Genomic DNA, 458157 nt, shown 5'->3' with positions numbered 1-458157 from the left:
GAGTCCAAATCAGGCAGAGGAAAAATACTGGGTTAACTATAAACCGGTGGCCAGTTTTACTTGACCACTACATACAGACAACGCACCGTCCTGGAATGTGTAAAGACAAAGCAGAAATGGAGTCGTTCTTCCATACCTTGAAAGGTGAATTGATCAAGGACAGCACCTTCTATGGTGAGATGCATTTGAGGGATAAGCTGGTAGGTTACATCCAGCACTTTTATAATCGAGTTCGACTGCACTCAAGTTTAAACTACCTGAGTCCGGTCAAATATGAAGCAGTGACGACGTGAGCAGCGAAGGTGTCCGATTTATCGGGGGAAGATCACAAACCTACGCTGCGCTCCGGTTTGCCCCAGAGCACGGCGTTAGCGGTCAATAGAGTCGGAGATTCGCTTAAGAACAGACAGGGTTGTCTCAAGTTCTGCATTGGTGATACCTATTGAGCATTTCATTGCCCATCCCGATTGCTTTTCATCCAACTTCAAAAATACCGTTTTCCCAACTTCCGAGAGGCTTATCAGTTTTGCGCGCTTATGGCCTGGATTGTCCTGAAAAAACAGAAGTTCATCCTCACGCATGGCATCAACAAGTCGTTGTACTGCTTGTCGTGTCAGTCCCATGCTTCTGGCTACTTGCGGTACAGTTTGTGGTTCACCCGCTAGGTAGAGGGCACCCAAAATCTTCCATCGGGCACTCGTAATGCCGTATTCCGAACCCATATGGTCACCTTCACTTACAAGGAGCCCTCCCAGCTTGAAAACTTCCAGAACAATTTCGGTGAACACCGGGCCTTTCTGAGTGTCGTTCATATGCAATCCTACCGGTAATTTGACAACATGTTGACAACAATGGTCGCCATTCACATAATGACAACATGTTACCAACTAGCCCTCCCGGAGGAAACCGTGACGCTCATACTCCATCGACTTGCAGCATCCGTCGCCATCTTGTGCATTGCCACGTTTTTCTCGGCAACCATTTTCGTCGAGCTTTTCGGTACGGGAGAATCCATCGCAACCCTGAAAAGTCTCATTGTATGGCCAGGCTTGTTTATCCTTGTTCCTTCCATTGCACTAACTGGCGGTAGTGGTTTCGCCTTAGCAAAATCTAGAAGCGGAAAGCTCGTACTACAAAAGAAGAAGAGAATGCCGTTTATTGGTGCCAATGGAGTATTGGTGCTAATTCCATGCGCAGTATTTCTTGATCTTTGGGCATCTGTAGGCACTTTTGATACTAATTTCTACGTTGTGCAAGGCGTCGAGTTGCTTGCTGGTGCAATCAATCTCATCTTGATGGGATTGAATATGAGAGATGGTTTTAGGATGAGTGGTAGATTTAGACGGTTTGCGTGAACAAACCCCTAACAATACCTTCCAGCGGACGCAATCGCTAACGCGCCTGCTCCGCTGAAGGCTGGCGGTAGAAAACCACCACTGACGCCTAAGTGTTGGCAGGATAAAAAAACAAACAAGAAGTGGTCAGCATGCTGCGCTTCAAGGGTAATGGTTCCTCAAAAACCAACAACCGAATCTTGGGAAAACGCACTGGTACATTCCTTTGGAGGTACGCCTGTGACCAATGCTCCACTCCGTTTGTGGGAAGGTTTTTCTGGTGCCACTGTGCAATCAAATGGCGTGTTGTTTGAAGGCCTCGACCGTAAGCTGTCGCCGTTGCCTGAAAGCACAGATGCACCGGTGCACAACCCGTCTCTCAACCTAGCTATGCGCTTTCAGGTCTCCGGTGATTTTGAGATCAATATCACCGCTACGCTGACTGCCGCCAACTCCACCTACTTCCTGTTTCACGGTGTTATACCGATGGTGCAGGATGAGTGGTACTACGCGCAGAGCACCTTCAAAACCCAGATTTTCAATGGTGACTGGTGTTACTGGACAATGTATCACCCTGACAATACCGAGTCGGGAAATGCTGCTGCCAGTGTAGGCACCAATGTGATTTACACCTTCAAGCGTGAGGGTACCGAGCTCGTGTTCCTGACCAACGGCGTGGAAGTTACCCGTCAGCCGGATCTGGGGCTGTTTGACGATGGGGTGGTTTATCTAAGCCTGGATGAAGCTAACGTGGGTGCAACGTTCCTTATTACCCAGATCACCACTACTGGTACTGTAGAAGAGACGCCTGTGCGGAGTGTGCCCAAGACAGCGGGCACCTTGCGTGACAAGGCCGGTAAGTTCCGAATAGGTACCGCGGTGGCCACCTACCCGATGGTCTTTGACGAGCAGTACCGCAGGATTCTGAGCAATGAGTTTAACCAGATCACCCCTGAGAATTGCATGAAGTTCCAGTTCATCCAGCCTGCCCGCGGGTTCTACGACTTCTATGAGTCGGATAAGCTGATCGACTACGCCGAACGTAATGGCATGGAGGTGCATGGCCACACGGTGGCGTGGAACGAAGCGACCCCGCAGTGGCTGTGGGACGGCTGGCTCGACGGAACCATCACCGCTAGCGAAGTAGGGGAGATCCTGGATGAGCATATCGAGATGCTGTTCAGTCGCTATAAGGGCCGCATGGTGTCGTTCGATTTGATCAACGAGCCGTTCCTGGACTGGACAGACCAACTCCGTGATTCCGTCTGGTACCAGGCATTAGGACGTGGCTACATTGAGCGGGCATTACGTAAAGCCCATGAAGTGGATCCGGACGTACTGCTGTTCATTAACGAGTGGGGTTGTGAAGAGGCGGGCGACAAACAGGACTTCCTGTTCAACCTGGTGGTCGAGTTGCAAACCGCCGGCGTGCCCATTCATGGCATTGGCTTGCAGATGCACGAAGACGTGAACGCTGAGTACCAGGCGTACTGGGATGTGAATAGCACGTCGGTCGGCAAGGCGGACCTGATTTCAGCAATTGCTCGCTTCCATGCCATTGGCATTGAGGTGCGGGTGTCTGAGCTGGATATCAACCAGCACCGGATCTTCGCAACCACTCCGAATGCGGTAGCGGCTAGGTACGCGACCTACCTGGAAGCGTGCATCGAAGCGGGGGCGCACTCGTTTACCATGTGGGGTTTCACCGATCGTTGGTCGTCACTCAATGAGTGGTACGACTATTACAACCATGGTAACGGGCTGATCTATGATGCCCAGTATCAACCCAAGATGTCCTACCGAGCGCTTTCCAATAAGTTGGATGAAATGGCAAGTTCTCTTACCTCTCTCTGGAAGGAATGATCTTATGAACATCAGAATCAGATAGAGGCGGCTAAACGGCTCAGATGAATGTCCAGGCCAGTACCCTTGTCAGCTTATTTCCCTGTTTCATCTCTATTTCCCGGCTATCAACGGCACCGAGCTTGCTAATTAGCTTCTTGGCAGGCTTAACATTGTCGGCTTTCGAAACCAGGCTACTAAACCAACGGCATTGAGTTGAATACAGTTGGCTTTCTCTTATTAGTTTTTTAAGAAATAGCTGTTCGCCGCCCTTACACCAAAGCTCTGCTCCCAGCCCGCCAAAATTCAGAACGGGGGATTTAGTTTTTGCTTTTTGTTCACCGCGACTATGCGCAAGGTTATTGAGCTTACGCTGGCTACCTCTAAGTGCTTCATCGAGCGAGACATGGAAGGGTGGGTTGCATACGCTGACGTCAAAGAACTCCCCCGGTTGAATGATCCCTTCAAAAATGTGGTTTTTATCGTGCTGCGTGCGCAGCGTGAAGCGATCTTTGAGTGTGGGGTTGTTGGTGATAATCATGGCGACGTTCTCAAGCGACTGAGCGTTAATGTCACTACCCACACACTGCCAGCCGTAAATTTGGCAGGCCAGTAGCGGGTAGATGCCATTGGCTCCCGTCCCTATATCGAGCAGCTTGATGCTGGGCTGTTCACCCCCAAGCCTAATTAAGTCCGCCATGTAATGGATATAGTCGGCTCGGCCTGGGATGGGTGGGCAAAGCGCACCCTCTGGAATGTCCCAATCGACAATATTGTAGTCTCGGTTTAATAACGCAGCGTTGAGCGTTTTGACTGCCAATGGGTCTGCGAAATCGATGGAAAAGGTGCCATGAGCGTTCGGTTTTACATGGGGGGCTAGTGCTGGGTGGCTTTTTACGAGAGCGGGGAAGTCATAGCCTTGGTTGTGTAGATTCCTAGGGTGCAGGCCTTTGAGAACGGATTTGGCTTGGCTTTTTTTACTTCGATGGAGGGGATTCACAGTCATAGGCCTGGGGCTGGGCGTTCATTAATCGAGTGGGTTTGGCATAGTCCGTGATTATAACCTTAATGGTTTGTGTTGGGCTTTGGCACTGCTTTGTGCTGCTCGGGTGCCTCGCTGCTCGTCCCTCACATGCTTGTTACCAAGTGAAGAAGTGCTTTCCATTCAGGCCTTGAGGCCTGAATGGAATGTCGCATGCTGGTTTAGTTAGTTGCTTGGCTGGGAATGCCGACTTTTTCTTGTTCGTGCATTTGGTAGTTTTCGATTTTGTTGTCTATCTCGTTGTCCGTATCGTTCTCTATTGTCAGCGTTGGCTGCTGGAAGTGGCGCAGCTGCCGTTTTACGTAACGGGTGTAAAGATATTTGTTATAAACGGCCCAGCAGTGAAACGTCAGGAAGGTAACGACAAAACCGACCAGGACTATTTTTAACATGATCGATCCAATTAGCTGTTCAAGGATTGCCTCTTCCACGATGAAGAACGTATACGTCCTGGTCATCACTAGGATCCACAGTGCGAGGGTGGCAAGGGTGATTAAGGTATCGCGGGATCGGTAGCCCCATCCTTTCTGGCAGGGGTTGTCGATGATAACGGGCATTAGTTTATTGTTCATGGAATTGCTCCCCTCGGTCCGGACTAGTCCAGGTGGCGTGCCTTCCCTTTTGTCGCATCATGGCTTTGGGAAAGGCGATTACGACGGTGACCATATTGATGATCCAATAGGCGAACGGGTACCAGATACTCCAGTAAACACAGCGGAATATCTCTTTGTCGTAGCGACTGTCAATATAGAAACTGACAGTGAACTGGATAAAGCTTATGGCGATCAGGATGCTGCCAAAATAGGTGAGCAACTGCGCAGTGATGGGCCATGCCATTGGCGCTACAACTTGAGAAACCAGCCAGGCGATCAATAGTGCGATCACGGAGTAGCACCAGGCCACACTGACGATATATTCCAGCATGAGGAGCCAGAAACCGCGGTTTTTCCAGCGAATAGTCTGCGAGAAGTAGCGTAGGAAAACCTCACCGCCACCTTGGGCCCACCGAAGTCGCTGCTTGAAGAGCCCGCGGAGCGTTTCGGGCATAAGGACCCAACACATGGCTCTGGGTTCGTAGCGAACTTGCCCACCTAAAATCTGTAAGCGCCAACTAACATCAATGTCCTCGGTGATCATGTCGGTGTTCCAACCGCCAATTTCTTCCAGTGCTTTACGCCGAAACGCGCAAATGACACCAGAAATGGTGAATACCATTCCGTATATCCGCTGTGCACGTTTGATCAGGCCGATAATGGCGGAAAACTCGCCGGTTTGAATCTTGCCGATAGCGGTGGAGCGGGTTCTCACCCTGGGGTTTCCGGTAACCCCGCTCACCTTTGGGCTGCTAATAAAATGGCCAACCATATAGCCAATGGCGTCGTAGTCGAGTATCGCGTCACCATCGATCCCGACGATGATGTCGCCGGTGGCCTGACTTAATCCATTATTCAAGGCACTAGCTTTGCCTTGATTGTCTTGGTGGAGCACGGTTAACGCGGGGTATTCCAGCGCTAAAGCATCGAGTCGGCTGGCGGTGTCATCTTTGCTGCCATCGTTAATGGCGATAACTTCCATGCTTGGGTAGTTCTGTTTGAAAAGGTGATGAACCGTTTCATCCACATTGTCTCCTTCGTTATAACAGGGCAGAAGCACTGTGACGCTAGGGGTGTTTTCGTCCCATACAAACGTGTTGGGCCAGGGCTGCTTGCGCTCCCAATGAACGTAGAAGTAGATACCTCCACAGATCCATATGGTCGCCATTAAACTGGGATAGCCCAGGGTGAAGACCGCCAGAGAGTCGAGTATGTTCATGGGGTGGCCTTAAACCGACGTCCGTTGGAGAACACTGGTCTCATCACATTGATATCAGGATGGTTTTCAATAAAATTGTCCGGATAATAACCAATGTGCTTGATGCCTTCTTCACGCAATATGCGCACCCATTCGGCGATCTCCTTGCTGGGGATGGGAGTTTGGGTATTCCAATTTTGGGTTTGTAGTTCGAACACCAGTTGATCCGCACGTACCTGCGCCAATGAACGCTGTGCAAGGCTTCTTAGCCATTCATTGGGATTTTCCGCTTCTTCCATGTAGGGCATGGCCATGAGTGCAACGTAGTCGTAGCTATTGGCGAAGCTTTGAATATCTTGGGCAAACCAGCGTTGGCTTTCTGGCTCCATCACTGTGACGGCATAGATATTGCGCGAAGTGGTAAACTCTTTATTGTCGACCTGACGATAGTAGTTAGCCGCCTGAGCCAGCTCGTCTGTGAAATCATTCAGGTAGTCGGTCTTAAAGCGGGTCCACATGGCCATCAGGTTTTCGTCATTACGGATAGCGTTGATATCGTTGGGCAATGAAGCGCGCTCATAGGCTGCCAAGGCCTCAGGGGTGGCGTCTTCAAAATCGGTAAAGAAGGCGTCATCGTGAAATAGCAAGCCGTCGAACTTGGTTAGTCGGCCAAGATCTAGGTAGATTTCTCGAATGGTGTCGCGGTTTTCTTGTACGTAGGGAGAAAGCCGACGGTATTGATCGGGCGACTCCTGACCAGTTCTTACATCGGTGACGTATTGATAACCAGCCCCCAAGTCAAACGACAGCACCGGCATCCATGCGTAGACCTTTACATTGGCGCGTTTTTTTAACTGCCAAGCGACGCGATTGAAAAGGTCAGCTCTAACCGGTAGGTGGCGGTTGGGGAAGTAAAGCTCATTGGCAACGCCGTCGCCATCGGGGTCTGCATAGGCCTGAAGGTAGACGGTGCTAACGCCGTACTCGGCGATACGCTGGACTAGTTTGTCGAGATTTTGCTCCTGCTGAATGGGGTCAGGGTCATACACATAATCAAGGTCAACATGCACAATACGCAGCTTTTCTAGCTCCCATACGCGGTTGGCAAGAATCTCTTCTATGGTTTCCAGGCTGGTTTCCTGGTCGATGAGATAGCGGTTCATGGTTCGCATGGAGCTGCTAAGCTGATTAGGCTCACCGAGTAGGCTGAAGGTGTAGTCCATGCCATATTCTGCGGCTAGATTGAGCGTCGCTTCACTGTAGGCGCCGTAAGGCCATACCATGATGCGTGGAGATTGGCCTATCTGCTCTTGAAAACGTTGCTGCATTCGCGCCATGTCATCACGTACTCGTTCAAGGTAGGCCGCCTCGCTTTCGTAACCGTTGCGCTCATCCCATATGCTGGTGACGGCGGCCGCTTGCTCGTTGCCCATGGGGTTGCCCTTAACCCCGTAATGCAGGTCATAAGAGTGAGAAGCAATTTCCACCAGGGGAGATTCGGCTAGTGTCTTGACCTGCTCCCAGCTTAAAAAACGTTCGCGGGGTAGGGTGATGTTGCCATAGGGCACCCGCCCGCCAGCAGGCACATCTAGCCAACTGCCGACGACGGCTTGAACGGCGGGGAAGTTATAAAGTTTTAGTAACGGAAAGACGATATCGTAGAAGCTGCGATAGCCATCATCGAAGGTCAGCAGCACGGCTTTTTCGGGCAGGGGTGGCCCACCCGCTTTGGCATCAATAATTTGTTGCAAACTTACCGGGTTATAACCACCTACGGAAATCAGGTTGAAGTGTTCAATTAACAGACTACGGGTGATGGTCTGCGCATAGATATCCAGGTCGGGAGTGACACTGGAATCCACTATATCGTGGTAACTAATCACCACAAAATCATCCGGTGAACGCGCGGCTTGGGCCTGCTGAATATTGACGATAACCAGCAATACCGCACTCAATATAATGACGCGCCAGAGTGTCATAGGAATCTCCATATAAAGCCGGCTGAAATGACGTTGTCGTATTCAGGAACGCCGTCGTACACGGCTCTTTCGCGAGCGATGCCGTATTCGAAATTCACATTGGGGAGTAACTCCCAGCTATGTTGATAGCCAATCGACCAAGTGTTTTCACTGTCGTAATCTTTCTGCCAATAACGACCTGAACCGAGGGAGAATGACTGAATAAAAGACTGACGATAATCAATTGGCGTTTCGTAGCTGACGGTCAGCACACCGGCAAGGCTGGCATCGCGCCGAGGATTGAAATAGCTGGCTTCAATCTCATCATTACGAGAAGCAGACACCTGAACCTCGCCATTAACCTGCCAGCGATCCAGATGGTAGAGGGTTTGGTCCCAGTACCCGTACACAGATTGGCGTAGGTTACTATCGTCAAAGTCGGTAGCCATCACGCCGATTGCACCTGCACCTCGCTCATCGTGGCGATAGGCCAGTTCAGCACGGTAGCGGTCGGCATTAATGCCATCGCTAAGAGCTCGCAGTGGGGTATCGCTGGTGTTGATTTCGACGCCCAGCGTGGTGGAGATGTGATCCGTCGGCGCGTACTGCAGTTCTGCAAGCGCCATGAAATCGTCGTTGAGCTGTGAGCCATGTCCCGCTGCCAGGGTCACTGTGGCAGGGTGTAGATTCCATTCGTAGCCAGCTATGTTGTAAGAGGCATAGAGATTTTCATCATCAAACTCGCCGAACTGACCAATACGCTGCGCGAATGGTCGGGAACCGTTGTCATTGCGAGGTCCTTCCAGCAGCACGTTATAGGTCCACTCCCGGGAAGCCTGGGTGCCACTGCCTTGGCCCTTACTACGCTCAAACGTGCTGCTCAACTGAGGGGCACGCAGTTCGCGCCACTCACGAGCCATATCGTCCCGTGATGCACTTGGTCGGGATTCTGCAATTGCTTTGGCAATTTCGGTGGTTGTTCCTTTCCACTGACCTCGCTGTAAGCGAGAAAGCAGTATCCCGTGTTCTGCGACTTCTTGCCGTTCTGGTGGTAGTAAAGGGATAGCCTGTTGGAAAGACTCTTCGGCTCTTCTTGGCAATCCACGGTCTCGCTCAATATCGCCTTTTATCATCCACAGATAAGGATCTGCAGGCGCTTGAGCCTGGTAGTTTGCCAGTTGTTCGATGGCTTCATCCGTGCGACCACGCCAGGCATCAAGTAATACACCTAGCAGCAATACTTTCTGATAGTTAGGGTTTTCTATACGAACGGTGCGAGTGAAGTCCAAGCGTTGCTCGGGTTCACTGGCGCGCCACTCTTCTAGTAGTCTATCCGCATCGCGAAATCGCTGGGCGTCGGTGTAGCTGTAGAACAGTCCTTCGTTAAGCGGGTCGTCGGGATTTGTGGCCTGCTTAGGGGATTGTCGAATCAGGTTTTCGTAGAGAGTGATAGCCTCCTTTGGGCGACCCATACCATTTAGAGCATGGGCCCTGGCTCGGTCAACATAGCTGGGTAACTGGCCGTTCTGGTTCTTTAATCTTACGGCTAGCGCTTCTGCCTCTGAGAAACGTCTTAATTCGGCCAGTGCTACTACTTTGTCGTACTCGGCGATAGTGATAAGCTCTTGAGGGGCTCCCTCATTACTCAGCACGCTATTTAACTGTGCCAAGCCGTTGCGAGTTCTGGTCGGCTGGTCGGTATGAATACCCAGGCGTATGTCGGTTACACCTTCATAATAAGTAAGCCAAAGGCGGTCATTTTCGGAGAAGACTTCAGGGTTGGTTTGCATAATACGGCGCGCTGCAGAGCTGGCGCCCAAGCCGACCGCCAGTCGATAAAGTGCATGCAGTTCACTTGTATTGCTAGGATCTTGCGCGACCAATGCTTGGCGGGCATCCAGTTCTTGTACGGCATTAGCTGTTCGAGAGGCTAGATAGCCCCTTGCTTCAAGGCCCGCCTCCGTCGTCGAACCAGCTACTTGGTTGTACTGCTGTAGGGATACATCCGCCAGCGTATAGTTGCCCATATCGGTATGGACTAACGCTTGACCAAGCCAACCTTGCGCATTGGATGGATCGCGATAGGTGAGCGTTCGAAACAGCTCTAGTGCCTGATCATAATCACCTGCGCTACGTGCAGCACCCGCTAGATTGGCAAGTTCTGAATCACTGTAGTTTTCCGTTTGGCACCAACTGCAAACCGCCAATGCTTCCTGGTGGCGTCCGGCTCGAACCAGTAGCGCGACTAAATCTTCACGCACGCGGACATCGCGTGTTTGGTGATAAAGCGTCTGTAAACCTTCAATTGATGTTTCCAGAGCCCCCTGACGTGCTTGGATAACCAGTGCTTCGCGTTGCGCGTCGATCGTCGTCTGCCCATATGCCACGCCCGACGTTAGGCAGGCGATTAGACAAATCGGCAGGAGGGAGCTAGGACGGTTATGCATGTTGATATTCCTACCCTGGATGAAAATGACGACACATTTGTAAGTAAATGTATCTTTTCAGTGTATAGGAGTACCTTTGAGTAAAAATTGGACAAAAACGTGAACTTGAAGAGGAATATCATCAGTAAAAGAACCTAGAAAATTCATCAATACCTCATGAGAACGATCCCTAGGCCTGTGGTTGTAGGCTTTGTCGTTATAGTAAAAAATTATGGTTCCTCTTAAATCAGTTTTAACCAGTTCTGATCTATCCTGATGTTAAGGTTTTTACGACAAACTGTTCAGCTAGAAACTTAATCAAAAGTTACATAAATTTACGAAGAGGGCGGGTATGGCAAAGACTATTCATCATCAGGGCGCTTGTCTGTTACCCATTGGCAGAAAAAACCAAGCAGCTAACGGGTGAAGAGGTATTTGCTCAATACAGTGAGTAATAGCGATTAATGAATAGCCATGTCAGGAGAAGTGATTTAAGCCCTTCATGATGACTCTTAATGTTGCCTAGCGGCTTCAAGCTGTTCGATCATGCTACGTGCTGCATTAGAAAGGGTTCGATTGGTATGCACTAAATACCCTAACGGGCGGTGGATGGGAGCAGTGTCTACTTCAATCTCTACTAGCTCGCTGTCGATCATTTTTTCCGGCAGCAGGCTCCAGCCTAATCCTACACCGCACATCATTTTTAGCGTCTCTAAATAGTTGGTCGCCATACTCACCGGCAGTTTTAGCCCTGCTTCAATGAAGCGTTGCTCAATGAGTGAACCGGTAAAGGTTTTTGCGCCGGGCATTACGCAGTTGAACTCGCACAGATCGGCCAGTGACAGTAGGCTTTGAGAGGCCGGGGTTTGGTTGGCAAGTGGGTGGTCAATCGCACAGGTAAAGCAGAGCCGGTCACGCCATAGTTCGACCACCTCCAACTGCTCATGAGGGTGGGGAGCGAGAGTTACCACGGCCATTTCCAGGGTGCCATCCAGTACCCCCTGGTAAGCCTGCTCGGAATCCAAAAAATGCAGGTCGAGTTCGACTTCCGGATGGCGCTGGGTGTACTGCTTTAATAGCGGAGGTAAGCGGTGCAGGCCAATATGATGGCTGGTGGCCAGGATAAGCTTGCCGCCCACTTGGCCAGAAAGATTGGCTAGCGCCCGGCGGCTGTCCTCAACGGTAAATAGAATGCGCCGCGCTTGGGGCATCAGCACATTACCCGCTTCAGTTAACGCAATACGCCGACCAATGCGGTCAAACAGCCGTGCACCTACCTGGGATTCTAAGGTAGCGATGCGTTTGCTGACGGCAGGCTGAGTAAGGTGAAGCTGTTCCGCCGCGCGGGAGAAACTTTGCGTATCGGCGACAGCCAGAAAGGCTTGTAGGCTTTGGGTATCCACTCACGCATCCTTGAATAGCTATTCCTATTTGGAATCTAATCTATGAATAACATGAATTGCTTTTATGCGCGAGTCGCGTAACACTCATGCTATTGCCATATAAGCAGCACAAAGAGGCTGCCATACCGAACTAGCAGGGCACTGCCCAGGAGAGCCATATGTCAGGTCAAACCCTTTACGATAAACTCTGGAATCAGCACTTGGTTAAACAGCGTGACGACGGCACCGCGTTGATTTATATCGACCGCCAGCTGCTTCACGAAGTGACTTCGCCTCAAGCGTTTGAAGGTCTGCGTTTAGCTAATCGTAAGCCGTGGCGCTTGGATGCCAACTTGGCTACGCCCGATCACAACGTGCCCACCACGGTGAAGGAGCGTGCCGAGGGTAACAGCGGCATTAAAGACCCAGTATCGCTGATTCAGGTGCAAACTCTGGATGACAACTGCCTTGAGTACGGCATCGAAGAGTTCAAAATCAACGACCCGCGTCAGGGTATTGTGCATGTGGTTGGCCCTGAGCAGGGCGCAACACTGCCGGGTATGACCGTGGTATGTGGCGACTCCCATACCGCTACCCACGGTGCCTTTGGCGCCTTGGCCCACGGTATTGGCACCTCTGAAGTCGAGCACGTCATGGCGACCCAGTGCTTGCTGGCGCAAAAAATGAAGAACATGCAGGTGCGGGTCGAAGGCGAGCTGGGCCTGGGTGTAACAGCAAAAGATGTTGTGCTGGCCATAATTGGTAAAATCGGTACTGCTGGCGGTACCGGCTACGCCATTGAATTTGCAGGTAGCGCGATTGCCTCGCTCTCTATGGAAGGGCGCATGACCGTGTGCAACATGGCTATTGAAGCTGGCGCACGGGTAGGTTTGATCGCCGTTGACGAGACCACCATTGATTACTTGGCCAAGCGCCCCTTTGCGCCTACCGCAGAGCAGTGGGAGGCCGCGGTAGCCGACTGGCGCAAACTTGTCTCTGACGACGATGCGAAGTTCGATAAAGTTGTTACTTTGCAAGCTGAAGAGATCGAACCACAGGTGAGCTGGGGCACCAGCCCGGAAATGGTCACCGGTATTTCTGGCCAGGTGCCTGATCCCAGCGCGGCGCTGGATGAAACCGTTCAGCGCAGCCACACTCGTGCCTTAGAGTACATGGGCCTTCACGCTAATCAGAAAATCACTGATATCAAACTGGATAAAATCTTTATCGGCTCCTGCACCAACTCTCGCATCGAAGATCTGCGCGAAGCCGCCAAAGTCGCCAAAGGCAATAAAGTGGCTGATTCCATCAAGTTGGCCATGGTGGTGCCGGGTTCCGGCTTAGTGAAGCGTCAAGCTGAAGCGGAAGGTTTGGATAAGATTTTCATTGAAGCAGGTTTTGAGTGGCGCGAGCCGGGCTGCTCCATGTGTTTGGCTATGAACGCGGATAAGCTGGGTGCCGGTGAGCACTGCGCTTCTACTTCTAACCGCAACTTTGAAGGGCGTCAGGGCTACGGTGGCCGCACGCACCTTGTCAGCCCCGCCATGGCAGCGGCAGCGGCGATTGCCGGTCATTTTGTTGACGTTCGTAGCTTGCCTGCCAACGACGCCACTCACGCACAGGAGGCCTAAGCCATGAAAAAATTTGAACGTTTTGAAGGCGTGGTAGCACCCCTTGACCGCGCCAACGTCGACACCGATTTGATTATCCCCAAGCAGTTTTTGAAGTCGATCAAGCGTACCGGCTTCGGCGTTAACTTATTCGACGAACTGCGTTACCTGGATGAAGGCCAGCCGGGTCAGGACTGCTCACAGCGCCCGCTGAACCCTGATTTTGTCTTGAACCAGCCGCGTTTCAAAGGCGCGGAAGTGCTACTTGCTCGGCGTAACTTTGGTTGCGGCAGCTCTCGTGAGCACGCGCCTTGGGCGCTGGAAGACTTCGGTTTCAAGGTAGTGATTGCCCCCAGTTTTGCCGATATCTTCTATAACAACTCGTTCAAGAACGGCATTTTGCTGATCACCTTCTCAGAAGAAGTAGTCGATCGCCTGTTTGCCGAGGTGGACGCCAACGAAGGCTACCAGTTGGATGTGGACTTAGAGAACCAGCGGGTCATTACCCCCAGCGGCGAGATTTTAGAGTTTGAAGTGGATGAGTTCCGCAAGCACTGCCTGCTGGAAGGGTTGGACGATATCGGCCTGACGCTAAAAGACGAAGACGCCATTCGTGCCTTTGAACAGAAACATAAAACCGCACGCCCCTGGCTGTTCCGGCAATCTGCCTAAACGCTTTCCAGTTTTCACAGTAAGTTTGATAGCGCGTTGTAACCCCATTGCAACGTGCAAAGCGGCCAAAGTCGCTCGATAACACGTTAAGGATTTAGCATGACTCATAAGGTACTACTGCTGCCGGGTGACGGTATTGGCCCCGAGATTGCTGCTCAGGCGGCACGCTTGTTGAAAGCTTGCCAAGAAGCGGGCCTGGATATTGAAGTAGAAGAGGGCTTGGTGGGTGGCTCCGCTTACGATGTTCATGGCGAGCCACTGCCCGCAGAAACCCTCGCAAAAGCCAAAGCAGCCAGTGCGATTTTATTGGGCGCAGTGGGCGGCCCCAAGTGGGACAAAATCGAAGACCTCTCCAAGCGCCCTGAAAAAGGGCTGCTGGGCCTGCGCAAAAATCTGGGGTTATTCGGCAACCTGCGCCCAGCGATGCTTTACCCGCAGTTGGCCAGCGCCTCCAGCCTCAAACCTGAATTAGTTGCCGGGCTGGATATTATGATCGTCCGCGAGCTCACTGGCGGCATTTACTTCGGCCAGCCCCGTGGCATTGAAGTACGCAACGGCGAAAGGGTCGGCTTTAACACCTATATCTATTCTGAAAGCGAAATTGAGCGCATTGGTCGTGTCGCATTCGAGATGGCCCAAAAGCGCGGCAAGAAGCTCTGTTCAGTGGACAAAGCTAACGTACTGGAAGTCACCATCTTGTGGCGTGAAGTGATGGAGCGTTTAGCGCCCGAATACCCGGACGTTGAGCTTTCCCATATGTACGTCGATAACGCCGCCATGCAGTTGGTGCGCGCACCCAAGCAGTTTGACGTAGTGGTCACCGGCAATATGTTTGGCGATATTCTCTCTGACGCTGCCGCGATGCTTACCGGGTCTATCGGTATGCTGCCTTCTGCGTCGCTTAACGAAAGCGGTCAAGGCATGTACGAGCCATGCCACGGCAGCGCGCCTGATATCGCTGGTCAGAACGTAGCGAATCCATTAGCCATGATGCTCTCAGTGGCCATGATGCTGCGCTACTCGCTGAATGAAAATGCTCTGGCGGAGCGTATTGAAGCCGCTGTGGGCAGCGTGCTGGACGATGGCCTTCGTACCGCGGATATCGCATCTACCGGTATGCAAACCATTGGCACCGATGCCATGGGCGATGCGGTATTGGCAGCGTTTGCTAAACAGTAACAGTAGCTTCAAAAAATCAGAGTAAAGAATTGTGTATAATACCAAGACTCATTCTTTGCAGGAGGACTTCATATGTTGAAAGTCGGTTTCGTGGGATGGCGCGGCATGGTGGGCTCTGTATTAATGCAGCGCATGCTGGAAGATGGTGATTTTAACGGCATTGAGCCGGTGTTCTTCACCACCTCCCAGGTTGGCCAGCCCGGCCCCGATATCGGTGTAGATGTGCCTCCGCTTAAAGACGCCTTTGATATTGAAGCGCTCAAAGCGCTGGATGTCATCGTGACCTGCCAGGGCGGTGACTACACCAAACCCGTCTATAAAGATCTGCGTAACGCAGGCTGGAAAGGCTACTGGGTTGACGCCGCCAGCACCCTGCGTATGGAAGATGAAGCGACGATCGTGCTAGACCCGGTCAACCGCAAGGTGATCGACGACCAGCTAGCTAAAGGCGCCAAAACCTTTGTGGGCGGCAACTGCACCGTGAGCCTGATGTTGATGGGCTTGGGCGGTTTGTTCGAAGCCGATATGGTGGAATGGATGACCTCCATGACCTACCAAGCGGCCTCAGGCTCCGGTGCCAAGCACATGCGCGAGCTGTTGAACCAAATGGGTCAACTGCACGACAGCGTTGGTGAGGAGCTGAAGGATACGTCCAGTGCGATTCTGGATATCGATCGTAAAGTAACGGCTGCCATGCGCAGCGGTAGCTTCCCGACCGAAAACTTTGCCGCACCATTGGCGGGTAGCCTGCTGCCGTGGATCGATACCAAGCTGGACAACGGCCAGAGCCGCGAAGAGTGGAAGGGCAGCGTTGAGACCAACAAGATTCTTGGCCTCGACAACAACCCGATTCCCATCGATGGCCTGTGTGTGCGTATCGGCGCGATGCGTTCGCACAGCCAAGCGTTCACTATCAAACTGAAGCACGATGTGCCGCTGGATGAGATCGAAGATCGCATCGCCAAGCACAACGAGTGGGTAAAGCTGATTCCTAACGATAAAGACGCCACCATTGCTGGCTTAACGCCTGCAGCTGCCACTGGCACGCTGCAAGTGCCGGTTGGCCGCCTGCGTAAGATGCAAATGGGCGGTGAATACCTCTCAGCATTTAGCGTGGGTGACCAGTTGCTGTGGGGCGCAGCAGAGCCGCTTAAGCGTATGCTGAAGATTCTACGCGAACAGTAATTATCTGTTGTTGTACGCCAGTCGGAAACGGGAAGCTGTTCGCAGCTTCCCGTTTTTTTACGTTGCTATCTATCACGGTAGTGGGCAAAACAGCGTTATTTCGTTAAGTTATGATAAAACAGACGTAATACAATAAGCTTGCATGAATAGTAAAAAAGTAAGTAAGCGATCAGGGAACATTCATGAAAAAAACACTGACATGGATTACATGGCTCTCGTTGAGTGCAGTGAGTCCTATAGCGCTCGCCGTTAGCTTGGGGCAGGCGAGTGTCAGCTCATACCTGAATGCGCCTTTAGATGCTTCGATCCCTCTACTCGAAAGCAGTGATTACGCCCTTGACGATATCCGTGTCAGTGTTGCCGAGCAGTCAGCGTTTGCCGCAGCAGGCCTTGAATGGACGCCTTTAGCCGCCAATGTACGCGCTCAGGTTGTCGAGCACCAGGGGCAGTGGCAGGTGCGTTTACGTTCTGAACAAACGGTGCAAGAACCCTGGCTGGATTTGCTGTTGACGGTTGAATTTCCAGGCGGGCAACAGTTTCGCGACATAACATTACTGTTTGATCCCCAAGGCTACTCTCAGAATCAAGCGCTGGCTCAAAATGTTGTCCCCAGCCCGCCAGCGGCAAGCAATGCCACTACGCCCCCGGTTGTTCAGTCTAGATCAACTCCGCCGTCTAGTGCCTATGTAGGCAATGGCGATACGCTATGGGGCGTTGCCGAGCGTATTAAACCCGACGAGGTGAGCGTACAGCAGATGATGATGGCGCTGCTGGAGGCCAACCCTAACGCCTTTTCATCAGGCAATATAAATGACATGCGTGCAGGGCAAACGCTAAGCGTACCTGGCGCTGAGCGCATTTTGGCGCGCTCTCACGACGATGCCGACGCTGCTATCAAAGCGATGAATGACGCTTGGCGGAATCGCCGCAATGGCTCTTTGCAAACAGTGGCGCTACCGGAGGTTGACGCCGTCGCGCCCGTTTCTGATACCTCCATAGCCGCCGCCCAAGCGCTTCAGGCTAACGAGCCAAGCAATCCGGATAGCGCGCTCGCCGCTGGTGGTTCAGAATCAGTCGTGCCAGAAGCAGTCGATCAAGTCGCGATTGAAGAGGGTGTCAATGAGCCTGAAGCGTTAACCCGTGCAGAGCTAACAGAGCAACTACGCCTAAGCCAAGCGACGCTTCAGCAGGTACTTGAAGAGCGTGAGTTGATGCGCGCAGAACTCAACGAGCTGCGTGGCGAAGTTGCCTCGCTGACTCAAGCGCTAAGCGATGCGTTGGCTGCTCAAGAGCAAACTCCAGCGCCACTCGTTGCCAGCATGGACGAAACGGATAGCCCAGATGTGGCTGCCTTAATTGAGCGCTACCAGTGGCCTTTGGCGTTGGCTGCCATCGCAATGCTGTTGGCGTTGTTGGTATGGCTACGTAAGCGCCGTGAAGAGACTTGGGAAGATGTCCCGCTCGCTGAACCTGTCGTTAGTCCAACGGTTTCGCCTAGCGCAGCGCCCAAGGCAACGCCTATGCCGGAGGCTGTTCCTGTCACTTACCCAGCGCATACCAATGAGGGTGACGTTGAAAAGCCTCATAATGACAGTGGCCAATCGACAGCACCTCAAAACGAGTCTGAAGTTGAGCTAGATACCGAATCCGAGCCCAAGGTTGAGAGCGAAGTACCTACCATTAATAACCCCGCCCCAACAGTAGATACTGATCAGTGGCTAGTCGACGATCAAGGCCAGGCGCCATCGCAAGATAAACCTCTTCGCTTTGAAAATAGCCAGGCATCGGGGCTAGTAGAGCAGGGACGTCAGCGGCGGCTGGGGCTACACGTTGTTTCCAATGACAGTTCTGACAATGTCGGTTTAGCACCGCCGCCGAGTTCTATGCCCATGAGCCAACTGCTGGCTTCTCTCGGTACCGGTGTGCCTGCTACTGAGCCTGCGGCGGCTAATGCTCATGTGCAGCAAACCGACAACCCTTCTGAAACAGCAGAGGATCCCGGCCATCGCTTTATCGATTACCACCCGCCGATTTTAAACAGCACATTAAGCAGCGCTTCAAACAGCCAGAGCGGGCTGCGTACCGAAACCCCCATGCAGCCCACGGTAGAGTTCTCCAGGGAGACGGTTGTCGATCCGGTACCAGCCGCGAAACAGTCGCGTAGACCTATTGAAGATGAATGGGAAATTGAAGAGGTAGCATTCAAGCCGCGAGGCCTGGATAATAGCGATCCTTCAAAATCTTCAAAATGATGTGGCTTGATGACGCTGTTCTATCACTTCGATGAGAAAACTCCGCTTACCGGCCGCTTGGCAATGGGTATCGAGTACGACGGTACCCGCTACTGCGGCTTTCAGCGCTTAAACCACGCCGCATCGGTTCAGGCGTCGTTAGAGGATGCGCTATCCAAAGTGGCCAATGAACCCATCCGGGTGAGTGCCAGTGGGCGCACCGATTCGGGAGTGCATGCAACCCGTCAGATCGTGCATTTTGACCCGCCGGTAGGGCGTTCAGAAAAAGCCTGGATTTTTGGCGCTAACACCCATTTACCCCGCGACATAGCCGTGCGCTGGGTGAAACCAGTGGGCGATGACTTTCATTCACGCCTATGCGCCTTGGGGCGCCGCTACCGCTATGTGCTGCTGAATCAGATCAGCCGCCCGGTATTGGAGCGGGCCAATGTGACCTGGTGCCGCGACCCCTTAGACGCCGATGCCATGCACCGGGCCGCCCAAGCGCTGGTCGGGGAGCACGATTTTTCCAGTTTCCGTGCCGCGGGCTGTCAGTCCAAAACCCCCTGGCGGCATATGCACTTTGTGGACGTAAAGCGCTACGGCCAGTTGGTGATGATCGATATTCAAGGCAATGCGTTCTTACACCATATGATTCGCAACATTGCCGGAGCGTTAGTGAGCGTAGGGCGCGGTGCCCAGGAGGAAGCTTATATTGGTGAACTCTTAGCGCTTAAAAACCGTCGTAAAGGGGATGTTACGGCTCCCGCCTGCGGGCTGCATTTTGTCGATTCGGTTTACGATGAGCGCTTTGATTTGCCTAAAGAGCCGTTGGGGCCGCATCTGCTCTCGTTTACCGGAGAGTGGACAGGAGAGCGCGAGCTTCCTGATACGCCCCGGGTGGCCTATCGGCGCAATCGCTCGCTGCGTAACCCGGCAGCTACCCCTGAACAGGAGGCGTAGTCATGAGGTCTGCTCCGCTAACCCGCACCCGCATTAAGTTCTGTGGTTTTACCCGTGCTGAGGATATTGACCGCGCAGTGGCGCTGGGCGTGGACGCATTGGGTTTTGTAATGTGGCCCAAAAGTGCGCGCAGTGTGAGTGTTGAACAACTAGCGGCGCTCTCTGCCCGCGTGCCCGCATTCGTTACCCGCGTGGGACTGTTTGTCGACCAGCCTACTGAGCTCATTGAGCAGTGCTCGCCCTACCTCGATATGCTTCAGTTTCATGGCAATGAAACGCCCGATGAGTGCCAGCGCTTTTCGTTACCCTGGATGAAAGCGTTGCGCATGCGGGATCAGATAGATCTCGTTCATGAGGCAGAGCGCTATCATCACGCCCAGGCGCTGCTGCTTGACGCCTATCGACCAGGAACACCGGGTGGCACGGGGGAGACCTTTGATTGGTCGAGAATCCCCGCAAATCTTGCAAAACCTGTTATCCTCGCCGGTGGGTTGAGTGCTGATAACATTGCTGATGCTGTGCGTCAGGTAGCGCCTTACGCCGTAGATGTGTCGGGCGGTATTGAAGCCTCCCACGGCTGTAAAGATGCTGACAAGATGGCATCTTTCGTCCGTCACGTGGCGTTGGCCGACATCCGTTAGCGTTCGCCGCATAAGTTTATGTGCGACTAGTTTGTGTGTAATTTATACGTATTGCTTATAGGTATTTTATCGAGCTACGTGTTTACGACGTTCATTTATTGTTTGCCTGTTCTGGCGATCTTGTGAGGTATCCCTGTGACTGTTTCTGCGACGCCTGCACCAAAAACCAAGTTCAGCGATCTGACCCGAATGCCGGATGCCCGCGGTCATTTTGGCCCTTACGGCGGTCGGTTTGTGTCAGAGACACTGAGCTTTGCGTTGGAAGAGTTGGAGAAAACCTACTTAAGCCTGCGTGATGATCCCGACTTCCAGGCCGAGTTTGACTACGATCTTGCCCACTACGTGGGTCGTCCGTCACCGCTGTACCACGCCAAACGTTGGTCGGCGAGTCTTGGGGGCGCACAGATTTGGTTGAAGCGCGAAGATTTGAACCACACCGGCGCCCACAAGGTAAACAACACCATTGGTCAGGCACTGCTGGCCAAAAAAACCGGCAAACCACGTATTATCGCTGAGACCGGGGCGGGCCAGCATGGCGTTGCTTCGGCGACCGTGGCCGCTCGCCTAGGGCTTGAGTGCGACGTTTATATGGGCGCTGAAGATGTTCAGCGCCAAAAGCTGAACGTGTACCGTATGCGCCTACTGGGCGCACGGGTCATTCCAGTAGAGTCCGGTACCCGTACCCTCAAAGACGCCATGAACGAAGCGCTGCGTGACTGGGTCACCAACGTTGATAACACTTTTTATATCATCGGTACCGTGGCCGGTCCGCACCCTTATCCGCTGCTGGTGCGCGATTTCAACGCCGTGGTAGGGCGTGAAGCGCGCCGCCAGTCGCTGGAGCAAATCGGCCGTCTACCAGACGCACTGATCGCCTGTGTGGGCGGTGGCTCTAACGCCTTGGGTCTGTTCTACCCCTTTGTGGAAGATGACGACGTGGCCATGTATGGCGTTGAAGCCGGTGGCGATGGCGTTGAAACCGGCCGTCACGCGGCACCACTGGCCTCCAATGCGCCGCGCGGCGTGCTGCACGGTAACCGCACCTATTTGATGTCAGATGAAGCCGGCCAGGTATCTGATACGCACTCCATTTCAGCCGGCCTGGATTACCCGGGTGTAGGCCCAGAACACGCGCTGTGGAAAGACGTAGGGCGGGTTTCTTATGTGGCGGCTAACGATAAAGAAGTGCTCGAGGCGTTTCGCGAGCTGACCCATATGGAAGGTATTATGCCTGCCCTTGAGTCGGCCCATGCGTTGGCCCATGCCAAGGTATTGGCGCCTACCATGCGTCCTGACCAGCATATCGTGGTTAACCTCTCCGGGCGTGGCGACAAAGACATCATGACCGTTGCTAAGATTGATGGCATCGAATTTTAAGGTCAGCTTTTTCTAAGGGCGAGCATGAACCGTATTGATCAGCGTTTCAGTGAACTTAAGCAGCAGGGTCGCAAGGCCCTGATCCCTTACATCACCGCAGGTGATCCAGCGCCGCAGTACACCGTGGGGTTTATGCATGCCCTGGTGGAAGCAGGTGCTGATGTGATTGAGCTAGGCGTGCCTTTTTCCGACCCCATGGCGGATGGTCCGGTCATTCAAAAAGCCTGTGAGCGTGCGTTAAAGCAAGGCACACGGCTGGTCGACCTTATGCAGATGGTCAAAGAGTTCCGCCAAACCGACACCTCGACACCGGTTGTGTTAATGGGCTACTTGAATCCCATTGAGCGTATCGGCTACGAAAATTTTGCCGATCAAGCCGCCAGCGTGGGCGTTGACGGTGTGTTAATTGTGGATATGCCGCCTGAAGAGGCCGAAGAAATTGGCCCTCTGCTGAAATCGCGGGATTTAGCGGCGATTTTTCTCGTTGCGCCTACCACTTCTAACGAGCGTGCCGCTACAATATGCGCCCATGGCGAGGGCTACCTCTACTACGTTTCGCTGAAAGGCGTGACCGGTGCCGCCACCCTGAACGCAGACGATGTGGCCGAGCACTTGGCGCCGCTGCGGGGGATGACCGATTTGCCGCTATGTGTTGGTTTCGGTATCCGCGATGGTGTGACGGCTGCTGAAGTAGCTAAAGTCGCCGACGGTGTGATTGTAGGTAGCGCTTTGGTTAATCGCATCGCTGAAAGTGTCGATGCACCAGAAACCATTGCGGGCCAGTTGAAAAGTGTATTAGCAGAGATGCGTACGGCGATGGATGCCTAAGGCAAAATGCTTTATCGCCTATAATACTGATTAGATTCACGACACTCATCAAGCCTGGTTTTCCAGGCATTGACGTATAACGGAAGCCTTTTTGATATGAGCTGGTTAGACAAGATCGTACCCTCAATGGGTCGCATCCAGCGTAAAGACCGTCGCGCTAGCGTTCCCGACGGCCTCTGGCGTAAATGTCCCAAGTGCGAAGCGGTTCTCTACCTCCCCGAGCTAGAGAAACATAACAGCGTATGCCCTAAGTGCGATCACCATCTGCGCTTGACGGCACGCAAACGCTTGGACTGGTTCTTGGATAAAGCAGGACGCGAAGAGATCGCGGCGGAAATCGAACCCAATGATCGGTTGAAGTTTCGTGACTCTAAAAAATACAAAGACCGCCTGGCCGCGGCGCAAAAAGATACCGGCGAGAAAGATGCGCTAGTATCGATGCGCGGTGAGCTGGATGGTCTGCCGGTAGTTGCCGTTGCCTTTGAGTTCACCTTTATGGGCGGTTCAATGGGGGCAGTGGTCGGCGAGAAATTTGTTCGCGCAGCTACCTTGGCGCTGGAAGAGAACATTCCGCTGGTGTGCTTTGCCGCTTCCGGTGGTGCGCGCATGCAGGAAGCGCTCTTCTCGTTGATGCAGATGGCTAAAACGTCCGCGGCGCTTGAAAAGCTCAAACAAGCCGGTGTGCCGTATATTTCTGTGCTTACAGACCCCGTCTTTGGCGGTGTTTCAGCCTCGTTAGCGATGCTGGGTGATTTGAATATTGCCGAACCCAATGCCTTGATTGGTTTCGCTGGCCCGCGGGTTATTGAGCAAACGGTGCGTGAAACCTTGCCAGAAGGGTTCCAGCGCAGCGAGTTTCTGCTTGAGCATGGAACCGTCGACATGATCGTCCATCGCCATGAAATGCGTGCCCGCGTGGGTAGCGTGCTGCGTAAGTTAACGCATCACGAAGTGACTCCGGCGAGTTCGATCAATCCTGATGATGCCGATGTTGTCGAGCCGATTGTCGAAGAAGCTACCTTAGCGGACACTGCTAACGTCACTTTTGACAAGGTCGAAGAGCCGAAGAAGGATACTACTTCCGCTAAGAGTGATGATCATTCACGCAATGCCTGACTCTCTAGCGCCACACCCTATACAGCCGCGTTCGCTACAACAGTGGCTGCAGCACTTGGAAACGCTCCACCCGGTCGGGATCGATATGGGCCTGGAGCGTGTCTCTAAGGTGGCAAAACGTATGGGGCTGCTTTCCAACCCCATCGCCTCCTGCGTTATTACGGTGGCAGGTACTAATGGCAAGGGCTCGACCCTTGCCATGATTGATAGCGTTGCCCGTGCCCATGGTTGGCGTGTGGGTACCTACACTTCTCCCCATTTATTACGCTACAACGAACGCGTTAAAATAGATGGTCAGGAAGCCGACGATCAACTGCTAGTGCAAGGTTTTGAGCAGGTTGAGCGCGCGCGATTGCAGGGTAGTGAAATTAGCCTGACCTATTTTGAAGCGGGCACGCTGTGCGGCCTGTGGTGCTTGGCCAATGCAGAGCTTGATCTTGTGGTACTTGAAGTAGGTCTGGGTGGTCGACTTGATGCGGTCAATATCGTTGACGCAGATGTGGCCATTGTTACCACCATCGCTCAGGATCACGATAACTTTCTGGGTACCGATTTAGCCCAGATTGGGCGTGAAAAAGCCGGTATTTTTCGGGCCAATCGACCCGCCGTGTTAGGTAGTCAAACGTTACCTTCCAGTGTGGCTGAATGTGCTCAGGTGCTGGCGGCACCTACGTTCAGTTTGGGCCAGCAATTTGCCCATCAGGCTATGGACGGTCAGGCTTCTCGGTGGCGCTGGCAGGGGCTACATTCAGATGGTCAAAGCGTTGTTATTAACGAGCTGCCTGATCCTGGGTTGCCTATTGATAACGCTGCCACCGCTTTGCAGTCGCTCGTGCTTGCCGGGCTTGAGTTAGAAAAGTCCCGTGTCCAAGCAGCGCTTGGTTCGGTGCAGTTGCCAGGGCGGCTGCAATGGATTGGGCCTTGGTGCCTGGATGTGGGGCATAATCCGCATGCTGCAGAGTATGTCGTTGGCCATTTGCCGCGACCGCCGAAAGGAGGCCGGCAGTGGGGCCTGATCGGCATGTTGAATGATAAGGATATTGACGGTGTCATACAGGCGTTAGCGTCCCGGATTAATGATTGGGTATGCGTCTCGCTGATCGGGGAGCGAGGTTGCCAGGCAAGCGAGTTGTCGCAACGTATTATAGCTCAGGGAGGGCGGGTGCATTTTAGCGCTGATTCGCCGCAAGCCGGCGTCGATTGGCTCGCTAACGTGTTAACGCCCAATGATCGTGTCTTGGCCACCGGGTCGTTCTTTACAGTAGCGGCGCTGTTAGCTCGGCCACTGCCAACAGGCGCTGCGTCGCTTGATGGAGACGGAAATGAAATACGGTAAAACGGAACGCATTAGCGGTATTGTGATTCTACTCGCGCTACTGGCGATCTTTGTGCCGTGGCTAATGAGTGACCCTGCGCCTAGAGAAGAGCGTCCCCAGCCGAGCTTTGTGATTGAGCAGCCGGTTGAAGTGGAGCGTCGGGACGTCCCAGCGCCGGAAAGACCTTCTACTATTGGTGAGCCGTCGTTATCGTCGACTCCCAGTGGAGAGGGTGACGACGGAGAGATACCTATTGACGTCGATCCGCGGTTGCCGGAAACCGATCAAATCGAAGCTTCTAATCAGTCACCTTCCAGTTCAGAAGCCCCGGCAACAAATAGCGACCCTATCGCTGATTTAATTGCCAGCAATAGTGGCAGCGTTCAAAGCAACGCTGAAGCCTCGTCACAAAGCGAGTCGCAAAGTTCTTCGCAAAGTTCTTCATCTAGCGCATCCAGCCCGCCGGCGAGCGCTCAGGGTGAGTGGGCAGTGCAAGTGGGCAGTTTCGGAGAGCCGGCAAATGCGCGGCGCCTTAGCGAACAGCTTTCGGGACAAGGTTTTACTGTTTATCAGCGTGAGCGCGATAATAATATGACCACCGTCTTTGTGGGTCCTTATGCCACTTCTGAGGACGGTGAGTCCGCCATGTCTTCGATTAAAGAGCGAGCCAATGTGCAGGGCCTTCTTGTGCGGGTAAGAGACTAACCCATGGCGTTAACTTGGATTGATGCGGTGTTCTTGGCCGTGCTGGCACTGTCGATGCTAGCCGGTTTCGTAAGAGGGTTTGTTCGCGAAGCGTTGGGTTTGGCCGCTTGGGTGGTTGCCTTAATGGTGGCCCGAGTGCTCGCCGAACCGGTGGCTGAACTGATGAGCGGGTTTATCGATAGCTTTGATGCCCGCTTGGTACTTGCTTTTATACTGGTGATTTTTGCCGTTATTTTGCTTTGCGGCATAGTGATTCGCTTGGTGCATGCGGCGATTGAATGGGTGGGCATGGGGCTTTTGAACCGCGTGGCGGGGGCCGCTTTCGGCGTTGCCCGTGGAGCGGTTATTCTGCTTATTGCGACCGTGCTGATTACCCTCACCCCGCTGGCGGAGCTGCAGGCGTGGCAACAAGCGGAACTGCGCCCAACCTTTATTCAACTGCGCGATTGGGCGGTGAGCCAGTTAGATCAGTGGGATCGCGAGCTACCAGAGGCGCCATCGTCGCTGCGCGACATCTCTCTACCTGAACTGCGTCTGCCGGGTGCGGCGGAGCGTGAGGTAATCCCGACAGGTGATTGACCTGTTACTGAAGTTGATTCTACGAACGTTCGGGCTTGCCTAAGTATGTGACTTAGGCACGCCATGGCATTAAGCGAGGTAACGTGAATGTGCGGTATAGTGGGCCTTCTGGGCAAGCAGGCGGTAAATCAGGGAATCTATGATGCCCTGACCGTACTTCAGCATCGTGGCCAGGACGCTGCAGGCATGATGACATGGAGCGAGGGACGCTTCCTACTGCGCAAGAGTAACGGCTTGGTACGTGATGTATTTCACACCCGCCATATGGCCCGCCTAAAAGGTAACCTAGGTATTGGTCACGTGCGTTACCCGACGGCAGGCTCTTCAAGTGAAGCCGAGTCACAGCCGTTCTACGTTAACTCTCCTTACGGTATTGCGCTGGCGCATAACGGCAACCTGACCAACTCAGAGCAGTTGAAGCAGGAGCTGTTCTCTACCGATTTGCGTCATATCAATACCAGCTCTGATTCTGAAGTGCTGCTCAACGTCTTTGCTCACGAGCTGGGCAAGCAGGGTTTGCACCTGGAAGCGGAAGATATCTTCGACGCCGTGCGTCGTGTTCACCGTCGCTGTAAGGGCGGTTATGCCGCTGTCGCGATTATTAACGGTTTCGGCATGGTGGCATTCCGCGACCCCTTCGGTATTCGCCCCGTGGTGTTTGGTACCCGCGAAGAGGAGAACGGGCAGGCGGTGATGATCGCCTCTGAATCCGTCGCCTTGGATGTGGGCGGTTTTGAACTTGAGCGTGACTTGTCGCCTGGCGAAGCCATTTTCGTCGATATTGAAGGCAATATTCACACCCAGGTATGTGCTGACCGCCCCGAGCTACGTTCGTGTATTTTTGAACACGTTTACCTGGCGCGTCCCGATTCGCTGCTGGACGGCGCCTATGTTTACGGCACCCGGATGCAAATGGGTCGCAAGCTGGGTGACCGTATCCTTAATGAGTGGCCGGATCACGATATCGACGTGGTAATCCCGATCCCTGATACGTCGCGCACCTCAGCCCTTGAAATGGCGCAGCACCTCGGGGTGACCTACCGCGAAGGATTCATGAAGAACCGCTATATTGGCCGTACCTTTATTATGCCAGGGCAGACCCAGCGTAAAAAATCGGTACGCCAAAAGCTCAACGCTATAGACGTTGAGTTTAAAGGCAAAAATGTCCTGCTGGTGGACGACTCTATTGTGCGCGGCACGACTTGCAAGCAGATCATTCAAATGGCCCGCGATGCCGGAGCACGCAAAGTCTATTTTGCCTCTGCGGCGCCGCCGGTACGTTTCCCCAACGTGTATGGCATCGATATGCCGGCGGCGTCTGAGCTGATTGCTCATGGCCGTAGCGAAGAGGAAGTGGGTGATTTGATTGGCGCTGACCGTATCTTCTATCAAAACCTTGAGGATCTGAAAGCAGCTTGCCGCGAAGTCAATCCTGAAATGGAGGAGTTTGATTGCTCGGTGTTTGACGGCAACTACGTGACCGGTGATATCGACGACGCCTACCTGGCCGCCTTGGAAGCTAGCCGTAATGATTCCGCCAAGGATCAAAGCGCCGGTGACCATGCCCTGGTTGATATGCATAATCAGGACGATGACCTGGACGATTAGGAGAGAAGCGATATGCATGATGACAATCACCAGGATAAGTGGTCACTAGAGACGTTGGCGATCCGGGCAGGCCATCAACGTACCTTCGAGCAGGAGCACTCAGAACCTATTTTTCCGACCTCGAGCTTTGTCTACGAAAGCGCTGCAGAAGCGGCGCGTAAATTCGGTGGGCAGGAGCCGGGCAACGTCTACTCGCGCTTTACCAATCCTACGGTACATACCTTTGAGCGCCGCCTGGCGGCCCTTGAAGGCGGCGAGCGCTGTGTGGCCACCAGCTCGGGTATGTCGGCGATTCTCTCTACCGCGCTGGCGCTACTCTCTGCAGGGGACGAGATAGTTGCCTCCCGGTCGCTATTTGGGTCGACGGTTAGTCTGTTCGATAAGTACCTCGGTAAATTTGGCATTACTACCCGCTATGTGGAGCTTTCCAACGTTTCAGCCTGGGAAGCGGCGATTACCCCCAAAACGCGGTTACTGTTTGCTGAAACACCCTCAAACCCGCTGTCAGAAATTGCTGATATTCCGGCCCTGGCAGCGTTGGCAAAGCGTCACGATGCGCTATTGGCGATTGATAACTGCTTTCTTACTCCGGCACTCCAGCAGCCACTGGCATTAGGCGCCGATTTAGTGATCCACTCGGCGACCAAGTACCTGGATGGCCAAGGCCGAGCAGTCGGTGGCGCCGTGGTAGGTAGTCATGCGCTGCTTGAAGAAGTCTTCGGCGTGGTGCGCACCTGCGGGCCTTGCCTGAGCCCCTTCAACGCGTGGATTTTCACCAAGGGCCTGGAAACCTTGTCGCTGCGTATGAATGCCCACTGTGAAAACGCCTTGACCCTGGCGCACTGGCTGGACGCTCACCCAGCGGTTGAGCAAGTGTTTTATAGCGGCCTGGAAGATCATCCCCAGCATGCCCTGGCCAAACAGCAGCAAAAGGGCTTTGGCGCGGTATTGGGTTTTCAAGTAAAAGGCGGCCAGGAGGGCGCGTGGCAGGTGATCGACGCGACCCGCATGCTCTCTATCACGGGCAACCTCGGTGATGTTAAAACCACCATTACCCACCCTGCGACGACCACCCATGGCCGTCTTTCCGATGACCAGAAGGCTGCCGCCGGTATTACGCCGGGGTTAATTCGTGTGGCGGTGGGGTTAGAGAGCCAGGAAGACATTCAGCGCGATTTATCCCGTGGTTTAGATGCCTTAGCGGGTCGTTAACGAGCGACTGGCTTACCAAAACCGGCCCAAGTAGTTGGCCGGTTTTTTTTGCTTCAATTTCAAACGGTACGCTATCTTCAAACAGTGGTTTTTACGAATGAAGTGTTCTGCTTTTTTCAGCGGTTCCTGGCGCTGTTACACGATATGATTTGCCCACTGAAGTGCTTGCTAAAGGTTAGCGACCAATAAAGGAAAAGAGTGATGTGGCGAAATAGTCGCAGCGGTTGGGGGTTGGTTAGTATCCTGTTTCACTGGCTAAGTGCGTTGACCATTATCGGTCTGTTTGCATTGGGCTGGTGGATGACGGATCTGGGCTATTATGACCCTTGGTATAATCAGGGGCCGTGGGTACACCGCTCGATTGGCATTTTACTGTTGCTAGCCACTGTGGCGCGTTTGGTTTGGCGCTTCCTCCAGCCGACGCCCCACGCAGAGGGCAGCCGCTTAGAAACTATTGCGGCCCATTTAGGTCACATGTCTTTGTACGTATTGGTTTTAGTGGTGATGATTAGCGGGTATTTAATCTCCACCGCCGACGGGAGTGGTATCAGTGTGTTTGGTTGGTTTGAGGTGCCTGCGCTGTTATATGATTTGCCCAATCAGGCAAGCCTAGCGGGCAATGTGCACTGGTACAGCGCCCTGGCATTAATGTTCTTAGCCGCGGGCCACGCCCTTGCTTCCTTTAAGCACCACTGGTTAGATCGGCATAAAACATTGGTGAGAATGCTGAATCCTGCGCATAGCCAAACCAGTGATCACCGCACAACAAAGTAATGATATTGTTTATATACGTTTTTTTCTAAACACCGCGGGTAAGGCAATTTCCTGCCCGCGGTGCCTATTAAGTAAAGCAAGGAGCAATTCAATATGTTCAAGAAGACAGCATTTGCATCCGCCATTGCCGCCGTAGCGTTGGTACCATTGAGTCAAGCTCAAGCGGCTGATTATCAGATTGATACCGAAGGCCAGCATGCCTTCGTTCAGTTTAAAATTTCACACCTGGGCTTCTCCTACATTTTAGGCAGCTTTGAAGAGTTTGAGGGTCAGTTTGCCTACGACCCTGAAGATCTTGATGCCTCTTCTGCCGAAATCGAAGTTCAGGTGGACAGCTTGACCAGTAACCACGCTGAGCGTGATCGTCATATCTTGAGCGATGATTTCCTCAACGCCAGCGAGTTCCCGACCGCCACCTTTACATCAACAGGCTTTGAATCAACGGGTGAAAATGAGGGCGTGCTAACGGGTGATCTGACCCTGCATGGCGAAACCCAAGAAATTGAAATGCCGGTCACTCTGTTGGGTGAAGGCGATGATCCTTGGGGCAACTACCGGGCTGGTTTCGAAGGTAGCACTACGCTGACACTGGGCGATTACGGAATCGACATGAGTGATTTCCCTGAATCCATGCATGAGCTTGAGCTATACGTCACGTTTGAAGGTATTCGTCAGTAAAGAGTACTTTTAGTTAAGCGCCATCACCCCGCTAGGGGTGGTGGCGTTTTTGCGTTTAAGGCGAATAAAAGGAGAGTTAGCTTGGCAATTGTGATGCAGCAACGCGAGTTGGCGATAACCCTATGGCGGCAAACCTGGCCAATGGCCATCGGGGTTTTGGCGTTATTGGGTTTTCAACTTGTTGATAGCGCCTTTATTGCCCGTTTGGGTACTGCGCAGCTAGCTGCACAGTCGTTCACCTTTCCGCTGTCATTTCTGATTATCGGCATTCAGGTGGGCATGGGTATTGCCATCGCAGCGCTTATTTCCCGGGCGCTAGGCGCAGGGGAAGGTGGCCGGGCGAGGCGCTTAAGCAGTTTGGTGTTAATGGCGGGCGGTGGCGTGATCGGCCTATTGGCGATCATATTGTGGCTATTTCATGTGCCCATTTATCGACTGCTGGGTGCGGATGCCACCACGCTCTCGTATATCTACATTTACTGGGGGCCCCAGCTGTTATCAGCGTGGCTGGGGGCGCTGCTCTATTTTAGCTATAGCGTATTTCGTGCCCATGGGGATACCCGTTTGCCGGGCAAGATGATGGTGCTGAGCAGCCTTGTGAACCTCGTGCTCGACCCCTTGCTGATTTTTGGGGTAGGCGATTGGGAGGGCTTGGGGCTGCCCGGTGCTGCCTGGGCAACCGCTATTGCCTTTTCGGTGGGTCTGTTGGTGACGACGCGCAAATTACTCAAACGCGAGTGGGCATCGCAACAGAATCTGTGGCTCGAGGCGAAACAGTCGTGGCGACCTTTTACGGGCATTGCCGCCCCCGCTATGGTCAGCCAACTGATGCCGCCCTTAGCGGCGATGCTGGCAATCTCAGTGGTGGCGGGGCTGGGTGAAAGTGAAGTGGCGGCCTGGGGCTTGGCTAGCCGTTTGGAAACGCTTTCCCTGATGGTCATTCTTGCCATGACCATGTCGCTGCCTCCGTGGTTAGGACGTTGCTACGGTGCCGGTGATTGGGGGCAGATTCAGCAGCTTATGCGCTTGGCGGTAAAGGTCGCGCTGGTTTGGCAGCTTAGTCTGGGCGTGTTACTGGCTCTGGGAGCTCCCTGGCTAGCCATGGCCTTAGCGGGTAATCCAGAGGTACAAAATGAGCTGACCCTGCTGATTCGATTTCTGCTGCCTAGTTACGCCGCGCTGGGCGTTTGTATGCTAGTGGTCTCGGCGGGAAATGCTTTAGGTTGGCCGCTGCGAGCGATGCTGCTATCCAGCGCACGGCTGTTTATCTGCTATTTACCTTGCCTCTGGTTGGGCTCGCAATTCTTTGACTGGTGGGGGCTTGCGGCGGGCGCCGCCGTAGGTAACCTGCTGGCGGGCTTGATGGCGTGGCAGGTCATGCGGCGTATTCTGTCCCGCCCGCACCGGCAGGCGGGATTCGTCAATTAACGCAGGCGTCCAGCTTCTTGAAAGGAGAAGTAAATAAACAGCAGCGCCATGCCTAGATAGCCCATCACGAACTCTGGGGCAGCATTGAGTGCCAGCTCTGGAGCGTGCATCAACCCGACGAAGGAAAAGCCCGCGGCAATGGCAGCGAAGGCGGCCGCGCGCCGGAACTGGTGGTCAATTACCGATACCGTCATTGCACCCAGCAGAATGGCCATAAACATAGCCCCTTGGCCCATTACCACAATGGCACTGGAGATGTCGGTGACGACCTCGCCAGCTCCGCGGTTAAAGCGCGTCATCACGTAGTTGGCGAAGTAGGGCAGCATGGCCAGCGCCACGGCAGGGTAGTAGCGAGTGTCGTTAGCCTGAAACGCGGTAGCAATCATCGACATGCCGACAAAGACCAAAATCGGTGCGACCACCGAAACGGGAATAATCGAGGCCAGGGCGGCGATTAAACCAAACATGGTAGCCAGCGCGTATACAGCACCGTTGAGAATGCTGTAGCCCCGGCCTGCGCCCATCCACTTGGCCCCCACGGTGGCAATATAGACCGTGGTCGGGAACACGCCGCCAAACAGCGCGCCAATCATGGTGCCGGCGCCATCAACCGCCTGACACTCGCGCACATCGTACTTATCGCCTGCGGCTTCCATCGCCTCGACGTTGTTCATCGTCTCTATAGCGTTGTACAGCGTAATCGGCAGCACCACGGTGAGTACCGCCAGCATACTGGTCAGCAGTAAACCCAGACCTTCAAACCAGGCCAGGTTGGGAAGTAATGGATAAAAGCCCAAGTGAGTGAACGCCTCGCTAAAGCGCTCGGTGCCGGCGTCGCCAATCAAATAGGCCATGGTGGTGCCGACGATAATGGCGAATAGCGATGTGGGCAGTTTAAACGGCATACTCACTCGTGCGACCAGACCAACAATAATGATCGCTAGCACCAGTAGACCAATAATCGGCATTTCCAGCGTTTTGAACAACATTTCACCGGCGATAAACGTCAGTGCAACACCCGCAACGGCGCCCAGCATGGCGGCACGCGGCAGGTGATACTGCACCCAGCGGCCAATCACGCTGATGGCGGCTTCGATGGCGCCGCTGATAAAGCAGGCGGCGACCGCCACTTTCCAGGCCATTTCTGCATCACCGGTGAGCTGTTTGGCGGGTAGCAGTACGCCGAATAGAAACACAAACATGACCGGCGTTGAGATACCGTAAGAGAGCGCTGTTACATCGGCGCGGTTCTCCTTGCGGGCGAGTCTTGCCGCACTCCACGCATAGTAGAAATTACCCACCATTACTGCTACTGCCGCGCCTGGTAGTACTTGCCCATAGACAATGGAGGAGGGAAATCCCATGCCCAGCATGGTGATGGCGATAATGACAAAGTTGGCAATGTTGTTTTGGAACAGGGCGAAGAACGCGTCGGTATCTTCTTTTTTGTACCAGGGGTAGTGGATGCTGGCTGCCGCCATGATAGGCCTCTTGATTATGGTGTGTTGTATACAAGGCAAGCTGAGTGTGCCGAAGTGTTGACTAATCGGTCAAGCGCCCTGCATACAAAAACGCCCAGGAAGGCCTGGGCGTTTAAAGTGCGGTAATGCTTGGTAGTTAGTCGTTGACAGCGGCAATCGCTTTGGCCAAGTAGGGCAGGTTCTCATGGGAGAAGCCAGCTACGTTGGCGCGGCCTGAGCGCACCATGTAGATGCCAAACTCATCGCGCAGACGATCCACCTGTTCCGGCGTCAATCCAGTGTAGGAGAACATGCCGCGCTGTTCAGCTACACAGGCGTACTTCTCGTCCAGGCCATAGGGTTTCAACGCCTCAACGAAATCGCGACGCAGCGTATTGATACGATCACGCATTTCGGTGAGCTCTTCACGCCATAGCGCCGTCAGCTCTGCGTCGTGAAGGATTTCGCTGACAATAGCGCCACCGTGTGCGGGCGGGTTTGAGTAGTTCTCGCGGGCAACGATGGCGACTTGAGAGCGAATGTTGTCCATCTGCTCGCTGTCTTTTGCCACCATGATCAAGCAGCCGGTGCGCTCACAATAAATACCAAAGTTCTTCGAGCAGGAGCTGGTGATGATTGCTTCATCGAGGTTTTCCGCCAGTAGGCGAACGCCGTAAGCGTCCTCATCCAAGCCTTCACCAAAGCCTTGATAGGCAAAGTCGATCAGCGGCAGGAGTTTGCGCTCACGTACAATCTCTAGCACTTCCTGCCACTGGTCTTGGGAAAGGTCAAAACCCGTAGGGTTGTGACAGCAGGCGTGGAGTACGACGACATCGCCTTCCGGAATACTTTTTAGCGCTGTGCGCATACCGTCAAAGTCGAGACGGTTGTCGGGGTCAACGTAGGGATACTTGTGTAGCTCAATACCCGCGGCAGTAAAAATACCGTGGTGGTTGGGCCACGTTGGGTCGCTTACCCAGATGCCTTTGCCCGGCAGTTGAGTGGAAATGAAATCGGCTGCCAGGCGCAGGGCGCCAGTGCCGCCAGGCGACTGGGTAGCACTGGCACGGTTGGCTTTCAGTACCGGTGATTCAGCGCCTAAAACCATGGGAAGCACTACTTCGCTATAGCTGGGCGCGCCGTGAGAACCGATATAGGTTTTCGTCGTTTCATTCTTGAGCAGGCGAGCTTCTGCTTCCTTAACGGCGCGCATTACCGGCGTATTGCCTTGGCTATCGCGGTAAACACCAACACCTAAATCCACCTTTTGCGGATTGGTATCTTTCTTGAAAGCTTCGATCAGCCCGAGAATGGCATCTCCTGGGACTCGCTCAATATGCTCAAACATTTATTCGGCTACCTCGTCGGTTCTGGCGGCAAGAATGAAGTCATTAAGATGCAGGCCTTTAATAGCGTGAGACCACCACGTGACAGTGGCTTTGCCCCACTCGGTCACTATAACGGGGTGATGGCCAGCCTGCTCTGCAATATCGCCAACGCTTTGGGTAAACGCCAACGCGCTGGCAAAGTCACGAAATTTAAAACTTCGCGACAGCTTCATGATGCCATCGTGCTCGACAATCTGCCACTGGCTGAGGCTTTTTAGCCGCTCTTGGGCTTCATCTTTGCTTAGTGGCTGAGCATTTTTGCTGCATGGCTCACAAATGGCGTCGGCTAGCCTTGTCATTGTATGGCTCCTGCAATGGGGGGTTCCCTATCAGCGTAGATGGCAAACGCAGTCGCGACCAACGTCTTTGGCGCTATACAGCGCCTGATCTGCCCGCTCGATCAAGCTCGTGAGGGGTTCGCCACAGCGATACTCGGCAACCCCAATGCTCAATGTCACTTGGCCCGGCCCCATACCGAAGTCGCGTACACTGATGGCCTGGCGTAAGCGGTCAGCAAGTGCATGGCATTGCTGCAGCGGCGTAAGCGGCAGCACGACCATAAACTCTTCACCTCCTAACCGAGCGACCATGTCTTCACAGCGCAGCAGCGACTGGGCGTGCATCGCTAGCTGTTTAAGCACATCATCCCCATGTAGGTGGCCCCAGCGGTCGTTAAGGCGTTTAAAATGATCGATATCGATCATCATGATGGAGAGCGGTGTGCCGTGGCGGGTGCTAAGCGATGCAACATGGGTTAAGTGCATCATCAGTTTGCGCCTATTGGGCAGTTGCGTCAGGGGGTCTGTGTCGCATAGCTTGCGAAGCCGCTGCTCTTCGCTGACTTGATCGCTAATATCCATCATTATGCCGTTCCACTGTACGCCATCGGCAACGGGCTTTGGCTTGGCGCTCACCGCAATCCAGCGGGGGTTGTCTTCTGGAAACGGTAGCCGAAAGCGCGTCGTGAGAGGCAGCATCCAGCGGGCCGAACGTTCGATCGCCGACATTATCTTGGGATGGTCGTTGCCGGTCAGTTGCTCAACTAACTCGCCAGCATTTTGAGCAAGCAGATCCCGGTCAATATGTTTGAGAGCCACGCCGCCGCCCTCTAAGTAGGGGAACCGCATATGGCCATTGCGCGCGCGATGAAACTGAAAGATAACGCCTGGTATGTGGGGTACTAGGTGGTCTGCACTGACTCGCTCTGGTGCGTCTATATCATTCACGGGCATGCGTGAATCTCCAAACATATGCCAATTTGAATTCGATCGTGAAGATTAGCCCTAAAAACGTAATCAGGATGTAAGCCGTTGCAGACAAAATCATTATTATCTATATTTTTATAGAATATGCATGTTCTTTTCTTATATATATTGGGTTCTATTTTAAGCAATAGACAAGGCGTTATTGGCATTTAGTGGTAAAATTAATTACTTTTTTGCATATCAAAAACTTTTTTTATTCCTGGGGTGGATTCTTGGAAGCAGGACGAGAGCAAACGTCTCAGCCATATGGCTTGGTAAGCCTAGTGGGCGCTGGCCCTGGCGATCCAGAGCTATTAACGCTAAAAGCTTATAAGCGCCTGCAGTCAGCTGAAGTGGTGCTGTACGACCGTTTGGTTAGTGATGAAATTGTCGCCTTTATACCGGCACAGGCTCAGCGCTTTTATGTGGGTAAAGCACGCTCACTGCATAGCGTTCCTCAAGAGGGCATCAATCAAGCGCTCGTAAGGTGGGCGCAGCAGGGCAAGCGTGTCGTGCGCCTTAAAGGCGGTGATCCGTTTATTTTTGGCCGAGGCGGAGAAGAACTTGAGGCGCTAGTGGCGGCAGAAGTGAGCGTGGAAGTCATTCCAGGGGTGACGGCTGCTTCCGGCTGTGCCGCATATGCGGGCATACCTTTAACCCATCGCGATCATGCGCAATCGGTGCGTTTTGTTACCGGGCATTTGCAGCAGGGTGAGTGCGAGCTTGATTGGGATGCGTTAGCGCGACCCGGGCAAACCTTAGTGTTTTATATGGGGTTAGGCAGCGTTAATGTGATTAGCCAGGCGCTGGTTAAGCACGGCTTAGCACCAGAAACACCGCTGGCATTAATTGAACAAGGCACTACCCGCCAACAGCTTACCCATGTGGGTACCCTGTCTGCGCTGCCAGATACTTTCTTGGCGGGCCACATTAAACCGCCTACGCTGCTAATAGTAGGTAGCGTGGTGTCACTGCATACCACACTGAATTGGTTTGATGCGCCAAATGGAGAGGCCTCTGGTTTTCATGAGGGAAAGCATCCCCCTTTGGGCTGAAATAATAATGGTTCCTGTCTGTCCGGTAACGTAGTAGCAACATTTGTACACGATTTTGCAAACAGACTGGCTAGATACAGTGAGCTGTGTATGCTTAAGGGGAGCTCATCCACGGTTAGCGCATTATTCACGTACTTGATCGTCGCGCAACGGATTATCGTTAGCTTGGGCAAACGTTAGCTTAGACCATAGAGGAACGCATAATGTCGGAAGCAAACCACTCGGATAACCAACCGCCTGCCAAAAAGCCAGAGCCGGCTAAAAAATCGGATATGAAAACCCTCTTTCAAGATAATCGGGTAAAAGCGATTGCCGGTATCGCTGCTATCGCCGTTATCTGGGCGATAATGGCGCAGTCGAATGCAGGCTCTCGCCAGGATCGCGTCGATAGCTTAGAGGAGCAGCTCGCCAGTGCTGAGCAAGAAAATAGCCAGATGAGCCAGCGCATTAGTGAAATTGAGGAAGCTGAAACCAATTTAGCCGCGCTGCAGGAGGAGATGGCATCTCTGGAGGCGCAGCAGCAAGAAGCCAGCTCGTCGCTTGAAAGCGCCCAAGGCAATGTCAGCGATGTGCAGTCGCGATTGGAAGAACTTGAATCTGAGCGTGATGCGCTAGAAGAGGAAATTGCCTCTCTTAACGAGCAGGTAGAGAGCGCTGATAGCGAGATGAGCGCGCTGCGCGAAGAGCGCGACGAGATCATCAGCGCTCGGGATGAGGCGGAAAGTACTCTTCAGCAAGTAGAAGAAGCACGTTCAAGTGCGGAAGAAGCCCGCCAGGAGGCCGAAGCCGCCCGTCAGGAAGCCGAGGAGCAGCGTCAGCAAGCGGTTGAAGAGCTGTCCAACACGGAAGAGAAGTTGTCCGGGCTAGAAGAGCAGATTAGCCAAGCGAATGAACAGCTGAGCGGCCTAGAAGAAGAAGTCTCAACTGCCCAAAGCGAGCTTGATGAGTTAAAAAGCGAGCGTGACTCCATCACTAGCGAACGCGATGAGCTGCAAAACGAAGTTGATTCGCTAACGGCGCTTCGCGAAGAGGAAGAACAGAGCTTGAACGATGTGCGCAGCGAGCTCGATGATGTCATGGTCGCTTTGGAGATGGGCCGCGAGGAAGTGTCGAGTGTTGAAAGCGATATTGAAGAGCGTGAGAGCCAGTTGGAGCGTTTAGAAGGCCAGTTAAGCGAATGGCGCGATGAGCTGTCGACATTAGATAGCCGCTTAGCCGATGCGGAAGAGTCAGCAGGTGAGGCGGCTTCATCTTCACAGGACAGCCCTTCACAGGATAGCTCGTCGGATGAGGGCTCGTCAGGTGAAGGTTCTTCAAGTGAAAGCGCTAATGACAGCGATGGTGGAAGTGAAGAGTCGCAGCAAAACGCTGGCTAATAAGTGGCTAGATAGTAATGCTGTAACGCACCTTTCTCGTTACTAAAGTGAGGGCGGATGTCGGGGAACCGGCATCCGCCCTCTTGTTGTTGGTTTATGATTGTGGCTGCGAAGCGTATCATTCACTCAACGTTAATTCAGATATTAAGAACCTAGAACGAGGAGTGCCATTGAATGGACGGCGTTAAGCATATTATTGCAGTGGCATCGGGCAAGGGAGGCGTGGGAAAATCCACTGTCACCGTGAACTTGGCATTAGCACTGGCTGCACAGGGCTATCGCGTGGGTGTCCTGGATGCGGATATCTATGGACCCAGCCAGGCACAAATGCTCGGTGTTAAAGAGGGTACGCGCCCTCAGGCGGCAAGCAATGACAAATTCCTTCCGCTTGAGGCCCATGGCATTCAGGCTATGTCGATGGCGTTTATGGTCAATACCCGTGAGCCAATGGTATGGCGCGGGCCGATGGTAGTGGGTGCGTTCCAGCAGATGCTGACGCAAACCCAATGGGATAATCTCGATTTTCTGTTGATCGATATGCCCCCCGGCACCGGTGATATCCAATTGACGCTGGCCCAGAAAGTGCCAGTCGCTGGCGCGGTGATTGTCACCACCCCGCAGGACATTGCACTGTTAGATGCCCGTAAAGGGATCGAAATGTTCCGGAAGGTTAACGTTCCGGTGCTTGGTGTGGTTGAAAATATGAGCCTCTACCACTGCGAAAATTGTGGTCATGAAGCGGCTATTTTCGGCACCGGCGGTGGCGATAGCATCGCTCAAGAGTACGATACCCAAGTGCTTGGACGCCTGCCGCTAACGCTCTCCATCCGGGAACTGACGGATTCGGGTCGCCCAAGCGTAGTGTCTGAACCAGAGGGGGCGGTGAGTCAAACTTTTGCGTCGATTGCCGAAAAAGTCGCTGAAGCGGTTAGCGCGAATCAAGGCGACGGCCCAACTATTTCCTTTAGTGAGTGATAACGAAATAAATGAGTATTAAATCTGATAATTGGATTCGTCGCATGGCCAAAAGCGACGCGATGATTGAGCCGTTTGAAGCCGAGCAAGTGCGCTATGTGAATGAACAGCGCGTGATTTCCTACGGCACTTCAAGCTATGGCTATGACGTGCGCTGCTCTGATGAATTCAAGGTCTTTACCAATATTCATTCAGCGATAGTTGATCCCAAGGCGTTTGATGCGAAAAGCTTCGTCGATATTAAAGGCGACGTATGCATTATTCCACCCAACTCTTTCGCGCTGGCGCGCACGGTGGAGTACTTCCGGATTCCCCGCAACGTGCTCACTATTTGCCTGGGTAAATCTACCTACGCGCGCTGTGGCATTATTGTCAACGTGACGCCGTTGGAGCCCGAGTGGGAAGGTCACGTTACGCTGGAATTCTCTAACACCACTAATTTGCCGGCGAAAATCTATGCGCATGAAGGCGTTGCGCAAATGCTTTTCCTAGAGTCGGATGAAGTATGCGAAACCTCTTATAAAGACCGGGGTGGAAAGTATATGGGGCAGCGTGGGGTTACTCTGCCGCGTACCTAATTCTGGAATAGGCGATTGAGTGTACAAACTCGATAGCGAGGATAAGGGCAGGTTGAAACGAGGGTCTTTTTCCAGGGATGGAAAAAGTAGCGCCCAGGGATGGGTTCACAGCGCCCTCGTGGAAACCTGCGCTTGGTATCAAAGCAAAGCAATTGCCTGATGCTCAAGCGCAGTAGTGTTAACTAGTCAGTCTTACGACTCTTCGTCGAGCTCCTCATCAAGCTCTTCTGCTGCATCGGCGTGGGAAAGCCGCATACCGTGTTCCGGCAGAAGATGACCGTCCATTTTGGCGCCTTCGGCGCTGAACTGCAGTCTGCCTTCCAAAAACCACTGCACCGCAATCGGGTAGATCAAATGTTCGCGGTCACGAACTTTCTCTTGCAGTGTTTCAGCCGTGTCGTCAGCGTTGACCAGCAGCTCTGCCTGCAGTACCACCGGACCACCGTCCAAATCTTCGGTAACGAAGTGAACGCTACAGCCGTGGCTGGCAACACCGTCTGCCAGGGCGCGGGCGTGGGTGTTGAGCCCTTGGTAGTCCGGCAGTAACGAAGGGTGGATATTCAGCATTCGGCCCAGGAAGCGCTGCACAAAGCGCGGCGTCAAAATGCGCATAAAGCCTGCCAGTACAATCAGGTCCGGCTCGTGGCGCTCAATGACTTTGATCAAGGCGCCGTCATAAGCTTCGCGGCTATCGTATTCCCGGTGGGGTAGCGCAACCGCATTAATGCCCGCTTCGCGGGCGCGCTTTAAACCATAGGCGTCAGCGATATTGGAAATGACCGCGACGATCTCGCCGCCGCCTAAGCGGTCGTGGGACTGAGCATCAATCAGCGCCTGCAAATTGCTGCCACTACCTGAAATAAGCACCACAATACGGCGTGCACCCAGTGGTTCTGGCGTTACGTCTTTGATGGTATCGCTCTGGTAGTCCGTATTGGTCATGCCGAGAGGTTCTCCAGAATAACGGCGTCCTCTTGGCGCTCAACGATCTGGCCGAGGCGGTAAACTGATTCGCCTTCGGCTTCCAAATGAGCCACCGCTTGCTCTGCTTGATGCTGAGGCACCACAACGACCATGCCAATACCGCAATTGAGCACGCGGTGCATTTCGGTTTCATTCACGTTGCCGTTGGCTTGGAGCCAATCAAACACAGCGGGGCGCTGCCAACTGGCAATATCAATATGCGCAGCGAGATTGTCCGGCAGCACGCGGGGAATGTTTTCAAGCAATCCACCACCGGTGATGTGCGATAACGCATGCACCGCGATTTCGCTGCCGCGCATTAAGGAGAGCAGTGATTTAACGTAGATACGGGTGGGGGCCATAAGTGCGTCGCCAAGGGTCTTACCGTCGATGTCGGTCTCTAGCGATGCGTTGCTAACCTCAAGGATTTTACGAATCAGTGAGTAGCCGTTGGAGTGTGGCCCTGATGAGGCAAGCCCCAATATGACGTCGCCTTCGGCCACTTTGCTGCCATCTAAAATGTCTGCTTTTTCAACCACGCCCACGCAAAAGCCCGCTAAATCGTAGTCGCTGCCTTCATACATGCCCGGCATTTCGGCGGTTTCGCCGCCTACCAGGGCGCAGCCAGCCAGTTCGCAACCAGTGCCAATGCCGGTGACAACGTCAGCAGCAATATCCACATCGAGCTTACCCGTGGCATAGTAGTCGAGGAATATAAGTGGTTCGGCGCCGGCCACGATGAGATCGTTGACACACATAGCGACCAAATCAATACCAATGGTGTCGTGTTTGCCAAGATCCATCGCCAGACGCAGCTTGGTGCCGACGCCATCGGTACCAGAGACGAGCACGGGCTGCCGATAGCCCGCTGGGATCTCGCATAGCGCGCCAAAGCCGCCAAGTCCGCCCATTACTTCTGGGCGAGTAGTGCGTTTGGCAACGTGTTTAATGCGGTCAACTAAGGCGTTACCGGCATCAATATCGACGCCTGCGTCCTTATAGCTGAGAGAAGGAGTAGCCGAAGAAGTGGAGGTCTCGGTCATGACAGATCCTGTGAAGCAAATAGCGGTGCTGGTAGTGCTGGCGACATGGCCAGTGCTGGACGATAACTGGAGCGGATTGTAACACCCAGCGACGCAGGCCGCACCGCTGTGACATATTATGCAAAGCTTACAAGCGGCTTTTACTCATATGCGGCATAGTATCGATGAGCAAAATAGTATCGATCAGCAAAAATAGTAGTGATAAATGAAAATAGTCACGATAAGTGGTTGGATTAAGTCCACGTTTGAGAGGTAACTATGCGGAATTCTTGGTGGGGTGTCCTATTTTTGGTGGTGATAGGCGGTTTAATCTATTTGTTAGATGCGGTTCTGATGCCTTTTATTGCCGGGATGATTCTTGCTTACCTAGCTGATCCGCTGGCTAACCGTTTCCAACGCTGGGGCATGAATCGGCCGTTCGCGGTGAGTAGCGTGTTTTTAGTGTTGCTGGTCGTGCTCGTGGTGAGTTTGTTGATTTTAATACCGCTTCTTGTTCAACAGATTAAGCAACTGGGCGAGGCTATTCCGGGTATCTTCAATTGGGTAGAAAATACCCTCGCTCCTCAAGTGCAGGTGTGGACCGGTTATGACTTAACTGCCGAGTTAACCAATGCGCGCGAGACGCTGGCCGAAAACTGGCGCGATGCTGGCGGCTATTTAGCCCAGGCGCTCGGGCAAATTGGCCGTTCCGGTATGGCCTTTGTTTCATGGATTACCTATGTGGCGTTGATACCTGTGGTTACCTTCTATTTACTCCTGGACTGGAACCGTCTGCTGACCAATATTGCCAATCTCGTGCCACGTCAGTGGGCAGACGATACCTTCCGGTTGGCGCGTCGTTGCGATGAAGTGCTGTCATCGTTTTTACGTGGGCAACTGCTGGTGATGCTCTGCTTAGGGATCATTTATGCGGTGGGCTTAACGCTGATGGGGCTTAATTTTGGGCTGTTGATCGGCTTTGTTTCCGGGTTAGTAAGTATTGTGCCGTTCTTGGGCTTTATTGTCGGCCTAGCGATTGCCCTTGTCGTCGCGCTGTTCCAGTACGCTACTTGGTGGGCGGTGCTAGGGGTTATCCTGGTGTTTAGTATTGGCCAAATGGCTGAGAGCGTGATTCTGCAGCCTAAATTGTTGGGCGATAAAATTGGCCTGCATCCGGTTGCGGTTATATTTGCCGTGCTGGCGGGGGGTAATCTATTTGGCTTAACAGGGGTGTTGTTGGCACTGCCCGTTGCCGCGGTGATTCTAGTACTGCTAAAAGAAGTAAAAGTGCGCTATCAGCATAGCGAGTTATACGACGAAAAAAATACCGACAAACATACGCCAATCATTGAGACCAGTTCTTCACACCATGACGAATTGGGCCACCTCGATGGACGGGAGTCACCATGAGCCGAGCACCGGCACAGCTTCCCTTGGGAATTGGACTGCGTGACGACGCGACCTTTGGTAATTACTATGTGGCGCGTGCAAATACGCCGCTGGTAGACAATCTTGCCCAGCAGTTGGCCCCGGAGGGTGAGCAGTTTCTTTATCTGTGGGGAGCGCCAGGGGTAGGGCGTAGCCATCTGCTTCAGGCGGCGTGTCACGCAGCCTCGGATGCAGATAAACGCGCGCTTTACTTACCGCTGAATGACCTGGGCCACTTTCCGCCGTTAATGCTTGAAGACATCGAACGTCTGGATCTTGTTGCCATTGATGACTTGGAGTGCGTGATTGGCCGCAAGCGCTGGGAAGAAGCGCTGTTTCATGCATTTAACCGACTAAGAGATGCGGGTAAAAAATTAGTGATTGCCGCAAGTGCTTCCCCACGACAGCTAAACGTGGTGCTGCCCGATCTGGCATCGCGGTTAACCTGGGGCGTGACTTTTCATGTACATCCCTTAGAGGATGACATTGAACGTTTGGCAGCGCTAAAGCTACGCGCCAGCGTGAGAGGGATGCAGCTTCCCGATGACGTCGGGCGCTATATTTTGCATCGTGGCCCCCGCGAGTTAGGTGAACTTTGCCGTGCAGTGGAAACCCTGGATAAAGAATCGCTATCGGCCAAGCGTAAATTGACGATTCCGTTTGTGAAATCCGCTCTCGGTTGGTGAAGCCGCTGGTAAAACATGTTAATGACAGTAACTAGAACGCCCCTGTCGGCGAGGGCCAACAGGGGCGTTCTATACAAATTACTGACTAGCTTACTGTTTCAATAAGCGATTAAGCAGTTTTGCTCAATTTGCTAGCAGCAGTTTGCGCTTGCTTAACGTTGTCTTCAGTAATTTTCTGGCTTTTCTGGATAAAGTCCTGCTGTAGAGATACGACTTTATCGGTATCGCCCTTAACACGCTCAGCCAGCTCTTTAGCCACTTTTTGCTGACCTTCCATGTAGCTGCGCAGGCCCTCAGCGTCTTTTACGTCCATCATTTGACGCATTTGCGCAATGCCGGTATCGACATAGGCTTTGCTGGCGTCCATCTGAGCGTTAAGCATTTTTTCGCTGTAATCGATGCTCAATGCCATGTAAGCGCGGACAGGCGCCATAAACATGTTGTCAAACTGCTGAGTCATTTCGTTAGTATTTAATGTACGCATCGTCATACTCTCCTGGGTTTAGTCTTGCCAAAGCAGCTATCCAGAGGTTGGCGCTGCTTATTGAATGAGTAGCTTTTTAAGCTATCTTGCGGTGCAGCATAGCAAGTGTTTTTGTGCAGTGCAACATTTGGTTTTTGGCATTTTAAACGACGCGAGGTAACGACGTGTTTACCCGTAGGGTCTAACCAGCTAGCTTGAAGGGAGGGGATGTGGCCTTAGCTAGCGAACGATGGATCGGCTATGCGCTCAAATAAGCATCACTATTAATCTCATTGATGGGAGCAAGAGCAATGGCAACACGGATGGAACGCGACAGCATGGGCGAACTGGAAGTGCCTTCCGACGCCCTTTATGGGGCACAGACCCAGCGGGCAGTCAATAATTTTCCTGTCTCTCATTCGCCTATGCCTGTGGCTTTTATTCATGCGGTCACACGTATCAAGCTAGCGGCCGCCCGGGCCAATCAAACGCTAGGAGGGCTTGATAGTGCGCGAGGGGAGGCAATTCAAAAAGCAGCTCGTGAAGTGTTAACGGGCAAGCACGACCAGCATTTTCCTATCGACGTTTTCCAAACCGGGTCAGGTACCTCCACCAATATGAACGTCAACGAGGTGTTGGCAACACTGGCTAGCCGTGAGGGCGTTGAGGTCACCCCGAATGATCACGTCAATATGGGGCAGTCCAGCAATGATGTGATTCCCACGGCGATTCATCTTTCGGCTGCCATCGCGGTACACGAATCACTGCGCCCATCCCTCGTTCACCTACGTGACATTATTGATCAACGTGCTAGCGAGCTCAGCCACGTGGTAAAAACCGGCCGCACGCACCTGATGGATGCCATGCCGCTGCGCATGGATCAAGAGCTGGGTGCCTGGTCGAGCCAACTAGGTCAGGCCATTGAGCGCTTTGATAGCGCCATGCAAAGAGTCTGCCGATTAGCTCAAGGTGGCACCGCCGTGGGTACCGGCATTAACGCACCTATCGGCTTTGCAGAGCAGGTCGCTCAAGAGTTGAGCGATCAGACGGGGTTGAAGTTCACCCCTAATGACAGCTTCTTTGCCAGCCTCTCTTCCCAGGATGCGGCGGTAGAGCTTTCAGGGCAGTTGAAAGGTTTAGCCTGTGTGATTATGAAAATTGCCAATGACCTGCGCTGGATGAATTCAGGGCCGTTGGCTGGGTTGGGAGAAATTGAGCTTGAGGCATTACAACCTGGGAGCTCGATTATGCCCGGGAAGGTTAATCCTGTTATTCCAGAGTCAGCCGCCCAGGCCGCTGCACAGGTTATTGGCCTGGATACTGCCATTACCGTGGCCGGGCAGAGTGGTAACTTTCAATTGAACGTGATGCTGCCATTAGTGGCCTCCAATCTGCTTACCTCAATTAACTTGATGAGTAATACCGCCCGGCTGCTGGCTGACCGTGCGATTGCCACCTTTAAAGTGCGTGAAGATAACCTGGCAGGCCCGCTGGCCAGAAATCCCATTTTGGTAACGGCGCTAAATGGTGTGATTGGCTACAACGCCGCCGCCGCTGTCGCTAAAGAGGCCTACCAAGCGGGTAGGCCAATTATTGATGTGGCTGAGGAGAAAACTGACCTCGACCGGGAGACGCTAGAGCGGCTGCTAGACCCCGCTGCGTTAACGCAGGGAGGCATCCCCGAGTAGCACGCAGAGGGTCAGCTAGCTGCAAGCAGCGCGTGTTCAGGTTTCCTGCTTTTCGGTTTCGCCTTCCTGAATTGTTTCGCTGGCTTCGCTGCGCTCTTCGGCATTCGCTTCGGGCGTTTCGTGCTCGTCTTGACGCGAGGGGCGATAGCAAAAGGTGGCCAGTATTGGGAAATGGTCAGAGCCAAAGTAATTCAGGCGCTGCATGCCGACTAAGGTAAAGTGCTCGGTCACAAAAATATGGTCAAGGGGCCAGCGCAACACTGGATATTTGGCGTGGAAAGTGCTGAATAAACCGCGCCCCCGGCGTGGGTCAAGCATGCCGCCAATGCGGCAAAACAGCCGTGTGGTGCGTGACCACGCCACATCGTTAAGATCCCCGGCGACCAGCGTCGCTTGGGGGTCTTTATGAATCTTCTTACCTACCAACAGCAGCTCGGCATCCCGCCAAAGAGATTTCTCGCTCTCGCTGGGGGCCGGTGGGCGGGGGTGGAGCGCGTAAAAGCGAATGCTATCGCCGTTAGCAAGCGTCACTCGGGTATGAATCGACGGAATATCGTCTTGAATCAGCCACTCAACGGAGGTGTCGGTGAGTTCCAGGTGTGAGTAGAGGTGCATGCCGTAAAGGTTATCTAGCGGAATTTTAACGCTGTGAGGCCACTGTTCTGCGAGCGCGGGATCCAACTGATCCTGCCACCACTGGTCTGATTCCAGAGTCAATACAATGTCGGGCTGATGCTGTTTGATCATATCGATTAGCTGCTGCGCCTGCCGATTAGGCGTCAGCACATTAGCGATCAGTAGTGTTATCTGTTTACCTGCATCGTCACTCTCTGCCGCCTTAACCTGCACCGGCCAAAGCGGCGTCCAGGGCAGAATATAGTAAGCTTGAAACAGTAATGTGATGCCCGAGGCGAGCAGGGCTATCCATAGCCAGGGGCCAGGCTCAACGAAAATAGCGGTTAATAACCAGGTGATTAAGGCTAGAAAAGCGATCTGAAGGCGTGGGAATTCAAAACTGCGGATCCACCACCATTGCAAATGTATGCGTGCAATCAGCGTCGCCAATAACAGCACGATCGCTATGCTTCCTAGCAAAATACCCAGCATCTTTATCTCCCTATAGATAACACCCAGGAAGCCCCTGATTCACTATTGCGCTTGCCCATTTGGCGTTAAAAATCGCCTCAAAATGCTCATTTACAACCTGTAAACTCCGCTTTTTCGTTGATTTTTGCCTTGTCTGGCCTGCGCTCATCACGTTAATCAGAGGCTTCCTAGCACATTGAAGTGCTTAGCCTAGCGCTAGAAGGTTATAGGTGTCGAATGGAACCTCTATTCGTAATGGGCGGCACTGCTGGGGGAGAGCACTTCGTGAAGGGAAATAGCTTGCAATTCAGCGATGAAAGCGTAAGATATGCATCCGTTGCAAGGCATGCGACTACCCAGATAGCGCAATAGAACCATAGCTCAGTTGGTTAGAGCGCCACGTTGACATCGTGGAGGTCGGCGGTTCAAATCCGCCTGGTTCTACCAGCCTAGTGCCACCACCTATTTTCAGGACCATAGCTCAGTTGGTTAGAGCGCCACGTTGACATCGTGGAGGTCGGCGGTTCAAATCCGCCTGGTCCTACCAGATATTATCAAAAACGCCCCAGTCACTGCTGACTGGGGCGTTTTTGTGTGGCTGCTATAGGTCGCTTTTAACTGGTTTTTTTAATCAAGTCGGGTAGGTCTGTCTGGCGCATAAAGGTAGCTACCAGTGCTTCAATGCCTGCTTGGTCTTGCTGGGTGAATCGCGCATGCAGCGGACTATCCAGGTCCAGTACGCCCCAAAGGTCGCCGTCGATCACGATGGGAATCACTAGCTCAGAGCGGGAGTTGGCATCGCAGGCGATATGGTCGGCGACCGCGTGCACGTCGTCCACTCGCTGGGTGATTCGTAAGCGTGCGGCCGCCCCACACACGCCTTTGCTGAAGGGTATCGGGTGGCAGGCGGGCTGCCCTTGAAAAGGGCCTAAACCTAATACCTCAGGCTGGCGCTGAAGATAAAAGCCTACCCAGTTTAAGTCGCTAAGCTCTTGGTGGATAAAGGCGCAGGTTTGTGCGCTGTTGGTAAGCCAATCGCGTGTATCGAGCAGCGCTTCAAGCTGGCGATTGAGCAATGAGTAATCAACACTGTTTTGCATTTGGCATCCTTTGCTGCTAACGCAACAGGCCGACACTTTGTGCATAGGGGGATCTATGCGTGCCGGCCTGAGATCATCTATTGATGGCTTGCGGTATTACTCTGTCCAGCCAGGAACTGCTGCGCCTTTGAATAGCTCTTCAGCTTTTTCGATCACTTCATCGCGCTGATAGGCGTCGACCAGTTGGCGAATCTCTTCACGCTCTTCGTCACCGCCGCGAACCGCGATCAGGTTGACGTAAGGAGACTCGGGGCCTTCTTTGATAAGGGCATCATCCAGGCTTAAGCCAGCAGGCTGTGCGAAGGTATTGTTGATAAACGCCATGTCGACATCGGGCAGCACGCGGGGTAGCTGAGCGGCTTCAATTTCACGGAAACGGAAGTCGCGGGGGTTTTCCGCGATATCGATAGGCGTTGATTCGAGGAATTCCGGGTCGTTAAGGGTGATCAGGCCTTCGTTGTGCATCAAAATCAGCGCGCGACCTTCATTGGAAGGATCGTTAGGCAGCGCGATTTGGGCGCCTTCCGGTAGATCATCAATGCTGTCGTATTTTTCTGAGTAAGCGCCAATTGGGTACACGAAGGTGTAGCCAGCGATTGCCAGATCATAGCCGCGGTCATCGACCATCGACTGCAGGTAGGGCTCATGCTGGTAAGCATTAGCGTCTAAGCTGCCGTCGGCCAAGGCGGCATTCGGGGTAACGTAATCAGTAAACTCGATGATTTCCACATCAAGGTCATACTCTTCTTTGGCAATGCGCGCCGCCACTTCCATTACTTCAGTTTCAGGGCCAGCGACGGTGCCCATTTTGATGCTGCGCGTTTCAGCGTTGGCGACGTTAACCGCAAGCGCCAGGGCTGTCAGGCTACCAAGAATCAGTTTTTGCATGAAATCTCTCCAGTGACGTTGTGCTTGATGGTGCAATGATGCGGCAATAAAAAACAGTTGTCTAATGCATTTTGGTTATAATGGTGGATGATAAACGTGCTGCTACTTGCGGTCACTTTTGCGTACCAAGTAGTCACCCAAGCTCTGAAAGCCCTGCACCATGACAACCAAGATAACCACGGTAATCAGCATGATGGTGGGATTGAAGCGGTTGTAGCCATAACGAATGCCTAAGTCGCCTAGGCCACCGCCGCCTACTGCGCCGGCCATGGCTGAGTAGCTGACCAGGGTGACCACGGTAATGGTTAAGCCGGTCATAATCCCCCCGCGAGCTTCCGGAATCAGCACTTTGCCAATAATTTGCCAAGGCGTTGCGCCCATGGCTTGGGCGGCTTCAATTAAGCCCGGCGAGATTTCATTAAGCGCCGCCTCGACCAGCCGAGCGACAAACGGAATAGCGGCAATCGTGAGAGGTACCGACGCAGCATTGATGCCAATTGATGTGCCTACCAGCATGCGCGTAAAAGGGATAATCGCGACCATCAAAATAATAAACGGGATGGAGCGACCTACGTTGGTAATAATGCTCAAGACTTGATTAAGCACGGGCTTCGCCAATATCTGCCGTGGGCGCGTAACGTACAGCATTACCCCAAGAGGCAGGCCGATGAGGGTAGAAATAAGTCCTGAAACGGCCACCATATAAAGAGTATCCAGCGTGGCTTGTAAAATTAGATCAATCATTGCGCTGGACATAGCCGAGTACCTCTACTTGTAGTTGATGAGATTCGAGATAGTGCATGGCTTGCTGGGTTTGCGTCGGCGAACCTAACAGCTCTGCAATCATCAGGCCCAGGGTGCGCTCCTGAATCGACTCTACTTTCGCTTGTAAAATGCTGACATCGACCCCGCACTCCCGGGCAAGGCGCGAAATCAACGGCGTCGAGACCGCATCTCCCGAGAAGGTCAGGCGTACCACTGGGTGAGTGTTCTCGCCAGGGGCGTCAAGGAGCCTCTCAATCAGCTCTTTGGGCGGTGTTAGCTGCAGGAAGTCGTTAAGAAAATCGCGACCAAGCTGGGTACGCGGGGCGGTAAAGAAGTCGCCGACTTCCGAGTCCTCCACCAATTCGCCGTCGGAAATCAAGCTGACCCGGTGGCAAATTGATTTGACCACTTCCATCTCATGGGTGATCAACAGGATGGTAATGCCCAACTGATGATTAATGTCGCGCAGCAGTTCCAGTATTGAGCTGGTGGTTTGTGGGTCTAGCGCAGAGGTTGCCTCATCACAGAGCAGTACCTGTGGCTTGCTGGCAAGCGCCCGGGCAATCGCTACCCGCTGCTTTTGGCCCCCGGAAAGTTGAGCAGGGTATTGGTTGGCTTTATCCGCCAGACCTACCATTTCCAGGAGAGGAATAACGCGATCACGAACGGTGTGGCGTTTTTGTCCCATTAGCTCAAGCGGTAGGGCAACGTTGTCGAACACCGTGCGTGTAGTTAGCAAATTGAAGTGTTGAAAAATCATGCCGATACGGTGGCGCGCACGGTTAAGCGCTGCGTTGCTCAGCTGCGTCATTTCCTGACCATCGACCGTGACGCTGCCGCTAGTGGGGCGCTCTAAGAGATTTACGCAGCGAATGAGCGTTGATTTGCCTGCGCCGGAGAGGCCGATGACGCCGTGGATCGTGCCTTTGGGCACAGTGAGAGTGGCATTTTTGAGTGCATGGACGGTCTTGGCGCCGCTTCCTTTGTTGTTACTGAAATAGGTTTTACTGACGTTGCTAAGTTCAATCATAGCGTTTGCCTTACCGGTAGGCCGAAAACAGAATGCGGGAGTGCGCGCCCCCATCCGACAAAAAACAGATCGGTTAAAAACAGAGCGACTACGCTCTCGGATCACTAAAAACAGGGCGGCTAGGATAGGGCGGGGAATAAAAAAAGGCCACCCTAACGGGTGGCCATCAACGCTGGACACACCCTTTTAGCTGCACTTCACTAGGTCAGTCGCTAATTCTAAGTCAGTGACCAAGTGGACGCCCGCAATCTGGGTACAAATCGGCGCCATTACATTTGCGGCAAAATCTTAGAGTCAGCTGGCGATCATGTCAATTTTAGCCCTCTGATTTTATGCTTTAAGCCGATGAATTAGCATTATTTTCTAATGACTATGAAATTTTAAGTTTTTTGTTCTGCGCGACGACTTGAAAAGCGGGTGGCGCGGAACAGGTTGACCAACCAGCCATCAATACAGAGTGCACAAACTTAAGGCACCAGTAGTAAGCTTGCACCCATGATTTAGCTTTTTGACTGCTCAGTGCTTACTACTCAGTTCTTACTGCTCAGACTTTACTGCTTAGTTTTTACGACACGGTTTTGACTACATTAGGAGAAAAGAGCCTTATGTTTACTGGCATTGTGCAAGGAGTGGCCAGGGTAGTGGCGGTGCGTGAGTTGGATGATTTTCGCGTGCATGTGGTGGAAATGCCGCCATCGATGCGAGAGGGGCTTGAGATTGGGGCATCTGTTGCTCATAACGGGGTTTGCTTAACGGTAACGGCGATAGAAGGCGATAGCGTTAGTTTTGATTTGATGCGTGAAACGCTGCGATTGACTAATCTTGGTGCAATCACCGCTGGGCAATGCGTCAATATAGAGCGTGCGGCGCGTTTTGGTGACGAAATTGGCGGACACTCCATGTCGGGCCACATCATTTCCATGGCAGAAGTGGTGGCCATAGAAGAGGCGCCTAACAACCGTCGGCTGTGGTTTTCACTGCCGGAAAGGCTGGGACGATTCGTGTTTGAAAAGGGCTATATTGGGGTGGACGGTATCAGCCTGACCATTGGTGATGTACGCCACACAGAGAGCAGTGGTGTGGAGTTCAGCGTCAATTTAATTCCAGAGACGCTGTCACGCACTACGCTTCAGGATCGAGCGCCCGGTGATAAGGTCAACATCGAAATTGACCCGCAAACTCAGGTGATCGTTGAAACCGTGGAGCGCGTGCTTTCTCAAAAAAGCAGGGTTCAGTAAGGGCACTGCAGCGTCAATAATCTGCTTTATCGGCCATGGGTTGACCGATCGGTTAGATCATGGCCTAAAGATTGCTTGGCATTAGGCGGCGGGGCTATTTCCGCCAACATTGGTCGCCACACTGAGGCGCTCGCATCACGGCGAGCGTTTAGGTAGTATGTGCGGCTTTTCTCAGCACCAGAACGCATACTCATGCGGCGTTAGCGCTAAGGATAAGAAGATTCATGAAACTTCTGGATAACTATTTCAAGCTCTCCGAGCACAAAACCAATGTGAAGACAGAAGTTATCGCTGGGATCACCACCTTCCTGACGATGGCCTACATCATCTTTGTAAACCCAAGCATTTTGTCTGAGGCGGGGATGGACTACGGCGCGGTGTTCGTGGCGACGTGCCTCGCAGCGGCGATTGGTTGTTTCGTTATGGGGATGTGGGCTAACTACCCGATTGCCCAGGCGCCCGGTATGGGCTTGAACGCCTTTTTCACCTACGGCGTGGTGTTGGGGATGGGCTATACCTGGGAAGCCGCGTTGGGCGCGGTCTTCTTCTCAGGTTTAACCTTCTTCATGCTAAGTATTTTTAAAATTCGCGAGTGGATTATTAACTCCATTCCCATGACGCTTAGGCTTGGTATCGCCGCCGGTATAGGTCTTTTCCTGGCGATGATTGCGCTTAAGAACGCCGGTATTGTGGTCGCCAACCCTGCGACTTTTGTTTCCCTGGGTGATCTTTCCCAACCTCCGGCTATTTATGCGCTGCTGGGCTTCTTTGTAATCACCGCGCTCTCTTACTTGCGAGTGACGGGTGCCGTTATGATCGGGATTTTGGGTATTACTATTATTGCAATGGTGCTCGGTCATAACGAGTACGGGGGCCTGATGTCGATGCCACCCTCTATCGCGCCTACCTTTATGGCGATGGATTTGATGGGCGCGCTGGATGTGGCGATGTTGAGCGTGATTTTTGCCTTCCTGTTTGTGGATCTCTTCGATACCTCGGGCACACTGGTTGGCGTTGCTCACCGCGGCAAGCTGCTGGACAAGGATGGCAAGTTACCGCGTATTGGTCGCGCCATGATGGCCGACAGTACCGCGTCTATGGCGGGTGCCGCCTTGGGTACTTCCACTACGACGAGCTACATTGAATCTACAGCGGGTATCGCATCGGGTGGCCGTACCGGGTTAACGGCGGTAGTGGTTGGCGTTTTGTTCCTGATCAGCCTCTTCTTTGCTCCGCTGGCAGGTTCGATTCCGGCCTACGCTACCGCGGGTGCGCTGCTGTATGTTGCTGTACTGATGGCAGGAAGTTTGGCCCATGCGAATTGGGATGACCCCACCGACGCCGCGCCGGTACTGATTGCTGCCCTGGCGATGCCGCTGACATTTTCGATTGCCGAAGGTATCGCGCTTGGCTTTATTAGCTATGTGGCGATCAAAACGCTATCGGGCCGCTTTGCCGATCTGAATCCGGCGGTGATTATTTTGGCGCTGCTGTTTGCGACAAGATATCTTTTCTTGGTTTGATTAATCATTACCACTTTTTATTACTCAATGAGAGACGCGATGAGCATCTACGGCGACTACATTAAGTCCGTTATTCGCACGGTTCCCGATTGGCCTGAACAAGGGGTGAATTTTCGTGACATCACCCCGTTGCTGCAAAATAGTGCGGCCTTTCGCAAACTGATCGATAGCTTCGTTCACCGCTATCAGGAGATGAACCTGGATGCCATCGCGGCGATTGATGCGCGTGGTTTTATTATTGGCGCGCCGCTTGCGTATGAGTTGGGCTGCAGCTTTGTGCCGGTGCGTAAGAAGGGCAAGCTACCCTTCAAGACCATCAGCGAGACGTATACGCTGGAATATGGGCATTCTGAAGTGGAACTTCACTCCGATGCGTTCCAGAAAGATGACCGTATCCTGCTAATGGATGACCTGATCGCCACTGGTGGCACCATGCTGGCAGCGGCCAACCTGATCCAGCGTAGCGGAGGCCAGGTGGTTGAGACAGCCACTATTATCGATCTACCCGAGCTGGGTGGTTCACAGAAAATTCGCGATGCCGGTTACAGCGTATTCGCCGTTTGTTCTTTCAATGAAGACGAGTAATTCCCCATGAGCAGCGATCGCTACCACCAACACTTCACCGTCTCCTGGGATCAGTTGCACCGCGATGTGCGTACGCTTTGTCACCAGATGATCGAACGTGACTTTAAAGGCATCGTAGCGATTACCCGTGGCGGGTTAATTCCCGCCGCGCTGATTGCTCGGGAGCTTAATATCCGCTTGATCGATACCGTGTGTATTAAAAGCTACGACCATATGGATCAAGGCGGCCTGGATATTATGAAGGGCGTCGATCATGACGGTGAAGGCTGGTTGCTGGTCGATGACTTGGTGGATACCGGCAAAACGGCGCGGGCAGTACGCAAAATGCTGCCTAAAGCTCACTTTGTGACTATCTATGCCAAGCCGGACGGTCGCCCCCTGGTGGATCAATACCTGACCGAAGTGGCCCAGCAGTGCTGGATTCAGTTTCCCTGGGATATGGGCGTCGCCTACGTTGAGCCGCTTGTTGATCAAATGAAGAGGTAATAATGGCCAATCCGCTTCCCGACGATTGGAGTCAGTGGCTGGGTAATGAGTTTCAGGCTGACTATATGCTGGCGCTAAAAGATTTTTTGGCGCAGCAAAAAGCCGCGAAGAAGATCATATATCCCCACTCAACGCAGTGGTTTCGTGCCTTTGAGCTGACCCCGTTGAACGAAGTGAAGGTGGTTATATTAGGCCAGGATCCCTACCACGGGCCCAATCAGGCCCACGGGTTATGCTTTTCCGTGCAGCCCGGTGTGCCCGTACCGCCGTCGCTGGTCAATATTTACAAAGAGTTGGCCACAGATGTCGGTTTTACTCCCGTGCGCCACGGCCATCTGGAAGCATGGGCCAAGCAGGGCGTGCTGTTGTTAAACACCTCGCTGACCGTGGAGCAGGGCAATGCGGCGTCTCATCGCGGTAAAGGATGGGAGCCGTTCACTGATCGCGCGATTGAAACCGTCAGTCAGCACGCGCCACCGTGTGTGTTTCTTTTATGGGGCAGCCATGCGCGCCAGAAGAAGTCGCTGATCGACCAGCGGCGCCACTTAATACTTGAAGCCCCGCACCCTTCGCCGCTCTCTGCGCACCGGGGGTTTTTTGGCACTCGGCATTTTTCCCAAGCCAATCAATTTCTGCAAGCGCAAGGGCGAGCCCCCATCGAGTGGCAATTGCCTGAAACCCCTTAACCTCGTAAGTGGTTGCGGGTAGAATACGCGCAATTTTGTGCCTAGCTGATGCAACCTTGGTTGCCATTCTGAATCCCCTGCAGTGAGGAAGTCCCATGAGTGTTTACGCCATTAACCATCCGCTTGTACAACATAAGCTGGGTCTGATGCGCGAAGTTGACCTGAGCACTAAGAGCTTTCGTGAACTGGCAGGTGAAGTCGCCAAGCTGTTGACCTATGAAGCAACCAAAGGTCTTGAGCTGGAAGATCATGAAATCCAGGGATGGAACGGCGAGCCGATTGCAACGCGCCGCTTAAAAGGTAAAAAAGTCACCGTCGTACCGATCCTGCGTGCCGGGCTCGGCATGCTGGAAGGCGTAACGGATCTGATCCCGAGTGCGCGGGTAAGCGTTGTCGGTCTTTATCGGGATGAAGAGACGCTGCAGCCGGTGCCTTACTTTGCCAAGTTTGCCAATGATATTGAAGAGCGCATGGCGATCGTGATTGATCCTATGCTGGCCACCGGTGGTTCGATGGTGGCTACACTGGATATGCTCCGTGAGCGTGGCTGTGAGCATATGAAAGTGATCGTGCTCGTCGCCGCCCCTGAAGGTATCAAACGGGTGCAGGACGCTTACCCCGATATCGAAATTTACACCGCCTCAATCGATGACCGCCTCGACGAAAATGGCTACATCGTCCCCGGATTGGGTGACGCTGGCGATAAGATTTTTGGAACGCGCTAAGCATCGTTTCTGACATTGCCCCTTACGCCTAGCGTCAGGGGCATTTTTTTGCATATCTAACTATCGAATAATCACTAGGAATTCACTTATGCGTGAAGCTGCCAGTCAGGCTGAGTCGTGGCCAAAAGTCATTTTAACCGGGGCACAAATGCTGTTTGTGGCGTTTGGCGCCTTGGTGTTAGTGCCGCTTTTGACAGGACTCGACCCAAGCGTTGCGCTGTTCACCGCTGGGGTGGGAACCTTGGTATTTCATGGGGTGACCAAGCAGAGCGTACCGGTGTTTTTAGCCTCATCGTTTGCCTTTATTGCGCCTATTCAAGGCTCTGTGGCGAGCTTTGGGGTTTCGGCGACCATGGGTGGGCTAATGGCAGCGGGGCTGGTTTATGTGGCGATTTCCCAGGCTGTGCGCTTAAAAGGCACTGCCTGGCTGCACCGCTTGCTGCCCGCGGTGGTAGTGGGGCCGGTGATTATGGTGATTGGCCTGGCGCTGGCGCCGGTTGCGGTTAGCATGGCAACCGGTGAAACCAGCGACAACATCGGCTATGGTGCGGCGATTTTCCTCTCGATGACCAGCTTATTGGTGACATTAGTGCTGGCCGTTTTTGGTCGCGGGCTGCTTCGCCTAGTGCCGATCATTGGCGGCATTGTCACCGGCTATTGTTTGGCGTTGGTGATGGGGGTCGTCGACTTTACGCCGGTGCACGAGGCGGCGTGGCTATCGATACCCAGTTTCACAGCTCCGAGTTTTCATTGGGCTGCCATTCTATTTATGATTCCGGTCGCGATAGCCCCAGCGGTAGAGCACATTGGTGATATGGTGGCGATTGGTTCGGTGACCCGCAAAAACTACCTGGAAAAGCCTGGACTGCATCGCACCCTGTTAGGCGACGGTTTGGCGACCAGCGTGGCAGCGCTTTTCGGCGGACCGCCGAACACCACGTACTCCGAAGTCACCGGCGCGGTAACCCTCACTCGGGCGTTTAATCCCAAGTACATGATCGTTGCCGCGATTATTGCCATTGTGCTGGCGTTTGTGTCCAAGCTTGGCGCGCTGCTGCAGACCATTCCTGGACCGGTAATGGGCGGCATTATGACGCTACTGTTTGGCTCCATTGCGGTGGTTGGTATGAACACCTTGGTACGTGCAGGGCAGTCGCTGACAGCCGCGCGCAACCTGGTGGTGGTCTCGCTAATATTGGTGTTCGGGATTGGCGGGATGCAGTTTGGTGGTGGCCAGTTTACGCTGCAGGGCGTTAGCCTGGCCGCCTTGGTGGGTATTGTGTTGAACTGGCTATTACCCCGCGAGCAAGAGGGCGAGTAGAGTCATCCTCTATAGCGCTGCGTGAATCGTGAGAACGGTAGCGTTTAGTGATCATCAGGAGTCTTGGCAGCATGGAAAACGAACTAACCGCACCCTTTCCCATACTGGGGATTGCTGCCTGGAGCGGCACCGGAAAAACGACGCTGTTAGAGAAGCTGCTACCACGATTAGGCGAGTATGGTTTGAAAGTTGCCGTCATTAAGCATGCTCACCACTCGTTTGATGTCGACCAGCCCGGCAAAGATAGTTATAAGCTGCGCAGCGCGGGTGCTGCGCCGGTGCTGGTGGCTTCTCGTCAGCGGTTTGCGCTGATGCAGGAAACCCCTGACCAGGAGGAGCCTGATTTAGGCCAGTTAATTGCCATGATGGTGCCGCACCAACCCGACTTGGTGATTGTCGAAGGCTTCAAGGCTTGGCCGATTCCCAAACTGGTGTTATACCGCGATGGCATTGGTGATGCAGATATTTTAACCGGACCTTGGGTGGAGGCAGCCGCGCTGAGCGCGCCACCGCCTATCGACCTAGCGGCTTCGGTGGCCCAGTTAGATCTAGACGATAACGAAGCGATTGCACAATGGGTAGTGGCTTGGTTAAGCGCTAAAAACGATACTAGATCTTAAAAACGTATGTCTTCAAAACGTATGTCTTAAAAAACAGCAATGGTGACAACATGCATCTGACCCACCTCAATACCCGTGGCGAAGCCAATATGGTGGATGTCGGGGATAAGCAGGAAACCCGCCGCGAAGCCGTTGCCTCGGGGCGCATTGTGATGCAACCTGAAACGCTGAAACTGCTTAGCGATGGTGAATTGCCCAAAGGCGATGTGCTGGCAACCGCGCGAATCGCTGGTATCCAGGCGGCCAAACGCACCCATGAGCTGATTCCTCTCTGCCATTCACTGGCGCTCTCCAAGGTGTCGGTTGAATTCGATATCGATGTGGCCGAATCCTGTGTTCATGTGACCTCGTTGTGTCGCTTGAATGGTCGCACCGGGGTTGAAATGGAAGCCCTTACCGCTGTCTCGGTAGCCTGTTTGACGCTTTACGATATGTGCAAAGCGGTCGATAAAGGTATGCGGATCGAGGCCATCCAGCTCGATAGCAAGCAGGGTGGCCTGCGCGGCGACTACCAGCGCAATAGCTCCCAGGCGCCCATTGTCACCGGAGACGGCGTGGCCGGAGAAGTCAGCTTGGGCGAGCGCTGCCCTTCACCCTGTGTGCGGGTTAAGTTTTTAGCCGAACTGCGCGAGCGGGTAGGCGAGAGCGAGGCAGTTGTGAGCATTGATCAACTGGCTAGCCGCGACATTAGCGGATTAAAAGCCGCGCTTGCCGAGCAGGATAGTCGCTTTAAACAGCTCACTGACCAGCGCACGCTGTGTGCGATTAACCAAGTCATGGCCAATGACGAAGCGTTAGTGACCGATGATGACGAAGTGGCGTTTTTCCCGCCAGTAACAGGGGGGTGAGGGTGGATAATAAGTTGGATATTAAAGTAGCCATTCAAGCAGCCCCGTTCTCAATGGCCTACGGCTATGACGATGCTTTAGCGGGGCGCAGCGATATTGGCGCAGTGGTGAGTTTTACCGGCCTCGTGCGTGATTTTAATGAAACGCCGGACGTCACAGGGTTAACGCTAGAGCACTACCCGGGCATGACCGAGCGCACGCTGACAGAGATCGGTGAGCAGGCCTGGCAGCGTTGGTCGCTCCAGGCCGTGCGGATTATTCATCGAGTTGGTTACTTGGCGCCAGGCGATCCGATTGTGCGTGTACTCGTAGCCAGCGCACATCGGCGTGCTGCGTTTGAAGCCTGCGATTTTATTATGGATTATCTGAAAACCCAGGCGCCTTTCTGGAAGAAAGAGCACTCTGCCCAGGGCGAGTACTGGGTCAAAGAACGCCACACCGATCAACAGGATGCAGCGCGGTGGGAATGAGATTACCGCATCGCAGCGAACTCGTTGCAATGACACAAAACTGTCATTGCGTACGCAGTGAAGTAATCTCGGTTTTATTGCCGTCGTTGAATGATGCAGCTCTAACGGTTAGCGGCACTTTCATACGCAGCAGATTCGGGCATTTCGGCGGCCATGATCTGTAGATGCACATCGGGCAAGTGCTGCATATGCTCTGCCAGCCAGTGAACCAAGCGGGGCTGCAGTGCTTGGCGCAAGTCGGCTAGCGTCTCCGCCTCAATCTCTTCAAGCCGGTCATCCAGCCAGTCGCTAAAACTATCTTCGTCCAGCGGGCTGGCCCCCGAAGCATCCAGCATCAAACGGCCAATACGCGCCCATCCGCTGACGGTAGCCGTTACCGGCAGCGCTAAGTATAAGCTGCCTCGACGGGCCTTGTTGGCGTCATTCACCTCCAGGCCTGGGTGGGGAACCACGCTGTTTTGACTGACTATGCAGGGCGGCTGCGGGTAACGCTCTTCGCAACGCAACCCGTGGCTATCAAAACAGATTAGATCGCCGTTCACTGGCGCCAGCGGAGCGCTAATACCTAGCTGTTTGGCAATAGCCTGATGGGCCTGCTGATGGCGGGCTTCGCCATGCACCGGCATGAGATGCTTTGGCCTAACCCACTGATACAGCTTGATCAGCTCATCCTGAGCGGGGTGCCCGGTAGCGTGTAGCTCAGGGTGATTGAACTCGTCGTAGATGTTTATACCTAAGTGCGCCAAGCGCTTTTTAAGCTGCTCAATGGGGCGTTCATTGCCGGGAATAGCCTTAGCCGAAAATATGACGTTATCGCCTGGCTGAAGATCGATAAACGGATGGCGTCCCTGGGCTAGGCGCTGTAGCGCAGCGCGGGGCTCCCCTTGGCTTCCGGTGGCGATAATCACCACTTCATCAGGGGGGAGATAGCCTAGGTCGTGGTTGGGCACCAGCGGCGGCAAATCATCCATATAGCCGAGCCCCCGGGCAACGCTGACCATGCGCTCCATTGAACGGCCCATCAAGCTGATACGGCGGCCACACTTCTGAGCGGCGCGGCCTATCGCTAATACCCGGGCAAGATTGCTGGCAAAACAGGAGACCACAACCCGGCCCTGGCATTTGGCGAGTGTTTTTGCCAGCGCCCTGGCCACATCCCCCTCGCTGCCAGAGTGCCCGGGCATGGGGGCGTTAGTAGAATCGCCTACCACTAAATCAACCGGCGCAAGCGCCTTGAAGTGGGCTGCGCTTATAGGCGTGCCGATGATCGGTTCAGGGTCGAGTTTCCAATCGCCGGTATGTAGAACGCGATAGCCACCAGCCATCATCATCAGCGCACAGCTTTCGGGAATCGAGTGGGTTAAAAGCAGATAGCGCAGCGTAAATGGCCCGCTTTCTAACGCCTCGCCAGGTTCAATAACATGGATTGCTGCGCTGCTAAGCTGATGCTCGGCAAACTTCAGGCGCAACAGTCCAGCTGCCAGCGGGGTGGCATAAATGGGGCAGTTCCACATTGGCCAGAGCCAGGCGACCGCGCCAATGTGGTCTTCGTGGCCGTGGGTGATAAATAGCGCATTGGGTACGATCCCCAGTGTTTTCGGGGTGTCGAGATTGGGCACTTGCAGCGGCGAGTTGGGAAGATCCTGGCGGATCATCATGCCGCAATCTACGGCAATCCAGTGATCGTCGTGGCCGTATAGCGTTAGATTCATTCCAATCTCACCGCATCCCCCTAGCGGCAAAATGCGCAGCGGTGGACGACGACGGGGACGAATTTGAACGCGTGATGAATGCATCTGTTATGAAAAACCCAAAAAGTAGTGGCTCAACTATACGGGAAGGCAGGGGCGGCTAACAATCATCCATGGCCTTCCGATACACTATGCAACCTAAGCCGCTGGTTTGTCATAATTACCTTAGAAATAGGTCAAGAGTAGCTCACATGTCTCATTATTATCGTTTAGTGGTTTCCTGTCCTGATCAGGTGGGTATTGTTGCACGGGTCTCGAGCTTTATTGCCCAGCAGGGTGGTTCCATTACCGAAGCCAGCCAGCACTCCGATTTAGAGACCGGCTGCTTTTTTATGCGTTATGAAATTCTGGCGGATTCGGTAGGTATGTCGGCGGAAGCACTGCGCACGGCATTCGAGCCGGTAGCCAGCGAGTTCAATATGCAGTGGTCATTGGTGGACACCCAGCAGCGTCGCCGCGTGGTGCTGATGGTGTCACGGGAGTCACACTGCCTGGTAGATCTGCTTTACCGCTGGCAAGCGGGTGAGCTGGATTGCGATATTGTCGGGGTTATTTCCAATCATGACGATATGCGTTCGCTGACCGAGTGGTACGGTATTCCTTATCACCATGTGCCGGTCGACCCGGATAATAAGCAAGTGTCGTTTGCCAAGGTGCAGGCCGAAATTGACAGCGCACGTGCCGACTGCGTGGTGTTGGCGCGCTATATGCAGATACTGCCCCCCGAGCTGTGCGCGCGCTATACGGGACGAGTGATCAATATTCATCACAGCTTTTTGCCCTCTTTTGCCGGTGCTAAACCCTACCACCAAGCTTACCAGCGGGGCGTTAAGCTGATCGGCGCTACCTGCCACTATGTGACCGAGGAACTCGACGCAGGGCCCATCATCGAACAGGATATCCATCGTGTTAGCCACTGTCATACGCCTACGGATTTAGTCCGCTTTGGCCGTGATGTCGAGAAAGCGGTGCTCGCTCGTGGTTTGCGCTGGCACTTAGAAGATCGCGTTTTGGTGCACGGCAATAAGACAGTGGTATTTAGCTAACACTCATCAACCAGGGAGGCCGCCATGTCATTTGCGCAAAATGTTTTAGCGCCCTGGGCGCTGCTGGTCACCTGGCTACTTTCGCTAGGGGTTATCGCGTGGGCACTTTGGGGGCGGCCCTGGCAGGGATTGTTCGAGGATACGGCGCTTCAGCACCGCTGGCTGGGCGCCACCCTGGCGGTAATGCTGATGTGGCAGCTCCGCGCGCAGGCAGTTGATTGGCTAACGCTACACCTTGTCTTTACGGTGTTGATGACACTTGTTTTTAAAGCGCCATTAGCGCTGATTAGCAACGTACTGATTAATATCGCCATGGTAGTGATTGGTCGCAACGAGTGGATGTTGCTGGGGGCAAATGTACTGGTTACCGGGATCGTTCCGGCGGCTGTCATTGGTACGGTATGGCGGCTGGTAGATCGCCGCCTGCCGGATAACTTGATGGTCTTTCTGTTTGCCTGCGGCTTTTTCGGCGCGGCGTTGGCAACGCTGGGGGGAGGGCTGGCGGCGGTACTACTAATTATCGTCGCAGGAACCGACCCAGAGGCCATCTATCTAGCCCAGGAGTATGCGCGCTTCTTACCGCTCCTAATGCCTTCAGAGGCCTTTATAACCGGCATGCTGCTGAGTATTCTGCTGGTCTATCACCCAAACTGGGTGGCCACCTTCAATGACCACCGCTATATCGACCTGCAGTAACCGCTGTTGTTAGCCAAGTGCCTGGCCGTTGCCGCCACGAATCACACCGACACCGACACCTTCGATATCCAGCGACTGGAAGCGGAGGTCGATTTCAATGGGCGCGAAGTCAGGGTTCTCTGCAAACAGCGTCACTTGGTGCCCCTGGCGTTTGAAACGTTTAACCGTTACTTCATCTTCCAGGCGAGCAACCACGATCTGGCCATCGCGAACTCGATCGGTGCGATGAACCGCCAATAAATCACCTTCCAGAATGCCAATGTCCTTCATGGAAAGGCCGCGCACACGCAGCAAGTAATCGGCTTTGGGCGTGAAGTATTCGGCTGGCAGCGGGCAGTAGCGATCAATATGTTCAGCGGCCAATATGGGGCTGCCTGCGGCCACTTCCCCGATCACGGGTAGGCCAGTCGGCTGCGTCTCAATGTTGGCTGCAGGTAACGTAGTAGCTGCGCTATCCAGGACTTCTTGAGGTTCCTGGTTGGGCAGGCGGATGCCGCGCGAGGTATTGCGGATAATGCGAATAACCCCTTTGCGTTCCAGCGCGCGTAGGTGTTCTTCAGCCGCATTGGGGGAGCGGAAGCCAAGTGCTTTGGCGATCTCTGCACGGGTAGGAGGGTAGCCAAATTCGCCCATAGTTTTAACGATAAAATCAAACACGTGCTGTTGGCGAGCGGTTAGCGGACGCGACATACCAGACTCCGTAAATAGTGAATAGACAGTAACAAGTTAAATGTCGACTTAATCAATAAGTGGTTAAGTATACAGTATGTTCCTCTGTCCAGTATATGGCTTGTCAGTGCCCATTACCGATGTCTATGCAATTTTACTAATCGTTTGAAACTAAGTTTCTACTTATTTATTGCGCCACATTTTGTCAATAAATCAAGCGTTGAGCCCGCCTCCGTTATGGCATAGTATTTTGCTATGTTTTAAACACTTGTTTCCTTGGAGAGCGACATGGCTCAATCTGATACGGTGACCCGTATACTCGACACCGCCGAGGTGCTGTTTGCAGAGCGGGGTTTTGCCGAAACTTCGCTGCGCAACATCACTAGCAAAGCGCGGGTCAACTTAGCCGCTGTTAATTACCATTTCGGTTCCAAAAAAGCTCTGATCCAGGCCGTTTTTTCCCGTTACCTGGATCCTTTTTCTCAGCGTTTTCATACCGCGCTGGATGAGCTGGAAGGTCAACACAGGGGACGCGTTATCCCGCTTGAAACACTCCTCGAAACCATGGCCACGACCGTTCTTGCGGTGCCCGCCGAACGCAATAGTTTAAAAGTGTTTATGCGCTTGCTCGGCCTTGCCTACAGCCAGGCTCAGGGGCATCTTAGGCGCCATATCCAGCAGGAGTATGGCGATGTGTTTACCCGCTTCAGCGAGCTTGTGCGTAAAGCAACCCCCGACCTGCCTGACGCGGAGCGCTTTTGGCGGCTACACTTTATGCTTGGCACGGTAATATTTACCCTGTCTGGCCTTGACGCACTGCGCGATATCGCGGAGAAGGATTATCACGAACAGGTATCTGTGCGTGATTTGGTAAGACGGTTGCTCCCGGTAGTCGTGGCTGCCATGAATGCACCGTTACCCCTGGCCCTTGAAGAAGGCAAGCCAGAAGAAGGAAAACATGCGAACGCCTACGCTAGCTGAGCTACCACCGACTGAGAATATCTGGCTGGAGATTGATACTACCCAGCAACTGCTTCGCTGTTGGTGCGGGCCGAAAGTGCTGCGTGAGTGTTCGATTTCATCCGGGGTCGCCGGGAGCGGGCAGCTCGATGGCAGTGGTAAAACACCCCATGGCTGGCACTATGTGCGCGCTGCCATTGGTGGTGATATGGCCGAAGATGCGGTATTCCGCGGCCGTCGCTGGACGGGCGAGACGTTTTCGCCCGCGCTTGCCGAAGCTAATCCACAGCGTGACTGGATTTTGACCCGTATCCTGTGGCTTTGCGGGTTAGAAAAAGGCGTCAACCGCGGGGGCCAGGTGGACTCACAACGGCGCTATATTTACCTCCACGGAACGCCGCCAGACGAGCCCATGGGCGTTGCTGCTTCACACGGCTGTATTCGTTTGCGCAATAGTGATTTGTTATACATCTTTTCGTTAGCGTTGCCGGGCACTCCGGTTTGGTTGCACGGCGACCGACAGTGCTTTGATTAATCAGGTTTTGACACCGCTAAGCGATCGTCTAGAATCATCGCCCTTTTTAATGGACCTATCACGATGACTCAACCGTTAGGCCCGGTCATGCTTGACCTTGAAGGCACAAAATTGACGGCTGCAGAAAAGCGCTTGCTGCTAGAACCGACGGTAGGGGGCGTTATTCTGTTTGCCCGCAATGTCGAGAATGGCTATCAGGTTCGCAAGCTCTGCAGCGATATCCGTCGCGTGCGTGCTGATTTACTGCTCGCCGTGGATCAAGAGGGTGGTCGCGTTCAGCGCATTAAAGAAGGGTTAACACGCCTCCCCGCCATGGCGCGTATCGGTGACTGCTATCGCGCTAACCCCGAAGACGGACTTGCGTTAGCCAAAGATGCCGGTTGGTTGCTGGGGATGGAGATGGCCGCCTGTGGGCTGGATCTGAGCTTCGCCCCGGTATTGGATGTTGATAGCGGTCTATCCAGCGTTATTGGTGATCGTAGTTTTAGTGGCGACCCACTGCACGTGGCCCAACTGGGCAGCGCCTTTATTCAAGGGCTTCACGATGCCGGTATGGCCGCAGTGGGTAAGCATTTCCCCGGCCACGGTGGGGTCGCTGCGGACTCCCACGTTGCATTGCCAGTAGACGACCGCCCGCTAGAAGTGATTAAACAGCACGATCTTGTGCCCTTTACCCACTTAGCCGCGCAGTTAGATGGCGTCATGCCTGCGCACGTTATTTACACTGCTTTCGACACGCGCCCAGCAGGCTTTTCACCCAACTGGTTGGGCATGCTGCGCGAGTCGCTAGGCTTCAAAGGCTGTATTTTTTCAGATGACCTGAGTATGACAGGGGCCCACGAAGCAGGTGATCCCAAAGCGCGTGCCCAGGCAGCGTTGGCAGCCGGCTGCGATATGCTGCTGGTATGTAACGACCGAGCCTCCGCGCTTGACGTGATGGAAGCATGCCAAGGAATCAATTCTAAGCGCCCCGCTAAACTGCGCTATAGCCGTGCGCGACCAGACCTTGACGCGTTGAGTGCATTGGGCCGATGGCGTCGTACCCACGCTAAGCTGGAAGCGCTAGCGGATAAGCCCCAGACCAGCGCGGAAGCCGAGTAAGTCCAGTCCGGAAGCAGAGTAAGCCCAGCGCTGAATAAACCCCTTGCTTAAATAAATGAAGTTTTTAACCCGCCGTGGAGTTGGTAAATGTCAAAGTTGGATAAAGAGGCCTTAGAGTCGCTAGACTCGATGCGCGAATTGATGGATAACGCCGACTGCCTAATTTCCCAGCAAGAGGTAGAACGAGCGCTTGATCGTATGGCGGAAGCGATCACCCGAGATTTAGGCGATAAACTGCCCGTTTTTTACTGCGTGATGAATGGGGGCTTGATTACCACCGGACACCTGCTTACCCGCTTGGGCTTTCCGCTGGAAGTGGATTATTTGCATGCTACTCGCTACCGCAACGAGCTGCGCGGCGGCGAGCTGTTTTGGCGCGTTTCCCCGGAAGTGCCGATGGCAGGCCGTCACGTGGTGATTGTTGACGATATCCTGGACGAGGGAGCAACGCTGGCGGCCATTTTGGCTTACTGCGAAGAAGCCCAGGCCGCCAGCGTCACCACGGCGGTACTGGTGGATAAACAGCACAACCGCAAAGCAGTGCCCGGTTTAAAAGCCGACTACTGCAGCCTGGAAGTTGCCGACCGCTACGTGTTTGGCTTTGGCATGGATTACAAAGGCTACTGGCGCAACGCGCCGGGGATTTTTGCCCCCAAAGGCATGTGATCCACTGGGGGCTCGCATAGTTAATGGACTAGCATAGTTAATGCCTTAGCGGGGCGAAAAACGCCTCGCTAAACCCGTTTCGGCAATCATCCGTGTTGAAATCTCCTCTACCGAGAAGCGTGTCGCATCAATATAGGGAATGTGCATGGTGCGATAGAGAGACTCTGCCTGCCCTACCTCTTGCAAGCACTGATCCATCGAGCTATAGCGGCTGTTGGGGCGTCTCTCGTTGCGAATCGCCGATAAGCGTCGTGCATCAATGGTTAAGCCAAATAGCTTATGGCGGTGTGCCGCAAGTGCTTTGGGCAACTTAAGCATGCCATCTTCATCTAAATCGTCTTCCGTCAGCGGATAATTTGCCGCTCGAATGCCAAACTGTAGTGCCAGATAAAGCGAGGTAGGGGTTTTGCCACAGCGCGAAACGCCGACCAGGATGATATCTGCTTTATCATATTGATGAGTGCGGGCCCCGTCGTCATTATCCAGCGCGAAGTGGACGGAGTGGATGCGATCCATATAGACGTCATCGCTGCCAATCGAGTGAGTGCGCCCAACGCTGTAGGAGGAGTGGGTCTCCAGCTCCTGCTCCAAGGGCTCCAGAAAGGTTGAAAAAATATCGACCTTGAAGCCGGACGCCTTACGAATAACGTCGCGAATTTGTTGATCCACAATGGTGTCGATAATGATCGGACGATGGCCGTCGCGGTTGGCCGTCGACTCAATAATCGCTGCTAACGCTTGAGCTTTTTCCAACGTATCGATATAGGGCTTGGTCTGCATATCGATTTCAACATCGCTGAACTGTGCCAGCAAACTGCGCCCTAAACTCTCCGCTGTGATGCCGGTGCCATCTGAAATAAAAAAAGCCGTACGTTTCATAACGAAATCCACTGATGAGTGATCCGGCTATTGTGAGCCGAGCCGTTTGTCAGCACAACGGTCCATCATCGGATGTCATTTCCGCGTCGCATGCGCTTGACTACATAAATAGCCCAAAAAGCCCTGCTGTTGTAAAAATCCTCCACTCCCTTCGCTATTAGACCAATGGCGAATATATTGACGCGGTGCTAGGGTGTCTTGGTCAATTATCCATGGTCTTCAAAACCATGCCGATATCTAGAGCGAGGGGGTTACGTGGAAGAGTACATTCTGTGGTTCGATCAGCTGGGTATGGCGGATGTCGAACGCGTAGGTGGTAAAAACGCCTCGCTGGGTGAAATGATTTCTAACCTGTCCGGTGCTGGCGTAACGGTTCCTGGCGGTTTTGCCACCACCGCCCACGCTTACCGTGAATTTCTCTCCCACGAAGGGTTAAACGATCGCATTAATGCCACCCTGGCGCGCTTGGATGTCGACGATGTCAAGGCGTTGGCCGAAGCGGGTCGTAATATACGCCAATGGATCATCGATACCCCACTGCCCGCTACTTTTGAAGCGGCCCTGCGCGATGCCTACGGTCAACTGCAGCAACAGCACCCGCAATTGAAAGTAGCCGTGCGCAGCTCAGCTACCGCCGAAGACCTACCTGACGCCTCCTTTGCGGGTCAGCAGGAAACCTTCCTGAATATCGAAGGCTTCGACAACATCAAGCGCGCAGTGCACGAAGTCTTCGCTTCGCTGTTTAACGATCGCGCGATCTCCTACCGTGTGCATCGTGGCTACGCCCATGAAAATGTCGCCTTGTCGGCAGGCATACAGAAAATGGTGCGCTCTGAGACCGGGGCGGCAGGCGTTATGTTCACCCTGGATACCGAATCTGGCTTTAAAGATGCAGTTTTCGTCACTGGATCCTGGGGCTTGGGCGAAACCGTGGTGCAGGGCGCAGTCAATCCCGACGAGTTCTACGTGCACAAGCCGACGCTAGCGGCGGGCCGCCCGGCCGTGTTGCGCCGTAATTTAGGTTCCAAGCTGATCAAGATGGTTTACGGCCAAGATGCCAGCGCCGGTAAATCGGTTGAAACCGTCGATGTGCCCCATAACGACCGTGTCCGCTTCTGTATCGATGATCAGCAGGTGATGGACCTGGCCCGTCAGGCCATGACCATTGAGCAGCACTACCAGCGACCCATGGATATTGAGTGGGCGTTAGACGGCGATGACGGTAAGCTTTACATCGTTCAGGCGCGGCCTGAAACGGTGGTTTCCCAGCAGGAGGGCGGTAAGCTTGAGCGCTTCCAGCTGCGCGAGAAGGGCCGCACGCTAATCACTGGCCGGGCGATTGGTCAGCGCATTGGTCGGGGCACCGTCAAAGTCGTACTCAGCCCTGACGACATGGATAAGATCCATGATGGCGATATCCTGGTCACCGACATGACCGACCCAGATTGGGAGCCGATCATGAAACGTGCTTCCGCGATCGTCACCAACCGCGGCGGGCGTACCTGCCATGCAGCGATCATCGCCCGCGAATTGGGCATCCCCGCAGTGGTAGGCTGTGGAGATGCGACGACTCAGTTAAGAGAGGGTATCGACGTCACGGTCTCTTGTGCGGAAGGCGACACCGGCAATGTGTATGAGGGGCTGCTAGAGTTTGATTGCAAAGTCTCCAGTGTCGATGCGATGCCGGAAATACCCTTTAAAATCATGATGAATGTGGGCAACCCCGACCGCGCCTTTGGCTTTGCCAGTCTGCCTCACGCAGGCGTGGGCTTAGCGCGGTTGGAATTTATCATTAACCGCATGATCGGCGTCCACCCTAAAGCGCTATTGGAGTACGACACGCTGCCGGTGGACTTACAGCAGGTGATAGATTTACGTACCGCAGGTTATACAGACCCGGTCAGCTTCTATGTCGATAAACTGGTTGAAGGCATCTCCACGTTGGCGGCGGCGTTCCACCCCCAGCGCGTTATCGTGCGGCTGTCCGACTTTAAGTCCAACGAATACGAAAACCTGATTGGCGGCAAGCTCTATGAGCCGGGTGAAGAGAACCCCATGCTCGGTTTCCGGGGGGCATCGCGTTACATTTCAGAGGCATTTCGGCCCTGCTTTGAACTTGAGTGCCGGGCGCTCAAGCGGGTGCGTGAAGAGATGGGTTTCGAGAATATCGAAATTATGGTGCCCTTTGTGCGCACCACCGACGAGGCGCGTGAGGTCGTAGAGCTGCTCGCAGCCAATGGCCTTGAGCGTGGCGGCCCCACCGGTCTCAAAGTGATTATGATGTGTGAGCTGCCCGCCAACGCGCTACTGGCCGATGAGTTCCTTGAGTATTTTGATGGTTTCTCAATTGGCTCAAACGATCTGACCCAGCTAACGCTAGGCTTGGATCGTGATTCGGGCATCGTGGCGCACCTGTTTGACGAGCGCAATGGGGCGGTTAAAAAGCTTCTGGCCATGGCAATTCAAGCCTGTAAGGCGAAGGGCAAATATGTCGGTATTTGCGGGCAGGGGCCTTCAGACCATCCCGATCTGGCTAAGTGGTTGATGGAACAGGGAATCGATTCTGTATCACTCAACCCTGATGCGGTAATAGAAACGTGGTTTATGCTGGCAGGGCAAAAAATCGACTAGTCGATCCCGCCATAGCTTTGACTTGACGCCCGGCCATTGTGCCGGGCGTTGATGTTTTAATAGGCTACCCTTTTGGAGTGGTTTGTTTAACTTGTCGTGGAGAGCGCTGAGATGTCACCAAAATCGGTTAAGTTTGCGCTACCTGTTTTGCTGGTAGCGCCATTGTATAGTTGGGGGTTTAGCTATGAAGCACCCTCCATTACTCCTGAAAGCGAATCGGGGTATGAAGAGAAACCCGGCTGGGAAGCAGCATCGTTTGCGGTAGCTGCGGCCAACCCGCTAGCCACCGATGCCGGTTACCAAGTCCTGAAAGCCGGTGGTAACGCCATTGATGCAGCCATCGCAGTGCAGATGGTGCTGAACCTGGTCGAGCCTCAGTCCAGTGGTATTGGCGGTGGTGCTTTTTTGATGCACTACGATGGCGATGAGGTGCGTGCCTACGATGGTCGTGAAACTGCGCCCCAAGGCGTTAACGCTGAGCTGTTTATGCAGGATGGCGAGCCGCTGGCGTTTAATGAAGCAGTGGTTAGTGGTCTCTCCGTGGGAGTGCCTGGAACGCTACGTATGCTTGAGAAAGCTCACGCTGAGCATGGCGAACTGGCCTGGGAAGCGCTATTTACCCCGGCAATCACCCTGGCCGAGGAGGGGTTTGCGGTTAGCAATCGGTTGCACACTAGTTTGGCAGGCGATGAATTCCTGCGCCAAGACCCGTTAGCGAGTCAGTTCTATTATGATTCAGACGGTGAGCCTATCGCCGTTGGTGAAACGCTCAAAAATCCAGCCTTGGCAGCTGTTTTTCGTCGTGTTGCGGAGCAAGGCAGTGCTGCCCTGTATGAAGGCACAGTGGCTGAAGACATCGTTGAACGCGTTCAGAGCCACCCAGAACGCCCAGGCGATTTGACGCTTGAGGACATGAGCGGCTATGAAGCACTTAATCGCGAGCCGCTATGCACGCCCTGGCAACAGTGGGAAGTATGTGGTTTCCCACCACCCTCATCGGGTCATCTGACCGTAATGCAAATTTTAGGCATGCTTGATCAGCAGCCACTGCTTGAAGCCCCATTAGACAGTGGTGCTGCAAGCAGTGGGTGGCTGCATCAATTCTTGGAAGCCTCTCGCCTGGCATTTGCCGATCGTGGCCGTTACATTGCCGACCCCGATTTTGTCGAGGCGCCGGGCGGTGACTGGTCACTGATGCTGGCCCCGGACTACTTGGAGCAGCGTAGTTCACTTATCGAAGAAATGAGTATGGGCGATAGCGCGGAGCCGGGTAACCCCGGTGAACTTGCCGTTAGCTGGGCTAGTCAGCCCCAGCAGCCAGAGTACGGTACCAGCCATATCAGTATTGTCGATGAGGACGGCACCGCGGTGGCCATGACCACCACGATCGAACAGGCGTTTGGCTCGCGAATTATGTCCGATGGTGGCACGGGGTTGGCGGGTGGTTTCCTGCTCAATAACGAGCTCACCGACTTTTCATTTGCACCGGAAGTGGATGGCGAGCCCATAGCGAACCGGGTAGAACCCGGCAAGCGGCCACGTTCCAGCATGAGTCCAACCCTGGTATTCGACCAAGAGAGTGGCGAGCTAGTCGCCAGCTTGGGGTCACCAGGTGGCGCCGCCATTATTCATTACACCGCCCGTACATTAGTAGCATTGCGGGACTGGGGGCTAAATGCTCAGGAAGCACTCAACCTTCCCCATGCCATTACGCTGGGCGGGGATGTCTATGTGGAAGAGGGTCGTTTTCCGGAGTCGACCATCGAATCATTGCGTGAACGAGGCCACACGGTAAGCGAGCGGGAGCTAACCAGCGGGCTCCAGGCCATTATGCGCCTTGATGATGGCACTCTGTTTGGGGGCGCTGACCCCCGGCGTGAAGGGGTGGTAATGGGTGACTAGGCCAACCGCTATTGGCGAAGCCAGTTGCGCAGCTTTACCAACATAAGTGCGCCGTCGCTTAATTCGCGGCGGACTTGAATAAGTTCGGTTAAACGATCTGGGTAGTCGGTGATGATGGCATCGACACCCAGGTCAATCAGTGTCGACATTCGGGCCCGATCATTGACGGTCCAGGCGTGTATTTCGTAGCCATACAGCCTTGCTAAGTGAATTTCCCCTTCCGTGATGCGGTTATGCCGTAGCCCTAGTGCATCAAATTCGCGCCGATTGAGTGTGCCAGGCAGTATAAGCTGGGCCAGTAAGGTAACGCGCAGTTCGGGCGCTTGGGCTTTGATATGCTTAAGTAATGAAGGTGACATGGTGGCCATGCGCATGGCTAAAAGTGCATTGGGGAAACCACACGATGCATAGCCATCGAAGGCGCTTTGTTGGGTTGCCCAGCAGCGATAGCGCACATCGCTCTCTGCATTTAAGGTCTCAATAACGGCATCGGCCAACGCCTGCTCTTGACCTGGCAGCGGTTTAATATCGATCATTAATCCCGCTTTTCCGCGTACTCTTTCAAGTGCTTCGTCCAAGCCAGGAATGTTCTCGCCTTGAAATGCATCGCCAAACCAAGTGCCCACATCGAACTGGCTCAGCTGGTCTCTGGTTAGCTCGCCAAACTCACGGTTGTCGCCTGTTAGCCGCGCCATACTGCGGTCGTGGTAGAGCATTACCTGATGGTCACTGCTCAAGCGCACGTCAATTTCGATATAGTCAGCACCATCGATCAGTGACTGTTCTAATGCGGCAAGGGTGTTTTCAGGCGCCACCATCGAGCTCCCTCGGTGGGCGATCACCGCAACATTGTCACGTATCTCAAAACTATTGAGTATCCACCATGCTTGAAGGCCGGCAAAAATAAACACGCTGAGCTCTACCGCCCAGGCCAGTTTGCCCGCATTGACATCCTTTGGAGGTGGCGCTGGGCGCGCTTCTCGATGAGCCAATTGCATATATAGACAGGCGGAAAGCAGTGCGTTGGCGGCAATACCGATAAAGGTAATCGCCAGGGTGACCAGTACATAACCGATTAAGTACGTGAGCATCGCCGGTATAAGCACGGCATTATGCTCGGGCAACCACCACAGTAGCGGTGTAAACAGCCGATCAAACAGCAGCGTAACCAGCAGCGGTAGGCAAACAATCACCACCAATAACAGAAGTACAGCAGCGCCAATGGAGCGGCGCCAGCCGCGGGTTAAGCTAACGCTTCGCTTGAGAGCCTGCCAGGGGTTACAGCTTTCCAGTGCAACGAAAGGCAGCGCCAGCAGCCAGCGCAAATAGAGCCATGACGCTGCCCATACCCAGGCGATGATCAGCGGTAGTGCGCAAGCAATGAAATACCACAGTGCGGGAGGGCGGACACGCTGAAGGTAGTAGGGGTCTATGCCACTCAGCCAGAAGTCGTAAAGCCAGGCGAGCCCGAGCATAAAGGGTGCAAGCAGTAATAAGTGCGTGCCTACCTGGAGTATGACAAGACCCGCCAGGGCGGGCAGCCGACGAGAGCTTAGCCAAAGTGCTTCAAGAGCTAGTCGATAGTGATTGTCGCGAGGCCTGACGGCGACCTGCAGCATCCCCGCCTGCTGCCAGTAAATAATCAAAAAAGCGAACCCAAGACCTACCAGCATGCCTACCAAGCCCAGCGGGCTAAAGAGCAGTGCAATCAATTCATCGTTAGTGACAACGGTGCGGTTGAGTTGGGCCAGTAGCCCACGAGTTACCCAGGTGATCGCTGGTAGCAGCAACGCTGAGGCGAGCAGGGTATAAAACAGGTGATAAGCGATCAGTGGGCGAAGATGATCGCGCAACGTGCGCAGTAAGGCGGAGCCAAGGTAAGTCAAAGGCTGCATCGTCATTAAACGGTAAGAATGGAGTACCAGGGTGGCAGTAACCGCCACACCTGGCAAGCGGCTCTTTTAACAAAAATTTCATTAATAGATATTCGTTATTAAGAAAGCGGCAACTCATGCTCGGCAATTAGTATGCCGTTGTTATCTGCATACAGCCAGTGACCGGGCTGAAGAGTAACGCCGGCAAAGGTGACGTCGATATCGCGCTGTCCTTCGCCACGTTTTTCGCTTTTGCGCGGATGGCTGCCCAGTGCCTGAACACCAATCGGAAGGGCGGCGAGTATATCCACATCGCGCACGCAGCCATACATGACGACGCCTGCCCAACCATTGGCGACAGCCTGCTCGGCGAGCATATCACCCAGCATGGCGCAGCGGTGCGATCCCCCCGCATCAACCACCAGCACCGCGCCGTTACCCGGCTCGGCAACGGCCTGCTTAACCATGGAGTTATCTTCAAAGCACTTGATCGTACGAATAGGGCCATAGAAGGCTTCCAGTCCGCCGAAATTAGCAAACAGCGGATCAAGTACTGCTACCTCTGGATGCGCATCGCATAGATCAGGTGTCACTATATCATTCGAATTCGTCATCACATGCTCCTAAGAATAAAAGCTGTTGGCATTCCAACTGTCTAGAAGGGTAGTGCATAAAAAAACGCCCCGCGCTGTAAAACAGTGGCGGGGCGTTCGGTCATCGGCTCAGAAAATGCAACAGGTCACATCCTCTGCGATGGTGCGAGCATCGGCGATGGGGCGGTCTATCTCAAGCACTTAACAAGTATTAAGCCTCTTGAGCGACCGGAATCACGTTTGAGGCGATCTTCTGATACTCCTCAATCTCGTGAAAGTTCATATAACGATAAATCTCGCCCGCCATAGCGTCAAACTCACCCATATAGCGTTGATACTCTTCAACACTGGGTAGGCGTCCTTCTACCGCGGCAACGGCCGCCAGTTCCGCAGAGGCTAGGTACACATTGGCACCATCACCTAAACGGTTCGGGAAGTTACGTGTAGACGTAGACACCACGGTGCTCTTAGCGGCAACGCGGGCCTGGTTACCCATACACAGTGAACAACCCGGCATTTCCATACGGGCACCGGCACGGCCGTAAATACCGTAGTAGCCCTCTTCGGTCAGCTGATGCTGATCCATTTTCGTCGGTGGTGCCAGCCACAGCCGAGTTTTTAAACTACCGGCAGGCTGCTTCTCAAGCAGTTTGCCAGCAGCCCGGAAGTGGCCGATGTTGGTCATGCATGAACCGATAAAGACTTCGTCGATTTTCTGGCCTGCGACTTCAGACAGCAGACGCGCATCGTCCGGGTCATTCGGCGCACACAGAACCGGCTCTTTAATTTCAGCCAGATCAATTTCAATGACTTCGGTGTATTCGGCATCCTGGTCGGCACGCATCAAGCTAGGGTCGGCCAGCCACGCTTCCATGCCTTCAATGCGACGGCTAATGGTGCGCTCGTCCCCGTAACCGTTGGCCATCATCCACTTCAATAGGGTGATGTTGGACTTCAAGTACTCGGTGACGCTCTCTTCAGACAGCGTAATGGTACAGCCAGCGGCGGAGCGCTCGGCGGACGCATCAGAAAGCTCGAATGCTTGCTCAACGGTTAAGTCTTCCAGACCTTCAATTTCCAACACGCGCCCGGAGAAGGCGTTTTTCTTGTTGGATTTATCAACCGTCAGCAAGCCTTGCTTGATGGCGTAGAGCGGAATGGCGTGAACCAAGTCACGCAGGGTAACGCCAGGCTGGCGCTTGCCCTTGAAGCGCACCAATACCGACTCCGGCATATCCAGCGGCATAACGCCGGTGGCAGCAGCAAACGCTACCAGGCCTGAGCCGGCCGGGAATGAGATGCCGAGCGGGAAGCGGGTGTGCGAGTCGCCGCCGGTGCCCACCGTATCAGGCAGCAGCATGCGGTTGAGCCAGCTGTGGATGATACCGTCACCGGGGCGTAGCGAAACACCGCCACGGTTCATAATGAAGTCGGGCAGGGTGTGGTGAGTATCCACATCTACGGGCTTCGGATAAGCCGCGGTGTGACAGAACGACTGCATGACCAGGTCGGCTTGAAAGCCCAGGCAGGCAAGGTCTTTCAGCTCATCACGGGTCATCGGGCCTGTGGTGTCTTGTGAGCCAACGGTGGTCATCTTGGGCTCGCAGTACATGCCGGGGCGAACGCCCTCAAGACCACAGGCTTTACCGACCATTTTCTGGGCTAGGGTGAAGCCTTTGCCAGTATCTTTAGGCTGATCGGGGAGGCGGAAAACGTCAGAGGTGGGTAGGCCCAACGACTCACGCGCTTTACCCGTCAAACCGCGGCCAATGATCAGAGGAATACGGCCGCCAGCGCGTACTTCATCCAGAATCAGCTGCGTTTTAAGTTCAAAAGTGGTGATTACGTCATCGCTATCGTGTTGGCACACTTTACCTGCATAGGGATAAACATCGATGACGTCGCCCATGTTCAGGTTGCTGACATCCATCTCAACCGGTAGGGCACCTGAATCTTCCATGGTGTTAAAGAAGATAGGTGCAATTTTGCTACCAAAGCAGAAACCACCAGCGCGCTTGTTAGGTGCGTAGGGGATATCGTCGCCGAAGAACCACAGCACCGAGTTGGTGGCTGACTTACGCGATGAGCCGGTGCCGACTACGTCGCCTACATAAACGACCGGAAAGCCTTTGGCTTTAACGTCGTCGATCTGTTTGAGCGGGCCAGTAGTGCCTGGAACCACTGGCTCAATGCCGTCGCGCTCGTTTTTGAGCATGGCGTTGGCATGGAGCGGAATATCCGGGCGTGACCAAGCATCCGGCGCAGGAGACAGGTCATCGGTGTTGGTTTCGCCAGGAACTTTAAACACGCTTAGAGTGATTTTTTCAGCCAGTGCCGGTTTAGACAGGAACCACTCGGCGTCTGCCCAGGACTGAATAACCTCTTTCGCGACGCTGTTGCCGTTCTTGGCGCGGCTTTCCACATCGTGGAAGGCGTCGAACATCAACAGAGTGTGCTTGAGCTGCTCGCCTGCTTCGCGGGCAAGCTCCTCGTTATCGAGTAACTCCACCATTGAAACGATGTTGTAGCCACCTTGCATAGTGCCCAGCAGCTTGACGGCGTGAATCTTGTCTATTAGCGGAGAGCTCGCTTCGCCTTTAGCAATGGCGGTTAGGAAGCCTGCTTTTACATAAGCGGCTTCGTCAACGCCCGGCGGAACGCGGTTGGTGATTAAATCAAGGATAAACTCCTCTTCACCGGCCGGTGGCGTTTTCAGTAGCTCAACCAGTGAGGCTACTTGTTCCGCATTTAGGGGTTTGGGCGGGACGCCCTCGGCGGCACGTTCCTCGACATGTTGGCGATAAGCTTCAAGCACGTTGGGGCCCTCTCATTCACGTTTCATTTACTTTATGGTGACGGCCTGCACGTTGCACGGTGTTGGCTGCGCAGTTTTTATAAAGTGGGGCCGATCACATATGACATACGCTTGACAACAGCGTGTGGTTGGATGTCTGCGATTCTACGGCAAACTGTCGACAATGTTAAGCTGGCAAGCAGAGACGGCTCTTGTACTTTATGTTGATGCCACGATTTAAAAGAATCAAAAAAGCGCTTTTTATTAGCCAATTGGCTCAAAAGGAGGAAAGTTTTTTCCCATTTAATAGTCAACCTTCAGCTCTACGGGTGTGAATGTCGTTACAGCGCGTTACCATAGTCTTCACTTTATAACCTTAGAGCGATCCTACTGCTGTGGTGCTTGTGTAAGCGTGATTATTAAAAGTGTGTGGAGCATTTTTATGCGCGCAACTATATTAGTGATAGTCGATACAAAGTATGAAGAACGCAATGCAACAGGGAACTATAAGCGCCTTGCGCACTTATATGTTGTACAATAATGAGATATGAGCTTGGTAATGGTATTATGTTGATACAACCTGGTATGTCACAATCCACAACACAGACGAATGTCTTACAAACGGCTGATCACGCGGTTAAAGCGGACGATCTTCTGCCGAAAAGCTTGCTCCAGTTTTTGGCCTGCGCAACGCCTGAAGCGTGGCTGCAATGGGCGCTGGAAAACCCAGAAACGCTGCTGATTGACCACGCGCAGTGTGAAAAAAAAGCCGCTTCTACCGCAATGAGCTTGCTTTATCGTTACGTTGACCAGCCTCTGTTGCTAAGCAAAATGTCGCAATTAGCTCGTGAAGAGTTGCTGCATTTCGAACAGGTGGTAGCGCTCATGGAGGCGCGCGGTGTGGCTTACCAGCACTTAACCGCTTCACGCTATGCAGAAGGCCTTAGGCGACACCTGCGCAGCAACGACCCGGAACGGCTAATCGATGTGTTAATCATCGGTGCACTTATAGAAGCGCGTAGCTGCGAACGATTCGCTTGCTTGATTCCTTATTTAGACGAAGAGCTAGCTAAGTTTTATCGCACCCTGGTGAAGTCAGAAGGCCGTCATTTTGAGGACTACCTATTATTGGCTCGCCAGCAGACATCGGACTCTATCGATGAGCGGATCGCCTTTTTTGTAGCGCGTGAAGCGGAGCTGATTACTACGCCCGATACGGCTTTTCGTTTTCATAGCGGTGTGCCAGCTTAAGCCGCTTAGCCCGGCAGGATGTTTATCATGCGCGATGCTCGTGAGACAGACCAGTTAACTCTATTTGGTCACTTTTCGCTTACCCAAGGCGAAGACGTACTAACCCACTTTAGTTACGACAAAGTGAAGGCGCTGCTCGTTTATCTGCTGCTGCATCGACAGCCGGTTAATCGGGCCGCGCTGGCCGAATTACTATGGCCCGACCAAGGGTTATCCTCAGGCAGAACTAACCTTCGTCACGCGCTGCACTGTTTGCGTCAATCGTTAGGTGAGAGCGCCGATCAAGTGTTGAGTGTCTCCCGGCAAACGATTGCCTTCCAGCTTCCTGCCAATTGGCAAGTCGACCTGCATACATTGCAGCAACTGCTGGAAGGGCCACGCGACTTAGACACCCTGGAAGCATTGATGACCTGCTACCAAGGTGACCTGATTGAAGAGCTTCAATTAGCAAGCTGTAGTGAATTTCAGCGTTGGCTTGTCCAGGTGCGAAATGAGTGGCGCCAACGCGTCATTCGTTTTGCTGAGCAGGTGCTCGACGGCCATACAGATGTGCCTGATGTGATCTTGGAAACCCTGGTCAGTCGCTTTTCCGGCTACGGTCCGTTCCACGAACGCTTGGTACGCCAACTGGCTGAGCAGAATCAAATGGCAGCCGCACACGAGCAGTATAATAGCTACTTGCAGTTACTGGCGTTGTCAGGTCAACAGCCTGAGCCCAGCTTCTTACAGTTAGCCAGCTACTGGTCTGACGGTCACCATGACCCGCGTATGATGAGCCCCCAAGGCGCGTTTTCCCGCGCGCTGGCGGCGGATAGCAAGCCTCTGCGTGAAGATGAGATTGAGCTGCGCCAGCTTTCCGTGATGGCTATACGGTTACGCTTAAAAGGGGATTGGCAGGATCGTGCAGCAACGCGCAACTGCCTCGCTTTGCAGTTGGAGCTATTGCGCTGGCTTGAGCAGCAGTGCCATCACTTGGGCGGCTTTTGGCTGCCTGGCGCCACCGGTGGCTTGGGCCTGGCGTGTTTCGGCACCCATGGGCCTGCTCATCAGCTAGCTGAGTTGGTAGCACTCTATGAGCACTGCCGGCAGGCGCTTCCCCAAGAGAGTGCCCGCCATTGGTCTGGCGAAGGCGAAGTGCCGCAATTTGAGCTGGCCGCTGGTTTGCACAGCGGGCGAGTGGTCTACCTGCCCGAGCGGCAATTGGCGGATCCGTTGGGACAGGTCACCCAAACCTCACTGGAGCTAATGAGCGCAGCCGAAGGCAGTGAGCTGGTTATCTCTCAAGAAGCCAGCCAGCACATGCCGCCCGCACTTGATCTACAGCCACGACTGGTATCACGTTTGGTGGCCAGCGACGGTCGCGTTCGACTGCGCGCTTTAGTGCTGGGCCTAAACGAAGGCGGCCGCGATGCGCTGCCGCCTAGCCTGGTCGGGCGTGAAACCTCGCTGCGTACGCTGCGCGATGCGTTGGCGCGGGCAGGTATAGGCTTGCGTCAAAGCGTGTTAGTGCGCGGGGCGTCTGGGATGGGTAAGTCGGCACTGATGGTCGGTTTCCGCCAGTTAGAGCTCAGTCGCGATGCGGCAATTTGCTGGCAGCCCACCACGCGGCTGTCGGTGCTAGACCCCTACGGCGTTGCCCGCACTCTGGTTAGCTGGTATCTCAAGCAACCGTTAACCGTTGAGGCGATTCACGAACTACAGGCAACGCTGGAGTTTGACCAGCTTACGCCCGAGCGCCAGCACCTGTTGGAAGAGGCGCTTGGAGTGCACGAAGTTCAGGAGATCACCCAGCTTGCCCAAAGCGGTGAAGCTGTTGAACTGGTGGTGATGTTGCTGCACCGCTTAATCGAGCGTCAGGCGACCACCAATACTCTGGTACTGATGGTCGATGATTTACAGTGGCTCGATGAGCCGTCATTTAAAGTGCTCGCTGGGTTACAGGCTCGCTTGCCGATCAATACCGCCTTTATGCTAGTAGCCAGCCATCACGGCAGAGAACTGCTACCGGTGAAGCTGCATTGGGATCAACAGATTAGTTTGGGGAATCTGGATTCGCAGCAGTCTTCGCGACTATTGTCGCAGCTCTCACGGCGCTACCGCATTCACTTGAGCCCTCGGCTACGCAACCAGATTATTGAGCGCTGCGATGGTGTGCCGCTCTATATGCAAGAGATTTGCCGGCGTCTGGATATGGATCGTCGCGAGGGACGCAGTGTCCAGTTCGATGAACTGCCTAAAGGGTTATTAGGACTGCTGGCAAGCCGCATCGATCAGCTTGAGGCAGATCGCGAAATTGCCCACGTAGCCGCAGTGCTGGGTAAGCGCTTCCGGTTGGATTTCCTGCTTGAGTGCAGCGGTTGGGAAAAAGGGCGGCTTAACCAAGCGCTCGAACATATGCGGTCGCTGGAAATTGTCGAGCCGGTCGATAAAGAGAGCGGTGAGCACGAATATCAGTTTAGCCATCAGCTATTGCAAGAAGCGGCCTATCTTTCCTGTCCGCGAGATGTGCGGGTCAAGCTGCACCAACAGGTGGTGACCTTAATCGAGGAGCGCTTCCCGGTTTGGATTAGTCGCCACCCCGGCGATTTTGCCACCCATCTGCGCAGGAGCGGTCATTATGCCCGTGGCGCTCGCTATTTCGAATTGGCCGCCCGGGAAGCGCTTAAGGTGAGTGCCAACCGCACCGCGCTACGTATGGCCGATTTCGGTTTGGCAAGCCTGCGCCACGTTGAGCATGAAGTTGAGCGTGAAGTGAGTCTACTCACCGTGCGTGGTCAGGCGGCGTTCTCTCTTGAGGGCCACGGCTCGCCAACCGCTCACGAAAGTTTTGTACGTGCCCGGGAGTTGCTGCGTGAATCGGGAACCGATAGGTTGGAAGACCCAGAAGATCTAGAGCAGATATTCCTGGTCAAATGGGGGCTTTGGGTAGGGCGGAGCCAGCGCTATGCCCATGCCGATGCCTTCGCACTGGCGTCGACGCTTGCTGATCTTGCCGCACGCCTTGAAGATCCGCGCTATCGTCGTTTGGCCGACTATGCTCGCGCTAACTGCGAATACTGGGCAGGTCGCATTCAGCAGGCTCACGATCATTTAGATGAAATCGATCCGCTCAATGCGCAAATGATGATCGAGTGGCTGCCATTCTCCGATCATCCGCAAGTTTCTGCCGCCTGCTTTCAGGGCTGGGCGCTCTGCCTGCGCGGTGATTATCAGCGTGCCGAACGTCAGGTGTCAGCGGCGATTCGACTGGCGGAGAAAATTGCCCACCCCGGCACCTTAGCGCTGGCGCTGCTATTTGCCGCCGCGCTCTATCGCCAGCTAGGCCACATCCACCTCGCTGCGCGACATGCGGAGCGAGCGGCGGCAATGACCGGCACGCCTGATTTACAGCTGTGGCAAATTTCCAGCCAGTTTATTCTCGGTTGGCAACGAGCCCTGGCAGGCGATGCTACCGGGTTGACTCAGTTACGCGACAGCCTGGATCAGATGGCGGAGTTGAACGGTCGCGACCGCTACCAGCGGCCGGTGCTATGGTACTCGGATGCCTGCATTGAACTAGGCGAGTTAAATGCTGCAGAGGAGTACCTCGATCAGTGCTTGGTGATTGCTCGCGAGCGTACCACGCTATTTTTGCCCGAATTAGCCACCCAACTGGCCAAAGTGCGTGATCTGCTTGGACACCCTGCCAATGAGGTCAGGGCATTGGCGGAAATGGCGATAAACCAGTCGCGCGAGCACGGCAATCGCCACCAGGAGCTAGCGGCTCTTGAGCTATGGCTGACGCGTATTGAGCCCAACGACCAGCAGGCGAAAGAGAGTTTTAGGCAGCTGTTGAGCGAAGTCAGCAATAGCGATGCACCGGTGCTAGCCCGCTGGATCAACTTGCTGGATCGCCGTTTGCCGAGGCCAGTAGGCGCTGAAGGTTGACAAGCAAAAGCAGGGCACTCTTTATCGAGTGTCCTGCTCCAGCCACGTCAAGGTGGCGAGCGCCTCTTCCCGGTGCTCACCGCACACACTAGCATCAAAGTGAAACCGCTCGCAGACCTTGGGCCGGCTCGGATCACCGAACAAACGGCACAGATTATCCTCGTCTAACTGAACGCAGCGGACGCCTGCAGGCTTGCCCTCTGGCATGCCGGGGATGGCTGAGCTGATTGAGGGCGCGATGCAGCAGGCGCCACACCCCGCCCGACACTCCTCACTCATAGCCCAGTACCGGGTATAGCGCTGGGTGGAAACGTGGCAATCGCGCCCTTGTTAATGCCCTCAAAGGCCTGAATGCGCGTGGTTACACCGCTTTGCGTGGCAACCTCTTTTGCCAGCCAGGCGGCGATATTTTCTACCGTGGTAGGGCCGGGGAGGATCGCGCATAGCGACTGTGGCAGCGTAATGGAGAAATCACCTTGAGCGGCCCGATAGCCGCAGATCAGAAAGTCGTTATCCCGTGAAGTGATATCCGCCTCTTCAAGCAGGTAACGATTATCCAACCATGCGGCCCACTGCTGTTCGAGCTTAGGTTGACGTACCTCTTTCTGAAAGATATGTAGCCTCGAACGGTGCCCGTGGGCGATACGCTGGCAGTTACCTAGGTGGCGCTTCAGGCCGTGCGTGTAGCCATAGGCAGCGCCTTCAATCACCTCGTCGTTAAGCGTTAGGGTGACCTTGTGGACATTGTTAGGGCGCTGTTCGGTGAGCTGCTGGCTTAAATACTCAGCGACCGTGTCAAGCTCAATGGTTTGCCAGGGCAGCAGGCTAAACGCCTCTTTGGGGCCGCGCACTTCCATCGGATAAGGCGTGGTGGTGCGCACACAGACACCTTCAGGGCACTCTGTAACAGTCACTCCAGGCGCCTGGGTGGGCACTAGAAGAGTATGATCCAAGCCGCTATCGAGTGTGCGCTTGATCCACGGCTTGACTTCACCAAAATCGAACAGCATGCCATCTTCGCCCAGCTCGCCATCCAGCACTGCGTCCACCTGCCAGCTACAGCCCACCAGGCCGCGCTGGGGGCACCAGAGGGAGACATCGATATGGGTCAGTTTGTTTACGAATAGGGACATTAATCAAAGCCTGCTAATTTGTGCATTTGTAGCGACAGACGCCACTGGGGGTTAGCCATACAGTAGGCGGTCGCTTCAGCAACGGTGGTCTTTTCCTGATTGAGAGGAACAAGATCCATCGGCTGTAGAAAGAAGTGGCGAAACCCAAGGTTGGAAAACTGCTCTGGGGGAGCGTCTGCCTGGGGGTAAACGAGCTTTAACTCGTCGCCTTGCGTAACGGCCAGCGGATTGCTGCCCTTAGGGCTTACGCATAACCAATCAATACCTGGGGGTGGGGTCAGCGTACCGTTGGTCTCAACGGCCACCTCAAACCCATGGCTGTGCAGCGTGGCAATCAGCGCCGCGTCGAGCTGCAGCAGCGGCTCACCGCCGGTAAACACCACATAGGGCGTCGCATGTTGCTTGGTGTCACCGCTTTGGCTGGGCCAGAGCGCTGCAATGTGCTCAGCAAGGGCGGTAGCAGTGGCAAACTTGCCGCCATTGATGCCGTTAGTGCCAATAAAGTCAGTATCGCAAAAAGTGCATTTAGCCGTCGCTCGATCAATCTCACGGCCTGACCACAGGTTGCAGCCGCTAAAACGACAGAAAACACTCGCTCTTCCTGCTTGGGCACCTTCCCCCTGTAGGGTGTAGAAGGCTTCTTTGACTTGATACATCAGCGTTGACCTACTGCGCTGTCTACGCTGTAAGCCAGTGGGTCGGTGACACCGTTGGCTGCAAAGGCGGCCAGTCGTTCGCTGCAACTGCCGCACACGCCACAGGCAAGTTCACGGCCTTCGTAGCAGGTCCAGGTATGACGGTAATCCAGCCCCATCGCGAGGCCTTCACGCAGGATGTCGGCTTTGCTTACAGTGAGGTAAGGGGCGTGGAGCTTTACTGGCTCGAAGTTGGCGATGCCCGCGACGTGATTCATCGCTTCGACGAACTCGGGGCGACAGTCGGGGTAGAGAACATGGTCGCCGCCATGGGCACCGTAGTCGACTCGCTCTGCGCCAATGTTGACTGCCTTGGCAATTGCCAGGGAGAGCAGGATCATATTGCGATTGGGTACGACGGTAGCGCGAAGATTATCCGCGTCGTAGTCGCCTTGGGGCATCGCTTGGTCAGGATCGGTGAGCGCCGAATTGTCGATCAAACCGTGTATAGCGCGAATATCGACCACTTGATGGGGCAGTCCCAGTGCAGCGCATACTTGGCGGGCAGTATTGAGTTCGCGGACATGCCGCTGGCCATAGTCGAACGAAAGTGCGTGTACCTTAAGACCTTCACGCAGCGCGCGGTGAAGCACGGTAAAAGAGTCCATTCCACCGGAATAGATAACGACGGTCGTGGTGGCTTTATCAGCCGCCACTGGGGATATTGATGACATGAGAAAACACTCTTTGTCGGAGAATTTATTAATCGCGAGCAGCGGTAGGCTGTCGCGGCGTTCCGGGGTCCGGTCCGGAAGGGCGGCAGTTTACGCAATAGCCGTTAATCTGACCAGTTCTAGCGTCTATCGATGTACCTGATTGAGGTAAAAAGTGCGTAGATGGGCAGCATTAATATCAACATGCTACGCTAACCATCCATGATGTTAGAGGCGAACCAATGGCAACGATTGAACATAGTGAAATCATTAATGCTCCGCCGGAACGCGTATTTGATCTATTGCGCCGCGTCGAAGATTTTGCCGATTACTCAGATCTAATCCGGTCAATAGAGACCTTGGGCGAAAATCGTTATCGCTGGCACGTACGCGCTGTGGGTATGGATTGGGCGTTTGATGTCATGGTTACCGAGATCCAACCGCCCAATGTGCTTGCCTGGGAGTCGCTGAATGGCGTCAAGAACCAGGGTCGCTATCGTCTTCGCGAAGTGCCAGAAGGGACCGAAGTGGCGTTGACGCTAAGCTACGAAATTCGCAACCGCTTAATGGAGAAAGCCGTTAACAAAGCGGCCAAGCCGCTAGTCAGCAAAGTCAGCCGTCAGATTCTTGAACGCGTTGAGGCACGTTTAAATCGATAGCGCCGCACTAGGCGGCGCGGTGTTGATCAAACCGAGGCGTTATTGAGTTTTATGCATCGAGGCATCAAGGTGATCGACGACCTCTGCCCAATCAGCATCTTCCTCTACCGCTTCTTTTAGAAATTCAGCCTGACCCTCGTTCCAGCAGGGGGCTTCAGCCAATGGCATCGTTTCCGGGAGCGGGGCGTTGCGTTGGATAAAGCGCTCGATTGAATCTGCGTCAGATGCCAGTCCCAACTGCTCGAATAGTTCGCTAAAATGGTGTACCGGTTTTTCCATAATCTGTTGCTCCTTCAAGCGGTTAAAAGACTCCCTATAACATAGCTGGATTATCAGCCTACGCCACTATTCAACCGCTTTGATTTGCTAGCGTTCACCGACTAGCGACGTCAAAAAGAGCTGTTGCTGGTCTTCTAATACGAGTGGCTGGGCCAGTAAGTGGGCCAGCTTGGTGAAAGCCGCCTCTGGCGTCATATCATCGCCTGCGAGCACACCTGCATCACTCAGCCCATGCCCAGCCGCGTAAGCACCCAGGTGAACACTGCCCTGTGGGCACTGGCTAATGGCGGCGAGCAGTTTGCCTTCCCCGCTGGCCCTGGCGAGAACGTCCAGCATACTGGGGTCTCCGGGGAGGTTGCCGGCGCCCCAGAGCTGAAGTAACGCCCCTTTAACCCGCGAATCACTCAACCAGGCGTCCAACTGCCAGGCAGATATGCCCGGCCAAAGAGCGATGCGAACAATCTCCCCTTGATTGACCAGTCGGTAGTCAGGGAGCTCGAAACGCGGCGCGCCACGCTGCTGCAGACCAAGCCCACGGCTGGGGTAATAAATAAAATCATCGCCTACCCGCTCGCCGAGCAGCGGATAGTTAGGGCAGGCGAAGGCGTTGGCTGCTTCACTATGCTGCTTGATGGCGCGGACGCCCCGCAGCAATTGCCCTGCAAAGTAAATAGCCACCTCTTGGAGCGCGGGCTTGGCAGCGAACTGCAGCGCGCCGTGCAGGTTGTCCAAGGCATCGCTGCCGTGCGATTCCAGCGGCAGCATCGAGCCTGTTACGACCACTGGGCGATCTAGCCCCTGGAGTTGATAGGCAAGGCTGGCAGCGGTCCAGCTAAGGGTGTCGGTGCCGTGAATAATCACGAAACCGGCGTAGGCCGTTAGCTGGTCGTTAATATCCCGGGCGAGCTGTTGCCAAGTGAGTGGGGTGGCCGCGCTGGAGTCAATCAGTTTCGCGTAACTGACGACCTTATAGGCTGGAAGGGATTGCTGTTGGGTAATGGGTAGCTGGCTAAGGGCCGTCGCCATTCGAGTGGCAAAGTCACCGCCAGGCGCGAGCCCGTCAGCATGCTGCTGCATACCGATAGTTCCGCCCGTATAGATGACTAAAATACGCTCTTGGGCGGGTAAATTGCTGGCTATAGGGGAGTGAGGGATCATCGCCATCTCCTGGGGCTTTGTACGAAACCTGCTAGGTGGGCGTTACACGCTGTATCAAAAGTTCGCCGCTCTGGTCATCCAATCGCTGATTGCGGCCCGCCAGTAGCGCAAAGCCACAGCAAACCGTGATCAGAATAAGCAACAGCCAAGCGATATGTGATGTGTTAGCACCTGTTTGCAGCATAACCCCCACACCAAAAGGCCCGAGGGCTGCCAGCGTATAACCACCACCCTGGACCAGCCCAGAAAGCTGACCGGCAAGGCGCGAGTTTGCCGTGCGTAAGACTAGCAGGCTTAGCGCCAGGCTAAAGCTGCCGCCTTGGCCGATACCCAGAAGTGCAGCGCCAGGCCATTGCCATACTAATGGTGCGATCAGTAGCATCCATAGACCAATGGCGGTGCTAAACAGCACCACTAATAACGCTGGGCGTTGATCACGCCCCATGCGTGCAAGCCATGGCGCGCCTAGTGCGGAGGCTAGCTGGGACATAATAGACACCGCCATGGTCCAGCCTGCATCGGCTTCGTTATAACCGCGCTCAACCAGTAGTGTGGGCAGCCAACCAAATACGATGTACGCCATGGACGACTGAATACCCATAAACAGCATGACGTACCAGGTAAGCGGCTGCTTAAGGAGTTGTAAAATACCGCCCTTGGGTGCTATGGGGGTGTTTGCCCGAGACGAGCGAGGCATTTTTAAGTGCCAAAGCACCAGTGCGAAGAGTGCTAGTAGTGACCAGCTCATCAAGCTTGCCTGCCAACTGCCGAGCAGTTGCGTTAACGGGACGCTAAGCCCGGCCCCTAAGGCGCCACCTAAGCAGAGCGCCAAGGTGTATAAGCCGGTGAGCAGATCGGCGCTGTCGGGAAGCTCTCGCTTAACCAGTGCCGGTAGCAGGGTGCCGCCAATGCCGATCGCACAGCCTGCCATCGCCGAACCGATAAAGAGAACGCCGGGAATCGGCAGTCCACGCAAAATCAGCCCAGCCGCCAGGAGTATCAGTGCCGCACTCAGCGCCCGTTCACTGCCTATGCGTTTCGCCAGTGTGGGGGCAAGTGGGGCCGAGAGGCCTAAAAACAGCACGGGTAGCGTAGTGAGTAGTCCTGCAGCGGTAGCGGAAAGCCCCGCGCTTTCTTGCAGGCGAGTAAGTAATGGGGCAACCGAAGACATGGCGGGGCGTAAATTAAGCCCCACCACGACCATCAGTAAAATAAACGTAGTTGAACGACGCGTTGCCATGCGGGTACTTATTTAAGGTGCGGGCGCAAGTCTCCGCGAACGGCATCGAGTAGCGTAATGAAGTGGTAATCCTGGGGAGTGTCCAGGCAGTCGACCCTGACGTTTGTGCGCATCCCTTTATCCATATTCAACTGGTCGAATATTTCTAAAGTAAGCTTGCGAGCAGGTTTATCGCCTGGCGCCATGATGCCATCTTCAAGGGTAAAGGTTTCAAGCAGGGTAACACGTACGCGAGTGCTATTGCCTTCACTTAGTACTCGGCGTACAAACAGCCAGCCTTCACAGGGGAGGGCGTGGTTGTCATCCCGCTGGCGCAAGAAAATCGTGCGATAGCAGGCGCCTTCAACCGAGGCCTTTTCAGCCATGCTGCGGTAGGCTTGAAGTACCTGATTAGCCGACGCACGGGCGTCCTCTAAACGCTGCACGATCCCTTGATGTTCGCGGCTAAGCTGCTCTTGACGTTGAAACGTCAGCCATTGGCGGTACTCGGCCATCAGTTGAGAAGACGCCATAATCACTCCATGAAAAGTTTTGGCTAAAATAGCTGCTGGAAAGAGCGGCTTGGAATATGCGAAGGCAATACCTTCGCATATTCCTGCAATCTGAGCTAGCGCCGCGCGCGACGTTTACGCTCGCCGCCGGTATTGGCACTCTGCCCTTCTGGTTTGCGTTTGGCGCGAGGCTGACGTTGATTGCGTCGACCATTCTCGATGGGCTCAGGTTTGATACTGGGGTCGGGCTCAAAGCCAGGTTCAATATGCTTGGGCAGCGTCTGTTTGATTAGTCGCTCAATATTGCCCAACAGAGCGTCTTCATCGACACACACTAGCGAGACGGCTTCACCATTGCTGCCAGCACGTCCGGTGCGACCAATGCGGTGGACATAATCCTCGGCTACGTTGGGTAGGTCGAAATTGACGACATGGGGCAGCTCATTAATGTCCAGACCGCGAGCAGCGATATCGGTGGCGACAAGTACCTGCAGGTCGCCACTCTTAAATGCCGTTAGCGCGCGGGTGCGAGCGCCCTGGCTTTTATTACCATGAATCGCCATGGAAGGGATGTCCTGCTTGGATAGCTGTTCTGCAAGACGGTTAGCGCCATGTTTGGTCCGCGTAAATACCAGCACTTGGAACCAGCCATTTTGCTGAATTAAGTGGGCCAGCAGTTCGCGCTTCTTCTCGCGGTCGACACGGTAGATAGCCTGTTCAATTTTCTCGGCAGTGGCATTCCGCGGCGCCACTTCAATCATCGCTGGGTTGTCCAGCAGCTGTTGTGCCAGGGTCTGGATCTCATTGGAGAATGTCGCCGAGAACAGCAGGTTTTGGCGCTTTTTAGGCACCAGGCGCAGCAAGCGCTTAATGTCGTGGATGAAGCCCATGTCCAGCATACGGTCAGCTTCATCAAGCACTAAAATCTCTACGCAGGAGAGATCCACATGCCCCTGCTGGTGAAGGTCCAGCAGGCGGCCTGGGGTGGCAACAAGCACATCCAAACCAGCTTTTAGTGCATCGATTTGAGGCTGTTGGCCAACGCCGCCAAAAATAATATGGGAGCGCAGCGCCAGATGTTGGCCATAGGTCGACACGCTTTCGCCTACTTGGGCGGCGAGTTCACGCGTAGGGGTTAACACAAGCGCACGTACCTGACGCTTTGCAGGTCGTTTGCCGGTGTTTAAACGTTGCAGCATTGGCAGCGTGAAACCAGCGGTTTTGCCAGTGCCGGTTTGGGCGCTGGCCAGCATGTCACGACCTTCTAGTACGACAGGGATGGCCTGTCGTTGTATCGGGGTAGGTTCGGTGTAACCTTGCGCTGTGACAGCGCGTAACAAATCGGCGTGCAGGCCAAGTTCAGAAAAGCTCATGCGTTCTCCGCAGTCACCTAGTGAGTTAGTACCGGTAAGTGGTTGTTATCACTAGATGTAAAGTTCAAAAAGCGAGGTTGATCTACCTTCGCGGCAGCGAAGTGTGCCAGATAATTCAGCGTGCCGCGATGGTCGTTGGTTAGCCGTGGATGACCGTGACAGGAGATGTGAAGGTTATAGCTCAAAGGTGCGCTATCATCTGATGTGCACGGACACACCAGAAAACTACGTGTCAGTAATAAGCCGAGTAGTGTAACACGGTTATAGAATGCCAGCTTGATTAGCTGTCTCGTGTCAGGGAAGAGTGCTGGGCATGTAGAGGAATCAGTCGAGCCATTGTCGCGGGCGGTAGTTCAAGCTGGGCAAGCGCCCCAGGCGTCAATGCAAAAAACTGTTCGGGGGTGAATACGCCCAGTTGGAATAACTGGCGCGCTGTTGCTGGCCCTAGCCCCTCTAGAGCAAGTAGCCGTCGAGCAAACAGTGAAATCAAACGGTTTTTCTGTTGATCATCGAGCTTGTCGGTCGTCGTTTGATAGTAGTCACCCGCGCGCAGGGTTATAAATTGCTCAATACGCTCAAGAGCAGCGAGCGTTGACGCATCGAGTGAGTGCATTGCTAACTGATCTAGCAGGGCATCGTGACTATGCAAAGCTGCTTCAAGGGTTGTCAGTGACGCTTTCCCTTCCAGCATCGTCGTGACTGTCTGCATCAGAGTATTCACTGAATCGCGCAGTTGCACGGCGGGTAATACAGCGGTGTTGTTCGATTCATTGGCCATGTGAACATCCCTGAGAAGGCTGAATTAAGCGTAGATCAGTGAGCTACGTTTAGAAAATCGTGAATTAATTAAAATAATGACCTTGGCGAATTTGTGTAGCAATAAGCCCGGCAGCTTGATCCCAGCTTTTGCTTAGTGCGCGTACCAGTGCCGGGTAGCCATCTTCTGCAAGGGTTGTTTCCGCATAGAAATTTTTCATCTCCAGCAGTTCACCGGTATCGTTAAGCAATTGCCATTGGCCGCTGGCCACGGCGACACCATCGAAGCGGCCTTGGAATTGATCAACGTTCAGGCGCAGGGTCAAGGCGTTGGCCTGTTCACCTTCCGCACGCATAACCCTAAGCGTTGGCAGTGCTTGCGCTAGGTTAGCTCGCAGTCTCCGTTCTAACTGTCTGCCTAACCCTTCTGCCCATTGATGTTCCCGAGCCGCGTTCAGCGTAATGTCGTCTAGCTGCATCACAATGCCGTCGACATCCAGGTAGTGGGCAAGCCTCGGGGAGTTCACCATAAGCGTGCCCTCTGGCTGGTTGGGGGTACTAGCCGATGGTCCGCTCGGCAGCATGTAGCGTGCGGGCGGGGAGACGCTGCTGGCGCAGGCAGAGACCAGCATGCAGATCAGTAGCAGGGTCAAGCATTTCACCCATGTCAGCATACTTTCACGTCTAAACATCTTCTTCCCTGTCAACATAGTAGGCTCCTTAATCATGTGGCGCGCGCGGAATGGGGTCTTGGGCATCCAGGTTATCGAACAGTAGTGCTCTGGGGTTGTCATTGAGCGTGCGAGTCAGGGGTTGCAGGTCACGCATCAAGCGATCCAGTCGTTCAATAGCTGTTGTAAGCTCTTGATAGGCTGGCGATGAAGGGGATAATCCCTGTAGCGTACTGCGCAGCTCATCCAGTGTCGCGTTAAGGTTGCCTCCAACGGCCTGGGTTTCAGGGTCATTGATCAACTGATTAAGAGAGGCACTGACGTCGCGAACCTCATTCAACATGCTTTCAGAAGCCTGCAGGTTACGATCCAGTCCGGTTAGTAGCGGTTCAACCTCAAGTGCATTTAACTTATCGAGTAAATCGGTCACCTGGGCCTGGATCTGGGCAAAGCCGCCAGGCACGGTGGGGAATACGTCGCGATCCGAAAAGCGCTCGGCAACATACTCATCGGCTAAGTCGCGCTGGAAATTTAGGTCGACAAATAGGGCGCCTGTTAGCAAGCTGCCGCTTTTTAGCGAGGCTCGCAGCCCCAAGCCGAACATGCGTTGGAACCGCGTCTCCCACTCTTCAAGGTCAATATCGCTATTTTCAATACCCAGGCGCTGAGGCTCAATCCGAATCAGTACGGGAATCGCAAAGCGTGCGCGAGAGTCGGGTTGCGGCGCGGTAAAGTTCCAGGGCACGGCAGCAACGGTACCGATTCGTACGCCGCGAAACTCTACCGGCGCTCCTTTGGAAAGTCCTCGAACCGTTTCATCTACCAGCAGTACATACTCTAAATAGCGATTAAAGGTGCCTTCCCTTGCGGCGTTTTCATCGGCATAGAGGGTAAAGTGTGTATTGGCTTCTACCGGTTGCCCCATAGGCAAGTCTTCGGGTACGCCGAAGCTAACACCGCCACCCAGTAGGGCCTCCAGTGACTCAACGTTCACGCGCACGCCGTCGGCGTCCAAACGGAAATCGATACCGCTAGAGGTCCAGAAACGGGTGCTATCGGTAACTAAATTGGTATACGGCTCTTCAATAAACACCTGGTGCTGCATGGTGCGAGAGCGAGGCTCAAAGCTATTCTCTTCGATACGTCCCACGGTATATCCCTGGTAAGAGACCGGATCGCCTACACGCAGTGAATTACCCAACTGGCTCGTCAAGCTAAGACGCAGTCCCGCTTGGCCGGCGGGCGCAACAGGAGGGATATCGCTAACGGGGAATTCTCGCCGTGGTGCTTCCTCGGTGCCTGGCTCAAGCTGAATATACGCGCCAGAGAGCACGGTGCCCAAACCACTGATACCTTCACGGCCAATGCGCGGTTTGACGACCCAAAAGCGGGCATCTTCGCGCAGCATGTCCTCTACTTCCGGCTGAATGCGGGCGGTCAGGACTGCATGGGAAAGGTCGTCAGACAATCGCACTCCCTGCACTCGGCCCACTTCTACATTGCGGCTACGAATCAGCGTGTTGCCCGCTTCGATACCCTCGGCATTATCCATGGTTAGCGTCACCAAGGTGCCGCGACTGGAGTAGTTGTCATAAACCAGCCATAAACCAATCGCAATAGCGACGATGGGCACCACCCAAATAGGCGAGAGCCTTGTCTGGCGTGACGTTTTGGCCTTATTAAGATCCTGATCGTTTGTTGAGTTGCTATTAGACGGTGTTTCATTAGCCATCAACAGATTCCTTGGTGGCCGCTTTACGGCGAAGAAGAGAGTGGCGAGGTGGAGGCGGGGTGTCCCAAATTAAGCGTGGATCAAATGTCATTGCTGCCAGCATGGTTAATACCACCACCGAGCCAAAAGCGAGTGCCGCCGGCCCCGGCGTAATTGACATCAAGGAACCTGCGCGAATCAGGGCCACTAATATGGCCACCACAAAAACATCGACCATTGACCAACGGCCAATAAATTCCGTTAAGCGATACAGACGAGTGCGGCTTTGGGCATTTAATACGCTGCTACGTCGAACCACTAAGCACAGCCAGATTAATGCCACCAATTTGCCGACCGGAACGATCACGCTGGCGATAAAGATAATCGCAGCGATTGGCCATGAGCCCATCTGGATCAGTTGAACAACGCCGCCAATAATGGTTGAAGGTGAGGAGCTGCCCAAGCTGGTGGTCGTCATAATGGGGTATACATTGGCAGGAATGTACATGATGGCCGATGCGCCGAGAAGTGCCCAGGTGCGCTGTAAGCTATGAGGCAGTCGCTGATGAAGCTTTTCATGGCAGCGAACACAGTGACCGCGACCCTGCGGCGATAGCCGGTTGATCAGCCCGCAAGTTGGGCAGCCCGTTAGACCTTGGTCGCCAGCAGGAAGCCCTGTTTGAGTGCCTTCGGGGGCCAGTGGTTCTCCCTCTAGTGAGAACCACATCCAATCGGCATCCAGGGATTGGGTCGTCATTAATAGTAGAAGTGCAAACGCACAGAATGCCCAAAAGGAAATGCCTATTTCAACGTCGGCCATCCCGGCTATCTTTATCAGGCTCACCAGAGCGCCGATAATAAAGACATCGGCCATCATCCATGGCGTTAAGTGCGCCAGTGACCGTGCGATATCACGACTATAGGGTAGGGGGCGATCGCGGAGTAGCCCAAACTGAAGCCAAAAGACGCCGAGTAGGTAGACCGCAGGGAGTACGACAATGGTCATAATGACGGCAATAGCGACCACCGGCTGGTGAAAGCCAATCAGTGCGGTAGCGGTCTGGGTCAGCTCAATGCGGTTACTTACTCCGCTGACCGTAAAGCTAATAAATGGAAACGACACCGCTACCATAAGGGCGATAAGTGAGGCGATGGCTAGGGCCATACTGCGCTGCGCTGGGTAGCGGTGGCGTTTAACTAAAACATGTGAGCAGCGCGGGCAGCTTGCTTTCTCGCCAGAGTTTAACGGTGGCAGCGCCGACACCCAGTCACATTCATGACAGGCACGCAAACGCCGTCGCTGAGTTCTAGCCTCAGGTGGCAAGCGGTCAACGAGGGGGGCGTTGACCGGTAATGTACGGCGTTTAATCAATTGTTGGGGTAGCAAAAACCAAAACTCTCAGTGCTAACACCTAGCAAAACTACTAGGATGTGGCGGATTAGGTTGCCAAATGCGCATTTTATAAGCCTATGTCGCTGAAAAAAATGTTCAAAAACGTAGGTTAGTTGCTTGACCAAAGCGTTAGTTTAGACAACGATGCTGCGGCGCAGTGACGAGCGGTTAAATTCGATCATAATGGCCGCATACTGTTCTGTCAGGTTAATTCCTCACTAAAGTATCTCAATAGGATGGTTAAGGTTGCTAGCCATAGTATCTTACTGCCTCTCCTATAAAGTGGTATTTAGATACAAATCTGCAAACAGTGCCAATAATTATGTCTTGAAGGAAATGGAATGCTACTTCCCACATTAGCGGTTGTATTTGGATTAATCCTCTTGGTTTGGAGTGCCGAGAAGTTTATCGACGGCGCTGCGGCAACATCGCGTTGGCTGGGCTTGTCACCACTGTTGATCGGGATGTTGGTTATCGGTTTTGGTACTTCGGCGCCAGAAATGATGGTGTCAGTGCTGGCGGCGATGGACGGGAATCCAGGTCTGGCAGTCGGTAACGCCTACGGATCAAATATTGCCAATATCGGTTTGATTCTCGGCTTGGTAGCGCTTATTGCCCCGCTGTCGGTGCATTCTAGCGTTATTCGTAAAGAGATGCCGATATTGATGCTGGTCATGCTGGCGACGGGCTTGATGCTACTGGACGGATTTGTCGCGCGCTGGGAGGCCGTGTGTCTTTTGCTGGCGTTGGCTGTTTTTATCGTTGTAAGTATAGCTCGCTCGCGCAATCAGCCCGAAGATGCGCTGGTAGCTGAAGTAGCGGAAACCTTGGATAGCAAACCGATGTCCCGGGGTAAAGCCATTATATGGACGCTAGTGGGTCTGGTGCTGCTAATCGGCAGCTCGCGTCTGCTGGTATGGGGAGCGGTTGAAATTGCGGTGCGCTTCGGTGTGAGCGATTTGATTATTGGTTTGACCGTGGTCGCCATTGGTACGTCACTGCCCGAACTTGCATCCTCTATTACGGCACTGCGTCGGAAAGAGCACGATATGGTGCTGGGCAACGTGGTCGGTTCCAACTTGTTTAATAGCTTGGCGGTGGTTGGGCTCGCAGGCGTGATTGCGCCCATTGATGCAGGTCGAGAGGTGCTGGTGCGCGATTGGAGCGTGATGACTGGCATGACGCTTCTCATGCTACTGTTTGCGTTTTCCTGGCGTGGCCGCCCAAGGCGCATTAATCGTTTGGAAGGGGGGGTTCTGCTGGCGCTATTTATCGCGTACACCGGCTATATGGTCAGTATCGTCATCATGTCTCGATAGTGCTTATCTCTTCATAGTGAGCGTCTATGGCAATCGGTGCGGCAATGCGACTCATCTTGGACATCTGGAAGTTATAGTACAATGATTGTCCAAGAGGGGCACTGGTGAATGTTTTCTGAAAGCGTAAAGAATGCAGATAAAGTAAAAAAGCGTAAAGAAATAAGCTTAGTGCTTATAACTAGAAGTGTCGTGCCATAAAGGCTCTACTAAGCTTGTTTTAACCCATCCATGGGATGCCGATTCAGGTCTTAGGAGAGTGAAATGGAACTTGATCCGCTCGTATTATCGCGATTGCAATTCGCATTCGTTGTGTCGTTTCACGCAATCTTCCCCGTGTTTACTATTGGCCTTGCGTCTTACATAGCGCTGCTTCATGGTCTGTTTTTTAAGACGAAGAACCCTGCGTGGGATCGCCTCTCGCTATTCTGGACAAAGGTGTTTGCCGTTGTATTTGGGATGGGGGTGGTGTCTGGCATCGTCATGTCATTCCAGTTTGGCACTAACTGGAGCAACTTTTCCCAGGCCTCTTCGAATTTCCTCGGCCCAATGCTCAGCTATGAAGTCGTCACCGCGTTTTTCTTAGAGGCAGCCTTCTTGGGCGTCCTGCTATTCGGCCGCGGTAAGGTGCCTCAAGGGGTTCATTTGTTTGCTGCCATTATGGTGGCGGTGGGTACCTTTATTTCTTCTTTCTGGATTCTATCCGCTAATAGCTGGTTGCATACCCCTGCGGGCGTAGAGTTAGTTGATTTCCGCTTCCACGTGACCTCTTGGAGCGAGGCGATCTTTAATCCGTCGTTTCCTTACCGCTTTATGCATATGGCTGTTGCCTCGTTTTTGACAGGGGGTTTTGTTGTCGCTGGGGTGAGCGCTTGGTTTCTGTTGCGTGATCGAGACCCGGACGCGAATCGCCGCGCGCTATCTATGTGTCTATGGCTGCTGCTTTTTTTGGCGCCGACTCAAGCAGTCATCGGCGATTTTCATGGCATAAACACCCTGGAGCACCAGCCGACTAAAGTGGCTGCCATGGAAGGGCACTGGGAAACCTCTGGCAATGTGCCGCTGCTGCTGTTTGCCATTCCTGATCAGGAAGCACAAACCAACCACTTTGAGCTGGCTATTCCGAACCTGGCCAGCATTATCTTGACTCACTCTATTGATGGGGAAGTGCCAGGGATTAGTGAAGCGGCGCCTGAAGAGCAGCCGCCAGTGCTGATCGTCTTCTGGGGCTTCCGAGTTATGGTAGGGATTGGTCTGCTAATGATTGCGGTGGCGCTGACGGGACTGGTATTGCGCCGCAAAGGGCGTATCTATGACAAGCGGCTATTCTTAAAAGGCCTGACGGCAATGATTCCCATGCCCTTTGTTGCTGTTCTGGCGGGCTGGATCGTTACAGAGTCAGGTCGTTCCCCGTGGCTGGTTTACGGCATGATGACCCATGCCGAGGGGTTAACACCCTCGCTCACTGGCCCTATGGCCCTGTTTACGCTGATTGGCTATGCATTGGTTTACGGTGTGGTGTTTTACGCGGGCATTTATTACCTCACGCGAGTGGTTCGCAACGGCATGCTACCGGAAGAGGAGCGCGATACCACCGACGAGAACTTCAAACGCCCAATGCGGCCTATGTCGGCGGCACATACACCTTTTGACGATGACGTTGACCCGGTGAGGAGCTAGACATGGAAATGTTTGATCTAACGTTAGTTTGGGCCTTCATCATCGGTTTCGGCATCATGATGTATGTGCTGATGGACGGATTTGATTTGGGGTTGGGCATTCTCTACCCCTTTGCTCCCGATGAGGATGCCCGGGATGTGATGATGAATTCGGTGGCGCCAATATGGGATGGCAACGAAACATGGCTGGTGCTAGGTGGCGCTGGTTTGCTGGGCGCTTTCCCGCTGGTTTATTCAGTGTTCTTGCCCGCTCTTTACATCGGCGTCTTCTTAATGCTGGCAGGCTTGATCTTCCGCGGCGTGGCCTTTGAGTTTCGCTTTAAATCCCGCCGTAACCGCCGCTGGTGGAACCGCGCTTTCTGCTGGGGGTCGGCGGTTGCCGCCTTTGCACAAGGTGCCGTGGTAGGGGCCTATATCCAGGGCTTTCCGGTTGAGAATTTCGCCTATGTGGGCGGTGCCTTTGACTGGCTAACGCCGTTCTCAGTGCTGACGGGGCTTGGCCTGATGGCAGGCTACGCGCTGCTAGGGGCGACGTGGCTAATCCTCAAATCAGAGGGCCATGTGCAGGATTGGGCCTATAAAATCACTCCGCTGTTGCTGGCGCTGGTGCTGTTTGTTTTCGCCGTGATTAGCCTCTGGACGCCGTTTGTTAATCCTAGGGTGTGGGAGCGCTGGTTCGGCAATATTCAACTAATTTGGGTTTTTCCATTTGCTGCCTTGGCCTGTGCTTTTGTGGTCTTCCGTTCGGTACAGAAACGTCGTGAAGGGGTGCCTTTCCTGGCCACTATCGGCATTTATGTCTTCACCTATCTAGGCCTGATTGTAAGTAAATGGCCGGTGATCGTACCGCCGGATTATACCCTTTGGGATGCTGCTTCCTCGCCGGAGTCACAGCTGTTCCTGCTAGTAGGTATGGTGTTCGTTATCCCGATTATATTGACCTATACCGCCTGGACCTATTGGGTATTCCGCGGCAAAGTGCGTGTAGGCGAGGGATACCACTGATTCATGGTAACTGAAGAAGCGCTTTCTCTTACGCCGCGCAGTTGGTTGCAAACGTTGGCTAAGGGAGAGCGCAAACGCCTGCTAGGTTCAGCGCTTTGCGGCGTACTGGCAGGTAGTCAAACGATTGTTGTGGTGGTTGGTCTGGCTTGGCTTATTGATCAGCTCGTAGTGCACGGTCGACCACCCAGCGCTCTATTACCGATATTCTCCCTGCTCGTGGCCTGTGTGCTATTACGCGCTGCCTTTCAGTGGGGGCATGAAACGTTAAGCCTGGAAGCAGGCCTGCGAATTCGACAGCGTGCCAGAGCTCAGATGTTGGATAAACTGTCGGTCTTAGGCCCGGTTTGGCTTACCAGTCAGCACAGCGGCTCTCTGGCCAATCAGGCGGTTGAGCACATAGAGGCGCTGGAAGGCTATTTCGCGCGTTTTTACCCCCAGCTGCGAATTACGCTCTGCTTGCCGCTATTGATACTGGCGGTGGCGGGTTGGCTGGATTATCTGGTGGCGCTTTTCCTACTGCTTTCTGCACCGCTTATTCCGCTGTTTATGGCACTGGTTGGCATGGGCGCGGAACGCCTTAATCGCGATCAGTTTGTTGCGGTATCGCGATTGTCTGCGCATTTTATTGATCGAGTGCGTGGCATGACGACCTTGCAGTTATTCGGTCGAACGTCAGCTGCCCAGCAGGATGTGTGGTATGCCACCGACGGCTATCGGCGTCTTAGCATGCGTACTCTTCGCTTGGCCTTTCTCTCATCGGCAGTGCTGGAGTTTTTCTCCTCGGTCGCGATTGCGGTTGTGGCCATGTATGTCGGTTTCGGCCTGCTTGGCTACATCGAGTACGGGCCGTCAACATCGTTGACGCTTTTTTCGGGCCTAGCGGTGTTGCTGCTCGCGCCTGAATTTTTTCAGCCCTTACGTACGCTTTCCCAGCACTACCATGATCGCGCGGCGGCACTAGGTGCCGCCGAAAGCGTGGTGAATATCCTCAATCAGCCAAGCTTGATGAGCGAACAACGTTATCTGACTCCGCTGTCGGCTAGCTCAGCTATTGAATTAACAGCTGCTTGCGTTGCTTACCCTAGCCGCGGCCAAGTGATTGGTCCTATCGATCTCACGGTTCTACATGGTGAAGTAGTGGCGCTCAGCGGTACTTCCGGAAGCGGGAAGTCTACGCTGCTGGCATTGCTTGCGGGTTTCATCGCTCCAAGCGCCGGCGAGTACCGTCGACAAGCAGAGAGCCACTTTGCCTGGCTGGATCAGCAGCCCTGCCTTCTGCATGGCAGCTTGATTGATAACCTACGCTTGGCGGCCCCTGCGGCTACCCGCGAAGAAATGCTCGCCGCACTGCAGCGCGCTGGTTTCGGGCCGCTGTTAACACAGCTTCCCGAGGGGCTGGATACGTTAATCGGCGAGCGAGGAGTGGGGTTGTCGGGTGGCCAAGCCCAGCGGCTGGCCCTCGCACGCGTGTACCTTAGCAATGCACCGCTGGTGCTGTTAGATGAGCCGACGGCAAGTTTAGACCAAGAGACAGAGCAGTTCGTTATGGCCGCTTTGCTTGAGCTCGCTCAAGAGGGACGCACCCTGGTCATAGCGACCCACCATCCGACCGTGATCGCCGTCGCTCATCGGCATCTGGCTTTTGAGCAGGGCGAATTGGTAGAGGTGGCCTCATGATGGCTATTTACCGCGAATTTCGTCCTTGGCTGCTGCTTCTAGTGCGGCGGCGAAAACGCTTTTTAGTGGGCGCTTTGCTGGTGTGGGTCACTCTGATGGCAGGGCTTGCGCTGCTGGGGTTGTCGGGTTGGTTTATTACCGCCAGTGCTCTGACCGGTATCGCCCTGGCCCTGGGTATTCCCGCGCGCCTTGATGTTTATGTCCCGGGTGGCGGCATTCGTTTCTTCGCCCTGGCGCGCACTATAGCGCGCTATCTTGAGCGTCTGTATAACCATAATACGGTGTTAACGCTGCTAGCCGACTTGCGTTATCGGGTATTTGGCTATTTAACCCGCCTTGACGAGACTCGCTTGCACGGTGAGCGTGCCAGCGACTGGCTGAGCCGGTTAACGGCGGATATCGACACCCTGGATAATTTTTACCTGCGGCTCTTAGTGCCACCGTTAGTGGCGCTGCTTGGCGTGGTGGCTGTATCGCTTTTTGTGGCCATTTGGTTGCCCGGGGTCGCCGTACTGATGGCGCTGACGCTGGGCTTGCTCTGGTTAGTGGCCACCCTGTTAGCCGCTGCCTGGGGATTTACGCAAAGCTATCAGCAGGTGGTGGACCAACAGTCGCTGCGCCGCCTAGTGGTTGATCAGGTGCAGGCCTCGGCTGAGTTGATGAGCTATCAAACGAGCCAGTGGCATCGGACGATGATCGCGACTCAAGAGCAGCAAGCGTTCAACAATCAGCGCCGCTTGGGGCGTAAGGCAGCGTTAATAAACTGCCTGGTGAGTGTCATCAGCGGATTAATGGTAGTGGCAGTCGTGTGGTTCGCTAGTCTGGTATTTAGCCAGCAGTTGGTACCGGGCCCTATTTTGGTGATGGCAGCACTGATAGCGCTGGGAGCGAATGAGGCGTTTATTGCACTACCCGCTAGCTTTATTAAGCTGGGCGCTAGCTATGCAGCGGTGCGTCGGTTAAATGCATTAACCGGCGACTCATCGCCAGCTGCCGCCGCCGTTACGCTGCCTGAAGACGTTGGTCTATCCATCCAGGTTAATCAGCTCTCTCTGCGCTATGCACAAACATTAGAGCCTGCGCTAAGGTGTATTGATCTCCAATTACCTGCTGGAAAGCGAGCGGTGATTACCGGCAGCTCTGGCGCCGGAAAATCGTCTTTAGCCAGTGTGTTGATGGGGCGGTTAATAGCGACTCAAGGTGAGGCGATGGTGGGCGGAGTTAAAGCGTGTCTGCTTTCGGCCGAAAACCGTGCTAATCATTTTGCCATGCTCACTCAGCAGGTGGATCTGTTTGATGCCTCTATTGCTGAAAACCTGCGTATAGCCAACCCCACCGCAAGCGATCACAAGCTCTGGGAGGTATTAAGGGCTGTGGCCTTGGATGGCTGGATTGAGCAACTACCGAAAGGTCTAGCCACAGCGGTGGGCGAAAAAGGCCAGCAGCTATCGGGTGGCCAAGGCCGGCGTCTGGCATTAGCACGGCTAATGCTCTCTAGCCCTCAAGTGGTGATTCTTGACGAGCCATTTGCAGGCGTTGATGTGGCGACGGCAAACCACATCGCAGCGGCCCTGGATAAATGGCTGAGGAATCGAACGGTTATATTCTTTGTTCATCAAGTTAGTTCGCTGAATCCATTGCCTGGGGTCGAGTACCACTGGCATCTAGATGCCGGTAAACTTAGCCAATGTCCGCTTAACTAATCGATAATGAGCAATATTGATTCATTGATAAGACCGCTAGGAGCCCTCCATGCATGAATTTTTACGCAACCTTCCTAAAGTAGAGCTCCATTTGCACATCGAAGGCTCGCTGGAGCCAGAGTTAATGTTTGCGCTAGCCCAGCGTAATGGGATTGAACTGCCCTACAAGACAGTTCAGGAAGCCAAAGATGCTTATCACTTCAACGATCTGCAGGGGTTCCTGAATCTCTATTTTCAGGGCATGAGCGTGCTACGTAATGAGGAAGATTTTTACGATCTGGCGATGGATTATTTCAAGCGCGCGCGGGATGAGGGCGTTGTGCATATCGACATGCACTTTGATCCTCAGGCGCATCTACAGCGTGGCGTGCCGCTGGAAGTGGTAATGGCTGGACTATTAAAAGCCAAGCAGGAGGCAGAGGGTAACCTCGACCTCTCTATCGGCTTGATTATGGCTTTTCTACGTGACCGTCCCGCAGATGAAGCATTGCACGTACTCGAACAAGCCGCTCCCTATTGGAAAATGCTGGATGCTATCGGTCTGGATAGTGCTGAACAGAATAATCCGCCGGTAAAATTTGCAGAGGTGTTTAAGCGCGCCAAGCAGCTTGGGCTTGTGCGCGTAGCTCATGCGGGGGAGGAAGGCCCCGCAGAGTATATTAAAGAAGCCCTGGATGTACTTGATGTTCAGCGCATTGATCATGGGGTGCGCTGTTTAGAAAATGATGAAGTAGTTGAGCGCTTGCGCAGTGAGCAGGTTGTTCTAACGGTTTGCCCGCTCTCAAACGTCAGCTTAAAGGTAGTCCAGGATCTGCGTGATCATCCGCTGCCCAAACTTTTGTCTGAAGGGCTCAAAGTAACCATTAGCTCGGATGACCCCGCCTATTTTGGTGGCGGTTTGTTGACTAATCACATTGCTTGCGCCGATGCGTTTGGTTGGGACGAAGCGGTATTTCGTCAGCTAACCCTCAATGCAATTGAAGAAGCTTTTGCGACCCCGCAGCGCCGCGAAGAGCTGCTGGCTCGTTTGGCGGCTGTATAGCATCAAACCGCCTGGTCGCACTGACCAGGCGGTTGTTCGCGTTGAGGCGATAGTTTTAAGTGTCGGATTAGAGCGATAGTTTAGGGTAGTGCAGGTACGTCAAAATCAGGCATTTCACCGGTTAGTGCGGTGAGAAACGCGGTAATATCACTAATGGTGTCATCATCAAACTCTCGTCCGAGCATTTCTTTGCCCATTATAGCGACCGCTTCTTCCAGTGTTTCAGTCGCACCGTTATTCATATACGGATAGGTCACCGCCACATTGCGCAGTGTGGGCGTTCTGAAACGGTACTTGTCGCTCTCTTCTTCAGTCACGACGTAACGACCCAAATCGGTTGAGCCTGGTACCTGAATCGCATGGAATTGGCTATCGGTTAAAGTAGGCCCGCGGTGGCATGCAATACAACCGTTATCTACAAAGGCCACCATGCCGTCTTTGGCTTGTTGGTTAATTGCCTCTAAATCACCGTGTAGGTAACGATCAAAAGGTGAGTTGGGTGTATTGAGCGTACGTTGGAAAGCGGCCAGCGCGTGGGCCAAATTATCATCGGTGATAGGTTCTTCTTGATCAGGATAGGCGGCGCTGAATTTTTCCTGATAGAGCTCGAATCCCACCAGCCGCTCCAATGCCATTTCCAGATCCATCGCCATTTCCACAGGTGCTTCAATAGGGCCTAGTGCTTGGCCTTCTAAATCAGGTTCTCGGCCATCCCAAAATTGTGATCCTAAAAAGCCACTGTTCAACACGGTGGGTGTATTACGTTCACCGACCTGCCCGTCGTGGCCAACAGCGCGGGGAATTCGGTCGGCCCAGCCTAGCGCTGGATTGTGACAGGTGGCACAGCTGATAACGCCACTCGACGAGATGCGTGGTTCAAAGAACAGCATGTTGCCGAGCTCTACCTTCTCTTCTGTTAATGAGTTGTCCGCAGGGATTGGTGGAAGGTAAGGCAGTGCCTCGAAGCGTTGGCGGTAATTTTCCAAGCCATCGTCAGCCATGGCTAAGCTTGCAGCAAGAAAGCTGCTGGTCGCCAGTGCGGATAGTAAGGTGGTTTTTATGGTCATGTTTTATCTCCCTCGCTTTTATAATCGGCGTTTTGGGCTTCGTGCGAAGAGTCACAACGTCCACTATCTGTAAGCTTATGGGAGAGAGGGATAGCCGTTTTGACCCAGGTCATATCTTGCGTTGCTTTATGGCGCGTGCAGGGTGAGTCCTAATCTTTAACGACTTTTAGTAATAAATGTTCAAATCGCTGTTGACCCTAGCGGTGGATCGGGTAGTATACGCACACGTCAACGGGGCACGGCCTCATCGACTAGCTCTTTAACAATTTGATCAGGTAATTCATGTGGGCGCTTGCTGACGTTGGTGACAAATCACCCAATATCAAGGCAAGCGACTCAAGCAATAAGGTTGTAAAGGATTCGTCCTTTGGGATCTGTTTTGAATGAATTCGTTTGAACCTTGAGCCAAGTTTGGTTCGCTTCTGTCGCTTTCGGGTGGCAGGTAAGAACCGCGTAGATCTTAAACTGAAGAGTTTGATCATGGCTCAGATTGAACGCTGGCGGCAGGCCTAACACATGCAAGTCGAGCGGTAACAGATCTAGCTTGCTAGATGCTGACGAGCGGCGGACGGGTGAGTAATGCATAGGAATCTGCCCGGTAGTGGGGGATAACCTGGGGAAACCCAGGCTAATACCGCATACGTCCTACGGGAGAAAGGGGGCTTTGGCTCCCGCTATTGGATGAGCCTATGTCGGATTAGCTAGTTGGTGAGGTAAAGGCTCACCAAGGCAACGATCCGTAGCTGGTCTGAGAGGATGATCAGCCACATCGGGACTGAGACACGGCCCGAACTCCTACGGGAGGCAGCAGTGGGGAATATTGGACAATGGGGGCAACCCTGATCCAGCCATGCCGCGTGTGTGAAGAAGGCCCTCGGGTTGTAAAGCACTTTCAGCGAGGAAGAACGCCTGGTGGTTAATACCCGCCAGGAAAGACATCACTCGCAGAAGAAGCACCGGCTAACTCCGTGCCAGCAGCCGCGGTAATACGGAGGGTGCAAGCGTTAATCGGAATTACTGGGCGTAAAGCGCGCGTAGGTGGCTTGATAAGCCGGTTGTGAAAGCCCCGGGCTCAACCTGGGAACGGCATCCGGAACTGTCAGGCTAGAGTGCAGGAGAGGAAGGTAGAATTCCCGGTGTAGCGGTGAAATGCGTAGAGATCGGGAGGAATACCAGTGGCGAAGGCGGCCTTCTGGACTGACACTGACACTGAGGTGCGAAAGCGTGGGTAGCAAACAGGATTAGATACCCTGGTAGTCCACGCCGTAAACGATGTCGACCAGCCGTTGGGTGCCTAGAGCACTTTGTGGCGAAGTTAACGCGATAAGTCGACCGCCTGGGGAGTACGGCCGCAAGGTTAAAACTCAAATGAATTGACGGGGGCCCGCACAAGCGGTGGAGCATGTGGTTTAATTCGATGCAACGCGAAGAACCTTACCTACCCTTGACATCTACAGAAGCCGGAAGAGATTCTGGTGTGCCTTCGGGAACTGTAAGACAGGTGCTGCATGGCTGTCGTCAGCTCGTGTTGTGAAATGTTGGGTTAAGTCCCGTAACGAGCGCAACCCTTGTCCTTATTTGCCAGCGAGTAATGTCGGGAACTCTAAGGAGACTGCCGGTGACAAACCGGAGGAAGGTGGGGACGACGTCAAGTCATCATGGCCCTTACGGGTAGGGCTACACACGTGCTACAATGGCCGGTACAAAGGGCTGCGAGCTCGCGAGAGTCAGCGAATCCCTTAAAGCCGGTCTCAGTCCGGATCGGAGTCTGCAACTCGACTCCGTGAAGTCGGAATCGCTAGTAATCGTGAATCAGAATGTCACGGTGAATACGTTCCCGGGCCTTGTACACACCGCCCGTCACACCATGGGAGTGGACTGCACCAGAAGTGGTTAGCCTAACGCAAGAGGGCGATCACCACGGTGTGGTTCATGACTGGGGTGAAGTCGTAACAAGGTAGCCGTAGGGGAACCTGCGGCTGGATCACCTCCTTAAACGATGCGTCACGCGTTAGTAAGCGTCCACAATGAATTACCTGATCAGATATAGAGCAAACGGTAAAGGCACGATCCCCTCTTGGGTCTGTAGCTCAGTTGGTTAGAGCGCACCCCTGATAAGGGTGAGGTCGGCAGTTCAAGTCTGCCCAGACCCACCAAATTTTATCTATCGCTGCGTTATTTTATACCTCGCATAGCAGGCTATGTGTCGTCATAAAATGCCTTGCGCTAAATAAAATTGGCCAGAGGTGAATGTGACTAAAAAGAGTGACTCGATGGGGCCATAGCTCAGCTGGGAGAGCGCCTGCCTTGCACGCAGGAGGTCAGCGGTTCGATCCCGCTTGGCTCCACCATTACGTTACTACTCTGTTTAACCCTCAATACCGTTTGTGAATGTTTCGTGACCATTGATAAGTCGCTGTTGCTGTCGTTATAGCACCGCTTTATCACTGTTCATTGAACAGCCGCTCTTTAACAATGTATATCATGCTGACAAGAACACTTCGCAAGAAGTGGTCTTAAATTGTGATACGCGTCAGCGTATCCGGCAAATTGAAACGTGATTATTGCGACATCCAGACTCCTTCGGGTTATAGGGTCAAGCAATTAAGCGCACACGGTGGATGCCTAGGCAGTCAGAGGCGATGAAAGACGTGGTAGCCTGCGATAAGGTTCGGTGAGGTGGCAACAACCTGTGACCCGGACATTTCTGAATGGGGAAACCCACTGACCATAAGGTCAGTATCTTACACTGAATACATAGGTGTAAGAGGCGAACCAGGGGAACTGAAACATCTAAGTACCCTGAGGAAAAGAAATCAACCGAGATTCCCCTAGTAGCGGCGAGCGAACGGGGACCAGCCCTTAAGCATGTGAATGATTAGGCGAACAGATTGGGAAGTCTGGCCGTAGCGGGTGATAGCCCCGTAGTCGAAAATCTGATCATGTGAAATCGAGTAGGTCGGGGCACGAGAAACCTTGACTGAAGACGGGGGGACCATCCTCCAAGGCTAAATACTCCTGACTGACCGATAGTGAACCAGTACCGTGAGGGAAAGGCGAAAAGAACCCCGGAGAGGGGAGTGAAATAGATCCTGAAACCGTGTGCGTACAAGCAGTAGGAGCAGACTTGTTCTGTGACTGCGTACCTTTTGTATAATGGGTCAGCGACTTATATTCAGTGGCGAGGTTAACCGTATAGGGGAGCCGTAGGGAAACCGAGTCTTAACTGGGCGACACAGTCGCTGGATATAGACCCGAAACCGAGCGATCTATCCATGAGCAGGGTGAAGGTTGAGTAACATCAACTGGAGGCCCGAACCAGGATCTGTTGAAAAAGATTTGGATGACTTGTGGATCGGAGTGAAAGGCTAATCAAGCTCGGAGATAGCTGGTTCTCCTCGAAAGCTATTTAGGTAGCGCCTCACGTAGTACCGCCGGGGGTAGAGCACTGTTTCGGCTAGGGGGTCATCCCGACTTACCAACCCGAGGCAAACTCCGAATACCGGTGAGTAACGCGTGGGAGACACACGGCGGGTGCTAACGTCCGTCGTGAAAAGGGAAACAACCCAGACCGTCAGCTAAGGTCCCGAAATCCTGGTTAAGTGGGAAACGATGTGGGAAGGCTTAGACAGCTAGGAGGTTGGCTTAGAAGCAGCCATCCTTTAAAGAAAGCGTAATAGCTCACTAGTCGAGTCGGCCTGCGCGGAAGATGTAACGGGGCTAAACCAGGTACCGAAGCTACGGGTTCATCCTTTTAGGATGAGCGGTAGAGGAGCGTCGTGTACGCCAATGAAGGTGGATTGAGAAGTCTGCTGGAGGTATCACGAGTGCGAATGCTGACATGAGTAACGATAAAGGGAGTGAAAAACTCCCTCGCCGGAAGACCAAGGGTTTCTGTTCGACGCTAATCGGAGCAGAGTGAGTCGGCCCCTAAGGCGAGGCCGAAAGGCGTAGTCGATGGGAAACGGGTCAATATTCCCGTACCGGACATGGTTGCGATGGGGGGACGAAGAAGGCTAGGTGAGCCAGGCGTTGGTAGTCCTGGTGAAAGTGAGTAGGCTGGGATCTTAGGTAAATCCGGGATCCTTTAAGGCCGAGACACGAAACGAACTGACCACGGTCAGGAAGTCACTGATGCCACGCTTCCAGGAAAAGCCTCTAAGCTTCAGATCATGTGCGACCGTACCCCAAACCGACACAGGTGGTCAGGGTGAGAATCCCAAGGCGCTTGAGAGAACTCGGGTGAAGGAACTAGGCAAAATGGTGCCGTAACTTCGGGAGAAGGCACGCCGGCGTAGGGTGATGAGACTTGCTCTCTAAGCCCGAACCGGTCGAAGATACCAGGTGGCTGCAACTGTTTATTAAAAACACAGCACTCTGCTAACGCGCAAGCGGACGTATAGGGTGTGACGCCTGCCCGGTGCCGGAAGGTTAAATGATGGTGTTAGCCGCAAGGCGAAGCTCTTGATTGAAGCCCCGGTAAACGGCGGCCGTAACTATAACGGTCCTAAGGTAGCGAAATTCCTTGTCGGGTAAGTTCCGACCTGCACGAATGGCGTAATGATGGCCACGCTGTCTCCACCCGAGACTCAGTGAAATTGAAATCGCCGTGAAGATGCGGTGTACCCGCGGCTAGACGGAAAGACCCCGTGAACCTTTACTATAGCTTCACACTGGACGCTGATGTTGCCTGTGTAGGATAGCTGGGAGGCTTTGAAACTCGGACGCCAGTTCGGGCGGAGCCAACCTTGAAATACCAGCCTGGCATCATTGGCGTTCTCACTCAGGTCCGTTATCCGGATCGAGGACAGTGTGTGGTGGGTAGTTTGACTGGGGCGGTCTCCTCCTAAAGAGTAACGGAGGAGCACGAAGGTACCCTCAGCACGGTCGGACATCGTGCATTGAGTGCAAGAGCATAAGGGTGCTTGACTGCGAGACAGACACGTCGAGCAGGTGCGAAAGCAGGTTCTAGTGATCCGGTGGTTCTGTATGGAAGGGCCATCGCTCAACGGATAAAAGGTACTCCGGGGATAACAGGCTGATACCGCCCAAGAGTTCACATCGACGGCGGTGTTTGGCACCTCGATGTCGGCTCATCACATCCTGGGGCTGAAGTCGGTCCCAAGGGTATGGCTGTTCGCCATTTAAAGTGGTACGCGAGCTGGGTTTAGAACGTCGTGAGACAGTTCGGTCCCTATCTGCCGTGGGCGTTGGATGTTTGAGAAGGGCTGCTCCTAGTACGAGAGGACCGGAGTGGACGACCCTCTGGTGTTCCGGTTGTCACGCCAGTGGCATTGCCGGGTAGCTATGGTCGGACGGGATAACCGCTGAAAGCATCTAAGCGGGAAGCCCCCTTCAAGATGAGACATCCCTGAGGCCTAGAGCCTCCTGAAGGGCCCAGCGAGACCAGCTGGTTGATAGGCACGGTGTGGAAGCGCTGCAAGGCGTTGAGCTAACGTGTACTAATGGCCCGTGAGGCTTGACCCTATAACACCCAAGGGGTCTGGTCGTGATGATGACGTTGATGAATGCCGGATACGCAGCGTGTGGCCCAAACGACATAACGTAAGGGCGGCAGGCGATAAGACGCACACAATTGAGTTAAAAACAGTCAGCATGATGTACATAGCCAGTTACGCCTGACGACCATAGCACGCGTGAACCACCTGATCCCTTGCCGAACTCAGAAGTGAAACCGCTTAGCGCCGATGGTAGTGTGGGGTCTCCCCATGCGAGAGTAGGTCATCGTCAGGCACTTATTTAACAAGAAACCCAGCCACCCGGCTGGGTTTTTTGTGTGCGTGGAAGAAAAATGAGTAAAAAAGCCGCCTGGCAGGCGGCCGATTAAAACGGATAATTACTTATCCCTTCGGTGCTGGCACTGCCCGCCTGCCCAGGTTTCATAAATAGCGCGGTCGTCCGCCAGCATCATTAGCGCAAACAGCCGCTCACCAAGCGTGGTGCAATGATTGATTCGTCGAGAGAGTAGCGATGTTGCCTGGGTGTCAATCACCACAAAGTCAGCCTCAAGGCTAGGTGCCAACTGACCAATGTGGCTATCCAGCGAGAGAGCCTTGGCATTGCCCATGGTTAAGCCATAAAACCCTTGCCATGCGGTAAGGGGTTGACCACCTAATTGACCCACTTGATAGGCCGCTTTAAGCGTTCCAAATCCCGATAAATCAGTGCCTGCGCCGATATCGCTGGCAAACGTATATGTCATGCCCGTTTGTTTGGCTGCTTCCCGGTCGAATAACCCGCTACCCAGAAAAAGATTGGAGCTGGGGCAAAAGGCAATATTGGCGCCTCGATCCGCCAAGCGTTTGCGCATGCCGTTATCAAGATGAATGCCATGGGCGAAGGTGCTACGAGGCCCGACTAAGCCTGCCTCTTCATACACGGCTAGGTAGTCACGGCTGCCCGGGAACAGTTCGGCTACCCAGTCTAACTCCCCACTGTTCTCAGCCAAATGAGTTTGTAACCAAAGGGTTGGGTCATTACGTAAGAGGGCACCGGCAGCATCCATCTGCGTTTTGGTCGATGTAGGCGCAAAGCGCGGCGTTACGCTATAGCCCAGTCGGCCATTGCCGTGCCAATCCTCAATCAGTCGTTCGCTGTCAGCAATGCCAGATACACCGTCCATCAGCGCTTCTGGCGCATTACGATCCATCAATACCTTGCCCACCAGCATACGCAGCTGGCGTTTTTGACAGGCGGTGAAAAATGCATCCACAGAGCCGGGGTGGCTAGAGCCGAATACCTGGGCAGTGGTAGTGCCCGCACGTAGCATCTCATCCAAAAAAGCGTTAGACAGCGCTTCAGCATGGGCATGATTAGCAAAGCGACACTCTTCAGGAAAGGTGTAGTCGTTTAGCCAGTCAAGCAGTTGGCGGCCATAAGAAGCCATGATATCCAGCTGCACATAGTGCACATGGGTATCGATAAACCCCGGCATAATCAGCTTGTCACGATAATTGAGAACGTCAGCCCCTTTGGGTAGCGAAGGTGAGAGCTCAGCGAAATGGCCGACGGCATGAATATGCTGGCCTTTCAACCAGAGCAGCCCGTCGCCGTAATGCTCTAAGCTGCCCGGTTCAGGTGTGTTGCCATCGCCAGGGTCACGGGCAAAACTAATCAATTCGGCACGAATGAACGTATCGGAGGAGGAGGTCATATTAACTCGGGGTCGTCGGAGAGTCGGTCATTAGCGCTCGCACTGCCTGGGAGTCAAGGCCGCGGTTTTCTTGAAAAGAGGGCGTGTCCGTTAGCCAAAGCAGTTCGGCCACCACCGTTAAAGCAATCGCATAGGGCGTTTTATTACTCAGCTTAGTGGCATGGATGCGCCCGATGGGGCATCGCACCCGCGCAATTTGCCCGGCGGAGTAACCATCGCGCTTAAGGCGTCCTTCAAAGCTTGCCCATTTGCTGTCAGAACCAATCAGCCCAATCGATGCGATGTTATCTTGCGCGATCAGCGCTTTGATCAACGCATAGTCTTCATCGTGGTTGTGCGTCAATACCAGCGCGTGGGTACCTGTAGGCAAGGTGGCAACACTTTGCTGTGCGTCTTGGAGTGAATAACAGCTAAGTCGTGGCTGCTGCTGGAACTGTTCGGCAAACGCATCGCTACGGCTATCGTACCAGTGCAACTGCCAGGGAAGCGGCGCACTTAGCTTTATCAGTTGCTGCCCTACGTGCCCTGCACCAAAAATCGCGATGTGCGTTGTAGTGCCTGGAAAGGCTTCCAATAGAATATTAACGAAACCACCACAGCACTGGCCGCTTCGTCCGCCCAGAGAAAAGGCTTCCAAGCTGAGGCCATAGCGTTTTTCTGTCAAACAAGCACGTGCAGCGGTAATGGTTTGCCACTCAAAGGTACCGCCACCTAGCGTGTCGAAGATCGCATCGTCGGTAATCACCATGCGTGCGCCAGGCTCCCGGGGAGTGGAGCCTGCACTGGTTACCTGAGTAGCTAGTACATGCGGTATTCCGTCGCGCTGTAAGCGGTGTAGCGCCGCATGCCAGCTTTCTGGGGTTTGACTGGAACTCACAGCACTTTCTTCCTGATAGCGTTGGCTGCCAGCATGACCCGCTCCGGCGTGGCCGGTGTATCTAAGTGGGGAGAGATGGCGTAATCAGTCAGGCTCGATAGCGCATCACGCAGTGCCGACCAGACACAAATGCCCAGCATAAAAGGGGGCTCACCCACTGCTTTTGACCGGTAGAGACTGGCCATAGAGTTGGGATGCCCCTCCATTAGCGCGACATTGAAGATGGGCGGTAGATCACCAAAGGTAGGGATTTTATAGGTCGCCGGGCCATCGCTGGCCAGCACGCCTTTGTCGTTCCACTTAAGCTCTTCACTGGTCAACCAGCCCATTCCTTGAATAAAGCCGCCCTCCACCTGGCCAATATCAATGGCCGGGTTTAGTGAATCTCCCACGTCATGCAAAATATCAACACGGTCTACCTGGTACTCCCCGCTCAAGGTGTCAACGCTTACCTCTGCCACTGCCGCGCCAAACGCGTAGTAGTAGAAGGGCCGACCTTGACCCACTGAACGATCGTAGTGAATAAGCGGTGTGGCGTAGAAACCTTTTTCAGATAGCGATATGCGATTTAGGTAGGCGGTTTGCACCAACTCACCCCAGGGTATGCGGCGCTCGCTCTCGCCGAACCCGGCCACTAGCATGCCATCTTCCAGGCGCATTCCTTCGCGATCCAAGCCCTCTGAATAGTGCTCAGCGGCAAAATCAAACAGGCGTTCTCGCAGCTTGCTGGAGGCATCCCGTGCAGCCATACCGTTCAAGTCAGCACCGCTGGAGGCAGCGGTAGGGGAGGTGTTGGGGACTTTATCGGTTCGCGTAGCGGTAATGCGTACCTTGTCCAGATCCAGGCCCAGCTCGCGAGCCACCACCTGACAAATTTTAGTATGTAACCCTTGGCCCATCTCGGTACCACCGTGATTGATCATCACGCTACCGTCAGTGTAAACATGCAGAAGAGCGCCCGCCTGATTAAGATGCTGAGCGGTAAACGAAATGCCAAATTTAACCGGGGTAAGTGCCAATCCTTTCTTGATCACAGGGCTGGTGGAATTGAAGTCGCTGACCGCTTTGCGCCGTGCCCAGTAATCGCTGTCGCTTTCGAGTATTTCAACGAGCGTATGCAGAAGTTGCCGTTGGTCGACCTGCTGGCCGTAGTGAGTCACCTCGCGGCCATCGCGGTAGAAGTTGCGCTTACGTACGGTCAGAGGGTCTTCGCCAATCTGGCGGGCAATATCATCCATGGCCGCTTCGATAATCATCATCCCTTGAGGGCCACCAAAGCCCCGGAATGCGGTATTAGAGGCGGTATGGGTTTTTGCCCGATGACCGACTACTTGGGCATCCCCCAGCGAGTAAGCGTTGTCGGCGTGGAACATAGCGCGATCAACGATAGCGTCGGAGAGATCCGGCGAGTAGCCGCAGTCACCGATCACTGTGATCTCACCACCCTGAATAACGCCCTCTGCATCAATGGCTAATCGATAGCGGTTATGGAAGGGGTGGCGTTTACCCGTGGCGTGCATATCTTCACTGCGCGGTAAGCGGAGTCGAACCGTTTTGCCGGTGCGGCGGGCAATAATTGCAGCAATACACGCCCAGGGAGAAGCCTGAGTCTCTTTGCCACCAAAGCCACCGCCCATGCGGCGCACTTCTACGGTGACGGCATGAAAGGGAATGTCGAGCACCTCCGCCACCAGCTTCTGGGTTTCGCTGGGGTGCTGGTTGGACGTGTGGACGATAACGCCCTCATCCTCGGTGGGGTGAACCACGCAGGCCTGGCCTTCCAAATAGAAGTGTTCTTGACCGCCGACGAACAGCTCACCTTCAATAATCTGCTCAGCTTGGTCAAGCGCCTGCTGCCAAGCACCACGGGTCTGCACATGGGTAGGGCGCACAAACTCCTCACGCTCCGTTGCGGCCACCGGATCTAAACTGGCAGGCTGCTCGTCTATGCTAATGGCGGCGAGTTTGACGGCACGGCGAGCCGCCTGCAGCGACGTTGCGGCAACGGCGAAGAGGCATTGGCCTGCGTAGCTGATCGCTTGATCGACAAAAATGGGGTCGCCCGGAAAGACTGGACCGATATCGGTATGCCCTGGTACCTCATGAAAGGTAATCACATCGGCTACTCCAGGTGCCCCTTTCACCTTGCTGAGATCAAGCTCCGTTAAGGTGCCATGGGCGACAGGGGATAGACCAAGCGCAACATGCAGGGCGTCGGCTGGCAGTACCAAGTCGTCAATATAAGCGGCCCTGCCGGTGACGTGCTTTTCAGCACTCTCGTGAAAGCTTGCGCTTCCCGCCTGTCGCTGGCCACTACTGTCCACCGTATGGCGCGCTAAGGGGCCAGAGCCTTGAATGTGGTCGTGTAGTTCACGGCGGGCACGGCTGCTATCGCCGTCCAGTTTAGTGAGCGTACGCATGGAGCATCACCTCGTGGTCGGGCGCTGAGAGAGAAAGATAGAGACGCTCAAGCAAATTCTTGGCGGCTTGTTGGCGATAATGCTGACTGCCCCGCACATCACTCATGGGCTGGAAGTCGTCATCGAGTGCCTGCTGAGCGGTGCGAAAAGCATCTGCCGTTATGGTGCAACCTTCGAGAGCTGCTTCAGCAGCTTTCGCGCGCTTTGGCGTCGCAGCCATTCCCCCAAAAGCGATGCGTACGTCATGCAAGGTACCTTGTTCAATGCGGTAGCTAAAGGCACCGAGTAGCGCAGAGATATCATCTTCGCGACGCTTGGATAATTTCCAGACACGTAATTGACTGCCCTCAACCGGCTGGGGAATGAAAACCCGCGCAACGACTTCATTCTCTGCCAAGGCGGTCTTTTTGTAATCAAGGAAGAAATCCTCCAGCGCTAAGCAACGCTTGCCGTTTGTGCTGGCAAGCTCCACCTGAGCGCCCAAGGCAAGTAGTACGGGGGGCGTATCACCAATGGGGGAGGCATTGGCGATATTGCCACCCAGCGTTCCCCGATTACGAATTTGCTGGGAGCCAAGCCGGTGCAGCAGATGAGCAAATGCAGGAAAGTGCTTTTCAAACAGCGGCTCGAGCTGGGTATAGGTAACCCCGGCGCCTATCCACCAGCCACTCCGATTCTCATGCGTGGCCTCTTCAACCGTCAACAGTTCAGCAACCTGGGAAACGTCTATCAACTGATCAAGCGGCGCCAGGCGCTGAGTGCTTTCCAGCCAGAGATCAGTGCCGCCTGCCACTAACCGTGCCCGGGGAGCTTCTTGACGCAATTGCGTTAGCTCTTCCAAAGACGTTGGCTGAACAAAAAATGGCGCTGTTCCTAAGGAATCAGTGGATTGAGTATCGCTTTCTGACGCTGGCAGCGTCGCGTCGAACCAAAGTGGGCGTTCGTAGGGAATATCGTTCATACGCAGCGCTGCATCGCGGATAGGGCGATAGCCGGTACAGCGGCACAAATTGCCGCCCAGGGTGGCTTCTAGGCGTTCTGGTGACAGTTGTTGTAACAGCGGAGCAGGGCGCTGAGTAAGGTCGCTATGCAGGGTGAAAAGTGACATGACGATACCCGGCGTACAAAAACCACACTGGCTACCATGGCATTCGATCATCGCTTCCTGGGCCGGGTGCAAGTGACCTTTTTCCGACAACCCTTCAACGGTGACCAAGTGTCTACCCTGTAGTTGGTGAGCAGGCGTGATACACGCATTCGCGCTGGCGAACCTTTGCGTGCCAGTCGTTGACTCACCAATCGCCACGGTGCAAGCGCCGCAATCGCCCGATGCGCAGCCCTCTTTGGTACCCGTTTGGGCCAAATGCTCACGTAATAGGGTTAAAATACTGGTGTCGGGTGAAACGTTACACCGCTGGGGGGTACCATTGAGCAGGAACGCAATCGTTGCCATGCCGAACTCCACTGTCGTTGTAATAGACCGGGATGGTGCTGACCGATCGGTCAATATAGGTTGAGCTTGGGACAAAATGCATTGCCTTGCAAGTATTTGCTCACTGCACAGGAGTGGGGCAAGCTGGTGAGAAATGCTAACTTTTGGGGCAATCAGCCTATCCACTCACGCTACTGGGGAATACTGTTAATGACCGCCGTATCTGCCACTCATGAAAGCCCAAGCCGGGAAAGAATAGAAGCCAGTATTCTGATAGCTGCTGAGGAAGTGTTTTCTCAACACGGCTACCGCGGGGCGAGTTTGCAAGTGATCGCTGATCGAGCAGGTCTTCCCAAAGCCAATATTTTGTACTACATGGGCAGTAAGCAAGCGCTATACGTGCGGCTGCTTAACCGCATGATGCGCCGCTGGAACGAAGTGCTTGAGGACATTACCCCTGATAGTGATCCTGCAACGGTACTTAGTGACTTTATACGCACAAAAATGGTGCTTGGGCAGCGCTACCCCGAAGGCTCAAAACTCTTTGCGGCGGAAATCTTAGCCGGTGCTCCCTTCTTAAGTGATTATTTGGCAGGCGAGTTGCGCGAGTGGGTGGCCTCACGGGCCAAGATCATTCGCCAATGGTCCGTCCAGGGAAAAATGGATGCTGTCGACCCCAGGTGGCTAATTTTCTTAATCTGGTCTTCCACCCAGCACTATACTGAATATAGTGCCCAGGTCAGTGGTATTCTAGGCCGCGATGCGTTAACCGAGGAGGATATTGAATCCATCTCCGCCTTTCTTGAGCACGTTATTCTAAAAGGCTGCGGTGTCACTGCACCGGTATCCAAGTCGAGTATTGACGCTTACGGGTTGGAAAAGTGAGCCTCAGATGAGCGACTTGCCTATTGATCAGTATCTAGATCAGATCAAGACAGCCCTTGCCTCCCATAATCGACTGATGCTGATTGCCCAGCCGGGGGCGGGGAAAACCACGCGCGTGCCGCTGTGTTTACTTGAAGAAGCTTGGGCCAAAGGTCAAAAGCTTCTTTTACTCGAGCCACGGCGGGTAGCCGCGCGTTTGGCGGCTAGCTTTATGGCCCAGCAATTGGGTGAAAACGTTGGCCAAACCGTGGGGTACCGCATGCGCGGCGATAGCTGTGTGAGCGCGCAAACCCGTTTAGAAGTAGTCACCCAGGGCGTACTCACTCGCATGCTGCAAAATGATCCGCTGTTAGAAGGCGTTGCCGGGATCATCTTTGACGAGTTCCATGAGCGTAGTTTAGAAGCCGATGTGGGCTTGGCGTTAACGCTGGATGTGCAAACCAGTATTCGCGACGATTTGCGCTTACTGGTGATGTCGGCAACCCTGGATGTCGAAGCGCTCAAGCGGGTGTTGGGCGAGCAGGTGCCTGTCATTGAGTGTCATGGCCGCCAGTATCCAGTGACGACGGATTATCGTCCTGCCCTAAGTGGTGAGGAGAGCGTTAGCCACGCGCTTCGGGTAGTCGAGGAAGCGCTATCACAGCCTGATACTCAAGGCATACTGGTAATCTTGCCCGGTGTCGCCGAAATTAATCGTTTGGTTCAGGTGCTGGAAAAGACGGTGCCTCATCTGACGGTTCGGCCACTGCACGGCAGAATGAGTATTGCTGAACAGCAGGAAGCGTTAGCCGCGAACACGTCAAAACAGCGAATTATCGTCTCCACCGCCATCACGGAATCGAGCATTACCGTGGATGGTGTGAATGTCGTGATTGACGGTGGTCTGGAGCGAGTACCGCTTTTTCAGCCGCGTACCGGGCTAACCCGTTTAACGACCCGGCGGATCAACCGCGCTAGTGCTGATCAGCGTCGGGGGCGTGCAGGGCGTCAGCGGGAGGGCAGTTGTTTTCGGCTCTGGGCCCAGGAACAGCCGTTGGTGCCTTATGGTGAGCCGGAAATTCAGCAAGCGGATCTCTCTTCGCTAGTGCTCGAACTGGCGTGTTGGGGCGTCGCGTCACCTAAATCGCTTAGCTGGGTAACCCCGCCACCGGAGGGAGCCTGGCGCAGTGGCCAATCGCTGCTCAAGCAATTAGGAGTGTTAGATCACGAGCATAAGCTTACTCCGCTAGGTAGCCGCTGTGCCAAATGGCCAGTTGAACCGAGAGTGGCCGTGATGCTGGAACGAGCTTCTGACTTCAATGCTGTGCCGCTGGCCTGTGGGGTGGCTGCACTGCTGGAGGAGCGAGACAGTACCGAGCGCTCGCTGCATGATGCTTTGGCACTGCGTCTTCGTCAGCCTAAACGCTTTCCCAGTTGGCAGCGCGAAACGCTAAGGTTGGCTAAAATAGCAGGAACGGTGCTTAGTGACGCCGCGCTAGAGCCGCTTGGGCCACTGTTGGCGCTGGCCTACCCTGAGCGTATTGGCCAGCAAATACATCCCGGTAACTTTCGGCTTGCGAATGGCAAAACCGCTACGCTGCCTTTAAACGATACCCTGGCGCATCATTCCTTTTTAGTCGCCGTCTCGCTCAATAGCTCGATGGGAGACCAGGCGCGCATTATCTCTGGCGAGCCGTTGTCACTTGAATCAATTCTTTCGCTATATCCTCGTATTCGCCAATGGCAGCCGCGGGTAACGTGGTCGCAAGAAGAGGGGCGTTTAGTCGGAGAAGAGGTACAGGCGCATGGTAACCTCACCCTTGCTAAAAGACCTTTAGCCCACTTACCCGATGAGGCGGTAAAAGAGGCGTTATTGAGCGCGTTACGTCAGCACCCTGAAAAGTTATTTGGCGATAGGTTACAGCAGTTGCAAGGGCGAATGGCGCTGGTCCGTGAACACCGGGGGGAGGCTTGGCCCGATTGGTCGGAGCCAGCGCTATTAGCTTCTCTAGAGAGCTGGCTAGCCCCTTACCTGATCGGTATTAAACGGCTGAGTCAAATTGAAAAATTGCCGCTAGAGCGCTATCTGCTTAATTCATTGAGCTGGGAGGCACAAAGTGAATTTGAGCTGTTAACCCCGCTAACGCTTGAGGTTCCTAGCGGCAAGCAGGTCGGCTTAGACTACCTGCCGTGTCTTTTCCATCGCCCGCCTGTGTTAGCGTTGAAACTGCAGGAGGCCTTCGGCTGGCGGCTAACGCCCACCGTTGTTAATGGTAGCGTTGCCGTTATGATTCATCTGCTTTCACCTGCGCGTCGGCCGCTGCAAGTCACTCAGGACTTAGTTAGCTTTTGGCAAAATGGCTACCCTGAAGTGCGCAAAGAGATGCGCGGTCGCTATCCCAAGCACCCCTGGCCAGAAGACCCTCTAACGGCACCCGCCACGGCAAGTGCCAAGCGCAGGGTGTGACTGTTTTAGCGATCGCGGCATCGATGTTTATTCGCTGCGCTTTTCCGGGATCTCGTCTGGAATGCGGTAGCGTACTCCGTCTACCCGTTCTTCTTCGTAGCGTTGATTCTCCTCTTCAGGCACAACGCCGATAACTGTTTCCTGCGAGCCGTCGGGCCATGTATAAGTAGTACAACCTGCTAATAGCAGCGGAACAATAACAAATAACGCAGCGATGGGTAATGCGAGGCGGCGCTTGAACATAAGGCACTCCAATGGGTGGCGCTGATCCTGAGAATAAGCTGAGTATCTCACATTGAGAAACTATAGGTAGCCATTTACCTGGCTGTAAATTCTTGGATTTCGCTTCATTACCCTGGCGTAATGATTATGTATGCCTATGATAATAGTAATTAACACTTCAGTCCCATATGGATGCGAGAACGTTAATTGACAGCCTCGGAGGTTCTATGTGGTCAGTGGTGAAGTCGGTGTTGGCAGCCTTGCTAGGCGTTCAGAGCAACCAAAAGCGAGAAGAAGATTTTAGTAGTGGCAAGCCCGCAGCCTATCTTGTCACTGGCGTGGTGATTACGCTTATATTTGTTTTGCTGCTTATTTTTTTGGCTATGTTTGCGGCGCGCTGAAAAGCGTTGATAGCGTTAAATAAGCGAAACGTGACGAATGGCACATATTTCCTATACTGCTGATATGACATTTAATCCTGTCCTAATCTAACGATAAATAATAACAACAATAAACTGGAGGTCTCTATGCGTTCACGGTGGTGGCAGCTGATGGCCATACCCCTTGCTGCAAGTGGGTCACAGGCTCAGGCAAACGGTTGGAACATGCCCGTTGGCGTAACAGATGTAAGCAGTGATATTTATGGCCTGCACATGACCATTTTTTGGATATGTGTCGTGATTGGCGTGGTGGTATTTGGGGCCATGTTTTATTCCTTGTTCCGTTATCGCCACTCCAAAGGTGCAAAGGCTGCACACTTCCACGAACATACCAGTGTGGAAGTGTTATGGACTGCCATCCCCATTTTGATCCTGATCGGTATGGCGGTGCCCGCCACCGCAACTCTAAAAAACATGTATGACTCATCAGACGCTGAGTTGGATGTAATGGTTACCGGCCAGCAGTGGCGTTGGCGCTATGAGTATCTTGGCGAGGATGTCGCGTTTACCTCAAATATGAGTACACCGAGAGCGCAAATCAGTGGAGAAGAAGCGCGGGGAGAGCACTACTTATTAGAGGTTGATGAGCCACTGGTGTTGCCGATAAACCGTAAAATACGCTTTCTAATGACCTCGGATGACGTTATTCACTCTTGGTGGGTGCCGGATTTAGCGTTTAAGAAGGACGCGATTCCCGGCTTTATCAATGAGAACTGGGTGAAGATCAATGAGCCAGGTATTTACCGCGGGCAGTGCGCTGAGCTGTGTGGTATCGATCACGGCTTTATGCCGGTGGTGGTGCACGCTATGGAAGAGGAGGAGTTTGAAAGCTGGCTGACTGAGCGTAAAGAGGCTGCTGAGCAGGAAGCCATGGGTGTCGACCGTGAGTGGGGGATGGCGGAGCTAGTAGAGCGGGGCGAGTCAGTTTATCAATCGATCTGTATCTCTTGTCATCAAAGCGAAGGTCAAGGAGCGCCGCCTGCGTTTCCTGCACTGGCGAATAATCAACAGTTGATAAGCGATGTGGATTGGCACCTCAATAAGGTGGTTAACGGTGTCTCGGGTGCGGCGATGCCAGCGTTTCGTAGCACCTTAAATCCCGTTGAAATTGCTGCCGTAGTCACCTATACGCGCAATGCCTGGGGTAATGATACGGGTGACGTCGTACAGCCTTCTGAAGTGGCTGAGTTAATTGCTCAGTGATGCTGGTTTGTCACTCAATCGGACAACAACAATATTTCGGAGAGTTACATGGCGCCCAAACTACCTCCTCAGCACCCACTGCAACACAGCACTACGGCCGTCGCTGATAGTCAATCGCATGGCCACGCTGCGCCACCCAAAGGTATTTTACGCTGGCTGCTGACCACTAATCACAAAGAGATCGGCTCCCTTTATCTGATTTTTTCGCTGACGATGTTTTTCATTGGGGGAATATTCGCCCTAGTGGTCAGGGCGGAACTTTTCCAGCCCGGCCTGCAACTGGTCGAGCCTGAATTTTTCAACCAGATGACCACCATGCACGGTTTGATCATGGTGTTCGGAGCCGTGATGCCCGCTTTCACCGGCTTAGCCAACTGGATGATACCGCTCCAGATTGGCGCGCCGGATATGGCGTTACCTCGGTTGAATAACTTCAGTTTTTGGCTTCTTCCTGTTTCTTTCACACTGCTACTTTCAACGCTACTGATGCCCGGCGGCGGCCCTAATTTTGGTTGGACGTTTTATGCTCCGTTGTCGACGAATTTTGCTCCTCCCTCGACAACTTTCTTTATTCTCGCCCTGCATATTGCCGGTATTAGCTCCATTCTCGGTGCCATCAACATCATTGCGACCATTTTAAATATGCGCGCGCCGGGCATGCGTTTAATGGATATGCCGCTATTCGTTTGGACTTGGTTGATCACTGCTTTTCTGCTGATTGCCGTAATGCCGGTATTGGCGGGTGTGATTACCATGATGCTCATGGATATTAATTTTGGCACCAGCTTCTTTAATGCTGCAGGCGGTGGTGATCCGGTGTTGTTTCAGCACCTATTTTGGTTCTTCGGCCACCCCGAAGTGTACATTATGATTCTGCCCGCCTTTGGGATTGTCTCAGCGATCATCCCCACCTTCGCGCGTAAGCCTTTGTTTGGTTACGCCTCTATGGTGTACGCCACTGCGGCCATTGCACTGCTGTCATTTTTAGTCTGGGCCCATCATATGTTTATAGTGGGGCTACCCTTGGTGGCAGAGTTGTTCTTTATGTATTCCACTATGCTGATCGCCGTGCCTACTGGGGTGAAAGTATTTAACTGGGTAACCACACTGTTTCGTGGCTCGATTAGTTTTGAATCGCCGATGCTGTTTGCCCTAGCCTTTGTTGTCTTGTTCACCATTGGTGGCTTTTCAGGATTAATGCTGGCAATCGCACCGGCGGATTTTCAGTATCACGATACCTACTTCGTCGTTGCACACTTTCACTATGTGTTAGTACCGGGGGCGATCTTCGCCATTATGGCGGGCGTGTACTATTGGTTGCCAAAATGGACCGGACACTACCCTAACGAACGGTTGGCTCAGTGGCACTTCTGGTTCTCAATGATTGGCGTTAACCTAACGTTTTTCCCCATGCACTTCGCTGGTTTGGCGGGTATGCCGCGGCGTATCCCAGACTACGCTCTCCAATTTGCCGACTTTAACTTGCTTTCGAGTATTGGTGCTTTCTTCTTCGGTGCCTCACAGCTGCTATTTGTGTTGGGGGTCATACTGTGTATCCGCGGTGGTAAAAAAGCGCCAGCAAAAGCCTGGGAGGGCGCGGTGGATTTAGAGTGGACGGTGCCAAGCCCCGCGCCACTACATACGTTTGAAACGCCACCGGTGTTTCATCGTACGGCGCATTAAAGGTGGCATAAACCACATGGGCCACTGGGCCCAAGAGGTGTTATGGGCGATCAAGAGCAGACAGAAGTGGGGGTGCGCCGTACGGTCATTAGGACAGTCGCCGTACTGGTCGGCATGTTTGGGTTCGCCTTTGCATTAGTGCCGCTTTATGACGTTTTTTGTCAAATCACTGGCCTTAACGGCAAGGTGGATGCCACTGCACAAAGTATCGTGCATGAAGAGGTGGATGAATCGCGTTATATAAACGTGCAATTTATCACTCGGGGCAGTCCAGGCTTGCCGTGGAAGATGAGCGTTGAAATGCGTCAGATGAGCGTGCACCCAGGGCAAATGGCGGAAGTCGATTTTACCTTTACCAATAATAGCCACAGTGAAAGCTGGGGTCGGGCAGTGCCCAGCGTGTCGCCCTCCAATGCCACGACACATCTACGTAAAATCAGCTGCTTCTGCTTTCAGGAGCAGCAGTTGGCCGCCAATGAGCGACTAACTATCCCGCTCGTTTTCCAATTGGCGAGAGACCTTCCTGACGACATAAACACCATTACGCTGGTGTATACCTTGTATCCGGTAGAACGTGGGATTCAAAACATCACTTTGAATAACACACTTGAAAACAGTTCGCATAACGACCCCAAGAATGATTCAAAGAGCAGTTCCAAGAGCAGTTACAAGAACAATAAAGCGGCGGGAGAAGCGATATGAGCAGTGGTAGCTATTATGTTCCGGCGAGTAGCCGGTGGCCTGTTCTTGGCTCGGTTGCCCTAGGTGCCATGATGGTCGGTACGGGTATTAAGCTCGTTTACGACACAGGCTTGCCGTTAATCTTAATCGGTGTGGTGGGCGTTCTTGCGGTGATGACGCTTTGGTTCCGTGATGTGATCAGCGAGTCTCGGGGAGGCCTGTACGATGCTCAAATGGATCGCTCATTTCGCTGGGGCATGGGCTGGTTTATTTTTTCGGAAGTAATGTTCTTTGCCGCCTTTTTTGGCGCGCTGTTTTACGTACGCATATTTGCTATTCCATGGTTAGGGGGAGAAGGCGCAAAAGGTGTTTCCGCTTTACTGTGGCCTGACTTTGTCGCCACATGGCCGTTGTTGAATCCGCCGGATTCGTCTATTACCGGCCCCCAACAAGTCTTCAGCCCGTGGCAGCTTCCCCTTGTCAATACGCTGATTTTGATTACCTCCAGTATCACACTTACTGTTGCCCACGAAGCCCTGAAAGTGGGTGACAGGAAGACATGTCGCAACTGGCTAACGGGCACTGTGCTATTGGGTTGCTGCTTTATCATGATTCAGGGTATTGAGTATTACGAGGCTTACACCCATTACGGGATCACTCTGGAAGCCGGAATCTTTGGTGCGACGTTCTTTATTTTGACCGGTTTTCATGGGGTGCACGTCATTATTGGCACGCTCATTTTAGCTACCATGCTGGTGCGCATTATTAAGGGGCATTTCGCCGACGAAAACCATTTTGGCTTTGAAGCCTCTTGCTGGTATTGGCACTTTGTTGATGTGGTGTGGGTAGGGCTGTTTATTTTTGTCTATGTCTTATAGCCGCATTAGCCTAACTGGCCCGACCAATAGCCAAAAATAATAAGAGCCATGAGCAGACAGGCTAAACCAATTCTCCATTTGAGAGAGAGTAGTAGACGGCGGGAAGAGGCGTTATCGCGTATCAGAAAAACGGCGCCCATGGCCAGGCTGATAACCATCGCAATAAATACGGCGGCAATGAGTAATTGTAACCACATGATGAAAACCTCTCGGCAATGGCGTTTTTATAGTTGGTATCTGTTCTGGAGTTTGCTGGTGGCGTTAGGTATCAGTTTAGGACTATGGCAGTGGGAGCGGGCAGATGACAAGCGTTTAGCCATCGCCGTTCGCGATGCTGCCCCTGCCTTGGTGCAACCTACCGAACAGCCAGCTCAAGGCGCCCAGGTAACGTTGCGCGGGCAGTACTTGCCGCAGCAAACGCTCTATTTGGATAATCGCGTTTTAGACGGAAGAGTGGGGGTGGCGGTACTAACCCCGCTGCGTGATAGTTACGGTCAGCTTTGGCTGGTACAGCGTGGCTTTTTAGCTACCGGGCCGCGCCGTGAAACGCCCCAGACAGCCACACCCAGCGGCACGGTTGAGCTGACCGGCGAGTGGCAGGAGGTTCAGGCCGGTGGGCCGCTATATGGTGAAAATAGAGAAGGGGCAAGGCTGCAGCAGCTTAGTCTTGAACCCTGGCACGCTTCGCTAGGCGCGTTTAGCTACCCAGGCTGGTTGCACGCCAGCGAAGGCGATGGGGTCTTGCTCCCATGGTGGGAAGCCAATGTCATGCCGCCCAGTCGTCATATGGGCTACGCCTTTCAGTGGTGGGGGCTAGCATTGGCAGCTTTGGTGGTGATGCTTATCGGCGGACATAAACTGCGTCGCGATGGCGCCGATAATAAAACTGTTTAGTTAATAATAACAATCAGAGGTGAAGAGTATGCAGGACGCCGGATACATTCGCCGACAGCGGCTCAAATTAATCCTTATTTTTGTGATATTCGCGGCGCCGATGGTTGCCGCTTGGGGGATGGTCGAGCTACGCATCGGCATTCCAGATCGCCACACCGCTCACGGAAATGTGGAGCTGGAATTGCCAATGCTTGACGAGTGGCCTCTAACAGCAACCGCAGTCAACGGCCAAGATGAGTGGATATTGGCCTTTGACTGCGCTCAGCAGTGCGAACAGCGTAAAGATGAGTTTTGGCGTTTACACCGTGCTTTAGGGCGCGAAGCGCCAAGATTAACCCGCCTGCGGATTGGCGGGGATCCCGAACCGCTACCGGGAGAAATGACCAGCGAATGGAAAGACTTGCCAGCGTGGCGTAAAGCCAACTCGGTTTGGCTACTTGATCCAATGGGGCGACCAGCATTGGCCTTTGAGGCCAATGTAGCCACTAAGTATGTGCTCGAGGATATCCAGCATCTACTGAAAGTGAACCCTCAATAACGCGCGCTAGCCTCTGCTGTTAAGGAAACGCCATGCACGATTCATTTGAATGTCGCTTGCGCTGGTTGGTGCGATTAACGCTGGTAGGTACTCTGTTCACTGCTGTAGTGATGCTGGTAGGCGCCTGGACGCGTTTAGTCGATGCGGGTTTAGGCTGTCCTGACTGGCCGGGTTGCTACGGCAAATTATTAGTTCCCGATAGTGATCTCGCCACACTTCGCCATCCCGATGTTCCTTTGGATTCCTTTAAAGCGTGGGTAGAAATGGTCCATCGCTATATCGCGACGCTGTTGGGATTGGTGGTCATTAGCGTTGTAGCCTTGGGCTGGCCGTTGCGACATCGTCGCGATTATCCGTGGCGCCAGAGTTTGATGTTACTAGTCGTTATTTTGCTCCAGGGCGCCTTTGGCGCCTTCACCGTCACACTCAAATTATGGCCTCAAGTCGTTACTCTTCATTTGTTAGGCGGTTTGAGCGTTCTGCTGCTGTTCTTCTGGTTATATCTACGTTTACGCCTAGTGGTGACGCCAAAACCGAAAAATGTATCTCACTGCGCGAGTAGCTGGTGGGGTGTCGCGGCATGTTTGCTAGTACTGCAGTTGGCTTTAGGTGGGTGGGTATCCAGCAATTATGCCGGTATCGCGTGTCAAGGATTCCCGACCTGCAATGACCAGTGGCTGCCGGCGATGGACATCAGCGAAGGCTTTCATCTCACCCAGACCGTAGGGCCCAATTATCTGCATGGGCAGTTGCATGCCGATGCGCGTACCGCGATTCAAGTCATGCATCGCCTGGGAGCATTGTTGCTTGGTGTTGTTCTAGTAGCGCTCTGGTGGCGTTATAGGCATTGGCAGAGCGTTGCAAGCCCGCTCGCGATAGTCGTCGGTTTGTATGCACTGCAGGCTGCGTTGGGGGTTGCCAATGTAGTGCTTTGGTTGCCGCTATGGCTGGCGCTGCTGCACACCGCTGGCGCCATTGCGTTGGCCGCTGGATTCGTTTGGGCGTGGTGGCGTTGGCGCTATCAGGCGGCTGGTGTTTACTCAAAGACTATTGATTCACCTTATAACAACGTTATCGCTCAATAAAAGGGAAGCATGCCATGCGAAATATAACAATGACGCTACCCACGGCAGTGCCTTCAATGGTTTGGGGCTGGAGAGAGCTACTTGGCCTGTGCAAAATCAAAGTGGTGGCCGTCATGTTGGTGTGTACTGCCGTAGGGATGGCATTAGCTACCCCAGGCTTACCCCCGCTGACAAACGTCATTCTGGGGCTAGCTGGTATCGGCTTCGCCTCTTGTGGTGCGGCAGCTTTTAATCATGTTATTGACCGCCGCTTGGATGCGGTTATGACACGAACGTCTCGCCGTCCTGTGGCAAGTAAGCGGCTACCCGTGTCGATCGCTCTGGGGTGGGCGTGTTTACTTTCTGTCGCGGGCGTTACGCTCTTGGCTTGGCAGGTTAACCACTTAACGGCTGCGCTTACCTTTGCCTCCTTAATTGGTTATGCGCTGATTTATACCGCTTTTTTAAAGCGGGCGACACCACAAAATATCGTTATCGGCGGGGTGGCTGGCGCTGCGCCGCCGCTGCTGGGGTGGGTCGCTATTACCGGGCAAATTACCCCCGAGCCTTTGCTTTTAATGCTGATTATTTTTGCCTGGACGCCACCACATTTCTGGGCGCTGGCGATTCATAAGCGTGATGACTACGCGCGGGCAGGTATCCCCATGCTGCCTGTTACCCACGGCATTCCTTTTACACGACTACAAATTTGGCTGTATGCATGGTTAACAGTGTTAACCACACTATTGCCTGTGATGATAGGCATGAGTGGCACACTCTATCTATTCATTGTGCTATTTCTAAATGCACGCTTTATGGTCTGGAATTGGCGAGTTTGGCGTGGCCAGGACCCGAGTGCTCCTATCGGCGCATTCTGGTTCTCGATTCGCTACCTGTTAGGCATTTTCGGTGCGCTACTACTCGATCACTACACTGCGGTGCTGATCTGGTAGCCCTGCGCAGAAGTGGTCAGTGGGCCATCCATTTAGTTAGATGGAGCTCAAGCCTGGATGCTATTGGCTTAATGGTGGTATAAGGGTGTACAATTTCCGTAAAGTAATTTATTCGCTTAATGAGGAGCTTCATGAACTCAACGGTAGCGCTGGTGTTATTGGCCGTGGCGATTGCGGTGATTATAGGGCTATGCTTCTACGCATGGTCTTTACGTAAAGAGGTAAGTCGCCGAGAAGCCTACAGGCGCGATGAAGATGCTCGCGCTCAACAAAACAGCTTAGAAAATCTCGATTATGTTGCGAGTGCGCTGGTTCAGGAGCAGGTCGATATTACCGAGGGTGCCTGGCGCTGTAAGGTGCTACTGGAGATTGTTGATCCTAGCTTGACGGAAAAAGCTGAATTTAAAGCTTTTGCTGAACACTATAGCCGTACTCAGCATCTGAATACGCATTCCGCCCGTCATCAATTATCCCCCCGCGAGCGTATGCAGGAAGACAAAGAGCGGTTGATGGTAGAAAATGAGATGCGCGATGCTGTATTAGAGGCTGCTCGGGCAGTGCTGAAATGGCGTGCCCAAGGCAGTAAGGCGTTGCATTAGTGACTGGTTTTGAGCGGTTTAAGCCGCCCAAAAGCATAGCAAACTAATTTTTAGTGCCCATTGCGGCAATTTTGCTATGCTGAAGGATGTCGGTATTGGCAAGAAGTTGATATCTTGGCATTGTTGCCTTCTAGCGCTTAAGCGTTAATGATAGGCACACCGTTCTGTATTGACTATGTTTTGAGTGATTAGTACGTAGCTATTGGTACTGGGAGCTTTTTGCATTGATTGTTTATACAGGACAGGCGAAAAACGGATGCTCTCGCAAATAAGAAGCATTGGACAGATTTGGTCAATTATGACCATTTCAGCATTGGATCAAGAAGGAGTCTTGCATGAAAAAATCAACGACTGGCTTGCTAATCGGTTCCGCACTGGTAGTAGGTCTATCTGGCTGTGCTAGCTCGGCCTCACAGTCTTCCGGTCAAGCAAGTGCTAGCAGCGACCGTAGCTGGTACCAGCACCCTGCAGTATGTGGCTTAGCAGGCGGTTTGATCGGTGGCAGCATTGGCTACGCCACCAGTGGCAGTTCTGATGAAACGAACGGTTCAGCAATGGGCGCAGCTACCGGTGCTGCTATCGGCGGTCTGCTTTGTGCTGATCGTACTCCTGAGCCGGTTGCTCCGCAGTGCCCAAGCTATGGCGAAGTGCCGGCTGGTGTTGCTGTTGATGCCGAAGGTTGCCCGCTAGATTCTGACGGTGACGGCGTGCCTGACTACCGTGATCAGTGCCCAGGTACTCCTGCTGGCGTAGAAGTTAACGCTAACGGTTGCCCGCTTGATTCTGATAATGACGGTGTTCCAGATTACCGTGATCAGTGCCCGAACACGCCTGCAGGCGTAGAAGTTAACGCACTGGGTTGCCCAGATAGCGTTGTACTACAAGAAGTTAACTTCGAATTTGACTCTGCACAACTGACTTCTACCGCGCAAAGCGTGCTGAACGGTGTTGCTGAGCGTCTGGTTAATAACCCAGATGTACGTGTTAGCATCGAAGGTCACACTGATTCACGCGGCTCTGACGAGTACAACAAAAACTTGTCACAAGAGCGTGCGCAATCTGTTGCTAACTACCTAGCGAGCCGTGGCGTGCAAGCCAACCGTATGCGTGCAGTAGGTTACGGTGAAGAGCGGCCGATCGCTTCTAACGAGACTGAAGAAGGTCGCTTCCAGAACCGTCGCGTTGAACTGGATGAGTGGAACTAAGTTCACTCATCTTCTGAGGTTTGTAGGTTGCCTGTAATCGGCTAACTGCAATCCAAAGGTAAAGAAACGGGAGGCTTATGCCTCCCGTTTTTATTTTAAGCGGTAGGCAATTCTGCTAGGCTTGCCGCTGATTTTATAGTGGTACATATTGCACCTCCCAAGACCATTGATAGCGAAATGTGATCCTTGGTATGGATCACCACTGCGCTCAAGGAACCTGAATGCCTATTGTTACTCTGCCTGACGGCAGTCAAAAAACGTTTGAAGCACCGCTAACCATTATGCAGCTCGCAGAATCCATTGGCCCTGGTTTGGCTAAGGCCTGTGTCGCTGGAAAGATCGATGGCGTGCTGGTGGATGCCGCCGACCTGATTGAGCAAGACGCAAAAGTGGCGATTATCACCGCACGTGACGCTGAAGGGCTGGAAATTATCCGTCACTCCTGCGCTCACCTTATCGGTCATGCGGTTAAACAGATGTACCCCGAGGCCAAGATGGCGATCGGGCCGGTCATTGATGACGGTTTTTATTACGATATTGAGTTTGGTCAATCTGTCACCCCGGAAGACCTAGAGGCGATTGAAGCGCGCATGCAATCACTGATTGAGCGCGAGTACGATGTGGTGCGCGAGTATGTTGATCGTGACCAGGCAATGCTGACCTTTTTGCATCGTGATGAGCCCTACAAACAGGAAATTGTTCGCGATATCCCTGATGATGCGACGATCCGGCTTTATCATCACGAAGAGTACACCGACATGTGCCGCGGGCCGCACGTGCCTAATACTCGCCACTTAAAAGCCTTCAAGCTAACTAAGCTGGCGGGGGCCTATTGGCGCGGAGACGCTGCCAATACCATGCTGACGCGTATCTACGGAACCGCATGGGGCGACAAGAAACAGCTTAAGGCTTACATCAAACGTCTTGAAGAGGCGGAGAAGCGCGATCACCGTAAGCTGGCGCGTCGGCTGGATCTCTTCCACATGCAGGAAGAGGCGCCCGGGATGATATTCTGGCATCCAAACGGCTGGGCGCTATGGCAACAGATCGAGCAATATATGCGAGGCGTCTACAAGGATGGTGGTTATCAAGAAATACGCTGTCCTCAGATTATGGACGTTTCACTATGGAAGAAATCAGGGCACTGGGATAACTACGCGGACGGTATGTTCTTTACCGAATCCGAAAAGCGTGAGTATGCTCTCAAGCCGATGAACTGCCCTGGGCACGTTCAGGTGTTTAATTCTGGCTTGCGTAGTTATCGCGAATTGCCCGTACGTTTTGGTGAGTTTGGTGGATGCCACCGTAACGAGCCTTCAGGTGCATTGCACGGCATTATGCGTGTACGGGCATTCACGCAAGATGATGGCCATGTTTTTTGTACAGAAGCTCAAGTTGAGCCTGAAGTAACTGATTTTCATCGCCAAGCGCTCAAGGTATATAGCGATTTTGGTTTTGAAGATATTGCTATTAAAATTGCCCTTCGCCCAGAAAAACGTATTGGAAGTAATGAAGTTTGGGATCGGGCAGAGGATGCGTTGCGTAGTGCATTAAAAAGCTGCGGCGTTGAATGGCAGGAACTTCCTGGCGAAGGTGCGTTCTACGGCCCCAAGATCGAGTATCATATGAAAGATTGCCTGGGGCGTGAATGGCAGGTCGGCACCATGCAGGTTGATTTCATGATGCCAGAGCGTCTTGGCGCTCAGTATGTGACCGAAGAGGGGCAACGCAAGTCGCCGGTAATGCTGCATCGTGCTATTGTTGGTTCCATGGAGCGCTTCATTGGCATCTTGATTGAACATTATGCTGGCGCTATGCCATTATGGCTTGCGCCTCAGCAGGCGGTTGTCATGACTATCACCGATTCGCAGCGTGAATATGCGCTTGAATTAGAGAAACGCCTGCAAAAAAGTGGCTTGCGTGTTAAAGCGGACTTGAGGAACGAGAAGATCGGCTTTAAAATCCGTGAGCATACGTTACAGAAAGTTCCCTATCTCCTTGTGGTGGGAGATAAGGAAGTCGAAGCTGACTCAGTGGCCGTGCGAACACGCAGCGGCGAAAACCTCGGTACAATGACGGTCGATGAATTTATTGAACGCCATACTGCCGAGAGAGCAGCCCTGGCGACATCGTCAATTGCCTAAGGAGACGGAACGATCAAGAGAAGCAACCAGCGCGGGCGTCCAGCAGACAAACGCCCACCAATGAACGAGCGAATTGTCGAAGAAGAAGTACGTCTTATTGGTAGCGACGGTGAGCAGTTGGGTGTCGTGCCCACCACCGAAGCGCTAGAGCGTGCTGAATCTGAAAGCTTAGATCTCGTGCAAATTTCGAATGCCGATCCCATCGTCTGTAAGATTATGGATTACGGCAAATTCGTTTTTGAGACCAAGAAGCAAAAAGCGGCTCAAAAGAAGAAGCAGAAGCAAATCCAGGTTAAGGAAGTTAAATTCCGTCCTGGCACCGATGAAGGCGATTATCAGGTCAAGCTTAAAAACCTGACGCGCTTTTTGGAAGGTGGTGACAAGGGCAAAGTCACACTGCGCTTCCGTGGTCGTGAAATGGCGCACCAGGACATCGGTCGTAAGCTGATGGAAAGGATTGCGGCAGACCTGGAAGAGATCGGAGCGGTAGAGGCTTTCCCGAAAATGGAAGGCCGCCAGATGATCATGATTATTGCCCCAAAGAAGAAGTGATCCAACGGCGATTTAAACGGGCCATCGTTAGCATGGTGGTCGGCCCTGGGTTTTCTAAAAAATATCGAGCGGAGTTTTCCTCATGCCGAAAATCAAAAGCAACAGCGGCGCTGCCAAGCGCTTCAAAAAGACTGCTAATGGCTTTAAGCACAAACAGTCTTTCCGTAGCCACATCTTGACCAAGAAGTCGACCAAGCGTAAGCGTCAACTGCGTGGAATGAAGCAGATCCACGCGTCCGACAAAGCGCTTATCCAGCGTATGCTGCCGAATCTGTAAGTCGGGATTTCGTTTTTCTGAGTGCGCAAATTTGTTGCCTCAGCCTTAAAGTCAGGAGTGTGTTATGACTCGAGTTAAACGTGGCGTAGTAGCGCGTCGTCGCCATAAAAAAGTATTGAAGCTTGCCAAAGGTTACTACGGTGCCCGTTCGCGCGTTTTCCGCGTTGCCAAGCAGGCCGTTATCAAAGCTGGTCAGTATGCCTACCGTGACCGTCGCAACCGTAAGCGCCAGTTCCGCGCGCTATGGATCCAGCGTATTAACGCCGGTGCACGCGTCAACGGTATGTCTTACAGCCGCTTTGTAGGCGGTCTTAAGAAAGCCGGTATCGAAATCGACCGTAAAGTATTGGCCGATTTGGCAGTACACGAGAAGGCTGCTTTTGCTGCCATCGTGGAAAAAGCCAAGGCTGCCCAATAAGGTAATATGCACAGGGCTTGCGCCCGTGTGACGTGCCTGAGGTCATTTCAGAGTGACCCATACAGGGGAAGAGCAGCCGCTCTTCCCCTGTTTTTTTGTCACCTTCAACGTGCCACGCCATTTTCCTGGATGGACACCGCTTAATTCGGAGTGAAACGGATGGATCACCTTCCTACTCTGGTATCTGAGGCTCGCGACGCCATTCAGGCTGCGCAGAGTGTCGCCGCACTAGACGAGTTACGAGTACGCTACTTAGGTAAGAAAGGTGAGGTAACCGCCTTGCTGAAAGGCCTGGGGAAACTCTCAGCCGAAGAGCGCCCGGCAGCGGGAGAGCGTATTAATCAGGCCAAGCAAACACTGGCCGATGAGATTGATGCCAAGCGTCAGCAGCTTGAAAGTGCTGCGCTTAATGCCCGTTTGGCCGCAGAAAGTATCGATGTCACCTTGCCTGGCCGGGGACAGGCCGATGGTGGTCTGCATCCAGTGACGCGTACGCTTGAGCGCATAGAGGGGCTGTTCACCCGTATTGGTTATGATGTGGCTATAGGGCCTGAAATTGAGGATGACTATCACAATTTTGAAGCCCTCAATATTCCTGCCCACCACCCCGCTCGTGGTATGGCTGATACCTTCTATTTCGATGCCACGCGTCTGCTCCGTACTCACACCTCTCCGGTGCAAGTGCGCACGATGAAAAGCAGCGAGCCACCCATTCGTATCGTTTGCCCGGGGCGCGTCTATCGCAGCGACTCAGATTTGACCCACACCCCCATGTTCCACCAAGTGGAGGGCTTGTTGGTCGATGAGGGGGTTAGCTTTGCTGACCTTAAAGGAACAATCGAAGACTTTCTGCAGGCATTTTTCGAGCGCGACGACCTGTCAGTGCGTTTCCGTCCTTCCTACTTTCCATTCACTGAGCCTTCCGCCGAAGTGGATATTCAGTGTGTGATGTGTAGTGGGGCAGGCTGTCGCGTTTGTTCCCACAGCGGCTGGCTGGAAGTGATGGGTTGCGGCATGGTGCATCCTGAAGTCTTCCGTCATTCGGGTATTGATGCTGAGCGCTATACCGGTTTTGCCTTCGGGATGGGAGCTGAGCGTTTGGCAATGCTACGCTACGGCGTGAATGATTTACGCCTGTTCTTTGAAAACGATCTGCGTTTTTTACGTCAATTCGCTTAAGACCGCCGCCGAATACAGGATCAACGATGAAATTTTCAGAACAGTGGCTGCGTGAGTGGGTATCGCCGCAGCTTGAAACGCAGGCAATGGCCGACCAAATCACCATGGCGGGCTTGGAAGTCGACGCTGTTGAAGCGGTAGCTTCCGCATTCAGCGGTGTCGTGGTGGCTGAGGTGCTGAGCAAAGAGAAGCATCCTGATGCGGATAAGCTTAATGTGTGCACCGTTGATGATGGTAGTGGAGAACCTGTTCAGGTTGTCTGCGGAGCGCCCAATGTCGATGTTGGTCAGAAAATCCCCTTTGCCCAGGTAGGTGGCGTACTGCCGGGTGATTTCAAAATCAAAAAAGCCAAGCTGCGCGGCGTTGAGTCGCGCGGGATGATCTGTTCTGCATCGGAGCTGGGGCTTGAAGAAGAGACTTCGCCCGGCATTTTGGTGCTGTCTTCCTCCGCACCAGTGGGTGTCGATTTCAGGGAGTTCATGCACCTTGATGACATGACGATTGAGGTCGATCTAACGCCTAACCGGGGGGACTGCCTGAGCATTAAGGGGATGGCGCGAGAAGTCGGCGTCCTTAACCGGTTGCCGGTTAACGGGCCTGTAATCACAGCGGTAGCCGCTGAGATTGAGGATAGCTTTCCGGTGAGCATAGAGGCGCCGGAGCAGTGCCCGCGTTATATTGGTCGCGTAATTAAGGGCGTTAATGTTAAGGCTGAAACACCACTGTGGATGGTAGAACGTCTTCGCCGCAGTGGCGTGCGCTCTATTGACCCGGTGGTAGATATTACCAACTACGTCATGCTGGAATTAGGCCAGCCGATGCACGCCTTCGACCGTGACAATCTGCATGAGGGCATAGTGGTCCGCATGGCCAAGCCGGGCGAGCGGCTAACGCTGCTTGATGGTAGCGAGATGGCGCTGCGTCCTGAAACGTTGCTCATTGCCGACAGTTCAGGTCCGCTAGCTATGGCGGGTGTGATGGGCGGGGAAAACTCCGGTGTTCATGAAAATACCCAGACGATTTTCCTTGAATCAGCGTTCTTTTCCCCGCTGGCCATTGCGGGTCAGGCGCGCTCCTACGGACTACACACGGATGCATCGCACCGTTTTGAGCGCGGCGTCGATCCTCTGCTGGCGCCCGTTGCCGTCGAGCGTGCTACCCAGCTTTTAATTGAGATTTGCGGTGGCCAGGCAGGGCCTGTTGTTGAAGCGCAAAGTGCTGATCATATGCCTGCAGAGCGCACGATTTTCTTGCGCAGTGAGCGATTAGAAAAGGCGCTTTCCAAGGCGCTCGATAGCGATGATGTGACCGATATTTTGCAGCGCTTAGGGCTTGAAGTCAGCGTGCAGGATGCCGGTTGGGCGGTTACTGCGCCAAGTTGGCGTTTTGACCTGGCCATTGAAGAGGATCTGATCGAAGAAGTAGCGCGTATCCACGGCTACAATAATTTGCCGGTTCGCCGCCCGTCGGCACGCTTGGCGCTTCGTTCGGGAGACGAGGCAACGCTCACCCAGGCACGACTACGTCGCCAGATGGTTGCCCGTGGTTTCCAGGAAGCGATTACCTACAGCTTTGTGCCTCCCGAGCTGCAAGCGACCATGCTGCCTGATGCCGTTAGCCCGACGCTAGCTAATCCTATTTCAGCTGACTTGTCGGTGATGCGTGCTAGTTTGTTTCCCGGCTTGGTGCGCGCCATGGAGTATAACCTTAACCGTCAGCAAACCCGCGTGCGGTTGTTTGAAACCGGGCTAGTCTTCAATGGTGAGCTGGATGCACTGTCACAAGTGCCGATGCTCGGCGCCCTGGTATGTGGTGCGCGGGAAGCCGAGGGCTGGAGTGAGACGAAAGGGCGGGTAGATTTCTACGATCTAAAAGGCGATTTAGAGAGTGTCCTAGCTTTGGGGGGTGACGCTGACGCCTGGCGCTTTGAGCCTGCAAAGCACCCGGCCCTTCATCCTGGACAGAGCGCGCAGCTACTGCATCGTGGGGAGCCAGCAGGCTGGATCGGCACCCTGCATCCACAGGTTCGTGCAACGTTAGGTTTAAAGATGGATGCCGTGCTGTTTGAGGTGCGTCTGGATGCGCTTAGCCAAGGCCGGATACCTGCCTTTGAACCGCTATCACGCTTTCCTGAGGTGCGCCGTGATTTGGCGTTTATACTCAAAGAGGCGATCCCTGTTCAATCTTTGCTGGATTGTGCCAAGCAGCAGGCAGGTCAGTATCTACAGGACATCAAGCTATTTGACGTTTATGCAGGTAAAGGCGTGGTCGAAGAGCACAAGAGTGTTGCTTTGGGCTTGACCTGGCAGCATCCATCGCGCACGCTAAACGATGAAGAAATCAACCAGTTGGTCGATTCAATTGTGACACAGGTGCGTGTCAAGTTAGATGCTGAGCTGCGCGGCTAAGTAAGTAGCTATGTGAGTACCTGGGCTACGCCACGATGCTTATCACGTTCTTGGCAATGTGCTTGCTACTGTACGTTTGATACAGAGCGTTTGTTGCTGTGTTTGCTTCAAGGATAAGGAGAAGCCTTATGGGTGCGTTGACCAAAGCAGAGCTAGCCGAACATTTGCATGCAGAGCTAGCCCTGTCCAAACGAGAAGCGAAGGCCATGGTCGAAGCTTTTTTTGAAGAGATTCGAGCCTGTCTTCGTGAGAACGAACAGGTAAAGCTGTCGGGTTTTGGTAACTTTGATCTGCGTGATAAGCGCGAGCGACCAGGACGTAACCCAAAAACCGGTGAAGAAATTCCCATTTCTGCTCGAAGAGTCGTGACGTTTCGTCCAGGGCAGAAGCTTAAGCAGCAGGTTGAACACTATGTAGGCGGTGAATAACCTTTTGGTTTGAGACATGCTTTTACTCCAGGTAAGTAGCTGATCTCATGCCAAGTAAGACTAGTTCCCCACCAAAAGGAGCGCCTTCTGGCGCTCCTTTTTTTATTTCTGGTGGCCTTTGTGATAAGCGTACCGGATGCAATGATGGTTTTCCGTTGCCCCTATATGCCGCCGCTTTCAATTAGCCAGGTAATCACCACCTTTATAACGTAACCCAGCATGCCTGCGCCAAGCACTACAAACAGCATAATGGTGCCAAATTTGCCTGCGTTCGATTTTTTGGCCAAGTCCCAGATAATAAAACACATAAATATGATCAGGCCGCCAATCATTAGCGGGGTGATCCAGGCCTCGAAGGTTTGCTGCATAGCCACTCCTGTGTGCTGCGTGTTCGCCACCCGTTGCGGGTGATGTGTCTCATTCTAACCAGTCATGTTAATATTTGAGCAAATTCATCGGGTATTTGTCGACTTGACGGTTGGCACTGTGACACTTTGACAGGGGAGTGACGATGCCGAAGCTAAATATTTTGGTGGGTACCATGTATGGCGGTGCCCTTGATGTGGCAGAGCAGGTGAAGCCCCTATTTGAACAGGCCGGTTACGCTGTGGAGATTCTTGAGCAGCCATCGGTTGATGATATTGCCAGTGGCGACGCCGATTTGTCGCTGTTTTGTGTATCGACTACTGGCAGTGGAGATTTTCCTGGCAGCTTTGTGCCCTTTGTCCGACAGTTGCGTGATCAAAGTCCTGCGCTCACCTCGCTGCGTTACGGACTCATTGCACTCGGTGATAGCTCTTATGGCGATACATTTTGCGGTGCTGGCCGTGCGCTTGATGAACTACTGGCGGATCATGGCGCGATTCGCTTAGGGGAGCGACTAGAGGTCGACGCCATGGAGACCTTTATGGCCGACGATGCTGCTGTCCCCTGGGTGGAAGAGTGGATCGTTGACCAGCAATTAAAGGTGGCTTGAGGGATGCAGCGAGCGCCTACCTCGCCTGAGCGCATTAGCGTTGCACTGGGCTTATGTGTCGTTATGCTGGCAACCCTACCTCGCTACATGGCGGGCGGGCATGAAACCCGCCAGACGTTGATTATCTTCGCCTTAGTGCTGGTGGCTTTTGCGACTGTTGTCCAGTGGCGCATATTGGCGGTGGAGGCGCGTCGCCGACTGCCGCAACTGTGCAAACGGTTAGTCGTTATGCTACTTCTGGGAATGGTCGTGATGGGTGGCTGGCATGCGCTGTTTACCGACTGGATCAGTTGGCAGGTGTTCATCTCCCATGGCGCAACTCTTGGAGTGTTGCTTCATGCGATTAGCCTATGGTGGTCGGGTGAGCGTCATGCAAGTTAGCCTTTTTGCTGTAGTGATTGAAAAAGTCGCTGCAAGACGCACAAAGCAGTAGAATGGAAGAAATTACGCAGCGTGGGGCGAATAATGAAGCTAAACACGCCTTAAAGCGTTTAATTGCTCGCTTATTCCCTTGTTTTTAAAATCACTGCCCCCATGTTGCGAGCATGGCGCTTGCCACTATGCGTTGGGGTTCTTAAAATTGCCCCCTTAAACTTATTACTAGCAATCAACACAACGCCCAGCCGTTAGAGGACAATTCATGCAAGTTTCTGTCGAGACGACCTCCCAGATCGAACGCCGCATTACCATTCAAGTGCCAGCGGCCGAAATTGATGGGGCCGTTAGTGCTCGCTTGAAAGACACCGCGAAGAACGTTCGCTTGAATGGTTTTCGCCAGGGCCGGGTGCCGATGGCAGTAGTTCAGCAGCGCTACGGTCAAGATGTACGTAACGAGGTTGTCAGCGAAGTAATGCGCGAGCGTTATGTGCGCGCTATTACCGAAGAGGGCCTGAACCCGGCTGGCTTCCCGCAAATTGAGCCATCGGTCAATGAGTCGGGCAAAGATCTAGAGTTCGTTGCGGTTATGGAGATCTACCCGCAGATTGAGCTTACCTCTATCGAAGGTACAGAGATTGAGCGTCCTGTGGTTTCTGTTAGTGATGCGGATGTCGATGAGATGGTCGATACGCTGCGTAAGCAAAATGCGGCCTGGGAAGAAGTGGACGCGGCTGCCGCTGACGGCGACCAAGTTACTATCGACTTCCAGGGTTATATTGGTGATGAGCCGTTTGAAGGCGGTAGTGCTGAAGGCCATACGCTGGTCATTGGTTCCAATAGCTTTATCCCTGGCTTTGAAGAGCAGTTAATTGGCGCTAAAGCGGGCGAAGAGAAGACCCTTAACGTCACCTTCCCAGAGGATTATCAGGCTGAACATTTAGCCGGTAAAGAAGCCACCTTCAAGGTAACCGTACATAAAGTCAGCAGCCAGAAATTGCCCGAAGTAGACGCTGAGTTTATCGAACGTTTCGGCGTTGAAGGCGGCGATCAGGAAAAATTCCGCGCTGAAATTAAGAAAAACATGACTCGTGAAGCTTCGCAAGCCGTTGATAACCGAGTTAAGCAGCAAGTGCTTGATGCACTAAAAAAGGTTAATGAAATTCCTGTGCCGAGCGCGCTGGTTCAGCAAGAGACCGATGGCATGAAGCGCCAAGCGGCTCAGCAGTTTGGTTTAGGCGAAGATTTTGATGTCAGCCAGTTGCCCAATGAATTGTTCGAAGAGCAGGCCAAAGGCCGCGTTCAGATCGGCTTGTTGCTGGCTGAAGTGATCAAAGCTAACGAGCTCGATGCTGACGATGACGCTATCAAAGCAAAAGTAACTGAGCTTGCTGAGCAGTACCAAGATCCTGACGAAGTGGTTAGCTACTACATGGGTAACGAGCAGATGAAAACCCAAGTGAAATCTGCCATTCTCGAAGAGAAAGCGGTGGCTAAGCTGCTTGAGCAAACGAACATTAAAGACGTTGAAATGTCTTACCAGCAAGCCCTTGCCGCTGCTCAACAGCAGGCAGAGCAAGATGAGGGTGCTGAAGAGGGCGAGCAAGCGAGCGCCTAACACCCTGGAACGTGGCGCACCTCTATGTCGGTGCGCCTTTCCCTTCCCGGACGCAAGGAATCACCTGAATGAGTGAGTTTGATATTCAAAACGCCGGCGGTTTAGTGCCCATGGTGGTTGAGCAGAGCGCCAAAGGGGAAAGAGCCTACGACATTTACTCACGCCTGTTAAAAGAGCGTGTGATTTTCTTGGTAGGCCCTGTAGAAGACTACATGGCTAATCTGGTTGTTGCCCAGCTGCTATTCCTGGAATCGGAAAACCCCGATAAAGATATTCACCTGTATATCAATTCACCAGGTGGTTCGGTCACCGCGGGTATGTCGATTTATGACACCATGCAGTTTGTGAAGCCAGATGTCTCTACGGTGTGTATTGGGCAAGCGGCCAGCATGGGTGCGCTGTTATTGACAGCTGGCGCTGCTGGCAAGCGTTACTGCCTGCCCAACTCACGCGTTATGATTCACCAGCCGCTGGGTGGTTACCAAGGCCAAGCGTCTGACATTGAAATTCATACTCGTGAAATTCTGGGTATCCGTGAGAAGCTGAACCAAATCCTTGCCCATCACACGGGCCAGGAAATTGAAGCTGTCTCGCGCGATACTGATCGAGATAATTTCATGAGCGCCAATCAAGCCAAAGAGTATGGCCTGATTGATGCAGTGCTGGATAAGCGGCCTACATCCTGATAGCGTGATAGGATTCTGCTTTTCTAACGAGCTTTTCCGGTGGCGAAAGCCGCCGCAGTGATAGAGGTATGCGAATGGCCGACGGCAAAGGCAAAGACGAAGGTGGCAAACTGCTCTACTGCTCGTTTTGCGGCAAAAACCAAAACGAAGTACGTAAGCTGATTGCGGGCCCATCCGTCTATATCTGCGATGAGTGTGTCGACTTGTGTAATGACATCATTCGCGAAGAAGTTCTCGAAGCCGATGCCGAGAGCGATGAGGAACGTTTACCTACGCCTCGCGAAATACGTCATACGCTTGATGACTACGTCATTGGACAGGATCGCGCCAAAATGGTGCTTTCCGTAGCGGTGTATAACCACTACAAGCGTCTGAAAACAGATGTACGAGACGGCGATGTAGAACTAGGTAAATCGAACATTCTGCTGATTGGACCCACTGGTAGCGGTAAAACGTTGCTAGCGGAAACCATGGCACGGTTACTGAATGTACCTTTTACCATTGCGGATGCGACCACGCTGACGGAAGCTGGCTATGTCGGTGAAGATGTCGAAAACATCATCCAAAAGCTGTTGCAGAAGTGCGATTACGACGTCGAAAAAGCCGAGCGCGGCATTGTTTATATCGATGAAATCGACAAAATTTCACGCAAATCGGATAACCCTTCCATCACTCGCGATGTCTCGGGTGAAGGCGTTCAGCAAGCATTGTTGAAACTCATTGAAGGGACCACTGCCTCTGTGCCGCCTCAAGGCGGACGCAAACACCCCCAGCAGGAGTTTGTCCAGGTTAATACGGGCAACATTCTGTTTATCGTCGGCGGTGCCTTTGCAGGGCTGGATAAAGTTATTCGTGATCGCGCTGAGAAGGGTGGTATCGGATTCAATGCGGCGGTGAAAAGCAAGGAATCCTCCCGTGGTGTGGGTGAACTGCTGGCCGACGTTGAGCCGGATGATCTGGTTAAATTTGGCTTGATCCCGGAGTTTGTGGGCCGTTTGCCGATCATCGCAACACTGATGGAACTCACCGAAGATGCGCTGGTGCAGATTCTGACAGAGCCCAAGAATTCGCTGGTCAAGCAGTACGCTAAACTGTTTGAGATGGAAGATGTAACGCTTGAATTCAGAGACGAAGCGTTACGTGCGGTGGCTGAAAAAGCTATGGAGCGTAAGACAGGTGCTCGTGGACTGCGCTCTATTTTAGAGTCAGTGTTGCTGGATACTATGTATGAAATTCCGTCGCTTGAAGGCGTCAGCAAAGTCGTCATCGATGCCTCGGTGATCGCTGGAGAGAGTGAGCCTCTGTTGATCTATTCTCAGCAGGAAGAAGCACGTGTCGACGGCACTGATGGTTAGTGGTTAGTCGAGTATCGCGGCCCAGCTTCAACCGCTTGCGCTAAACCAAGGGGTCGCCTAGGCGACCCCTTGCTATTATAAAGAGCTTCTGTAGAGCGCTCTTATAAAGCGTGTTGTGAGGCCTAGTTATCTAGCTATAAAGCCTAATTCGTGAAGTGTTACTGCCTAGCCTATTCAGTGCTAACGTCTTAACCGACAGCATTTAGAAAATGTGCAGTACTTTTCCAAGTACTCTTTCAAGTACTCATCCGATTTGTCGAGGAACGTCTGCGATGCAGCAGAACGCCGAACAGACACAATGTCTACCCCTTTTGCCATTGCGCGATGTGGTTGTTTATCCGCAAATGGTCATCCCCCTTTTTGTAGGTCGTGAAAAGTCTATCCAGGCGCTCGAAGCGGCGATGGAGGCTGATAAGCGTGTGCTACTGGTGGCTCAGCGTGAAGCGTCCCAAGATGAGCCTGACAACGCGGATCTTTACGCGATGGGCACCGTGGCCGATATCATGCAGCTGCTTAAGTTGCCCGATGGCACGGTCAAAGTGCTCATTGAGGGTAATTTCCGAGCGGATGTGCTGAAAGTCGAAGAGAATGCCGCAGGTTACACGCAGGCGCATTTAACGGCCAGAGAGAGTGAGCCGCTTACCAGCCGTGAGCAAGAAGCACTGGTTCGCGTGTTGCTCAATCAGTTTGAGCAGTACGTCAAACTCTCTAAAAAAGTCCCCAATGAAGTGCTTAATTCGCTATCGGGGATTGAAGACCCAAGCCGCTTGGTGGACACCATTTGTGCCCATCTGTCACTCAAAATTGGCGACAAACAAGAGCTGCTTGAGATGGATCGCGTACGCGACCGTATTGAGCACCTGATGGCGCTTATTGAGTCTGAAATCGACCTGCTGCAAGTAGAGAAGCGCATCCGCTCGCGGGTTAAAGAGCAGATGGAAAAGACTCAGCGCGAGTACTACCTCAATGAGCAAATGAAGGCTATCCAGAAAGAGATGGGTGAGCTGGATAATGTGCCTAATGAGGCTGACAAGTACGAGTTAGCGATTAAAGAGTCAGGAATGCCTAAGGAGGCGTTTGAGAAAGCCACTCAAGAGCTCAATAAGCTCAAAATGATGGCCTCAAACTCCGCCGAAGCGACCGTAGTACGCTCCTACCTGGATTGGTTAATCGCCGTTCCATGGAAAAAGCGTACCCGGGTCAAGCACGATCTCGTCAAGGCGCAACAGGTCCTGGATGAAGATCACTACGGCCTGGAAGAGGTCAAAGCGCGCATACTGGAATACCTTGCCGTCCAGAAGCGTGTGCGCAAGATGAAAGGCCCTGTGCTGTGCCTCGTCGGGCCGCCGGGCGTCGGTAAAACCTCGCTTGGCCAGTCCATCGCCCGTGCCACGAATCGTAAATATGTGCGTTTGGCGTTAGGTGGTGTTCGCGATGAGTCAGAAATTCGTGGTCATCGGCGTACCTACATTGGCTCTTTGCCAGGTAAGTTAATGCAGCGGATGAGTCGCGCCGGGGTTAAAAACCCGTTGTTCCTGTTGGATGAGGTCGACAAGCTCGGCATGGATCATCGCGGTGACCCAGCCTCTGCGCTACTCGAAGTGCTCGATCCTGAGCAGAACAACAGCTTTAGTGATCACTATCTGGAGCTTGATTACGATCTTTCAGAGACGTTGTTCATCTGTACTGCTAACTCGATGAACATTCCCAGCGCACTGCTTGATCGTATGGAGATTATTCGTCTGCCGGGTTACACCGAAGATGAGAAGCTGGCGATCGCTAAGCGCTACTTATTACCCAAGCAATTAGCCGCAAACGGCTTAAAAGGTGATGAGTTAACGCTGGAAGATAGCGCACTTTTAGAGCTTATTCGTTACTACACTCGAGAAGCGGGTGTGCGTGAGTTAGAACGGCAGATTGCCAAAGTGTCGCGTAAAGTGCTGCGAGAAAGGCTTGAAAAAGAGTGTGAGCCGCAAGCTGCCCAAGCAGGTCAGAGCTTAACGGCTGAACAAATTGAGCACTACGCAGGCGTACGCCGCTACAGTTACGGCTTAGCGGAGCAAGACGACCAGATTGGCCGGGTGACGGGGCTTGCCTGGACATCGGTGGGAGGCGAGCTGCTTAACATCGAGTCAGTAGTGACGCCGGGTAAAGGGCGAATTAACAAAACTGGCTCACTTGGCGATGTGATGAAAGAGTCGGTGAGTGCCGCCCATACGGTAGTGCGTGCCAGGGCGGAAACGTATGGCATTGATCCTGAGCGGTTCGAAAAAGAGGACCTGCACATCCACGTTCCTGAAGGGGCAACACCGAAGGATGGGCCCAGTGCAGGTATTGCCATGGTGACGGCAATTGTTTCCGCTTACACCCAGCGGGCGGTACGCTGCGACGTGGCAATGACCGGTGAAGTTAATCTGCGCGGTGAAGTTTTGCCGATAGGCGGACTGAAGGAGAAATTGCTGGCAGCCCGCCGCGGTGGTATAAAGACTGTGCTAATTCCTGAAGAAAACCGCCGTGATCTCAAGGAAGTACCTGACAATATCAAAGGTGCATTGGATATTCGTCCGGTACGCTGGATAGATGATGTCTTAGCCGTAGCGCTAGCTGATAAGGTAGAAGACGGTGCGCCATTGAAAAGCACCGAAGCATCGTTTAGTAATAACGTCGTTGCTAGTACCCATTAAGCTGTTAAAGTCCTCACTGGTCTTTAATTTTACTTAATATATGCCCGCTGTTTGTGTGGCGGGTATCTCGCGGCATGGTTGCTTGACAGATGTTTCAAGGCATTGCTATAAAACGCAACTATGCTTTGATCGTCGTATCCATCGGTGACCATGCCGTTCAGAGCCATTTTTTGAAACAGTCAAGGGGTGAAGAGTGAATAAGTCCGAGCTGATTGAAGCCATTGCCGCGTCTGCAGATATTCCGAAAGCAGCGGCAACCCGCGCATTGGATGCCATGGTGGAGTCTGTCACCGATAGCCTTAAGAAAGGCGAAAGCGTATCTCTGGTAGGTTTTGGTACCTTCGCGATCAAAGAGCGTGCTGCTCGTACTGGCCGTAACCCACAAACGGGTCAGCCAATCCAGATCAGTGCCGCCAAAGTACCCAGCTTCAAAGCAGGTAAAGCGCTGAAAGACGCCGTCAACTAATTTGACCGCGTTTGCTGTAACCTAATGGGCGCATCGCATTGGCGATGCGCCCATGTTATTTTCTGGTTCACTATTTATTTGGGTTTAGCGGGCCGATCTGTTTGGCTGTGACTATCTGAGGCTAGCATGCTGCAAAGTATTCGAGATGGCTCCAGGAGCTGGGGTGCCAAAATTATTATCGGTGTTATGGTCGCGGCCATGGCACTTTTCGGGATCGAGTCACTGTTCGGGGTTTTTGGCAATGATCCAGACGAAGTGGCGAGCGTCAACGGGCAGCCAATTATGCGTCAGCAGGTTGAACTAGAAGTTCAGCGCGCGCTGCGCTCCGGCCAAGTGCCGCCAGAGCAAGAGCGTGCCTTGCGCAACGATATGGTTGATCAGCTCATTACGCAGCAACTGCTGTCCCAGTATGCAGAAGAAGGTGGCTTTGCCGTTTCTGAACAGCAGCTGGATCAGTTAATTGTCAGCCTGCCGGAATTTCATGATCAGGATGGCCGTTTCTCAGCAGAAGTATTCCGGAATCGTCTCGCCGGTGCTGGCTATACGCCGGTCTCTTTTCGTGAAGAACTTCGCGTCGATATCCAGCGTCAGCATTTACAACAAGGCTTAGCCTTCAGTGATTTTAGCCTGCCGCACGAGCAAGAGCGCTTGGCAGAACTGCAGCGCCAGCAGCGGAGCTTCCGCTACTTGGTGCTGGATGGCGACGACATGGACGCTGATATCGACATCAGTGAGGACGATCTTCAAGCTTATTATGACGCTCATCAGGAGCGCTATGAGCGCCCGGAGCAGGTGCGCCTTGAGTATGTGCTGATTGACCGCCAAGCCATGGCGGAAGGACGTGAAGTAGACGAAGAGGCCCTGCGTGACGCCTGGCGTGAGCAAAATCGTAATGCTGACCGGCGTGTATCCCATATCATGATCACCTTTGGTAATGAGCGCACTCGCGATGAGGCGCAGCAATTGGCCGAGACTGCTCGCGAAGCGCTGGACAATGGTGATTCGTTTGCGGATACCGCCTTGCGCTATTCTGACGACACGGCCAGCGCAGAAGAGGGCGGCGATCTGGGGGTGATTAGCCGTGGCTTCTTTGGCGACACCTTTGATGAAGCGGCCTTTGGTCTCGAAGAAGGTGATGTTTCCCAGCCGGTTGAGTTGGATAGCGCTTTCCACATCATTCAGGTGACTGACATTCAAGGGCCCACCTTTGAACAGCAGCGTGATGAGTTAGCGCGGGAAGTAGCGCTGCGCGAAGTTGATGATGAGTTTAATCAGCGGGTTCAACAGCTGATCGACGAGAGCTTCGCTGCCGATGACTTACAAAGCGTTGCCGATGAGCTTGATCTGACGCTTCAGGAGAGCGATTGGCTCGCTCGTGATGATGAGGTTGAAGGGGTCCTATCCGAGCCTGGCGTTATGTCAGCGGCCTTTAGCAACGACGTCTTTGAAGAGGGCTACAACAGCGAAGTAATCGAGCTGGATCAGGATCGTCGCCTGGTATTGCGGGTTGCTGAGCAGCGCGATGCGACGCTGCAGCCGCTTGATGAAGTGCGCGAAGACGTCGAAATGTCCGTGGCTGCAGAACAGCAGCAAGAAGCGCTGCGTGAAGAGGCCCAGGCGCTAGTCGCAAACCTGCGAGAAGATCAGCAGGTCGATGTTGATTGGCTCGAAGCCAATAACGTAGCCCGCCAAACCGATACCACTGTGCCTCAGTTGATTGTTCAGGAAGTCTTCCGCATGGCGCGCCCAGAAGAGGGTGAGAGTGTCTATCGCACGGTTGAGTTACCGCAAGGGGTTGCTGTGGTAGCGCTGGATAACGTAAGCGATGGTGAGGTCGATGAGCAGATGGAGACATTCGTTGCGCAAATGGCCGAGCAGTTGCGTGCTCAGTCGGTGCTGCAGGGACTGATTGATGACCTGCGCAGCGATGCCGACATAGAGCGATAGAGTCGATTAAGCTCGAGTTGGAATCAGGAAGCACAAAAAAGCCGATCGCGAGATCGGCTTTTTTATTATACCTGAACCCAACAAGTTCAGGCGCTGGGTAATGCCGTCAAAGAGAACTGACGCAGCTCTGGAGCCGTATGGTCGGAGTGCTCAATTACGATATCCCAGCCGTGCTGGGCATCCCAATCGCCTAGCACATAGCGCGTAGCAGGCACCTCTTCTACGGTGAGTGAATGTACTGCGGGGCGGTGGGTGTGGCCATGTATCATCGTGGCAACACCAAACCGTTCCATTAGCGAGATAACCTCTTGCGGCGTCACGTCCATAATCGCCTCAGCCTTATTGGCGTTAGCCTCGCCCGACTGCATGCGTAGGCTTTTGGCCAGTTCTAAACGTTGCTCCAGAGGTAGAGCCAGCATCTGCGCCTGCCACTCTGGATTGCGCGACTGCTCGCGAAAGGCCATATAGGCTTCATCCTGGGTGCACAGGCTATCGCCGTGGAGGAGTACCATGGGAAGGCCCTGAATCTCGACTTGTTCGATGTCAGATAGCAGCATCGCCTTGCAGGCGTTCACAAAGCGCTCACCGAGCAAAAAATCACGGTTACCGTGCATCAGGTAGACAGCGGTGCCGTCGCTGCTCAGCTTGTTTAAGCGCTGAATGACCTCCTGGGCAACACCGCTGAGCGGATGCTGGGTGGCGTCGAGTAGGTCGTCACCAATCCAGGCATCAAAAAGATCGCCCAAGATGTATAAAGCATCTGCGCCTGGCGCAGTATGCTCCAGGTAGCGGTAAAACCCCTGATTGATCTCGGGGGTATCGCTACTTAGATGAAGATCGGCAACAAGCAGTGTGCGCATAAGACTCCCAGCGTTATTCCGCGTCTTTGACGTACGCGCGCTCGATAATGACATCTTCAGAGGGGACGTCTGCATGCATACCGCGGCGCGAAGTGGCTACGTTTTTAATCTCGTTGACCACATCCATGCCGTCAACGACTTCGCCAAATACCGCATAGCCCCAGCCTTGCAGGCTTTTGCCGCTGTGATCTAGAAAGCTGTTGTCGCCCACGTTGATAAAAAACTGTGCCGTTGCAGAGTGTGGATCCTGGGTGCGAGCCATGGCTAACATACCGATAGTATTTTTTAAGCCGTTGTCGGCTTCGTTATCGATAGGATCACGGGTCGGTTTTTGCTCAAAATCTTTATCGAAACCGCCGCCTTGCACCATGAAGCCGTCAATTACACGGTGAAACAGGGTGCCGTCATAAAATCCGTCGCGAACATACTGTTCAAAATTCGCCGCACTAATCGGCGCTTTTTCGTGGTTCAGGGCGATAGTGATGTCACCGTGGTTCGTCTGTAATACGATCATAGGTAAATTCCTGTTCAATAAAGGCGTTCGCCTTGGCGCTGTGCATCGGCGTCACGTTATAATAGCGGTTTTGCCCTGCACCGCGAAGGGCCGTAGGAGTATCCTATGTCTTCACGGACCAGCACGCCATCCACCACGAGGTTATCAAACACCACCATGACCAACGAGACCACCCCAGCGCCGAACTTCATTCGCAACCAAGTACGCGACGAAATCGAGGGCGGCCAGGTCACTAAAATCGTGACGCGCTTCCCCCCGGAGCCCAATGGCTTTCTGCATATCGGCCATGCAAAGTCGATCTGTCTAAATTTCGGGCTGGCGGAGCAAATGGGTGGCGAGTGTCATCTACGTTTTGACGACACCAACCCTGCCAAAGAAGAGCAGGCCTACATCGATGCGATCAAAGAGGACGTCAGTTGGCTAGGCTTTGAATGGGCAGGCCCTGTGCGGTTTGCTTCTGACTACTTCGATCAGCTCTATGCTTGGGCGCAGCACTTAATGCGTGAAGGCAAAGCCTATGTCGACGATCTTTCTCCGGATGAAATCCGCGAGTATCGCGGTACTTTAACCGCGCCGGGCAAAGCCAGCCCTTACCGCGAACGCAGCGCCGAAGAGAGCTTGGATCTACTGGCGCGTATGCGCGAAGGCGAGTTTGGCGAAAGTGAAAAGGTCGTGCGCGCCAAGATTGATATGGCCTCACCCAATATCAATCTACGCGACCCGATAATTTATCGAATTCGCCACGCCACCCATCACCAAACTGGCGACAAGTGGAAAATCTACCCCTCTTACGACTTTACCCATGGTCAGTCGGATGCGATTGAAGGCATTACCCACTCGATCTGCACCCTGGAATTTGAAGATCACCGCCCGCTGTACGAGTGGTTTTTAAATAATCTGCCGGTACCCACTAAGCCGCGCCAGATCGAGTTTGCACGGCTGAATCTCGACTACACCCTGACCTCCAAGCGCAAGCTCAAGCTGCTGGTTGATGAGCAAATCGTCGACGGTTGGGATGATCCTCGGATGCCTACAATCTCCGGCATGCGTCGTCGTGGCTACACGCCAGCGTCTATTCGTAAGTTCTGCGAGATGATTGGCGTTACCCGTGCCGACGGTGGACTGGTGGATATCGCCATGTTGACCCACGCCATTCGCTCGGATCTTGAAGACAATGCCCCGCGCGCCATGTGTGTGTTAAAACCGCTGAAAGTCGTACTCACTAACGTGCCGGAAGATCACCAGGAGGTGTACGACGTCCCTGGTCACCCAGCCCGTGAAGATATGACGGTGCGTCAGGTGCCGTTCAGCCGCGAGCTGTATATCGACCAAGACGACTTTATGGAAGACGCGCCTAAAAAGTTCTTCCGCTTGGCACCCGGTAAAGAAGTACGCCTGCGCAATAGCTACGTGATTCGTTGTGACGAAGTCATCAAAGACGCCGCCGGTGAAATAAGCGAACTGCACTGTTCGGTGGATTTCGATACGCTGGGTAAAAACCCCGAAGGGCGTAAGGTCAAAGGCGTTATTCACTGGGTCAGCGCTGCACACGGCGTGCCAATGGAAGTCCGTCTTTACGACAACCTATTCACCGTTGAGCAGCCTGATCGCGATAAAGATGTCGATTTTCTAGAGCATCTTAATCCGGAGTCGCTGGTCGTTTGCCAAGCCATCGGAGAGCCAAGCTTAGCCTTCGCAACGCCCGAGTCACGCTTCCAGTTCGAGCGCGTCGGCTACTTCTGCGCTGATCGTCACGACTCTACGCCAGAGCATTTGGTGTTTAACCGTACCGTGGGGTTGAAAGATAGCTGGGCTAAAATCAAGCAGAAGGGCTAAGACAAACATGGATAGCCATATGCATATTTATAATACGCTAACGCGCCGCAAAGAACCTTTCACCCCGCTGGAAGCGGGTAAAGTGAGCATGTATGTCTGCGGCATGACGGTGTATGACTACTGCCACCTAGGGCATGCCCGCGTCATGGTCGCCTTTGATGTCATTACCCGCTATCTGCGTGAGCGCGGCTATGACGTTAACTACGTACGCAACATTACCGATATCGACGACAAGATCCTCAAGCGCGCCGACGAGAATGGCGAAAGTATCACTGCGCTGACAGAGCGCATGATTGATGCCATGCACGAAGACGAGGCGCGCCTGTTTGTATTGCCGCCCAGCCATGAGCCCCGCGCCACCGGCCATATCGACGATATCGTGGCCATGATTGAAACCCTGATTGAAAAAGGCTTTGCCTACGCTGCAGATAACGGTGATGTCTACTATCGGGTGCGCAAATTTGCTGATTACGGCAAGCTCAATAATCGCCAATTAGACGATATGCGTGCAGGTAGCCGGGTTGATGTGGATGTTCATAAAGAAGACCCACTCGACTTTGTGCTCTGGAAGGCCGCTAAGCCGGGGGAGGCGCACTGGGCGTCCCCCTGGGGTAACGGCCGGCCTGGCTGGCACATCGAGTGCTCGGCGATGTCGACCTGCTGCCTGGGTGATACCTTCGATATTCATGGTGGCGGGCCGGATTTAACCTTCCCGCACCATGAAAATGAGATCGCTCAATCCGAGGCGGCCACTGGCAAAACCTACGTCAATACCTGGATGCACGCCGGTGCCGTGCGGGTGAATCAGGAAAAGATGTCCAAATCCCTGGGCAACTTTTTCACCATTCGCGATGTGTTGGCCGAACACGATCCTGAAGTGGTGCGCTTTCTGCTGGTGGCTAGCCACTACCGTAGCCCGATCAACTACTCGGTTGATTCACTGACCGAGGCGCGTAAATCGCTAACGCGCTTGTACACCGCGCTGGAAGGTATTGAGCTAGGCGGCGCTGACGCAAATGGTGATGCAAGCGGGGACGTTTCGGCTTACCGTGAACGCTTTACCCAGGTAATGGACGATGACTTCAATACGCCAGAAGCCCTGGCAGTGATGTTTGAGCTGGCTCGTGAGGTCAATCGCGCCAAGCAAGAGCAGCCAGTTGCAGCTGCCAAGCTGGCAGGCGAGTTAAAGCAACTAGGCGCTATTTTGGGGCTTCTTCAGCAAGTGCCTCAAACATTCTTAAAAGGCACCCAGCAGCAGGGCATGCCGCTTAGCGAGAGCGAGATCGAAACAAAGATTGCTCAGCGCATTGAGGCTAAGTCGAATAAAGACTTCGCCCAGGCGGATGCGATTCGCGATGAGCTTGCTGTGATGGGCATTATTCTGAAAGACTCCAGGGAAGGTACCACTTGGGTGTTTGAAGCGCCTTAATCTAGAACCTTAATCACTCGTTGGTCGCTTATGCGCTAACTTAAACGCTGAGGGCTTTTATAATAGCTAAGCTGAAGGCTCTTATGATGGCAATATAAGAGCCTCATTCGTTAAAAAGCCCACTTCAAAAGGAATTCAAAGATGCGCTTTTCAGCTAATTCTTTCATTGCTAAGCCCTTAATCGCTGCCTGTGCCGTATCCATTGCGGCCTTGTCTTCTGTCAGCGCCAACGAGCCCGTCGTCGTGTCATCCAAAATCGATACCGAAGGGTCGGTTCTGGGGGAGCTGATTATTCAAACCCTGGAGCGCAATGACATTGCGACCGAAAACCGCTTACAGCTGGGCGGAACTAGCGTCGTGCGCACTGCCTTGGAAGCGGGCGAAATTGACCTTTACCCGGAATACACGGGTAATGGCGCGTTCTTTTTCGATATGACCGATAGTCCCGTATGGAATAATGCCGACCAGGCATATGAAACAGTACGCGAGCGTGATGCGCAGCAAGGCTTGATATGGCTGCAACCCGCCAGCGCTAATAACACCTGGGCAATGAGCATTCGTGAAGATGTCGCCGAAGCGAATGAACTGGTGAACCTTGAAGATCTCGCTGCCTATTTGGCCGATGGCGGTGATTTCAAATTTGCCGCGAGTGCCGAATTCGTTGAGTCTGCTCAAGCCCTACCCGCGTTCCAGGACGCCTACGGGTTTGAGTTAAGTGATGATCAACTGTTAGTGCTTTCTGGTGGTAATACCGCCGCTACCATGCGGGCCGCCGCCCAGCAGACCAGCGGCGTTAATGGCGCTATGACCTATGGCACAGACGGTGGCTTAAGTGCGCTGGGTCTGATCGTGCTGGAAGACACTAAGGGTGTGCAGCCGGTGTATCAGCCTGCCCCAGTGGTGCGTGAAAGCGTACTGGAAACGTATCCAGAAATAGAAACGCTGCTTAATGAAGTTTTCACCAGCCTCGATTTGGTGACCCTTCAAACGCTCAATGCTGATGTCGCCGTTAACGGGCTGTCTCCAGCCCAGGTAGCCAGTGACTATCTCGACACGCTTAAGAACTAGTGCTTGATGTTCTTAATAACCAATGCTGACGCTCGGGATAACTAATTAATGTCACTAATGGATGCACTGCCCACCCCGCGAATTCGTTGGGAAGGGCGGCACCCGAATATTGTGCTTGTTAGCCTTAGCCTAACGATGCTGGCCGCATTCTGGTTCCTTGACGTGGTCAGCATGGCCCCCAATCGCATTGTGTTGGGTACGGGATATGGCGCCTTGACAGCTTTTGGTTGGCCTGGTGCGCTATTAGTAACGTTATTGCTGTCCTGTGTCGGCATTCTCGCCTGGCAGCCCAGCCAGCGTCACTATCGGGCGCTGCTAGCAGCGGTGGTAGTCATAATGGCGCTGATGCCGGTGGGGTTGATCGCGAGCAGCTATTTACTCATTGACCCAGAGATGCCTCAAGCGCGTTTGGGTTTGGGAGCAGCGTATTGGGTTGTACTGTTTGTACTCCTGCTGTGCTTGGTAGAACTACGGTTACGCTTAAACCTCACGCGGATATGGCCGACGCTGCTGCTGTGTGGCGTTGCGCTGGTGTGGTGGCTCTGTGCGGCTTTTGGGCTGGAATCGCTTGCTCTCGTTCAAGAATTTAAAGCCCGTGATCAACAGTTTCTAAGCGCCGTCACGCAACATATTAAGCTGGTCGGTATCGCCGTTAGCGTCAGTATTGTGCTTGGGCTAGCGCTTGCCATGCTGATGCGCCGCTACGCCCGGCTACAGAAGGTCGCGTTCGCCGTCCTTAATTTTCTTCAAACCATTCCCAGCTTGGCGCTATTCGGTCTACTGCTGGCGCCGCTCGCCTGGCTTGCTGCCAACGTGCCGTTTTTGGGCCAGCTTGGCGTTAGCGGTATTGGCACAACGCCCGCCTTAATTGCCCTCATTGCCTATAGCCTGCTGCCTATTGTGCGCAATACCTATACCGCGCTCGAACAAGTGAGTCCCGGCACATTAGAAGCCGCCAAAGGGATGGGCATGCGTGCCGGGCAGCGCTTTTGGCAGGTGCGATTACCGCTAGCGCTGCCGGTGCTGTTGGAAGGGGTGAGGATTACCACTGTACAGGCCGTTGGGCTCACCGCGGTTGCCGCTTTGATTGGTGCGGGTGGGCTGGGCACATTTATTTTTCAAGGCTTAGGTCAGGCGGCCATGGATATGGTGCTGCTTGGCGCGCTGCCTATTTTAATGCTGGCTCTGGTGGTGGATGCGGGCTTAGGTGCCTTGGCAGAAGCGCTGCGCCCCGGAGGAACAAGATGATCGAGCTCTCCCACGTATCCAAGCGGTTTGGGGATGAAACCGCGGTGGACGATATTTCGCTACAGGTACCGAAGGGTAAATTCTGTGCCTTAGTGGGTACCTCTGGCTGTGGTAAATCCACCACGCTACGTATGATCAACCGCTTGATTGAGCACAGCGAAGGCGACATCATCCTCGATGGCCAGGCGATTGACGCGTATGACCCGGTCAAATTACGCCGCCGGATTGGCTATGTGATTCAGCACACCGGGCTTTTTCCCCACTGGAACGTTGCGCGTAACATCGGCCTGGTGCCACGCTTATTGAAATGGTCATCAACCGACGTCCAGTCGCGGGTGGCTGAGTTAATGCATTTGCTCGGCTTGCCGGTCGATGAGTTTGGGCATAAATACCCGCATCAGCTTTCCGGGGGGCAGGCGCAACGAGTAGGCGTTGCCCGTGCCCTGGCGGCAGACCCGGATATATTGCTGATGGATGAACCCTTCGGCGCGCTTGATCCCATTACCCGTGAAAAACTCCAGGATGAGCTGGCCAAGCTACAAGCGCGGCTACACAAAACCGTGGTGTTCGTGACCCACGATATGGATGAAGCGCTTAAGCTGGCGGATCACTTAGTGGTGATGCGTGAAGGGCGAATCGTGCAACAAGGTTCACCGCTGGCGCTATTGCAAAATCCTGTCGACCCTTTTGTCGAGTCGATGCTAGGTGGCCTTGAGCGGGGCCTTAAGCAGGCGGCGTTAACCCGTGTGAAAGATCATATGACCTCCATGGGGCCTACTTTGCCCGCCCAGTCGCGAATACCGGCGGATTTCTCGCTGCGTCAGGCGCTCTCCATGATGCTCCGTGACCACAGCGATAGGCTTGCCGTCGTCGACCAGCACGATGTTCCCATTGGAGAGTTATCGCTGCGCCGAATTATTAAGGAAGCTCAGTTGGATAAGGGAAATGCGCGTGAGTAATTCGCTTAGCGTCGCGCAGCCCGGAAAAAAAGCGCCGCTGTGGCTATGGCCGTTGGTGTGGGGTCTACTGTTGCTGCTCAGTGTGCTGGCGATGTCCGCAGCCGAGCCACTGTTTCGCTGGGTAGAGCCCGATGCCCGCCAGGTAATCTACGATCGCGCCAGCTTTGTCACCTTGCTTGGCCGCCATCTCTTTGTGGTCGGAATTGCCGCGGTGGTGACCATTATCGTAGGGGTCTCCGCAGGCATTGTCGTTACCCGCAGCTGGGGCAGTGATTTTCTACCGCTAGTAGCCCAGTTGGCATCGCTGGGGCAAACGTTTCCCCCCGTGGCCGTCCTGGCGCTGGCGGTGCCCGTTCTGGGTTTTGGCACCTTACCGATTATTGTCGCTTTGATGCTCTATGGTCTGCTGCCTATCGTGCGCAATACCCTTGCCGGTTTGCAGGGCGTCGAAGGCGATATTAAAACCGCAGCCCACGCCATGGGCATGACACCGACTCAACTTCTGCTCCAAGTCGAACTGCCGCTGGCAGCGCCGGTCATTTTGGCGGGCGTCCGTACCTCTGTGACTATCAATATCGCCACGGCTGCCTTAGGGGCTACCGTGGGGGCCAGTAACCTGGGCGATCCGATTATCTCCGGCATCGTGAACGGCAACATGGCCTATGTGGTACAAGGGGCACTGACCATTGCGTTGTTGGCCCTGACAATTGATAGCCTTTTTGAGGTGTTGCAGCGTCATCTCCGTGCGCGTATCTCCGATGCCTAATCGTCCTGCGGTTTAGCGTCTCTGCGTCTTAAGTAGCATCCCTAAAGTCCTCGCGCTGCGTTATTGTCCTAAACGTTGTGGTAGCTATATGTTGCGTTGGCCTATGACAGATAAATCCACTGGCATAAACGGTCAATACCAACAACACTGCCCTCAAAAGGGGTAAAACAAGGACAATAATGATGACACAGTACGTACACCAGCCGGACTTTATGACCGGCGACGAATTCTCGATTCCTACCTTCAGCCTGCTTAACCCCGAAGGTGAGCTGCATAGCGGCGCTTCTGAACCAGTACTCGAACGCGATCACGCCCGGCGTATCTACCAGGCGATGTTGGCCACGCGTATTCTTGATGAACGCATGATGGCGGCTCAGCGCCAAGGGCGGCTGAGCTTCTACATGCAGTGCACCGGGGAAGAGGCCGCCGTAGTGGGCGCCACCGCTGCGCTTAATGACGCCGATATGATTATGGCGCAGTATCGCGAGCAGGGCGCTTTAATGTATCGCGGCTTCTCTATCGACGAATTTATGAATCAGCTGTTCGGCAACGAGCTGGACTACGGCAAAGGCCGCCAAATGCCGATTCACTATGGGTCGCGTAAGCTGCACTACATGACCATCTCATCGCCCTTGGCCACCCAAATCCCCCAGGCGACGGGCTACGCCTACGGCCAAAAACTCGCCGGTCACGGTCACTGCACGTTAACTTTTTTTGGCGAAGGCGCTGCCTCCGAGGGGGATTTCCACGCCGCGCTGAATATGGCCTCAGTGCATCAGGTGCCGGTGATTTTTTTCTGCCGCAACAACGGCTACGCGATTTCTACACCCGCCGTCGAGCAGTTTGCCGCCGACGGTATCGCCCCGCGTGCTTTTGGTTATCACATGCACGTGATCCGGGTAGATGGCAACGACGTGCTGGCGGTCTATGAAGCGACGCGTCAGGCACGCAAGATTGCTGTTGAGCAAAATCAGCCGGTTTTGATCGAGGCCATGAGCTATCGCCTTGCCGCGCACTCCTCTTCCGATGACCCTTCTGGCTATCGCTCGAAAGATGAGGAGGAAGTGTGGCGCGCCAAAGACCCACTGCTGCGGCTGCAAAAATGGCTGTTGAAGAAACAGTGGTGGAGCGAAGAGGAGGAGACTTCCCAGCAGGAAACCCTTCGACGTGAAGTGCTGGAAACCATGAAGCGAGCTGAGAAGCGCTCATCGCCGCCGCTAGAGAGCCTGATCAGCGATGTGTATGCCGATATTACTCCATCGCTGCAGCGCCAATTCGATCAGTTAAAACGCCATATCCGTCGCTACCCCGAGGCTTATCCTCGTGGGGCTCAGTCGTTGGATTTAGATGTAGGCACCGAGACTGATACCCAGGGGGAGGCGTAACATGGCTACCATGAATATGCTCCAGGCAATTAATAATGCATTGGATATCGCCATGGCAGAGGATGAAAAGGTCATCTGCTTTGGTGAAGACGTGGGTATTTTTGGTGGCGTATTTCGAGCCACCAGCCACCTGCAGGAGAAGTACGGCAAAGCGCGCTGCTTCAACACACCCCTTGTCGAGCAGGGCATTATCGGCTTTGCCAACGGCTTGGCGGCCCAAGGCTCGGTGCCTGTCGCAGAAATACAGTTTGCCGACTATATCTTTCCCGCGTTTGATCAGATCGTTAACGAAACCGCCAAGTTCCGCTACCGCTCAGGTGATCTGTTTAACGTTGGCGGGTTGACCATTCGCACCCCTTACGGCGGCGGTATCGCCGGTGGACTCTATCACTCGCAATCACCCGAAGCTTATTTCACTCATACGCCCGGACTTAAGGTGGTGGTGCCGCGCAACCCCTATCAGGCCAAAGGACTACTGCTTGCCGCTATTCGCGACCCTGATCCGGTACTTTTTCTGGAGCCCAAACGCCTCTATCGCGCTTCGGTAGGCGACGTGCCCGAAGAGGATTACCAGCTTCCCATTGGCGAAGCCGAAATCACCAAAGAGGGCACCGATATTACCGTGGTGGGCTGGGGCGCACAGATGGAGGTAATCGGCAAAGCGGTCGAGTTAGCCGAAGAGCAGGGCATCGCCTGTGAAGTGATCGACCTGCGCTCACTGCTGCCCTGGGATGCGGATACGGTGGCTGAATCTGTGTTAAAAACCGGCCGGCTTGTGGTGAGCCATGAAGCCCCGTTAACCGGTGGCTTTGCCGGTGAAATCGCTGCCACTATTCAAGAGCGTTGTTTTCTCTACCTGGAATCGCCCATTGCCCGGGTGACGGGGCTGGATACGCCTTTTCCGCTGGTGCTGGAAAAAGAGTATCTGCCTGATCACCTGAAGATTTTTGAAGCGATTCGCGAAAGCGTCAACTTTTAGCGGCTATTAATGCCTAAGTACGCATGGGGAGAACAACAATGAGCGATTTTTTACTGCCGGATATTGGCGAAGGTATCGTCGAGTGCGAAGTCGTCGAATGGCGTGTCGCTGAAGGCGATCAAATTGAAGAAGACCAGCCTATCGTTGAAGTCATGACCGACAAGGCTCTGGTAGAGATTACTGCCCCTGAAGCCGGCGTCGTGACTAAGCTGTATGTGGCCCAGGGCCAAATTGCTAAAGTCCATGCACCGCTGTATGCCTATCAAGTGGATGGGCAAAGCCCAACTGGCGACCAAACCAGTAACAATAAGAGCGAGGCCGAGTCAGAAGCTGCACAATCGACTTCCAGTGATAAACCAATGGCACAGACGGCAGAGCCGTCCACTGCTAAAAGTACACCGGCTGCTGGCCCATTATATAACAAGGTTCCCGCCAGCCCCGCCGTTAGGCGCCTAGTACGTGAACACTCGCTACAGCTTACGGAGATCGCTGGCAGTGGCAAAGATGGCCGGGTGCTAAAAGAGGACGTGCTGGCGCATCTTGATCAAGCATCTCAAGCAACCTTATCCAGCCAAACCGTTGCTAACAAACAAGCTGTTAAAAACCAAGCCGAAACCCAAGCGCCCAGAGTGGAGCCCCTCCGCGGCGTGCGGGCGGTCATGGCCAAGCGTATGGTGGAAGCAGCCAGCACTATTCCCCATTTTCACTACGGCGAAGAGATCGACGTTACCGCACTACTGGCGCTGCGAGAGCGCTTGAAACCGGTGGCCGAGGCCCGGGGCGAGCGGCTGACGTTGATGCCGTTTTTTATGAAAGCCATGGCGTTAGCGGTCGCCGAAGAGCCCATCGTTAATGCCCAGTTAAATGCCGCGGGTGATGAGCTGCACTACTACCCCCAATGCAATATCGGAATGGCGGTGGATAGCAAAGCGGGTTTGATGGTGCCTAATGTTAAAAACGTTGAGCGCTTAACCCTATTGGAAATTGCCCGTGAGGTCGGTCGTTTAACCACTTCGGCGCGGGAAGGTCGGGTTGATCAGGCGGATCTAAAAGGCGGCACTATTAGTATTTCCAATATCGGTGCGCTGGGGGGTACTTACGCCGCGCCGATTATTAATGCGCCGGAAGCGGCCATTGTGGCCATTGGTAAAACCCAATGGTTACCGCGCTTTGATGAACAAGGTGAGGTGCAGCGCCGCGCGATTATGACTATCACCTGGGCGGGCGATCACCGCTTTATCGACGGTGGTACCATTGCGCGTTTCTGTAATGGCTGGAAGGGCTTTCTGGAAGCCCCAGAGACTATGTTGCTTCACTTGGGCTAGCAAGGCGACTTATGTCCCAGGCACCGCTTCAGCAGTTTTACATACCCGAAGAGCAGTCGGTCTATCTGCTGAGCCACCACGATGCCCGTAAGCTTAAAGATTGGGTGGCGCTGTGCCAGGCGCAGCTCACCCAGTTGGGCTATCAGGACATCGAGCTCATTGGCAAGGGTGCCTACGGTTTTGTATTTGCCGGTAGCACCGGCCACCAAGGCGCTATAGCGCACTATGTCTTTAAATTTTCGCGTATTACCCTGCCTACGCATTTGCAGGAGCGCCTCGAAGAGGAGGCGTTTATGCTTGAGCAGGTCTCCCATCCCCGCATTCCAGGTCTCATTGCTTACCAGCGCTCCCGAGGCCAGTCTATTCTGGTGATGGAGCGTGCCCCCGGCTGGAATTTAGAGCAGGTATCGCTTAAGCAGGGGCGCCTCTCACCACGCTTGATTGTGCGCATAGCAGCGCAGTTGGCCGACATCCTGATTGCCCTGCGCCGGGAGTCAGGCCCCCAGGCACGGCCGGTGGTGCATGGTGATATTAAGCCTTCTAACTTGGTGTATGACGCCGAGCAGGAGTCTATTGCGCTGATCGACTGGGGCTCATCGGTATTTGCCCAATTAGATGCTCAACTGCAGTTTGTGGGCGCCAATGTCATGGAGCTGATGTCGGATAATTTGCAGCAAACCAATGCCCGCCTGGGCGATGTTTACTTTATCGGTGAAGAGCAGTTGAACGGCGCACTGTCATCGCCACGATTCGATGAGCAGGGCGCCGCGGGAACCCTGTATGCGCTGGCCTCGGCGCAGTCGTGTCGATTTGGCCATCGAGCGATTCCCGCCAGTTCGTTGGGTTTGCCGATGGAGTTTGCCCGCACCCTGGATGGCATGCTCGACCCTGACCCTCAGGTGCGGCGTAAAGCGGGCGACTACTTTTTAAACAACATGCCGCGTATGGCCAAGGTGGTAATGATCGATCTGCCCGCATCGCTCAATGTACCGCTGGTACCGGTATGGGCGCGCCCCGCGCATCAGGAGATCGATACCGTGGTATATAGCTCGCGCAAAGCCTTCCTGCGTGAAGCGAGTGCCCAAGAAACCCTGAATGATGTCAATGACGTACAACTCGACCGCTATTACAAACAGTTTATGCAGGGTATGGGTGAAACCGAAAAGGCCTTTTTGGCGTCGGTGAGCCGCTTGGGTAAATATCCAGTAGTGGGGGGCTTGGCGGTCCGTTGGGAGCGGGAAGGGGTGTATATCGACTCGTCGTTAAATTTACACGACCCGACGCTAAAACCCGCCTTTATCGAAGCGGTTAACAATATGGTGCACTTGGCGCGGGCAATTCATCGCCAGGGCGTATTTAAAAGCTGTTTGTTTAACGCACGCCAAACACTGCACTTAGAACGCGCTTGCGTGGATGAGGCGTTTGTCAGCGAACCCAGCATGGCGATAGGCTACGAGCTGAGCGCAGTACCGGAGCTTGAGGATCGCACCCGTCAGCACAGCTACTTTGAAGATGGCCCCGACCCAGAAGAGCTGTTGGTATTGCCAGAGGCGATTATGCATGTGCTGCAGCAGCTCAATGATATTCACCACACCGGCATGATTATCTTTGAGGCGTTGCCGCAACACCTCAAAATACATAGCTACTACCGCTTGCTGGATCCGGCTCGAGAGGGTGAGTTCCGCACGCTGCTGGCGCGCATTCTCGCCTCGGTAGATCAAATAGAGGGCCTAGGCGTCTCGGGCTATATGAAGATGCCCTACAAAGACACCCGCTACTTTACCCACCTGGAAAGCCAACCCGAACGCTACTACCCTCGCGACCCGCGGGAGTATTTCCGAAGGGCAACAACGTCCTAATCACGCTGGCTTAGTCAGTGCTAGCTTCATCAAGTGTATTACCTTCCTCCTGATTGGCCAGCCAGTTGATCAGTTCCTCAGCAAGCTCGTCACTAGCGATACCAAACGCATTAACCACATCAGGTATATCGGTGCTTATTGATTGCGCGCTGGTAGTAAAGCTCTGAGCAGCGATTGAAGTGCGGTTTTGAGTGCTGACGAGTTGAACATCGAGCTGAATTTTCACCGTGGGCGGATGGGTAGCATAGTCGCTCTGAAAGTGCCGTAGTTCGCTTAGCAGCAGTCGCTCGGAAGGCAGGCTATCGCTACTCACACTGGCAAATAGGCGGCTCTGCTGTAAGCCAGTGATCAAGCGCGTCTGAAGTAACTCGGGGGCATCCTCCTGCCAGCGGGCGCCTTCATAAACGTTAACGACATTGCCCTCTGGATAAACCACTATGCGGTTGCTACTCAGTAAATACCCCGCCTGGGGAGCAGCCACCGCAAGGCGTTGGCGGGTTGTTAAAGAATCGGAGGAAGGATTAACGGGCTGCAGATCGCTACTAGGCAGACGATACAGCGTTGCTGGTTCATTTTCGGGCAATATTGAACAGCCACTGCTGAATAGCAACGCAGCGCAAACTAAAACGATAACGATGGGGCGCAAATTCATGGACGGAACTCCTCTACCTGATCACGGCCCAGGAAAAAGTCCGTTGGGCTCTCCTCTAGCTGACGAGTAATACGATCCAGCGTAGCGAGCGTGGAGCGCAGCGAAGAGAGCGCTGGGGCAATATCCTGCGCACCCTGCAGGCTGCCTTCGATGGCGCCAGCGTTAGTCTCTACTAGTTGCTCAATACGCTGAGCAGCGCGAGCCACATCATCGCTAGCATCGGCGGCGCTCTGCATTACCAGCCGACCATCCTGACGCAGCAACTGCGTTGCTTCCTGGCTAAGTGCGTCGATGCTGTTAAGCGTGGTCGTCGCTTGGCGAGTCGCCTCGCCGAAAAGTGACATGTTTTGGTCCAGAGCGTCCTGTTGATTGGCAATCATTTCGGTGATCTGAGCAATGTTGGTTAAAATATTGCCCGTCTCCTCACGGTTATTGTCGTCAAACAGCTCGTTAACGTTTTTCAGGATTGAGTTGATGTTCTCGATCATGTCTTCGCCTTCATCGAACAGCGTGGCGATGGGTGAAGGGTCTGCGCGTATAAACGGTGCTTCGCTATCCGATTGGTCAATCAGCAGCGGGGCTTCTGGGGTGCCGCCGTGGAGTTGCACGGACATGCTGCCGGTAATACTGGCAAAAGCGAGTTTTGCCCGTGTGTCTGTTTTAATCGGCGCGTCATCGTAGACGCGGATATGGGCAATCACCTGCCGTGGGTCATCAGGATTGAGGTTCAGTTCGGTAACTTCCCCCACCTCAATACCGTTATATTGTACTCTACTGCCGACCGATAAGCCGCTGACGCTGCGCTCAAAAAGAATACGGTAAGGCTGGTAGCTACGTTCACCAGCTGCATAGCTCATCCATAGTGCAAACAGTAGCGCCGCGATGGCGGTTCCCAGTGTGAACAAACCTATCAAAACGTGATGCGCGCGGGTTTCCATCGACCCTCACTCCTGAGTATAAGCATTCGTTGAAGAGGCGGTATGAGCACGCTGAGCGGCTCGACCACGCGGCCCGTGAAAGTAGTCTTGAACCCACTCGTCGTCGGTGTCCGCCACTTTATCAATGGTATCTACGACTAATACGCGTTTCTGCGAGAGTACCGCTACCCGGTCGCAGGCGGCGTAGAGCGTATCCAAATCATGGGTTACCAGAAATACGCTGAATCCTAGCGCATCGCGAAGGGTGACCAGCAAATGATCGAAGGCCGCAGCGCCGATAGGGTCGAGTCCCGCCGTCGGTTCATCAAGGAATAGAATCTCAGGGTCAAGCGCTAAGGCGCGGGCGAGGGCGGCGCGTTTGACCATGCCGCCAGATAGCGACTCTGGAAACTGCAGCGCGGCCTGTGAGGGAAGCCCGACCAACGATAGCTTGACCCTGGCAAGATGCTCGGCGTCTTCACGGGGTAGCCTGGCGTGCTCAATCAGCGGTAGGGCAATATTCTCTTGCAGGTTCAGTGAGCTAAACAGCGCACCGCTCTGAAACAGCACGCCAAAGCGCCGCTCTATTTGGCTGCGCTGTGCATCGTTAAGCTCGTTAAGGGTCGTGCCAAGGACTTCAACCGTACCTACATTGGGGCGCTTCAAACCGACGATGCTGCGTAACAGCACAGATTTACCGGTCCCAGAACCGCCTACAACACCGAGGATTTCCCCGCGTTCAAGGGTTAGATCTAAGTTTTCGTGCACCACATTATCGCCAAAGCGATTGACCAAGCCTCGAACCTTAATGACCGGTTGGTTGTTTTGCTCTGTCGGATTATCTGAATCGATCACCAGCCCATCTCCATAAAGAATAGTGCGGCGACGGCATCCATCAGAATCACCATGAAAATCGACTGAACGACGCTTGACGTCGTATGTTCGCCCACCGACTGTGCGCTGCCGCTGACCTTAAAGCCTTCAAGGCAGCCGATAACGGCGATCACAAAGGCAAACACCGGTGCTTTGCTAAGACCTACCAAAAAATGCGTCACCGACACGTCTTTTTGCAGCGTGGTCATAAACTGGGTAAGTGAAATATCCAGCGATAGGGAGGTGACCATAGCGCCTCCCGTTAGCCCGCTGAGCATACCCACAAAGGCGAGCATAGGCAGGCTAATCAACATTGCCATTACCCGTGGTAGCACCAAAAGCTCGATAGGATCTAGCCCTTGGACCTTCAAGGCATCTATCTCTTCGTTGGATTTCATGGCGCCGATCTGAGCAGTAAAGGCGCTGGCGGTTCGTCCCGCGAGTAGGATCGCAGCAAGCAGAACGCCGAACTCTCGCAAGAATGAGAACGCAACAAGATCGATGGTATAAATGGTGGCGCCAAAATCCTGCAAAACGGTAGCGCCAAGGAAAGCCACGACGGCACCCACCATAAAGGTGAGTAGCGCGACGATGGGTACGGCATTAAGACCGCTCTGCTGGATATGGGCCACAGTGGCCGTTAAGCGCCAGTGGCGAGGCCGCAATACCAAATGGAAGAGGGTGGCCATGACAAGACCAATAAAGGCCAACAGCTGGCGCTGCTGAGACCACAGCCCCACCATCTGTTGACCCAAGCTGGCAAGCGCTTGGCTAATACGTGAATAGGAAGGGGGATCAACGTCAAGCGGCGTTTCCATGGCTTCGGCAATACGAATAAGCAGCGCCTGCTGTTCTCTCGGCAGCTCTGCTGCCCAGTCGGCTACTGCCTGCGCTTTCTCAACGCCAATCAGCTCTACAACAAGTATGGCACCGGCGGTATCAAGGCGCGTGATCGCGTCTAACGAAACCGTCGCATCCGTTGGCTTGTCAGGCTCTGTGTTAATAAGCTCTGTGTGAATAAGCGCCGTTTTGATATGCCGGTAGTTGGCAAGCGTCCACTCGCCTTTGAGCGCAACTGTTTGATCATGACGCGCTATCCACTCGCTTGGCATCCCCACTCCTTGGCGCTCTTGATATCTATACGCTTGTTTAGAAGTCTATGATGCATTCAAACGAGCGTTAGTGAAAGGCTAGCGGACAGATTGGCATTAGTTTGATTTTCTCGGCCACCACTCTCTGGCGCGTTACGGCAAGCTGGTTAAGAGAATTCCCGCCAAGCGGCATAGGTGCTTAAAAACACTCGTCCGGTAAGCGCCTCAAGGAAGTCACTCTTCTTGAGTCGGTCCATCACCGGACCTTTGACCTCGGATAGATGCAGTTTTACATCGGAGTCTTTTAAGCGTGCATTGATCGCATCCAAACTCTCCAGCGCCGAGGCATCGATCAGATTGATCGCCGAACAGATCAGCACAACGTGCTCAAGCTCTGGATGACTCGCCACCAGGTCATAAACGGTGTCTTCCAAGTAGCGGGCATTGGCAAAATAGAGACTCTCATCAATGCGCAGCAGGGCAACGGTATTGACCGTTTCGACATCGTGGCGGGTGGTGTTTCTAAAGTGTTCGGTACCGGGCACACGGCCTACCAAGGCGCTATGCGGGCGGCTAGTGCGGTACAAAAACAGCGCTATAGAGAGCGTCACGCCGCTGATGATGCCCGCCTCAACGCCTTCGACTAATGTTAGCAGAATCGTCACCGCCATGGCGGCAAAGTCGCTGCGTGAGTAGCGCCAGGTTTGGCGCAGCATGGGGATGTCTACCAGCGTTAAGATCGAAACAGTAATTGTCGCGGCCAGTGTCGCGATGGGCAGATAGTAGAGCCAACCGGTAAAAGACAGGGTGACCAGCGCAATACCTAGCGCTGCAAAGGCACCCGCCGCAGGCGTTTGTGCGCCTGCATCGTAGTTAATAACGGTGCGAGACAAGCCTCCGGTTACCGGCATGCCGCTGGAAAGTCCGGCGGCTAAATTGCTGGCGCCCAGGCCTACTAACTCCTGATTGGGCGAGATGCGCTGGCGCCGTTTAGCGGCCAACATCTGACCCATGGAAACCGACTCCACAAAGCCGACCAGGCTAATCAGCAGCGCTGGTATTAGTAGTGCTCTCCACAGCGAGTAGTCTCCCCAGGGAAAGCTCAACGCGGGTAACCCTCCGGGAATGATTCCCACCACGTCGACGCCTTTATCGGCCAACTGCCAGTGCCAGGTCACCAGGGTGGTAATCACTACCGCAAAGACCGGCCCCGCTTTGGCAATCAAGTCCGCCAGAGCGCGTGGCAGGCCCAGCGTGTGCAGCGTGGCTTTACCGTGGCGGCGCATAGCAATCAAAAACAGTAGGGTTCCACTGCCAATCAGTAAGGTGGGTAAGTTAAAGGTGGCTAAGTTGGGCACCAGGGTAATAAGGCGTTCCACCAGGGTAAAGCCACTACTCTCAACCCCGAGTAAGCTACCCAACTGGCTGGCCGCAATTAAAATACCCGACGCCGTTAAAAAGCCGGAGATAACCGGGTGGCTTAGGAAATTGCTGAAAAAGCCCATTTTCAGCAGCCCCATCACGACCAACATTCCACCGGAAAGCAGTGACAGGATGAGCGCTGCCTGTAAATAAGTCTCCGTACCTGTGACTGCCACTGAGGAGAGTGCTGCACCGGTCATCAGCGCGATAATCGCAACTGGCCCGACCGCGAGGGTTTTGCTGGTGCCAAATAGGGTATAGACCAGTTGTGGCAGGATGCTGGCGTACAAGCCTACCTCCGCGGGTAGCCCGGCGAGCAGCGCATAGGCCAGCGACTGGGGGATGACCATCACCGTGACGATCAAGCCCGCCAAAAGGTCGGCCCCCAGCAGGCGTTTATGGTAGTGGGGGAGCCACGTCAGGATCGGCAAGTAGCGCTTTAGCATGGATTCCATAGGGCGTAAGAGTGGCAGAACAAAGAGAGTAAGGGATATTCCATTTCATTGCAGTGCTTATATTCATTTGCACGGCGGTAACTCTATGATGAAGAAGCGCTTAACGCTTTGCGTCTTCCCCAAAAGTGCTACTTCTTTCATTAGCGTAACACGCTAAGCTTAGGCGCAAAGGGGAGTTAAGCCCCACTTATGTAGGGTTTTTGATACTCAATAACGTTAATAAAAGAGTACTGCTCATGCGCTTACTGCAATTGTTAGTTCCGGTGCTGTTCTTGGCGCTGTCGATAGGGCTTGCCGCACAAGGCGGCCTGTGGGGTTATCTAGCGCTCCTGTTCGCCGCACTGGGTGGTGGCGCTGTGCTGCTCAGTGCGCTGGAAGGCGTGTACCGGGCCGACCAACGTCGCCTTGAGCAGCGTCAGCGTGGCTTTAAACCGTTACGTGATTACAGTTCGCTGCGTGCCATGGCCTACCGGTTAATGAACCGCGCCAGCAGCACCGCGATAGCCTCGGCAGAAGTGTCGCACTATGCCGATCTGATGGATCAGCGCCTTTCCAAACAAGAGGCCATGGCCCGTGAGGCTTCATCCAGCATGACGTCCATTAATGCCGCCATTATGCAGGTCAGCGCCAGTGCCAGCCAAGTGGCAGCGCTGGCAGAGAGCGCCCGAGAAGCCAGCCATCACAACCATGCTGAACTGGACGATATTATTCAGGACATGAGCGATGTTGCCGACCGCTCCAATCAAGCGCTGGAAATGCTCACCGCGCTGAACGATAAAATTGAGCGTGTACGCAACGTTACCTCCATGATTGAGGATATCGCCGAACAGACCCACCTGCTGTCGCTCAATGCGTCAATTGAAGCGGCCAGAGCGGGCGAACACGGGCGAGGATTTGCTGTGGTCGCTGGCGAAGTGCGCAACCTGGCACTCAAGACTTCAACTGCCACGCAAAGCGTCGATGAACTGGTCAAGGATATGCATCAGAGCGGTCAATCGGTGGTCGCCACTATGGGCCATTTAATGACCCGGATCAGCGAGCGCTCTAAAGGCTTGCAAGTTGTCGGCAACAGTCTGGGGACGATGACCCAAGAATTTGATCAGGTGCAGAGCGAAATTACCCGCGTTGCCGATGCGATGGAGAACACTCGTCAGCACAGTCAAACCGTGGCCGACGGCTTGAGTCAGTTGGAGGACGATGTAGATGAAGGCAACCGCAATATGCATGATTTGGCCGAGCAGGCCCGAGCATTGATGGAGGCTGCTGAAGGCGTCGACGGTGAACTGGCTCAACAGCATTTAGAAGGGCGCCACCAACAGGTGTTCCACGCGGCACGATCCACCGCCGATATGCTGGGTAAGCTGTTGGAGAAAGCGATTGCCAGCGGAGAGCTTTCAGACGCCCAGCTGTTCCAGCCCAACTATCAGCAGATCCCGGGTACGCAGCCGCCGCAGTATAAAACCGGTTTTGATGGTTTTACCGATAGGTATTTGCCTGATTTGCAGGAGCCTTTGCTTACTCAGCTCGGCTTAAGCTATGCCATTGCCTGTGACCGTAAAGGCTATGTGCCGACCCATAACAAGGCGGTTAGCCTCGCGCCAACCGGTGATTACGCGCACGATTTAAAATTCTGCCGCAACAAGCGTATTTTCGATGACCCGACCGGCAGCCGCTGTGGCGCTCATGAAAAGCCGCTGCTGTTGCAAACCTACAAGCGCGATACCGGGGAAATCATGCACGACCTCTCGGTACCGGTATATGTGCAGGGTAAGCACTGGGGCGGCTTCCGGGTCGGCTACCAGCCAGAGCGGGACAGTGCATCGACGCCTATGCTTGAAACAGCCGAGAATGCTGATGCATCACCGCCACTGGCACTAACTAGCCGCCGCGTAGCGCGGGCGTGATTGCCACGCCGACCAGGAGTAGAGCGCTAGCCCGATCCAAATAAGCACAAAGGTTGCCAACTGGATAATGCCCAGGGGCTCGCCAAAGACAGTTAAGGCAATCAGAAATTGAATGCTTGGGTTGATGTACATCAAAAAGCCCAGGGTCGCCAAACGCAGCCGACGAGCCGCGCCAGCAAAGGCCATTAGCGGCAGCGCCGTCAATGCACCGCTGGCGATCAATAGGCTCGTGGTTGAGGTATTCTGTATAAAGTGTGACGCGCCGTTCCAGCTTAACCAAGCCAAGGCGATCAGGGCGAGAGGGAATAGCAGCAGGGTTTCCACAAACAGCCCTGATAGACCATCCAGCGGCACCTGTTTACGAAACAGGCCGTAACTGCCGAAGCTTAACGCCAGCATTAAACTAATCCAGGGCAGTTCACCCAGCATGACAAACTGCGTGGCAATGGCCACGCTGGCCAACCCCAAGGCGACCAGCTGCAGCTTGGCCATCACTTCCCGCAGTACCAGCATGCCTAGTGCGACGTTCACTAATGGCGTTAAGAAGTAGCCCAGGCTCGCCTGCAATACCTGCTTAGACTCCACCGCATAGATATAGATGCCCCAATTAAACCCAATCAATAGCGCGCAGGCCAACACACGGCCTAACCGCTTGGGTTCGCCCAGCGCTGTGACAACGGGTGGCCAGCGGCGTAATAGGGTAATCAAGCCGACCAAAAACAAACACGCCCAAATGATCCGGTGAATCAAAATTTCAAAGGCGGGAACGCCCTCAAACAGGGCAAAAAATAGCGGAAAACAGCCCCACATGGTGTAGGCGGTTAGCCCAAACATAACGCCTTTGACGGCAGCCGGATCGCGTGTTGGAGTAGGAAGCATAGCAGCCTCATTATTTAAAGATGCTAATCTAGCATAAACGTTGCCTTGAGACTGACGAATTGGAGGTGTTAAGTGAGTCAACTTAGGAACACGCTGGTGCAGTGCGATCTGCGCTGGGAAGACCCCCAGGCCAACCACGCCCACCTTGAGGAGTTGCTGGGCGAGTTGGATAGCAGCGATACGGATCTGATTGTATTGCCGGAAATGTTTGCCACGGGCTTTACCATGAACTCCCGCGAAATGGCCCAGCCGATGGCCGAGAGCCAAAGCGTTGCCTGGCTAAAGGCCCAGGCGAAGTCGCGTAACTGCGTGATGACCGGCAGCGTGGCGATTGAAGAGGAAGGCGAGTTTTATAATCGCTTGATCTGGGCGACGCCAGAGGGGGAATTAACCCACTACGACAAGCGCCACCTATTTCGTATGGCCGGTGAGCATGAGCGCTACGGCATGGGTAGTGAGCGCAAAGTGGTAGAGCTTAATGGCTTTAAGCTGCTGCTGAGCGTTTGCTACGATCTGCGTTTTCCTGTGTGGATGCGCCAGCAGCCAGCAGAAGGGGAGCATTTCGAGTATGATGCGCTACTGTGTATCGCCAACTGGCCAGCACCGCGGCGTCATCCTTGGCGCACGCTGCTACAGGCCCGCGCGGTAGAAAACCTAAGCTATGTAATTGGCGTTAATCGCGTTGGAGAAGATGCCAAAGGGCTTGCCTACAGCGGCGACTCCCTGTTGGTCGACTTCAAAGGCGAAGCGTTAATTGATAAACCTGCCCATACCCCGTTTATAGAGACGGGCACGCTGGATAAAACTGCCCTTGATGCTTTTCGTGAAAAATTTCCTGCCTGGCAAGATGCCGACCACTTTAAGCTGCTGCCAGGAGTGGGTTAATGATGCGCCTTGATCGCTTTTTGAGTGAAACCTCACCGTTAACCCGCAGCCTCGCCAAGCGGGCACTCAAAAATGGCGAAGTGACCTTAAATGGTGAGCCGATCAAACAGTCGGCGACTCAAATCGATACCGATAACGATGTGGTGGTACTCAACGGCGAGCGGTTGGCGCTGGTGGGGTTGCGCTACATTATGTTGCACAAGCCCGTCGACGTTGAATGTAACGCCCGGCGTGGTCTCTATCAAAGAGCAATCGATCTAATTGATCTACCCAAAGCGGATCGGTTACAGCCGGTAGGGCGGTTAGATGTGGATACCACGGGCTTGCTGTTGCTAACCGATGATGGCCAGTGGTCACACCGCGTTACTTCTCCGCGCCATCGCTGCGCCAAGGTGTATATCGCCGAGCTAGCCGAGCCTATGGAAGGCGCAACGGCTGAGTGGGCGATTGGCCAAGTCGCCGATGGCCTGATGCTGGATGGGGAAGAGACGCCGACGCAGCCCGCAACACTGCGACTGCTTTCGCCCACCCAGGCTGAGCTCACTATTACCGAAGGGCGTTATCACCAGGTGAAGCGTATGTTTGCTGCCTTGGGTAATCACGTGAACTCACTGCACCGGAGCTCTATCGGTGACTTAGCTTTGGATGCCAGCCTGGCTCCAGGCGAATGGCGAGAATTAACCACCGACGAAATCGCGCTTTTCTGAGTCCCTGGTTAAAGTTTGCATTGGCCGCTTTCCAAGATGGGAAGCGGCTTTATTTTAGCTGAATATTTATACCGTTATCTTGCTCCGCTCACTAACAGCAGAAAGCTTGGTGGCTAATTCAACTAGTGCGTCAAATGCGCAGCGGCAATCAGCGCTTGAGTATAAGTGTGTTGTGGCGCTGAAAGCACCTCTAGGCAAGAGCCTTGTTCGACCACTTCGCCATCCTTGAGCACCATAATACGGTGTGCCATGGCGCGCACGACGGCAAGATCGTGGCTAATAAACAAATAGCTTAGCTGACGGCGCGCCTGCAGATCGCGCAACAGGGCGACTAGTTGCTTCTGCACGGTACGGTCTAACGCCGAGGTTGGCTCATCCAGCACCAGCAATTCTGGTTCTAGGATTATCGCCCTTGCTACGGCGATTCGCTGGCGCTGGCCGCCGGAAAACTCGTGGGGGTAACGTGCGGCACAGCTCTCGGGCAAGCCAACCTCGCGCAGCGTTTGATTGACCCGCTGGGCGACTTCTTCAGTGGTGAGATGAGGGTAGTGAAAGCGCAGCCCTTCGCTGACGATATCAAACACCGGCATACGCGGTGAAAGCGCGCCATAGGGGTCTTGAAACACCATCTGTAAGCGGTGACGGTGGCGGCGTAACGCATCGCCGGTCAGGGCGCTTAGTTTATCGTTGCCAAGGGTAACGTCGCCTTGGCTAGTGACCAGCCGCATAACCGCCGATGCCAGCGTGGTTTTTCCCGAACCTGACTCACCCACAATGCCCAGGGTTTCCCCTGGCGCGATTTGGAAATCGATTGGATGTACCGCCACAAAAGCGGGCGGTTGGCGCTTAAATATGCCGGTTTTAGGGCGTTTAAAGCTCACGCTTAACTGTCGAGCCGTTAATAGTGGCGCTGCTTGCTCAATAGATTGGGGCCTACCTTCCGGCTCAGCGGCGAGCAGCGCTTTAGTGTAATCGCTTTGCGGGTGCTGAAAGACCTGCTCCACAGGGCCTATTTCCTGAATGCGCCCCTGATACATAACGCAAATGCGGTCTGCATGACGGCGAACCAGGTTCAAGTCGTGGCTGATAAACAGCATGCCCATGCCATGGTGATCGCGTAGTTCACGCAGCAGGGCGAGAATCTCTTGCTGTACCGTGACATCCAGCGCGGTGGTGGGCTCATCGGCAATCAGCAGTGAGGGGTTGTTGGCAATCGCCATGGCAATCATCACCCGCTGTCGCTGCCCACCCGAGAGCTGGTGGGGCCAGGCATCCAGTAGTTCATCCGGGCGCGGTAGTTGCACTTGTTCCAGCAGTTCTTTGCTGCGCTCACGGGCCGCTTGGCCGCGCAGCCCTTGATGCAGCCGCAATGCTTCACCGATCTGCTTACCCACACGATGCAGAGGATTGAGCGAGGTCATCGGCTCCTGGAAGATAAAGCCGACGCGATTACCGCGCACGGTGTTCCACTCAGTTTCCGTTAACGTGGCCAGATTGGTATCACCCAGCCAGCGTTCGCCTTGAACGGTGGCATTACTGGGCAGCAGATTCACCATGCCCAGCGCCGATACCGATTTACCCGAGCCGGACTCACCGACAATGGCCAGGGTTTCACCCGCGTTGAGAGTTAACGAGAGGGAGTGCACCACGGGGGTGTTATCAAAAGCGACATCAAGATGTTCAATGCGCAGCAGGGGATTAGGCATGCTGTGTCTCCTGGGCAGGGCCTGCTTGGCGCCGTTGTACGTGGCGGGGATCAAAGGCGTCGCGCAAGCCTTCGCCAATAAATACCAACAGCGAAAGCATGATCGCCAGGGTCATAAACGCCGTGATGCCCAGCCAAGGGGCGTGCAGATTGTTTTTGCCCTGGGCCGCCAGTTCACCTAGCGAGGGAGCGCCTGGAGGCAGGCCGAAGCCGAGAAAATCCAGAGCGGTCAAGGTGCCAATGGCGCCGGTAAACAGAAACGGAATAAACGTTAGCGTGGCGACCATGGCATTGGGTAGCACGTGGCGCCACATGATCAAGCGTGACGGCAAACCCATGGCTTTGGCCGCACGCACATACTCCAAATTACGCGCCCGCAGGAACTCGGCGCGTACGATATCCACCAGACCCAACCACGAAAAGAGCAGCATAATCCCCAGCAGCCACCAAAATCCCGGCTGAACAAAGCTGGCTAAAATAATGAGTAGGAACAGCACCGGCAAGCCGGACCAAATTTCGGTAAATCGCTGACCGATCAAATCAATTTTGCCGCCAAAGTAGCCCTGTACACCCCCCACCACGACACCGACGATTAACGATCCTGCGGTGAGTACCAGCGCAAAGGCCACCGAGAGTCGAAAGCCATAAATCACCCGTGCCGTCACATCCCGGCCCTGGTCATCGGTTCCCAGCCAGTGGCGGCTATCCGGCGGTGCCGGAGAAGGGCGGGTCATATTCATATCCAGGGTCTGGTATGAAAATGGAATGATGGGCCACAGAGCCCAGCCATGATCATCAATTTGTTGCTGAACAAAGGGATCCAGATAGTCCGTTCGGGTCGGTAGAAAGCCGTCAAACTCTGTTTCTGGGTAGTCCACCAGCATGGGAAAGTACCACTGGCCGTCGTACTCCATCACGATCGGTTTGTCATTGGCAATCAATTCGGCAAAAAGGCTGAGAATAAACAGCGTGGCAAATAACCAGAGTGACACCCGGGCACGCCGATTGGCTTTAAAAGCGGCCATTCGACGGCGAGTAATAGGCGATAAACGTGACGATAAAGAGGCCATTATCACGACTCCCGAGTCGAAAAATCGATACGCGGGTCTACCCACACGTAGGTCAAATCGGAAATCAGCTTGAGGATTAAACCGATCACGGTATACAGGAAGAGGGTGCCGAATATCACCGGATAATCCCGCTGCATGACCGCTTCAAAGCCGAGCAGACCCAGCCCATCCAGGGAGAAGATCACTTCGATGAGTAGCGCGCCGGTGAAGAAAATACCGATCATGGCGGCGGGTAGGCCCGCGATAATAATCAGCATGGCGTTGCGAAATACATGGCCGTAAAGCACGCGTCGCTCATCGGCGCCTTTAGCGCGGGCGGTAATCACATACTGCTTGTGAATCTCATCCAGAAAGCTGTTTTTGGTTAGCATTGTCAGCGTGGCAAAGCTGCCAATCGAGGCGGCGATAACCGGCAGCGTGATATGCCAGAAGTAGTCTTTGACCTTGCCCCAGGCTGAAAGCTGGTCGAAGTCAGGCGAGGTCAAACCGCGTAAAGGGAATAAGTCCCAGTAGGTGCCCCCAGCAAACAGGACAATGAGCAAGATGGCAAACAGGAAGCCTGGGATGGCATAGCCAACAATCACTAATCCCGACGACCAGACGTCAAACCGGGAGCCGTGGCGTAGCGCTTTTTTAATGCCTAACGGGATAGAGATTAAATAGACCAGTAGCGTCGTCCAGAGCCCCAACGATATGGAAACCGGCAGCCGCTCGATCATCAGCTCGGTGACAGGACGGTCGCGGAAGAAGCTGGTGCCAAAATCGAGGGTGAGGTAGTCGGCCATCATGCCGATAAATCGCTCGTGGGCGGGTTTGTCAAAACCAAACTGCTGCTCTAGCTGTTCGATAAAGCGTGGGTCAATGCCCCGGGCTCCCCGAGAGTCATCGCTGACTTGAACGTCGGCGCCCCCCATATCCAAGCGAGTGCTGGCCATGGCATCGGCGCCTTCAAAACGCGCCAGCATTTGATCAATTGGCCCACCCGGCGCCGCCTGAACAATAATAAAATTGAGTAGCATGATCCCGAAAAGGGTCGGAATCATTAGCAGCAGTCGGCGTAGGGTGTAACGGGCCACAGAGCACTCCTAGGTTGATGATGAAACCGTTTAGGACAAGCCGTTGCGCTAGAGCAGTTGTAACATAGCCAGAGTTAACGGCCGCGCTGGCGGCGTTGTAGTTCTGCTTCACGGTCGGTATCTACCCACCACGCATCTAGATCCATGGCGTATTTGGGGAAGGGTTCCGGGTAGCCGAATTTATCCCAAATGGCGATACGGGTCTCACCAGAGTGGTAATGGGGAATTACATAGAACCCCCAGCGCAGCACTCGGTCCAGTGCGCGCGTGGCGGTATCCAACTCTTCGCGGCCATGAGCACTAATGATCTCCTCTACCAGTGCATCGACCGCCGGGTGTGCCAGCGCCATCCGGTTACGGCTTTGCGGTGCCTCGGCGGCTTCACTGGTCCAGAAGTCGCGCTGTTCATTGCCCGGGTTGTTCGACTGAGGGAAATGGCTGATCACTATGTCATAGTCATAATTACGCTGCCGGTTTAAATATTGATTAATATCAACGATACGCAGTGACGTCTGTACACCCAAGCGGGCCATGTTGCGAAGCATGGGCTGCACCACCCGTTCAAGCCCCGAGTCATAGAGCAGCACTTCCAAGCTTAGGGGGCGACCAGTTTGTTGGTTAACCAGTATGCCATCTTCAACGCGGTAGCCCGCTTCGCGGAGTAGGTCGAGCGCTTTGCGGAGCCGCTCGCGCAGCTCAATGGGTTGATCGATAGGCAGTGGCTGTGTGAATAGGCGGTCAGAGCCATGAGAGGCAATCAACTCCTCCCGAAAGGGCTCCAGCAACGCCAGTTCCGCTTCGGATGGTAAGCCGGTGGCTTCCATCTCTGAGTTTTGGAAAAAGCTCTCGGTGCGCTGGTAGGTGCCGTAAAAAATATTGGTGTTGAGCCACGGGAAATCGAAAGTAAGGCTCAATGCTTCACGGACTCTGGGGTCTTGGAACTTCTCTTTACGCAGATTGAAGACAAACGCCTGCATCATGGAAGGATTAACGTCCGGTACCGTTAGCCGCTTTACCAAGCCCTCTTCATAAGCTGGGAAGTTGTAGCCAATTGCCCAGGTTGAGGCGCGGGCATCGGTGCGAAAGTCGGTCAGCCCCGCTTTAAACGCCTCCCAGGCAATATCCCGGTCACGGTAGTAGTCGTAAATGATGCGATCGATGTTGTAGCGGCCAATATTGACCGGTAAATCTTTGCCCCAGTAATCTTCATCGCGGTGGTAAACAATTCGCCGACCAGGATCTATTTCGCTAATGCGGTAGGGCCCAGAGCCTGGGTGCGCCGCCAGAGTAGGGGATGTGAACTCGCGGGGTTCCCAGTAATGGCGGGGGAGTATGGGCAGTTGGGCGATGATTAACGGCAGCTCTCGCGATTGAGTATCGTTAAAAGTGAAGCGTACCTGATGCTCATTGAGGGCGATGGCTTCTTCCACACCCGCGTAGTAACTGGCGTAAAACGGATTGCCCTCTTCGCGGAGCAAGTTAAGCGAGAACACCACATCGTAGGCCGTGACCGGTTCACCGTCTTGAAAACGCGCTTCAGGGCGTAAGTCGAACTCGATCCACTCCCTGTCAGGGTCAAGACGCACGCCCTCGGCCAGCAAGCCATAGAGGCTGAATGGCTCATTGGGGTTGCTGGCCATCAGGGTGTCGTAAATTTGTGAAATGCCGGTAACCGGCGTGCCGCGAATAATAAACGGATTGGTCGAGTCGAAGCTGCTCCCCACGGCGGTATGGGTAATGGTGCCGCCTTTGGGAGCCTGGGGATTTACATGGGGGAAGTAGGGGAAGTCGGCTTCTAACTCGGGGCTATCGTAGAGCGATAGCCCGTGAACTGTTTCAACCGGGACCACGTTGTTTTCATCGGTGTTTAAGTCACCCACGACGTTGGGGCTGATGGCGGCGGATGATGAATCGCTGTTAGGCGTCGGCTCTGTCGCTATCGTTTCGGCGTCTGAAGCCAGTATCGATACGTTGAACAGCAGGCCACTGATGAGTAGAAGCGTTTTCGCAAGAAACAAACCACGCGGCATTGGTGACATCCCATGTGAACAAAGCCAACTATTTAACCCGGCTTAACGCCCTGAAAGTGTCAGCAGTTGGCCTGGTTGTAAAGCGCTGGGGCGGTCAATTGCATTCCAGCGTATAAGGTCTTGCTGGTCAACATTATACTGGGCTGCAATCGCAGAGAGACTATCCCCCCTTTCAACGCGGTGAGTGTTGCCACTGCTAGCTTGTGTTTGACTGCCACCCTGTGCAAGTTGCGCAAGTACCTGAGTATCCGCCTCTTCAGGTACCAGCAGTGTCTGGGCGCTGCGTGGGTCGATACTGCCATTAAGCAGGCCCGGATTTAGCTCAGCTAACGCTGTTTGGCTTACATCCAGTAGTTGGGAGGCTTCTGAGAGACTCAATGGGTGGGTCAACTGCACTTTTGCAAAGGCCGGATCAACATGTATTTCCGGCAAGCTGACACCGTATTGCTCTGGGTCGTTAATAATCGTCGCGATTGCTTTCAGCTTGGGTACATAGTTCATGGTTTCGTAGGGCAGCTGGAGATCCCAGTACTCGCCGTGTAAACCTTGACCCTGGGCCTGGCGCTGAGCGTGATTGACGGTGCCCGCGCCTGCGTTATAAGCGGCGAGTGAAAGCATTAGATCACCTTCGTACCATTGATCTGCCTGCATTTCCAGGTAGTCCAGCGCCGCTGCGGTAGAGGTCACCACGTCTAATCGGCCATCGTAGTTCCCGTTACGTACCAAGCCTAGTGCATCGCCGGTACCAGGCATAAACTGCCAGAGTCCAGCGGCACCGCGGTGGCTACGCGCGCCTGGATCAAAGGAGCTTTCAACGAAGGGTATTAACGCAACCTCACCAGGCAAGCCGCGCTCACTCACTTGCTGGGTAATCCAGGCAAGCCAAGGGGTGGCTCGTTCGGTGATAGTGGCAATGTTCTCGGGACTGGAACGGTAGTACTCAATCCATTCGTCTACCCGCGCTTGGGCCTCCGGTGGCAGTGACTTTTCTTGCCACTGGAAGCTTTTCCGCAGCGTTGTCCAAGCATCTTGGGGTTCCAGCTCCAGTGCCTCCCAAAAGTGGGTCTGAAACGGCGTGGGGCGTGGTTTTGTAGTGCTGCTTGAAGCAGTAGATCCTTCATAGCCTGTCGCAGAGGCTTGTGAGCTTGCCGCAGCGGTTAACATTAGGCCCATTATTACGGTACTGCCCGCGCTCAGCATCAAGCGCTGGCGAATCGTTCGATAGGTCATAGTTACATTCGTTTGGTTTCGATAGCGTTCTTAAAAACGGTTCTTCCACTCTCGTAGAGTGGTGAACGTAGCGAGATCATCATGATTAACACCCTGGGTACCTGCAGCCTGGCGCACGCTATCAGTGCCCACGCGAAGGTAGGGATTAATTGTCAGCTCGCGTCCTATCGTGCTGGGTAAGGTGGGGCGATCCAGTGCCCGCGCCTTTTCACACTCCTGCAAGGCGTGTTTAACGTCTTCGTTTTCAGGATCCGCAGCACGGGCAAACGTTAGGTTTGCCTGAGTGTACTCATGGGCTGCAAAGACCAGTGTATCTTCAGGGAGTTCCGCAAATTTTTTCAGCGCGGTGTACATCTGCTCCGGGGTACCCTCGAATAAACGACCGCAACCCGCGCAAAACAGAGTGTCACCGCAGAACAGTAGCGCAGGGATACCTGCTGTGTAGTAGCTGATATGATCCAGCGTATGGCCGGGGGTCGCCATGACGTCAAATAAGCGCCCCATGATGCGGACTTCATCTCCGTCACCCACGGTTTCATCAATGCCTTCAATCGTGGGATTGTCCGGGCCGATAACGTGTGGTGAGTAGCGTTTAATTAATTCTGCTAGACCACCCGTATGATCATGGTGATGGTGGGTAATCAGAATGCAGTTTAGGGTGAGCGACTCACGCTCAAGAAACTCGATCACCGGGGCAGCTTCACCGGGATCCACCACACAAACGCTTTGACTGGTATCTTGTCTTAATAGCCAAATATAGTTGTCGCTAAGGGCAGGGATCGGTGTCACGCTCATCATCGGCGAGATCCTTTAAGTTACGAAAAAACACATGAAACATTGCGCTTATTAGCGCTAAATCGGTGCGTAAAAGGCGTTAAAAAGCCGTTACTGTGGAGGGAAGCGCTGTTCATGTCAAATTCGACGACGGCCACGACACTGGCTAAGCGCTTACAAAGTAGCCAGCCTTATTGGCAAACAGAGGCAGGGCGTTCGCTCTGGGAAACCCAGCGTGGTTGCTTAGGGCCCGTGGTGGAATCGCGTGTGGGCGGCCATAGCTTGGAAATGAGCATGGGGCCGGCATTGATGACCATGTCGGCCATTGCGCACCCCATACGCTGGTCGCCTACGCATCAGTTGGCCGAAAATGATAGCACCCTGGTATGTCCTCCGGATCAACTTGCACTGCCGGATCGCTGTTTAGATGTGATGGTCATTCACCACTGGCTTGAACACTTAACCGATGCCCACTTCACGCTCCAGGAGGCCGCACGGGTCACCGCTGATAACGGCATTATGGTGCTGTTTGGCTTTAACCCCATTGGCGTGAGTGGCCTTGCACGGCAGTGGCGAAAGCGCCAGCAGACGTTTCCCTGGAGCGGTACCTGGCGCTCTGCTAGCCGCCTGCGCGACTGGTTGGCGTTTGTCGACTTTGAGGTGGAGCGGGTAGACTACTGCTGTTTTCGGGGGCGGATGAATGCCAAGTGCGGTGAGTATTGGGAGTCGTTAGGGCGGCGTCATAACCTGCCGCTGGGTGAAAGTTATATGATTCAAGCGCGCCGACAGCAGCGCCAAGCGCCGGTACAGCGCTTGAAATTTGGCTTGGAGGCGCCAGCATCTCCGGCGTCGTTGGGTGTTACCCGCTCTGGCTCATCCGCCCACTACCAAGCTTATCAAGCACATCCCGCGAAAACATCGCAAGCCAAAACACGGCAAACGGGCATGCACAAGGCTGATTCAAATAAAGCTGATTTACAGACACCGGAGGATCGAGAGATTGACTAAAGAGGCGGCGGGAGATCTACCTCGGGTAACGGTGTACACCGATGGAGCTTGCAGGGGCAATCCAGGGCCCGGCGGGTGGGGTGTCGTGCTGGCGAGTGGCGAGCACGAGAAAACATTGAAAGGCTACGAGGCGGATACCACTAATAATCGCATGGAGTTAATGGCCGCGATTATGGCGCTACGCACCCTCAATACCCCTTGTGAAGTGGCGATCTGGACTGACTCCCAATATGTTCGCCAGGGAATCACCCAGTGGATTCATAACTGGATCAAGCGCGGCTGGAAGACCGCTGCCAAGCAGCCGGTCAAAAATGCCGAGCTGTGGAAGACTCTGCACGAAGAGACCCAGCGCCACCAAGTGGAGTGGCACTGGGTAAAAGGGCACAGCGGCCACCCTGGCAACGAGCGCGCCGATTCGCTGGCCAATGAAGCGATTGATGAGCACCAAAAAAGGAGAGCATGATGCGTCAGGTGATCTTAGATACTGAAACTACGGGTATCGACCCAAAAGATGGCCATCGCCTAGTCGAAATTGGTGCTATTGAGATGGTCAATCGACGCTTCACTGGCCGCACTTATCATCAATACATCAACCCCGAACGGCATATCGACGCTGAAGTCGTCGAAGTTCACGGGATTGATGACGCTAGAGTCGCCAACGAGCCGGTGTTCGCCAAAATAGCCGATGAGTTTTGGGCGTTTATCGAAGGCGCTGAGCTGGTGATTCATAACGCACCCTTCGATGTGGGCTTTATTGACCACGAGCTGGGCATGTTGAACCGGCAGCGCAAATCCCCTGTATTGGGGCCGGTAAGGGACCATTGTGGTGTATTAGATACGCTGACCATGGCCCGGAAGATGCACCCCGGCCAGCGCAACAGCCTTGATGCCTTATGCAAACGCTACGATATCGACAACGGCCACAGGGTGCTGCACGGCGCACTGTTAGACTCTGAAATCCTCGCCGAAGTCTATCTGGCGATGACCGGGGGCCAGACTGCGCTGACCTTGGATGCGGCCTCCGCAGCGGAACAGGAGCAGGCGGATACCTCCAATGAGGGGATGTCGATTCAGCGGCTTTCTTTAACGCCTGGCCAACTGCGCGTGGTGCGGCCCACCGACGAAGAGCGAGCGGCCCACCAGGCCAAGTGCGAGGCGCATCAATTGAACTGGTTTGAGGGTGCAGCCAGCGATGCTTAGGCGAGAAATTCCCCATCACGAACAAGCAGGGCGGGTGATTCGGCTGTCGCGTAGCCTGTTGGCGCCAGCCCCTTTAAACGGCAGCGAAGAGTTGACCCCGCTGCAGCCTTATCAACCCTGGACAGAGCAGATGCAGCCGCTATGTTACTGGGATGATGAGCCGGTGGCGCTGCTGGTTGAGCCCCAGGCTGGAAGCGGCTGGATTGATGGTCGGCAATGGATGAGCGAGCTTTCCGTCGCCTGGTTTAGCCTGCTCTCTACGGCGCTGCAGGTAGGTGCTTGGTTAGAGAACCACCGGTTCTGTGGTCGCTGTGGTGCACCGGCCACCAAGCTGACTGCGGAATTCGCTATGCACTGCCACGCTTGCGGGCACCGCAACTATCCGCGTATCTCGCCGTGCATTATCACGCTGGTAACCAGTGGCGAGGCGATGCTGCTTGCCCGCAGTCCGCGCTTTCCACCGGGGCGTTACTCCACGTTGGCAGGTTTTATCGAGCCGGGGGAGTCAGCGGAAGAGGCGGTGCACCGGGAGGTGTTTGAGGAGGTGGGCGTGTATATCGATCAACTGCGTTATCACCAAAGTCAGGCGTGGCCTTTTCCGCACTCGTTGATGTTTGGTTACTTCGCCGAAGCCACCACCCGTCGCATTCGCATCGATGGGGTGGAGATTAGCGATGCCGCGTGGTTTTCTCCTCGTCAGTTACCCTCTCTGCCGCCGCCTTACTCGATATCCCGCGAACTGATCGAAACCCATTTGGCACGCTGGCGCGAAAAGTAAGCGGCGCCGCGTGCCGATAGGACGATTACTCGCTGGGGAATAAGCTAGTCAGCTTAGTGGCCAGCATGACATTACCGGTGGCTTTAAGCTTGCCGGTCATAAACGCCGTCATACCATTGATTTCGCCGCTCATAATGCCTTTTAGCGTGTCAGTGGTTAGGCTTAAGCTAACAGAAGGATCGTCGTGCTCACCCTCTTGTACGTCCAGCGTGCCATCTTGGATATTTAAGTAGTAGCTGCCCGCATCGGTAAAGTGAAACTGGAAAACTTCATCCATGTCCTTTGCCGCTTCCGGATTAAAACGCGCTTTTAGCTTCTCAAGGGTATTGTTCGACATAACATATCTCTCAATTAAGTAGATGGGTATTAAATAGTTCAGGCCAAGGCTAGCGACCGTAACCAAAAGAAATAATTGTAAAGGCATGCGAGGTTATTTCATACGAGCGTTCTAATCAAGCGCTGGACTCACACTTCGCAAACGCATATACCAACGCACGAGTCATAAAGGAATCAAGCCTCTAATGGAGAACGTCAATGAATGAATGGGTAGCGGAAATAGGCACCTTTATTGTGCAAACCACCGTCGTGATGGCGCTGATAGGCATTGGCTTGCTGCTGATTGCGCGAACCAAGCAGGACAAACAGAGTGACCTGAAGCTCACTATCGAGCCTCTCAACGATCAGCGTCGCCGCCGTGTGCGGCGTTTGCGCATGGCCGCCACGCTTCCTGGCGCGCGCAAAAAACTGCTGAAACTATTTCGCAGCGAAGATAAAAAGCGTCAGAAAGCAAACAAGGCCGAGCAAGACGCCACGCCAACGTCGCGAGTGTGGGTGCTCGACTTCCATGGCGATCTGAAAGCTTCGCAAACCGAGCATTTTGCTCAAGAGGTGTCAGCTATTATTGGTGTTGCCGCTAAGGAAGACGAGGTCGTGGTGCGCCTTGAGTCTGCGGGTGGCCTGGTGCATGCCTATGGATTGGCAGCAGCACAGTTAGACCGGCTGCGCACGGCGGGACTAACCACGACCGTTTGTATCGACAAAGTGGCGGCGAGCGGTGGTTACCTAATGGCCTGTACCGCACAGCATATTAAAGCGGCGCCGTTTGCGGTGATTGGCTCCATCGGCGTAGTGGCGCAAGTTCCCAATATTCACCGGTTGCTTAAACGCCACGATATTGACGTCGAACTGCTTACCGCCGGTAAGTACAAGCGCACCCTGACCGTGCTAGGGGAAAACACCGAAGAGGGTAAGGCAAAGTTCTTAGAGGACTTGGAGAATACGCACCGCTTGTTTAAAAGCTATGTGGCAGAACGGCGCCCCGCCATGGATATCGACACCCTTGCTACCGGCGAAATTTGGTACGGCAGCGAAGCATTACCCCTACAGCTTGTCGACAGCGTAGGGACCAGCGAAGCCTATTTGGTGGGACGTATGTCTGAGGCGCAAGTATTCACGGTGAAACTAGAAGCCCCCAAAACCTTCAGCCGTAAACTTGGTTTAGCCGTGTCGGAAGGCGTCGAAAAAGCCACGCTGAAAGCGCTTGGTGTAATTGACGCCGCTGGATGGCAGCGGCGCTGAAATTAAACCTTGAAACGTTAGGCGGCGTAATGGTGTGCCAAGGTATCGATCACGGCCTTGGCACTTTCACTGCTTAACGAATAATAGATCGTTTGTGACTCCCGCCGAGTATCAACAAGCTCATCACGCCGCAAAATGGCTAAGTGCTGGGAAAGCGCCGACTGACTTAAGGCAAGTTGTTGATTGATTTGCGTTACTGACAGCTCTTTCTCGGCAAGAAGGCAGAGTATTTGCAGCCGTTTCTCGTTAGCCAGCGCTTTAAGCAGGTTAGTTCCCGCTTCAATAGCACGACAGTTATGTTCAAGCAGGCGTGTAGCGGCGCTTGTAGAAGCAGACATAAGGTTCTCCTTGCCTACACTGTTACATCAGCGTTTTATAAGCATTGTTATACGTTGTTTAAGGCATCGACGCGTCGCGAGGATCAAGTTGTTTAATGATCAGTAATTTAGTGAGTTTTGTCCAAGCTGTTGTTTAACGATTAATCAATGGTAGTTATTCGCTACCTTGTCGACAATGTGAGGGTTCGTCTACCGCTTTGGTCGCTATTTAGCCCATAGTATGAGGGTAAAATGTCGGTTTCCTTTATACAGTGTCAACAATCCTTCTTAATCGCTACTACAAAAAAGATAGGGACACCATGAGCCGCTACCAACACACCTTCCAACGCTCCATCGAACACCCTGAATCGTTCTGGGCCGAGCAGGCCAAACGTATTCCCTGGTATACGCCGCCTCAAACCATCCTCAGCTACGATGAGCAAAACCCTTCGCAAAAGCATGCACGCTGGTTTAGCGATGGTGAAATGAATCTTAGCTACGCTGCGCTGGATTACCACGTCGAAAATGGGCGCGGTGACCAGGCGGCGATCTTCTGGGACTCGCCTGCTGCACAGGCCAAGCAGACCATTACCTACCGCGAAATGCGAGATAAAGTGGCGTATTTCGCGGGGGCGCTGGCGCGGTTGGGCGTTACCAAAGGCGACCGTGTGGTGATCTACATGCCGATGATCCCCGAAGCCTTGGTGGCGATGTACGCCTGCGCCCGGCTTGGCGCTATTCACTCGGTGGTATTTGGGGGCTTCGCCCCCCACGAGCTGGCGGCGCGGATTGAAGACGCCGAGCCTAAAGTGGTGGTCGCCGCTTCCTGCGGAATCGAGCTGGGCAAGGTGTTGCCCTATAAACCGATGGTGGATCAGGCCGTTGAACTAAGCGCCCATAAGCCGGATACCTGCGTGGTTTATCAGCGGGAAGCGCACCGGGCTGAATTGGGGCCAGGCGATCACGATTGGGAAGAGCTGGTTGCGACAGCACCATTTGCTGAGTGCGTGCCGGTCAAAGGTACCGACCCGCTGTATATCCTGTATACCTCCGGCACCACCGGCAAACCCAAAGGTGTGATGCGCGATACCGGCGGCTACGCGGTGGCGCTGGCCTATTCGATGCAGGCGATCTACGACCTGGAGCCCGGCGATGTGTTCTTTACCGCCTCGGATGTGGGCTGGGTCGTCGGGCACTCCTACATTGTTTACGCCCCTTTGTTAATGGGTTGCACCACGGTGGTGTACGAAGGCAAGCCGGTAAAAACCCCCGATGCGGGCAGCTTCTGGCGGTTGATTGAAGAGTACCGGGTGAAGAGCTTCTTCACCGCGCCCACGGCGTTTCGCGCGATTAAGAAAGAAGATCCCGATGCCAAACTGTTAGAGAACTACAATATCAGCAGCCTAAAGCATCTCTACGTGGCCGGTGAGCGCCTCGATCCCCCCACGTTTCACTGGCTGGATGACCTTTTGGACGTGCCAGTGATTGACCACTGGTGGCAAACCGAAACCGGCTGGCCAATAGCTGCTAACTTGCCCGGTATAGAGCCTGTGCCTACCAAGGCGGGATCCGCAACGTTCCCCGTTCCCGGCTTCAATGTGCAAGTGCTCAACCGCGACGGCGAGCAGGCAAAACCCATGGAGCAGGGTAGTGTGGTGATCAAACAGCCCATGCCGCCGGGTTGCTTGACCGGCGTTTGGCGTGACGAGAAGCGTTTTCATAGCGCTTATATGGCGGCGTTCCCCGGCTACTATCTAACCGGTGATGGCGGTTATTTCGATGAGCAGGGCTACTTGTTCATTATGGGCCGCACCGATGATGTCATTAACGTTGCGGGTCATCGGCTTTCAACAGGGGAAATGGAAGAAGTGGTCGGCGCCCACCCAGCGGTGGCTGAGTGTGCAGTGATTGGGATTCATGACGATCTGAAAGGGCAGCTACCAATCGGTCTGGTGATTCCTAAAGATGGTTTTGATGGCGATGAAGCCACACTGGAGGCCGAGCTGATTGCGCGGGTTCGTGAGCATATTGGCCCAATTGCCTGCTTCAAGCAGGTGTTAGTGGTCGATCGTTTGCCCAAAACCCGCTCGGGTAAGATTCTACGCAAGCTGCTGCGTACGATTGCCGACGGCAAAGAGTTTGGCATTCCTTCCACCATTGATGACCCCACCAGCCTGGCCGATGTTCACGCCGCCATGCGTGATCGCTCGGTAGGCGCTGCGGACAAAGCCACACCGCTGGATTGATGCGGCTACATTAGCCAAGTGCGAGGGCATGCAGATTGCTAAGGGGTGGCAGGTTCCATCCCTTGGCTTTTAATATCATATAGAAGCCGTATAATGCGCTCCCCAGAATGGCGTAGGGGTTTTTTAAAAAGCTGACCGACTGCGCTTACTGCCCGAGGGTTCCCTAACCCCTCTTATCTATTAAAAAAAGGTCTATCCGCATGTTCGCATTGAGTGAGACTCAGCACCGCCGTTGCCTAATGGTGATGGTGGCTTTCCATATCGGCATTATTGCCGCCAGTAACTATCTCGTTCAGCTACCGTTTACGCTGTTTGGCTTTCATACCACCTGGGGCGCATTTAGCTTTCCCTTTATCTTTCTAGCCACCGACCTAACGGTGCGGCTGTTTGGTAAAGGGCCTGCGCGATCGATTATTCTGCGCGTTATGCTGCCCGCGCTGCTGGTCTCCTACGTGGTATCCGTGGTATTTCCCCGCGGCAGCTTCGCCGGGATTGAAGCGCTTTCGGAGTGGAACCTGTTTGTCGCCCGTATCGCCCTGGCCAGCTTCCTAGCCTATGTGATTGGCCAATTGCTGGATGTTCAAGTGTTTGACCGCTTGCGCCAGTGGGCATGGTGGGTAGCTCCGGTTTGCTCAACGGTGCTGGGTAACCTGGCCGATACTTTTGCATTCTTCTCGGCGGCGTTCTATAACAGCCCAGACCCGTTCATGGCCGCCAATTGGGTAGAAATCGCCGCAGTCGACTACGCGATTAAGCTCGCCATCAGCCTGCTGTTTTTCCTGCCGCTGTATGGCCTGCTGCTTGCCTGGCTAACTCGCCGTTTGGTGGTTTGGACTGGACAGGTAGATGCCACACCGCGCACGGCTTAATAGCGAAACACCCCACAGAGGCCACAAGGCTTAGGAGCTAGCATGACTGACGTTGCCACCGTTGATCTCCATTTTATCGATATGCCTGCCGAAGGATCCGCCGCGGATACTACTCCGCTGGTGGTGATTCATGGCTTGCTGGGAAGTGCCGATAATTGGCGTTCGCACTTGAAAGTGTGGCAGCGCAGTCGCCGAGTGATTGCACTGGATCTGCGCAACCATGGCCGCTCGCCCCATGCAGAGGGAATGCGTTACACCACCATGGCGGATGACGTTATCGCGCTACTCGATAAGCTCTCGATCGAGCGCGCTCACGTGCTGGGGCACTCCATGGGTGGCAAAGTCGCGATCAGCTTGGCGCGTTTGGCGCCTGAACGGGTGGCGTCGCTGATTGTGGCCGACATTGCCCCGGTGGCTTATGAGCACGGCCACGATGATGTGTTTGCCGCGCTGGACAACGTGCGGGAAGGGCAGCCCAAAAACCGTCGTGAAGCCGATGATCTGCTGGCCGAGCATGTGGATTTCCGGCCCACGCGGCTGTTCTTGGCCACCAACCTGGTGCGCAACGACGATAACGTGATGGCGCTTCGGGTAGGCTTAGATCAGATCAAGCGCGGTTATAGCGACATCATCGGCGTGCCTGACGGCGAGAAACCCTATGAGGGCCCGGCGCTGGTGCTGCGCGGTGGCGATTCTCACTACGTAGCCGACGACATGCTGCCCGCACTGCGAGAGGTGTTGCCCCGCGCCCGAGTGGTAACGCTTAAAAATGCCGGTCACTGGCTACATGCCGACCAGCCGGAGGCCTTTCAGCAGGCGGTCGAAGCGTTCCTTGACGCCCAGTAGAGGCATGCTCAGTCATACAAACAAACGCTGCCTTATCAGAGCGGCGTAACCGTTAAGCCGTGCTGCTCTGGATAACGTAAAAAACGGTTCAAAATGCGGTAGCTATCTACATCAAAGCTGGCGGGTGTTTCCGCCAGCGTCTGCGCTTTATTAAAACTTGCCGCGCTGCCCAGATAGCACCATTGACGAACGACATGCCATGCAGACGCTGTCGCGCCCGCTGACTTCTCCTCAATCGCAATACTACCCGGCCAGGGCCATACGTTGACCTGAAGCTGAATGAGCGCTTCCTGCGCCCGCTGGGTATGCGCGGCTATCGTCTCCTGCCCATTGCACGCCCCACGGCACTTACCCACCTGATTGGCAAAACAGCGCCCCTTACCTTTTTCAAGCCCCAACACCCGAGGGCAGAGCTGCTGCTCTTCGGCAATGGTGCGCAAGGCGTTCTTGGCCTCCCGCGCATTACGAAACAAACCATACAGTGTGCCGCCTAGTGGCTGGGTCAGCGCGCTACCGCTAAGTAACTCAGGGTGGTCGGCTTCCTCCGCCCAGTGCCAGGTAGTTAACTTGCGCTGCTTGCGCAGTTGCCGGTTCATGATCGGCATTAACGTTTTAACCAGCTGCGCTTCACGCAACTGGGCGCCTAAATCGCCGGCGGTCTCTTCCCACTCGATATGCTGCACCTGCTGGGCGAGGCGCATCTCTTTGTCGTCTTGGTGGTCGCGCTGAAAGTGCCCCAGTACGCGGCTACGTAGGTTGATGCTTTTGCCCACATACAGGGGCAGCCGGTTGTGACCGTAAAACAGGTAAACCCCAGGGCAGGCGGGTAACCCTTCCAGTTGAGCGCTATCCAGGTGGGCGGGCAGCGTGCGGTGGCGGCGCTCATCGCCCAGCAGGCGCTGCCAGGCTTCATCACTATGCTCAACATGCCACGTTTGCCAGAGTGACCAAAGCGCATCGACATCGTCTCCGGCACGGTGGCGGCGGGTGGGTGTAATGCCGTAGCGGTTAAGCAGGGCTTTTAGGTTGTGCTGGCGCTCTTGGGGCGCTATTCGGCGGGATAAGCGCAGCGTGCATATCAAGGCCGCACGGTAATCCTGCCCGGCACGCTTGAATTCGTTGCGCAAAAAGCTGTAGTCAAAGCGCGCATTGTGGGCCACTAGCTGCCCGTCGCCCAGCCACTCCCGAAGCGACTCCGCTATCTGCGCAAAGCGTGGCGCATCAGCCAGCATGTCGTCGCGAATCCCAGTCAGTTGGGTGATTTGCGCGGGCACTTTGCACTCTGGGTAAATTAAGCTCGACCAGCGGTCAACCAGCTCGCCGTTGACGACCTTGAGGGCGGCTATTTCGGTAACCCGATCCCTTGTTGCGCGAGTGCCGGTGGTCTCAACGTCTACAAAAATGAAAGCTGTTTCGCTCATGGGCCGCCATGGGAGTGGGTAAGAATGTCGATACGTGGTTATAACGTGTGGGGATCAACCGCTAAACGCGAAACGGGCAACGTCTCTTCAGTAAGGTCCATTTGGTGTAAAAAGGTTTCAAACCCAGCGTAGCGTCGGTTATCTACCGCCGCAGGGCTCAGCGCTATACGGCGTAGGATGTCCTCCCAGGCGCTGGCGTTAATGTCATTGTCGAGTACAGGATGCGCGCTAATCAGCAGTTCCCAAGCCGCATCAGGGTTGTCAATAATCCAATGGCTTGCCTGCTCAACGGCAAGCACGAAGTGAGACCAGGTAGCGCCGCGGCGGGCAAGCGTATCGCTATTGGCGAGTACCACCAAACCGTCATTACGGGGAATATCTAACTCATCGAAGCGAATGACGTGGGTGTTAATGCCTTCAGTTGCTAACTGCTGGGGAAGGTAGTGGTAAAAGCCATCGGCGACGGCGTCAATTTGGTTCTCCCGCATGGCTCGAATGGGGTCAAAATGCAGGTTGACCGGTGGGGTAAAATCATCCGTTTGCTGCACCGAGAGGGGCAGTAAACGAGGAATACTCAAGTCGCGGCCTTCATCAGTGGTATAACCGTAATGTAACTCTGCCAAGGTACTTTCGTCTTTCACCTGTTGCTCACCCGTCACAATGACCGCTGTTAGCGAGGTTTCGATCAGTGTCGCGATTCGTGTAATCGGCGCACCGTTATGGGCATGGAGATGAAGCAGCGGCTGGCGGGTTAAGGCCAAATCGACTTCGCCTGCGGTTAGCAGCTTGATGGCAATAGAAGGGTCGGCCGGTGACTGAATTTCTACCTCTAGCCCCTGGGCCGCGTATAGCCCGCGCTCTTGAGCAATCACCAAGGCTGCATGCTGGGGGCTCAAGTACCAATCCAGCATCAGTGTGATGCGTTTAACCGGCGGTGGTACGAGAGGCGGTGCCGGGGCCAGAGCCATGGTGGGCACCTCCTCGACGTTTTCACTATCGCTGGTTCGCCACAATGCTTCAGGCACCTCAACGTCTGTGTTTAGCGTCAGCGGGGCCGTTTCTTGAGGGCTTTCTTCGCTCTCTTCATTTGCGTAAATAACGGAATTAGAAAAAAACCAAGTAACGATGAGACTCAACAAAAGAGGGTGCCAGTAGCGCGAGAGGCAACGCAACATAGTCAGTAGCTCCAGAGATTGTAACGGCGAAGTGTAGCCGCCTGGCGAAGCTTCTGACCAGCCCTTTGAGCATAAGGGCGCGCTGAGAAGAGACGGTAAATTCAACGGTTACATGCAATAATAGCGCTGTATTGATGTTAGAGACGGAGAGTCATGGACGCAATTTATACGTTCTTTTTGGTAGGCGGTTCCCTAATGGCGCTCAGTATTCTGGCCAGCCGTCTATCGTCAATGATGGGTGTGCCGCTGCTGCTGATCTTTCTCGGGCTAGGCATGCTAGCAGGTGAAGAGGGCGTGCTGGGCGTCGTGTTTGACGACTACTCCATGGCCTTTGCCATCGGCCATCTCGCGCTGGCCATGATTTTGTTAGACGGTGGCTTACGTACACGTCTCAAAACTTTCCGGGTAGGTTTTAAACCCGCACTCTCTCTGGCCACCTTCGGGGTCTTTATCACCAGCGCCATTGTCGGCGTTATCGCAATGTGGATTTTTGACCTAACGATAGTGCAGGGCCTGCTGGTCGGCGCCATCGTGGGTTCTACCGATGCCGCTGCGGTTTTCTCCATGCTCAGCGGCCGCGGCGTTAATCTCAACGAGCGGGTAGGGGCGACGCTGGAGATTGAGTCGGGTACCAATGACCCGATGGCGATTTTCCTGACCCTGATGCTGGTTGAGCTGTTAGTCGGTGATATTGGCGGCCCCTTTGAAACCCTGCTGTTTTTTATTACCCAGTTTGGTATTGGTTTGATAGTCGGCCTGGGGGGCGGTTGGCTAAGTGCCAAGCTGTTGCGCTGGCTCGATTTAGCCCCTGGCCTTTACGCCATGTTGGCGCTGGCGCTGGGGTTCAGCGTGTTCGGTTTAACCAGCGTGCTGGGCGGTAGCGGCTTTTTGGCGATCTACCTGGCCGGCTTGATGATTGGTAACCAGCCTGGGCGCCATCTTAACTTTATTCTCCCTGTGCACGATGGCTTGGCATGGCTAAGTCAAATCGGCCTGTTCCTGGTGCTTGGCCTGCTGGTTACGCCCAGTGAGTTATGGGACGTGGCGTTGCCCGCGGGTTTAGTGGCGCTGGCGCTGATCTTTATTGCCCGCCCGCTGGCCGTACTGATCACCATCAAACCGTTCTTTAAATTCCGCTGGCGGGAAACCTTCTTTATTGCCTGGGTAGGCTTGAGAGGGGCGGTGCCTATCGTGCTGGCTATATTTCCGGTCATCGGTGGGGTCGAAAACGCTTCGCTCTACTTTAACGTCGCCTTTGCCGTGGTATTGATGTCTTTGTTGATTCAGGGTGGCTCGCTGACGCTGATGGCCAAGTGGTTGAAGGTGGAAGTGCCGGTAGGCACCGTGCCTAACCGACGCGGCCCGTTGGGCATCCTGCCGGAAAATGACTTTGAGCTATTTGTATACGGGGTCGAGAACCAGGACTTGGAGGACGTGCCCATCCGGCTGCTGCGTTTTCCTTCTGGGGCGCTGATTTCAGCTCTGTTCCGCGACCACACCATGCTGCACCCCAAAGGCAGTACACGCTTGAAACTAGGCGATGTGATTTGTGTGATCGGTCGCTCAGAAGACTTGTACGCCCTTAATCGGCTCTTCAATGGCGATGCCAAGCTCAAGCAGGAGCGCGCCTTCTTCGGTACCTTTACCCTGGATGGCAGCGCACAAATGCAGGATATCGCCCAAGCCTATGGCCTAACGCTCAGCCCCGGTGAGCAAAACATGACACTGGCGGAATTTATCGCCCTGCGCGTGGGAGGCCACCCGGTCATCGGGGACGATGTAGACTGGCACGGCATCCATTGGGTGGTGAGCGATATGGAAGGCGGAAAAATTACCCGCGTCGGGTTACGTTTGTACTAAAGGCGTTGACTTCCAAGGAAAAGCTGTTAGTATACGCACCCATAAGCCGGAGGGATGGCAGAGCGGTTGAATGCACCGGTCTTGAAAACCGGCATAGGTTAATAGCCTATCCAGGGTTCGAATCCCTGTCCCTCCGCCACCTCGATATTAAAACCCCTGATTCGTCAGGGGTTTTTTCGTTTCTAGGCTCTGCGTTTCCTGCCAAGCAAGCCTTCTATTAACTGTACCGGTCTTTCACTGTGTCCAGATTGTGTCTGGCGCTGTTTAGCAACCTCTGCCGGTGAACCGCCTGTTGTGCGATTTCCTAGCTGGTTAACAGCATCCCGTGCGCGGTGCGGTGCCAGGTGCGCGTACTTCTCTGTCATCTTCACAGTGGAGTGCCCGAGCACCTCTTTTACGTCCAACAATGGCACTCCTTCACTAACCATCCAGCTGGCGCAGGTGTGGCGCAAATCGTGGATACGGAAGTTCGTAATACGCGCACGGCTACACGCGCTCTTAAAACCCTCCCGCAGATTCCCCAATCGCTCACCATCAGCCTTAGCGAACACCCATTCGCTATGAGGGCAATGACTGGCTACCCACACCCACCGACGCCTTAACGCCGCGAGAGCTTCATCATTGAGCGGTACCGACCTGCGCTTTGCACTCTTGTTGTCTTCACCTTCCAGGTGAAGTAGGGCATTATCAAAGTAGACGCGTGACCAGGTCATCTTGAGCAGTTCATTCATGCGGGCGCCGGTATTGAGGCCCAACAGAATGAAGTCTGCCAACCGATCACCACTGCGCTGTGTTTTAGCTGCCTCTACTAATCTGTCCGCTTCTGAGTGGGTTAACCACCGCACGCGTCCCTCTGGCTCCTTGAGCATCCTGCCTCTAACAGGGTTGCTCATGGGCCACTCTAATTGAATGATCGCGTGATTGATCATGGCGCTTAAAATTGAAAGCTCACGATTGATGGTTGCCGGCTGCACACCGTCTTGCTGTCGGGCTGCTATGAATGCTCGCACGTCATCCCCTCGCATTTCCTCCATTACGTAGTCAGGCCCAATGTGGTCATAAAGCCTAGCGACTCGGCGCTGAATATCGGCATATGAACGCTTGTGCTGACTGGCGCTAAGGAACTCGGCTGCGACCTCAGCAAAGGTATGCTGGGGTGCTTTGCCCCAGGCGTTTTGCTGATAGAGTTCAGATCGCCACTTCGATTCCAACGCTTTCGCTTCCCGATAGTCTACCGTCCCAGTAGAGCGTCTAATCGGCGCACCGCCTCCCGGCGGGGTGATTTTGGTCCACCAATACGGTGAGCCTTTACGTTTATGGGGCATGGTGTTTCTCCTTGTACCACGCCGGGCGCACTATTAGTTTGCGTCTCGGCGCAGCCGGCGTCTAGCCTTTGCCGTAGTCGTTCTGCGTGGATCATTCGGCGCTTACCTAGCCAGACGACCGGTAAAGTGCCGTCATCCATCCAGCGATACACGGTAGCGACGGACACGCTGAGCGCTTTGGAAGCCTCTTTAGGGGTATAGGTAAGCACCTCCATATCAATCTCCCGTATAACGTTGGCCGCCGGGGCCCCAGCCTTGACCATCACGCCAGTGGCGTTCCTGGCGCGCTATGCTGTCGTCTATTGCCTGCTGGCGCTGCTGATCGATGAGGGCTTGCACCTCAGGGTTTTGGGCGATGCGACGCAGGTTTAGCAGTTCCTCCTGCTGGCGCTGGATAATGCCGGTGGCCACTGTTGCCACTTCCCAGCAGTCGGCGGGTGTTTCCCCGTTGTCACGCACTTTCCCCAAGCCATAACATCCCCCACAGGGCTTGTCGCGATTGCCTTTGATCTGATCGTGACCTGCACCCAGGCAAATAGGGCAGTCGTCCGGTGCAAGCGCTCGCCACTGTGTTTCCCATTCCTGCAGACTGGTAATGCTATCGATGCCTTTATCTAGGTCGCGATAGAGCACCAACCACTTTCCTTCCAAGTCCGTTCCAGCGCCCTGGTGCTGGGCAATCTCCTGAAATTTCCCGCCACGTTCTCGATGGGTATGCGTCGCGTTGGTCATGTCTTCCCCGGGGCTGGCAGCAATGGGGGCATGTCACCTGACTGATAAGCGCTTTCTACTTGGGGCAACATCCAGTGGCCAACCGTGTTCCCATTGGGTAATACGATATGCGCGAGAAATTCCTCCTCGAATTCGGTAATGCCAGACTCAACCGCTTCCAGCTTGGCTTTAATGACCAGGGAGAGGGCGCGCCACCGCTGGCGGCATGCTTGTTCCCAAGCTTTCGTGGCTTGTGCCGGCGCCCGTTCGCGGCCCGTTTCGGTTTGCGTAAAGTCACGACTGTTGCGATCAGGCATGGAGAGATCGAAGCGGATCCGGCGCCCGTTCATCTGGAAGGCCATTACGGCGGTACCGCCATCCCATCCATACATGAAGCCGCTGGCGCCGTACCTTGATACGGTTTGCTCAATCTCTGCGCGGCTGCGCTCACTGGAAACGCCTGTGTTCTCTGCGTATCGGCTCACCGTCCACTCCCTAAGGCTGGAAGCCCTTCCTCATCGATCAGCTCGCCGGCGGGCATGAAGGTACTGCCTGGTGCACGCTTGAGGAGCTTAAGCCTTTCGTTTTCAGCCCGGGCGCTATCCACTAACTGCGCGGATACATCGCTAACGGCTTTTGCCCGCTGGATCTCTTCTTTCAAAGCATCCCCCTTGATGCTTTCATCACCCAGGCGCTCAAGCTGGGCAAACAGGTGATTGCGTAAGTCGTCGATTTTGTTCTTCATGCCTGCTTGCTCCTGCGATTGATTTTGCGATTTAGAGCTCCGCGCAGCTGAACGATTTGCGGCAACGGCTCGGGTAGATTGAGGTAGCTGTTACGTCGCATTAACTCGGCGCGGCTGATTAGCTCCAGGTTGGCTGACGCGAAGTTGCGCTTGTCACCGTCGCGGAATATCACAGCGTGGCCTTTGGGTACTGGCCGCCCGTTGTGCTTTTCCCACTCAATGTGGCTGACCGCTACCCAGTCCCTGGGCGGGTATCCGGTGTCGGTCATCTTGCGTTCCAGATAGTCATCTTTAGTGACGCGCTCGCTGCCGATCGGTAACCACGTTGCTGGTTTGTGGCCTTTCTTGAAGCGTGTGCGCTCGCTGCCTGGTGGGCTGAAGTGCGTGCCCTTGTTCCAGGGCGTCAAGTTCGGCTTAAAGCGGCCTGGCTTTTCGCGCTCCATGTACTCGGTTGATTTCCGCCAGCCGTGGTTAATTGCCTGATTTTTGATACTGGAAGCGCTTCGGCGGAACATTTTCGCAAGGGTGGCGTTGTTGGTGTCCGGGTAGTTCGATTTCAGCGCGGCTAGATCCTCTGGAGACCAAGGCTTGCCGTTGTTGGCGAGGTAGTTAGTCATGGCTTGCCTCCCCAATATCAGCGGCGGTAAGCGTGTAGGGCTGGGTATTCAAGACTTGATAAAAGTCGGGGTCGCAATAGGTGGTTGCCCATGCCTCGATGAGCGTTTGCAGCACTTGAATCTGTGGTTCGCTGGCGCTGGGATAATCTTCGGCCACTTCGCCTGCATCGTCTTCGGCCTGTACCTGCATGCCTTCTATCACCAGCTCATCGATATTGGTGGTGAAGTCGGTGGCTTGCGCATGGCGCTTGGTACCGAAAAAAACCGTATCGCCTGCCTGCAACTGGCGCTCTTCGATCAGCTCCTGCAGATCGTCATGGTTGAATGTTTCGTCATTGGTCGACCATACGATGTCAGGCGTTGCTGCCTTTTTGCTGGCGGCCGCTTCGGTGCGCTCAATGGCGTCATACTGCGCTGCCAGTAGGGCCATGGCTTTTTCGATGTTTCGTTTAGGGTTCCGGCTGGGTTTGAACCAGGCATCGTCCCAGGGCCAAAAGGCGGGTGGCTGGCCATCCAGTGCTGACTTTCCACCTTGCAGCACATCTTCTGCGATACAGGCATAGCAGGCCGCTGCCGCTGCTAATTGGCCCTCTGTGTAGCAGTCGTCATGGGATGACGTGAAGCCCTCTTCATTTATTTGGCGAAGCCGTTCTTCCAGGGCTTTGATGATCGCTTTTGACATGTCAGTTACCTCCTAGCTGCTTAAATGGACGTGACAAGGCATTCATACTGGTGAGAATGATCGCCTTTCTACGCTCTGCGGCTTCGTGTGCTTTCGCGTTCAGCTCGGCGAGGTGCGCTTGCATATCCACTTGATCGACGAGCGCTTGCCCGCGTTTGCCTTCGCTATAACGGCGGGAAATGGTCGAGACATGTACGCCGTGGCGTTTTGCTAACTCGCTGAGCGTTACGCGTTCGCTGGTGGCGGGATCTTTCGTGTATATCGCGCTCATGACTGAACCTCGCTGTCCTCATTTTTTTCGCCGGCGTCGCCCTCTGCTGGCGCTGGCGTTTTGAATATCCGGTCAAACTGTTCGTCAAAATTCATAGCAGGCCTCTACATGCCACTGGCCATTTCACGGTGGCCGTCGTCGGCGGGGTAGTTGGGGTTGTGATAGCAAAACTCTGAGCGGATCCGATGGGGGAAGTGGTAGCCATCGCAGTAGCATGTCTGGTACCGCCAGCCGCGCCGATCCGCCCACTTATCGATGCGCAGCGTGTCGAACTCCCCACAGCTTTTGCAGCGAATGCGGCGTAAATACTCAGCGGGGTGTTTGGCTTTTACCTGACGGGCACCGCAAGACCGGCACCGGCAATGGCGGCGGCGGTTGCCGACGATGATTCGCTGGCCAAGCCGGTTGAGCATGTACATACGCCAGCCCCCTCAAAACTGAACCAACTGTTGAAACGGCAACGTTTCGGGCATGGCCAGCTGTGCCGGTGAGGTGGTGTCGGTTTCTAACGCGGGAGCAGAGGGGCGCATGCCTGGGCAATGCTCCTCCGCGATGCCTTTGTAATCCGGCTGGCCAGTGCGCTTTTCCAGCGGTACACCACGGGCCTCCTCGGCGGCCCAGATCGCGGCATCCGTGCAGTAGCTAACCAGCCAGTCGGACTGTTCTTCCGCTTCGCGTTGGTAGAGCTGGCCCAGGACGGCTATCGAGATAAGCATGATGGCCACCCATAGGGCTTTAGCGGCTTGGTTGCTCATACGGCACCGCCTTTGCTGTCATCCAGCAAGCTGTTGAGGTGGCGGTGTATAGCGCGTATCTCACTCAACGCCGTTTCGGGGTGGCTGTAGTAGCACTCAAACTTTTGGTGGCTTTCGTGCTGGGCGTTGCGATGTGCCAGCCACGTTTGGCAGAAGATGCCGTGCTGGCAGGTTTCCAGCAGCACCGCGTATTTGCGCTGCAAGTTGATGGCCAGCGCCAGCTCTTGGCAGGGCATCAGCGTGAAGAGAAACGCCGTGTTGATGCCATTGGCTGTAAGTGTCCCGGTGACGGCTTGGGCGTTATAGAGATTCATGAGCAGACGCTCCCCACATCACGACGTGACACGTTACGACTGGCGCTGACCTGCTGGCGCGTACGAGCCGGTGGGCGGTTACGCATGGCTTCGGTGTCGGGATTGATGCCGCTGACCAGCAGGGCGATAAGAAGGGGAGCGATCCAGCCGCGGCGCATGGCTTCGGCAACAGCGCCAGCAGCACGATGTGTGTTTAGGTAATAAAACAGTGAATCAACAGTGGAACTAACTGTGCTTGGCGAGCATCCTCGTAACTTAGCGATCTCTTTTCTAGTCATTCCTGCTGCAAGGCATGCAATAACTTGCGCCTGAACGAGTGAGGGCCATTCGCTGTTACGTTGACCAAAACGACAGCGGAAGCCATTAAATTCAAATTCCTCAGGGGTGCTAGTAGGCATGGCTGCTCTCCAGGTAATGAAACATAGATCAATAATTACCCATGGGTAATTATTTGGTCAATACCTGCAGGTAAATATTTTTGCTTGAACCAAAAAAAACCCGCCATCACGGCGGGTTCTGTGCTTGAGATTTCAGAGGTCAAGAGTGCCTTGACCACCTTCCTCTCTTAAAGCTCGTTTCAGCAGAATCGGCTTACTCTGCTGCCATTGTTGAAGCACTAGACCGGCTTCACGAGCTTTTTTATACCTTTCTAGATAGGTTTCTCGCGCGCTCTTAGGCATTTCGCTTGTACCTCTTTCAGTACAGGAGGCGTCGCGGAGGTGCAAACAATAGCTGCCTTTTAAAGTACATTTGTACGAATGTACTGTGGACATACTGTCCATTAGGCTCTATTGTTGCACTACAACTTTTACTTCCACGGCACTTGCTGCGTTGGCGCGCATTTGCAAGAGTTTCGTGGTTTGTTCACCTCCGCTAGTCTCTAAGTTGAAAATTAGGCTCACTCTATTGGCGTAGAGTGGGCCTTTCCGTGTGCCTATATTTTACCTTTTGGTAACAGGCAGTACACAATATATAGTAGGTAGTAGGAATAATCAAACCTAAGAAAGTGGCTTTTTTTCGTCCACAGGCCTTTAGCTATGGGCATTTCAATTTTTTCTGTGTTTTCTATTATTTTTTTAACCATTCTATATGTGGTAGCTAAATAGAATTGATTGTTACTCTTATTTGGCGAATAAAAAAACCGCTCGGTAAGCGGTTTTAATAATTTATAGCTATCGAATTCGCATGTCAGCGACTATTACGCCTATTACCCGACAATTACCATTAATTTTAACGTAGGGTTCATGCCAATTTGGATTAAGTGCCTTCAGCATTTTGCCGTGACCTGGCTCTTCTATATATCGCTTGAAAGTTGCTTCATTGGTTTCTGTCATCACTGCAATGACATCCTTTCCATTTTCCGCCACTTTTTCAGGGTCGACAAAAATTAAGGTTCCAGGGGTATATTCTGGAAGCATAGACTCACCAACCACTCGGAGAACAAAAGTGTTTGGGCTGGCATTAGATGGACGCGGGTGGTATTTCTCAGGATTTATCTCAATATCACAAACTTCAGTCCATGCTCCAGCTTGAGCCCAGCCAATTTCGGGGCTCATCCCAGCCATTGTTGGCGCAATGTCAATATTTTCTATCCCTCCCGCTGGGCTTAGCTGGGAGTCCTTTGTATTGGGACTTTCCTGGTCTAGCCATCTACTGGGTAGATTAAGTCTGCTTTCTATATGACGAGCAAATTCTTCGCCAATTTTTTTGCGATGTGCTTTGTCGCTTAAGCAGCGAGAAATATAGCTAGCTTCACGGTCAATAGCATCTGCTAGCGCAGCACGTTTGCCATTGAAGCGTGCATCAAGGATGCGCTTTAAATTCTCACGTCTGAGGTCTGTGATTTCCATCCTGCCATAATCCGCTAGCGTTACCGATAGGTAAATTACCTATGGGTATTGATAAATGATTACCCGTGGGTAATCATTGGGGCAGCAATAAGGAGCTGCCTATGAAAACTCGCCAACAATCCCTGCTTGATTGGTTGCGTGATGCGACCGATGACCAAGTGCATCAAACAGGCACCACCCGCGCTTACCTACGCCAGATCGCCTATGGGCACAAGCAAGCCTCACCAGAGATCGCTGCGCGAATCGAGTGTGCTACTGCTGCTTTATGTACACGTAAAGCTCTGCGGCCGCGTGACTGGCAAACCATCTGGCCTGAGTTAGTCGCTAGTTCTCATCAGCATATCCGCTGTGGTGACGCGTGCGCATCGGTTTCTAAGTCGTGAATGGATATACAGGTCTTTTTGAGGTGAGGGTATGAGCAAGCAGCTATATGAAGCGGAGCAGTGGGAGTTAGAGCGGGAAATGAGTCGCTTGGTTGAAGCCATTAGCTCACATATCACTGAAGCGCAGTTGCAAGAGATGAGGGCAAAAAAGTTCCGTGAAGAGGCTGAGAAGCTGAACCAGACGCTTAACCTTTGTCGCCAGCGTCTGGGTTTGCCGCTTATTGCAGTTCCTGAAAACAGCGCTAAGACAGCAGTGCGTCTATCTCGACCCACTCCTGAAGGTCGGATGTGCGCCTCAGTATCACCTCACGCGCATCGGGAGGAATAGATACATGCTCAAACTCGCCGGCCAACAAAATCATAAGTTCATCCAGGTGCATGTTGCCGGTTTCACTTGGTCGAAAATGATGAAGCTCGGCAGCGCGGGCTTGCAGCAGTTCGATGTCATTAATCTGCAATCCCAGGCGGTGATAGCGGGCTGCAAGATGCGCCTCAAGAAACATTGCCATGAACTGCTTGAGCACCTTTCGGACAATGATGGCTTCTTCTTCTTTGGTGCAATTTTCTTCATTAATGCCTGCTGCGGCGTATTCATCGCGCTCGTGGGAATCCCAAAGGTAGTCGTATTCGTTTTTAGCCACGTCGCTTTCCTTCTTTTAGTGGATGGTGTCGCAACTACCACTTTAGCGGTTGGCGGTGTGGCTTTCTATTCGTGGGGGCTGCTATGAAACAGTCTGCGGTTCTAACGAGATTGGTCTTATGCAAGCCATTTCAAAAAGCGTTCCCAACGGTTGAGCTGCCAGGTGTAGTCCGGTCGCCCGCGTTCGATAGAGGAATCATTGTAGGCGGGCTTGCGCAGGCCTTCGATGTGAGGGGTGTCCATTCTGGCGATCTTGGCCGCCTTGCGGTCGTGATCTGCCAGGGTGAGCTCAGACGATTTCTGAAGCAGGCGCTGGTACCGGTGGCGTGCGCCACGGCACTGAAACGCTTTCTCTTCCGGCTTGAGGACAAAATCCAGAATAGTGCTAATAGCCACAATGACGCCGCTTATGGCAGTGATTGTGGCATTGCTGGTGGCAACACCTGCGAAAGCGGCGCTACCACCGAACAGGCTAGTGAATTTGAGAACATTGCCCATGCGGTTAAAAAGACGCTCTTGGAGCTGCATGTAGCGTATGGCGTAAGCAGTATCGCCAGCCGCTTCGTAAAGTGTTCGTTCATCAGTTCTAACTTGTTCGGTGAGCCGCTCGCTCATAGTCATTTGCCTCAATCATTATGGTTTTGGCTTTTGTGGCGGCGGTGGCGTTCTGCCAGGAGGGACATGATCTTGTCTGTCCTTGCCTGGCTCCCAGCCTTCTGGATCGTTACACAGCGTGGTTTCCATGGCGGCTCTCCTTTAAAGGTAGGTAGGCAGCGTTTAGCAATTATCAGCTTATATCTAGTTTCGCATTTGCGCCCATCCTTTCTCATGGAGGCGCGCCATGACTGAAGAACGCGCATTCCGAGGTGTCTGGATACCCGCTGAGATCTGGCTGAATCGTGAGCTCTCACTGCAAGAGAAAGTGATGCTGATCGAGATCGACAGCTTGCAGCACCCGCAAAAAGGTTGTTTCAAGAGTAACAAGAAGTTGGCCGAGTTCTTTGGCCTTTCGCCCAACCGTGTTTCCGAAGTGATCAGTTCGCTGAAAAAGAAGGGCTGGATTCGTGTGGATCAGGTGCGCGAAGGCAAGCAGATTGTCGAGCGTCGGATCTTCATGAAGCACCCACTCGAAAAGCCGAATAGGGGTACTCGAAAAACCGAACAGGGGTATTCGGAAAATCGTGAGAACCCTATTCGAGATTCCGAAGGGGGGTATTCGGAAAACGGGGAGAACCCTATTCGAGATCCCGAAGAGGGGTATTCGGAAAACCGTGAAGAGAGGGGTTCAGGTTTAGGGGTTCAGTTAGAGGGTTCCAGTAAGAGGGTTGCGCCTGGGGCTAGCCCAGCCGCTGCCACTGGTGACTACCTGGGCGCTGAAGAACCGCAAGCTGAACAGGCAGGGCCACAGGAATCTGCCGACGATCTGCTGGCGCGAATCCCCAGCGATATGCCCGGCACTCGTGACCCCACCGCCAAGACCTTCAAGCCCTGGGCGAACTATGCCTGTGCCTACCGTGCGCGTTACGGCACCTGGCCGGTGTGGAACCAGAAGGTGGGCGCGAACATGAGCCAGCTGGTCGACCGTGTAGGGGCAGAGCGTGCCCCTGGCGTAGCCGCCCACTACGTGAAGCTGAACAACCAGTATTACACCGCGCGGATGCATCCCGTTGGCTTGCTCCTGCAGGACTGCGAAGCGATCGCCACGCAACTTGCCACCGGCCAGCAGGTGACCCAAGCCAGAGCGCGCCAGCTGGATAGCACGCAATCCAACCTGAGTAACGCCGAGGAGGCCAAGCGCATCATGGCCGCCCGCCGCCAACAACAGGAGTCTTCGTCATGCTAACCGCCCAAGAGTCTGACCAGGTACTCGAACTGGTGTACGCCACGGCCGAAGTGCTGGGGCAGGAGATCCGCCCAACCGCCGCGGTATTGATTACCGACGACCTAAGCGGCTACCCGTTTGCCGAGATTCGCCGCGCCTTGGCCCGCTGTCGTACCGAGCTACATGGCAAGTTAACCCTGCCCGCGATCGTTGAGCGCTTGCCCAGCGCGAACAAGCACCTGCTGCCCAACGAAGCATGGGCGCTGGCGCTGCGTAGCACCGATGAGAGCGAAACGGTGGTGTGGACGCCGGAAATCGCCCGGGCCTTTGGTGTTGCCAAGCCGGTATTGAACGGCGGTGACCAGGTGGGGGCGCGTATGGCCTTCCTAGCAGCCTACGAGCGTGAAGCCGAAACCGCCAAAGCGGAAGGGCGCCAGCCGGTGTGGCAGGTGTCTTTGGGGCATGACACGCAGCGCCGTGAGCTGGTACTTCAGGAGGCGGTTGATGCCGGCAAGCTGCCCGCCCCAAAAGTGGCCCACTTTCTGCCACCGGCTGAGAAACCATTGACCGAGGAAGGTCGGCGACAGCGTAAGCGAATGGTTGGCCAACTGCGCGAGATCATCAATAAACCTGGCGATGCCAAGGCGCGTCAGCGCCGCGAAGAAGCCGAACAGGAAGAAGCGCGTCGCCGTGAGCTGTTGGAACAGGCGGGCGCGCCGCTGGCTGCGATGGGAGGGCGTTAACCATGTTGAGCCGTGCTTATGAACGGCCTAAGTGCCCGGCCTGCCAATACCGCAAGAGCGCTGCCGAATTTCGCGACCCGGGTACCGGTGAGCCACTTCCAGCGTGCAAGCAGTGCATGCGTCGCCAACAGCGTGGAGGTGCCCAATGGATGGCGTGAGCTGGTTTCTGTTGGGGGTGCTAGCGGGCGTGTTTATCGCGGTGGCCTGCGCTGCAGGCGCTTTTTGTAAGAGTGTCGAAGAGTTGAACGATCAAGGGGAGCATGACGATGGGTGAAGCATTGAAAGGTGGGCAGCAGGCGCGCCGTGCCGCGTTATTGTGCCAAAACGTGCGATTCGGTTTGTACCTCGATTGCCGCCGCCGTCAGGCAAAGGCACTTGAATATCGGCAGCTGCCCGATGGTACCCACAGCCCCGAGGACTGCGCCGATTTCATTCGTCACTCGTGTGGCATCCAAAGCCGCGCCGAGCTGGACCATAACGATACGGCGCGAGCCATGCTGGAGCGGATCGTGGCCGATTACCAACGTTGGGAGCGTCAGCAACGAATGTTGGATAGCATGGCTGGAGGTATGGCGTGACGTTACGAATCCAGAAACCCCGTCGCCCTCGAGCATTGACCAAAAGCGGCGCGCACCGGGCAAAGCCGGTCGATTGGGAAGGGCAGGAGCAAGCCGTACTGATCCGTTGGCTGTATGGGGAGAAGATGCGTGGCCAACCGGTAGGCGAGTTGTTTGATGCCACCTTCCATGTGCCCAACGGCGGCCACCGCAATAAGAAAACCGCGAGCGACCTCAAGCGCCAGGGCGTAAAGGCAGGCGTGAGCGATCTCCCCGTTCGTCAGGCCCGCGGCGGTTGGTTTGGCCTGTACCTGGAGTTCAAGGCCACCCCCCCCCAAGGATGCGCCGTTAGCTGATAGCCAATTCGAGTGGCTGGAAAATAGCGAATTTGAGGGCTATTGCGCGGTGCTGGCGCTAGGGCTCGAGGAGGCTAAAGCAGTGCTTAGGGAATACGCCAGTTGGCCCCGCACGCAAATAGCCGGCGAACGGCTGGCGCTGGAAAGCGGTACCGAGTGGAGGAAGGGGTGATGACACAGCAGAAGGGGAGCCAGATGCAGTTTGATGATTGGAAGCAGGTAGCAAACCCCTGGCGTGTCGTGGAGGCAGCGAAGAGTGATGAACGAGCGCGTGATGCAGCAGTATCCCGCATTATCGACACCATGCTGGAGCTGCAGCTTGATTACCGTCATGAGAACCCTGGATACCAACCGTTCAGTGTCACAGCGCTGGCAGGTGAGATACCTGGCGGCGGTGGCCGCAGTGACCAGGCCATGCTAGCCGCGTTGCGGTACCACCCTCAAAGCCAGTGGCATAAGACCTGTGGTTGGTTGTTGGATCAGCTACCCAAACGCCAGGCCGCGGCCATGCTGATGCAGGCCGCCCGCATCCGTCCGGAGAAGATGGGCCATAGCATTTGGATGGTAACTGCCAAGCAGATGGTGGAGCGTCAGGGGGTGTTGCTTAGGGCGCTGGGGTTGAATGAAGGCGTACGGCACTTTGAGAGTGTGGAGGCGTTGCAGGTGGCGGGTAAGCGTGCGCGTAAGCGGTTGTGGGAATGGCTGGAGAAAGGGGAGGGAGGCGTAAGTATTTAGGGTGACGTTGCCTTTTATATAAGGTCAACGCCAATCATAAAAACGTCCCTAATTATGTCTGAAGGATTGGTTGTTGAGGAGTTTAAATACATTTAATAGGCTAGGTGCGGTCGTTCAGAATGGGCAATCGTAATCATCAGGTAAACTATTCCAGTGACCACACAACTCGCAGGCACCGGTTGAAGGGTCGGCAGATTGAGCATGACAGAAATCGCAAAGTATTTTAACCGTATTCGCAGCATTAGGGTGCTGCTCGTAGCGATCCCTGAATGCTTTCGCAAAATGAAAGTTTTCTTCAAGCAGCACTTCAAAGGTATCATCTTTGCGAGTGTGGTAACCAAAAAAGTCATGTTTCAGTTCTGCTCTCGCGAAGTGCACCGCGAAACCAAGGGCATTCCCAACAATTTTCTCTGCCTCGCTCTTGGTCGTAGACCACGAGTAATGTTCAATAGCATTTCGAGTATCCCGCAGCGACGTGATTAGGTGCCTGTCTTCCTTTTGAAAATCAAGGCCACCTATCTTTTGTAGGCGTCCAAGCGCGCCATCAACTGTAACTGTTCTTGCACTGAGTCCTGGATATTTATCGACGTTTTCCCAAACCAAGGATGGATGTACGAGGCGCAGGCGCTCTTTGAGCAGCAGCTCGACTCCGTGCGCGATGCAAAGCACTGCCTGCTTCAAACGCTTTGCGTCGTCTTTCTCATCACGCCATGCTAGAAGCTCAATTGCGCTTTCGATCGAGTCAATAGCATTTCCAAGTAGGTTAAACTCAATTTTCAAAACGCATCTCCGGAATTAGGTTGAATTTTATAGCTATTATATTTACACACTCGAATAATTATTTAATATAAATATTGAAATATTCATTATTTTTGGTTTCAAACAGCATGCAGTGTGCGGTAATGGAGATATTGCAAATAATCTATTTTCGGATCTGAGTATATGCGGCAGTATGTTGTTTTAAGAGTGCTAGTTAGGTGATGATAAGAGCTCAAGTAATCTTACGTGTGTTTTTTTTGCAAAGTTTAATTTCTTTTTGAATACGCATTGCCATTGAAGAGTTTTTCTTTATTCTACTCCCCAAAAACATTTAATTTGAGGAGTTTTTGTGCCGATAAAACGCTAGGGTTGTATATAAAAAGCAGAAGATTTTCAAGTGTATAACAGTGGCTTAATTAATTTACCAATTCATATTTATTTTTAACTCCTCTCTTTCAGCTTCAACTAAATCTACTAGCTCTGTAACTGATTCAAGTAGCTCTATATGATTATTTGCTCCTGAGTATTGGATTATATTTAGGTTCATTGTATCCTGAATAACTTCAATTACAGAGTTGTGTAAAGATTTCTTAGGTAGAAGCATGACGTGGGATCTGCTGCTATTGTGTTTGAATAAAGAATCTTCTAGCAAAAGCTTAATGTCAGGGTCATTGACTCCGCAGCCAAGAAAAAGAAAAGTATGCGTCAGTGAAAGAGCTTCGAGTAATTCGTAAAAAGATGAATACTTTGTTCGAGCCTCTGCATATTCGGCTCTGGTAAATATTAATTTGTCAGGGGAGTCAATAGTGCCGTGAACCTTTAGAATAATACGTTCAGACCCTCGAATGCTTGACATTACATCGGAATCGTAATGCTGTTTGACTACAATCGATCCATTTGCTTCACTGTTAGCGTAAGTTTCATATATTTTATCAAAATTGGGAGTTGCTACAATTCTAGAATCCAATGAAAATATTTTTTTGTGAATATCGGCAGGCTGATATGCAGGAACAAGAAACTCTTCTCTAACAATTCTAGTGAATTCCTCCTTTCCAAGTTGCCGCTTTACCACCTCGCAAGCTGTTAGGTAGTCATTATCCTTTAATAACTTGCTGATATGAGCTTTAGGGTTAATATCTGTGATAGCACTTTGGAGGAATTGATACCATGTCTTAGGTCTTCTCCCGGTAGTGTTAACACTGTTTCTAGAAATTCCTGACCCTAAAAATATAACACAGCGACGTCTGCTAATATCACTGACTACCTCCTTTGGCCACTTAATCATCACTATCTCCAATGTTGCTTAATAGCTTCTTAGCAATACTGGAATAAATTCCCTCCGAATACTGTACTTTTTGGAAGTGCGCCCCGACAACGCCATCTTTAGATTTTAAACTGAATATAGGTGCGTTAGTAGTCTGAGACATAGGAACCAAGCTATGAAGATTCTCAATTTCGCCTAAGAAAAGATTGTCAAGTGTTAAGTGGTCTTTAGTTATCGAATGTATTTCTCTTTCAATTGCTGCTGGGATCTCTTTAGAAATTTTCTCGTAGGCTTTAACGTGTACCTTTTCACCTCTAACAGTTTTAGCTTTATATTGTTGAAGTACGTATCCAGAGAACTTTAGACTCCATTGAAATTCTTTGTCATAAATTTCATAAGGCTCGTTTTCTTCTTCTTCGTATTTTTTTAAACCATCTTCTATGCCTTTTCTCCACTTAGTTAGAGAAAGATTTATGTTTTCTAAGGCCATTAGACTGAATACGTCAACTGCCATTGGAATTACAAAATAATCACAAGCTATAAGTACAGAGCGATTTATCGCACCTAAGGATGGGCCAACATCAAAGAAAATATAATCATACTCTTCATATTGAAGTTTGAGATGTTCAAAAACTAAAGTTGTTTGCAATCCTCTCGGGTCACCCGACGTAGCTGACTTCCAGTCAGTTGCTAATAAATCTTCGCTGAGCGAAAGTCTTGGATCGCCTGGGATTATATCAACCTTGAATCTTTCTGACTTTACAGGGTTTATTCTTTTTTCAAGATAACCCTTTGCCTTTCTAACTGGTGATAAAAAAGATTCAATGCTGTCTCTTTTAGATTTCCCATATATTGATTCAAGTTTTTCTTCGGATAATATGTATGTGGTACTATTGCATTGAGGGTCAGCATCTATAATAAGTACTTTCTTGGATTTTTTTATTGATAGGTAAGCAGCCATGTTACATAGGAGAGTTGTTTTTCCAACGCCTCCTTTATTGTTGAAAAAAACTATGCTTTTCATTTTAACCTCAGTGTCAATAGTATGTTGTTTATGCCACTAAATGGCAGCAGTAGGTTTTTGCTAATAACTATTCTAAATAACAACCCTGTTTTAACTGGCGAAATCTGATCATCTTACTCATGTCTTTTAAAATTATGTCAAAGGCTAATGTAAATTACATTTTAGCACAAAATGAGGGTGAAATTAGTCCTTTTGAACCAGCGACGTGATGAAAAGTAAAAAATTGACGATTACATTTGCCTAAGTATCGTGATTGAGGCAGTGTTTTATCTATGATGCTCTAGCTGCGCGATTAGCCATAACTTTTTGAAGCCCTGCCGGTTACCCGGCGGGGCTTTTGCGTATCTAGGTTGGCACCGCCTGGGCAGTAGGGGGTTAAGGCTGCCCTGTCACGACAACCTTGGATTCCAGCCGCTGCTCTAGCAGGTGAAGTACCTGGATGCGGTGGGTGCAGTGACCAGGCCATTCTTGCCGCCCTGCGCTACTCCCCTCAAAGCGAGTGGCATAAAGCCTGCGGTTTACTGCTCGATCAACTGCCCAAACGCTAGGCCGCGGCTTTGCTGATGCAGGCCGCCCGGATCCTTCTGGAGAAGATAAGTCATAGCATTTGGATGGTGACTGCCAGGCAGAGGGTTAAGCAGCAGGAGGTGTTGATCAGTGCGGTGGGATTAAATGAGGCTGTTAGTCACTTTGAGAGTGTGGGGGCGTTGCAACTGGCGGGTAAGTGTAAGCGGTTGTGGCAGGGGTTGGCGCTGTGGGAGGTAGGGCAGGCTTAGACTGAATTGCGTTGGTCATAAAAGATGGCCAACGCACTTAGTAGCTTAATGTATTGGCGAAGTGTACATTAGGTACTGCTTTTCGGCCAAGGAGCGAAATTTGAGTAGGTTCTTATTAAAGCCAATGATATAGGATGCCAACAGAGCGCAGAGAAATCACATTCCGACAATGGCATCTTGTCTTCTTGTCGAGTAAAAGTTAAATATGCAGCTTCAAATCCATTTTCCAAAGCGTAAATCTTATATATTAAATTCTTTTCTTTATTGGTGATGACATTCTCAATTACGGGGAAAAACTTGCTATGGCTAGAAATGTTGTTTTCATAGTCATAGTCAGCAAGCGTTGCAGCAATTAAATCTGGTATTCTATTGAATGAATCATACCATAGATCCCCCGTCTGTTCTGGCAGTCCAAAAACGAAGTTCTCTGCGTAATCTTTATCTTTTGATAACATCAAAGCATGAAATAAATTATATGCTAAGTCAAAGATTACTGGCATAGAGAATTTTCCGTCCTTATGGGTTAGCATAGAATCTCTATCCGAAAACCAGCCAATTATATCCACCTTTAATAAAAGGCAAGCCTGAAACGTTATATATGCAATAAAATTCGACACTATTTCAATATTTCTTATATTTCTTAAATTTACTCCTTGCTTTGAAACCTCATGGAGCATGACGTTGTAAGCTTTTTTTATACGTAGATAATTTTCGTTTTCACCCTCATTTCTTATCCAGTAATCTACTTGGTTAATAGCCGTTTTGTAACATGTCTTTAGCGCCTCACGCTCATTAATTGGATCTAATGTCATATTCTTATCTATGAGTATAGATATATTTAAAATCTCACTTTTGTTGATAAATTCTAAGAATTCTGTATTTACTCTTGATAAATTTTTAATATCCTTGAAGGATAGACCATTTATTTTTTCTTTAAGTCTTTCAAAGTCCTCAGAGTATGGAAGTATGGAAAATGTTATTACATCATTTGGCTTATTTTTATCATTTAGTACGTAGTCGCTAAAGATCATCCATTTTGATACATTCTCATTTTTTTTGAAGAATTCAGAAAATATGGCGTAGCTAGATTGATTGAAAGTCTCATCAAAAGAAGATAAAAAATTGTGTATTACGATTCCTGCTTTGGATTTACCGTATTCGACTTTTTCATGCTCTTTAGTTATTACTTTCATATCTGTTTTTCCTTTAATACCACTTGCTAGTAGTGGGTAGGTGGAGCGCTGTTATACAGTATGAACGTGCCAGCAAGATAAAAAATTTTATCTTGTGTGAAAACCAAGTATTAACTACTTTAAATTGCTGGTGGTATAATATCTTTCGGCAATATAAGACCAAACATAGTGCAAGCTGCATATCCCTGATCGGAGTGCATAAGGCCTTTGTCTTTATGTCTACTTTGGGATCGGTAACAGACTATCAGTTAACTTAATATAAGATCCATTTGGCACTTTGGGAAGCTCAAATTCATCAATGCTTTCATCGAAAGAGCTATGTGAATAAATTATTTGCTTCAGTGTCGTGATTGAGGCAGTATTTTATCTAGGCTGCGCTAGCTGCGCGATTAGCCATCACTTCTTGAAGCCCTGCCGGTCACCCGGTGGGGCTTTTGCGTTTCTGTGGCTCCAGTAATTGAGGTTCAGCTATGTCGGCTCATTCTCCTACTCATTGGCTTGAGGAGGCGGAACTGCTGCGCGTTGAGCCAGCACCGCCAAGAGATACACGCGCCGGCAACTTAGCCGCCTTCCTCGATACATTGGCCTTTGCCGAAGGAACACCGAAATTTGGTAACCAAGATGGCTTCAATGTGATTGTCGGCGGCAAGACATTCAACAGCTACGACGATCACCCGCGCCAGCTTGTTTGGCTTCCTGCTTATGAAATCCACTCCAGCGCAGCAGGGCGCTACCAGTTCCTGATACGTACATGGGATGACCTGGTAGAGCGGTTCCATCTTCCTGACTTTACGCCTGCTAGCCAAGATCTAGGCGCCATTCACCTTATCCGCCAGTGCAAGGCGCTTGCATTGATCCATGACGGCCGCATCCGTGATGCCATCCATGTTTGCCGCAACATTTGGGCGAGCCTACCAGGTGCTGGGTATGGCCAGAGGGAACTGGCGACTGATGAGTTGCTGAGTGTTTATAAATCGGCTGGCGGCATTTCCATCGACTAACTGACGAGGCCCGCCCGAGAGGTGCGCCATGAATCCAAGACGAAAAGAGAAACGCCGTATGAATGGCAGAGACCCCAACTTCTGGCAAGGGCTGCTGGACTTCTTGCCTATCACTTTGGTGGCCATCCTGACGTTCACAATGGGATTTATTCGTGGCGTACACGAGGGCGGCAGCCTCAAAAAGTCGCTGCTGGGTGCTTTGATGTGCACGCTCCTGGCAACGCCGCTGTTCCCGGTTTTCTTATGGATAGCTGAGTCTCAGGGCTGGCCGCCCATCATTGCCTTCCCGCCGTGTGTGTTCCTGGCATTCCTGGGTACTGATTGGATTCGCAGTAAAGCAGACGACATCTATGAGGTTTTCATCGGGCGGTGGCGCAAATGATTGGCCAGCTCAAGCGCAACCTGATCGGGGTGGGGGTAGGCGCACTAAGCATTGCTGCTGTTTATTTCTACTGGCAGCACGTCACCAGCGAGCGTGATGCATACAAGGCAGAGGCTGAGCACCAGCGTGAACGCGCTGAGATATTGATCGAGCACCAGCAATTGCAGCGCCAGCGCATCAATACATTGAGCAGCGCGCTGGCTGCGCGTGAACGCACGTTAGAAACCATTGATGACGATATAGGCGCCAGCACCGGGGCCCTCGAACCATTGGGAGAACAAGATGCGAAAGCAGGTGACTGGCTTGATAGCGATTTGCCTGATGGGATTGTTGACTGGGTGCGCGAGCTTCAGCGATCAGTCAATGCCAATGGTATGCGATAGCCCGGAGGTGCCGGAGCATCTAACGAATGAGCTGCCAGCACCCAAGCGGATATTACAAACTAATAAAGGAGTGCTGTTGTTACTCGCTGAATATGAAGCGCTACGCCGCCGGTTCAATGCTGATCGGGCGGCGGTTGATAGAATCATTAAAATAAGATCGATTGAATAATTGTTTTAAGATCGATTTATATAACTGGGTTTGCACTGTTGTTTAGGTCTAGTAGTCTTTTGTTTCTTCTCATATCATTTGTTGAAGTGCCAAGCAAATAGAGAGCAAAAAGAGCTAATGGAGTAAAGGTTGCGAATGCTGCTGTTATGGTTGGCGTGGGATATTGAAACCCTAAATTTATGATCACCAGAGCTATGGCTGTTAGCCCCCAAGAAAAATTTAGCGTTAGAGCAATTCTGACGACGGCTTTAATGTGAGACTCTTTTGGCGATGCAAATATCTCTCCTAAACCACTGACCTTGCTTCTGAATTTTCCTTCGCTAAATTCTATATCTCTTCGAGATTTATGGAACATTTCAAGGTTATATGGAAAGTCTTTTTTGGTAAGCAGGTACGTAACAGCTTCTGCGGGCATTGGCCATCCAAACTTTGAGAAGATTGAGTTTTCAAGATAAGCTCTTTCTGCGCAGTTAATATCATGTTGTTTTGTTAGTTCTCGTGCTTTTAAAATAATATCGTCAAACTGCTCTTTTTTCTTTTTCCATCGCTCGCCATAACTTATTCTTTGTTTTAGATGGTGTGTTATAGCACTTATAAAGATAGTTGCTAACGAGGCAGCTAAACCACTGAGTATCGCGCTCATCATTTTTTTCCTAATGTTTATGTAAGTTCTTCATCGGCTTATCGGCGCAATGCTTTAGAAAAATTTGATATTCATTATAAGATGCTTCGCCGTGGACTACCCGGGGGCTCGGCTCCAGAGTTAACAATGCCTGAATTTTTCGGCGGTCAATTCATGGTAGCTAGTAGCGCCGGGCTTAAATCCATGTGATTGCTCGGTCTGATTAACAGGATCAGTCCCACTACTTTGCGTCAAGGTTCTTAGCTTCTCACTGATATTCGCCGGGTCCTCCTGAGCGTGTGCCTCTGCTGTACGGGGGCGCAGAGCCTCGATTTCGCGCTATTTATGAGAATTTTCTAAGGCGAGGTTGTTGTTTCGATGTCGAGCAGAAGACAGCAATCTCCAGAGCCTTACTGGCTGAATAAAAGCCAGATGGCGGCAAGCCTGGGTATCAGCGTGCAAGCCTTTGATAAATGGGGCGTTAAGCCGGTTGCAAAGATCGGTAGAAGCGTCTATTTCGACTGCCGTTCGGTGCTGGATTTGAAGCTAGCTGAGCTAGAGGCGAAACAACAATCATCGCAACCTGGCGATGACGATATGGGCTTTGATCCACTGCTCGAGCATAAGCGCGAACAGGAAGAGTACCTGCTGACCAAAGAGCGCCGTATTGGCCAGCAGCAGAAGAACGAACTGGCCGCTCGCAAAGTGGTGCCCAGCGAGTTTGCCATCTTCACCTTATCCAAAATTGCGGCAGAGATCGCCGCCATTCTCGACACACTGCCACTAACGATGAAGCGTAAGCATCCCGATTTAGAGACGCGTCACCTAGACACTCTGATGCGGGAGCTAGCGCGCGCCCGTAATCAAGCCAGCGGGCTCGATAGTCTTTTGCCGGAGCTGCTGGATGACTACTTCGACAGTATCGATTCAGCAGCTTAGGGAGTGGCGGCGTTCAGTGCATCAAGGGTTGTTAGCACTGTTCAGGCCCGCGCCACTGACGGCCGTGGAGTGGGCTGACGAGAATTTCTATCTATCCAGTGAATCGAGCTACCACGAAGGACGCTGGACAACGCTCCACTTCCAAGTCGCCATCTTAAACGCGATGGGTAACGACGAGATCCGCACGGTGAATGTGGTGAAGTCGGCCCGCCTTGGTTACACCAAGATGCTGCTGGCCGCCGCCGGTTATCTACTGGAGCACAAGAAGCGCAACATCCTGACGTTCAGCCCCACGGATACTGACGCTGAATCGTTCATGAAAACGCACATGGAAACCATGGTGCGTGATGTGCCGGTAGTGTTAGAGCTGGCGCCGTGGCACGGCATGAAGCATAGGGATAACACGCTTAGCGCCAAACGGTTTGCCAACGGCAAGCAAGTGTTCGTGCACGGGGGCAAGGCTGCCCGCAACTACCGCGAAAAGTCGGTGGATGTGGTCATCTATGACGAGCTTGCTGCCTTTGATGAGGACATCGAAAAAGAGGGTTCGCCCACCACGTTGGGCGATAAGCGCCTAGAAGGCTCTACGTTTCCGAAGTCCATTCGCGGCTCTACGCCCAAGGTGCGTGGTCAGTGCCAGATTGAGGCAGCCGCTGAAGAGTCGCCGCACAAGCTGAATTTTCATGTGCCATGCCCGCACTGCGGAGAAGAGCAGATTCTCAAGTGGGGCGGCCCCGATGCTAGCTTTGGTATCAAGTGGGACGAAGGTAAACCGGAAACCTCGTTCTACCTATGCGAGCACAACGGCTGCGTGATCAAGCAGCACGAACTGCAGGATGAAAGCCGTGAGCACAGCATCAAAGATGGCGTTTGGGTGTGCGCTGATACAGGCATATGGACGCGCGACGGTATTGATTGGTTTGGCGCTGACCACGAACCGATACCCACGCCTGACAGCGTGACGTTTTATCTATGGACGGTGCTTAGCCCCTTTACCACCTGGGAGCGCATCGTTCGTGACTTCCTAAAGGCAAAGGGTTCGCCCTCAAAGCTCAAAACCTTTGTAAACACCACGCTAGGCGAAACCTGGGAAGACGAGCTGGGCGAAAAGCTCGAGTGGGAAACGATTTACGGGCGTCGTGAGGTTTACCCCCAAGTGCCCGATGCAGTGGTGGCGCTGACGGGCGGTATCGACACCCAGGATGACCGCTATGAAGGCCGCGTTTGGGCGTGGGGTAAGGATGAAGAGTGCTGGCTGGTAGACCGTTGGATTCTCTACGGCGATCCTGCCGGGCCAGAGTTAAAGCGCAAAGTGGCGCAAAAGCTGCACCAGGGGTACCAACGAACAGACGGGAACTGGTTGCCAGTGATGCGCTGGTGCTGGGATTCAGGCGGGCACTACACCGATGAAGTGTACGCCATGAGCAAGCAGCAGGGCCCTTACTGGGTTATTCCGATCAAGGGCGCCAATAAGTACGGCAAGCCGATTGCCAACATGCCGCGCAAGAAAACCGCTAAAGGCGTTTTCCTCACTGAAGTGGGTACCGACAACGCCAAGGAAACCATCTACAACCGCCTCAAGCTTCAGCCGCAACCTGGCGTGGCGGTACCTGGCTGCGTTCACTTGCCCTCGAACGATCTCATTTGCGATGAGGATGAGATCAAGCAGCTCACCGCTGAAATCAAAGTGGCCAAGATCGAAAAAGGGCGGCGTGTTTACCGCTGGGATGCAGGCGGCCGCCGTAACGAAGCGCTGGACTGTTTCGTGTATGCCCTGGCTGCTTTGCGTATTAGTCAGCAGCGCTTTGGCCTCGACCTTAATGACACCGCCACGCTGGCGCCGCGTCCCAAGCGTAGGCGATCCCGCGTCGCTAGAAAGAGCAGCTTATGACCCCCGAATCTTATTCTGCACGCCTTAACAAGGTGCGCGAAGCCATCGACAAAATCCTAAGCGGCTCACAGTCATGGCGCTTTGGCGATCGGCATTACACCCGGGCAGATCTACCCACGCTTTACAAAATGGAAGAGCGCTTTGAACGGATGGCCGCCAAAGAAAGAGCGGCCAACGCTAAAGGCGGTCGTCACCGCGTTCGCTACATTGGATTTTAATCATGGGCCTATTTAAACGCTTAAAGGGTAGCACTGCTGCGCAAAAGCGAGACCAGATGGTTCGCCAGGAGCTTGAGCGGCTGGAGTCTACCCAAGGCCGCTCACGGGCTAATAGTGGCAGCGAGACGCGGCACCGCGGCGCAAGCCGAATGATTCGCTCGATGCTTAGTTGGCTGCCAGGGCTTGGCAGCCCTCGGCAGGACACACCCACAGGTGAGCGGGAACTGCTTATTAGCCGTACCCGGGACGCCTACCGAAACCACATGATGGCACGTGCCGCCGTTAACCGTGCCGCCACCAACGTGGTGGGCATGGGGCTAACGGTGCGCCCCAACGTGGATGGTGAATCCCTGGGACTAAGCGACGATGAAGCCGATGCGCTCAATGATGAGCTGGCGCGTGGGTTTCGGTTATGGGCAGAGGATCCTGCCGAGTGCGACATCGAGGCCGGTCTCGATTTTTACATGCTCCAGCGGCTGGCTTTTATCAGTGCGTTAGTCAGTGGCGATGTGTTTGCCATGACACCCGATGATCAGCGCCCTGGCTGCCTGTTTGGCACCAAGCTGCAGTTGATTGAAGCAGAGCGGGTCGGTAATCCGTTAAGCGATCTTCACACCCCGAATGAAGTTGACGGTGTGCGCACTGACAGGCTGGGCAAACCTACGCATATCCGTGTTTGCAGTGGTTACCCCAGCGACTACACCACCTCGCAGCAGTGGAAGTGGTACCCCATCTTTGGCACTCAAACGGGGCGCCGGCGCATTCTGCACCTGGTCAATGAGAAAGGGCGGCCAGGCCAAACTCGCGGCATACCGTATCTGGCACCGATTCTTGAAGCGCTGCAAAAATTAGAGCGGTTCAGTCAGGCAGAGCTGACGGCGGCCGTAATCAGCGCCATGTTTACCGTGGCCATTAAGCATTCGCCCAATGACGATGCTGACATGGCGGCCGGTGGGCCAATGTGGAGCGAGGATAGCGACGATCCCAACAAGCCAGACCGGCCCGTTGTTAGCAGTTCCAACGACCAGCCGAGTGATGGCGATAACCTGACGTTGGGTGAAGGCGCTGTCTGGGATCTTGAGGAGGGTGCCGAACCGGTCACGATCAATCCCAATCGACCGAATGCCCAATTCGATCCGTTCTTTGTGGCCATTGTGAAAGAGATGGGCGCGGCACTGGAAATGCCTTCTGAGGTGCTACTGATGCACTTCTCGACCAGCTACACCGCCGCCCGCGCCGCCTTCAACCAGCTATGGAAGTTCATCAAACAGCGCCGCCACCATCTCACGGTGCAGTTTTGCCAGCCCACCTATGAGCTGGTCATCGATGAGCTCGTGGCGCGTGGCCGTATTCAGCTACCTGGTTATAACGACCCGGTACGCCGCCGTGCTTATACCCGCGGCTTATGGATCGGTGAACCCCTTGGATCACTAAATGAACAGGTCGATGCCCGTGCCGCCACAGAGCGGATCGCCAACGGTACCAGTAATGAGCATATCGAAACCATGGCGCTGCACGGCGAAGACTGGGAGGACGTTCATCGTGACCGTGCCCGTGAAATCCAGCGCAAGCGACAGGACAACGTGCCTGTCTATGTGGGCGGGAAAGTTCATTCAGAAGAGCAAGCGTCGGCCAACGCTGACGAATAATTCAGGAGAACCCCATGACACTGCCTCGCACCGCCTTCGAGCTGGCGGCTAGCCATACGTGGCTAATGACCGCTGAAGCACTCGATACCGTCATGGCCGTTGCAGCGCGGGAAGGCGATGTTCAAGCACTGGAAGCCAGGCTAGGTCGCCCGCTAGACAATACGCGCAGCGTCACTGTGCGCGATGGCGTTGCCATTATCCCCGTTAGCGGCCCTATTTTTCGGCATGCCAATTTGATGACCGAAATTAGCGGCGCCACCGCCACTGGCAGCCTAGCCACGGACATTCAGGCGGCGCTCGATAACCCGTCCGTCAATGTACTGGTGTTGGACATTGATAGCCCCGGCGGTGAAGCCACCGGCATTAATGAACTGGCAGAGATGATCTATCAGGCGCGCGGTACCAAGCCTATCAAAGCCTACGTAGGCGGGCAGGCGGCCAGCGCTTCGTACTGGATTGCCAGCGCTGCCAATGAAGTGATCGTTGACGACACCGCCCAACTCGGCAGCGTCGGCGTGGTGCTTAGCCTGCGTAAGCGCGAAGACCGGCCCGGCGAAAAGAGCTATGAGATTGTTTCAAGCAATGCTCCGAACAAGCGTCCAGATCTGGAAACCGAGTCAGGGCGTGCCCAGCTGCAAACGCGCACCGATGAGCTCGCTGATGTGTTCCTCGACAAGGTGGCACGCAATCGCGGCATTCCCCGTGAAGAGGTAAACGACCGTTTCCGCCAGGGCGGTATCGCCACTGGTGCACTTGCCGTGGCGGCCGGTATGGCCGACCGCCTCGGCTCACTAGAGGGCCTGATTGCCGAACTGGCGGGCTCCGTTTCAACACCCAGTCCGAAAAGGAGCGTCATGATGACGACCGTTAAAACCACCGCTGAACTCCATGCCGCCATCGAAGCGGGCACCGATCCAAAGACTATTCAGATTGCGGCTGCCGAAACCGTGGATACCGAAAAGGTACGTGCTGAAGCGGCAGAGGCTGAACGTCAGCGCTGTATCGGCATTCAATCGCTGGCAGCACCAGGGTTTGAACAAGAAGTCGCGGCGGCGCTGGCTAATGGTGACAGCGTTGAGGCAACCGGTTTAACGCTTTTCAAAGCAGCTCAGGATCGCGGCATTTCGCTGACCGGCATGCAGCAAGACAGTACCGAGGCGCCCCCGGCAACGCCACCAAAAGGCGGCAAAGAAGCTGAAGACGAACAGCAAGCGGTGTCGGCAATTTCGCGCCGTTGGCAAACCAAGTAAGCCAAGCGCTTTATACGCGATAAGAGGAGACACCTATGTCGAGTGCGACACAAACCAACCATCCCCAAATGGCAATGATGGCGGGAGATTTCCCCCGCCGTTACGCCACAGTCACCATCGCTGCAGGTGAAGTGCTGGCTGCTGGCAGCGTGCTTGGGGAGGTAACTGCCAGCGAAGAATTCAAACTCAGCGCCGCTGCAGCCGAGGACGGAAGCGAAAAGCCAAGTGTAGTGCTCTGGGAAGCGGTCGATGCTTCCGAGGGCACAGTGGGGGCTGAAGTTCAGCTTACCGGCGATCTACGTGCAGCGGCGTTGACGCTAGGAGAAGGGCACACAGTGGGCAGTGTCCGTAAAGCCCTGCGGCCGCTCAGCCTGTTCGTGCACGACTAAGCCTAGCCGCGCTATTTATTATCAATCATGGAGAATCCCATGGACTTATTTGCAACACGCACCATGCTGGCTGCTATCCGTCAAATGCAGCAAAGCCGCCGCTTCCTGGGCACCCTCTACTTCGGCGCTGAGCCGGTCACTGCGACCACCGAAAATGTTGATATCGACATTATCAAGGGCAACCGCAAGATGGCGCCCTTTGTGCGTCCTAACCGTCCCGGCAAAGTGGTTGATCGCTCGGGTAGCGTTATGCGCAGCTATAAGCCTGCCTACGTTAAACCGAAACTGGAAACCAGCGCTGGCCTATTGTTGAACCAGCGTCAGCCGGGAGAGCATATCTATACTGGTCGCACACCACTTGAGCGCGCCGGAGATCAACTAGCCCGGGATATGGAAGATCTGGATGACCAGATCAACCGCCGCGAAGAGTGGATGATTGCCCAGGCGCTCACCACCGGCATGGTGGAGGTCAAAGGTGACGGTGTTGACGATATTGTCGATTACCAGATGGACGACGATAACTTGATCACAGAGGCCGTTCAGTGGTCGGAAGACACCGCCGATCCGGTTGCCGATCTACGCAAGTACAAGCGCCGCATTGCCAAGAAAACCGGCCGCACTGCGAATGCTAGTGTTATGAGCTCCGAGGCGGCTGATGCCTTCCTTGATAACGAATCGGTGATCAAGAAACTGAATACGCGCCGCATCGACCTTGGCATGATCCGACCGGAAGAGCTGCCGGACGGTGTGACGTACCTTGGCTACCTAAATGATCCTGGTATGGATCTCTACGCCTACGAAGAGTGGTATCAACCTGATAAGGGCGAAGAAGCTCCGATGATTCCCGCTGGCGGGCTGATCGTTGGGCCAACTTCAACCCGCTGCTCAATGCTGTATGGCGCTATTCAGGATATGAAAGCACTGGAAGGTGGGCTATTCGATGTGGCTCGCTACCCGAAAAGCTGGCTGGAAGATGACCCCGGCGTTCGCTGGTTAATGATGCAATCAGCACCGCTTCCAGGCTTCCACGAACCGGACGCGTTCATTTTCGCCAACGTGGCATAACCGACCCGCCTAATGATGCGGGTTTTTTTATGCCATTCATAAACTGGAGAGGAGGCCATCATGGCCAAGCAATTTGTGGTGATTCGCGGGCAGATTGAAAAGGGCAAAGAGGTACTGGCTAAACGTGGTCAGCCCTATAAGCCCAAGAATAAAGCCGAGGAGGATCGCTTGTTGAAGGCGGGCGTGATTGCGGAAGCACCAGTGTCACAGAAAGCCCATGAGCCTGAATCAAACCCAGCACTCAACCAAGGCACAGGCGGTGAGTGATGAGCGTCTTTGAAGACGAAGTGCGGGAAGGCACGCGGGAAATACTGGAGGAAGCCGGTGATCCGGCTTGCTTCGCCGCTCTGAATGCTGATCCTGTTCCTGTCAATGTAATGCTCGATCGAGACGTGGAGCGCACAGTGGCAGGCATGCAAGGCGTCATTATGGAAGCCCGCACCGAGCTAACCGGTTACACCAGTGAACTTGGTGCGGGTGCCCGCGGCGATGTAGTGACGCTGAACGGTAAGGGTTGGCGTTTAGGCCAAAAGGCCCGCGACGACGGCTACCTGGTGACCTGGATTGTGACGCCGGAGAGAACATGAGCCAGACCACCCCGATCAAGATTACGGTGGATAAGCAGGCGATCCGCCGTATCGAAAGTGACTTGATGCACATTAAGAATGGCGCACCGCGCGCCATGAGCCGTGCCATTAACCACACATTAGGCGTAACGCGCACCGAGGCCAGCAAAGAGATTCGTAAGCAGGTGAAGCTCAAAGCGGGCTATGTGCGCGACAAGCTGACCGTTAAGCGGGCCACCGTTAATAGCTTGAACGGCGCAATCCGGACGCCAACGCGGGGCACTCTACTTACACGCTACCCACACCAAGCCTACAAAGCGGGCGGAGTGGGTGTGCAGGTGAAGCCAAGCGGCGGCAAAAAGCGCATGCCTGGCGCTTTCTTTATCCGCTTCGCCAACGGTGTGCAGGCTATCGCCATTCGTACCCAATACGGCCCAGGCCTCGGGCGCAGTGAAGGCATCAAGGTGCTTTACGGCCCCTCCACCAGCCAGGTGTTTTCCTATGTGAAAGACGACCTGCAGGCACCCAGCGGCAATCGCTTAATGCAGCGCATGGATTATGAAGCAGAACGACTACTCAATCGGCAGTGATATGACCCCTATCAGAGAGCAGATCATCGCAGCACTGGCTGAGCGGCTAAGCGCAGAGCGGGCGAACAGCATCATCGACACCTTGCCCGCGCGAAGCATTTGGGATGGCAGCGACGGCCTAGTGGAGCGCAACCGTTACGGTGGCGTGAGTGTGACCACGGAGGTCACGGTTGAAACCGTGCACCAGGCCGACCGCAACCACCGTCAGTGGAGCACCCAGGGCAATACCATCCTGGCCGAACTGATCGCCACCGCCACCGGCAGCGATCGCACGCTGGATGGTCTATGCGAGGACATCGCCTATACCGGCGGTACGATCTATTACCCCGAAGAGGGCAGCGACATTATTGGAGTGGATCTAGTGCTTGCCGTGCGCTGGTCACATGCCGTGGGTGATCCGTATAGCCTGTAGTACCTGCAACCATGATATTCCCCGCTGCGCGCGGGTTTTTTATGCCCGCTCGACGGGATTTGACCACGCAACATAGGAGGGCGCCCCGTGGCGATTACCGACAACCCTAAACTGGAATATGAGTCCGGCCAATCCTTTAACGATTGGGAGCATCTATCCGACATGGGTGATGCCACCCTCTTTGAAGCGACGTTCGCTCCTTGGAGCGGCCGCGCTGGCTTTGAAGCGGAGGTTCGCCCCTGGGGGCTGGCAACCGGTGGGCAGATCCGCGCCGGTACCGGCAATGACAGTGTGGCTGTGGCCGCTCTGACGGCTTACATGCCGACTGCAGACGGTGCTGCCAGCGATGGCCTGGTGCATGTGGCCAGCGCGGATGTGGCCATTGACCGTGCTTCCACTGAAACCCATGTGATTACCAGCATTACGGTGGATAACAGCGGCGCGCTAGTAGCTGTGGCTGGCGCCGAGGGCGCTACCTTCAGCGAACAACGGGGCGAGCCGGGTGGGCCAGCGTTCATTCCCGTGGATTCAATCGAGATTGGCCAGGTGCGTCTTGCCAGCAGCAGCGCTGCCCCTGTAAACGATACTGACATTTATCAGGTCGTCGGCAACCACCAGGAGCGTTACGACAGCCCGGTATGGCAAACCGATCCCGCCAGTGGGGAAGTTCACTTTGCGGCGGAACTGCCCAAGATCCATACGGGTAGCTTGCCCAAGCGCGTCAGTGTGCGGGGCTATACGCCGATCTTTGCCGAAATTCCCCGGGCGAGTAACTGGGTACCCGCGGAGACCTCCCATTCCACTAACTCGACACAGATCTATAACGGCACGCTGGGCAGTGTTTCACAAACGCTTGGGCAGGCGAGCTTCACCTACTACGGCGAAGGGGATGCCACTGATCCGCTGGTTCGACTTAAAAACAATCGGCTGTGGTTTCGCTGGTACCAGAACCGCCATCGGGTACCGTTCTCGCTGACTCAAGGCATTCTCGGCATCGGGCGCACGTATCCGGCAGGCGACCATGTGAATATCAGCTGCACCGTATCGGCCGAGCAAGCCACCGTCGATTTTGAAGGCTAAACGCGGTTGCCATAAAGCCTGCCGCGGCAGGCTTTTATAGCTTTTCAAAAAAGCATTTGTTGAAGGTGATGCCATGGAATTTGATGTGAATCGCTTCACCGGGGCCAGCTTTAAGCGCCGTGAAGAGGATGTGCCGGTGCCCGACCTGCGTGATTGGTTCAAAGGCGTTAAGGAAGGTGAAACCCCAACGTGGCGCGTACGCGGCCTGAGCGGTGCAGAGTTGGCCAGTGTTAATGAAGCCCAGGCCCGCAACCGTAATCGCAATGCCATTGCGGAAGGGTTGCTGTCGCAAAAAGATGCCAAAGTGACCGATGCTGTGCGTGAACTGATCGGATCTGGTGACAGCGTACCGGATGACTTAGCGCGGCGAATTGAAATGCTGGTGATCGGCAGTGTGGCACCGGAGTGCAGTCACCAATTGGCGGTAAAGCTGGCGGAAGCCTTTCCCATCGAGTTTTGGGAACTGACCACCAAAATTACTCAGCTGACCGGCCTGGGCAGCGAGCCGGGAAAGCCGAAGCGCTCTTCAGGCAGCCAGATATCCAAATCGCCCTCCAGCTCTGCGACCTGAAGGGCGAATTTCTGTTTCGCGTAAGGCCCGACCTGTTCCCCCTGGCGATGCTCACTGAGCTGGAATGCGATCTTTGGGGGATGTATTTCGAGCAGCGGAAGAATAAATAGTGCGGTTGTGCTAGGCTAAGAAAGACATTTTTGACTTCCATCTGCTACTTATCAACGGCAAGACCAGCCTTGCTAGCTCCATAGGCTTGTCCGGTTGATTCCGAGCCTACTAGGCTTGTGCGATCAAAATTGATCGCTTATGATGACGAGTAAGCAATAGTCATGCCCAGTGCGAAAGCATTGAAATAGGCCAAAAGGCCTCATCTAAGCTTCTCCGATAAGGAGGGTTTCTTAAATGAAAAAGCTTAATAGAAATAACTATCCAGAGCTAGACGTCATCTTATGGGATCGAGCCGAGAGCTTGGTTGACCCTGAGTTTGCCTTTCGTGTCTATGAAGAAAGGTGGCGTTTCGTAGATCAGCACAGGCTGAATGCAAATGAATGCGCTCTCATTAAAGCGTTAGCATGTGAGTATGGCCATGGGCAAATGCTCGTAGCATGACATTCACACGCCCTCACCATCAAAAAATCAGTCAACTGCTTTCGCAATTTAACCCAGAGTTCCTCCATCAAAATAATATTCTTTTTGGTGGAGGCACGCGTATAGCTTTAGAGCTAAACGAGTTCCGCGAATCAGTAGACATAGATTTGTTTTGCATAGGGACAGATGCTTATCGTGTCGCTCGCTCTACCATTACGAATGTTAGTTTTGGTGAGCTAGTAAAAGAAGGCTGCGAAATCGAGAGATTTGCAGGACGAGAAATTCGTGCTGATCGAGACGCAATAAGGACGTTACTTGTTGGTACTGATAAGCCCATCAAACTTGAAATCGTGAATTTCAGCAATCAACACCTGCTACCCGGAGAAGTGAATACTCTTTTTCCTATCGCGTGCGTGAGTAGAGTTGGGTGTTTTGCTACCAAGCTGACTGCCAATGCCGATAGATACAACGACCATATCAAAGATATTTTAGACCTTTGTATGATGCGTAGAGAGTGGGGGAATATTCCTGAAAGGGCATGGGAAATAGCCTGTGAGGAGTATGGGCAGCGCACTATCTCTTCAGCATTAGGTCGGGCGTTAAGAAAGCTACATCAAAATGAGAAAGCGAAAGTGGAAGCAGTTGACTCGTTAAGAGTAGAGCCAGCATTAGCGAATGAAATTATCGATGAGCAATCAAATGCTTGGCTAGAAGAGTTAATGGAGAAGGGTTTGGTTGAGCGAATTCAAAGTTAGTAAGCACTAATGTTAAAAGTAAGTAAAATTTATTTAGTAATAAGTAATTTGACCCCACCACTGTGGGGTTTTTATTGCCTTATGCATTGGTGAAGCTAATTGGGTTTATTCAAAGAGCCATGCCAATCAGGTATTGAAGGATGTAATTCTAAATAGATCAATCTACCCACTTTTAGAACATTATCCAGCTGCAGGAAGCCTCCCGGACTGGCGCCACTATAAAAGTGGGCAGCATTGCCAATGTGCAGGAAGAATTTAAAGCGCTCACGCATCTATGCCAGACCAACGGCATTCAGATGCGGGGCGCCCTGAAACGGCTGGCACATATCGAAAACTTCGTCAGCTCGCTCGCCAAAAAGCGCGCTGGCGCGGTAACCGTTAAGTAACTTCACAAGGCCCGCACTGCGGGCCGTTATAGTCCTGAACCATAGCTGCTCAGCCATTGCCTGAGAGCGATGCTTTTATCTCGCACCTGCTTCGGCGGGTTTTTTCATGCCTGCAATTTGAAGAGAGGTGGCCGATGGCTGACCTGGAACGATCCGTTGCCATCATCTTTGAAGGCGTTGACCAGATGGGCGCTGGAGTAGACAGCGCCACCAAACGTCTGGATAGCATCGTTGGATCCGCCCAAGGCGTTGTTGATCCTATCGCTAATGCAACCGCGGGCATTCTCAAGTTTGAAGCGGCGTTGTTGGCTGGTGGCGCGGCGGCTACCGCGCTGGCCGTCAAGATGGCGGGTGACTTTGATGCGCAGTTTAAAGAAGCCACCACGCTGGTGGACGACACCGGCGAAAGCCTCGATAAGCTGCGTGGCGATCTTCTGGCTTATGGTCGCGATAGCACCCAGTCCTATGAGCAGATCAACGCTTCAGTGTATGGCGCGATTTCCGCTGGCGTGGAGTACACGCAATCACTGGATGCCGTTCGCCAGGCTGAGCAGCTGGCGGTGGCTGGTAAAGGAGAGCTTGATAGCTCGCTGACCGTGCTCGTGTCATCCCTGAATGCCTACGGCGAGGGCATGGAAAGCGCCCAGCGGTTCAGCGATCAGTTATTTACGACCGTCAAGAATGGCCAAACCACGTTGCCTGAGTTGGGTGGCTCGCTAGCCAATGTCACCGGCATGGCGGCCTCGGCTGGCGTGGGTTTTGACGAGCTTCTTGCTAGTATTGCCACGCTGACGGCAACGGGCTCGCCCACCAGCGAGGCTATTACCCAGATTCGGGGTGCCATTTCGGCAATACTCAAGCCAACCAAAGAAGCCTCCACCGTTGCGGGCGAGCTGGGCATCGAGTTCAGCGCTGCAGCTTTAGAAAGTGAAGGTCTACAGGGCGTGCTGGTGGACGTTGCCGAGGCGACCGGGGGTAATACTGAGAAGATGGCGCAGCTGTTCGGGGGCGTCGAGGCGTTGAACGGTGTCTTGACCCTAACGGGCCTGGGTGCAGAATCCTTTTCTGAAAACATCACGGCAATGGCCAACAGTGCGGGTGCCACAGAAGTCGCCTACGCGAAGATGGCGGATACGGTTGAGAACAACAACCAGCGCATCAGCAATGCTTTCCAAAGTCTGCTGATTACGATAGGCAACCCGCTCCTTGATGAGTTTGGCGGTATTCAGCAGGCCATTGCCGCGATCTTCAACAGCATCGGGGCCAGTGTCAGTGATGGCCAGCTGCAGCAGTTTGTCGATTTAATCGAAGGGGTGATGGGCTCCCTTGAGCAATCGCTACTCAATGCCGCAGAAAACCTGCCCGATGCCTTAGAGGCAGCCGACCTGTCAGGCTTCGTGGGTGGTTTTGAGGCCGTGCGCGATGCGGTGGCGGGCTTGTTCGATAACGCTGATTTAAGCACCGCAGAAGGCCTGGCGAGTGTAATTGAAACGCTGGGTAGCGGCGTTAATTTGCTTGGCGAGTTCACAGCTGGCGCGATTGAGCAGCTTGTTCCCTTTATGGAAACCTTGGCGGAGCTGGCGCAGTGGGTGACGCAGCTTGGCCCCGATGTGGTTGCCCTGGGCGGCGCTATTGGAGGCGTGGGCGTTGCCGCCTCCAGTATTCTGGCAGGCATTGGCGGTTTGTTAACTATTTTGCAAGCGCTAGGTGGCTCAAGCGGCGCCCTACCCGTGGCCACCCGAGCAATCGGTGGCTTTGTTACGTCGTTAGGCAAGATAGCGGGCCCGGCGGGAGCGGCCTGGTTGGCGTATTCCGCCATCGACGACCTGATGGGCAAAGTGAATGAGTTCAATGAACAGCCCATCACGCTGGCATCGAAAATCGAGCAGGATTTAGCCGACGTTGAAAACCTACAGGGCGATGAATTCTCACTGTTCAACGTTGAAAACCTGCTAGCGGGCTATGAGTCGCTACGGCAGCACTTTGGGTGGGGTGAGGAAGCGGCCGCAGACTTTGCAATTGTCGGTACCGAGGCAGAAGCCGCGGCCGTGGCGGTGGCCAGCGCGGCACAGCGTATGGGCGGTGAAAGCAGTGACAATATTAAGCGGCTGTCTGATGCCGCGATTGAAACCGCAATTGCCGTAGCCAATGCAAGTAACCAGCTAAGGGACGGCCTGGCCGCGATCGATAGCCCACTGGTCGATCAGATTGCTGATCTACCCGGCACGCTCTCAGACGCGGCGGTGGCATTGAGTAGCGGTGAGGCGTCGATTGTCGCCACCAGTGAAGAGATCCGCGACGCACTTACCCGCGTGCAAGATGCCTTCAACCAGGGCGACATCGATGAACAGCAATATCGCAGCCTGACCGGTGCGCTGCTGGAGCTCAAAGAGAGCAGCGAGCAGGCGGCGCAAGGTCAGGAGGCGCTGACTGGCGAGGTGTTGAGCAGTGAAGACGCGATACTCAAGGCACGCCAGGCCGTGCTGGATCAAACCCTCGCACTGGAAGAGCTGGCCAGCAATGAGCGCATCAAGAACATGGAGTTCGCGGTTGATTTCAAAATCGCGCAGATGGAAGCGGACGCCAAGAAAGTGGAAGCGATCCTTAATGCCACCAGTACCACTATTTCCAGCACCGCTGAGGCCGCTGCCAGTATGTTTGAGACGCTGGGCGGTGGCGAGCTGAGCTTTGGCGATCGCTGGCTTGCCCGTGATGCGATCGAGCAACAGCTGCAAATCCAAGAGCAGGCCGCCAATCAGCAGGGCCAACTGATTGAGGCCCAGGTTGAGCAAATGCGTGCCCGTACCCAGGCGCTGCAAAGCGGCGATGGACTGATCAAGATCAGCTCTGACGGCCTGGAGCCTGCGCTTGAGATGATCATGTGGCAGGTGCTGGAAAAAATTCAGATGCGCGCCAATGCCGAAGGCGCTGAATTTCTGCTTGGCCTTTAAGCCCTTCTAACGCTTAGACCTTCACGTTAATCCCTTCTGGCGAGACTTCCTATGTACCTCATTGGATTAGCCGCGCGAGGCTATGACCCGCGCGGGGCCATGCTGTTGCCGCATCGCGCGGGCACCACGCTGGGTGATGTTAGCCGTCGCGTTAGCCGGGTCAGCACACTGGATGGAGGTGTGGCGGTCACGAACCGAGGCCACAGCCCCGGCGATCGTACCGTCACGCTGTCGTTTAGCGGCTTGCCTCGTGAGCTTGTCGATCAGGCTCGCCGCATGGTGCTCCTCCATGCCCGGGTCACATTGTCGATTCCCGATGGCTGTTTTATCGGTGTGCCCAGCGAGTACGCCGAGCGTCGCCAGGAACTCACTATTTTAATTGCCGAGGAGGCGTGACATGCGCTTTGGATTCCTGAATAACTTCGCAGCTCAGTTGGCGGCACCGGTAGCCGATGACGCGACTGAAATTGAACTTTCAACCGGCGCGGAGGCCATTGCCACGGCGCTAGAAGGCGCGGATGCCGTAGCGTTGACGCTGTTTGTTGTCGACGCCCAGGGGAATGAAACCAAGCGGGAAGTGGTGTATGCCACGGGAGTGGAAGCTTCAAAGGTGACGATTGAGCGTGGAAAAGAGGAGAGTGAGCCACAAGGATTTTCAGCGGGCGATCAGATAGAGGCGCGATTAACGGCTGGGACGCTCCTTCTCGCGCTGGAAAGCGCGATGCCTACGTGGTTAAGCCAGACGAAAGATAACGCAATTATTATTGGCGATAACATCATTGGAGAGGGAGCCCTAAGGACCGTTATTCTTGGTGTTAACTCTCAGACAGGTGAAGGCGAGAGCAATGTATTAATTGGCGATGAGAACAGGGTATTTGGCGCTGCCACGAAATGCGTTGTAGTTGGTGCGAGCGCTAGTGTTGAAGGTTTTGGTGCCATTGCAATTGGTAACCTGGCCAGGGCAATGAACAAGTGTGATTACTCGTTGGCCATTGGTCTTCAGACAAGCGTAGCTTCCTCAGAGTCCGTCGCGCTGGGGGTACGCTCTTCGGTTAGTGCTGATAGCCAGTCAGCAACAGCTATCGGGGCAGATTCGGCAGCGTCCGGCGTGGTGAGTGTTGCGCTAGGGTGCAGTGCTCGCACAGCAAAAGACCTGGGCATTGCTATAGGATCCGCTTTCTCGGATAAAAGAGGTTCTATTGCTCAGGGAGCCTTGGCGACAACGACAGTCGATTTCGGTGAGAAAAAAAAACGCCATTCCCTATCTGTCTAAAGAGCCTTTCCCTATTCCAGAGGTTTACCAATCGCAGCTGCCACCCGGTTTATCGTTGCGCGATGCATTAAGGCCCCAGCTAGGAGATATACCTGACATTGTTGGCTTGGTATCCCAGCAAGTCATTTTTGGCACCTATCCGATAGATCTGACTAACGACACTGCCAACGCTGTTATCGAGCTGCCCGCAAACACCCTTCTTTTACCAGATGCGATAGATGTAGTAATCGTGGAATCTGACGGCGCGGGCGGCACGCCGGAAATCCAGGTGGGTCCGAATGATGCCGAACCAGACAGTTATCTGGCCACCACTGCGATCAACACAACTGCCATAGGCGGTCGCGAGACGTTTGAGCCGTTAACTCGTGACGGCATGACCTCTTTACGAGTCTCTGTGGTCATCGCAGGGACCGGAACGCTTTCAGCCAAAGTGGTGGTGCGCGGCTACGTCATGGAGATTTAACCCATGCTGAACACCGATCCGCTCAATAGTAGAGCCCTTGCAGCGTCGCAGCCGGTGGCCACCGTTGATTGCATTCCTATCGTCAAGCGCTTGCCCGGGAGTGTGCTGAATAGTTCACCGTTAGGTAGCTGGGCGCTGAACGGCAGTGGTGGCACCCTGGTTATTGGTTGTGACGATGGCCCACAAGGGGCGCTGTTTGACCCACTGGAGCGGGTAGAAGTGTATCTGCTGCTGATCGGTGCATTGCGTGTACCCATGTCATCGTTTCAGGCGACCATGCGGCGCACCGGTAAATCCTTCCTGCAAGCCATTGTGCCCGCTGGTGACAGTGTACTACCCGCACTGGCGTCTGGTGCACTGATGCAAGTGCAATTGGGCTACTACTACCCGAGCGTGGATGAGTATAACAGCCTGGAAACTATTGCCCTGGCGCCGCTAGAGCAAATCAGAAGCGATGAAGGCCCGACGCGTTTCACCCTGACGCTCAGCGGCTATGGCGATTTCCCGCAAGCCGAGCCCCGTGAACGCTTATTGCAGGGTGTGCAAACGAGGTCGATCAATCAAGGCGTACGCCGGGTGCGCTGTAACGTGGATCTGCTGTTACGGCCGGGCAATTACGCTGTTGATGGTGATGGATCTACGTTCGAAGTGGAACAGATACAGTATTTTGTGAATGCGAACAGTGCGGCCATGGAAGTGATAGAGGTGGGCAATGGGTAAGGCACGCATTCTGCAAGCGCATGGCGAGGGGCGCTACACGATCGAGATTGTTGAAGCTCGAGAGCGTGCGGAGCTCGCCAAAGAGGAAGCCGAAGCGCGGATCCAGACGCTACGGACTCAAATCACGGCCCTGGAACAACGCATCGCTTCTGCCCAGGCAACGGTCAATCAAGCCGCTGCCGAGCAGGATGCTGCCATTAACCAATATCAGCAGGAAATCGTGGAGAAAGGGCAGTCCAGCATCAACCTTGATGCATTCTCCCGCGATCTGCTTGAAGCGACGAGCCAGCGAGATGAGCTACAAGCAGAGCAACGTGCCAAAGAGCTGCGCATTGCCGCCGATGAGGCCCTGGTTGCCCGTATTAACGCCTTTCCACCGCTGCGTCAGATGCAGGCCTGGTGCGCGGACTATACGGAAGACTTGAGCGGTGAAGTGGCTACGGCGGAAGTGCCCGGTGAAATTGGCAATGTCATCATCAAGCCGGGCTTTCACGGCACTGCCTGGAGCGCCGCAGCCGATGGAGCCATCCAACCCACGTTGGCCAGCACCCCAGCGGCCACTTTCTACAACCTTGCCATGCTGCCTGGCTGGCAGAAATGGAGACCTACCTTTCGCACCGCCTCCATAACCAGCTTGGACGGTGATAGCTGCTCAATCACGTTGGATGCCGCCACCAGCAGCCAGCAAGGGCTGGACGTGAATGCCCAGGCGAGCTATAGCAACGTGCCGATCCTGTACATGGACTGCAACGGCGATGCCTTTGAAGCAGGGGATAAGGTACTGGTGGCCTTTGCAGGCAACGTCGAAGGACCAACGGTGGTGGGGTTTGAGAGCAACCCATCGAGCTGCAGAAGCATCACTATTTATTCGGCCAATCGAGACCACATGGAAGCCTTTTTGGAAGAACACATGGAGAAGGGTTTTCAAGGCTTAGAGCGGGTTAGGTACTCTTATGGCATCTCCGGAACATCAGAGGTCATCACACCCTTGGCGCCGGACATGTCAAGTATGTGGTTAGCGTGGGATAGTCTGAATGAAGGCGACTCAAATAGCGGCACTGCCAGCGACACCGCGTTAAATGATATCCCCATTAGTCATTTCTCCTGCACAACAAGCACTGCCATTGCACCAGAGCGATCCATAAGCATTGTTTCAGACAGGCTTGCTAGGCTTACCGTTAATTTTGATTTCGAGGGCGTAGTTTCTCAGACCATAGACATGAAGGTTGGGAATAGAAACATTACATTTGAGTATTTTAGGAGATATTCAGCCTCAAACTCGTGGGGAGGAACCGTTTCAGACCTGAGCGGATCAAGAGATTTTAACGGCTATTTCGATTCCCGTGCAGCACAAAGCCTGGAAGATGAAACTGGGTTTGAACTTGATTTACGCATCAACGGGACATCACTGTTATTACCTGAAACAGTCAATCATTATCAGGGGAATATTGAGACCATACGGGACTTGTATATAGTTCATGACAAGAACCGGGGGCCTGATGACGTTTTCATTTATTTATGGGCAAATGCTTATACGACCTACGCTCAGCCTGGTGCTTCTAATTTCGACCGGTATGGCTACTATCACATTATTCGCATCAACGAAGAAGGAAAGGTGTTCGTTCCTGATCTTGCGGAGCTCCCCCCAGAACACAGGCAGCTAAGCCCTGGAATAGCGACGATTATCGATCGCTACGCTCTGAGAATGAGCTGAGGATGTAAGAAATTGCTGACAAAAAATGTCGCTGATCGCTTACATAATCATGCTACATGCATTGCTATCTTTAAATTGTGACGCCAGGATCGCCGCTTTAAGCATGTCGGATGCGTCACGACATGGAAGTGCTCGAACAATGAAGGGATTCGTGTTGCCAGGGACGGCATCTCTACGACTTTACAATGGCCAGTTCATTCCAGTGTGTTGTGTACCGCGGCGTGCGGTGCTCGCAACGAAGCTCCCAGGAATTTATTTTTCTCGGCATCCCCAGCCTGACCGTGTTTTTCCCATGTTCACAATTGAGCTTATCGAGCGTGGCCATCAGCTTCTTATTGCGCTCGCGCTTTTCATCACTTTGTGGCTCTGCTAGCAGCCCTAACTGCTCGTTGTCGTGATCGCAGAGATCCATCAGCATCACGCCGCATTTCTGGTACAGGATCCCCTCCTTGAATATTCTTTCCAATCCAGCCATCGCAGCCTTGACCAATTCACGGCTATCGTCAGTCGGGTGGGGGAGCGGAACAACTAGGCTTTTACTGTAGCTAGGTAGATCACTACGAAATCGATTGGTGCGCACAAACACCATAATCGCCTGAGCTAAGCCTTGCTGTTTGCGCAATTTCTCACCTGCTCGGGAGGTGTGCACGCGGATTGCTTCGTGCAAATCTACTTTATTGCTGGTCAGGCGCCCAAAGCTGCGGCTGACCATGATCTGCTGTTTCGGCTGAGTCATATCATCAAGCGGTATACAGTCATCGCCGCGTAGCTCCCAAACGATTCGCTCCATGACAACCGAGAAGTGCTTCCGCAAGTGCTTAGGAGATGATTCGCGCAACTGCCAGGCTGTTTCAATGCCGAGGGTGCGGAGCCTTGCAGCGCTACGACCAGCCACTCCCCAAATTTCTGTGACAGGTAGCTGTTCAAGGAAAGCGCGTGTGTCATCGCTGTTCGGCTCCATGATGGCCACGCCATCGAACCCTTTCTCCTTTTTGGCCCGATGATTAGCGATCTTGGCGAGCGTTTTGCTGGTACTAAGGCCCACGCTGACCGGAATGCCGGTATCCCGGTGCACTTGACGTCGCATTGCCTGGCATCGCTCCTCAAGCGTTTCTAGCGCGAATCCTTCGAACGATAAAAACGATTCATCAATGCTATACACATCAACGTGCGGTGTGTGCTGGCTGAGAACGTCGGTGACGCGGCGGCTCATATCACCGTAAAGCGCATAATTGGAGCTCAGCAGAATGCACTGGCGACGAATGTGTGGGTCGATCTGGTGCGCGGGCATGCCCATGGCCACACCAAGCTGTTTTATTTCAGCCGATCGGGCCACCACGCAGCCATCATTATTCGACATCACGCCTACTGGTTGACCTTCCAACTTGGGGTTAAAGACACGCTCGCATGACACATAGAAATTATTGCAGTCGACCAGGGCGATCATACAGAGAACCCAGGTGCTAGAGAGTGGATGTTATGGGTGACGACGCCCCACACCTGGCATTCTTTTCCGTCTAATGGGATCGGGCGGAACTCTGGATTCGAGGCGATCAGGTAAGGACGGTTGCCGATCTTGCCCAGCTTTTTGCAAGTAAGCTCCCCATCAACACTCATAATCACGATATGGCCCAATTTAGGCTCGAGAGAACGATCGACAATCAAGAGATCGCCATCGTAGATCCCTACACCGGTCATTGAAGTGCCCTTGGCGCGAAGATAGTAGGTCGCGCTGGGGTGCTGAACGAGGTGATCGACAAGATCCAGCTCAGCCTCAAGATAGTCATCCGCCGGACTGGGAAAGCCGGTGCGCACCTCGCCAGCGGCTAGAGGCAATTTCAGCGGAGGGGAGGTGGTATCTACGCGTCCTAGTACCGAGAGATGCAGGCTCATGCCATGCTCTCCTCGGGATTCCATGTGATGCGTATATGCTCAGTGTCGTCGTCCATGGGGGTAAGCGTCACGTTCTCGACGGTGCCCAGGTCAGCAAGCATTTGTGCCCAATCTTCGGGGCTCTCATCTTCTCGGCGTTGGAGCTCGACGCAGTGCTTTGACTGCGCTCCCGGGCTGCCGATCTCTTTCTGCACTCGCTTGACTAGCTGCTCGTATGATTTTGACATAAGCGCCTCCTTAAATAACTGGTGATATATACAGTATTTAGGGCGAACGATAAGCGATGACCATCGTTGACTGCAAGCGTTGATAATATGGGGCGGGCTGCGAAGCTCAGGTTAGCGACGACGATTCAAGCATGTGTGGACGATTCGCTTTTTTCCACGCTTGATCGGATGGCCAAAATGGATGGTGCACCCATCTGATATAACGGATCGGGAATCCACTCGCAGCTTGGTAAGGCATGCTGATGCGGATTTTATTGAACACTGGCTGGTGACACGGCGGTGAGAAACTAGCAGTAAGGCAGGATGAAGAGGTAACCAATCCTGCCTAGTATTTAGACGATGCCTCTCATTTTATCCAGTACCGTCATGCAAAATAATGCCACATTTAATTAACCCTAGTGTTGGCTAGGTCTTATATTGCCATACATTCCTGTGTTGATAAGGAGGTTCCACATTTTTTTAATTACTAGACCTGTTTCCTGGCTGACAAATAAAGATGAACGACTTCCATGCGGGTCGCCTAAAAGGTAGGGGCGCATATCATTCCAATTTTCAGCCACTTGAGCCCACCGCCAGCTAGGTACCTCTTTTTCCAGAATAAGAGGTACTGCTAAAGACATAGGAACTAAACCTTCATTTGTAAGGGGCTCTCTCCATCGGCATTTTACAAGTATAGGTGTAGCTTTAGGATTATAAAGCTGAATATCTAATCGCTCAGCTTCAATATCAGCTACTGGATGATCTGGCAGTTGGTTTACTGAATCAATGACATCTTGTCCATCCCCATATGGACATGTAATAAATGCATGAGCAAAATGTCTTGTATGATCTAATCCTTTATAACCACATTCTTTATTAGGGTGCGTTACTGGATACCGATCATCGTGATGGGTAACAAGTGGATGCCAGGTAGGGTAGCTATTAATTACAGGCCCATACTCGTCAGTGATTTCTTCAAGTTTTTCAATGCTTCTTCGCACCTGTGAGCTATCGATCCTCCTAATAACAAATTCATTTTTAAGGTGCTCAAATGCTTTTTCGGCTGATTCATCGGCTCTAAATGCCATAACGCTTCTCCATATGATTTCTATTTATCGTGCATGAAAATCAATTATTGTGCAAGAGAATTCGTTTTCATGACTGCTGGCGGAAATCCAAATGAAATGTGCGCCCAGAAGAAGGCTGATTGGTACTCATGATTCCATGTTTTCTGAAAGATGTATCAACTGAAAAATAGCCTGTGACTTGTTGATATTAATAGAGCGATTTAACCGTGTTGGCTGGCGCTAAGAATAGATGCTATCCATTGAAAATCAATGATTTAATTAATTGTTGGCATAATGATGGGGTGAATGGGGAACCTCGGCTAGACGATTTTTTTTGGGTGAGTTAACTACTTTGGCTGATATTTGTCTTAAAGTTAGACAATGACGCATTTCGGGGGTAAATCTAGTGAACAATGACGATGACGCATCAAAACAATATACGGATGCCCTCTTTGTAAATAATCTGCTAGAAAAAGAAAGCCTTGCAAATTTAGCTTTGTTTCGTAATCAAAGTTCAGTGCATTCGAGAAGGATGCAAGAGCATTTAGCCGATCTGCAACCCTTGGGGGAAATGCGCGAACACCTAGCTGATCTGCAACCCTTGGGAGGAATTCGCGAGCATCTAACCGATCTACAACCCTTGGGAGGGATTCGTGAGCACTTAGACGAGTTGCAAACCTTAGGAGTGATGAGCGAGCAGCTAGCCGATCTGCAACCCTTGGGAGTGATGCACGAGCAGCTAGCCAATTTGCAACACTTGGGAGGGACGCGTGAGCAGCTAGCCGATCTGCAACACTTGGGAGGGATACGCGAGCAACTAGCCAATTTGCAACACTTGGGAGGGATGCGTGAGCAGCTAGCCGATCTGCAACCCTTGGGAGTGATGCGCGAGCAGCTAGCCAATTTGCAACACTTGGGGGGGATGCGCGAGCAGCTAGCCGATTTGCAACACTTGGGAGGGATACGCGAGCAACTAGCCGATCTGCAACACTTGGGAGGGATGCGTGAGCACCTATCCGAGCTACAAGCTCTGACAACTGTGCATGAATGGGCGAGCGTTACAGGATTTCGCCAACACCTAGAAGATATAAATTTTGAGACGGGGTTCACTGGGCTAAAACAACGTCTTGCTGATTTAAACGGTGTGGCTGGTATTAATTGGTCTGCAAGGCTAGCTGAACTACAAACTCTTTCTCCAATAATTGATGGTCTATCGGCTACTTCCGGAATACCTTTTGATGATTCTATGTTTAGAGCAGCATATGAGGTTGCTACATATGCTGGACTACACCAACATAACGAGGGTTTGAAGGGGGTTAACCAATCAAGTTTTGTTAGGGAACCTCAAGCTAACTGCCAAGCCAATAAATTTAGTGACTTACCTCTTCAGCTTCAAAAGTTTGTACTGAAGTTTATGTATGATCTACTAATTGCTCTAGTAGCTAGCCTCACAGTTTTAGCTATACAAGAAAGATATTTTGCGAAGATTGAAAGCTATAACGAGCTGAGTTCGCCTAGAGAGATAAGAAAGTTAACTAGGTGTGATAACAGCTGGGACAGAGAAGCTTTAAGTCAGTGCCGCTTGGTTAGCGGATATAATGTAAAATTGAGGAGTAAGCCAAACCAAAAGTCATACGAATTAGCAACATTACCACTTGGGGCAACGTTGAGAATACTTGATACGTACAATAGATCGTGGTTAAAGGTGGAAATTGTTTCTGAAGACATCACAGTAGAAGGTTGGGTTCTGCGGAGATATACAGAATATTTTAGATAATGCTAAAAATTTATGTGTTCAGAATGTGCCAGAGAAATTCAAGCTAGTGTGCCTGAATGCCTTGAATTGAGAATTTTGGGTAAAATTCATACAGTGCGCCCAGCGTGAATCTATAGGTTTTTCAATGAGTTAAATGTTGTGTTTGGCTAATGAATAGGTCTTGAAAACCGGCATAGGTTAATAGCCTATCCAGGGTTCGAATCCCTGTCCCTCCGCCACCTCGATACTAAAGCCCCTGATTCGTCAGGGGCTTTTTTGTTGCCTAGAGGTTTCTCACCCACACCTCTCAGTTGGCTTTCTTTGAAACGGCTGGCACGCCTATGGATGGTTCTCCTATCCATGCAAGCGGCTACAAGCCTGTCACTGAACCTCCTCTCCCAAAGCTTTACGCGCACTACAGCCCTGAACAGCTATCCCATAAATGACATAGACTGCTGACATCGTTATGGTAGTCTTAAGAATTATGAGTAATTTCCATAGGCAGGTTTCGACCCAAAGCGGTCATTCGTGCCAGGTGCAGCATGATGCGCTAATCCGACATGAAGGGCGGGAAGTGGCCGTCGATGCGCACGCAAGAAGAACTTTCATTCCTAACATTGCAGAGTTTTCATAGCATCAACGTTGCAATGGCTGACTCGAAACAGGAGGTGTTGCCGTTCAAGTTGCTTGGAAGTTAGCAACGCTCAACCAGATCTACTAGGCGAAGATACCGCTCATCGGATGTCAGCTTGTGGTCAGCTTCGGCGATCAACGCCAGAACTTCCGGTAACTCACACGATGGTCGAGCTAGAGCCTGTGGTGTGACCCTGTCCATTAAATCCAGTGTAGCTTCAGGGTAGCGCACCGTAATTGGCTCTTCGTCATTGATCTCTCGGGTAAACCTGTAGAACGGATGGCCGTTCGTCTCGACCGGGACCAGAAACTTCTTCACGGCGTCGTAGACCACCGGAAAGCTGTCGCCGGTATCATCAAGAAGGCCGACCCACGCCTGTACCGAAGCCGATGTTCGATACCTGCGTTCCCTGGGCCAGTCCTCGTTAATGAACGGGATAACAAGTTCGGCCCAGCCGTTCTCGTTATGCTGCCCTACCAAGCCCAACCAGGAGACGAACTGGTTCCGGGTGCCGTCAGACATCGCCCGAAGGACCGAACGCATTTCCTTTCTTGATAAGCCAGTAGGTTCGTCAGGATGGAACACCCGCATTAAGCCTAGCCACTGGGTGACGACCTTCGACAATTCGCGACCCCAAGAAAAGCCCTCGATCCAAGGGAGCAGTTCAAACAGTAGCGGCTTGATGACTTCGGCCAGCGGTGGCCACAGAGCTTGGTTACTATGTAGGAAGCCATTCCATGCTGGTTCCGACGCTGGATGATCGAATGCAAGCATCGGAACAAGGCGGTCCCGAGTCCATTCAGGATCGACGAACATGAGCCAATCGAGCCTGCTCATCGTGACCGAAACCGCGTGATCCGAACCTTCCCCAGGTTCAGCGAAAAGACGTTCCAGTCGGCCCTTGATATGTTCCGGCATAAGAGAATCGGCTTCCTGCTTCTCTCCCAGAACGACGCGGTAAAGGGCCTCTGCGCACATGCCGAGCGGGCCGTTGATCGCATGTTCGTGCGTCCGCCTGGACCGCTCCACCACTTCGCCCCTGATGCGCATCTCTCCGAGACCATTCTCGGCTGCATCCGCGCCGCCGCTCAGGATGCCGTCAACGACGTGATCAAAGACTGCCCACCCAAGCTTGTCATCGAACTCTAGGATTGCGACCAGATTGGTTTCAATCCATCGCCCCAGAGTGTGCCCCAGCTTTGCGACCACTGGGTCTGGAAGTCGGGTCAGCCTGTGCAAGAAGACCCGTTGCAGCCGCGGAGAAATGTCCTCAGGCAGTTCGTTGACCATGGATGACCAGAAGGCCTGGGGGTAGTCACCGTCCTTGCCTGCAACGGTGAGAGCAGACAAGGCCTTGCAGGGGTTAGCCTTCACTAGCCCGGTGAATGGGCGCTTATCGGTGAAGCTACCGAAGTCCCGCTCCAGATCATCCTTGGCGCGTCCCACGATCTCATTCACAGGAAGGTCCAAAACGGCTTCGGGGTTCTCGTCAGTTCCGACAAAGCCGACATGGGAACCGCGCTCGGTGACCGTTGAGGTCGCCCAGCCATCGCTCCACTCAGAAACGCCCTGGATTATCGCATCAAGTCGCTCACTGCGATCAGCGGCAAAGGCACAGCCCTCTAGTTGGAGGTAGCGGGCATATCGCGCCGCGAACTCGTCCCGAAGCTCGGGAAACTCCTCGTCTGACAAATGGGAGCGTTGTTCCGGCCCTTCCAGCATTCGATCAATCAGCCTGTCCTGGCTCTCTTGTGAAAACTCCAACCAGCGGTCCACCAGCAGGAAAAGAAGCTCTCGAGCTACGTTGATATCCCAGAAGGCCGACTGATCGAAGGATAGAATGGCTTGGGCAACTTGATCAGCTTCGAAGACACTCTTCTTGCTGTAGGCATACAGCTTGAGTTTTCGAAAGAAGTACTGATCTGACTCCGGCCAGATCGTAGCATGGGCTTGCACCAGGTCGGGACGTGTCTCTGACAGACGATCGAGAAGCTCAACGAACCATGCCATGACCTCGGCGGGTTTAGTGACATGCTCTCGGCCGTCGACCTCGCGATCCGGATAGCAGGTTGGGGTCTGGAAGTAGACTGTCTCGATATCCGCCAGCAGACCCGAAGCGTTGGTTAGCTGCTCCTCCAGAATCGCGAATACCTGCGGCAAGACCTCGTCGGGCACTGCAAGATCGACGTTGTGCCGATCAAGGAATTTGACCTCGAACTGACCCAGGTCGCTGAGGCGAACATCATCCCACGGCCCTAACGGCGGCTTCGATTGCCCCAGGCCGAGTAGTGGTCGAATATCGACCCTCGGAGTTGCCACCCGTCGGAAGTCGCGAAGAACGCTGGCCGTCCATCCTTCTTTGGCTACCCTCTTCTTAAGGTCAAACCAGCTGCCGTCCCATTGGCGGCTCCGGGGGTCCCGGTGGTGTTCAAGGACCAGGTTCCAAATGTGGCGCGCCCGCCCGTGAAGGCTTTCCAAGCGCTTCATCTGCCATTCGATCTGAAGCAGCAGGCGAGGGTGCAGGCCGCTTTGACGAATTGCCCACCAAGCCAGAACAGGGCTATCAATCGCCTTGCTGATCCACGTGATGAAGTGACCAAGCCGAATTGGTGTTGTTTCATGCCCTTCGGCTTGTCGCCCAGCGAGACGATGGCCGTCATGCGGATTGTCGTCCCCGTCTCGCCAGACGAGAAGATTATCGTTGCTGACACCCTGCCGCTGCTTATCTTCCGAGATGTGTTCGAGATCATCGTCGAGCCCGTAGTTTGCTCTTGGATCGAACGTTTCGGCTTCTTGACCGTAGCCCTTGCTCGGTTTGGCTGATCGCACATTGCCATCGATGACACACAGCCATTCTGGATCGGGCATCGGATCAGCCAAAGAAAACAACTTGGCACCCTGCACGGTCCGGAGAACATGGGCGACTTGCCCACGCTCATGGGCCGACATTACCTTGGGGTCCTCTCGGCTGGACATAATCACCGAAGACCGCCATTGCCGAGGATCGTCGGCGCGATCCGCCCAAGCCTCCAGGGTCTTCCAGAGATCTGCGTGGTCGGCGTAGGCAATAGCACTAACTCCTCGATCACGCCATTTGGCTTCAATCTCTTCTGGCAGACCCCGGTCAAACGCATAGAGCCGAGATCGATCAAACTGGCCGTCATGGTTCAAACCTTGGAGGAGGTATTTGATCGGAGGATCTTCTGCTTGGTAGCCGACGAGCACCACGGTGTATCGGCCCAATAGGCTTCGGATGAAGTTTGTTGCCCATCCCTCCGACAGATAACCGCGCCCGAAGTCTGCGCTGCTCAGCACGTAGGGATGATGATCCGAGCCGGTGTCGACCAAGCGCCCATGTAGATAGGTGATCCCCTCAATCGTCATTCCGATCGCCAAATCGGGGAAGACTGGAGGCACATGCCTTGCTAGCTTGTCGCCACTCGCTCCGGTCTCGAACATCAGGTCGAAGTTCGTGGTAACGATCTGCGGAACGCCGCTTTCATTCGTCGAAATCCGTTTGATTAGAGCGTGCTCACGCCCGACCTCTCCCCCAGATGGCGAGACATGCAGTCTTTCGGTGACCAGCGCATTCACCTCGTCTCTGCCGTACTCTTGGTGCAGCAGGTTAAAGATTTGATCGAGCGGGACGTTAGGTCCCGAAGGGGCGTCCAGCCAAGGCTGGAAGGCCGTCATGATCGATGAATCATTCGGTGGGTCGAAAAACTCGATGACGTGCTGAGTGAGTCCTACAAAATCTGGCATTCCCGACGGTTTTGAAACCCCCGCGCCACACAGGAATACAACACGCCCAGCATCGCAGCGTGTGAGGAGGATATCTGGGATAGAGGGGCCATCGGCATAAAATCTCATAGTCCAAACCTTTCGGGGATGCTCGTAAATTCTACTAGCGAACTTGTGGGTGTAATCTAATTACCGCATTTACGGGTTTCTCGGTGGCGTCGTTGCTCTAAGCGCACGGTAGAATTTGGCTGAAAGCTGACGTTGAAGATAAAGCCAGTCCTCTGGCCAAAGTGAGTGAGCCGATTCAAGACAGGGCACTTAACAGTGACTTCCAGTGAATGAGGGGTACTTAGGCCCTTGTACTAGCGGCCTTTGTACCTTTTTAGCGGATACTGGTCCCAAGAGCTAGAATTGCATGGTAGATGACCGTGCCCAACCAGCTTGCCTTTATTCCATGGTGTAAATGAGATTTCAGTCGGAACGTTCATGGCATAATCCTACAACAGGTGGAGGTCAAAGAGTGGCTCAATTCACGCTCGTCATGTGCTAAGTTTGGTTTACAGTCGGGGCTCGACCCAAATCGGTCATGCCGGGAAATGCAGCAGGCGCGCGAGTTTTTGTATATATAGCCTAATTAAAATTAATATCTCAAAGAATCTTAGGCTTGGGGGATTCTGGCAGGCTGCATTTGCCGGGAAAAAGTGCCAGCAGGTTCATTCAATCATAGAGCACGCCGTCTAATACGCTGTTAGAACTTCAAGGAGATAAATGTGCTTTACCCACTTTTTGATAAAGACTGTGACTTAGTTGCTTGGATTGCTCCAAATGATCATATCTTCGATACAGATATGAACTGGGTTGCGTATATCCGTAATGGTCATGCATGGTCTAGTGGTAGCGGAAATTGGCTCGGTCCAGTTAATGGATTGTTGTGCCTAAATCAGTCTGGGCAGCCGGTAGCATGGAATCCGAAGGAATCGGTAGCCGGGACTTCGCGCCCTTCAAGACCTTCACGTGCATCAAGAGCGTCTCGTCCTTCACGTCCTTCAAGACCATCTAGGCCGTCGAGACCTTCTCGCCCATCAACTCCTTCCGGAGGTTGGGCAAATGAGTCCTTCTTCGCTTGGCTTGGCCAGTAATGGTTCTAACAAGGTGCAGCAGTTCGCAGCCTACGGCTGCCGGACTCGCTTACGCTCGCCGCTGTGAACGGCGTTAGGTGAGATAGAGAACATGTTTATCACTGTAGATAAGGTCAAAGGCTGGCGAGATCTCCAATCCAAAGTATGCCAGTTGTTTGATGAAATGGACTACGAGACAGAAGTGGAGAAGACCTTGGACCTAGCTGGCCGGGGAAAAAAAGAGGTCGACGTATTCATCAAAGATCCGTTAGCCAGCCACAACCAGATCTATTTGGTCGAGTGCAAACATTGGGATAACCGGGTTCATCAAGATGTTGTGCATGGCTTTAAAACGGTGATGGAAGGTGCAGGCGCAAGTACCGGGTACATAGTCAGTAAAAAAGGTTTTCAATCTGGAGCCTATGAAGCTGTTAGGTATACAAATATTCAATTGCTCACTTTCGAGGAGCTACAGCATCTATATGGCGAAGAATGGTTTAGGAAAAAGAACGCGAAGCTAGAAGCTTTGAGAAAACAGCTAGGCGAGATATATGGTTGCCATTTTGAGCAAGGTAGTCATCTACCCATCATGAACAATGAAAAGTTCATTTCAAATGGCTTTGGTGAGAAGCTCGCATATTTTCACCATTGGGTAGGTGATTTGATGATGGCAATAGCTGGCATTTACCCAGAGAGCTATTTGGGGCCAGAGCCAGTTCGCTTGGCACAAGATCCGACTGCCCCTCTTAAGCTACTAGATGGTTGGTTAGAGATTCCCACTGTTCGAGAGTATTTTGAATTAGTTGAATCCTCTGCGTCGAAATGCATAGAGGAATTCAAGGCTCTCAGCGCGGAGGCAAACAAGCGAGTTGATGCGCTGGACGATAGGCAATTCAATGAGCAAACCAATAAAATACTGAAACAGCTAAAGGAAGAAATGCCCATAAGGGTCCTCAAGGGCAAGGTGACTGATGAAGAATATCAGCGGTTGCTCGAGCTATTTTCCTAACAAGTGGCTATTGTCGGACACACCTACGCTAGCGCTTCGGTGCGCCGCAAAGCCATGCGTTATGTGTGGCAGTGCTGATGGAGAGAAAGGATAATTTTTGTGGATAGACGCTGGGGAATATCGGTTGACATTGAGGGATTTTCTGCTCTTTACGAGAGCGGTGAAGCAGGAAAAGACAGGGTAATTTGGGCATTGCACGAGCTTATGGATGCGATCATTAAGATCGGTCAACTCGCTTACCCGGGTGACGTTGCTTTGAACGAATCTGATCGGATATTTGCACACCAGTTTGGCGACGGATTTGTTATTGTTTCAAATTTTGAAGAAACCGATTCTAGTAGGTGTATCGCAATCGCTACTTCCATAATGCGCCATATGGCTATTTGTGGTTTTTGCACAAAATCCGCTATCTCCGTTGGCGATATGGCTGACATTAAAGGCTGCTACCCCGATTCATTCAGGTTTTCTCACAATGGGACTCTGCCGCTTGGCGCTGGCTTAATGACAACAATTCCCGTGATGGGGACGGCTTTAACAAAGGCATACAAGTTATCGTCTCGTGTATCTGGCAGTGTACTTGTAGTGGATAAGCTGGCATTTGAGCATATTCCTGACTTTTTGGTTGTTTCATGTACCAACGATTATTGCTTTATTGATTGGCGTAGTAACGAACACAAACTAGCGAAAACAATTTCGGCAAAAAGTGGCCTAGAGTTTGGCGATAGAGACCAGCTGCTAGATTTATTTGAAAAGTACATTGAAACGGAACCTCGACCACCCGAAAAATGGGTCATGGGAAGCAGATCATCAATTGGTAAAAACACATAACCAAGCGCAGCACTACGCAGCCTTTGGCTGCCGGACGCTCGCAAGCTCGCGCTGGTGCGCGCAACGTTATGTTTAAAAAGCCGAATAGTATAGTTCCAATAAAATATTCTGGCGATTCGATTGTGAGTCAAAAAAAGGAGAAACACATGGCCCTAGGTGATTTTCGCTCAATCTACCTTCCGTACTGCCTTTATCTTCAAGAGGATGGTTCATACGCAGTATTGAATCGCGAATATAAGCCGGTTGGTTTCAATACTCGTGATTATGTCACTTACAGCGAATATCCAGTAACAACCAAGTTCAAAGGCATCGGCCCAAGTACGGCAAAAAAACTTTCATACAACGGCAATGATGATGTCACGCGCATCTACCTGTATGACGATGGCAGTGTCCCAACTGTATCTTCAGCGGGCATGGCTACATATCTGAAAAAAATCGAAACGCTGTCCAAGTTGCAGGTTAAAACATAACAATCGGCTACATAGCGACCGATTTTTCGCCGATCTGCGGCTCCAAACCGGCGCGTTATATCGGCTTCGCCTGAATGACAGCTCTTGGCCGATATTAGCCATCTAGTTCTATGCCTAATGGGCTCTATATTTAAACCCCCTTTAACTTGCCAGCTAGGTTTATGGCCCTAAGCTTACCCCACACAACTGACTAGCTGAATTCCTGGCTAAAGGCTGATATGCCTTCCCATTGAAGTGGGAAGGCTCTACATCAGCGGGTTTAGGGCTTGCTGCATTCCATAGTGAAGGACAGGCCACCATCCCGGGATCAGGCAGGGCTTGCGACGGGGCGTACCACGATGTCCGTGGTGTCGACGTCGGCTGGCTGGCCGACCACATGAGCGATAGCGTTAGCGATCGCTTCGGGCTTGAGTGCAATTTTACGGAAACTGCGCATGGCTTCTGCTGCCGAGGCATCGGTGATGGTGTCGGCTAGCTCAGATTCGACCACGCCGGGATAGACGCAGGTGACGCGGATATCGCTGTGTTCCTGACGTAGGCCATCGGAAATCGCACGTACCGCATATTTGGTCGCACTGTATACCGCTGCGGTCGGGACCACGTACAAGCCGCCGATTGAAGAGATATTGATCACATGCCCGCTGCCTTGTTGTTGCATGGTGGGCAGCACTGCGGCGATCCCGTGCAGCACACCGCGGATATTGACATCAATCATACGATCCCACTCATCGACCTTCAGGGCAGCAACCGGTGATAGGGGCATAACGCCAGCGTTGTTGATGATCACATCGATTCGACCGAACTTATCGAGTGCGTAATCGGCGAAGGATTGGACGTCCTCGCGTCGAGTTACGTCCACAGCGCATGCGATTGCCTTGCCGCCGTCGTTGGTAATTTCGGCAACCAGCTTTTCGAGCCTATCGATGCGTCGTGCACCGAGGACGACGCTGGCGCCCTGGCTGGCAAGCGTGCGGGCGGTTGCTTCACCGATGCCGCTGCTAGCACCGGTGATGAGGATTACCTTGCCCTGGATATTGCTCATGTTAATCTCCTTAGAAGATAGTCACGGTATAAAGTGGGGCTCTGGGGGGGGCTATGGATAGTCCCCGTAATGAAACGTTGAGCGCTCGGGCTGAACGCTAGGTAGAACTTTAGAGACACATCGTTATGGTGAGAAGCTACCCAAAGCTAACCACGTTGGTTAGGAATGCTTTCCAATGAGTGCTGATTTCAATCTTTTGAAGGTGTTTTTAGCGGTCGCACAGGCCGGAAACTTTAGTGCTGCTGCTGACCAGTTAGGCGTCACTCGCTCGGCTGTTAGCCAGAGCATGCGACGGCTGGAAGATGATCTTGGTATCGCATTGGTTCAGCGTTCTACCCGCAGCGTGAGCCTAACCGAAGCGGGCGTTCGGCTAAGGGCACAGATAACCGAGCCGTTCACGGCGATTGCGTCTGCAGTGGAAGAAGTTGTGGATGATGGCCCACCCCGGGGTTTATTAAGGGTGGCGGTTACTTCAATCGCCGAGCGATTTCTTTCAGGCCCACTGGTTGCCACTTTTGCCGCTGCTTACCCCAACATTACGTTGGACGTGACCGTCACCGATGAAGAATTCGATATTGTGGGCGCCGGGTTCGACGCCGGGGTGCGTTTGGGAGAAGTGATCGAGCAAGACATGGTGGCAGTGCCGCTTTCTGGGCTACAACGCCAAGTGGTCGTGGCCTCTCCCCGTTATTTGCAACGCCATGGCACGCCCGAAGCGCCTTTCGAACTATTGAACCATCTTTGCATTGGCTGGCGGCCCGCACCGAGCGTGGCACCTTACCGCTGGGAGTTCGCAGAAGATGGGCGAGAGTTCGATGTGGGTGTTAACTCAAAAATCACGACCAACGATATGTTGCTCATGATAAGGACGGCGCTTGCTGGGGGTGGTATTACCATTGGCATGGAGGAGACATTCCTCCCCTGGATTGAAAGCGGTGAACTCGTGTCGTTGTTGCAGCCATACTTGCCGCCTTTCCCCGGTTTTTATCTGTACTTTCCAAATCGCCGTAACCAACCGCCTAAATTACGGGCGTTGATCGCACACGTGCGTGCCTATCGTGAAGCGATGGAGCCTTCGTAATTCGATGCATGATAGGAGCCAAGGCGTTACGCCTCTCCGAGAATTCGGAGTAACATAACCAAAATTGATTCGGTCAATACTCGATAGGGGCCGAAGGGTCTTCGTAGACGACAGAGATTCACAGCAAGACCCGTCATGCCCGTCACCGCAAGGGGAGGTATCACCATGAAACAACGTGATGAATTCGTTGAGGAAATGAAAGCCAGGCTCGATGAGTGGAATGCTGATATCGATAGGCTGACCGCCAAGGCTCGTCAGGCGAGTGACGAGGCGAGGGTGAAGTACCAGGAGGATATCGAACGGCTCAAGAAGCGCCAGGCGGAGACCCAGCAAAGGCTTGACGAGCTTCAGCATGCCAGCGAAGCGGCCTGGGAGTCTGTCCGTCAAGGTATGGAAGACTCATGGGAGTTGATGCGTAAAGCCTTCCAGGATGCCTCTTCTCGTTTCAAGTAGCTTATTCGGCTAGCTCATACAACTAGCTCATACAACTAGCTCATACAACTAGCTCATAAACTACCCATGCGCTTCACTTGGAAAAGCCTGAACCGTTAGCTGGGGTCGCGACCATCTTTTGGTTGCGACTCGCTGCCTTCTTGAAGACGCTCGATGGACGTATTTCCCTGCTTCGCCAAGGTCGCTAGGCGGTCGATCTGCTCATCCAGCCGGGGCAGGGCTTCCTGCCGATAGCTCGATAGGTCATCGATGGCGCCCATCACTTCGCTGAAGGCCTCCTCAAGTACTTGCATGTCGAGCATCGCGGAGGAGGCGCGCTTCTGGATGTCCACGCCTTGCTGACGGAGGGCCTTGGCCGTTCCGCCAATCATCTGCGACGTGGTGGTGTTGATGGCTTCGATGCGGTCCAGCACCAGGCGCTGATTAGCCATCGCCATGGCCACCGTCACCGCGACGGTAAGCGCCGAGACGGTGACGTTAATCGCTCTGTCTACGCCGCGCATCAATTCCCGGTTGTTGCGGATGATAACCTCCAGCGCCAGCACGCCTTGCTGACTTACCGCGAGTTGCTGCTGAAGGTCAACAATGCGTTGGCGCAGGGGAAAGAGCAGCTCTTCCTCAAGGAAGTGGCGCCTTGGATCATCGCTATCGCGAGCGGCGATCTCGTCCTGCAGGCGGCGATCGATCATGCGGCCCAGTGCGATTTGACGGTTCAACTCGCCAAGAATTTTAGTTAACGCTTGCTGGTCATCGTTGAGGGTGAGGTTGTCGCGATGCAGCATGTCGCGACCGCCTTCGAGATCCGCGATGATCGCGTCTAGGGCCTGCTGGGTATTCTCGAACTTACGAAAATACCGCTGTAGACGGCTATCAAGGCCGGGAATGACCGCCAGCACGCGATCCAGCGTAGTCGGCGCCAAGCGATGGCGAGCGGGGTCGAGCCCCTCCATGCGTCCGCGCAGATCGGTTAGTGCTTTGGCGACCGGCCCGCCTTCGTCGCCCTGGTGGGCCAACTTGCGCAGCGGCGTCTGCAGCATGGCACTGCGATGGGCGGCCTGTTGCTGCAATTCAAGCCCCATTTCATCCACGGCATGCCGCTGGCGAACCACCGATGCTTCGTCTCCCTCGGCGAGAATATCTTCGACAAAGCGGTCGGCCATCGCCTCAAGCTCAGGGTCGATGTCGCGCTCATCGGGGTTAGCTCCCAACTGGTCAGCGATCTCGTCCACCGGCGGCAGGGAGAGGCGACGTTTGTCATCGGATTGCTGAGCCATGGACATCTCCTGAGCTATTAAAATAACCGTTGTGAAAAGAGCACAGTACCATCGGTCATCGGATTAATCTTTGCGCGCATAACGGTCCGCGCCTTCGACGAAGCGGCGCAGATCCTCCAGCGCTTTATCCGTGGTGACCGATGCCTGTGGGCGAGCCGTTTCAATGCGCGCCATGGAAACGGCGGTATCGTCGAGCACGGTTAGGGCTGATTCGATGCGGGCAGAGAGCTTATTCAGCCGATGTTCGGTCTCAACTAGCAGATCAAGGCGCCGCACAAGGGCTGCTCGCTCTTCATCGCTTAGCCGTTTGCCGTCCCGCTCCAGTCGACCTCGCACGTAATTACCGTCCACGCTAACCACCCCTCGCGCCTGGGAGGCCATGGTCGTCAGCGTATCTACCGCGCCAAAACAGACTTGAGTGACGAGGCCTTGTGAGCGCTCGAAGGCCAGCTCGCCAGTGTGGAATCGCTCGCCCAGTACGTCCATCACATGCCGGTAGCGGCTATAAAGGCGGTCTGTCAGGATCGCCAGATCCGGGCGGTGCACGTCGAGCAGGCTCTGCTTGGCTCGACACATGGCCAAGACTAGATCGTTGGCCCCCACCGGTGGTCTGGCAGGGTCGAGCACCGACACGCCCGTTTCATAGGCGTTACGCTCTTCCTGAGCACGGCGTTGATTTGCTTCGGCCTGCCGTTGAGCCTCACGGCGACGCTCACGGCGGCGGGCCAGCCAGCCGCGCAGTGTTCGCTCTATGGGGAGCGCTACAGGAATGGCGACGATGCCCGCAAGCCAGCCAAACAAGCTGGGGCTGAAACCACCCCACAGGGAGGTCAGCCACAGCAGCATGCTGATAAAGGGGACCACCAGGCAATAGCGGGCGATCACCTGGAGACGATTGGGAGCCGTGACTGCAAGCGCCAGACCAGGATTGAAGAGGCCGACCAGTAGCCAGGGCAGGCAGGTCATAAACAGGCCATAGGAAAATCCCTGCAGGAATCCCAACATAGATACGTCTATCCTTCAGTCATGAAACGCAAGCACCGCGTGTAGAATAACTGAGATAGGTCGCTAAGCACCAGTTGGTCAACACTTGGCTAACAGCAGCACGCCGATCCCACTCCAGACCCCAATGGTGCCTGTTAGGAACAGCACGATTATTACAAGCCCTACCAGGATGCGTAATACAGCTATCCAGCGGAGGGTATGCTTAAATTGTCACAATGCTTGCGGCAATCTAGGCCGGTATAACTGGGACTCTCCTGGTTACCGTTGCCGCATTTGAGAGGTTTCATGTTGTTAAAGCTCCTTCTCTGGGTCATCCGGTTGTTAGTGCTCTTGATGGTTGTGGTGGCCTTGCTGCCGCTCATACCCAGCGGTCAGTGGTGGATCAGGCTGTGGGATTTTCCACGGCTTCAGTTGACGGGATTATTGGCCGTACCTGTGTTGCTTCTTGGCCTGCATGCTTGGCTTCAACGCCCACACAAAGAGCACGCCATGTGGGGCGTGGTGATCCTTGCCATAGCAGGTTGGCACTTAATGCACATCCTGCCATTTACCTCCGTTTGGGCGACCGAAGTACCCACTGCCGAGGTAGAACCCGGCGAAAATCAGACGACGATAAAAGTGCTGACCGCGAATGTTACCTACTCGAATGATCATTTCGAAGAAGTGCTGTCGATGATTCGGCGTGAGGATCCCGATCTAGTGCTACTAATCGAAGTCGATAGTGCCTGGGAAGACGGGCTGTCAGCGCTTGATGAGGAGTACTCTCACGGGGTCGGGGAGATTCGTGGCGAGGGTCTAGGGATAATGCTGTGGTCCCGGATTCCGTTGCTGGAGCAGGAGGTTAAGTACTTGGTTTCTGAGCGTCGGCCGTCGGTTTTCGCAACGCTTGACGCGCCAGGCATTGGGCCAGTGCGCTTTGTGGGTGCCCACCCGGTTCCGCCAGGGCTGGAAGAGAGGAAAGTTAGCAGTGAGGAAGAGCGGCGGGACAGCCGTGAGCGCGATGCAGAGCTTATGCTTATTGCTCGCCATGTTGAAAAAGACCCGGACAACCGTTGGATTGTTACCGGGGATTTTAATGATGTTGCTTGGTCCGACACTACCAATCTTTTTGCCGACTTAAGCGATCTGAAAGACCCTCGTCGTGGTCGGCGGTTGCTTAGCACCTACCACGCGGAATACCCCTGGTGGCGCTACCCGATTGATCACCTATTCGTTTCTGACGGCTTCCACCTGATTGATATCGACAGGGTGGAGGTAGAAGGCTCGGATCACTTTGGCCTCTCCACAACGCTCACCATTGGGCGTAAAGATCACGGAAAGCCTGAGGCTTCAGCAGAGGAGGAGCAGGAAGCCCAGGAGATGGTCGAAGAGGGTGCCGAAGACGCCGCTGAGCATGATGGACGTTAATTAAAAGTCCAGAGGGGGATTCGCAAGCATAGGCTCGATCCCCTGAATTTTTTTCAATGTATAGACCTCGTGTTAATCAACAGACGGTAGAATTTATCCCCATCTTTCAGAGAGATAACTTCTACAGTAATTTAACAGAAACTCTACAGTTTAATTGCCATTTGTAACCGTATCGACTAGCTTAGTTACGACGGGTGCGCTAAAAAATTCCCTAATGCTGGCTGACTCAATCTTTCTGAACATCACCGACTGCGGCTTAGCTCACTTGGTGCGCTCAAATCTCAGCCTAGTCAATTTGGGTTAATCAGCAAGGAGTACATCAAATGTCGATAACATCTGAAAAGCAATTACCCGAAGCAGTAATGGCTTGGCGTGATCCAGAAATGGACTCGGTGAAAGGAACCGAAACGCCTAAAGATCCCAACAAAGGTTACATTGCCTTACTTGGATGGAGTGTTAACGCGATTAAGGCGGCGCAAAAGTTTGACCGTCGTTATATTGTCGTTGCCCCCGAATGGGCTGCAGATTTCTGTGCTGCAAACAACATACCTTTCATCCCATGGGATTTTATTCGCTTGAATGATCGTTCCATGGAGATCGCTGTAAGGCTGAAGGAGGAAGGCGTAGACGTCGCCATCCCTCTGTTTGAAGAAACCGTTGAGTGGTCTGGTGCGATCAACTCCGTGCTTCTCGACAGCCCGCGCATGTACGGTCAGTCAATTTTGTTCCGTGACAAAGCCTTGATGAAGCGCCGTGCCCAGCTTGGCGGTATCCGCGTCGGAATCTTTGAAGAGGCGCATGAGAAAGAAGACATCGTTCGCTTTATGAAGCGCGTCAACCAGACGTTGCTCAAGCTGGACGGTGATCCGGATGACCCGATTCACGTTAAGGCCTTCGACAAAGCAGGCTGTCTCGGCCACCGGATGATTCGCTCAATTGAAGAAATAGATAATATTCCTGATGAAGAATATCCGCTGCTGATGGAAAGCCACTTGAGCGGTTGGGAGTTTGCCGTTGAAGCCTGGATCCACGATGGCAAAATTCAGTTCCTGAATATTTCAGAATACGTCACGCTAGGCTACTCGGTGTTCGTGCCTGCTACCCAGGAGCTTGAGAGCTGGCGCAATGCGATTACCAAGCAGATCGAGCTGTTGATCAAGACCTTCGACATCCAGTTTGGCTTGATTCACCCAGAGTACTTCGTTACGGGCGACGGTGAGATGTACTTTGGCGAAGTTGCTTATCGCCCGCCCGGTTTCAAAGCTTTCGAACTGATCGAAAGAGCCTACGGTTTCAACGCCTATCAAGCGTCGATGCTGGTGTTCGACCCAAAAAGCACGAAAGAGGAAGTGGCAGCATTCTTCCCGCGCGAAGTGGTTGATGCGAAGGGCTACGCAGGCTGTTTCGGTGTTTATCCACGCCGTCGGGTTGTCAGCAAGCTGGAAATGCCCGAAGAAACGATTAATCACCCGTACTTTGAGTCACACGAACTGGTCGCACCGGCAGAAGAGACAGTGCCTGACCGGTCAGCCTACGGGACTCACTGGGGCCTAATCTTCTTCTTTGGTGACGATCCCATCAAGATGCGTGATCTACTGAAAGCGCAAGAAGATCTGGATTTCTACGTCTAGACATTCACCAACGCAATACGCTTATCTCTGGGCGAGGCCTATCAGCATCCATATTAGGTGCTGATAGCCTCGCCCTATTTTTTGCCTGCGCGTTCTGTTTCAGCTTTTAGGCTTGGTTCTTTCATTGGCGCTGCTGACCCAGGTACTGCTAGCCCAGGCTAAGAACACCTTATCCGGCAACTTGGATTCGCTAATATGCACAGCTCTTATAAAGCATTACTATCACGATCATCTGTATTAACTATGAAAAATGGCGTTATATATCGAGTAATTACCTAGACGCGCAAAATTAACAGGATTAGGCAATCTTCAGCGAGAAATACGCCTATTGCTCTTGGCCATCCCCCTCTATCATTTCTCTCACGGTCGTAACGACCAAAACATACCGCCACCTGGGCGCCCATCGCACTGGATTCAAGCGAACGGGCTTACAGAGCAAATTCCCAGGTTATGCGGATGTGCCATTTAACGAGAGGAAGTAAAACCATGAAATACGCTACTATCATTATGCAGACCATCACCGCGAGCGCTTTAGTCCTGGGCATGGCCGCTCAAGCCACCGCCGCAGAGTCAATTCAAACTGGCTTCGACACTGGCCCGTCCACCCACGGTGGTACACGGGAAGGTGGCCCTCAGTACCGCGTTGAGGCGGAAGATGGCCAAGCAGTTGAGTATCAAGCGAATCACTCCTATCGCACTACGTTCGAGGCTGGCGGTCCTGCACTGGGCGGCACACGTGAAGGAATGTACCGTGACCGCGTTGAGGTCGAGAGTGATCAAACCGTGTCTCAACAAATTGCGCATTACGATCATGCTGACAACTTGACACGCGGCACCCGCGGCTAAACCCAGCGTCAACCTATTGCGCCTTCCCAGCTACTAAAGCGGCGCACATATCACGGGCCACCCGATTGGGTGGCCCGTTCGCGTGTCTGGGTGACGATAGATACGACGCCGCTGAAAAAGCAGCCTCCTAAGCGGGCATGCTTATGCGGGGTTCTCCACGTAACTTGATCATATCGGTGCGTGGTGGTGCACCAAACATGCGGCTATATTCGCGGCTGAATTGAGACGGGCTTTCATAACCGACTCGGTAGCTGGCCGTGGAGGCCTCAAGACCCTCTTTAAGCATTAATAAGCGCGCTTCGTGCAGCCTCAGCTTCTTCTGGAACTGTAGCGGCGACATACACGTCACCTGCTTGAAACTGTGGTATAGCGCAGATTCGCTCATGTTCACATCTTCCGCCAATTGCCCCACCCGCAATGGTTCATCGAAGCGTTCCTTGAGTATCGAAATTACCTGGAAAATACGGTGTGATTGGCTATCGACGGAAGCGAAATCACGCATGCGTGAACCCATCTCACCAACCAATGCTCGGTAAACGATCTCGCGCTGAATCAACGGCGCCAGCACGCGGGCGTCGGCGGGTGAGTCAAGCAATCGAACTAGGCGGGTCATTGCATCGAGAATCCCCAAGTCAACGGGGGCGACACACATGCCACAGGCTGAATTAGGGGAGTCAATGGATTCGCTGACGTGAGCGGTGTCGCCCAACTGAAGCACTAATTCGGCGACTTCGGCAGGGTCAATATTGATTTTAACGGCTAGGAAGGGATTTTCCGGCGAAGCATCTATCACCAGCTTGTTAACCGGAAGGTCGACGCTGGAAACCATATAACTGAGCGCACCGTAGACGATCTCTCGATCCCCCAACTGTACAGTTTCGCGCCCCTGGGCAATAACGCAAAGTGACGGCTCGTAGACGGTTGACATGCAGCTGGTAGGTGCATCCGCGCGAAACAGATTTAATCCCGGAATTTCTGTTTCATACAGGCCTTCTTCGCTCAATCTGGCCGAGACGAGATCGGCGAGTTGTCGGCACATGGGGGCGGCACTTAACTGCGCTGAAGCGGATGTATCATTAGGATAGGCTGTATTGTTCATGACTGACCTCTAAATACGTTAAGTTAGTATACAGGATCAGGTAAATCATAGCCCGCTAACAAAAATGCAGATAATGAGATGATAAGCTGCAAAAAATCGCACAAATCATCTCCATGTATGAACAATTTTCTCGCTAATGGTTAATTTTAAGGACAATTTCTAATATTGGTTTTTTTTAGCTTTTTCCTCTGGTCGTAGGATTAGGCAATTATTCAATAGTAATGTGCACGTCTTCGTTACTCTCCGTCCGCCGCAGGGAGATAGTTTGGTCTGCATAACCGCTAGTCGCCAATGTCTTCACATGCTTGGCGTGATTGGCCTATAGCTCCTACGTTGTTTTAGAGGCTTGCTTTAAAGACGAGTTGTAATGTCTGGTTATGAAGACCGGATATAAAACTGGTTATAAAGGCTGAGTATAGCAACAGATTGTAAAGACACTGGGAGACGTAACGATGGATGCACTCGCGAGAAAGCTGGGCCTCAAGACTGATCCCGTCATATTTTTTACATCGGCAGTGATCATGATCGTTTTTTTGGTGGTGCTTCTGATTGCACCGGGCCCAATCGGGGCAGCCTTTGGTGCGGGTCGGGAGTGGATCGTTACCAATCTTGGCTGGTTCTTTATTTTAGGGGTGACGAGCTGGGTGGCGTTTTTGCTGTGGGTGGCGCTCAGTCGTTATGGGGCGATTCGCCTGGGTGGCAATGATGCGAAGCCAGCCTATGGCAACATATCCTGGTTCACCATGCTGTTCGCAGGCGGTATCGGTACGGTATTGATGTTTTGGGGGGTGGCTGAGCCTATTTCCCACTTTTCCAACCCACCTAGGCCGGATGTTGTACCTTTTTCTGTGGAAGCCGCCGACGATGCCATGAGTTTTTCGATCTACCATCTGGGGCTGCATACCTGGGCGATTTTCTCTATGCCAGGGCTAGCTTTTGCGTACTTTATCTACCGTTACAACCTGCCGATGCGTTTCAGTTCCGTATTTTATCCGCTGTTAGGCGACCGCATTTTCGGTCCCTTAGGCAAAGCCCTGGATATCTTCGCGATACTCGGCACTCTTTTTGGCGTGGCGGTTTCTATCGGCTTGGGCACTCAGCAGATTAACGCGGGGTTAACGGAATTGTTTGATATTCCAGATGCCGTCATAACTAAGGTCATCATCATCGCCGTACTGACGTCCGTTGCTGTAGGATCTATCGTGGCGGGCCTGGACTCTGGTGTTAAACGGTTGTCGAATATAAATATTGCCATGGCCGTGGGCCTGATGCTGTTTGTGCTCTTTACTGGGTCGACCGTTTTCCTTTTGCGAGCCGTTGTCGAGACATTTGGCCTCTACATAACGAACCTGCTGCCAATGGCATTCTGGAATGACACGCTGGCAAGTTATTCAAGTGATGGCGGTACCTGGGGGTGGCAAGGCAGTTGGACAGTGTTCTACTGGGCCTGGACAGTCACCTGGTCACCTTTCATCGGGATCTTCGTAGCACGGATTTCTCGAGGACGAACCATCCGCGAGTTCGTCCTTGGTGTGCTGTTCGCCCCGTCTATCTTTACCTTGGTCTGGTTTGCGATCTTCGGCTGGTCAGCAATGGAGATTGATGGGATTGGGCCCGATGCCCGAGAAGCAATGGGGACTCAGGCCGGTATCTTGTCCGCTGCGGTAGGCGAAAGCATCCCACTTGCCATGTTCACCTTTTTCGATAATTTCCCTGGCGCCACATTAATACAGGGCCTTGCCGTTGTTATCGTCGCCATCTTCTTTGCCACTTCATCGGACTCTGCGTCATTGGTAGTCGATATGCTGTGTACCGGCAGCGCGGATCCTGGCCCATGGCATCAGCGCGTCTTTTGGGGCGTCTCTGAAGGCATGCTGGCTGCGATGCTCATCGTGCTTGCTGGGGATGCGGGGCTTACCGCACTGCAAGAGGTGATCACTGTTGTTGGTCTGCCGATGTTTATTTTGGTCTTTGCGATGATGTTCGCGTTGTACCGCGGCCTTTCCCATGAGGATCTCAGCGAGGTGAAGGTGGGCACCCCACCTAAGCAGGAGGAGTTAGCCCCGGATGACTAAGCTTACAGCTTCTAGTCTGCATTTTTGAAAATTCCACCACGCTATGTTCGACAGCGCACGGTGATTGCGTACTTTAAGAGCCATCCTAAGGGTGAGCGAGGCAAGGGATATGCCTGAACGAGTCCTTGGCATCGGGGGCTCTATGCCTGACGCTAACTGGTTTAAGTCTAGCTTCCCCGTCATCTAGCGCATTTTGGGGCCGCCTCAGTCACATTTGCCTTACGTAACTGCCTGGGGCGTCCTCGAGCGGCGGGTAGTTATGTGAGCCGATGTCTGGCGCCGGCACAAGCGGTCCTGAACGCTCCATCAGCCACCCTTGCCAAGCAGGCCACCAGGATCCTGCTTGACATTCTGTGCGTTCAAACCAGCTATCTGGATCCATATACGGGTCGCCATCGAGAGTAGTGGCCATTCGGTAATGGCGACGTGGATGCTCGGGTGGGCTGATGATGCCGGCGTTGTGGCCACCGTTGGTGAGCAGAAAGGTCACTTCGGGCGCGTCGGACATCAGGTGTAGCTTATAGGTGGATCGCCAGGGAGCGACATGATCCCACTCGGTGCCAACACAGAAGACGGGAATTTGTATGTCGTTAAAAGTGACCGGGCGATGATCCACCCGGTAACGGCCTTCGGCAAAGTCATTGTTCAGAAAGAGCTGGCGCAGATACTCGGAGTGCATGCGGTAGGGCATGCGGGTTGCGTCAGCATTCCAGGCCATCAAATCGTTCATAGGTTGGCGCGTGGCCAGCAAGTATTCATTAACCATACGTGACCAAATCAGGTCATTGGAGCGCAGGATCTGGAAGGCACCCGCCATCTGTTTGGTATCGAGAATTCCTTGCGCCCACATCAGGTCTTCAAGAAAAGTGAGCTGCTTTTCATCAATGAAAAGCATCAGTTCGCCAGCCTCGCGGAAATCGGTTTGCGCGGCCAACAACGTCATCGATGCCAAACGGTCGTCTTTGTCACGCGCCAGCGCTGAGGCGGCAATCGCGAGTAGCGTTCCCCCCAAACAGTAGCCTACGGTATGGATCTTCTGGCCGGGTATCACTCGAGTAATGACATTCAGACTGGCGAGAATGCCTTGTCGGCGGTAGTCGTCCATCGCTAGGTTGCGATCCTCTTCCGTAGGGTTGCGCCAAGAGATCATAAAGACAGTGTGCCCTTGGTCAACCAGATACTTGACCAGTGAGTTATGGGGCGACAAGTCGAGGATGTAGTACTTCATGATCCAGGCGGGCACTATCAATATGGGCATTGCGTGAACATCTTTAGTGGTCGGCGCGTACTGGATCAGCTCTATCAAGTGGTTTCGATACACGACTTTACCGGGCGTAATTGCCACATCACGCCCCAATACATAGTCTTCGCATCCGGCTGGCTTTCTACCTAGCCATTGGTTTTGAGCGTCTTCCCACCAGTGCCCCATTCCCTGAAGTAGATTAGTGCCTCCGCTGGCTAACGTTTTCTCAAGAACGCTGGGATTGGTCAGCACATAATTGGATGGAGACAGCACGTCAAGCCACTGTCGGGCGCCGAACTCCAACGCCTGTTCGTGGTGAGGTGACAGCCCCCGTAAGCCAGTGGTGGCGTTATGCCACCACTGTTGTTGGAGCAGAAAACTTTGATAAAGAACGTTAAAGGGGAAGTGGCGCCAGGCCGGGTCTTTAAAACGGCGGTCTTGAGGCAAAGGGGCTATACAGGGAGCCGCATTAGAATCGAATGCTGAATGGCTAGCCCAGTGCACTAAGCGCAGTTGCTTCTTTAGGGCTTTCTGTACTAGATGGGCTTGGGATCCAGGAGATAGAGCCAGGCTCGACAACCAGTCCAGATATGTCAGAACAACCGAGGCGGGAGAGATACCCAGCGTTAGTTTCGCCAGTGAAGCCCGCATCAACTTGTCCAGACTGTCGTGCAGTTTATCGTCTAACAGCATAAGCCCTATGTTCCTCTAATCATGTCGGTTTTTATTTCAGTCCCTATTTTTATTCCAGCCTCCTATAGTTCGCACCAAATACGCTCTTTAAAGTCTTCGCTGAGTTCCGATACATTGCGCATACGATTAAACGTAGCCTCTGTCATGTCGCCAGCGATTTGGTGATAGCAGGACGCCATCAACTCGGGTGTCAACGGTCCGTTCAAGCCCAGCATGCAGTGTGAAAGCTTGCTATAGGCAGGGGCTATAGTCGCAAGGAAATCCATTTCGTAGCGAAATGCGTCGTTAAGTGTTTCTAGCCAAATGCATTGTAGCTTGGCCGCTGAGTTGGACGTATCAGCCCAAGGCTGATACCACATAGCGAAAAATTCATTGTTATCAACCACATAGGAATTAACTAAATTGTTATGACCTACGTTATCATTGGCTGCATTAGTATCGGTTGAACTAGCATTGGCTGTTTTAGTGGAAGCTTTTTGAAACGCTGATTTTGTCATTGTCTTGGCTCCTCCAGTGATATCGAAAAAGTATAGTACTCATCGCTTTTACTGAAGGATTTAATAGCTTGTTTTTTGACTGGCATCATTGATTGAGTACGAAAAATAATTGCTAATTATTCGGTTGGTATAATGGTATGTGTGCCGTAGTGCGCTTTTCTACCCACTTGGGATTAGCGGACACTTTCCTCGCTAGGTATGCAGTTATTGTGTTCGCAAGTGTTCTATCTTATTTAGTAATAAAAACATTAAATTGAAAGACCTAGTGGCTATTTATTTAATAAGTGTGCCAGCAACTATGATCTAAAATAGTTGCTTTAGATCAATGATTTGAAAAATAAAACCATGTTATTTATATGGCAAAGCTCCCAGGAAAGTGAGCTCACGCTATAACACGTTCATAACGTGAAGCGGGTGTCACTGACGGCGAGGCAAGCGTGGGCAGCTTTAGTAAATTCACTCAATAGGTACCGCTACCATGTCGATACGCAATCTTGATGCGCTGTTTTCTCCTGACACGATAGCGCTGATCGGTGCAAGCAATCGCCCTGGTTCAGTGGGGGCGGTGCTGGCGCGAAACCTCTTCGAGGCCGGTTTTGCAGGACCTATTCTGACCGTGAATCCAAACGAGCGGGCCATTCGCTCGTCGCTTAACTACCACACCGTAAGTGAATTGCCGCTGGTTCCTGATCTGGCCATTATCGCCACGCCGCCTGACAGTGTGCCGGAACTTATCCGTGAACTTGGGGAGCGAGGGTGTCGAGCAGCCGTGGTGATCACCGCTGGCTTCGGTGAAGGCGAGCGCGCCGATGGAAAGGCGCTCAAGCAAGCAATGCTGGAGGCAGCAAAGCCCTATTTGATGCGTATTGTCGGGCCTAATTGCCTGGGTATTCTGCTGCCGCACAGAGGGATCAACGCTAGTTTTGCGCATATCATGCCGCAAAAAGGAGACATTGCCTTCGTGACCCAGTCCGGCGCAGTAGCGACCTCAATTCTTGACTGGGCGTCGGCGCGGGGCATCGGCTTTTCGCACGTAGTCTCCCTTGGCTCGATGAGCGATGTCGATTTTGGAGACATGCTCGACTACCTGGCGCTTGACCCGGAAACGCGCTCCATCCTGATCTATATGGAGGCCGTGACCGAGGCACGCAAGTTCCTATCGGCTGCCCGTATGGCCTCGCGTAACAAGCCCGTGGTGGTGGTCAAGGCAGGGCGCAGCGATGCGGGCGCCAAGGCCGCGCTTTCACACACTGGGGCGCTAGCCGGCTCTGATGCTGTTTACGAGGCTGCGTTCCGGCGTGCGGGGATGCTACGGGTCAATACCCTCGATGAACTGTTCCAAGCCGCAGGCACACTGGCGACCGGCATTCGTGTAAAAGGGGACCGGCTGGCCATCCTTACCAACGGTGGAGGAGCCGGTGTGCTAGCGGTCGATGAGCTAGCTGAACGGCGGGGTCACCTGGCAGAGCTTTCTGACACGACGATTAAGCGGCTGGATGCTTTGCTGCCCAAAGCCTGGTCCCATGCCAATCCGGTCGATATCCTCGGCGATGCACCCGGCCATCGTTACGCAGGCGCACTTGAAGCGTTACTCGATGAGCGTGGAGCAGATGCGATTTTGGTGATGAACTGCCCCGCGGCGGTTGCCGATAGCCTTGACGCTGCCCAGTCCGTGGTCGAGGCGTTGGGCGAGCGACGACCAGCGGTGTTGACTTGCTGGCTAGGTGAAAGGGCGCCTGCCGATGCCCGCCAGCTGTTTGCCGCGAAGTGCATCCCCACGTATCAAACGCCGGAGCAGGCCATCGGGGCCTTTTCACACTTGTCGGACTACTGGCGTAATCAGCAAGCGTTGATGGAGACGCCGCCAGCTGTTTCTGACGATATCATCATCGAAAAAGCCAACGCGGAAGCCATCATCGATAGTGTGCTCGAGGATGGCCGTAGCGTACTGACCGAGCCGGAAGCAGCGGCAATACTGTCGGCTTATGGTATTCCAACCGTAGCGGCGATTGCGGTGAAGACGCCTGAGGAAGCCAGCGAGGCGGCAGAGCAGTTGGGTTTTCCCGTGGTGGTGAAGATATTGTCGCGGGATATCTCGCACAAGTCGGATGTGGGGGGAGTGCAACTGAATCTTGCCTCACCCGCGGCGGTGACTCAGGCGGCTACGGATATGCTCGCTGCCGTTCGACGCGTCGTGCCGGAGGCGCGGGTCGATGGCTTCAATGTGCAGCCGATGATTCGCCGTTCTGGTGCGTATGAGCTAATTCTGGGCGTCGCTGAAGACAGCGTTTTTGGGCCGATCATTCTGTTTGGCCAGGGGGGCACGGCGGCGGAAATCATCGGCGACCGGGTCATCGGCCTCCCGCCGCTCAATCCTCTGCTGGCGAAGGAGATGATCCGTACGACACGTATCTCACGCTTGTTGAAGGGCTATCGAGATCGTCCTGCGGCCGACTTGGAAGCCATTACGCTTACGCTGATCAAACTGTCGCAATTGGTCTGCGATCTGGATCGTGTCGCCGAGCTCGACATTAATCCTTTATTGGCCGACGCCTCCGGCGTGGTCGCCCTGGATGCGCGTATTGTGGTCAGGGACGCCCACGACCAGCGTCGTCCGCTTGCTATTCGCCCTTACCCGCAGCAGCTCGAACACGTTATCGAAACCCGTAATGGCCAGCGTTATGCCTTGCGTCCCATACGCCCTGAAGACGAAGGCGCGCTGCTCGACATGCTTCGTTCCTCTTCGCCCGCCGATGTGAGACTTCGCTTCTTTGCCGCCATACAGAGTGTTGATCATGCTTTCGCGGCTCGGCTCACCCAGATCGACTATGACCGAGAAATGGCTTTCGTCGCGATGGCTCCTGACAAGCAGGAAATCGTCGGGGTGGTTCGACTGTCTGCTGATCCTGACAAGGAAAAAGCTGAGTTTGCGATTATGGTACGTAGCGATATGAAGGGAACGGGACTTGGCTATCGTCTTATGCAGCAACTACTCGACTATGCTCGGGATAGTGGCATTCTGCAGCTCTACGCCGATATTCTGCGAGAAAATCATGCCATGCGGCAAATGGCGGACGAGTTTGGCTTCGTCACCCAGCCAGTCAAAGAAGATACCGACACCGTGACGGTGGTGCTCAATCTGTAACAGCAGTGTATGTCCTCGAAGGTCCGCTCACCGTTATTACCATCACGCTGGCTATAAGCGTGCAGCGTATGGCACGGCGCAACGCAACGCTGCTATTTGTCAGCTTCCGCGGCGGGCAGGTTGGCTGGGGCAGTGAAGAAGTTTGCTTTCTAATATGAACAAAATGCAGTACTTAGGAATAAAAAACGTAAAGCGTTTTCGTTTTTGGCCGAGAAGAGGAACTGCTTCCTTGGACCGATGAAATCGGCAAAATTCGACTAGACTGAACCTAGCTTTTAATTCCTTCCGCGAGTATTACCTTTTACATCGCGCTTTTGGATATTAACGACCTCTGCCGGAGCTCTCATCAGTGGAATTCAAAGATTACTATCAAGTGCTCGGGGTGGCGAAAACGGCAACGACCGAGGAAATCAAGAAGTCCTACCGCAAGCTGGCGCGTAAGCTTCATCCTGATGTCAGCAAGGAGCCCGATGCTGAACAGCGCATGCAAGAGGTGAATGAGGCCAAGGCGGTGCTGTTAGATCCAGAGAAGCGCCTCGCCTATGACCAGCTTGCCCAACAGTATCGGTCAGGACAGGATTTCCAGCCGCCCCCTGATTGGGATTCAGGGTTCGAATACAGTGGACGCGGTTTCGAAGAGGCCGATCTCGGTGAGTTCAGCGACTTCTTTGCCAATCTGTTTGGTCAAGGCAGCAGGCCCGGGCGAGGGAGCCGCCGCTATCAAATGCGTGGGGAGGATCGCCATGCCAAGATCACTATTGGCTTGGAAGATGCTTTCCACGGTGCTAGTCGAACAATCACCTTGCAAGTACCGCAGATGGATGCCCAAGGACGTGTATCCTCTCTGGAACACACCCTCAATGTCCGCATACCGAAGGGCGTCAAGGCGGGCCAACATATTCGGCTGTCGGGACAGGGCAGCCCCGGTATTGGTGGTGGCCCATCGGGTGATCTCTATTTAGAAATTCACTTTGCATCCGATTCGCGTTATCGGGTCGAGGACCGCGATGTGTATCAAAAGGTGCCGGTGACACCGTGGGAGGCTGCGCTGGGAGCCAGTATCGAAACCCCGACTCCTTCTGGCTTGGTGAAACTAAAGGTGCCCGCAGGTTCACAGTCGGGTCGTCGATTGCGGTTGAAAGGGCGTGGCATCCCTGGGCAAGAGCCGGGCGATCTTTATATAGAACTAGAGGTGGTATTACCCCCGGCTAATACCGATAAGGCGCGAGAACTGTATAAAACCATGGCGGATGAACTAGCTTTCAATCCGCGCCAATCAAGGGGAGGCTAGGACATGGCTCAGCACCGTGTTGTTAGCGGCGAACTTATAGACGAGGCGAACTTAACCCTCGAAGATTTGGCTCGCGCCTGCTCGGTAGAAACCGACTGGATCGTTGAGCGAATCGAAAGCGGCCTATTGGCGGATAGCTCGCCTTATGTGGCGAGCTGGCGCTTTACAAGCCATGACCTGACTCGCGCCCGGCGGATGTGTCGGCTGGAACGTGACTTTGAGGCAGTTCCCGAGCTTGCAGCCCTGGCAGCTGACATTATTGAGGAGAACCAGCGCTTAAAGAACCGGTTGCGGGCAGCGGGTCTGCTGGATGAGTAGCGCTGTTTAACATTAATGTTCCACAGTGAGTAGCTCACTCAGCTGCTGCGGTGAAAGCCGCGTATTGGCCATGTAGTAGACAATGTCGCCATCCTGCAGTGGGCGATCAGTGGCGGGGTTGAGCATGTTGCCTTCGCTGTCATCGCGGCTATTGGTAAGCCCGAGCACGGTGGCGTTGAAGACCTTTTTGGCTTGCATAAATAAGTCGCCAAAGGTGGCACCGGCAGGTGGCTGACTTAACCTGGTTTGGTATTGAGTAGCGCCCCGATCAACAGCAAGGAGTTCGTTGACGACCCGAGATATGCCTGCATCAGACGCAGAGCGTACCAGCATTTCCAGCGCTAGTGCTTGGGTACATTCTATGCCTGGCAAGGTACGCCGCAACATGGTTGCAGTATCGGGATTGGCGCAGTGAGCGACGATATGGGCGTTTTTAGCTTTAAGGCTGTAGGCACTCAGCGCGACGGTGGCAACCCGGTCATCGCTGGTGTCGTAAATGATGATGCGGCTGGCGCTCTCAACCCCAGCCCGCTTGAGAAGCTCAGCATTTGAGAAACTCTCCCCTTTAATAAATTTTAAATCCGCCGGACGTGGGTTGCTCATCTCTTTGATAACGCAGAGCACTATTTCATCTGGCAAGCTTTTATCAGCTTTGAGAATGTCCAAAATGCGCTCTGTGGTTTCGCCGTGCCAGCCAAGGACGAGGGTATGGCCGGATAAGTGGCTGAAATCGCCTTTACCTTGCATCTGCAGTCTCCAAAAATTTGAAAGTGTGACGGTTGCTTTACCGATTAAGGCAGCAAACAGTGATATACCGCCTGGAATGAGATAGAGCGTGGCTATCCATTTTCCCGCCCCGGTTGTCGGGCTGAAATCACCGAACCCCACTGTGCTGGAGACGACAATATAAAAATAAACCCAATTGGTAGGTGAGTCGGCCACCGCTTCGCCGACCAGTGAAAAAAGCACCCAGGTGGTGCCCATATGGGCGAGCACAATCAGAAGTAGAAATGTCCACGAAATTTGTAGCGTAGCCGCTTTAAATGCGCGGAGCAGTCGCTGAATAACAGGCATAGCGGTCTCTTATGATGATGGTGTGACAGCCTAGTTTGTTCGGCATGGAGTTGATGATTTGCTGCTGGTGCTAAATGGCTTCTTGATTTAGTTGCCTCAAACCTCAACGGGGTTAATAAAGGCTGCATATATTAGCATTGATGAGATGCGGTGGAACATCATGCTAGACACGCATGTCATAGATAGAATTCTCTTTTTTATAGGCTAAGCTAATGGATCGTATATTTGCATGGGATCACCACCACAGTGAGGTGGTTTATCGCATTCCAGGTCATAAGCATGACGATGGTAGAGAAGATAGCGACCTCTCTCCCGTATGGCTGCCTGCGGAGGAATCAGATTTACCAGAGGGGGTGACGGTTGAAGATCTGCGCAAGGTATCTGTTAAGGAGTAGCGAACATGCTGCCTTACTTTTAAATTGTTGAGGAGGTGGCTTGAGTCAACTTAGCTCGGGGTGGGGAAGCGTGAATGAAATTCACAGTGCGCTTGAGCTGGCACGCCAAGCAGTAGAAGAAGCTCATCATATGTCCAATCAGCTCTCTTTAACGTCGGAAAAAATGATGGCAGCGGTCACTGGTTTCACCTTGCCTGAAGTTTCGTCTGCTCAACGTTTACTTCCAATTTTACAGTAGATCTAGATACGTTTTGAACCAAACCATAAAATAGATTGTGTTTGGGGAGCGATGGGCTAATATCCGGATAATTAGCCCTCATCTCTGGATATGCCGCCATGTTGAAAGGTTTGATCGTGTGTTTTGCGGTGTTGTTTGCGCAATTGGCGGTACTGCATTTGGTCGATACGCGTCTCTATAATTCCCCTCAAAATGCCCGTCAAACGGCGCTGACCACCGTTACACCGCATAAAGATGAAAATGAAGACGCAGGTAAAGCGCAAAGCTAAATTGCATAGTCAATAACCCTAGCAGCGCCTTGCTCTTTTGCCTGGGCTAAACCACCTAGGGTTAAGGCGCACATCTCCTCTCTGCCTTGGCATCGTCACCCGCTGAGACAAAATAGCCCTAAAAATCCTCTTCATTCACCCTCTAGGGAATATCCTCTCGGGCAGGTGAGAAAGCCATGGCGGGCATTGCTAACGCTAAAAGGGCTAATGCACTGGGGGAGTAGAATTTTTTTCATCGTTGTGGTGTCCAAAGGAGTGTTCAACAGGCATAGACAATGCTGGTTAGACTGGCTCAACGTTGAATAACCATTTATGAAGAGGTCTTTATGAAACTGACAAAGGCTTGCGTCTGGAACTCGGTAACGTCATGCTTGTCAGTTGTTGGAAATACCATTTAGGGAGCATGAATACATGGCTTACAACGATTTACGTACGGCGCGTCCTCAGTCGAGCGGCGTTGCCAACAGTGTTAGCACTAACAAGGTGTTGCGTAACACCTACGCGCTACTGTCAATGACGCTGCTGTTCTCAGCAGTCACAGCGGGTGCTGCTGTGGCCCTCGGTATCCAACAAATGAACATCTTTGTGTTCTTGATTGGTGCCTACGGCTTAATGTTCCTGGTTCACAAAACGGCGAACTCCGCGGCCGGCCTGTTTTCAACGTTCGCCTTTACCGGCTTTATGGGCTTTACGCTTGGGCCGATTCTCTCTGCCTACCTAGCCTTGCCTAACGGCGGTGCCTTGATTATGAACGCGCTGGCCATGACGGGGCTTACATTCGTTGGCCTTTCTGCAATAGCGCTAACCACTAAGAAAGACTTTGGCTTCTTAAGTAACTTTATTATGGCGGGGGCCATCGTGCTGGTTCTGGCCATGCTGGCTGGGTTCTTCTTTAACATCCCGGCACTTTCATTGATGGTGTCAGCTGGCTTTGTGCTGTTTTCTTCTGCGGTAATCTTGTACCAAACCAGTGAGATCATTCACCGCGCTGGCGAAACGAACTACATCCTCGCCACGGTGACGCTCTACGTATCCATCTACAACCTGTTTGTTAGCCTGTTGTCGATCTTGGGTATTATGAGCAACGATTGATCTAAGCAAGCGATAGACGATATGACAGGCCCTATTTGATAGGGCCTGTCTTTTTTTAGGGTAACCGTTACCAGGTATTATGATCATGCAGTACGGCTTATTGGTGATGGGGGCGCCGTATAGCAGCCCTGCGCCTCACTCTGCATTGCGTTTTTCCCATGCCGTTCTAGCGCGTGGGCATCAGATTGAGGGTGTTTTTTTCTATCACGACGGCGTTCATAATGCCTCTTCGTTGATGGCGCCCCCCCAGGATGAGCTCAATCTAAGAGAGGCCTGGGCTGAACTGAACCAGCAGCATGGGGTTCAGTTGGATGTCTGTATCGCCGCCGCGTTGCGGCGCGGATTGATGAGCGAATCAGAAGCTCAGCGACACGGCAAGCAGGCCTCTAATGTGGCCTCTCCTTTCGAGTTGACCGGACTAGGCCAACTGCTTGAGCTACAGCACCGCACTGATCGTCTGATCACGTTTGCTTAAAGGAGTGCCAATGGCAACACCTGATGCGCTATTAGTGATAATTCGCCACGCGCCTCACAGCTCAAACTGGTTACGTGAAGGATTAGATGCTGCCTTGGTGGCGGCTGCCTTTGGCCAGCCCGTGCATTTGCTGTTTATGGGGCAGGGTATAATGGCACTGCTGAAAGAGCAGGGCAGTGGCGCGCCGGGCCAAAAAGCCACGCTACCTACCATCGATATGTTGGAAATGTACGATATTGACAAGCTTTGGGTAGCCGAAGGGGCACTGGAAGGGATGCATCTATCCGCTGATTCTCTGGTAGAGGGCGTCACTCCAATAGCTGATCAGGAAATACCCGGGCTTTTGCAGCAACACGCTAAGATTTTTAACTTTTAGGGCCTAGTGAGCGCATTATGATTCTACACATCCTCACCAAAGCGCCTGATAGCAGTGCATCCTCTCAAATGCAGCAGGCGGTAGGCGATCAGGATGCCGTGCTGCTGATCGAAGAAGCGGTAACCGCTGCCCTTGATCCTTCCTGGGCAGCATGGCAGCAGTATCAGACGCGAATATTCCTGCTATCAGAAGACCTCATTGCCCGAGGGCTTGCCAGCATCGCCGAGGATAATGAGCTGCCCACGCTGGAGATCGACGGCTTTGTGATGCTCACCGAGCAGTATGAAAAGACAGTCACCTGGTACTAAGTATGTCCGAACCAAAAATATACCGTTATCTTGATCCTTCAAATAAGTATCCGCTAGACCCGGAGGGTTATCTTGTTCATCAGTCGGAATGGGACGAGTCCGTTGCTCGTTTAATGGCTGAAGAAGAGGGCTTAACGCTTACCGCTGAGCACTGGGAGGTCATCGAAGTCGTGCGAGCATTTTACCATCGCTATGAAATGGCACCGGCGATGCGGCCGCTTGTGAAAGCAACCAAAAACGCGCTGGGTGAAGAGAAAGGGCGCTCGATTTACCTGATGCAGCTCTTCCCAGGCAGCCCGGCAAAACGAATTGCTCGTCTGGCCGGCCTGCCGAAGCCTACCAACTGCCTATAGCCCATGTGAATGACTCGCTGGTTTTGAAACAACCTTAGTCCACATCACCGCGCGTACAGACTGACAAAACAACGGCATCGTCTGTGCTGGTGGATACCAATGCGTGGCCCATATCACTATCAAAATAGATGCTGTCGCCTTCGGCTAGCACGAGCGGGGCGTAAAATTCGGTATACAACAGAATATCGCCGTGCAGCACCATCAAAAACTCTTCACCATCGTGGCGTACCCACTGGTGATATTCGTCAAAGCTGCGTGCCCTTACGATGGTTTTAAAGGGAATCATACGTTTTTGGGCGAGCTGATGGCCCAGTAATTCGTGTTCGTACGTGGGCGTGGGATGCAGCTGCCCTTTGCCTTTGCGGGTCAAATCACGCCGCCCCATTGTGTAACGCTCCCGTTTAGGGGGCGTGAGCAATTGTGGCAGATCGATGTTGAGCCCAGTGGTGAGTTTTTGCACCACGCTAAAGGTGGGGGAGACTTGGTCGTTCTCAATTTTAGAGAGCGTGGAGCGGGCAAGCCCGGTGCGCTGGCTAACCTCTTCCAACGTCCACTGATTAGCCAAGCGAATTTGTTTGAGCCGCTCGCCTAAACGCAACGGTTCCACAAAGGGTTTGCTTCCCGATGCAATACGCAGCGCGGCATGCTCTTCAGTCGTAGCGGTCATAGGGCGTCACATTGGCTGCGTTGTCTAATGGTGCGTGTCTACAGGCGCGCGTAAACAGCCATGATATCACAGCAAAGAAGTGGCTAAGAACGGCCGACAGAAGCAAGAGCCCTGATGCCTATCCTATGGAACTTCAGCGAAAGGCAGTCCCAAAAGCGCTTTCAGATGCGCTTCAACGCCACTCGCCAGCGACTTTGGGTTATAGCCGCCTTCAAGCACCGACACAATGCGGTTATCGGCGTATAGGGTGGCGATCTCCATGGCTAGGTGGGTAATCCAGTAAAAGTCTTCATCCTCTAGGCAGATATCACCCATGGGGTCATCACGGTGAGCGTCGAAACCTGCGGATAGCATCACCAAGTCAGGTTTGAAAGCGTGCAGGGCAGGTAGCCAGTGATTTTCGATAATACGCCGGAACTCTGGGCCATCGGTACCCACTTCCAGCGGGGTATTCACCACGTTTTGCCACTCGCTGCGCAAATAGCGCCACGGGTAAAATGGATACTGGAAGCTGGTGCAGATAAGAACCTCGGGATCATTTTTAAAGATATCGATAGTGCCATTGCACTGATGCACGTCGAAATCCAAAATGGCGATACGTTTGGCACCGTATTTGGCTCGCGCATGGGCCGCACCGACGGCAATATTATTGTAAAAACAGAACCCCATCGCATCGCTGGCTTCCGCATGGTGGCCTGGCGGCCTTACCGCACAAAAGACATTATCCGCCTGGCGCTTAAATACTTGATCCACCCCACGAATCACCGCTCCTGCTGCCACCCGCGCGGCTTGCAGGCTGTCAGGATTCATCATGGTATCGCTATCTAACGTAACGATACCTTCGGTAGGCAAACACTTATCCAGAGAGCGCAGGTGGCGCAAGGGGTGTACCCTGGTAAGAGCCTCCTCGCAGGCTTCCTTGGCATCGGCCTGCATGGTTTGCTGTAATAACCCAGCAAGCGATAGGCGAGCGCGAATGGCCTCCAGACGCTGGGGGCTTTCAGGATGCTCCGGCCCCATATGGTGCAATGAGCAGTCTGGGTGGGTAAGGTAGGCGGTAATCATTCCAACGCTCCATTATTATTGATGCCACCTTAATCGCCTTCAGGGCCTGGGCGACAGTGTCAATAAGTCGTACAGCCGCGATTCATTTCAGGGGAGACGCATTTTGAGTACGCGCTTTTTACACCATTTTTTCGAACCTCGCTCACTAGCGGTGTTTGGCGCCTCTGAAAAGCCTGGGTCTTTGGGCGGTTTAGTGCTAAGAAATATTCAGGAGGGTGGCTTTAAAGGGCCGCTCTGGGCGGTCAATCTTAAAGGCTACTCCCAGGTCTTCGGCGTGCCGTGCGTTAGCCGCGTAAGCGAGCTATCTGAAGTCCCCGACTTAGCCGTCGTCTGCTCGCCTATTGAAGGCGTGCCTAGCCTAATTAAAAAGCTTGGCCAGTACGGTGTCAAAGCGGCCTTGGTACTCTCAGGCGGCGCTTACCTGGACCGGGATAAAGGTAATAAGGGCTCGGTTCGCGAACGCATGTTGAGTGCAGCGCGCGTCTCGGGCATTCGTGTACTGGGCCCCGAGTGTATGGGACTGATTGTCCCAGGCAAAAAGCTTAACGCCTCGTATGCCAGTCAACCGGTGAAAGCGGGCCGCGTCGCTTATCTGGGCCAGTCGGGAATGCTCGCCAACGCCATGATCGATTGGGCCGCCGGTCGAGATGTCGGCTTTTCACACCTGATTACGGTCGGCGACAGCGTTGATGTACTGTTGCCTGACCTGATCGACTACGTTAATCAATTCTCTCCCGCCCAGGCCATTATGCTGCACCTTGAGAGAATCAGCGACGCCCAGCACTTTATGACCGCCGTGCGGGACGCGTCACGTAATCGCCTGGTGCTGGCGATAAAAAGCGGCCGCACCCCAGAATCGGATATTTCCGGCATGGCACCCACACCTGGGATTGCTAACCGCGACGTGGTGTTTGATGCCGCTTTCGCCCGGGCAGGGGTTGTGCGGGTTGATGACTCCGACGAGCTACTCGATGCGCTGGAAACGCTGTCGCGTATGAAACCCCTCAAGGGCGATCGTCTGGCCATTGTGTCAAACGGTTTAGGGCCTGCCATGCTGGCCATCGATAAGCTGATTAGCGCGGGCGGAAAATTAGCCGAATTTAGCGCTGAAACCCAAGCATCGCTGCACCGTAGCGAGGTCGATATGAGCAAGCCGGGCGAAAACCCGGTGGATTTGGGTGGCAACGCCTCGCCTGAACGATTTGTCCAAGCGCTGGAGATTGTGGCCGCTGATGCCAACGTGGATGCGGTGCTGGTGGTACACGCGCCCACCCGGATGGCGCCATCGCTGGTGACTGCCCAGGCGCTGATCGATAACCGCAAGAAGTTTCGCCGCAACCTGCTCACCAGCTGGATGGGCTTAAAAGAGGCGCTTAATGCTCGGCATATCTGCAATTTAGCCGGGATTCCGACCTATATTTCACCAGAAAAAGCCGTTAAGGCGTTTATGCATATGGTGATTTATCAGCGTGTTCAAGCGCTGCTCCAGGAGATACCCCCCAGCCTGCCGTTCTCCACCAGTCCAGAAATACGCGCTCAGTGCCGTACGTTGATTAAGCAGGCAAAAGAGCGAGGCAGGCAAACCTTAACTCACTCTGAAACCGCGCAAGTGCTTGAGGCTTATGGTATTCCCACGGCACCCAGCGTGTATTTGGCCAACCCCGATGACGCGCTTGCCCGCGCTGCGGAGATTCCAGGCACCAAAGCACTTAAAGTCGTTCATGAAGGCAACTGCCGTCCTTATCGCTACCGCAAGCACCCGCATAAAATTTCAGCGGGCTTGTTACAGGATTTAGAGACGCCCGAACAGGTAGCGGAAGGCGTTCGTCAGCTAGGCGAGAAGGTCGCAGAGAAATTTCCCGAGTACGCGATCCGCGAGTACTGCTTGCAGCCCATGCAGCGTGGCAAACACTCAATGCAGATTTGTGCTGGCATTACCCGGGACCCGGTTTTCGGCCCACTTATCGTCTTTGGCATCGGTGGCTATAAGGTCAACGTGCTGGCTGACCGCCAAGTGGCGCTGCCGCCGCTCAATATGAGCCTAGCTGCCGATGTCGTGGGTAGAACCCACGCTGCCTCATTAATTCGGGAACACTCCGCCGACCCAGAGCGTGACATCCAGCACTTGTGCCAAATGCTGGTCAAGCTATCGCAAATGGCCTCCGATTTAAGCGATCTGCGGGGGTTGGAGGTGAATCCACTGCTGCTGAATCGTGACGGTATGGTCGCCGTCGATTTCGCCATGGATCTGGGGACGCCGTCGCGCTTTGCTATCATGCCTTACCCTGAAGAGCTGCGTGAGTGGGTGACGCTGAAAAATGGCTGGCAGGTCGAGGTAAGGCCTATTCGTGCCGAAGACGCCCATCTAATTACCACCTTCCATCGCCAGCTCTCGGAAGAGAGCATTCGTTTCCGCTATTTCCATAACAAGTCCAACTTAACCCAGCGTGACTTATCGATCCTTTCGCATATCAATTATGACCGACAGATGGCGTTCATTGCTGAATATTTAGGCGACGATGGCAGCAAAGAGATGCTTGGGGTGGTACGAGTATGGAATGACCCGGACAATATTCGTACCGAGTTCTCGGTCATTATTCGCGATGACCTGCAGGGGCTGGGTATTGGCAGCCTGCTGATGAAGAAGATGATCGATTACTGCACTAATATTGGCACTCTGGAGATGATCGGCAAAATTATGGTCGATAACCATCCGATGCGGGCGCTAATGAAGCACTTAGGCTTTAAATGTCGCTACAACATGGAGGAGCAGGTGATTGATGCTGTGCTGCGCCTCAATGAGCCCGAAAGTGAGTGGCAGCGCCACCGTCTTGAGAGCCTGCCGGATTAGGCCTTTGAACAGCTTCAACAACAGCTATAAGGCCTGTGCATAAAACGCAGGCCTTAATCGTAAGCTTGCTGCTGAACTGACGTTATGGCGCCATGCGGAAACGGCTCCATTCACCGCCGTCGCGACGCTCAAAGCGTAGACGATCGTGTAAGCGGCTAGGCTGGCCCTGCCAAAACTCGATCATTTCTGGAGTGATACGATAGCCCCCCCAGTGGATCGGGCGAGGGATGTCCTGGCCATCGTAGGCTTGTTCAAAGCGCTTTTGACGTTCTTCGATCCATTTGCGGCCAGGAATCACCACGCTTTGAGTCGCAATCCAAGCGCCCAATTGGCTGCCACGGGGGCGGCTGGCAAAGTACTCATCAGACTCATCGGCTGAAATCTGTTCAACAGGGCCTTCGATGCGCACCTGACGGGAGAGTGAAGGCCACCAGAACGTCATGGCCGCGAAGGGCACATTGCTCAATTCACTGCCCTTATGGCTGTGGTAATTGGTGAAAAACACCATGCCGCGCTCATCAAATCCCTTTAAAAGCACCACTCGAGCGTGGGGGCGGCCCTGGCTATCAACGGTAGCTAGCGTCATGGCGTTGCCATCTTGACCCTCTTTTTCCAACGCAAGGGTGAACCACTCATCGAATAACACGAGTGGATCGTCGGGTGCCTGGGACTCATCTAACTTGCCGCCTTCATAATCACGCCTGATATCGGCTATGTTACGTGTCATCGAATGCTTCTCCCTGGAATTTCATCCATGTTCGCTGGTCTGCCTGTAAAGCTCAAGTGACCGACATCAATGGATGTTAAACGCGTTGTGGCTCATGGTTGTGACTATCGATTGCGGCTAACTGTCTCGCATTCTAGGAGAAAGCCAAAATTAATGCGAAGCTATCTCATCATTTTGGGCTCATCACTACTGGGAGAGAACAGGCCATGCGCGATAAGGTAGCGATTGAGGTATGGGATGGTTGGATTCGCCTGTTTCACTGGGGCTTAGTGGCGGCGGTGTTGGTCTCTTTTTATACCACCAAGACCAGCGGTGCGCCCTTCCTATTCCCGGTTGAAGTGCACGCACAAGCAGGCTACTTGGTAATAGGGCTGCTCATATTCCGCTGGTTGTGGGGTGCACTAGGCAGTGTGTATGCGAGATTTAAAACGTTTTTATATCCACTCGGTAAAACAGTCGCCTATTCCAATACGCTCCTCAAGCGCCAACCCAGCGCTTATGCCAGCCACAATCCGCTAGGTGGCTGGATGGTGGTATTGATGCTGCTCTCGCTGAGTTTTCAAGCAGTGAGTGGCTTGTTCTTAAGTGACGATATCTTTTTTCAGGCGCCGCTCTATGGCTTGTTTGGTGATGGGGTGGGCAGCCAACTTAGAGCCTTGCATCAGCTCAATAGTGATCTTCTCATCATCCTGATCGGGCTGCATCTCGCTGGTCTTATCGTACATCGGCTGCTGGGTGAATCGCTTTTAGCGGCGATGTTTGTGGGTGCCAAACGTTTTCGCCAGCAGCCTGTCGATGGGCGTAATGAGCCGCTTAATACAGCCACGCTACGTATACGCGCGCTGGGTACGTTACTTATCGCCGCTGGCGTCGTCTTATGGCTATGGTTTTATTGACCTAGTTTTTACTGGCATAGTTTTTATTGACCCGGCTACTATTGTCTTAGCTGTCGACTGCGAAAACGCGCATAGCCCATGCAACCGGCAAATAGCACCAGCGCGACAATGGCCTCTAGAATTCCGCGAAAACCTTGCCCAGGCAGGGTCACCAACATCACACCTTGAGTGAAGTAGAGCAAGCTGACAAAGGCGAGCCAAGCGTGCCCACGTGCACGTTTACCAATGATTGAAGGTAAAAACAGCACCAGGGGCAAAACGAAGGCTATTACAGGGCGCCAGTTAAATTCGTCGTCTTGCAGTAAAAAGCCGCGGTAAATGACCAACACCAGCAGAATCGCGAAGCTGGCTAATACAACCTGCCGGCTTCTAAGGGTAAGCTTATCAAGCCCATGGCGTGTTTCTACGTCCTCCAGCCACTGCCTCATAATGCCTCCTCTCGCATGGCGTGAAGCGCTAGAGCGAGGCGTGCCAGTCGTTTGCCCTGGGCAACACACAACGCGCGTTCGTGCTCATCGACAGAGCGGTCGCTTCGTGTTCCAGCCAAATGGCTTGAACCATAGGGCGTGCCACCTGTGCGGGTCTCTAGCAACGTGGTTTCACTGTAAGGAACGCCTGCGTAGACCATGCCGTGATGCAGTAGCGGTACCAGCATGGTGAGTAGGGTGCTCTCTTGCCCACCGTGCAGGCTCGAAGTCGAGGTGAATGCGGTGGCGGGTTTGTCTATCAAGGCGCCGTTCATCCACAGGCTGCTGGTGGAATCGATAAAATATTTAAGTGGCGCGGCCATGTTACCAAACCGAGTGGGGCTGCCTAGTGCTAACGCGCTGCAGTTGCGCAGGTCGTCCAGGTCGGCGTACACCGCACCTTCTGCAGGAATTTCTGGTTCTACGGCTTCACAGGTGGTTGAAACCGGCGCCACTGTGCGTAACCGCGCTTGAATGCCGGGCACGCTTTCTACCCCGGCGGCAATCTGCTGCGCCATGGTGGCAGTCGCGCCAGAGCGCGAGTAGTAAAGAACCAAAACGTAGGGTGTCATTTCACTCATCATTATTCCTGAATGGGTTCATGGAACTGTTACGAAAATGCGTCTTAACATAGGTGCCTATGGTACCAGAGCTATCGTGAAGTCCGTGTGCGGTACAAACGCATTTTGTTGCTCTGGGAGGCGTAGATAGACCCAAGCGCGAGTGCCATCGCCGAGGGTTATTGCCATCCGTTCGTAGCGAACCCCCAGTCGCTCGTAGCGATCAAGGCGAGCCAACTCTTTGGCATCCACGCGTAACAATAAGCCTTCTACGTTACTTCCTGGCTGGGGTGAAAGGTCGAGACCGTTGCGCTGATACCCCTCTAGCACGGCTTCCTGTGGGGCACCGAAGCTACCCATGACGGCCAAGCGAATAGGGGCATAGCGTAACGTGCCATACACAAAGACCTGATGAGTGCGCTGTTCGATAGTGGGAAGGTCATCGGGGCGGTCATAAAACCACGGGCTGAGCATGGTTAACCAGAGCCACCCGGTTAGGCTGAGTAGCCCCACACCGATTAACATCAAAAAGCGTTTTAGCCAGACCGTTTTAATCACACCAGGGCGCCTCGCAATCTACGGAAAAAAGTGAACAGGGGCGATAATAAAACTGATGCTCAGCTTGTCGCGCCAGCTAGGCGATGACAAGTTCTATGTTATCGACTTACAGAATCAGCTTAAGCAAACTACACGTGTTTGCTAGGCTATGTGTGTAAAGCATATATATAAAATAGGTGCCCATTAGACCCTGCCGTAGGAGCCAGCAATGAATCAGCCACTTCGTGATGAGATGGATTTTCGTGCTCTCGTAGGTGATGTGAAACCGCTGCCACCGAGAAATCGTGCTGACCCAGGCGCTAATCGCAAAAAACCCTCTGAATCCCAATTGGCTCGGCGGGAGTGGGCAGAGGAAGAGATGGGCGCGCGCAACTTTCTATCCGACGACTTTGTCGATCTGCTTCCCCCTTTTGATCCCATGGAGTATCGCCGCGAGGGCATTCAGCAGGGCGTTGTCGATAAATTAAAGCACGGTGGCTATAGCGTACAGGCGCAGCTCCACTTGCTTAGGCGTCCATTAACTGAGTGCCGTCGCATGTTGTTCCCTTTTATTCAAGAAGCCTATGCTCAAGATTTACGCTCGGTAATGATCGTGCATGGCCGCGGGCGTGAGATTGATAGCCCCGCCAACGTACTGCGTTCGTACCTTGCCAAGTGGCTCAGCCAGTTTGAGGAAGTGCAGGCATACGTCTCCGCACAGCCTTCTGAAGGAGGCTTGGGCGCGACATGGGTGATGCTACGCAAAAGCGATCGCGCCAAAGCCAATAACCGCGAGCGTCAGCAAAAGCGGCGGGGTTAACGGTTTAAAACTTAAGCTGTTCACCAATAAATAGGGCAGCCGAAGCTGCCCCTTTGTGCTTTTAAGACTCACGCTCTGTGGCTACTTATCTGCACTTAAGCGTCGTTCAAACAGCGCCTGACGCTCTTCAACGTCGGGTTGATAGCGAACGCTGATAAAGCTTAATGCGCGTAGGGCATCCTCAGGATGCTGGTCATCTCGCAAGGCCATGGCGGTAAAACCACAGCGGCGCATATACTCCAACTGATCTACAAGCACATCACCCACCGCGCGGACTTCGCCGCTATAGCCGTAGCGCTCGCGTAGCAGACGGGCGATGGTGTAGCCACGGCCATCGGTAAAGGCGGGGAAGTCGACGGCAATCGCCGTCGCTTTGCTTACTTCCGCCGCAAGCTCTGTATTAAGCGCAGTATCGCTGGTCAGAAGCGGCGCCAGCTCAGCGTCTTCCTGATTGGCCTGCCACAGCGCCAGCGGTACAAACGCCGGGCGCTGTTCCGGTAGCGTCTCTTCATCGTAGGAGACGCACCAAGCGTTCTCTGCCGCAAGCTCGCCATTGACAATCAAATGATCGACATGGACAGGCACCTGTTCAACCGGCGTCTCATTAGGCATGGCTTTATTAGGCATAGACACGCTCCTTAAAGGGTTTTAGACCAATACGGCGGTAAGTGTCTAAGAAACGCTCGTCTTCGTGACGCTGTGACACGTAAACCTCAAGTACTTTTTCGACCACGTTGGGTACGTCTTCGCGGAAAAACGACGGGCCCAGAATCTTGCCCAGAGAGGCGTCGTCGGTTGAGTTACCGCCAATCGATATCTGGTAGTACTCTTCGCCTTTTTTATCTACGCCCAAGATGCCGATATGCCCTACGTGGTGGTGGCCACAGGCATTCATGCAGCCGGAGATATTCAGATCCAGTGGGCCAAGGTCATACAAGAAATCTAGATCTTCAAAGCGTTCCTGCAGCGCCTGGGCAATGGGAATAGAGACCGCATTGGCTAGGCTGCAGTAGTCGCCGCCAGGGCAGCAGATAATGTCATTGAGCGTGCCCACGGTGGGGTTCGCCATACCCAAAGCTTCAAGCTCTTTCCACAGCGCTTCCAGCTCATCGACCGGCACGTCTGAAAGCACCAGGTTCTGCTCGTGGGTGACGCGCACTTCACCAAAGCTGTAGCGGTCGGCTAAATCCGCGACGGCTTCCATTTGGTCAGCGGTGACATCACCAGGGGCATGCTCACGGCGTTTCAGTGACAGCGTTACGGCCTTGTAGCCGGGCACTCTGTGATCGGTCACATTGTTGGTAACAAAACGCGCAAAACTGCGGTTTTCAGTGCGTAAACGATCAAAATCATCGTTAGCGCTATCTGCTACCGGACGACGATCAGGCTCGGGGAAGTGGACTTTGGCTGCATCGACGGCGGCTTGGTTAAGCGTTTGTGGGCCGTCTTTCAAGTGCGCCCACTCTTCATCCACCCGGCGACGGAATTCCTCAATGCCCAGGGCTTTAACAAGGATTTTAATCCGCGCCTTGAACTTGTTATCCCGCCGACCAAACTGGTTGTAAACCCTTACACAGGCTTCCAGGTAGGTAAGCAGATGCTGCCAGGGCAGGTCTTCACGTACTACGTCGGCAATCATCGGCGTACGGCCAAGGCCGCCACCGGCTAGCACTTTAACACGCAGCTCGCCGTCGGCGTTGTGCCATAGGCGCAGGCCAATATCGTGCACTTGAATCGCCGCACGGTCTTGGGCAGCACCGCTGACCGCGATTTTAAATTTGCGCGGTAAATAGGCAAATTCTGGGTGCAGAGTCGACCATTGGCGGATTAATTCACACCATGGGCGTGGATCTTCCACTTCATCGTTAGCGATGCCGGCAAACTGGTCGCTGGTGGTGTTACGAATGCAGTTACCACTGGTTTGAATCGCGTGCATTTGCACTTTGGCGAGATCTGCCAAGATATCCGGCACATCTTCAAGGGCAGGCCAGTTCAGCTGCAAATTTTGCCGGGTGGTAAAGTGGCCGTAGCCGCGGTCATAGCGCCGGGTAATCTCAGCCAGGGCACGCAACTGGTTACCCGCCAGCATGCCGTAAGGAATCGCAATACGCAGCATCGGCGCATGGCGTTGAATATAGAGGCCGTTCTGCAAACGTAAGGGGCGGAACTCTTCTTCTCCCAAACGCCCGGCACGGTAGCGTTCCATTTGGTCGCGAAACTGAGCGACACGCTCATCAACCAGGGTTTGGTCGTGAATATCATAACGGTACATGTGGCACGATCCTGCTAAAAAGCGAAATGGTCACGTTGAGACGGACGTTAATGTAGCGTCACCTTAACGCGGGCGTCATATTCTACAAAAGAATATATAATTATCTTTTTATCTCTAAAAGCTATTTAGAACACAGCTATGGGCTAAGCAGTTGGTTAGAAAGCCGGGGCCAGCCACTGGCGGCGCTGCCATACCCATAAAAATCCGGCCGAGTTTATCAATCGGTAGAGCAATTGCATAAGCCAGATGCCTAATAAGCCCTGGTCTAAACCGATTCCTACCCACCAAGCCAAGGGTAAAAAAAGCAGCCACTGCATCCCCAGGGTTAGTATCATCACCGTGCGCTGGGCACCCGCACCCATTAAGGCCTGGGCCAGCACTAAAGCGGCAGCATCCAACACAATCATCACGCCGGTTAGCTGTAGCGGGAGTTTTCCCAGCTCGACTAGCTCTCTGCTGCTGAAAAAAATCCCGAGCACCTGTTCAGGCATCACTAGCATAGGCAGCGCCAGCACAATCAACAGTAGCCACGCGACCCGCAGCGCATCCAACCCCCAGCGGTGGGCTTCGTTCTGAGCATCCCGACCTAATGCTTCACCCACTAAACTCATCGCAGCGACGCCGATGCCCACCCCAGGCAAAATCAGCAGCAGTGACAGATTAATCAGCACATGGCCAACTGCGACACTGGCGGTGCCTAGTTGGCTAAGCAGCCAAATGAGTACCGCATAACCTGCTGCAAATAAAAACTGCTGCAAAGAGTGGGGGGCGGCGAGTACTAGGGTAGTGCGCAGAGTTGCTATGCGTGGCAGATGTTTCAAAAAATGCTCGATAGAAGCGCTTTTTGTGCTCACCCAGCACCATACAATCAAGCCAATAAACAGCGATAGTGTAGTGCCAGCCCCCGCGCCGCTCGCGCCCATTTTGGGTAGTCCGGCAAATCCATAGATTAACCCCGCGCTGACTGCCACATTAATCAAATGAACTGCCACGATGATACGCAAGTAGAGATGCGTTTGCTGGCGACCGTTCCAGTAGCCACGAAAGCAGAGCGTTAGCGCAATGGCGATCAGTGACACCACCCGCCAACGGAAATAGTCGACGGCGACGCTTTGAACGTCGTCGGCTTGACTAATCAAACCAATCAGCAGCGGCGCTTGCCACCAAGCCCAGAGTGACAGTGGCAGGGCAACCGCAAGCCCAATCACCAGCCCTGAGTTAAGCGGATGGGCGATATCCGTGTGGGCGGCGCCCAAACGCTGGGCGGTTTGTGATTGCACGCTGGAGGAGAGTCCAAAAACAACAGCGCTGAGCATAAACATCGCGTAACCGCCCACGCCTACACCCGCCAGCGCTACCTCGCCCAAATGCCCCACCAGCGCGGCATCGATCAGGTTGAGCATGCTCTGCGACAGCATGCCCAGCATGATGGGTAAGGCAAGGCGAATTACCTTGCCGTGACGGCGAGCGACAAACAGCATTGATCAGCTCGGGTCGTAAGAGAGCACCGGTGAGAGCCAGCGCTCCATTTCCTCAAGGGGCATCTGCTTACGTGCGGCGATGGCCTCGACCTGATCCCGGGTGATCTTACCGGTGGAGAAGTACTTCGACTGCGGGTGCGCAAAGTACCAACCGGAAACCGCCGCCGCTGGCCACATGGCGAAGTTTTCGGTCAACGCCAGACCGGTATTTTCGGTGGCATTGAGCAGCCGGAATAGCGTGGCTTTCTCGGTGTGATCCGGGCAGGCGGGGTAGCCAGGGGCAGGGCGGATACCCTGATACTTCTCGGCGATCAAGGCATCGTTGTCCAGCGTTTCCTCCGGTACATAGCCCCAAAACTCTTTACGCACCCGTTCATGCATACGCTCGGCAAAGGCTTCTGCCAGGCGATCCGTCAACGCCTGCACCATAATCGCATTGTAGTCGTCGCCTGCCGCCTCATACGCTTTGGAGAGCTCATCAACACCGTGCCCGGTGGTGACCGCAAAGCCGCCAATCCAGTCGGCTTTGCCGCTCTCTTTGGGGGCAATAAAATCAGCCAGGCTATAGCAGATACCGTCACGGCCTTTGGTAGTCTGTTGACGGATATGAAAGAGACGTTCGACGACTTCACTACGTGATTCATCGGCGTACACCTCAATCACGTCATCATCCACGCTGTTGGCGGGCCACAGGCCGATAACACCACGGGCCTGAACGCGCTTCTCTTCGACCAGCTTACGCAGCATGACTTTGGCGTCTTCAAACAGGTTACGGGCGGCTTCGCCGACGACCTTGTCGTCGAGAATCTTGGGGTATTTACCCGCTAGCTGCCAACTCATGAAGAAGGGCGTCCAGTCGATGCGCTCGATCAATTCTTCGAGGTCGTAGTCGTCGAAGGTTTTTAGCCCCAGCATATTGGGCTCGGCGGGGGTGTGGACGCTCCAGTCGGTACGGAAGCGCCGCTTGCGTGCCTGGGTGTAATCCAGGTCCGCCGCTTTGGGACGACGCTTGGCATTACGCTCGCGAACTTTTTCGTACTCTTCACGAATCTCGGCGACGTAAGGTGTTTTCAAGGCAGGCGTCAATAATTTGCCCGCTACGCCAACGGCGCGGGACGCGTCGGTAACATAAATCACCGGATGCTCATACTGGGGCTCGATCTTTACCGCGGTATGCGCTTTAGACGTGGTGGCACCGCCAATCAGCAGCGGCAGATCCATCCCGCGGCGCTGCATCTCTTTGGCAACATGCACCATTTCATCCAGCGACGGGGTAATCAAACCAGATAGGCCGATAATATCGGCGTTGTGCTCTTTGGCGGCCTGCAAGATCTTGTCTGCGGCGACCATGACACCGAGATCGATCACCTCGTAGTTATTACACTGCAAGACCACGCCAACGATATTTTTACCGATATCGTGAACATCGCCTTTGACCGTGGCCATGACGATCTTGCCTTTGGCTTTGGTCTCTTCGCTCTTCTCGGCCTCGATGTAGGGAATCAAGTAGGCCACGGCCTGTTTCATGACCCGGGCGGACTTAACGACCTGGGGCAGGAACATCTTGCCGTCGCCAAACAGGTCGCCGACCACGTTCATACCGTCCATCAGCGGGCCTTCGATGACCTCAATAGGGCGCTCGGCTTCGGCGCGGGCCTGCTCGGTGTCATCCTCGATATAAACTGTAATGCCTTTGACCAGCGCATGTTCAATACGCTTATTGACCGGCCAGCTGCGCCACTCGAGATCCTCTTTCTTGGCCGCACCGCTACCGTCGCCTTTATACTTATCGGCAATATCCAGCAGTCGCTCGGTGCCGTCGCTGCGCCGATTAAGCACCACGTCTTCAACCGCATCGCGCAGCTCAGCGGGAAGGTCATCATAAACCGCGAGCTGGCCCGCATTGACGATGCCCATGGTCAGGCCCGCACGGATCGCGTGATACAGAAACGCTGAGTGAATCGCTTCGCGAACCGGGTTGTTGCCGCGAAACGAGAACGAAACGTTAGAGACACCGCCGGAAATCATCGCGTGAGGCAGGTTATCGCGAATCCACTGGGTCGCTTCGATAAAGTCGACCGCGTAGTTGTTGTGCTCTTCAATACCCGTGGCGATGGCAAAGATATTCGGGTCAAAAATGATATCTTCAGCCGGAAAGCCTATTTCATCCACCAGCAGGCGGTAGGCGCGCTGACAAATTTCGGTTTTGCGGGCGAAGGTATCGGCCTGGCCCTCTTCATCAAAGGCCATTACCACGATGGCAGCGCCAAAGCGACGGCATTTGGTCGCCTGTTCGCGGAAGGCGGCTTCGCCCTCCTTAAGGGAAATGGAGTTCACCACCGCCTTGCCCTGGACGCACTTCAGACCCGCTTCGATGATCTCCCACTTGGAGGAGTCGATCATAATTGGCACGCGTGCAATATCCGGCTCACCGGCGATCAAGTTAAGAAAGCGCTCCATGGCTTCCTTGGACTCGAGCATGCCCTCGTCCATATTGATGTCGATGACCTGAGCGCCGCTTTCGACTTGCTCAAGGGCAACTTCCAAGGCAGTGGTGAAGTCTTCTTCTACTATCAAGCGCTTAAAACGCGCCGAGCCGGTGACGTTGGTACGTTCACCAACGTTGACGAACAACGAGTCAGCTTCAATGTTAAATGGCTCTAGACCGGATAGACGGCAGGCGCGGCTGCGCTCGGGAATAACCCGGGGCGCCATATCGCGAACAGAATCAGCAATAGCGCGAATATGCTCGGGCGTTGAGCCACAGCAGCCGCCGATGATATTGACCAGCCCACTGGCGGCAAACTCGCTGACAATCTCCGACATCTCCTCCGGCGTTTGGTCGTACTCACCAAACTCGTTGGGAAGACCCGCATTGGGGTGGGCGGAGACAAAGGTATCGGCCTTGGTGGAAAGCTCTTCCAGGTAAGGGCGCAGCTCTTCGGCGCCCAGGGCGCAGTTCAAACCCACCGACAACGGCTGGGCGTGGCGTACTGAGTTCCAGAAGGCTTCGGTGGTTTGACCCGAGAGCGTACGTCCTGAGGCATCGGTGATGGTGCCGGAGATCATGACCGGCAGGCGCTCGCCGCGGTCATCGAACAACTCTTCCAGGGCATAGATCGCGGCCTTGGCGTTAAGTGTATCGAAGATGGTTTCGATCATGATCAGATCGGCACCGCCTGCGATCAGCGCTTCGGCGGCTTCGTAGTAGTTCTCGCGCAGCTCATCAAAGGTAACGTTACGCTTGGCGGGGTCATTCACATCCGGCGATAGCGACGCGGTGCGCGAGGTGGGGCCTAACACACCGGCCACGTAGCGGGGCACGCCGGTTTCGGCGGCCACGGCGTCGCAGACCTCACGGGCTAGGCGCGCTGATTCACGGTTGAGTTCAACCACCAGCGATTCCATGCCGTAATCAGACTGTGACAGCTGAGTGCTATTAAAGGTGTTGGTCTCAATAATGTCGGCACCGGCTTCCAGGTAGTCACGATGAATCCGCGTGACGACATCAGGGCAGGTGAGCGCGAGCAGATCATTATTGCCTTTGAGATCCGAGGGCCAGTCGCTAAACCGTTCGCCGCGAAAATCTTCCTCACTCAACTGGGCATTCTGCAGCATGGTGCCCATGCCGCCATCCAGAATCAGGATACGTTGGGCAAGGCGTTGGGTGAGGGTTGCGATCAAAGCACTATCAGCCATGGCAGGGGGAGTTCTCCAGCGTCACAGTCGTCAAAGGGGATGTTGTTATCGTCGGAAAAGCAGCATCTGTCGTTATTAGGCGCATAATGATAACAAAAGGGATGGCAAAAGGCGCCCCTACGTAGGCTATACGCAAGATAAGGAATGATAATTAATAGTCGCTCTTAAAAAGAGCTGTTTAAAATAGCTGACTAAAACAGTCGGGATTGTGTCAGCGCGCTGTTTTGCTTACCATAGACACAAATGACATGTGAAGTGGCGCCGCCACTACCACGGGAGGAAGACAGCCCTCATGACCACGACTAGCGAAGTAGATACTAAAATCGATACCCAAGGTATTGATATTACACCCAGTGCGCAAGAATACTTGGCAGAACTGCTGGAAAAGCAGAACGTCGAAGGTATTGCGGTACGCATTTTTATTACTCAGCCGGGCACACCCTACGCGGAAACTTGCTTGGCTTACTGCCGTCCCGGCGAAGAAGAACCTACCGATGTCACGCTGGAGCTCGAGAAAATTAACGTTTTTCTCGATAAAAACAGCTTGGCCTTTTTGGAAGAGGCAGTGGTGGATTTCAACGCCGACCGCATGGGCGGTCAGCTAACCATCAAAGCGCCCAACGCCAAGATGCCCAAGGTCAATGCGGATAGCCCGCTGGAAGACCGTATCAATTACGTGCTTTACAGTGAGATTAATCCTGGCCTTGCCGCTCACGGTGGGGAAATCAAGTTGGTTGAACTGACCGAGCAGCAGTACGCCGTCCTCGCCTTTGGCGGTGGTTGTCAGGGCTGTGCGGCGGTCGATTTAACGCTTAAAGATGGTGTTGAGAAGACGCTGATGGAGCGCATTCCGGAGCTTGCCGGTATTCGCGACGTTACTGATCATAGTGATACCACTAACGCCTACTACCGTTAAATTAACGGTACACGGTCAAAAGCCCAGCCTTGAAACGCTGGGCTTTTTTACGTCTCTAGGTTGATTACTGGCCGGGCTCACTGCTTTGTTTTGATAGCGCGTCGGGGAGTGCCGTAAGCTGTTTTTGCAGCGCTTCCATACGGCTCCAAAGCTTCTCTTGCCACGCTTGCTGTAGCGCAGCTTCGCGCTCGGCATGCTGCTGAGCTTGGCTGGTGATCGCGGCTTTGGCCTCGTCAAGCTGCTGGGTCAGCGCTTTCTCCTGCTTGTGCAGTGCCGCCATTGTCTGCTTTTGCTCGCTAATCTGTTGCTCGCGGTCGCTGGCTTCCAACTGAAGTTGATGCAGGGCCTGCTGCTTTGCCTTTAGCTCCTGACTCAATGTCTCAATACGCTGCTCAGACTGCTGCAAACGTTTTTGGTAACTCTTCTCTTCCTGGGCGCGCGCCTGCTGTGCGTTATCCAGCATCGCCATCAGCCTTCCTTCAGCTGCCTCATGACGCTGCTCCTCTTGTGTTAACCGCTGCTCCCACGCTACCTGCTGCTCGTTAAGGGCTTGGCTATGCGCATCGCGCTGCGCGCCTACCTGGTTCTCTAGCTGCTGTTGCGCCTGCTTCAGTTGAGTAACTTCCTCCTGCGCCGCTTCGGCTTGTTGATGCCAGTGATGTTCGCTGGTTTGGCTAGCGGCCAATTCCCGGTTCAACGCCTCCATGCGCTGCTCCATATGACGCAAGTGCTCGGCGAGGGCGCTCTCGCGCTGCTCGGCGTTAGCGGCCTGCTGTTGAGCGTCCTCTGCGAGCTGCTGGGCGTCGGCAACCTGGCGATTGGCATCCTCGCGATAGTGGAGCAGCGCTTGATTTGCCACTTCCTGGGCCTCGCGCCAAAGTTCGCTGGCCATTGTCACTACGACTTCCGGCACCCCTTTAGGCGGCGGCACATCGCGATTCTGCTCTCGCTCACTGCGCCACAAGCGAAAGTGGTCACTAATTGTCGTGAAGCTGCCGGTACCCAGCACATCGCGAATACGCTGCACGCTGGGCGTGTCGCCCCGGGCCAGCAGGGCATCAATGGCTTGTTGAACATCGCTGTACTGAATGCCGTTGCGGGCCATGAAATGATCCTTCCTTGAGAGCTTTTCGTGACTGCCATTGTCGGTTTTCATAAGGCAAAAGGCAATAATTACGTATTATGTAAAACGTAATTTTATTTACAGCAATAGATATAAATTCAAGATTACCCTTATTATCTTGAATTTATTTGCCTACAGAGGCACACTTCAGACCACTGAATATAAAAGGCCTTTAAAAGAGAGTAGCGACGGGCATGGCGAATGACGTTATTACACCCACTAGCCAACTATTGACGCTAAAAGAGACGCCCAATGGTGGGCGTATTAGCGCCCAAAACGATGCCCAGGCAGTATCCGCATGGTTGGATGAGTACGTGGACAGCCCGCAAACCTGGAAAGCGTACCGTCGAGAGGCGGAGCGGCTTCTGCTCTGGCTGGCTAGCCAAGGCCTCACGCTTGCCGATATAAATCGCGAAACGCTGCGCCGCTTTGAAGCCTTTCTTGCTGATCCACAGCCTAGCGGGCAGTGGGTGGGGCCCTCCAAGCCCCGCACGCACCCGGCGTGGCGGCCATTTCGCGGCGTATTATCGCCCGCCAGCCGGCGTCAAAGCTTGGTAATACTGCAAGGCCTGTTCGCGTGGCTGGTAGAAGCGGGGTGGGTTAACCACAATCCGTTTCGCTTAATGCGCGATAAATCCCGCCGCCTGAATAATCAAACGCCGCGAATTGAACGCTATCTTGAGGGCGATCTATGGGCATGGCTGTGGAAGTGGTTGAATAGACCGCTAGAGGCTGGGGAGGGCAATCGCGCTCATTTTGAGCATGCCCGGCGACGCTTTATCTTTGGCTTTGCCTATCTGCTTGCGCCACGTATTAGCGAGATGGCGGATGCGCGTATGGGCGATTTCCAGCGCAGCGAAGGGCGCTGGTGGTGGCATGTGGTGGGCAAGGGCAGCAAAATGGCAAGAATTCCGCTGCCCGAGGATATGCTGAACTGCCTGCAGCAGTGGCGCCAAGCACTGGGCCTGTCTGACATTCCCAGCCAGCTGGACGCAGAGACACCGTTGCTGCGCGCCCTGGATGGCCAGCGCGGCCTGGGGCATAACCAGCTTTATCGGCTTATTCGGACTACATTTCATAAGGCTGCGCAAGCACTTGAAAATAAGGGCGGCACACCTGAACATATTGCCGCACTTAACCAGGCAACGCCGCACTGGTTAAGGCATACATCGATTACCCACCAAGCTCAATCGGGCATTAGCTTGCGCCATCTGGCCGAAAGCGCCCGTCACGCGCGGCTTGATACCACCTCACGTTATCTTCACACCGAAGACAACGAGTGGCATCGCGAGCAGCAGCGTCATCGATTGGCGATTTCAGATACAACACCCCTCAAGCCGCCTTTGAACCGTTATAATAGGGAAGATACGTAAAGAGCCTGTCTTAACGGCTTCAGTCGCCAATACCAAGAGAGAAGGAAATAGCATGAGCACTTCCGGCGCCGAGCAGGCCCAGCAAGAGCTAATCGAAGATTTCGAGATATTTGATAACTGGATGGATCGTTACCAGTACATTATCGATATGGGTAATCAACTGCCCGACTTTCCCGAAGAATGGAAGATCGAGGAGTTTAAAATTCAGGGCTGTCAGTCAAATGTGTGGATGCGCCATGAAGAGGAGGGCGATAAGCTGGTTTTTAAAGCAACCTCCGATGCAGCCATCGTATCCGGCCTAATTGCCGTCTTGCTGCGTATTTATAGCGAACGCACAGCCGCTGAAATACGAGCTACCGAACCGCACTTTATGACTGATTTAGGGTTAGACAAGCACTTGTCCCCCACACGTAGCAACGGCCTGCACGCCATGCTGGAGAAGATCTACGCGGTAGCGCAGCAGAAGTAGCAGAGCAAGCTAACGAGGATGATGATCACAGCAGGAGGGCGATGATTCCTTTTCATCATCCTCGCGGCAAAGCTGCTCGCTGCGGCCTCCGGGCACTGGATCCATGCCCCCTGGATTACCCGGGTGGCACTTAACGATCCGTTTGACTGCCATCCAACCGCCTTTCAATGGCCCATGCACCTGAATCGCTTCAATCGTGTAGGACGAACAGCTCGGCCAGAAGCGGCAGCGCGGGCCTAAAAGGGGGCTGAGCGTGTATTGATAGACTCTAACGCAGCCAATCATCACCTTCATCAATACCCAGCGCGAACCTGAACACAGGGCTGATATTAAACGAGTCATGGATTGCATAGGCAGAACTAGGTTTTTTTGCCGTACAGGTCGTCAGGATCAATCAGCGGATTGCTGGTAATTGAGGCCTGCTCTCCATCCACGGCAATATAGAAACAGCTGCGCCGCCCGGTGTGGCAAGAAGGCCCCGTTTGTTCAACTTGCAACAACAGCGTATCACCATCGCAATCCAACGCAGCAGAGATAAGCTGCTGCTGCTGGCCCGACGACTCCCCCTTGCGCCATAGCTTTTCGCGCGAGCGCGAATAGTAGCAAACGCGCCGAGTAGTTAGCGTCTCTTCCAGCGCCTCAAGGTTCATCCATGCCATCATCAACACTTCGTTAGTATCGTGCTGCTGGGCAATGGCGGGGATCAAACCGTCAGCGTTAAAACGAACCGCGGCTAGCAGGGTGGACACCGCGGGTAGACTATCTTCGGGGGTGGCACGCTCGAGTTGCTTAAACAGCGCATCCGGCGCGACGTGATCAAAACGGGACATACAATTTACTCGCTAGCTGTTCGACAATCCTGACAGAGCCCTTGGAGCTCAATGGTTTGGCGCTCAACGTTAAAGCCTTGGCGTTTTGCCAGTGCTGCCAGTTGATCGCTGATCTCGTCAAGGTGCAGCTCTTCAACATAACCGCAGTGACGGCAAATGAGTAGCTGAAAGCCGTGGGCATGCTCTGGGCAGGCACAGGCCACATAAGAGTTCTGAGACTCGATGCGATGGACCAAACCTTGATCAATCAAGAACTCCAGCGCTCGATAAACTGTCGGTGGGCGGGCAGCCGCATGCTCAGTAGAGAGCTTATCCAGCAGGTCATAGGCTTTTAACCCACCGCCATTTTCGGCAATCATTTCCAGCACGCGTCGGCGAATAGGGGTGAAGCGAACGCCGCGGATATGGCACTGCGACTCCGCCTGCTGTAGTAGTGTACTCGCTTGGGTCATGGGCAACTCGTTGAACGTTGTTAGCCTAGCTTTTGTTAGTAGTCTACGCGCCGGAGGAAGAGGTGTCAGAGCTTACTGCCGATTCGCTATCTACCAGCTCACTTTGCCGCGCAAAATGGTGTTGGGCAAAGGCCACTCGTTGTTTCGGGGGCACGTTATCGGGTTGACGCTCAATGAGATCAAGGCGGCGACGCAAACCTTCACCATTGGTCATTTGAATAGCCAAGCCGGGCCGTGCGTTCAGCTCAAGCAGCATGGGACCATACTTGCGATCCAGCACCATATCAGTACCCAGATAGCCTAGCCCGGTCATTTCATAACATCCCGCCGCCAAGTTAAGCAGCGTATCCCACTGGGGAACGACCAAGCTTGCCAGATCGTGGCCCGTGTCCGGATGACTGAAGCAGGGCCGGTCAAACTGAACGGCGCGCAGGGCAGCTCCTGTCGCAATGTTTAAGCCAACGCCTACCGCCCCTTGGTGCAAATTAGCCTTGCCATCGGATGCCGCGGTGGAGAGACGCATCATGGCCATAACGGGATAGCCCTTGAAGACGATAACCCGGATATCAGGAACCCCTTCATAGGTGTAATCCATCAGGCTTTCATCGAAATTAATCAGCGTTTCAATCACCGCCACATCGGGTGAGCCGCCCAATGAGTAAAGCCCGGACAAAATATTCGACACGTGACGTTCAATATCAACAAGCGTCTGTTTCACACCACTGGGTTTGATAAAGTTATTATCCTCAACCTTTTCAATCACCAGTATACCTTTACCACCGCTTCCCTTTGCAGGCTTGATGACAAAGCCTGCGTGACCCGTGAGCATCGCGCCAATGTGCTTAACGCCAAACTGTGTCGTTACAGTGCCAATTAGTTCGGGCGAAGTAATCCCATACTGCTGAGCCAGTAACTTGGTTTTAAGCTTGTCATCGACCAGGGGATAGAGACGGCGGCTATTATATCGCCCGATGTAGCGAATATTGCGCCGGTTCATGCCGATAATGCCTTTATCCCGCAAGCGCGTGGGCCACGTCCAGTTTTTCAGCCAACTCATGACGGTTTCTCATCGTCAGTGATTGGCTTGAAGCGGCGCAGCTCGAGTAAACGGTAACCGGTGTAATTGCCCAGCAGCAAGATAAACGCCATCAATATCAGTTGAACGCCCAGGAAGTTGAAAGTTATGTGGCGTACCCAGGGGTTGTTCATCGCCAGGTAGGCAAGGATAGCCGTAATCAAACTCCCGCCGCCTTGAATTAACACCTGCTTAGGACCTTCCTCTTCCCAAAGTATCGACATCCGCTCAATGGTCCAGGCCAAAATGATCATTGGGAAGAAGGTAATCGTTAAGCCTGCACTAAGCCCCATACGGTAGGCCAGCACGGTGAAGATCGAGATAATCGCAATCACCGTTATTATTACCGCCGAGACCCTGGCTACCAGCAATAAATTTAAGTAGGAAAGGTAGTTACGAATAATCAGACCAACGGCAACGATAAGTAGGAAACCAATCAAGCCCGTGGGAAGGGTGGTTTGAATGAAGGCGAGGGCGATCAACACCGGCATAAAGGTACCGGACGTTTTAACGCCCACCAGCACACGCAAAAACACCACCATTAACGCACCGATGGGAATGAGCAAGATAGTTTGGAACAGCGCTTGCTCTTCCAGCGGCAGGCTGTGGATGGAGAAATTCAGCAGCGTGTCTTCAGAGTAGTGATTACGCACCGCGGCCGAAGCGGGCTGATCGTGGGTCATCATGGAGAAAGTAACCCGCGAATTGGTGCCGCCCTGAACTTCCAACACGGCTCTGCCACCGGTTTCCCACAGCAGCAAATTATCCGGTTTGCCTTGCTCACCGGTCAGAGGGTGAAAAATTGACCACTCTTCGCCAGATTCATCAAACACCTGAATCCAACTGCTTAGCGTTTGGCGACGACGGCCATCTTCCAGCAGCAGACCACTTACTTCACGAGCTCGAACGCCCGCTTGGTTGAGTAACCGAACCACTAGCGCCGCAGGATTTTCTTGTGAAAGCAGCAGCCGCGCATTTTCACTCTGACGTTCTCCATTGATATCGAGGATTAGCTCGCGAGCAAAGGTGGCGTTATTGGCACTGCGTGCCCAGGCTTGCTCAATGAGCTGACTGGCCGCCGTGTCATAGGGACTTTCCCAGGGTGTAGTAGTGAGCACTTCGGGAGGTGCCTGTATCGGTGAGCGTGCATCCTGGGATACCAGCATCTGCACCGAGTAATATAGCGTTTGGCTGCCCACGGCTTCGCGAATAGTCCAGCGGGCGGTGCGGCCTAATTCGTCTGCCTGGTAAGCAAGCCCGTACCCAGATGAAGCCGTGTTCTCGGTCAATACACGGTAGCCTGCCTGGTGAGAAGGCAGCGCCAAGTCAACCTGAACGGGGCCATCCTGAGCATTAAAAGTAATGCCAGCCTCAATTTCCCACACTTGGCGCTGTTCACCGGGCAGCCACGGGATTTCAAACTGCACATGGCGATGCACGCTGGTGGCAATACCTACGGCTAACAGTAAGCCGACAATAATATAAAACATTAACCGTGACATGGAGATTCCTTTCCTCGTGAAGCGTTAGAGCAGTTACTCTTCGCTATCGTCTTCATCAACTGCTTCGTCTTCACCAGCTTGGTCCGCTGGCTCGCCACCAGGAAACTCGGGCCGGTCATGTAAATAGGTGCTGGCGACGTCAATCAACGCTATATCCATTATAAAGCGCCGTCCAAGCAGCACCGGGTAATCGAGATGAGCGCGGTTATTGAGCGTGAATTCGACATTTTCGCGAATTGGCCCCAGGGTCATTAACAGGGAAATGACCGGGCGAGACTCTTCACCGGAAGCTTGAATAATGCGTACTCGGCGAACGATTGGTGCTTCAATCCACTCATCTCGCTGCGACTCTACGGCTACATCTTCTTCGTCAAGCGCCAATTTGAAGCGCACCCAATCTTCTCCATCGCGCTCAAAAGGAGTGATTTCGGCTGCTGACAGGGAAGATGTATTGGCACCGGAATCGACACGCGCTTTTAAATAGGTCCCTAGGCTCGGAAAACCTACCCACTCGTTGCGACCCAACAGGGTCTTAGTGGTCAAACTTTCGTCAATTTCACACTCTTCACGAATGATGACAGGCTCTTCACGTTTAGCTTCCAACTGCTGCACATCTTGGCGAAGGTAGCGCAGTAAACTGCCTACTTCACGCATATCGGCAGTCAGTGTTTGCTGCTGATCAAGCTGGCGTTCCTGCAGCTCAGTGCCTGTGTCACATTGCTGCGCTAACTGGCTTTCTAATTCCAGGATACGAGAGTTGAACGAGGCTTCGCTTAAAGGAAGCGGTTGATTCGTTTCCGGCTTGGTTGCTGCACAACCTGCGATCGAAAGTGACAAGCCAGCTATAAGCCACAAAACACCTGGGCGCATATCAAGAGATATCCTTGGACAATAGGTGGGGGAATGATAAGGAGATGGGAGACTAGTGTCCAACGGCATCACAGCTTTTGGACACCTATTTACAGACGCTTAGTTTACTTGATTTAACATAATATATATTAAGCGAACCCGGGCAATGCCAGTAGTCATAGCCTCTGGGGTGTTCTATGCTATTAGAATATTTTACCACAATTGTACCGATATCCGTTTTCATATAGGAAATGACCCATGATCCGCTCCCTGCGTACTAGCTTTTTCGCACTACTTTTCTTGTTGGCTGGTTGTGCTGGCGTTGATATTGAAGACTACGCTGACTCTGAACCTCGTTTGGATATCGCTGACTACTTTGCGGGCACCACCCGAGCCTGGGGCATGGTGCAGGATTACTCCGGCGAGGTACAGCGACGTTTTACTGTGGAGATCCAAGGCAGTTACGAAGATGGCACCCTGACGCTGGACGAGTCTTTCGTGTTTTCAGACGGTGAAACCGATCGACGCGTTTGGACATTTGAGCGAATTGATGAACACCACTGGATTGGCACTGCCAATGACGTGGAGGGCCAAGTAGAAGCACGTCAATACGGTCATGCTTTCCACATGCGCTACCCGCTGGAGATCGAAATCAATGGCCGAATGATCTCATTCTCCATGGATGACTGGATGTACCTTCAGCCGGATGGCCGCTTGATTAATCGAACTGCCATGCGCAAATTCGGCTTCACACTTGGTGAAATTACGCTAGTATTTGATAAATCATAAGTCTTTGTTAAAAAATGATTTAATCACAGAAAAGCGAATGCTTAGCAAAAAAGCAGCCTGCTATAGCAGGCTGCTTTTTCGTTGCTTGACCACTTGAGACAACAGCGCTTAAACGAAAGCGCTGTAGCTATTCAATTTATTCAGAAGGCGCGTACGAGCCGTCTTCCTGGTGAACTTCGTTGCCGGTAATGGGCGGTGTAAAGACACATGCTAGGTGCATGGTTTTATGTGCCCGAAGCAAATGTTCATCATGCTGGTCCAGGATGTAGATATCGCCCGGCTTGATAGGCCAGATTTTGCCATCCGCGAGTGTTTCCACCTCGCCTTCACCTTCGATGCAATACACTGACTCATAGTGATGTTTGTAGTGAATATGTGTTTCAGTGCCCTCGAAAATTCGCGTGATATGAAAAGAAAAGTTCCCACCGTCGTTGGCCAACACTAGGCGCGTGCTATCCCAGTTGCCATTTTCGGCAGTCACTAGACGCTCTGTTTTACGCGCTTCTTCAATATTACGAACGATCATAGGAGTACTCCGTTGCAAAGCGGCTGGCGACTACCAGCCGCTATATCCTTGACTAAAACTGTTGAACTTACTGCTTCAGCGTAACGCTTAATTACTCGCTAGCAACAGTTTTCACACACATTTCGAGAATATCCAAACCTTCCAGTAGGTCTTCATCGCTAATAGTTAGCGGGCACAGGCACTTAACCACTTCGCCGTCCTGACCACTTGTTTCAATCACCAAACCGTGCTCAAAAGCTTTACTGGTAATTTTATCGGCGATATCACCAGACACTACGTCAATACCGCGCATCAAACCACGACCACGCTCTGTGGCGGGCATGCCGTGTTCCGTCAATAGTGCCGCTAACTTCTGGAAGCGCTCTTCTACAATACGCCCTTTGCGCTGAACATCGCGTTCAAAGGTGTCATTTGTCCAGTACTTTTTCAACGCGGCGGTGGCTGTCACCATCGCCAAGCTGAAACCACGGAAGGTGCCGTTATATTGACCAGGCTTCCACTTATCCAGCTCTGGGCGCATCAGCACGTGCGCAAACGGCAGGCCAAAACCTGAGAGCGATTTGGAGTTGGTAATAATGTCGGGCGTAATACCCGCATGCTCGAAGCTAAAGAATTTGCCGGTGCGGCCACAGCCTGCCTGAATATCATCAATAATCAGCAGAATATCGTGGGCTTTGCAGATCCCTTCCAGGCGTTTAAGCCACTCTAGGCCTGCAACGTTAATACCGCCCTCGCCTTGCACGGTTTCAATGATGACACCCGCCGGTATATCCAAACCGCCGGATTTGTCGCCGAGCAGTTTTTCAAAATAATCCAGGGTATCGGTATGCTCACCCATGTAACCATCAAAAGGCAGGAAGCTAGCGCCCTGGGTGGGTATGCCACCGGTCGCTTCACGGAATTTACGGTTACCCGTAGTCGCCAAAGCCCCCATGGTGACCCCGTGGAAACCATTGGTGAAAGTGACAATATTGTGGCGACCTTTAGCCACTCGAGCCAGACGAATAGCGGCTTCTACCGCATTGGTACCTGTTGGCCCAGGCAGATGTACTTTGTAGTCAAGCCCACGCGGCTTGAAAATAACCTCTTCAAGCGTTTCCAAATAATCACGCTTGGCATTGGTCCACATATCCAAACCGTGAACCACACCGTCAGTCGACAGGTAATCAATCATCGCCTGCTTCATGTGCGGATTGTTGTGGCCGTAATTAAGCGTGCCCGCGCCGGCGAGGAAATCAATGTACTCACGGCCATTCTCATCGGTTAGACGCGCATTTTGCGCTTTGGTAAACACCACCGGAAATGAACGTGAATATGTACGTACATTGGATTCCATGCGTTCAAGCGTCTGGGTCTGCATTAGCGACCTCCTTAGTTGATCAGTTTGCCTTTAGGCGTTGCTTGCCCGGAGCAACATGAGCGGGAAAAACAGTAAGTCCAATACGTGTTTACCGTTTGGAAAGCGGTGTATTAGATACGGTCTGTTTGGAACGGGCCAATACGAACCAGGTTTTCCGGATCATGCTCTCCTCCGAGCTGTTCGGTAGAGAAGTATTCGCGGCTATTAAGTGGCGCATGCCAACGCGCAGCCAAGCGACGGAACAAGCCCCAAGAGGCTAGATTGTCGGGGGTTATGGTGGTTTCCAGGTGATGCACGTCGTCAAGTTCGGGGCGTGACATAATCGCCTCGACCAAGCGCCGAGCTAGCCCGGTACCACGCGCTTTTTCACCGACAGCCACTTGCCATAAAAAGTAGGTATCGGGGGCGTTGTCCTTGACGTAACCAGACACAAAGCCAACAATTTCGCCCTCTTCATTGGTCGCCACTGCACAGGTATCACGAAATTGGGTCGCAAGCAGTAGGTAGGCATAGGCGGAATTCACATCCAGCGGTGGGCAGGCTTTAATAAGCTCGTAAACTCCCCATCCATCATCCGCATTGGGTTTGCGAATAAACAGAGGTGTCTCTGCATGGCCAACCACAGCATCGGCCACCGTTGGCCTAGCAAGGTCTGCAGAGGGGGTAAAAGGTTGTGTCGGCGTGCTCATAGTTATGCTTCGCTGTAGCGAATTTGACCATCATTATAACAGCTGATTATGAGCAATTCAAAAGCCATATTATTCTTCGTCTCGCTTTCCATAATTTTCTGTTATGAGAGGTGGTGCAGTCATCGCTTATCGCTGTCACCTTCAGGATAGCGCAAACAGCTGACAAAAAAAGGCGTGCCACTGGCACGCCTAGGCTTGAGTGTTGTTAAGTACGCGTGAGCGTACGTAGCGTGACGAACTCCTCCGCCCCCGTAGGATGAATGCCCACGGTGCGGTCAAAGTCCTGCTTGGTAAGACCCGCCCTTACCGCGATAGCAATTCCCTGAATGATTTCCCCCGCATCATCACCAACCATATGAGCCCCTACGACTACATCGGTGGCATCGTCAACGATCAGCTTCATTAAGGTGCGTTCCTGGCTACCTGACAGCGTGTGTTTCATGGCCCTAAAATCGGTGCTATATACACGTATATTGGTAAATTTATCCCGTGCGGCCTGTTCGGAAAGCCCCACTGTTCCGATATTGGGATGGCAAAAAACGGCGGTGGGAATCGTACTGTAATCCAGCGGCTGGGGAACCGTATCGGCAAAATGAATATCGACCAGCTGCATCGCTTCAGCCAGCGCGACCGGCGTTAATTCAGGCCCAGTAATTAGGTCGCCTAGCGCTAAAACTGAAGGCAGCGCCGTTTCAAACCGCTCATTGATGGGGATTTTTCCCGCTTCATCCAAGTTTACTCCCAACGCTTCAAGTCCTAGGTCACGAATATTGGCTTTCCGCCCAGTGGCCGCAAGCACCACGTCGACTTCAAGCACATCGCCGTTGGTAAGGTGCACATTGTAGCCGTCGTGGCTGGGTTCAATACGTTCGATGTTAGTGTTGAAGTGGAGGTTGACCCCCTTTTTTGCCATTTCAGCGCAGGTGAACTCGCGAACCTGTTGATCAAAGCCTTTCAAAAACAGCTCGCCGCGGTAGATAAGGTGCGTCTCGCTGCCCAGACCATTAAAGATGCTCGAAAACTCCACCGCAATATAACCACCGCCCAGCACTAAAAAGCGCTTAGGAAAAGTATCCAGATCAAAAATCTGATTGGAATCCAGCGCGTGTTCACTGCCAGGAAAGTCGGGCACCCAGGGCCATCCACCGGTAGCGAGGACGATTTTTTGAGCAGTGACCGATGTATCGCCATGTTCGCCGCTTAACGTCACTGTGTGCGCATCGACCAGGCGTGCTCTGGCGTTGAAGAGCGTCACTCCAGCGCCTTCCAACATGCGCTGATAGATGCCATTTAGACGTTTGATTTCACTTATTTTGTTGTCACGCAGTGTGGCCCAATCGAAGCTGGCGGGTCCCGGCAGCTGCCAGCCAAAACCCGCCGCATCATCAAAGCTGTCATGGAAATGGGCAGCGTATGAGTAGAGCTTCTTGGGCACACAGCCCACGTTGACGCAGGTTCCGCCCAGGTAGCGATCCTCGGCAATGGCCACTTTCGCGCCGGTAGCCGCGGCCATACGCGCCGCGCGTACACCACCAGAGCCTGCGCCAATAACCAGAAGGTCATACTCGTATTCAGAAACGTCTGCCATGGTTTGCTCCTGGGGAGTTAGAATTCATATGAATCAATATCGTGTTACCCATCGGCCAAGTGCAGCGGTTGACCTGACTACCCGGGAAGGTTAAAACCTTCTGCTGCCATTCTGTACTGGCCTACGCTATACGAGGCCTATTTTCACCCAGAGTAGGGCTTTGATAATTCGCTTTAACGCCCGCTAACCTTTCTGGAGACGCTATGTCTGACCCTATTTCAACGCTACTCGATAATAATCGCGCCTGGGCTGAGCGTATGTGCGAAGAAGACCCCGACTACTTTAAACGCTTATCGAACCAGCAGAACCCCGATTATTTATGGATTGGCTGCTCCGACAGCCGCGTGCCAGCAAATCAAATTATTGCACTCCCGCCTGGGGAAGTTTTTGTACATCGTAACGTGGCCAACTTGCTTCACCACACCGATATGAACGCCCTATCGGTGGTCCAGTTCGCGGTGGACGTACTTAAAGTCAGCCATATTATGATCGTCGGTCACTATGGTTGCGGGGGCATCAAGGCTGCCATGATGGGAGGCGAATGTGGCGTGGTGGATTACTGGCTGCACTCAGTGCGCGAACAGTACAACCACCACAGGAAATCGCTGGACCATCTCCCGCTTGAAGATCAAATCGATCGCATGTGTGAGCTCAACGTTAAAGCCCAAGTTAATAGTTTATGCCGCACCAAGATTTTGCAGCGCGCCTGGCAGCGTGGACAGCAGATCTCAGTGCATGGCTGGGTCTATGGGTTAAGTGATGGCCGCGTTAAAGACCTTAATTGCACCATAAGTGGCTTGGAACAAGTAGAAACGCTTTATCGTATTGACCGCGTTCAGCAAGGCGACTAAACGCCCTCCTCTGCACCCATTTTCGAGCACCTACCGCTCCGCTAGTCGTAGCGGTAGGTGCGGTGACAGCTCTTACAGCTGGCACCCACCTCTGAAAGCGCGCGTGCAGTGTCACGGGGATCCTCTTGTTCGGCCACCTCTATCAAATTAGCGATTTTACTTTCAAGGTCGGTAAAACCAGCGCCAAAGTCCTCCCACTCCTCCCAAATTGCGGCTCGTGCCTCGGAACCACTACCGTGGGTGCCCGCTATAAACGCAGGCAGCAAACGTTCCGCACTTGCGCGCTCTTGCAGCTCGAGAAGTCGCGGCATGGCGGCCTCTATATCTTGATTGTTAATCAGATCAAAGCGTAGCTGTCGCACCAGACTCTCAATATCTTTAAGCTCTTCGCGGCGCCAAATCACGGCTTCGCGTTCGCTTGCAAATGGTGTGTCGCTGACGGCTTGGGGCATAGCTAGCGCACTCGCCTCCTCATCTGCCCAAGCCAGCGGCGTGCACAGCATTAGAGCGAAAGCGCTAGCCAGTGCGCCGCGCGGGGAAGCCCACTTAAGGTGATAACGTTGCTGCATAATGGCTTCCTGTCGGTGAATCGTTGTTTAAATCGTTTGAAATGCGCTTTTTAACCGATTGGGCAGGTAACGCCTGTGCCTTTTAACCCACAGTAGCCATTGGGGTTTTTATCCAAGTACTGCTGATGGTAGGCCTCCGCGTAATAAAACGTTTCTAGCGGCTTTATCTCGGTGGTAATCGGCCCTCTGCCCGCTTTGTCGAGCGCTTGTTGATAGGCTGCTGCGCTCTGTTCGGCTGCAGTTTGCTGCGCCTGGCTGGTGGTGAAAATGGCGGAGCGATACTGCGAGCCAATGTCGTTACCCTGGCGATTGCCCTGGGTCGGATCGTGCTGTTCCCAGAAAACCTGCAGCAGCGTTTCAAGCTGGACTTGCTGTGGGTCATAAACTACCCGCACCACTTCGGTGTGGCCAGTACGCCCTGTGCACGTCTCTTCATAGGTGGGGTTAGGTGTTTCGCCGCCAGCATAACCCGCTGCAGTGACATATACACCGGGCAACTGCCAAAACAGACGCTCAACGCCCCAGAAGCAGCCCATACCTAGCACGATCTCCTCGTGGCCTTCGGGAAATGGCGGATGTAGCGAATGACCATTAATGGTATGTACGTCGCTTGTCTCTATGGGCGTATCGCGCCCAGGTAGTATACGACTAGCATTTGAAAACGGTTTTGAAAACAATGACATTTCGCCCTCACTTATTGCTTTGCTGCTGTATGATTTCAGGATCGCCGGAACGGGTAAAAGTGTAGATTAAATCTACCGCTTGGCTGGTACCCGATACGGCCTCTACATAAAGGTTACGCCACAGCGTGTAGCGTAGTGTTAGTTCGGCAATCGGCGAGAAAATTCCCACGCCGTAGCTAATCCTTAAATCGTCGGTGAGCTGACCACTGACAGCAACTTGGCTGTCGTCACCGGCTCCAGCGGTATCTAAAGTTAAATCGTCAATACCGAAGGCTTCGCCAATGGAGCCCACCGCACCACCGGTACGACCTAATGACATACCAATCAAAGCGGTAGTCAGTGCGCTATCCACACCGCCACCTGAGGAATCCGGCGCGCGACCCCGTAACAGATAGGAAAGCGCACGAGATTCATCCATCGGCGGTTCAGAAAAGATCAGGACGTTCGGTGAGTCGGCGCTGCCTGTTACCCGCAAGCCTGCGATGACATCATCTTCGGTAACGTCAGGGTTGCGAATGGCTTCGAAGTCCAGTGTAGGTTGACCTGGCGGGCCACTAAACAGCAGCTCGCCACGGCGAATAAGCAGATCTTGACCGAACGCTTGGAAATGACCATTGACCAAATTAACATCGCCAAACAGCTGCAACGCCCCGCTGCTTTGGCGTATTTCCAGTGAGCCTCCCAATCCAGATTCAAGGCCGTAGGCGGAAAGTTGCATATCACTGCCCAGCGTTAACGTCACCAGCACATCAATAGCCATGCCGGTAGCGGCAAGCTCATCCGCGGCGCTGGGGCCATCCCCATTGGCAGCCGCTCGCTGAGCCTCAATTTCTGCCTGGCGATCATCGCGCTCAGTAATAATGACTTCATCGCTACTCGGCGTGACGGCTGATGAAGGCATATCGCCAATTTCAAGCCGTGCCCAGGGCAAATTGACATCTCCTCTCACCTGAAGCCTTTTTGGGGTGACACGGATACGTATATCAGGGGCTACTTCAAGCTGGCCAAACTGGGGCAATACGACCAAAATAGGCTCTTGGACTGCATTCAGGTCAACGCCAATCCGCCAACTGTCACCGCTTGGCCAATAAGCATCACCGGTGATTTCCATACGCCCGCGCTCAGCGGACAGATAACCGTCAATATCTCCCTGCTCACCGTCAAAAGAGACCACCAGTTCACCATCTTGCACATCGACAGGTATCTCCGGGCCACTTACCCCGATGCTGCGTAGTCCAAGCTGGCCCTGTAAGTCAGGTGCAGCAGTCGAACCGGTAATTTGGACACTGCCGCTAAGATCACCTTCCAATCGTTCCATCCCCACTAGCATGGGCCGATAGGGCTGTAACGACACATTGTTGGCGCGCAGCTCTCCCGATAAAGCGCCGGCCCCTAATGGGTCGTTGACCGACAAATCTAAGTTAAGGTCGCCGGCCTCGGCAAGCGACAGCGATACATTGGCATCCGCCTGGGCTTGGTTGGCTTCAATTTGAGCGTCTAAACTGATTTCCGGCAGTTGCACAGGCTGACCATAATCGTTCACGGCAGTAATCGCGATTTCGCTAACAATTTGCAGATCTGCCTGCCATTGGGCACCGCCCTGGCCCCAGGTGGCGACGAGATCTGCCGTTGTGTCACCCGCTAACTGCCACTCTTCTGGCAGAAAAGGCTCCAGCATTTCCATCGGCACTTCCCGAACCGAAAACACAGCGTTGCCCTGTTGCGCAGACGCATTGACTTCCTCTTCGGAACAGACCAGCCCGCCCTGCTCACGGCGTAGGCAGAACGGCGACAGGCGCGCTTGACCATTGGCCAGGTCATAGCGCAGGTCTAGAGGCGCTTCAAGGCGAATATTCCCCGCGTCAGAATCGATTTCCAGAGGAGTAACACGGGCTTGATACAGCTGGCCCTGTTGGTCAAAACGGCCAGCCAAAGCAAGCTGGGCACGGCTGAGTACGCTGTTGGTGGCGCCTTGGGCGGTCAGTTCAAGCTGATGTTCAGAGAGCCGTCCGCCAAGATTGGCCTCAATATTGGTCAGGGCCTGCCCTCCGGCATTGACGTTTTGTAGGGCCAGTTGTACGTCGAGGGTAGGGTCATCGATACCCTGTACATCGGCGTCCAAGGCAAGCCGTTCAATGCGATTCTGGCCAAAACGCACGCCATTACCCTGTAAATTGGCGAGTAATTGCGGTTGATTAAAACTACCGCTGGCCTCTAGCGTGCCCACGATAGTGCCCGCCAAGTCCGGCGAGAGCGTTTGCAACTGGCGCAGCGAAATATCCGCATTTAACGACATGGCCTGCTCACTGATTTGTCCAGCCGCCTCTAAACGATTATCCCCTTGGGTAAACAACAACTCCTCAATATCCAGTTCCAGGTTGCTGTTAGCATCAAAAGCCGCTTGCAGGGTCAGCGGGTAGTCGCGTAGCTCACCTTCAATTGCTAAATTGGGTACGCTAATCGCCCACTCATCCTCTTGCTGACGCAGCGTAAGCTCAATATCACCGTTTAAATTACCCTCGAGCTGATCCACGAAGTGGGCAGGGTTGAACTGATCCAGCCGAATAGTCGTGTTGACCTGCAGCGGTGCTACCCAACTGACGTTGCCTTCGCTACGCAGGGAACTTTCGTCGACTGCGAGGGTGAGCGGTTGCCAGTTGAACTGTTCAAGATCACCTTCACCGGTGACGTTAATTTGAGTCCGCGGCAGTCTCGGGCCCTCAACCGACATAGCTAACTGAGCACTATAATCGTCCAGGCTGCCGGTTAGCTGTAGATCCAAGCCATCGACTATATAGGGCTCTGCGGCAGCTTCGTCTTGGGCTGTCTCGTTTTCAGCGCTGTCATCAACACTTTCATCTCTACTGACATCTTCGCTGACAGGCAAAGGCCACTGTACTTGGTCACTTTGCAGCTGCAGTTGAAACGGTAGCGTCGGGGCAAGTGCGTCGACTTGACCACTTAGTGACGCATTGACCGCACCGGATGCATCCAGCTGGGCTTCAAGTGCATCCAGTGGGCCAGACAGCGTCAAGGTTAAAGATTCACCACTCAATTCTGGGTATATCTCGGGTAAAAACAGTTCGACGGCTAAACGTGCTTCGAGTGGGTAATTGCCGCTTAAGGTGGCATTCGCGGTTAATTCAGCCGCAGCATCAGGGGTAACAACGGAAAGCTCAGTTACTTCGACGTTATCACCTTCGGTTAACAACCCAAGCCGCAGTCGCTCAACACGGTACTCGGTGGCCCCTTCCACACGAAAATCGGTGAGCGTGAATTCAGGTATCTGGATATCTACCGGCAGTGTGATATCCGGTAGTTCCAGGCGCCCGCGTTCTTCGAGCTGCTGCTCTGGCGTTTCCACCGTCGCCTGGGCCTCTTGAGGTGGTTGATTGAGCAAGATGGCGGCATCGATAGCTTCAGCATAAAGCGGCGTTTCAATGCCTTGGGTAAGCAGAACGCCGGACGATGGTGGCAAGTATATCCGGGGTTCCTCCAGGTGCGTTGGCGAAAGTCTTACGGTGTTTCCTTCCGCAGTGGCCGCCGAACTTAATGAGCGCCACGCCACTTTGGTACCATCGGCAAGCCTAAGGCTAACATCGTCAAGTAGTAGCGAACGCAGTTCGATGGGAAATGGGAAACGAATAGCCAGCGGGCTCCCTTCTTCTTCGGGAGACGGTGCTTGCTCACCCGATGAGCCTAGCCGGATGTCGGCGCCCACCACACGCAGCGTATCGATGCATAGGCGCGCTGACAAAACACAATCATCAGCCCACTGAAGTTCGAACTCATCCACGTTTATGCGGGTTTCGCCCAGCTGTAGCTGGAAATATTCGAGCTGAAAATGGTCGAGTAAGCCACCTTCATGATGGGCGTAGGAGAAAAAATCGCGCTGTTCTCCCTGGGAGAGCAGCACACCAGTGCCCCAGGGTGATAAAGCTACCCCCACAATTAGCGCCACAATGCCGAACAGCCAAATAGGCAGCACGATCACGAGTCGCACGAGGCTCCAGAGCAGGAGCCAAGCGCGATATTTGGGAGACAACATACGGCGTTTATCAGTTGTAGCTGGTGCAACCTGCGACAAGTCTTTCTCCTAGAATTCCGGTCCGATGGAAAAGTGCAAACGCCAATCGTCTTCGTGGTCAAAAGGGTGGGCGATGTCAAAACGAATAGGCCCTACCGGCGAGACCCACCGTACCCCGGCTCCGGCGCCGGTTTTCAAATCATTAGGCCCCCAATTATCAAACGCATCGCCGTTATCTATAAAGATGGCGCCCCACCAATCCCCTGTTACTCGACGCTGATACTCCAGGGTCGAGGTGAGCATTTGCTGCCCACCGCGTAGCCGTCCCTCTTCGTTGCGGGGAGATAAGCTCTCATAGGAGTAACCACGCACGCTGCGGTCACCACCCGCGAAAAAACGCAGCGATGGCGGTATTTTGGCAAAGTCATCGGTTTCAATGGCGCCTAAACTAATACGCGCCAAGAAGCGGTTGTCGTTGCCGATCATACGGATCCACTCCGTATCCCCCGTGATGCGGGCGAATGTTGCATCTGAGCCCCAAACGGTATCGGAATACTCTAACGAGAGCTGCTGACGATCACCCCATAATGGAAAGCGCTGAGGGCGTGTCCGCGTACGCGACCACTGGATACCTGGATAGAAGAGCCACACTTGATCCGCTTCACCGCCCTGTTCGAAGTCCTCATAAGTAGTGCGGAAATAGACCGTTTGGACCCAATCGTTATCAAACTCCCATCGCCGGGCAAGCTCTACGGTACCTTCTAGCGACTGGGTATCACTATCGTCGATATTACGGATGCCATATTGAAGCCGATAGCTATCGCGAAGCGGATCCTCAAGCGGCACATTATATACGCCGGTAAAACGCTGCTCTGGCGCGGATAAATAGAGGTCATGATTAAGGCTATGACCATAGCGATTAATCCATGGCTGTTCCCAGCCGAAACGCAGCCGCGGCCCTACATCGGTGGCATAGCCCACTCCCACTTCAAACTGGTGGCGATCAGCGGGTTCAACAGTGACATCGATAGGTAGCTGTTTATCACTGGGGGTATTAAGGCCAAGCGCGCTGACCAAAGCGGCACTGGTGATTCGTGGGCGCTCTGGCTGAGAGGCGGTGGCTTCACTCCACCAAGGATCCCCACCGCCAGAGGGAGCGATGGTTAATTCTTGAGCTGTTTCGAGTCGCGGGCGCACCGACACCGAGCTAAACCAGCCGGTTTCAGCAAGCGATTGATTGTAGTCTGCCAGGGTCTTTGCCAAATAGGGGTCGCCCTGCTCAAAGGGTTGCATGCGACGCAACCGATCAAGCTCAATATGGCTCCCTGTAATAGAGGATTCACCAAATTGGTAGCGGGGGCCACTATCAAAATCCATATAGAGACGCGCACTTTGTAGGTACGGACGCACTTCCATGCGCCGATCAGTAAAGCCCCAGTCAAAGTAACCGCGCTCAATAGCCAATCCTGAAAATTGGCTGCTTAATCGATCCCAGGGCGCATGCCGTAACACATCTCCCTCTGCAAGGGGAAAGTCCTCAACAGCCTGTTGGAAAGGCGGATCTTCACTCGCATCACCTTCCACATTGATTGACAGAATTTCGATTTCAACCTGAGGCCCGGGCTCGATTTCAATCCAGGCACGTTCATCAGTGGCGCGTTCAAGCGTTATTTCGGGTTCGTAATAGCCATAAACACGCATTGCTTCCTCGGTGCGTCGGAGAATCTCGCCCTCTAGACGCACCTCGGTATATTGTGCCGCATCGATATTCTGTAAATAGGCTTGAATATTGCCTTCGACCTCATTGGAAACACCCTCAATAGTCGCTTCTAATGCCCATGCGCCAGGTGATACGCATAACAGCGGTAGCACAACAGTAAAGGTGCGCTTTGTGGCTAATGTCCATCGCCGTTGTCTTCCCATACATTTTTATCCCAACCTAAATCAGCGGCTTCATCGCCTAAGCATTTCTAACTGAGCACTGAAGGCAAGCTGCGCCTGACGTACTTGACGCACATCGCTTTCCAGCGAATTCAGCCGTTGAGACCACTCCTGCTCCAATGCTTCCAGGGCTGCTTGATCTGCGGGCGCTTCTATCTCTGCAACGGATGTTTCCAGCTCATCAAAGCGCGCCTCGAACGCCGCTCTTTGCGCCGACAGCTGTTCTTCCCATACACTACTGACACTGTTGAGCTGACTAGCTAAGCCATCGATGCGCCGTTGGGTTAATTGCTCCAGATGGGAGACTTCCTCAACAAGATTTTGACGACCCGAGGCGCCCGTTTGTTCCAAGGCGTCAAGAGATTCCCGCACCGCCATTAATTGACTGTCGCGCAGTTCAGCTTGCTCTTTAAGTTGAGACAACTGCTGCAACAGTGTGTTGATGGAATCACTAGAGACCGTATCCTCGCTAGAAGTGAGAAAGCCGTATAACTCTTCACGGGTTGCGGCTAACGATTTTGAGAGTTGCTCCTGCTCTTGGAAAAGCGTCGACATCTGAGCTTGTACAAATGTTAACGTATCTTGTACGTCAGTGTCATCCGAATCCAACCGGGCATGCACATTGGAGACTTCCCCACTCACCCGGTGAAGCTCATCTAACAGTCGTTCACGTTCGTACCAAAGACCAGCCGCCGCGGCGCCCATAAGCGCAATGATCAGTAGCAAACATAGCCATAGTGGCCATAGCGTGGGGCCCTTTCGGTGACGCAAGTGTTGCGCCGCCAAGCTTTGATCCACATCGGGCACAATACGAGAGGATGCGGTGGCGTCTGGCATGACATTTCCTCAAAGAGTCTTCGGGTCGGCACGACGGCCAATACCTCGGTACATTAATCCACAGCTGGCAACGAACTCAGGGTCGTAAATATTGCGTCCATCTAGTACGAGCTTAGCGTTTAAAAGCGAGCCGAGTCGGTGCCAGTCCGGGTTCCAATACGTTTTCCATTCGGTCACCAGCATCAGCACATCGGCTCCCTCACAGGCTTGGTAAGGGTCATGAGTATAGGTGCGCAGGTCGTCACGCTCGCCTACCAAGGCGTGAAGCGCAGGCACTGCCGCCGGGTCATGGAGTTGAACATGAACCCCCTGGGCCCAAAGTGCCTCGAGCAGCGTTAAGACCGGGGCATGGTCAATACGCGCGGTGCCGGGTTTGAACGCCGCGCCCCATATTGCCACTGTTTTACCTGCCAACTCGCCCGCAAAGTGAGCCCAGAGCTTACGGAACAGGGTCTCTTTCTTCTGCTCGTTAATATCCATGACCTGCTCAAGCAGGGCTGAATAACGACCGCTTTGCAGCTGAACATCGGCCAGACGCATCAAATCCCGGGAGAAATTCGGCCCCCCAAACCCACACCCGGGGTAGAGATATTCAAACCCGATCCGGGAATCAGCGCCCATTCCCTGGCGGACATGCTCAACATCCACCCCCAGGGTATCAGCCAAGCCAGCAATTTCATTCATGTAACTGATGCGCGTAGCGAGCATGCCATTAATAGCCAGCTTGGTGAGCTCCGCAGCGCGGCGCGGCATGCACTGAAATACCTCACTGCGGCGATTAAAGGCGCGTAATAGCTCCCTGGTCATCTGCTCACCGGTGGCATCGTCGCAGCCCAATAGCCGCCGAGTGGGGCGGGTAAACGAGTCCCACGCACGTCCCTCTTCCAACGTATCAGGGAGCGCCACGCTGGTGTGCTGCATGCCCATCAACACATTCAGGCGCTCTGTCTCGCCGACCGGAAACGTTGAATTATTAATAAGCACTATGCCCTTCTGATCGACCAGCAGCGGGTCTTCAACCAGCGCACTGGCTGAGCTACGCTGCGCAGGAGATAACCCCAGCCAGATCACTTCAGGCGTTTGGGCCTCTTTGAGCTGCTCAATAACCTGAAGCGTCCCTTCCGCAAGGCCCTGATCCAAATGCGCCATCAGTTGAGGTTCGCTGCGCAGCCAATCTACTTGGGAAAGTGCTGACCAGGGGGCATCGGCATGCGGTAACCACTGCACCTGATGCCCCACCCAGGCCAACGCAGCGGCGGCTGTCGCCGCGCTCAATTCGCTACCGTAAAGTAACACCCGCATGGGTTACTCTCCCTGTTGGTAACGTGATAGCAAGGCCTGGAAACCCTCACCAAACTCGGGGTGACGACGCCCATAGGCGAGCGTGGCTTCAAGGTAACCCAGCGGCTGACCACAATCGTAGGTAGTGCCCTGCATACGGTATGCTTGAACGCCCGACTGTTCGCGCAGGGTCTCCAGCGCATCGGTCAGTTGAATTTCACCGCCCGCACCGGGCGGCGTTGCTTCTAAAATAGGGAAAATATGGCCTGGCAACGCATAACGGCCAATCACTGCTAGATTTGAGGGCGCCGCATCACGCTTCGGCTTTTCTACCATACCCACTAGATCTGCCGATTGATTGGGGGCAGGCACGTCACCGGCTGGCGCCACGATGCCATATTTCTCAACTTGCTCCCAGGCTACCTCTTCTACCATCAGCTGCGCTGTTTGCTGCTGATCATACGCCGCCAACATGCCGGCCAAATCGGTCGATTCGTTGGCGCTATTATCGACGAGTACATCGGGAAGCAGGACAGCGAAGGGCTCATCGTCGCCAATGATCGGGCGAGCGCATAGCACCGCGTGCCCCAGCCCTAACGGAACACCCTGACGAATACTGATAATGCTAACGTCATCAGGCACTAAGTTGCGTAACATCGCCAAAAGCTCGTGCTTACCCTTCGCTTCCAGGCTCGCTTCCAGCTCGGCGTGTGTGTCGAAGTGGTTTTCTATAGCGCTTTTATTGCTACTGGTGACCAGCACTATCTCGCGAATACCCGCGGCAATCGCCTCTTCGACCACATATTGAATGACTGGCCTATCAACAATCGTAATCATCTCCTTGGGAATAGCCTTCGAAGCCGGCAAGCAGCGGGTGCCAAACCCAGCAACAGGAAGTACGGCCTTGCGAATCATAGAGAGGTCCTTTTCATGCGTTCCGACACAGGAGTGGTTAGAATGTCCATAATACTGAAGGCGCGGATGGATGCCACCTCGCCAATGGACGATAACCAGTGATTAAGCGTCAACTTTTCGCTTAATGCTCAATGACGATGGGAGTCAAAACATGCAAGCGACACCACAGGATAGCACTGCTGGTCACTATCAAGGCAACGTCGATGCCGCCGAAGTCGCTAAATTTGAAGCGCTCGCTAGCCGCTGGTGGGATCCGCAGGGTGAATTTAAACCGCTCCACGAGATTAACCCTTTGCGCCTTGATTTTATCGATGCGCGTGCAGGGCTGGCGGGGAAAAAAGTGCTGGATGTGGGCTGTGGCGGCGGTATTTTGAGCGAATCGATGGCCAATCGCGGGGCTAAAGTAACCGGCATTGATCTGGGTGAAGCACCACTAGCGGTCGCTAGGCTGCACGCCGAAGAACGCGGCGTTGAGGTTGATTATCAGCACATCAGCGTAGAAGCCATGGCGATTCAAACGCCCGGCTTTTACGATGTAGTGACCTGCATGGAGATGCTTGAGCACGTACCCGACCCCGCCTCTGTCATTCGTGCCTGCAGTGCCCTGGTTCGCCCTGGTGGCTATATATTTTTTTCTACGCTGAATCGCACTGCCAAGTCCTATGCGTTCGCAATACTAGGCGCCGAGTACGTGCTTAGACTGCTGCCCCGGGGTACGCATAGCTATGCGAAATTTATCCGCCCTTCAGAAATGGCCGCATGGTCTCGCGACAGTGGCTTAGAGGTGCGTGAACAGACAGGTCTTACCTACAACCCGCTAACCCGACACTACCGTTTAGTTGGTCATGATGTCTCGGTCAACTACATGATGTACTGCCGTAAGGTGAGCGAATAAATGCCGATGCAAGCACCCCAAGCGATTCTCTTCGATTTAGACGGCACCCTGGTCGATACTGCGCCTGATTTGGCCCGAGCTACCAATGCGCTACGTACTCACCACGGCCTGAAGCCGCTTCCCTTTGAAGTGATCCGTCGTCAGGTCTCTAATGGGGGTAGCGCACTGGTTACGCTGGCGCTGGGATTAGAAGTGAAAGCGGACGGACATGACCAAGCACGCGAGTTTCTGCTGGATGCCTACGAGCAGGCAGTCGCCGTGCATAGCCAGGTTTTTTCGCCGCTCGATGTATGGCTGAAAGAGTGGCATGGTAACCAGCGTCCCTGGGGAATTGTGACCAATAAACCGCGCCGCTATACGCTACCATTATTGGACGCATTGGCGCTTAAACCCGGCGCCCTGCTGTGTGCGGATGATCTGAGTGTTAAAAAGCCAGACCCTGAGCCACTCTGGGAAGCTGCCCGGCGGCTAGGCGTTGAGCCTGAGCAGTGTTGGTATATTGGCGATCACGCCCGGGATATCGAAGCCGCCGTCGCCGCTGGGATGACTGCCGTGGCCGTTGGCTACGGCTATATCAGCGAAGAGGATGACTATCAGCAGTGGCCTGCTGACTTGTGGTTTGGAGAGTGCCACGCGCTGGTCGATGCCCTGAACGGTTTCAAACGCTAAGTACGTCGGGCATCGACTGGCTGGCAAGGGGTTAACAGTAAGCGCTATACCCGTGGAGGCTGGGCATCAAGCTTTTGGCCGTTGGTGCCTGAACTGTCTGGCCCCATAAGCCATAAGTAAGTCGGCATGATGTCTTCCGGGGTGCGCAAAGTGAAGGGATCCTCACCGGGAAATGCGGTACGCCGCATTTGAGTGCGCGTAGCCCCAGGATTGAGGGAATTAACGCGTACAGTGGATTGGTTATCCAACTCGTCGGCCAATACCTCGACGAACCCTTCGGTGGCGAACTTAGAGACTGAGTACGCCCCCCAATAGGCGCGGCCTTTACGGCCGACGCTGGAGGAGGTAAAAATGACCGATGCATCCTCAGACGCTTGCAGCAGAGGCAATAGCGCTTGGGTCATCCAAATCGGTCCGTTAATGTTCACCTGCATTACCTGCTGCCAAAGCTCTGGATTGTATTGCTCGAAAGGCGTGATGCGACCCAACAACCCGGCGTTATGCAGCAAACCGTCCAAGCGGCCAAACTCTTTATCCAGCGTTTCGGCCATATCATGAAAATCTTTTAGTGTGGCGCCTTCAAAATTGAGCGGGAAAATCGCTGGCTGAGGGCCCCCAGCGGCTTCGATTTCATCGTATACGCGCTCTAACTTGGCAATGGTGCGCCCCAATAGAATCACGGTTGCTCCGTGTTGGGCATAGCTCAACGCTGCCGCACGGCCAATCCCGTCCCCTGCGCCGGTTACCAACACGATGCGATTTTCCAATAAGTTGGGCGCTGGTTGATAGTCGATCTTGCAGCTCATGCTGATTCCTTGAAGCAAAAAATTAACTTGCTGATTGGCGTAAAAAGTCATTGGCTAGGCCCGCCGCACTGCTTTGCGGGTAGTCGTCGCGCACTTGCTCAAGTAGCTCACGGCTGCGCTCTGCTTCGCCTTTACGCGCTTTCACTAAGCCTAGTTTATAGATTGCATCCGGCACTTTACTGCTGCCGCTGTATTCTTCGATCACACGGCTAAACGCTTGGTCAGCGGCATCCAGCTCGCCTTCTGCAGCATATAGCTCGCCCAGCCAGTAATGCCCATTAGCCGTTAGACTAGTATCAGGGTGATCGGTAACGAAGGCTTCAAAGGCCGCGATCGCTTCGTCAAAACGGCGCGCCTGAACATGTCCGAAGGCGGCTTGGTAATCGGCTTGAGCACCCTCACTAACGTTGCGGCTAGAAGGCGCATTGACAACTTCCTCGGCGGCTTCAGGCTCTACCGCGGGCGTTGACTGCTCAATCTGAGTTGGACCGCTGCTCATCAGACGATCTTCAATATCAAGATACTGCTGCTGTGATTGGCGACGCAGCTGTTCCAACTGGTGACGTAGCTCTTCGATCTGACCGCGTAGCTGCTGGATTTCCTGCTGGTGCTCCTGTACCTGGTTAAACAGCACAAGATTGCCACTGGGCGCTTCCTGTCGCTGCGTCTGCTGGTAGAAGCTACTATTGGAAGAATTAGAGTTGGATAGGTCTTGCACCAGCGGCTGTTGAGCGGCGGCCGTTAAAGGCAATACGGACAGCGGGAGCACTATGGCTCCCGCACCGCACAGCCTCTCAATAAAACGCTTGAGACTGTGATTCATGATGACTCCGGAGACGTAAACGGCGTGCGGTTAGCCGCACGCCGGATTCATCAGTGGTTAAGCATTCAATCGTCAAATGCTTAGTAGTTAAATACAACTCGACGGTTCTGAGCGTAAGCGCTCTCGTCTTGGCCATTGACAGCCGGACGCTCTTCACCATAGCTAACCACGCTCATTTGTGAAGGAGAAACGCCCTGTATATTCAAAAAGCGCTCTACTGCACCGGCACGACGCTCACCTAGCGCCATGTTGTATTCACGGGTACCGCGTTCATCGGTATGTCCGTGGAGTACCACTTGAGCATTAGGGTTGGCACGCAAATAACGCGCGTGGGCCATTACAACGGATTCGTACTCGCTCTTAATGGTATCGCGGTCGTAATCGAAATAGATGGTGCGTACTTCTGGAATGCGTGAATCAGCCTGCTGACCAGCGCCTGAACCAGATGTGGAACCATACTGACTACCCGTGCCTGTACCCGAGGTGCTGGAACCGGTCGTGCTGCCATCCTGGCTACCGTACGAGTCACCGTCCTGGGTTCCGCCGGTGCTGGAACAGCCAGCGATTACCACGATAGATAGCGCTGCTGCTAATGAGCGAGCCAACGGTTTAAGTTGCATAATCAGACTCCTTGCCTGAAAACTAAAAAATTTCGATGTTAATCGACTAATTTGATCAATTTAAGAAGGGTGACCACGCTGGATCACGTACATCACCTTGTGCTGATGGCAACCTAAATGATGAGCGACCATCTGCTGAAACAGCACTAAGCACCCCATTACCACCCTGTTGGGTAGCGAAGATTACCATGGTCCCGTTCGGCGCAACACTAGGAGATTCATCTCTTGTTGATTCACTTAATACCACTAAGCGGTTACCGCTTAGATCCTGCCTTGCTACTTGATAACCATTGCTTGAACGATGGATCAAGAATATCTGCTCTCCATCCGGCGCGTAGCGACCACGGGCGTTGTAGTTACCGGTAAATGTCAGGCGCTGGGCCTCGCCTCCACCCAATGAATACTGGTAAAGCTGGGGACCACCGCTACGATCAGAGGTAAACAGCAGGTTTTGGCCATCTGGTGCCCATGCTGGCTCAGTATCGATGCTGTTATTGTTGGTGATGCGCTCTACAGAACGGCTGCCAACATCCATGATGTAAATTTCAGGCTGGCCATCTTTAGATAGTGACATGGCGATACGCCGCCCGTCCGGTGACCATGCCGGTGCGCCGTTAATGCCTTCAAACGAGGTCGCTTGCACGCGCTGACCAGTCGCCACATCCTGAATATAGATTGCTGGGCGCTCAGTCTCAAAGGAAACATAGGCAAGCTTGGTACCATCGGGAGACCACGCTGGTGACATGATAGGTTCATCAGAGGTCAACACCTGCTCGCTGCGACGGCCATCGGCGTCGGCAACGTAGAGACCAAACTGCATATTGTCACCGATACCCTGGGCAGTAACATAGGCAATTTTGGTGGAGAAAGCACCGCGGATATCGGTAATCTCTTCAAAGATTTGATCGCTGATGTAGTGTGCCGCGCCACGCAGGTCATTGCCTCTCACTGTGACAGTTTCACCAATCATTCGACGCTGACCGCTGATATCCATCAGTTCAAACTGAAGCTCAAAGCCACCGTCAGTTTGTCGTGCCTGGCCGACGACTAGATAGCGTACGTCTAGCGAACGCCAGGTACCAAACTGGACATCGTCAGATTGGCTAGGCTGCTCAAACATAGCGCTGCGCGCTAAGGGAGCAAAATAGCCACTCCGCTCAAGGTCATCTTGAACAATCTGTGCAACATCTTCGGGTAGGCCGTCCGAACCGGCGAACGGCACCACACCAATTGGCAGCGCTTGATCGCTGCCTCGCGTGATCTCAATGGTTAGGTTAGCACTTGCCACACTGCTGACTAGCAGCAACAGACAAAACAACCACACTTTGCTCAAGCTATGCATCAGCGAACATCTCCTGGAGTAAATCGCAGATTAAACTGACGTAAATTACGCTGCTGATCGGCTGGTAAATCTCGCAATTCACCAAACGGTGCAGCATGTTCCACGGCCTGCATCACAGACCGGTCAAAAGCACTATCGCCGCTTGATGTCACAATCGACGTTGCCAACAACTCACCTGAAGGCCCTAGCCGTACCTGTAGGGTAGCACTCATCGCATCACTTGCACCGGGCGGAATCACCCAGGCCTGCTCAACAGCACGACGAACAATGTTAATAAAGCTATTGGCCGCTTGTTCAGCCTGTTGGGCATTAGCAGCCGCTTCGGCCTCACCGGCCAGTTGGCGTTGCATAGCCGCCTCGGCAGCTTCCGCAGCTTCACGTTGGCGCTCAGCTTCTGCTTCACGGCGCTGCTGCTCTTCCGCTTCGCGCTGGCGCTGTGCTTCGGCCTCTCGCTCGCGCTGAGCCTCCTCTTGCTCACGCAATCGCTGTTCTTCGGCTTCGCGTTGGCGTTCAGCTTCCTCCGCTTCCCGTCGCTGCTGCTCTTCAGCTTCGCGCTGGCGCTCGGCTTCTGCCTCTTCCCGTCGCTGCTGCTCTTCGGCTTCGCGCTGGCGTTCTGCTTCCGCTTCTTCGCGTTGCTGCTGCTCGGCGGCTTCCTGCTGGCGACGTGCTTCTTCCACTTCACGCTGGCGCTCTGCGGCAGCTTCCGCTTCGGCTTCGCGTTCAGCCGCTTCAGCCGCCTGCTGTTCAGCCTGCTCGGCCGCTTCTTCCGCTCTGCGCTGAGCCTCGGCCTCGGCTGCCGCACGCGCCTCATCTAACGCCTGCGCCTCCGCTTCCGCCGCCTGCTGGGCGGCCTCTTCTGCGGCTTGCTGCTCGGCTGCGGCCTGCTGTTCACTCGCTGAAGGCTCTTCCGGCGCATCAGGCTCGGTGGGGGCTTCGGCGGGCGCATTCATCGCCGCCTGCTCATCCGTTGCTTGCTGCGCTTGGTCGGTAAAGGTTTCGGTGCTTACTAGCGTTGCCTGTACGATTGAGGAGCTGTCAGGTTCTGCATTTCGACTTGGCAGGCTGATCAAGCTAAACGCGACAATTGCTAGGTGCACGCCAATCGCCAGGACAGTCGGCCACTTATAGCCGACATCTTGAGGATCGCGTGGGGATTTAAGTGCCATGTGCTGCGCCTTGCCCTTACCCATCTTTTGGCGGCTCAGAAAGCAGCCCCACATTAGCCACACCGGCGCCTTGCAAGGTACTCATCAAGACGACAATTTGACCGTAGGCCACATTACGATCGCCGCGTACCATCACCGGTGTGCCTGGGCGACGCTGTATAATCGTTGTCACTCGTGAGGACATCTCATCCAGCGACACCGACGTGGAGTCCTCCCCCAGCGTGATGAAGTACCCGCCGTCGCTATCAACCGAGATAATGATCGGATCGTTATCCTCCTGGGGCTCAATAGGCTGAGAAGTGACTTGCGGCAACTCAACTTGTACCCCCTGGGTCAGCATGGGCGCGGTGATCATAAAGACCACTAGCAGTACCAGCATGACGTCAATGAAAGGGACAACATTAATCTCCGCCATTGGCTTGCTTTTACCACTACGATTGAATGGTCCTTGCATGGCTTTCTCCCTTAGCTGGCGCTTGGTTTGCCGTCACGACCTTGCAAATTGCGATGCAGGATAGCGTGAAACTCTTCGGCGAAATCTTCGTATTTGCCGAGCAAGCGAGAAGACATGTTGGACAGGCGGTTATAGAAGATCACCGCTGGAATCGCCGCGAATAGGCCCATGGCTGTCGCAATTAGCGCTTCGGCAATCCAGGGAGCCACCGTAGCTAGGGTTGCTTGTTGGGTCAGTGATAGCGCCTGAAACGACCCCATAATGCCCCATACGGTGCCAAACAGGCCGATATAAGGGCTAGCAGAGGCTACCGTGGCAAGAAACACTAAATGCTGGGTTAAGCGATCCTCTTCCCGAGACCACGCGACCCGCATGCTACGCTGAACGCCTTCCAGCACGGTATCCGGGTCGCGGGTTTTAGGCATCAAGCGGTTAAATTCGCGAAAACCGGCTTGAAACATATGCTCGGCGCCGTGGCGCGGGTCGTCGGCCGGGATCTCACGGTAGAGCTCATTTAAGTCGACACCTGACCAAAAAGACTCCTCAAATTGGTTGTACTCTTTCTTGGCACGGCCCAGCGCAATACTGCGCTGAAAAATCACTATCCAAGAGAGGATCGACCCCACCAGTAGCAGCAGCATTACCAGTTGCACTACCGTACTGGCATTCATTATCAAATGGGGAATGGACATGGTGTTATCGTTCACAGGTGCCCTCATCAATCTATTAGGGTCGGGATTGCCGACACAGTGAGTGACCTCTTGGTTAAGAGGCCCGGGTCAAAACGTTGAGCGATGCAGGCCATGCTTTTGGCCTTAGACGCTCGGTGCTCAAGCAGGCTATCTCGACTGTGGCAGAGCAAAGGAGTTCCTCACCACGCCAAACCTGCTGTTCAAATGTCATCCGACAGCGCCCAACGTCGGAAACGTGAGCACTAATTTCCAACGCATCATCTAGGCAAGCCGGTTTCGCGTAGTGACAGGCCAAGCGGTATACCACTAGCTGTGTACCTTCGTCTAGCAGCGTTTGCTGATTCAGGCCCAACTGGCGTAGCCATTCGCTGCGTGCACGCTCCATAAACTTCAAGTAGTTAACGTAGTAGACAATGCCGCCTGCGTCAGTATCTTCCATATAAACGCGTATCGGCAGGCGGTAACTATCTTTCGCGGGCACGCTCACTTGCTTACTCACGGACGGCGCTCTCCTTCCATATCGGTTGCCTGTTCGTGAGGCACGCGCTCAAAGTGCAGCCAGGCCTGGCGAGTGACCACCCGGCCACGGGGGGTACGCATCATTAAGCCCTGCTGAATAAGATAGGGCTCAATGACATCTTCGATCGTGTCACGCTCTTCACTGATCGCAGCAGCGAGTGAATCAATGCCCACCGGCCCACCGTCAAATTTATCGATCATGGCGAGTAGTAGCCGCCGATCCATATGATCCAAGCCGTGATGATCCACATTGAGCATATTGAGAGCCGCATCTGCCATGGCGACATCGACGACGCCGTTGCCTTTCATTTCGGCGTAATCCCGCACTCGGCGCAGCAATCGGTTGGCAATTCGCGGCGTACCACGTGAACGCCTGGCTACTTCAATGGCGCCATCGTGGCTGGTTTCAACGCCTAACAGGCGCGCCGAGCGCGAGACAATTTCTGTTAGCTCTTCGAGGTTATAAAACTCAAGCCGCTGCACGATACCAAACCGGTCACGCAGCGGTGAGGTTAATAACCCTGCTCTGGTAGTGGCGCCCACCAGGGTGAAGCGGGGAAGATCCAGTTTAATCGAACGCGCCGCAGGCCCTTCGCCAATCATGATATCGAGCTGAAAATCTTCCATGGCCGGGTAGAGTACTTCTTCAACTACCGGTGATAGACGGTGAATTTCGTCGATAAAGAGTACGTCGCCAGGCTCTAAATTCGTCAGCATGGCGGCTAAATCACCTGCCCGCTCGAGTACCGGGCCGGAAGTCGATTTCATACCGACCCCCATCTCGGTGGCAATAATATGCGCGAGGGTCGTTTTACCTAGCCCTGGGGGGCCAAATACCAGGGTGTGGTCCAGGCTCTCTTCGCGCTGCCGGGCGGCGCCGATAAAGATTTCCAGCTGTTCACGCACACGCGGCTGGCCAATATAGTCATCCAGCCGCTTAGGGCGAATCGCGTAATCAATGCGCCCCTCCCCCTGTTCAGGCTCAGCGGCGATCAGCCGATCGTGTTCTAACATAGGTGCTCTTCTTTATGGCGATTCAAAAAGGTTGCTTAGCCACTCATGCGTTGGGTGAGTGCGGCTTTAATCAGTGCTTCGGTAGATTGATTGGGGTCGATATCCGCGAGCATTTTCGACGCTTCAGTCAATTTATACCCCAAGCTAACCAAGGCGGCTTCCGCATCGGCAAGGCTATCGCGGGCAGAGGCGCGGCCATTGGTGGCCTCGAGTGGCAGTAGCGCGGTACTGCCATCTTCCCACTCGGGAAAACGGTCGCGCATTTCAATAATCAGCCGCTCTGCTGTTTTCTTACCCACTCCTGGCAGTGTTGTCAGCGCTTTGCTGTCGTCATCACGGACGCAGCGCATAAAGGCGTCTTCGTCCATACCCGACAGGATGGCTAGTGCAAGCTTGGGCCCTACGCCATTGACCTTGATCAAGGCGCGAAACAAAGCACGTTCGTGCTCACGGCCGAAGCCATAGAGTAAGTGGGCGTCATCACGAATGGTTAAATGAGTGAATAATGAAACGCTCTCGTTGATCGCCGGTAGTGCGACCAGCGTATTCATTGAGGTTTCCAGTTCGTAACCTACGCCGTGAACGTCGATCACAATCCAGGGAGGTTGCTTTGCCACTAGCTGACCACTCAGACGTCCAATCATAAATTCGCTCGCACCGGAATGAAAAAATAGAGTAAAAAAACAGATGATTACTATAAAGCGACTCTGTACAGGTGACCAGTAGTTCAGTCGCAGGCATAGAGGGAATTAAAGCCGCCAGCGCCCGGTGGAGCGACGGCGGCCCCGAGATGGCGCGGCGGGCAAGCCATGGCTGCTCATAACAGAGCCGTTGTAGGCATGGGTTAACGCAATGGCTAACGCGTCGGCGGCGTCAGCTTGAGGGGTAGCAGAGAGCTGCAGAATAGCAGTCACCATATGCTGCACCTGCTCTTTGTCCGCGCCACCCTGCCCAGTCACCGCCTGCTTTATCTGCCGCGCGGCGTATTCGGCAAGACTCAAGCCATGATTAGCCATACACACCATTGCCGCCCCCCGAGCCTGGCCCAGCTTTAGTGCTGAATCGGGGTTTTTGGCCATAAAGACCCGCTCAATGGCCACCTGGCAGGGTCGATGCAGGCCGACGACTTCGCTAAGGCCGGCGTAAATTTGCGCCAAGCGCTGCTCCAAGGCTCCTTCTGCCGTACGAATACAGCCACTCGCTACGTAGCAGGGTTTAACGCCAATAATATCGATCACCCCGTAACCGGTTACCCGGGAGCCAGGGTCGATGCCCAAAATGCGAATGGGTACGACGGGCTTTTGCTCTTCCATGGCGTCGTTACTCGTGTGACTAGAACATACAAAAACACCGACGCCGTGGCGTCGGTGTTGAGCAGCCATCCAAACCGATTTATTCGGCGGTGGGTTCCGCTTTGACTTTCTGGCGTAGACGGATGTTCAAATCTTTCAACTGCTCGGGGCTGACTTCGCCCGGTGCGTTGGTCATCAAACAGGCAGCGCTTTGGGTTTTCGGGAAGGCGATAACTTCACGAATAGTCTTGGCACCGACCATCAGCATGACCAAGCGATCCAAACCGAAGGCTAAGCCGCCATGGGGCGGCGCACCGTACTGCAGCGCATCCAGCAGGAAGCCGAATTTCTCTTGGGCTTCTTCTTCACCAATACCAAGAATCTCAAACACCGTGCTCTGCATGGCTTGGTCGTGGATACGGATCGAACCACCGCCTAACTCAGTGCCGTTGAGCACCATATCGTAAGCGCGTGAAAGCGCTTTGGCAGGATCGGCCTTGAGCTCTTCCGGCGTGCAGGAAGGCGCGGTGAAGGGGTGGTGCAGCGGGCTCAGGCGACCATTGTCGTCGGCTTCAAACATGGGGAAATCGACGACCCACAGCGGCGCCCACTCTTGCGTATAGAGCTCCAGATCAGCACCCAGCTTGACGCGCAGCGCGCCAATGGCCTCGTTAACAATACGAGCCTTGTCCGCACCGAAGAAGATAATGTCACCATCTTCAGCGCCCACGCGGTCGAGCAGCTCTTCAACGATGTTTTCCATAAACTTGACGATCGGAGACTGCAGACCTTCAAGCCCTTTGGCGCGCTCGTTGACCTTAATCCACGCCAAGCCTTTGGCGCCATAGATGCCGACAAACTTGGTGTACTCGTCGATCTCTTTGCGTGACAGCTTGGCACCACCGGGTACTTTCAGCGCCGCAACACGCCCATCATCCGCGCTGGCGGGGCCAGAGAAGACTTTGAAGTCGACTTGCTGCATCAGATCATCGACATCGGTCAGTTCCAGCGGGATACGTAGATCCGGCTTATCGGAACCGAAACGATCCATCGCTTCCTGCCAGGTCATGCGCGGAAATTCAGGTAATTCGGCTTTTAATACGTCCTGGAACAACTGACGAATCATGGCTTCGGTAATGCCCATGATGTCGTTCTCTTCCACGAACGACGCCTCGATATCAATCTGGGTGAACTCAGGCTGACGGTCGGCGCGTAGGTCTTCATCGCGGAAGCACTTGGCAATTTGGTAGTAGCGATCAAAACCCGCCACCATCAACAGTTGCTTAAACAGCTGCGGCGACTGGGGTAGTGCAAAGAAACTACCGGCGTGGGTGCGGCTAGGCACCAGGTAATCACGCGCACCTTCTGGCGTCGCGCGGGTGAGCACCGGCGTTTCGATATCCAGGAAGCCCTGGTTTTCGAGATACGCGCGCACGTTATGAGAAATACGCGAGCGCAGACGCAGCTTCTCGATCATATCCGGGCGGCGTAGATCGATATAGCGGTGCTTTAAGCGCACTTCTTCACCGACTTTGCCATGCTCATCCAGCTGGAATGGCGGGGTAACGGCGGTATTGAGCACTTCAACGTCTTTTGCCAATACTTCTATCATACCCGTCGGCATGTTGGCGTTTTGGGTGCCTTCCGGGCGCAGCCGAACGCGTCCAGTGATACGCAGGACAAATTCACTGCGGGCACGGTCGGCATTAGCGAACGCCTCGGCGGTATCAGGGTCGACCACGAACTGAGCGATGCCGTCGCGATCGCGCATATCGAGGAAAATTACCCCACCGTGGTCACGGCGGCGATGAACCCATCCGCATACCGTAACCGTTTGATCCACCAAAGTTTCGTTTAGCTGGCCGCAATAATGGCTGCGCATGTCAAATCCTGTTCTGTTACGTGGCAATGAGTGTGTCGCGGGCGTCCCGACCCTGACTGCTGCGGCTATGCCGCGGCACCCTTGTCTTTGGGAGTAACGCTCTTAGCGGTAGCGCTGGAATCGCTGGATTTACCTGCATCTGCAGAGGCAGTTTTACCATCAGCAACCAGATTCTTTTTGCTACCCGTTTTGAAATCGGTTTCGTACCAACCGCCGCCGGCCAAACGGAAACCCGCTGCCGAGACAAGCCGTTCCAAACCATCGCTTTGGCATGCAGGGCAATCCTTAAGGGGATCGGCGCTAATTTTCTGCAATTTTTCCATGCGATGGCCGCAGGCCTTGCACTCATATTCGTAGATGGGCATCTTGATGACTCCTAATAAGCTCAACCCTGACAAGCATGGTTCTAAAAGGCTTAGTTCTGGCAAACACAGTTCTAAAAGACTCTGTCCTGCAAAGAGAGAACAATGGCGAACACAAACGCTGCCAGGCTGCAATATGTGGCCAGTCGGGGTAAATTCCAAGGCTGCGGTTGATAAAGCGCCGTCATTATACCCTTTTGTGCCCCCCAGCGAGCAAGGTTATACAGCCCCCTGCAGTTAATGGAGAGAAGAAAATGCCCCACGCGGTGATACTGGATGCGCAAAGCCTCGGCCCCGAGATCAATTTGGGCGCCATTGAAGAGACGGTTTCAAACCTTGAGGTGTTTGAGCAGAGCACGACTCAACAAGCGCGGGAGCGCCTTGCTAACGCCGATATAGCGATCGTGAACAAGGTAGTGCTGGACGCCGAGACGCTTCAGCAGCTGCCTAAACTGCGACTGATATGCGTGTTGGCTACCGGCCTCAATAATATCGATCTTGAGAGTGCAAAAGAACACAATATCGAAGTTAAAAACGTCGCGGCTTATGGCACCGCCAGCGTTTCCCAACACACTTTAATGCTCATCCTCGCGTTAGCCAATCGCCTCCCCCGCTACCAGCGTGATGTCGCCGCCGGCGAGTGGCAGCGTAGCGCCTTCTTTTGCTTGCAGGACTACCCAACGCTCCAGCTATCAGGCAAACAGCTAGTGATGGTTGGTCAAGGTGAGTTAGGTACTGAAGTAGCACGCTTGGCAGAAGCCTTTGGCATGCAGGTCACCTTTGCCGCCCGCCCGGGTAATGAGGAGAATGATAAGCGCCCTGCCCTGGACGACCTGCTACCGGATGCCGATGTTATCAGCCTGCACTGCCCGTTGAGCGAGGCCACCAAACACTTGATTAACCGGCAACGCTTAGCGTGCGCCAAAAACTCGCTACTATTGATCAACTGCGCCCGTGGCGGGGTTATCGATGAAGTGGCCGCACTGGAGGCGCTGCGTAGCGGCAAGCTGGGTGGATTAGGTGTCGATGTACTGCCCGCTGAACCGCCTAGAGATGGCCATCCACTGCTGGATGCCCTTGGCGAGCCGCTCAATTTAATCGTTACGCCTCACAACGCCTGGATAACACCGGAAGCGCGCCAGAATATTGTCAGCCTAACGGCCAACAATATTCTGGAATGGAAAAGCGTCAAATAGAAACTTGCCGACTAACCAGAGGTTCTTATAAAGCCTTACTGGGTGGCAAAGTGGCTCGGGGCGCGACAATTATCCAGCACCTCGAGCTCCACGTGGGTAACCTGCGCACCCTCTGAGCCCTGCCATAGCCATTCACTCAGTAGCTTGACGGCGTCGGAGTGACCACACATCAACACTTCAACGCGACCATCGGGCAAGTTTTTGGCGTAGCCGGTGATGCTAAGCTGAAGGGCTTTTTCCTGAGTAGCACGGCGATACCAGACACCCTGCACCTTGCCGGTCACCAAGGCACGTACACAGCAATCGCTCATCATTACCTCCTTACCATGCTGGTCTTACCGAAGTGTTAAACAAACTCGCGTTTGACAATCACTGCACTGTTGCGTGGAATCAGCGGGCGGCCGCGGCGCAGCAGTAGTGAGCGGGTGAACGCCGCCCCGAATAGTAGTATTAGTGAACTGTAGTAAACCCACAGTAAAATCATGACCACCGACCCGGCAGCGCCATAGGTGGATGCTGTTGCGGTATACGCCAAGTAAATCGCGATCACACTGCGGCCTATGGTAAACAGCACGGCGGTTACGACAGCACCAATAAACACATCTTGCCAACGCAAAACAACGTCGGGAAGTAGTTTAAAAATAGTGGCAAATAGTAAGGTGACGACACCCAGCGAGACCAGCGACTCAACGGACGTGGTCAACAAGCTGGCATAAGGCACTAAATTATCGGCGGCCTGAAGCATAGCGCGCAAAACAACGCCTAGCACCAACGATACCATCAGTATAAATCCGATAGAGAGCACTACCGTTAACGAGAGCAACCGACTTTTAATAAAACGTAAAGCGCTATTAGTGGTGGGCTTTGCTGTTACGCCCCAAATGGTATTGAGCGAAAACTGCATCTGTGCAAAGACAGTCGTTGCCCCAATCACCAGTGCCCCCACGCCTAGAAGTGTTGGTAAGATACCGGACTCTTCTATTCTCGACTGGGCAACAGCCTGTTCAATAGCCACTGCTGCATCCACCCCCAATGTGCCTTGTAGCTGAGCAACAATTTGGCCATGGGCAGCCTCTTCACCCAATACGACGCCGATTACCGTGACAGCGATAATAATCGTGGGCGCCAAGGAGAATAGTGTATAGAACGCTAGTGAGCCCGCGTAGCTAAAGGCATTCCGCTCCAACCAAAGTGACGTGGCGTCTTGCACTACTCTCCACCAAAAGATAGCCGCGCGTTTAATCATAGTCACTCCCTGTGTGCTGGGTATCGATGTTAGGTATCGGGACGTTTTATAAGCGTTATCAATATCCTATTTTTCTAGCATACCTAACCACAGCGTTTAGCGCAGTTTTCTGGTACGTTGCATCTCTGAGTTCACCAAACGAAAAAGGAAGCTTGGATGGCTACTGAAACTTCGCGCTCCGCGACCGCCTGCGACTTCGACTGTTTGGTGTTTATCGGCCGTTTTCAGCCGCCACACCTGGGGCATCTAGCGATTATTCGTGAGGCGCTCAAACGTGCTCGACAGGTCATTGTGTTGGTGGGCTCTTCCTGGCAGGCGCGCTCACTGCGTAACCCCTGGCGATTCGATGAGCGTCAAGCCATGCTTCGCGCGGGATTTGACGACGCCGATAATCAACGCTTAGAGATAACACCGCTACTCGACGCCCTCTATAACGACGATGTTTGGGTGCGCGATGTGCAGCGCAAAGTCCGCGATTTCGCAGCACCTGCCAATGCCCGTCTACCCCGTATTGGCTTGATTGGGGCCAGCCGTGGCCAATCCAGCTACTACCTTTCACTGTTCCCTCAGTGGGAGTCAGTCAGCGTGCCATCAGTGGAAGGGATTTCAGCCAGTCAAATACGCGAGCGACTGTTTCGCTCCCCAAGCTCAACGGATGATTATCTAAGTACCGGCGCGTACCACGATTTACCGCCGGGCGTTGTGGAGAGTGTCAAACACTTTTGCAATGAACGCGCCTATCAGCGACTGTTGGAAGAGCAGCAGTTGTTGGATCAGTACCGTCAGGCCTGGGCGCACGCGCCCTACCCGCCTATTTTTGTTACGGTCAACGCGGTGGTCGTGCAGTCGGGCCATGTGCTGCTGGTGCGGCGCACGGCAGCACCGGGGAAAGGGCTTTATGCCCTCCCGGGAGGCTTTATTAACCCCCACGAGCGTCTGCTGGATGCTTGCTTACGCGAACTTCGCGAGCGTATACGATTAAAAGTGCCCGAACCGGTACTCAAAGGCTCACTGCGTGGCCAGCGCCTGTTTGATGAGCCCCACCGCAGCTGGCGTGGGCGTACCTTGGCGGAAGCTTTCTATTTTGCGCTACGCCCTGATCAGCAGCTGCCACGTCTAAAGCCCGTTAAAGGCGGTGATCATGCACGCTGGGTAGCGCTTGCCGATCTTGAGCCCGATAGCCTGTTTGAAGATCACTTCTTTATTATCCAGAATTTCTTAGGGTTGCCCGCCGACTTTGGCAGTAGCTAAACGCTCACTGACGCGCGTTATGCTTGCAGGAAATCCCGCGGCAGTTTCATCATCTGCCGCCACAAACGCTCTACGCCGGGCTTATGCACCATCGAGCAGCGGTATAAGCGGATTTCCAGAGGGATATCCCAGCTCTGGTCACCTGCCCTCACCAAGCGGCCACTTTTCAGCTCTTCACGAATACAAAAGTCGGGTATCCACGCCACCCCCACGCCCTGTAGCACCATTCCCTTTAGGCCTTCGGCCATGGCCGTTTCATATACCGTACGCAGCTTCATACGCAGCGGGTCATTCTTCAGCAGCATACGCACACTGCGGCCCAAGAAAGCCCCTTGGGTATAAGACAGATAGGGAATGGAGGTGTCGTGCTGAAGTGAAAACTTTGCTTTCCCATGCTCGTCTGGCAACGAAACGGGCAGCATATTGACCTTTCCAATCGAAAATGAGGGAAATACCTCGGCATCCAGCTGCATTGTCGCAAAGGGATCGTAGTAGGCGAGCATTAAATCGCAGTTGCCCTCCCGCAGTACATGAATCGCTTCTCCCACATTCATGGCCACCAAGCGAGTCGGCAACTCGCCCAAACCCTGCTGCAAGCGCGAGATCCATGGGGGATAAAAGCTCAATGCAAGGGAGTGTGCTGCGACAATATCCAGCGCTTCATTGGCGATAGAGAGACCGCGCAAATGGCTTAGCGATTCGTTTAACTGTTCGACCAGATTGCGCGCAGTGACCAAAAACAGTTGCCCTTCTGGCGTTAACCCCACGGGGGTGGTTGAACGATCCACCAAGGTGACATCAACGGCCTGCTCCAAAGCGCGGATGCGGCGACTAAAGGCTGGCTGGGTTACGTGTCGCTGGCGTGCTGACGCAGAGAAGCTGCGCGTATTCGCCAGCGCTACAAAGTCTTCCAGCCATTTTGTTTCAAGATTCACCCCATGACTCCTTGTGTCACCCTGCGTTCGAGCATCTCGGTTTTCCTTTTAGGCTGACGTATCTTATCTATTGAACAGGGGCCATTAAATAAGCTGCCCGCGAAATGACTTTCATCCACACCGGGCGCTGGTTAATCTCATCGATGGTGACACGACGGCAGTGGGCAAAGTCGTTTTCCAGCATCGCTTCGACGCAGGTAGCAAAATCGCGACTTGGAATAAAGGCAGTAATCTCAAAATTTAACCGAAACGAGCGGTTATCCAAGTTAACTGTCCCTACCGTGGCAGCTTCGCTATCTACCAGCATGACTTTTTGATGTAAAAAACCAGGAAGATAACGGTATATTTTAACACCGGCTCTTAACATATCAGGAAGGAATGAGAATGCCGATAGGAAAACTAGCAGGTGGTCGGGACGCTCCGGAATCATTACCCGAACATCGACGCCGCGCATCGCCGCAAGCCGTAGTGCATCTTGGACTCCCTGATCAGGAACGAAATAGGGGCTTGTCACCCACAGCCGCTGCTTGGCACTATGAATGACCTGCTGAACGAGCAGGCTGGCGGTGTCCTGACGATCGGCGGGCCCAGAAGGCACGATCACCACATGGTGGTCGGTGGCAGAGGAAGACATGTCGGCCATCCAGTTCAGGCTAATCACTTCATCCGTCGCCCAGTGCCAATCCTCCCAAAATGCCTCCTGCAAGCCTAGCACGCTGGGCCCTTCAAGCTTGAGATGGGTGTCCCGCCATGGCCCGTGCCGTGGATTCTCGCCGAGATATTCGACCCCGACATTAAAGCCCCCTATCCAGCCCTCCTTGCCATCAATCACCGTGACTTTACGATGATTGCGGAAGTTAAGCTGAAAACGGTGTTTAAAGCCTCTCGATGAACGAAAGGCACTCACGGCCACCCCATCGCTGATTAAATCATTGAGGTAGCTACCGGCTAACTTGCGACTGCCTACTTCATCGTAAAGAAAATAGACCCGCACGCCGCGCTGGGCAGCACGCTGTAAATGGTGCTTCAAACGTTGGCCAAGGGCGTCGTTGCGAACAATGAAAAACTGCAACAAGACATACTGTTCAGCACGGTCAATACCGTCAAACAGGCTTTCAAACGTTGCTGGCCCGTCAATCAGCAGTGTGGCTTGATTGCCATGGGTTAGCGGCATCATGGCAAGCTGCTCGACAGCCTGAATATCCGCGTTACTAGAGGGTGCAACATAGGGCTGCACATTAGCCCGGTAGCGCACTAGAACCCGGCGTAGCACGGTGTCTCGCTGACCGCGGGCAGACACATAACCATAAAACCTTGGCCGCCCGAAAAACCAGTAAGCGGGAAGCGCCACATAAGGGAACGTCAGCAGCGAGATGATCCATGCCACGGCACCCTGGGAGGTGCGACTGGACATCAGCGCCATAATGGCTGAAACGATGCCGAGCAGATGTATCAGTAAGATGCTGGTCCCTAGCAACCAGGAGGTCATAGCCACGTCCTTAGAAAGCCCTCACAAAGAACAAGGCCTCGCCGTCAGCGAGGCCCTTATGCGTCTAAAGCCTAATCAACCTTACCACTCCATTACGCCGACTGGGCAATAATCTCTTTCCACTTCGCAGGCCCAGTTTGATGTACCGATGTGCCCAGGCTATCAACGGCTACGGTCACCGGCATATCTTCAACCTCAAATTCATAGATTGCTTCCATGCCTAAGTCTTCGAAGCCCACTACCCGCGATTTTTTAATCGCTTGAGCGACCAGATATGCCGACCCACCGACCGCCATTAAGTACACTGCTTCATTGTCACGGATAGCATCAATAGCGGCTTGGCCACGCTCTGCTTTGCCGACCATACCCAGCAGGCCAGTCTCTTCCAGCATAGTGCGGGTGAATTTATCCATTCGCGTAGCGGTGGTTGGTCCAGCGGGGCCCACGACTTCGTCACCAATGGGATCAACCGGACCGACGTAGTAGATAAAGCGCCCTTTCATATCCACCGGCAGCGGCTCGCCTTTGGCCAGCATATCGACCATGCGCTTATGAGCAGCGTCACGGCCCGTGAGCAGCTTACCGTTCAATAGCAGCGTATCGCCGGGCTGCCAGGTTTTGACTTCAGCGGGCGTCACTGTATCAAGGTTGACACGTTTGACGTTCTCGCCCGCCTCGCGAGTGATTTCCGGCCAGTCCTCAATCTTCGGCGCTTTTAGTGCTGCGGGGCCAGAACCGTCCAGAGTAAAGTGGGCATGGCGGGTCGCTGCGCAGTTGGGAATAATCGCGACGGGCTTGTTGGCGGCATGGGTTGGATAGTCTTTGACTTTAATATCCAGCACGGTGGTTAAGCCGCCCAACCCCTGGGCACCGATACCGCTCTTGTTGACCTTGTCAAACAGCTCTAAACGTATCTCTTCGGCACGATTGCTGGGCCCGCGAGCCTGCAGATCCTGAATATCGATGGGATCGAGTAGCGCCTCTTTGGCAATCAGCATGGCCTTTTCGGCTGTGCCGCCAATACCAATTCCCAGCATACCGGGCGGACACCAGCCAGCGCCCATCTTCGGGAGTTGCTCCATCACCCAATCAACCACGCTGTCAGAGGGGTTCAGCATGGCAAACTTGGATTTTGCTTCGCTACCGCCGCCCTTCGCTGCCACGTGAATATCGACCGTATCACCGGGGACAATCGAGTGGTGAATAATCGCCGGGGTGTTGTCTTTGGTGTTGGCTCGCTTGCCGTCAGGATCTGCCAGCACCGAGGCGCGCAGGATATTATCGGGCAGCAAGTAAGCGCGACGAACACCTTCATTGATCATGTCGTCCAGACTCATGTCCGCTTCCCAGGTAACGTTCATGCCCACGTGAACGAACACGGTGACGATGCCGGTATCCTGACAGATTGGACGGTGCCCGGTGGCGCACATGCGCGAGTTAATCAAAATCTGAGCGATGGCGTCTTTGGCGGCGGGGTTCTCTTCGCGCTCGTAGGCAGCAGCCATGGCGTCGATGAAATCTTTGGGATGGTAGTAAGAGATGTACTGCAGAGCATCGGCAACGCTTTGAATAACGTCGTCCTGGCGAATCACGGTCATGGACTAATAGCTCCTAGGTTATCGTCTAGTCTGCGGCTTTCTTCCGCGCCCGCGGGAGTGCCGTCTTAGCGTGCTACCAGTATACCGTATTGGCCCTTACGCGGCAGCAATCCCTGGCGCCTATCTGAACACTAAGGTCAGAGCTTTATTCGATGGTATTTTTAAGCAAGATAACGGTATAAACTCTACTCACGCCGACTGGCAATGTGGGCAACAATAGAGCCTGCGCGACCCAACCATCTTGCGCTCCACCACCACTCCACAGCGATGGCATTCAAGCCCTGCCCGCTCGAAAACCGCAAAACGCCACTGCCTGCGCGGCTCACCCGCTGCTTTGGCCTGCGCAATCCAGGCCTCACGATTAGTAACGCCTGCGGCTTGATAGGCCTGCCGGGTAACGTCAATGATGCAGTCAGCCAGGGTTTGCTGCTGCTCTGGGGTTAAATCCACCGGTCGAGCGCTTGGCGGAAGCTGGGAAAAAAACAGGATTTCAGAGCGCAAATAGTTGCCCAGGCCAGCGACCAACCCCTGATCGAGCAGCAGCGCTCCTAAGCTGCGTTTATGAAACTGCTTTAAATTCAGCCGTTGCTGCACATCCGAGGGAGCCACGTCTTGACTCAATAAATCAGGGCCCAAGCGAGCTAAGAAAGGATGTTCGGAGAGATTTTCTGCCTGCCAGAGGGAAATATCGGAGGCGCTATAGAGACTGGCGCAGCGCCCTTCTGCGCTCAACCGAACCCGCAGCGCACGCTTGGTGTTTGGGGGCTTATCCTCACTATGCAGCTTCCAAACACCATAGAGTTGATTGTGGGAGTAAAGCACGCGCTGATCGGCAAACCGGATCAGCATTGCTTTGCCCCAGGTATCTACTCGGGCGACCCGAACACCCATAAATGAGGCTGCCTGCTCGGCAAGTTCTGGAAAGGCGAACCAGGCATCGTCGATCACCCGCCCGCCTATCTGCTGCTCAATACGATCCGCTGCGCGGCGAATTTCTGGGCCTTCCGGCATACTGCTAGCCCAGCGCCAGCTGTTTGTCTTTCATTTGATGGAGTTGGTCGCGAAGCCGCGCCGCCTCTTCGAACTCAAGATTTTGCGCTGCCTCAAACATGGCGTCTTCGAGCTTGCTGATGGCGCCCAGCAGGTCTTGCTTGCTCATGGTGGTGACATCATACTCGGCGACGCTTTCCGCCACCTTGCGCTCATTACCACGGCGGCGACTGCTCTTCTTGCCAGGCGCCTGGGCAGCTTCAAGAATATCGGCCACCGAGCGGGTAACCGTTGTGGGGGTAATACCGTGTTCTAGGTTGTGCTCGGTCTGCTTGGCGCGGCGACGCTCGGTTTCGTCGATCGCCTTGCGCATCGAGTCAGTAATCCGATCACCGTAAAGAATCGCCTTACCGTGGGCGTTACGGGCAGCGCGGCCAATGGTCTGTATCAGCGAGCGCTCGGCACGCAGAAAGCCTTCTTTATCGGCGTCGAGAATTGCCACCAACGACACTTCAGGAATATCCAGGCCTTCGCGTAGCAGGTTGATGCCCACCAACACATCAAACTTGCCCAGGCGTAAGTCGCGAATAATCTCAACCCGCTCGACGGTGTCGATATCCGAATGTAAATAGCGCACTCGAATGCCGTGCTCGTCAAAATACTCAGTCAGGTCTTCCGCCATACGCTTGGTTAGCGTGGTCACCAGCACCCGCTCACCTACTGCGGTGCGCAGGCCAATTTCCGAAAGCAGATCGTCGACCTGGGTACTGGCCGGGCGCACTTCGATTTCAGGATCCAGCAGCCCGGTGGGACGCACCACCTGCTCAACGGTCTGGCTGGCGTGTTCACCCTCATAGCGACCCGGGGTGGCGGAAACAAAGATCGTTTGTGGGGAAATGGCCTCCCACTCTTCAAACTTCATTGGCCGGTTATCCAACGCAGAGGGCAGCCGGAAGCCATACTCGACCAGGGTCTCTTTACGCGAGCGGTCGCCTTTGTACATGCCACCTACCTGGGGCACGCTGACGTGGGACTCGTCGATAAATAGCAGCGCGTCATCGGGCAGGTAATCAAAGAACGTCGGCGGCGGCTCGCCCGGGGCACGCCCAGAGAGGTATCGGGAGTAGTTTTCGATACCGTTGCAGTAACCCAGCTCCAGCATCATCTCAATATCGTAAAGGGTGCGCTGCTCAAGACGCTGCGCTTCTACCAGCCGTTCATGCTTACGCATCCACTCCAGACGCTCTTTGAGCTCCTCTTTAATGGCATCAATGGCACCCAGGATAGTTTCCCGCGGAGTGACGTAGTGTGATTTGGGGTAGATGGTCATCCGTGGCACCTCCCCACGAACAGCACCCGTGAGCGGATCAAACAATCGAATAGTGTCAATTTCGCTGTCAAACAGCTCTACCCTCACCGCCTCCTCGTCAGAGTCGGCGGGGAAGATATCGATCACATCGCCGCGCACCCGGTAAGTACCGCGGCGGAAATCCATATCATTGCGGGTGTACTGAAGCTCCGCCAAACGCCGCAGGAAAGCGCGCTGATCAATGAGCTCACCGCGGGTAAAGTGGAGACGCATTTTCAGGTATTGGTCGGGGTCACCCAGGCCATAAATCGCCGAAACTGACACCACAATCAGCGCGTCACGGCGTTCTAGCAGTGCCTTGGTGGCCGAAAGCCGCATCTGCTCAATATGGTCGTTTATCGAGGCATCTTTCTCGATAAAGGTATCCGAGGAAGGCACATAGGCTTCCGGCTGGTAGTAGTCGTAGTAGGAGACGAAATACTCTACGGCGTTATCCGGGAAGAATGCCTTGAATTCGCCGTATAGCTGGGCCGCAAGCGTCTTGTTCGGCGCCATCACGATGGTCGGGCGCTGCTGCTGTTCCACCACATTGGCCATGGTGAAGGTTTTGCCCGACCCGGTCACGCCAAGCAGCGTTTGGTGGGCAAGCCCAGATTCCAGGCCACTAATCAGCCCCTTGATGGCGGCAGGCTGGTCGCCAGCAGGCTGAAATTTTGACTGCAATCGAAAGGCTTTGCTCATCGGTGCTCCTAAACAAGAGAATTTAAACTAACCGCGTGGCGATCTCGACAGTGGACTGGGTCATCAAACGCTGAATGGGGCAGCGGTGGCTAATATCTTCCAGCCGGGCGCGCTGCTCCGGGTCATCAATACCGTGTAGCGTTAATGCTACGTCTAGCTTGTAGATGCCCTTTTTTTCCTGACTATCGTCCCGCTGCACGGTGACGGTAATACCCTCAAGCGGCCACTCTTTCCGCTTGGCGTACATCTGCACGGTAATCGCTTTGCAGGTACCCAGGGCGATATCGAAATAGTCGTGGGGATCAGGGGCGCTGCCCTCGCCACCGACTATCGGTGGCACATCGGCGTATAGATCTTCCAAGCCATTGACTTCAACTCGCTGCCTAAAGACATGGTTGCGTTCACTGATCACGGTAATGGGAGGATGCATTAGGATACCTTTACGCCTAGCTTGAGTTTTTCAATGGCATTAATCAGCGTCTCGCGTTTTGCTCGACCGTCCACATCGGCGCCATGGCGCCCCACTTCGGCACTATCAACCCCATCAAGCATCATGAGCGCCGTGGTGATTTTGTTCACCTGATCGACCGATTTAACACCCTGAAATGTTAACGACTGCTGCGCCATAGCGTTTTCCTACCTGTTGACCTGTGCAAAACTGATACAAGAGAAAGAGTCTAGCACGCTAATGGTGCCTTGCAATCAGTGCCGACTGCCCGCACCTAATAGCTGTGAAGGCACTATTTACCTTTTCGTATTGAATACATCACTATCGAACGCTTTCCCACTTTTGCAGGAGTTTTTATGGCGACCGTTACCGCTAGCACCCCCGCCCTTGGCAGCGTCCGCCTTAACCACTTAGCCGCGCTGGATGTGAAGGGGGCGGATGCAGAAAATTTCCTTCAGGGCCAGACCAGCGCCCAGGTCAGCCTGGCCGACGGGCACTTTGCGCCGCTCACCTGTTTTTGTACGCCTAAGGGCCGCATGCTGGCCAACGCCCAGTTGATGCGCTTGGGCGATGAGCACTATCGGCTGCTGCTCAGTAACACCTTATTGGATAGCCTAGCGAATCATCTTAAAAAATTCGCCGCTTTTTACCGCGCTGAGCTAACCACCCAACGCGACCTGATATTCATTGGAGTCGGCGATGAGGCCCAAGCGCTGGCGGATCAGTTGGGTATGGATATGCCTGATCGAGTGGGCACTCATACCAACAACGACCAAGCCTGCGTACTCCGCTACCCCGGTGAGACACCCCGCTGGCTATTGTGTTTCGATAATGACAGCAAGGTCGATTTAGCGTCGGTACAGGATGACCAAGCGGGCCGTAACACTTGGCAGCTTGAGGATATTCGTAGCGGTTTGGCATGGCTAACCGATACCCAGCAGGATCACTTCCTGCCCCAAATGCTGAACTGGGAAGCGTTGGGCGGCATTAGCTTTAAAAAAGGCTGTTACACAGGCCAGGAAGTCGTCGCCCGAGCGCACTTCCGTGGCCAGGTGAAAAAGCGTTTGATGCATATCAGTGTAGAGACTACAACGCTGCCTGAGGTGGGTGCTAGCGTGGTTAATGGTGACGATAAGGCGGTAGGCGAAGTGGTGGTCAGCGCGTTTGATCATCAAGGCGGCGTCGAATTGCTGGCAGTCATGAGCACTAAAGTCGCCGAAGAAACCATGCCGCTCTATTTAGATGGGGCGCCAGCGACCCTTCTCCCATTACCCTATGCGATTGAGCGCGTTGACCCGGAACAGCTTGCGGTTAACCTTAACGGCTAGGCTTGCTCTAGGTTAGCGTTGCTGGGTTATTTCTTGGTTAAAGGCAAGCCAAACAGCGTCGCGGCGGTATCACTACTTTGAGCTGCGACCTGCCTCCCTGTTTGCCCGCGCAGTGCGGCCACAACGCTGCATAGCTCGGCAACTCGACAAGGCTCATTACGCATGCCCTGATAACCGCTAAGCGGCATATCGGGGCTATCGGTTTCCAGCACAAAAGCATCATCAGGCAGTGCCTCAACGGTTCGTCGTAACCGCTTGGCACGCTCATAGGTGACTGCACCGCCCAACCCCAGCTTAAACCCCAGGTCAAGAAACTTGGTCGCTTGCTCGATGGAGCCCGAGAAGGCATGAATTAACCCTGCCTTTGGAAGCGCGAGCTGGCGAAGGCGCTTAGCCACTTTATCGTTGGCGTGGACACAGTGCACCACTACCGGCAGTGAATGCTGTTTCGCAAGCCTTAGTTGAGCATCAAAGTAGTGCCTCTGCTCTTCAAGCGTGTCGGTAAAGCGGCCATCGATCCCGCACTCCCCCACTGCGACCACCTCTGGGTGCTCAGCGAGCAAATGATCAAGCGCAGTAATATCCGACGTTTGATGCTCATCGATAAAGTAAGGATGTAGGCCAAGACATATTGACGTATCCACCCGCTCCCCCAGTGCCAGCACCTGCTGCCACCGCGAACGGGTCGTACCCGGCACCACAAAGTGCGCAACACCCACTGCCTTAGCAGCCTCAAACACCCCGGCCCGATCATGATCGAACTGGGTAAAATCGAGATGGCAGTGGGCATCGATCAGCATTTGCATGCCTAACTATCAAAAATCTAGTGTTCGCGGGTAAGCTGGAAGCGAATGTCGGGCCAGCGCTCCTGAGTCATCTGCAGATTAACCCGGGTAGGCGCAATATAGGTGAGGTAACCGCCGCCATCAATCGCCAGGTTGGCGCTAGCTTTACGCTTAAACTCTTCGAGTTTTTTAGCATCTTCACAGTAAACCCAGCGGGCGGTCTGAACATTGACGCCTTCGTACAAGCAGTCGACCTTGTACTCCTCTTTCAAGCGATGAGCGACCACATCGAACTGCAGGGTTCCCACGGCTCCCAGAATCAAATCGTTGTTGTCCATCGGCATAAAGACCTGGGTAGCACCTTCTTCGGAAAGCTGCTGCAAGCCTTTTTGTAGTGCCTTCATCTTTAGCGGGTCTTTAAGCCGCACGCGCTTGAATAGCTCGGGAGCGAAGTGAGGTATGCCGGTAAAGCGCATATCCTCACCCACAGTAAAGGTATCGCCGATCTGAATCGTACCGTGATTATGGAGGCCGATAATATCGCCAGGCCAAGCTTCTTCCACTTGAGAGCGATCAGAGGCCATAAAGGTCAACGCATCAGCAATTTTAACGTCCTTACCAATACGCACATGGCGCATCTTCATGTTCTTTTCGTATTTGCCTGAACAGACCCGCAAAAACGCAATGCGATCACGGTGGTTGGGATCCATATTGGCCTGTATTTTAAACACGAAGCCAGTGAAGCGATCATCCTCGGAAGTAACTACCCGAGTATTAGTTTCGTGATCCTGGGGCGGCGGTGCGTACTCGACAAAGCCATCCATCATCTCACGCACCCCAAAGTTACCCATGGCGGTACCGAAATAGACCGGCGAAAGCTCACCACGGCGATAAGCGTCCAAATCAAACTCATGGGAAGCACCTCGCACCAGCTCCACTTCCATGCGCAGCTCTTCGGCCTGATCTTCTCCCAGAACGGCATCCACTTCGGGACTATCCAGGCCCTCGATGCGCTTATCATCGGGGATTCGGCTGCCCTGCCCCTGGGTGTAGAGATGAATCACGTCGTTATAGAGGTGATAAACGCCCTTAAAGTGGCGGCCCATGCCAATCGGCCAGGTCATCGGCGCACACTGAATATTCAGTACCGTTTCGACTTCATCCATCACCTCAATGGGGTCACGGATATCGCGATCCATTTTGTTGATAAAGGTGAGAATCGGCGTGGTACGCAGACGACACACTTCCATCAACTTAATGGTGCGATCCTCAACGCCTTTAGCGCCATCGATTACCATCAATGCAGAGTCAACCGCCGTGAGCGTGCGGTAGGTATCTTCAGAGAAGTCTTCGTGACCAGGGGTATCCAGCAGGTTGACGATGCGCCCACCGTAGGGGAACTGCATCACCGAGGTCGTTACCGAGATACCCCGCTCCTGCTCCATTTTCATCCAGTCCGACGTTGCATGGCGATCGTTACGCTTGCTCTTCACCGAGCCGGCCAACTGAATGGCGTTGCCAAACAACAGCATCTTTTCGGTAATTGTGGTTTTACCAGCATCGGGGTGCGAGATAATAGCGAATGTCCTGCGAAGCTCAGCTTCACGGGCTAATTGAGTCTCTTTCATTATGCCTCTTCAAATATTGGTACTCAGCGCAGCACCCAATCAGCAGCTCTCAATAACTAGCCGCCGCGCAATGAGCAATGTCCATTGGGGCAATTGTAACGCTTGGAGGCAGCTGTTGTCGCGGGTGGCGTCAAACGTGACGCTCTTGAAGACGTCCTTGAAAAGGTCATAAAAAAACGCTGACCAGGTCAGCGTTTTATCGTACTAAACGGCACAAGTCCGCTGCTAGTCACTAAATACTGTGATCTAGGCGTAGGTATTAACCTGCGTACCTACATTGCCCTCTTTGGCCAAATCAGGCTGAGCGCCAGTATTCGCAGAGGCCATGGTTTCGGTCACTTGCTGCGCCTGAGTATCTAGCGCTTCTTTAAACACCTGCATTTGTGCCTGTTCAGGAGTTTGCGCTTGGTTCATATAAAGCGACGCGCTAACTGAACTGCTGATGCCTACATCCATATATCCACCTCATGGTGTGTAATGTACTTTTAAACTAGCAAAGCATTAGATTACGCGCAAAGATATCGTTCTCTATTACTAGTACCAGCATCTACTACTATCGGCTTAACTCACCTGATCATTAATGAATATAGCGCTAGCTAGAACCTGTCAGCGCGAAATGGCGCCATATCAATGGCCGTTGGCTGCCCTTCCATCATATCCGCAAGCAACTGCCCTGTAGCAGGCCCTAAGGTGAAGCCCTGGTGGCCATGGCCAAAGGCAAGCCATAGGCCAGGATGCCGTGGCGCTGGCCCAATCACCGGTTTCATATCCGGTAAGCAGGGCCGCGCGCCTTTCCAAGGGGCATCATCACGGCGCTCGCCCAAGGGAAACACGCTACGGGCAACTTTTTCGGCGGCGCCTAGTTGATTGACGTCAGCAGGTGCATCCAAACGATCAAGCTCGGCGCCAGTCGTTAATCGAACCCCTGCGTTCATCGGCGCCAGCAGGTAGCCCACTTCGGCATCCATAACCCAGAAATTTAACTTGGCTGGCGCTTGGGGCGCGTAGTGCATATGGTAGCCACGTTTTACAAAGGTAGGAAAGTGATAGCCTAATTCTTTAAGCCAGCTGCCCGCCCAGGGCCCCAGCGCCACAACGACGTTATCTACTTCTAACGATTCAGCAGCAGTATTGACCTGCCAGCGGTCACCCATTTGTTGAACCGACTTGATATCTGCCTGCAAAATACGCCCGCCATCATTGCTAAACGCTTGGGCGTAAGCCGCGACCAATCCACCTGGGTCAGCGACAGTCCAGGGGTCAAGCCAGTGAATCGCACCGATAATGGTGTCACTCAGCGAAGGCTCTTTCGCCTCAAGCGCAGCCCTATCCAACTGCTCAAACTGTACACCATAAAGGTGCCGCGCTTCTTCAGCCTCTTTTATCCGTGCGGCGAGCTTTTCAGGAGTGCGATAAAGCTCAAGCCACCCTTGTCGGCGCACCAAGTGCTCGGCACCTGCAGCATCAATCATCGGGCCGTGGGTTTTCAGCGAAAGCTGAATCAATGAGGCGTACTCCGGCACAATTTTCTGGTAAGCCTTGGGCGCAGAGTTCATCCAGTAGCGCAATAGCGGGGAAGCCGCGTTGACCATGCCCGCGGGGCGATAGCGAATATCTACCCGACGGTTAGGTAAAACGCTAAGCAGCGTTTTAACGTCGCGGGGAAAAGGGTAAGGCCTAACCGCTTCGCGCTGAATGATACCCGCATTGCCAAACGAGGTTTCGCGGCCAGGTTGAAGGCGATCCACCAGGGTGACCTCATGCCCACGCTGACGTAGATGCCAAGCGATGCTGACACCTACCATACCTGCTCCCAAAACTACCGTTTGACGTGCCATTTTGATGCACTCCCTTTTGCCGATTCAAAACCACAATTGAATACCGATAACTAGTTGAAAAATATCACCAATCCATTCGTATTTATATAGCTTAAAATACTGTTTTAATTATAAAAAACAGTAATTAACACTATCATGCGCGTTAAAAAGGATGACTCCACTATTAACGGCATAACAATTGCTTTGTTTCTATTAGGAAACCTTAATAGCATTTGGATAGTGCCGATATAACGACCACTTTTCTCTGCGGGCAAAACAAATAAAGCACTAAAAAGAAGCGTATTTGCACCAAAAGTTGCCAAGGAAAACACCATGCCTGCCACGCTAGATATTGATAGTTCGCTGCTCGACACGCTCTGGGTACTGTGGGCTGCTGCCCTCGTATTTGTGATGCAAGCTGGCTTTCTCTGTCTGGAAGCTGGCACTACACGCACAAAGAACGCTATCAACGTCGCTATGAAAAACGTAGCGGACTTTGCCATTGCCGTCAGTGTTTTTTGGTTAGTCGGGTTTGGCCTCATGTTTGGCGACTCTCAGTACGGCTTAATCGGCACAACGCTGTTGGGTTGGCAATTAGACACTTCCGGCAGTTGGGTGCTTACCGTTTTTATCTTCCAAGCAATGTTCTGTGCTACCGCCGCCACCATTGTGTCAGGCGCGGTGGCAGAGCGTATGCCCTTTTTAGCCTATACCTGGACGGCCCTCTGGATAGCCTTGCTTATCTACCCGATTTTTGGTCACTGGGCATGGGGCGGGCTTTTGGGTGGAAGCCAAGGTTGGCTTGGCTCGCTTGGGTTTGTCGACTTTGCCGGCTCTACGGTCGTGCATAGCGTGGGCGGCTGGGTAGCGCTGGCAGCGGTACTCTGTATCGGCCCACGCAGCGGTCGCTTCACCCATGGCAAGCCTCCCACCGCCTTTCCTTCGGGCAACTTACCCCTCGCTATGCTGGGAGCGCTGTTTATGATCTTAGGCTGGTTTGGCTTTAACGGCGGCAGCACACTGGCCGTTACTGAGCAAATACCCGGCATAATAGCCAATACTGTGCTGGGCGCGGTCGGCGGGATACTCTCGGGGATGCTGATGGGACTGCGCACTCGGCGCTATGCCGACGTCATGTATGCAATTAATGGTGCCATTGCGGGCTTGGTCGCCGTCACCGCCAGCGCTCATGCGATCACTTTGTCGGCGGCATTTGGGCTGGGGGCGGTTAGCGGTGTTCTCATGGTGCTGACCAGCGAATGGCTACTAAGTAAACATATTGACGATGCAGTCAGCGCCATTCCCTCGCACCTCGTCGCGGGCGTATGGGGCACGCTTGCACTGCCCTGGGTCGCTGACCCAATGCTATTGCAGAGTGGCTTGTCTCGATCTACTCAATTTGGCGTTCAGTTGATCGGCGTTGTGGTATGCGGTGTCTGGAGCTTTGGCAGCGCCTGGCTGCTGTTCCGCATTACCCGACGATTCCTGCCCATACGCATCTCTCATGAAGCAGAAAAGATGGGGCTCAACCTCGCAGAGCATGGCGCCAATAATGAGCTGAACCAACTACTTGAGCATATGCGCCAGCATGAACAGCAAGGCGATATGCGCCAGCGTATTGACGCCGATCCGTTTACCGAAGTAGGCGAAATAGCGGCGAGCTATAATCGCGTCACCGCCGCACTTGAACGCGCCGTCGGGCATACCCGTGTGATGCTGCGTAATCTCCGCGATGGCGTGATTACCTGGCAGGCAGACGGCACCCTGACCAGCCTCAACCCTGGTGCGGAGCACCTTTTCGAAGTCGACGCCAAACGGCTTATTGGCCAACCTGTTTCACAGCTATTACCAACCCGCTCGCTAACCCCCGGTGCACGCCATGAAATTAAGCGACGCTGCGCCGATATGCAGGTGCGCTACCTGGAAATACAAGTTAGTGAAGGCGCCAGTGGTTCCGTGTCAGAGCGCTCGGGCATGGTGCGGGATATTACCGAGCGTAAACAGCTGCAGGAGCAGCTAAACCGCGAACGCGACCTTGCCCGCACCACGCTGGCATCCATCGGTGACGGCGTCATTACCTGCGACGCTAGTGGCAACGTAACGTTTATTAATGCAGAAGCTAAGCGCTTGACCGGATGGACACTCGAGGAGGCCATGGATAAACCCATTCATGTGGTTTACCAATTAATCAATGAAATCAGCAGTGAACCGCTAAGCAATCCAGCTAGACAAGTGCTTACCCAGCTCACCCCGGTGCACGCCACCGAACATTGCCTGCTGGTGAATCGTGATCACTCGCCTACCCCCATCCAACACAGTGCTTCACCGATACGTTCCCGCAGCGGTATTACCTTAGGTGCAGTCGTTGTTTTTCAGGATGTTAGCCTTACTCGCCAGCTTTCTGAACAGCTGAGCTATCAGGTCAGCCACGATATCCTCACCGACCTGCTCAACCGCCGAGCCTTTGAATCAGCGCTCAGTGCATTACTCAATCGCAAAGATGGCCATCATGTGATGTGCTACTTAGATCTCGATCAATTCAAAATCGTCAATGACACCTGCGGCCATCTCGCTGGAGACGAGCTGTTGCGCCAAGTGGCGTTAAAATTGAAAGATCATGTGCGCAGTAGCGATATAGCCGCACGTCTAGGCGGCGATGAATTCGCTTTGTTGCTACCTGACTGTGCGATAGAGCGAGCAATGACGATTGGAGAAGCGCTTCGCTGCGATATCGAACAGTACCGTTTTGCTTGGCAGGGACACACCTTTGGTATCGGGGTGAGTATTGGACTAGTTGAGCTAACCGCTGCTCATCCCATGCAGTTGAGCCAGGTTCTTCACGCCTCCGACTCGGCGTGCTACGCCGCCAAAGAGGCAGGCCGCAATCGCATCCACTGCTATCAGCCTGACGATCACTCATTACAAGAGAAACACGGTGCACTACAGTGGGTGCAGCGCTTGCAAAATGGCTTGGATAACGACACCTTCCGCCTTTTCGCCCAACCCATTACAGCCGTTTGTGCCGATGGCCCTGGCTACCGAGAAATTCTGCTGCGACTTGAAGAGCATGGAGAGGTCATCGCGCCAGGTAGCTTTCTACCCGCCGCCGAGCGTTATCACTTTATGGTACGTATTGACCGCTGGGTGATTCGTAACACCCTAGCCTGGTTAGGAGATCAAAACCGCCACGCAACACTGCCGTCTCATAGCTTGTGGGGGATCAATCTTTCTGGGTCATCACTTTCCGATGCGGATTTTTGTCAGGATCTTATTAGGCAAGTTGCCACGGCAGACCTACCCCACGGAACGCTCTGTTTTGAAATTACCGAAAGCACCGCCATTGCCCAACTATCAAGGGTTAGCGAATTAATTGTCACCCTAAAAGAGTACGGCTGCCACTTTGCACTGGATGACTTTGGCACCGGCCTCTCCTCTTTTAGCTATTTGAAGCAGTTGCCCGTGGATTATTTGAAAATTGACGGTAACTTTATTCGCAATGTACATCAGGATCCAATTGACCGTGCCATGGTTGAGGCGATTCATGCCGTTGGCAAGGCGCTGGAGATCAAGACCATCGCTGAATTTGTGGAAACGCAAGCAACGCTCGAGACGCTGCACCACATAGGAATTGACTACGCACAGGGGAATTTCCTTGGCAGACCTGAACCGCTCACCCATTTGGCGGGCCACCGCATTAAGGTAATGCCGCGTTAGCGATCAGAGGGGGAACCTAACAGCCAGAAACGCAAAAATCCCAACTAAGGGCATAAACGATAAATTAGGTAATCACTAAAACGAGAGAGGGAAAACAGAAGATAAACTATGCGGCGGTAATGGGGTGGATGATGGGACTTGAACCCACGACCACCGGAGTCACAATCCGGGGCTCTACCACTGAGCTACACCCACCACAACCTAAAACTGGATACGCACATATTGTCATTGGGGTGGATGATGGGATTTGAACCCACGACCACCGGAGTCACAATCCGGGGCTCTACCCCTGAGCTACACCCACCAAAGACAATCTTACGTAAAAAAGATAATGCTTACTTGAAGATAAGATTCTGACAGGTTGTTACCACTGAATTAGGTGGCACGCCCAGCAGGAATCGAACCCGCAACCTACGGCTTAGAAGGCCGTTGCTCTATCCGGTTGAGCTATGGGCGCACATATAGTATTCATAAGACACGAACACTGATGAGCACTAGACCACAACTGCAGCTTGGAAAAGCAAACTACTACCTTTCATGCTAAGTGAATGGTCGGGATGGAGGGATTCGAACCCCCGACATCCTGCTCCCAAAGCAGGCGCGCTACCAGACTGCGCTACATCCCGATTTTTATCACCTTAGACGCTACCGTGCTGCCCGTCTCAAGCGAGGCATATATTACTATTTTTAATTTTAAAGTCAACCATTAAAGTGATTGTTAGTGAAGGCGCTTTGCCTGGATGCCCCAGCGTGCGAAAATTACCCTCTTTAAAGCGCTGCTGTGTGAGCGCTTTAAATGCCTAGGCCATTTTTAACATCCACAGGGATTCCATTACATGACCGCCCAACTAATCGATGGCAAAGCCATCGCTGCTACTGTCCGCCAACAGGTTGCCGAAAAGATCGCTGCACGCCGTCAAGCAGGCGGGCGGGCACCGGGACTAGCCGTGGTTGTGGTCGGGGACGATCCCGCCTCTCAAGTGTATGTCAGCAACAAACACCGCGCCTGTGAACAGGCCGGCATTCTCTCCTTTCAGCACGCCCTTCCCACTACAACCTCACAGCATGAGCTGGAAGCCCTGGTTGATCAGCTCAACAGCGATCCAGCTGTTGATGGCATCTTGGTTCAACTGCCACTGCCTAAGCATCTTGATGCTGAGCCCATTTTAGAGCGTATCCTGCCTGGCAAAGATGTCGATGGGTTTCACCCCTACAATATTGGCCGCTTAGCGCAGCGTATGCCCGCCCTGCGCCCCTGTACGCCGAAAGGGATCATGACCCTACTGGCACAGACCGATGTTGCGCTACGCGGCTTAGACGCCACCGTAGTGGGTGCCTCCAACATTGTAGGCCGCCCTATGGCGCTGGAACTGATGCTGGCGGGCTGTACCACCACCGTGTGCCACCGTTTCACCCGCAATCTTGACGATCATATACGCCGCGCCGACATTCTAGTCGTGGCCGTCGGCAAGCCGGGTATCGTGAAAGGCGAATGGATCAAGCCGGGCGCTATCGTGATCGACGTAGGCATCAACCGCCAGGACGATGGCTCCTTAAAAGGCGATCTTGATTTTGCCACCGCTGCCGAACGCGCTAGTTTCATCACCCCCGTACCCGGAGGCGTTGGGCCAATGACCGTTGCAACGCTGCTGGAAAATACCCTTGAAGCCGCTGAGCAACACGATTTAGCTGCCGTAGAGCACGCCTGAGTCAAACACCACTTTTAATGTAGGAGCATGGCGCAGTGAAGCGTATTGGTATTATTGGCGCAATGGCGCAGGAAGTGAGCACCTTGGTGAGTCAACTGGATAACCCCGAGCGCTACGAGCACGCGGGTTTTGTCTTCTATACCGGCACGCGTTACGGCCTCGAGGTCATTGTTTTGCAGTCGGGAATAGGTAAAGTCAACGCTGCGGTAGGCACGGCTATCTTACTAGAACGCCATCAACCCGACGCCATTATCAACACCGGTTCCGCCGGTGGCTTTGCCGCCGATTTAGCCATTGGCGATGTGATCATTTCGGACGAAGTACGCCATCACGACGTCGACGCAGTGGTATTTGGCTACGAAATAGGCCAAGTACCGGGGATGCCCGCCGCCTACTTAGCCGATAAATCCCTGCGAGAATTGGCGCATAACGCCATCGCCTCGCTAGGTGAGGTTCAGGTGCGCGAAGGCTTGATCGCCACAGGTGACGCCTTTATGGCTGACCCAGCCCGGGTAGATGCAACCCGCGCCCAGTTCCCCAGCATGCTTGCGGTAGAAATGGAGGGCGCCGCCATTGCCCAAACGTGCCACCTCTACCAGTGCCCTTTCGTGGTTATCCGTGCGCTCTCTGATATTCCTGGCAGTGGCGACAACCACCTCTCCTTCGATGAGTTTCTGGAAGTGGCCGCCGACCACTCATCGCGCATGGTTGATCAAATGCTTAAGCAGCTTGGCAACGCCTAGCAGCGACTGCTAAGCGCTTGATGCCGTCGACCATTAAAGCGTCGACGGCATTGTTAAGACCTGGCTTGTTAAGACCTCACCGCCCAGCTAAGCGTTTCCCCCGCCAGCAAGGGAATAATTTTCTCCCCCTGGGCGTAAGGGTAACTTTCCGGCAGCGCCCAATCCCTTCGCTCGAGCGTAATGGTGTCTGTGTTAGCCGAAAGCCCATAAAAAAGCGGCCCATTAAGGCTGGCGAAGGCTTCCAGCTTGTCCAAGGCATTCATTTCGTCAAAGGCGGTGGCGTAAAGTTCAATGGCCGCGGGGGCGGTGTAGGCGCCTGCACAACCACAGCTCGACTCTTTAGCACCTTGGGAGTGAGGCGCGCTATCAGTGCCCAAAAAGAACTTATGGCTACCGCTGGTGGCCGCTTTTAGCAGCGCCTGGCGATGCTGCTCGCGCTTGAGTATGGGTAGACAGTAGTAGTGAGGACGAATGCCTCCTACCAGCATCTTATTGCGGTTAAACAGCAGATGATGGGCGGTAATGGTTGCGACCACGTTATCAGGCGCCTGGGCAACAAACTCAGCGGCTTGCTGGGTGGTGATATGCTCACACACTACTTTCAGCGCTGGATGACGCTCTAGCAGTGGCTTCATCACCGTTTCAATAAACACCGCTTCGCGGTCAAAAATATCGATTTCGGCATGGGTGACTTCACCGTGGACCAAAAGAGGCATGCCGACCTTAGCCATCATCTCAATAGTTGCGTCACAGTGGGCTAAATCGGTCACGCCTGAATCGGAGTTAGTGGTGGCCCCCGCCGGGTAGAGCTTCACCGCTTTAACAATGCCACTTTGTGCCGCACGCTCAATCTCTTCCGGCGGCGTTGTATCGGTGAGATAGAGCACCATTAAGGGCTCGAAAGTACTGCCCGCAGGCAAGGCAGCGAGAATACGCTGGCGGTATTCAAGCGCCTGAGCCGTAGTGGTAACTGGCGGGGTGAGATTGGGCATAATGATCGCCCGCCCCATTTGTGCGGCAGTATGGCCGACTACCGCTTTAAGCGCCTCATCATCGCGTAGGTGAAGGTGCCAATCATCGGGTCGGGTCAGTGTCACAGTGTCCACGGCAAGTCCTGTAGTGATATTAAATCGGATAAAGTAAGTCGGGTAAAATACGGTCGGTACAGTATACGCAATTGCGCGATGGGATAAATCCGCTCATCAAGCGCCCACACCCAGCCCAAGTGTCGTATTATGGCGGCGCTGTTTTTTAAGCCACGGCTCTTTTAAGAAACAGATCTAACGGTTAGTTTTTACAGTCGTTTATAAAAGTTAGTTTTTGACGCTAAGGATTCAGTTGTTTATGCAGAACGTGCGCCGCTATGCGGATATTATTGCCAGCCTGGAAGGATTGATGTGGCTAAGCCTCGCTTGGTCGATTTCACTCTCGGTTCAAATCGGCAGCACGGAACCAACTCTCGCCAGCTTATTGGTGATTGGGGCACTCGTAGTTTTTAGTTGGGCGCATCGGCCACTGCGTTACCTGTTACGCCGCTACCATATTCGTAAACGGCGCACCGATATGTGGATCCATACCCTGGCCTTGCCGCTGCTGCTGGCAATGTTCTTCCACATCATGCTTGAAGCTTTGCTGGGTAGCGCCTGGCTGCCACCCAAAATGCTGCTGTTCAATATATTGGCGTCTGCTGGGTGGACAACCTACGTCATGACTCTATTCATTAAATTTGTCATTCATGGCTTTAAAGCCAGAAACAAGTAAGCCCAACATGCAAACTGCCCTACCCCTTCCGCTTTCTACGCCCAATCGTAACTTGGTGCGGCTGACTATTGTTCGCGGCATCACCTGGACCGGTTTTTTACTGGCTATCGTGGTGGGCGTTGAACTGCTCGCCTTCGATTTACCGGTGACCGCCGTGGTGAGCGTGGTCATTTCAATGGGCGTGCTCAATATCGCCACCTGGTGGCGCCTCGGCCGCCCTCGCGCGGTGACGCACCTTGAGTACTTGCTGCATTTACTTGCCGACATTACCGGCTTAACGCTGCTGTTCTACTTCTCGGGTGGTTCTACCAACCCTTTTATTACCTACTATCTGGTGCCAGTGACCATCGCCGCCGCCACATTACCCTGGCGCCACGCCTGGATCATCGCCGCCTGCTCCATGGCGGGTTACACCTATTTAATGTTCTCCTACTATCCCATCCCCCAGCTGGGCCATATCAATAGTGATAGCCCATTGAGTCTGCATATATTAGGCATGTGGCTTAACTTTGGTCTCTCTGCGGGTCTGGTAACGTTTTTTATTTATAAAATGGCTCACGCACTGCGCAGCCGTGATCAGGCACTTTCCCGAACTCGGGAAGCTGCCCTGCGCAATGAACAGGTATTGGCGGTCGCAACCCAAGCCGCAGGCACCGCCCATGAACTGGGCACACCGCTCTCTACCATGGCAGTCCTGCTCAAAGAGATGCAGGCCGATGCCCCCGTCGATTCGGCGCTTGATCAGGACATTATCTTACTTCGCCAGCAGGTAGACGTATGCAAATCACGTCTGCAAAACTTGGTATCTAACGCTGACCGGCGCCGTATGGCAGAACCCGAAGTGCTCGATGCCGAGGTGTGGTTAGCAGGCGTTGTCCAACGCTGGCTGGTACTTCGTCCTGATGTGAGCCATCAATTCGATGTAGCAGAGAAACGCGGCAGGCCTTGGCTGGCCGTCGATGCCACACTTGACCAAGCGTTAACCAATTTGCTCAATAACGCCGCTGACGCCAACCCTGAGCACATTGCTATACGCTTGGACTGGCAGAGTGAGAGCGTGGTGATCGACATTCGTGACCATGGTCCAGGTGTAGCCATGTCGATTGCCGACCAGTTGGGTGAGACGTTTATTTCGACTAAAAGCAAGGGCATGGGTATTGGCTTGTTTTTAACCCATGCCACCATCAATCGCTTTGGTGGAGGCGTAAGCCTGTATAATCACCCTGAAGGGGGTACGCTAACGGAAGTGACGCTGCCTCGCTGCGCAGCGCCGAATTAATCGCGCCCGCCCTAAGCACCGCCAGTAAGGATTGAGGACAACATGCAAACGCGAGAGCAACGCCTGCTGATCATTGATGACGATGAAATGTTTTGTCATGTTTTGAACCGTGCCCTAACGCGCCGCGGTTACGACGTTATCGTTGCCCACGATGCCGAACAGGCCCTGACCATGGCCGCGCAGCATTCCCCCACCATGGCGACCCTTGATTTAAAACTGGAAAACAGCTCTGGGTTAAAACTGCTTCCCGAGCTGCTGGCTACCGTCCCGCAGTGTCGCATTGTGGTGCTGACCGGCTACTCCAGCATCGCCACAGCGGTGGAGGCGATTAAGCTAGGCGCAGCTAATTACCTGTGTAAGCCGGTGGATGCCGACGACGTATTAACCGCGTTCGAGCGCCAGAGCGGTGATCCGGATATTGAGCTTGCTGACAATCCGCCATCGATTAACCGCATCACCTGGGAGCATATTCAGAAAGTGCTGCAGGAGCACGACGGCAATATATCTGCCACCGCACGGGCACTAGGCATGCATCGCCGCACCCTGCAGCGCAAATTACAAAAACGCCCGGTACGGCGTTAAAGCCTGCAAAAAGGGACAAGCACCCCGCCAACGGTCACTGGCGGGGCCACACCGCTTACTTAATGCGCCGTCCAGCCCAAATCGATATTAAAGCTTGAACCCGTGACGGCACCGGCTGCGTCGGATGTCAGGTAAGCGACTAATTGCGCCACTTCTTCGGGCTCTATCAAGCGTTTGATCGCCGCCTCTTTGAGCATGACTTTTTCGATCACCTCCTGCTCATCCATACCGTGCAATTTAGCCTGGTCGGCGATTTGATTGTCTACTAGCGGGGTTTTCACATAGGCAGGACATACCGCATTAGCAGTGATGCCTTGCTCACCGCCCTCTAGCGCCGCCGTTTTGGTCAAACCAATCATGCCGTGTTTAGCACTGATGTACGCTGCTTTACCCGGTGAAGCCACCTGTGCGTGTATTGAGGCCACGTTAACGATGCGTCCCCAGCCCTTTTCACGCATATGCGGCCACGCTGCCTGTGTCAGCAAGAAAGGTGCCGTCAGCATTAAATCCATAATCTGACGCCACTTCTCTTCGGGGAAGGTTTCAATCGAGGCAACATGCTGAATGCCAGCATTATTGATCAATATATCAACCCCGCCAAAGCGCTTAACCGCCTCCGCCACCGCCGCACGGCAGGCATCAGGGTCGGTTAGATCCGCTTCAAAGAACGCCGCGCCGGCTTTTTCAGCGACGGCTTTACCTGCCGGATTAAAATCGACGGCAAGCACTTGATGGCCTAATTCGCAAAAGTGCGTAACCACAGCGGCACCGATCCCGCTGCTAGTACCGGTAACCAGCGCAACTCGCGGCGTTGTAGCGGCTTGGGAAGTCATAGGCAATTTCCTTTTTCACTAATGGATGGAAGATGCTGTTTATAGGAATCCTGACAGTATAGCTGGCTGCGCTTAAGCGCTGGACTCTTCGCTGGGCTGCATTAAACGCGCCATCATTTGCTGCGCCAGCCTTGCGGCCTCCTGCATGCTTTCCAGCTCGCTTAAATCATCCAAAATGGCACGCTTGTAAAGTTCATAGCCGCCTGGCAAACGCTCGAGCGATAATGGGTATACACCTGAAGGCAGTGAGAGCGTAAGGCTATCCGCCAAAGGCTCAGTAAGCAGGGACTGGTCAGGCACTGCAACCAGCCAGAGTTCACAAGGCGTAATCAACGCCCCCACCATATGCTCAGCGTCATGATGTTGAAAGCATAGCGCATCAACCCCCAAACGCGGGTTCCAGTGACTCTTTTGTTTAATGGCTGGCAAGTGAACGTCTCGGTACACCTTCGCTAATTCAGAAAGGAAGGTGTATTCGTCAGCGTTGAGCGTCTGCATAGGCTTGTTGGTTTTCCCAGATGATAACGGGCATTAATGGTTCGTGTAGCGAGCCGCTATTGGCGAAACGTGTTCTGCTCAGCCACAATGGGCGCGAATTTATCGCTTAGCCTACGGCTATTGACCCTTCAGTTACTGTCCACATGGTAACTGACTCTGCTTATCGTAAAGGAGCGCCACCTATGTTTGTGGTTATTTTTGGTCGGATGTCATGTCCTTTCTGCGTGCGCGCAAAACAGCTTGCCGAGCATTTGGAAAACATCGGCAAAATTGAAGGCTATCGCTATGTGGATATGCCTTCTGAAGGCGTCACTAAAGAAGATATCGCCAAAACGGCGGGCAAACCCATTCACACTGTCCCCCAGGTGTTTGTCGATCAAGCCCATGTCGGCGGTTTTACTGAATTTGATCAGTTTGTCCGCGACCAGCAGTTACTTGCCGTTTAACCGCTCGTTAATAGCCGTTGAACACTTGCTTACCTCGCTTGCCTATACTGAACAGTTATTTAATGGCTCACGCTAGGTGTGCCACTTTAGGCAAGGAGTTCACCATGCAGCGTCAGGAGTTTGTTCAGCAGCTGTGGCTTGACTATGTACATACCCATCCCGATATCGGCGCCCTTCGACTTTGGCCGTTATCAACGGCGGCCGAATATTTAACGCTGGTAACACTCAATTACGGCCCCTTTGCCGCTGCCGCGCTCACCGGCAATTTGGCTCATATGGGCTATCGCGCCATGGGCCATTACGCCATGGCCGATAAAGGGCTATTAGTTCAACTACTAGCGCCAAGTGACGGCAGTAGTTGGCTGGTGCTGGCAGAATTGCAAATAGGCACACTGTCCAAGGCACCCCGGGAAGCCATTGAAGGACTGGTGCAACAATCTCACCCTCAGGATTGCAAAGGCCACAATTTACTTTGCCGTGGCCGCCCCTGGCCGATGCCTTCCTGGGCGCTCTATCAACAGTTGCAGCAAGCACACCCGTTGGCCGCCTGGATTGCGGTTATGGGGCCCCGTCTACATCACGCTGGCTTTGATTGTGGCCAACTTGGGGAGCCCATGGAGACGTTGGATCAACGCCTAAACGAAGTGGGCATGCCAAGCCTGCATGGGCAGCAAAACGGTGTCTTCACGGTGTCATCACTACTGGATCACCGCTTTTACCCCACCACACCTCAGAAGACTGTCTTTGCCGATGGCGATGAGCATCGCCTCTGCTTAGGCGGTCTGGCGTTAGTCCAAAAGCACGTTGAAGATAATCACGAGCGTATTGCCGATTTACTGCTGCCACACCATACGCGCTGTGAAATGGCCTGAGACGCTAGCGAAATGTGCGCTAACGTCTCACTGCGCCCTCTATTTAACGTCTTAACCTTCGGGCTGTTAATTGCGCGAGGTATGGCAGCGGTGCTTACTCACTCAGCATCAAACGTCATCTCGGGAACATGGTCCGGTACAATCAGCTTGCCCGCCGTTTTCTCGACGATCTCCTCAACGCTTACCCCCGGCGCGCGCTCCTTGAGAATAAAGGCGCCGTCTTTGATTTCAAGATAAGCGAGATCCGTCAACACACGGTTAATACAGCCAGCGCCGGTCAGCGGCAGTTCGCATTTCTCAAGCAGCTTGGATTCGCCATGCTTGGAGGCGTGTGTCATGGTACAAATGATGTTATCAGCACCGGCAACAAGGTCCATGGCACCGCCCATACCTTTGATCAGCTTCCCAGGAATCATCCAGGAAGCAATGTTCCCTTGCTGATCCACTTCGAAAGCTCCCAGCACGGTCAAATCCACGTGACCACCGCGAATCATCGCAAACGATTCCGCTGAAGAAAAAATCGCCGCGCCTGGGCGGGCCGTCACCGTCTCTTTACCCGCATTAATCATATCTGGATCAAGCTCGTCTTCGCTGGGGTAGCGGCCCATCCCCAGAAGTCCATTCTCAGATTGCAGCATGACATCGATGCCATCCGGGATGTAGTTGGCAACCAGAGTGGGAATACCAATGCCTAAGTTGACGTAAAAACCATCTTGAAGTTCGCGGGCGACACGCTGAGCCATCTGTTCTCGTGTTAAAGCCATGGTGACTTCCTCTTGTTGAATCGTTAAATGAGAAGCAAGTGTTACGTTTGAAGGCGTAGCACGTTAGCTGCGCACCGTGCGTTTCTCTATTCGCTTTTCAAACGTGCCTTGAATAATACGATCCACATAAATCCCCGGTGTATGGATCTGGCTAGGCTCAAGCTCACCCGGTTCAACGATTTCTTCAACTTCCACCACGGTGATTTTCCCGGCCGTGGCGGCCATGGGGTTAAAATTCTGCGCGGTATGGCGGTACATTACATTGCCATAGCGATCCGCTTTCCAGCCTTTCACAATGGCAAAATCACCTATAATGGCTTCTTCTAAAATATAGTGTCGCCCATTAAATTCACGGACCTCTTTCCCCTCACCAATCGGTGTGCCGTAACCGGTAGCGGTGTAAAAGGCGGGAATACCAGCACCGCCAGCGCGCATTTTTTCTGCCAATGTGCCTTGAGGGGTTAGTACCACTTCAATTTCATCGTTGAGCATTTGCTTCTCAAACAAGGCATTTTCACCTACGTAAGAGGCAAGAATTTTACTGATTTGGCGGTCTTCAAGCAGTATACCCAAGCCAAAACCGTCTACACCGCAGTTGTTGGACACCACGGTGAGGTCACTAACGCCGCGACGTTTGATTTCGGCAATCAGGTTTTCGGGAATACCGCAAAGCCCAAAGCCACCGGCGATAACGGTCATGCCGCTCTCGATGCCTTCCATAGCCTCTTCGTAGGAAGCTACACGCTTATCGAATCCTGCCATTGTTGTGCCTCACATTGTTGTTGATGATCAGTATTATCGTAGATGAGTGCTGCCAAAAATTCGCGAACTGAAGCTTACGATAGTGACAGTGTTGTGCCAGATGATATATTTGTTAAGTTTGTTTTTCTTATCAATTTATTATTTAAATTTATAAAAGGCACTTTATGACCGTCAAACAGCTGCGCGCCTTTCTGGCGGTCGCTCAAACCCTTAGTTTCACCCAAGCCTGCGAGCGTCTCCACCTATCGCAACCGGCGCTAAGTCTGGCAATTAAAGGCCTGGAAGAGTCCCTGGGTGGCAAACTGCTGATTCGCAGCACACGCAGTGTCAGATTAACCCCTGAAGGTGAGTCGCTACTACCGCTAGCCAAACACCTGCTGGCGCAGTGGGACAATACCGAGGAGCGTTTACGCCAACATTTCACCCTTCAACTCGGGCGGCTCAGCGTCGCGGCGATGCCTGCTTTTGCCTGTAACTTACTCCCTGCCGCGCTGGTTAAATTTCGCCAGCAGCACCCCAAAATCAACATTACCGTGCACGATGTCATCAACGAGGAGGTTACCGCCATGGTGCGCTCCCGTCAGGTAGAGATGGGGATTGCTTTTTCGCCGGAGGGCACCGGCAGCCTACTGTTTACACCGCTGTTTGAAGACCATTTTGTGGCTGTCGTGCCGCCAGACTCTCCGTTAACCCAGGTAACTCAGCTGTCCTGGACAACACTGCTCAACCACGACTTCATTACCCTTCAGCGCCCCTCAATGGTGCGTCGTTTACTGGAACAGGAGCTGGCCAAAAAGCATATGGAGTTAACGGTAGCCTTTGAAAGCCACCAGCTCTCAACCGTTGGAAGGATGGTAGCCGACGGCCTGGGCGTCAGCGCGGTGCCTTCTATGTGTATTCGCCAAATGCATGAACTGGGAGCCCGCTGCATACCCCTTACAGCGCCCGCCATCTCCTGCCGAGTCGGCATCTTGACCCACCAAGAACTTTCCGTGGCCGCCCACGCACTGCGTACTGTGCTCCTAAACACCGTTCAAGCCCCCTCGCTGCCTCTCGTCTAAAACACCATCAAGCTAATGAATTGCTCTAGGTTTCTGCTGGGCAGCGTGGCTAGGATCATTTAGCATTCAGTATTACGCTATTGGTTTGACGGTAAGGAAACGCGGTATGCCTATTTTAAAGGGGCTGGTTAGCGCTCTGCTGCTAACGCTCAACACGCTGTTCTGGGGCGTACCTCTGATTCTGCTGACACTACTTAAAGTCATTGCCCCAGGGCAACGGCTTAAGCAGTTAGTGTTGCAGGGGCTGAATGGCGTTGCTCTTAACTGGATAGGCGTTAACCTCTGGTGGATGCGGCACTGGCTTAAACCCGTGCTTCACGCCAGCGTACCCGATAATTTGAGCCCGCAGCAGTGGTGGCTGGTGATCTCCAATCATCGCAGCTGGACCGATATTTTCATGCTGTTGATGGCGCTGCATCGGCGTATCCCCATGCCACGCTTTTTCCTAAAGCGTCAATTAATCTGGATTCCCATCGTAGGGTTAGCTTTTTGGGCGCTAGAGTTTCCTTTTATGCGCCGCTTTAGCCGCGAGCAAGTCGCTAAAAATCCTAAACTGGCCACCATCGATCGAGCCTCTACTGAGCGTATGTGTCATCAGGCACGTCTCTCGCCCATTGCGATTTTTAATTTTGTCGAGGGCACTCGCTTCTCAGTTGCCAAACGCGACGCCCAGCAAAGTCCCTACCGCCACTTATTGCGCCCTAAAGCGGGTGGTATTGCTCAAGTGCTTAGTCTGCTAGGCAACCAATTGGATGGTATCCTGGATGTAACCATCAGCTATGCCAATCCTGCGCCGACGTTTTGGGGCTTTTTATGCGGCAGGGAGGCGCCGGTTACCTTGCAGGCACGGCAACTCAGCATTCCTGAGTGGATGTACGCGTCAGATAACCACGAAGAAAAGCAGCATAAGGAACGCTTCCATACATGGATCAACTCACTCTGGTTGGAAAAAGATGGCATGCTGGACAACCGAACCGATCACGACTAATTGGCTGGCTCACCGCCTGGCTGTTAGCGGGACTACTAACCGGCTGTTCCAGCACACCGTCGTCATCCGCTCAGCGGGCATCAGTACCTAGCGCTAGCCAGATCAGCGGTAACTGGGTTCAGGTACAGCGTGGCGATACGCTGGGCAAACTGGCGGCCCGGGCTAACGTGCCACTCGAACGTCTGGAGCGCTTTAACCCTGGCGCGGATACCCGGCGCCTGGAAATTGGCCAACGTCTATTAATTCCTACCCAGCAGGAGCGGGCACCTTCTGGCGGCCCCTACCGCTATCAAATCCGTCCTGGCGATACGTTTTCAAGCATCGCCCGACATTTTGGCACTACCAGTGGCCGCATTCAGAGCGCCAACCCTAGCGCCTCCCCCACTAACTTAAGAATTGGCCAAATAGTTAGCCTGCCCCTTAGCGGTTCAGCCGCGGGTGGCTCATCGCGACGGCAAGCAAGCAGCAGTGGTTCTTCAAGCGCTAACAAGCCTGCCGCTACAACGACCAGCAGCGCGCCCAGCCAGGCGCTCCCCTCATCAGCAAGGGGCTGGCCTTGGCCGTTGGAAGATTATCGCGTGGTTCGACGTTTCGGGCCGGACAGCCGTGGCACGTTGCAGCCCATGCTGCTGGCTACTCAAGCTGGCGCCCAGGCTAAATCCGTCGCTCCTGGTGAGGTGCGCTTTGCCGATGGAATGCGTCAGCTGGGTGAAGTAGTGATTGTGCACCATGCCAATAACCTGCAGACCGTCTACGCCCTTTGCGAGCGCATTTTGGTCGAGGTAGGCAAGCAGGTTAGCGCAGGAGATCCCCTTTGCGAGGTCGGTCAAAGCAGTGCCACCCAACGCTATGATCTACTTTTTGATCTGCGCCAAGGCGGTAAACCCATCGACCCCAAGCAGGTGCTGCGCTAAAACACTCGCTTGAGAATACGGTACTTAATAAAACCTCGACCCCTGCCTAAACAGGGGCCGAGGTTCGATGGACGCGCTTCTAGCCGCGATAGTAGCCAGGTTTTACAAACGGCATAGGGGTCACCACCATGGGCAACTGCTTACCGCGAACTACCGCGAACACGGCACTTTGCGGCGCTTCCAGTTCGCGAGTGACATAACCCATCGCCACCGGCTTGCCGACACTTGGGCCAAAGCTACCGGAGGTCACAATCCCGACCTCATTGCCCGCCTCATCAACTAATGGCGCCCCTTCACGTACCGGCGCGCGGCCTTCCGCTAATAACCCAACACGCTTGCGGGTATGATCCTTGGCATCGACCTGATGAAGAATCACGTCAGCACCCGGAAAACCACCGGCGCGCTCGCCGCCGTGGCGACGCGGTTTGCCAATCGCCCAAATCAAACCCGCCTCCACAGGCGTTGTCTGCATATCCATATCATGGCCATAGAGGCATAAACCGGCTTCTAAACGCAGCGAGTCCCGCGCTCCCAAGCCAATCGCCTCGACTTCAGGCTCTGCGAGAAGCTGCTCAGCGAAGGCTTCGCAAGCATCGGCAGCGACAGAAATCTCAAAACCATCTTCGCCGGTATAGCCGCTGCGGCTTACCCATACCTCCTGCCCGGCAATGGTGTAACGTCCATGCTGCATAAACACCAGCTCACAGGCTTCAGGGCAAAGCCGCTGCATGACATCCCGCGCCTGAGGCCCTTGCAGCGCCAGTAAGCCACGATCCAAGGGTTCAATTGTATGCGTAGACGACAAATTGAGCCTTAAGTGAGCCAGGTCCTGATCTTTACAGGCCGCGTTGACCACCAAATAGAAGTGATCGCCCGCGTTGACCACCATCAGGTCATCGATAATGCCGCCTTCGGTACTGGTGAAAAGACCGTAACGCTGTGCGCCCTTCTCGAGGCCCACCAAGTCTGCGGGAATCAAGGTTTCCAGGGCCTCAGCCACGTTGTCGCCGGACACGCTAATCTGACCCATATGTGAAACATCAAACAGGCCGCACTTTTGGCGGGTATGCTCATGCTCTTTTTTGACCCCCAACGGATACTGCACCGGCATATCGTATCCAGCAAAAGGTACCATCTTGGCGCCTAACTTGAGGTGCAACGCGTGCAGCGGCGTTTGCTTTAATTCAGACATGGGGGCTTTCCTCACTTAAAAATTGTTCGCTCAAAAAGAGAACGGGAAGCCACCGATTAAGTGTCTTCCCGACTCTACTGTTATTCACGTTCACCTGCAGCGCTGATTAACGCGCTGCAAGTATTATTGGTCGTGATCCAGCTCTTCACCCGGCAATACGTCTTTGCCGTCGAAATAGTCCTTGGTTAACTTAAAGACTACCGGCGAAAGCAGTGCCAAGGCAATCAGGTTCGGGATCGCCATCATAGCGTTGAAGGTATCCGCCATGAGCCAGATAAAGCCCAGTTGAGCGATAGCGCCCAGTGGGATAGCTAGTACGAACAGCACCCGATAGATCATAATGGAGCGCGTGCCAAACAGGAACTGGCAGCACTTCTCGCCGTAAAATGACCAGCCGAGGATGGTCGTAAAGGCAAAAATCGCTAACGCAATGGCGACGATCTGATTACCAAAGCCAGGCAGTGCGGCGTCAAACGAGAGCGCGGTAAGCGACGCCCCGGCTTCGCCCTCTTGCCAAACCGTTGAGGTCAAAATCACCAGCGCGGTAATCGTGCACACAACAATGGTATCAATGAAGGTACCCAGCATGGCGATTAAGCCCTGGCGCACTGGATTTTTGGTTTTGGCCGCTGCGTGGGCGATAGGCGCACTACCCAAACCCGCTTCGTTGGAGAAGATACCGCGTGCCACACCAAAACGAATCGCCGCCATGACGGCCGCACCCGCGAAACCACCTGCGGCCGCCATGGGGTTGAAGGCGTAGTAGAAGATCAAACCAAAGGCTTCACCGATCTGCCCGGCATTAACGATCAATACCAACAAGCCTGCCACTACATAGGCAATGCCCATAATCGGCACCAACTTTCCCGCCACTTTAGCAATACGCTTGATACCGCCCAGAATCACCGCACCAGCCAGTACCATAATGACTATACCTGTAAGCCAGTGCGGTACGCCGAAGGTGGCGTCCATGGCGTCAGCAACGGAGTTGGACTGAACGGTATTGCCAATCCCGAAGGCAGCGACAGCACCAAAAAATGAGAACAGGCCGCCCAACCATAGCCACTTTTTACCCAGGCCATTCTTGATGTAAAACATCGGCCCGCCCACGTGGTAACCGGTGCTATCGGTTTCACGATAGCGCACGGCCAGCACCGCTTCGGCAAATTTAGTGGCCATACCCACCAAAGCGGTAATCCACATCCAAAACACGGCACCTGGGCCACCTAACGCAATGGCCGTGGCGACACCGGCAATATTACCGGTACCGATGGTCGCAGAGAGTGCCGTCATCAAGGCGTCAAAAGGAGATATTTCCCCTTCGTCACCCTCTTTGGCAGCCGCTTTACCCACCCCAGGTTTCGCATCACGCCCCGCCCACATTAGCTTGAAACCCATGCCGAGCTTTCTAATCGGCATCAGTTTCAAGCCAAGCTGCAGGTAAATCCCCACACCAAGTAGCAGAATCAACATGACGGGCCCCCAGACCACGCCGTTGATCGCCCCTAAGAGGCTAGTTAATGCTTCCATGTTCGTCTCCTCGCTTTGTTGGTATGCAATGTTGGTGTGTATTATTGGCTTGCTGCGATTACGGGCTATTCCTAACGTCGCTATTGTTGGTTAGCGCACGATTTGAATGTTTTACACCATAAACTTAGCTAGCATCTAGGGTGATGTCGCTTGTGCATAGAGGATACCGCTTTTTTCATAACCGCTCCTCTGCACGAATCCGGCGAAAAAGCACCTGAACAGAGACTGCTGTTAAGCAAGCTTTGAGGCAACGAAGAAATTTGTTTCCGATTGGAAACACGTTAACATGCTTGCTTAATCGCTCGATCTGCCCCAGTCACTAGTCGCCAAGGCGAACGACAACCGCTAGTATGCTCGGGCCCAGAAAACTGTTTCATATAGGAAAACACCATGAGCAATCTTCCTGCCAATCTTCGTTATGCGGAAAGCCACGAGTGGGTGCTGGATAATCAAGACGGCACTGTGACCGTGGGTATTACCGATCACGCCCAGCAGGCGCTCGGCGATGTCGTGTTTGTTGAACTGCCTGAAGTGGGTGCAGCGCTAAGCAAAGGGCAAGAGTTTGGCGTAATCGAATCGGTAAAAGCCGCGTCTGATCTCTACTCGCCGGTTGTTGGCGAAGTCATTGAAGTCAATGAAGCTCTTGAAGACTCCCCCGAAACAGTCAACGAAGCGCCTTACGAAGGCGGCTGGATTATGAAAGTGCGCTTAGACAGCGACTCACTTGACGGCCTGCTAGACGCCGATGCCTATCAAGCAACGCTAAGCGCCGACGACTAAAAGCAGTAGTTGAATCAATTAAGAGCCTGCCCTTTGTGGTGGGCTCTTAGCTTAATGCCCTGCACGGTTCTCTCTTAACGTCCGGAATTTTCCTCATGTCTCTTGAAACACGCCGTCTGGCCGAGTTGGCCGATCACGATGCTTTTATCAAACGTCATAATGGTCCAAGTCAAGATGACGTGGCCACCATGTTAAAAGCGCTCAACATGCAGCACATGGAAGATCTGATTGAGCAGACCGTGCCGAGCGATATTCGTCTTGGCCGCGAGCTAGCGCTTGATGAACCGCGCAGCGAAGCAGAGGCACTAGAGTACTTAGCCCAGTTGGCACGGCAGAACCGTGTGGCTAAGAGCTATATTGGACAGGGCTATTACGGCACCCATATGCCCGCGGTGATTCAGCGCAACGTGTTGGAAAACCCAGGCTGGTACACCGCCTATACCCCCTACCAACCGGAGATTTCTCAAGGCCGCCTGGAGGGCTTGCTTAACTTCCAGCAAGTGGTCATGGATTTAACCGGCATGGAGTTGGCCAATGCGTCGCTGCTCGATGAAGCTACCGCCGCCGCCGAAGCCATGGCGCTGTGTAAGCGCGGCAATAAGAAAAGTAAATCCAACGCATTCTTCGTCGCCGACGATATTTTCCCACAAACGCTAGACGTGGTTAAAACCCGCGCAGAGTTCTTTGGCTTTGAGTTAATCACCGGGCCTGCGGAAGAGCTGGCCAACCATGATGTCTTTGGGGCGCTTGTCCAGTACCCTTCCGCCAGTGGCGAAGTGCGTGACCTGGCACCGCTATTAAGCGCCGCGGCTGAGCGCAATATCATGACCTGCGTCGCCTGCGATCTTTTGAGCTTGGTGCTGCTTAAAGAACCCGGCCAGCTCGGTGCGGATATTGTGGTGGGCAACTCCCAACGCTTTGGCGTACCCATGGGCTTTGGCGGCCCTCACGCGGCGTTTTTTGCCACCTCCGACAAGCTCAAGCGCTCGATACCTGGGCGTATCATCGGCGTCTCCAAAGATAGCCGTGGTAACACAGCCCTGCGCATGGCCATGCAGACCCGCGAGCAGCATATCCGCCGCGAGAAAGCGACCTCTAACATCTGTACTGCCCAGGCGCTCCTGGCCAACATTGCCGGCTTTTACGCCACTTATCACGGTGCTGAAGGGCTGCGCAAAATTGCTGGCCGCGTTCACCGCTTGGCGACCCTGCTTGCCGAAGGTCTTAAGCAGGCAGGCATAACGCTCGCTCATGACAGTTGGTTCGATACGCTGCGCCTGACGGGCGTCGACGCAGGTAAGATTCATGGCCGCGCCATGACCCATGACATTAATCTGCACTACTTTGCCAATGGCGATGTGGGCATCAGCTTGGATGAAACCACCACCGCCCACGATGTAGCCACATTGCTTGACGTTCTACTGGGCGATGAGCACGGCCTTGCCGTTTCGGTATTGGACGAGCAAGTGGTGGCTAACGGCGCTTCCGGCATTCCCGCTGCCTGCCAGCGCGAAAGCGACTTCTTGAGCCACCCTACCTTTAGTCGCTACCGCAGCGAAACCGAAATGCTGCGCTACTTGAAGCGTCTGGAGAATAAGGACCTATCGCTTGCCCATGCGATGATTCCCCTCGGCTCCTGTACCATGAAGCTCAACGCCACCAGCGAGATGATCCCCGTTTCCTGGCCATCGTTTGCACATCTGCACCCGTTCGCACCCCGGGACCAGGTGGCTGGCTATCATCAAATGATTGATGAGCTATCAGCCTTCCTGGTCGAAGTCACCGGTTACGATCACCTCTCGATGCAGCCCAACTCCGGCGCTCAGGGTGAATACGCAGGCTTAGTGGCCATTCGCCGCTATCAGGCAGCCCAGGGTGAGGGGCATCGTGATATCTGCTTGATCCCCAGCTCCGCCCACGGCACCAACCCTGCCTCGGCGGCCATGGTGCAGATGAAAGTAGTCGTGGTCGAGTGCGATCAAAACGGCAACATCGACATGGCGGATTTGCGTGCTAAAGCCGAGCAACATCGCGATCAGCTCTCCGCCATTATGCTGACCTACCCTTCCACACACGGTGTGTTTGAAACCAGCGTGCGCGAAGCGTGCGAGATCGTTCACGATAACGGCGGTCAAGTGTATATCGACGGCGCCAATATGAACGCCCAGGTAGGGCTAACCCGTCCCGGCGATTTTGGCGGCGACGTGTCGCACCTTAACCTGCACAAAACGTTCTGTATTCCCCACGGCGGCGGCGGCCCGGGCATGGGCCCGATTGGCGTAAAAGCCCACCTAGCACCCTACGTTTCCAACCATGTGGTAACGCCGATCAACGGCGTCAATGCTGATAGTGGTGCGGTATCCGCGGCAGCGTTTGGTAGTGCCTCGATCCTCCCCATCTCCTGGGCTTATATTAAGATGATGGGCGCGCGCGGTCTGCGTGAAGCCACCGAGCTTGCCATCCTAAACGCCAACTACATTGCCAAGCGACTGGAAGCGGCATTCCCGATTCTCTACCGCGGCCAGAATGGTACCGTTGCCCACGAATGCATTATCGATATTCGTCCGCTCAAAGCCGCCTCTGGGATTAGCGAGGAAGATATCGCCAAGCGCTTGATGGATTACGGTTTCCACGCACCAACCATGTCGTTCCCTGTACCGGGCACGCTGATGATCGAACCCACCGAGTCGGAGTCGCTGTACGAAATCGACCGTTTCTGCGATGCGATGATTGCCATTCGTGATGAGATCGCCCGAGTGGAGAGCGGCGAATGGCCGCTGGATAATAATCCGCTGGTCAATGCGCCACATACTCAAGCTGATCTGATGGATAGCGACTGGCAGCGGCCTTATGACCGCCAGTTGGCCGCCTTCCCGACTGCGGCAGTTCAAGCTGCTAAATACTGGCCCGCCGTTAACCGCGTCGATAACGTTTTCGGTGACCGTCAGTTAATCTGCTCTTGCCCTAGCATCGATGAGTACCGCAACTAACGGCAAAGCTGACAAGATATGAAGCGATAGCGCTTTAAGTAACGAGAACGCCCTTGGTGCCTAATCAATTAGACGGCATCAGGGGCGTTTTTTCTTGCAGGCGCTGAGCGTGAAAACCGGCTAATAGCTTCTCATAGCGCTTGGGCAGCACTGAGTCGCGACGGCGCAGCAAATAGAGCACTTCATTGACCGCATTGGGCAGGTTCAACGCTTTTACCTGGCGCTGCCAGGGCGAGGTTTCCAATACCAGTCGCGACACCACGGTAAAGCCTAGCCCCCTGGCCACTGCATCCAGCACCATGCTGACTTCATTGGTAAAGCCTTGATGGCGGAAATGGGTCATCGAGCGAAACTCATCGGGATAATTGGCCCTCAGAAGCGCATTGGCGTGGTTAATACCGTCGTAATAATTGAGAAAACCAATACCCATTAAATCTGACAGTGTGCTGCCCGCAAAATCAGCAGGCACTACCAAGCAGAGCGGTTCTTCATGCCAAATGCTGCAATTAAGCTCGGGGTGGCGCATCGCCTCGGTGACTATCCCAATGTCATAACGCCCTTCGAGCAGGTCATTGACGATTTCGTGGTTAAACGCAAAGCTGTAATTGACCGTTAAATTGGGGTGCATTTGCTGCTGCCCCAATATATACGGATAAAACATCAAGCCAACGCTACCCGGCGAAGCAATGCGGCATTCACCGCTATCCAAAGAGTCATCATCAAGTCCATGACGGAACTGCTCATGCTCAGCAAATAGCTTTAAAGCGTAATCGTAAGCACGCCGCCCCGATTCGGTTAACGTAAAGCCGCGCCCCTTGCGCTCTAGTAGCTCTTTGTTCAAATAGTCTTCTAACTTGCGCACATGCTGGCTTACGCCTGGCTGGGTCATTTCTAACCGTTGCGCCGTACGGGTGAAGCTGCCTGTTTCAACAAGCGTAATAAAGGTACGAAAATAGTGGGCATTGAACATAGTAAAGCGCCATGGTCTTTGATAACGGTCTTTAGCAGCTCTCTTTGAGAACACGCTTTAGGCAACAGTTTCATAACTAACAAAAAGCGCTATTGCCGCCGTTCTATAAAATATGCCTAATAATAGCACAGCCAAGTGAGCCAGCCGCTGCGCTGTACCCGCTGCTTGTGCGTGGTAGTATGCCGAAAGACATCTAAATATGAGGGACAGCCCCGCTAATGACCGAAAACGTTCAACCTCGCGCCACCCTTTCCAGCATCATTTCTCCCGAAGGAAGCCTCGAAGTCCTTTCTCAGCACGAAGTTAATCGGCTGCACAGTACTTCTCAAAGCGGTCTACACGATCTACTTCGGCGCTGTGCGTTGGCAGTACTCAATTGCGGCAATCCCACCGACGATAGTCTGGCGATTTTAGAAGCCTATAAAGATTTTGATATTGAAGTGTTGCAGCAAGATCGCGGCATTCGCTTAAAGCTTACTAACGCGCCCGCCGAAGCCTTTGTTGATGGCCGCATGATTCGCGGTATTCGCGAGCATCTATCCTCGATCATTCGCGATATTGTTTACGTCTACAACGAGATTCAACACCACAATCGTTTCGACCTTAGCACGGGTGAAGGCACCACCAATGCGGTCTTCCATATTCTGCGCAAAGCGGGAACGCTAAAACCCGGCCGCGACCCTAGCCTGGTGGTGTGCTGGGGCGGCCATTCTATTTCTCGGGAAGAGTATGAATATACCAAAGATGTGGGCTACCACTTAGGGCTGCGCGATTTAGATATTTGTACCGGCTGTGGCCCTGGCGCAATGAAAGGCCCCATGAAAGGCGCTAACGTGGCCCATGCCAAACAGCGTCGCAAAGAAGGCCGCTATTTGGGTATTTCAGAGCCCGGCATTATCGCTGCCGAAGCGCCCAACCCCATAGTCAATGAACTGGTTGTCATGCCAGATATTGAAAAACGCCTGGAAGCCTTTGTGCGCCTGGGCCATGGCATTATCGTGTTCCCCGGCGGGGTTGGCACTGCGGAAGAGATTCTCTATTTATTGGGCATCCTGCTGCACCCCAGCAACAAGGATATTCCTTTTCCGTTAATTTTCACCGGCCCCGCCGACTCTGCGGCCTACTTTCAGAAAATTGATGAATTCCTGGTCTATACTCTCGGTGAGGATATACGCCGCTACTACACCATCATTACCGGCGACCCCGTCTCGGTTGCGCGCACCATGCGCCACGGTATCGATGAGATCGCTGAATTCCGGCGCACCCATCAGGATGCGTTCTACTACAACTGGCGATTGACCATTGCGCGCGACTTCCAGGCTACCTTTGAGCCAACACACGACGCCATGCGAGCCTTAGCGCTGCACCGCCAGCAGCCCACCCACGAGCTCGCCGCCAATCTGCGCCGCGCTTTCTCAGGGATAGTCGCGGGCAACGTTAAAGAGGCAGGCATTCGTGCCATTGAAGCTCACGGCCCCTTTGTACTGACTGCAGAGCCCGAGCTCATGCAACGCCTTGACGAGCTACTCACCTCGTTTGTAGCCCAAGGGCGCATGAAACTCGATGGACAGCACTATGTGCCGTGCTATGTGCTGAAATAACGGGAACTATTCCAGGAGTATGGAGCCTGATCAGCTACACTTGGCGGACAACCTCCCACTATTGACCTTGAAAGGAACTCAATATGTCGATGATTAATCAGCTAAAAGATGTAAAAACCAAAGACTTCGCCAAGCACTGCTATGAAAGCAGTAGTGTCGATAAACTACGTGAAGCATCTGAAGGCAGCGCCGATCAGGCAGAAATGGAGCATTGGGGGTTAACCGAAGGGCAGTGGGAAGAGGCGATTGTTGCTGCCCTCGCCGACCATGAAGCTAAAGAGTAACCAGTGCAGCTGCTAATGCAGCTTATTTAATAAAGCCACACCTGTGCCCTATCGATCAGCTCGATAGGGCACTTTAGGTTTTGACTTGATAACCCAAGACGAGGCTTGGCTGATTCCACACAAGGTTTATTCAACGCGAGAGAGAGCAACGCCACCATACACTTCCTGCAGACGCTTGAGCCTGGACAATTCATGTTCAGTTAGTTCAGGGGAGTCCCATAATAGCTGCTCATCAAGCCCCTTCAGCCCTTCCAAGGTGACGGCCAGTTCTGCATCACCAGGAATTTGAGCATCTCCCCAGGGACCAAAGCGGTTGGGTGCGAGGCTCCACTTCAACGTTTCTCCCGGCTCAATACCACCAGGTACGACGTAGTAGAAAGACTCATCCACCCACGGCACTGAGCGATCAGAGCTAGTAAGAACGCCCCTCAATAGAAGCTCAGAAATGGCCTGATCCGTGCTATTGGTTACTTCAAGATCGATTACTGGCTCCGGGGCGCCATAGGGGCTTACGTCAATGTAATAGCGAGCACTATCAATGGTGAACCGTGCTAACTGCTGCTGATCACTCGCAGCTTTCGCATACTTATCTTCTAGCCGCCTTAAGGTGCGAATCGACTGCTCACGCTCACGTGACCGGCGTTCACGCAGAATCTGGTCAGCCCGCTGGATAACCTGATCACCCGTTAACCCATGCATTTGTGCATTAGCGGCTTCGGCAATCTCAGCAGCATTCATGCGGTTAGGGTTGAGAATATCGATACCACTAAACGACGTCGACGTGGCAATGATGATCAAACCTTGATCAAACTCATCGCGCTTGTAGGCTGGCAACGAGTTCCGCACTTCCTCTACAGAGACAACCGATGCAGGCATGGAGCTAGTATCAATGGTGGGATCTGAGCAACCAGCTATCATGAATACTGATAGTGATATTGCAGACAGCCTTAGCAGGCTCCACATACAATCACCTCAAAGCAGGCAGATTAAAATTGCTAAGGAGCTTAACGGAAAGCGCTATTCACCACTACCTCCCAGGCTTTTTGAGAAAGTTTCAAAGACTTAAAAAACACTCGATGAGAAGTAGATCAGGTATAACTCTTTTAGCAAGCGCCCGCCTATAAGCTAAAAGATAGGTGTAAAACATACGCCGAATCGTATTATCCACCTGTTGCGTTCATAAACCTCACGATCTGAACCTCACCATCCGTAGTGAAGTGATGACGCTCAGGTTTTTTCTTCATTGCCGCCACAATGCTCGATTTAAGCCGCAGGGAGTCCCCCGGATAACGTCGCATGACGGCGCGTAAATCTACCGAATGCTCGTTGCCCAGGCAAAGCAGTAGCCGCCCTTCAGCCGTCACTCGAACACGATTACAGGCAGCACAGAAATTGTGGCTATGGGGAGAAATAAAGCCAATCCGTGACTGGCTGTCTGCCATACGGTAATAGCGGGATGGCCCTAGGGTGCTCTCGGTGGTGGGTAGGAGTTGATAGTGGTTTTCTATGGTTTCGCGTACCGCATCGGTGGAAAGAAAGGTTTCACCACGGTTATGCTCGCTGATAGCGCCCAACGGCATCTCTTCAATAAAGCTTATATCGACGTGTTCATTCCGGGCAAAGTTCACCAGATCGAGAATTTCGTCATCATTGCGCCCCTTGAGCAATACGGCGTTGAGCTTAATCGACTGAAAGCCAGCGCGGCGCGCTGCACGGATACCCGCGATCACTTGGCCAAGATCCCCCGTCCGGGTTAATGCTTTAAAGCGCTCGGGCTTGAGCGAGTCGAGGCTGATATTGAGCCGATGTAGCCCGCCTTGCCGCAAAGCATCGGCATGTTTGACCAACCCTGAGCCGTTGGTGGTCATAGCCAGCTCGCGCAGACCTTCCAACTCACCGAGTTTTTGCACTAGCGTGAGTACGCCCTGGCGTACCAGCGGCTCACCGCCAGTTAGACGGATTTTCTCCACACCCAGCTCGACAAATGCCTGCGAAAGCGCGGCTATCTCCTCAAGGGTAAGCAGTTGGGCGCGTGGCAGAAAAGTCATCTCCTCTGCCATGCAATAAACACAGCGAAAATCACAACGATCGGTCACCGATATGCGCAGGTAACGCACCGTACGGCCAAACCCATCAACTAGTGCGCTCATTCCACGGGTTCCTCTTGAGTACTGGCATTAACGGGCAGCCGGGCAATGAGCCCTTTCACCTCTGCGGTAACCTCAGTGATTGTTTGCTCATCATAAAACTGGCCACGCCGCTTGCGCAGGCCGTTTTCATATAGCTTTACGTGCTCTGTGGGTATCACATCCACTTTGGCGAGACAGTGGCTGGCGCAGTGCATCTGGCACCCGTCAATAGCTACGATAGGCCTCCCGGAGCGGGCAATGCGCACCAGGCCGGGCACACCACCGCCCACACCGGCAATGCAGGACATTTCTGCCTCTCCTGCATGGTCAAGGCGCAGAGCAACGCTATTGGCAAGTTGCGCCACATCAGAACAGCCGGAGCAGGCATAAATCAGTGTGCGGGGTTTGTGATGTGAAGACATACCCTCTCCTATAAAAAGCAAACAGCATCAGCAGCCACAGTGAGTATCAAAACTCAAACGGCGAACTGATTGATGGGGTAGTAGGAGTAGGAGCTCCCTTCTGTTACCTGCGTGTCCGGGTGAATCATCAAATAACCTTGGGCCTGACTAGCCGCGCTAAGCATATGTGAGCCCTGCCCGCCCGCTAACTGCGCCACGGGAGCCCCATTCGACCAATCCAGCACTACCCGTAGTAACTCGCAGCGCCCCTGGGGGCCACGCTGAGAAAAGCCCGCTTTTACCGGGTAATGTTGTAGAGCCGCTACGGCTCTACCTTGCATGGCATGAATAAACGGCAGCACCAGCAGCTGCCAGCCCACCAGGGACGCCACGGGGTTACCCGGCAGCGCCATTAACGGTGTGGAAGATGAAAGCTCCACACCCAGATAACCGAACGCAAAGGGTTTTCCCGGTTTCATCGCGACACCATGAAAATACAGCCCGCCGCGCTGCTCGATCACCGGGCGAACATGATCTTCTTCACCAACCGAAACGCCCCCGGTGCACACCACTAAATCTGCAGCGGTTTGTGCGCGTTCAAAGGCCTGATGCAATGACTGCGGCGAATCAGCGATGACGCCTAAATCCAGCACGTCGCACTGAGCTTGCGCTAGCAGTACGTTAAGCATGGCGCGATTGCTGTCGTATACCTGACCCGGTGATCGCACCGTGCCTGGGGCAATCAGCTCATCGCCCGTTGAGAGCAGCGCCACCCGCAGGCGCCGTTTGACGGAAACCGTGTTAATACCATGACTTGCCAGCAGCGCAATCGAAGCAGCATTGAGATATTCACCTGCGGCGAGTAGCGGGGTTCCCATACGGGTCTCCTCGCCCTGGCAGCGAATATTAGCGCCAACCACCAAGTTACCCTCGAGGTGTATATGCCCGTGCTGATCAAGGGTTACCCGCTCTTGAGGTACTACAATATCTGCCCCCATGGGCACCGGTGCGCCGGTAAAAATACGCGCGCAGCCTCCTTCCGGTAGCAGCATGACGCCTGTGCCAGCCGGTACGCGTTGAAGAATGGGTAAGCCTGCACCGCGAGGTGCCGATTGGTAATCAGCCAGACACAGCGCGTAACCATCCATTGCGCTATTGTCCACACCCGGCATATCGAGCGGGGCGACCAACGTTTCTGCCAGCACGCGCCCCGCCGACTGTTCTAGGGGGATGGTGTCTACTGCATTAATGGGCAGGGCGGCGTCGATAAGCCGTTGGCGTGCATCAAACAGATCTAACAAGCCGGGCGTGACTATTTCTGCGCAGTGGCAGTTCATAAGCGCTCCACCTCATTGAAAGAACTCGCTTTATGACGTCCACTGCACAAGGTCGCTGAAGGCAGCACCATGGCGGCGAAGTTGCAGGGCCGAGTGCGGGAGTCCAGCTGCAAAGCGATTATTTTGTCCCACGCCAACGCACACGCTTTGGGCGAGCCGGGCATCGCAAACATCATCGTTCGGTTGGCTACCCCCGCTACGGCGCGAGACTGGATCGTCGCTGTGCCGATGGTCTTCAGAGAGTAGTGGCGGAACAGCTCGCCATACCCCTCAATCGCTTTGTCGAACAGCGGTATCAACGCCTCGGGAGTCGTATCCCGATTGGTAAAGCCAGTGCCGCCATTAACCAGAATCGCGTGGATATCCGTTCGCGCAATCCATTCCGAGACCACGGCACGAACCTGATAGATATCATCAGGCACGATGCGCCTCTCTACCAGGCTATGGCCGCTTTCGCTCAGATGTTTAACCAGCAGGTCACCGCTACCATCCTCATCGAAACCACGTGTATCGGAAACCGTAAGCACCGCGATGCCAAGCGGAGTGAAAAGAGCATCTACTGGAACGTGGGACATCAAGCCTCTCCTATTAGCTTTCCTATTGCCTCAAGCTATTGCATCAAGCTGCCGCCAGCATCGTCATCCAGAACAATCCCTTCGACGCCTATTTCGCTCTCTAACGCCAGCAAATAGTGACGCAGCGCACGTCGAGTTGCTTGTTCCCGTAGGCTATGGCGCACCCGGTCAATAACTTGATCGAAAGGTAACGCCCTACCTTCTCGCCGTTCGTCAATACTCACCACATGCCAGCCATAGCGAGACGCCAAGGGGCGCTCGTGTAGACCTTCGGGCAAGTGCTGCAAAGCGCGATCCAACTCTGGAACCGTCTGCCCTGATACCAGCCAGCCCAAATCACCATCCAGCTCTTTTGAAGGACACGCTGAGTGGTGTTGAGCAAATTCGGCAAACCGTTCGGGTATCTGATTAAGCTGTTCGAGTAGCTTTTCGCCAAGCTGGTAAGCGTCGTCGCGCCCCTGGGAGTCATCGGGTGCGGCCGCGAGCAGAATATGCCGAACGCGTAACTGTACCGGTTCGCTGAAGCGTTCACGGTGGGTGTCGAAAAAGCGCTGGCAATCCGCCTCCCCCGGTTCCGGCACTTCAAGCTCCTTTTCGAGCAAGGCAGCAATCGCTGCATCTTCCTGTGCTTCGCTAACGTCGTCTGTCGACAGTAGGCCCAGAACGTTAGCACGCTGGCGAAGCAGCTCTCTGACCACCAACGCACGGGCTGCCTGAAGCTGGGCCGCCCCCGCCGTTTCGGCGGGGTGGTACTGCATTTCCAACGCAATCGTTGCTTCATCGATAGGGGTGTCACCGACGCGTACCGGAGGCGCAGCGACGCCCCCAGGTAGCTGTTCGATATCAATCATCTGCATGTTATTTCTCCTCTAGTCCTGGACGTGCAAAAGCCGTTTTTTAAATGCGCCGGCGGACAAGCTGATAACGCCGGGTAACATAGCCGAACGGCACGCTCCACACATGCACCAGCCGCGAAAACGGGAACAGCAGGATGATGGTTAAGCCGATAAAGATATGCAGTTTGTAGATCCACGACACTTCCTGCATGTAGTCCGCCGCACCACCGCTAAAGAAGACAATCGACTGCGCCCAGCTGGAGAGTGTCAGCATCATTTCACCGTCCATATGGCCTAGCGAGAAAATGATGGTCACCATGCCAAGGCATGCCTGTAAGACGATCAAACCCAGGATCAAGGTATCCATCAAGCTCGACGACGCCTTTACGCGAGGATTGACCAATCGCCGATAAAGCAGCATGGCGCCGCCCACCACGCACATGGCACCGGCAATACCGCCGACCACGATGGCAATTAGCTGCTTGGTACCGGCATGCAAGAAAGGTGCGTAAACCCAGTGTGGCGTGAGCATGCCCACCAAATGACCAAAAAAGATGACGATAATCCCGATATGGAACAGGTTGCTGGCCAGACGCATGTTTTTCGAGGACAGCATTTGGCTGGAGCCGGTCTTCCAGGTGTACTGGCCTTGGTCGTAACGCATGAGACTGCCGACCAAGAACACCGTACCGGCCAGGTAGGGGTAATAGCCGTAGATAAGATGTTGCAAATATTCAATAAACATGGCGATTCTCCTTTTAGCGATCGACCACGGTTGAGGAAGGGGCAGTGTTCCAGGCGGACGGCATGATTTTGACGGGGTCGCTGTGCACTGCATTTTTGCGCTCGGCAAGCCGCCGCCCTTCGGCAGACTGCAGCGCGCAGTCCTCGTCAGAGGTTGCCGAGAAACGCACCGCCTCTTCTTCCCATACGGCGTCCAAGGCTTCGGGGGTGTTGTCAGGCACTTCTTTCTTGACCTGGGGCCGATGCTCCTCGACATCGCCCTCGGCACCGATTAACGCCAATAGTGACAACGGTACCAGCGCGTGATCCGCACCCCGCTCCTCCAGCCGTGCGGTCAGCAGCGCCAGGATATGGCGTATCTCGCCCAGCCAGCGGCCGATCTCGGCGTCGTCGCACAGCGAAAGGTATTCAAGAAACACCGGTAGATGATCGGGCAGTTCACGGGCATCCAGCTCGAATCCGGCCGCGCTGTACTCGGCCATGAGATCGACCATGGCCTGGCCACGGTCACGTGATTCACCGTGAACGTGCTCGAATAGCAGCAGCGACGTAGCTCGCCCCTTATCGAACATGGCCACGTACTCGGCCTGCAGTTCAAGCAGGTCGCCCTCTTGGAGACGCTGACACCACTCCATTAGCGACGCTTTGAGAGCCGCCCCCAGGCGGCGCTCGGCATTGAGAATTTCGATGAGCTCACCGCTGGCATCCTGAAGTTCCTGGGTCGGGTAATCGAGCAGGCGGGCCAGTACGCGTAGGCTACGCATACCCTGTAGCGGCTCAAATGACGGCTCTAACGGGGTCGGCGATTGGGTAGCGGCTTCAGTCATGACGAGACTCCTCAAGTTGTGGCTGCGGGTCGAAGACCTCTACCGGTTTTACCAACACGCTGGTCTGCTTACGGCCGTTAAATAGGCTCGGCTGGCTCTCACCGTGGCAACCATCACCAAAGGTAAAGCCGCATCCTCCCCGTTCAGGGAAGGCTTCGGTGGCCATTTCACGATGGCTGGTGGGGATCACAAACCGATCCTCGTAGTTGGCAATGGCCAGGTAGCGGTACATCTCCTCTACTTGGGCCACGCTCAGCCCCACGGCATCGAGCACCTCGGCGTTGGGGGCACCCTCCACGTGCTTGCCGCGCATGTAGACACGCATCGCCATCAAGCGCTTGAGTGCCAACACCACGGGCTCCTCTTCGCCTGCCGTCAACAAGTTAGCCAGGTACTTCACCGGGATACGCAGTGATTCGATCTTGGGCAGGATGCCATCGAACTCTACATGCCCAGCCTCAGCGGCGGACTGAATCGGCGACAGCGGCGGCACGTACCACACCATAGGCAGCGTGCGGTATTCCGGGTGCAGCGGCAGCGCCAATCCCCAGTCGATAGCCATCTTGTAGACCGGTGAGGCCTGGGCGGCTTTGATGACGTTATCCTGAATGCCATCACGCTTGGCCTGGGCAATCACTTCCGGATCGTTGGGATCTAGGAAAATTTCGCGCTGGCGGTGGTAGAGGTCACGTTCGTCAGGGGAGCTTGCTACTTCCTCGATGCGGTCAGCGTCATACAGCAGCACGCCAAGGTAGCGAATGCGGCCCACACAGGTCTCGGAGCAGATGGTCGGCTGACCGGCCTCGATACGCGGGTAGCAGAAAATACACTTCTCGGACTTACCGCTTTTCCAGTTGTAGTAAATCTTCTTGTAGGGGCAGCCGGAGATACACATCCGCCAGCCGCGGCACTTGTCCTGATCGATTAGAACGATGCCGTCCTCTTCCCGCTTGTAGATCGCACCGCTGGGGCAGGACGCCACACAGGTGGGGTTCAAGCAGTGCTCGCACAGCCGCGGCAGATACATCATGAAGGTGTTTTCGAACTGGCCGTAAATATCTGCCTGCACCTTGTCGAAGTTGGCGTCTTTGCGCCGCTTGGCGAACTCGGTGCCAAGAATCTCTTCCCAGTTCGGGCCCCACTCGATCTTTTTCATACGCTGACCGGAAATCAGCGAGCGTGGACGCGCCACCGGCTGGTGCTCACCGATCTTGGCGGTATGCAGGTGTTGGTAGTCGAAAGTGAACGGCTCATAGTAGTCATCCATCTCGGGCAAGTCGGGGTTGGCGAAAATGTTCGCCAGCACCCGCCATTTGCCACCAATACGCGGTTCAATCCGGCCGTCGTTACGGCGCATCCAGCCGCCCTTCCACTTGGCCTGGTTCTCCCACTCTTTGGGATAGCCGATACCGGGCTTGGTCTCGACATTGTTGAACCAGGCGTACTCCATACCTTCGCGACTGGTCCAGACATTTTTGCAGGTCACCGAACAGGTGTGGCAACCAATACACTTATCAAGGTTGAGAACCATGCCTACCTGGGAACGAATTTTCATTTCACGGCCTCCTGAACGCTGTCATTGCCTTCACCATCCAGCCAGTCAACGTGTTTCATCTTGCGCACTAACACGAACTCATCGCGATTTGAGCCGACGGTGCCGTAATAATTAAAACTGTAAGAGAGCTGCGCGTAGCCGCCGATCATATGGGTTGGCTTGGGGCAGACACGGGTGACCGAGTTGTGAATACCGCCTCGCGTACCGGTGACCTCAGAGCCAGGGACGTTCACGTTGCGCTCCTGGGCGTGGTACATCATCACCATGCCCGCCTTGACCCGCTGGCTGACCACTGCCCGCGCGGCAATCGAGCCATTGGCGTTGTAGACCTCGATCCAGTCGTTGTCCTCGATATCGATCTCGGCAGCGTCCGCCTCGGAGAGCCACACCACCGGGCCGCCGCGGTTGAGCGTCAGCATCAGCAGGTTGTCCGAGTAAGTGGAGTGGATGCCCCACTTCTGGTGCGGGGTGAGAAAGTTCAGCGCTTTGCTCTTGAAGCCGTTGTCGGCAGGAAGCTGGAAGCCTTTGGCCGCCTTGGTATCGATGGGCGGGCGATAGACCAGCAAACTTTCGCCGAAAGCGCGCATCCAGGCATGATCCTGATAGAACTGCTGACGACCACTCACGGTGCGCCAGGGGATCAGCTCGTGAACGTTGGTGTAACCGGCGTTATAGGAGACATGCTCATCCTCGAGGCCAGACCAGGTCGGGCTGGAGATAATCTTGCGCGGCTGGGCGACGACATCGCGGAAGCGGATTTTTTCGTCATGTTTGGGCCTTGCCAGGTGGGTATGGTCACGCCCGGTAATTTTGGAGAGTGCATCCCACGCTTTTACTGCCACGGCGCCGTTGGTTTCTGGTGCCAGGGTCAGAATCATCTCGGCAGCATCGATAGCGCTGTCGATCAATGGACGCCCTTTATGCGGGCCATCCAGCTTGCGATGGTTGAGGTTGCCCAGCAACTCGACTTCAGCATCGGTATTCCAAGCGATGCCCTTGCCGCCGTTACCGATGCTTTCCAGCAGCGGCCCTACCGAGGTGAAGCGCTCATAGGTTTCGGGATAGTTGCGCTTGACCTCTATCAGCGATGGCATGGTCTTACCGGGAATCGGCTCGCATTCGCCCTTCTTCCAATCCATTACCGCCGGTTGGGCCAACTCTCCTGGCGAGTCGTGCTGCATCGGCAGCGTGACCAGGTCGGTCTCTTCGCCCAGGTGGCCTACACACACCTTGGAAAACGCCTTGGCAATGCCCTTGTAAATATCCCAGTCGCTGCGCGATTCCCACGCAGGGTCGGTGGCGGCAGTCAAGGGGTGAATAAAGGGGTGCATGTCAGAAGTGTTAAGGTCGTCCTTCTCATACCAGGTCGCCGTCGGCAGCACGATATCCGAGTAGAGGCAGGTGGTGGACATGCGGAAATCCAGCGTCACCAGCAGGTCGAGCTTGCCTTCCGGCGCCTCGTCACGCCATACCACTTCTTCGGGCTTCTGGCCGCCGAAGTCGCCCAGATCTTTACCCTGAATACCGTGGCGAGTACCCAGCAGGTACTTGAGCATGTACTCATGGCCCTTACCGGAACTACCTAGCAGGTTGGAACGCCAGATGAACATATTACGCGGGAAGTTCTCTGGCGCATCCGGGTCTTCCGCTGCAAAGCGCAGTTCACCGTTCTTGAGCTGCCGAACGGCATAGTCGGCTGTCGACATACCCGCGGCTTCGGCTTTTTTCGCTAGGCGTAGCGGGTTAGTGTCCAGTTGAGGTGCTGACGGCAGCCAGCCCATGCGCTCAGCACGCACGTTAAAGTCAATCAGGCTACCGGGGTAATCCTCGGCCTTGGCCAACGGTGAAAGAATTTCTTTAATCTCGAGCTTCTCGTAGCGCCACTGGGAGGAGTGACTATAGAAGAAGGAAGTAGAGTTCATATGGCGCGGCGGACGCTGCCAATCAAGACCAAAAGCTAGCGGCGTCCAGCCAGTCTGCGGACGCAGTTTTTCCTGACCAACATAGTGGGCCCAGCCGCCACCGCTCTGACCGATACAACCACACATGACCAACATGTTAATCAGGCCGCGGTAGTTCATGTCCATGTGGTACCAGTGGTTCATACCGGCACCCACGATGATCATGCTACGGCCGTTGGTTTTATGGGCGTTATCGGCAAATTCGCGGGCAATGCGGGTGCACTGCTCTGCTGGCACACCGGTGATTTTCTCCTGCCACGCGGGGGTATAGGGGCGAATCTGATCAAACGAAGTCGCGCCATCATCTTCGCCGTCGCCGACAAAGCCACGGTCGATACCGTAGTTGGCGCACATCAGATCAAAAACGGTGACCGCCAGCATTTCGCTGCCGTCAGCTCGCTTCAGACGCTTGGCGGGCAAGTTGTGGAACAGTAGGTCATCGGCGGCGCCGACACCGGCTCCTTTTACGTGTTCAAAGTGTTCGTGCTCGATGCCACCGAAGTAAGGGAACGCCACGCGGGCGACGCTATCGTGGTGGTTGACCAAACTGAGTAACGGCTTGATCTCGGTGCCGACGGCGTCCAGCGATTCCAGGTTCCACTTGCCCACTTCGTCGCCGGTTTCGCCCCAGCGGAAACCGATGGAACCCCGTGGCACCACCAACTGGTCACGGGTTTCGTCCCAGGCAACGGTTTTCCACTCGGGATTGTTTTCCTGGCCCAGGGCAGCATCAAAATCACTGGCACGCAGTTGGCGACCCGGTGCGAAGCTGCCGTCTTCACGCACTTCCAGTTCCACCAGGAACGGCATGTCGGTATAGCGGCGTACATAGTCTGTGAAGTAAGCACTCGGGTTATCGAGGTGGAACTCTTTGAGGATGACATGGCCCATGGCCATCGCCAGGGCGGCATCGGTGCCCTGCTTGGCGGACAACCATTCGTCGGTCAGCTTGGAGACTTCGGCATAATCCGGAGTGATCGAAACCGTCTTGGTGCCCTTGTAACGTACTTCGGTAAAGAAGTGAGCATCCGGGGTACGCGTTTGAGGTACGTTAGAGCCCCAGGCGATGATGTAGCCGGAGTTGTACCAGTCAGCGGACTCGGGAACGTCGGTCTGCTCGCCCCAGGTCATTGGCGAGGCCGGCGGCAAGTCACAGTACCAGTCGTAGAAGCTCATGCAGACGCCGCCAATCAGCGAGAGGTAGCGGCTACCTGCGGCGTAGCTGACCATCGACATGGCAGGAATCGGTGAGAAGCCAAGAATACGGTCGGGGCCGTACTGCTTGGCGGTGTAAACGTTTGAGGCAGCGACCAGCTCGTTGAGCTCGTCCCAGTTACCGCGAACGAAGCCGCCCATGCCGCGAGCACGCTTGTACTGTTTGGTCTTGGCGGGGTCTTCGACAATAGACGCCCAGGCGTCTACCGGGTCTGGGTTAGCCTTCAGCGCTTCGCGCCATAGCGCCAGCAACGGCTTGCGGATCAACGGGTACTTGAGGCGGTTGGCGCTATACAGGTACCAGGAGTAGCTGGCACCGCGGGGGCAGCCACGCGGCTCATGGTTAGGCAGGTCGGGACGGGTACGGGGGTAGTCAGTCTGCTGGGTTTCCCAGGTAACCAAACCGTTTTTGACGTAGATCTTCCAGCTACAGGAGCCGGTGCAGTTCACCCCGTGGGTGCTGCGTACCACTTTGTCGTGCTGCCAGCGGGCACGATAGCTATCTTCCCACTGGCGGGATTCGCTGCGTAGCTCACCGTGTTCGTTGGCAAAAGGTTCGCGGGACTTGCGGAAGAAATTCAGCCGATCTATGAAGTGACTCATGGTCGATCTCCAGGCTCCTCGGAAATTTGCATACCCGACAGTGCGGGTTCCATGGAGTAGATTCTGCGTGATCGACAAGCGAATTACTGCGTGATTACCTCCATATACACCCTATCTACCCCCAAGGTGATAGAGCGGCCAACGTAAAGGAATAGAGGTTGGCACTGTTGAAATTACACCGTGCGTGAATAACGGTTTTCCGTTGGTTTCAGGTAGGCGTCGAACGCCATGGCCAAGTTGCGGATCATCAATCTCCCTGAGGGCAGCACCTCGATTTCATGGTCGCGCAAAGCAATTAACCCGTCGTCCGCCATCTCCTCGAGGCTCGCCAAGGCACTCGCGAAGTAGCTGCGAAAATCGATATCGTGTCGGGCCTCGATAGCGGCAAATTCAAGACGGCCGTGACACATCAGGGTATTAATGACATCGCGGCGCAGGCGGTCGTCATCGCTAAGGCGATAGCCACGGAAGACCGGTAAACGCCCTTCATCCAAACGATGCTGATACTGGGCCGTTTCCTTGACGTTCTGGCTGTAGGTATCGCCCACCTTGCCAATCGAGGTAATGCCCAGCCCAATCATGTCGCAGTCGGCGTGGGTAGAGTAGCCCTGAAAATTGCGCTGCAGAGTGCCATTTTCCCGGGCCAGGCTCAGCTCGTCATTCGGAAGGGCGAAGTGATCCATGCCGATGTAGACATACCCTGCGGCCGTCAGACGGTTAATCGTAAGCTCCAGTAGCTCCAGCTTGCGCTCGGGGGGCGGCATGTCTTCGGGGCGAATTAGCCGCTGGGCTTTAAACAGTTCGGGCAGATGGGCGTAGCTATAAGCGGCAATGCGATCCGGTTGCAGGTCAATAATCTTGGTTAGGGTCGTATCGAAACTCGCCACCGTCTGCAGCGGTAAACCGTAGATCAGGTCAACGCTGACCGATTCAAACCCCGCCTCGCGGGCAGCCTTGACCAGGGATACCACCTGCTCTTCGCTCTGGACGCGATTGACCGCTTGCTGCACGTCGTGATCGAAGTCCTGAACCCCGAAACTCAACCGATTGAAGCCCAGCGTGTAGAGCTCGTACACCTGTTCGGGGGTCACGGTGCGGGGGTCTACCTCCAGCGAGAATTCGCGCTCTTCAGGTGCAGCGAAGTGAAACGCTTCGTCCAGCGCCGTCATCAGTTCGCTTAGCTGGGCGTTGCTTAAGTAGGTTGGGGTGCCGCCGCCCAGGTGTAATTGGGTCATTTGCCGGGCGGTATCGAACAGCGCTCCCTGAACACGTATCTCCTGTTTTAACCACTCCAGGTATTCGGCGGCTCGCTCGGTATTATGAGTAATGATTTTGTTGCAGGCGCAGTAGTAGCACAGGCTTTTGCAGAACGGGATATGCACATAGACCGAAAGCGGCTTGGGTACTGCGACCCGATTACTGCGCTCGGCGGCGCTACGGTAATCATCCTCGGCAAACGCGGCATGAAACTGGGGCGCAGTGGGATACGAAGTGTACCGCGGGCCTGGGCGGTCATATTTCTCTACCAGGGGGCGATTGAAGAGCAGTTCATCTTGCATGATCGAAATTGGTCTCTGAAAAGGGGCTCTAAAAGAGGTCTCTGAATAAGATCTCTGGAAGTGAGGGCACAAGCATTGGTTAATATTCATACAATATACGTTTTAAAAACTGCCTGCATCCAGCTTGCCTACTCTTCAGCGTTATCCGCTTTTGAAAGCCACCCCGATATGACCTGTGTCAAAAGCCGACAAAAAATAGGTGACTAAAATGCTCGGACTTTTCCCGCAAGGAGTCTCGCTATGGAGCTTGTATGTCCCGCTGGCAACCTGCCCGCCCTAAAGCGCGCTGTAGATAAAGGTGCCGACGCTGTCTATTTCGGCTTCCAGAACATCACCAACGCACGGCAATTCGCCGGGCTAAACTTTACTGACAAACGTGCCCGCGAGGGGATCAATTACGCCCACCGACATGGCAAACGCGTTTTTTGCGCTATTAATACCTATCCCCAGCCCGATGGTTGGCAACACTGGACTCGGGCCGTGGATCAGGCCGCGGAACTAGGCGTGGATGCGCTGATTCTCGCCGATATGGGGCTGCTCGACTACGCTACTCGCCATCACCCCGAGATCTCGCGGCACCTTTCAGTACAGGGTTCGGCGACCAGCCATGAAGCGCTACGCTTTTACCACCAGCATTTCGGCATCAAGCGCGCCGTACTGCCACGGGTGCTGTCAATCACTCAGGTCCGCGACCTGGCCAAGCAAACACCGGTAGAACTTGAGGTGTTCGCTTTCGGCAGTCTGTGCATCATGGCCGAAGGACGCTGCTATCTCTCCTCCTACCTGACCGGCGAATCGCCCAATACCCGCGGCGTCTGCTCGCCAGCGGCCCATGTCCGCTGGGAAGAAACGCCTGAGGGCTTAGAGTCGCGGCTTAACAATGTTCTTATCGACCGCTACGCCGAAGGCGAGCGCGCGGGCTACCCCACCCTATGCAAGGGTCGCTTCGAGGTGGCAGGCGAGACCTATCACGCCATTGAGGAACCCACCAGCCTCAATACCCTGGAGCTATTACCGGAGCTACGCGACCTGGGTATTAGCGCCGTCAAAATTGAAGGTCGTCAGCGTAGTCCCGCCTATGTCTCTAAAGTGGCCGGGATCTGGCGTCAGGCGCTCAACCGCTTAGAGGCTCAGCCTGAGCGCTTTGATCCAGAACCCGCCTGGATGGCAGGCCTTACCGCGCTTTCCGAAGGAGCCATCACTACCCTAGGCGCCTACGAGCGCCGCTGGAAATAGGAGCCTACTATGCCGAACACTATACCTCCCGCATCACCGACCTCATCAACCGGCCCTCTTCAACTCTCACTCGGGCCGGTGCTTTTTTACTGGACTCGGCAACGCTACGCCGACTTCTACCGCGAGGCAGCCGACTGGCCGGTAGAGATAATTACCCTTGGCGAAACCGTCTGCTCGCGGCGCCGCGACATGAAACTGGACGACTGGCTAGGCATTGGGCGCGAACTCACCCAGGCGGGCAAGCAGGTGGTACTCGCCAGCCAGACACTAATCGAGTCCGAAGCCGATCTGCGTGACTTACGCAAGCTGTGTGACAACGGCGACTTCATTGTCGAGGCCAATGACCAGAGTGCCCTGCAGCGACTCTCCAGTGCTGGGCTGCCGTTTATCGCCGGTGCCGCGCTCAACCTCTACAATCCGGCGACGCTGGGCGTCATGGCACGTGCTGGAATGAAGCGCTGGCAAGCGCCGGTGGAAATGTCACAGCAAGATTTGGCCAAGCTTATTCACGATTGCCACCAGGCAGGCATTCCCCATCCATGCGAAGTATTCGCCTACGGGCATCTCCCCTTGGCCTGGTCATCACGCTGCTTTACCGCCCGGCGCCACCAAACGCCTAAAGACCGCTGCAAGTTCGTCTGCCAAAAGTACCCCGAAGGCTTGGTGCTACGTTCACAAGAGTCCCGCGATGTTTTTACCCTGAACGGTATTCAAACCCTTTCCAGCGCCTGCCAGGATCTGCGCCATGAACTGACGGTCATGGTGGATATGGGGGTATCAGTGGCACGTCTCAGCCCACGGGCGGAAGGCATGGCCGAGGTGGTCAAGGCTTTTGACCAAGCCCGCCACGGCAGATTACCTACGCCCGATCCTTTAACGCTGGTGGATGCTGAAATCTGCGACGGTTACTGGTACGGCCGACCGGGTATGGATAACACCCGCACGATGACCGGATAAAACCATAGCCTAGACGCCACCCCACCTTACTATTTTTCCCACCATTTTTGACTTGGATCATTTATTGAAAATCCTGAACGCCTACCCTTTAGCACCACATATAGTATTTATTTTTATTAAAAATAGCATATATAGGTGAAATGGGTGAAAAGCTCCACAAGCGTTCAGGTAGCAAAGCATCATATTGACGTCGCCCCGACGGTCAATGAGTACCTCCAGCGCGCCGACTGGCGTGTTCACGCCAATGCCAACCAGGGCTATTCATTGGGCGGTTTAATCCTCAACGTCTCGGGCAAGTTGATAGCCAACTACTGGCTCGATGAGATTTACCCCCACGACGTGGGGGAAGCTCATAGGGAAGGTGATTTGCATATTCACGACCTGGATATGCTGTGCGGCTATTGCGCCGGCTGGTCGCTGCGTACTTTGCTGCTAGAGGGATTCAATGGGGTGCCGGGACGGGCGGAAAGCAACCCACCCCGGCACCTTTCAAGTGCCCTCGGGCAAATGGTTAATTTTCTTGGCACCTTGCAGAACGAGTGGGCCGGGGCTCAAGCCTTCAGCTCTTTCGATACCTATCTGGCACCCTACGTGCGCAAGGATGGCCTGACCTACGCGCAGGTTAAGCAGGCGCTTCAGGAATTCATCTACAACCTCAATGTACCTTCGCGTTGGGGCAGCCAAACGCCCTTCACCAACCTAACCTTCGACTGGGTCTGCCCCGACGACTTGCGCCAACAGGTACCGGTTATCGGTGGGGAGGAACAGCCGTTCAGTTACGGTGAACTGCAGGTTGAAATGGACTTAATCAACCGGGCCTATTTGGAAGTGATGGAGGCCGGGGACAGCCACGGGCGTGTGTTCACCTTCCCGATACCCACTTATAACATCACCCATGATTTCGACTGGGAAAGCGACAACGCCGAGCGGCTCTTCGCACTGACCGCCAAGTACGGTCTGCCCTACTTTCAAAACTTTCTAAATTCAGATCTGGAACCCCACATGGTGCGTTCCATGTGCTGCCGCCTGCAGCTTGATTTGAGTGAGCTACTCAAACGCGGCAACGGTCTGTTCGGCAGCGCGGAGCAAACCGGATCGTTGGGAGTAGTGACGATCAACTGTGCCCGGTTGGGGTACCGCTTTACCGGCGACCGAGCAGGGCTGTTCAGCGAGCTGGATCGCCTACTCTCGCTCGGGCGCGATAGTCTCGAACTCAAGCGCGAGTGCATTCAGCAACTAATGGATCAGGGGCTCTACCCATTTACCCAGCGCTACCTGGGCACATTACGCAATCATTTCTCCACTCTGGGTGTGAATGGGCTTAACGAAATGGTGCGCAACTTTACTGGGGATCGCTGCGATATCGCTGACGCCCAAGGGCTGCAGCTGGCGCTGGATCTTCTTGACCACGTCCGGGAGCGGATGCGCGAATTTCAAGAACAGACCGGCCATATGTATAACCTTGAAGCTACCCCTGCAGAGGGCACCACTCATCGCTTTGCCCGGGAGGATCTGACTCGCTTTCCTGACATTCTTCAAGCCGGTACATCCGAAGCGCCCTACTACACCAATTCCAGCCAATTACCGGTGGGGCATACCGATGATCCCTTTGAGGCACTGATCCATCAAGACCCCTTACAGACTCGCTACACCGGTGGCACAGTCTTGCATCTCTATATGCGCGAAAGGATTACCTCGTCCTCAGCCTGTCGCAAGCTGGTAAAAACAGCGCTCTCTCGCTTTCGCTTACCTTACCTCACCGTCACACCCACCTTTTCGATCTGCCCGGTGCATGGCTACCTGGCGGGTGAACATGAGTTCTGCCCCAAGTGCGACGAAGCACTGTGGGCAAAAACGGCGAGCGCAATCGACGCCGCCACGGCTTGAGGCATTTGCCTCACTTTTTATCAACTCGTTTAAGGAACACGCTAATGCAAACCTCTCAATATGCTAGCTTGCCCACTGAGCAGCGCCAGCGCTGCGAAGTCTGGACCCGTGTCATGGGTTACCACCGCCCGGTAAGTCAGTTCAATATCGGCAAACGTGCCGAACACCAGGAGCGCCGCCATTTTACTGAAGCCGCCGCCTCTCGGTAGCTAGCCTTCACTTTTCTCTAACGACGGCTGGGGGGTCTGGCGGCAGGCGCCCCAGCAGGGGGATATCACTATGGCTATGCAGACGACACTTGACGCTATCACAACTAAATTATCATCGGTTCGGCTGCCGATCGCCGGCCTTGTGCCCATGACCACCCTGGATTATCCCGATCATCTGGCGTGCGTTGTATTTCTCCAAGGCTGCCCGCTACGTTGCGGCTACTGTCACAACCCCGACATGATTGCGCCACGACGGGGTGAACCCCATGAATGGCAGACGGTTATGGACTTTCTGGTCTCCCGCAAGAACCTGCTGGAAGGCGTGGTTTTCAGCGGAGGGGAGCCCACCCTGAATGCCGGTTTACGCGTTGCGGTAAAGGAAGTAAAAGCGCTGGGCTTCAAGGTAGGCCTGCACACTGCCGGTGTGTATCCTGACCGACTCTCGCGGCTTCTGCCGCATCTTGACTGGGTGGGATTAGATGTAAAGGGTTATGGAAAAGCGTTTGATCAAATCAGTGGTCGCCCTGGCATCTGGCGATTACATGCCCGCAGTTTAGGGGTGTTGCTCGACAGCGGTATCAGCTTTGAGTGTCGCACCACGGTTCACTGGAAGGATTTCAAGCTTGCCGACGTGGAACATCTGGCGTTGTCCCTTGCCGACTGTGGAGTACGCCACTACGCACTCCAGATGGCACGCAGCCAGCCTTGCCTTGACCCCTGCTATGCTCACCCTATTCCTGATGCTCCTGCCATTGCCCAGGTGAGTGCGCTGGTCAAACGTTTGCAACCGCATTTTGAGCAGCTTGAGCTAAGACACTAACGCTCTCATTTTAGATCCAGGTCAGTATTATGCGCCATATACTAATTGCAAATCACTGGACATTCATACAACATACTTGTTTTATAGTTTGCATACCATCGGAGCACATCGCAATCCATGCACCTCACTCGATTCACCGATTATTCACTACGTGTGTTGATCTTTCTCGCCGTGAAAGGCGAAGAGCGCTCTACTATCAATGAGATTGCTGAAACGTTTGATATCTCCCGCAATCATTTGATGAAAGTCGTTCAGGAGCTTAGCCAGAAGAACTACGTTACCGCTATCCGAGGCAAAAACGGTGGTTTGTTGCTTACACGTGACCCTGAGACAATCGTGCTAGGCAAGCTCGTTCGGGAGATGGAACATGGCATGGAATTAGTCGAGTGTTTCCATAGTGATAATGCCTGCATCATCACGCCCTCGTGCCGGCTGCAACCCATATTGAACGAAGCACTGACAGCGTTTCTGGCAGTACTCGACCGCTATACCCTGGCCGATATATTGTCCCACCGCTATCCGCAGTTGGCAGGCTTAATGCGTATCCCCACAGTCAATACCTAGCAAACACTCATCCTTTGTTTATTTGATGGGGAGAGCATTGGATAGTTGCACTACAATACATGCATTACACATGCACTTTAAGTTTCCTCTTTCTTACCCAATGAGGCCCCCTATGACCAGCTTACCTTCACCCATGCCCTCCTCGGATCAGGCTGGAGCCTTACCCACCGCAGCCGCCTCTAACAGCGGTAAAAATTCTCCTGGGCGTGGTGCCGCTATCGTTGTGTATATGCTTTTTCTAGGCAGTGTGTTGGCCGTGGTCACTGCTCCCGTCGGCGTACTCATCGCCCATATCAAAAAAAATAACGCCGAGGAGTGGGTTGTTTCCCATTTACAGTTTCAGATTCGCACGTTCTGGTTAGGGCTAATAGGCGGGATATTGTTTGCAGTCGCTTGGCAACTACTGGGATTGACCGGGCTACCGGCGATCGCCTCGTGGGCATTAGGCTATGGCTATTTTACCGCCTGCCTGATCTGGATGGTGGGCCGTTGCGGGGTAGGCATTACCCGCCTCACCAACAACCGTCCAGTGGCTAACCCAAGCAGTCTTGCCTTTGGCGGTGCCCGGGTCACCCTGGCAGAGCGCTAATGAGCGTTTTAATACGTCAATGGTTTTAATACGCCTGTATACGGACGGATGCAGGCGCCATCTATTACTCGTTCAGCCATCCTGACCGTCGACTCTCGCCTGCATCAACGGCCAAGTGTAGTGCACGACGAATATTGCGTAGGCCACGCACCAGAAGATGATGCTCAGCGTATAGGTCCAGTGGGTCATCTGGGGAAATATCGCCAAGACGGGTGAGCGTAGCAAGGCGGCTAACAGCATCAGCCCTAAGGCTACACCGACTCCCGGTAACGTACGGATGGGACGGCCTGTATGGCCTAGCGAAACCCTGGCCATCATTGCCAGCATCATGGTACCTATCCCCCCAATGGTCAGCGCATGCACGGCAAGTTCAACGCGCATCAGCCCCATGAGTGCCAAGCACCACATAATAAGCCCTAGCGGAATGCAGGCGTAGCTGCCGTGCAGCCCCCAAAGTAAAGGTTCACGCCAGCTATGCAGCCCTCCCCAACGCGCCATGCGAACAGTATTGGCCAACGCGGCTAAAAGCATTACCCCACCCATCAATGGAGCAGCAATGGTCGCACCCAGCATGATGGCCGTCTGCAGCAGCACGACGCCAGCAGTGCTGACTAACGTCACCCCTTCAAGCCAAGGGATAGGATCGGGTTTGGGACGCCCCAGGCGATTGGCGGTAAACATAGCAATCACGCGCCCGCCCACTACGGTCATCATCAGTGTGATTAACAGTACGGCCAAGTAGGCGGCTTGGCGGATCAGCTCGGCGTCACCCTGCATCACCCCTAAGTGCATCGCCAGATTAGCCGTGGCAAATAGCAACAGTACGGGTATAAAGATCAAGTTGCGCCAGCGCTTTGCTCTGATAACCAGACGCGCCATAACGATGGCGACCACGGGAAGAAATGCAAGGTCAACCGCCAGCAGCAGCCACCCCGACAACCCCATGGGAAAAGCCATCAACACCCGACCCAATAACCATAACACTAGCAGACCCAGTAGCGGCCCGCCGCTTAAGCTCGGCAGCCCTGTCCAGTTTCGTACAGCGGTAAGCAAAAACCCCCCGATCACCGCTGCGGCAAAACCAAACAACATCTCATGCTGATGCCAGAACACCAGGCCGCCATAAGGGCGCAGCAAAATATTGCCATGCCAAAAGCCCAGCCATACCAGTAGAGATAAAATACTGAACAGCGCGGCCAACAGGAAAAAGGGCCGAAAAGCCAGCCGTAACAACGGCAGTTGCTTGAGCTTGGAGACAGGTTGGGAGGAGGTGATAGTCGTCATAGCATAATACCCCACTGAATTACTTGGATTTGCATTGTGCGTCATGCCAATAACAAAAACCATGACAGGTATCAGAAATGCATCTTATAGGATCGGATAAACGTCATTGTCGCCCAATGACAGCCGCTTTTGCATTGTATTCAGGCCTTGTTATTCAAATAGCCAGCAGCTCCTCTCCTTAAAAAGGCCCCTTCCTGGTTGGTATTTATAGTTTTTGGCGTTAAGATGCATTTTTAATGAATCTTATAGATTGAGGTATTATCCGTGCTAACACATGAGCAGGAAAAGCTGATCAACGCGACAGCTCCCGTCGTGGCCGAACACCTGAATGCGATTACACAACGCTTCTATCCGCTGATGTTTACCCGCTACCCAGAGGTCAAGCCGCTCTTTAATGAGGTTCATCAACAAAGCGGAGGTCAGCCCCGTGCCCTGGCCAACGCCGTGTTGGCCTATGTGCAACTACGCAGTAATCCAGCTCAGGCGCGGGCTACTCTGGATGTTGTGGTTAGCAAACACGTCTCGCTAGGCATTCTTCCCGAGCAGTACCCTATTGTCGGTGAATGCCTACTGGCAGCGATTGGCGAAGTGCTGGGCGAAGCTGTCACCCCGGAAATCGCCGATGCATGGGGCGCTCTATATAACGAGCTTGCCGCCCTGTTAATTGACCTTGAAGACCAGCGCTATCGTGAATTTGAGCAGCGCCCGGGCGGATGGCGCGGCACACGCCGTTTCAAGATTGCCAGTACCCATCAGGAAAGTGCTTTAATTCGCTCTTTTATCCTTGAGCCCGAGGATGGAGGTCGTGTGGCTGACCATGAGCCAGGTCAGTATATCGGTGTACGTCTAACCATTAATGGCGAGCTGGTGTATCGGCATTACAGCCTCTCAGACACGCCAAATGGCCAAAGCTATCGAATCTCGATAAAACGCGAAGAACAGGGCCAAGTCAGCCGTCACTTCCACGATGTCTTTCAACCCGGCGACACCTTGGAACTGCTACCGCCAGCAGGCGACCTCACGCTGATTGAAGGTAACGAGCCTCTGCTGCTTGCCAGCGGCGGCGTTGGTCAAACGCCCCTGCTCCCCATGGCGAGACATGCCTTGTCCCTTGGGCGGCAAGTCACCTATTTACACGCTGCCCTGGATGCCGATCACCAGGCCTTTAAAGGCGAATTAGAAGCACTGAAGAGCGAATATCCGCAACGTCTTAAAGCTGTCCGTATTCATGAGCGTGGCAACGAAGCCGAACATATTGGTCGTATCGACCACAGCTTATTAGCTCACTACCTGCCTGATCTTAAGGCGCGCTGCTATTTCGTCGGCCCCCAAGGATTCATGACAGCAATTAACAGCGCTTTGTCCGAACTGGGTGTCGACGAGAATCGCCGACACTTTGAGCATTTTGGCCCCTCACGCCCCCTCGACGCAGCTTAATAATGGGCGGCCTCGGCATATGCCCGGGGCCGCCTGTGAACAGTTAAGAAGCCTGGGTCATTCTTTACGTACCAAACGCTCCAGCCCCAACAACAGTTCCCCCAAACGCCCTTGTGCAAGACCCTCCTCGCAACCGTCAAGTAGATTCTTGAGCGTCAATCCCAGCTCTGTATCCCCTTCAATGATTAAGCGGCGCTGGAAAAACAGGCTGTCGGGATCCTCACGGCGCGTGGCAAGGCACAAGAATTCACGCCAACCTCCTCGAATGGTTGCCTCGCCTTTATCGCGACATAATATCAAGCGCTGCGATTCAAGCGTCAGACTTAGCGTCACACCTAAATCGGCGATGGTGAGACTAATGCACCGACCCTCCAAAGCATCGAATTCCCCTTCTGCGAGCGGTATAGCAAAAGTACGGTTGAGTAAAGGCTCGACAAGACGTTGCTTAATTGCAAAAGGTATCCGTGGATCAAGGAGACGTATCAAATGGCTAGGCGTTACAGGAGAGGAAATTGAAAAAGAAAGCATGGAAAAAGGTAAAGACAGCAATGACATAGCAGCCACTCCAGAGTAAAGGCATCTCGGCAAACACTAGACCACTGATGCTAATCGTTGCTGAGATGCACGATAATGACATGCGTCAAGACTATGTATTGCACCAGCATTAAGATGCATATAAAGTATATCTTAATCAAATTATCTGTTTGTAGCGTATTAACACCTTAGTTGTTGGCTAAGGTTGCTTCTGCATTGCCCCTACCTGGCCAAGAGATACACATCAAAGTATCCAAATTGAAGTCACTGCACCCACGACCGGAAAAAAGTGAGGAAAACCATGATGAAACCATTATTTACTGCTCTTATTGCCGCTGGTGCTACCATGGCGTTGTCAGTCACTGTTCAGGCAGAAACTGATGGCGAGGCGATTTTTAACCAGGCCTGCATGGCTTGCCACATGACAGGAGCTGCTGGTGCGCCTATTAAGGGTGATAGTGAGGCATGGGAGCCCCGAATAGAAAAAGGCATCGACACCCTATATGAGCACTCGATCAATGGCTTCAACGCCATGCCGCCTAAAGGTGGAAACATGAGCCTTAGCGACGAAGAGGTGCAAGCAGCCGTCGATTTTATGGTTAAAGCTGCTGAATAGACCTACCCGCGATATAGGCAGTCGTGACTAATCGTTCTATCAACACCACTGGCTGGGGCGTTCAACGTAGCTCGGAAAATACGTTTGGAATTGCCGAGTATCCTTGTATCGCTTATCGAGTGGAGAATTAATGAGGCGCGACCTGCCCAATCCCGGCTGGGGGCCACTTTCAGCGTTACCTGGCAATCCACTGATGTGGGTATTGATACTGAGCGAAATGCTGGTTTTCACCGCCTTCTTTGCGCTCTATGCCGGTCAACGCGCCCTGGATCCTGCACTATTCACTGCATCCCAACAACAGCTTGACCCGATGTTGGGCGGTCTCAATACCCTGGTACTGTTGACCAGTGGGCTTTTTGTAGCCTTTGCCGTCGAGGCGATAAGTGCTAAGCGCATACAGCGCAGCAGACAGTGGTTAGGCGCCGCTATACTGTTGGGACTACTGTTCTGTGTCATTAAGTTTTTTGAATATACAAGTAAGTTTGCCGCGGGAATAACGCCAGAAACGAACATTTTTTTTGGTTTTTACTATGGTTTAACCGCCTTCCATTTTGCTCACGTTGTGTTCGGCTTAGCACTATTAGGCTTAGTGAGCTGGCGTACCTCCACCGAGAATGTAGAAACGGCGGCAGCCTTCTGGCATATGGTGGACTTGATTTGGATCCTGCTTTATCCACTGATTTATCTGCTCAGGTAGTTTTGAGAGGGAAAAATGACGGCACTGCCCGGTTCACGGCGTTTATTGATTACCTGGGCTGTATTAATGGCCCTGACCGTGGTGTCCATGGTTTCCGCACGGCTAGACCAGACCACCAACTGGCAGGCGCTTCCCCTATGGTCAGCCGCCATGGTAATGATGGCGACCGGTTTCAAAGCTCACTGTGTGCTCATGGTCTATTTAAACTTGCGCGCCGCGACCCCAGCCTGGAAGGGAATTTTCATTGCCCTAACACTATTAACGTTAACGCTGATTGCCGCGGGCTATCTGGCCGGTCGCTTTCATTTAGTGGGGTAGCCTTACAGGATCGGATTTAGCAAATTGCGGAATCAGTACCTCAAGGCCGCTGCGCGGCATTTGCCCAGGCTTCCAGCAACCGACCCAGCCGCATCAAACCATAAACGATAAAGGGAACCAGCAACATCAGCGCCACGCCCCAATCTCGGTTATTGATAAGCCATACCAGCGGCACGACAACCCCTAAAGCGACCAAAGACCACAGACTAATCGCCGCTACGAAGCGCAAGCGCACCATAGATAACCTCCTTAGGAAGCAACAATCTGGCGGTAGATACTCGGCAGCGCCAAGGCGAGATGCTCCGGACGCTGGACAATGGCATAACCCCCTCGCCCAAACAGGTGAGGAATATAGCGCCCCGCCTCCCGGTCAATCGTTACCCCGAACACGCGCACTTCTTCCCGTCGCGCTTCAAGTACCGCTTTGCGCGTATCCTCTATACCATATCGCCCTTCATAATAGTCGGTATCGTTAGGCTTACCGTCGGTCAGAAGTAGCAGCAACCTGTGCCGATTGGGTCGTTTGGCAAGCGCTTGGGAAAGGTGCCGAATAGCGGGCCCCATACGCGTGTAGTGGCCTGGCTTGAGCGCTGCGATCCGCCGTGACACTCGCTCGCCCATTGGCTCATCGAAGCTTTTCAGCGTATTGACCCAAACACGGTGACGACGGTGGGAGGTAAAGCTGTGAATGGCATAGTCATCGCCGCACCCCGCAAGGCCGTGTCCCAATACCAATAGTGCCTCTTTAGCCACATCCAGCACTCGCCTGTCATCAAGCCAGGCCTCAGTGGAAAGGGATACATCGACCAGAATCGAAACCGCCAAATCCCTCGCCTGGGTACGGCTAGCTTGATAGAGACGGTCGCTGGCTTCACCGGTAGCTGCCAGATCACAGCGGGAGCGAATAACGGCGTCCATATCCAGTTCACTGCCATCCAGCTGACCACGTAGCGTCTCATGGCGCGGCCTAAGTGCTTCAAACTCGCGTCGAACTCGGCGAATGCGCCGTTTTGTCGTTTCATCCGGCTGCCAATTCTCCCCCTCCTCACTCTGGACATCGCTGAGTACCACACAGTGGTCAGGCATATAGATTTGCTTACGATGATTCCATTCCGGATAAGTATGGCGCCCACGCAGCCTTCCCCCACTCACCTCACCAGGCGCCAGATCAAGATCAAGCTTTAGTTTGGAAGACGCCTTCTTACGGTTAGCACTGAGCACAATTTCATCAATCTGATCGGCCGCCTGCTTGGCCTCATCATCGTCTTCATCCTCTACATGACGATTGAGATTGACCATTTCTGCCCAGGAAAGCATCTTTTCGGATGCATTGAGCATTAAAGAGTCATCGCGGTCGGCCTGGTCCTGCTCGCGCCGGTCAGCTTTCCGCTTACCTTGGTCATCTTGTGGTGAATCCTTCCCTGTGGCCGGTGCCTCATCATCTTCCTGCTCAGTTCGTGCTTGTTTATGGGTTCCCAGGACAACGGCTTGCCCCCATAGCGGCACTGGAAGTGGTGGCCGGTATCCACGCGGCGCATGGAAGTTGTCCAAGGGCAGAGACTCATCGAGGACGGCGATATGCATCACGTCGGCCCAGCTGCCAGCCTCGGGCGGTGTTTCTCCCAACTGGGCACAGATAACGGCTTCAAACGCTGCTTCTATCGGCGGCAAGCGCTTGCGCTGGGGGCGAATGGCCAGCAACGCCTGACATAATCTGGCGTAGCGCTGAGTGAGCCCGGGGAAGTGGGCCAACACTGCCCGAGTCGCCCGGTGTACTTCACGCAGTTGGAGAAGGTTTTGCTGTAGCGGATCATCAACGACGTGCACATGCTCGGTCACCGCCAGGTACGCTACCAGCCAAAGGTAGAGATCCCGGTTCAAGGAAGCCTCATCGAACAGGGCAATGCGTGGCGGTAACAACAGGCTTTCTTCGTCGCGGCGTGCTTGATCGAGCACCTCCTCATCAAGCCCTAGCCTTTGACGTAAGGATAAGCGATGCGACGAACTACGCCCCGCAATAGCGGCAACATTGATACCCGCCTCGCCGCCTCCTGCGCGGAAAAAGACGCCGAGCATGGGCCGCAGCGTTTCAAGGCGCACTGCGGCTTCGGGATGGTCAGGGTAACTTGCCGCACTGGAAGCCCAACGGTGCCAATGGCGGCCGACAAACTCTTCGACTTCAAGAAAATCAAGCATGCCGTGCCCTCACCCAAAGGTTGCTTGAATGGCTTCCATCAGCCCTTCCTGAACATCTGCGTCATCGCTTAGCGGCTCCACTAAGGTAGCGCGGGCAGCTTCCAAAATGGGCACCCCGGCGGCAATCAGGGTAGCGCAGTAAACCAGTAGGCGAGTAGAAACACCCTCTTCTAAATCCTGCCCCTTCATGGCCCGCAGGCTGGCAGCAAGATTGACCAGCGCGGCGCACTGCTCACCGGGCAAACCACTCTCCCGCGCGACAATATCGCGCTCGACTTTGGGTGGTGGAAAATCAAATGACATGGCCAGGAAGCGCTGGCGGGTACTCGGTTTAAGCGATTTGAGAATATGCTGATAACCCGGGTTATAAGACACCACAAGCATGAAGTCATCCGGCGCTTCAAGCAGTTCCCCGGTACGTTCCAACGGCAGTAGTCGGCGGTCATCGGTGAGCGGGTGAAGCACCACGGTGACATCTTTACGCGCCTCTACCACCTCATCGAGATAGCAGATACCCCCTTCGCGCACTGCGCGAGTAAGCGGGCCATCGACCCAGCGGGTCTCGCCGCCCTGCAACAGATAGCGGCCTGTAAGGTCGGCTGAAGTCAGGTCGTCGTGACATGAAACAGTGAATAGTGGGCGGCCCAGCTTAGCGGCCATATGGCTGACAAAACGTGTTTTACCACACCCCGTGGGGCCTTTAAGTAACAGCGGCAAACGTTGGCGAAAGGCGTGCTCAAACATAGCGCATTCGTTGCCGACGTTCTCGTAGAAAGGGATTTCACGCTCATCGATAGGATTAGCGACACAAGAGAGAGGCATGGCAAGACTCCATTGCCGAAAAATAAATAAAAGAAGCAAAAACGGCCCCGCAGGGCCGTTTAGTTCAGGCCGAGCCTGCCCCTGCGGTAATTTGTGTGCCACCAGCAGGCACTTGCTCACGCGCGGGCCCGAAGAAGGAGTAGAGCAGCATGATCGCCCCCACCGCCACGGCCACGCCAGCGCCCAAACGCATGATGTAGAACAGGCCTAATTGATCCTGTACTTCCATGTAATTCATACCCAGGACGCGCTGCAAGTGAGTCTGCACGACCCCGGCGAAAGTCAGGGTAAAGGTCATAAAGCACATCGCACTGGTAACGATCCAAAAGCCCCACATGTTCAGTATCTGGTTGTACGGCTGTACGCGGCGAATCTGCGGCATGGCGTAGGTAATCACACCAAGAATCAGCATCACATAGGCACCATAGAAAGCCAGATGGCCATGAGCGGCGGTTACCTGAGTACCATGGCTGTAGTAATTCACGAACGAGAGGGTATGCATAAAGCCCCACACACCAGCGCCGAAAAAGGCAATGGTTGGGCAGCCTAAGGCCCATAGCATGGCCGCTTTATTGGGGTGGTTACGACTGCCCTTCCAGAACATGGTAAAGGCGAACACCACCATGGCGAAGAAAGGCGCCACTTCCAGCGTCGAAAAGATACTGCCGATGGGCTGCCAGTAGCCAGGTGCACCAATCCAGTAGTAGTGGTGCCCGGTACCCAGCAGGCCGGAGAACAGTGCCAACCCAACAATGATATAGAGCCATTTTTCGATCACTTCGCGATCCACACCGGTCATTTTGATCAGTAGGTAACCCAGCAAGGAAGCCATGATCAACTCCCATACGCCTTCCACCCAGAGGTGAACCACCCACCACCAGTAGAGTTTATCTACCGCCAGGTTGGTCGGGTTGTAGAAAGCGAATAACCAAAATACTGCCGCTAGCCAAAGCCCCAGCATTAACACTAGGTTAATAGCGGTCTTGCGGCCCTTGAGCAGCGTCATGCTGGTATTGAAAAGAAACATAAGGAAAGAAATGGTGATGAGTATTTTCACCCAGAAAGGTTGCTCAAGAAATTCTCGACCTTCATGGATTCCGAACTGGTAGCCGACCAGAGCCGCGGCGCCAGCAAAAGCGAAGATCGCCAGTTGGATATACGCCAGATTAGGACTGTGAATTTCCTGTTCGGCTTCCTCTGGCATCAAATAGTAGGTACAGCCCATAAAACCGATCAACAGCCACACAATCAACAGATTGGTATGGCTGACACGCATGATGTGAAAGGGCATCACTTCAGCCATGAAGTTGGGCCAAGCATAGACAGCGGCAGCCAGCAGCCCGAAGACTATTTGTAGCGTAAATAGCGCCATGGCCACCATAAAAAAGGGTAAAGCAACCTTTTGGGTTTCATATTTCATTGTACGGTTCTCCTTGATTCATCCTTCGGCTGCTTGTTTCAGCCAGCAGGATGTGGGGGCCAGTCCTGGTCGTTAATGCTATTGGTCCATTCGAGGAAGTCGATTAACGAATTCATATCTTTTTCGCTAAAATCAAACGCGGGCATTTGGCGACGCCCTTCGATCCCCAATGGCTGTGCACGAATCCAGGCATTGATACCAGCTCTCGCAGCATCAGGATTCTCGAGCCCCCCGTAGCGTTCCCAGACGTTACCCAGTTCAGGAGCGAAGTAAGCCCCCTCTCCCATAATGGTATGGCAGTTGATACACATGTTTTTTTCCCACACTTCTTTTCCATGTTTCACGGAATCGGTGAGGGCTTCGCTGTCCGTGGAAACGTTGACCATGTACCAGTGGCTATGAGCCGTAAGCGCGGCAAATAGCAGGAAGAAGAACAGCGAGCCGCCATAGAAAATATTACGGGCCGCTGATTTAGTTAGACCATCAGCCATAAGCCATACTCCCTTGCTAGTCTTGATAGGCCCCAGGCTTCATAGCCAGAGACATCTCTTTTTAAGATGTATTTAAATTACAACTTAATGGTAGCAGAAAAATATCCCTACTAGCCTTGCCTCAGATCAAGTTTTGAAAAGAGGCAAATATGTAGTCAGACCATTGATCTTACATTCGCTGCTTGTTGGGCCAGTTTCATCGTCCATTCAATGGCTGGTGCCTTCTTCATAATGTGTTTTGTTCCAGACATTGTACTTGCCCGACGGCTTGCTCATGGGGATACGCTGAAGTTCTTCTAACGTATCGCTGTCGTAGACAATCACAGCGCCGTCCTCTTCCCAAAGACTCAGCAGCACGCGATGACCATAGCGGTCAAATTCCACATGGGCGGCAGTTTTTCCCGGTTCTGGAGTCAGAGTTTCAACAATTTCCAGACTGGCTTTGTCGATAACATGCACCCGATCACGGTGTGGGCCAAAGAACACGTCCACCCAGGCGTATGGCGATTCGGCATGGCTGCGCATAAAGAAACCGGGGCCATCGGTTTCAAGCGTCTTAATCACCGACCAATCCTGCATATCAATGATTGATACCGCAGCGTTGGCAAGATGGGGAATAGCCATGACTCGTCGCCCCTGGTACGCCCAAGTGATACCAGAGCCCAGGTGCGGCATCCCGGCCAGGGGCAGATCCGCGACCTTCTCACCGCTGTCCAGATCAACCACCATCCCGCCCTGTCCGTCCCGGGCGGCGCCGATGACATGGCGGTAATCGAGATCAAAGAAGAAATCGTCCAGATAGTCCGGCACCGCAATGCGCCGAACGCGGAAATTCGGGGTGTCATGGGAGCGGCGTGTAACCAATGGTGTGCTCATATGACCGGTAGACACCACGGGCTCTGTGGGCAGTGGCCAAGTGATTTCCCATACTTCTTTGACGTCTTTCAGTGCGGCAATGAAACTGCCGCGTGGCGGAGCGGCGTAGACGGCACTGACCCGAGAACTATTGCCAGCGGCGTCAGCCACCGGATAGACGCGCATTAGATCCAGGTTATGGGCGTCGAACAGCACCAAGCTATGCGGTAGATAGTTCGCGGCCATGACATAGCGGCCATCCGCCGAGACAGCAATATTACGCATATTGATACCGGCGCGGACTTCAGCCACTACCTCAAGGTTGTACAGATCGTACTTGGTGATCCAGCCGTCCCGCGAACCGAAAAAAACGTAACGGCCGTCGGGGGTATACTTGGGCCCGCCGTGTAGCGCATAGCGGGTCTCGAATCGATGGATACGCTCGAAGCTATCGCCATCGAGCACACTGGCATGGTGATCTCCGGTTTCTACTACAATAAACAGATTGAGCGGGTCGGCATCAAAAAGTGGTTCATCCGGCAGGCTACCGTCTGGGAACGGCACGACCTGGCTGGCCAGGATATCCTCCTCTGTCCAGTTGGGTGGAGTCGTTGGCGGACGATAGATCCACTCCACCAAAGATGTAATTTCGCTGCCGGAGAGTATGTTGCCAAATCCTTGCATCTGGCTGGCCAAGCGTCCATCGCGGATAACATCAGCCGCGGCCTCTTGCGACAACCGCGAGAGATTACTCGGCAGCAGTGCCGGGCCGATACCGCCCAAGCGAGATTCACCGTGGCATGCTAAGCAATGGGTTTGATAGAGCGCGCGGGTATTCGGGGCATCCGCCAGTACCGATAAAGTCGGCAAGAGAAGGGCTATTCGAGCTACAAAAGAGATAATTTTCACAGGGCAACTCGCTCTTGAGCCAGCTCCAGCGTTTCGCCGCTGGCGCAAAACACTTCCTCGGGGATCGCCTGGTTCAGAACCTTGGCCAATTGCACCACCTCACCCACCACGATTAACGTTGGCGGCCGAAATCCCTGCTCATCAATCGTCTTGACCAACTCGCCCAGACAGGTGATTACCTGGCGCTGCTCAGGCGTTGTTCCCCGCTCTACTAGGGCGACCGGATGGTTGGCCGGTAGACCGAAGGTCTGCAGCTGGTCGCTGATCATCACGGCATTGGCCAATCCCATATAGAACACCAACGTTTGATGTGGCACAGCCAGGGCCTGCCAGTTCAAGGCCAGCTCACCGTCCCCTTTGCAATGCCCGGTGACGAAAGTGACGCTCTGGGCATAGTCACGATGGGTCAGGGGAAAACCACCGTAGGCTGCGCACCCTTGAGCCGAGGTAATACCTGGCACCACGCGGAAAGGAATCCCATTCTCGACCATAATTTCCGCCTCCTCGCCGCCACGGCCAAAAATATAGGGGTCGCCCCCCTTCAGCCGCACGACCCGCTCTCCCTTACCCGCCAGACGCACTAGCAAGGCGTTGGTCTGCTCCTGGGTCAAGGCATGGCAACGCGAGGCCTTGCCCACATAAAAGCGCTGCGCGCCGGGGCTGGACAGCGCCAAAACCTCCTTGGAAACCAATCGGTCAAAAACCAGGCTGTCGGCTTGTTCAATCAACGCTAAGGCACGAAGTGAGAGCAGACCGGGGTCGCCAGGCCCAGCACCGATAATCGCCACTTCGCCGGGCGCCAGAGGTGCCTCTTTCAGATCATAGGAAACACGGTGGGATGTCATAACAGCACCTTGGCTAAAGCTCGATGGCAGAAATAGCAGCAAAAGGAGCGTCAATGCGTCGTGACGACTTACCTTCCACACCGATTTCCAGGTTGGTCAGGTAACAACCGGGATCTTCTTCCCAGGGGTCGCCGCTGACCTTCCAGGCACGCACTCGGGTATTGCCATTGCAGATATTTAGGTATCGACAGGCGCTGCAGCGGCCTTTCACCGGGCGGGGGCGCTGACGAAAACCCGCCATCAATGGGTCGCGGGTATCTCGCCAGATGTCCGAAAAACGCCGCTGACGAACATTACCCAGGGCGTGATCCCACCAGAAAGTATCGGGATGCACCGTACCCAGGTTGTCAATATTGGCAATATGTTCACCAGAGGCGTTGCCGCCCCAGTTCTCCAGGCGTTGATGCAGCGCATCGGCTTGAGCCGGGAAATGCCGCTCGGCCCACTGTAGTAAGAAGGGGCCGTCGGCGTCGTTGTTGCCGGTGACGTATTCGCGCTCTACTCCACGTTTGAGCTCACCGTGACAGTGATCAAATAAGCGCGTCATGGTATCGCGGGTCATTTGGTACCAGGCGTCTTGCTTGCTGTGGCGCCTGCCACGTCCACCGTAGTTGAGATGTGAGAGATAGAACTTGTCGATATCGTGCTCATCGAGCAGCGTAAGAATATCGCCAAACTGCTCGTAGTTTTCCCGGGTCAAGGTAAAGCGAAGCCCTACCTTAATGCCCCTCTGCTTGCATAGTTTCACCGCGTGCATCGACTCATGAAACGCCCCCTTGCGTTGACGAATGGTGTCGTGGGTGTCTTCCAGGCCATCGATACTGATGCCGATATAGTCGTAGCCGACATTGGCGATCTCATCGATGTTGGCTTCGGTAATTAATGTGCCGTTGGTTGAAAGACCGGTGTAGATACCCAATTCTCGCGCTCTGCGGGAAAGTTCGAATATATCCGGGCGCATTAATGGCTCACCGCCGGAAAGAATCAACGCCGGGACATGGAAGCGCTGTAAATCGTTGAGCACCTCATGCGCTTCGGAGGTGGTCAGCTCGCCTTTGAAGTCAATATCGGCAGAGACGGTGTAGCAGTGTTTGCACGTCAGGTTACAGCGGCGAATCAGGTTCCAGATCACCACGGGACCTGGGGGCTTGCGCAACGGGGGAATAGGGCCTGGGTTCAACAGGGTCTTGATATATCGAGTAACGCGGAACATGGTGCTCTCCTTGTGCCGCAAGGCTCAGCCTCGCGCGTCATTCTCAGTGCTAACGGTCTGGGCATCTTTACCGGTAAGGCGTAATCCGGTTTTTTTTAATATGCGCGTACTGTAGAGAATACGATGGTCGTGACATGCATCTCCCAGGCAATCGCGAAGCACCTGAGCTTGTCGTTCAACGTCTTCACGGGTTCGACCATGTAGCATCGCGAAAAGGTTATACGGCCAATAAGGCCGATGGCGGGGGCGCTGGTAGCAATGACTAACCCCTTCGATTGTTGCAACTTCTCGACCCAACCGCTCGACCTCGGCATCCGCTACGTCCCACACTGTCATACCGTTAGCTACGTAACCCAAGCGGTAATGGTTGGGCACTGCGGCAATGCGGCGGATTACCCCGCGCTCGAGCATGGTCTGCATGCGAGAGAGCACCTCGTTACCGCTCATACCCACCTGCTCGCCCACGGCGGCCCATGGGTCGGCAACCAGCGGCAGGCCTTCCTGTGTGGCCAGCACGATGGCCCGATCCCGCTCGTCCAGGCTCGTGGCACCCGTCTTGTTGATGTCAGACGGACAAATGAACTCGGACATAAAATTCCCTCTCTTTGGGCATATTGAACACCGGCAGGCCAGTCGCTACTTCTATATCGGTTACTACCTGAGGGATACGTTCCGACGACTCGGTCGCCAGTACAAACCACATATTTAACGTGTGTTCGCGGCGATAGTTATGAGCGACTTCGGGAACATTGTTGAGGATCTCCACAACACGCTCATAGTCCGCTTCCGGAACCGCCAGGGCTGCCAGGGTCAAGCCACCGCCCATTCGCTCGGCGTGGTACATGGGGCCGAAACGACTAAGTACACCGCTATCACGAAGTCGCGTCAGACGTGCAAGCAACTCCTCCTCTGAAACACCGAGTTCCTCAGCAACGGCTGCGTAAGGGTGAAGCACGAGTGGTAAACCGTTTTGCAAGCGGTTGACGATGGCACGATCTTGGGCATCAAACTCCAGGAAGTTCATCGTTTCTCCTTAAGGCATAACTACCACCACACTGGCGATAGGCATGTTGACTGAACAACACCTGATGCTCTATTTCAGCCAAACCAAGGCGCTCAACGAGCGTCTCCAGTTGCGCCATAACCGCCTCGCGTTTAACGCCATGAATCATGCAGAAGAGATTGAACGGCCAGTCGGGTAGTCGGCGAGGACGCCGGTAGCACAGCGTGACGATGGTTTCTTTGGCCAACGCCTGCCCTACGCGCGTTACCAATTCATCAGGAACGTTCCAGACCACCATAGCGTTGGCGTCGATACCCAGGCGACGATGGCGCACCACCAGCCCCAGACGCTTGATCAGCTTTTCTTCCCGCCACCGCTTAACGCAGCCCATGACCTCGGCTTCCTCTAGTCCACACTGTTCAGCCAGCACCTGCCAAGGGTGCGGGGTTAGCGGCAAACCCTGCTCGAGAAGCGCCCGCAACTTACTATGCGCGCAGGGTGCATTGAGTTGTTGGCAATCATTTACTCTGGCAAGCGGTGTAGCGGTCATCATGCTTCCTCCAGCTCAGTCCAGGGAATCGTGAACGCTAGGTCGATGTGGAAACTTTCCAACATGGGGAGACGCAGAATTTTCCGATCGAGTATGGCCTCCAGACGTTTAAGGGCCTCGACAAGGCTTTTTTCCTCAGCGGCGGTCATCACAAACCACAGGTTGTAATAGTGCTCCCGAGCGTAATTATGATTCACCCCAGGGGCTTGATTAATGAGCTCTGCAAAAGCATCGCGTTGATCTTCGGGCACGGCAACGGCGGCCAACAGACTGGCGCCAGCTAAGGCATGATCGAAAACGGGCCCGACACGGCTCAGAACACCCAACTCTTGCAGCCGTTGCAGACGGACGATCACCTGTTCTTCGGTTGTATCGAGGCGTGCAGCCATGGCTAAAAATGGCCGAGAACAAACCGGCAAGTTGCGCTGGTAACAATCGATTAAACGACGATCTAGCGAATCGAGATCATGGGAATGACAATGCATCGGCAGAGCTCACTTTTATCATGTGCTACTGGCGGGCAAAGGCAGCAGCCCAGCGGACTGCTGCATTGCACGGCTCAGTAGATGTCGTTCTGGGTATTGAGAACGTTGAACTTGCCGGTCGGCGTCACCAACCGCTCATCCTTGATTACCGCCTTCAACTCACGGGTCGTGTCGTCCACGATTACTAGAGCAGACTCCTGATCCATTGCATTCCATACAGAGAACCATACTTCGTCACCTGCGTTATTGAACTCAGGCTGAACCACGCGCTTGGGGCCTTCTCCCACATCGGCCCACTCGGCGATAGGCAGAACCTCGTATCCAGCCTCCAGATCGTTTAGGTCGTAGACTGCGACACTCTGGCTAATCTCTTCCCCTGGGTTAAGTGGCGTATCCACATAGAGATTGCTCGACTCTGGGTGGGTTTTGATAAACAGCGAACCACCGCCCTGCCCTTCAAGGGTACGTACGACCCTCCAGGCATTCTCCGGGTACTCCTCCGGATCGGTGCCAATCAGTTGGATGGTGTTATCACCCAGGTGGCTGGTCGCCCATACCGGACCAAACTCTGGGTCGATAAAATTGGCGCCGCGACCTGGGTGTGGGGTCTGGCCCACGTCAACAATAGCCTCAAGCTCCCGATCTTGAGCATCAATGACTACAATTTGGTTGGATTCGTTAGCCGCGGTCATAAAGTAGCGACCGCTGCTCTCCCAGCCTCCATCATGTAAGAAGCGGGATGTATCGATCTCCACCATGCTCAAGGCATCCAGGTTCTCGTAATTGACCAACTGAACCTTACCGGTCTCCTTGACGTTGACAATAAACTCAGGGTGTTGGTGGGAGGCAACAATGGCGGCCACACGTGGCTCAGGATGATACTCCTGGGTACCCACGGTCATACCTCGTGTACTGACAATCCTCAATGGCTCCAGTGTCTCGCCATCCATGATCACGTACTGGGGCGGCCAGTAGGCACCGGCAATGGCAAAGCGATCCTCATATCCCTCGAATTTCGAGGTTTCGACGGAGCGTGCTTCCATCCCTACCTTGATGCTGGCGACAATCCCCGGTTCTTCCATCCACATGTCAATCATATCCACTTTGGCATCGCGACCAATGACAAACAGATACCGGCCCGACGCAGAGATACGAGAAATATGCACCGCATAGCCGGTATCTAGGATATCGACAATTTCTTTACTGCCCCCGTCTATCAAGGCAATCTGACCCGCATCACGCAGGGTCACAGAGAATATGTTTTCTAGGTCCAGGTCATTCATCTGCTCAGTAGGACGCTCTTCCGGCGGCACCACCACTTCCCAGCTTTCCTGCATTTCTGGCATACCAAATTCAGGCGGAACCGGTGGTTCATGCATGATGTACTTGGCCATCAGCTCGACTTCTTCTTCTGAGAAATCTCCCGAAGTACCCCAATTGGGCATACCGGCTGGCGAGCCGTAATTAATAAACACCTTGAGATAATCGAGGCCCCGATCTTGGGTGATATCCGGCGTCAATGGTTTGCCAGTTGCCCCTCTGCGGAGCACCCCGTGGCAGCCCGCACAACGTTGGAAGTAGATCTCTTTCGCTCGTTCGAACTCTTCTTCTGTAAGATCGGGAGCACCTGGGGATCGCACTACATTTGCTGACGCTGAATCCACCGACGACTCTGTGCCTTGATAAAGCCTCGACGCTTCTTGCTCTTGGTCGGGGTCATCTTCAAACGCATGCACTAAACCCAACCCCATTGAAGCTGCTGTAACGGCCACGGCTAGTGGTCTCAGATACCTGTTTCTCTTTTTCATTGCTTCACCTATGTCATGGTCAACATAAGCAGCCTTGCCAGGTAGTTCGCTTTTTTTAATTTTCGCCGGAGAAGTCCAGACGTATCGCTGCTTTTAAAAAGCATGGGTTAATAAAATATATTTTTCATGCCTCTTTTGCTGATCGAGCTAGTTATCCTTCACCTAATTGATGTGCATCAAAGTGTTCACCCCTCACCCTTGGCCTACCTCCAAAGAGAGATTGCTATTCAATAAAAGCCTTAAGGTATTGAGTAAGATTTGCTTCCTTGATCTCAGTCAATAAAGACTTCAGCCAGCCGAACAACACTCTCCCCACGTTTTCATCACCTGGAGTCGCCATGTCACTCCTAATTCGCATTCTTTGGTTCTGTATTTTGGGGCTGGTTAGCCTTCAGAGCTCAGCTTCGGATATCGCACAGGAGCGTGAGGAAGAGCTGGAGATACTGCTCTACCAGGATTGCGGCTCATGCCATGGCATGAGGTTAAAGGGAGGGCTGGGGCCCGCCCTATCCCAAGAGCGCATGAACCGCTATACGCGTGATGGCCTAGCCAGTTTGATCCTGCTGGGCATTCCCGGTACCGCAATGCCCAGCTGGGGGGGATTGCTTAGTGAAAAGGAGGCTCGCTGGTTAGCAGATCAACTGCAACACAACAATCCTTTAAAGCGTTAACGCTGGAGTTGCCATGACCTTAAATTCAATATTCAGCCCTTTAGCAGGTGTAATTTTTCTATTCCTACTCGCTGGCTGTCAGACAGCGCCCGAGTCACTTCAGGGTACTGGGGATCTCGGCGTTATCGTAGAGCGCGCCACTGGTAGTCTCGCTTTGGCGAACACCAGCCAGCAGCAAATTGTCGATCAAGTGGAAGGATTGGGTGATCTTTCACACGCCTCCGTAAAGTTCTCACGTGATGCGCGCTACGCCTTTGTCTTCGGCCGTGATGGTGGGCTTAGCAAAGTCGACTTGTTAACCGGTGAGATCACGGCGCGCATCTTGCAATCAGGCAATAGCATCGGTGGCGCGATTTCTCAGGATGGCCAGCTAGTGGCCGTGGCCAACTATGAGCCAGGCGGGGTAAAACTCTTTAGCAGCGACAATCTTGAATTGGTAGCTGATATCCCCGCTACCTGGACCGATGAAAACGGTGACCAGCAACGCTCTAAAGTGGTGGGCCTGGTCGACGCTCCCGGTAACCGTTTCGTATACAGTTTGTTCGATGCGGGGGAGATTCATGTCGTCGATATGAACGGAGCTACACCCGAGCTGACCCGCTTCACCGATGTTGGGAAAAATCCCTATGACGCCCTGATCGACCCAAGCGGACGCTATTACATTGCCGGTCTATTTGGTGAGGACGGCCTGACCCTGCTCGACCTATGGCACACCGAAGCTGGTGTACAGCACATATTGACCGACTATGGGCGCGGCGAAGAACGTTTGCCCGTCTACAAAATGCCCCATTTGGAAGGTTGGGCCATGGCAGGAGACGAAGCCTGGCTACCTGCGGTAGGCCGACATGAAATACTGATCGCCAATAAAGAGGATTGGGCACTAACTGGCCGCATACCAGTTCAAGGCCAACCCATTTTCGTAATGAGCCGGCCGGATCAACATCAGGTCTGGGTCAGTTTTGCACACCCTGATAACGATGTAGTACAGGTTATCGATACAGAAACGCGCGCTATCGTGACAACTCTGTCTCCTGGTAAAGCGGTACTGCACATGGAGTTCACTCCGCGGGGTGAGCACGTCTGGATCTCCGCCAGGGACAGCAACCGAGTAACGGTTTACGACACCCACACCCTGCAGGAAGTAAAGCGCTTGGAAAGCGAATCGCCCAGTGGAATCTTCTTTACTGATCGGGCTCATCGCATAGGTCTATAAGTCATCAGTGGAGGGGGCTAACGAATACTGGTACTGCTGCAAATCTACCGTTGGCGGACGAATCTACGTCACGAGCCGCCCGATTTACTGGCGCTGATAGCATATTAGCGGTACAGCAGAATAACCACCCGCGGGATAAAGAGCGCGTACAGCAGGGCGTTCTGGTATGGGGGCCAGCTCAACGGCTGCTTCTAACAGCGCCTCCATGAAGAACTGTAGTTCCATGCGTGCAAGCGGAGCGCCGGGGCAAACATGAATGCCAGCACCGTAAAGCAGGTTGTCCTTGGGATCGCGATCCAGATTCACCTTGTCGGGATTGCTAAACACAGCCTCGTCACGGTTAGCCGACCCCCACAGAATAGTCAGACGCTCTCCGGCCGCCAAGTGCCGCCCGCCAATTTCCACTGGGCAGGTGGTGATGCGTCTGTTAGACATCAACGGCGCGTCGAGTCGCAGGATTTCGTCAATGGCGGCTGTTAATAATGATGGCTCGTCGCGCAGGCGTGCCTGTAGTTCGGGGTTGAGGGCCAGGTAGTTCATCAGAATACCGATGCTTGCCGAGATAGTTCCGAGCTCTCCTACCGTCCAGTTACGCAGGATGCTGACGATCTCCTCGTCGCTAAGCGGGCGCCCTTCTACCGTTTCTTGCATGATCCTGGTGGTCACGTCGTCCGGCGCGGCATCCCCCATGGCTCGACGGCTTACCAATTGCTCGCGAATTACGCCGTCAAATTCCAGCGCCAGCCCGCCTAATGCTTCCCGGTCACCCGCCAGCGTGGCTGCCTGCTGTCGCTTCACCCAGTCGCGCAGCGGCTCATGCAGGCGGGTCGGCCATCCCATGAAGGCACACTGAATTTCCAGAGCAAAGTCTTGGCCCATTTCAGTCATTGCCTCCACTTCACCATCGAAAGGTAGTCGCCCCACTACTGCCTCGGCGATGGCCCGGCACTGGGGAGCGAATTCGCGCATGGCAGTAGGGCCGAAGTAGGGCTCAATGATCCGGCGAAAGTGGGTATGCTCGGGAGGATCCATAGCATTAGGCACCGACAGGTGACGGCTTGCCGCGTTACTGAAGGTATCGTGGTCATTGAGTACACGCATCACATCTTCGTGACGGAAAAGCGACCACTGCAGGTAGTCGCTGAAAGCCACCGGACAACGACCGCGCATTTCATCATAAGCAGCGATTTGATCATCCAGAACACTCTCCGCGCGGGGGTTCCAATCTTTCTGATTCCTATCGCTCATGATATCTCCTAAAGATAAAAGCTGGCTATCTCTTGACAGAACCCCGTAAGAGTCCTAATCATTAAAATATAATATCATGGCATGATATTTTAAACCCACAACGATCACAACTGACTGCGAGACCAGACAATGAATCCTCTAACTATTATTCAACTGCCCTTTACCCATTTAGCGGGATGGAAAGATCTCCAGCAACGCCATCCTTCAATCGCCACTCTCGCTTGGTGCATCGTGTTGCCCATGTCGTTGTTACCCCCCGTGATGCTCTATTACGCGGGTTCCCACTATGGGGATATCTTCACCACGGGTTTCGCTGACCGGCAGTGGCGTTTCATCACTACCATTCTGTTCCTGGCCGAGCTGCTCACCTTCTTCGTAATGGGCTGGCTAATTCACGCGGTGGTCAATAGCGATCGCGATCTCTCAATTAGCTACCACGACGCTTATCTGTTGGCAGCCCTGGCACCTTTGCCACTGTGGTCAGCAGCGATCGCCCTGCTGATCCCCAGTCTGTTGTTCAATGCGCTGGTGGTACTGGTGGCACTGGGCATCTCTTGCAGTTTGGTCTACCACGGTCTGCAGGCTCTGTGTAAACGCTCTGCGAATGACGTTACAACAATGTCCGCTACTTACACCGTGATGGCTGCCGGGGTGCTGGCATGGGGCTTGCTGATGGCGATTGTCTGGGCTTACTAGGATTCAAGTAGAGAGGGAGCGACTCACTAGCTAGGCTTAAAAGCAATCTCATTGACTTGCGAGATAACGATGAATATTGAATTAAAGCGTGCCTACGACTCACCTCACAGCCAGGATGGTTATCGTGTCCTTGTCGACAGGATCTGGCCGCGTGGGGTGTCCAAGGAGGAAGCCAAAATCGATGAATGGCGCAAGGAGGTCGCGCCAAGCAGCGAGCTTCGCAAAGGATTTCATAATGGCTCTCTCGACTGGAGTGGCTTTCGCCGTCGCTATCTAAAAGAGTTAACCTCTTATCGCGAGTCTCTTCGTGATCTTGCACAACGTGCCAGTAAAGAGCGAGTTACTCTGGTATTTGCCTCTAAGGAAGAGCACCGTAATAATGCCGAAGTGCTGCGCCAGTACTTGAACATGTTGAAATAATCCGCGCTGTAAAAACATTTCTACACCGCCACGCCGCTAGCGCCTTGGTGCACAGCCAAGCGCCTGAATTTCGAGTTGAAATCACAATAACGACTGGCGTCATCACCTACCCACTAAGGGGTAAGCTAATGCTCTGTAGGGGTACGCGAGACGAATAATGATCCAGGTCAACATTAGTCCCCCCTATTTCTTTAAAGTGAACTTCATACTTTTTCTCATACTGAAAAATCAGTACCCAGCAACTCGTATACCTCTATAAACCAGCGTGCCACGTTGCCGAATTGATAATTTCAACCCAAAAGATGCATAAGGAATACCTCAATGAAAACCCTCGCGTCCATACTGCTGCTAGGCGTAGTTGCTTCTATTTCGGTTACCGCTCATGCAGATGGCGAAGCCACCTATAACCAAGCCTGCATGGCTTGTCACATGACGGGCGCCGCAGGTGCTCCCATTCGCGGCAATGCCGAACACTGGGAGCCACGCTTAGAAAAAGGCATGGACACCCTGTACGACCACGCGATTAACGGCTTTCAGGCAATGCCGCCAAAAGGAGGCCAATTAGGCTTGAGTGATGACGAAGTGAAAGCTGCCGTCGATCACTTGCTAGAACCGGTTCTATAACCCTCTTGCCCCGAAAGGAAACCACGATGTCCCCTGTGGCTTACCCGCGCCGTCTAACCGGTATCTGGATTAGCTTACTGTTACTCCTGGCGATATCACTCCCTGCCCAAGCCATCGAACTGGAGCAGGTACGCGAGGGATTTCCCACGGCAGAGCGTCTTGAAGCCGCGGATTCACAGTGGCCGGTAAGCCGTGTACTCGCCAGCGACGATGAGTTGCTCGGCTACGCTTTTGAGAGTGTGGATGTCGCTCCGATCCCCGCCTACTCGGGCAAACCGGTCAATCTACTGGTGGGAATCGGTCTGGATGGGCAAATTGTACAGGCCGACGTCCTCAGTCATTCAGAGCCGATCATGCTGGTGGGCATTCCCGAGTCGAAGCTGAATAGCTTTGCCGATGAGCACGTATCGGCCCACGTCAATGACAGGCTCAGAGTCGGCGACAATCTTGACGCTATCTCTGGCGCGACGGTGACCGTCATCGTAGTCAGCGACACCATCATGCGCAGCGCCAGACAAGTGGCCGCTGAACAGCAGCTCATTGCCGACCCCTCCCAGACACCACCGGCACGCGTTCGAGAAGACGTTTTCGCCCATGCCAACTGGGATGAACTGACCGGCGACGGCACCATTCGCCGTTTGCAACTAACCCATGGCGAGGTCGATGAGAGCTTTGTAGGTACGCCCGCCGAAGATTACCTGCGCTCGCCACAGCCCGCCGATAAAACCTTTATCGAGCTGTTTTACACCTACCTCAACCCACCAACCGCTGGCCGCAACCTACTCGGCGATACTGGCTATGACCAACTAATGGCCGAGCTGAAGGATGGCGAGCACGCTATTGCCGTCATGGGGCGTGGTGACTACTCATTCAAGGGTTCAGGGTATGTGCGGGGCGGCATCTTCGATCGCATAGAGCTTTCACAGGGCAGCACTCGGGTCAGCTTTCATGATCGCGATCACATCCGCCTGGGTGAACTGGCCCTTGAAGGCGCACCCTCACTGGCCGAGCGGGACATTTTCATCGTCCGCGAAGAGACAAACTTCGACCCCGGTCAACCCTGGCAACTGGAATTACTGGTTCGCCGCGCCTCTGGCCCTTTGGACACCGAGTTCAGCCGCTTTAGCGCCGATTACAGTGTTCCCGAGGCCTATGTAGAGCGGCCTGAACCACCGGTGGAAGAACCTATCTGGGTACAGGTATGGCGCGAAAAGGCTTTCCAGATCGCTGTGCTATCCGCCGGATTATTGGTGCTCACTGGCATCATGCTGTTCCAGGATGTGCTTGCGCGCCACCCGCGTGTACTGAACCCACTGCGTCAGGGTTTCAAGGTCTACACCTTAGTGTTTATCGGCTGGTACTCGCTGGCCCAGCTATCGGTCGTCAATATCCTTACCTTCACCAACTCGCTGATCAGCGGTTTTAGCTGGTCCTCGTTTTTGATCGACCCAATGCTATTTATTCTCTGGTCGTTCGTGGCGGTGAGCCTGCTGCTGTGGGGCCGGGGAGTTTTCTGCGGCTGGCTATGCCCATTCGGCGCTTTACAAGACCTGGTCAACCAGGTCGCTCGCAAACTAAACGTTAAGCAGATTGAGGTGCCCTTCGGGCTCCATGAACGCCTATGGGCAATTAAATACATCATTCTGCTGGCCTTGTTCGCAGTCTCGCTACATTCGCTCGGCACCGCGGAACGCTACGCCGAAGTGGAGCCGTTCAAGACCGCAATCACCCTGCGTTTCCAACGTGACTGGGCCTTCGTTATTTATGCTCTGGGCCTGGTGGCGATTTCTGCCTTCAACCACAAATTCTACTGCCGCTATCTGTGCCCGTTAGGCGCCGGGTTGGCTATTCCTTCGCGTTTGCGCCTGTTCGACTGGCTCAAGCGCCACCGCGGTAGCTGCGGTACCCCGTGCCAAATCTGTGCCAATGAATGCGAAGTGGCCGCTATACATCCGGACGGCCGCATCAATGCCAATGAGTGCCACTACTGTCTCGACTGCCAAGTGACCTACCACGACGACCAGCGTTGCCCGCCCATGGTCAAGCGCCGCAAGCGCTATGAAAAGGCGGCCAATATGTCATCGCGCGGTAATAGCGTTGAGACCCAACGGGATACCGACGCCAGCGGCAAACAGGCCGCATGGCAACGCATCCCTCTTCACCAGCAAGACTGATCTCAGGGGAATCAAGCATGAGCGATAAAAAAGACCATATTCAGGATATCGGCCGCCGCCACTTCTTGCGCAATACCGCCGTTACCGGCGTTGCCGGAGCGGGCCTGGCCGGAGGATTCGGTGCGGGCGCACTGCTCAACAGCCGCCAAGTCCAGGCCGCCGGCGCCAACGGTATCGACGTTGCGCCGGGCGAGCTCGACGATTACTACGGTTTCTGGAGCGGTGGCCACTCGGGCGAGGTTCGGGTGCTCGGTGTACCTTCAATGCGCGAACTGATGCGCATCCCGGTGTTTAACGTGGATAGCGCCTCTGGCTGGGGGATAAGTAACGAGTCGAAGCGGATACTCGGCGAATCGAGCCGCTTCCTCAACGGCGACTGCCACCACCCCCATATTTCCATGACCGACGGCAGCTACGACGGCAAGTACCTATTTATCAACGATAAAGCCAATACTCGCGTCGCGCGTATCCGCCTTGACGTCATGAAAACGGACAAGATCACTACCATTCCCAATGTCCAGGCGATTCACGGTTTGCGTTTGCAAAAGGTGCCTTATACCAAGTACGTCTTCGCTAATGCCGAACTGCCAATTCCCCAGGTCAATGACGGCCGCGACCTGGAGAACCCCGACAACTACTTCACTATGTTCAACGCTATCGATGCCGAAAGCATGGACGTGGCCTGGCAGGTGATCGTTGATGGCAACCTCGATAACACCGATGCCGACTACACCGGTCGTTTCGTCGCCTCTACCTGCTATAACTCAGAAAAGGGCATGACCCTGACCGAGACCATGCGCAACGAGCGCGACTGGGTCGTGGTATTCGACGTTGAAGCGATTGAAGCCGCCGTGGCGGCCGGGAACTACAAGACACTGGGTGAATCAAGTGTCCCGGTACTGGATGGACGCAAGGGCTCGCAACTGACACGTTACATCCCGATCCCCAAGAACCCCCACGGTGTGAATACCTCACCGGATGGTAAATATTTCATCGCCAACGGCAAGCTATCCCCCACTTGCTCAATCATCGCCATCGACAAATTGCCCGAGCTGTTCGACGACAGTATCGAACCGCGCGATACCATCGTGGGTGAACCTGAACTGGGCTTGGGCCCGCTTCACACTACCTACGATGGCCGGGGCAACGCCTATACCACGCTGTTCATCGATAGCCAGATAGCCAAGTGGAATATTGAGGATGCCATTCGCCACTACAATGGCGAAGACGTCAATTACCTGCGTCAGAAGCTCGATGTCCACTACCAGCCTGGGCATAACCACGCCAGTCTCACCGAATCCCGCGATGCCGACGGCAAGTGGCTGGTGGTGCTGTCGAAGTTTTCCAAAGACCGTTTCCTGCCGGTAGGCCCTCTGCATCCCGAGAACGATCAGTTGATCGACATCTCCGGTGAGGAAATGAAACTGGTGCATGACGGCCCCACTTATGCCGAGCCCCACGACTGTATTCTGGTACGCGCCGACCAGATCAACCCAAGCCGAGTATGGACACGAGACGACCCCTTCTTCGCCGAGACCGTGGCCATGGCGGAGGCAGACGGCGTCAACCTGGAAGGCGAAAGCAAGGTAATCCGCGATGGCAATAAAGTACGCGTGTACATGACCTCCATAGCACCGCAATTTGGCCTGACCGAATTCAAGGTCAAACAGGGCGATGAGGTGACCGTGGTCATCACCAACCTTGACCAGGTCGAGGATCTGACCCACGGCTTCTGCATGGTCAACCACGGTGTGCAGATGGAGATCAGTCCCCAGCAGACCGCTAGCGTCACCTTCACCGCCGACAAGGCCGGGGTGCACTGGTACTACTGCAACTGGTTCTGCCACGCGATGCACATGGAAATGACTGGTCGCATGCTAGTCGAACCCGCCTGACGCCTCACTGACAGGAGTCTGAAGACACAATGCGGGCCGATTCCTTCGGCCCGCTGCGGGAGAACACCATGAAACGACACCCTGGCTATTTAGGTTGCTTACTGGCGCTGCTATGGCTTTTTTGGCTGCCTAGCGGGGTTCATGCCGCCGACTGGATCGCCACGCCCGGTGAGCCGGTACAGCCGTTGATCGAACAGGCTGCCGACGGCGATCACTTGCTGCTGCCTGCAGGACGCTACCCCGGGCGTGTGGTTATTGACCGCACGCTGCATATCCGGGGCGAGTTGCAAGCCATCCTCGATGCAGGAGGCCACGGCCATGCGGTGGTGCTGGCAGCTCCCGATATTATGTTTGAAGGCCTCCAAATTGAAGACTGGGGGGACAACCTGACAGCACTGGAGGCCGCTATTTTTGTCGAGCCCAGCGCTCACGGTAGTAGCATCCGCAATAACCAGCTAAACGGGCCTGGCTTCGGCATCTGGCTCGATGCTGTCAATGACGTCAGTGTGATAGGCAATACCATTCGTGGCGATACCCGACTGCGCTCTCAGGATCGCGGCAACGGCATTCACCTTTATAACGTTAGTGACTCGATTATCGAATCCAACGATGTTGCGCAGACTCGCGACGGCATCTATCTCGACAGCAGCCGCCACAACGTGCTGCGCGACAACACCCTGCATGACCTGCGCTATGGCGTGCACTACATGTACTCCTTCGACAATCGTCTCGAAGGCAACCTGACCCAGCGAACCCGAACCGGCTACGCCCTGATGCAATCCAAACGCCTGGAAGTCGTTGATAACCGTTCGGAAGCAGACGACAACTACGGCATTTTGATGAACAACATCACCGATTCCCTGTTAAGCGGCAACCGTGTCGCAGGCGTCACCCAGCCCCTGGGGGCCGATGGCGAGGGGCGTCTAGCGGGCGGCGACGGCAAGGCACTGTTCGTTTACAACTCGCAGTTCAATCGTATCGAGAATAATCGTTTCGCAGCCAGCGACATCGGCATCCATCTCACCGCCGGTTCAGAGGATAACCAAATGGCGGGCAACGCCTTCATCGCTAATAAGCAGCAAGTCATGTATGTCGCTACCCGTGAGCAGGATTGGTCGGGCAATTACTGGAGCGACTACCTGGGTTGGGATCTTGACGATAACGGGGTCGGCGACACCGCCCATGAGCCCAATGACGCCATGGATCATCTTCTCTGGCGCCACCCCTCCGCGCGCCTGTTGATGCAAAGCCCCGCGGTGTTGGCACTGCGATGGGTACAACGCCAGTTCCCGGTGTTTCGTCCCCCAGGGGTCAGAGACAGCGCGCCATTGATGAGCGAGCCCGGCCGAGAAGGAAATGCTCCATGAACCCAGTAATAGAACTACAGCGTGTTACCAAGCGTCACGGGGCGCTGGTGCGCCTAGCTGAAATTGATCTCACCATCAAAGAAGGCGAGATGCTCGCCTTGCTGGGACATAATGGCGCGGGCAAGACGACCATCATGAAACTCATATTGGGCTTAATTGCGCCCAGCTCGGGCCATGTTGACGTCCTCGGTGGCGCTCCAGATGGGCCACATGCCGAACGCCTGCGGCGTCAGTTAGGATATCTTCCTGAAAACGTCACCTTCTACGAACAGCTCACCGGGCGTGAAGTGCTCACCTATTTCTCTCGTTTGAAGCGCGCTGACCGCCTTCAGGTAACGGTTCTGCTTGAGCGTGTGGGCCTGGTCGAAGCCGCCGACCGTCGCGTTAAAACCTACTCCAAGGGCATGCGTCAGCGCCTTGGCCTGGCCCAGGCTTTACTAGGGTCTCCCCGGCTATTGTTACTGGATGAACCCACCACCGGCCTTGACCCCGCGGCCACCCGCGATTTTTATCAAGCGGTAAAAGCCCTACGTGACAACGGTTGTACCGTGCTGCTCTCTTCCCATGTACTGCCCGGCATCGAACCCTATATCGACCGCGCTTTGATTCTAGGCAAAGGGCAACGCCTGGCCCTGGGCAGCCTTGAACAACTGCGTAAAGAAGCGCAGCTACCGCTTACGTTTCGTATCCACGGCACATTGCTGGCCATGCAGTCGCAGCTCTGGAAAGCCATGTCCATTGAGCCTATCCCAATCAATGAGCGCTGTGTGGAGGTCAACGTGCCCGCGGAAAATAAAATGCAGGTACTACGTCAATTAACCACCATGCCGAATATCGACGACATCGAGTTATCACCACCCACCCTTGAGCATCTCTACACGCATTTTTCTACTCGCCCCGCCTCACTGACGCCAGGAGCCAGCGCATGAAGGCCATGTTCATCGTCGCCGCCAAAGAGTTCCAGGATGGCCTGCGCAATCGCTGGGTACTGGCGATCACCGTGATCCTTGCCGTTCTGGCAATGGGTATTGCCTACTTTGGTGCCGCTGCGAGCGGCGGTCTTGGTTTTACTTCACTGGCCACCACCCTGGTCAGTTTATCAACGCTGGCCGTTTTTCTGATCCCCTTAATCGCGCTGATGCTCGCCTACGACGCCGTTGTCGGTGAGCATGAGGCTGGCACGCTACTACTGCTACTCACCTACCCTATAAGTCGTTCGGCGTTGCTGTTTGGTAAGTTCTTCGGCCATGGGATGATTCTGGCTGTCGCCACGCTACTCGGTTTTGGTATCGCGGGTATCGTTATTGCGTTGGGCGCTGAAGGCGTACCGATTATCCAACTAACCGTCGGCTTAGCACGATTGATCGCCAGCAGTGTGCTCTTGGGCTGGGTGTTTTTGGCCTTTGCCTACCTGATCAGCGTAACGGTCACCGAAAAGGCACGAGCCGCCGGGCTGGCACTGGGCGTGTGGTTTCTGTTCGTGCTGGTCTTCGATCTAGTACTGCTGGCCCTACTGGTTGGCGTCAAGCAGGGGGGCGACTGGCTCCCCTACCTGATGCTGCTCAATCCCACCGACAGTTTTCGTTTGATCAACCTGTCGGGGTTCGACAGCACACAGCTAGAAAGCGGTATCGCGGCTATCGCTCAGCAAGGCGCGTTCCATTCTGCCTGGCCGCCCTTGGCAATGCTGGTTTGGGTCGTGGTGCCCCTGCTATTGGCCGTCCGTCGCTTCCACCGTCATACCGCTTAACATCATCTCTTAACATCATTTTATTAACGAGGATTGACCATGCCCGCCCTGCTGCCCATTCTGGCCCTTATTATTTTGCTCATGACCGGTTGCAACAATGCCACTGACAGCACCGAAAGGATGGCGCCTCAGCCTATTGGCGGCGATGACATCTGCCATGTATGCGGTATGTTTATCACCGAATTCGAAGGCCCCAAAGGTCAGGCATTTATGCAAAGCCACCGTGACGCGCGTAAGTTCTGCTCCACGCTGGAGATGTTCGTTTTCCTCCAGCAGCCCGAAAATCAGACCCAGCTGCGCCACGCCTATGTACATGATGTCGCCGTGACACCCTGGGAAGCACCTAAAGACGATGCCTTTATCCCTGCAGCAGACGCTTGGTATGTGGTCGGCCATGATCGGCGCGGTAGCATGGGCCACACCCTTGCGCCGTTCTCCAGCCATGAGCGTGCCGAGCAGTTCGCAGAAGTTCATAGTGGCGAGATAATCACCTATGACGATATCGACCTGGAATTGCTCGCCCGGCTCGGGCGCCACGAAGGGAGCGGCCATGCCGCCCACTCAATGGCGCAATAAAAGTGAGGAGTGAGGAGTGAGGAGTGAGGCAGAAAGTAGCCGCAATTCAGGCTAGCCAGGAAAGCGGGCTGTGATGTATGGCAGCCCCCACCATGTAGGCAAATATGGCAACCGCCACTAACGCAGCAACAGCACGTGCCCTTGGCGTTGCACCGCGCTTAATCGCGATGGTGCCAATACCGATATAGCCCAGCAGCGCCAGTAACTTGGCGCCAAGCCAAGGAAGCTGCCAGGGCCATACGGAAAGCAATACCATCAAAGTCACCCCCAGCCCCAACAGAGCCGTATCAATAAGATGAGGCAATACCTTGACCCAACGGGCGTTGAGTCGCGGGCTTTCCTGCACCGACCACCAGGCGCGCACTACGAAGAGCGTGATGCTCAGCGCAGCGGCCGTCATGTGCAGGTGCTTGATGAGGAAATAGTGCTCCATGGTTACCGTCCCTAGCCGACGTTAACCGCATTGCCGTGATGATCGAAGGCAAGATAGGCGGTGATATTACCCATTTGCAGTGACTCCATCATACGCTGGAGCTGCCGTTCAACCTCGGCGTCATCTTTTGGGTCGTCCATGGCAGCAGTGAAAACTAGATCCCATTCGATCTCGGTACGTCGTGACTCCTCGACCAACGCCGCCATGCTGGTCAATTCCTCCGTCGACTTATCTACGCATACTACCGGCACCAACACACCCCCTTCACCCTGTTCGAAGCGACGACGCTGGTCAGCATCAGGGAAATCGGGCAGCTCTGCGCGAACGAACACAAACAGCAGGCGCTGAGGCTTAGGTTGTTTACGTGCTTCCTGCAGTAAATCGGCAAACGTCGCTATGGTCATAAAATGGGCCTTATCGCTAGTGGTTTAGAATCAGAAGCTGAGAGAGTAGGTAAGAATGAACAGGTGAGACTCATAGGCGTCACTCGGGTGACTCTACGAAAAGCCACAGCAGCAGCATTACCATAAATAGCGGTATCAACAGGCTAAGTGGCGCCGCGCGCCAACCATAGGCTTGAACTACCAGAGGCGCCATCCGCAAGGAAAACCCTACCCCCGCCGCTAAAGCCAGAAAAAGGGCGATACAAAGACTCACCCAACGACCAGGCATCCAGCCTTTGGCGTGGGCGATGCCGGTGGTAATCACCGCACCTCCCAGTCCAAGCCCAGCCCCAACCAACAAAAACTCCCACGGCTGGCTAGCCATCCCAAACCCGCCCAGCGCCAACGCTAGCCCCAGTAATAGCCATTGCATCAAGCGGCAGGTGTCTCCCCGCTTGGCGATAAACCAAGCCGGCCAAGCCAACAGCACACCACTACTCAACGGTATCAGCACATACAGGGGCTGCTTTGCGAGCAGGGCATAAAGTGTCCAGCTAGCCACCGCTAACGCGCTTGCCAGTGGCATTAGTAGCATGGCTACCAGCAACTGATAACCATTTACTGGCTGTGTTGATGTCTCCAACGTGGGAGGCGGCACAAATGATGGCATGGCGTTTCCCAGCGAGGGTATAAAGACATCGGAAGACGTGTAAGAATTGTCTGTAAATACTGGGCGTAGGTCAAAAAACATCGGAGGTAGGTCGGCTAACCCCAAAGGAATAGCCCTCGTCACGAAATGCAGACAGTGCCACGCTCCCTCACCTCCTCCGCGCTATCGGAAATGCCATGAAATTACTTCAGCGCTCCCTGGTTGCTCGCATCATTGCTTCCTTACTTGCCATTAGCGGGATGGCACTCATCAGCATCACTCTGACCATGGCAATGTCTAACAGCAGCCGTGGCGATGCTGCCGCGATTAATGTCGCTGGTTCACTACGCATGAATGCCTATCAGATCATGGGGGCATTGCAACGCCTGGAGTATGCTCCAGAGGAGACAAGCGCAGAACAGTTAGAAGGTCTGATTTCACGCTTCGATCAGCGTTTGTATGGCACAACGCTTCAACAAACGATCCCCATTGATGATCGTCACGAGCGCCGCCGTCAACTGGAAAAACTTCAGATCTACTGGCAGCACACGCTTCGTCCGGCACTAGAGGCACCGTCCACTGCCACTGCGCTTGACCTCGATACGCTAGAAATGATGATCGTAGCGATGGTCAGTGACATCGAAATTCTAGTGACCTATCTGGAGCAGAGCACCGAGGCCAAGGTGCGACTGCTAGGCATGATGCAAGTGCTTTTCCTGGTACTGATCGCTATTGTTGTCTCGATCGCCCTCTACGATGTTCGCTACAATCTGGTAGTGCCTTTACGCCAGCTTATGGTACTTGCCCGCGAGGCGGCTCAGCGCAACTTCAAGCCGCGTTCACAGCTTCGCGGTAGCGACGAATTGGCATTGTTGGGACACACCTTTGACAAGATGTCTGCGGAGTTGGCAACAAGCTACGCCGCATTGGAAGACAAGGTGTCGCGCAAGAAGCAGGAGCTTGAGCGCAGTAATCAGGCGCTGCGGGTAATGCACGATGCCAGCCGCTCGCTTTATGGAGGCGGTAATGATCTCTGCTCTAGCGCAGCCCCTATGTTACGTGAACTGGAAAAGCTGCTGGATATTGGGCCAATACGACTTTCTCTAAACGATCCTTTCGACCAACGGGAAATGCCGGTTTTAGAAACCCACTCGCGTACCCGACCAGAATATTGTCGTGACCAGGAGTGCCACGCCTGCCTGATCGATCCTCGCCCCTTGGAGATGGTGTCCAATAACCAGTCACAGTGCTTACTACTACCGATTAGCGTAGGCGATACGCTGCTAGGCACCCTGGAAGTGTGGTATCCCCAGGAGCGCCTCAACGATAGCACCCATCGGCTGCTCACCATGTTAGCCGACCAGCTCGCCACGGCGGTGTACCTGCAGCGACGTATCGAGGAGCAGCAGCACGTCACGCTGATCAACGAGCGAACCATCATTGCGCGGGAACTTCACGACTCTCTAGCCCAATCGCTTTCTTATCTAAAGATGCAGGTCGCTCGACTCGAACGCATGCAGCAAAAAGAAGCCACCCGAGAGATGCAGTCTGCGGTATTCGACGAGCTGCGTACCGGCCTAAACAGCGCCTATCGTCAGTTACGTGAGCTACTCACTACCTTCCGGCTCAAACTAGAGGGGCCGGGGCTGCAATTTGCCTTACGCCAGACCGTCGATGAGTTTAGCCAGCGCATGGAGGTAACGGTCGAGCTTGACTACGATGTGCCGCCTCACCTACTTAACCCCAATGAAGAAATTCACGTGCTGCAGATCATTCGAGAGGCGCTGGCCAATACCCACAAGCACGCCCAAGCCCATTGGGCTGGGGTCACTGTGCGCTTCGCCGATGCTCGCCTGCTAGTGCGTGTGGACGACGACGGCATAGGCCTGGAAGACGATAGCTCGCCGCCGATGCACTACGGTTTGGTGATCATACGTGACCGAACCACTACCCTGAACGGGGAGCTGAGTATCACCAATCGCCCCACAGGGGGGACCAGCATTGAGATAGTCTTCACCCCGTTGACCGCTCGCTTAATTCAGCAGCAGCCTGTTACGGCTGACTCCGACTCTCACTTAGGTACAGGGACTTCTTAATGACGCTGACCACCGCCAACGATACCCCCGCCAGCCTGATGATTATTGATGACCACCCGCTACTACGGCGTGGTGTCGCTCAGTTGCTTGAGCTAGAGGACGATCTTGAACTGGTTGGCGAGACGGGCGACCCTGAAGAAGGCATTGCACTGGCCCTCAAACTTGAGCCTGACTTGGTTTTACTTGATTTAAACATGCCGGGCGTCAATGGCTTAGAAGCCTTGCGCCGCCTACGGGAAGCCAACTATAGCGGCCGTGTGGTGATGTTCACTGTTTCCGACCAAGAGGATGATGTTGTCGCCGCGCTGCGCAACGGTGCTGACGGATACCTGTTAAAGGATATGGAGCCTGAAGACATGGTTCGCCAACTGCGCCAAGCTGCTTTGGGACGCATGGTCATCAGCGAAAGCCTGACCGCCCTACTCGCTGAAGCCCTGCGTAATCAGCGCAATGCCCCGACCACCCCGGATATTCATAGCCTGACGCAGCGTGAACGCGAAATTCTGCAACAGCTTGCTGGCGGACTCTCCAACAAGCTCATCGCGCGCAAGCTGGATATTACCGAAGGCACAGTCAAGGTTCACGTCAAGCATCTGCTCAAAAAGCTCAACTTGCGCTCGCGTGTCGAAGCCGCCGTCTGGGCAGTCCAGGAAGGTATCGGTCACTAATCGATTCTGTGTGGTTACCTCTAAAGACTCCCCGAATACTTTTGCTCTGCCCGGCCTTTACCCCCTCTCGATTTTTTGTCTTTAAAATCAATGAACCCAGGCTTTACAGCGACTACCTCTCAAGAGGTATGTCGCTGTTTTTCATGCCATTTCCGCCTATTCCCCAATGCCTTCCTCCAGCGTATCTTGCTTTCTAACTGCTAGATGCAGAAAGGTTTGATGCCAAGGGGAAATCGCCATGAGTAAGAGAAACGCCGACATTGAGAAGTGGGATGTCGAAGACGCCCAATTCTGGGAACAGGAAGGCAAGCACGTCGCCAACCGCAACCTATGGATATCCATTCCCAGCCTGCTGATGGGCTTTGCTGTCTGGATGATGTGGGGAATGATCACCACCCAGATGCAGAACCTGGGTTTTCCATTCACGATTAACCAGCTATTTTCACTGACGGCGCTTGCCGGTCTAGCAGGTGCCACACTGCGCATCCCAGCATCGTTCATGATCCGCATCGCTGGCGGGCGAAACACTATATTCCTGACCACCGCGCTATTGATGATCCCCGCTGCCGGCACTGGTATCGCCTTGATGAACCCAGGCACGCCGTTGTGGGTATTCCAGGCGTTGGCGCTACTTTCCGGTATCGGTGGCGGTAACTTCGCTTGTTCAATGAGCAACATTTCCACTTTTTATCCCAGCAAGCAGCAAGGTTACGCCCTGGGCATGAATGCAGGCCTGGGTAATTTCGGCGTCACTACCATGCAAATTGTCATTCCCCTGGTAATGACCGTCGGAATTTTCGGTGCTATAGCCGGTTCGCCGATGGAATTGCAAAGCACTAGCGGTACTTTGATCGGCCGAATCGAAGCAGGTACCGACACCTGGATCCAGAATGCTGGCTTTATCTGGCTTGTATTTCTGGTTCCATTAGCGTTCGCCGGTTGGTTCGGTATGAACAATCTTCGCACTATTACGCCCAACCCTGGTTCGCCGCTGGCTGCTTTCAGCAAAATATTGGGGCTCTACGGCGTCGGCATGGTGACTGCCATCATCGGCATGCTGGCTCTCAGCTGGCTTAATATGTGGGTTGCCCTGCCGCTAACCATTGTTCTGACTCTGGTGTTGTTGCGCCTGATTCCTGGCGACATCAAGCCCAATATCCAGAAGCAGTTCGCGATATTTTCCAATAAGCACACTTGGTCAATGACCATCCTCTACATTCTGACCTTCGGCTCCTTTATCGGCTTCTCTGCAGCCCTGCCGCTCTCCATCAACGTCATCTTCGGCAACATGATGGAAGCCACTGCCGATGGCACGCTGATTCGCGTGGCTAACCCAGAGGCGCCCAGCGCTTTAACCTGGGCCTGGATAGGTCCCTTCGTGGGCGCTCTGATCCGTCCGCTGGGCGGATGGATCTCCGACAAAGTGGGTGGCTCCATCGTTACCCAAACAATCTCTGCGGTCATGGTGGTCGCCTCTATCGCCACCGGCTACGTGATGATGCAGGCCTATAACGCCACCGACCCTAATCAATTCTTTTGGCTATTCCTGCTGCTATTCATCGTGTTATTCGCCGCCAGCGGTATCGGTAACGGCTCTACCTTCCGCAGCATCGGGGTTATTTTCGATCAGCAGCAGAAAGGCCCGGTACTTGGCTGGACCTCTGCCGTCGCTGCCTATGGCGCCTTCATCGCCCCGCGGGTAATGGGCGAACAGATCCAGGCCGGCACACCGGAACTTGCCATGTACGGCTTTGCGGCCTTCTACACCATCTGCCTGGTCATCAACTGGTGGTTCTACCTACGCAAAGGTGCCTACGTTAAGAACCCCTAAATAAGGCTTGCTCTTGACGCCCGGAGCCGAGCTCCGGGTCTTCACCCCCTACCCCAATGAGGGAGGACACCATGAAAATCATGATCGCCTATGACGGTTCGCGAAACGCCAAGTTGGCTCTCGCTCAGGTCGTCAATATGTTTCGCTGTAACCAACCTCTGCTGGTACTGGTCGGCGTGGTGGAGAACCCACTCGACGCTACCGATAACAACGAGGCGCTTTTTCAGCAGGAGCACGATGAGGTTAAACGGCACCTTCAAGAGGGTGTGGCATTCGCCATCGGCGAGGGCTTCCAAGCCGAGCAGCTTCTAGCCGAAGGGGATGCGCGCAAGATGCTGCTGCAGGCCACTCGCAAGCTCTCGCCAGACCTGCTGGTGATTGCCCGCCATAGCCATCAACCGGACGGCGGCATCATCGCCAAGTCGTTAACTTATTTTGTTGATGAACTCGACTACATGACTTTCGGCAGCGTCAGTTCGTTCCTGGCCCGGCGCGCCGAGTGTCCCTTGTTGATCCTACCCAGCCCTTGAGCAGCCCCTACCCCTCCTTTGGTAAAGACCACCCTTGGGACACAGGACGATACGACCATGAAAGTTTCCGCTGTATTCAAGTTTCGTAGCCCAGAGATTCGGGCCTTGCACCTGACCTGGATTGCCTTCTTTATTACCTTTTACGTGTGGTTCAACATGGCTCCGCTCGCGTCGAGCATGCTCAAGAGCGTCGACTGGCTGACCACGGATGATCTCAAGCTGTTCGCCATCTGCAACGTCGCCTTAACCATTCCAGCCCGCATCATCGTTGGCATGGCGCTGGATCGATTCGGACCACGACGGGTGTTTTCGGTACTCATGGTCACTATGTCGCTACCGGCGCTGGCGTTTGCTTTCGGTAACAGCATGACGCAATTACTAGTGGCGCGCCTGATACTGAGTTCGATTGGCGCCAGCTTCGTGGTCGGTATCCACATGACGACGCTGTGGTTCAAGCCCAAGGACATCGGCTTCGCCGAAGGCTTCTACGCTGGCTGGGGTAACTTCGGCTCCGCCATAGCTGCTATGTCGCTGCCAACCATCGCCTTGAGCATGTACGGAGGTCCCGATGGATGGCGTTGGGCAATCGCCCAGAGCGCTATTGTTATGGCCGCTTACGGTGTTTACTACTGGTTTGCGATTACCGATGGCCCGGATGCCCAGGCTCACCGTAAGCCACGCAAATCCGCTGCCATGGAAGTGAGCTCCTGGGGCGATATGATCAAGCTGATCATCTGGACGATCCCACTGGTCGGCGTACTTGCCATCCTGGTCTGGCGTATTCAGTATATGGGCTATTTATCGGTTACCGGTGCGACCATCGCTTATCTAGCCATTATCGCAATCGTCATCTATCAAATTGTCCAGATCCTGAGGGTCAATCTACCGATCCTGCGTAAGGGTGTACCGGAGGATGATAAATATTCATTCAACAGTGTGGCGGCGCTTAACAGCACCTATTTTGCCAACTTCGGCGCTGAACTCGCGGTGGTGTCGATGCTGCCCATGTTCTTTGAGGAGACCTGGGGACTAAATGCCGCTACAGCTGGCCTGATCGCTGCTTCATTCGCGTTCGTTAATCTGGTGGCGCGCCCCATGGGCGGCATGGTTTCCGACCGCATGGGTAACCGGCGCTTTGTGATGCTGTCCTACATGTTTGGCATTTGCGTTGGGTTCTTGCTGATGGCCATGCTCAATTCGAGTTGGCCACTCATTCTGGCCATTGCGGTGACCATCGGCACCTCGGTTTTCGTGCAAGGGGCTGAGGGGGCAACCTTCGGTATCATTCCCTCCATCAAGCGCCGCATCACGGGGCAAATCTCGGGCATGGCTGGCGCCTACGGTAATGTTGGCGCGGTGGTTTACCTAACCATCTTTACATTTGTCACACCGTCACAGTTCTTCTACATCATCGCGACCGGCGCCTTCATCAGTTGGGTTATCTGCCTAGTGTGGCTCAAGGAGCCAGAAGGCGCTTTTGATGACGAGTATTACGTCTCTTCAGTCGATAGAGACATCGAAGAACAGGCTCTTCAGAACGCCAAGCACTGAACGTTCGGATCATCTGTAGCATCACGGCACCGTTCGCGTCGATTGGATCCGAACAGTGCCTCTAGAGAAAAGAGCGCCACCCAGAGCGCTCTTAATCAGGATCCGTGATGTCCTCAATCCAGGTTAAGGCCGCGACAGCAGTCGGAAATCCGGTGGTAGGAATCGCCAACATGGCTACTTGTTTAAGTTCCTCGGCACTCACACCTTCCGCCAAGGCACGACGCACATGGGAGTGAACGGCCCCTTCGGAGCGTGCCCCTATGGCCAGCGAGAGTTTTATCAAGCGCCGGCTACGTTCATCAAGCGGCCCAGCTTCAGCACAGGCCTTGCCCAAAGCGGCATAAGCTTCCCATATCTCAGGATACTGGTTTGCGACATCCCCGGCTCCAGAAGGCAAATCATGTTTTGTCATAGTGCAATACCTTAATGATAAATTGAAGTTCACAGTATAGAAGTACAACAACTAAATGCCCCTTAGAATACTTAAGAGCTAATCAAAGCAATCGAACCAAGCATTATTAATGAGGACATTCGATGCACATTGACCATATCAAACGTCTTAAGCTCTGTATTAAGCGGGCTTATTCCAACCAGGAAATGGCGTCTCTTCCTGCAAATGACGCAACTCAGGCTGATGAGCTTCAGCGATTTGGGTTACCCGATTCACGCCCTCTTCCAATAAATGCACTTCTATTTGGCGGCGATCCTCACGCCCTTGACGACGCACAACCAATGATAGCTGCTCACAGCGGTCAACTAGCGCCACCACCCCATGATGTTTTGATTGCAGCCGCTCCGCCAGCTCCCCCACCGTCGCCCAGTCTCTTCCATGGAAACCACGAAGATGTAGCAATAGTTGATACTGCAATGGCGTCAGACCATAGCGGCGACAGATATCTTCACTATGGCGAAGAAAGCAACGCAACCGGTAACGAAATTGCGACAGCCGCTCAAAGTCGCTTTTATCAAGTGTCTGGGGGTTATTCATTTTTCCATTTCTCTTAGCCACATACTCAACTATCACTTATTGACCAATTTATAGCGCCTTTAAAAATACAATATCACACCATGATACAATCAGCCATTGAGATTATTCCTCCAGGACGGATCTGAAATGAGAGCACTCACTTTTCTCAAATTACCATTCAACCCCCGTGAAGGCTGGAAAGAGTTACAGGCATTCCCCCTCCATTCCTTTACTAGCGTGGCTGGTGGTGTTACCCATGTCGCTCTTGCCGCCAGTAATACTCTATTATGCGGGCACCCATTACGACGATGCATTTATGGCGGGCTTTGCTGACCGAGAGTGGCGCTTTATCACGACAATTATTTTCCTTGCAGAGATATTGAGTTTTTTCGTGATCGGCTGGGTAATCTACGCTGTTGTCAATGGAACTGATGAGCTATCTATCGGCTATCAAGATGCTTATTTACTTGCCTCCCTTGCACCACTACCGTTATTCGTCGCTTCATTGGCACTATTGGTACCCAACTTACTTTTCAACGTAGTGGTTATACTTTGCGGGCGGGGTATCTCTTGCAGCTTGATTTACCACGGTTTACAAGCATTCTGTACGCATCAAGAATTTGATGTTGCTACGATCTCAGCCACGTATACGATTATGGCTGCCAGTGCTCTGGTGTGGGGCATTTTGTTTGCTGTTAACTGGGCTTATTAAGCCATGAAAATTAAGCGCACTACCCTACCAGGGCACCCATCCAGTCATCGTCAAACCAAATGATGACTTGTGAAGCAAACGCTCTAACGTTGAGAAGTGGGTAACGCGTGCGCCAGGCAGGGAGATGAGCAAAATTCACGATCACTCGCGCCTTCCTCTGCGAGCGCTGATAGCGACAGCTCTTTGATTACTGGAAGGTGGGAATCTTCTATTTCACGAGCGGCAGTTAGTAGGGTAACTCGCCCCGCGCGCGAATCACATTAAAGTCAGTAGCTTATCAGGACATGCCTTCAGCTCACTCCTGTAGCGCTCAAGAAAGAGTGATTAACTGATTTTTTGCTGTCCATACTGACGGCATAATTGAGATGCAGGCGCTATCTCTGGGTACACTTAAGTAACGCTTCGATATCGATGCAAGGCCCGTTTATTGACTTCAAGCGTGCAACTTAAAGGTTTTATTCTTTAGGAAGCATAATTGCATTATTGATAAGGCAATATAAAATATAGTGATATAAATCATCTAAAATGACTAGCATGTTGTTAATATATGAAAACCGAATACATATATTTAACGTATAAAAATTTACTAAAATAGGCACTTAATACTTAACAACTAAATTCACCTAACAACACCTTGGCATATAGGAGTATAGCTATGGACGTATTGCGCAAGGTAGTTAAGCAGCCTCAACAAGAAGAGGCGTTTCATTCCCCCTCGCTTTCAGAAGTCGAGGCCTTGAGCATACTTTCTCAACCATTTTTTACGCTGCGTAAAAAATCAATATTAGTTAACCAAGGAGACCCATTTCATGGATTATATATCGTTCACTGTGGCATGCTGAAGCAAAGCCACCAGCATAAGGATGGAACAAAACTACTCACCCATTTTTACCTACCAAGGGATGTGATAGGTTTAGATGCCATTGGTGATAGAACATATACTGGGACTGTTACCACCATTGAGACCTCTAGCCTGTGCTTGATTCCGTTTAGTCAGATTGAAGACTTGCCCACCACCGACGCTATTCATATGCAATTGCTACGCTGTTTGAGCAACGCCGCGCACTATGGCCATACTCGGCTAAGAAAAATTTTAAGCCAACCATCAGAAGCGAGAGTGGCCAGCTTTTTGTTGACGATGTCACATAAATATCGCGAACTTGGTTATTCCTCAAATTTTTTGAGACTACCTATGTCAAAACAAGAAATTGCTAATTATCTATGCATGGCACCCGAGACTGTCAGCCGGATTATCAGCCAACTTCAACAACGAGGTTTGCTATCAGTCAATGGGCATGAATACTGCATTGTAAATCAGGAAGGAATGGCAAGGATTTCCGAGCATACAAAATATGCATAAATCATTGATTAAAATGCATTTCCAAAAATTAGAGCTCATGCTTTGAGCAAATCTTCAAAGCATGAGCCAGCGTCTATATTGACGATATTATGTCTCAATTTTTATAGCGTGCGACAGGCTCCGAAAAACTTATTTTCCACTGTTCTCTACACTCCTTAATTATGCTGTGCTCATTTTTTTTCTGCGTTACGAACCTAAATAAAAGTTGATGTAATTCGGGTGTGGCATTCGTTTCCAGCAACCAGTCAAAGAACGCGTATGTTTCTTGCGCTGCTTCCTCGGCGCGCTCAAGAAACTTTCGGCCCATAGACTCATCGACCACAAAAAAATGCTGCCTTTTTTTATTGAAAAATGGAGGAGGTTTCTTTATCGGAAGCTCTTCAGTACAAGCTACGAGGTCCATCATCTTAGCCACATCTTGTACGTTACGAAGACGCTGCACGCACTCCATGCTGATCATTTTCATCAGTCGGCTTACAGGGGGGTCGATGGGAAGGAAGCTGAGGGCTAGCCACCGATAGCGATGGAGCTCATTTTTTTCGTGAGAATAAGCTAAATTTAATTGCTCTTGGGGTAATAAATTAAGTGCAACTAACTTATCCATAGTCATATTACTCGCGTTATAAAAATTGGAAATGGCGTAGCGCCAAAGACGCCATCCTAAATCGGAAATAAGCTAATCATCCATGATCTTTGTCAATTTTTATGACACGAGTAGAAATTTAACAATCACTAAAAACACACTCATTACTTTGTATTACATTACATTCACCACTTATTTCTAGATATGCTTATCTGAAATTCACAGAGAAAAACACAAGCTTTAAAAACAATAAGATATAAAAATAAGCATAAAAATTACGATACAATACCTATATCAGTCAACAACAAAGCCCATACGTAAAATTTACCTTTGCTATACAAAACAGCTAAAATAGAACAACTTTAATAAAAGATATTATTAAATATAATATAACGCTGGAGCTAATAATATAAGGCCCAGCCGGTCGCCCGGCTGGGCCTAATGATGGTTGAGGACTTTTTAAATGTAGCTAGGACACAAAAGCTACTACAAGCTGAGCCATTTAATCTTGGGTTTCAGAATAAAGTTCCAAGTAGCGATTTTTGGAAGGAAGCAAATGCTGACGACATAGGTCAGTCAGGCGTGCCCGATCTTCGTCGCGTATGGCGTCAATCATCAACTGGTGTTCATTTCTAGCTTGAGCTAGAGCATCGCGATCCGTAATCGCGATGAAGCGGATGCCATGAGCCTTCTGAGCGAACTCATTAATGGTAGCGTACAGATATTCATTCCCGCAGGCTCTAAATAAAGTGCGGTGAAAAGCGATGTTCATATGAAACACCTGCCTCAGGTCGTGAGCGTCCACAGCTTCGCTGTGACACTGATGAACCTCCTCAAGCTCTGTAAGCCATTCCTGCGGAGCCGGCAATGGCAGCCTACTGACTGCCGCTAGTTCGAGAATTTCGCGCATAGCGTAGATATCCTCAACCTCTTCCGGCGGATAACTCCTGACGAAAGCGCCTCTGTTTTTGATGCGCTCAGTCAATCCGATGGTATCGAGTTGGAAGAGAGCCTGGCGAACAACGTGTCGCTTGCAGTCGAAGCGCTCCATCATGGCCTCTTCGACCAGCCGCTCACGTGGGTGCAGGCGACCGAGAACGATATCCTCTTCTACAGCGGTCACGATGTCATCGACACCGTTTGCAGATGTAGAGGATTGGGTCTCGGCGCCACTTGCGGTGAGCGGCTGGACAGTTCGGTTCATGATCGCTCTCTCAGCATTCATTGCAGTGCACAAGGAAAGTAAGTGTATCAAAATCGCTTTCAGGCTTCATGCTGTCTCGGTATCCGGCACGTAGGTTCGGGTCGGCAAGCACGGAAATCGCACCCCTGTTCGGCTTGAAGGATTTGCTCCATAAACAGACGTCGATAGCCCAGGAGTGGTGCCCCGCCCTCCTCAACTTTGAAGGCTTGGCGTCGAGCATCAAGCTCCGCCTCGTCAACTTCTAGGTTTAACTGATTATTAGCAACATTCAGCGATATGAAATCGCCATCGCGTACCAACCCAAGGGGGCCGCCCTCAGCGGATTCGGGAGAGACGTGGAGCACGATAGTGCCTGCCGCGGTGCCACTCATGCGTCCGTCGGAAATGCGCACCATATCTTTGACGCCTTGAGCGGCGAGCTTCTTGGGAATCGGGATGTAGCCCGCTTCGGGCATACCCGGTGCTCCCTTGGGCCCGATGTTCTGGAGCACTAGCACGTCGTCAGCTTGCACATCCAGATCCGGGTCATCGATGCGGTTAGCCAAGTCCTCTAGCCCAGTGAAGACCACTGCACGACCACGGTGTGTCATAAGTTCTGACGAGGCGGCTGACTGCTTAATAATGGCGCCGGACGGTGCCAGGTTGCCACGCAATACGGCGATGCCACCCTGAGCGTAGACTGGGCTGTGCATGGACCGCACGACCTTTTGGTCGATGAGATGGACGGCGGCATCAATGTTTTCACCCAAGGTATGACCATTAATGGTCATGGCGTCCAAGTGTAACAACGGCTTTAACTCACGTAGCAAGGTGGGGAGGCCGCCTGCCCGATGCAAATCTTCCATGTACCCTTCTCCTGATGGCTTGAGATCCATTAGTACAGGGGTTTCCTGGCTCATTCGGTCAAATGCCTCAAGATCGATATCGATGCCCAAGCGTCCTGCGATAGCGGTCAGATGAATCAAGGCATTAGTGGAGCCGCCTAAGGAGAGCAGTACGCGTAAAGCATTCTCAAAAGCTTCAGGAGTAAGAATTTGATCTGGCGTAACGCCTGCGTGTGCAAGTGCAACGGCCTGCGCGCCTGACTGTTCGGCAATGCGTTGCCGATCGGCGTAGACGGCCGGGGCGGTGGCGCTGTTGGGCAGCATTATTCCCAGCGTCTCGGCTAGGCAAGCCATAGTGCTTGCGGTACCCATTACCGAACAAGTACCCACGGTAGGGACCAGCTTGTCGTTGACTTCGTTAATTTCCGCTTCGTCGATGTCATTACCACGGAAGGAGGCCCAGTAACGGCGACAGTCGGTGCAGGCTCCGACGCGCGTACCACGGTGCGAGCCCGCAAGCATGGGCCCGGTAACGACTTGGACTGTCGGAACACCGGCGCTAGCGGCAGCCATCAACTGCGCGGGTACGGTCTTATCGCAACCGCCGATCAGTACCACGGCATCCATCGGCTGGGCACGAATCATCTCCTCCGTATCCAATGCCATAAGGTTACGCAGGTACATGCTGGTGGGGTTAGCGAAAGATTCATGAAGGGTAATGGTGGGAAAGTCTACCGGTAAGCCGCCAGCGAGCATGACGCCACGCTTAACGCTCTCGACCAATCCAGGCACATTGCCATGACAGGCATTGTAGCCACTGTAGGTATTGGCAATCCCAATGACCGGACGCGAAAGCGCATCATCCGTATAACCCATGCCCTTGATGAAGGCCTTGCGCAGAAAGAGCGAAAAGTCTGCGTCACCATAGTTGGTTAGTCGATTGGACATGCCCAAGGTGGGACCTTTAGATGTCGATTCATGATGCTCATTGCCGTTGCTATTGTTTTTAAAGTTCTGGCTCATTGCGGTTTCCTCTATTTTGTTCGCGGTTTCTCGGAGGGGTCCGTAAATACACTTCTTGATCATTAGGCTAGGCGGTATAAATCTAGCTGGCAAGATTATCAATAATATTATTGACAATATTATTGATATGCAACTACGTTGGATAGTGCAAGCACGCCTTGCGCAACCCTGTGCAACACAACGACAAACAGCACTTGAGGAAATGACAATGCAAATCCGTAGCATTTACACAGCGTCCCTCCTATCCGCCCTGATGCTTTCAGGAGCCGCTCAGGCGGAGTATTCAGCAGCCGATGAGATTAAGGTGCTTCAAGGATTTAAGGCAGGTGGAGGCAGCGATACCTTGGCTCAGTTGACCCAACCATTTTTGCGAGAATCCCTGGGTGTGGAATTCATTAATGAATATATTCCTGGTGCTACAGGTGCGATTGCCTGGACCCGGCTAACCCAACAATCACCGAATGATGGCAGCGTCATCAGCATTACCAATACACCCATGTTGATGACCAACTACATCATGAATGACGCCATCCACTACTCGATAGATGAACTAACGCCGATCGCCAACGTGGTCACTGATCCGGGCATCATCGTTGTTCCGGAAGACAGCCCCTATCAAACAGTGGAAGATTTTCTCGCTGCTGCAGAGGAACGCCCTGGACAGATTACGGTGGCAAATTCAGGCGTCGGCGGAGATGACTTTTTCTCAACCATTATGATAGAGAAGGCAACGGGGCTGTCCTTTCAAAAAGTCCCTTTCCAGGGCGATGGGCCCTCCGCGACAGCAGCATTGGGAAGCAAGGTCGATGCCAGTTTCAATAACCTTGGTAATGTCTACGGTCATATTCAGTCGGGCAGCCTGCGCCCTCTCGCCGTCTTCACCAACGAGCGTCTGGATATCCTGCCTGATGTGCCCACCATGATTGAGAAAGATATTAACGTCGTGGCTGGCTCTTCACGCGGTTACAGCGCACCAGCAGGCATACCAGATGAAGCACGCGATGAGCTTATTGCTGCCTTTGAAGCCCTAAAAGATAACGAGGAGTTCCAGCAGACGGCTCAGGAACGTGCCATGAATCTCGACATCCAGACCGGTGACGACTACGGCCAAATGATGCAGGACATGGAAGGCCAATTCGAAGAGATCTGGGCTGATGTCAAAGATGAGGTCAACCAGTAAGTCGCTTAACCGGCAGAGGGAAATGGCGAATCGACAAAGGGGTATGAAATGAACATAAGTCGTCTGGTCTTGGGGTTTTTTGCCATTGGCATTGCAGCGACCTTTTATATTACTGCGATGGGCTATCCCGCTAAGGCGGCGAACATGCCCCTTATCTATTCGGTTGTGGTGGCCTTATTAGGAGCTGCGATGGTGGGTCAGGAGGTATTTAGTATCCGGCGGCATCGCCAGATGTCGGCTGATGGAGCAGCAACCTCTACTCATGATGCTCTTTCGGAGGAGGCAACCGTGAACGGTCAAGCTAGGCGCTGTAAGCCATGGAAGGCCATGCTGACCTTCCTGCTGGCCGCGACCTACCTTTATAGCATTTCGATATTGGGGTACCTGATCGCCACTGTTGGCTTCATGGTCGTAGCATTGGCGATGATCGGACATGTCTCATGGCGCTTCGCCGCCATAGGCATCGTGCTGCTGATCACGGTGGTATGTGCGGTTTTCATCGGCTTTCTGGGCCTACCTGTCCCCCTATTGCCGCCTCAATTTTCCTCATAACGACAATTAGAGCACTTCTTTTCCCCGGTTCGTATTGCTTAGCAAGTAATGACAACGTGCTGGGGATGGGTGCCTGACGCAGGCTTCTGGAGTCTAGTCATATGGATAATCTTGTTCTGGTGGGCCTGACCAATGTCATGTCGTTCACCAACATTGCCCTGATCCTGGGCGGTACCCTCCTGGGGCTGTTCGTGGGTGCCATGCCGGGACTCTCAGCGACAATGGCGCTGGCACTGCTATTACCCCTCACCTTTGGCATGGACCCCGCGTCGGGTCTTAGCATGTTGGCCTCACTCTATGTGGGGGCCTCCTACGGTGGCTCAATCGCCGCCATTTTATTGAAGACGCCCGGCACCCCCTCGGCCGCGGCGACAGTACTCGATGGATTCCCGCTATCGCAACAGGGCCAGGCCGGGAGAGCCTTAGGTGTGTCGCTCTTCGCTTCTTTTATCGGTGGCCTGCTGAGCGGAATCGCATTGCTCACTGCAGCACCGTTGCTTGGTGTATTGGTGCTCAAGTTTGGCCCTATCGAGCTGTTTGCGATCGCCGTATTGGGCATCACCATCATTGGATCTTTATCACAAGGGTCGGTAATCAGTGGGCTGCTCTCGGGCACCTTGGGTCTACTGTTGAGCACGGTAGGCATGGATCTGATCACCGGCACGCCACGGATGACTTTCGATGTCATTAACTTGTTCTCGGGTATCGAGTTCACCGTAGCGCTTATCGGTCTGTTCTCGATCCCACAGGCGTTGATATTGATTGAGAATGCCCATGGTGCCCAGAAGGTGGCAAGCAAAATCACCGATAGGTTGATTCCGCCTCTCGCTGAGATTCGCCGCTTGTTACCCAATATCTTCCGTTCCAGTGGCATCGGCATCATCACCGGCCTAATTCCGGGTACCGGCGGTGATACTGCCAGTTGGTTCGCTTACAACGAAGCCAAACGCTTTGCCAAAGATAAGAGCCGCTTTGGCAAGGGGGACATCGCTGGGGTGGCGGCACCTGAAGCGGCTAACAATGCGGTAGTGGGCGGTGCTTTGATACCCACTATTGCCTTGGGTATTCCTGGCAGTTCTTCTACCGCCATTCTGCTCGGTGCGCTAATGGTTCAAGGTATTCTGCCAGGGCCTAACCTGCTCACGGACTATGGAGATGTCACTTATACCCTTATCTGGGCGGTGATTTTTGCCAACATTGGCCTACTGCTAGTGGGGCTGCTGTTTACTCGACTCTGCGTAAGTGTGACACGTGTACCAGACAGCTTTGTGGCTTGCTCGATCATTACTCTGTGTGTGATTGGCGCCTTTGCTATCAACAACAGCTTGTTTGAGGTTGGGCTGATGTTGGGCTTCGGTCTGTTTGGCTATTGGATGAATAAAGCAGGTGTGTCACCCGCACCGATGGTAATCGGTTTGATTCTCGGCCCAGTCATGGAGACCAGCTACCAGCAATCGATGCTAATCGGGCAAGGCAACTTGAGCATCTTTTTGACCAGCCCTATCGCTGTCGTGCTTCTCTGCATTGCCGCCCTCTCAGTACTCCAAGCGACACCCTTCTTCCGCTGGGTGCGGGCTGCAATGCGCCCACGTACTCAGACAGAATAACCCCACTCTTAATTCGAGGCTTCATCATGACAACGATAACCGAAGTGCGTGCTCGAACGGTCAATGTACCGCTGGACAACCCCACTAGCTTTTCCAATCGTCAGGTACTCAAACGCGATTACGTGCTCGTCGAAGTGGTGGGCGATGATGGCCATATAGGCATTGGATTTTGCTATGGCGGCAACAATGCTGGCTCGCTAGTGGCCAATGCAGTAAGGGAACTACTGAAGCCGGTCCTGCTGGGGGGGGACGCTCATGCGACTGAATCACTGTGGCAGGCAATGTACCAGGAATCGCTGCTGCATGGTCGCAGCGGTTCAGTGATGCGCGCCATCAGTATTTTGGATACAGCGCTTTGGGACCGTAACGCCCGGGCGGCGAAACTTCCGCTCTATAAGTATCTGGGCGCCAGCGATGGCCACAGCGTGCCGGCTTATGCCAGTGGGGGCTACTACCTGGACGGCAAAACGCCCGCAATGCTCGGTGAAGAAATGGCCGACTACGTAGCAAAAGGCTTCACCGCGGTGAAGATGAAAGTGGGACGAGAAGATTTGGCTGGAGAGGAGGCACGTTTGGCGGCGGTGCGTGAGGCGGTGGGCCCCAATGTGCAAGTGATGATGGACGCCAACAATGCCTGGCGGGATCTGCCGTCGGCGCTGGCCTTTATGCGAATGGCCGAGCCCTATAATCCGTTCTGGATCGAGGAGCCTTTCAGTCCCGATGACATCGACAATCATCGACGTTTGGCGGAGCGCACCCCAGTTCCGGTGGCCACCGGCGAAATTGAAGCAGGTCGTTGGCGTTTCAAGGAGCTGCTGGACAAAGAAGCAGCCATGATTTTGCAGACCGATGCGGCGGTTTGTGGAGGTATTACAGAGTTTCGGCGTATCGCCGCAACGGCTGCCAGCTATGGAGTGGATATTTATCCGCACTGGTTCCACGACTTGCATATCCACCTGGTGGCATCGGCGCCCAACGTGAAGATGGTCGAGTTCTTTGCCGACGATCAGGTGCTTAACTTCAGGCGGCTTGTGGATACACAGTTGGAGTTTTCCGACGGACAACTATTGCTGCCCACCGCTCCCGGCCTTGGGTTCGGGTTTGATCAGGCTGCTCTTGAGCGCTACGCCATCGAGCCCTGGCACTAATCACCTTACAACAACAAGGAGAATGTCATGTCCCAAGCAAGTGGAGACGTCTGGTCACCGGTAATTACCCCCTTCGGCGCCGACTTGGCGCCGGATACGCCACGTTTTGTGGCCCACTGTCAGTGGCTGTCTTCGAATGGCGTCGGGCTAGCCGTGTTCGGCACCAATTCCGAGGCCAACTCAATGACGGTAGCTGAAAAGCAGACGCTGTTAACCGCGCTGGTGGATGGCGGTGTCGCCCCCTCCAGGATTATGCCCGGGACCGGGAGCTGTACAATTGATGATTGCGTGGTACTGACCCGCGAGGCGGTGGACGCTGGCTGTGCCGGTGTGCTGATGCTACCGCCCTTCTATTATAAGGGCGTTAGCGACGAAGGCTTGTTTCGCTATTACAGTGAGGTGATCAACCGCACCGCAAATTCCCGTTTGCGGATCTACCTCTACCATATCCCACCTGTCACTCATGTCCCGCTCTCGTATGAACTGATCGAGCGTTTGCGCGATGCCTTCCCGGGCATTATTGCTGGCATCAAGGACAGCGGCGGAGACTGGGCACACACCAAAGGGTTAACCGAGCGCTTTGCCGGGCAGGATTTTGCCGTGTATGCCGGCAGCGAGCGGTTCCTGCTTGATACCCTTCGGGCAGGCGGCGCTGGCTGTATCAGTGCCACGGCCAACGTCAATCCGGCTGCCATCGTTGAGTTAGCCCGGCATTGGCAGGCGAACGATGCTGACGATCGTCAACAGAGCCTCAATGTTATACGCGACCTGTTTGAAAAATACCCACTTATCCCTGCCATGAAGGCGGCAACAGCTTACTTCTCAGGAAAAGACGCTTGGCGGCATGTGCGCCCGCCCTTAGTGGAACTGGAGGAGCAGCGTGCGTCTGAACTCGTGTCTTCGCTTAAAGCGACAGGATTCCAAATGAAGGGCTTAGACGAGGCGAACCATGGCTGAGCAAATGAAATCATGGCGTATTGTCGCCGTACGACGGCTCAGTGAGGCTCAGCTTGAGGCGCTTTCCGAGGTTGCCGAGGTCGATTACTTCGAGGACGTGGACGAATCAAACCGCGCTGATTTCATGGCAGCGCTTTCCAAGGCCCATGGACTGATTGGCGGCAAATTGGAGCTCAACGAGGCAATGCTCGACGAAGCGCCGTCGCTGCAAGTGGTATCCACCATTTCGGTGGGTTATGACCATTTACCGCTCAATGCGCTGAATCGGCGCGGCATTCTACTGTGCAATACACCTGATGTGCTGACTGAAACCACCGCCGATACTGCATTTGCGCTGATCATGGCGACCCAGCGTCGGCTGGTCGAACTTGCCAACCTGGTTCGTGAGGGCGGCTGGCGTGCACATATCGGTACCGAACATTTCGGTGTTGATGTGCACGGCAAAACCCTAGGAATTATCGGTGCAGGTCGCATTGGTGCGGCGATTGCCCGTCGAGGGGCGTTGGGTTTTAGCATGCCCATCCTTTATACAGCCGCTTCCTCTAAGCCTGCGCTTGAACAGCAGCTAGGGGCGCAAAGGCGAGAGCTAAATGACCTATTAGCCGAAGCGGATATCGTCTGCATTAGCGTGCCCTACAATAACGATACACATCACTTAATTGACGCCGATGCTCTAGCACGCATGAAACCGACGGCTGCCCTAATCAATATAGCGAGAGGTAAGGTGGTCGATGAACCGGCGCTGATCGAGGCACTCAGCTCCGGCGGAATTCGTGCAGCTGGGCTTGACGTATTCGTAGAGGAACCGCTTCCATCCGGTTCGCCCCTGGCTGCCATGGACAATGTAGTGACTACTCCACACATTGGCTCGGCGACCCATGAAACGCGTGAGGCTATGGCACAGTTGGCAGTCAATAACCTGCTGGGGGCGCTAACCGGTAGCGGCCCACTCAGTCCTGTTAACGAAAATATATGGCGACGGGCTGCTGCAGACACCAAGGAGACATGATGCCCCGCCGTCTAGAACATATATTAAGCCTCAACGATTTCGAGCGAGCCGCTCGGCGGCATTTACCGCGACCGCTATTTGGTTATGTGGCGAGCGCGGCTGAAGACGGTAGTACTGCCCGGTCTAGCCATGAAGCCTTCGATCACTACGCATTTCTTCCGCGTGCGTTGGTCAATGTCTCTGGCGTATCGACTGAAACCGAACTCTTTGGCCGCCGCTATGCCTACCCTTTCGGGATAGCCCCCATGGGTATTAGCGCCCTAACTGCCTATCGGGGTGATCAGGTGTTGGCGCAAGCAGCATCAGACAGCGGCATCCCCATGATTGTCAGCGGTACATCGTTGATACCTATGGAAGAGCTTTCAGGAGCAAAAGGCTCGGATTGGTTCCAGGCTTATCTTCCCGGAACCCCGGAGGAGATCGACGCACTGCTGGCACGTGTTGAGCGCGCAGGATTTACCAACCTGGTGATCACTGTGGACTACGCCGTGCCGCCGAATCCCGAAAATCATCGTCGCGCTGGCTTCTCTTCGCCGCTGCGCCCTAGTCTACGGCTAGCTTGGGATGGTTTGGTACGGCCGAAATGGCTATTCGGGACGTTTCTGAAGACATTGTGGCATCACGGCATTCCGCACTTCGAAAATAATGCTGCCACCCGCGGTGTGCCGGTGTTGGCAAAGAACGTCAATCGTGACTTTTCTGGCCGTCGGCATCTTGATTGGTCGACCCTCAATCAGGTTCGGACACGCTGGAAAGGGAATCTAGTGGTCAAAGGTATTCTGCACCCAGACGATGCACGGCGTGCTGTCAGTGCTGGTGCCGATGGTTTAATAGTGTCCAATCATGGGGGCCGCCAACTCGATGGCACTGTGGCCCCACTCACTATGTTGCCGGAAGTGCTGGAGGCGGTCGCTGGAGCAGTACCTGTGATGATTGACGGTAGCTTTCGACGCGGCAGTCAGGTACTCAAAGCTCTGTCGTTGGGGGCTAGCTTCGTGTTCCTTGGTCGCCCCTTCAACTATGCGGCCAGCATCGCTGGCGAAGCCGGAGTGAAGAAGGCCGTTTCGCTGCTGGGTAGCGAAATAGAACGCAATATGGCGCTGCTTGGTGTAACAGGCGTGGAGGAATTGACCACCGGCGTGTTAAGGAGACATTGATATCGTCTGATCAACAAAAAATCTTCAAGCGACGAATATCACCGCTCATTTTTCCAAACAAAAACGGCCACTGTAGCAATTAGCTAAGTGGCCGTTTTATATATCCTTGGTCGGAGCGACAGGATTCGAACCTGCGACCTTTGCAACCCCATTGCAACGCGCTACCAAGCTGCGCCACGCTCCGCTGTCTTTATTGGCCGCTACATCTTTGCCTCAAGACGGTGCGTATACTAGCGTTTTCTTGCCTAAATGAAAAGCCCTTATAGCGCTTTCTTTTCAAGTATTTGTCACACGCCGCTATATATTTCATCACCCTTTAGGGCTTGCGTTGATCAGCCTCAAGCAGCAGATAGGCCATAGCGTCATACACACCGGGGGCAGTGACTAATAAATGATCCGGGTAGATATCTTCAGGCACCGCTGAAGGCACTGGGTATAGGTGCCCTACTCGTGCGCCAGCTTCACGCGCAATGACCCAGCCTGCAACAAAATCCCAGGGCGAGACACTTTCGTAATACGCGTCTAAGCGACCGCAGGCTACATCGCATAAATCGAGCGCTGCTGCGCCGTTACGACGTACGTCTTGGCACTCAAGTAGCACGGCCTCTAATCGCTTCAAAAGATGCTTACGCTCCTCTTTACGATAGGGGAACCCCGTACCCACCAAGGTGTGCGCCAGTGAATCTGCTCTACTGGGTTGTATGGTTTTACCGTTACAGAAAGCTCCTGCGCCTTCTGACGCGCTAAATGTTTCGCCTAAAAACGGCGCGTGTACAACGCCCACCTTGGCAACGCCCTCTTCCATCCAGCCAATGGAGACCGCTACGTGGCGGAGCCCTTGGGCAAAATTAACCGTGCCATCAATAGGATCCACCACCCAAAGCTTCGGCGCCGTTTCATGCAAAGCGCTCTCGGGGGCAAGCTCTTCACTCAGCCGCGCCTCACCCGGAAAGTGCTCCTCCAGGCGCTGACTAATAAGCTTGTCCACGGCCACATCTACATCGGTGACCAGCTCATTATCTTTTTTTAAGCGCTGTGCAAAGTCCTGCTGCTCCCGTGCTTTGACGATCATTTGCCCAGCTTCTTCGGCGATAGCAATCGTGATTTCAAGACGTGCGGCTAGTGTGTGTTCGCTCATTGAATCTCCCTTTAGAACGCGATGATGCTTTGAGTCTCTCACCATAAGCCGCCGAGATATAATTTTCGAGTCAAACCTTGCGGTGGCTGGGTTAGCGTAATACGTCTACCAGCACATCCACCACAATACGCGTGGCGGCTTCAATTAACACCACATCGGCGCCGACACGCTCCCACTCATAGCCTGGGTAGTTCGGTAACTGAGAAGCCAGCTGGCCGTCAAAACGCTTGGCAATACCTGGCGGCAACGGCTTGCCACGTTCAAGGTTACGCTGAATACCCGGGGGTAACGACTCGGCTCGCGGCGCGTCGTGTTGGCGCAATAGCTGACGCAGCTCACGTTCATTGATACGGGGCAGATCAACCCGCCCATAACGGGATTGGCTAGAGCGGTTAGATTCATGCTGCTGGTGCTGGCCCTTATCACGGGCACCGTGTGCCGGGGCATGATCAGGCTGGGCAAATGCAGCGCTATTGAATAGCAGCGCGCCTAGCGCACTCATGGCAATCAGTTTGATGGGATTCACTGTAAGCTCCTCGCTTAAGGTAAGAGCTCACAGTGTAAAGTACAAATGCGTAGGGATTGAGGAAGGAAGAGGGAGTTTACGAACGGCAACTGCCAGGCAGGTATTTTGGGTCTATGGGCTGCTGCTGAGCGGGCATACACCTCCACGTAATCGAGCCTTCACTGGCCCTCACTTCGATACGAAAGCGGTTGTTACGAACCGCTTGAGAAACAGGGGCTTCGTTTTTCATGCGAATACCAATATCAACGCCATCACCACCATCAGTGGTATAGTAATCTATCGAATCAACATATTGTGTTTGGCTAACAAGCTCTGATTGATTCAACAGGTTGCCCGACCCAAAGCTTCCCTCAAGAGCATAGCGCTCGCTTAACTCACTTTTAACACCACTCAACACGTTTAGTGCTTCGGACACCTGGGCTCGAGCAGTATAATTTTGATATTGCGGCACTGCTATGGAAGCCAACACACCAATAATCGCCACAACAATCATAAGTTCAATAAGCGTGAAGCCTCTTTGGTTTTTTTCCATCTAACCAGCCCTAAGATAGGTGACAAAGGCTAGAGAACGCTTTTAAAAGTAAACGCCCTCTAGTCGTTAGGATTTAATCTTTGCAACCTGCGGGCAGCAGACGCGATGGCAAACCACCACAAGTCCAACCTTTCGCAGGTTCTTCACTTATAATGGTCATTAAGTTGCCTTCACCACCATCTTCATCAACGATTGCATTGGCAATAGATGTATCGCTTAAAAAGGTGACAGTAATAATGGCATCACCGTCCGAATTTTTGGAGTATGTAGCCTTTTGCACATATCTACCAGCTGGATCATCGGCAGTCCCTTCTAAGCTGTCTAAGGCCGCAGGAAACTCACCATCAAGTGAATAGCGCTCTGCAAGGTCTGCTCGCATTCCACCAGTCACCGACAATCCCTCACTCGCCTGGGCACGTGCGGTGTAATTTTGGTACTGAGGCACGGCAAGGGAAGCCAATACACCAATAATCGCGACGACGATCATCAGCTCAATCAGCGTAAAACCGCCTTGCTTCGTGATACGAGAAATAGGTTGTGCAGCATTCTGCATGAAGGCATCTCCTGTGGGGGAAGGGCAAGCCTTTGTAAGGATCGTGAATCCTTAAAAAGAATTAGCGATAACTACAATTACACTAGCTTACGTGATCTTTTTTTACAACAACTGCTATTAACGCTATCAGCTCATATGAATGCTTCTTTAGCGACCTGCCTGACCAGCCTTTTAATGCCTGTAAACGCTAATTTATGGTACAAGTAACACGCCTACTTCGATGTAAAACAGGTTGTTTTGATGAGCCAGCCCCCCTTTGAGTCGACTTTAAGTCACGCCGCCGCCCGCGGCGGCCTGCGCGGCATTGCCCAGCGTTTGGTTAAGCACGGCTTGCTGAACGATGCCCAGGCCGCCACTGCGGAAACGACCGCATCAGACTTGGAAATATCGTTACTTCAGCATGTTATCGAGAGCGGCCTGGTTGACCCTAATGAAGCCACACTGGCGGCCGGGTGGGAGTATGGGCTACCGGTCATAGATTTGGAGGCGGTGCGGCTTACCGCGCTACCTCCTGCGGCTGACTATCCTGTTAAAGTTTTGCAGAGCCTTAACGTTTTGCCATTAGCGCGCCACGGCCATCGCCTGACGGTTGCGGTGCCTTATCCCGCCACTTTGACGCAACTGGATGAATTGCAGTTTGCGACCGGCCTTAGTGTTGAAGGTATCCTCGCGCCCGTTGATCAAATAACGGTCGCCCTCAATAGCTACCTTGCGCAAAACGAGCGCGGCATGCTGGATGAGCTGGACGATATTGATGATGCGGTCAGCTCGCTGAGCATTGTGCAGAATAACGACGGCAATGAAGTACCGCTGGAAGAGTCTTCCCAAAATAGCGAAGACGCTCCCATCGTTAAATTTGTGAACAAGATTCTGCTAGATGCGATCCGTCGTGGCGCGTCCGATATCCATTTTGAGCCTTACGAAACGCTGTATCGGGTACGCTTTCGGGTTGATGGAATGCTAATCGAAGTGGCACGACCACCCTTTGCTATGCGTAACCGTATCGCGGCCCGACTGAAAATCATGGCGCGCCTTGATATCTCGGAACGTCGCTTACCCCAAGATGGCTCGATCAAGCTCAAGCTTTCCCGCACACGCTCCCTCGACTTCCGGGTTAACTCACTGCCTACCGTCTATGGCGAAAAGTTGGTGTTGCGGATATTAGACCCTACCGCAGTGCAGCTAGGTATTGAGCAACTGGGCTTTACCGACGACCAACGGGGCCATTATGAGCACGCATTAAAACAACCCCAAGGCATGATTCTGGTCACCGGCCCTACCGGTAGTGGTAAAACCGTTTCGCTGTATACCGGCATTAATATTCTTAATAAAGTGGAACGTAATATCTGTACAGCCGAAGACCCGGTTGAAATCAAAGTCGCGGGTATCAATCAGGTGAACGTATTACCTAAGATCGGCCTCGATTTTGCCAGTGCGCTGAGAGCGTTTCTACGCCAAGACCCAGACGTCGTTATGGTAGGGGAGATTCGCGATCTGGAAACCGCCGAAATTGCCGTTAAAGCCGCCCAGACAGGTCACTTGGTACTCTCCACGGTGCATACCAACTCGGCGGCTGAAACACTGACTCGTCTGGCTAATATGGGTGTCTCTTCGTTTAACATCGCCAGCGCCGTTAGTTTGATTATTGCTCAGCGCCTGGCTCGCAAACTATGCACACACTGCAAAGAGCCCATTGATATTCCCCATGAGGCGCTGCGCAAAGAAGGCTTTAGCAGCGAAGAAATCCATCAGGCAACTATCTATAAACCGGTGGGTTGCAAGCACTGCACTCACGGCTATAAAGGCCGAATCGGCATTTATGAGGTAGTGCCGATTACCGAAGCGATGCGTCAACTGATTATGCGTGACGCCAACTCCTTAGATATTGATCAACAGGTGTGCAAGGAGGGCTATCCAACCCTTCACCGCAGTGGATTACTGAAAGTCATGCAGGGCATTACCAGCCTGGAAGAGATTAACCGTGTGAGCAAGGAGTAAGGCATGGCTAAAACGGCACGTCGACGCCAAACGCCCGCCATCAAGCTAGCGCGCTGGAAATGGATCGGTAAAGGCCCCCAGGATAGAACGCTAAGCGGAGAGATGATTGGCCGCAGTAAAGCCGAAGTAGCCGCTGAGCTGACCAAGCAAAATATCGTTATCGGCCGAATTAGTAAAAAGGGCAACCTTGGCGGCAACGGCCGTATTAATCCCAACGACATCATGGTCTTTGCGCGCCAAATGGCCACCATGATTCGCGCTGGCATTCCCTTGCTACAAGCACTTCAGGTGGTGGCAGAGAGCCTCAAAAAACCTGCCATGGTTGCCTTGATTCAACATCTGATGAGTGATGTATCATCGGGCTCCAGCTTCTCTGATGCATTGAGCCGTCACCCCAAACAGTTTGATCGGCTGTTTGTTAACCTGGTTAACGCTGGCGAGCAGTCAGGTGCGCTGGATCAAATGCTTGATCGTATTGCGACTTATAAAGAGAAAGTGGAATCGCTAAAGTCGCGAGTTAAGAAAGCGCTTTGGTACCCCACCGCCGTTATGACGATAGGCATTGCAGTGACCATGCTGCTGTTGATTAAAGTAGTGCCTGAATTTGAAAGCATGTTTCAAAGCTTTGGCGCTGAACTTCCTGCACTAACCCAAATGACGGTGAATTTATCCGAGCTTGCCCAGCGTTACTGGCTAGTGGCGCTCGGCGCAGTGATTACCGCGGTACTCCTGCTTAAAATAAGCATTCAGCGCTCGCCTAAAGTCGCCTACCGTATGCACGCTCTACTGCTTCGCTTACCGGTCATTGGCGATATTATGCACAAATCTGCTATTGCTCGTTTTTCGCGCACCTTAGCAACCACCTTCGCCTCCGGCGTCCCGCTCGTTGAAGGCTTAGACACCGCCGCTGGCGCTACAGGCAATAAAGTGTACGAGCGTGCGGTGGTGCAAACACGCCAAGATGTATCTACCGGGCAACAGCTGCACTTCGCCATGCGCATGACCAACCGTTTTCCTCCCCTGGCGATCCAGATGGTCAGTATCGGCGAGGAGGCGGGGTCGCTTGATGCCATGCTGAATCGCGTTGCTGATTACTACGAAGAAGAAGTCGATAATAAAGTCGATGCCCTCACGTCGCTGATGGAGCCGGTTATTATTGTGGTACTGGGTGTGCTAGTTGGGGGGGTGGTGGTCTCAATGTATCTGCCAATTTTTGATTTAGGCTCTGCTCTCTAAGATTCAAACTATTCAAGAACACTAATTTAAACAAACCCAAGGAGCGTCATGCATCACCCTCCGATCATTCTGTGGTTAATCGTTTTATTGATTGGGCTATGTCTAGGTAGCTTTCTAAATGTGGTGATTACGCGACTACCGGTGATGCTGATGCGTGGCTGGCGTAACGAAGCCCGCGAAGCACTCGAGCTAAGCGCTGAACACTCACCGCGCTTTAATTTGGCCACGCCTGGCTCCATGTGCCCACGCTGTGAAGCGCCTATTGCCTGGCACGACAACTTGCCAGTGATTGGCTGGGTGAAGCGACGCGGGCGCTGCGCTACGTGCCAAACATCTATTAGCATTCAATACCCACTAGTAGAAATATCCGGCGGCTTGCTGGCCGTTGCCGTGTTGGCTCTGCAAGGGCTTACTGTTGAAGCAGGCTTCATTTATGGCGCATGTCTAATGCTGTTAGTGCTTGCCGTGATCGACTTTCGCACCCAGCTATTGCCCGACGTCATCACCCTACCTTTGCTTTGGTTAGGGTTGCTGTTTCAGCTCCTATTTCAGCCGCTTATGCTGCCGAGTGCGGTTATCGGCGTAATGGTAGGCTATCTTTCCCTGTGGAGTTTTTATTGGCTATTCAAACTGGTCACTGGCAAAGAAGGAATGGGCTATGGCGACTTTAAGCTGTTAGCGGCGCTGGGCGCTTGGCTGGGTTGGAGTTTCTTACCGCTGATTTTGATACTTTCCGCAGGGCTCGGGGCCATTGTTGGGCTGATGCTCCAGGCCTGCTCACCCCGTCTACGCGGTGCTCCACTGCCCTTTGGTCCTTTTCTCGCCCTTGCTGGTTGGGTAGCGCTGTTAGTCGGTGATGAAATAATGGCGCTGTATCTCAGCATGATTATGTGAACCAACGTTATGTAACGTTCAGCTATATAAAATTCAGCTATTTGAGGTAGCAAATGATTATCGGATTAACCGGTGGCATTGGGTCGGGTAAATCGACCGTTGCACGCGCCTTTGAAACACTCGGCGCTGCCTGGGTTGATGCCGACGATGTCGCCAGGGAAGTTGTTTTACCGGGTGAACCGGCACTGCTAGCCATTAAAAACCGTTTCGGTGATCAGGTCATACATGAGGATGGCACGCTTAATCGCGCCGCCCTACGCGAGATTATTTTTAAAAATCCAGAACAGCGACAGTGGCTAGAATCCGTCACACATCCCAGAATAAGGGAGAGACTACTGGAGCATTTAGAGCAGCTCAAAGCCCAGGGCGCGCCCTATGTGCTGCTGGTATCACCGTTACTCTTTGAGTCTGGACAAAGTGCGCTAGTTAACCGCGCAGTGGTTGTCGATGTACCCCAAGGGCTACAATTATCGAGAACCCAACAGCGTGATGGGGTGAGTGAAAGCCAGGTGCATGCTATTCTCGCCGCCCAACTTACCCGCGAACAACGGTTAGCGAAGGCAGATGACGTGATAGATAACAGCGGTGACCACGCCAGCATGATGGAACAAGTGGCACAGCTGGATAAAAGCTACCGCCAGCAGCTCAACTACTGAGATATCGTATTTGTTAACGCAATTGGAGTTTTTTATGGCTCGCCCTGCCAACGATTCCCCGCTAGAAGTTAATTGCCCGCAGTGCGCCAAGCGTGTGCCCTGGCTGCCAGAAAGCACTTACCGCCCTTTCTGCAGTAAGCGCTGCCAACTGCTAGATTTAGGTGCCTGGGCCGATGAATCGCACCGCATATCGGGCGAGTCCGCCATGGATGAGGCCGATATAGATACGCTCTTAGCGCAAGCCGACAAGGATGCGCCACTCTCCTAACAAGTCTTATCACTGACTTAACGAGCCCTGACACTGACTATGGCCGAGACAAACGCAAATCCCTTATCGCCTTCGGCCTATCAGGTGCTGCTTCAATTGGAGCAGCAGTTTGACCATCTACTTGAAACCATTGACGCCGCGGTCTCATTATATGAACAGCAGCTACCGGCTTCATGGGTCTTTCATCAATCGCCACCTGCTAACGATTGGTTGCGTAAAGCCCTGTTCGATATGTGGCATGAACAAGATCAAGATGGCCGTGAAACACGTAACTATATTGCTATAGTAGCTGCTAATGACGAACTACTAGCGGCGATAGGCGCTGTTAATCAAGCCAAAGCCAACTTTAGCGGACTACTGCAACATATTAAACAAACATTCCCAAATGCACTTAGCGACGCAAAAAGCCGCTTACCACGACGCCATCCTCATGTTGATGAGGTGTTGCGTCGCACTGGGCTAGCGCGTTTGCATCTTAAACAGAGCTGGCGGCAGTTACCTATCGCACAAGCGCCCGTCTCTCGCGTTCGTTTTGCTTGGTACAGTAGCGGTCGCTCTATTAAACGCCTGTCGGTGCAAGAAGCTGAACATAAGCTTTTGCAGCTAGACACCGATGCGCCGCATATTCGTATTCAGCTACGCAAGCTAGCCGGCATTCCAAGCGGCGAAGTGCTTGCCCAAGTACAAACCCAGGCCCCACTTATGCGGGCAAATCTCTTTTTTACTGAGCCACTCGAAGATGGGCATACACGACGGGCACTAAATGCCGCTATGCCTATTTTTGTACCTGACAATAATCAGCGACTACCCCACATTAACCTGCCTGCGCTTCACCCACCCACTACTCGCACACGAGCAAGGCGGCGCGACGAAAAGCTAGAGCAAGATGTATTTCTGCCAAGTTTGCGTGTTTACCGCTATCGTTAGTAAAGACGCCTTCGATGCTTTGAGAGTGCTAGCTGTTAGGGGCTACATCCTGCTGCCATAGTCCGTAGCTAATTAATGTGTCGATCAACTCTGCTAGATCGTAATGATCCACACCATACTCTATTAACAAAGCCTCGAAGCGCTGTTTGAATATGCGCTCCTGCTCTTGCTGCTGTTCTTTCTGCTGGGTTTCAACATCGTCTTGTTCCAATGCCGCGAGCGAACGTACCGGCGGGCCTGTCGGTATATCGAAATCGCTCTCTGGGTCATCTAATTGGCGTAATGCCTGCGCAAAGGCATCGTCTAATTCACGAAACTTACGCAGCTTCTCACGCTCATCTACCGGCTTTTGAACCTTTTGATATTTCATCGATGTTTCATTTACACCTTGCTTGAAATGGTCGATATAGCTGCCAATGTAGCTTCATTTGGCAAAAACTGTGCACAAACGGGTAAAAACAACGAGCAAACTTGCCTTTGCTACCCAATTGCCATCATAAAGGCATCACCATTAAGTATACGAGGTTAACCAACACATCTATCAGATAAGACACTGTCAGCGACAGCTCATCAAACAGATGCTTTGCATCAACATTACCCACAAGTGGCCTGGTTAGAGACTCAACTCTCATCTGAAAGCTGAATTTTTTCTTTCAGCTAGGTTACTAACACTAACGCACTGGGAGAGTGCACTACAGGCGATATAAACACGGCCTGTATGATTCATGTATCAGAGGCCAGATAATGTTCAACGCGATGACACGGGCTGAGATCTGGCTGCAGGACACACTTGATAAGACACTCGGCATCGAAGACCTTGCTAATCACATAGGGTATTCGTCTTCTCAAGTTCGGCGCCAATTTCGCCAAAGCTTTCACATCTCGCCTAGCGCCTATCGTGAAAAAAGGCGGCTGGAACGCGCGGCGGTGTTGCTAGCGCTGACTCCTCTCAATATAGCGCAAATTGCGATCCGTTGCGGGTATCATAACCATTCATCTTTTTCACGTGCATTTCAACGTCGTTACCACTGTAGTCCGCGCTATTTCCGGGTAATGCTGAGAACCAAACTTCATCAGCCGACATCCCTGCATGGTTTTAACACCCGTATCGAAAAAACCAATGACCGCCAAATGGTCCTGATGCGCCTCTACAAAGCCCCCGAACATATTAAGGGGCTAGGACGTGAAAGCTATCACAATATGCAGCTAGCCTGCTTACAGGCACAGCTGCGACTATCTAAGACTATCATCGTGCTACCCGACATACTCGCAGACAGAATTAATGCGCTTAATAACGATTCTATTCATTCTTATCGTACCGATATTGGTCTTTACCTAGCAGATAAGAGCAATTCACAAAACATTGCGCTGCCCGTTCCCTACCGGCGGGTAGACATCCCTACTCATTACTACGCGAGCACATGCTTTGATACTTTAGCTGATCTGTATGGCGCTTTGACGCATACCATCATGTATCTACTAAGCAGGCAGGAGGCTTGCCACCTTAGCGGTCATCCTCCTCAGGTATTATGGAAAACGAACCATTTAGAACTTCGTATCCCATTAATAGGCTAGCAGTGGTGATAACGGCACCTGGGCAGCACTGACGCATATGGCAATAAAAAGCCGACATTTCTGAATAGAAATACCGGCTTTTTAAATAAATTAGTCTTCCATGCGCTCCAACCAAGACTCGACAGTCTCATCACCATACTGGTCTTTCCAGCTACGCAGACCTTTATGGTTACCGCCGCGAGTTTCGATTACTTCCCCTGTCTTGGGATTTTTGTAAATTTTAAGACGACGCTTACGGCGCGCATTGCCACTCGCCGTGGTTTTAGTACTACGCTGGTCGGCAGCAGGATCTAATAAGGCAATGACGTCGACCGGACGCTTGCCAAACTCTGTCATTAGCGCTTCAAGTTTGGCTTTAAATTCCAACTCGCTTTTGAGGCGCTGATCGCCTTCTAAACGCTGCAGGTCTTCTTGTAGCTGCTTTAGCTGCTGTTCTTTTTGGATATATTCGTTAAGTAATGACATTGGGGTTCCTTGAATATCGTATCTAACTGAACGGAATTCAACTGGCTTAGGTGCAAATTCACAACCTTTGTACCCACTAGTTCAGAAAGGTGGTTTCAGAATGCTAGGACATTATTCCTGTAAAAAGGCTAACTGACAACAGTCTAGTTGATTTTCACTCAATTACTAATCGTTTTCAAAACACAAATGCCGTTTAAAGTATTCCAGTCCTAATAGTTCATTACAGCTCTAGGCTCAACTATTACTAGCGTTGAGCTATTAAAAACAAAAAAAAACGCCGCCCATAGGGCGGCGTTTTTACAAACCAATAACTAATCGATAATTAGTCTTGGCCCATCTGCTGCTTGATCAAATCACCGATAGTGGTCGGACCACCTGCAGTTTCCGGCTCTTGCTCACGAATCTTCTTCAGATTCTGACGCGTATCGTCCTGGTCTTTCGCTTTAACCGACAGATTAATCTGGCGGCTCTTGCGATCAACACTAACAATACGAGCTTCAACGCTGTCGCCTTCATTCAGCACATTGCGCGCGTCTTCTACGCGGTCAGCACTGATTTCAGAGGCTTTAAGCACAGCAATAACGTCAGTCGCCAATTCAACTTGAGCTTCTTTAGCATCAACTTCAATGACACGACCCGTTACGATGCTGCCCTTATCGTTGACTGACAGATACTCAGCAACGGGGTCAGAATCCATCTGCTTGATGCCTAGCGAGATGCGCTCACGCTCAGGATCAATAGATAGAATAACGGCTTCAGCTTCATCGCCTTTCTTAAAGCTGCGTACGGCTTCTTCACCAGTATCAGTCCAAGAAATATCAGACAGGTGAACCAAACCGTCAATACCACCTTCTAGGCCGATAAAGATACCGAAGTCAGTAATTGACTTGATGGTACCGGAAACACGGTCGCCCTTGTTGTAGTCAGTGTTGAAGGTTTCCCACGGGTTAGCAGTGCACTGCTTGATACCCAGAGAAATACGACGACGCTCCTCGTCGATATCCAACACCATGACGTCAACATCATCGCCCACTTGAACGACTTTAGACGGATGGATGTTCTTGTTAGTCCAGTCCATTTCAGAGACGTGAACCAAACCTTCAACACCCTCTTCCAGCTCGGCAAAGCAGCCGTAGTCAGTCAGGTTAGTGACGACTGCGTGCACTTTCATGCCTTCTGGATAACGCTCTTTAATGTTGACCCACGGATCTTCGCCCAACTGCTTAAGACCCAGTGAAACGCGGTTACGCTCACGGTCAAACTTCAGAACTTTAACGTTGATCTCGTCGCCAACAGCAACGATTTCGGACGGATGCTTAATACGCTTCCACGCCATGTCTGTAATGTGCAGCAGGCCGTCAACACCGCCCAGGTCTACGAAAGCGCCGTAGTCTGTCAGGTTCTTAACGATACCCTTGATCTGCTGGCCTTCTTGCAGAGTAGCCAGAAGCGCTTCGCGCTCTGCACTGTTCTCTGCTTCCAGAACCGCACGACGTGATACCACAACGTTGTTGCGCTTCGGATCGAGCTTGATGACTTTAAAGTCCAGCTCTTTGTTTTCCAGGTGCGCAGTATCGCGAACAGGACGAACGTCAACCAAGGAGCCCGGCAAGAAGGCACGGATAGAGTCAACTTCAACTGTGAAGCCGCCTTTAACCTTACCGTTAATAACGCCCTTAATGATTTCGTCTTTCTCGAAGGCTGCTTCCAGAATCTTCCAAGCTTCTGCACGCTTGGCTTTTTCACGGGAAAGACGCGTCTCACCGAAACCATCTTCAACGGCTTCAAGTGCAACGTGTACGTCGTCACCGATAGCGATGTTCAGGTTACCGTGTTCATCGCGGAATTGTGACGCAGGGATCTGACCTTCAGATTTCAGACCAGCGTTGACAGTAACCCAGTCACCGTCAATGTCGACAACTTGAGCCGCGACAATAGCGCCTGGCTCCATGTTGATGTCGTTAAGAGACTGTTCAAACAGCTCAGCAAAGCTTTCGCTCATGGTGTTCCTACGTAATTACGTTGTTGAGGCATAAATGCCTTCTCCGCACCACCAGCAAGTGCGGGCCTAATGTCACTCAGCCTTTGGAGGTGTTAACGCTGGTTAGACCTGACCGGGCTCACCGATGTGAGTTTAGTGCCCTGCCACGTCGTGACACCTATCCAAAAACGCCGCAAGGGAGAATCACACGCCGCTTACCAGCCCTCTTTGGGCGAGCAGTTCGGTCAGTTGATCAACCACTTCCGGTATGCTCAGGCGCGTGGTATCAAGCGTAATGGCATCATCTGCCGGCTTGAGAGGAGCCACACTGCGCTGCGTGTCGCGTGCATCGCGTGCCTGAATCTCCTTTAAAAGACTCGAAAGACTAGCATTCACCCCGGCTTCCTGCAACTGCAGATAACGTCGGCGTGCCCGCTCATCGGCACTTGCCGTCAAAAAAATCTTTAGCGGGGCGTCGGGAAACACGACGGTACCCATGTCTCGCCCATCGGCTACCAATCCTGGCGCTTGGCAAAAATCACGCTGTCTCTGTAGCAAGGCTTGCCGCACCGCAGGCAGCGCCGCCACTTGGGAAGCTCGCTCACCAGCCTGCTCGGTACGAATCACTTGGCCAACATCTTCACCTTCGAGAAGCGTACGCGGCTGCCCCTCTTCAACTGGAAAGGCTACATCCAACTGCTCCGCTAAGCGTGCAAGCCCAGCCTCATCATCAACCGCTACGCTATGCTTAACCGCCGCTTGAGCCGTCAGCCGATAGAGCGCACCACTATCCAGCAAATGCCAGCCAAGACGCTCCGCCACTAAACCACTAATGGTGCCTTTACCCGCTCCACCTGGGCCATCAATAGTGAGAACGGGAACAACTGAAGCGGGATCATTCATGCGCACCCTCCACGCTAACGCTCATGCCGATGCGCGTGGCCAGTTCAACGAAATCAGGAAAAGAGGTCGCCACATTGGCGCAGTCTTCAATTTCAATTTCTCCACTCGCACGCAGTGATGAAATCGCGAACGCCATGGCAATACGGTGATCGCCCAGGCTATCGACACGACCACCGCCGTAGCTCGCTTTTTGCGCATCGCCATTGCCAACAATATCGATACCGTCTTCTACAACAGTGTGCTGCACACCTAGCACAGCTAAACCATCCGCCATTGCCTGGATGCGATCAGACTCTTTTACGCGCAGCTCTTCGGCGCCCCTTAGGCGGGTCACGCCATCGGCGTTGGCGGCGGCAATAAACAGTGCAGGGAATTCATCAATTGCCAGCGGCACTTGCTCTTCAGGGATATCAATTCCTTTCAGCGGTGCGTAGCGAATACGAATATCGGCCACCGGTTCGCCGCCCACTTCGCGCTCATTCTCAAGCCTTAAATCCGCACCCATGAGGGTAAGAATATTAATCACACCAATGCGGGTTGGATTAACCCCTACGTGCTCAAGAGTAATATCAGCGCCAGGGGTAATCGCTGCGGCAACTAAAAAGAACGTTGCTGAAGATATATCCGAAGGCACATCTATTGGGCCCGCGGTCAGTTTACCGCCACCCTGTAACCAACAGGTATCGCCTTCACGGAAAACCGCATAGCCAAACCCATTGAGCATGCGCTCGGTATGATCACGGGTCGGCGCAGGTTCGCGCACCCGCGTTTCGCCCTCCGCGTACAGCCCCGCCAACAGCAGGCAGGATTTCACTTGGGCACTGGCCATCGGCATATCGTAATGAATGCCTTTAAGCTTGGCGCCACCGCTGATTTTAAGCGGCGGGCGTCCGCCTTCTGCGGTATCAATGCTGGCCCCCATTAGGCGCAGCGGGTCAGCCACGCGGCTCATGGGACGCTTGGTCAGCGACTCATCGCCGGTTAGCTCGCTATCAAACGCCTGTCCAGCGAGCAACCCTGAAAACAACCGCATGGCGGTGCCCGAATTACCCACATAAAGTGGGCCAGCGGGGGCCTTTAAGCCATGCATGCCAACACCGTGAATGGTGACTTTACCTTGATGCGGACCTTCAATCGCCACGCCCATTTCACGAAATGCCTGTAGGGTCGCCAGACTGTCTTCGCCTTCCAGAAAGCCTTTTACTTCTGTAACACCCTCTGCCAGCGCGCCCAGCATAATGGAGCGGTGCGACATGGATTTATCGCCAGGTACGCGCACACGACCCTGGGCTTGGCCGCCTGGCTGCACACGGTAGGTGACCTTACCTTGTGGTTGCATATGATATTCCGCCTGATAGCTGGTTTTGTTCAATAAAGAGTCAAAATAGTGCCGGGCGTGGCTCGCCCGATCAAAGGTGGCAATCATCGCATCGCTGTCACCGGTTTCTACCGCGTGACGCAAGCTAGAAAGCCCTGCTTCAAAATCATCCAGAGATGCCAAAACCGCCTGTTTATTGGCAATAAAAATATCTCGCCACATAACCGGGTCGCTACCCGCTATACGGGTAAAATCACGAAAACCGCCCGCTGCGTAGCGAAAAATATCTAACCGCTCATCTTGACGAGCCAGCGTATCCACGAGTGAAAATGCCAGCAAGTGCGGCAAATGGCTAGTACGTGCCAACACTTGATCATGGCGTTCTACGTCCATTTCCAGCACATCGGCACCGCAGGCTTCCCATAAGCAGCGGACGCGCTGCAAAGCAGCCCGATCTACGTTTGGCTCCGGCGTCAGAATAACCTTGTGGTCTACATACAAGCGCGGATTCGCAGCTGCAACGCCGCTTTTTTCTGAACCGGCAATAGGGTGCCCCAGCACCATGTTGGAGGGCACTTGGCCAAAGACACGCTGGGCACAAGCCCGAATGGTCGCTTTAGTGCTACCGACATCGGTCATCACGACATCTGCAGACGCTCTTGGTAATGCATCGGCCAAGCTCGCCATAACGCTCTCCATGGCGAGCACCGGCACCGCCAGCACAACCATGGTGGCGTCATTAACTTGTTCGGTTAGACGGGTACCGCCTGAGTCAATCAACCCCATTCCAATACCGCGAGCGATCTCACCCTCATCAGGGTCACAGGCAACAATCTGCCCTTGAAAGCCTGCAGCGCGCAGCGATGCCGCTAACGAGCCACCAATCAATCCCAAGCCAACAATCAATAGGCGCACTTCATGACAGCCTGATGTTTTAACGCTGTCTTCGACCATTAACGTCACAGCACGCCTATGGGGTAGGAACCCAGCACGCGAAGGTCCGCTGCCCGCAGTTGCACCTCTTCAAGCACTGCCGCAACTTTAGGCTCATCACGATGGCCTTTAAAGTCGATAAAAAAGACGTAGTTCCACACACCGGTACGCGAAGGACGCGTTTCAAGGCGGGTTAAATCAATTTGATGGCGATGAAAAGGCTCTAGCAAGGCATGCAGCGTCCCCGGCTGGTTGCGCATGGCAACCACAATAGAGGTTTTATCCTCGCCAGCCATGGGCACATCCTGATTGCCAATAATCAAAAACCGCGTGGAGTTATCAGGGCTGTCTTCAATCTTCTCGGCGATATGATCAAGCCCATAAAGCTTGGCCGCCATATCACCTGCAATCGCCGCACTATGCCACTCGGTTTTGACTAATTTGGCCGCTTCAGCGTTAGAGGAAACTGGCACGCGCTCCGCATGGGGATAGTGAGCATCAAGCCATTTACGGCACTGGGCAAAGGACTGCGGGTGCGAATAGATACGTGAGACTTTATCGCGGCGAGTCGTTTCACTAACCAATAAATGGTGGTGAATGCGCAATACTACTTCGCCACAAATTTTAATCGAGGAGTCCATAAAGGTGTCCAGGGTGTGATTGACCACCCCTTCGGTGGAGTTTTCCACTGGTACAACGCCGTAATGCACGGCGCCCGCCTCTACTTCACGAAACACCTCGTCTATAGCTGCCATAGGCAAACTCACGGCGCTTTCACCAAAATGCTTGAGCGCCGCCTGCTGTGTAAAGGTGCCTTCAGGACCTAAATAGGCCACTTTAACCGGCTGCTCAAGCGCCAAACACGCCGACATGATTTCACGAAACAGTCGCGCCATCTCTTCTGAATCGAGCGGCCCCTTATTCAACGCCATAATGCGCCGCAGCACCTGCGCTTCTCGCTCAGGGCGATAAAATACTGCATCTTTATCTTCGGCCAACTTAACGTGCGCCACCTGCTGGGCGCAGCTGGCACGCTCGCTGATCAGATTCAGAATATCGCTATCGAGCTGATCGATTCGCTGGCGCAGCTCGTCCAGATTGATCGACGTGTCGGACATGATGGTTAGCCCCTTGTTTTTTCAAAATCGGCCATAAATGCAATTAATGCATCTACCGCAGACTCAGACACCGCATTGTAAAGGCTGGCACGCATACCACCCACGCTGCGGTGGCCTTTTAAATTAAGCAGCCCCGCCGCATCGGCCTGTTGTAAAAACGCTTTATCCAGCGCTGAATCGGCTAATACAAAAGGCACGTTCATCCGCGAACGGTTGGCTTTAGCAATTGGGTTGCTATAAAACTCGCTGGCATCAATCGTCGCGTAAAGCTTATCGGCTTTACGCTGATTAATAGCGTCCATCGCGGCCAGCCCACCGATATCGTCTTTCAGCCACTGGAATACCAGCCCGGCTAAATACCAAGCGTAAGTGGGCGGCGTATTGACCATCGAACCGGCTTCCGCCAGCATTTGATAATCAAATAGCGAAGGAATATTGGCCTGGGCTTTGCCTAACAGGTCGTCACGCACCACCACCAGCGTTAAGCCGGCGGGGCCAATATTTTTCTGTGCCCCAGCGTAGATCACGCCAAACTCACTAACGTCGATCGGCCCAGAGAGAATATTTGACGACATATCGCAGACCAACGGCACGCTAGCACCATCGGGTCGCTGAACGTGCGGCGTATAGTCAAACTCTAAGCCGCCAATCGTCTCGTTAGAGGTGTAGTGCAGATAGGCAGCATCTGCGCTTACCTGAAGCGCATCACGCTGGGGCACCGCCGTATGGCCGTTAGGCTCACTGCTGGCGGCCACATGGCAATCAAAACCAAGGTGCTTGGCCTCTGTCAGCGCTTTCTTGCCCCAGATGCCGGTCTGAATAAAGTTGCCGCTACCGCCCTGCCCCAAAAGGTTCATCGGCAGCATGGCAAACTGCAGGCTGGCACCGCCCTGCAAGAACAACACTTTATAATTATCCGGCACGCCTAGAAGCTGACGGAAATCAGCTTCTGCGCGCTCGGCAATGCCGATAAACTCATCGCTGCGGTGACTCATTTCCATCACGGAAAGACCGCGCCCCTGGTAGTCCAGCAGCTCTTCCCGGGCGCGCTCCAACACAGCGATTGGCAGGGCCGCGGGCCCTGCGCAGAAATTATAGTGACGTGTCATCAGTCCCTGGTTCCTGTGCGTCATCGGATGTTTCATTCGCCTGCGCGTCTTCAAGGCTGCTCTTTTCAAGACCAGCTTCTTCAGGACTGCTTAGCTCATCGCTCTCTTCCGGCTCATCAACGCGTACCGTCTTGACCAGCTTCTCTTCTTTGCCGAGACGAATCAGCATCACACCCTGGGTATTCCGTGATGTGGTCGAGACTTCTTCCACACGGGTACGCACTAGCGTGCCTCGGTCAGTGATCAGCATCATTTCATCGCTGTCATACACCTGCATCGCCGCCACTAGCGAACCGTTACGTTCGCTGGTTTGCATGGCGATAACACCCTGACCACCACGACCACGCAGCGGAAATTCTTCCAGACGCGTGCGCTTACCGTAACCGTTCTCGCTGGCGGTCATAATGTAGATTTGACCATCAGCCGTTTCAGCTACAGCGCTCTCTTGGTTGGAATCCTGCGCTTCACTTTCGGCATCCGCTTCGGCGTCGATCTGTTGACTCTTGGGAATGATCAGACTAATGACTTCAGCATCACCCGCTAAGCGCATACCACGCACGCCGCGGGCAGTACGACCCATGGCGCGGGCATTGCCCTCTTCAAAGCGAATGGCTTTGCCGTTAGACGACAGCAGCATGGCATGATCATTACCGGTGGTAATAGCAGCGCCCACTAAACGGTCACCCTCTTCCAGGTCAATCGCAATAAGACCGACACTGCGCGGCCGCGAGAACTGCTCAAGGCTGGTACGTTTGACGGTACCTTTGGCCGTAGCAAAGAAGATGTAGTTATCAGGGTTGTAGTCGCGCACCGGTAGGATTGCGTTAACCGCTTCGCCCTCTTCCAGCGGCAGCATATTCACCAGCGGCTTGCCACGCGAGCCGCGGCTGGCGTTAGGCATTTCATACACTTTCAGCCAGTACACTTTGCCGCGGTTGGAGAACAGCAGTACGGTGTCATGAGTCGACGCTACCAGCAGGTGCTCAATCACGTCTTCATCTTTCATGGCGGTGGCAGACTTACCGCGGCCGCCACGGCGCTGGGCCTGATAGTCAGAGAGTGGCTGCGTCTTGGCGTACCCAGAGCGCGACACGGTGACCACCATGTCTTCTTCGGCGATCAAGTCTTCAATCGAAAGGTCCAGGTGGCTGGCCTGAATTTCAGTACGACGATCATCGCCAAACTGGTCACGCACGGCGTGAAGCTCTTCGCGAATCACTTCCATCAAGCGATCAGCAGACGCCAGAATCTCGGTTAGCTCGGCAATTTTCTCAAGAATATTCAAGTATTCGTCGAGCAGCTTCTCGGTCTCAAGACCCGTCAAGCGATGCAGACGTAGCTCAAGGATCGCCTGCGCCTGGGCGGGAGAAAGCCGATAAGAGGTAGCCGCGGTATTTAATCCAAAGCCCTCTTCCAGCTCCTCTGGCTTGCAAGAAGTAGCTCCAGCCCGCTCCAACATGGCGGTTACCTGACCGGGCTGCCACGTCTTGGCGAGCAGCTTTTCACGCGCTTCTGCTGCATTGGGCGAGGCTTTAATCAGCTCGATCACTTCGTCGATATTGGAGATAGCGACGGCCAAGCCTTCCAACAGATGCCCACGCTCACGGGCTTTTTTCAGCTCATACAGCGTGCGCCGGGTAACCACTTCGCGGCGGTGGCGAATAAAGGCTTCCAGCATCTCTTTAAGATTGAGCGTGCGTGGCTGGCCATTTTCCAGCGCCACCATGTTAATCCCGAACACGTTTTGCAGCTGCGTTTGGGCAAACAGGTTATTGACCACGACTTCGCCGGACTCGCCGCGCTTAACTTCAATAACCACGCGCAGGCCATCTTTATCCGATTCATCGCGCAGCTCAGCGATGCCTTCGATCTTCTTCTCTTTCACCAGCTCGGCAATCTTCTCAATTAACCGCGCTTTGTTCACCTGATACGGCAGCTCACTAATAATAATGTGATCGCGACCGGTTTTATCATGATGTTCGATGGTATGGCAGGCGCGCACATAAATACGCCCACGGCCGGTACGGTATGCCGACAAGATACCCGCGCGTCCATTGATAATGGCACCGGTGGGGAAGTCAGGGCCGGGGATGTACTCCATCAAGTCATCCACTGACAGCGTGTAGTCGTCGATGAGGGCCAAACAGCCGTCAATCACTTCACGCATGTTGTGCGGTGGAATATTGGTGGCCATACCTACCGCGATACCCGACGAGCCGTTGATCAGCAGGTTGGGTACCTTGGTGGGCAATACGGCGGGAATACGCTCGGTACCGTCGTAGTTATCCACCCAATCGACGGTGTCTTTTTCAAGGTCGGCGAGCAGCTCGTGGGCGAGGCGCGACATGCGCACCTCGGTATAACGCATCGCAGCCGCGTTATCCCCATCAATTGAACCGAAGTTGCCCTGGCCGTCGACCAGCACATGACGCATCGAAAAGTGCTGCGCCATACGTACGATAGTGTCGTATACCGCGC

General features: G+C 53.7%; 434 protein-coding genes, 10 tRNA genes, 3 rRNA genes and 2 pseudogenes (2 of these 449 running past the window's edge). 238 read left to right on the top strand and 211 right to left on the bottom strand.

Features of this window, described 5'->3' with window-relative positions; all coding sequences use genetic code 11:
• Both QEN58_RS10790 and QEN58_RS10785 read left to right on the top strand, forming a co-directional pair.
• Positions 1–64, top strand: a pseudogene (locus QEN58_RS10790) (IS3 family transposase) (it extends 1118 nt beyond the left edge of the window).
• Positions 65–71: 7 nt separating this feature from the next.
• A pseudogene (locus tag QEN58_RS10785) lies at positions 72–293 on the top strand (IS3 family transposase); the annotation flags it as partial.
• A 75-nt stretch (positions 294–368) separates the two neighbouring features.
• Here QEN58_RS10785 and QEN58_RS10780 read toward each other — a convergent pair.
• Complete coding sequence (locus QEN58_RS10780) at positions 369–812, bottom strand: MarR family winged helix-turn-helix transcriptional regulator (protein WP_280103670.1); 444 nt, start codon at positions 810–812, stop codon at positions 369–371.
• Between the two features lie 96 nt (positions 813–908).
• Between QEN58_RS10780 and QEN58_RS10775 the strand changes: the two genes are divergently transcribed.
• Positions 909–1355, top strand: coding sequence for a hypothetical protein (locus QEN58_RS10775; protein ID WP_280103669.1), 447 nt, complete (start codon positions 909–911; stop codon positions 1353–1355).
• Between the two features lie 219 nt (positions 1356–1574).
• The gene (locus tag QEN58_RS10770) at positions 1575–3197 is read left to right on the top strand and encodes an endo-1,4-beta-xylanase (protein WP_280103668.1); all 1623 of its coding nucleotides are present in this window, start codon (positions 1575–1577) and stop codon (positions 3195–3197) included.
• A 40-nt stretch (positions 3198–3237) separates the two neighbouring features.
• Here the strand turns inward: QEN58_RS10770 and rlmF are convergent, their stop codons facing one another.
• From rlmF to QEN58_RS10740, 6 genes are all read right to left on the bottom strand, one after another.
• A complete protein-coding gene (gene rlmF / locus QEN58_RS10765) occupies positions 3238–4182 on the bottom strand; it encodes a 23S rRNA (adenine(1618)-N(6))-methyltransferase RlmF (RefSeq protein WP_280103667.1) in 945 nt (314 codons plus the stop codon).
• A 197-nt stretch (positions 4183–4379) separates the two neighbouring features.
• Positions 4380–4790, bottom strand: a complete 411-nt coding sequence (locus QEN58_RS10760; RefSeq protein WP_280103666.1) for a hypothetical protein — start codon at positions 4788–4790, stop codon at positions 4380–4382.
• Positions 4780–6030, bottom strand: coding sequence for a poly-beta-1,6-N-acetyl-D-glucosamine synthase (gene pgaC, locus QEN58_RS10755; protein ID WP_280103665.1), 1251 nt, complete (start codon positions 6028–6030; stop codon positions 4780–4782). The genes QEN58_RS10760 and pgaC overlap by 11 nt, the downstream gene beginning before the upstream one ends.
• On the bottom strand, positions 6027–7988 hold the full coding sequence (gene pgaB / locus QEN58_RS10750; RefSeq protein ID WP_280103664.1) for a poly-beta-1,6-N-acetyl-D-glucosamine N-deacetylase PgaB: 1962 nt from the start codon (positions 7986–7988) through the stop codon (positions 6027–6029). The genes pgaC and pgaB overlap by 4 nt, the downstream gene beginning before the upstream one ends.
• The gene (gene pgaA, locus QEN58_RS10745) at positions 7985–10414 is read right to left on the bottom strand and encodes a poly-beta-1,6 N-acetyl-D-glucosamine export porin PgaA (RefSeq protein ID WP_280103663.1); all 2430 of its coding nucleotides are present in this window, start codon (positions 10412–10414) and stop codon (positions 7985–7987) included. The genes pgaB and pgaA overlap by 4 nt, the downstream gene beginning before the upstream one ends.
• A 491-nt stretch (positions 10415–10905) precedes the next feature.
• Positions 10906–11796: a LysR family transcriptional regulator gene (locus tag QEN58_RS10740; RefSeq protein WP_280103662.1), complete on the bottom strand. Its 891-nt coding sequence runs from the start codon at positions 11794–11796 to the stop codon at positions 10906–10908.
• Between the two features lie 158 nt (positions 11797–11954).
• Here QEN58_RS10740 and leuC point away from each other — a divergent pair, with 158 nt between their 5' ends.
• From leuC to QEN58_RS10650, 18 genes are all read left to right on the top strand, one after another.
• On the top strand, positions 11955–13406 hold the full coding sequence (leuC, locus tag QEN58_RS10735; RefSeq protein WP_280103661.1) for a 3-isopropylmalate dehydratase large subunit: 1452 nt from the start codon (positions 11955–11957) through the stop codon (positions 13404–13406).
• 3 nt (positions 13407–13409) lie between these two features.
• Entirely contained in the window at positions 13410–14057 is a 648-nt protein-coding gene (leuD, locus tag QEN58_RS10730; RefSeq protein ID WP_280103660.1) for a 3-isopropylmalate dehydratase small subunit, read from the top strand.
• A 99-nt stretch (positions 14058–14156) separates the two neighbouring features.
• Positions 14157–15236 (top strand): 3-isopropylmalate dehydrogenase, encoded by a 1080-nt coding sequence (gene leuB / locus QEN58_RS10725; RefSeq protein WP_280103659.1) that lies wholly within the window; start codon positions 14157–14159, stop codon positions 15234–15236.
• 72 nt (positions 15237–15308) lie between these two features.
• A complete protein-coding gene (gene asd, locus QEN58_RS10720) occupies positions 15309–16421 on the top strand; it encodes an aspartate-semialdehyde dehydrogenase (protein ID WP_280103658.1) in 1113 nt (370 codons plus the stop codon).
• A 182-nt stretch (positions 16422–16603) separates the two neighbouring features.
• Positions 16604–18673 (top strand): type IV pilus assembly protein FimV, encoded by a 2070-nt coding sequence (locus QEN58_RS10715; protein ID WP_280103657.1) that lies wholly within the window; start codon positions 16604–16606, stop codon positions 18671–18673.
• Between the two features lie 9 nt (positions 18674–18682).
• On the top strand, positions 18683–19615 hold the full coding sequence (gene truA, locus QEN58_RS10710; RefSeq protein WP_280103656.1) for a tRNA pseudouridine(38-40) synthase TruA: 933 nt from the start codon (positions 18683–18685) through the stop codon (positions 19613–19615).
• A gap of 2 nt (positions 19616–19617) precedes the next feature.
• Complete coding sequence (locus QEN58_RS10705; protein WP_280103655.1) at positions 19618–20256, top strand: phosphoribosylanthranilate isomerase; 639 nt, start codon at positions 19618–19620, stop codon at positions 20254–20256.
• 189 nt (positions 20257–20445) lie between these two features.
• Complete coding sequence (trpB, locus tag QEN58_RS10700) at positions 20446–21633, top strand: tryptophan synthase subunit beta (RefSeq protein ID WP_171051224.1); 1188 nt, start codon at positions 20446–20448, stop codon at positions 21631–21633.
• A gap of 24 nt (positions 21634–21657) precedes the next feature.
• On the top strand, positions 21658–22461 hold the full coding sequence (gene trpA / locus QEN58_RS10695; RefSeq protein ID WP_280103654.1) for a tryptophan synthase subunit alpha: 804 nt from the start codon (positions 21658–21660) through the stop codon (positions 22459–22461).
• Between the two features lie 96 nt (positions 22462–22557).
• Complete coding sequence (gene accD, locus QEN58_RS10690) at positions 22558–23577, top strand: acetyl-CoA carboxylase, carboxyltransferase subunit beta (protein WP_280103653.1); 1020 nt, start codon at positions 22558–22560, stop codon at positions 23575–23577.
• On the top strand, positions 23570–24913 hold the full coding sequence (gene folC, locus QEN58_RS10685; RefSeq protein WP_280103652.1) for a bifunctional tetrahydrofolate synthase/dihydrofolate synthase: 1344 nt from the start codon (positions 23570–23572) through the stop codon (positions 24911–24913). Before accD ends, folC begins: the two co-directional genes overlap by 8 nt.
• Complete coding sequence (locus QEN58_RS10680; protein WP_280103651.1) at positions 24900–25598, top strand: SPOR domain-containing protein; 699 nt, start codon at positions 24900–24902, stop codon at positions 25596–25598. The genes folC and QEN58_RS10680 overlap by 14 nt, the downstream gene beginning before the upstream one ends.
• Positions 25599–25601: 3 nt before the next feature.
• Complete coding sequence (locus QEN58_RS10675) at positions 25602–26177, top strand: CvpA family protein (protein ID WP_071693433.1); 576 nt, start codon at positions 25602–25604, stop codon at positions 26175–26177.
• A gap of 87 nt (positions 26178–26264) precedes the next feature.
• Entirely contained in the window at positions 26265–27785 is a 1521-nt protein-coding gene (purF, locus tag QEN58_RS10670; RefSeq protein WP_009286952.1) for an amidophosphoribosyltransferase, read from the top strand.
• A 12-nt stretch (positions 27786–27797) separates the two neighbouring features.
• Positions 27798–28997, top strand: a complete 1200-nt coding sequence (locus tag QEN58_RS10665; RefSeq protein WP_280103650.1) for an O-succinylhomoserine sulfhydrylase — start codon at positions 27798–27800, stop codon at positions 28995–28997.
• 201 nt (positions 28998–29198) lie between these two features.
• Complete coding sequence (locus tag QEN58_RS10660; protein ID WP_280103649.1) at positions 29199–29771, top strand: cytochrome b; 573 nt, start codon at positions 29199–29201, stop codon at positions 29769–29771.
• A gap of 93 nt (positions 29772–29864) precedes the next feature.
• Positions 29865–30449, top strand: a complete 585-nt coding sequence (locus QEN58_RS10655) for a YceI family protein (RefSeq protein ID WP_280103648.1) — start codon at positions 29865–29867, stop codon at positions 30447–30449.
• Positions 30450–30530: 81 nt separating this feature from the next.
• The gene (locus QEN58_RS10650; RefSeq protein WP_280103647.1) at positions 30531–31877 is read left to right on the top strand and encodes an MATE family efflux transporter; all 1347 of its coding nucleotides are present in this window, start codon (positions 30531–30533) and stop codon (positions 31875–31877) included.
• Here the strand turns inward: QEN58_RS10650 and QEN58_RS10645 are convergent.
• From QEN58_RS10645 to QEN58_RS10630, 4 genes are all read right to left on the bottom strand, one after another.
• A complete protein-coding gene (locus QEN58_RS10645) occupies positions 31874–33358 on the bottom strand; it encodes an NCS2 family permease (protein ID WP_280103646.1) in 1485 nt (494 codons plus the stop codon). The two genes, QEN58_RS10650 and QEN58_RS10645, sit on opposite strands and share 4 nt — an antisense overlap.
• A gap of 136 nt (positions 33359–33494) precedes the next feature.
• A complete protein-coding gene (locus tag QEN58_RS10640) occupies positions 33495–34685 on the bottom strand; it encodes an amino acid aminotransferase (RefSeq protein WP_280103645.1) in 1191 nt (396 codons plus the stop codon).
• Positions 34686–35024: a 4a-hydroxytetrahydrobiopterin dehydratase gene (locus tag QEN58_RS10635; RefSeq protein WP_280103644.1), complete on the bottom strand. Its 339-nt coding sequence runs from the start codon at positions 35022–35024 to the stop codon at positions 34686–34688.
• Positions 35025–35054: 30 nt separating this feature from the next.
• Entirely contained in the window at positions 35055–35957 is a 903-nt protein-coding gene (locus tag QEN58_RS10630; RefSeq protein WP_280103643.1) for a GGDEF domain-containing protein, read from the bottom strand.
• A gap of 245 nt (positions 35958–36202) precedes the next feature.
• On the opposite strand from QEN58_RS10630, the gene cobA (QEN58_RS10625) reads away from it, so the two are divergent.
• The 4 genes from cobA (QEN58_RS10625) (at position 36203) to dcd (ending at position 39953) form a co-directional block, all read left to right on the top strand.
• Positions 36203–37024: a uroporphyrinogen-III C-methyltransferase gene (gene cobA / locus QEN58_RS10625; RefSeq protein ID WP_280103642.1), complete on the top strand. Its 822-nt coding sequence runs from the start codon at positions 36203–36205 to the stop codon at positions 37022–37024.
• A 203-nt stretch (positions 37025–37227) separates the two neighbouring features.
• Positions 37228–38400 (top strand): coiled-coil domain-containing protein, encoded by a 1173-nt coding sequence (locus QEN58_RS10620; RefSeq protein WP_280103641.1) that lies wholly within the window; start codon positions 37228–37230, stop codon positions 38398–38400.
• Between the two features lie 174 nt (positions 38401–38574).
• On the top strand, positions 38575–39375 hold the full coding sequence (gene apbC / locus QEN58_RS10615; protein WP_280103640.1) for an iron-sulfur cluster carrier protein ApbC: 801 nt from the start codon (positions 38575–38577) through the stop codon (positions 39373–39375).
• A gap of 11 nt (positions 39376–39386) precedes the next feature.
• Positions 39387–39953 (top strand): dCTP deaminase, encoded by a 567-nt coding sequence (dcd, locus tag QEN58_RS10610; RefSeq protein ID WP_040481325.1) that lies wholly within the window; start codon positions 39387–39389, stop codon positions 39951–39953.
• A gap of 192 nt (positions 39954–40145) precedes the next feature.
• Here the strand turns inward: dcd and purN are convergent, their stop codons facing one another.
• Together purN and purM are read right to left on the bottom strand one after the other, a co-directional pair.
• Positions 40146–40895 (bottom strand): phosphoribosylglycinamide formyltransferase, encoded by a 750-nt coding sequence (purN, locus tag QEN58_RS10605; protein ID WP_280103639.1) that lies wholly within the window; start codon positions 40893–40895, stop codon positions 40146–40148.
• A complete protein-coding gene (gene purM / locus QEN58_RS10600) occupies positions 40892–41959 on the bottom strand; it encodes a phosphoribosylformylglycinamidine cyclo-ligase (RefSeq protein WP_280103638.1) in 1068 nt (355 codons plus the stop codon). Before purM ends, purN begins: the two co-directional genes overlap by 4 nt.
• Positions 41960–42217: 258 nt before the next feature.
• On the opposite strand from purM, the gene QEN58_RS10595 reads away from it, so the two are divergent.
• Positions 42218–43348 carry an AI-2E family transporter gene (locus QEN58_RS10595; protein WP_280103637.1) on the top strand — a complete coding sequence of 377 codons (1131 nt, stop codon included), beginning with the start codon at positions 42218–42220 and terminating at the stop codon, positions 43346–43348.
• Positions 43345–44052: a DnaA regulatory inactivator Hda gene (gene hda, locus QEN58_RS10590; RefSeq protein WP_280103636.1), complete on the top strand. Its 708-nt coding sequence runs from the start codon at positions 43345–43347 to the stop codon at positions 44050–44052. The genes QEN58_RS10595 and hda overlap by 4 nt, the downstream gene beginning before the upstream one ends.
• Before the next feature lie 109 nt (positions 44053–44161).
• On the opposite strand, the gene QEN58_RS10585 is transcribed toward hda, so the two are convergent.
• Positions 44162–44536: a phasin family protein gene (locus tag QEN58_RS10585; protein ID WP_064233518.1), complete on the bottom strand. Its 375-nt coding sequence runs from the start codon at positions 44534–44536 to the stop codon at positions 44162–44164.
• Between the two features lie 290 nt (positions 44537–44826).
• On the opposite strand from QEN58_RS10585, the gene QEN58_RS10580 reads away from it, so the two are divergent.
• Positions 44827–46203, top strand: a complete 1377-nt coding sequence (locus QEN58_RS10580; protein ID WP_280103635.1) for a class II fumarate hydratase — start codon at positions 44827–44829, stop codon at positions 46201–46203.
• Between the two features lie 36 nt (positions 46204–46239).
• On the opposite strand, the gene QEN58_RS10575 is transcribed toward QEN58_RS10580, so the two are convergent.
• Positions 46240–47310, bottom strand: a complete 1071-nt coding sequence (locus QEN58_RS10575; protein WP_280103634.1) for an endonuclease/exonuclease/phosphatase family protein — start codon at positions 47308–47310, stop codon at positions 46240–46242.
• Positions 47311–47659: 349 nt separating this feature from the next.
• Here QEN58_RS10575 and QEN58_RS10570 point away from each other — a divergent pair.
• Together QEN58_RS10570 and QEN58_RS10565 are read left to right on the top strand one after the other, a co-directional pair.
• A tRNA-Val gene (locus tag QEN58_RS10570) sits at positions 47660–47736 on the top strand.
• A gap of 23 nt (positions 47737–47759) precedes the next feature.
• A tRNA-Val gene (locus QEN58_RS10565) sits at positions 47760–47836 on the top strand.
• A 67-nt stretch (positions 47837–47903) separates the two neighbouring features.
• Here QEN58_RS10565 and QEN58_RS10560 read toward each other — a convergent pair.
• The 4 genes from QEN58_RS10560 to QEN58_RS10545 all read right to left on the bottom strand — a co-directional run bounded on the left by QEN58_RS10560 (position 47904) and on the right by QEN58_RS10545 (position 51072).
• A complete protein-coding gene (locus QEN58_RS10560; protein ID WP_280103633.1) occupies positions 47904–48389 on the bottom strand; it encodes a GAF domain-containing protein in 486 nt (161 codons plus the stop codon).
• A 96-nt stretch (positions 48390–48485) separates the two neighbouring features.
• On the bottom strand, positions 48486–49277 hold the full coding sequence (locus tag QEN58_RS10555; RefSeq protein WP_280103632.1) for a MetQ/NlpA family ABC transporter substrate-binding protein: 792 nt from the start codon (positions 49275–49277) through the stop codon (positions 48486–48488).
• Positions 49278–49379: 102 nt separating this feature from the next.
• Complete coding sequence (locus tag QEN58_RS10550) at positions 49380–50033, bottom strand: methionine ABC transporter permease (RefSeq protein ID WP_280103631.1); 654 nt, start codon at positions 50031–50033, stop codon at positions 49380–49382.
• Positions 50014–51072: a methionine ABC transporter ATP-binding protein gene (locus QEN58_RS10545; protein ID WP_280103630.1), complete on the bottom strand. Its 1059-nt coding sequence runs from the start codon at positions 51070–51072 to the stop codon at positions 50014–50016. Before QEN58_RS10545 ends, QEN58_RS10550 begins: the two co-directional genes overlap by 20 nt.
• A 605-nt stretch (positions 51073–51677) precedes the next feature.
• Between QEN58_RS10545 and QEN58_RS10540 the strand changes: the two genes are divergently transcribed.
• The 10 genes from QEN58_RS10540 (at position 51678) to moaE (ending at position 59574) form a co-directional block, all read left to right on the top strand.
• Positions 51678–52310, top strand: a complete 633-nt coding sequence (locus tag QEN58_RS10540) for a riboflavin synthase subunit alpha (protein WP_280103629.1) — start codon at positions 51678–51680, stop codon at positions 52308–52310.
• A 224-nt stretch (positions 52311–52534) separates the two neighbouring features.
• Entirely contained in the window at positions 52535–53833 is a 1299-nt protein-coding gene (locus QEN58_RS10535) for an NCS2 family permease (RefSeq protein ID WP_280103628.1), read from the top strand.
• Positions 53834–53872: 39 nt separating this feature from the next.
• Positions 53873–54418, top strand: coding sequence for an adenine phosphoribosyltransferase (locus tag QEN58_RS10530; protein ID WP_071693411.1), 546 nt, complete (start codon positions 53873–53875; stop codon positions 54416–54418).
• 6 nt (positions 54419–54424) lie between these two features.
• Positions 54425–54904: a xanthine phosphoribosyltransferase gene (gene gpt, locus QEN58_RS10525; RefSeq protein ID WP_009286932.1), complete on the top strand. Its 480-nt coding sequence runs from the start codon at positions 54425–54427 to the stop codon at positions 54902–54904.
• A 2-nt stretch (positions 54905–54906) separates the two neighbouring features.
• Positions 54907–55590 (top strand): uracil-DNA glycosylase, encoded by a 684-nt coding sequence (gene ung / locus QEN58_RS10520; protein WP_280103627.1) that lies wholly within the window; start codon positions 54907–54909, stop codon positions 55588–55590.
• A gap of 95 nt (positions 55591–55685) precedes the next feature.
• Complete coding sequence (gene upp / locus QEN58_RS10515; RefSeq protein ID WP_009286930.1) at positions 55686–56315, top strand: uracil phosphoribosyltransferase; 630 nt, start codon at positions 55686–55688, stop codon at positions 56313–56315.
• A gap of 88 nt (positions 56316–56403) precedes the next feature.
• Positions 56404–57636: a uracil-xanthine permease family protein gene (locus tag QEN58_RS10510; RefSeq protein WP_280103626.1), complete on the top strand. Its 1233-nt coding sequence runs from the start codon at positions 56404–56406 to the stop codon at positions 57634–57636.
• A gap of 71 nt (positions 57637–57707) precedes the next feature.
• The gene (mobB, locus tag QEN58_RS10505; RefSeq protein WP_280103625.1) at positions 57708–58256 is read left to right on the top strand and encodes a molybdopterin-guanine dinucleotide biosynthesis protein B; all 549 of its coding nucleotides are present in this window, start codon (positions 57708–57710) and stop codon (positions 58254–58256) included.
• 50 nt (positions 58257–58306) lie between these two features.
• Entirely contained in the window at positions 58307–59104 is a 798-nt protein-coding gene (moaC, locus tag QEN58_RS10500) for a cyclic pyranopterin monophosphate synthase MoaC (protein ID WP_280103624.1), read from the top strand.
• A 2-nt stretch (positions 59105–59106) separates the two neighbouring features.
• Positions 59107–59574 carry a molybdopterin synthase catalytic subunit MoaE gene (moaE, locus tag QEN58_RS10495; protein WP_280103623.1) on the top strand — a complete coding sequence of 156 codons (468 nt, stop codon included), beginning with the start codon at positions 59107–59109 and terminating at the stop codon, positions 59572–59574.
• Between the two features lie 101 nt (positions 59575–59675).
• On the opposite strand, the gene QEN58_RS10490 is transcribed toward moaE, so the two are convergent.
• Positions 59676–61286, bottom strand: a complete 1611-nt coding sequence (locus QEN58_RS10490) for a ribonuclease J (RefSeq protein ID WP_280103622.1) — start codon at positions 61284–61286, stop codon at positions 59676–59678.
• Positions 61287–61516: 230 nt separating this feature from the next.
• On the opposite strand from QEN58_RS10490, the gene purU reads away from it, so the two are divergent.
• Together purU and QEN58_RS10480 are read left to right on the top strand one after the other, a co-directional pair.
• The gene (gene purU / locus QEN58_RS10485) at positions 61517–62371 is read left to right on the top strand and encodes a formyltetrahydrofolate deformylase (RefSeq protein ID WP_280103621.1); all 855 of its coding nucleotides are present in this window, start codon (positions 61517–61519) and stop codon (positions 62369–62371) included.
• 24 nt (positions 62372–62395) lie between these two features.
• Positions 62396–63067, top strand: a complete 672-nt coding sequence (locus tag QEN58_RS10480; protein ID WP_280103620.1) for an energy-coupling factor ABC transporter permease — start codon at positions 62396–62398, stop codon at positions 63065–63067.
• 9 nt (positions 63068–63076) lie between these two features.
• Here the strand turns inward: QEN58_RS10480 and lexA are convergent, their stop codons facing one another.
• The gene (lexA, locus tag QEN58_RS10475; protein ID WP_280103619.1) at positions 63077–63757 is read right to left on the bottom strand and encodes a transcriptional repressor LexA; all 681 of its coding nucleotides are present in this window, start codon (positions 63755–63757) and stop codon (positions 63077–63079) included.
• A gap of 267 nt (positions 63758–64024) precedes the next feature.
• On the opposite strand from lexA, the gene QEN58_RS10470 reads away from it, so the two are divergent.
• The 4 genes from QEN58_RS10470 to QEN58_RS10455 all read left to right on the top strand — a co-directional run bounded on the left by QEN58_RS10470 (position 64025) and on the right by QEN58_RS10455 (position 66998).
• On the top strand, positions 64025–64717 hold the full coding sequence (locus tag QEN58_RS10470; protein WP_280103618.1) for a TetR/AcrR family transcriptional regulator: 693 nt from the start codon (positions 64025–64027) through the stop codon (positions 64715–64717).
• On the top strand, positions 64695–65231 hold the full coding sequence (locus tag QEN58_RS10465; protein ID WP_280103617.1) for a L,D-transpeptidase family protein: 537 nt from the start codon (positions 64695–64697) through the stop codon (positions 65229–65231). Before QEN58_RS10470 ends, QEN58_RS10465 begins: the two co-directional genes overlap by 23 nt.
• A 63-nt stretch (positions 65232–65294) precedes the next feature.
• Positions 65295–66332 (top strand): beta-N-acetylhexosaminidase, encoded by a 1038-nt coding sequence (gene nagZ / locus QEN58_RS10460; RefSeq protein ID WP_280103616.1) that lies wholly within the window; start codon positions 65295–65297, stop codon positions 66330–66332.
• Positions 66333–66419: 87 nt separating this feature from the next.
• Positions 66420–66998: a hypoxanthine-guanine phosphoribosyltransferase gene (locus QEN58_RS10455; protein WP_007114399.1), complete on the top strand. Its 579-nt coding sequence runs from the start codon at positions 66420–66422 to the stop codon at positions 66996–66998.
• A 45-nt stretch (positions 66999–67043) separates the two neighbouring features.
• Here the strand turns inward: QEN58_RS10455 and ppsR are convergent, their stop codons facing one another.
• Positions 67044–67877: a posphoenolpyruvate synthetase regulatory kinase/phosphorylase PpsR gene (gene ppsR, locus QEN58_RS10450; RefSeq protein WP_280103615.1), complete on the bottom strand. Its 834-nt coding sequence runs from the start codon at positions 67875–67877 to the stop codon at positions 67044–67046.
• Between the two features lie 255 nt (positions 67878–68132).
• Here ppsR and ppsA point away from each other — a divergent pair, with 255 nt between their 5' ends.
• Both ppsA and ggt read left to right on the top strand, forming a co-directional pair.
• Entirely contained in the window at positions 68133–70508 is a 2376-nt protein-coding gene (gene ppsA / locus QEN58_RS10445) for a phosphoenolpyruvate synthase (RefSeq protein WP_280103614.1), read from the top strand.
• Positions 70509–70619: 111 nt separating this feature from the next.
• Positions 70620–72410 carry a gamma-glutamyltransferase gene (gene ggt, locus QEN58_RS10440; protein ID WP_280103613.1) on the top strand — a complete coding sequence of 597 codons (1791 nt, stop codon included), beginning with the start codon at positions 70620–70622 and terminating at the stop codon, positions 72408–72410.
• Between the two features lie 8 nt (positions 72411–72418).
• Here the strand turns inward: ggt and QEN58_RS10435 are convergent, their stop codons facing one another.
• The 3 genes from QEN58_RS10435 to acnB all read right to left on the bottom strand — a co-directional run bounded on the left by QEN58_RS10435 (position 72419) and on the right by acnB (position 77692).
• Positions 72419–74362 carry a glycerophosphodiester phosphodiesterase family protein gene (locus QEN58_RS10435; RefSeq protein ID WP_280103612.1) on the bottom strand — a complete coding sequence of 648 codons (1944 nt, stop codon included), beginning with the start codon at positions 74360–74362 and terminating at the stop codon, positions 72419–72421.
• A 41-nt stretch (positions 74363–74403) separates the two neighbouring features.
• A complete protein-coding gene (gene rraA, locus QEN58_RS10430; protein ID WP_280103611.1) occupies positions 74404–74898 on the bottom strand; it encodes a ribonuclease E activity regulator RraA in 495 nt (164 codons plus the stop codon).
• Positions 74899–75088: 190 nt separating this feature from the next.
• Positions 75089–77692, bottom strand: coding sequence for a bifunctional aconitate hydratase 2/2-methylisocitrate dehydratase (gene acnB / locus QEN58_RS10425; protein ID WP_280103610.1), 2604 nt, complete (start codon positions 77690–77692; stop codon positions 75089–75091).
• 546 nt (positions 77693–78238) lie between these two features.
• Here acnB and QEN58_RS10420 point away from each other — a divergent pair.
• Positions 78239–78922 carry a MiaE family protein gene (locus QEN58_RS10420; RefSeq protein WP_280103609.1) on the top strand — a complete coding sequence of 228 codons (684 nt, stop codon included), beginning with the start codon at positions 78239–78241 and terminating at the stop codon, positions 78920–78922.
• A gap of 27 nt (positions 78923–78949) precedes the next feature.
• A complete protein-coding gene (locus QEN58_RS10415; protein ID WP_280103608.1) occupies positions 78950–82849 on the top strand; it encodes an ATP-binding protein in 3900 nt (1299 codons plus the stop codon).
• Positions 82850–82870: 21 nt separating this feature from the next.
• On the opposite strand, the gene QEN58_RS10410 is transcribed toward QEN58_RS10415, so the two are convergent.
• The 4 genes from QEN58_RS10410 to queC are packed head-to-tail and all read right to left on the bottom strand — an operon-like array spanning position 82871 to position 85351.
• A complete protein-coding gene (locus QEN58_RS10410) occupies positions 82871–83128 on the bottom strand; it encodes a YkgJ family cysteine cluster protein (RefSeq protein WP_280103607.1) in 258 nt (85 codons plus the stop codon).
• On the bottom strand, positions 83125–83982 hold the full coding sequence (locus QEN58_RS10405; RefSeq protein ID WP_280103606.1) for a 6-pyruvoyl trahydropterin synthase family protein: 858 nt from the start codon (positions 83980–83982) through the stop codon (positions 83125–83127). Before QEN58_RS10405 ends, QEN58_RS10410 begins: the two co-directional genes overlap by 4 nt.
• Positions 83982–84638, bottom strand: a complete 657-nt coding sequence (gene queE, locus QEN58_RS10400; protein ID WP_280103605.1) for a 7-carboxy-7-deazaguanine synthase — start codon at positions 84636–84638, stop codon at positions 83982–83984. Before queE ends, QEN58_RS10405 begins: the two co-directional genes overlap by 1 nt.
• Positions 84638–85351, bottom strand: coding sequence for a 7-cyano-7-deazaguanine synthase QueC (queC, locus tag QEN58_RS10395; RefSeq protein WP_280103604.1), 714 nt, complete (start codon positions 85349–85351; stop codon positions 84638–84640). The genes queE and queC overlap by 1 nt, the downstream gene beginning before the upstream one ends.
• Positions 85352–85572: 221 nt before the next feature.
• Between queC and QEN58_RS10390 the strand changes: the two genes are divergently transcribed.
• Entirely contained in the window at positions 85573–85989 is a 417-nt protein-coding gene (locus QEN58_RS10390) for an SRPBCC family protein (protein ID WP_035557546.1), read from the top strand.
• A 39-nt stretch (positions 85990–86028) separates the two neighbouring features.
• Here QEN58_RS10390 and QEN58_RS10385 read toward each other — a convergent pair whose 3' ends face one another.
• The 9 genes from QEN58_RS10385 to QEN58_RS10345 form a co-directional block, all read right to left on the bottom strand.
• Positions 86029–86268: a DUF2789 domain-containing protein gene (locus tag QEN58_RS10385; RefSeq protein WP_035557549.1), complete on the bottom strand. Its 240-nt coding sequence runs from the start codon at positions 86266–86268 to the stop codon at positions 86029–86031.
• A gap of 87 nt (positions 86269–86355) precedes the next feature.
• Positions 86356–87432 (bottom strand): asparaginase, encoded by a 1077-nt coding sequence (locus QEN58_RS10380; protein ID WP_280103603.1) that lies wholly within the window; start codon positions 87430–87432, stop codon positions 86356–86358.
• A gap of 25 nt (positions 87433–87457) precedes the next feature.
• Positions 87458–88666 (bottom strand): MFS transporter, encoded by a 1209-nt coding sequence (locus QEN58_RS10375; RefSeq protein ID WP_280103602.1) that lies wholly within the window; start codon positions 88664–88666, stop codon positions 87458–87460.
• 8 nt (positions 88667–88674) lie between these two features.
• Positions 88675–89178 (bottom strand): hypothetical protein, encoded by a 504-nt coding sequence (locus QEN58_RS10370; RefSeq protein ID WP_280103601.1) that lies wholly within the window; start codon positions 89176–89178, stop codon positions 88675–88677.
• 95 nt (positions 89179–89273) lie between these two features.
• Positions 89274–90530 (bottom strand): DEAD/DEAH box helicase, encoded by a 1257-nt coding sequence (locus tag QEN58_RS10365; RefSeq protein ID WP_071693381.1) that lies wholly within the window; start codon positions 90528–90530, stop codon positions 89274–89276.
• A 280-nt stretch (positions 90531–90810) separates the two neighbouring features.
• Positions 90811–91308, bottom strand: a complete 498-nt coding sequence (locus QEN58_RS10360; protein WP_280103600.1) for a hypothetical protein — start codon at positions 91306–91308, stop codon at positions 90811–90813.
• A 64-nt stretch (positions 91309–91372) separates the two neighbouring features.
• Positions 91373–91996, bottom strand: a complete 624-nt coding sequence (locus tag QEN58_RS10355) for a PqiC family protein (RefSeq protein ID WP_280103599.1) — start codon at positions 91994–91996, stop codon at positions 91373–91375.
• Between the two features lie 10 nt (positions 91997–92006).
• Positions 92007–93689 carry an intermembrane transport protein PqiB gene (gene pqiB, locus QEN58_RS10350; RefSeq protein WP_280103598.1) on the bottom strand — a complete coding sequence of 561 codons (1683 nt, stop codon included), beginning with the start codon at positions 93687–93689 and terminating at the stop codon, positions 92007–92009.
• Positions 93682–95040, bottom strand: coding sequence for a PqiA/YebS family transporter subunit (locus QEN58_RS10345; protein WP_280106925.1), 1359 nt, complete (start codon positions 95038–95040; stop codon positions 93682–93684). The genes pqiB and QEN58_RS10345 overlap by 8 nt, the downstream gene beginning before the upstream one ends.
• Before the next feature lie 362 nt (positions 95041–95402).
• Between QEN58_RS10345 and QEN58_RS10340 the strand changes: the two genes are divergently transcribed.
• From QEN58_RS10340 to QEN58_RS10315, 6 genes are all read left to right on the top strand, one after another.
• Positions 95403–96380 carry a calcium/sodium antiporter gene (locus QEN58_RS10340; protein ID WP_280103597.1) on the top strand — a complete coding sequence of 326 codons (978 nt, stop codon included), beginning with the start codon at positions 95403–95405 and terminating at the stop codon, positions 96378–96380.
• A gap of 261 nt (positions 96381–96641) precedes the next feature.
• Entirely contained in the window at positions 96642–98057 is a 1416-nt protein-coding gene (locus QEN58_RS10335) for a cytochrome ubiquinol oxidase subunit I (RefSeq protein ID WP_280103596.1), read from the top strand.
• A gap of 2 nt (positions 98058–98059) precedes the next feature.
• On the top strand, positions 98060–99061 hold the full coding sequence (gene cydB, locus QEN58_RS10330) for a cytochrome d ubiquinol oxidase subunit II (protein WP_280103595.1): 1002 nt from the start codon (positions 98060–98062) through the stop codon (positions 99059–99061).
• A 3-nt stretch (positions 99062–99064) separates the two neighbouring features.
• Complete coding sequence (cydD, locus tag QEN58_RS10325; protein WP_280103594.1) at positions 99065–100738, top strand: thiol reductant ABC exporter subunit CydD; 1674 nt, start codon at positions 99065–99067, stop codon at positions 100736–100738.
• Entirely contained in the window at positions 100735–102441 is a 1707-nt protein-coding gene (gene cydC / locus QEN58_RS10320) for a thiol reductant ABC exporter subunit CydC (RefSeq protein WP_280103593.1), read from the top strand. Before cydD ends, cydC begins: the two co-directional genes overlap by 4 nt.
• Before the next feature lie 49 nt (positions 102442–102490).
• A complete protein-coding gene (locus QEN58_RS10315; RefSeq protein WP_280103592.1) occupies positions 102491–103483 on the top strand; it encodes an adenosine deaminase in 993 nt (330 codons plus the stop codon).
• Positions 103484–103563: 80 nt separating this feature from the next.
• On the opposite strand, the gene QEN58_RS10310 is transcribed toward QEN58_RS10315, so the two are convergent.
• Positions 103564–104550, bottom strand: a complete 987-nt coding sequence (locus tag QEN58_RS10310) for a cytochrome-c peroxidase (protein ID WP_280103591.1) — start codon at positions 104548–104550, stop codon at positions 103564–103566.
• A gap of 462 nt (positions 104551–105012) precedes the next feature.
• Between QEN58_RS10310 and QEN58_RS10305 the strand changes: the two genes are divergently transcribed.
• From QEN58_RS10305 to rrf, 5 genes are all read left to right on the top strand, one after another.
• Positions 105013–106545 (top strand): 16S ribosomal RNA (locus QEN58_RS10305).
• A gap of 84 nt (positions 106546–106629) precedes the next feature.
• Positions 106630–106706, top strand: a tRNA-Ile gene (locus QEN58_RS10300).
• A gap of 119 nt (positions 106707–106825) precedes the next feature.
• Positions 106826–106901, top strand: a tRNA-Ala gene (locus QEN58_RS10295).
• Between the two features lie 243 nt (positions 106902–107144).
• Positions 107145–110037 (top strand): 23S ribosomal RNA (locus QEN58_RS10290).
• 151 nt (positions 110038–110188) lie between these two features.
• Positions 110189–110304, top strand: a 5S ribosomal RNA gene (gene rrf / locus QEN58_RS10285).
• The 16S, 23S and 5S rRNA genes sit together here with 2 tRNA genes alongside, the layout of an rRNA operon.
• Before the next feature lie 103 nt (positions 110305–110407).
• On the opposite strand, the gene guaD is transcribed toward rrf, so the two are convergent.
• From guaD to xdhA, 4 genes are read right to left on the bottom strand one after another with little or no spacing between them, the layout of a single operon-like run.
• Positions 110408–111724, bottom strand: a complete 1317-nt coding sequence (gene guaD / locus QEN58_RS10280; RefSeq protein ID WP_280103590.1) for a guanine deaminase — start codon at positions 111722–111724, stop codon at positions 110408–110410.
• Between the two features lies 1 nt (position 111725).
• Positions 111726–112601, bottom strand: a complete 876-nt coding sequence (gene xdhC / locus QEN58_RS10275) for a xanthine dehydrogenase accessory protein XdhC (RefSeq protein ID WP_280103589.1) — start codon at positions 112599–112601, stop codon at positions 111726–111728.
• On the bottom strand, positions 112598–115021 hold the full coding sequence (gene xdhB, locus QEN58_RS10270) for a xanthine dehydrogenase molybdopterin binding subunit (protein WP_280103588.1): 2424 nt from the start codon (positions 115019–115021) through the stop codon (positions 112598–112600). The genes xdhC and xdhB overlap by 4 nt, the downstream gene beginning before the upstream one ends.
• Positions 115005–116474, bottom strand: coding sequence for a xanthine dehydrogenase small subunit (gene xdhA / locus QEN58_RS10265; RefSeq protein ID WP_280103587.1), 1470 nt, complete (start codon positions 116472–116474; stop codon positions 115005–115007). The genes xdhB and xdhA overlap by 17 nt, the downstream gene beginning before the upstream one ends.
• 189 nt (positions 116475–116663) lie before the next feature.
• Between xdhA and QEN58_RS10260 the strand changes: the two genes are divergently transcribed.
• Positions 116664–117338 carry a TetR family transcriptional regulator C-terminal domain-containing protein gene (locus QEN58_RS10260; RefSeq protein WP_280103586.1) on the top strand — a complete coding sequence of 225 codons (675 nt, stop codon included), beginning with the start codon at positions 116664–116666 and terminating at the stop codon, positions 117336–117338.
• A gap of 7 nt (positions 117339–117345) precedes the next feature.
• On the top strand, positions 117346–119784 hold the full coding sequence (gene hrpB, locus QEN58_RS10255) for an ATP-dependent helicase HrpB (RefSeq protein ID WP_280103585.1): 2439 nt from the start codon (positions 117346–117348) through the stop codon (positions 119782–119784).
• 27 nt (positions 119785–119811) lie between these two features.
• On the opposite strand, the gene QEN58_RS10250 is transcribed toward hrpB, so the two are convergent.
• On the bottom strand, positions 119812–120027 hold the full coding sequence (locus QEN58_RS10250) for a hypothetical protein (protein ID WP_280103584.1): 216 nt from the start codon (positions 120025–120027) through the stop codon (positions 119812–119814).
• A gap of 206 nt (positions 120028–120233) precedes the next feature.
• Between QEN58_RS10250 and QEN58_RS10245 the strand changes: the two genes are divergently transcribed.
• The 5 genes from QEN58_RS10245 to QEN58_RS10225 all read left to right on the top strand — a co-directional run bounded on the left by QEN58_RS10245 (position 120234) and on the right by QEN58_RS10225 (position 124891).
• Positions 120234–120407, top strand: a complete 174-nt coding sequence (locus QEN58_RS10245) for a DUF2970 domain-containing protein (RefSeq protein ID WP_280103583.1) — start codon at positions 120234–120236, stop codon at positions 120405–120407.
• A gap of 126 nt (positions 120408–120533) precedes the next feature.
• Positions 120534–121649: a cytochrome c oxidase subunit II gene (coxB, locus tag QEN58_RS10240; RefSeq protein WP_280103582.1), complete on the top strand. Its 1116-nt coding sequence runs from the start codon at positions 120534–120536 to the stop codon at positions 121647–121649.
• A 48-nt stretch (positions 121650–121697) separates the two neighbouring features.
• Positions 121698–123332 carry a cytochrome c oxidase subunit I gene (ctaD, locus tag QEN58_RS10235; protein ID WP_280103581.1) on the top strand — a complete coding sequence of 545 codons (1635 nt, stop codon included), beginning with the start codon at positions 121698–121700 and terminating at the stop codon, positions 123330–123332.
• A 42-nt stretch (positions 123333–123374) separates the two neighbouring features.
• The gene (locus QEN58_RS10230; RefSeq protein WP_280103580.1) at positions 123375–124034 is read left to right on the top strand and encodes a cytochrome c oxidase assembly protein; all 660 of its coding nucleotides are present in this window, start codon (positions 123375–123377) and stop codon (positions 124032–124034) included.
• The gene (locus QEN58_RS10225; RefSeq protein WP_280103579.1) at positions 124031–124891 is read left to right on the top strand and encodes a cytochrome c oxidase subunit 3; all 861 of its coding nucleotides are present in this window, start codon (positions 124031–124033) and stop codon (positions 124889–124891) included. Before QEN58_RS10230 ends, QEN58_RS10225 begins: the two co-directional genes overlap by 4 nt.
• A gap of 5 nt (positions 124892–124896) precedes the next feature.
• Here the strand turns inward: QEN58_RS10225 and QEN58_RS10220 are convergent, their stop codons facing one another.
• Positions 124897–125088 (bottom strand): DUF2909 domain-containing protein, encoded by a 192-nt coding sequence (locus QEN58_RS10220; RefSeq protein WP_039859811.1) that lies wholly within the window; start codon positions 125086–125088, stop codon positions 124897–124899.
• Here QEN58_RS10220 and QEN58_RS10215 point away from each other — a divergent pair.
• From QEN58_RS10215 to QEN58_RS10155, 13 genes are all read left to right on the top strand, one after another.
• Positions 125087–125785: an SURF1 family protein gene (locus QEN58_RS10215; protein ID WP_280103578.1), complete on the top strand. Its 699-nt coding sequence runs from the start codon at positions 125087–125089 to the stop codon at positions 125783–125785. The genes QEN58_RS10220 and QEN58_RS10215 overlap by 2 nt on opposite strands.
• A 28-nt stretch (positions 125786–125813) precedes the next feature.
• The gene (locus QEN58_RS10210) at positions 125814–126323 is read left to right on the top strand and encodes a hypothetical protein (protein WP_280103577.1); all 510 of its coding nucleotides are present in this window, start codon (positions 125814–125816) and stop codon (positions 126321–126323) included.
• Between the two features lie 32 nt (positions 126324–126355).
• Positions 126356–127408, top strand: coding sequence for a COX15/CtaA family protein (locus QEN58_RS10205; protein WP_280103576.1), 1053 nt, complete (start codon positions 126356–126358; stop codon positions 127406–127408).
• 14 nt (positions 127409–127422) lie between these two features.
• Entirely contained in the window at positions 127423–128340 is a 918-nt protein-coding gene (gene cyoE / locus QEN58_RS10200; protein ID WP_280103575.1) for a heme o synthase, read from the top strand.
• Positions 128341–128471: 131 nt separating this feature from the next.
• Positions 128472–128939 (top strand): DUF2489 domain-containing protein, encoded by a 468-nt coding sequence (locus QEN58_RS10195; RefSeq protein WP_280103574.1) that lies wholly within the window; start codon positions 128472–128474, stop codon positions 128937–128939.
• A gap of 335 nt (positions 128940–129274) precedes the next feature.
• Positions 129275–130144 (top strand): OmpA family protein, encoded by an 870-nt coding sequence (locus tag QEN58_RS10190; protein ID WP_280103573.1) that lies wholly within the window; start codon positions 129275–129277, stop codon positions 130142–130144.
• A gap of 221 nt (positions 130145–130365) precedes the next feature.
• Positions 130366–132288 (top strand): threonine--tRNA ligase, encoded by a 1923-nt coding sequence (gene thrS / locus QEN58_RS10185; RefSeq protein WP_280103572.1) that lies wholly within the window; start codon positions 130366–130368, stop codon positions 132286–132288.
• Between the two features lie 60 nt (positions 132289–132348).
• A complete protein-coding gene (infC, locus tag QEN58_RS10180; protein ID WP_007114346.1) occupies positions 132349–132840 on the top strand; it encodes a translation initiation factor IF-3 in 492 nt (163 codons plus the stop codon).
• Between the two features lie 82 nt (positions 132841–132922).
• Positions 132923–133117: a 50S ribosomal protein L35 gene (gene rpmI, locus QEN58_RS10175; protein WP_009724291.1), complete on the top strand. Its 195-nt coding sequence runs from the start codon at positions 132923–132925 to the stop codon at positions 133115–133117.
• A gap of 64 nt (positions 133118–133181) precedes the next feature.
• The gene (rplT, locus tag QEN58_RS10170) at positions 133182–133535 is read left to right on the top strand and encodes a 50S ribosomal protein L20 (protein ID WP_007114344.1); all 354 of its coding nucleotides are present in this window, start codon (positions 133182–133184) and stop codon (positions 133533–133535) included.
• Between the two features lie 159 nt (positions 133536–133694).
• Positions 133695–134714, top strand: a complete 1020-nt coding sequence (gene pheS / locus QEN58_RS10165; protein WP_280103571.1) for a phenylalanine--tRNA ligase subunit alpha — start codon at positions 133695–133697, stop codon at positions 134712–134714.
• A gap of 26 nt (positions 134715–134740) precedes the next feature.
• Entirely contained in the window at positions 134741–137122 is a 2382-nt protein-coding gene (gene pheT / locus QEN58_RS10160) for a phenylalanine--tRNA ligase subunit beta (RefSeq protein WP_280103570.1), read from the top strand.
• A 128-nt stretch (positions 137123–137250) separates the two neighbouring features.
• Complete coding sequence (locus QEN58_RS10155) at positions 137251–137550, top strand: integration host factor subunit alpha (RefSeq protein WP_035579533.1); 300 nt, start codon at positions 137251–137253, stop codon at positions 137548–137550.
• 161 nt (positions 137551–137711) lie between these two features.
• Here the strand turns inward: QEN58_RS10155 and QEN58_RS10150 are convergent, their stop codons facing one another.
• The gene (locus tag QEN58_RS10150; protein ID WP_035579531.1) at positions 137712–137918 is read right to left on the bottom strand and encodes a DUF2788 domain-containing protein; all 207 of its coding nucleotides are present in this window, start codon (positions 137916–137918) and stop codon (positions 137712–137714) included.
• A 143-nt stretch (positions 137919–138061) separates the two neighbouring features.
• Here QEN58_RS10150 and QEN58_RS10145 point away from each other — a divergent pair, with 143 nt between their 5' ends.
• The 8 genes from QEN58_RS10145 (at position 138062) to QEN58_RS10110 (ending at position 147657) form a co-directional block, all read left to right on the top strand.
• Complete coding sequence (locus QEN58_RS10145; RefSeq protein WP_280103569.1) at positions 138062–138526, top strand: flavodoxin; 465 nt, start codon at positions 138062–138064, stop codon at positions 138524–138526.
• A 3-nt stretch (positions 138527–138529) separates the two neighbouring features.
• Positions 138530–138907, top strand: coding sequence for a hypothetical protein (locus QEN58_RS10140; RefSeq protein ID WP_280103568.1), 378 nt, complete (start codon positions 138530–138532; stop codon positions 138905–138907).
• Positions 138908–139166: 259 nt separating this feature from the next.
• Complete coding sequence (gene tig / locus QEN58_RS10135; protein ID WP_280103567.1) at positions 139167–140519, top strand: trigger factor; 1353 nt, start codon at positions 139167–139169, stop codon at positions 140517–140519.
• A gap of 68 nt (positions 140520–140587) precedes the next feature.
• Positions 140588–141205 carry an ATP-dependent Clp endopeptidase proteolytic subunit ClpP gene (gene clpP / locus QEN58_RS10130; RefSeq protein WP_009287800.1) on the top strand — a complete coding sequence of 206 codons (618 nt, stop codon included), beginning with the start codon at positions 140588–140590 and terminating at the stop codon, positions 141203–141205.
• A gap of 74 nt (positions 141206–141279) precedes the next feature.
• The gene (clpX, locus tag QEN58_RS10125) at positions 141280–142560 is read left to right on the top strand and encodes an ATP-dependent Clp protease ATP-binding subunit ClpX (protein WP_088700268.1); all 1281 of its coding nucleotides are present in this window, start codon (positions 141280–141282) and stop codon (positions 142558–142560) included.
• 272 nt (positions 142561–142832) lie between these two features.
• Positions 142833–145244 carry an endopeptidase La gene (gene lon, locus QEN58_RS10120; RefSeq protein ID WP_280103566.1) on the top strand — a complete coding sequence of 804 codons (2412 nt, stop codon included), beginning with the start codon at positions 142833–142835 and terminating at the stop codon, positions 145242–145244.
• Between the two features lie 193 nt (positions 145245–145437).
• Positions 145438–145710: an HU family DNA-binding protein gene (locus QEN58_RS10115; protein ID WP_007114333.1), complete on the top strand. Its 273-nt coding sequence runs from the start codon at positions 145438–145440 to the stop codon at positions 145708–145710.
• Positions 145711–145836: 126 nt separating this feature from the next.
• Positions 145837–147657, top strand: coding sequence for a SurA N-terminal domain-containing protein (locus tag QEN58_RS10110; protein ID WP_280103565.1), 1821 nt, complete (start codon positions 145837–145839; stop codon positions 147655–147657).
• An 86-nt stretch (positions 147658–147743) separates the two neighbouring features.
• On the opposite strand, the gene QEN58_RS10105 is transcribed toward QEN58_RS10110, so the two are convergent.
• Positions 147744–148517, bottom strand: coding sequence for a UDP-2,3-diacylglucosamine diphosphatase (locus QEN58_RS10105; protein WP_280103564.1), 774 nt, complete (start codon positions 148515–148517; stop codon positions 147744–147746).
• Positions 148518–148530: 13 nt separating this feature from the next.
• Positions 148531–149031 (bottom strand): peptidylprolyl isomerase, encoded by a 501-nt coding sequence (locus QEN58_RS10100; protein ID WP_280103563.1) that lies wholly within the window; start codon positions 149029–149031, stop codon positions 148531–148533.
• Between the two features lie 156 nt (positions 149032–149187).
• Here QEN58_RS10100 and QEN58_RS10095 point away from each other — a divergent pair, with 156 nt between their 5' ends.
• The 10 genes from QEN58_RS10095 (at position 149188) to QEN58_RS10050 (ending at position 161885) form a co-directional block, all read left to right on the top strand.
• The gene (locus tag QEN58_RS10095; RefSeq protein WP_280106924.1) at positions 149188–150867 is read left to right on the top strand and encodes a glutamine--tRNA ligase/YqeY domain fusion protein; all 1680 of its coding nucleotides are present in this window, start codon (positions 149188–149190) and stop codon (positions 150865–150867) included.
• 19 nt (positions 150868–150886) lie between these two features.
• Positions 150887–152296, top strand: coding sequence for a cysteine--tRNA ligase (cysS, locus tag QEN58_RS10090; protein WP_280103562.1), 1410 nt, complete (start codon positions 150887–150889; stop codon positions 152294–152296).
• A gap of 141 nt (positions 152297–152437) precedes the next feature.
• Positions 152438–153364: a glycine betaine ABC transporter substrate-binding protein OsmF gene (gene osmF, locus QEN58_RS10085; RefSeq protein ID WP_280103561.1), complete on the top strand. Its 927-nt coding sequence runs from the start codon at positions 152438–152440 to the stop codon at positions 153362–153364.
• Positions 153365–153412: 48 nt separating this feature from the next.
• The gene (locus QEN58_RS10080; RefSeq protein WP_280103560.1) at positions 153413–154612 is read left to right on the top strand and encodes an ABC transporter permease; all 1200 of its coding nucleotides are present in this window, start codon (positions 153413–153415) and stop codon (positions 154610–154612) included.
• A complete protein-coding gene (locus tag QEN58_RS10075) occupies positions 154609–155571 on the top strand; it encodes an ABC transporter ATP-binding protein (RefSeq protein WP_280103559.1) in 963 nt (320 codons plus the stop codon). The genes QEN58_RS10080 and QEN58_RS10075 overlap by 4 nt, the downstream gene beginning before the upstream one ends.
• Positions 155558–156337: an ABC transporter permease gene (locus QEN58_RS10070; RefSeq protein ID WP_280103558.1), complete on the top strand. Its 780-nt coding sequence runs from the start codon at positions 155558–155560 to the stop codon at positions 156335–156337. The genes QEN58_RS10075 and QEN58_RS10070 overlap by 14 nt, the downstream gene beginning before the upstream one ends.
• 182 nt (positions 156338–156519) lie before the next feature.
• Positions 156520–157722 (top strand): thiamine pyrophosphate-dependent dehydrogenase E1 component subunit alpha, encoded by a 1203-nt coding sequence (locus tag QEN58_RS10065; RefSeq protein ID WP_280103557.1) that lies wholly within the window; start codon positions 156520–156522, stop codon positions 157720–157722.
• Between the two features lies 1 nt (position 157723).
• A complete protein-coding gene (locus QEN58_RS10060; protein ID WP_179916390.1) occupies positions 157724–158701 on the top strand; it encodes an alpha-ketoacid dehydrogenase subunit beta in 978 nt (325 codons plus the stop codon).
• A gap of 38 nt (positions 158702–158739) precedes the next feature.
• The gene (locus QEN58_RS10055; protein WP_280103556.1) at positions 158740–160026 is read left to right on the top strand and encodes a 2-oxo acid dehydrogenase subunit E2; all 1287 of its coding nucleotides are present in this window, start codon (positions 158740–158742) and stop codon (positions 160024–160026) included.
• An 11-nt stretch (positions 160027–160037) separates the two neighbouring features.
• Complete coding sequence (locus tag QEN58_RS10050) at positions 160038–161885, top strand: protein kinase domain-containing protein (RefSeq protein WP_280103555.1); 1848 nt, start codon at positions 160038–160040, stop codon at positions 161883–161885.
• Between the two features lie 10 nt (positions 161886–161895).
• Here the strand turns inward: QEN58_RS10050 and QEN58_RS10045 are convergent, their stop codons facing one another.
• The 5 genes from QEN58_RS10045 to QEN58_RS10025 form a co-directional block, all read right to left on the bottom strand.
• Positions 161896–162537 (bottom strand): ABC-type transport auxiliary lipoprotein family protein, encoded by a 642-nt coding sequence (locus tag QEN58_RS10045; protein WP_280103554.1) that lies wholly within the window; start codon positions 162535–162537, stop codon positions 161896–161898.
• Positions 162534–163475, bottom strand: a complete 942-nt coding sequence (locus tag QEN58_RS10040) for an MlaD family protein (RefSeq protein WP_280103553.1) — start codon at positions 163473–163475, stop codon at positions 162534–162536. Before QEN58_RS10040 ends, QEN58_RS10045 begins: the two co-directional genes overlap by 4 nt.
• Positions 163476–163481: 6 nt before the next feature.
• Complete coding sequence (locus QEN58_RS10035; protein WP_280106923.1) at positions 163482–164306, bottom strand: ABC transporter ATP-binding protein; 825 nt, start codon at positions 164304–164306, stop codon at positions 163482–163484.
• The gene (locus tag QEN58_RS10030) at positions 164306–165439 is read right to left on the bottom strand and encodes an MlaE family ABC transporter permease (protein WP_280103552.1); all 1134 of its coding nucleotides are present in this window, start codon (positions 165437–165439) and stop codon (positions 164306–164308) included. The genes QEN58_RS10035 and QEN58_RS10030 overlap by 1 nt, the downstream gene beginning before the upstream one ends.
• Positions 165440–165585: 146 nt before the next feature.
• Positions 165586–167286, bottom strand: a complete 1701-nt coding sequence (locus tag QEN58_RS10025; RefSeq protein WP_280103551.1) for a SulP family inorganic anion transporter — start codon at positions 167284–167286, stop codon at positions 165586–165588.
• A gap of 245 nt (positions 167287–167531) precedes the next feature.
• Here QEN58_RS10025 and QEN58_RS10020 point away from each other — a divergent pair, with 245 nt between their 5' ends.
• A complete protein-coding gene (locus QEN58_RS10020; protein WP_280103550.1) occupies positions 167532–169199 on the top strand; it encodes a methyl-accepting chemotaxis protein in 1668 nt (555 codons plus the stop codon).
• On the opposite strand, the gene rarD is transcribed toward QEN58_RS10020, so the two are convergent.
• The gene (gene rarD, locus QEN58_RS10015; RefSeq protein ID WP_280103549.1) at positions 169170–170078 is read right to left on the bottom strand and encodes an EamA family transporter RarD; all 909 of its coding nucleotides are present in this window, start codon (positions 170076–170078) and stop codon (positions 169170–169172) included. The genes QEN58_RS10020 and rarD overlap by 30 nt on opposite strands.
• 72 nt (positions 170079–170150) lie before the next feature.
• Here rarD and QEN58_RS10010 point away from each other — a divergent pair, with 72 nt between their 5' ends.
• The gene (locus QEN58_RS10010; RefSeq protein ID WP_280103548.1) at positions 170151–170963 is read left to right on the top strand and encodes an amidohydrolase; all 813 of its coding nucleotides are present in this window, start codon (positions 170151–170153) and stop codon (positions 170961–170963) included.
• A 2-nt stretch (positions 170964–170965) separates the two neighbouring features.
• Positions 170966–171670, top strand: a complete 705-nt coding sequence (locus QEN58_RS10005; protein ID WP_280106922.1) for a pseudouridine synthase — start codon at positions 170966–170968, stop codon at positions 171668–171670.
• Positions 171671–171792: 122 nt separating this feature from the next.
• On the opposite strand, the gene QEN58_RS10000 is transcribed toward QEN58_RS10005, so the two are convergent.
• The 6 genes from QEN58_RS10000 to gloB all read right to left on the bottom strand — a co-directional run bounded on the left by QEN58_RS10000 (position 171793) and on the right by gloB (position 179579).
• A complete protein-coding gene (locus tag QEN58_RS10000; protein WP_280103547.1) occupies positions 171793–173376 on the bottom strand; it encodes an ABC transporter ATP-binding protein in 1584 nt (527 codons plus the stop codon).
• Positions 173369–174445 carry an ABC transporter permease gene (locus QEN58_RS09995; RefSeq protein ID WP_280103546.1) on the bottom strand — a complete coding sequence of 359 codons (1077 nt, stop codon included), beginning with the start codon at positions 174443–174445 and terminating at the stop codon, positions 173369–173371. Before QEN58_RS09995 ends, QEN58_RS10000 begins: the two co-directional genes overlap by 8 nt.
• Positions 174446–174447: 2 nt before the next feature.
• Positions 174448–175521: a microcin C ABC transporter permease YejB gene (locus tag QEN58_RS09990; RefSeq protein ID WP_007114307.1), complete on the bottom strand. Its 1074-nt coding sequence runs from the start codon at positions 175519–175521 to the stop codon at positions 174448–174450.
• 74 nt (positions 175522–175595) lie between these two features.
• A complete protein-coding gene (locus QEN58_RS09985) occupies positions 175596–177551 on the bottom strand; it encodes an extracellular solute-binding protein (RefSeq protein ID WP_280103545.1) in 1956 nt (651 codons plus the stop codon).
• A 42-nt stretch (positions 177552–177593) separates the two neighbouring features.
• Positions 177594–178781, bottom strand: coding sequence for a transglycosylase SLT domain-containing protein (locus QEN58_RS09980; RefSeq protein WP_280103544.1), 1188 nt, complete (start codon positions 178779–178781; stop codon positions 177594–177596).
• 30 nt (positions 178782–178811) lie between these two features.
• A complete protein-coding gene (gene gloB, locus QEN58_RS09975) occupies positions 178812–179579 on the bottom strand; it encodes a hydroxyacylglutathione hydrolase (RefSeq protein ID WP_280103543.1) in 768 nt (255 codons plus the stop codon).
• A 111-nt stretch (positions 179580–179690) separates the two neighbouring features.
• On the opposite strand from gloB, the gene QEN58_RS09970 reads away from it, so the two are divergent.
• From QEN58_RS09970 to nudC, 4 genes are read left to right on the top strand one after another with little or no spacing between them, the layout of a single operon-like run.
• A complete protein-coding gene (locus QEN58_RS09970) occupies positions 179691–180563 on the top strand; it encodes a class I SAM-dependent methyltransferase (protein WP_280103542.1) in 873 nt (290 codons plus the stop codon).
• A complete protein-coding gene (gene rnhA, locus QEN58_RS09965; protein ID WP_280103541.1) occupies positions 180556–181026 on the top strand; it encodes a ribonuclease HI in 471 nt (156 codons plus the stop codon). The genes QEN58_RS09970 and rnhA overlap by 8 nt, the downstream gene beginning before the upstream one ends.
• Positions 181026–181763, top strand: coding sequence for a DNA polymerase III subunit epsilon (gene dnaQ, locus QEN58_RS09960; RefSeq protein ID WP_280103540.1), 738 nt, complete (start codon positions 181026–181028; stop codon positions 181761–181763). The genes rnhA and dnaQ overlap by 1 nt, the downstream gene beginning before the upstream one ends.
• Positions 181756–182541, top strand: a complete 786-nt coding sequence (gene nudC / locus QEN58_RS09955; RefSeq protein WP_280103539.1) for an NAD(+) diphosphatase — start codon at positions 181756–181758, stop codon at positions 182539–182541. The genes dnaQ and nudC overlap by 8 nt, the downstream gene beginning before the upstream one ends.
• 25 nt (positions 182542–182566) lie before the next feature.
• Here nudC and QEN58_RS09950 read toward each other — a convergent pair whose 3' ends face one another.
• A complete protein-coding gene (locus tag QEN58_RS09950; RefSeq protein ID WP_280103538.1) occupies positions 182567–182878 on the bottom strand; it encodes an SCP2 sterol-binding domain-containing protein in 312 nt (103 codons plus the stop codon).
• A 197-nt stretch (positions 182879–183075) separates the two neighbouring features.
• On the opposite strand from QEN58_RS09950, the gene sohB reads away from it, so the two are divergent.
• Complete coding sequence (gene sohB / locus QEN58_RS09945; protein WP_280103537.1) at positions 183076–184119, top strand: protease SohB; 1044 nt, start codon at positions 183076–183078, stop codon at positions 184117–184119.
• A 17-nt stretch (positions 184120–184136) separates the two neighbouring features.
• On the opposite strand, the gene QEN58_RS09940 is transcribed toward sohB, so the two are convergent.
• A complete protein-coding gene (locus tag QEN58_RS09940) occupies positions 184137–184457 on the bottom strand; it encodes an ArsR/SmtB family transcription factor (RefSeq protein ID WP_022523354.1) in 321 nt (106 codons plus the stop codon).
• Positions 184458–184708: 251 nt separating this feature from the next.
• Here QEN58_RS09940 and QEN58_RS09935 point away from each other — a divergent pair, with 251 nt between their 5' ends.
• The 3 genes from QEN58_RS09935 (at position 184709) to QEN58_RS09925 (ending at position 188397) form a co-directional block, all read left to right on the top strand.
• Positions 184709–186682, top strand: a complete 1974-nt coding sequence (locus tag QEN58_RS09935; protein WP_280103536.1) for a propionyl-CoA synthetase — start codon at positions 184709–184711, stop codon at positions 186680–186682.
• A gap of 200 nt (positions 186683–186882) precedes the next feature.
• On the top strand, positions 186883–187551 hold the full coding sequence (locus QEN58_RS09930; protein WP_280103535.1) for a 7-cyano-7-deazaguanine/7-aminomethyl-7-deazaguanine transporter: 669 nt from the start codon (positions 186883–186885) through the stop codon (positions 187549–187551).
• 42 nt (positions 187552–187593) lie between these two features.
• The gene (locus QEN58_RS09925) at positions 187594–188397 is read left to right on the top strand and encodes an alpha/beta fold hydrolase (protein WP_280103534.1); all 804 of its coding nucleotides are present in this window, start codon (positions 187594–187596) and stop codon (positions 188395–188397) included.
• Positions 188398–188432: 35 nt separating this feature from the next.
• Here QEN58_RS09925 and QEN58_RS09920 read toward each other — a convergent pair whose 3' ends face one another.
• Both QEN58_RS09920 and QEN58_RS09915 read right to left on the bottom strand, forming a co-directional pair.
• On the bottom strand, positions 188433–189818 hold the full coding sequence (locus tag QEN58_RS09920) for a 3'-5' exonuclease family protein (protein ID WP_280103533.1): 1386 nt from the start codon (positions 189816–189818) through the stop codon (positions 188433–188435).
• Positions 189819–189856: 38 nt separating this feature from the next.
• The gene (locus tag QEN58_RS09915) at positions 189857–190993 is read right to left on the bottom strand and encodes an ABC transporter substrate-binding protein (protein ID WP_280103532.1); all 1137 of its coding nucleotides are present in this window, start codon (positions 190991–190993) and stop codon (positions 189857–189859) included.
• A gap of 153 nt (positions 190994–191146) precedes the next feature.
• Between QEN58_RS09915 and QEN58_RS09910 the strand changes: the two genes are divergently transcribed.
• Together QEN58_RS09910 and QEN58_RS09905 are read left to right on the top strand one after the other, a co-directional pair.
• The gene (locus tag QEN58_RS09910) at positions 191147–192853 is read left to right on the top strand and encodes a potassium/proton antiporter (RefSeq protein ID WP_280103531.1); all 1707 of its coding nucleotides are present in this window, start codon (positions 191147–191149) and stop codon (positions 192851–192853) included.
• A 48-nt stretch (positions 192854–192901) separates the two neighbouring features.
• Positions 192902–192992: transfer RNA gene (locus tag QEN58_RS09905), tRNA-Ser, on the top strand.
• Between the two features lie 43 nt (positions 192993–193035).
• Here QEN58_RS09905 and QEN58_RS09900 read toward each other — a convergent pair.
• The 13 genes from QEN58_RS09900 to QEN58_RS09845 all read right to left on the bottom strand — a co-directional run bounded on the left by QEN58_RS09900 (position 193036) and on the right by QEN58_RS09845 (position 200123).
• A complete protein-coding gene (locus tag QEN58_RS09900) occupies positions 193036–194178 on the bottom strand; it encodes a tyrosine-type recombinase/integrase (protein ID WP_280103530.1) in 1143 nt (380 codons plus the stop codon).
• Complete coding sequence (locus QEN58_RS19505) at positions 194085–194393, bottom strand: helix-turn-helix domain-containing protein (RefSeq protein WP_425270281.1); 309 nt, start codon at positions 194391–194393, stop codon at positions 194085–194087. Before QEN58_RS19505 ends, QEN58_RS09900 begins: the two co-directional genes overlap by 94 nt.
• Before the next feature lies 1 nt (position 194394).
• The gene (locus tag QEN58_RS09895; protein ID WP_280103529.1) at positions 194395–194910 is read right to left on the bottom strand and encodes a hypothetical protein; all 516 of its coding nucleotides are present in this window, start codon (positions 194908–194910) and stop codon (positions 194395–194397) included.
• Positions 194907–195374, bottom strand: a complete 468-nt coding sequence (locus QEN58_RS09890; protein WP_280103528.1) for a hypothetical protein — start codon at positions 195372–195374, stop codon at positions 194907–194909. The genes QEN58_RS09895 and QEN58_RS09890 overlap by 4 nt, the downstream gene beginning before the upstream one ends.
• Entirely contained in the window at positions 195371–195634 is a 264-nt protein-coding gene (locus QEN58_RS09885) for a hypothetical protein (RefSeq protein ID WP_280103527.1), read from the bottom strand. The genes QEN58_RS09890 and QEN58_RS09885 overlap by 4 nt, the downstream gene beginning before the upstream one ends.
• Positions 195631–196251 carry an HNH endonuclease signature motif containing protein gene (locus tag QEN58_RS09880; protein ID WP_280103526.1) on the bottom strand — a complete coding sequence of 207 codons (621 nt, stop codon included), beginning with the start codon at positions 196249–196251 and terminating at the stop codon, positions 195631–195633. The genes QEN58_RS09885 and QEN58_RS09880 overlap by 4 nt, the downstream gene beginning before the upstream one ends.
• Positions 196244–196933: a hypothetical protein gene (locus QEN58_RS09875; RefSeq protein ID WP_280103525.1), complete on the bottom strand. Its 690-nt coding sequence runs from the start codon at positions 196931–196933 to the stop codon at positions 196244–196246. The genes QEN58_RS09880 and QEN58_RS09875 overlap by 8 nt, the downstream gene beginning before the upstream one ends.
• A gap of 1 nt (position 196934) precedes the next feature.
• Positions 196935–197204, bottom strand: a complete 270-nt coding sequence (locus tag QEN58_RS09870; protein WP_280103524.1) for a hypothetical protein — start codon at positions 197202–197204, stop codon at positions 196935–196937.
• A gap of 104 nt (positions 197205–197308) precedes the next feature.
• Positions 197309–197623 (bottom strand): hypothetical protein, encoded by a 315-nt coding sequence (locus QEN58_RS09865; RefSeq protein WP_280103523.1) that lies wholly within the window; start codon positions 197621–197623, stop codon positions 197309–197311.
• A gap of 12 nt (positions 197624–197635) precedes the next feature.
• Complete coding sequence (locus QEN58_RS09860) at positions 197636–197959, bottom strand: hypothetical protein (RefSeq protein WP_280103522.1); 324 nt, start codon at positions 197957–197959, stop codon at positions 197636–197638.
• Positions 197956–198273, bottom strand: a complete 318-nt coding sequence (locus QEN58_RS09855) for a hypothetical protein (protein WP_280103521.1) — start codon at positions 198271–198273, stop codon at positions 197956–197958. Before QEN58_RS09855 ends, QEN58_RS09860 begins: the two co-directional genes overlap by 4 nt.
• Complete coding sequence (locus QEN58_RS09850; RefSeq protein ID WP_280103520.1) at positions 198270–198671, bottom strand: helix-turn-helix transcriptional regulator; 402 nt, start codon at positions 198669–198671, stop codon at positions 198270–198272. Before QEN58_RS09850 ends, QEN58_RS09855 begins: the two co-directional genes overlap by 4 nt.
• Before the next feature lie 774 nt (positions 198672–199445).
• Positions 199446–200123 carry a LexA family protein gene (locus QEN58_RS09845; RefSeq protein WP_280103519.1) on the bottom strand — a complete coding sequence of 226 codons (678 nt, stop codon included), beginning with the start codon at positions 200121–200123 and terminating at the stop codon, positions 199446–199448.
• Between the two features lie 101 nt (positions 200124–200224).
• On the opposite strand from QEN58_RS09845, the gene QEN58_RS09840 reads away from it, so the two are divergent.
• The gene (locus tag QEN58_RS09840) at positions 200225–200506 is read left to right on the top strand and encodes a hypothetical protein (RefSeq protein WP_280103518.1); all 282 of its coding nucleotides are present in this window, start codon (positions 200225–200227) and stop codon (positions 200504–200506) included.
• 242 nt (positions 200507–200748) lie between these two features.
• Here the strand turns inward: QEN58_RS09840 and QEN58_RS09835 are convergent, their stop codons facing one another.
• Together QEN58_RS09835 and QEN58_RS09830 are read right to left on the bottom strand one after the other, a co-directional pair.
• Positions 200749–201147, bottom strand: coding sequence for a hypothetical protein (locus QEN58_RS09835; protein ID WP_280103517.1), 399 nt, complete (start codon positions 201145–201147; stop codon positions 200749–200751).
• Positions 201148–201263: 116 nt separating this feature from the next.
• A complete protein-coding gene (locus QEN58_RS09830) occupies positions 201264–201761 on the bottom strand; it encodes a hypothetical protein (RefSeq protein ID WP_280103516.1) in 498 nt (165 codons plus the stop codon).
• Between the two features lie 226 nt (positions 201762–201987).
• Between QEN58_RS09830 and QEN58_RS09825 the strand changes: the two genes are divergently transcribed.
• The 7 genes from QEN58_RS09825 to QEN58_RS09795 all read left to right on the top strand — a co-directional run bounded on the left by QEN58_RS09825 (position 201988) and on the right by QEN58_RS09795 (position 205359).
• On the top strand, positions 201988–202989 hold the full coding sequence (locus QEN58_RS09825; RefSeq protein WP_280103515.1) for a helix-turn-helix domain-containing protein: 1002 nt from the start codon (positions 201988–201990) through the stop codon (positions 202987–202989).
• Positions 202983–203711, top strand: a complete 729-nt coding sequence (locus QEN58_RS09820; RefSeq protein WP_280103514.1) for a hypothetical protein — start codon at positions 202983–202985, stop codon at positions 203709–203711. Before QEN58_RS09825 ends, QEN58_RS09820 begins: the two co-directional genes overlap by 7 nt.
• A gap of 2 nt (positions 203712–203713) precedes the next feature.
• On the top strand, positions 203714–203869 hold the full coding sequence (locus QEN58_RS09815) for a hypothetical protein (RefSeq protein WP_280103513.1): 156 nt from the start codon (positions 203714–203716) through the stop codon (positions 203867–203869).
• Positions 203857–203985: a hypothetical protein gene (locus tag QEN58_RS09810; RefSeq protein ID WP_280103512.1), complete on the top strand. Its 129-nt coding sequence runs from the start codon at positions 203857–203859 to the stop codon at positions 203983–203985. Before QEN58_RS09815 ends, QEN58_RS09810 begins: the two co-directional genes overlap by 13 nt.
• Positions 203978–204289 carry a hypothetical protein gene (locus QEN58_RS09805; protein WP_280103511.1) on the top strand — a complete coding sequence of 104 codons (312 nt, stop codon included), beginning with the start codon at positions 203978–203980 and terminating at the stop codon, positions 204287–204289. Before QEN58_RS09810 ends, QEN58_RS09805 begins: the two co-directional genes overlap by 8 nt.
• Positions 204286–204624, top strand: coding sequence for a hypothetical protein (locus QEN58_RS09800; RefSeq protein ID WP_280103510.1), 339 nt, complete (start codon positions 204286–204288; stop codon positions 204622–204624). Before QEN58_RS09805 ends, QEN58_RS09800 begins: the two co-directional genes overlap by 4 nt.
• 171 nt (positions 204625–204795) lie before the next feature.
• Positions 204796–205359: a hypothetical protein gene (locus QEN58_RS09795; RefSeq protein ID WP_280103509.1), complete on the top strand. Its 564-nt coding sequence runs from the start codon at positions 204796–204798 to the stop codon at positions 205357–205359.
• A 114-nt stretch (positions 205360–205473) separates the two neighbouring features.
• Here the strand turns inward: QEN58_RS09795 and QEN58_RS09790 are convergent, their stop codons facing one another.
• From QEN58_RS09790 to QEN58_RS09775, 4 genes are all read right to left on the bottom strand, one after another.
• The gene (locus QEN58_RS09790) at positions 205474–206139 is read right to left on the bottom strand and encodes a hypothetical protein (RefSeq protein ID WP_280103508.1); all 666 of its coding nucleotides are present in this window, start codon (positions 206137–206139) and stop codon (positions 205474–205476) included.
• Between the two features lie 400 nt (positions 206140–206539).
• A complete protein-coding gene (locus QEN58_RS09785) occupies positions 206540–207403 on the bottom strand; it encodes an SIR2 family protein (RefSeq protein WP_280103507.1) in 864 nt (287 codons plus the stop codon).
• Positions 207396–208406 carry a ParA family protein gene (locus tag QEN58_RS09780; protein ID WP_280103506.1) on the bottom strand — a complete coding sequence of 337 codons (1011 nt, stop codon included), beginning with the start codon at positions 208404–208406 and terminating at the stop codon, positions 207396–207398. Before QEN58_RS09780 ends, QEN58_RS09785 begins: the two co-directional genes overlap by 8 nt.
• An 844-nt stretch (positions 208407–209250) precedes the next feature.
• On the bottom strand, positions 209251–210375 hold the full coding sequence (locus tag QEN58_RS09775; protein WP_280103505.1) for a hypothetical protein: 1125 nt from the start codon (positions 210373–210375) through the stop codon (positions 209251–209253).
• 470 nt (positions 210376–210845) lie between these two features.
• Between QEN58_RS09775 and QEN58_RS09770 the strand changes: the two genes are divergently transcribed.
• Genes QEN58_RS09770 through QEN58_RS09760 form a run of 3 tightly spaced genes read left to right on the top strand, consistent with a single transcriptional unit; the run spans position 210846 to position 212141 of the window.
• Positions 210846–211376, top strand: coding sequence for a glycoside hydrolase family 24 protein (locus tag QEN58_RS09770; RefSeq protein WP_280103504.1), 531 nt, complete (start codon positions 210846–210848; stop codon positions 211374–211376).
• Positions 211377–211404: 28 nt separating this feature from the next.
• Positions 211405–211758 (top strand): phage holin family protein, encoded by a 354-nt coding sequence (locus QEN58_RS09765; RefSeq protein WP_280103503.1) that lies wholly within the window; start codon positions 211405–211407, stop codon positions 211756–211758.
• Positions 211755–212141 (top strand): hypothetical protein, encoded by a 387-nt coding sequence (locus tag QEN58_RS09760; RefSeq protein ID WP_280103502.1) that lies wholly within the window; start codon positions 211755–211757, stop codon positions 212139–212141. Before QEN58_RS09765 ends, QEN58_RS09760 begins: the two co-directional genes overlap by 4 nt.
• Before the next feature lie 185 nt (positions 212142–212326).
• Here QEN58_RS09760 and QEN58_RS09755 read toward each other — a convergent pair whose 3' ends face one another.
• Positions 212327–212953, bottom strand: coding sequence for a hypothetical protein (locus QEN58_RS09755; protein ID WP_280103501.1), 627 nt, complete (start codon positions 212951–212953; stop codon positions 212327–212329).
• Between the two features lie 357 nt (positions 212954–213310).
• Between QEN58_RS09755 and QEN58_RS09750 the strand changes: the two genes are divergently transcribed.
• The 21 genes from QEN58_RS09750 to QEN58_RS09650 all read left to right on the top strand — a co-directional run bounded on the left by QEN58_RS09750 (position 213311) and on the right by QEN58_RS09650 (position 232345).
• Positions 213311–213871: a terminase small subunit gene (locus tag QEN58_RS09750; RefSeq protein WP_280103500.1), complete on the top strand. Its 561-nt coding sequence runs from the start codon at positions 213311–213313 to the stop codon at positions 213869–213871.
• Positions 213837–215762 carry a phage terminase large subunit family protein gene (locus tag QEN58_RS09745; protein ID WP_341870817.1) on the top strand — a complete coding sequence of 642 codons (1926 nt, stop codon included), beginning with the start codon at positions 213837–213839 and terminating at the stop codon, positions 215760–215762. Before QEN58_RS09750 ends, QEN58_RS09745 begins: the two co-directional genes overlap by 35 nt.
• A complete protein-coding gene (locus tag QEN58_RS09740; RefSeq protein ID WP_280103499.1) occupies positions 215759–215980 on the top strand; it encodes a hypothetical protein in 222 nt (73 codons plus the stop codon). The genes QEN58_RS09745 and QEN58_RS09740 overlap by 4 nt, the downstream gene beginning before the upstream one ends.
• Positions 215981–215982: 2 nt before the next feature.
• Positions 215983–217629, top strand: a complete 1647-nt coding sequence (locus tag QEN58_RS09735) for a phage portal protein (RefSeq protein WP_280103498.1) — start codon at positions 215983–215985, stop codon at positions 217627–217629.
• Positions 217630–217643: 14 nt separating this feature from the next.
• Positions 217644–218879, top strand: coding sequence for a S49 family peptidase (locus QEN58_RS09730; protein WP_280103497.1), 1236 nt, complete (start codon positions 217644–217646; stop codon positions 218877–218879).
• Between the two features lie 35 nt (positions 218880–218914).
• Entirely contained in the window at positions 218915–219268 is a 354-nt protein-coding gene (locus QEN58_RS09725) for a head decoration protein (RefSeq protein ID WP_280103496.1), read from the top strand.
• 39 nt (positions 219269–219307) lie between these two features.
• A complete protein-coding gene (locus QEN58_RS09720; RefSeq protein WP_280103495.1) occupies positions 219308–220333 on the top strand; it encodes a major capsid protein in 1026 nt (341 codons plus the stop codon).
• A gap of 60 nt (positions 220334–220393) precedes the next feature.
• Positions 220394–220600, top strand: a complete 207-nt coding sequence (locus tag QEN58_RS09715; protein ID WP_280103494.1) for a hypothetical protein — start codon at positions 220394–220396, stop codon at positions 220598–220600.
• A complete protein-coding gene (locus QEN58_RS09710) occupies positions 220600–220920 on the top strand; it encodes a head-tail joining protein (protein ID WP_280103493.1) in 321 nt (106 codons plus the stop codon). The genes QEN58_RS09715 and QEN58_RS09710 overlap by 1 nt, the downstream gene beginning before the upstream one ends.
• Complete coding sequence (locus tag QEN58_RS09705) at positions 220917–221489, top strand: phage tail protein (RefSeq protein ID WP_280103492.1); 573 nt, start codon at positions 220917–220919, stop codon at positions 221487–221489. Before QEN58_RS09710 ends, QEN58_RS09705 begins: the two co-directional genes overlap by 4 nt.
• 1 nt (position 221490) lies before the next feature.
• A complete protein-coding gene (locus tag QEN58_RS09700) occupies positions 221491–221901 on the top strand; it encodes a hypothetical protein (protein WP_280103491.1) in 411 nt (136 codons plus the stop codon).
• A gap of 87 nt (positions 221902–221988) precedes the next feature.
• Positions 221989–222981: a hypothetical protein gene (locus QEN58_RS09695; RefSeq protein WP_280103490.1), complete on the top strand. Its 993-nt coding sequence runs from the start codon at positions 221989–221991 to the stop codon at positions 222979–222981.
• A 73-nt stretch (positions 222982–223054) separates the two neighbouring features.
• On the top strand, positions 223055–223552 hold the full coding sequence (locus QEN58_RS09690; RefSeq protein ID WP_280103489.1) for a hypothetical protein: 498 nt from the start codon (positions 223055–223057) through the stop codon (positions 223550–223552).
• Between the two features lie 548 nt (positions 223553–224100).
• Positions 224101–224838, top strand: a complete 738-nt coding sequence (locus QEN58_RS09685; protein ID WP_280103488.1) for a nucleotidyl transferase AbiEii/AbiGii toxin family protein — start codon at positions 224101–224103, stop codon at positions 224836–224838.
• Between the two features lie 224 nt (positions 224839–225062).
• On the top strand, positions 225063–225224 hold the full coding sequence (locus tag QEN58_RS09680) for a hypothetical protein (RefSeq protein WP_280103487.1): 162 nt from the start codon (positions 225063–225065) through the stop codon (positions 225222–225224).
• Between the two features lie 134 nt (positions 225225–225358).
• Positions 225359–228175: a phage tail tape measure protein gene (locus tag QEN58_RS09675; RefSeq protein WP_280103486.1), complete on the top strand. Its 2817-nt coding sequence runs from the start codon at positions 225359–225361 to the stop codon at positions 228173–228175.
• Between the two features lie 51 nt (positions 228176–228226).
• On the top strand, positions 228227–228571 hold the full coding sequence (locus QEN58_RS09670; RefSeq protein ID WP_280103485.1) for a hypothetical protein: 345 nt from the start codon (positions 228227–228229) through the stop codon (positions 228569–228571).
• Between the two features lies 1 nt (position 228572).
• Positions 228573–229448, top strand: coding sequence for a hypothetical protein (locus QEN58_RS09665; protein WP_280103484.1), 876 nt, complete (start codon positions 228573–228575; stop codon positions 229446–229448).
• Positions 229414–229911 carry a hypothetical protein gene (locus QEN58_RS09660; protein WP_280103483.1) on the top strand — a complete coding sequence of 166 codons (498 nt, stop codon included), beginning with the start codon at positions 229414–229416 and terminating at the stop codon, positions 229909–229911. The genes QEN58_RS09665 and QEN58_RS09660 overlap by 35 nt, the downstream gene beginning before the upstream one ends.
• A 3-nt stretch (positions 229912–229914) precedes the next feature.
• The gene (locus tag QEN58_RS09655; RefSeq protein ID WP_280103482.1) at positions 229915–230631 is read left to right on the top strand and encodes a hypothetical protein; all 717 of its coding nucleotides are present in this window, start codon (positions 229915–229917) and stop codon (positions 230629–230631) included.
• Positions 230624–232345, top strand: a complete 1722-nt coding sequence (locus tag QEN58_RS09650) for a hypothetical protein (RefSeq protein ID WP_280103481.1) — start codon at positions 230624–230626, stop codon at positions 232343–232345. The genes QEN58_RS09655 and QEN58_RS09650 overlap by 8 nt, the downstream gene beginning before the upstream one ends.
• A 172-nt stretch (positions 232346–232517) precedes the next feature.
• On the opposite strand, the gene QEN58_RS09645 is transcribed toward QEN58_RS09650, so the two are convergent.
• From QEN58_RS09645 to QEN58_RS09630, 4 genes are all read right to left on the bottom strand, one after another.
• Complete coding sequence (locus tag QEN58_RS09645; protein ID WP_280103480.1) at positions 232518–233792, bottom strand: Y-family DNA polymerase; 1275 nt, start codon at positions 233790–233792, stop codon at positions 232518–232520.
• Positions 233789–234238, bottom strand: coding sequence for a LexA family protein (locus tag QEN58_RS09640; RefSeq protein WP_280103479.1), 450 nt, complete (start codon positions 234236–234238; stop codon positions 233789–233791). The genes QEN58_RS09645 and QEN58_RS09640 overlap by 4 nt, the downstream gene beginning before the upstream one ends.
• Positions 234235–234465 (bottom strand): DUF1654 domain-containing protein, encoded by a 231-nt coding sequence (locus tag QEN58_RS09635; protein WP_280103478.1) that lies wholly within the window; start codon positions 234463–234465, stop codon positions 234235–234237. The genes QEN58_RS09640 and QEN58_RS09635 overlap by 4 nt, the downstream gene beginning before the upstream one ends.
• 395 nt (positions 234466–234860) lie before the next feature.
• Positions 234861–235532: a hypothetical protein gene (locus tag QEN58_RS09630; protein WP_280103477.1), complete on the bottom strand. Its 672-nt coding sequence runs from the start codon at positions 235530–235532 to the stop codon at positions 234861–234863.
• Positions 235533–235917: 385 nt separating this feature from the next.
• Here QEN58_RS09630 and QEN58_RS09625 point away from each other — a divergent pair, with 385 nt between their 5' ends.
• Positions 235918–237288, top strand: coding sequence for an SH3 domain-containing protein (locus QEN58_RS09625; RefSeq protein WP_280103476.1), 1371 nt, complete (start codon positions 235918–235920; stop codon positions 237286–237288).
• A gap of 673 nt (positions 237289–237961) precedes the next feature.
• Here QEN58_RS09625 and QEN58_RS09620 read toward each other — a convergent pair.
• Positions 237962–241771 carry an SIR2 family protein gene (locus QEN58_RS09620; protein ID WP_280106869.1) on the bottom strand — a complete coding sequence of 1270 codons (3810 nt, stop codon included), beginning with the start codon at positions 241769–241771 and terminating at the stop codon, positions 237962–237964.
• Between the two features lie 641 nt (positions 241772–242412).
• On the opposite strand from QEN58_RS09620, the gene QEN58_RS19500 reads away from it, so the two are divergent.
• The 4 genes from QEN58_RS19500 to QEN58_RS09605 all read left to right on the top strand — a co-directional run bounded on the left by QEN58_RS19500 (position 242413) and on the right by QEN58_RS09605 (position 245067).
• Complete coding sequence (locus QEN58_RS19500) at positions 242413–242781, top strand: 4-fold beta flower protein (protein WP_425270315.1); 369 nt, start codon at positions 242413–242415, stop codon at positions 242779–242781.
• A gap of 91 nt (positions 242782–242872) precedes the next feature.
• Positions 242873–243769: a restriction endonuclease gene (locus tag QEN58_RS09615; RefSeq protein ID WP_280106868.1), complete on the top strand. Its 897-nt coding sequence runs from the start codon at positions 242873–242875 to the stop codon at positions 243767–243769.
• A 99-nt stretch (positions 243770–243868) separates the two neighbouring features.
• The gene (locus tag QEN58_RS09610; RefSeq protein ID WP_280106867.1) at positions 243869–244597 is read left to right on the top strand and encodes a hypothetical protein; all 729 of its coding nucleotides are present in this window, start codon (positions 243869–243871) and stop codon (positions 244595–244597) included.
• A gap of 146 nt (positions 244598–244743) precedes the next feature.
• Positions 244744–245067, top strand: coding sequence for a hypothetical protein (locus tag QEN58_RS09605; protein WP_280106866.1), 324 nt, complete (start codon positions 244744–244746; stop codon positions 245065–245067).
• Positions 245068–245374: 307 nt separating this feature from the next.
• Here QEN58_RS09605 and QEN58_RS09600 read toward each other — a convergent pair whose 3' ends face one another.
• The gene (locus tag QEN58_RS09600; RefSeq protein WP_280106865.1) at positions 245375–246109 is read right to left on the bottom strand and encodes an SDR family oxidoreductase; all 735 of its coding nucleotides are present in this window, start codon (positions 246107–246109) and stop codon (positions 245375–245377) included.
• A gap of 175 nt (positions 246110–246284) precedes the next feature.
• On the opposite strand from QEN58_RS09600, the gene QEN58_RS09595 reads away from it, so the two are divergent.
• Positions 246285–247190: a LysR family transcriptional regulator gene (locus QEN58_RS09595; protein WP_280106864.1), complete on the top strand. Its 906-nt coding sequence runs from the start codon at positions 246285–246287 to the stop codon at positions 247188–247190.
• 165 nt (positions 247191–247355) lie between these two features.
• Positions 247356–247643, top strand: coding sequence for a sll1863 family stress response protein (locus QEN58_RS09590; protein ID WP_280106863.1), 288 nt, complete (start codon positions 247356–247358; stop codon positions 247641–247643).
• A 95-nt stretch (positions 247644–247738) separates the two neighbouring features.
• On the opposite strand, the gene QEN58_RS09585 is transcribed toward QEN58_RS09590, so the two are convergent.
• A complete protein-coding gene (locus QEN58_RS09585) occupies positions 247739–248917 on the bottom strand; it encodes a toxic anion resistance protein (protein ID WP_280106862.1) in 1179 nt (392 codons plus the stop codon).
• 63 nt (positions 248918–248980) lie between these two features.
• Entirely contained in the window at positions 248981–249922 is a 942-nt protein-coding gene (locus QEN58_RS09580) for a cobyrinic acid a,c-diamide synthase (protein ID WP_280106861.1), read from the bottom strand.
• A 285-nt stretch (positions 249923–250207) separates the two neighbouring features.
• Between QEN58_RS09580 and QEN58_RS09575 the strand changes: the two genes are divergently transcribed.
• The 3 genes from QEN58_RS09575 (at position 250208) to QEN58_RS09565 (ending at position 253806) form a co-directional block, all read left to right on the top strand.
• Positions 250208–251329 (top strand): endonuclease/exonuclease/phosphatase family protein, encoded by a 1122-nt coding sequence (locus tag QEN58_RS09575; RefSeq protein WP_280106860.1) that lies wholly within the window; start codon positions 250208–250210, stop codon positions 251327–251329.
• 323 nt (positions 251330–251652) lie between these two features.
• A complete protein-coding gene (locus tag QEN58_RS09570) occupies positions 251653–252960 on the top strand; it encodes an ATP-grasp domain-containing protein (protein WP_280106859.1) in 1308 nt (435 codons plus the stop codon).
• A 486-nt stretch (positions 252961–253446) separates the two neighbouring features.
• Positions 253447–253806: a hypothetical protein gene (locus QEN58_RS09565; RefSeq protein ID WP_280106858.1), complete on the top strand. Its 360-nt coding sequence runs from the start codon at positions 253447–253449 to the stop codon at positions 253804–253806.
• A 127-nt stretch (positions 253807–253933) separates the two neighbouring features.
• Here the strand turns inward: QEN58_RS09565 and QEN58_RS09560 are convergent, their stop codons facing one another.
• A complete protein-coding gene (locus tag QEN58_RS09560; RefSeq protein ID WP_280106857.1) occupies positions 253934–254905 on the bottom strand; it encodes an AraC family transcriptional regulator in 972 nt (323 codons plus the stop codon).
• Positions 254906–255357: 452 nt separating this feature from the next.
• On the opposite strand from QEN58_RS09560, the gene QEN58_RS09555 reads away from it, so the two are divergent.
• Positions 255358–256980 (top strand): BCCT family transporter, encoded by a 1623-nt coding sequence (locus tag QEN58_RS09555; protein ID WP_280106855.1) that lies wholly within the window; start codon positions 255358–255360, stop codon positions 256978–256980.
• A gap of 208 nt (positions 256981–257188) precedes the next feature.
• Here the strand turns inward: QEN58_RS09555 and QEN58_RS09550 are convergent, their stop codons facing one another.
• On the bottom strand, positions 257189–258916 hold the full coding sequence (locus tag QEN58_RS09550; RefSeq protein WP_280106853.1) for a PHA/PHB synthase family protein: 1728 nt from the start codon (positions 258914–258916) through the stop codon (positions 257189–257191).
• Between the two features lie 62 nt (positions 258917–258978).
• Positions 258979–259413: a hypothetical protein gene (locus QEN58_RS09545; protein ID WP_280106852.1), complete on the bottom strand. Its 435-nt coding sequence runs from the start codon at positions 259411–259413 to the stop codon at positions 258979–258981.
• 478 nt (positions 259414–259891) lie between these two features.
• Here QEN58_RS09545 and QEN58_RS09540 point away from each other — a divergent pair, with 478 nt between their 5' ends.
• The 3 genes from QEN58_RS09540 (at position 259892) to QEN58_RS09530 (ending at position 264167) form a co-directional block, all read left to right on the top strand.
• Positions 259892–262558, top strand: a complete 2667-nt coding sequence (locus QEN58_RS09540; RefSeq protein ID WP_280106851.1) for a bifunctional acetate--CoA ligase family protein/GNAT family N-acetyltransferase — start codon at positions 259892–259894, stop codon at positions 262556–262558.
• A 349-nt stretch (positions 262559–262907) separates the two neighbouring features.
• A complete protein-coding gene (locus QEN58_RS09535; protein ID WP_280106850.1) occupies positions 262908–263849 on the top strand; it encodes a DnaJ C-terminal domain-containing protein in 942 nt (313 codons plus the stop codon).
• 3 nt (positions 263850–263852) lie between these two features.
• On the top strand, positions 263853–264167 hold the full coding sequence (locus QEN58_RS09530; protein WP_280106849.1) for a chaperone modulator CbpM: 315 nt from the start codon (positions 263853–263855) through the stop codon (positions 264165–264167).
• 12 nt (positions 264168–264179) lie between these two features.
• Here QEN58_RS09530 and QEN58_RS09525 read toward each other — a convergent pair whose 3' ends face one another.
• Complete coding sequence (locus QEN58_RS09525; RefSeq protein WP_280106848.1) at positions 264180–265241, bottom strand: ion channel; 1062 nt, start codon at positions 265239–265241, stop codon at positions 264180–264182.
• Between the two features lie 435 nt (positions 265242–265676).
• Between QEN58_RS09525 and QEN58_RS09520 the strand changes: the two genes are divergently transcribed.
• From QEN58_RS09520 to QEN58_RS09490, 7 genes are all read left to right on the top strand, one after another.
• Positions 265677–265874 (top strand): hypothetical protein, encoded by a 198-nt coding sequence (locus QEN58_RS09520; RefSeq protein ID WP_280106847.1) that lies wholly within the window; start codon positions 265677–265679, stop codon positions 265872–265874.
• A 98-nt stretch (positions 265875–265972) separates the two neighbouring features.
• Complete coding sequence (locus QEN58_RS09515) at positions 265973–266143, top strand: hypothetical protein (protein ID WP_280106846.1); 171 nt, start codon at positions 265973–265975, stop codon at positions 266141–266143.
• A 411-nt stretch (positions 266144–266554) separates the two neighbouring features.
• A complete protein-coding gene (locus QEN58_RS09510) occupies positions 266555–267235 on the top strand; it encodes a Bax inhibitor-1/YccA family protein (protein ID WP_280106845.1) in 681 nt (226 codons plus the stop codon).
• Between the two features lie 85 nt (positions 267236–267320).
• Positions 267321–267710, top strand: coding sequence for a sulfurtransferase complex subunit TusD (gene tusD, locus QEN58_RS09505; protein ID WP_280106844.1), 390 nt, complete (start codon positions 267321–267323; stop codon positions 267708–267710).
• 10 nt (positions 267711–267720) lie between these two features.
• Entirely contained in the window at positions 267721–268086 is a 366-nt protein-coding gene (gene tusC / locus QEN58_RS09500; protein ID WP_280106843.1) for a sulfurtransferase complex subunit TusC, read from the top strand.
• Between the two features lie 17 nt (positions 268087–268103).
• Positions 268104–268394 carry a sulfurtransferase complex subunit TusB gene (gene tusB, locus QEN58_RS09495; protein WP_280106841.1) on the top strand — a complete coding sequence of 97 codons (291 nt, stop codon included), beginning with the start codon at positions 268104–268106 and terminating at the stop codon, positions 268392–268394.
• A 2-nt stretch (positions 268395–268396) separates the two neighbouring features.
• Positions 268397–268747 carry a TusE/DsrC/DsvC family sulfur relay protein gene (locus QEN58_RS09490; RefSeq protein ID WP_280106840.1) on the top strand — a complete coding sequence of 117 codons (351 nt, stop codon included), beginning with the start codon at positions 268397–268399 and terminating at the stop codon, positions 268745–268747.
• A 34-nt stretch (positions 268748–268781) separates the two neighbouring features.
• Here the strand turns inward: QEN58_RS09490 and QEN58_RS09485 are convergent, their stop codons facing one another.
• Positions 268782–269414 carry a helix-turn-helix domain-containing protein gene (locus QEN58_RS09485; protein WP_280106839.1) on the bottom strand — a complete coding sequence of 211 codons (633 nt, stop codon included), beginning with the start codon at positions 269412–269414 and terminating at the stop codon, positions 268782–268784.
• A gap of 123 nt (positions 269415–269537) precedes the next feature.
• The gene (locus tag QEN58_RS09480) at positions 269538–270479 is read right to left on the bottom strand and encodes a histone deacetylase family protein (RefSeq protein ID WP_280106838.1); all 942 of its coding nucleotides are present in this window, start codon (positions 270477–270479) and stop codon (positions 269538–269540) included.
• A 103-nt stretch (positions 270480–270582) separates the two neighbouring features.
• Here QEN58_RS09480 and QEN58_RS09475 point away from each other — a divergent pair, with 103 nt between their 5' ends.
• A complete protein-coding gene (locus QEN58_RS09475) occupies positions 270583–273330 on the top strand; it encodes a bifunctional acetate--CoA ligase family protein/GNAT family N-acetyltransferase (RefSeq protein ID WP_280106837.1) in 2748 nt (915 codons plus the stop codon).
• 82 nt (positions 273331–273412) lie between these two features.
• Here the strand turns inward: QEN58_RS09475 and pdxH are convergent, their stop codons facing one another.
• On the bottom strand, positions 273413–274057 hold the full coding sequence (gene pdxH, locus QEN58_RS09470) for a pyridoxamine 5'-phosphate oxidase (protein WP_280106836.1): 645 nt from the start codon (positions 274055–274057) through the stop codon (positions 273413–273415).
• A 206-nt stretch (positions 274058–274263) separates the two neighbouring features.
• Here pdxH and QEN58_RS09465 point away from each other — a divergent pair, with 206 nt between their 5' ends.
• Entirely contained in the window at positions 274264–274953 is a 690-nt protein-coding gene (locus QEN58_RS09465; RefSeq protein ID WP_280106835.1) for a cytochrome b/b6 domain-containing protein, read from the top strand.
• Between the two features lie 38 nt (positions 274954–274991).
• Here the strand turns inward: QEN58_RS09465 and QEN58_RS09460 are convergent, their stop codons facing one another.
• The 3 genes from QEN58_RS09460 to QEN58_RS09450 are packed head-to-tail and all read right to left on the bottom strand — an operon-like array spanning position 274992 to position 276538.
• Positions 274992–275381 (bottom strand): DUF2069 domain-containing protein, encoded by a 390-nt coding sequence (locus tag QEN58_RS09460; protein WP_280106834.1) that lies wholly within the window; start codon positions 275379–275381, stop codon positions 274992–274994.
• A complete protein-coding gene (gene wrbA, locus QEN58_RS09455) occupies positions 275378–276001 on the bottom strand; it encodes an NAD(P)H:quinone oxidoreductase (protein ID WP_280106833.1) in 624 nt (207 codons plus the stop codon). Before wrbA ends, QEN58_RS09460 begins: the two co-directional genes overlap by 4 nt.
• A 57-nt stretch (positions 276002–276058) precedes the next feature.
• Positions 276059–276538, bottom strand: a complete 480-nt coding sequence (locus QEN58_RS09450; RefSeq protein WP_341870841.1) for a gamma-glutamylcyclotransferase family protein — start codon at positions 276536–276538, stop codon at positions 276059–276061.
• A gap of 208 nt (positions 276539–276746) precedes the next feature.
• Here QEN58_RS09450 and smrA point away from each other — a divergent pair, with 208 nt between their 5' ends.
• Positions 276747–277337, top strand: coding sequence for a DNA endonuclease SmrA (smrA, locus tag QEN58_RS09445; protein ID WP_280106832.1), 591 nt, complete (start codon positions 276747–276749; stop codon positions 277335–277337).
• Positions 277338–277418: 81 nt separating this feature from the next.
• Here the strand turns inward: smrA and QEN58_RS09440 are convergent, their stop codons facing one another.
• The 4 genes from QEN58_RS09440 to metH form a co-directional block, all read right to left on the bottom strand.
• Complete coding sequence (locus QEN58_RS09440; RefSeq protein ID WP_280106831.1) at positions 277419–277964, bottom strand: DUF934 domain-containing protein; 546 nt, start codon at positions 277962–277964, stop codon at positions 277419–277421.
• Complete coding sequence (locus tag QEN58_RS09435) at positions 277957–279609, bottom strand: nitrite/sulfite reductase (protein ID WP_280106830.1); 1653 nt, start codon at positions 279607–279609, stop codon at positions 277957–277959. Before QEN58_RS09435 ends, QEN58_RS09440 begins: the two co-directional genes overlap by 8 nt.
• A 155-nt stretch (positions 279610–279764) precedes the next feature.
• The gene (locus QEN58_RS09430; RefSeq protein WP_280106829.1) at positions 279765–281090 is read right to left on the bottom strand and encodes an MATE family efflux transporter; all 1326 of its coding nucleotides are present in this window, start codon (positions 281088–281090) and stop codon (positions 279765–279767) included.
• A gap of 3 nt (positions 281091–281093) precedes the next feature.
• Positions 281094–284789, bottom strand: a complete 3696-nt coding sequence (gene metH / locus QEN58_RS09425; RefSeq protein ID WP_280106828.1) for a methionine synthase — start codon at positions 284787–284789, stop codon at positions 281094–281096.
• Between the two features lie 292 nt (positions 284790–285081).
• Between metH and nfuA the strand changes: the two genes are divergently transcribed.
• On the top strand, positions 285082–285705 hold the full coding sequence (gene nfuA, locus QEN58_RS09420) for a Fe-S biogenesis protein NfuA (protein ID WP_280106827.1): 624 nt from the start codon (positions 285082–285084) through the stop codon (positions 285703–285705).
• A 64-nt stretch (positions 285706–285769) separates the two neighbouring features.
• On the opposite strand, the gene QEN58_RS09415 is transcribed toward nfuA, so the two are convergent.
• Positions 285770–286810 carry a DNA-binding protein gene (locus QEN58_RS09415; protein ID WP_280106826.1) on the bottom strand — a complete coding sequence of 347 codons (1041 nt, stop codon included), beginning with the start codon at positions 286808–286810 and terminating at the stop codon, positions 285770–285772.
• A 212-nt stretch (positions 286811–287022) separates the two neighbouring features.
• Here QEN58_RS09415 and QEN58_RS09410 point away from each other — a divergent pair, with 212 nt between their 5' ends.
• Together QEN58_RS09410 and QEN58_RS09405 are read left to right on the top strand one after the other, a co-directional pair.
• Positions 287023–288201 (top strand): tyrosine-type recombinase/integrase, encoded by a 1179-nt coding sequence (locus QEN58_RS09410; protein WP_280106825.1) that lies wholly within the window; start codon positions 287023–287025, stop codon positions 288199–288201.
• Between the two features lie 52 nt (positions 288202–288253).
• Positions 288254–288670 (top strand): SufE family protein, encoded by a 417-nt coding sequence (locus QEN58_RS09405; RefSeq protein WP_280106824.1) that lies wholly within the window; start codon positions 288254–288256, stop codon positions 288668–288670.
• A 9-nt stretch (positions 288671–288679) separates the two neighbouring features.
• On the opposite strand, the gene yidD is transcribed toward QEN58_RS09405, so the two are convergent.
• The 6 genes from yidD to QEN58_RS09375 are packed head-to-tail and all read right to left on the bottom strand — an operon-like array spanning position 288680 to position 293399.
• Positions 288680–289012, bottom strand: a complete 333-nt coding sequence (gene yidD / locus QEN58_RS09400) for a membrane protein insertion efficiency factor YidD (protein WP_280106823.1) — start codon at positions 289010–289012, stop codon at positions 288680–288682.
• 17 nt (positions 289013–289029) lie between these two features.
• Positions 289030–289500 (bottom strand): phosphoribosyl-AMP cyclohydrolase, encoded by a 471-nt coding sequence (gene hisI / locus QEN58_RS09395; RefSeq protein ID WP_280106822.1) that lies wholly within the window; start codon positions 289498–289500, stop codon positions 289030–289032.
• A gap of 5 nt (positions 289501–289505) precedes the next feature.
• A complete protein-coding gene (locus QEN58_RS09390; RefSeq protein ID WP_007114248.1) occupies positions 289506–289952 on the bottom strand; it encodes a transcriptional repressor in 447 nt (148 codons plus the stop codon).
• A 43-nt stretch (positions 289953–289995) separates the two neighbouring features.
• On the bottom strand, positions 289996–291009 hold the full coding sequence (locus tag QEN58_RS09385) for an alpha-L-glutamate ligase-like protein (RefSeq protein ID WP_280106821.1): 1014 nt from the start codon (positions 291007–291009) through the stop codon (positions 289996–289998).
• Positions 291006–292529 carry an inactive transglutaminase family protein gene (locus QEN58_RS09380; protein ID WP_280106820.1) on the bottom strand — a complete coding sequence of 508 codons (1524 nt, stop codon included), beginning with the start codon at positions 292527–292529 and terminating at the stop codon, positions 291006–291008. The genes QEN58_RS09385 and QEN58_RS09380 overlap by 4 nt, the downstream gene beginning before the upstream one ends.
• Before the next feature lie 33 nt (positions 292530–292562).
• Entirely contained in the window at positions 292563–293399 is an 837-nt protein-coding gene (locus tag QEN58_RS09375; protein WP_280106819.1) for an ATP-dependent zinc protease family protein, read from the bottom strand.
• 237 nt (positions 293400–293636) lie between these two features.
• Here QEN58_RS09375 and QEN58_RS09370 point away from each other — a divergent pair, with 237 nt between their 5' ends.
• Entirely contained in the window at positions 293637–294167 is a 531-nt protein-coding gene (locus tag QEN58_RS09370; RefSeq protein WP_280106818.1) for a DUF3833 domain-containing protein, read from the top strand.
• A gap of 136 nt (positions 294168–294303) precedes the next feature.
• Here the strand turns inward: QEN58_RS09370 and QEN58_RS09365 are convergent, their stop codons facing one another.
• From QEN58_RS09365 to gorA, 4 genes are all read right to left on the bottom strand, one after another.
• Positions 294304–294693, bottom strand: coding sequence for an ectoine synthase (locus tag QEN58_RS09365; protein WP_007114243.1), 390 nt, complete (start codon positions 294691–294693; stop codon positions 294304–294306).
• Positions 294694–294784: 91 nt separating this feature from the next.
• On the bottom strand, positions 294785–296053 hold the full coding sequence (ectB, locus tag QEN58_RS09360; RefSeq protein WP_280106817.1) for a diaminobutyrate--2-oxoglutarate transaminase: 1269 nt from the start codon (positions 296051–296053) through the stop codon (positions 294785–294787).
• A 110-nt stretch (positions 296054–296163) separates the two neighbouring features.
• Entirely contained in the window at positions 296164–296742 is a 579-nt protein-coding gene (gene ectA, locus QEN58_RS09355) for a diaminobutyrate acetyltransferase (protein ID WP_071693229.1), read from the bottom strand.
• Positions 296743–296947: 205 nt separating this feature from the next.
• On the bottom strand, positions 296948–298330 hold the full coding sequence (gene gorA, locus QEN58_RS09350; RefSeq protein ID WP_280106816.1) for a glutathione-disulfide reductase: 1383 nt from the start codon (positions 298328–298330) through the stop codon (positions 296948–296950).
• 203 nt (positions 298331–298533) lie between these two features.
• Between gorA and can the strand changes: the two genes are divergently transcribed.
• Positions 298534–299181, top strand: coding sequence for a carbonate dehydratase (gene can, locus QEN58_RS09345; RefSeq protein WP_280106815.1), 648 nt, complete (start codon positions 298534–298536; stop codon positions 299179–299181).
• A gap of 41 nt (positions 299182–299222) precedes the next feature.
• Here can and QEN58_RS09340 read toward each other — a convergent pair whose 3' ends face one another.
• From QEN58_RS09340 to galU, 7 genes are read right to left on the bottom strand one after another with little or no spacing between them, the layout of a single operon-like run.
• Complete coding sequence (locus QEN58_RS09340) at positions 299223–299750, bottom strand: c-type cytochrome (RefSeq protein ID WP_280106814.1); 528 nt, start codon at positions 299748–299750, stop codon at positions 299223–299225.
• Between the two features lie 50 nt (positions 299751–299800).
• Complete coding sequence (gene msrA / locus QEN58_RS09335) at positions 299801–300433, bottom strand: peptide-methionine (S)-S-oxide reductase MsrA (RefSeq protein ID WP_280106813.1); 633 nt, start codon at positions 300431–300433, stop codon at positions 299801–299803.
• A gap of 7 nt (positions 300434–300440) precedes the next feature.
• On the bottom strand, positions 300441–304481 hold the full coding sequence (gene tamB, locus QEN58_RS09330; protein WP_280106812.1) for an autotransporter assembly complex protein TamB: 4041 nt from the start codon (positions 304479–304481) through the stop codon (positions 300441–300443).
• A 48-nt stretch (positions 304482–304529) separates the two neighbouring features.
• Positions 304530–306383: an autotransporter assembly complex protein TamA gene (tamA, locus tag QEN58_RS09325; protein WP_280106811.1), complete on the bottom strand. Its 1854-nt coding sequence runs from the start codon at positions 306381–306383 to the stop codon at positions 304530–304532.
• 30 nt (positions 306384–306413) lie between these two features.
• Positions 306414–307238, bottom strand: a complete 825-nt coding sequence (locus tag QEN58_RS09320; protein WP_280106810.1) for a GumC domain-containing protein — start codon at positions 307236–307238, stop codon at positions 306414–306416.
• Positions 307239–307247: 9 nt separating this feature from the next.
• On the bottom strand, positions 307248–308540 hold the full coding sequence (locus tag QEN58_RS09315; RefSeq protein WP_280106809.1) for a nucleotide sugar dehydrogenase: 1293 nt from the start codon (positions 308538–308540) through the stop codon (positions 307248–307250).
• Between the two features lie 3 nt (positions 308541–308543).
• A complete protein-coding gene (gene galU / locus QEN58_RS09310) occupies positions 308544–309434 on the bottom strand; it encodes a UTP--glucose-1-phosphate uridylyltransferase GalU (RefSeq protein WP_280106808.1) in 891 nt (296 codons plus the stop codon).
• A gap of 151 nt (positions 309435–309585) precedes the next feature.
• Here galU and ubiG point away from each other — a divergent pair, with 151 nt between their 5' ends.
• Complete coding sequence (gene ubiG / locus QEN58_RS09305; RefSeq protein ID WP_280106807.1) at positions 309586–310329, top strand: bifunctional 2-polyprenyl-6-hydroxyphenol methylase/3-demethylubiquinol 3-O-methyltransferase UbiG; 744 nt, start codon at positions 309586–309588, stop codon at positions 310327–310329.
• On the top strand, positions 310330–310998 hold the full coding sequence (locus QEN58_RS09300) for an HAD-IA family hydrolase (protein ID WP_280106806.1): 669 nt from the start codon (positions 310330–310332) through the stop codon (positions 310996–310998). It begins immediately after the preceding gene.
• 44 nt (positions 310999–311042) lie between these two features.
• Here QEN58_RS09300 and QEN58_RS09295 read toward each other — a convergent pair whose 3' ends face one another.
• From QEN58_RS09295 to QEN58_RS09235, 13 genes are all read right to left on the bottom strand, one after another.
• Positions 311043–311804: a YciK family oxidoreductase gene (locus QEN58_RS09295; protein ID WP_280106805.1), complete on the bottom strand. Its 762-nt coding sequence runs from the start codon at positions 311802–311804 to the stop codon at positions 311043–311045.
• A gap of 22 nt (positions 311805–311826) precedes the next feature.
• Positions 311827–312627 (bottom strand): tol-pal system protein YbgF, encoded by an 801-nt coding sequence (gene ybgF, locus QEN58_RS09290; RefSeq protein WP_280106804.1) that lies wholly within the window; start codon positions 312625–312627, stop codon positions 311827–311829.
• Positions 312628–312707: 80 nt separating this feature from the next.
• Positions 312708–313247 carry a peptidoglycan-associated lipoprotein Pal gene (pal, locus tag QEN58_RS09285; RefSeq protein WP_280106803.1) on the bottom strand — a complete coding sequence of 180 codons (540 nt, stop codon included), beginning with the start codon at positions 313245–313247 and terminating at the stop codon, positions 312708–312710.
• Positions 313248–313302: 55 nt separating this feature from the next.
• Positions 313303–314589 carry a Tol-Pal system beta propeller repeat protein TolB gene (gene tolB / locus QEN58_RS09280; protein ID WP_280106802.1) on the bottom strand — a complete coding sequence of 429 codons (1287 nt, stop codon included), beginning with the start codon at positions 314587–314589 and terminating at the stop codon, positions 313303–313305.
• Positions 314589–315779, bottom strand: coding sequence for a cell envelope integrity protein TolA (gene tolA / locus QEN58_RS09275; protein ID WP_280106920.1), 1191 nt, complete (start codon positions 315777–315779; stop codon positions 314589–314591). The genes tolB and tolA overlap by 1 nt, the downstream gene beginning before the upstream one ends.
• Positions 315772–316209, bottom strand: a complete 438-nt coding sequence (tolR, locus tag QEN58_RS09270) for a protein TolR (protein ID WP_280106801.1) — start codon at positions 316207–316209, stop codon at positions 315772–315774. Before tolR ends, tolA begins: the two co-directional genes overlap by 8 nt.
• 11 nt (positions 316210–316220) lie before the next feature.
• Positions 316221–316916 (bottom strand): protein TolQ, encoded by a 696-nt coding sequence (tolQ, locus tag QEN58_RS09265; RefSeq protein WP_280106800.1) that lies wholly within the window; start codon positions 316914–316916, stop codon positions 316221–316223.
• Positions 316917–316974: 58 nt separating this feature from the next.
• Entirely contained in the window at positions 316975–317400 is a 426-nt protein-coding gene (gene ybgC / locus QEN58_RS09260) for a tol-pal system-associated acyl-CoA thioesterase (protein WP_425270314.1), read from the bottom strand.
• Positions 317397–318434, bottom strand: coding sequence for a Holliday junction branch migration DNA helicase RuvB (gene ruvB, locus QEN58_RS09255; protein ID WP_071693212.1), 1038 nt, complete (start codon positions 318432–318434; stop codon positions 317397–317399). The genes ybgC and ruvB overlap by 4 nt, the downstream gene beginning before the upstream one ends.
• Positions 318435–318469: 35 nt before the next feature.
• Positions 318470–319078, bottom strand: coding sequence for a Holliday junction branch migration protein RuvA (ruvA, locus tag QEN58_RS09250; RefSeq protein WP_280106799.1), 609 nt, complete (start codon positions 319076–319078; stop codon positions 318470–318472).
• 105 nt (positions 319079–319183) lie between these two features.
• Positions 319184–319747: a crossover junction endodeoxyribonuclease RuvC gene (gene ruvC, locus QEN58_RS09245; protein WP_280106798.1), complete on the bottom strand. Its 564-nt coding sequence runs from the start codon at positions 319745–319747 to the stop codon at positions 319184–319186.
• Between the two features lie 79 nt (positions 319748–319826).
• A complete protein-coding gene (gene aspS, locus QEN58_RS09240) occupies positions 319827–321608 on the bottom strand; it encodes an aspartate--tRNA ligase (RefSeq protein WP_280106796.1) in 1782 nt (593 codons plus the stop codon).
• A 65-nt stretch (positions 321609–321673) separates the two neighbouring features.
• Entirely contained in the window at positions 321674–321973 is a 300-nt protein-coding gene (locus tag QEN58_RS09235) for an FmdB family zinc ribbon protein (protein ID WP_064232825.1), read from the bottom strand.
• Between the two features lie 251 nt (positions 321974–322224).
• On the opposite strand from QEN58_RS09235, the gene QEN58_RS09230 reads away from it, so the two are divergent.
• Positions 322225–323166 (top strand): D-2-hydroxyacid dehydrogenase, encoded by a 942-nt coding sequence (locus tag QEN58_RS09230; RefSeq protein WP_280106795.1) that lies wholly within the window; start codon positions 322225–322227, stop codon positions 323164–323166.
• A 35-nt stretch (positions 323167–323201) separates the two neighbouring features.
• On the opposite strand, the gene QEN58_RS09225 is transcribed toward QEN58_RS09230, so the two are convergent.
• Positions 323202–323477 carry an acylphosphatase gene (locus QEN58_RS09225; RefSeq protein ID WP_280106794.1) on the bottom strand — a complete coding sequence of 92 codons (276 nt, stop codon included), beginning with the start codon at positions 323475–323477 and terminating at the stop codon, positions 323202–323204.
• Positions 323478–323512: 35 nt separating this feature from the next.
• Positions 323513–324412 carry a YihY/virulence factor BrkB family protein gene (locus QEN58_RS09220; RefSeq protein WP_280106793.1) on the bottom strand — a complete coding sequence of 300 codons (900 nt, stop codon included), beginning with the start codon at positions 324410–324412 and terminating at the stop codon, positions 323513–323515.
• A 156-nt stretch (positions 324413–324568) separates the two neighbouring features.
• On the opposite strand from QEN58_RS09220, the gene QEN58_RS09215 reads away from it, so the two are divergent.
• Positions 324569–325663 (top strand): bifunctional nicotinamide-nucleotide adenylyltransferase/Nudix hydroxylase, encoded by a 1095-nt coding sequence (locus QEN58_RS09215; RefSeq protein WP_280106792.1) that lies wholly within the window; start codon positions 324569–324571, stop codon positions 325661–325663.
• 17 nt (positions 325664–325680) lie between these two features.
• Here QEN58_RS09215 and QEN58_RS09210 read toward each other — a convergent pair whose 3' ends face one another.
• The 7 genes from QEN58_RS09210 to QEN58_RS09180 all read right to left on the bottom strand — a co-directional run bounded on the left by QEN58_RS09210 (position 325681) and on the right by QEN58_RS09180 (position 333352).
• Positions 325681–326598, bottom strand: coding sequence for a LysR substrate-binding domain-containing protein (locus QEN58_RS09210; RefSeq protein ID WP_280106791.1), 918 nt, complete (start codon positions 326596–326598; stop codon positions 325681–325683).
• 67 nt (positions 326599–326665) lie between these two features.
• Positions 326666–328087, bottom strand: a complete 1422-nt coding sequence (cls, locus tag QEN58_RS09205; RefSeq protein ID WP_280106790.1) for a cardiolipin synthase — start codon at positions 328085–328087, stop codon at positions 326666–326668.
• A gap of 92 nt (positions 328088–328179) precedes the next feature.
• Positions 328180–329685, bottom strand: a complete 1506-nt coding sequence (locus QEN58_RS09200) for a fumarate hydratase (RefSeq protein WP_280106789.1) — start codon at positions 329683–329685, stop codon at positions 328180–328182.
• A gap of 189 nt (positions 329686–329874) precedes the next feature.
• Entirely contained in the window at positions 329875–330696 is an 822-nt protein-coding gene (gene nei / locus QEN58_RS09195) for an endonuclease VIII (RefSeq protein WP_280106788.1), read from the bottom strand.
• Between the two features lie 4 nt (positions 330697–330700).
• Positions 330701–332725: an excinuclease ABC subunit UvrB gene (gene uvrB / locus QEN58_RS09190; protein WP_280106786.1), complete on the bottom strand. Its 2025-nt coding sequence runs from the start codon at positions 332723–332725 to the stop codon at positions 330701–330703.
• A 22-nt stretch (positions 332726–332747) separates the two neighbouring features.
• Positions 332748–333155: an OsmC family protein gene (locus QEN58_RS09185; RefSeq protein WP_071693199.1), complete on the bottom strand. Its 408-nt coding sequence runs from the start codon at positions 333153–333155 to the stop codon at positions 332748–332750.
• Complete coding sequence (locus tag QEN58_RS09180; RefSeq protein WP_007114205.1) at positions 333155–333352, bottom strand: hypothetical protein; 198 nt, start codon at positions 333350–333352, stop codon at positions 333155–333157. Before QEN58_RS09180 ends, QEN58_RS09185 begins: the two co-directional genes overlap by 1 nt.
• Before the next feature lie 177 nt (positions 333353–333529).
• On the opposite strand from QEN58_RS09180, the gene ygfZ reads away from it, so the two are divergent.
• Positions 333530–334501: a CAF17-like 4Fe-4S cluster assembly/insertion protein YgfZ gene (ygfZ, locus tag QEN58_RS09175; RefSeq protein ID WP_280106785.1), complete on the top strand. Its 972-nt coding sequence runs from the start codon at positions 333530–333532 to the stop codon at positions 334499–334501.
• A gap of 26 nt (positions 334502–334527) precedes the next feature.
• Here the strand turns inward: ygfZ and QEN58_RS09170 are convergent, their stop codons facing one another.
• From QEN58_RS09170 to QEN58_RS09155, 4 genes are all read right to left on the bottom strand, one after another.
• Complete coding sequence (locus QEN58_RS09170) at positions 334528–335301, bottom strand: TatD family hydrolase (protein ID WP_280106784.1); 774 nt, start codon at positions 335299–335301, stop codon at positions 334528–334530.
• A gap of 23 nt (positions 335302–335324) precedes the next feature.
• Complete coding sequence (locus QEN58_RS09165) at positions 335325–336914, bottom strand: peptide chain release factor 3 (protein ID WP_280106783.1); 1590 nt, start codon at positions 336912–336914, stop codon at positions 335325–335327.
• A 246-nt stretch (positions 336915–337160) separates the two neighbouring features.
• On the bottom strand, positions 337161–337370 hold the full coding sequence (locus tag QEN58_RS09160; RefSeq protein WP_280106782.1) for a putative motility protein: 210 nt from the start codon (positions 337368–337370) through the stop codon (positions 337161–337163).
• A gap of 140 nt (positions 337371–337510) precedes the next feature.
• Positions 337511–338752, bottom strand: a complete 1242-nt coding sequence (locus QEN58_RS09155) for an NAD(P)/FAD-dependent oxidoreductase (RefSeq protein ID WP_280106781.1) — start codon at positions 338750–338752, stop codon at positions 337511–337513.
• Between the two features lie 312 nt (positions 338753–339064).
• Here QEN58_RS09155 and amt point away from each other — a divergent pair, with 312 nt between their 5' ends.
• Positions 339065–342445, top strand: a complete 3381-nt coding sequence (gene amt, locus QEN58_RS09150) for an ammonium transporter (RefSeq protein ID WP_280106780.1) — start codon at positions 339065–339067, stop codon at positions 342443–342445.
• A gap of 120 nt (positions 342446–342565) precedes the next feature.
• On the opposite strand, the gene QEN58_RS09145 is transcribed toward amt, so the two are convergent.
• From QEN58_RS09145 to QEN58_RS09130, 4 genes are all read right to left on the bottom strand, one after another.
• Positions 342566–342640: transfer RNA gene (locus QEN58_RS09145), tRNA-His, on the bottom strand.
• Between the two features lie 34 nt (positions 342641–342674).
• Positions 342675–342749 (bottom strand) — tRNA-His (locus QEN58_RS09140).
• A 76-nt stretch (positions 342750–342825) separates the two neighbouring features.
• Positions 342826–342902 (bottom strand) — tRNA-Arg (locus QEN58_RS09135).
• A 92-nt stretch (positions 342903–342994) separates the two neighbouring features.
• Positions 342995–343071, bottom strand: a tRNA-Pro gene (locus QEN58_RS09130).
• 210 nt (positions 343072–343281) lie between these two features.
• Here QEN58_RS09130 and folD point away from each other — a divergent pair.
• Together folD and mtnN are read left to right on the top strand one after the other, a co-directional pair.
• Complete coding sequence (folD, locus tag QEN58_RS09125) at positions 343282–344154, top strand: bifunctional methylenetetrahydrofolate dehydrogenase/methenyltetrahydrofolate cyclohydrolase FolD (protein ID WP_280106779.1); 873 nt, start codon at positions 343282–343284, stop codon at positions 344152–344154.
• A gap of 35 nt (positions 344155–344189) precedes the next feature.
• Positions 344190–344897, top strand: a complete 708-nt coding sequence (gene mtnN / locus QEN58_RS09120; RefSeq protein WP_280106778.1) for a 5'-methylthioadenosine/S-adenosylhomocysteine nucleosidase — start codon at positions 344190–344192, stop codon at positions 344895–344897.
• Between the two features lie 68 nt (positions 344898–344965).
• Here mtnN and pyrC read toward each other — a convergent pair whose 3' ends face one another.
• On the bottom strand, positions 344966–346003 hold the full coding sequence (pyrC, locus tag QEN58_RS09115; protein ID WP_280106777.1) for a dihydroorotase: 1038 nt from the start codon (positions 346001–346003) through the stop codon (positions 344966–344968).
• Positions 346004–346241: 238 nt separating this feature from the next.
• On the opposite strand from pyrC, the gene QEN58_RS09110 reads away from it, so the two are divergent.
• The 3 genes from QEN58_RS09110 to QEN58_RS09100 are packed head-to-tail and all read left to right on the top strand — an operon-like array spanning position 346242 to position 348519.
• On the top strand, positions 346242–346658 hold the full coding sequence (locus QEN58_RS09110; protein ID WP_280106776.1) for a hypothetical protein: 417 nt from the start codon (positions 346242–346244) through the stop codon (positions 346656–346658).
• Between the two features lie 7 nt (positions 346659–346665).
• Positions 346666–347937 (top strand): ATP-binding protein, encoded by a 1272-nt coding sequence (locus QEN58_RS09105; RefSeq protein WP_280106775.1) that lies wholly within the window; start codon positions 346666–346668, stop codon positions 347935–347937.
• 42 nt (positions 347938–347979) lie between these two features.
• Positions 347980–348519, top strand: coding sequence for a response regulator transcription factor (locus QEN58_RS09100; protein WP_280106774.1), 540 nt, complete (start codon positions 347980–347982; stop codon positions 348517–348519).
• A 59-nt stretch (positions 348520–348578) separates the two neighbouring features.
• Here the strand turns inward: QEN58_RS09100 and QEN58_RS09095 are convergent, their stop codons facing one another.
• Positions 348579–349352, bottom strand: a complete 774-nt coding sequence (locus QEN58_RS09095; protein ID WP_280106773.1) for a 3-hydroxybutyrate dehydrogenase — start codon at positions 349350–349352, stop codon at positions 348579–348581.
• A 72-nt stretch (positions 349353–349424) separates the two neighbouring features.
• A complete protein-coding gene (gene hybE / locus QEN58_RS09090; protein WP_280106772.1) occupies positions 349425–349850 on the bottom strand; it encodes a [NiFe]-hydrogenase assembly chaperone HybE in 426 nt (141 codons plus the stop codon).
• Between the two features lie 182 nt (positions 349851–350032).
• On the opposite strand from hybE, the gene QEN58_RS09085 reads away from it, so the two are divergent.
• Both QEN58_RS09085 and QEN58_RS09080 read left to right on the top strand, forming a co-directional pair.
• Positions 350033–350296 (top strand): GrxA family glutaredoxin, encoded by a 264-nt coding sequence (locus QEN58_RS09085; protein WP_280106771.1) that lies wholly within the window; start codon positions 350033–350035, stop codon positions 350294–350296.
• Between the two features lie 104 nt (positions 350297–350400).
• Positions 350401–351168: a VOC family protein gene (locus tag QEN58_RS09080; protein ID WP_280106770.1), complete on the top strand. Its 768-nt coding sequence runs from the start codon at positions 350401–350403 to the stop codon at positions 351166–351168.
• Between the two features lie 98 nt (positions 351169–351266).
• On the opposite strand, the gene QEN58_RS09075 is transcribed toward QEN58_RS09080, so the two are convergent.
• Together QEN58_RS09075 and QEN58_RS09070 are read right to left on the bottom strand one after the other, a co-directional pair.
• Positions 351267–351932: a CoA transferase subunit B gene (locus QEN58_RS09075; RefSeq protein ID WP_009286667.1), complete on the bottom strand. Its 666-nt coding sequence runs from the start codon at positions 351930–351932 to the stop codon at positions 351267–351269.
• A 63-nt stretch (positions 351933–351995) separates the two neighbouring features.
• The gene (locus QEN58_RS09070; protein WP_280106769.1) at positions 351996–352694 is read right to left on the bottom strand and encodes a CoA transferase subunit A; all 699 of its coding nucleotides are present in this window, start codon (positions 352692–352694) and stop codon (positions 351996–351998) included.
• Positions 352695–352858: 164 nt separating this feature from the next.
• On the opposite strand from QEN58_RS09070, the gene QEN58_RS09065 reads away from it, so the two are divergent.
• The 3 genes from QEN58_RS09065 to QEN58_RS09055 all read left to right on the top strand — a co-directional run bounded on the left by QEN58_RS09065 (position 352859) and on the right by QEN58_RS09055 (position 355657).
• Positions 352859–353755 (top strand): LysR family transcriptional regulator, encoded by an 897-nt coding sequence (locus tag QEN58_RS09065; RefSeq protein WP_280106768.1) that lies wholly within the window; start codon positions 352859–352861, stop codon positions 353753–353755.
• Between the two features lie 106 nt (positions 353756–353861).
• On the top strand, positions 353862–354743 hold the full coding sequence (locus QEN58_RS09060) for an acyltransferase (RefSeq protein ID WP_280106767.1): 882 nt from the start codon (positions 353862–353864) through the stop codon (positions 354741–354743).
• The gene (locus QEN58_RS09055) at positions 354680–355657 is read left to right on the top strand and encodes a LysM peptidoglycan-binding domain-containing protein (RefSeq protein ID WP_280106766.1); all 978 of its coding nucleotides are present in this window, start codon (positions 354680–354682) and stop codon (positions 355655–355657) included. Before QEN58_RS09060 ends, QEN58_RS09055 begins: the two co-directional genes overlap by 64 nt.
• 79 nt (positions 355658–355736) lie before the next feature.
• On the opposite strand, the gene gcvT is transcribed toward QEN58_RS09055, so the two are convergent.
• Both gcvT and QEN58_RS09045 read right to left on the bottom strand, forming a co-directional pair.
• On the bottom strand, positions 355737–356849 hold the full coding sequence (gcvT, locus tag QEN58_RS09050) for a glycine cleavage system aminomethyltransferase GcvT (protein WP_280106765.1): 1113 nt from the start codon (positions 356847–356849) through the stop codon (positions 355737–355739).
• Positions 356850–356972: 123 nt separating this feature from the next.
• Entirely contained in the window at positions 356973–358379 is a 1407-nt protein-coding gene (locus QEN58_RS09045) for an alanine/glycine:cation symporter family protein (protein ID WP_280106764.1), read from the bottom strand.
• A 390-nt stretch (positions 358380–358769) separates the two neighbouring features.
• Between QEN58_RS09045 and gcvH the strand changes: the two genes are divergently transcribed.
• Together gcvH and gcvP are read left to right on the top strand one after the other, a co-directional pair.
• The gene (gcvH, locus tag QEN58_RS09040) at positions 358770–359159 is read left to right on the top strand and encodes a glycine cleavage system protein GcvH (protein WP_280106763.1); all 390 of its coding nucleotides are present in this window, start codon (positions 358770–358772) and stop codon (positions 359157–359159) included.
• 95 nt (positions 359160–359254) lie between these two features.
• Positions 359255–362149 carry an aminomethyl-transferring glycine dehydrogenase gene (gcvP, locus tag QEN58_RS09035; protein WP_280106762.1) on the top strand — a complete coding sequence of 965 codons (2895 nt, stop codon included), beginning with the start codon at positions 359255–359257 and terminating at the stop codon, positions 362147–362149.
• Positions 362150–362213: 64 nt separating this feature from the next.
• On the opposite strand, the gene QEN58_RS09030 is transcribed toward gcvP, so the two are convergent.
• The gene (locus QEN58_RS09030) at positions 362214–363119 is read right to left on the bottom strand and encodes a LysR family transcriptional regulator (protein WP_280106761.1); all 906 of its coding nucleotides are present in this window, start codon (positions 363117–363119) and stop codon (positions 362214–362216) included.
• 218 nt (positions 363120–363337) lie between these two features.
• Between QEN58_RS09030 and ppnN the strand changes: the two genes are divergently transcribed.
• Positions 363338–364720 carry a nucleotide 5'-monophosphate nucleosidase PpnN gene (ppnN, locus tag QEN58_RS09025; protein ID WP_280106760.1) on the top strand — a complete coding sequence of 461 codons (1383 nt, stop codon included), beginning with the start codon at positions 363338–363340 and terminating at the stop codon, positions 364718–364720.
• Positions 364721–364803: 83 nt separating this feature from the next.
• Positions 364804–365004, top strand: a complete 201-nt coding sequence (locus tag QEN58_RS09020; RefSeq protein ID WP_071693172.1) for a hypothetical protein — start codon at positions 364804–364806, stop codon at positions 365002–365004.
• Positions 365005–365130: 126 nt separating this feature from the next.
• Here the strand turns inward: QEN58_RS09020 and QEN58_RS09015 are convergent, their stop codons facing one another.
• From QEN58_RS09015 to hemN, 11 genes are all read right to left on the bottom strand, one after another.
• Positions 365131–365922, bottom strand: a complete 792-nt coding sequence (locus tag QEN58_RS09015) for a DUF6694 family lipoprotein (protein ID WP_425270313.1) — start codon at positions 365920–365922, stop codon at positions 365131–365133.
• Between the two features lie 242 nt (positions 365923–366164).
• A complete protein-coding gene (gene moaA, locus QEN58_RS09010; RefSeq protein WP_280106758.1) occupies positions 366165–367154 on the bottom strand; it encodes a GTP 3',8-cyclase MoaA in 990 nt (329 codons plus the stop codon).
• Positions 367151–367555: a putative zinc-binding protein gene (locus tag QEN58_RS09005; protein ID WP_280106757.1), complete on the bottom strand. Its 405-nt coding sequence runs from the start codon at positions 367553–367555 to the stop codon at positions 367151–367153. Before QEN58_RS09005 ends, moaA begins: the two co-directional genes overlap by 4 nt.
• Positions 367556–367608: 53 nt before the next feature.
• On the bottom strand, positions 367609–368871 hold the full coding sequence (locus tag QEN58_RS09000) for a molybdopterin molybdotransferase MoeA (protein ID WP_280106756.1): 1263 nt from the start codon (positions 368869–368871) through the stop codon (positions 367609–367611).
• Positions 368868–369446: a molybdenum cofactor biosynthesis protein B gene (gene moaB, locus QEN58_RS08995; protein WP_280106755.1), complete on the bottom strand. Its 579-nt coding sequence runs from the start codon at positions 369444–369446 to the stop codon at positions 368868–368870. The genes QEN58_RS09000 and moaB overlap by 4 nt, the downstream gene beginning before the upstream one ends.
• Positions 369447–369481: 35 nt before the next feature.
• Complete coding sequence (locus QEN58_RS08990) at positions 369482–370303, bottom strand: peptidylprolyl isomerase (protein ID WP_280106754.1); 822 nt, start codon at positions 370301–370303, stop codon at positions 369482–369484.
• Positions 370304–370343: 40 nt separating this feature from the next.
• Positions 370344–371027: a respiratory nitrate reductase subunit gamma gene (gene narI / locus QEN58_RS08985; RefSeq protein ID WP_088701516.1), complete on the bottom strand. Its 684-nt coding sequence runs from the start codon at positions 371025–371027 to the stop codon at positions 370344–370346.
• A 13-nt stretch (positions 371028–371040) separates the two neighbouring features.
• Positions 371041–371853: a nitrate reductase molybdenum cofactor assembly chaperone gene (gene narJ, locus QEN58_RS08980; RefSeq protein ID WP_280106753.1), complete on the bottom strand. Its 813-nt coding sequence runs from the start codon at positions 371851–371853 to the stop codon at positions 371041–371043.
• Positions 371846–373408: a nitrate reductase subunit beta gene (gene narH, locus QEN58_RS08975; RefSeq protein WP_280106751.1), complete on the bottom strand. Its 1563-nt coding sequence runs from the start codon at positions 373406–373408 to the stop codon at positions 371846–371848. The genes narJ and narH overlap by 8 nt, the downstream gene beginning before the upstream one ends.
• Complete coding sequence (locus QEN58_RS08970; RefSeq protein WP_280106750.1) at positions 373405–377187, bottom strand: nitrate reductase subunit alpha; 3783 nt, start codon at positions 377185–377187, stop codon at positions 373405–373407. The genes narH and QEN58_RS08970 overlap by 4 nt, the downstream gene beginning before the upstream one ends.
• A gap of 173 nt (positions 377188–377360) precedes the next feature.
• Positions 377361–378746: an oxygen-independent coproporphyrinogen III oxidase gene (hemN, locus tag QEN58_RS08965; RefSeq protein WP_280106749.1), complete on the bottom strand. Its 1386-nt coding sequence runs from the start codon at positions 378744–378746 to the stop codon at positions 377361–377363.
• Between the two features lie 240 nt (positions 378747–378986).
• Here hemN and ubiU point away from each other — a divergent pair, with 240 nt between their 5' ends.
• From ubiU to QEN58_RS08930, 7 genes are all read left to right on the top strand, one after another.
• A complete protein-coding gene (ubiU, locus tag QEN58_RS08960; RefSeq protein ID WP_280106748.1) occupies positions 378987–379982 on the top strand; it encodes a ubiquinone anaerobic biosynthesis protein UbiU in 996 nt (331 codons plus the stop codon).
• A gap of 9 nt (positions 379983–379991) precedes the next feature.
• The gene (locus QEN58_RS08955; RefSeq protein WP_280106747.1) at positions 379992–380939 is read left to right on the top strand and encodes a U32 family peptidase; all 948 of its coding nucleotides are present in this window, start codon (positions 379992–379994) and stop codon (positions 380937–380939) included.
• A 135-nt stretch (positions 380940–381074) separates the two neighbouring features.
• The gene (locus QEN58_RS08950) at positions 381075–382826 is read left to right on the top strand and encodes a ribonucleoside triphosphate reductase (protein ID WP_280106746.1); all 1752 of its coding nucleotides are present in this window, start codon (positions 381075–381077) and stop codon (positions 382824–382826) included.
• Between the two features lie 44 nt (positions 382827–382870).
• On the top strand, positions 382871–383035 hold the full coding sequence (gene nrdD / locus QEN58_RS08945) for an anaerobic ribonucleoside-triphosphate reductase (protein WP_027959384.1): 165 nt from the start codon (positions 382871–382873) through the stop codon (positions 383033–383035).
• Between the two features lie 70 nt (positions 383036–383105).
• Complete coding sequence (locus tag QEN58_RS08940) at positions 383106–383855, top strand: anaerobic ribonucleoside-triphosphate reductase activating protein (RefSeq protein WP_280106745.1); 750 nt, start codon at positions 383106–383108, stop codon at positions 383853–383855.
• Between the two features lie 117 nt (positions 383856–383972).
• On the top strand, positions 383973–384419 hold the full coding sequence (locus tag QEN58_RS08935; RefSeq protein WP_280106744.1) for an Rrf2 family transcriptional regulator: 447 nt from the start codon (positions 383973–383975) through the stop codon (positions 384417–384419).
• 112 nt (positions 384420–384531) lie between these two features.
• Positions 384532–385008 carry a DUF4870 family protein gene (locus QEN58_RS08930; protein ID WP_280106743.1) on the top strand — a complete coding sequence of 159 codons (477 nt, stop codon included), beginning with the start codon at positions 384532–384534 and terminating at the stop codon, positions 385006–385008.
• A gap of 72 nt (positions 385009–385080) precedes the next feature.
• On the opposite strand, the gene QEN58_RS08925 is transcribed toward QEN58_RS08930, so the two are convergent.
• On the bottom strand, positions 385081–386292 hold the full coding sequence (locus QEN58_RS08925; protein WP_280106742.1) for an NnrS family protein: 1212 nt from the start codon (positions 386290–386292) through the stop codon (positions 385081–385083).
• A 264-nt stretch (positions 386293–386556) separates the two neighbouring features.
• On the opposite strand from QEN58_RS08925, the gene hmpA reads away from it, so the two are divergent.
• A complete protein-coding gene (gene hmpA / locus QEN58_RS08920; protein ID WP_280106741.1) occupies positions 386557–387729 on the top strand; it encodes an NO-inducible flavohemoprotein in 1173 nt (390 codons plus the stop codon).
• Positions 387730–387786: 57 nt separating this feature from the next.
• Here the strand turns inward: hmpA and ubiT are convergent, their stop codons facing one another.
• Positions 387787–388284: a ubiquinone anaerobic biosynthesis accessory factor UbiT gene (gene ubiT / locus QEN58_RS08915; RefSeq protein WP_280106740.1), complete on the bottom strand. Its 498-nt coding sequence runs from the start codon at positions 388282–388284 to the stop codon at positions 387787–387789.
• A 280-nt stretch (positions 388285–388564) separates the two neighbouring features.
• On the opposite strand from ubiT, the gene QEN58_RS08910 reads away from it, so the two are divergent.
• The 3 genes from QEN58_RS08910 (at position 388565) to QEN58_RS08900 (ending at position 389894) form a co-directional block, all read left to right on the top strand.
• Positions 388565–388879 (top strand): c-type cytochrome, encoded by a 315-nt coding sequence (locus QEN58_RS08910; protein WP_280106739.1) that lies wholly within the window; start codon positions 388565–388567, stop codon positions 388877–388879.
• Positions 388880–389009: 130 nt separating this feature from the next.
• Positions 389010–389576: a cytochrome c oxidase subunit 3 family protein gene (locus QEN58_RS08905; RefSeq protein WP_280106738.1), complete on the top strand. Its 567-nt coding sequence runs from the start codon at positions 389010–389012 to the stop codon at positions 389574–389576.
• Between the two features lie 15 nt (positions 389577–389591).
• Positions 389592–389894 carry a cytochrome C oxidase subunit IV family protein gene (locus tag QEN58_RS08900; protein ID WP_280106737.1) on the top strand — a complete coding sequence of 101 codons (303 nt, stop codon included), beginning with the start codon at positions 389592–389594 and terminating at the stop codon, positions 389892–389894.
• A 40-nt stretch (positions 389895–389934) separates the two neighbouring features.
• Here the strand turns inward: QEN58_RS08900 and QEN58_RS08895 are convergent, their stop codons facing one another.
• From QEN58_RS08895 to QEN58_RS08835, 13 genes are all read right to left on the bottom strand, one after another.
• A complete protein-coding gene (locus QEN58_RS08895) occupies positions 389935–390132 on the bottom strand; it encodes a hypothetical protein (RefSeq protein ID WP_280106736.1) in 198 nt (65 codons plus the stop codon).
• Positions 390133–390143: 11 nt separating this feature from the next.
• Positions 390144–392090 carry a nitric oxide reductase activation protein NorD gene (locus tag QEN58_RS08890; RefSeq protein WP_280106735.1) on the bottom strand — a complete coding sequence of 649 codons (1947 nt, stop codon included), beginning with the start codon at positions 392088–392090 and terminating at the stop codon, positions 390144–390146.
• 9 nt (positions 392091–392099) lie between these two features.
• Positions 392100–392912 carry a CbbQ/NirQ/NorQ/GpvN family protein gene (locus tag QEN58_RS08885; RefSeq protein WP_133732569.1) on the bottom strand — a complete coding sequence of 271 codons (813 nt, stop codon included), beginning with the start codon at positions 392910–392912 and terminating at the stop codon, positions 392100–392102.
• 64 nt (positions 392913–392976) lie between these two features.
• Positions 392977–394332: a cbb3-type cytochrome c oxidase subunit I gene (locus tag QEN58_RS08880; protein WP_280106734.1), complete on the bottom strand. Its 1356-nt coding sequence runs from the start codon at positions 394330–394332 to the stop codon at positions 392977–392979.
• A gap of 38 nt (positions 394333–394370) precedes the next feature.
• The gene (locus QEN58_RS08875; RefSeq protein ID WP_280106733.1) at positions 394371–394823 is read right to left on the bottom strand and encodes a c-type cytochrome; all 453 of its coding nucleotides are present in this window, start codon (positions 394821–394823) and stop codon (positions 394371–394373) included.
• Between the two features lie 207 nt (positions 394824–395030).
• Positions 395031–396587 carry a nitrite reductase gene (locus tag QEN58_RS08870; RefSeq protein WP_280106732.1) on the bottom strand — a complete coding sequence of 519 codons (1557 nt, stop codon included), beginning with the start codon at positions 396585–396587 and terminating at the stop codon, positions 395031–395033.
• A complete protein-coding gene (gene cobA / locus QEN58_RS08865) occupies positions 396584–397432 on the bottom strand; it encodes a uroporphyrinogen-III C-methyltransferase (RefSeq protein ID WP_280106731.1) in 849 nt (282 codons plus the stop codon). Before cobA (QEN58_RS08865) ends, QEN58_RS08870 begins: the two co-directional genes overlap by 4 nt.
• 13 nt (positions 397433–397445) lie before the next feature.
• On the bottom strand, positions 397446–398645 hold the full coding sequence (gene nirJ / locus QEN58_RS08860; RefSeq protein ID WP_280106730.1) for a heme d1 biosynthesis radical SAM protein NirJ: 1200 nt from the start codon (positions 398643–398645) through the stop codon (positions 397446–397448).
• A gap of 24 nt (positions 398646–398669) precedes the next feature.
• Positions 398670–399236 carry a siroheme decarboxylase subunit beta gene (gene ahbB, locus QEN58_RS08855; protein ID WP_280106729.1) on the bottom strand — a complete coding sequence of 189 codons (567 nt, stop codon included), beginning with the start codon at positions 399234–399236 and terminating at the stop codon, positions 398670–398672.
• On the bottom strand, positions 399211–399669 hold the full coding sequence (locus QEN58_RS08850) for an Lrp/AsnC family transcriptional regulator (RefSeq protein ID WP_280106728.1): 459 nt from the start codon (positions 399667–399669) through the stop codon (positions 399211–399213). The genes ahbB (QEN58_RS08855) and QEN58_RS08850 overlap by 26 nt, the downstream gene beginning before the upstream one ends.
• On the bottom strand, positions 399650–400201 hold the full coding sequence (gene ahbB, locus QEN58_RS08845; RefSeq protein ID WP_280106727.1) for a siroheme decarboxylase subunit beta: 552 nt from the start codon (positions 400199–400201) through the stop codon (positions 399650–399652). Before ahbB (QEN58_RS08845) ends, QEN58_RS08850 begins: the two co-directional genes overlap by 20 nt.
• Positions 400198–400683, bottom strand: a complete 486-nt coding sequence (locus QEN58_RS08840; protein WP_280106726.1) for an AsnC family transcriptional regulator — start codon at positions 400681–400683, stop codon at positions 400198–400200. Before QEN58_RS08840 ends, ahbB (QEN58_RS08845) begins: the two co-directional genes overlap by 4 nt.
• A gap of 74 nt (positions 400684–400757) precedes the next feature.
• On the bottom strand, positions 400758–402434 hold the full coding sequence (locus QEN58_RS08835; RefSeq protein WP_280106725.1) for a nitrite reductase: 1677 nt from the start codon (positions 402432–402434) through the stop codon (positions 400758–400760).
• Positions 402435–402829: 395 nt separating this feature from the next.
• On the opposite strand from QEN58_RS08835, the gene QEN58_RS08830 reads away from it, so the two are divergent.
• A complete protein-coding gene (locus tag QEN58_RS08830; RefSeq protein ID WP_280106724.1) occupies positions 402830–403162 on the top strand; it encodes a c-type cytochrome in 333 nt (110 codons plus the stop codon).
• A gap of 13 nt (positions 403163–403175) precedes the next feature.
• A complete protein-coding gene (locus QEN58_RS08825) occupies positions 403176–404375 on the top strand; it encodes a cytochrome D1 domain-containing protein (protein ID WP_280106723.1) in 1200 nt (399 codons plus the stop codon).
• Between the two features lie 84 nt (positions 404376–404459).
• Here QEN58_RS08825 and QEN58_RS08820 read toward each other — a convergent pair whose 3' ends face one another.
• Positions 404460–405623, bottom strand: coding sequence for a cytochrome P450 (locus QEN58_RS08820; RefSeq protein WP_280106722.1), 1164 nt, complete (start codon positions 405621–405623; stop codon positions 404460–404462).
• 129 nt (positions 405624–405752) lie between these two features.
• Between QEN58_RS08820 and QEN58_RS08815 the strand changes: the two genes are divergently transcribed.
• From QEN58_RS08815 to QEN58_RS08775, 9 genes are all read left to right on the top strand, one after another.
• Positions 405753–406319, top strand: coding sequence for a YIP1 family protein (locus QEN58_RS08815; RefSeq protein ID WP_280106721.1), 567 nt, complete (start codon positions 405753–405755; stop codon positions 406317–406319).
• A gap of 69 nt (positions 406320–406388) precedes the next feature.
• The gene (locus QEN58_RS08810) at positions 406389–406739 is read left to right on the top strand and encodes a DUF488 domain-containing protein (RefSeq protein ID WP_280106720.1); all 351 of its coding nucleotides are present in this window, start codon (positions 406389–406391) and stop codon (positions 406737–406739) included.
• Between the two features lie 321 nt (positions 406740–407060).
• Complete coding sequence (locus tag QEN58_RS08805; RefSeq protein ID WP_230805151.1) at positions 407061–407363, top strand: c-type cytochrome; 303 nt, start codon at positions 407061–407063, stop codon at positions 407361–407363.
• Between the two features lie 26 nt (positions 407364–407389).
• Positions 407390–409537: a transcriptional regulator NosR gene (gene nosR / locus QEN58_RS08800; protein ID WP_280106719.1), complete on the top strand. Its 2148-nt coding sequence runs from the start codon at positions 407390–407392 to the stop codon at positions 409535–409537.
• Positions 409538–409554: 17 nt separating this feature from the next.
• Positions 409555–411432, top strand: coding sequence for a TAT-dependent nitrous-oxide reductase (gene nosZ / locus QEN58_RS08795; protein WP_280106718.1), 1878 nt, complete (start codon positions 409555–409557; stop codon positions 411430–411432).
• A gap of 68 nt (positions 411433–411500) precedes the next feature.
• Positions 411501–412799 (top strand): nitrous oxide reductase family maturation protein NosD, encoded by a 1299-nt coding sequence (locus tag QEN58_RS08790; RefSeq protein ID WP_280106717.1) that lies wholly within the window; start codon positions 411501–411503, stop codon positions 412797–412799.
• Positions 412796–413728, top strand: a complete 933-nt coding sequence (locus QEN58_RS08785; RefSeq protein ID WP_280106716.1) for an ABC transporter ATP-binding protein — start codon at positions 412796–412798, stop codon at positions 413726–413728. The genes QEN58_RS08790 and QEN58_RS08785 overlap by 4 nt, the downstream gene beginning before the upstream one ends.
• Positions 413725–414549 (top strand): ABC transporter permease, encoded by an 825-nt coding sequence (locus tag QEN58_RS08780; protein ID WP_280106715.1) that lies wholly within the window; start codon positions 413725–413727, stop codon positions 414547–414549. Before QEN58_RS08785 ends, QEN58_RS08780 begins: the two co-directional genes overlap by 4 nt.
• A gap of 39 nt (positions 414550–414588) precedes the next feature.
• Complete coding sequence (locus tag QEN58_RS08775) at positions 414589–415125, top strand: nitrous oxide reductase accessory protein NosL (protein ID WP_280106714.1); 537 nt, start codon at positions 414589–414591, stop codon at positions 415123–415125.
• Positions 415126–415171: 46 nt separating this feature from the next.
• Here the strand turns inward: QEN58_RS08775 and QEN58_RS08770 are convergent, their stop codons facing one another.
• From QEN58_RS08770 to QEN58_RS08760, 3 genes are all read right to left on the bottom strand, one after another.
• On the bottom strand, positions 415172–415558 hold the full coding sequence (locus QEN58_RS08770) for a SirB2 family protein (protein WP_280106713.1): 387 nt from the start codon (positions 415556–415558) through the stop codon (positions 415172–415174).
• A gap of 11 nt (positions 415559–415569) precedes the next feature.
• The gene (locus tag QEN58_RS08765) at positions 415570–415962 is read right to left on the bottom strand and encodes a ribonucleotide reductase subunit alpha (RefSeq protein WP_138801056.1); all 393 of its coding nucleotides are present in this window, start codon (positions 415960–415962) and stop codon (positions 415570–415572) included.
• A gap of 79 nt (positions 415963–416041) precedes the next feature.
• Entirely contained in the window at positions 416042–416611 is a 570-nt protein-coding gene (locus tag QEN58_RS08760) for a hypothetical protein (protein ID WP_280106712.1), read from the bottom strand.
• Positions 416612–416787: 176 nt separating this feature from the next.
• Between QEN58_RS08760 and QEN58_RS08755 the strand changes: the two genes are divergently transcribed.
• From QEN58_RS08755 to QEN58_RS08735, 5 genes are all read left to right on the top strand, one after another.
• The gene (locus QEN58_RS08755; RefSeq protein WP_280106711.1) at positions 416788–418686 is read left to right on the top strand and encodes a type IV pili methyl-accepting chemotaxis transducer N-terminal domain-containing protein; all 1899 of its coding nucleotides are present in this window, start codon (positions 416788–416790) and stop codon (positions 418684–418686) included.
• On the top strand, positions 418686–419354 hold the full coding sequence (gene narL / locus QEN58_RS08750) for a two-component system response regulator NarL (RefSeq protein WP_280106710.1): 669 nt from the start codon (positions 418686–418688) through the stop codon (positions 419352–419354). The genes QEN58_RS08755 and narL overlap by 1 nt, the downstream gene beginning before the upstream one ends.
• Positions 419355–419592: 238 nt before the next feature.
• Positions 419593–421185 (top strand): MFS transporter, encoded by a 1593-nt coding sequence (locus QEN58_RS08745; protein WP_280106709.1) that lies wholly within the window; start codon positions 419593–419595, stop codon positions 421183–421185.
• Between the two features lie 71 nt (positions 421186–421256).
• On the top strand, positions 421257–421715 hold the full coding sequence (locus QEN58_RS08740) for a universal stress protein (protein WP_022523564.1): 459 nt from the start codon (positions 421257–421259) through the stop codon (positions 421713–421715).
• Between the two features lie 57 nt (positions 421716–421772).
• Complete coding sequence (locus tag QEN58_RS08735; RefSeq protein WP_280106708.1) at positions 421773–423266, top strand: MFS transporter; 1494 nt, start codon at positions 421773–421775, stop codon at positions 423264–423266.
• Between the two features lie 91 nt (positions 423267–423357).
• On the opposite strand, the gene QEN58_RS08730 is transcribed toward QEN58_RS08735, so the two are convergent.
• Both QEN58_RS08730 and QEN58_RS08725 read right to left on the bottom strand, forming a co-directional pair.
• Positions 423358–423678 carry a carboxymuconolactone decarboxylase family protein gene (locus QEN58_RS08730; RefSeq protein WP_280106707.1) on the bottom strand — a complete coding sequence of 107 codons (321 nt, stop codon included), beginning with the start codon at positions 423676–423678 and terminating at the stop codon, positions 423358–423360.
• A gap of 159 nt (positions 423679–423837) precedes the next feature.
• On the bottom strand, positions 423838–424254 hold the full coding sequence (locus QEN58_RS08725; protein WP_280106706.1) for a MarR family winged helix-turn-helix transcriptional regulator: 417 nt from the start codon (positions 424252–424254) through the stop codon (positions 423838–423840).
• Between the two features lie 235 nt (positions 424255–424489).
• On the opposite strand from QEN58_RS08725, the gene QEN58_RS08720 reads away from it, so the two are divergent.
• Positions 424490–424945, top strand: a complete 456-nt coding sequence (locus QEN58_RS08720) for a YIP1 family protein (RefSeq protein WP_280106705.1) — start codon at positions 424490–424492, stop codon at positions 424943–424945.
• 83 nt (positions 424946–425028) lie between these two features.
• Here the strand turns inward: QEN58_RS08720 and QEN58_RS19495 are convergent, their stop codons facing one another.
• Positions 425029–425157 (bottom strand): hypothetical protein, encoded by a 129-nt coding sequence (locus tag QEN58_RS19495; protein ID WP_425270327.1) that lies wholly within the window; start codon positions 425155–425157, stop codon positions 425029–425031.
• 443 nt (positions 425158–425600) lie between these two features.
• On the opposite strand from QEN58_RS19495, the gene QEN58_RS08715 reads away from it, so the two are divergent.
• Positions 425601–426305 (top strand): Crp/Fnr family transcriptional regulator, encoded by a 705-nt coding sequence (locus QEN58_RS08715; protein ID WP_280106704.1) that lies wholly within the window; start codon positions 425601–425603, stop codon positions 426303–426305.
• Positions 426306–426399: 94 nt separating this feature from the next.
• On the opposite strand, the gene QEN58_RS08710 is transcribed toward QEN58_RS08715, so the two are convergent.
• From QEN58_RS08710 to QEN58_RS08700, 3 genes are all read right to left on the bottom strand, one after another.
• Positions 426400–426915 (bottom strand): hypothetical protein, encoded by a 516-nt coding sequence (locus QEN58_RS08710; protein WP_280106703.1) that lies wholly within the window; start codon positions 426913–426915, stop codon positions 426400–426402.
• A gap of 475 nt (positions 426916–427390) precedes the next feature.
• A complete protein-coding gene (locus QEN58_RS08705; RefSeq protein ID WP_280106702.1) occupies positions 427391–428092 on the bottom strand; it encodes a GntR family transcriptional regulator in 702 nt (233 codons plus the stop codon).
• 59 nt (positions 428093–428151) lie between these two features.
• Positions 428152–429939 (bottom strand): IlvD/Edd family dehydratase, encoded by a 1788-nt coding sequence (locus QEN58_RS08700; RefSeq protein WP_280106701.1) that lies wholly within the window; start codon positions 429937–429939, stop codon positions 428152–428154.
• A 208-nt stretch (positions 429940–430147) separates the two neighbouring features.
• Here QEN58_RS08700 and QEN58_RS08695 point away from each other — a divergent pair, with 208 nt between their 5' ends.
• The 7 genes from QEN58_RS08695 to QEN58_RS08665 all read left to right on the top strand — a co-directional run bounded on the left by QEN58_RS08695 (position 430148) and on the right by QEN58_RS08665 (position 437549).
• A complete protein-coding gene (locus tag QEN58_RS08695) occupies positions 430148–431119 on the top strand; it encodes a tripartite tricarboxylate transporter substrate binding protein (RefSeq protein WP_280106700.1) in 972 nt (323 codons plus the stop codon).
• A 48-nt stretch (positions 431120–431167) separates the two neighbouring features.
• Positions 431168–431671, top strand: a complete 504-nt coding sequence (locus tag QEN58_RS08690; RefSeq protein ID WP_280106699.1) for a tripartite tricarboxylate transporter TctB family protein — start codon at positions 431168–431170, stop codon at positions 431669–431671.
• Positions 431672–431772: 101 nt separating this feature from the next.
• Positions 431773–433278, top strand: a complete 1506-nt coding sequence (locus QEN58_RS08685) for a tripartite tricarboxylate transporter permease (RefSeq protein ID WP_126951798.1) — start codon at positions 431773–431775, stop codon at positions 433276–433278.
• A gap of 26 nt (positions 433279–433304) precedes the next feature.
• Positions 433305–434426, top strand: a complete 1122-nt coding sequence (locus QEN58_RS08680; protein ID WP_280106698.1) for a mandelate racemase/muconate lactonizing enzyme family protein — start codon at positions 433305–433307, stop codon at positions 434424–434426.
• Positions 434427–434453: 27 nt separating this feature from the next.
• Positions 434454–435383, top strand: coding sequence for a dihydrodipicolinate synthase family protein (locus tag QEN58_RS08675; RefSeq protein ID WP_280106697.1), 930 nt, complete (start codon positions 434454–434456; stop codon positions 435381–435383).
• Entirely contained in the window at positions 435376–436392 is a 1017-nt protein-coding gene (locus QEN58_RS08670) for a 2-hydroxyacid dehydrogenase (RefSeq protein WP_280106696.1), read from the top strand. Before QEN58_RS08675 ends, QEN58_RS08670 begins: the two co-directional genes overlap by 8 nt.
• On the top strand, positions 436392–437549 hold the full coding sequence (locus QEN58_RS08665) for an alpha-hydroxy acid oxidase (protein ID WP_280106695.1): 1158 nt from the start codon (positions 436392–436394) through the stop codon (positions 437547–437549). The genes QEN58_RS08670 and QEN58_RS08665 overlap by 1 nt, the downstream gene beginning before the upstream one ends.
• A gap of 107 nt (positions 437550–437656) precedes the next feature.
• On the opposite strand, the gene QEN58_RS08660 is transcribed toward QEN58_RS08665, so the two are convergent.
• The 5 genes from QEN58_RS08660 to QEN58_RS08640 form a co-directional block, all read right to left on the bottom strand.
• A tRNA-Pro gene (locus QEN58_RS08660) sits at positions 437657–437733 on the bottom strand.
• 132 nt (positions 437734–437865) lie between these two features.
• Entirely contained in the window at positions 437866–438687 is an 822-nt protein-coding gene (locus QEN58_RS08655) for an inositol monophosphatase family protein (protein WP_280106694.1), read from the bottom strand.
• Positions 438688–438778: 91 nt separating this feature from the next.
• Positions 438779–439213, bottom strand: coding sequence for an anti-virulence regulator CigR family protein (locus QEN58_RS08650; protein WP_280106693.1), 435 nt, complete (start codon positions 439211–439213; stop codon positions 438779–438781).
• A 76-nt stretch (positions 439214–439289) separates the two neighbouring features.
• Positions 439290–439745 (bottom strand): pilin, encoded by a 456-nt coding sequence (locus QEN58_RS08645; protein WP_280106692.1) that lies wholly within the window; start codon positions 439743–439745, stop codon positions 439290–439292.
• 73 nt (positions 439746–439818) lie between these two features.
• Positions 439819–440298, bottom strand: coding sequence for a pilin (locus QEN58_RS08640; protein ID WP_425270312.1), 480 nt, complete (start codon positions 440296–440298; stop codon positions 439819–439821).
• A gap of 240 nt (positions 440299–440538) precedes the next feature.
• Between QEN58_RS08640 and pilB the strand changes: the two genes are divergently transcribed.
• From pilB to QEN58_RS08610, 6 genes are read left to right on the top strand one after another with little or no spacing between them, the layout of a single operon-like run.
• On the top strand, positions 440539–442296 hold the full coding sequence (gene pilB, locus QEN58_RS08635) for a type IV-A pilus assembly ATPase PilB (protein WP_280106691.1): 1758 nt from the start codon (positions 440539–440541) through the stop codon (positions 442294–442296).
• Between the two features lie 3 nt (positions 442297–442299).
• Positions 442300–443532, top strand: coding sequence for a type II secretion system F family protein (locus QEN58_RS08630; protein ID WP_280106690.1), 1233 nt, complete (start codon positions 442300–442302; stop codon positions 443530–443532).
• Between the two features lie 48 nt (positions 443533–443580).
• A complete protein-coding gene (locus tag QEN58_RS08625) occupies positions 443581–444426 on the top strand; it encodes a prepilin peptidase (protein ID WP_280106689.1) in 846 nt (281 codons plus the stop codon).
• A gap of 53 nt (positions 444427–444479) precedes the next feature.
• On the top strand, positions 444480–445082 hold the full coding sequence (gene coaE / locus QEN58_RS08620) for a dephospho-CoA kinase (RefSeq protein WP_280106688.1): 603 nt from the start codon (positions 444480–444482) through the stop codon (positions 445080–445082).
• Positions 445083–445116: 34 nt separating this feature from the next.
• The gene (yacG, locus tag QEN58_RS08615; RefSeq protein WP_280106687.1) at positions 445117–445350 is read left to right on the top strand and encodes a DNA gyrase inhibitor YacG; all 234 of its coding nucleotides are present in this window, start codon (positions 445117–445119) and stop codon (positions 445348–445350) included.
• 39 nt (positions 445351–445389) lie between these two features.
• Positions 445390–446277 (top strand): type 1 periplasmic-binding domain-containing protein, encoded by an 888-nt coding sequence (locus tag QEN58_RS08610; RefSeq protein ID WP_280106686.1) that lies wholly within the window; start codon positions 445390–445392, stop codon positions 446275–446277.
• Between the two features lie 28 nt (positions 446278–446305).
• Here QEN58_RS08610 and QEN58_RS08605 read toward each other — a convergent pair whose 3' ends face one another.
• Positions 446306–446647 carry a hypothetical protein gene (locus QEN58_RS08605; RefSeq protein WP_280106685.1) on the bottom strand — a complete coding sequence of 114 codons (342 nt, stop codon included), beginning with the start codon at positions 446645–446647 and terminating at the stop codon, positions 446306–446308.
• 374 nt (positions 446648–447021) lie between these two features.
• On the opposite strand from QEN58_RS08605, the gene QEN58_RS08600 reads away from it, so the two are divergent.
• Complete coding sequence (locus tag QEN58_RS08600) at positions 447022–447852, top strand: helix-turn-helix transcriptional regulator (RefSeq protein ID WP_280106684.1); 831 nt, start codon at positions 447022–447024, stop codon at positions 447850–447852.
• A gap of 90 nt (positions 447853–447942) precedes the next feature.
• Here the strand turns inward: QEN58_RS08600 and QEN58_RS08595 are convergent, their stop codons facing one another.
• From QEN58_RS08595 to gyrA, 7 genes are all read right to left on the bottom strand, one after another.
• Positions 447943–448317: a histone-like nucleoid-structuring protein, MvaT/MvaU family gene (locus QEN58_RS08595; RefSeq protein ID WP_071693131.1), complete on the bottom strand. Its 375-nt coding sequence runs from the start codon at positions 448315–448317 to the stop codon at positions 447943–447945.
• A gap of 322 nt (positions 448318–448639) precedes the next feature.
• Positions 448640–450319, bottom strand: a complete 1680-nt coding sequence (gene rpsA / locus QEN58_RS08590; RefSeq protein WP_280106683.1) for a 30S ribosomal protein S1 — start codon at positions 450317–450319, stop codon at positions 448640–448642.
• Between the two features lie 183 nt (positions 450320–450502).
• A complete protein-coding gene (cmk, locus tag QEN58_RS08585) occupies positions 450503–451201 on the bottom strand; it encodes a (d)CMP kinase (RefSeq protein WP_280106682.1) in 699 nt (232 codons plus the stop codon).
• Positions 451194–453473 carry a bifunctional prephenate dehydrogenase/3-phosphoshikimate 1-carboxyvinyltransferase gene (locus QEN58_RS08580; protein ID WP_280106917.1) on the bottom strand — a complete coding sequence of 760 codons (2280 nt, stop codon included), beginning with the start codon at positions 453471–453473 and terminating at the stop codon, positions 451194–451196. Before QEN58_RS08580 ends, cmk begins: the two co-directional genes overlap by 8 nt.
• Before the next feature lie 5 nt (positions 453474–453478).
• Complete coding sequence (gene pheA, locus QEN58_RS08575; protein ID WP_280106681.1) at positions 453479–454570, bottom strand: prephenate dehydratase; 1092 nt, start codon at positions 454568–454570, stop codon at positions 453479–453481.
• A 5-nt stretch (positions 454571–454575) separates the two neighbouring features.
• The gene (serC, locus tag QEN58_RS08570) at positions 454576–455679 is read right to left on the bottom strand and encodes a 3-phosphoserine/phosphohydroxythreonine transaminase (protein ID WP_280106680.1); all 1104 of its coding nucleotides are present in this window, start codon (positions 455677–455679) and stop codon (positions 454576–454578) included.
• Positions 455663–458157, bottom strand: the 3' portion of a protein-coding gene (gene gyrA, locus QEN58_RS08565) for a DNA gyrase subunit A (protein WP_280106679.1). Its footprint extends 247 nt past the window's final position; only the last 2495 of its 2742 coding nucleotides appear in the window; the start codon falls outside the window, past its right edge; the stop codon is at positions 455663–455665. Before gyrA ends, serC begins: the two co-directional genes overlap by 17 nt.

The sequence above is a fragment of the Halomonas alkaliantarctica genome, from assembly GCF_029854215.1.
Taxonomy (GTDB): Bacteria; Pseudomonadota; Gammaproteobacteria; order Pseudomonadales; family Halomonadaceae; genus Vreelandella; species Vreelandella alkaliantarctica_A.
This window is presented reverse-complemented; position numbering and strand designations above follow the sequence as displayed.

Bases quoted from the DNA above. Each gene is read 5' to 3' on its own strand.
- QEN58_RS10780 (WP_280103670.1), bottom strand. From the start codon at position 812: ATGAACGACACTCAGAAAGGCCCGGTGTTCACCGAAATTGTTCTGGAA.
- rlmF (WP_280103667.1), bottom strand. From the start codon at position 4,182: ATGACTGTGAATCCCCTCCATCGAAGTAAAAAAAGCCAAGCCAAATCC.
- QEN58_RS10760 (WP_280103666.1), bottom strand. From the start codon at position 4,790: ATGAACAATAAACTAATGCCCGTTATCATCGACAACCCCTGCCAGAAA.
- pgaC (WP_280103665.1), bottom strand. From the start codon at position 6,030: ATGAACATACTCGACTCTCTGGCGGTCTTCACCCTGGGCTATCCCAGT.
- pgaB (WP_280103664.1), bottom strand. From the start codon at position 7,988: ATGACACTCTGGCGCGTCATTATATTGAGTGCGGTATTGCTGGTTATC.
- pgaA (WP_280103663.1), bottom strand. From the start codon at position 10,414: ATGCATAACCGTCCTAGCTCCCTCCTGCCGATTTGTCTAATCGCCTGC.
- leuC (WP_280103661.1), top strand. From the start codon at position 11,955: ATGTCAGGTCAAACCCTTTACGATAAACTCTGGAATCAGCACTTGGTT.
- leuD (WP_280103660.1), top strand. From the start codon at position 13,410: ATGAAAAAATTTGAACGTTTTGAAGGCGTGGTAGCACCCCTTGACCGC.
- leuB (WP_280103659.1), top strand. From the start codon at position 14,157: ATGACTCATAAGGTACTACTGCTGCCGGGTGACGGTATTGGCCCCGAG.
- asd (WP_280103658.1), top strand. From the start codon at position 15,309: ATGTTGAAAGTCGGTTTCGTGGGATGGCGCGGCATGGTGGGCTCTGTA.
- QEN58_RS10715 (WP_280103657.1), top strand. From the start codon at position 16,604: ATGAAAAAAACACTGACATGGATTACATGGCTCTCGTTGAGTGCAGTG.
- truA (WP_280103656.1), top strand. From the start codon at position 18,683: ATGACGCTGTTCTATCACTTCGATGAGAAAACTCCGCTTACCGGCCGC.
- QEN58_RS10705 (WP_280103655.1), top strand. From the start codon at position 19,618: ATGAGGTCTGCTCCGCTAACCCGCACCCGCATTAAGTTCTGTGGTTTT.
- trpB (WP_171051224.1), top strand. From the start codon at position 20,446: ATGCCGGATGCCCGCGGTCATTTTGGCCCTTACGGCGGTCGGTTTGTG.
- trpA (WP_280103654.1), top strand. From the start codon at position 21,658: ATGAACCGTATTGATCAGCGTTTCAGTGAACTTAAGCAGCAGGGTCGC.
- accD (WP_280103653.1), top strand. From the start codon at position 22,558: ATGAGCTGGTTAGACAAGATCGTACCCTCAATGGGTCGCATCCAGCGT.
- folC (WP_280103652.1), top strand. From the start codon at position 23,570: ATGCCTGACTCTCTAGCGCCACACCCTATACAGCCGCGTTCGCTACAA.
- QEN58_RS10680 (WP_280103651.1), top strand. From the start codon at position 24,900: ATGAAATACGGTAAAACGGAACGCATTAGCGGTATTGTGATTCTACTC.
- QEN58_RS10675 (WP_071693433.1), top strand. From the start codon at position 25,602: ATGGCGTTAACTTGGATTGATGCGGTGTTCTTGGCCGTGCTGGCACTG.
- purF (WP_009286952.1), top strand. From the start codon at position 26,265: ATGTGCGGTATAGTGGGCCTTCTGGGCAAGCAGGCGGTAAATCAGGGA.
- QEN58_RS10665 (WP_280103650.1), top strand. From the start codon at position 27,798: ATGCATGATGACAATCACCAGGATAAGTGGTCACTAGAGACGTTGGCG.
- QEN58_RS10660 (WP_280103649.1), top strand. From the start codon at position 29,199: ATGTGGCGAAATAGTCGCAGCGGTTGGGGGTTGGTTAGTATCCTGTTT.
- QEN58_RS10655 (WP_280103648.1), top strand. From the start codon at position 29,865: ATGTTCAAGAAGACAGCATTTGCATCCGCCATTGCCGCCGTAGCGTTG.
- QEN58_RS10645 (WP_280103646.1), bottom strand. From the start codon at position 33,358: ATGGCGGCAGCCAGCATCCACTACCCCTGGTACAAAAAAGAAGATACC.
- QEN58_RS10640 (WP_280103645.1), bottom strand. From the start codon at position 34,685: ATGTTTGAGCATATTGAGCGAGTCCCAGGAGATGCCATTCTCGGGCTG.
- QEN58_RS10635 (WP_280103644.1), bottom strand. From the start codon at position 35,024: ATGACAAGGCTAGCCGACGCCATTTGTGAGCCATGCAGCAAAAATGCT.
- QEN58_RS10630 (WP_280103643.1), bottom strand. From the start codon at position 35,957: ATGCCCGTGAATGATATAGACGCACCAGAGCGAGTCAGTGCAGACCAC.
- QEN58_RS10620 (WP_280103641.1), top strand. From the start codon at position 37,228: ATGTCGGAAGCAAACCACTCGGATAACCAACCGCCTGCCAAAAAGCCA.
- apbC (WP_280103640.1), top strand. From the start codon at position 38,575: ATGGACGGCGTTAAGCATATTATTGCAGTGGCATCGGGCAAGGGAGGC.
- dcd (WP_040481325.1), top strand. From the start codon at position 39,387: ATGAGTATTAAATCTGATAATTGGATTCGTCGCATGGCCAAAAGCGAC.
- purN (WP_280103639.1), bottom strand. From the start codon at position 40,895: ATGACCAATACGGACTACCAGAGCGATACCATCAAAGACGTAACGCCA.
- purM (WP_280103638.1), bottom strand. From the start codon at position 41,959: ATGACCGAGACCTCCACTTCTTCGGCTACTCCTTCTCTCAGCTATAAG.
- QEN58_RS10595 (WP_280103637.1), top strand. From the start codon at position 42,218: ATGCGGAATTCTTGGTGGGGTGTCCTATTTTTGGTGGTGATAGGCGGT.
- hda (WP_280103636.1), top strand. From the start codon at position 43,345: ATGAGCCGAGCACCGGCACAGCTTCCCTTGGGAATTGGACTGCGTGAC.
- QEN58_RS10585 (WP_064233518.1), bottom strand. From the start codon at position 44,536: ATGCGTACATTAAATACTAACGAAATGACTCAGCAGTTTGACAACATG.
- QEN58_RS10580 (WP_280103635.1), top strand. From the start codon at position 44,827: ATGGCAACACGGATGGAACGCGACAGCATGGGCGAACTGGAAGTGCCT.
- QEN58_RS10575 (WP_280103634.1), bottom strand. From the start codon at position 47,310: ATGCTGGGTATTTTGCTAGGAAGCATAGCGATCGTGCTGTTATTGGCG.
- QEN58_RS10560 (WP_280103633.1), bottom strand. From the start codon at position 48,389: ATGCAAAACAGTGTTGATTACTCATTGCTCAATCGCCAGCTTGAAGCG.
- QEN58_RS10555 (WP_280103632.1), bottom strand. From the start codon at position 49,277: ATGCAAAAACTGATTCTTGGTAGCCTGACAGCCCTGGCGCTTGCGGTT.
- QEN58_RS10550 (WP_280103631.1), bottom strand. From the start codon at position 50,033: ATGTCCAGCGCAATGATTGATCTAATTTTACAAGCCACGCTGGATACT.
- QEN58_RS10545 (WP_280103630.1), bottom strand. From the start codon at position 51,072: ATGATTGAACTTAGCAACGTCAGTAAAACCTATTTCAGTAACAACAAA.
- QEN58_RS10540 (WP_280103629.1), top strand. From the start codon at position 51,678: ATGTTTACTGGCATTGTGCAAGGAGTGGCCAGGGTAGTGGCGGTGCGT.
- QEN58_RS10535 (WP_280103628.1), top strand. From the start codon at position 52,535: ATGAAACTTCTGGATAACTATTTCAAGCTCTCCGAGCACAAAACCAAT.
- QEN58_RS10530 (WP_071693411.1), top strand. From the start codon at position 53,873: ATGAGCATCTACGGCGACTACATTAAGTCCGTTATTCGCACGGTTCCC.
- gpt (WP_009286932.1), top strand. From the start codon at position 54,425: ATGAGCAGCGATCGCTACCACCAACACTTCACCGTCTCCTGGGATCAG.
- ung (WP_280103627.1), top strand. From the start codon at position 54,907: ATGGCCAATCCGCTTCCCGACGATTGGAGTCAGTGGCTGGGTAATGAG.
- upp (WP_009286930.1), top strand. From the start codon at position 55,686: ATGAGTGTTTACGCCATTAACCATCCGCTTGTACAACATAAGCTGGGT.
- QEN58_RS10510 (WP_280103626.1), top strand. From the start codon at position 56,404: ATGCGTGAAGCTGCCAGTCAGGCTGAGTCGTGGCCAAAAGTCATTTTA.
- mobB (WP_280103625.1), top strand. From the start codon at position 57,708: ATGGAAAACGAACTAACCGCACCCTTTCCCATACTGGGGATTGCTGCC.
- moaC (WP_280103624.1), top strand. From the start codon at position 58,307: ATGCATCTGACCCACCTCAATACCCGTGGCGAAGCCAATATGGTGGAT.
- QEN58_RS10490 (WP_280103622.1), bottom strand. From the start codon at position 61,286: ATGAATCTAACGCTATACGGCCACGACGATCACTGGATTGCCGTAGAT.
- purU (WP_280103621.1), top strand. From the start codon at position 61,517: ATGTCTCATTATTATCGTTTAGTGGTTTCCTGTCCTGATCAGGTGGGT.
- QEN58_RS10480 (WP_280103620.1), top strand. From the start codon at position 62,396: ATGTCATTTGCGCAAAATGTTTTAGCGCCCTGGGCGCTGCTGGTCACC.
- lexA (WP_280103619.1), bottom strand. From the start codon at position 63,757: ATGTCGCGTCCGCTAACCGCTCGCCAACAGCACGTGTTTGATTTTATC.
- QEN58_RS10470 (WP_280103618.1), top strand. From the start codon at position 64,025: ATGGCTCAATCTGATACGGTGACCCGTATACTCGACACCGCCGAGGTG.
- QEN58_RS10465 (WP_280103617.1), top strand. From the start codon at position 64,695: ATGCGAACGCCTACGCTAGCTGAGCTACCACCGACTGAGAATATCTGG.
- nagZ (WP_280103616.1), top strand. From the start codon at position 65,295: ATGACTCAACCGTTAGGCCCGGTCATGCTTGACCTTGAAGGCACAAAA.
- QEN58_RS10455 (WP_007114399.1), top strand. From the start codon at position 66,420: ATGTCAAAGTTGGATAAAGAGGCCTTAGAGTCGCTAGACTCGATGCGC.
- ppsR (WP_280103615.1), bottom strand. From the start codon at position 67,877: ATGAAACGTACGGCTTTTTTTATTTCAGATGGCACCGGCATCACAGCG.
- ggt (WP_280103613.1), top strand. From the start codon at position 70,620: ATGTCACCAAAATCGGTTAAGTTTGCGCTACCTGTTTTGCTGGTAGCG.
- rraA (WP_280103611.1), bottom strand. From the start codon at position 74,898: ATGACGAATTCGAATGATATAGTGACACCTGATCTATGCGATGCGCAT.
- QEN58_RS10420 (WP_280103609.1), top strand. From the start codon at position 78,239: ATGTTGATACAACCTGGTATGTCACAATCCACAACACAGACGAATGTC.
- QEN58_RS10415 (WP_280103608.1), top strand. From the start codon at position 78,950: ATGCGCGATGCTCGTGAGACAGACCAGTTAACTCTATTTGGTCACTTT.
- QEN58_RS10410 (WP_280103607.1), bottom strand. From the start codon at position 83,128: ATGAGTGAGGAGTGTCGGGCGGGGTGTGGCGCCTGCTGCATCGCGCCC.
- QEN58_RS10405 (WP_280103606.1), bottom strand. From the start codon at position 83,982: ATGTCCCTATTCGTAAACAAACTGACCCATATCGATGTCTCCCTCTGG.
- queE (WP_280103605.1), bottom strand. From the start codon at position 84,638: ATGTATCAAGTCAAAGAAGCCTTCTACACCCTACAGGGGGAAGGTGCC.
- queC (WP_280103604.1), bottom strand. From the start codon at position 85,351: ATGTCATCAATATCCCCAGTGGCGGCTGATAAAGCCACCACGACCGTC.
- QEN58_RS10390 (WP_035557546.1), top strand. From the start codon at position 85,573: ATGGCAACGATTGAACATAGTGAAATCATTAATGCTCCGCCGGAACGC.
- QEN58_RS10385 (WP_035557549.1), bottom strand. From the start codon at position 86,268: ATGGAAAAACCGGTACACCATTTTAGCGAACTATTCGAGCAGTTGGGA.
- QEN58_RS10380 (WP_280103603.1), bottom strand. From the start codon at position 87,432: ATGGCGATGATCCCTCACTCCCCTATAGCCAGCAATTTACCCGCCCAA.
- QEN58_RS10375 (WP_280103602.1), bottom strand. From the start codon at position 88,666: ATGGCAACGCGTCGTTCAACTACGTTTATTTTACTGATGGTCGTGGTG.
- QEN58_RS10370 (WP_280103601.1), bottom strand. From the start codon at position 89,178: ATGGCGTCTTCTCAACTGATGGCCGAGTACCGCCAATGGCTGACGTTT.
- QEN58_RS10365 (WP_071693381.1), bottom strand. From the start codon at position 90,530: ATGAGCTTTTCTGAACTTGGCCTGCACGCCGATTTGTTACGCGCTGTC.
- QEN58_RS10360 (WP_280103600.1), bottom strand. From the start codon at position 91,308: ATGGCCAATGAATCGAACAACACCGCTGTATTACCCGCCGTGCAACTG.
- QEN58_RS10355 (WP_280103599.1), bottom strand. From the start codon at position 91,996: ATGTTGACAGGGAAGAAGATGTTTAGACGTGAAAGTATGCTGACATGG.
- pqiB (WP_280103598.1), bottom strand. From the start codon at position 93,689: ATGGCTAATGAAACACCGTCTAATAGCAACTCAACAAACGATCAGGAT.
- QEN58_RS10340 (WP_280103597.1), top strand. From the start codon at position 95,403: ATGCTACTTCCCACATTAGCGGTTGTATTTGGATTAATCCTCTTGGTT.
- QEN58_RS10335 (WP_280103596.1), top strand. From the start codon at position 96,642: ATGGAACTTGATCCGCTCGTATTATCGCGATTGCAATTCGCATTCGTT.
- cydB (WP_280103595.1), top strand. From the start codon at position 98,060: ATGGAAATGTTTGATCTAACGTTAGTTTGGGCCTTCATCATCGGTTTC.
- cydD (WP_280103594.1), top strand. From the start codon at position 99,065: ATGGTAACTGAAGAAGCGCTTTCTCTTACGCCGCGCAGTTGGTTGCAA.
- cydC (WP_280103593.1), top strand. From the start codon at position 100,735: ATGATGGCTATTTACCGCGAATTTCGTCCTTGGCTGCTGCTTCTAGTG.
- QEN58_RS10315 (WP_280103592.1), top strand. From the start codon at position 102,491: ATGCATGAATTTTTACGCAACCTTCCTAAAGTAGAGCTCCATTTGCAC.
- QEN58_RS10310 (WP_280103591.1), bottom strand. From the start codon at position 104,550: ATGACCATAAAAACCACCTTACTATCCGCACTGGCGACCAGCAGCTTT.
- guaD (WP_280103590.1), bottom strand. From the start codon at position 111,724: ATGACCTCCTCCTCCGATACGTTCATTCGTGCCGAATTGATTAGTTTT.
- xdhB (WP_280103588.1), bottom strand. From the start codon at position 115,021: ATGCGTACGCTCACTAAACTGGACGGCGATAGCAGCCGTGCCCGCCGT.
- xdhA (WP_280103587.1), bottom strand. From the start codon at position 116,474: ATGGCAACGATTGCGTTCCTGCTCAATGGTACCCCCCAGCGGTGTAAC.
- QEN58_RS10260 (WP_280103586.1), top strand. From the start codon at position 116,664: ATGACCGCCGTATCTGCCACTCATGAAAGCCCAAGCCGGGAAAGAATA.
- hrpB (WP_280103585.1), top strand. From the start codon at position 117,346: ATGAGCGACTTGCCTATTGATCAGTATCTAGATCAGATCAAGACAGCC.
- QEN58_RS10250 (WP_280103584.1), bottom strand. From the start codon at position 120,027: ATGTTCAAGCGCCGCCTCGCATTACCCATCGCTGCGTTATTTGTTATT.
- QEN58_RS10245 (WP_280103583.1), top strand. From the start codon at position 120,234: ATGTGGTCAGTGGTGAAGTCGGTGTTGGCAGCCTTGCTAGGCGTTCAG.
- coxB (WP_280103582.1), top strand. From the start codon at position 120,534: ATGCGTTCACGGTGGTGGCAGCTGATGGCCATACCCCTTGCTGCAAGT.
- ctaD (WP_280103581.1), top strand. From the start codon at position 121,698: ATGGCGCCCAAACTACCTCCTCAGCACCCACTGCAACACAGCACTACG.
- QEN58_RS10230 (WP_280103580.1), top strand. From the start codon at position 123,375: ATGGGCGATCAAGAGCAGACAGAAGTGGGGGTGCGCCGTACGGTCATT.
- QEN58_RS10225 (WP_280103579.1), top strand. From the start codon at position 124,031: ATGAGCAGTGGTAGCTATTATGTTCCGGCGAGTAGCCGGTGGCCTGTT.
- QEN58_RS10215 (WP_280103578.1), top strand. From the start codon at position 125,087: ATGATGAAAACCTCTCGGCAATGGCGTTTTTATAGTTGGTATCTGTTC.
- QEN58_RS10220 (WP_039859811.1), bottom strand. From the start codon at position 125,088: ATGTGGTTACAATTACTCATTGCCGCCGTATTTATTGCGATGGTTATC.
- QEN58_RS10210 (WP_280103577.1), top strand. From the start codon at position 125,814: ATGCAGGACGCCGGATACATTCGCCGACAGCGGCTCAAATTAATCCTT.
- QEN58_RS10205 (WP_280103576.1), top strand. From the start codon at position 126,356: ATGCACGATTCATTTGAATGTCGCTTGCGCTGGTTGGTGCGATTAACG.
- cyoE (WP_280103575.1), top strand. From the start codon at position 127,423: ATGCGAAATATAACAATGACGCTACCCACGGCAGTGCCTTCAATGGTT.
- QEN58_RS10195 (WP_280103574.1), top strand. From the start codon at position 128,472: ATGAACTCAACGGTAGCGCTGGTGTTATTGGCCGTGGCGATTGCGGTG.
- QEN58_RS10190 (WP_280103573.1), top strand. From the start codon at position 129,275: ATGAAAAAATCAACGACTGGCTTGCTAATCGGTTCCGCACTGGTAGTA.
- thrS (WP_280103572.1), top strand. From the start codon at position 130,366: ATGCCTATTGTTACTCTGCCTGACGGCAGTCAAAAAACGTTTGAAGCA.
- infC (WP_007114346.1), top strand. From the start codon at position 132,349: ATGAACGAGCGAATTGTCGAAGAAGAAGTACGTCTTATTGGTAGCGAC.
- rpmI (WP_009724291.1), top strand. From the start codon at position 132,923: ATGCCGAAAATCAAAAGCAACAGCGGCGCTGCCAAGCGCTTCAAAAAG.
- rplT (WP_007114344.1), top strand. From the start codon at position 133,182: ATGACTCGAGTTAAACGTGGCGTAGTAGCGCGTCGTCGCCATAAAAAA.
- pheS (WP_280103571.1), top strand. From the start codon at position 133,695: ATGGATCACCTTCCTACTCTGGTATCTGAGGCTCGCGACGCCATTCAG.
- pheT (WP_280103570.1), top strand. From the start codon at position 134,741: ATGAAATTTTCAGAACAGTGGCTGCGTGAGTGGGTATCGCCGCAGCTT.
- QEN58_RS10155 (WP_035579533.1), top strand. From the start codon at position 137,251: ATGGGTGCGTTGACCAAAGCAGAGCTAGCCGAACATTTGCATGCAGAG.
- QEN58_RS10150 (WP_035579531.1), bottom strand. From the start codon at position 137,918: ATGCAGCAAACCTTCGAGGCCTGGATCACCCCGCTAATGATTGGCGGC.
- QEN58_RS10145 (WP_280103569.1), top strand. From the start codon at position 138,062: ATGCCGAAGCTAAATATTTTGGTGGGTACCATGTATGGCGGTGCCCTT.
- QEN58_RS10140 (WP_280103568.1), top strand. From the start codon at position 138,530: ATGCAGCGAGCGCCTACCTCGCCTGAGCGCATTAGCGTTGCACTGGGC.
- tig (WP_280103567.1), top strand. From the start codon at position 139,167: ATGCAAGTTTCTGTCGAGACGACCTCCCAGATCGAACGCCGCATTACC.
- clpP (WP_009287800.1), top strand. From the start codon at position 140,588: ATGAGTGAGTTTGATATTCAAAACGCCGGCGGTTTAGTGCCCATGGTG.
- clpX (WP_088700268.1), top strand. From the start codon at position 141,280: ATGGCCGACGGCAAAGGCAAAGACGAAGGTGGCAAACTGCTCTACTGC.
- lon (WP_280103566.1), top strand. From the start codon at position 142,833: ATGCAGCAGAACGCCGAACAGACACAATGTCTACCCCTTTTGCCATTG.
- QEN58_RS10110 (WP_280103565.1), top strand. From the start codon at position 145,837: ATGCTGCAAAGTATTCGAGATGGCTCCAGGAGCTGGGGTGCCAAAATT.
- QEN58_RS10105 (WP_280103564.1), bottom strand. From the start codon at position 148,517: ATGCGCACACTGCTTGTTGCCGATCTTCATCTAAGTAGCGATACCCCC.
- QEN58_RS10100 (WP_280103563.1), bottom strand. From the start codon at position 149,031: ATGATCGTATTACAGACGAACCACGGTGACATCACTATCGCCCTGAAC.
- QEN58_RS10095 (WP_280106924.1), top strand. From the start codon at position 149,188: ATGACCAACGAGACCACCCCAGCGCCGAACTTCATTCGCAACCAAGTA.
- cysS (WP_280103562.1), top strand. From the start codon at position 150,887: ATGCATATTTATAATACGCTAACGCGCCGCAAAGAACCTTTCACCCCG.
- osmF (WP_280103561.1), top strand. From the start codon at position 152,438: ATGCGCTTTTCAGCTAATTCTTTCATTGCTAAGCCCTTAATCGCTGCC.
- QEN58_RS10080 (WP_280103560.1), top strand. From the start codon at position 153,413: ATGTCACTAATGGATGCACTGCCCACCCCGCGAATTCGTTGGGAAGGG.
- QEN58_RS10075 (WP_280103559.1), top strand. From the start codon at position 154,609: ATGATCGAGCTCTCCCACGTATCCAAGCGGTTTGGGGATGAAACCGCG.
- QEN58_RS10070 (WP_280103558.1), top strand. From the start codon at position 155,558: ATGCGCGTGAGTAATTCGCTTAGCGTCGCGCAGCCCGGAAAAAAAGCG.
- QEN58_RS10065 (WP_280103557.1), top strand. From the start codon at position 156,520: ATGACACAGTACGTACACCAGCCGGACTTTATGACCGGCGACGAATTC.
- QEN58_RS10060 (WP_179916390.1), top strand. From the start codon at position 157,724: ATGGCTACCATGAATATGCTCCAGGCAATTAATAATGCATTGGATATC.
- QEN58_RS10055 (WP_280103556.1), top strand. From the start codon at position 158,740: ATGAGCGATTTTTTACTGCCGGATATTGGCGAAGGTATCGTCGAGTGC.
- QEN58_RS10050 (WP_280103555.1), top strand. From the start codon at position 160,038: ATGTCCCAGGCACCGCTTCAGCAGTTTTACATACCCGAAGAGCAGTCG.
- QEN58_RS10045 (WP_280103554.1), bottom strand. From the start codon at position 162,537: ATGAATTTGCGCCCCATCGTTATCGTTTTAGTTTGCGCTGCGTTGCTA.
- QEN58_RS10040 (WP_280103553.1), bottom strand. From the start codon at position 163,475: ATGGAAACCCGCGCGCATCACGTTTTGATAGGTTTGTTCACACTGGGA.
- QEN58_RS10030 (WP_280103552.1), bottom strand. From the start codon at position 165,439: ATGCCAAGCGAGTGGATAGCGCGTCATGATCAAACAGTTGCGCTCAAA.
- QEN58_RS10025 (WP_280103551.1), bottom strand. From the start codon at position 167,286: ATGCTAAAGCGCTACTTGCCGATCCTGACGTGGCTCCCCCACTACCAT.
- QEN58_RS10020 (WP_280103550.1), top strand. From the start codon at position 167,532: ATGCGCTTACTGCAATTGTTAGTTCCGGTGCTGTTCTTGGCGCTGTCG.
- rarD (WP_280103549.1), bottom strand. From the start codon at position 170,078: ATGCTTCCTACTCCAACACGCGATCCGGCTGCCGTCAAAGGCGTTATG.
- QEN58_RS10005 (WP_280106922.1), top strand. From the start codon at position 170,966: ATGCGCCTTGATCGCTTTTTGAGTGAAACCTCACCGTTAACCCGCAGC.
- QEN58_RS10000 (WP_280103547.1), bottom strand. From the start codon at position 173,376: ATGCCTAATCCCCTGCTGCGCATTGAACATCTTGATGTCGCTTTTGAT.
- QEN58_RS09995 (WP_280103546.1), bottom strand. From the start codon at position 174,445: ATGGCCTCTTTATCGTCACGTTTATCGCCTATTACTCGCCGTCGAATG.
- QEN58_RS09985 (WP_280103545.1), bottom strand. From the start codon at position 177,551: ATGCCGCGTGGTTTGTTTCTTGCGAAAACGCTTCTACTCATCAGTGGC.
- QEN58_RS09980 (WP_280103544.1), bottom strand. From the start codon at position 178,781: ATGACCTATCGAACGATTCGCCAGCGCTTGATGCTGAGCGCGGGCAGT.
- gloB (WP_280103543.1), bottom strand. From the start codon at position 179,579: ATGATGAGCGTGACACCGATCCCTGCCCTTAGCGACAACTATATTTGG.
- QEN58_RS09970 (WP_280103542.1), top strand. From the start codon at position 179,691: ATGTCAAATTCGACGACGGCCACGACACTGGCTAAGCGCTTACAAAGT.
- dnaQ (WP_280103540.1), top strand. From the start codon at position 181,026: ATGCGTCAGGTGATCTTAGATACTGAAACTACGGGTATCGACCCAAAA.
- nudC (WP_280103539.1), top strand. From the start codon at position 181,756: ATGCTTAGGCGAGAAATTCCCCATCACGAACAAGCAGGGCGGGTGATT.
- QEN58_RS09950 (WP_280103538.1), bottom strand. From the start codon at position 182,878: ATGTCGAACAATACCCTTGAGAAGCTAAAAGCGCGTTTTAATCCGGAA.
- sohB (WP_280103537.1), top strand. From the start codon at position 183,076: ATGAATGAATGGGTAGCGGAAATAGGCACCTTTATTGTGCAAACCACC.
- QEN58_RS09940 (WP_022523354.1), bottom strand. From the start codon at position 184,457: ATGTCTGCTTCTACAAGCGCCGCTACACGCCTGCTTGAACATAACTGT.
- QEN58_RS09930 (WP_280103535.1), top strand. From the start codon at position 186,883: ATGTTCGCATTGAGTGAGACTCAGCACCGCCGTTGCCTAATGGTGATG.
- QEN58_RS09925 (WP_280103534.1), top strand. From the start codon at position 187,594: ATGACTGACGTTGCCACCGTTGATCTCCATTTTATCGATATGCCTGCC.
- QEN58_RS09920 (WP_280103533.1), bottom strand. From the start codon at position 189,818: ATGAGCGAAACAGCTTTCATTTTTGTAGACGTTGAGACCACCGGCACT.
- QEN58_RS09915 (WP_280103532.1), bottom strand. From the start codon at position 190,993: ATGTTGCGTTGCCTCTCGCGCTACTGGCACCCTCTTTTGTTGAGTCTC.
- QEN58_RS09910 (WP_280103531.1), top strand. From the start codon at position 191,147: ATGGACGCAATTTATACGTTCTTTTTGGTAGGCGGTTCCCTAATGGCG.
- QEN58_RS09900 (WP_280103530.1), bottom strand. From the start codon at position 194,178: ATGCCCCATAAACGTAAAGGCTCACCGTATTGGTGGACCAAAATCACC.
- QEN58_RS19505 (WP_425270281.1), bottom strand. From the start codon at position 194,393: ATGGAGGTGCTTACCTATACCCCTAAAGAGGCTTCCAAAGCGCTCAGC.
- QEN58_RS09895 (WP_280103529.1), bottom strand. From the start codon at position 194,910: ATGACCAACGCGACGCATACCCATCGAGAACGTGGCGGGAAATTTCAG.
- QEN58_RS09885 (WP_280103527.1), bottom strand. From the start codon at position 195,634: ATGAAGAACAAAATCGACGACTTACGCAATCACCTGTTTGCCCAGCTT.
- QEN58_RS09880 (WP_280103526.1), bottom strand. From the start codon at position 196,251: ATGACTAACTACCTCGCCAACAACGGCAAGCCTTGGTCTCCAGAGGAT.
- QEN58_RS09875 (WP_280103525.1), bottom strand. From the start codon at position 196,933: ATGTCAAAAGCGATCATCAAAGCCCTGGAAGAACGGCTTCGCCAAATA.
- QEN58_RS09870 (WP_280103524.1), bottom strand. From the start codon at position 197,204: ATGAGCGCGATATACACGAAAGATCCCGCCACCAGCGAACGCGTAACG.
- QEN58_RS09865 (WP_280103523.1), bottom strand. From the start codon at position 197,623: ATGTACATGCTCAACCGGCTTGGCCAGCGAATCATCGTCGGCAACCGC.
- QEN58_RS09860 (WP_280103522.1), bottom strand. From the start codon at position 197,959: ATGAGCAACCAAGCCGCTAAAGCCCTATGGGTGGCCATCATGCTTATC.
- QEN58_RS09855 (WP_280103521.1), bottom strand. From the start codon at position 198,273: ATGAATCTCTATAACGCCCAAGCCGTCACCGGGACACTTACAGCCAAT.
- QEN58_RS09850 (WP_280103520.1), bottom strand. From the start codon at position 198,671: ATGCCTACTAGCACCCCTGAGGAATTTGAATTTAATGGCTTCCGCTGT.
- QEN58_RS09845 (WP_280103519.1), bottom strand. From the start codon at position 200,123: ATGGAAATCACAGACCTCAGACGTGAGAATTTAAAGCGCATCCTTGAT.
- QEN58_RS09840 (WP_280103518.1), top strand. From the start codon at position 200,225: ATGAAAACTCGCCAACAATCCCTGCTTGATTGGTTGCGTGATGCGACC.
- QEN58_RS09830 (WP_280103516.1), bottom strand. From the start codon at position 201,761: ATGAGCGAGCGGCTCACCGAACAAGTTAGAACTGATGAACGAACACTT.
- QEN58_RS09825 (WP_280103515.1), top strand. From the start codon at position 201,988: ATGACTGAAGAACGCGCATTCCGAGGTGTCTGGATACCCGCTGAGATC.
- QEN58_RS09820 (WP_280103514.1), top strand. From the start codon at position 202,983: ATGCTAACCGCCCAAGAGTCTGACCAGGTACTCGAACTGGTGTACGCC.
- QEN58_RS09815 (WP_280103513.1), top strand. From the start codon at position 203,714: ATGTTGAGCCGTGCTTATGAACGGCCTAAGTGCCCGGCCTGCCAATAC.
- QEN58_RS09810 (WP_280103512.1), top strand. From the start codon at position 203,857: ATGGATGGCGTGAGCTGGTTTCTGTTGGGGGTGCTAGCGGGCGTGTTT.
- QEN58_RS09805 (WP_280103511.1), top strand. From the start codon at position 203,978: ATGGGTGAAGCATTGAAAGGTGGGCAGCAGGCGCGCCGTGCCGCGTTA.
- QEN58_RS09795 (WP_280103509.1), top strand. From the start codon at position 204,796: ATGACACAGCAGAAGGGGAGCCAGATGCAGTTTGATGATTGGAAGCAG.
- QEN58_RS09785 (WP_280103507.1), bottom strand. From the start codon at position 207,403: ATGATTAAGTGGCCAAAGGAGGTAGTCAGTGATATTAGCAGACGTCGC.
- QEN58_RS09780 (WP_280103506.1), bottom strand. From the start codon at position 208,406: ATGAAAAGCATAGTTTTTTTCAACAATAAAGGAGGCGTTGGAAAAACA.
- QEN58_RS09775 (WP_280103505.1), bottom strand. From the start codon at position 210,375: ATGAAAGTAATAACTAAAGAGCATGAAAAAGTCGAATACGGTAAATCC.
- QEN58_RS09770 (WP_280103504.1), top strand. From the start codon at position 210,846: ATGTCGGCTCATTCTCCTACTCATTGGCTTGAGGAGGCGGAACTGCTG.
- QEN58_RS09765 (WP_280103503.1), top strand. From the start codon at position 211,405: ATGAATCCAAGACGAAAAGAGAAACGCCGTATGAATGGCAGAGACCCC.
- QEN58_RS09760 (WP_280103502.1), top strand. From the start codon at position 211,755: ATGATTGGCCAGCTCAAGCGCAACCTGATCGGGGTGGGGGTAGGCGCA.
- QEN58_RS09755 (WP_280103501.1), bottom strand. From the start codon at position 212,953: ATGAGCGCGATACTCAGTGGTTTAGCTGCCTCGTTAGCAACTATCTTT.
- QEN58_RS09750 (WP_280103500.1), top strand. From the start codon at position 213,311: ATGTCGAGCAGAAGACAGCAATCTCCAGAGCCTTACTGGCTGAATAAA.
- QEN58_RS09745 (WP_341870817.1), top strand. From the start codon at position 213,837: ATGACTACTTCGACAGTATCGATTCAGCAGCTTAGGGAGTGGCGGCGT.
- QEN58_RS09740 (WP_280103499.1), top strand. From the start codon at position 215,759: ATGACCCCCGAATCTTATTCTGCACGCCTTAACAAGGTGCGCGAAGCC.
- QEN58_RS09735 (WP_280103498.1), top strand. From the start codon at position 215,983: ATGGGCCTATTTAAACGCTTAAAGGGTAGCACTGCTGCGCAAAAGCGA.
- QEN58_RS09730 (WP_280103497.1), top strand. From the start codon at position 217,644: ATGACACTGCCTCGCACCGCCTTCGAGCTGGCGGCTAGCCATACGTGG.
- QEN58_RS09725 (WP_280103496.1), top strand. From the start codon at position 218,915: ATGTCGAGTGCGACACAAACCAACCATCCCCAAATGGCAATGATGGCG.
- QEN58_RS09720 (WP_280103495.1), top strand. From the start codon at position 219,308: ATGGACTTATTTGCAACACGCACCATGCTGGCTGCTATCCGTCAAATG.
- QEN58_RS09715 (WP_280103494.1), top strand. From the start codon at position 220,394: ATGGCCAAGCAATTTGTGGTGATTCGCGGGCAGATTGAAAAGGGCAAA.
- QEN58_RS09710 (WP_280103493.1), top strand. From the start codon at position 220,600: ATGAGCGTCTTTGAAGACGAAGTGCGGGAAGGCACGCGGGAAATACTG.
- QEN58_RS09705 (WP_280103492.1), top strand. From the start codon at position 220,917: ATGAGCCAGACCACCCCGATCAAGATTACGGTGGATAAGCAGGCGATC.
- QEN58_RS09700 (WP_280103491.1), top strand. From the start codon at position 221,491: ATGACCCCTATCAGAGAGCAGATCATCGCAGCACTGGCTGAGCGGCTA.
- QEN58_RS09690 (WP_280103489.1), top strand. From the start codon at position 223,055: ATGGAATTTGATGTGAATCGCTTCACCGGGGCCAGCTTTAAGCGCCGT.
- QEN58_RS09685 (WP_280103488.1), top strand. From the start codon at position 224,101: ATGACATTCACACGCCCTCACCATCAAAAAATCAGTCAACTGCTTTCG.
- QEN58_RS09675 (WP_280103486.1), top strand. From the start codon at position 225,359: ATGGCTGACCTGGAACGATCCGTTGCCATCATCTTTGAAGGCGTTGAC.
- QEN58_RS09670 (WP_280103485.1), top strand. From the start codon at position 228,227: ATGTACCTCATTGGATTAGCCGCGCGAGGCTATGACCCGCGCGGGGCC.
- QEN58_RS09665 (WP_280103484.1), top strand. From the start codon at position 228,573: ATGCGCTTTGGATTCCTGAATAACTTCGCAGCTCAGTTGGCGGCACCG.
- QEN58_RS09655 (WP_280103482.1), top strand. From the start codon at position 229,915: ATGCTGAACACCGATCCGCTCAATAGTAGAGCCCTTGCAGCGTCGCAG.
- QEN58_RS09650 (WP_280103481.1), top strand. From the start codon at position 230,624: ATGGGTAAGGCACGCATTCTGCAAGCGCATGGCGAGGGGCGCTACACG.
- QEN58_RS09645 (WP_280103480.1), bottom strand. From the start codon at position 233,792: ATGATCGCCCTGGTCGACTGCAATAATTTCTATGTGTCATGCGAGCGT.
- QEN58_RS09640 (WP_280103479.1), bottom strand. From the start codon at position 234,238: ATGAGCCTGCATCTCTCGGTACTAGGACGCGTAGATACCACCTCCCCT.
- QEN58_RS09635 (WP_280103478.1), bottom strand. From the start codon at position 234,465: ATGTCAAAATCATACGAGCAGCTAGTCAAGCGAGTGCAGAAAGAGATC.
- QEN58_RS09630 (WP_280103477.1), bottom strand. From the start codon at position 235,532: ATGGCATTTAGAGCCGATGAATCAGCCGAAAAAGCATTTGAGCACCTT.
- QEN58_RS09620 (WP_280106869.1), bottom strand. From the start codon at position 241,771: ATGAGATTTTATGCCGATGGCCCCTCTATCCCAGATATCCTCCTCACA.
- QEN58_RS09615 (WP_280106868.1), top strand. From the start codon at position 242,873: ATGTTTATCACTGTAGATAAGGTCAAAGGCTGGCGAGATCTCCAATCC.
- QEN58_RS09605 (WP_280106866.1), top strand. From the start codon at position 244,744: ATGGCCCTAGGTGATTTTCGCTCAATCTACCTTCCGTACTGCCTTTAT.
- QEN58_RS09600 (WP_280106865.1), bottom strand. From the start codon at position 246,109: ATGAGCAATATCCAGGGCAAGGTAATCCTCATCACCGGTGCTAGCAGC.
- QEN58_RS09595 (WP_280106864.1), top strand. From the start codon at position 246,285: ATGAGTGCTGATTTCAATCTTTTGAAGGTGTTTTTAGCGGTCGCACAG.
- QEN58_RS09590 (WP_280106863.1), top strand. From the start codon at position 247,356: ATGAAACAACGTGATGAATTCGTTGAGGAAATGAAAGCCAGGCTCGAT.
- QEN58_RS09585 (WP_280106862.1), bottom strand. From the start codon at position 248,917: ATGGCTCAGCAATCCGATGACAAACGTCGCCTCTCCCTGCCGCCGGTG.
- QEN58_RS09580 (WP_280106861.1), bottom strand. From the start codon at position 249,922: ATGTTGGGATTCCTGCAGGGATTTTCCTATGGCCTGTTTATGACCTGC.
- QEN58_RS09575 (WP_280106860.1), top strand. From the start codon at position 250,208: ATGTTGTTAAAGCTCCTTCTCTGGGTCATCCGGTTGTTAGTGCTCTTG.
- QEN58_RS09570 (WP_280106859.1), top strand. From the start codon at position 251,653: ATGTCGATAACATCTGAAAAGCAATTACCCGAAGCAGTAATGGCTTGG.
- QEN58_RS09565 (WP_280106858.1), top strand. From the start codon at position 253,447: ATGAAATACGCTACTATCATTATGCAGACCATCACCGCGAGCGCTTTA.
- QEN58_RS09560 (WP_280106857.1), bottom strand. From the start codon at position 254,905: ATGAACAATACAGCCTATCCTAATGATACATCCGCTTCAGCGCAGTTA.
- QEN58_RS09555 (WP_280106855.1), top strand. From the start codon at position 255,358: ATGGATGCACTCGCGAGAAAGCTGGGCCTCAAGACTGATCCCGTCATA.
- QEN58_RS09550 (WP_280106853.1), bottom strand. From the start codon at position 258,916: ATGCTGTTAGACGATAAACTGCACGACAGTCTGGACAAGTTGATGCGG.
- QEN58_RS09545 (WP_280106852.1), bottom strand. From the start codon at position 259,413: ATGACAAAATCAGCGTTTCAAAAAGCTTCCACTAAAACAGCCAATGCT.
- QEN58_RS09540 (WP_280106851.1), top strand. From the start codon at position 259,892: ATGTCGATACGCAATCTTGATGCGCTGTTTTCTCCTGACACGATAGCG.
- QEN58_RS09530 (WP_280106849.1), top strand. From the start codon at position 263,853: ATGGCTCAGCACCGTGTTGTTAGCGGCGAACTTATAGACGAGGCGAAC.
- QEN58_RS09525 (WP_280106848.1), bottom strand. From the start codon at position 265,241: ATGCCTGTTATTCAGCGACTGCTCCGCGCATTTAAAGCGGCTACGCTA.
- QEN58_RS09515 (WP_280106846.1), top strand. From the start codon at position 265,973: ATGTTGAAAGGTTTGATCGTGTGTTTTGCGGTGTTGTTTGCGCAATTG.
- QEN58_RS09510 (WP_280106845.1), top strand. From the start codon at position 266,555: ATGGCTTACAACGATTTACGTACGGCGCGTCCTCAGTCGAGCGGCGTT.
- tusD (WP_280106844.1), top strand. From the start codon at position 267,321: ATGCAGTACGGCTTATTGGTGATGGGGGCGCCGTATAGCAGCCCTGCG.
- tusC (WP_280106843.1), top strand. From the start codon at position 267,721: ATGGCAACACCTGATGCGCTATTAGTGATAATTCGCCACGCGCCTCAC.
- tusB (WP_280106841.1), top strand. From the start codon at position 268,104: ATGATTCTACACATCCTCACCAAAGCGCCTGATAGCAGTGCATCCTCT.
- QEN58_RS09490 (WP_280106840.1), top strand. From the start codon at position 268,397: ATGTCCGAACCAAAAATATACCGTTATCTTGATCCTTCAAATAAGTAT.
- QEN58_RS09485 (WP_280106839.1), bottom strand. From the start codon at position 269,414: ATGACCGCTACGACTGAAGAGCATGCCGCGCTGCGTATTGCATCGGGA.
- QEN58_RS09480 (WP_280106838.1), bottom strand. From the start codon at position 270,479: ATGATTACCGCCTACCTTACCCACCCAGACTGCTCATTGCACCATATG.
- pdxH (WP_280106836.1), bottom strand. From the start codon at position 274,057: ATGACACGTAACATAGCCGATATCAGGCGTGATTATGAAGGCGGCAAG.
- QEN58_RS09465 (WP_280106835.1), top strand. From the start codon at position 274,264: ATGCGCGATAAGGTAGCGATTGAGGTATGGGATGGTTGGATTCGCCTG.
- QEN58_RS09460 (WP_280106834.1), bottom strand. From the start codon at position 275,381: ATGAGGCAGTGGCTGGAGGACGTAGAAACACGCCATGGGCTTGATAAG.
- wrbA (WP_280106833.1), bottom strand. From the start codon at position 276,001: ATGAGTGAAATGACACCCTACGTTTTGGTTCTTTACTACTCGCGCTCT.
- smrA (WP_280106832.1), top strand. From the start codon at position 276,747: ATGAATCAGCCACTTCGTGATGAGATGGATTTTCGTGCTCTCGTAGGT.
- QEN58_RS09440 (WP_280106831.1), bottom strand. From the start codon at position 277,964: ATGCCTAATAAAGCCATGCCTAATGAGACGCCGGTTGAACAGGTGCCT.
- QEN58_RS09435 (WP_280106830.1), bottom strand. From the start codon at position 279,609: ATGTACCGTTATGATATTCACGACCAAACCCTGGTTGATGAGCGTGTC.
- QEN58_RS09430 (WP_280106829.1), bottom strand. From the start codon at position 281,090: ATGCTGTTTGTCGCTCGCCGTCACGGCAAGGTAATTCGCCTTGCCTTA.
- metH (WP_280106828.1), bottom strand. From the start codon at position 284,789: ATGGCTGATAGTGCTTTGATCGCAACCCTCACCCAACGCCTTGCCCAA.
- nfuA (WP_280106827.1), top strand. From the start codon at position 285,082: ATGACCACGACTAGCGAAGTAGATACTAAAATCGATACCCAAGGTATT.
- QEN58_RS09415 (WP_280106826.1), bottom strand. From the start codon at position 286,810: ATGGCCCGCAACGGCATTCAGTACAGCGATGTTCAACAAGCCATTGAT.
- QEN58_RS09410 (WP_280106825.1), top strand. From the start codon at position 287,023: ATGGCGAATGACGTTATTACACCCACTAGCCAACTATTGACGCTAAAA.
- QEN58_RS09405 (WP_280106824.1), top strand. From the start codon at position 288,254: ATGAGCACTTCCGGCGCCGAGCAGGCCCAGCAAGAGCTAATCGAAGAT.
- yidD (WP_280106823.1), bottom strand. From the start codon at position 289,012: ATGACTCGTTTAATATCAGCCCTGTGTTCAGGTTCGCGCTGGGTATTG.
- hisI (WP_280106822.1), bottom strand. From the start codon at position 289,500: ATGTCCCGTTTTGATCACGTCGCGCCGGATGCGCTGTTTAAGCAACTC.
- QEN58_RS09390 (WP_007114248.1), bottom strand. From the start codon at position 289,952: ATGACCCAAGCGAGTACACTACTACAGCAGGCGGAGTCGCAGTGCCAT.
- QEN58_RS09385 (WP_280106821.1), bottom strand. From the start codon at position 291,009: ATGAGTTGGCTGAAAAACTGGACGTGGCCCACGCGCTTGCGGGATAAA.
- QEN58_RS09380 (WP_280106820.1), bottom strand. From the start codon at position 292,529: ATGTCACGGTTAATGTTTTATATTATTGTCGGCTTACTGTTAGCCGTA.
- QEN58_RS09375 (WP_280106819.1), bottom strand. From the start codon at position 293,399: ATGCGCCCAGGTGTTTTGTGGCTTATAGCTGGCTTGTCACTTTCGATC.
- QEN58_RS09370 (WP_280106818.1), top strand. From the start codon at position 293,637: ATGATCCGCTCCCTGCGTACTAGCTTTTTCGCACTACTTTTCTTGTTG.
- QEN58_RS09365 (WP_007114243.1), bottom strand. From the start codon at position 294,693: ATGATCGTTCGTAATATTGAAGAAGCGCGTAAAACAGAGCGTCTAGTG.
- ectB (WP_280106817.1), bottom strand. From the start codon at position 296,053: ATGCAGACCCAGACGCTTGAACGCATGGAATCCAATGTACGTACATAT.
- ectA (WP_071693229.1), bottom strand. From the start codon at position 296,742: ATGAGCACGCCGACACAACCTTTTACCCCCTCTGCAGACCTTGCTAGG.
- gorA (WP_280106816.1), bottom strand. From the start codon at position 298,330: ATGGCAGACGTTTCTGAATACGAGTATGACCTTCTGGTTATTGGCGCA.
- can (WP_280106815.1), top strand. From the start codon at position 298,534: ATGTCTGACCCTATTTCAACGCTACTCGATAATAATCGCGCCTGGGCT.
- QEN58_RS09340 (WP_280106814.1), bottom strand. From the start codon at position 299,750: ATGCAGCAACGTTATCACCTTAAGTGGGCTTCCCCGCGCGGCGCACTG.
- msrA (WP_280106813.1), bottom strand. From the start codon at position 300,433: ATGTCATTGTTTTCAAAACCGTTTTCAAATGCTAGTCGTATACTACCT.
- tamB (WP_280106812.1), bottom strand. From the start codon at position 304,481: ATGTTGTCTCCCAAATATCGCGCTTGGCTCCTGCTCTGGAGCCTCGTG.
- tamA (WP_280106811.1), bottom strand. From the start codon at position 306,383: ATGGGAAGACAACGGCGATGGACATTAGCCACAAAGCGCACCTTTACT.
- QEN58_RS09320 (WP_280106810.1), bottom strand. From the start codon at position 307,238: ATGCCAGACGCCACCGCATCCTCTCGTATTGTGCCCGATGTGGATCAA.
- QEN58_RS09315 (WP_280106809.1), bottom strand. From the start codon at position 308,540: ATGCGGGTGTTACTTTACGGTAGCGAATTGAGCGCGGCGACAGCCGCC.
- galU (WP_280106808.1), bottom strand. From the start codon at position 309,434: ATGATTCGCAAGGCCGTACTTCCTGTTGCTGGGTTTGGCACCCGCTGC.
- ubiG (WP_280106807.1), top strand. From the start codon at position 309,586: ATGCAAGCGACACCACAGGATAGCACTGCTGGTCACTATCAAGGCAAC.
- QEN58_RS09300 (WP_280106806.1), top strand. From the start codon at position 310,330: ATGCCGATGCAAGCACCCCAAGCGATTCTCTTCGATTTAGACGGCACC.
- QEN58_RS09295 (WP_280106805.1), bottom strand. From the start codon at position 311,804: ATGAGCTGCAAGATCGACTATCAACCAGCGCCCAACTTATTGGAAAAT.
- ybgF (WP_280106804.1), bottom strand. From the start codon at position 312,627: ATGAATCACAGTCTCAAGCGTTTTATTGAGAGGCTGTGCGGTGCGGGA.
- pal (WP_280106803.1), bottom strand. From the start codon at position 313,247: ATGCAACTTAAACCGTTGGCTCGCTCATTAGCAGCAGCGCTATCTATC.
- tolB (WP_280106802.1), bottom strand. From the start codon at position 314,589: ATGCATAGCTTGAGCAAAGTGTGGTTGTTTTGTCTGTTGCTGCTAGTC.
- tolA (WP_280106920.1), bottom strand. From the start codon at position 315,779: ATGGGTAAGGGCAAGGCGCAGCACATGGCACTTAAATCCCCACGCGAT.
- tolR (WP_280106801.1), bottom strand. From the start codon at position 316,209: ATGCAAGGACCATTCAATCGTAGTGGTAAAAGCAAGCCAATGGCGGAG.
- ruvB (WP_071693212.1), bottom strand. From the start codon at position 318,434: ATGTTAGAACACGATCGGCTGATCGCCGCTGAGCCTGAACAGGGGGAG.
- ruvA (WP_280106799.1), bottom strand. From the start codon at position 319,078: ATGATTGGACGTCTGAGTGGTCAGCTAGTGGCAAAGCAACCTCCCTGG.
- ruvC (WP_280106798.1), bottom strand. From the start codon at position 319,747: ATGGAAGAGCAAAAGCCCGTCGTACCCATTCGCATTTTGGGCATCGAC.
- aspS (WP_280106796.1), bottom strand. From the start codon at position 321,608: ATGCGCAGCCATTATTGCGGCCAGCTAAACGAAACTTTGGTGGATCAA.
- QEN58_RS09235 (WP_064232825.1), bottom strand. From the start codon at position 321,973: ATGCCCATCTACGAATATGAGTGCAAGGCCTGCGGCCATCGCATGGAA.
- QEN58_RS09230 (WP_280106795.1), top strand. From the start codon at position 322,225: ATGCCCCACGCGGTGATACTGGATGCGCAAAGCCTCGGCCCCGAGATC.
- QEN58_RS09225 (WP_280106794.1), bottom strand. From the start codon at position 323,477: ATGAGCGATTGCTGTGTACGTGCCTTGGTGACCGGCAAGGTGCAGGGT.
- QEN58_RS09220 (WP_280106793.1), bottom strand. From the start codon at position 324,412: ATGATTAAACGCGCGGCTATCTTTTGGTGGAGAGTAGTGCAAGACGCC.
- QEN58_RS09215 (WP_280106792.1), top strand. From the start codon at position 324,569: ATGGCTACTGAAACTTCGCGCTCCGCGACCGCCTGCGACTTCGACTGT.
- cls (WP_280106790.1), bottom strand. From the start codon at position 328,087: ATGACCTCCTGGTTGCTAGGGACCAGCATCTTACTGATACATCTGCTC.
- QEN58_RS09200 (WP_280106789.1), bottom strand. From the start codon at position 329,685: ATGACCGTGATTCGCCAGGACGACGTTATTCAAAGCGTTGCCGATGCT.
- nei (WP_280106788.1), bottom strand. From the start codon at position 330,696: ATGCCGGAAGGCCCAGAAATTCGCCGCGCAGCGGATCGTATTGAGCAG.
- uvrB (WP_280106786.1), bottom strand. From the start codon at position 332,725: ATGAGCAAAGCCTTTCGATTGCAGTCAAAATTTCAGCCTGCTGGCGAC.
- QEN58_RS09185 (WP_071693199.1), bottom strand. From the start codon at position 333,155: ATGCATCCTCCCATTACCGTGATCAGTGAACGCAACCATGTCTTTAGG.
- QEN58_RS09180 (WP_007114205.1), bottom strand. From the start codon at position 333,352: ATGGCGCAGCAGTCGTTAACATTTCAGGGTGTTAAATCGGTCGATCAG.
- ygfZ (WP_280106785.1), top strand. From the start codon at position 333,530: ATGGCGACCGTTACCGCTAGCACCCCCGCCCTTGGCAGCGTCCGCCTT.
- QEN58_RS09170 (WP_280106784.1), bottom strand. From the start codon at position 335,301: ATGCTGATCGATGCCCACTGCCATCTCGATTTTACCCAGTTCGATCAT.
- QEN58_RS09165 (WP_280106783.1), bottom strand. From the start codon at position 336,914: ATGAAAGAGACTCAATTAGCCCGTGAAGCTGAGCTTCGCAGGACATTC.
- QEN58_RS09160 (WP_280106782.1), bottom strand. From the start codon at position 337,370: ATGGATGTAGGCATCAGCAGTTCAGTTAGCGCGTCGCTTTATATGAAC.
- QEN58_RS09155 (WP_280106781.1), bottom strand. From the start codon at position 338,752: ATGGCACGTCAAACGGTAGTTTTGGGAGCAGGTATGGTAGGTGTCAGC.
- amt (WP_280106780.1), top strand. From the start codon at position 339,065: ATGCCTGCCACGCTAGATATTGATAGTTCGCTGCTCGACACGCTCTGG.
- folD (WP_280106779.1), top strand. From the start codon at position 343,282: ATGACCGCCCAACTAATCGATGGCAAAGCCATCGCTGCTACTGTCCGC.
- QEN58_RS09110 (WP_280106776.1), top strand. From the start codon at position 346,242: ATGCAGAACGTGCGCCGCTATGCGGATATTATTGCCAGCCTGGAAGGA.
- QEN58_RS09105 (WP_280106775.1), top strand. From the start codon at position 346,666: ATGCAAACTGCCCTACCCCTTCCGCTTTCTACGCCCAATCGTAACTTG.
- QEN58_RS09100 (WP_280106774.1), top strand. From the start codon at position 347,980: ATGCAAACGCGAGAGCAACGCCTGCTGATCATTGATGACGATGAAATG.
- QEN58_RS09095 (WP_280106773.1), bottom strand. From the start codon at position 349,352: ATGACTTCCCAAGCCGCTACAACGCCGCGAGTTGCGCTGGTTACCGGT.
- hybE (WP_280106772.1), bottom strand. From the start codon at position 349,850: ATGCAGACGCTCAACGCTGACGAATACACCTTCCTTTCTGAATTAGCG.
- QEN58_RS09085 (WP_280106771.1), top strand. From the start codon at position 350,033: ATGTTTGTGGTTATTTTTGGTCGGATGTCATGTCCTTTCTGCGTGCGC.
- QEN58_RS09080 (WP_280106770.1), top strand. From the start codon at position 350,401: ATGCAGCGTCAGGAGTTTGTTCAGCAGCTGTGGCTTGACTATGTACAT.
- QEN58_RS09075 (WP_009286667.1), bottom strand. From the start codon at position 351,932: ATGGCTTTAACACGAGAACAGATGGCTCAGCGTGTCGCCCGCGAACTT.
- QEN58_RS09070 (WP_280106769.1), bottom strand. From the start codon at position 352,694: ATGGCAGGATTCGATAAGCGTGTAGCTTCCTACGAAGAGGCTATGGAA.
- QEN58_RS09065 (WP_280106768.1), top strand. From the start codon at position 352,859: ATGACCGTCAAACAGCTGCGCGCCTTTCTGGCGGTCGCTCAAACCCTT.
- QEN58_RS09060 (WP_280106767.1), top strand. From the start codon at position 353,862: ATGCCTATTTTAAAGGGGCTGGTTAGCGCTCTGCTGCTAACGCTCAAC.
- QEN58_RS09055 (WP_280106766.1), top strand. From the start codon at position 354,680: ATGGATCAACTCACTCTGGTTGGAAAAAGATGGCATGCTGGACAACCG.
- gcvT (WP_280106765.1), bottom strand. From the start codon at position 356,849: ATGTCTGAATTAAAGCAAACGCCGCTGCACGCGTTGCACCTCAAGTTA.
- QEN58_RS09045 (WP_280106764.1), bottom strand. From the start codon at position 358,379: ATGGAAGCATTAACTAGCCTCTTAGGGGCGATCAACGGCGTGGTCTGG.
- gcvH (WP_280106763.1), top strand. From the start codon at position 358,770: ATGAGCAATCTTCCTGCCAATCTTCGTTATGCGGAAAGCCACGAGTGG.
- gcvP (WP_280106762.1), top strand. From the start codon at position 359,255: ATGTCTCTTGAAACACGCCGTCTGGCCGAGTTGGCCGATCACGATGCT.
- QEN58_RS09030 (WP_280106761.1), bottom strand. From the start codon at position 363,119: ATGTTCAATGCCCACTATTTTCGTACCTTTATTACGCTTGTTGAAACA.
- ppnN (WP_280106760.1), top strand. From the start codon at position 363,338: ATGACCGAAAACGTTCAACCTCGCGCCACCCTTTCCAGCATCATTTCT.
- QEN58_RS09020 (WP_071693172.1), top strand. From the start codon at position 364,804: ATGTCGATGATTAATCAGCTAAAAGATGTAAAAACCAAAGACTTCGCC.
- QEN58_RS09015 (WP_425270313.1), bottom strand. From the start codon at position 365,922: ATGATAGCTGGTTGCTCAGATCCCACCATTGATACTAGCTCCATGCCT.
- moaA (WP_280106758.1), bottom strand. From the start codon at position 367,154: ATGAGCGCACTAGTTGATGGGTTTGGCCGTACGGTGCGTTACCTGCGC.
- QEN58_RS09005 (WP_280106757.1), bottom strand. From the start codon at position 367,555: ATGTCTTCACATCACAAACCCCGCACACTGATTTATGCCTGCTCCGGC.
- QEN58_RS09000 (WP_280106756.1), bottom strand. From the start codon at position 368,871: ATGAACTGCCACTGCGCAGAAATAGTCACGCCCGGCTTGTTAGATCTG.
- moaB (WP_280106755.1), bottom strand. From the start codon at position 369,446: ATGTCCCACGTTCCAGTAGATGCTCTTTTCACTCCGCTTGGCATCGCG.
- QEN58_RS08990 (WP_280106754.1), bottom strand. From the start codon at position 370,303: ATGCAGATGATTGATATCGAACAGCTACCTGGGGGCGTCGCTGCGCCT.
- narI (WP_088701516.1), bottom strand. From the start codon at position 371,027: ATGTTTATTGAATATTTGCAACATCTTATCTACGGCTATTACCCCTAC.
- narJ (WP_280106753.1), bottom strand. From the start codon at position 371,853: ATGACTGAAGCCGCTACCCAATCGCCGACCCCGTTAGAGCCGTCATTT.
- narH (WP_280106751.1), bottom strand. From the start codon at position 373,408: ATGAAAATTCGTTCCCAGGTAGGCATGGTTCTCAACCTTGATAAGTGT.
- QEN58_RS08970 (WP_280106750.1), bottom strand. From the start codon at position 377,187: ATGAGTCACTTCATAGATCGGCTGAATTTCTTCCGCAAGTCCCGCGAA.
- hemN (WP_280106749.1), bottom strand. From the start codon at position 378,746: ATGCAAGATGAACTGCTCTTCAATCGCCCCCTGGTAGAGAAATATGAC.
- ubiU (WP_280106748.1), top strand. From the start codon at position 378,987: ATGGAGCTTGTATGTCCCGCTGGCAACCTGCCCGCCCTAAAGCGCGCT.
- QEN58_RS08955 (WP_280106747.1), top strand. From the start codon at position 379,992: ATGCCGAACACTATACCTCCCGCATCACCGACCTCATCAACCGGCCCT.
- nrdD (WP_027959384.1), top strand. From the start codon at position 382,871: ATGCAAACCTCTCAATATGCTAGCTTGCCCACTGAGCAGCGCCAGCGC.
- QEN58_RS08940 (WP_280106745.1), top strand. From the start codon at position 383,106: ATGGCTATGCAGACGACACTTGACGCTATCACAACTAAATTATCATCG.
- QEN58_RS08935 (WP_280106744.1), top strand. From the start codon at position 383,973: ATGCACCTCACTCGATTCACCGATTATTCACTACGTGTGTTGATCTTT.
- QEN58_RS08930 (WP_280106743.1), top strand. From the start codon at position 384,532: ATGACCAGCTTACCTTCACCCATGCCCTCCTCGGATCAGGCTGGAGCC.
- QEN58_RS08925 (WP_280106742.1), bottom strand. From the start codon at position 386,292: ATGACGACTATCACCTCCTCCCAACCTGTCTCCAAGCTCAAGCAACTG.
- ubiT (WP_280106740.1), bottom strand. From the start codon at position 388,284: ATGTCATTGCTGTCTTTACCTTTTTCCATGCTTTCTTTTTCAATTTCC.
- QEN58_RS08910 (WP_280106739.1), top strand. From the start codon at position 388,565: ATGATGAAACCATTATTTACTGCTCTTATTGCCGCTGGTGCTACCATG.
- QEN58_RS08905 (WP_280106738.1), top strand. From the start codon at position 389,010: ATGAGGCGCGACCTGCCCAATCCCGGCTGGGGGCCACTTTCAGCGTTA.
- QEN58_RS08900 (WP_280106737.1), top strand. From the start codon at position 389,592: ATGACGGCACTGCCCGGTTCACGGCGTTTATTGATTACCTGGGCTGTA.
- QEN58_RS08895 (WP_280106736.1), bottom strand. From the start codon at position 390,132: ATGGTGCGCTTGCGCTTCGTAGCGGCGATTAGTCTGTGGTCTTTGGTC.
- QEN58_RS08890 (WP_280106735.1), bottom strand. From the start codon at position 392,090: ATGCTTGATTTTCTTGAAGTCGAAGAGTTTGTCGGCCGCCATTGGCAC.
- QEN58_RS08885 (WP_133732569.1), bottom strand. From the start codon at position 392,912: ATGCCTCTCTCTTGTGTCGCTAATCCTATCGATGAGCGTGAAATCCCT.
- QEN58_RS08880 (WP_280106734.1), bottom strand. From the start codon at position 394,332: ATGAAATATGAAACCCAAAAGGTTGCTTTACCCTTTTTTATGGTGGCC.
- QEN58_RS08875 (WP_280106733.1), bottom strand. From the start codon at position 394,823: ATGGCTGATGGTCTAACTAAATCAGCGGCCCGTAATATTTTCTATGGC.
- cobA (WP_280106731.1), bottom strand. From the start codon at position 397,432: ATGACATCCCACCGTGTTTCCTATGATCTGAAAGAGGCACCTCTGGCG.
- nirJ (WP_280106730.1), bottom strand. From the start codon at position 398,645: ATGTTCCGCGTTACTCGATATATCAAGACCCTGTTGAACCCAGGCCCT.
- ahbB (WP_280106729.1), bottom strand. From the start codon at position 399,236: ATGTCCGAGTTCATTTGTCCGTCTGACATCAACAAGACGGGTGCCACG.
- QEN58_RS08850 (WP_280106728.1), bottom strand. From the start codon at position 399,669: ATGAACTTCCTGGAGTTTGATGCCCAAGATCGTGCCATCGTCAACCGC.
- ahbB (WP_280106727.1), bottom strand. From the start codon at position 400,201: ATGATGACCGCTACACCGCTTGCCAGAGTAAATGATTGCCAACAACTC.
- QEN58_RS08840 (WP_280106726.1), bottom strand. From the start codon at position 400,683: ATGCATTGTCATTCCCATGATCTCGATTCGCTAGATCGTCGTTTAATC.
- QEN58_RS08835 (WP_280106725.1), bottom strand. From the start codon at position 402,434: ATGGGGTTGGGTTTAGTGCATGCGTTTGAAGATGACCCCGACCAAGAG.
- QEN58_RS08830 (WP_280106724.1), top strand. From the start codon at position 402,830: ATGTCACTCCTAATTCGCATTCTTTGGTTCTGTATTTTGGGGCTGGTT.
- QEN58_RS08825 (WP_280106723.1), top strand. From the start codon at position 403,176: ATGACCTTAAATTCAATATTCAGCCCTTTAGCAGGTGTAATTTTTCTA.
- QEN58_RS08820 (WP_280106722.1), bottom strand. From the start codon at position 405,623: ATGAGCGATAGGAATCAGAAAGATTGGAACCCCCGCGCGGAGAGTGTT.
- QEN58_RS08815 (WP_280106721.1), top strand. From the start codon at position 405,753: ATGAATCCTCTAACTATTATTCAACTGCCCTTTACCCATTTAGCGGGA.
- QEN58_RS08810 (WP_280106720.1), top strand. From the start codon at position 406,389: ATGAATATTGAATTAAAGCGTGCCTACGACTCACCTCACAGCCAGGAT.
- QEN58_RS08805 (WP_230805151.1), top strand. From the start codon at position 407,061: ATGAAAACCCTCGCGTCCATACTGCTGCTAGGCGTAGTTGCTTCTATT.
- nosR (WP_280106719.1), top strand. From the start codon at position 407,390: ATGTCCCCTGTGGCTTACCCGCGCCGTCTAACCGGTATCTGGATTAGC.
- nosZ (WP_280106718.1), top strand. From the start codon at position 409,555: ATGAGCGATAAAAAAGACCATATTCAGGATATCGGCCGCCGCCACTTC.
- QEN58_RS08790 (WP_280106717.1), top strand. From the start codon at position 411,501: ATGAAACGACACCCTGGCTATTTAGGTTGCTTACTGGCGCTGCTATGG.
- QEN58_RS08785 (WP_280106716.1), top strand. From the start codon at position 412,796: ATGAACCCAGTAATAGAACTACAGCGTGTTACCAAGCGTCACGGGGCG.
- QEN58_RS08780 (WP_280106715.1), top strand. From the start codon at position 413,725: ATGAAGGCCATGTTCATCGTCGCCGCCAAAGAGTTCCAGGATGGCCTG.
- QEN58_RS08775 (WP_280106714.1), top strand. From the start codon at position 414,589: ATGCCCGCCCTGCTGCCCATTCTGGCCCTTATTATTTTGCTCATGACC.
- QEN58_RS08770 (WP_280106713.1), bottom strand. From the start codon at position 415,558: ATGGAGCACTATTTCCTCATCAAGCACCTGCACATGACGGCCGCTGCG.
- QEN58_RS08765 (WP_138801056.1), bottom strand. From the start codon at position 415,962: ATGACCATAGCGACGTTTGCCGATTTACTGCAGGAAGCACGTAAACAA.
- QEN58_RS08760 (WP_280106712.1), bottom strand. From the start codon at position 416,611: ATGCCATCATTTGTGCCGCCTCCCACGTTGGAGACATCAACACAGCCA.
- QEN58_RS08755 (WP_280106711.1), top strand. From the start codon at position 416,788: ATGAAATTACTTCAGCGCTCCCTGGTTGCTCGCATCATTGCTTCCTTA.
- narL (WP_280106710.1), top strand. From the start codon at position 418,686: ATGACGCTGACCACCGCCAACGATACCCCCGCCAGCCTGATGATTATT.
- QEN58_RS08745 (WP_280106709.1), top strand. From the start codon at position 419,593: ATGAGTAAGAGAAACGCCGACATTGAGAAGTGGGATGTCGAAGACGCC.
- QEN58_RS08740 (WP_022523564.1), top strand. From the start codon at position 421,257: ATGAAAATCATGATCGCCTATGACGGTTCGCGAAACGCCAAGTTGGCT.
- QEN58_RS08735 (WP_280106708.1), top strand. From the start codon at position 421,773: ATGAAAGTTTCCGCTGTATTCAAGTTTCGTAGCCCAGAGATTCGGGCC.
- QEN58_RS08730 (WP_280106707.1), bottom strand. From the start codon at position 423,678: ATGACAAAACATGATTTGCCTTCTGGAGCCGGGGATGTCGCAAACCAG.
- QEN58_RS08725 (WP_280106706.1), bottom strand. From the start codon at position 424,254: ATGAATAACCCCCAGACACTTGATAAAAGCGACTTTGAGCGGCTGTCG.
- QEN58_RS08720 (WP_280106705.1), top strand. From the start codon at position 424,490: ATGTCGCTCTTGCCGCCAGTAATACTCTATTATGCGGGCACCCATTAC.
- QEN58_RS08715 (WP_280106704.1), top strand. From the start codon at position 425,601: ATGGACGTATTGCGCAAGGTAGTTAAGCAGCCTCAACAAGAAGAGGCG.
- QEN58_RS08710 (WP_280106703.1), bottom strand. From the start codon at position 426,915: ATGACTATGGATAAGTTAGTTGCACTTAATTTATTACCCCAAGAGCAA.
- QEN58_RS08705 (WP_280106702.1), bottom strand. From the start codon at position 428,092: ATGAACCGAACTGTCCAGCCGCTCACCGCAAGTGGCGCCGAGACCCAA.
- QEN58_RS08700 (WP_280106701.1), bottom strand. From the start codon at position 429,939: ATGAGCCAGAACTTTAAAAACAATAGCAACGGCAATGAGCATCATGAA.
- QEN58_RS08695 (WP_280106700.1), top strand. From the start codon at position 430,148: ATGCAAATCCGTAGCATTTACACAGCGTCCCTCCTATCCGCCCTGATG.
- QEN58_RS08690 (WP_280106699.1), top strand. From the start codon at position 431,168: ATGAACATAAGTCGTCTGGTCTTGGGGTTTTTTGCCATTGGCATTGCA.
- QEN58_RS08685 (WP_126951798.1), top strand. From the start codon at position 431,773: ATGGATAATCTTGTTCTGGTGGGCCTGACCAATGTCATGTCGTTCACC.
- QEN58_RS08680 (WP_280106698.1), top strand. From the start codon at position 433,305: ATGACAACGATAACCGAAGTGCGTGCTCGAACGGTCAATGTACCGCTG.
- QEN58_RS08675 (WP_280106697.1), top strand. From the start codon at position 434,454: ATGTCCCAAGCAAGTGGAGACGTCTGGTCACCGGTAATTACCCCCTTC.
- QEN58_RS08670 (WP_280106696.1), top strand. From the start codon at position 435,376: ATGGCTGAGCAAATGAAATCATGGCGTATTGTCGCCGTACGACGGCTC.
- QEN58_RS08665 (WP_280106695.1), top strand. From the start codon at position 436,392: ATGCCCCGCCGTCTAGAACATATATTAAGCCTCAACGATTTCGAGCGA.
- QEN58_RS08655 (WP_280106694.1), bottom strand. From the start codon at position 438,687: ATGAGCGAACACACACTAGCCGCACGTCTTGAAATCACGATTGCTATC.
- QEN58_RS08645 (WP_280106692.1), bottom strand. From the start codon at position 439,745: ATGGAAAAAAACCAAAGAGGCTTCACGCTTATTGAACTTATGATTGTT.
- QEN58_RS08640 (WP_425270312.1), bottom strand. From the start codon at position 440,298: ATGCAGAATGCTGCACAACCTATTTCTCGTATCACGAAGCAAGGCGGT.
- pilB (WP_280106691.1), top strand. From the start codon at position 440,539: ATGAGCCAGCCCCCCTTTGAGTCGACTTTAAGTCACGCCGCCGCCCGC.
- QEN58_RS08630 (WP_280106690.1), top strand. From the start codon at position 442,300: ATGGCTAAAACGGCACGTCGACGCCAAACGCCCGCCATCAAGCTAGCG.
- QEN58_RS08625 (WP_280106689.1), top strand. From the start codon at position 443,581: ATGCATCACCCTCCGATCATTCTGTGGTTAATCGTTTTATTGATTGGG.
- coaE (WP_280106688.1), top strand. From the start codon at position 444,480: ATGATTATCGGATTAACCGGTGGCATTGGGTCGGGTAAATCGACCGTT.
- yacG (WP_280106687.1), top strand. From the start codon at position 445,117: ATGGCTCGCCCTGCCAACGATTCCCCGCTAGAAGTTAATTGCCCGCAG.
- QEN58_RS08610 (WP_280106686.1), top strand. From the start codon at position 445,390: ATGGCCGAGACAAACGCAAATCCCTTATCGCCTTCGGCCTATCAGGTG.
- QEN58_RS08605 (WP_280106685.1), bottom strand. From the start codon at position 446,647: ATGAAATATCAAAAGGTTCAAAAGCCGGTAGATGAGCGTGAGAAGCTG.
- QEN58_RS08600 (WP_280106684.1), top strand. From the start codon at position 447,022: ATGTTCAACGCGATGACACGGGCTGAGATCTGGCTGCAGGACACACTT.
- QEN58_RS08595 (WP_071693131.1), bottom strand. From the start codon at position 448,317: ATGTCATTACTTAACGAATATATCCAAAAAGAACAGCAGCTAAAGCAG.
- rpsA (WP_280106683.1), bottom strand. From the start codon at position 450,319: ATGAGCGAAAGCTTTGCTGAGCTGTTTGAACAGTCTCTTAACGACATC.
- cmk (WP_280106682.1), bottom strand. From the start codon at position 451,201: ATGAATGATCCCGCTTCAGTTGTTCCCGTTCTCACTATTGATGGCCCA.
- QEN58_RS08580 (WP_280106917.1), bottom strand. From the start codon at position 453,473: ATGGTCGAAGACAGCGTTAAAACATCAGGCTGTCATGAAGTGCGCCTA.
- pheA (WP_280106681.1), bottom strand. From the start codon at position 454,570: ATGTCCGACACGTCGATCAATCTGGACGAGCTGCGCCAGCGAATCGAT.
- serC (WP_280106680.1), bottom strand. From the start codon at position 455,679: ATGACACGTCACTATAATTTCTGCGCAGGGCCCGCGGCCCTGCCAATC.